At 43.8% G+C, this 461,373-nt stretch carries 351 protein-coding genes, 1 tRNA gene and 1 pseudogene; 165 read left to right on the top strand and 188 right to left on the bottom strand.

Annotated elements, in window-relative coordinates:
- The first annotated feature begins 41 nt into the window (after positions 1-41).
- Positions 42-1,250: a DegT/DnrJ/EryC1/StrS family aminotransferase gene (locus tag CJD36_RS11935; RefSeq protein ID WP_105039403.1), complete on the top strand. Its 1,209-nt coding sequence runs from the start codon at positions 42-44 to the stop codon at positions 1,248-1,250.
- Positions 1,251-1,389: 139 nt separating this feature from the next.
- On the opposite strand, the gene CJD36_RS11930 is transcribed toward CJD36_RS11935, so the two are convergent.
- The 3 genes from CJD36_RS11930 to CJD36_RS11920 form a co-directional block, all read right to left on the bottom strand.
- The gene (locus tag CJD36_RS11930; RefSeq protein ID WP_105039402.1) at positions 1,390-1,977 is read right to left on the bottom strand and encodes a pseudouridine synthase; all 588 of its coding nucleotides are present in this window, start codon (positions 1,975-1,977) and stop codon (positions 1,390-1,392) included.
- 377 nt (positions 1,978-2,354) lie between these two features.
- Positions 2,355-4,124 carry a VWA domain-containing protein gene (locus tag CJD36_RS11925; RefSeq protein WP_105039401.1) on the bottom strand — a complete coding sequence of 590 codons (1,770 nt, stop codon included), beginning with the start codon at positions 4,122-4,124 and terminating at the stop codon, positions 2,355-2,357.
- A 162-nt stretch (positions 4,125-4,286) separates the two neighbouring features.
- Positions 4,287-4,913, bottom strand: coding sequence for a hypothetical protein (locus tag CJD36_RS11920; protein ID WP_105039400.1), 627 nt, complete (start codon positions 4,911-4,913; stop codon positions 4,287-4,289).
- 114 nt (positions 4,914-5,027) lie between these two features.
- On the opposite strand from CJD36_RS11920, the gene CJD36_RS11915 reads away from it, so the two are divergent.
- Positions 5,028-5,504: a hypothetical protein gene (locus tag CJD36_RS11915; RefSeq protein WP_105039399.1), complete on the top strand. Its 477-nt coding sequence runs from the start codon at positions 5,028-5,030 to the stop codon at positions 5,502-5,504.
- Here CJD36_RS11915 and CJD36_RS11910 read toward each other — a convergent pair.
- Both CJD36_RS11910 and CJD36_RS11905 read right to left on the bottom strand, forming a co-directional pair.
- On the bottom strand, positions 5,501-5,887 hold the full coding sequence (locus tag CJD36_RS11910) for a hypothetical protein (protein WP_105039398.1): 387 nt from the start codon (positions 5,885-5,887) through the stop codon (positions 5,501-5,503). The genes CJD36_RS11915 and CJD36_RS11910 overlap by 4 nt on opposite strands.
- Positions 5,888-5,961: 74 nt before the next feature.
- Positions 5,962-7,929 (bottom strand): M1 family aminopeptidase, encoded by a 1,968-nt coding sequence (locus CJD36_RS11905; RefSeq protein WP_105039397.1) that lies wholly within the window; start codon positions 7,927-7,929, stop codon positions 5,962-5,964.
- A gap of 148 nt (positions 7,930-8,077) precedes the next feature.
- On the opposite strand from CJD36_RS11905, the gene CJD36_RS11900 reads away from it, so the two are divergent.
- Positions 8,078-8,791, top strand: a complete 714-nt coding sequence (locus tag CJD36_RS11900; protein ID WP_105039396.1) for a pirin family protein — start codon at positions 8,078-8,080, stop codon at positions 8,789-8,791.
- A 130-nt stretch (positions 8,792-8,921) separates the two neighbouring features.
- On the opposite strand, the gene CJD36_RS11895 is transcribed toward CJD36_RS11900, so the two are convergent.
- From CJD36_RS11895 to CJD36_RS11880, 4 genes are all read right to left on the bottom strand, one after another.
- A complete protein-coding gene (locus tag CJD36_RS11895; protein ID WP_105039395.1) occupies positions 8,922-10,328 on the bottom strand; it encodes an MBL fold metallo-hydrolase in 1,407 nt (468 codons plus the stop codon).
- A gap of 152 nt (positions 10,329-10,480) precedes the next feature.
- Entirely contained in the window at positions 10,481-13,921 is a 3,441-nt protein-coding gene (locus CJD36_RS11890; RefSeq protein ID WP_161499290.1) for a T9SS type B sorting domain-containing protein, read from the bottom strand.
- A 131-nt stretch (positions 13,922-14,052) separates the two neighbouring features.
- A complete protein-coding gene (locus CJD36_RS11885; protein ID WP_105039393.1) occupies positions 14,053-17,283 on the bottom strand; it encodes a T9SS type B sorting domain-containing protein in 3,231 nt (1,076 codons plus the stop codon).
- 194 nt (positions 17,284-17,477) lie between these two features.
- Positions 17,478-18,524: a homocysteine S-methyltransferase family protein gene (locus tag CJD36_RS11880; RefSeq protein WP_105039392.1), complete on the bottom strand. Its 1,047-nt coding sequence runs from the start codon at positions 18,522-18,524 to the stop codon at positions 17,478-17,480.
- A gap of 479 nt (positions 18,525-19,003) precedes the next feature.
- On the opposite strand from CJD36_RS11880, the gene CJD36_RS11875 reads away from it, so the two are divergent.
- A complete protein-coding gene (locus CJD36_RS11875) occupies positions 19,004-19,372 on the top strand; it encodes a hypothetical protein (RefSeq protein WP_105039391.1) in 369 nt (122 codons plus the stop codon).
- 72 nt (positions 19,373-19,444) lie between these two features.
- On the opposite strand, the gene CJD36_RS11870 is transcribed toward CJD36_RS11875, so the two are convergent.
- A complete protein-coding gene (locus CJD36_RS11870) occupies positions 19,445-21,994 on the bottom strand; it encodes an ATP-dependent Clp protease ATP-binding subunit (protein WP_105039390.1) in 2,550 nt (849 codons plus the stop codon).
- A 232-nt stretch (positions 21,995-22,226) separates the two neighbouring features.
- Between CJD36_RS11870 and CJD36_RS11865 the strand changes: the two genes are divergently transcribed.
- The 6 genes from CJD36_RS11865 to CJD36_RS11840 all read left to right on the top strand — a co-directional run bounded on the left by CJD36_RS11865 (position 22,227) and on the right by CJD36_RS11840 (position 29,816).
- Positions 22,227-22,598 carry a hypothetical protein gene (locus CJD36_RS11865; protein WP_105039389.1) on the top strand — a complete coding sequence of 124 codons (372 nt, stop codon included), beginning with the start codon at positions 22,227-22,229 and terminating at the stop codon, positions 22,596-22,598.
- 10 nt (positions 22,599-22,608) lie between these two features.
- Complete coding sequence (locus tag CJD36_RS11860) at positions 22,609-23,511, top strand: ribonuclease Z (RefSeq protein ID WP_105039906.1); 903 nt, start codon at positions 22,609-22,611, stop codon at positions 23,509-23,511.
- Positions 23,512-23,558: 47 nt separating this feature from the next.
- Entirely contained in the window at positions 23,559-24,521 is a 963-nt protein-coding gene (locus tag CJD36_RS11855) for an alpha/beta fold hydrolase (RefSeq protein WP_133162615.1), read from the top strand.
- Position 24,522: 1 nt separating this feature from the next.
- Entirely contained in the window at positions 24,523-25,665 is a 1,143-nt protein-coding gene (locus CJD36_RS11850; RefSeq protein WP_105039387.1) for a glycosyltransferase, read from the top strand.
- 390 nt (positions 25,666-26,055) lie between these two features.
- On the top strand, positions 26,056-27,375 hold the full coding sequence (gene ahcY, locus CJD36_RS11845) for an adenosylhomocysteinase (protein WP_105039905.1): 1,320 nt from the start codon (positions 26,056-26,058) through the stop codon (positions 27,373-27,375).
- Positions 27,376-28,466: 1,091 nt separating this feature from the next.
- Positions 28,467-29,816 carry a polysaccharide deacetylase family protein gene (locus CJD36_RS11840; RefSeq protein WP_105039386.1) on the top strand — a complete coding sequence of 450 codons (1,350 nt, stop codon included), beginning with the start codon at positions 28,467-28,469 and terminating at the stop codon, positions 29,814-29,816.
- A 252-nt stretch (positions 29,817-30,068) separates the two neighbouring features.
- Here CJD36_RS11840 and CJD36_RS11835 read toward each other — a convergent pair whose 3' ends face one another.
- Complete coding sequence (locus CJD36_RS11835) at positions 30,069-31,052, bottom strand: hypothetical protein (protein ID WP_133162614.1); 984 nt, start codon at positions 31,050-31,052, stop codon at positions 30,069-30,071.
- A 196-nt stretch (positions 31,053-31,248) separates the two neighbouring features.
- Here CJD36_RS11835 and CJD36_RS11830 point away from each other — a divergent pair, with 196 nt between their 5' ends.
- From CJD36_RS11830 to CJD36_RS11820, 3 genes are all read left to right on the top strand, one after another.
- On the top strand, positions 31,249-32,259 hold the full coding sequence (locus tag CJD36_RS11830) for a glycosyltransferase (protein ID WP_105039384.1): 1,011 nt from the start codon (positions 31,249-31,251) through the stop codon (positions 32,257-32,259).
- 148 nt (positions 32,260-32,407) lie between these two features.
- Positions 32,408-32,848, top strand: coding sequence for a lipocalin-like domain-containing protein (locus CJD36_RS11825; RefSeq protein ID WP_105039383.1), 441 nt, complete (start codon positions 32,408-32,410; stop codon positions 32,846-32,848).
- A gap of 50 nt (positions 32,849-32,898) precedes the next feature.
- Positions 32,899-33,339, top strand: a complete 441-nt coding sequence (locus tag CJD36_RS11820; protein WP_105039382.1) for a lipocalin-like domain-containing protein — start codon at positions 32,899-32,901, stop codon at positions 33,337-33,339.
- Between the two features lie 75 nt (positions 33,340-33,414).
- Here CJD36_RS11820 and CJD36_RS11815 read toward each other — a convergent pair whose 3' ends face one another.
- The 6 genes from CJD36_RS11815 to CJD36_RS11790 all read right to left on the bottom strand — a co-directional run bounded on the left by CJD36_RS11815 (position 33,415) and on the right by CJD36_RS11790 (position 41,133).
- On the bottom strand, positions 33,415-33,936 hold the full coding sequence (locus tag CJD36_RS11815) for a hypothetical protein (protein WP_133162613.1): 522 nt from the start codon (positions 33,934-33,936) through the stop codon (positions 33,415-33,417).
- Between the two features lie 110 nt (positions 33,937-34,046).
- A complete protein-coding gene (locus tag CJD36_RS11810) occupies positions 34,047-34,532 on the bottom strand; it encodes a hypothetical protein (protein ID WP_105039380.1) in 486 nt (161 codons plus the stop codon).
- A gap of 15 nt (positions 34,533-34,547) precedes the next feature.
- The gene (locus tag CJD36_RS11805) at positions 34,548-36,407 is read right to left on the bottom strand and encodes a beta-N-acetylhexosaminidase (protein WP_105039379.1); all 1,860 of its coding nucleotides are present in this window, start codon (positions 36,405-36,407) and stop codon (positions 34,548-34,550) included.
- A gap of 8 nt (positions 36,408-36,415) precedes the next feature.
- Positions 36,416-39,037, bottom strand: a complete 2,622-nt coding sequence (locus CJD36_RS11800; RefSeq protein WP_105039378.1) for a glycoside hydrolase family 2 protein — start codon at positions 39,035-39,037, stop codon at positions 36,416-36,418.
- Positions 39,038-39,124: 87 nt separating this feature from the next.
- Entirely contained in the window at positions 39,125-39,901 is a 777-nt protein-coding gene (locus CJD36_RS11795) for an enoyl-CoA hydratase-related protein (RefSeq protein ID WP_105039377.1), read from the bottom strand.
- Between the two features lie 188 nt (positions 39,902-40,089).
- On the bottom strand, positions 40,090-41,133 hold the full coding sequence (locus CJD36_RS11790) for a hypothetical protein (protein ID WP_105039376.1): 1,044 nt from the start codon (positions 41,131-41,133) through the stop codon (positions 40,090-40,092).
- Positions 41,134-41,308: 175 nt separating this feature from the next.
- Between CJD36_RS11790 and CJD36_RS11785 the strand changes: the two genes are divergently transcribed.
- Entirely contained in the window at positions 41,309-42,244 is a 936-nt protein-coding gene (locus CJD36_RS11785; RefSeq protein WP_105039375.1) for a M28 family peptidase, read from the top strand.
- Positions 42,245-42,470: 226 nt separating this feature from the next.
- Here CJD36_RS11785 and CJD36_RS11780 read toward each other — a convergent pair whose 3' ends face one another.
- The 3 genes from CJD36_RS11780 to CJD36_RS11770 all read right to left on the bottom strand — a co-directional run bounded on the left by CJD36_RS11780 (position 42,471) and on the right by CJD36_RS11770 (position 45,539).
- Positions 42,471-43,604, bottom strand: a complete 1,134-nt coding sequence (locus CJD36_RS11780; protein ID WP_105039374.1) for a glycosyltransferase — start codon at positions 43,602-43,604, stop codon at positions 42,471-42,473.
- Positions 43,601-44,299, bottom strand: a complete 699-nt coding sequence (locus CJD36_RS11775) for a nucleotidyltransferase family protein (protein ID WP_105039373.1) — start codon at positions 44,297-44,299, stop codon at positions 43,601-43,603. The genes CJD36_RS11780 and CJD36_RS11775 overlap by 4 nt, the downstream gene beginning before the upstream one ends.
- A 217-nt stretch (positions 44,300-44,516) precedes the next feature.
- Positions 44,517-45,539 (bottom strand): GHMP family kinase ATP-binding protein, encoded by a 1,023-nt coding sequence (locus CJD36_RS11770; RefSeq protein WP_105039372.1) that lies wholly within the window; start codon positions 45,537-45,539, stop codon positions 44,517-44,519.
- A 186-nt stretch (positions 45,540-45,725) separates the two neighbouring features.
- Here CJD36_RS11770 and CJD36_RS11765 point away from each other — a divergent pair, with 186 nt between their 5' ends.
- Positions 45,726-46,484, top strand: a complete 759-nt coding sequence (locus CJD36_RS11765) for an ABC transporter ATP-binding protein (RefSeq protein ID WP_105039371.1) — start codon at positions 45,726-45,728, stop codon at positions 46,482-46,484.
- A gap of 134 nt (positions 46,485-46,618) precedes the next feature.
- Here CJD36_RS11765 and CJD36_RS11760 read toward each other — a convergent pair whose 3' ends face one another.
- From CJD36_RS11760 to CJD36_RS11745, 4 genes are read right to left on the bottom strand one after another with little or no spacing between them, the layout of a single operon-like run.
- Entirely contained in the window at positions 46,619-47,566 is a 948-nt protein-coding gene (locus CJD36_RS11760) for a tetratricopeptide repeat protein (RefSeq protein WP_105039370.1), read from the bottom strand.
- 33 nt (positions 47,567-47,599) lie between these two features.
- Complete coding sequence (locus tag CJD36_RS11755) at positions 47,600-49,216, bottom strand: hypothetical protein (protein ID WP_105039369.1); 1,617 nt, start codon at positions 49,214-49,216, stop codon at positions 47,600-47,602.
- A 30-nt stretch (positions 49,217-49,246) separates the two neighbouring features.
- The gene (locus CJD36_RS11750) at positions 49,247-50,230 is read right to left on the bottom strand and encodes a hypothetical protein (RefSeq protein ID WP_133162612.1); all 984 of its coding nucleotides are present in this window, start codon (positions 50,228-50,230) and stop codon (positions 49,247-49,249) included.
- Between the two features lie 5 nt (positions 50,231-50,235).
- Positions 50,236-51,198, bottom strand: a complete 963-nt coding sequence (locus CJD36_RS11745; protein WP_105039367.1) for a hypothetical protein — start codon at positions 51,196-51,198, stop codon at positions 50,236-50,238.
- A 235-nt stretch (positions 51,199-51,433) separates the two neighbouring features.
- On the opposite strand from CJD36_RS11745, the gene CJD36_RS11740 reads away from it, so the two are divergent.
- From CJD36_RS11740 to CJD36_RS11720, 5 genes are all read left to right on the top strand, one after another.
- A complete protein-coding gene (locus tag CJD36_RS11740; protein WP_105039366.1) occupies positions 51,434-51,763 on the top strand; it encodes a hypothetical protein in 330 nt (109 codons plus the stop codon).
- Positions 51,764-51,784: 21 nt separating this feature from the next.
- Positions 51,785-53,560, top strand: a complete 1,776-nt coding sequence (locus CJD36_RS11735; protein ID WP_105039365.1) for a ligand-binding sensor domain-containing protein — start codon at positions 51,785-51,787, stop codon at positions 53,558-53,560.
- Positions 53,561-53,595: 35 nt separating this feature from the next.
- Positions 53,596-54,333: a hypothetical protein gene (locus tag CJD36_RS11730; protein WP_133162611.1), complete on the top strand. Its 738-nt coding sequence runs from the start codon at positions 53,596-53,598 to the stop codon at positions 54,331-54,333.
- A gap of 172 nt (positions 54,334-54,505) precedes the next feature.
- On the top strand, positions 54,506-55,678 hold the full coding sequence (locus CJD36_RS11725) for an outer membrane beta-barrel protein (protein ID WP_105039363.1): 1,173 nt from the start codon (positions 54,506-54,508) through the stop codon (positions 55,676-55,678).
- 11 nt (positions 55,679-55,689) lie between these two features.
- Positions 55,690-56,919 carry an ammonium transporter gene (locus CJD36_RS11720; RefSeq protein ID WP_105039362.1) on the top strand — a complete coding sequence of 410 codons (1,230 nt, stop codon included), beginning with the start codon at positions 55,690-55,692 and terminating at the stop codon, positions 56,917-56,919.
- Positions 56,920-56,989: 70 nt separating this feature from the next.
- Here CJD36_RS11720 and CJD36_RS11715 read toward each other — a convergent pair whose 3' ends face one another.
- A complete protein-coding gene (locus CJD36_RS11715; RefSeq protein ID WP_105039361.1) occupies positions 56,990-57,277 on the bottom strand; it encodes a hypothetical protein in 288 nt (95 codons plus the stop codon).
- Between the two features lie 278 nt (positions 57,278-57,555).
- On the opposite strand from CJD36_RS11715, the gene CJD36_RS11710 reads away from it, so the two are divergent.
- Positions 57,556-59,289: a tetratricopeptide repeat protein gene (locus CJD36_RS11710; protein ID WP_105039360.1), complete on the top strand. Its 1,734-nt coding sequence runs from the start codon at positions 57,556-57,558 to the stop codon at positions 59,287-59,289.
- A gap of 134 nt (positions 59,290-59,423) precedes the next feature.
- On the opposite strand, the gene CJD36_RS11705 is transcribed toward CJD36_RS11710, so the two are convergent.
- The 3 genes from CJD36_RS11705 to CJD36_RS11695 form a co-directional block, all read right to left on the bottom strand.
- Entirely contained in the window at positions 59,424-60,569 is a 1,146-nt protein-coding gene (locus CJD36_RS11705) for a methionine aminotransferase (protein ID WP_105039359.1), read from the bottom strand.
- A gap of 142 nt (positions 60,570-60,711) precedes the next feature.
- Positions 60,712-62,679 (bottom strand): M1 family aminopeptidase, encoded by a 1,968-nt coding sequence (locus tag CJD36_RS11700; protein WP_105039358.1) that lies wholly within the window; start codon positions 62,677-62,679, stop codon positions 60,712-60,714.
- Between the two features lie 130 nt (positions 62,680-62,809).
- Positions 62,810-64,780: a M1 family aminopeptidase gene (locus CJD36_RS11695; protein ID WP_105039357.1), complete on the bottom strand. Its 1,971-nt coding sequence runs from the start codon at positions 64,778-64,780 to the stop codon at positions 62,810-62,812.
- A gap of 91 nt (positions 64,781-64,871) precedes the next feature.
- Here CJD36_RS11695 and CJD36_RS11690 point away from each other — a divergent pair, with 91 nt between their 5' ends.
- The 6 genes from CJD36_RS11690 (at position 64,872) to CJD36_RS11665 (ending at position 69,976) form a co-directional block, all read left to right on the top strand.
- Entirely contained in the window at positions 64,872-65,141 is a 270-nt protein-coding gene (locus CJD36_RS11690) for a hypothetical protein (protein WP_105039356.1), read from the top strand.
- Between the two features lie 127 nt (positions 65,142-65,268).
- A complete protein-coding gene (locus tag CJD36_RS11685) occupies positions 65,269-65,727 on the top strand; it encodes a hypothetical protein (RefSeq protein WP_105039355.1) in 459 nt (152 codons plus the stop codon).
- A gap of 47 nt (positions 65,728-65,774) precedes the next feature.
- Positions 65,775-66,785 carry a DUF58 domain-containing protein gene (locus tag CJD36_RS11680; RefSeq protein WP_240609342.1) on the top strand — a complete coding sequence of 337 codons (1,011 nt, stop codon included), beginning with the start codon at positions 65,775-65,777 and terminating at the stop codon, positions 66,783-66,785.
- Between the two features lie 63 nt (positions 66,786-66,848).
- A complete protein-coding gene (locus CJD36_RS11675) occupies positions 66,849-67,808 on the top strand; it encodes a hypothetical protein (protein ID WP_133162610.1) in 960 nt (319 codons plus the stop codon).
- Entirely contained in the window at positions 67,808-68,821 is a 1,014-nt protein-coding gene (locus CJD36_RS11670; RefSeq protein WP_105039352.1) for a vWA domain-containing protein, read from the top strand. Before CJD36_RS11675 ends, CJD36_RS11670 begins: the two co-directional genes overlap by 1 nt.
- Positions 68,822-68,887: 66 nt before the next feature.
- Complete coding sequence (locus CJD36_RS11665) at positions 68,888-69,976, top strand: glycosyltransferase (protein ID WP_105039351.1); 1,089 nt, start codon at positions 68,888-68,890, stop codon at positions 69,974-69,976.
- Between the two features lie 30 nt (positions 69,977-70,006).
- Here the strand turns inward: CJD36_RS11665 and CJD36_RS11660 are convergent, their stop codons facing one another.
- Positions 70,007-70,513, bottom strand: coding sequence for a DUF2911 domain-containing protein (locus CJD36_RS11660; protein ID WP_105039350.1), 507 nt, complete (start codon positions 70,511-70,513; stop codon positions 70,007-70,009).
- Between the two features lie 135 nt (positions 70,514-70,648).
- On the opposite strand from CJD36_RS11660, the gene CJD36_RS11655 reads away from it, so the two are divergent.
- Positions 70,649-71,515 carry an SAM hydrolase/SAM-dependent halogenase family protein gene (locus CJD36_RS11655; protein WP_105039349.1) on the top strand — a complete coding sequence of 289 codons (867 nt, stop codon included), beginning with the start codon at positions 70,649-70,651 and terminating at the stop codon, positions 71,513-71,515.
- A gap of 295 nt (positions 71,516-71,810) precedes the next feature.
- Here the strand turns inward: CJD36_RS11655 and CJD36_RS11650 are convergent, their stop codons facing one another.
- Complete coding sequence (locus tag CJD36_RS11650; RefSeq protein WP_105039348.1) at positions 71,811-74,375, bottom strand: PKD domain-containing protein; 2,565 nt, start codon at positions 74,373-74,375, stop codon at positions 71,811-71,813.
- 244 nt (positions 74,376-74,619) lie between these two features.
- Positions 74,620-74,985: a winged helix-turn-helix transcriptional regulator gene (locus CJD36_RS11645; RefSeq protein ID WP_105039347.1), complete on the bottom strand. Its 366-nt coding sequence runs from the start codon at positions 74,983-74,985 to the stop codon at positions 74,620-74,622.
- 82 nt (positions 74,986-75,067) lie between these two features.
- Here CJD36_RS11645 and CJD36_RS11640 point away from each other — a divergent pair, with 82 nt between their 5' ends.
- On the top strand, positions 75,068-75,955 hold the full coding sequence (locus CJD36_RS11640) for an NAD(P)H-binding protein (RefSeq protein WP_105039346.1): 888 nt from the start codon (positions 75,068-75,070) through the stop codon (positions 75,953-75,955).
- Between the two features lie 74 nt (positions 75,956-76,029).
- Here CJD36_RS11640 and CJD36_RS11635 read toward each other — a convergent pair whose 3' ends face one another.
- Positions 76,030-79,077: a glycosyltransferase family 117 protein gene (locus tag CJD36_RS11635; protein WP_105039345.1), complete on the bottom strand. Its 3,048-nt coding sequence runs from the start codon at positions 79,075-79,077 to the stop codon at positions 76,030-76,032.
- 129 nt (positions 79,078-79,206) lie between these two features.
- Between CJD36_RS11635 and CJD36_RS11630 the strand changes: the two genes are divergently transcribed.
- Together CJD36_RS11630 and CJD36_RS11620 are read left to right on the top strand one after the other, a co-directional pair.
- Positions 79,207-80,526 carry a sensor histidine kinase gene (locus CJD36_RS11630; RefSeq protein ID WP_105039344.1) on the top strand — a complete coding sequence of 440 codons (1,320 nt, stop codon included), beginning with the start codon at positions 79,207-79,209 and terminating at the stop codon, positions 80,524-80,526.
- A gap of 352 nt (positions 80,527-80,878) precedes the next feature.
- Entirely contained in the window at positions 80,879-81,574 is a 696-nt protein-coding gene (locus CJD36_RS11620) for a response regulator transcription factor (protein ID WP_105039342.1), read from the top strand.
- A gap of 108 nt (positions 81,575-81,682) precedes the next feature.
- On the opposite strand, the gene CJD36_RS11615 is transcribed toward CJD36_RS11620, so the two are convergent.
- Entirely contained in the window at positions 81,683-81,949 is a 267-nt protein-coding gene (locus CJD36_RS11615; RefSeq protein ID WP_133162609.1) for a hypothetical protein, read from the bottom strand.
- Between the two features lie 179 nt (positions 81,950-82,128).
- On the opposite strand from CJD36_RS11615, the gene CJD36_RS11610 reads away from it, so the two are divergent.
- Both CJD36_RS11610 and CJD36_RS11605 read left to right on the top strand, forming a co-directional pair.
- Positions 82,129-83,499, top strand: coding sequence for a LutB/LldF family L-lactate oxidation iron-sulfur protein (locus CJD36_RS11610; protein ID WP_105039340.1), 1,371 nt, complete (start codon positions 82,129-82,131; stop codon positions 83,497-83,499).
- 497 nt (positions 83,500-83,996) lie between these two features.
- A complete protein-coding gene (locus CJD36_RS11605) occupies positions 83,997-86,927 on the top strand; it encodes a M16 family metallopeptidase (protein WP_105039339.1) in 2,931 nt (976 codons plus the stop codon).
- Positions 86,928-87,172: 245 nt separating this feature from the next.
- On the opposite strand, the gene CJD36_RS11600 is transcribed toward CJD36_RS11605, so the two are convergent.
- On the bottom strand, positions 87,173-88,264 hold the full coding sequence (locus CJD36_RS11600; protein ID WP_105039338.1) for an endonuclease: 1,092 nt from the start codon (positions 88,262-88,264) through the stop codon (positions 87,173-87,175).
- A gap of 548 nt (positions 88,265-88,812) precedes the next feature.
- Here CJD36_RS11600 and CJD36_RS11595 point away from each other — a divergent pair.
- The 6 genes from CJD36_RS11595 to purN all read left to right on the top strand — a co-directional run bounded on the left by CJD36_RS11595 (position 88,813) and on the right by purN (position 93,650).
- Positions 88,813-89,595, top strand: a complete 783-nt coding sequence (locus CJD36_RS11595; RefSeq protein WP_161499289.1) for a serine hydrolase — start codon at positions 88,813-88,815, stop codon at positions 89,593-89,595.
- Between the two features lie 50 nt (positions 89,596-89,645).
- Positions 89,646-90,536, top strand: a complete 891-nt coding sequence (locus tag CJD36_RS11590) for a bifunctional 5,10-methylenetetrahydrofolate dehydrogenase/5,10-methenyltetrahydrofolate cyclohydrolase (protein ID WP_105039336.1) — start codon at positions 89,646-89,648, stop codon at positions 90,534-90,536.
- 198 nt (positions 90,537-90,734) lie between these two features.
- Positions 90,735-91,355: a 7-carboxy-7-deazaguanine synthase QueE gene (locus CJD36_RS11585; RefSeq protein WP_240609341.1), complete on the top strand. Its 621-nt coding sequence runs from the start codon at positions 90,735-90,737 to the stop codon at positions 91,353-91,355.
- 3 nt (positions 91,356-91,358) lie between these two features.
- On the top strand, positions 91,359-92,240 hold the full coding sequence (locus CJD36_RS11580; RefSeq protein ID WP_105039334.1) for an undecaprenyl-diphosphate phosphatase: 882 nt from the start codon (positions 91,359-91,361) through the stop codon (positions 92,238-92,240).
- 208 nt (positions 92,241-92,448) lie between these two features.
- Positions 92,449-92,892: an IS200/IS605 family transposase gene (tnpA, locus tag CJD36_RS11575; protein WP_105039333.1), complete on the top strand. Its 444-nt coding sequence runs from the start codon at positions 92,449-92,451 to the stop codon at positions 92,890-92,892.
- Between the two features lie 191 nt (positions 92,893-93,083).
- Positions 93,084-93,650, top strand: coding sequence for a phosphoribosylglycinamide formyltransferase (gene purN, locus CJD36_RS11570; protein WP_105039332.1), 567 nt, complete (start codon positions 93,084-93,086; stop codon positions 93,648-93,650).
- Positions 93,651-94,289: 639 nt separating this feature from the next.
- Here the strand turns inward: purN and CJD36_RS11565 are convergent.
- The 4 genes from CJD36_RS11565 to CJD36_RS11550 all read right to left on the bottom strand — a co-directional run bounded on the left by CJD36_RS11565 (position 94,290) and on the right by CJD36_RS11550 (position 98,430).
- Positions 94,290-94,679, bottom strand: a complete 390-nt coding sequence (locus tag CJD36_RS11565; RefSeq protein ID WP_105039331.1) for a hypothetical protein — start codon at positions 94,677-94,679, stop codon at positions 94,290-94,292.
- Positions 94,680-94,889: 210 nt separating this feature from the next.
- A complete protein-coding gene (locus tag CJD36_RS11560) occupies positions 94,890-95,390 on the bottom strand; it encodes a hypothetical protein (protein ID WP_133162608.1) in 501 nt (166 codons plus the stop codon).
- Between the two features lie 228 nt (positions 95,391-95,618).
- Positions 95,619-96,575 (bottom strand): glycosyltransferase family 2 protein, encoded by a 957-nt coding sequence (locus tag CJD36_RS11555; RefSeq protein WP_105039329.1) that lies wholly within the window; start codon positions 96,573-96,575, stop codon positions 95,619-95,621.
- A gap of 886 nt (positions 96,576-97,461) precedes the next feature.
- Positions 97,462-98,430, bottom strand: coding sequence for a KpsF/GutQ family sugar-phosphate isomerase (locus tag CJD36_RS11550; RefSeq protein ID WP_105039328.1), 969 nt, complete (start codon positions 98,428-98,430; stop codon positions 97,462-97,464).
- Between the two features lie 174 nt (positions 98,431-98,604).
- Between CJD36_RS11550 and CJD36_RS11545 the strand changes: the two genes are divergently transcribed.
- The 3 genes from CJD36_RS11545 (at position 98,605) to gltX (ending at position 102,162) form a co-directional block, all read left to right on the top strand.
- Entirely contained in the window at positions 98,605-99,078 is a 474-nt protein-coding gene (locus CJD36_RS11545) for a hypothetical protein (RefSeq protein ID WP_105039327.1), read from the top strand.
- Positions 99,075-100,535 carry a hypothetical protein gene (locus CJD36_RS11540; protein WP_105039326.1) on the top strand — a complete coding sequence of 487 codons (1,461 nt, stop codon included), beginning with the start codon at positions 99,075-99,077 and terminating at the stop codon, positions 100,533-100,535. Before CJD36_RS11545 ends, CJD36_RS11540 begins: the two co-directional genes overlap by 4 nt.
- Positions 100,536-100,641: 106 nt before the next feature.
- Positions 100,642-102,162 (top strand): glutamate--tRNA ligase, encoded by a 1,521-nt coding sequence (gene gltX / locus CJD36_RS11535; protein WP_105039325.1) that lies wholly within the window; start codon positions 100,642-100,644, stop codon positions 102,160-102,162.
- A gap of 79 nt (positions 102,163-102,241) precedes the next feature.
- Here gltX and CJD36_RS11530 read toward each other — a convergent pair whose 3' ends face one another.
- The 21 genes from CJD36_RS11530 to gyrB form a co-directional block, all read right to left on the bottom strand.
- Positions 102,242-104,038, bottom strand: coding sequence for a choice-of-anchor Q domain-containing protein (locus CJD36_RS11530; protein ID WP_105039324.1), 1,797 nt, complete (start codon positions 104,036-104,038; stop codon positions 102,242-102,244).
- Between the two features lie 234 nt (positions 104,039-104,272).
- Complete coding sequence (locus tag CJD36_RS11525) at positions 104,273-105,010, bottom strand: GLPGLI family protein (protein ID WP_161499288.1); 738 nt, start codon at positions 105,008-105,010, stop codon at positions 104,273-104,275.
- Between the two features lie 41 nt (positions 105,011-105,051).
- Positions 105,052-107,859: an outer membrane beta-barrel family protein gene (locus CJD36_RS11520; RefSeq protein WP_105039322.1), complete on the bottom strand. Its 2,808-nt coding sequence runs from the start codon at positions 107,857-107,859 to the stop codon at positions 105,052-105,054.
- Positions 107,860-108,020: 161 nt separating this feature from the next.
- A complete protein-coding gene (locus CJD36_RS11515) occupies positions 108,021-108,566 on the bottom strand; it encodes a DUF6265 family protein (protein ID WP_105039321.1) in 546 nt (181 codons plus the stop codon).
- Positions 108,567-109,589, bottom strand: a complete 1,023-nt coding sequence (gene ruvB, locus CJD36_RS11510) for a Holliday junction branch migration DNA helicase RuvB (protein WP_105039320.1) — start codon at positions 109,587-109,589, stop codon at positions 108,567-108,569.
- Between the two features lie 93 nt (positions 109,590-109,682).
- The gene (locus tag CJD36_RS11505) at positions 109,683-109,889 is read right to left on the bottom strand and encodes a hypothetical protein (protein ID WP_105039319.1); all 207 of its coding nucleotides are present in this window, start codon (positions 109,887-109,889) and stop codon (positions 109,683-109,685) included.
- A 157-nt stretch (positions 109,890-110,046) separates the two neighbouring features.
- Positions 110,047-111,180: a PDDEXK nuclease domain-containing protein gene (locus CJD36_RS11500; RefSeq protein ID WP_105039318.1), complete on the bottom strand. Its 1,134-nt coding sequence runs from the start codon at positions 111,178-111,180 to the stop codon at positions 110,047-110,049.
- A 66-nt stretch (positions 111,181-111,246) separates the two neighbouring features.
- Positions 111,247-112,134 (bottom strand): Ppx/GppA phosphatase family protein, encoded by an 888-nt coding sequence (locus CJD36_RS11495; RefSeq protein ID WP_105039317.1) that lies wholly within the window; start codon positions 112,132-112,134, stop codon positions 111,247-111,249.
- Positions 112,131-114,209, bottom strand: a complete 2,079-nt coding sequence (gene ppk1, locus CJD36_RS11490; protein ID WP_105039316.1) for a polyphosphate kinase 1 — start codon at positions 114,207-114,209, stop codon at positions 112,131-112,133. Before ppk1 ends, CJD36_RS11495 begins: the two co-directional genes overlap by 4 nt.
- 65 nt (positions 114,210-114,274) lie before the next feature.
- Positions 114,275-114,766, bottom strand: coding sequence for a D-glycero-beta-D-manno-heptose 1-phosphate adenylyltransferase (rfaE2, locus tag CJD36_RS11485; protein ID WP_105039904.1), 492 nt, complete (start codon positions 114,764-114,766; stop codon positions 114,275-114,277).
- Positions 114,738-115,748, bottom strand: a complete 1,011-nt coding sequence (locus CJD36_RS11480) for a lysylphosphatidylglycerol synthase transmembrane domain-containing protein (protein WP_105039315.1) — start codon at positions 115,746-115,748, stop codon at positions 114,738-114,740. The genes rfaE2 and CJD36_RS11480 overlap by 29 nt, the downstream gene beginning before the upstream one ends.
- A gap of 20 nt (positions 115,749-115,768) precedes the next feature.
- Positions 115,769-116,113: an aspartate 1-decarboxylase gene (gene panD / locus CJD36_RS11475; protein WP_105039314.1), complete on the bottom strand. Its 345-nt coding sequence runs from the start codon at positions 116,111-116,113 to the stop codon at positions 115,769-115,771.
- Between the two features lie 112 nt (positions 116,114-116,225).
- On the bottom strand, positions 116,226-116,714 hold the full coding sequence (locus CJD36_RS11470) for a DUF6169 family protein (protein WP_145959412.1): 489 nt from the start codon (positions 116,712-116,714) through the stop codon (positions 116,226-116,228).
- A 29-nt stretch (positions 116,715-116,743) separates the two neighbouring features.
- Positions 116,744-116,884: a hypothetical protein gene (locus CJD36_RS23250; protein WP_161499287.1), complete on the bottom strand. Its 141-nt coding sequence runs from the start codon at positions 116,882-116,884 to the stop codon at positions 116,744-116,746.
- A gap of 84 nt (positions 116,885-116,968) precedes the next feature.
- Positions 116,969-117,328, bottom strand: a complete 360-nt coding sequence (locus CJD36_RS11465; protein ID WP_105039312.1) for an ArsC/Spx/MgsR family protein — start codon at positions 117,326-117,328, stop codon at positions 116,969-116,971.
- Positions 117,328-117,984, bottom strand: a complete 657-nt coding sequence (locus tag CJD36_RS11460) for a CoA transferase subunit B (RefSeq protein WP_105039311.1) — start codon at positions 117,982-117,984, stop codon at positions 117,328-117,330. Before CJD36_RS11460 ends, CJD36_RS11465 begins: the two co-directional genes overlap by 1 nt.
- A 59-nt stretch (positions 117,985-118,043) precedes the next feature.
- Entirely contained in the window at positions 118,044-118,427 is a 384-nt protein-coding gene (locus CJD36_RS11455; RefSeq protein ID WP_105039310.1) for a four helix bundle protein, read from the bottom strand.
- Positions 118,428-118,478: 51 nt separating this feature from the next.
- The gene (locus CJD36_RS11450; RefSeq protein WP_105039309.1) at positions 118,479-119,177 is read right to left on the bottom strand and encodes a CoA transferase subunit A; all 699 of its coding nucleotides are present in this window, start codon (positions 119,175-119,177) and stop codon (positions 118,479-118,481) included.
- Positions 119,178-119,261: 84 nt separating this feature from the next.
- The gene (locus CJD36_RS11445) at positions 119,262-120,155 is read right to left on the bottom strand and encodes a rhomboid family intramembrane serine protease (protein ID WP_105039308.1); all 894 of its coding nucleotides are present in this window, start codon (positions 120,153-120,155) and stop codon (positions 119,262-119,264) included.
- 15 nt (positions 120,156-120,170) lie between these two features.
- Complete coding sequence (locus tag CJD36_RS11440) at positions 120,171-121,013, bottom strand: rhomboid family intramembrane serine protease (RefSeq protein ID WP_240609340.1); 843 nt, start codon at positions 121,011-121,013, stop codon at positions 120,171-120,173.
- A gap of 326 nt (positions 121,014-121,339) precedes the next feature.
- Complete coding sequence (gene gyrB / locus CJD36_RS11435) at positions 121,340-123,331, bottom strand: DNA topoisomerase (ATP-hydrolyzing) subunit B (protein ID WP_449401676.1); 1,992 nt, start codon at positions 123,329-123,331, stop codon at positions 121,340-121,342.
- Between the two features lie 451 nt (positions 123,332-123,782).
- Here gyrB and CJD36_RS11430 point away from each other — a divergent pair, with 451 nt between their 5' ends.
- A complete protein-coding gene (locus CJD36_RS11430; protein ID WP_161499286.1) occupies positions 123,783-124,190 on the top strand; it encodes a DUF4783 domain-containing protein in 408 nt (135 codons plus the stop codon).
- Positions 124,191-124,434: 244 nt separating this feature from the next.
- On the opposite strand, the gene CJD36_RS11425 is transcribed toward CJD36_RS11430, so the two are convergent.
- Together CJD36_RS11425 and CJD36_RS11420 are read right to left on the bottom strand one after the other, a co-directional pair.
- Positions 124,435-124,815 carry a hypothetical protein gene (locus tag CJD36_RS11425; RefSeq protein WP_105039305.1) on the bottom strand — a complete coding sequence of 127 codons (381 nt, stop codon included), beginning with the start codon at positions 124,813-124,815 and terminating at the stop codon, positions 124,435-124,437.
- Between the two features lie 26 nt (positions 124,816-124,841).
- On the bottom strand, positions 124,842-125,678 hold the full coding sequence (locus CJD36_RS11420; RefSeq protein WP_105039304.1) for a hypothetical protein: 837 nt from the start codon (positions 125,676-125,678) through the stop codon (positions 124,842-124,844).
- 261 nt (positions 125,679-125,939) lie between these two features.
- On the opposite strand from CJD36_RS11420, the pseudogene CJD36_RS11415 reads away from it, so the two are divergent.
- Positions 125,940-126,752, top strand: a pseudogene (locus tag CJD36_RS11415) (N-acetylmuramoyl-L-alanine amidase).
- 603 nt (positions 126,753-127,355) lie between these two features.
- On the opposite strand, the gene CJD36_RS11410 reads toward CJD36_RS11415, so the two are convergent.
- The 3 genes from CJD36_RS11410 to CJD36_RS11400 form a co-directional block, all read right to left on the bottom strand.
- Positions 127,356-128,486, bottom strand: coding sequence for a sterol desaturase family protein (locus tag CJD36_RS11410; protein ID WP_105039303.1), 1,131 nt, complete (start codon positions 128,484-128,486; stop codon positions 127,356-127,358).
- A 186-nt stretch (positions 128,487-128,672) separates the two neighbouring features.
- Complete coding sequence (locus CJD36_RS11405) at positions 128,673-130,421, bottom strand: DUF4139 domain-containing protein (RefSeq protein WP_105039302.1); 1,749 nt, start codon at positions 130,419-130,421, stop codon at positions 128,673-128,675.
- Positions 130,422-130,499: 78 nt separating this feature from the next.
- On the bottom strand, positions 130,500-132,113 hold the full coding sequence (locus CJD36_RS11400) for a DUF4139 domain-containing protein (RefSeq protein ID WP_105039301.1): 1,614 nt from the start codon (positions 132,111-132,113) through the stop codon (positions 130,500-130,502).
- 233 nt (positions 132,114-132,346) lie between these two features.
- Between CJD36_RS11400 and CJD36_RS11395 the strand changes: the two genes are divergently transcribed.
- The gene (locus CJD36_RS11395) at positions 132,347-135,031 is read left to right on the top strand and encodes a choice-of-anchor L domain-containing protein (RefSeq protein ID WP_105039300.1); all 2,685 of its coding nucleotides are present in this window, start codon (positions 132,347-132,349) and stop codon (positions 135,029-135,031) included.
- Positions 135,032-135,087: 56 nt separating this feature from the next.
- On the opposite strand, the gene CJD36_RS11390 is transcribed toward CJD36_RS11395, so the two are convergent.
- Positions 135,088-135,429: a hypothetical protein gene (locus CJD36_RS11390; RefSeq protein ID WP_105039299.1), complete on the bottom strand. Its 342-nt coding sequence runs from the start codon at positions 135,427-135,429 to the stop codon at positions 135,088-135,090.
- A gap of 197 nt (positions 135,430-135,626) precedes the next feature.
- Here CJD36_RS11390 and CJD36_RS11385 point away from each other — a divergent pair, with 197 nt between their 5' ends.
- The 5 genes from CJD36_RS11385 (at position 135,627) to CJD36_RS11365 (ending at position 140,743) form a co-directional block, all read left to right on the top strand.
- On the top strand, positions 135,627-136,631 hold the full coding sequence (locus CJD36_RS11385; RefSeq protein ID WP_105039298.1) for an AAA family ATPase: 1,005 nt from the start codon (positions 135,627-135,629) through the stop codon (positions 136,629-136,631).
- Positions 136,632-136,795: 164 nt separating this feature from the next.
- Positions 136,796-138,706, top strand: a complete 1,911-nt coding sequence (locus CJD36_RS11380) for a menaquinone biosynthesis decarboxylase (RefSeq protein WP_105039297.1) — start codon at positions 136,796-136,798, stop codon at positions 138,704-138,706.
- 45 nt (positions 138,707-138,751) lie between these two features.
- On the top strand, positions 138,752-139,129 hold the full coding sequence (locus CJD36_RS11375; protein WP_105039296.1) for a hypothetical protein: 378 nt from the start codon (positions 138,752-138,754) through the stop codon (positions 139,127-139,129).
- 104 nt (positions 139,130-139,233) lie between these two features.
- A complete protein-coding gene (locus CJD36_RS23705) occupies positions 139,234-139,659 on the top strand; it encodes a VOC family protein (protein WP_105039295.1) in 426 nt (141 codons plus the stop codon).
- Positions 139,660-139,744: 85 nt separating this feature from the next.
- Positions 139,745-140,743, top strand: a complete 999-nt coding sequence (locus CJD36_RS11365; RefSeq protein WP_105039294.1) for a sugar phosphate nucleotidyltransferase — start codon at positions 139,745-139,747, stop codon at positions 140,741-140,743.
- Between the two features lie 2 nt (positions 140,744-140,745).
- Here the strand turns inward: CJD36_RS11365 and CJD36_RS11360 are convergent, their stop codons facing one another.
- From CJD36_RS11360 to pheS, 7 genes are all read right to left on the bottom strand, one after another.
- Complete coding sequence (locus CJD36_RS11360) at positions 140,746-141,795, bottom strand: sensor histidine kinase (RefSeq protein ID WP_105039293.1); 1,050 nt, start codon at positions 141,793-141,795, stop codon at positions 140,746-140,748.
- Positions 141,796-142,084: 289 nt separating this feature from the next.
- Positions 142,085-142,801, bottom strand: coding sequence for a DNA/RNA non-specific endonuclease (locus CJD36_RS11355; protein ID WP_161499285.1), 717 nt, complete (start codon positions 142,799-142,801; stop codon positions 142,085-142,087).
- Between the two features lie 252 nt (positions 142,802-143,053).
- On the bottom strand, positions 143,054-143,791 hold the full coding sequence (locus CJD36_RS11350; RefSeq protein WP_105039291.1) for a lysophospholipid acyltransferase family protein: 738 nt from the start codon (positions 143,789-143,791) through the stop codon (positions 143,054-143,056).
- Positions 143,784-144,281, bottom strand: a complete 498-nt coding sequence (locus CJD36_RS11345; RefSeq protein WP_105039290.1) for a hypothetical protein — start codon at positions 144,279-144,281, stop codon at positions 143,784-143,786. The genes CJD36_RS11350 and CJD36_RS11345 overlap by 8 nt, the downstream gene beginning before the upstream one ends.
- Before the next feature lie 157 nt (positions 144,282-144,438).
- On the bottom strand, positions 144,439-144,984 hold the full coding sequence (locus CJD36_RS11340; protein WP_205685600.1) for a YfiT family bacillithiol transferase: 546 nt from the start codon (positions 144,982-144,984) through the stop codon (positions 144,439-144,441).
- A gap of 15 nt (positions 144,985-144,999) precedes the next feature.
- Positions 145,000-146,037, bottom strand: a complete 1,038-nt coding sequence (locus CJD36_RS11335) for a hypothetical protein (RefSeq protein ID WP_133162605.1) — start codon at positions 146,035-146,037, stop codon at positions 145,000-145,002.
- Between the two features lie 134 nt (positions 146,038-146,171).
- Entirely contained in the window at positions 146,172-147,200 is a 1,029-nt protein-coding gene (gene pheS / locus CJD36_RS11330) for a phenylalanine--tRNA ligase subunit alpha (RefSeq protein WP_105039288.1), read from the bottom strand.
- 209 nt (positions 147,201-147,409) lie between these two features.
- On the opposite strand from pheS, the gene CJD36_RS11325 reads away from it, so the two are divergent.
- Genes CJD36_RS11325 through CJD36_RS11315 form a run of 3 tightly spaced genes read left to right on the top strand, consistent with a single transcriptional unit; the run spans position 147,410 to position 150,324 of the window.
- Positions 147,410-148,540 (top strand): ATP-binding protein, encoded by a 1,131-nt coding sequence (locus tag CJD36_RS11325; protein WP_105039287.1) that lies wholly within the window; start codon positions 147,410-147,412, stop codon positions 148,538-148,540.
- A gap of 58 nt (positions 148,541-148,598) precedes the next feature.
- Positions 148,599-149,870: a serine--tRNA ligase gene (serS, locus tag CJD36_RS11320; RefSeq protein ID WP_105039286.1), complete on the top strand. Its 1,272-nt coding sequence runs from the start codon at positions 148,599-148,601 to the stop codon at positions 149,868-149,870.
- A gap of 28 nt (positions 149,871-149,898) precedes the next feature.
- Positions 149,899-150,324: a DUF4293 domain-containing protein gene (locus CJD36_RS11315; RefSeq protein WP_105039285.1), complete on the top strand. Its 426-nt coding sequence runs from the start codon at positions 149,899-149,901 to the stop codon at positions 150,322-150,324.
- Between the two features lie 77 nt (positions 150,325-150,401).
- Here the strand turns inward: CJD36_RS11315 and CJD36_RS11310 are convergent, their stop codons facing one another.
- Positions 150,402-151,307 carry an outer membrane beta-barrel protein gene (locus CJD36_RS11310; protein WP_105039284.1) on the bottom strand — a complete coding sequence of 302 codons (906 nt, stop codon included), beginning with the start codon at positions 151,305-151,307 and terminating at the stop codon, positions 150,402-150,404.
- Between the two features lie 396 nt (positions 151,308-151,703).
- On the opposite strand from CJD36_RS11310, the gene CJD36_RS11305 reads away from it, so the two are divergent.
- From CJD36_RS11305 to mutL, 4 genes are all read left to right on the top strand, one after another.
- A complete protein-coding gene (locus CJD36_RS11305; RefSeq protein ID WP_105039283.1) occupies positions 151,704-152,657 on the top strand; it encodes an acetyl-CoA carboxylase carboxyltransferase subunit alpha in 954 nt (317 codons plus the stop codon).
- 43 nt (positions 152,658-152,700) lie between these two features.
- Complete coding sequence (gene dapA, locus CJD36_RS11300) at positions 152,701-153,588, top strand: 4-hydroxy-tetrahydrodipicolinate synthase (RefSeq protein ID WP_105039282.1); 888 nt, start codon at positions 152,701-152,703, stop codon at positions 153,586-153,588.
- Between the two features lie 41 nt (positions 153,589-153,629).
- Positions 153,630-154,259, top strand: a complete 630-nt coding sequence (locus tag CJD36_RS11295) for an HAD family hydrolase (protein ID WP_161499284.1) — start codon at positions 153,630-153,632, stop codon at positions 154,257-154,259.
- Positions 154,260-154,368: 109 nt separating this feature from the next.
- Positions 154,369-156,207 (top strand): DNA mismatch repair endonuclease MutL, encoded by a 1,839-nt coding sequence (gene mutL / locus CJD36_RS11290; RefSeq protein WP_105039280.1) that lies wholly within the window; start codon positions 154,369-154,371, stop codon positions 156,205-156,207.
- Between the two features lie 11 nt (positions 156,208-156,218).
- On the opposite strand, the gene CJD36_RS23245 is transcribed toward mutL, so the two are convergent.
- Positions 156,219-156,848 (bottom strand): putative polyvalent protein kinase domain-containing protein, encoded by a 630-nt coding sequence (locus CJD36_RS23245; RefSeq protein ID WP_161499283.1) that lies wholly within the window; start codon positions 156,846-156,848, stop codon positions 156,219-156,221.
- Positions 156,849-157,037: 189 nt separating this feature from the next.
- Between CJD36_RS23245 and mgtE the strand changes: the two genes are divergently transcribed.
- Positions 157,038-158,765 (top strand): magnesium transporter, encoded by a 1,728-nt coding sequence (mgtE, locus tag CJD36_RS11280; RefSeq protein WP_105039278.1) that lies wholly within the window; start codon positions 157,038-157,040, stop codon positions 158,763-158,765.
- A gap of 112 nt (positions 158,766-158,877) precedes the next feature.
- A complete protein-coding gene (locus CJD36_RS11275) occupies positions 158,878-160,569 on the top strand; it encodes a hypothetical protein (protein WP_105039277.1) in 1,692 nt (563 codons plus the stop codon).
- Here CJD36_RS11275 and CJD36_RS11270 read toward each other — a convergent pair.
- Entirely contained in the window at positions 160,566-161,618 is a 1,053-nt protein-coding gene (locus CJD36_RS11270; protein ID WP_105039276.1) for an iron-sulfur cluster-binding domain-containing protein, read from the bottom strand. The genes CJD36_RS11275 and CJD36_RS11270 overlap by 4 nt on opposite strands.
- Between CJD36_RS11270 and arfB the strand changes: the two genes are divergently transcribed.
- Positions 161,599-162,069 carry an alternative ribosome rescue aminoacyl-tRNA hydrolase ArfB gene (gene arfB / locus CJD36_RS11265; RefSeq protein WP_240609339.1) on the top strand — a complete coding sequence of 157 codons (471 nt, stop codon included), beginning with the start codon at positions 161,599-161,601 and terminating at the stop codon, positions 162,067-162,069. The two genes, CJD36_RS11270 and arfB, sit on opposite strands and share 20 nt — an antisense overlap.
- Positions 162,070-162,367: 298 nt before the next feature.
- On the top strand, positions 162,368-166,024 hold the full coding sequence (locus tag CJD36_RS11260) for a T9SS type B sorting domain-containing protein (protein ID WP_105039274.1): 3,657 nt from the start codon (positions 162,368-162,370) through the stop codon (positions 166,022-166,024).
- A 96-nt stretch (positions 166,025-166,120) separates the two neighbouring features.
- Here CJD36_RS11260 and CJD36_RS11255 read toward each other — a convergent pair whose 3' ends face one another.
- The 5 genes from CJD36_RS11255 to CJD36_RS11235 form a co-directional block, all read right to left on the bottom strand.
- Positions 166,121-167,251 carry a glycosyltransferase family 4 protein gene (locus tag CJD36_RS11255; protein WP_105039273.1) on the bottom strand — a complete coding sequence of 377 codons (1,131 nt, stop codon included), beginning with the start codon at positions 167,249-167,251 and terminating at the stop codon, positions 166,121-166,123.
- Positions 167,252-167,405: 154 nt separating this feature from the next.
- Positions 167,406-168,458 (bottom strand): hypothetical protein, encoded by a 1,053-nt coding sequence (locus CJD36_RS11250; RefSeq protein WP_105039272.1) that lies wholly within the window; start codon positions 168,456-168,458, stop codon positions 167,406-167,408.
- A 33-nt stretch (positions 168,459-168,491) separates the two neighbouring features.
- Positions 168,492-175,961 carry a T9SS type A sorting domain-containing protein gene (locus CJD36_RS11245; protein WP_161499282.1) on the bottom strand — a complete coding sequence of 2,490 codons (7,470 nt, stop codon included), beginning with the start codon at positions 175,959-175,961 and terminating at the stop codon, positions 168,492-168,494.
- Positions 175,962-176,665: 704 nt separating this feature from the next.
- A complete protein-coding gene (locus CJD36_RS11240; RefSeq protein WP_240609338.1) occupies positions 176,666-177,526 on the bottom strand; it encodes a helix-turn-helix domain-containing protein in 861 nt (286 codons plus the stop codon).
- 68 nt (positions 177,527-177,594) lie between these two features.
- On the bottom strand, positions 177,595-178,518 hold the full coding sequence (locus tag CJD36_RS11235; RefSeq protein WP_105039269.1) for a glycosyltransferase family 2 protein: 924 nt from the start codon (positions 178,516-178,518) through the stop codon (positions 177,595-177,597).
- A 163-nt stretch (positions 178,519-178,681) separates the two neighbouring features.
- Between CJD36_RS11235 and CJD36_RS11230 the strand changes: the two genes are divergently transcribed.
- The 8 genes from CJD36_RS11230 (at position 178,682) to CJD36_RS11195 (ending at position 186,211) form a co-directional block, all read left to right on the top strand.
- A complete protein-coding gene (locus tag CJD36_RS11230) occupies positions 178,682-180,175 on the top strand; it encodes an Ig-like domain-containing protein (RefSeq protein ID WP_105039268.1) in 1,494 nt (497 codons plus the stop codon).
- Positions 180,176-180,240: 65 nt separating this feature from the next.
- On the top strand, positions 180,241-180,717 hold the full coding sequence (locus CJD36_RS11225; protein ID WP_161499281.1) for an energy transducer TonB: 477 nt from the start codon (positions 180,241-180,243) through the stop codon (positions 180,715-180,717).
- A gap of 54 nt (positions 180,718-180,771) precedes the next feature.
- Entirely contained in the window at positions 180,772-181,200 is a 429-nt protein-coding gene (locus CJD36_RS11220; RefSeq protein WP_105039266.1) for an energy transducer TonB, read from the top strand.
- A 43-nt stretch (positions 181,201-181,243) separates the two neighbouring features.
- Positions 181,244-181,675 (top strand): energy transducer TonB, encoded by a 432-nt coding sequence (locus CJD36_RS11215; protein ID WP_105039265.1) that lies wholly within the window; start codon positions 181,244-181,246, stop codon positions 181,673-181,675.
- 262 nt (positions 181,676-181,937) lie between these two features.
- Positions 181,938-182,726 (top strand): SDR family oxidoreductase, encoded by a 789-nt coding sequence (locus tag CJD36_RS11210; protein ID WP_105039264.1) that lies wholly within the window; start codon positions 181,938-181,940, stop codon positions 182,724-182,726.
- 249 nt (positions 182,727-182,975) lie between these two features.
- Positions 182,976-184,391 (top strand): tetratricopeptide repeat protein, encoded by a 1,416-nt coding sequence (locus tag CJD36_RS11205; protein WP_105039263.1) that lies wholly within the window; start codon positions 182,976-182,978, stop codon positions 184,389-184,391.
- A gap of 160 nt (positions 184,392-184,551) precedes the next feature.
- Positions 184,552-185,925, top strand: a complete 1,374-nt coding sequence (locus CJD36_RS11200; protein WP_105039262.1) for a DUF5723 family protein — start codon at positions 184,552-184,554, stop codon at positions 185,923-185,925.
- A 7-nt stretch (positions 185,926-185,932) separates the two neighbouring features.
- On the top strand, positions 185,933-186,211 hold the full coding sequence (locus tag CJD36_RS11195; protein ID WP_105039261.1) for a GNAT family N-acetyltransferase: 279 nt from the start codon (positions 185,933-185,935) through the stop codon (positions 186,209-186,211).
- 95 nt (positions 186,212-186,306) lie between these two features.
- On the opposite strand, the gene CJD36_RS11190 is transcribed toward CJD36_RS11195, so the two are convergent.
- From CJD36_RS11190 to CJD36_RS11180, 3 genes are all read right to left on the bottom strand, one after another.
- Positions 186,307-190,197: a choice-of-anchor Q domain-containing protein gene (locus CJD36_RS11190; RefSeq protein WP_105039260.1), complete on the bottom strand. Its 3,891-nt coding sequence runs from the start codon at positions 190,195-190,197 to the stop codon at positions 186,307-186,309.
- Positions 190,198-190,335: 138 nt separating this feature from the next.
- Entirely contained in the window at positions 190,336-192,501 is a 2,166-nt protein-coding gene (locus CJD36_RS11185; protein WP_105039259.1) for an LruC domain-containing protein, read from the bottom strand.
- Positions 192,502-192,654: 153 nt separating this feature from the next.
- A complete protein-coding gene (locus CJD36_RS11180; RefSeq protein ID WP_105039258.1) occupies positions 192,655-194,907 on the bottom strand; it encodes a patatin-like phospholipase family protein in 2,253 nt (750 codons plus the stop codon).
- A 328-nt stretch (positions 194,908-195,235) separates the two neighbouring features.
- Between CJD36_RS11180 and CJD36_RS11175 the strand changes: the two genes are divergently transcribed.
- From CJD36_RS11175 to CJD36_RS11160, 3 genes are all read left to right on the top strand, one after another.
- The gene (locus CJD36_RS11175; protein WP_105039257.1) at positions 195,236-198,055 is read left to right on the top strand and encodes a choice-of-anchor L domain-containing protein; all 2,820 of its coding nucleotides are present in this window, start codon (positions 195,236-195,238) and stop codon (positions 198,053-198,055) included.
- A 1,281-nt stretch (positions 198,056-199,336) separates the two neighbouring features.
- The gene (locus CJD36_RS11165; protein ID WP_170067824.1) at positions 199,337-200,515 is read left to right on the top strand and encodes a DUF262 domain-containing protein; all 1,179 of its coding nucleotides are present in this window, start codon (positions 199,337-199,339) and stop codon (positions 200,513-200,515) included.
- 1 nt (position 200,516) lies between these two features.
- Positions 200,517-201,497: an MAE_28990/MAE_18760 family HEPN-like nuclease gene (locus CJD36_RS11160; RefSeq protein ID WP_105039254.1), complete on the top strand. Its 981-nt coding sequence runs from the start codon at positions 200,517-200,519 to the stop codon at positions 201,495-201,497.
- Positions 201,498-201,617: 120 nt separating this feature from the next.
- Here the strand turns inward: CJD36_RS11160 and CJD36_RS11155 are convergent, their stop codons facing one another.
- From CJD36_RS11155 to CJD36_RS11145, 3 genes are all read right to left on the bottom strand, one after another.
- Positions 201,618-204,155 carry a fibronectin type III domain-containing protein gene (locus CJD36_RS11155; protein WP_105039253.1) on the bottom strand — a complete coding sequence of 846 codons (2,538 nt, stop codon included), beginning with the start codon at positions 204,153-204,155 and terminating at the stop codon, positions 201,618-201,620.
- Between the two features lie 106 nt (positions 204,156-204,261).
- Entirely contained in the window at positions 204,262-204,813 is a 552-nt protein-coding gene (locus CJD36_RS11150) for a hypothetical protein (protein ID WP_133162604.1), read from the bottom strand.
- Between the two features lie 118 nt (positions 204,814-204,931).
- Positions 204,932-206,410, bottom strand: a complete 1,479-nt coding sequence (locus tag CJD36_RS11145; protein ID WP_105039251.1) for a hypothetical protein — start codon at positions 206,408-206,410, stop codon at positions 204,932-204,934.
- Positions 206,411-206,575: 165 nt separating this feature from the next.
- On the opposite strand from CJD36_RS11145, the gene CJD36_RS11140 reads away from it, so the two are divergent.
- A tRNA-Asp gene (locus tag CJD36_RS11140) sits at positions 206,576-206,649 on the top strand.
- A gap of 269 nt (positions 206,650-206,918) precedes the next feature.
- Here CJD36_RS11140 and CJD36_RS11135 read toward each other — a convergent pair.
- On the bottom strand, positions 206,919-207,506 hold the full coding sequence (locus tag CJD36_RS11135) for a type II toxin-antitoxin system antitoxin SocA domain-containing protein (RefSeq protein ID WP_105039250.1): 588 nt from the start codon (positions 207,504-207,506) through the stop codon (positions 206,919-206,921).
- A gap of 465 nt (positions 207,507-207,971) precedes the next feature.
- Between CJD36_RS11135 and CJD36_RS11130 the strand changes: the two genes are divergently transcribed.
- From CJD36_RS11130 to CJD36_RS11120, 3 genes are all read left to right on the top strand, one after another.
- Entirely contained in the window at positions 207,972-211,307 is a 3,336-nt protein-coding gene (locus CJD36_RS11130) for a beta strand repeat-containing protein (protein WP_105039249.1), read from the top strand.
- A gap of 236 nt (positions 211,308-211,543) precedes the next feature.
- Positions 211,544-216,136 (top strand): DUF7948 domain-containing protein, encoded by a 4,593-nt coding sequence (locus CJD36_RS11125; RefSeq protein ID WP_105039248.1) that lies wholly within the window; start codon positions 211,544-211,546, stop codon positions 216,134-216,136.
- Positions 216,137-216,282: 146 nt separating this feature from the next.
- Entirely contained in the window at positions 216,283-225,627 is a 9,345-nt protein-coding gene (locus CJD36_RS11120; RefSeq protein WP_105039247.1) for a DUF7948 domain-containing protein, read from the top strand.
- A 110-nt stretch (positions 225,628-225,737) separates the two neighbouring features.
- On the opposite strand, the gene CJD36_RS11115 is transcribed toward CJD36_RS11120, so the two are convergent.
- Entirely contained in the window at positions 225,738-227,276 is a 1,539-nt protein-coding gene (locus tag CJD36_RS11115; protein ID WP_105039246.1) for a toxin-antitoxin system YwqK family antitoxin, read from the bottom strand.
- An 11-nt stretch (positions 227,277-227,287) separates the two neighbouring features.
- Positions 227,288-227,842 (bottom strand): DUF4352 domain-containing protein, encoded by a 555-nt coding sequence (locus tag CJD36_RS11110; RefSeq protein WP_105039245.1) that lies wholly within the window; start codon positions 227,840-227,842, stop codon positions 227,288-227,290.
- An 898-nt stretch (positions 227,843-228,740) separates the two neighbouring features.
- On the opposite strand from CJD36_RS11110, the gene CJD36_RS11100 reads away from it, so the two are divergent.
- From CJD36_RS11100 to CJD36_RS11090, 3 genes are all read left to right on the top strand, one after another.
- Positions 228,741-229,595, top strand: a complete 855-nt coding sequence (locus CJD36_RS11100) for a hypothetical protein (RefSeq protein WP_105039243.1) — start codon at positions 228,741-228,743, stop codon at positions 229,593-229,595.
- Between the two features lie 85 nt (positions 229,596-229,680).
- Positions 229,681-231,222 (top strand): site-specific integrase, encoded by a 1,542-nt coding sequence (locus CJD36_RS11095; RefSeq protein WP_105039242.1) that lies wholly within the window; start codon positions 229,681-229,683, stop codon positions 231,220-231,222.
- Entirely contained in the window at positions 231,200-231,625 is a 426-nt protein-coding gene (locus CJD36_RS11090) for a hypothetical protein (RefSeq protein WP_105039241.1), read from the top strand. Before CJD36_RS11095 ends, CJD36_RS11090 begins: the two co-directional genes overlap by 23 nt.
- A gap of 657 nt (positions 231,626-232,282) precedes the next feature.
- Here CJD36_RS11090 and CJD36_RS11080 read toward each other — a convergent pair.
- Together CJD36_RS11080 and CJD36_RS11075 are read right to left on the bottom strand one after the other, a co-directional pair.
- Positions 232,283-240,913, bottom strand: coding sequence for a PKD-like domain-containing protein (locus CJD36_RS11080; RefSeq protein WP_105039240.1), 8,631 nt, complete (start codon positions 240,911-240,913; stop codon positions 232,283-232,285).
- Between the two features lie 203 nt (positions 240,914-241,116).
- Positions 241,117-243,729, bottom strand: coding sequence for an Ig-like domain-containing protein (locus tag CJD36_RS11075; RefSeq protein WP_161499280.1), 2,613 nt, complete (start codon positions 243,727-243,729; stop codon positions 241,117-241,119).
- Between the two features lie 1,291 nt (positions 243,730-245,020).
- On the opposite strand from CJD36_RS11075, the gene CJD36_RS11070 reads away from it, so the two are divergent.
- The 5 genes from CJD36_RS11070 (at position 245,021) to CJD36_RS11050 (ending at position 249,161) form a co-directional block, all read left to right on the top strand.
- A complete protein-coding gene (locus CJD36_RS11070; protein WP_105039238.1) occupies positions 245,021-245,335 on the top strand; it encodes a helix-turn-helix domain-containing protein in 315 nt (104 codons plus the stop codon).
- 39 nt (positions 245,336-245,374) lie between these two features.
- Entirely contained in the window at positions 245,375-245,761 is a 387-nt protein-coding gene (locus tag CJD36_RS11065) for an RNase H1/viroplasmin domain-containing protein (protein ID WP_161499279.1), read from the top strand.
- Positions 245,762-245,787: 26 nt separating this feature from the next.
- On the top strand, positions 245,788-247,209 hold the full coding sequence (locus CJD36_RS11060) for a hypothetical protein (protein WP_105039236.1): 1,422 nt from the start codon (positions 245,788-245,790) through the stop codon (positions 247,207-247,209).
- A 64-nt stretch (positions 247,210-247,273) separates the two neighbouring features.
- On the top strand, positions 247,274-247,777 hold the full coding sequence (locus CJD36_RS11055; RefSeq protein WP_133162603.1) for a hypothetical protein: 504 nt from the start codon (positions 247,274-247,276) through the stop codon (positions 247,775-247,777).
- A gap of 58 nt (positions 247,778-247,835) precedes the next feature.
- On the top strand, positions 247,836-249,161 hold the full coding sequence (locus CJD36_RS11050) for a tyrosine-type recombinase/integrase (RefSeq protein ID WP_161499278.1): 1,326 nt from the start codon (positions 247,836-247,838) through the stop codon (positions 249,159-249,161).
- Positions 249,162-249,575: 414 nt separating this feature from the next.
- Here the strand turns inward: CJD36_RS11050 and CJD36_RS11045 are convergent, their stop codons facing one another.
- From CJD36_RS11045 to CJD36_RS11030, 4 genes are all read right to left on the bottom strand, one after another.
- On the bottom strand, positions 249,576-251,081 hold the full coding sequence (locus CJD36_RS11045; protein ID WP_105039233.1) for a T9SS type A sorting domain-containing protein: 1,506 nt from the start codon (positions 251,079-251,081) through the stop codon (positions 249,576-249,578).
- A gap of 191 nt (positions 251,082-251,272) precedes the next feature.
- Positions 251,273-251,554, bottom strand: coding sequence for a hypothetical protein (locus CJD36_RS11040; protein ID WP_145959411.1), 282 nt, complete (start codon positions 251,552-251,554; stop codon positions 251,273-251,275).
- 270 nt (positions 251,555-251,824) lie between these two features.
- The gene (locus CJD36_RS11035; protein WP_105039231.1) at positions 251,825-257,806 is read right to left on the bottom strand and encodes a T9SS type A sorting domain-containing protein; all 5,982 of its coding nucleotides are present in this window, start codon (positions 257,804-257,806) and stop codon (positions 251,825-251,827) included.
- Between the two features lie 11 nt (positions 257,807-257,817).
- Positions 257,818-259,140, bottom strand: coding sequence for a T9SS type A sorting domain-containing protein (locus CJD36_RS11030; RefSeq protein ID WP_105039230.1), 1,323 nt, complete (start codon positions 259,138-259,140; stop codon positions 257,818-257,820).
- 904 nt (positions 259,141-260,044) lie between these two features.
- Here CJD36_RS11030 and CJD36_RS11025 point away from each other — a divergent pair.
- The 9 genes from CJD36_RS11025 to CJD36_RS10985 all read left to right on the top strand — a co-directional run bounded on the left by CJD36_RS11025 (position 260,045) and on the right by CJD36_RS10985 (position 283,403).
- Complete coding sequence (locus tag CJD36_RS11025) at positions 260,045-260,824, top strand: hypothetical protein (RefSeq protein WP_133162602.1); 780 nt, start codon at positions 260,045-260,047, stop codon at positions 260,822-260,824.
- Between the two features lie 72 nt (positions 260,825-260,896).
- On the top strand, positions 260,897-263,023 hold the full coding sequence (locus CJD36_RS11020) for a hypothetical protein (RefSeq protein WP_105039228.1): 2,127 nt from the start codon (positions 260,897-260,899) through the stop codon (positions 263,021-263,023).
- A 7-nt stretch (positions 263,024-263,030) separates the two neighbouring features.
- Positions 263,031-264,167 carry a hypothetical protein gene (locus CJD36_RS11015; protein ID WP_105039227.1) on the top strand — a complete coding sequence of 379 codons (1,137 nt, stop codon included), beginning with the start codon at positions 263,031-263,033 and terminating at the stop codon, positions 264,165-264,167.
- 15 nt (positions 264,168-264,182) lie between these two features.
- Positions 264,183-264,677, top strand: coding sequence for an OmpH family outer membrane protein (locus CJD36_RS11010; protein WP_105039226.1), 495 nt, complete (start codon positions 264,183-264,185; stop codon positions 264,675-264,677).
- Positions 264,661-265,266 (top strand): hypothetical protein, encoded by a 606-nt coding sequence (locus tag CJD36_RS11005; RefSeq protein ID WP_105039225.1) that lies wholly within the window; start codon positions 264,661-264,663, stop codon positions 265,264-265,266. Before CJD36_RS11010 ends, CJD36_RS11005 begins: the two co-directional genes overlap by 17 nt.
- Before the next feature lie 18 nt (positions 265,267-265,284).
- Positions 265,285-271,797, top strand: coding sequence for a hypothetical protein (locus CJD36_RS11000; RefSeq protein WP_105039224.1), 6,513 nt, complete (start codon positions 265,285-265,287; stop codon positions 271,795-271,797).
- 336 nt (positions 271,798-272,133) lie between these two features.
- Positions 272,134-272,541, top strand: a complete 408-nt coding sequence (locus tag CJD36_RS10995; RefSeq protein ID WP_133162601.1) for a hypothetical protein — start codon at positions 272,134-272,136, stop codon at positions 272,539-272,541.
- Between the two features lie 27 nt (positions 272,542-272,568).
- Positions 272,569-279,630: a hypothetical protein gene (locus CJD36_RS10990; RefSeq protein WP_161499277.1), complete on the top strand. Its 7,062-nt coding sequence runs from the start codon at positions 272,569-272,571 to the stop codon at positions 279,628-279,630.
- Positions 279,631-279,695: 65 nt separating this feature from the next.
- Positions 279,696-283,403: an AHH domain-containing protein gene (locus tag CJD36_RS10985; protein ID WP_105039221.1), complete on the top strand. Its 3,708-nt coding sequence runs from the start codon at positions 279,696-279,698 to the stop codon at positions 283,401-283,403.
- A gap of 27 nt (positions 283,404-283,430) precedes the next feature.
- Here CJD36_RS10985 and CJD36_RS10980 read toward each other — a convergent pair whose 3' ends face one another.
- Positions 283,431-284,009, bottom strand: a complete 579-nt coding sequence (locus tag CJD36_RS10980; protein WP_133162599.1) for an imm11 family protein — start codon at positions 284,007-284,009, stop codon at positions 283,431-283,433.
- Positions 284,010-284,200: 191 nt separating this feature from the next.
- Between CJD36_RS10980 and CJD36_RS10975 the strand changes: the two genes are divergently transcribed.
- The 9 genes from CJD36_RS10975 to CJD36_RS10935 all read left to right on the top strand — a co-directional run bounded on the left by CJD36_RS10975 (position 284,201) and on the right by CJD36_RS10935 (position 292,733).
- On the top strand, positions 284,201-285,400 hold the full coding sequence (locus CJD36_RS10975) for an RHS repeat-associated core domain-containing protein (RefSeq protein WP_105039219.1): 1,200 nt from the start codon (positions 284,201-284,203) through the stop codon (positions 285,398-285,400).
- A 9-nt stretch (positions 285,401-285,409) separates the two neighbouring features.
- Positions 285,410-285,820: a hypothetical protein gene (locus CJD36_RS10970; protein ID WP_133162598.1), complete on the top strand. Its 411-nt coding sequence runs from the start codon at positions 285,410-285,412 to the stop codon at positions 285,818-285,820.
- A gap of 125 nt (positions 285,821-285,945) precedes the next feature.
- Entirely contained in the window at positions 285,946-287,226 is a 1,281-nt protein-coding gene (locus CJD36_RS10965) for a hypothetical protein (RefSeq protein WP_105039217.1), read from the top strand.
- Positions 287,227-287,258: 32 nt separating this feature from the next.
- Complete coding sequence (locus CJD36_RS10960; RefSeq protein WP_105039216.1) at positions 287,259-287,675, top strand: hypothetical protein; 417 nt, start codon at positions 287,259-287,261, stop codon at positions 287,673-287,675.
- A gap of 188 nt (positions 287,676-287,863) precedes the next feature.
- The gene (locus CJD36_RS10955) at positions 287,864-289,051 is read left to right on the top strand and encodes an RHS repeat protein (RefSeq protein ID WP_105039215.1); all 1,188 of its coding nucleotides are present in this window, start codon (positions 287,864-287,866) and stop codon (positions 289,049-289,051) included.
- Between the two features lie 14 nt (positions 289,052-289,065).
- Positions 289,066-289,749 (top strand): hypothetical protein, encoded by a 684-nt coding sequence (locus tag CJD36_RS10950; RefSeq protein WP_105039214.1) that lies wholly within the window; start codon positions 289,066-289,068, stop codon positions 289,747-289,749.
- A gap of 171 nt (positions 289,750-289,920) precedes the next feature.
- Positions 289,921-290,199, top strand: a complete 279-nt coding sequence (locus CJD36_RS10945) for a hypothetical protein (protein WP_105039213.1) — start codon at positions 289,921-289,923, stop codon at positions 290,197-290,199.
- A gap of 213 nt (positions 290,200-290,412) precedes the next feature.
- Complete coding sequence (locus tag CJD36_RS10940) at positions 290,413-292,110, top strand: multicopper oxidase domain-containing protein (RefSeq protein WP_105039212.1); 1,698 nt, start codon at positions 290,413-290,415, stop codon at positions 292,108-292,110.
- A gap of 11 nt (positions 292,111-292,121) precedes the next feature.
- On the top strand, positions 292,122-292,733 hold the full coding sequence (locus CJD36_RS10935; RefSeq protein ID WP_105039211.1) for a thioredoxin family protein: 612 nt from the start codon (positions 292,122-292,124) through the stop codon (positions 292,731-292,733).
- 76 nt (positions 292,734-292,809) lie between these two features.
- On the opposite strand, the gene CJD36_RS10930 is transcribed toward CJD36_RS10935, so the two are convergent.
- Complete coding sequence (locus CJD36_RS10930; protein WP_105039210.1) at positions 292,810-294,093, bottom strand: M16 family metallopeptidase; 1,284 nt, start codon at positions 294,091-294,093, stop codon at positions 292,810-292,812.
- Between the two features lie 95 nt (positions 294,094-294,188).
- On the opposite strand from CJD36_RS10930, the gene CJD36_RS10925 reads away from it, so the two are divergent.
- The 4 genes from CJD36_RS10925 to CJD36_RS10905 all read left to right on the top strand — a co-directional run bounded on the left by CJD36_RS10925 (position 294,189) and on the right by CJD36_RS10905 (position 299,285).
- Positions 294,189-295,379 carry a hypothetical protein gene (locus CJD36_RS10925; protein ID WP_105039209.1) on the top strand — a complete coding sequence of 397 codons (1,191 nt, stop codon included), beginning with the start codon at positions 294,189-294,191 and terminating at the stop codon, positions 295,377-295,379.
- A 1,130-nt stretch (positions 295,380-296,509) separates the two neighbouring features.
- Positions 296,510-296,965 carry a hypothetical protein gene (locus CJD36_RS10915; protein WP_105039207.1) on the top strand — a complete coding sequence of 152 codons (456 nt, stop codon included), beginning with the start codon at positions 296,510-296,512 and terminating at the stop codon, positions 296,963-296,965.
- Positions 296,966-297,533: 568 nt separating this feature from the next.
- Positions 297,534-298,205: a hypothetical protein gene (locus tag CJD36_RS23480; RefSeq protein WP_105039206.1), complete on the top strand. Its 672-nt coding sequence runs from the start codon at positions 297,534-297,536 to the stop codon at positions 298,203-298,205.
- Between the two features lie 165 nt (positions 298,206-298,370).
- Complete coding sequence (locus CJD36_RS10905; RefSeq protein WP_161499276.1) at positions 298,371-299,285, top strand: IS1595 family transposase; 915 nt, start codon at positions 298,371-298,373, stop codon at positions 299,283-299,285.
- Here the strand turns inward: CJD36_RS10905 and CJD36_RS10900 are convergent.
- Both CJD36_RS10900 and CJD36_RS23410 read right to left on the bottom strand, forming a co-directional pair.
- Entirely contained in the window at positions 299,278-300,084 is an 807-nt protein-coding gene (locus CJD36_RS10900; RefSeq protein ID WP_105039204.1) for a hypothetical protein, read from the bottom strand. The two genes, CJD36_RS10905 and CJD36_RS10900, sit on opposite strands and share 8 nt — an antisense overlap.
- A 56-nt stretch (positions 300,085-300,140) precedes the next feature.
- Complete coding sequence (locus CJD36_RS23410) at positions 300,141-300,305, bottom strand: hypothetical protein (RefSeq protein WP_170067823.1); 165 nt, start codon at positions 300,303-300,305, stop codon at positions 300,141-300,143.
- A gap of 148 nt (positions 300,306-300,453) precedes the next feature.
- Here CJD36_RS23410 and CJD36_RS10895 point away from each other — a divergent pair, with 148 nt between their 5' ends.
- Positions 300,454-300,975 (top strand): S41 family peptidase, encoded by a 522-nt coding sequence (locus tag CJD36_RS10895; protein WP_240609337.1) that lies wholly within the window; start codon positions 300,454-300,456, stop codon positions 300,973-300,975.
- A 37-nt stretch (positions 300,976-301,012) separates the two neighbouring features.
- Positions 301,013-301,891 (top strand): pirin family protein, encoded by an 879-nt coding sequence (locus tag CJD36_RS10890; RefSeq protein ID WP_105039202.1) that lies wholly within the window; start codon positions 301,013-301,015, stop codon positions 301,889-301,891.
- 414 nt (positions 301,892-302,305) lie between these two features.
- On the opposite strand, the gene CJD36_RS10885 is transcribed toward CJD36_RS10890, so the two are convergent.
- From CJD36_RS10885 to CJD36_RS10875, 3 genes are all read right to left on the bottom strand, one after another.
- Complete coding sequence (locus tag CJD36_RS10885; RefSeq protein WP_105039201.1) at positions 302,306-303,067, bottom strand: hypothetical protein; 762 nt, start codon at positions 303,065-303,067, stop codon at positions 302,306-302,308.
- A 17-nt stretch (positions 303,068-303,084) separates the two neighbouring features.
- Positions 303,085-303,525: a GNAT family N-acetyltransferase gene (locus CJD36_RS10880; protein ID WP_105039200.1), complete on the bottom strand. Its 441-nt coding sequence runs from the start codon at positions 303,523-303,525 to the stop codon at positions 303,085-303,087.
- Between the two features lie 306 nt (positions 303,526-303,831).
- Positions 303,832-306,423 (bottom strand): vWA domain-containing protein, encoded by a 2,592-nt coding sequence (locus CJD36_RS10875; protein ID WP_105039199.1) that lies wholly within the window; start codon positions 306,421-306,423, stop codon positions 303,832-303,834.
- 910 nt (positions 306,424-307,333) lie between these two features.
- Between CJD36_RS10875 and CJD36_RS10870 the strand changes: the two genes are divergently transcribed.
- Positions 307,334-308,362: a tetratricopeptide repeat protein gene (locus CJD36_RS10870; protein WP_133162597.1), complete on the top strand. Its 1,029-nt coding sequence runs from the start codon at positions 307,334-307,336 to the stop codon at positions 308,360-308,362.
- 61 nt (positions 308,363-308,423) lie between these two features.
- Here CJD36_RS10870 and CJD36_RS10865 read toward each other — a convergent pair whose 3' ends face one another.
- Positions 308,424-310,052 (bottom strand): hypothetical protein, encoded by a 1,629-nt coding sequence (locus CJD36_RS10865; RefSeq protein WP_105039197.1) that lies wholly within the window; start codon positions 310,050-310,052, stop codon positions 308,424-308,426.
- A 215-nt stretch (positions 310,053-310,267) separates the two neighbouring features.
- On the opposite strand from CJD36_RS10865, the gene CJD36_RS10860 reads away from it, so the two are divergent.
- Positions 310,268-315,493, top strand: a complete 5,226-nt coding sequence (locus CJD36_RS10860; RefSeq protein ID WP_105039196.1) for a M4 family metallopeptidase — start codon at positions 310,268-310,270, stop codon at positions 315,491-315,493.
- Positions 315,494-315,584: 91 nt separating this feature from the next.
- On the opposite strand, the gene CJD36_RS10855 is transcribed toward CJD36_RS10860, so the two are convergent.
- From CJD36_RS10855 to CJD36_RS10820, 8 genes are all read right to left on the bottom strand, one after another.
- A complete protein-coding gene (locus CJD36_RS10855; protein ID WP_105039195.1) occupies positions 315,585-317,477 on the bottom strand; it encodes an AMP-binding protein in 1,893 nt (630 codons plus the stop codon).
- Between the two features lie 102 nt (positions 317,478-317,579).
- Positions 317,580-317,951: a response regulator gene (locus tag CJD36_RS10850; RefSeq protein WP_105039194.1), complete on the bottom strand. Its 372-nt coding sequence runs from the start codon at positions 317,949-317,951 to the stop codon at positions 317,580-317,582.
- A gap of 39 nt (positions 317,952-317,990) precedes the next feature.
- Positions 317,991-320,693 (bottom strand): sensor histidine kinase, encoded by a 2,703-nt coding sequence (locus CJD36_RS10845; protein WP_105039193.1) that lies wholly within the window; start codon positions 320,691-320,693, stop codon positions 317,991-317,993.
- Positions 320,694-320,704: 11 nt separating this feature from the next.
- On the bottom strand, positions 320,705-320,926 hold the full coding sequence (locus tag CJD36_RS10840; protein WP_105039192.1) for a hypothetical protein: 222 nt from the start codon (positions 320,924-320,926) through the stop codon (positions 320,705-320,707).
- Positions 320,927-321,024: 98 nt separating this feature from the next.
- Positions 321,025-321,258, bottom strand: coding sequence for a DUF6814 family protein (locus CJD36_RS10835; protein WP_105039191.1), 234 nt, complete (start codon positions 321,256-321,258; stop codon positions 321,025-321,027).
- Positions 321,259-321,282: 24 nt separating this feature from the next.
- Entirely contained in the window at positions 321,283-322,812 is a 1,530-nt protein-coding gene (locus CJD36_RS10830) for an MFS transporter (RefSeq protein ID WP_105039190.1), read from the bottom strand.
- Positions 322,813-322,833: 21 nt separating this feature from the next.
- On the bottom strand, positions 322,834-324,228 hold the full coding sequence (locus CJD36_RS10825) for a hypothetical protein (protein WP_205685599.1): 1,395 nt from the start codon (positions 324,226-324,228) through the stop codon (positions 322,834-322,836).
- Between the two features lie 108 nt (positions 324,229-324,336).
- On the bottom strand, positions 324,337-324,759 hold the full coding sequence (locus CJD36_RS10820; RefSeq protein ID WP_117601796.1) for an IS1/IS1595 family N-terminal zinc-binding domain-containing protein: 423 nt from the start codon (positions 324,757-324,759) through the stop codon (positions 324,337-324,339).
- 138 nt (positions 324,760-324,897) lie between these two features.
- On the opposite strand from CJD36_RS10820, the gene acs reads away from it, so the two are divergent.
- The 8 genes from acs (at position 324,898) to CJD36_RS10775 (ending at position 336,127) form a co-directional block, all read left to right on the top strand.
- Positions 324,898-326,811 (top strand): acetate--CoA ligase, encoded by a 1,914-nt coding sequence (acs, locus tag CJD36_RS10815; protein WP_105039187.1) that lies wholly within the window; start codon positions 324,898-324,900, stop codon positions 326,809-326,811.
- 315 nt (positions 326,812-327,126) lie between these two features.
- Positions 327,127-327,903 carry an alpha/beta fold hydrolase gene (locus CJD36_RS10810; protein ID WP_205685598.1) on the top strand — a complete coding sequence of 259 codons (777 nt, stop codon included), beginning with the start codon at positions 327,127-327,129 and terminating at the stop codon, positions 327,901-327,903.
- Between the two features lie 3 nt (positions 327,904-327,906).
- The gene (locus tag CJD36_RS10805; RefSeq protein WP_133162596.1) at positions 327,907-330,369 is read left to right on the top strand and encodes a response regulator; all 2,463 of its coding nucleotides are present in this window, start codon (positions 327,907-327,909) and stop codon (positions 330,367-330,369) included.
- Positions 330,366-330,734, top strand: coding sequence for an Hpt domain-containing protein (locus tag CJD36_RS10800; protein WP_105039184.1), 369 nt, complete (start codon positions 330,366-330,368; stop codon positions 330,732-330,734). Before CJD36_RS10805 ends, CJD36_RS10800 begins: the two co-directional genes overlap by 4 nt.
- Before the next feature lie 218 nt (positions 330,735-330,952).
- Positions 330,953-333,100, top strand: coding sequence for an LruC domain-containing protein (locus CJD36_RS10795; protein ID WP_105039183.1), 2,148 nt, complete (start codon positions 330,953-330,955; stop codon positions 333,098-333,100).
- A gap of 203 nt (positions 333,101-333,303) precedes the next feature.
- Positions 333,304-334,578: a T9SS type A sorting domain-containing protein gene (locus tag CJD36_RS10790; protein ID WP_105039182.1), complete on the top strand. Its 1,275-nt coding sequence runs from the start codon at positions 333,304-333,306 to the stop codon at positions 334,576-334,578.
- A 247-nt stretch (positions 334,579-334,825) separates the two neighbouring features.
- Positions 334,826-335,407, top strand: a complete 582-nt coding sequence (locus CJD36_RS10780; RefSeq protein WP_105039180.1) for a hypothetical protein — start codon at positions 334,826-334,828, stop codon at positions 335,405-335,407.
- 12 nt (positions 335,408-335,419) lie between these two features.
- Positions 335,420-336,127: a hypothetical protein gene (locus CJD36_RS10775; protein WP_133162595.1), complete on the top strand. Its 708-nt coding sequence runs from the start codon at positions 335,420-335,422 to the stop codon at positions 336,125-336,127.
- Between the two features lie 191 nt (positions 336,128-336,318).
- Here CJD36_RS10775 and CJD36_RS10770 read toward each other — a convergent pair whose 3' ends face one another.
- Entirely contained in the window at positions 336,319-337,200 is an 882-nt protein-coding gene (locus CJD36_RS10770; protein ID WP_105039178.1) for a glycosyltransferase family 8 protein, read from the bottom strand.
- 125 nt (positions 337,201-337,325) lie between these two features.
- Here CJD36_RS10770 and CJD36_RS10765 point away from each other — a divergent pair, with 125 nt between their 5' ends.
- Positions 337,326-338,636: a hypothetical protein gene (locus tag CJD36_RS10765; RefSeq protein WP_105039177.1), complete on the top strand. Its 1,311-nt coding sequence runs from the start codon at positions 337,326-337,328 to the stop codon at positions 338,634-338,636.
- Positions 338,637-338,874: 238 nt separating this feature from the next.
- Here the strand turns inward: CJD36_RS10765 and CJD36_RS10760 are convergent, their stop codons facing one another.
- On the bottom strand, positions 338,875-339,204 hold the full coding sequence (locus tag CJD36_RS10760; RefSeq protein ID WP_133162594.1) for a GlsB/YeaQ/YmgE family stress response membrane protein: 330 nt from the start codon (positions 339,202-339,204) through the stop codon (positions 338,875-338,877).
- Between the two features lie 172 nt (positions 339,205-339,376).
- Here CJD36_RS10760 and CJD36_RS10755 point away from each other — a divergent pair, with 172 nt between their 5' ends.
- Entirely contained in the window at positions 339,377-340,183 is an 807-nt protein-coding gene (locus CJD36_RS10755) for a M48 family metallopeptidase (protein ID WP_105039900.1), read from the top strand.
- 5 nt (positions 340,184-340,188) lie between these two features.
- On the opposite strand, the gene CJD36_RS10750 is transcribed toward CJD36_RS10755, so the two are convergent.
- Genes CJD36_RS10750 through CJD36_RS10735 form a run of 4 tightly spaced genes read right to left on the bottom strand, consistent with a single transcriptional unit; the run spans position 340,189 to position 343,208 of the window.
- A complete protein-coding gene (locus CJD36_RS10750) occupies positions 340,189-340,689 on the bottom strand; it encodes a response regulator (RefSeq protein ID WP_161499274.1) in 501 nt (166 codons plus the stop codon).
- Positions 340,656-341,711 (bottom strand): sensor histidine kinase, encoded by a 1,056-nt coding sequence (locus CJD36_RS10745; protein WP_105039174.1) that lies wholly within the window; start codon positions 341,709-341,711, stop codon positions 340,656-340,658. The genes CJD36_RS10750 and CJD36_RS10745 overlap by 34 nt, the downstream gene beginning before the upstream one ends.
- Positions 341,708-342,850, bottom strand: coding sequence for an FIST signal transduction protein (locus CJD36_RS10740; RefSeq protein ID WP_105039173.1), 1,143 nt, complete (start codon positions 342,848-342,850; stop codon positions 341,708-341,710). Before CJD36_RS10740 ends, CJD36_RS10745 begins: the two co-directional genes overlap by 4 nt.
- 19 nt (positions 342,851-342,869) lie before the next feature.
- Positions 342,870-343,208, bottom strand: coding sequence for an Hpt domain-containing protein (locus CJD36_RS10735; protein ID WP_105039172.1), 339 nt, complete (start codon positions 343,206-343,208; stop codon positions 342,870-342,872).
- 369 nt (positions 343,209-343,577) lie between these two features.
- Between CJD36_RS10735 and CJD36_RS10730 the strand changes: the two genes are divergently transcribed.
- On the top strand, positions 343,578-344,096 hold the full coding sequence (locus tag CJD36_RS10730) for a DinB family protein (protein ID WP_105039171.1): 519 nt from the start codon (positions 343,578-343,580) through the stop codon (positions 344,094-344,096).
- A 63-nt stretch (positions 344,097-344,159) separates the two neighbouring features.
- Here the strand turns inward: CJD36_RS10730 and CJD36_RS10725 are convergent, their stop codons facing one another.
- From CJD36_RS10725 to CJD36_RS10630, 21 genes are all read right to left on the bottom strand, one after another.
- On the bottom strand, positions 344,160-345,602 hold the full coding sequence (locus tag CJD36_RS10725; RefSeq protein ID WP_105039170.1) for an NADH-quinone oxidoreductase subunit N: 1,443 nt from the start codon (positions 345,600-345,602) through the stop codon (positions 344,160-344,162).
- Positions 345,603-345,689: 87 nt separating this feature from the next.
- Positions 345,690-347,123 (bottom strand): complex I subunit 4 family protein, encoded by a 1,434-nt coding sequence (locus CJD36_RS10720; protein ID WP_105039169.1) that lies wholly within the window; start codon positions 347,121-347,123, stop codon positions 345,690-345,692.
- A gap of 129 nt (positions 347,124-347,252) precedes the next feature.
- Positions 347,253-349,154 carry an NADH-quinone oxidoreductase subunit L gene (gene nuoL, locus CJD36_RS10715; RefSeq protein WP_105039168.1) on the bottom strand — a complete coding sequence of 634 codons (1,902 nt, stop codon included), beginning with the start codon at positions 349,152-349,154 and terminating at the stop codon, positions 347,253-347,255.
- Positions 349,155-349,178: 24 nt separating this feature from the next.
- Positions 349,179-349,484: an NADH-quinone oxidoreductase subunit NuoK gene (gene nuoK, locus CJD36_RS10710; RefSeq protein ID WP_105039167.1), complete on the bottom strand. Its 306-nt coding sequence runs from the start codon at positions 349,482-349,484 to the stop codon at positions 349,179-349,181.
- A 34-nt stretch (positions 349,485-349,518) separates the two neighbouring features.
- Entirely contained in the window at positions 349,519-350,046 is a 528-nt protein-coding gene (locus tag CJD36_RS10705; protein ID WP_105039166.1) for an NADH-quinone oxidoreductase subunit J family protein, read from the bottom strand.
- A gap of 13 nt (positions 350,047-350,059) precedes the next feature.
- Positions 350,060-350,563: an NADH-quinone oxidoreductase subunit NuoI gene (gene nuoI / locus CJD36_RS10700; protein WP_105039165.1), complete on the bottom strand. Its 504-nt coding sequence runs from the start codon at positions 350,561-350,563 to the stop codon at positions 350,060-350,062.
- Complete coding sequence (locus CJD36_RS23970) at positions 350,547-350,738, bottom strand: HepT-like ribonuclease domain-containing protein (protein WP_394337891.1); 192 nt, start codon at positions 350,736-350,738, stop codon at positions 350,547-350,549. Before CJD36_RS23970 ends, nuoI begins: the two co-directional genes overlap by 17 nt.
- A 177-nt stretch (positions 350,739-350,915) precedes the next feature.
- On the bottom strand, positions 350,916-351,215 hold the full coding sequence (locus CJD36_RS10690; RefSeq protein ID WP_105039163.1) for a nucleotidyltransferase family protein: 300 nt from the start codon (positions 351,213-351,215) through the stop codon (positions 350,916-350,918).
- 25 nt (positions 351,216-351,240) lie between these two features.
- Entirely contained in the window at positions 351,241-352,311 is a 1,071-nt protein-coding gene (nuoH, locus tag CJD36_RS10685) for an NADH-quinone oxidoreductase subunit NuoH (protein WP_205685597.1), read from the bottom strand.
- An 18-nt stretch (positions 352,312-352,329) separates the two neighbouring features.
- On the bottom strand, positions 352,330-352,692 hold the full coding sequence (locus CJD36_RS10680; protein ID WP_105039162.1) for a HepT-like ribonuclease domain-containing protein: 363 nt from the start codon (positions 352,690-352,692) through the stop codon (positions 352,330-352,332).
- Positions 352,682-352,978: a nucleotidyltransferase family protein gene (locus tag CJD36_RS10675; RefSeq protein WP_205685596.1), complete on the bottom strand. Its 297-nt coding sequence runs from the start codon at positions 352,976-352,978 to the stop codon at positions 352,682-352,684. The genes CJD36_RS10680 and CJD36_RS10675 overlap by 11 nt, the downstream gene beginning before the upstream one ends.
- Before the next feature lie 2 nt (positions 352,979-352,980).
- The gene (locus CJD36_RS10670) at positions 352,981-354,066 is read right to left on the bottom strand and encodes a 2Fe-2S iron-sulfur cluster-binding protein (RefSeq protein WP_105039161.1); all 1,086 of its coding nucleotides are present in this window, start codon (positions 354,064-354,066) and stop codon (positions 352,981-352,983) included.
- 43 nt (positions 354,067-354,109) lie between these two features.
- Positions 354,110-355,465 (bottom strand): NADH-quinone oxidoreductase subunit NuoF, encoded by a 1,356-nt coding sequence (gene nuoF / locus CJD36_RS10665; RefSeq protein WP_105039160.1) that lies wholly within the window; start codon positions 355,463-355,465, stop codon positions 354,110-354,112.
- A gap of 84 nt (positions 355,466-355,549) precedes the next feature.
- Positions 355,550-355,975, bottom strand: a complete 426-nt coding sequence (locus CJD36_RS10660; RefSeq protein WP_105039159.1) for a nuclear transport factor 2 family protein — start codon at positions 355,973-355,975, stop codon at positions 355,550-355,552.
- Positions 355,976-355,978: 3 nt separating this feature from the next.
- Positions 355,979-356,383, bottom strand: a complete 405-nt coding sequence (locus CJD36_RS10655) for an SRPBCC domain-containing protein (RefSeq protein WP_105039158.1) — start codon at positions 356,381-356,383, stop codon at positions 355,979-355,981.
- Positions 356,384-356,393: 10 nt separating this feature from the next.
- Positions 356,394-356,888 carry an NADH-quinone oxidoreductase subunit NuoE family protein gene (locus CJD36_RS10650; protein WP_105039157.1) on the bottom strand — a complete coding sequence of 165 codons (495 nt, stop codon included), beginning with the start codon at positions 356,886-356,888 and terminating at the stop codon, positions 356,394-356,396.
- A 69-nt stretch (positions 356,889-356,957) separates the two neighbouring features.
- Complete coding sequence (locus CJD36_RS10645) at positions 356,958-358,214, bottom strand: NADH-quinone oxidoreductase subunit D (RefSeq protein WP_105039156.1); 1,257 nt, start codon at positions 358,212-358,214, stop codon at positions 356,958-356,960.
- A gap of 26 nt (positions 358,215-358,240) precedes the next feature.
- Positions 358,241-358,450, bottom strand: coding sequence for a hypothetical protein (locus CJD36_RS23000; RefSeq protein WP_133162593.1), 210 nt, complete (start codon positions 358,448-358,450; stop codon positions 358,241-358,243).
- Positions 358,451-358,479: 29 nt separating this feature from the next.
- Positions 358,480-358,977 carry an NADH-quinone oxidoreductase subunit C gene (locus CJD36_RS10640; protein ID WP_105039155.1) on the bottom strand — a complete coding sequence of 166 codons (498 nt, stop codon included), beginning with the start codon at positions 358,975-358,977 and terminating at the stop codon, positions 358,480-358,482.
- A 57-nt stretch (positions 358,978-359,034) separates the two neighbouring features.
- Positions 359,035-359,598 (bottom strand): NADH-quinone oxidoreductase subunit B, encoded by a 564-nt coding sequence (locus CJD36_RS10635; protein WP_105039154.1) that lies wholly within the window; start codon positions 359,596-359,598, stop codon positions 359,035-359,037.
- A gap of 59 nt (positions 359,599-359,657) precedes the next feature.
- Positions 359,658-360,050, bottom strand: coding sequence for an NADH-quinone oxidoreductase subunit A (locus CJD36_RS10630; RefSeq protein ID WP_105039153.1), 393 nt, complete (start codon positions 360,048-360,050; stop codon positions 359,658-359,660).
- A 251-nt stretch (positions 360,051-360,301) separates the two neighbouring features.
- Between CJD36_RS10630 and CJD36_RS10625 the strand changes: the two genes are divergently transcribed.
- The gene (locus CJD36_RS10625) at positions 360,302-362,725 is read left to right on the top strand and encodes a T9SS type B sorting domain-containing protein (protein WP_105039152.1); all 2,424 of its coding nucleotides are present in this window, start codon (positions 360,302-360,304) and stop codon (positions 362,723-362,725) included.
- A gap of 8 nt (positions 362,726-362,733) precedes the next feature.
- On the opposite strand, the gene CJD36_RS10620 is transcribed toward CJD36_RS10625, so the two are convergent.
- The 4 genes from CJD36_RS10620 to CJD36_RS10605 are packed head-to-tail and all read right to left on the bottom strand — an operon-like array spanning position 362,734 to position 366,452.
- Positions 362,734-363,858, bottom strand: a complete 1,125-nt coding sequence (locus tag CJD36_RS10620) for a glycosyltransferase family 9 protein (RefSeq protein ID WP_105039151.1) — start codon at positions 363,856-363,858, stop codon at positions 362,734-362,736.
- Positions 363,859-364,725, bottom strand: coding sequence for a GDP-mannose 4,6-dehydratase (locus CJD36_RS10615; RefSeq protein ID WP_105039150.1), 867 nt, complete (start codon positions 364,723-364,725; stop codon positions 363,859-363,861).
- 10 nt (positions 364,726-364,735) lie between these two features.
- Positions 364,736-366,007 (bottom strand): class I SAM-dependent methyltransferase, encoded by a 1,272-nt coding sequence (locus CJD36_RS10610; RefSeq protein WP_105039149.1) that lies wholly within the window; start codon positions 366,005-366,007, stop codon positions 364,736-364,738.
- Positions 366,008-366,011: 4 nt separating this feature from the next.
- Positions 366,012-366,452, bottom strand: coding sequence for a hypothetical protein (locus tag CJD36_RS10605; RefSeq protein WP_105039148.1), 441 nt, complete (start codon positions 366,450-366,452; stop codon positions 366,012-366,014).
- 196 nt (positions 366,453-366,648) lie between these two features.
- On the opposite strand from CJD36_RS10605, the gene CJD36_RS10595 reads away from it, so the two are divergent.
- Positions 366,649-367,533 (top strand): glycosyltransferase family 2 protein, encoded by an 885-nt coding sequence (locus CJD36_RS10595; RefSeq protein ID WP_105039146.1) that lies wholly within the window; start codon positions 366,649-366,651, stop codon positions 367,531-367,533.
- Between the two features lie 3 nt (positions 367,534-367,536).
- Here CJD36_RS10595 and gmd read toward each other — a convergent pair whose 3' ends face one another.
- Both gmd and CJD36_RS10585 read right to left on the bottom strand, forming a co-directional pair.
- Entirely contained in the window at positions 367,537-368,649 is a 1,113-nt protein-coding gene (gmd, locus tag CJD36_RS10590) for a GDP-mannose 4,6-dehydratase (RefSeq protein ID WP_105039145.1), read from the bottom strand.
- 81 nt (positions 368,650-368,730) lie between these two features.
- Positions 368,731-369,456, bottom strand: a complete 726-nt coding sequence (locus CJD36_RS10585) for an FkbM family methyltransferase (RefSeq protein WP_105039144.1) — start codon at positions 369,454-369,456, stop codon at positions 368,731-368,733.
- A 97-nt stretch (positions 369,457-369,553) separates the two neighbouring features.
- Between CJD36_RS10585 and CJD36_RS10580 the strand changes: the two genes are divergently transcribed.
- On the top strand, positions 369,554-371,059 hold the full coding sequence (locus tag CJD36_RS10580) for an oligosaccharide flippase family protein (protein WP_105039143.1): 1,506 nt from the start codon (positions 369,554-369,556) through the stop codon (positions 371,057-371,059).
- A 66-nt stretch (positions 371,060-371,125) separates the two neighbouring features.
- The gene (locus CJD36_RS10575) at positions 371,126-372,739 is read left to right on the top strand and encodes an NHL domain-containing protein (RefSeq protein WP_161499273.1); all 1,614 of its coding nucleotides are present in this window, start codon (positions 371,126-371,128) and stop codon (positions 372,737-372,739) included.
- Here the strand turns inward: CJD36_RS10575 and CJD36_RS10570 are convergent.
- The gene (locus tag CJD36_RS10570) at positions 372,736-373,257 is read right to left on the bottom strand and encodes a GNAT family N-acetyltransferase (RefSeq protein ID WP_105039141.1); all 522 of its coding nucleotides are present in this window, start codon (positions 373,255-373,257) and stop codon (positions 372,736-372,738) included. The genes CJD36_RS10575 and CJD36_RS10570 overlap by 4 nt on opposite strands.
- 133 nt (positions 373,258-373,390) lie before the next feature.
- On the opposite strand from CJD36_RS10570, the gene CJD36_RS10565 reads away from it, so the two are divergent.
- From CJD36_RS10565 to nth, 4 genes are all read left to right on the top strand, one after another.
- Positions 373,391-373,978: a DUF502 domain-containing protein gene (locus CJD36_RS10565; protein WP_105039140.1), complete on the top strand. Its 588-nt coding sequence runs from the start codon at positions 373,391-373,393 to the stop codon at positions 373,976-373,978.
- Positions 373,953-375,029 carry a 3-phosphoserine/phosphohydroxythreonine transaminase gene (serC, locus tag CJD36_RS10560; protein WP_105039139.1) on the top strand — a complete coding sequence of 359 codons (1,077 nt, stop codon included), beginning with the start codon at positions 373,953-373,955 and terminating at the stop codon, positions 375,027-375,029. The genes CJD36_RS10565 and serC overlap by 26 nt, the downstream gene beginning before the upstream one ends.
- 65 nt (positions 375,030-375,094) lie before the next feature.
- On the top strand, positions 375,095-376,339 hold the full coding sequence (locus CJD36_RS10555) for a DUF1015 domain-containing protein (protein ID WP_105039138.1): 1,245 nt from the start codon (positions 375,095-375,097) through the stop codon (positions 376,337-376,339).
- Positions 376,340-376,458: 119 nt separating this feature from the next.
- Complete coding sequence (gene nth / locus CJD36_RS10550) at positions 376,459-377,130, top strand: endonuclease III (protein ID WP_105039137.1); 672 nt, start codon at positions 376,459-376,461, stop codon at positions 377,128-377,130.
- 35 nt (positions 377,131-377,165) lie between these two features.
- On the opposite strand, the gene CJD36_RS10545 is transcribed toward nth, so the two are convergent.
- The 3 genes from CJD36_RS10545 to CJD36_RS10535 form a co-directional block, all read right to left on the bottom strand.
- Positions 377,166-381,530, bottom strand: a complete 4,365-nt coding sequence (locus CJD36_RS10545; RefSeq protein WP_105039136.1) for a PAS domain S-box protein — start codon at positions 381,528-381,530, stop codon at positions 377,166-377,168.
- Positions 381,531-381,711: 181 nt separating this feature from the next.
- On the bottom strand, positions 381,712-382,560 hold the full coding sequence (locus CJD36_RS10540; protein WP_105039135.1) for a T9SS type A sorting domain-containing protein: 849 nt from the start codon (positions 382,558-382,560) through the stop codon (positions 381,712-381,714).
- Positions 382,561-382,687: 127 nt separating this feature from the next.
- Entirely contained in the window at positions 382,688-383,662 is a 975-nt protein-coding gene (locus CJD36_RS10535; protein WP_105039134.1) for an aldo/keto reductase, read from the bottom strand.
- 350 nt (positions 383,663-384,012) lie between these two features.
- Here CJD36_RS10535 and CJD36_RS10530 point away from each other — a divergent pair, with 350 nt between their 5' ends.
- Positions 384,013-385,158 (top strand): fatty acid desaturase family protein, encoded by a 1,146-nt coding sequence (locus CJD36_RS10530; protein WP_105039133.1) that lies wholly within the window; start codon positions 384,013-384,015, stop codon positions 385,156-385,158.
- A 50-nt stretch (positions 385,159-385,208) separates the two neighbouring features.
- Here the strand turns inward: CJD36_RS10530 and CJD36_RS10525 are convergent, their stop codons facing one another.
- From CJD36_RS10525 to CJD36_RS10490, 8 genes are all read right to left on the bottom strand, one after another.
- Positions 385,209-385,574 carry a DUF1801 domain-containing protein gene (locus tag CJD36_RS10525; protein WP_105039132.1) on the bottom strand — a complete coding sequence of 122 codons (366 nt, stop codon included), beginning with the start codon at positions 385,572-385,574 and terminating at the stop codon, positions 385,209-385,211.
- 26 nt (positions 385,575-385,600) lie between these two features.
- Positions 385,601-386,506, bottom strand: a complete 906-nt coding sequence (locus CJD36_RS10520; RefSeq protein WP_105039131.1) for a hypothetical protein — start codon at positions 386,504-386,506, stop codon at positions 385,601-385,603.
- A gap of 2 nt (positions 386,507-386,508) precedes the next feature.
- A complete protein-coding gene (locus CJD36_RS10515) occupies positions 386,509-386,754 on the bottom strand; it encodes a hypothetical protein (protein WP_105039130.1) in 246 nt (81 codons plus the stop codon).
- Positions 386,755-386,757: 3 nt separating this feature from the next.
- Positions 386,758-388,242 carry a histidine ammonia-lyase gene (gene hutH, locus CJD36_RS10510; protein ID WP_105039129.1) on the bottom strand — a complete coding sequence of 495 codons (1,485 nt, stop codon included), beginning with the start codon at positions 388,240-388,242 and terminating at the stop codon, positions 386,758-386,760.
- Between the two features lie 65 nt (positions 388,243-388,307).
- Positions 388,308-388,835, bottom strand: a complete 528-nt coding sequence (locus tag CJD36_RS10505) for a thioredoxin family protein (protein ID WP_105039128.1) — start codon at positions 388,833-388,835, stop codon at positions 388,308-388,310.
- 6 nt (positions 388,836-388,841) lie between these two features.
- Complete coding sequence (locus tag CJD36_RS10500; protein WP_105039127.1) at positions 388,842-389,456, bottom strand: MerR family transcriptional regulator; 615 nt, start codon at positions 389,454-389,456, stop codon at positions 388,842-388,844.
- A gap of 42 nt (positions 389,457-389,498) precedes the next feature.
- Positions 389,499-389,798 carry a hypothetical protein gene (locus CJD36_RS10495; RefSeq protein WP_105039126.1) on the bottom strand — a complete coding sequence of 100 codons (300 nt, stop codon included), beginning with the start codon at positions 389,796-389,798 and terminating at the stop codon, positions 389,499-389,501.
- Positions 389,799-390,119: 321 nt separating this feature from the next.
- Positions 390,120-390,863, bottom strand: coding sequence for a L,D-transpeptidase family protein (locus CJD36_RS10490; protein ID WP_105039125.1), 744 nt, complete (start codon positions 390,861-390,863; stop codon positions 390,120-390,122).
- Between the two features lie 223 nt (positions 390,864-391,086).
- On the opposite strand from CJD36_RS10490, the gene CJD36_RS10485 reads away from it, so the two are divergent.
- From CJD36_RS10485 to CJD36_RS10450, 8 genes are all read left to right on the top strand, one after another.
- Positions 391,087-391,962, top strand: coding sequence for a cyanophycinase (locus CJD36_RS10485; protein ID WP_105039124.1), 876 nt, complete (start codon positions 391,087-391,089; stop codon positions 391,960-391,962).
- A 199-nt stretch (positions 391,963-392,161) separates the two neighbouring features.
- Complete coding sequence (locus tag CJD36_RS10480; protein ID WP_105039123.1) at positions 392,162-393,457, top strand: M28 family metallopeptidase; 1,296 nt, start codon at positions 392,162-392,164, stop codon at positions 393,455-393,457.
- 80 nt (positions 393,458-393,537) lie between these two features.
- Positions 393,538-394,305 (top strand): hypothetical protein, encoded by a 768-nt coding sequence (locus CJD36_RS10475; RefSeq protein WP_105039122.1) that lies wholly within the window; start codon positions 393,538-393,540, stop codon positions 394,303-394,305.
- Between the two features lie 106 nt (positions 394,306-394,411).
- A complete protein-coding gene (locus CJD36_RS10470; protein ID WP_105039121.1) occupies positions 394,412-394,924 on the top strand; it encodes a DUF2480 family protein in 513 nt (170 codons plus the stop codon).
- A 347-nt stretch (positions 394,925-395,271) separates the two neighbouring features.
- Positions 395,272-399,717, top strand: a complete 4,446-nt coding sequence (locus tag CJD36_RS10465; protein WP_105039120.1) for a PKD domain-containing protein — start codon at positions 395,272-395,274, stop codon at positions 399,715-399,717.
- 10 nt (positions 399,718-399,727) lie between these two features.
- On the top strand, positions 399,728-400,768 hold the full coding sequence (locus CJD36_RS10460; RefSeq protein ID WP_161499272.1) for a PorP/SprF family type IX secretion system membrane protein: 1,041 nt from the start codon (positions 399,728-399,730) through the stop codon (positions 400,766-400,768).
- Positions 400,753-401,001 (top strand): type II toxin-antitoxin system HicA family toxin, encoded by a 249-nt coding sequence (locus CJD36_RS10455; RefSeq protein WP_205685595.1) that lies wholly within the window; start codon positions 400,753-400,755, stop codon positions 400,999-401,001. The genes CJD36_RS10460 and CJD36_RS10455 overlap by 16 nt, the downstream gene beginning before the upstream one ends.
- The gene (locus CJD36_RS10450) at positions 400,998-401,411 is read left to right on the top strand and encodes a hypothetical protein (RefSeq protein ID WP_105039117.1); all 414 of its coding nucleotides are present in this window, start codon (positions 400,998-401,000) and stop codon (positions 401,409-401,411) included. Before CJD36_RS10455 ends, CJD36_RS10450 begins: the two co-directional genes overlap by 4 nt.
- 3 nt (positions 401,412-401,414) lie before the next feature.
- Here CJD36_RS10450 and CJD36_RS10445 read toward each other — a convergent pair whose 3' ends face one another.
- From CJD36_RS10445 to CJD36_RS10435, 3 genes are all read right to left on the bottom strand, one after another.
- Positions 401,415-405,146: a sensor histidine kinase gene (locus CJD36_RS10445; RefSeq protein WP_105039116.1), complete on the bottom strand. Its 3,732-nt coding sequence runs from the start codon at positions 405,144-405,146 to the stop codon at positions 401,415-401,417.
- Positions 405,147-405,917, bottom strand: a complete 771-nt coding sequence (mazG, locus tag CJD36_RS10440; RefSeq protein ID WP_105039115.1) for a nucleoside triphosphate pyrophosphohydrolase — start codon at positions 405,915-405,917, stop codon at positions 405,147-405,149.
- 92 nt (positions 405,918-406,009) lie between these two features.
- A complete protein-coding gene (locus CJD36_RS10435) occupies positions 406,010-406,567 on the bottom strand; it encodes a UbiX family flavin prenyltransferase (protein ID WP_105039114.1) in 558 nt (185 codons plus the stop codon).
- A 70-nt stretch (positions 406,568-406,637) separates the two neighbouring features.
- Between CJD36_RS10435 and CJD36_RS10430 the strand changes: the two genes are divergently transcribed.
- The 3 genes from CJD36_RS10430 (at position 406,638) to CJD36_RS10420 (ending at position 408,928) form a co-directional block, all read left to right on the top strand.
- Positions 406,638-407,204 carry a thioredoxin family protein gene (locus tag CJD36_RS10430; RefSeq protein ID WP_105039113.1) on the top strand — a complete coding sequence of 189 codons (567 nt, stop codon included), beginning with the start codon at positions 406,638-406,640 and terminating at the stop codon, positions 407,202-407,204.
- Positions 407,205-407,371: 167 nt separating this feature from the next.
- Positions 407,372-408,616, top strand: a complete 1,245-nt coding sequence (gene clpX / locus CJD36_RS10425; protein ID WP_105039112.1) for an ATP-dependent Clp protease ATP-binding subunit ClpX — start codon at positions 407,372-407,374, stop codon at positions 408,614-408,616.
- A 132-nt stretch (positions 408,617-408,748) separates the two neighbouring features.
- Entirely contained in the window at positions 408,749-408,928 is a 180-nt protein-coding gene (locus CJD36_RS10420; protein WP_105039111.1) for a hypothetical protein, read from the top strand.
- Between the two features lie 72 nt (positions 408,929-409,000).
- On the opposite strand, the gene CJD36_RS10415 is transcribed toward CJD36_RS10420, so the two are convergent.
- A complete protein-coding gene (locus CJD36_RS10415) occupies positions 409,001-411,205 on the bottom strand; it encodes a peptidylprolyl isomerase (RefSeq protein WP_105039110.1) in 2,205 nt (734 codons plus the stop codon).
- A gap of 219 nt (positions 411,206-411,424) precedes the next feature.
- On the opposite strand from CJD36_RS10415, the gene CJD36_RS10410 reads away from it, so the two are divergent.
- Positions 411,425-412,249, top strand: a complete 825-nt coding sequence (locus tag CJD36_RS10410) for a hypothetical protein (protein ID WP_105039109.1) — start codon at positions 411,425-411,427, stop codon at positions 412,247-412,249.
- A 32-nt stretch (positions 412,250-412,281) separates the two neighbouring features.
- Here CJD36_RS10410 and apaG read toward each other — a convergent pair whose 3' ends face one another.
- From apaG to mnmG, 3 genes are all read right to left on the bottom strand, one after another.
- Positions 412,282-412,668, bottom strand: coding sequence for a Co2+/Mg2+ efflux protein ApaG (gene apaG, locus CJD36_RS10405; protein ID WP_105039108.1), 387 nt, complete (start codon positions 412,666-412,668; stop codon positions 412,282-412,284).
- A 36-nt stretch (positions 412,669-412,704) separates the two neighbouring features.
- On the bottom strand, positions 412,705-413,175 hold the full coding sequence (locus CJD36_RS10400; protein ID WP_105039107.1) for a regulatory protein RecX: 471 nt from the start codon (positions 413,173-413,175) through the stop codon (positions 412,705-412,707).
- 194 nt (positions 413,176-413,369) lie between these two features.
- On the bottom strand, positions 413,370-415,322 hold the full coding sequence (mnmG, locus tag CJD36_RS10395; protein ID WP_240609336.1) for a tRNA uridine-5-carboxymethylaminomethyl(34) synthesis enzyme MnmG: 1,953 nt from the start codon (positions 415,320-415,322) through the stop codon (positions 413,370-413,372).
- Positions 415,323-415,739: 417 nt separating this feature from the next.
- Between mnmG and CJD36_RS10390 the strand changes: the two genes are divergently transcribed.
- Complete coding sequence (locus CJD36_RS10390; RefSeq protein ID WP_105039105.1) at positions 415,740-416,351, top strand: OmpW family outer membrane protein; 612 nt, start codon at positions 415,740-415,742, stop codon at positions 416,349-416,351.
- 73 nt (positions 416,352-416,424) lie between these two features.
- Here the strand turns inward: CJD36_RS10390 and truB are convergent, their stop codons facing one another.
- The 3 genes from truB to CJD36_RS10375 all read right to left on the bottom strand — a co-directional run bounded on the left by truB (position 416,425) and on the right by CJD36_RS10375 (position 418,456).
- Positions 416,425-417,150 (bottom strand): tRNA pseudouridine(55) synthase TruB, encoded by a 726-nt coding sequence (truB, locus tag CJD36_RS10385; protein WP_105039104.1) that lies wholly within the window; start codon positions 417,148-417,150, stop codon positions 416,425-416,427.
- A 67-nt stretch (positions 417,151-417,217) separates the two neighbouring features.
- A complete protein-coding gene (locus tag CJD36_RS10380) occupies positions 417,218-417,730 on the bottom strand; it encodes a gamma carbonic anhydrase family protein (protein ID WP_105039103.1) in 513 nt (170 codons plus the stop codon).
- A gap of 9 nt (positions 417,731-417,739) precedes the next feature.
- Positions 417,740-418,456, bottom strand: a complete 717-nt coding sequence (locus CJD36_RS10375; RefSeq protein ID WP_105039102.1) for a glycosyltransferase family 2 protein — start codon at positions 418,454-418,456, stop codon at positions 417,740-417,742.
- Positions 418,457-418,607: 151 nt separating this feature from the next.
- Between CJD36_RS10375 and CJD36_RS10370 the strand changes: the two genes are divergently transcribed.
- The 3 genes from CJD36_RS10370 to CJD36_RS10360 all read left to right on the top strand — a co-directional run bounded on the left by CJD36_RS10370 (position 418,608) and on the right by CJD36_RS10360 (position 420,448).
- Positions 418,608-419,402 (top strand): thymidylate synthase, encoded by a 795-nt coding sequence (locus tag CJD36_RS10370; RefSeq protein ID WP_105039101.1) that lies wholly within the window; start codon positions 418,608-418,610, stop codon positions 419,400-419,402.
- Between the two features lie 39 nt (positions 419,403-419,441).
- A complete protein-coding gene (locus tag CJD36_RS10365; RefSeq protein WP_105039100.1) occupies positions 419,442-419,945 on the top strand; it encodes a dihydrofolate reductase in 504 nt (167 codons plus the stop codon).
- A gap of 74 nt (positions 419,946-420,019) precedes the next feature.
- Complete coding sequence (locus tag CJD36_RS10360) at positions 420,020-420,448, top strand: hypothetical protein (protein ID WP_145959410.1); 429 nt, start codon at positions 420,020-420,022, stop codon at positions 420,446-420,448.
- Between the two features lie 56 nt (positions 420,449-420,504).
- On the opposite strand, the gene CJD36_RS10355 is transcribed toward CJD36_RS10360, so the two are convergent.
- The 8 genes from CJD36_RS10355 to CJD36_RS10320 form a co-directional block, all read right to left on the bottom strand.
- Positions 420,505-422,478, bottom strand: coding sequence for a T9SS type A sorting domain-containing protein (locus CJD36_RS10355; RefSeq protein WP_105039098.1), 1,974 nt, complete (start codon positions 422,476-422,478; stop codon positions 420,505-420,507).
- A gap of 160 nt (positions 422,479-422,638) precedes the next feature.
- Positions 422,639-423,613, bottom strand: coding sequence for a quinolinate synthase NadA (gene nadA, locus CJD36_RS10350; protein ID WP_240609335.1), 975 nt, complete (start codon positions 423,611-423,613; stop codon positions 422,639-422,641).
- 678 nt (positions 423,614-424,291) lie between these two features.
- Positions 424,292-425,578 carry an aminopeptidase P family protein gene (locus CJD36_RS10345; RefSeq protein WP_105039096.1) on the bottom strand — a complete coding sequence of 429 codons (1,287 nt, stop codon included), beginning with the start codon at positions 425,576-425,578 and terminating at the stop codon, positions 424,292-424,294.
- Positions 425,579-425,701: 123 nt separating this feature from the next.
- The gene (locus CJD36_RS10340; protein WP_105039095.1) at positions 425,702-426,958 is read right to left on the bottom strand and encodes a nucleoside recognition domain-containing protein; all 1,257 of its coding nucleotides are present in this window, start codon (positions 426,956-426,958) and stop codon (positions 425,702-425,704) included.
- Between the two features lie 133 nt (positions 426,959-427,091).
- Positions 427,092-427,589: a nuclear transport factor 2 family protein gene (locus CJD36_RS10335; protein WP_105039094.1), complete on the bottom strand. Its 498-nt coding sequence runs from the start codon at positions 427,587-427,589 to the stop codon at positions 427,092-427,094.
- Positions 427,590-427,620: 31 nt separating this feature from the next.
- A complete protein-coding gene (locus CJD36_RS10330; protein ID WP_105039093.1) occupies positions 427,621-428,295 on the bottom strand; it encodes a C40 family peptidase in 675 nt (224 codons plus the stop codon).
- Between the two features lie 37 nt (positions 428,296-428,332).
- On the bottom strand, positions 428,333-429,433 hold the full coding sequence (gene ychF, locus CJD36_RS10325; RefSeq protein ID WP_105039092.1) for a redox-regulated ATPase YchF: 1,101 nt from the start codon (positions 429,431-429,433) through the stop codon (positions 428,333-428,335).
- A gap of 97 nt (positions 429,434-429,530) precedes the next feature.
- Positions 429,531-430,448 (bottom strand): BatD family protein, encoded by a 918-nt coding sequence (locus CJD36_RS10320; protein WP_133162592.1) that lies wholly within the window; start codon positions 430,446-430,448, stop codon positions 429,531-429,533.
- A 240-nt stretch (positions 430,449-430,688) separates the two neighbouring features.
- Between CJD36_RS10320 and CJD36_RS10315 the strand changes: the two genes are divergently transcribed.
- Positions 430,689-431,405 carry a ferredoxin--NADP reductase gene (locus tag CJD36_RS10315; RefSeq protein WP_105039090.1) on the top strand — a complete coding sequence of 239 codons (717 nt, stop codon included), beginning with the start codon at positions 430,689-430,691 and terminating at the stop codon, positions 431,403-431,405.
- Positions 431,406-431,941: 536 nt separating this feature from the next.
- Here the strand turns inward: CJD36_RS10315 and CJD36_RS10310 are convergent.
- From CJD36_RS10310 to CJD36_RS10300, 3 genes are all read right to left on the bottom strand, one after another.
- Positions 431,942-432,826 (bottom strand): diacylglycerol/lipid kinase family protein, encoded by an 885-nt coding sequence (locus CJD36_RS10310; RefSeq protein ID WP_105039089.1) that lies wholly within the window; start codon positions 432,824-432,826, stop codon positions 431,942-431,944.
- The gene (gene nadC / locus CJD36_RS10305) at positions 432,823-433,662 is read right to left on the bottom strand and encodes a carboxylating nicotinate-nucleotide diphosphorylase (RefSeq protein WP_105039088.1); all 840 of its coding nucleotides are present in this window, start codon (positions 433,660-433,662) and stop codon (positions 432,823-432,825) included. The genes CJD36_RS10310 and nadC overlap by 4 nt, the downstream gene beginning before the upstream one ends.
- A gap of 88 nt (positions 433,663-433,750) precedes the next feature.
- Positions 433,751-434,722 carry a hypothetical protein gene (locus tag CJD36_RS10300; RefSeq protein WP_105039087.1) on the bottom strand — a complete coding sequence of 324 codons (972 nt, stop codon included), beginning with the start codon at positions 434,720-434,722 and terminating at the stop codon, positions 433,751-433,753.
- A 56-nt stretch (positions 434,723-434,778) separates the two neighbouring features.
- Here CJD36_RS10300 and CJD36_RS10295 point away from each other — a divergent pair, with 56 nt between their 5' ends.
- From CJD36_RS10295 to CJD36_RS10285, 3 genes are read left to right on the top strand one after another with little or no spacing between them, the layout of a single operon-like run.
- Positions 434,779-435,252, top strand: a complete 474-nt coding sequence (locus CJD36_RS10295) for a hypothetical protein (protein ID WP_105039086.1) — start codon at positions 434,779-434,781, stop codon at positions 435,250-435,252.
- Positions 435,253-435,293: 41 nt separating this feature from the next.
- Positions 435,294-435,785: a hypothetical protein gene (locus CJD36_RS10290; protein WP_105039085.1), complete on the top strand. Its 492-nt coding sequence runs from the start codon at positions 435,294-435,296 to the stop codon at positions 435,783-435,785.
- Positions 435,782-436,225 (top strand): hypothetical protein, encoded by a 444-nt coding sequence (locus CJD36_RS10285; RefSeq protein WP_133162591.1) that lies wholly within the window; start codon positions 435,782-435,784, stop codon positions 436,223-436,225. Before CJD36_RS10290 ends, CJD36_RS10285 begins: the two co-directional genes overlap by 4 nt.
- 93 nt (positions 436,226-436,318) lie before the next feature.
- On the opposite strand, the gene CJD36_RS10280 is transcribed toward CJD36_RS10285, so the two are convergent.
- The gene (locus CJD36_RS10280) at positions 436,319-437,776 is read right to left on the bottom strand and encodes an aldehyde dehydrogenase (protein ID WP_105039083.1); all 1,458 of its coding nucleotides are present in this window, start codon (positions 437,774-437,776) and stop codon (positions 436,319-436,321) included.
- A gap of 84 nt (positions 437,777-437,860) precedes the next feature.
- Here CJD36_RS10280 and CJD36_RS10275 point away from each other — a divergent pair, with 84 nt between their 5' ends.
- Complete coding sequence (locus CJD36_RS10275; RefSeq protein WP_105039082.1) at positions 437,861-438,214, top strand: hypothetical protein; 354 nt, start codon at positions 437,861-437,863, stop codon at positions 438,212-438,214.
- Between the two features lie 199 nt (positions 438,215-438,413).
- On the opposite strand, the gene CJD36_RS10270 is transcribed toward CJD36_RS10275, so the two are convergent.
- The 4 genes from CJD36_RS10270 to CJD36_RS10255 form a co-directional block, all read right to left on the bottom strand.
- A complete protein-coding gene (locus tag CJD36_RS10270) occupies positions 438,414-439,169 on the bottom strand; it encodes an acyl-CoA desaturase (RefSeq protein WP_105039081.1) in 756 nt (251 codons plus the stop codon).
- A 160-nt stretch (positions 439,170-439,329) separates the two neighbouring features.
- On the bottom strand, positions 439,330-439,914 hold the full coding sequence (locus CJD36_RS10265; protein WP_105039080.1) for a Uma2 family endonuclease: 585 nt from the start codon (positions 439,912-439,914) through the stop codon (positions 439,330-439,332).
- Between the two features lie 30 nt (positions 439,915-439,944).
- On the bottom strand, positions 439,945-440,580 hold the full coding sequence (locus CJD36_RS10260; protein WP_105039079.1) for a hypothetical protein: 636 nt from the start codon (positions 440,578-440,580) through the stop codon (positions 439,945-439,947).
- A 50-nt stretch (positions 440,581-440,630) separates the two neighbouring features.
- Entirely contained in the window at positions 440,631-441,254 is a 624-nt protein-coding gene (locus tag CJD36_RS10255; protein WP_105039078.1) for a hypothetical protein, read from the bottom strand.
- 135 nt (positions 441,255-441,389) lie between these two features.
- Between CJD36_RS10255 and CJD36_RS10250 the strand changes: the two genes are divergently transcribed.
- The gene (locus tag CJD36_RS10250) at positions 441,390-443,447 is read left to right on the top strand and encodes a dipeptidyl-peptidase 3 family protein (RefSeq protein WP_105039077.1); all 2,058 of its coding nucleotides are present in this window, start codon (positions 441,390-441,392) and stop codon (positions 443,445-443,447) included.
- 130 nt (positions 443,448-443,577) lie between these two features.
- Here the strand turns inward: CJD36_RS10250 and CJD36_RS10245 are convergent, their stop codons facing one another.
- Entirely contained in the window at positions 443,578-444,381 is an 804-nt protein-coding gene (locus CJD36_RS10245) for an XRE family transcriptional regulator (RefSeq protein ID WP_105039076.1), read from the bottom strand.
- 193 nt (positions 444,382-444,574) lie between these two features.
- Between CJD36_RS10245 and CJD36_RS10240 the strand changes: the two genes are divergently transcribed.
- The 6 genes from CJD36_RS10240 (at position 444,575) to CJD36_RS10215 (ending at position 447,496) form a co-directional block, all read left to right on the top strand.
- Positions 444,575-445,507 (top strand): AAA family ATPase, encoded by a 933-nt coding sequence (locus CJD36_RS10240; protein WP_161499271.1) that lies wholly within the window; start codon positions 444,575-444,577, stop codon positions 445,505-445,507.
- Positions 445,508-445,545: 38 nt separating this feature from the next.
- Positions 445,546-446,007, top strand: a complete 462-nt coding sequence (locus CJD36_RS10235; protein ID WP_105039074.1) for a hypothetical protein — start codon at positions 445,546-445,548, stop codon at positions 446,005-446,007.
- The gene (locus CJD36_RS10230; protein WP_105039073.1) at positions 445,959-446,276 is read left to right on the top strand and encodes a hypothetical protein; all 318 of its coding nucleotides are present in this window, start codon (positions 445,959-445,961) and stop codon (positions 446,274-446,276) included. Before CJD36_RS10235 ends, CJD36_RS10230 begins: the two co-directional genes overlap by 49 nt.
- A gap of 40 nt (positions 446,277-446,316) precedes the next feature.
- Entirely contained in the window at positions 446,317-446,829 is a 513-nt protein-coding gene (locus CJD36_RS10225; RefSeq protein WP_105039072.1) for a host-nuclease inhibitor Gam family protein, read from the top strand.
- A gap of 1 nt (position 446,830) precedes the next feature.
- Positions 446,831-447,034, top strand: a complete 204-nt coding sequence (locus tag CJD36_RS10220; RefSeq protein ID WP_105039071.1) for a hypothetical protein — start codon at positions 446,831-446,833, stop codon at positions 447,032-447,034.
- Positions 447,035-447,205: 171 nt separating this feature from the next.
- Positions 447,206-447,496 carry a DUF4406 domain-containing protein gene (locus CJD36_RS10215; RefSeq protein ID WP_105039070.1) on the top strand — a complete coding sequence of 97 codons (291 nt, stop codon included), beginning with the start codon at positions 447,206-447,208 and terminating at the stop codon, positions 447,494-447,496.
- 147 nt (positions 447,497-447,643) lie between these two features.
- Here the strand turns inward: CJD36_RS10215 and CJD36_RS10210 are convergent, their stop codons facing one another.
- Positions 447,644-448,312, bottom strand: a complete 669-nt coding sequence (locus CJD36_RS10210; protein WP_105039069.1) for a hypothetical protein — start codon at positions 448,310-448,312, stop codon at positions 447,644-447,646.
- A 33-nt stretch (positions 448,313-448,345) separates the two neighbouring features.
- Positions 448,346-450,586: a TonB-dependent receptor gene (locus tag CJD36_RS10205; protein ID WP_105039068.1), complete on the bottom strand. Its 2,241-nt coding sequence runs from the start codon at positions 450,584-450,586 to the stop codon at positions 448,346-448,348.
- Positions 450,587-450,803: 217 nt separating this feature from the next.
- Between CJD36_RS10205 and CJD36_RS10200 the strand changes: the two genes are divergently transcribed.
- The 4 genes from CJD36_RS10200 (at position 450,804) to CJD36_RS22995 (ending at position 453,813) form a co-directional block, all read left to right on the top strand.
- Positions 450,804-451,394: a NifU family protein gene (locus CJD36_RS10200; protein WP_105039067.1), complete on the top strand. Its 591-nt coding sequence runs from the start codon at positions 450,804-450,806 to the stop codon at positions 451,392-451,394.
- A gap of 157 nt (positions 451,395-451,551) precedes the next feature.
- Complete coding sequence (locus CJD36_RS10195; RefSeq protein ID WP_105039066.1) at positions 451,552-452,160, top strand: hypothetical protein; 609 nt, start codon at positions 451,552-451,554, stop codon at positions 452,158-452,160.
- A gap of 186 nt (positions 452,161-452,346) precedes the next feature.
- Positions 452,347-453,432, top strand: a complete 1,086-nt coding sequence (locus tag CJD36_RS10190) for a mannose-1-phosphate guanylyltransferase (protein ID WP_105039065.1) — start codon at positions 452,347-452,349, stop codon at positions 453,430-453,432.
- 138 nt (positions 453,433-453,570) lie between these two features.
- Positions 453,571-453,813, top strand: a complete 243-nt coding sequence (locus CJD36_RS22995) for a hypothetical protein (protein WP_133162589.1) — start codon at positions 453,571-453,573, stop codon at positions 453,811-453,813.
- A gap of 20 nt (positions 453,814-453,833) precedes the next feature.
- Here CJD36_RS22995 and CJD36_RS10185 read toward each other — a convergent pair whose 3' ends face one another.
- On the bottom strand, positions 453,834-455,345 hold the full coding sequence (locus tag CJD36_RS10185) for a lipopolysaccharide biosynthesis protein (RefSeq protein ID WP_105039064.1): 1,512 nt from the start codon (positions 455,343-455,345) through the stop codon (positions 453,834-453,836).
- A 272-nt stretch (positions 455,346-455,617) separates the two neighbouring features.
- Here CJD36_RS10185 and CJD36_RS10180 point away from each other — a divergent pair, with 272 nt between their 5' ends.
- Positions 455,618-456,052 carry an SdrD B-like domain-containing protein gene (locus CJD36_RS10180; protein ID WP_105039063.1) on the top strand — a complete coding sequence of 145 codons (435 nt, stop codon included), beginning with the start codon at positions 455,618-455,620 and terminating at the stop codon, positions 456,050-456,052.
- A gap of 137 nt (positions 456,053-456,189) precedes the next feature.
- On the opposite strand, the gene pyrH is transcribed toward CJD36_RS10180, so the two are convergent.
- Positions 456,190-456,900, bottom strand: coding sequence for a UMP kinase (pyrH, locus tag CJD36_RS10175; RefSeq protein WP_105039062.1), 711 nt, complete (start codon positions 456,898-456,900; stop codon positions 456,190-456,192).
- Between the two features lie 241 nt (positions 456,901-457,141).
- Positions 457,142-457,492 (bottom strand): HPF/RaiA family ribosome-associated protein, encoded by a 351-nt coding sequence (locus CJD36_RS10170; protein WP_105039061.1) that lies wholly within the window; start codon positions 457,490-457,492, stop codon positions 457,142-457,144.
- Between the two features lie 175 nt (positions 457,493-457,667).
- On the opposite strand from CJD36_RS10170, the gene CJD36_RS10165 reads away from it, so the two are divergent.
- Together CJD36_RS10165 and CJD36_RS10160 are read left to right on the top strand one after the other, a co-directional pair.
- Entirely contained in the window at positions 457,668-459,695 is a 2,028-nt protein-coding gene (locus tag CJD36_RS10165; protein ID WP_161499270.1) for a vWA domain-containing protein, read from the top strand.
- A 124-nt stretch (positions 459,696-459,819) separates the two neighbouring features.
- A complete protein-coding gene (locus CJD36_RS10160; protein ID WP_105039059.1) occupies positions 459,820-461,229 on the top strand; it encodes an FAD-binding oxidoreductase in 1,410 nt (469 codons plus the stop codon).
- Positions 461,230-461,373: the final 144 nt, after the last annotated feature.

Here is a 461,373-nt window from a genome sequence, read left to right as displayed (position 1 = left end):
CATGGATCAATTACTTTTGCAAGTAATAAAAACTAACATGTATGCCGGGTTATGAATTATTTGGCGCCGCGGAGCGCAAAGAGGTAAATGATGTATTGGAAACTGGTATTCTGATGCGTTACGGCTTTGATGGTGCGCGCCAGGGAATATGGAAGGCAAAAGAACTGGAAGCGGAGATCTGTAAAACATTTGGCACAGCACATACACAATTGTTGAGCAGTGGCACAGCGGCATTGACCACTGCCATGGCAGCACTAGGTATAGGCGCGGGTGATGAGGTGATCATGCCAACGTTTACATTCGTAGCCAGCTTTGAAGCGGTATTGTCTGTAGGTGCTATACCGGTGCCTGTAGATATAGATGAAACGCTCACACTGAACCCCGCAGCAGTTGCAGCAGCTATTACCCCACGCACAAAGGCAGTAATGCCGGTGCATATGTGTGGCAGCATGGCGCAGCTCGATGAGCTGAAAGCAATATGTACTGCCAACAATATATTCTTACTGGAAGATGCCTGCCAGGCTATAGGCGGCACTTACAAGGGCAAACATCTGGGCACTATTGGTGATGCCGGTACTTTCTCATTCGACTTTGTAAAGATCATTACCTGCGCTGAAGGTGGCGCTGTAATGACCAACAATAAAGAAACATATGCCAAGGCTGATCAGTATACCGATCATGGCCACGACCATATGGGCAAAGACCGTGGTGCTGATCTGCATCCTTACCTGGGTTACAACTTCCGTATATCAGAGCTGCATGCGGCAGTGGGCCTGGCGCAGGTACGCAGGCTCGATGAATTTCTGACACTACAGAAGAAGAACCATAGCATCATCTACAATGCACTGAAGCAGGTAGAGGGTGTTACCTTCAGGGTAATACCTGACCCAAGCGGAGATACAGGTTCATTCGTATCGTTCTTCCTGCCTACCGAAGAAATGACGCGCGATGCTGTTGCAGCATTTGCCGCAGAAGGCATAGGTGGTAATTTCTACTGGTACGATAATAACTGGCATTACATACGCAAGTGGCAGCACCTGCAGAGCGGTAGCTGGATGAACCGCTTCTATGACGAGCAGAAGAAGCAGGTACTGCATTATGCCAACCAGGCTTTCCCGGTAAGTGATGCTATCATGAGCCGTTGCATATCATCTTCTATCAGCCTTGTATGGACAGAAGAACAGGCACAAGAGCGTGGCAATAAAATGGCCGATGTGTTGAAGAAGATAATAGTTGGTGCTACTGTATAAGTAAGCTAGACATTGATAAGAGTGATAACCCTCAACTGAATAAGTTGGGGGTTGTTTTTTTGCATGGCGATAGTGTTGTGTAATGCGGGGAAATTTGACAACTTTCTAAAAAGTTGTCAAATCTGATGTACAGGCGGCATCACTTACCAAACAACATCTTCTTTATCTGCTCATCAAGTAGCTTGTGTTCGCCGGGCTGCATACCATCTATATTTACCTGACCTATTGAATACCTTACCAACCGCAGTGTAGGAAAGCCTGCGGCAGCGGTCATTCTTCTTACCTGCCTGTTCTTACCTTCTGTGAGTGTTAATGCTATCCACGATGTGGGTATGCTCTTCCTGAATCTTATTGGTGGGTTGCGCGCGGGCAGTTCGGGTTCATACTCCAGCTTCTCTGCTTCCGCTCTTTTGGTGCGGTATGCTTTGCCGTCGATACTTATGGTTATACCATTGCTTAACTGGTGTATTGCCTGCTGTGTTATGTCACCATCTACCTGCACAAGATAGGTACGCTTGTGTGCAAACGATGGCTCCAGTAGTTGATGCGTCAATGTCTTATCATCGGTTAGTAACAACAATCCTTCACTATCATAGTCGAGCCTGCCAACAGGATATATACTCTTTGCTATGCCGGGAAAATAATCGGCCAATGTTTGTTTATCACCTTCGGGTGAGAACTGTGATAACACATTGAAAGGCTTGTAAAAAATATAGTATTGCGACATGATGATGTGAGTTGAACAATGTCCACACAACGCAGTGTATAGACAAAAAAAGTCCGGCAAGGTTGTGGCTGCCGGACTCTATTAGGATGGGTTAGTAAGTACAATCCCTACCACAATATTAGAAAGAATTTTTTCTTTGGAAAAATATTTCTCTTACTTTTTAAAAACTTTTTTTTAAATGTTGATAAAGTGTTGACAACTGTTAGTAACTCACATCAATTGACAACAGCTATCGTGTAGAAATATTATGTTGAACCAATGAGGTAAGGTGTATAAACCGGCACTAACTGATGATAAGACCAACACTCTGAAAGTGGCTACCAGAGCCTGCTCAAGGCGATTGATGTGAGTGACAAAAAAGATGACGAGCAACACTACTACCAGTCTTTATCCATCTTCACGCGCATACCTTTTTCTTTCTTCAACTTATCCTGCAACTTCTTCTCTTGTTGTTGCACTGCATTCAACATTTGCTCTGCTTGTTGCTCTGTGAGCTTGCTTGGCTGACTTTGCGGCTGCTGATCTTGTTGTTCTTTTTTATCCTTATCGTTCTCTTTCTGCTGATCTTGTTTTTCCTTCTTGTCTTTATCTTTTTTATCCTTGTCCTGCTGCGGCTTATCCTGCTTTTGCTGGTCTTGTTTTTGTTTATCTTTTTTATCGTTCTTATCTTTCTTCAGCATCTCTTCGGCATAAGATAGATTATACTTTGCATCTGCATCCTGCGGATTATTTCTTAGCGTATTCTTATACGAGGCAATGGCATCTTCCCACTTTCTCTGTGCCATGTATGTGTTGCCAATGTTGTAATGAGCAGCAGATTTTCCACCCTTATCTTTTATTGCATCAGCAGTAGCAGCCATTAGTTTACGCGATGAATCATATTGCTTCTTCTGGTACAGCGCACTCCCCAGGTTGAACAAGCCAGTGGCATTATTAGGGTCTTTCTTTAGCGCCTGCAGATAGTTGGCAGTAGCTTCATCATAGCGCTTCTGGTCGTATAGTTTGTTGCCTTGTTGCAATAAAGTGTTGGTATTATTCTGCGCCATTGCCGTGGTTGATAGGAGTATCATTATCAACACTGCACTTGCAGCAGCCACGGGTGGTGTTGGCTTCTTTACCATTACCGGTTTCGACTTAGCATCTTTTGCCTTATTGCGCTTGCGCTTAGCACCAGGTATCAACCACTCTGCAAGGAATGCCAGGAAGCCCACCAGTATAAAGTACTGAAAGTAACTGGTGTAGTCGGTATACACTACTGAACCAAGGCTCTTCTGTTCCATGCCATCCAGGTTACTTACCAGCTTGTTAGCTACATCATTAGTGTTCTGTAAAAGGCTGTAGGTGCCATGTCCTGCTGCCGCCAGCGACCTCAATTCTTCTTCATTCAATTTACTGATAACCGGCGCACCCTGTTCATCTAACTTCACCGATTTAGTTTCGGGATCATAGAGTGTGGTCCCTTGCGGAGAACCAATACCTACTGTGTGTACCACCACACCTTTCTCGGCAGCGTCCTGCACTTTCTTTAGTGCCGCTTCATCATGGTCCTCACCATCCGATATTACTATGAGTGATTTATATTTAAGCTCTGTCTGAGAGAATGATTGTACGGCCATATCCACCGCATCACCTATTACTGTACCCTGTGTTGGCACCATGTCGGTCGATACATTCTGCACCATCATCTTCAATGCGGCATAGTCTACTGTAAGCGGCACCTGCAGGTAAGATCGACCGGCAAATACAATAAGAGCTACCCTATCGTTCTGCATCTTATCGGTCAAGGTCATTATCAACTGCTGTGCACGGGTAAGCCTGTTGGGCTGTATGTCTGTTGCCAGCATACTCTTGCTCACATCAAGGGCTATCACCACGTCTACACCTTTGCGCTGCACCTTCTCTATCTTATCACCTGCCTGCAGGTTGGCCAGTCCTACTATGGTAAACACCAGCCCTATAGTCAGCAATATAAACTTCAGCGTTGCCCTGCCGGGTATAAAGCCCAGTATCTGCGATTCTACCAGGCGCTCATCTCCCAGTTGTTTTATCTTCTTACGGCGCCAGTATATAACAGCAATGAACAGCACAATAAGCACCGGCACAATGGCCAATGCAAACAGATAATCTAATTCCTGGAATCTGAACATCTCTTTTAGTACTTGGTTGTTATAGTTGTAGAAACTAAGCAGAAAGTAGAAGGTCCTGCATGCATATCAAGCACACCATTTACTACTCTCTATCGCAAATTTAATTATGCCATTTATTTATCAATAATTGGCCCATGCGATTTTGATATTTTTTAACAACCTTTAATTAGAGCTGTTGATCTTACTTATAGCAGACACCCAATTCTGAAACAGCTGATCTTCTACCGCACACATATCTGCTGCCAGGGTCTGCCAGTTAGGATCAAACGCTTCGAGCATACGCTGCATCTCTGCCAGGTGGCCTTCTTCTTCCAGTATTATCGACTTAACGTTTACTCTCGAATTGTTTGCGCTCAACACCTGCTGGTAAATACCATACAGCATATCTGCACGCACTTCTATAGCATAAGTCACCAACAGGTAGGCACCATGCTTTAATTCTCTGCCGGTAAGACCCATTTTATTCTTCAGGTACCGACAAGCCTCTACATCCAGCATGTTCAGGTAGTGGTGGCTTTCTACGGGCGCCAGCAAGTATGGGTAAGAGTAGTCGGGGCAAGATACACCTTCCAGTTTTCCTATTTGTTTCTTCAGGTAGTAGGCGTGTCTTGCTTCTTCTGCGGCGTGCTTCAGCACTATAATATCAGAGAGTACAGGGTGTTCGTATTTCGATATCTTCCTGGCTCCTGTATTTTCCATCATAGACAAGCTGTTCAGCCATTTGCCATGCAGCTCATCAGAAGGAACTATGTTTTCAAGTATGTGTAGTAATTGTTCTTCCTGTTTCATTACTACAAATGTAAGGCAATGGGTATTAATGCGCCTTTACTTCGGGTGCACAAATGGGAATCATTCTATTAAATAATAATATTTTATTATCTTCAACGCACAAAGCGTAACCCCATGCATAGAGCTATCCTCACTTTCCTATTGACCTTTATCCTTCTGGCCACAGGTGTCACCCATTCATACGCTGCTTTTCCGGTAAAGGACGCCACTACTATTGTAGCTGGAAATGAGGAGGTAATGGCAAAGAAGTCATTTAAAAAATCCAGGATTGCTACCAGCTTTCAACAGGTAAAGAAAATGATTTCTTCGCACGCCATTGGAGAAGGATCGTCTCCTAAAAGTGGCTGGCCTGGTATTACTGCCTTTGTTTGTTCATTGCTGGCTCTTGGCTGCCTTACCGTTATATCGCTCGTCCCATTTTTCTTCCTATTTGCAATTCTGGGTATCATCTTCGGTGCCATTGGCGTGAGCAAAAAACGCTACAGCAGCACCGGGTTGGCGCTTGCAGGACTCATTTTAGGTTCACTTGAAATAGTTGCAGCCATCGTACTGATTGCAATTATTATTTCGGCATTGGCAGCTATTGTCTAAAACTCACTATCCGATATAGTCGCATTGTATAATCCCGTTGAGTGTGATACCGAATATATCCAGTTATCATCGAGCAACAGATTTTTGGTGGTCCTTACACCGTTCTTTATGACTATTACTGAGTCTACATAGTTGGCTATAGGTTGGTTATAAGGTCCCTTAGGAGCTTCTACACCATGACTTGTCACACAGATCAGCTTCTCTTCCCCAGGTATCAGCGTTGTTGCGGTAGCTACGCTATCTCCTTTAAAATGATAATGCAACTGCATAGCAGAGGTATCACTTATATTCTTTACCCGGTATTCGTAAGTATATACCGCATCGCAAGATGAGAGGAATAAGATGGTAAATATTACAAAGGTTATTGAAAGAATGTTTTTCATGTGCTGCAATTGCTAGTATATAACCGCAATGTAATGATTTTAGTGAATTATTGAAATGGGCACACTTAAGGCTATCAAAACTTACTCAACCTAAAGACAATTCTTGACCCGCAATTGGTAATGTTCAAAATGTAGACTCCGGTAGGATACTGATTAGCAGATATGTTCACATTTTCCTCTTCCGTATGCCTTTTCCATAACACCTTTCCATTAATATCAGTCAGCATCAAATCCGATCCTATTGGCAGATTATTTACAGTCCATTTGTTAGTTGTAGGATTTGGACTTACAGTTATGGTCAGAGCAGACAGATCTGGCACAGTAAGTGTACTGTCTTTCCCAACAGCCAATAGTCTATACGCAACCCATTTCTCAGGATCAAGTAAAACAGTATCGGTCGTACGATCCCAGTTAAAATGAAATACCTGATTAAGCTGATCATTCAACACTTTTATCACAGTATCGCCTGTTGCCGATTTCAGCTTGATCTCAATTGGCGTACGAAAAAACGCTACTGAAGCAGGCACGCTTGTCGATTGGATCAGCTTTACCCAAACATCGGCACCAGACTGATACCACCTTACGTTATACCTCGGGCATCCCTGTTCATAAAACCACTGATTGAAAAATGTATCGACATTAATACCATTCACTGTGCTGCCGGTGTATATCTCGGTTAGTTGTCTGAGGTCATCAATTGATGCGTTGCGGCCTGCCAGTACACTCTGGTAGCTTCTTAAAATACTGAAAAATGTGGCATCGTCATCTAGTATGTACCTGAGCATGTGTATTACTGCCGCGCCTTTGTCATATACCATTGTGCTATTAAAGATTACGGTCTCGCTTGACGTATCGCTGCGATATACTGACTCGGGTATCGTAGTGTTGACGAAATAATGAAAGTTGGTGAGATAATACATCGTTGCATCATGCCCATAAAAATGCCGATCTGCCAGAAATGCGCAATATGATGCAAAGCCCTCGTTCATGGTAATATCACCCCAAGTGCTACAGGTAACATTATCGCCAAACCATTGATGTGCGAGTTCATGTGAAGCAATCTCTGAAAAAAAGTAACCAAGTGAGGTCATTGTCTGGTTTTCCATACCACCGCCATACGGCACTCTGCAATGTCCGTATTTCTCTTTCCAAAAAGGGTATCTGCCAAACAAGGTGCTGAAGTAATCCACCACCAGCCCTATTGAGTCAATTGCATTACGCTCAACGGTATCTATGGGCATGTTCGCATACACAAAATTCTGTATCAACAAAGAGTCTGTACTACCGGTAAAATGCATGTAGTATGAGTAATCTACATAGTTGGCTACTGCAATAGAAATAAGATAGTAGTCTATGGGATACCGCTCTTTCCATTCATAGCGTTTGTAGCCGGGTGCTACGGAAATGGTGGCTAGTAGCTTACCATTGCTGCCTGCCATTAGCGAGTCCGGCACTGTCACCCACATATCCACTGAATCTATTTTGTCCCGCAGCGATTGTTTGCACGGCCACCATTTACAGGCATGATAAGCCTCACTTATAGTAAAGGTTGTAGGCTGAAAAAGATTGTAAAATGTGGGGTTGCAACGTATACCCACATTGCCACTAAAAAAGGAGAAAGTATGTAGATTCCGATAAAATATATGTGCTGTAAAAGTGGCACCCATTGGCAAAGCACTAACCAAATTAACTAAATGAAGGCTCCCCGTATCTGTCCAGGTAGCGGTCGTGCCATTAATATATATTGAGTCGATGGTGTATGCGGTGTCCAGCTCAAATGCATACACACCCAACGATGAGGCCACAACACTTGCCGTTGTTGTAACATCGCCGCTGATTGCATTGGTTGTATTGGTTACCTTAAGATTGAATTTCACATGATGCACGTCATACGCATCTTCAAGAGGAGACGCAACGGTTGTTTTGCCGGCTACATCATCACCCGCAGCATCTTTGCAAATCTGGTGGCTGTATTGGGCACACAAATGTTGTGAAGCAAATAACAGAGTTGCCGCGATTACTAGTCGAATAAGGTTTTTCATAACAGAGGGTTTATATGTTACACTAATTTAGTTTATTTAGTTAATATTTTTCTACTATTCGGAATAAACCTGCAATTTTGTCATACATATTTTCGGCACGGAAATTGAAAATACATGTACATACATGCAATTTTAAAAATCAACAATTATGGCAAATACAGTTTTTCACGCAGCAGACAAAAGAGGTCATGCTAATCATGGTTGGCTCAATGCACACCATTCATTTAGTTTCGCCAACTATCACGATCCCGCTAAAGTTCACTTTGGTGTATTAAGAGTACTCAATGATGATATAGTTGCTCCGGGTATGGGCTTTGGTAAGCATCCGCACGATAATATGGAGATCATAACCATAGTGCTCGATGGTGTGTTGGAACATGCAGATAACATGGGACACACAGAAACTATAGTTCCTAACGAAGTACAGGTAATGAGCGCGGGCACAGGTGTTTATCACAGTGAATACAATCACTCTAAAGACAAGTCTGTAAACCTGATACAATCGTGGATATTCCCTAACAAAAAAGCAGTAAAACCACGCTATGAGCAAACTAAGTTTGCGCCTGAGGATCGCGTAAACCAGTTACAAATACTGGTATCCCCTATAGACAACGCAGACCCGGGATTGAAGATCCACCAGGATGCATGGATATACCGCACAACGCTTGAGGCAGGTAAGACCGTTACTTTGACACCACATAGCAAAGACCACGGCTTCTACATATTCATGCTCGATGGTAAGATCAATGCCGGCGAACAGGTGTTAGGCAGGAAAGATGCCCTGGGCATCAGCGATATAGACTCAGTAATACTGACAGGCGTAGATACCAGCGATATACTGATCTATGAAGTGCCGATGTAAGTAAAAACTGAAAAATAAAAAATAAAAAATAAAAAAGTGCGCTTAGAAAAGTGATGATGAATCAGACATAAAAAGCGGGAACTCAAATGAGTTCCCGCTTTTAGTCTTATGACAATCAAATCATTACTTCTTAATTTTCGCTTAACTCAGGCAGCACCAACTCAATGGTCTTCTCATTCTTGATCTTGCCATAACCACCCAATACATTGCGCAGGTTATGTATGCCCTGGCGCTTAATGACTGATGCTGCTATAACTGAGCGATAACCACCGGCACAATGAATGTACAGGTTGTGTTCTTCATCATCCAGCGTAGCTATGTGCAGTGGATCTGTCAATGTATCTAATGGTACATTCATAGCGCCCTTTACGTGGCCGGCGTCAAATTCACTTACCTTCCGCACATCCACAATAGCCAGACGATCATCGTGTGGCATATCCATTGCCAGTTCGTCAGGTTCTATGTCTATGATCAGGTCTATGGTTTCTCCCGCATCTCTCCATGCTTCAAATCCACCCTGCAGGTATCCGTGTATATTGTCTATACCCACACGTGCCAGGCGGGTAATGCTTTCTTTCTCTTTACCTTCCTCCGTCACCAGTATCAAAGCTTGCTTCAGCGGTAGTAATGTTCCCGCCCATTCTGCAAAGCGCCCTTCAAGCCCTATACTTATGGCTTCGGGAACAAATCCTTCTGTAAATGTATTTGCATGACGCGTATCCAGTATCCATGCGCCTTCGCTTGCCTTTTCTTTGAATGCAGCTATGCTTAACGGGGTTAATCCCTTTGTATATACCTCATCAATATTATCGTATCCTTCCTTGTTCAATCGCGCATTCAGCGGGAAGTAAACAGGGGGTGTGTTCAAACCGGTTGTAACTGCATCAATGAACTCCTCCCTTGTCATATCCTGCAGTGCATAGTTGGTTGCTTTCTGCGCGCCAATAGTGCTCGATGTGTCGGGGCCGAGGTTCTTACCACATGATGACCCTGGACCGTGTGCCGGATAAAGAATGATATGATCGGCTAATGTCTTGATCTTTTGTGTCAGGGAGTCATACATCATTGATGCCAGATCTTCCTTGGTCATATTGCCGCTAAAGAGGTCAGGACGACCCACATCACCTACAAACAAGGTATCGCCTGTAAATATGCAGTATGCTTCGTTCTTTTCGTCGTTAAGCAGATAACAGGTGCTTTCCAGTGTATGGCCCGGGGTATGTATGGCTTTAATTGTCAGCTTGCCTATCTTAAATTCCTCACCATCTTTTGCTACATATGGATTGAATGAAGCCTTTGTATCAGGACCGTATACTATGGTTGCACCTGTCTTACGCGCAAGGTCTATATGTCCGCTTACAAAATCCGCATGAAAGTGCGTTTCAAAGATATACTTGATCTTTACGCCCCGCTCTTCAGCCATCTGCACATAGGTGTCTACATCACGCAGCGGATCAATAACTGCCGCCTCACCTTCACTTGCTATAAAATAAGCTGCTTCGCTCAGGCAGTTAGTATATAATTGCTTTACTTCCATTTCGTTTCAATATTTATACTATACAAAGATAAGTGGAAAAAACGGGTGTTCATATTTTGCACCCTATAACGAGATTGAAGATATAAATAAAGAAGAAAAAAAGAAAAAGGTGCCTGAAAATCAGGCACCTTAAACAAATAAAATTAAATCCATTACCTAAGCAATGTAACATTACCTGTCTTGTTAATGATCTTTCCATTGAGTGATACTCCCTGGATATTATATACATACACTCCAAATGGTTGTGGTTCGCCCTTCCAGCTACCATCCCATCCTTCGTTAATGTCTTTTGTTTCGAACACCACATTGCCCCAGCGGTTATATACCCTGAAGTAGTTAAGGTGCGCCATGCCCTTGTCTATTGCATAGAACTTATTGTTGGTGCTTCCACCCGGCGTAAATGCATTAGGCAATTCTAATATAGCACCCTCATCTCTGATAACATATATAGAGTCAATGGCCTTGCAACCGTGTTCGGTAGTGGCAGTAACAATATATAACGTACTCACATCGGGGCTGGCTGTTGGGTTAGCTATATAAGGATAATCCAATCCGGTAATAGGGAACCATGTAAATGATGAACAGTTCGTTATCGGCTCTATATGGAATGTCTCTCCGGCATATAGCGTCACAGATTCCGGAACCGATATCATAGCCCCCGGATATACGGTCGCGGTCCAGTAAACAGTGTCTTTACATCCCGCGGCCGAAGTAGCTACTATAGTATAGGTCTGATCTGCAATCGGCTTTATTACAGGTGCTCCGCTTGTACTATCGCTTACATACATGGCCGGGTGCCAGGCATAGGTAGCAGCCACAGTAGAACTTGCTGTAACAATAAGACTGTCATGCGGGCAGAATGAAGCATCAGGTATTATAGACGCAAAATTGCCCGGCTGTATGGTTATCAGTGCAGAGTCTTTGGCTTTACAGCCCGCAGGGGTGGTAACTGTAACCACAAGTGTAGTATTGATGGTGCCGTCAAATACAACATTGGCAGAGGTACTGTTATCCAGATCTGCAGATGGTGCCCATGAATATAGGTAGCCGCTGTACCATGCCGGTGCTACCGCCGCATGAATATGTAATGTATCGAACTGGCACAACGGACGGTTGCCTCCTACATAAACCGTAGGATTCGGTTGCACATCCAGGTGCAGGGTCGCAAACATATCGGGGCAACCAGGGTAAGAGGCTCTGATAATATAGGTTACAGACGTATCGGGCGCCAAAGTAGTATTGAGTGAATTTGGCCCCGCAATACCCGTAGTGGGTAACCATTGATAGGTGAACAGCGCATCGCCGGTACCAATAGCCTGCACTATCTGCCCTTGGCAAATGGCAGTATCTATAGGGCTTATTGTTATCGCATTAGGTAGTACTTTAATTGTCACCAGATCATTTACCGAGCAGTTAGCTGCCGTTGGCGATGCCGTAACTATGTAGGTATGCACACCCGTGGTAGCAGGCGTTACTACAGTATTGGGCATGGTGTCATTGGCCACTTCAGGTGCGCCGGGCACCCACTGGTAGTGATAATAATTGGTAGTAGCATTACTACCCGGCACTGTAACGTCTACCGCTACCGACTGTCCCAGGCAAATAGTGTCTCGGTAATTTTGAGCAATGCCCAGGGTATCCACCTTAATACGGAATACATGTACATAATCGGGGCAGTTGGCGTAAGAACCTGTTGCCGTATAAGTATAAGACCCCCATGCGGCAGGCGTTATTACCGGTGCCATACTGGTAGAAGTAACTACCCCGGTTGCTGGTGTCCACGTATACCCCATCTCCACGCTACCCGTAACGTTAAGCGTAACAGATCTGCCCAGACATATATTAGCATCAGGGGTATTGATTGTAAAATCACCTATTGTGTGTACCCTCACGGTTTCCCTGCCAATACAGCCGCTCAATGCGCTCGGCGATACTGTAACCGTATAAGTAACGTCTCCGGCAGCAGCAGGCGTTACCACAGGGTTAGCCACTCCGGTACTGCTCAGGTTAGTTCCGGGAGACCAGCTATAGGTATATGGCACACCGGCCGGGCTCACTGTAGCATGCAGCGGCACCGGCACACCCACGCAGGTTTTGACGACTGCCGAGTCCATTGTAACAAGCGGCAACTGAGCCACATTGATAGTAAAGTGCTTGGAGACAGGCGGACAACCACTGGACGACGATGCCGTCACCGTGTAAGTGGTGGTAACATTTGGCGTCAATATAGGGTTCATAATTATAGGATTGGAAACACCTGTAGTAGGCGACCAGCTATAAGAGAGTAATGGTGGCCCTACCACTGATGCTTGAATAGACTGCCCTATACAGATACCTGTATCATGATTATTCAATGTGATATTAAATGTATCATGTACAAATGTCAGGAAGTAGGTAACAGTATCGCAAGCCCCGGAAACATTTACACCTGTAATAGTGTAGGTCATGGTAGTATTGATACTATCGGCAGAAATAACGTTGGCAACACCATTTGTATCTGTAAGATAAGTAGACGGAGACCAATGCCAGTGGTAGAAAGAACCGCTACCCATTGATATAAGCACCGTATCAAAATTGTATGTACACAGGTTAATGGTATCACCTGAATTAAATGAAAGACTATTTACCTGAAATGCAGGTTGTGTAGCATCCAATGCACTATCAATATACGCGGCATTAAGAATGTATGCATAAGTGAGTGAGGTGCTGTCTCCGGGGGCTATTGTACCTATATTATATACCAGACCTATACCCACATCAGACACCAGGTTAAAACCCTGTGTATAATGAAAAGTAGATGTTTCATTATATATGCTCGGTAAAGAAACACCACCCGGATCGAGACCGAAGTCATAGATAACAGACTTGGCTCGGCAATCCTTTGTTCCCAGGCCCAGATAGGCATTTGTTGCAAAAGCACCTATACCCACCGCAGATACCAATACCCTGTTACCCGGACTAGGCAATTGATAAGTAATGGTATTACTTGTAGTAAAGTCGCCCGATTGGGTCTGCTCATTATCCGGATCCACCGTCCTCAGGTAGTATATATTGTTGAGAGGTGTGGCGCCTGTATTGGTAAGCACAACATTAACAGTGAAGAACAACTTGGTGGTATCCAGTATAGTAGTCTGGCGAATACCTAGTGCGCCTTGGTTTCCTTTCCATATACCTTTACTAATGCCGCCTGAATTAACGTAGGCCAGATTAGTACCGGCCAGGGTACCTGTAAAGCCGGTTGAGGGCAACCCGAATGAATTATAAGATGGAATGTATGCTTCGGACTCGCTTCCATTTACATTTATGGCCCAGCCTTCCTGTGGGGTACCCGGAAGGTAAAAATCCCCAAAATAACCTGGCACACCAACAGCCCATCCATCACGGCCATAGTCTGCCACAAATCCCAGAAAGTTTGCACTAATGGAAGCTGTGCCTGCACCCGGGTCCCAGAAATTAAATGTGGTACCTGGTCCCAGATTAGGGTGATAGGTACCCGGTGCAGGTAGCGTACTTCCGTAACCACCATTTGGAGCAACACCTATTTCTACATACTTGCCTTTAAGAAACACACAATCGCCCAACATTTGGGCCATTGATTGGTTTATGGCTAGTACACAAAGGATTATCGATAAGAAGAAACGCTTATTTATCATGGCTGTATTATCTTTATCAGGTTTACAACATAGTGAATGATAAAGGAATACAGGTATTAAAATATATTATATCAACGCAACAACGTTACATTGCCTCTTTTGTTGAATGTTTTTCCGGTGCTGCTTACAGCCTGAACGTCGTAAACATATACGCCCACATCCTGTGGTTCGCCTTTGTAAGAGCCGTCCCATCCTTCACTCATATTCTTAGTCTCAAACATCAGGTTACCCCATCGGTTGTATACCCTGAAATAATTTAATGATGCGATACCTTTCAAAATAACCTTAAATGAATTATTCGGCCCCGTGCCCGGTGTAAATGCATTAGGCATTGCCAGCAATGATTCTGCAGCTACAAAAATATTCAACGTATCCCTTGTCACACAATTGTGCTCTGTAGTTGCGGTAACCACATACATGGTACTTACATCCGGCGTAGCTACAGGATCTGATATCAGCGGATTGCTAAGACCGGCATACGGGAACCAGCTAAACGAGCTACAATTAGTACCTGGCACTATATGATAACTCTCGCCGGGGAATAATGTCAATGAATCGCCCACTTCAATTACCGCGTCAGGATATACTGTTGCTGTCCAGTACACTGTATCCTTACAGCCATCAGGCGATGTTCCTACAATAGAGTAGGTCTGTGTGGTTATAGGACTAAGCGTAGGTGCGGAGCTTGTGCTGTCGCTCACATACAACGGCGGATGCCATGCATAAGAATAACCGGCCGGAACCATAGGAATAACACGGGAATCATGCGGACAGAAATCTGCATTGGCAATTGTAGAAGCAAAATTACCCGGAGACATAGTAAAGTATGCGGAATCTTTCGCGGTACATCCCGCAGAAGTTGTTACTGTCACATACACCATTGTCGATGAGTCGTTTGTAAATACAACGTTAGCGGTTGTAGTATTATCAAGATCAGCGGCAGGTGACCAGAGGTAGTTATACCCACTATACCAGGCCGGAGTAACTGAGGCATGAAGATGCAGCGTATCAAACTGGCAGAACTGCCTGTTACCACCGATGTATACACTTGGATTTGGCTGCACGTCAAGGTTCAAAGTAGCATAAATGTCGGGGCATCTGTGGAAAGAAGCCGTTACAGTATACAGATCAGATGTATCTGTTGCTATCAATACATTTAATACATTAGGACTGGCAATACCTGTAGTAGGCAGCCACTGATAGCTGAATATGTTGCTGTACAATATATTACCTGTTACCTGCACCACTTGTCCGGCGCAAATTGCAGTATCTATTGGTGAGATAGTCAACACATTAGGTAATACAAGCAGTATAACAGTATCACGAATACCACAACCGGAGGCATTAGAAGGAGAAGTAACTAATGTTGACAATGTGTAGGTGCCTACAGCTGTTGGCGTAAACGGCGTATTGGGCAGAGTATCATTCGCAAAGGTTACCCCCGCAGGCGATGAGGTCCACAGATAATGGTACCCGGGACCACCAGTAGAACTCATATCCACTACATCGCTCATACCCAGACATATAGTATCTCTCACAAACAATCCTTGTCCGGGAGTATCCACTACAATAGTCAGTGTATGCACATAATCAGGGCAATTCGCATATGAACCGGTAACTGTATAAACGTAAGTACCTTCAGAAGTTGGTGTAATAACCGGCCCCATACTGGTTGCGGTAACTACTCCGGCAGTTGGTGTCCAGGCATAACGGATCTCGTTGCTACCCGTTACGTTTGCAGTAACGCCAACAAGCGGATTAAGCAAACAAATAGTATTGAACGGATTGTTGACAACAAAATCACCTATAGTATGTACGGTTACATTAGCGGTACCTGCACACGCTGCAATGGAAGGAGTTGGATTTACCGAAACAGTATAAGTTACATTACCGGCAGCAGCAGGTGTAACCAACGGATTGGCGATATTAGTAGCACTCAGATCAGTAGGCGGTGCCCAGCTATAAGTATAAGCAAAACCCGCAGGCAATGCAGGGTTGGCGTAGCTATGCAGCTGTACAGGAACACCAACACAGGTTTTTACCACTGCCGAGTCTACAGTAACTGTAGGCGGTAATGGCTGCGGTATGGTAGCTGTAACAATGTTGGAAGTACACGGCCCTACCTTTACATAAATATTGGTAACACTACCCGCGGCAAGACCAGATACGGTTATAGTGCCGCCAGCAGGTACAACAGTAACAGTAGCAGGCTGAGGCACACCATTGTACGTATAGAATAGTGTATCAATAGATCCCGCAGCTAAGCCGTGAAGGGCAAAGCTACCATCTGTAGCACCGCAAAAAGAAGGCGTAACTACAGATACACTGGTAATGGCAGGGCTTGGGCCTACCAATACTGTTGTTGATGAATTCACTACAATAGAATCGCAATTAGAAGAAGCAACACCACGTATGTTATAAGTAGTGGCAACCAGAGGGCAAACTACCGCTGTATCGCCATATGCTACAACTGCGCCTGATGGATCAGTCCACGTAAATGTCCAGGTAGCTGGTCCATTAGGCGTAAACCTGCATGCAAAATTGGTTGCAGACCAAGGGGTACCATTGTAACCAGGATATAAGTTATAGTTTGCTCCACTCGCATCTTCAATACCTACCGTTCCGAAGCCGCTGTTCCATGCTGTACACAATGGCCTGCTCTGGATGAAGATGTCAATAGCATAAGTAGACTCATATAGCACTATCTGCTGTGTGCCTGCTAGGCCAGGACAGCTGCCGGCATTAAACAGTGCCACATTTGCCCATGATACAACAAATGTTCTGCACGGTGCTGTTCCATATGTCGCATAGGTAATATTACCATAAATAGATGGATCCAGATCGTAATAAGCACCCATGATGCAATTCTTTGTGGCCGTATTGTTTCCGGCAGGAATTGGTGATGTTATTGCCCACGGATTATATGCACCTGCAAGGCTAAGATCAAAACATATCTGGCCATTTGCGCCTATAAGGCATTGGCTATATTTTGTACCATAAAAGCAAAACTCAAATGGCAAAGGAAGCGCTGCACTATAAACATCATCAATACCCACCAATATTGGCGTTCCACCAGTATATGCAGTAGGCAAATAAGGTATATCGGTAAGTGTGTAACTTGATGTTGATTTGAGTGAGGTAGTATAAGGCGCATATACCTGCGTGCACGCACCACTACATGCGGCACCTGTATTCATTGCAGTAATACTTGTGGTATTAGAAGGGGGGCAAGGTAAAGGCTGCGAAAAGCCGGTAAAAGCCAGTATATTTAATAAAAATATTATAAATAGGTGTTTCTTCATAAAATTTCAATTTCAAGAGATCGCAATAACATATAGACACCTTTTTTTAGAAAAAAGTTGGCTAAGGGAGATAAAAATAACAAGAAAATCTGATAATAGGAAGAAATATACCTTTACATGGGATTTTAGCGCATAAATAGCTGGATACTAGTCTATTAGACAGGTAGAATAACTGCTTGCCCAACTACCTCATGCTAAGCCATTTCTACCTGAGGCAGCCTGCGCGGGGCGTATTTCGCCACAGCATTAGCAATAGCCGCTATATGTGCCGGCGTAGTGCCGCAGCAACCACCAACCATGTTCAGCCATCCCTGCTGGGCAAACTCCCCAACTATAGCTGCCGTTTCTTCCGGCGTCTCATCATACTCGCCCATGGCATTGGGCAGACCGGCGTTAGGGTAAGCCGTTACATAACACGATGCTATTTCAGACAATTCTTCCACATGTGGCCTCATCTGGCTGGCACCAAGCGCACAGTTCAATCCTATACTCAGCGGATGAGCATGCATAACAGAGATACCAAATGCCTCCAGCGTCTGGCCACTTAATGTTCTACCGGATGCATCTGTGATCGTTCCCGATATCATAACAGGAGGTTCAGCCAGCTTTGCATCTTTAAAATATTTATTTATTGCATAAATAGCAGCCTTTGCATTGAGCGTATCAAAAATAGTCTCTACCAGCAGTATGTCTGCTCCACCATCCATCAGGCCCTTTATCTGCTCATAATAAGCATCGGCCACTTCATCAAAGGTTATAGACCTAAACCCTGGGTTATTTACATCAGGAGAAAGTGACAATGTTTTATTCATAGGTCCGATAGCCCCGGCCACAAAACAAACTTCTGCCGGAAAGGGTGCACTACCGCCTTTTTGCCTGTATTCCCCATCATATTCCATTATAGCCTCCCTTGCCAGGCGGGCGGCAGCAACATTTATTTCATGCGCCAGCTCCTGCATTCCGTAGTCAGCAAGACTCACCACCTGGGCATTAAAGGTGTTGGTTTCTATGATATTAGCACCTGCACGCAGGTATTCTTTGTGTATTTCCTTAATTACCTCCGGCTTGGTAAGGCACAAGAGATCATTATTGCCCTTCACGTCCGAAGCCCAGTCTTTAAATCGCTCACCACGGTAATCTGCTTCTTCAAGTTTGTAGCGTTGCACCATGGTACCCATTGCACCATCAATGATCAAAATACGCTCTTCGAGCAGTTTACGTAGCCTGGCATCAGTGTTCATACAGGCAAAGTTAGGCAGAAACAAAAGACAGTTTATAAAACATATGTCACCGCCATATAAAAATTCTGCATTATTAGGATATATTTGTGACCTGATCAATCTGCGAGATAATGAAATACCTCATCTTAATATGCTCATTTATAGCCCTTTTAGTTGGCTTCAGCAGCTGTGCTGTGCATGAAATAGGCAGGCCACACCGTGTTTTTAAATTTGCAGAGTACCGTACGAACAACCATTTTGGGGCACCCCGGTATCAATCTAACCACAACCGGTATTGGGGCAGGCACAGATATGGCCCTCGCCCGCATTGGTACAGAGGACATTATCGTTAATAATGGCGCAATGGCTAATTATATTGAAAAGGCACCCTTGCGGTGTCTTTTTTTGTGTGAATAGATCAGCCTGCAAGTATGAAAAAAGACCCACTTTTTTTTGCCCTGTATCATATAAATTTTTAACTTTATAAAAAACCTTCTGACATGAAAAAAATATTTGTTTTACTGGCTTTCGCGCCAGCTATGTTTCCGGCGGCTTCCTATGCAGGCTGGACCAAGATTGTTTGTAATGGTGGCCCCAACGGCTATGACATTGTAAATGAAACCCACTCGGGTAAAGACCATCAATTGATTTGTATTGGTGAAGGCACTGCCAAACCGCAGTGGAGTACCTGCATTTCAGATGTGGTAATCACAACTAATGGTGTTATAAATATCAGCAAGGACATTGAGCCAATGATCGAAAAGCAAATTCAACGGCATATTGTAAAAGGTGAAATGAAGCTTGATGATAAAACCACTGTTTCATGGCGCGCCATAAAGGGCGGCTATTCACTAACTGTTGAAGATTAATTGAACATACGCTAACAAAAAACGGGCTGCATCATCTCTGATACAGCCCGTTTCTGTTTTATTCAATCTTAATTACAGTTCTTTTGCTTCTGTCACCGTTGCGGGTGGCGCATCATCTGTAGTTACAAAGAATATCCTCTTTTCTTCTTCATTGTAGTCAGCTATCACCGAATCACCGGCTTTAATACGATGGTTGAGAATTTCTTCTGCCAACGGATCTTCAAGGTATTTCTGAATAGCCCTGTGCAATGGCCTTGCACCAAATTCAGGATCATACCCTTTCTCGGCAATGAACTTCGTGGCACCGGCTGTCAGTGTCATAGTAAAGCCCATTGTTGTCAGACGCTTCATCACATCCTTCATGATGATCTCAATGATCTGGCCTATGTGATGCTCTTCCAATGAATTGAAGATAACCACGTCGTCTATACGGTTGAGAAACTCAGGAGAGAAAGTACGCTTCAACGCCTTTTCTATCACACCCTTGTTGCTGTCTTCCTGTGTAGTTGTCTTTGCAGATGTTGCAAAACCAACTCCCGCACCAAAATCTTTCAACTGACGCACACCAATGTTAGACGTCATAATGATCAGCGTATTCTTGAAGTCTACTTTACGGCCCAGGCCATCAGTCAACTGTCCATCGTCCAACACCTGCAGGAGGATATTAAAGATGTCCGGATGCGCTTTCTCTATTTCATCGAGCAACACTACTGAATAGGGCTTGCGGCGTATCTTTTCAGTCAGCTGTCCACCTTCTTCATAACCCACATACCCCGGAGGCGCACCTATCAGACGAGTCAAAGAGAATTTCTCCATATACTCACTCATATCTATGCGGATCAGTGCATCATCGCTGTCGAACATGTAACGCGCCAATGTACGAGCCAACTCTGTTTTACCCACACCTGTAGGACCCAGGAAGATGAACGAACCTATTGGCTTACGCGGATCTTTCAATCCAACCCTGTTGCGCTGTATCGCCTTTACTATCTTACCTATCGCCTCATCCTGACCAACCACAGACCCTTGCAGATCTTCGCCCATGCGGCGCAGTTTATTGCTTTCCGCTTCTACCATGCGCATAACAGGTATACCCGTCATCATGTGTATCACTTCGGCAATAGACTCTTCGTTGATAGGATAGCGCTTGTGCTTTGCTTCTTCTTCCCACTCTGCCTTCGCACGGTCCAGCTCTTCTCCCAGTCTCTTCTCCCTGTCGCGCAGTGCAGCAGCTTCTTCAAAACGCTGGCTCTTAACTACCTTATTCTTTTCCTGCTTTATCTCCTCGATCTTCTTTTCAAGATCAAGGATATTCTCAGGTACATTGATGTTCTTCAGGTGCACACGTGCGCCTGACTCATCCATAACATCTATCGCTTTATCGGGCAACAGGCGATCTGTCATATACCTGTCGCTCAGCTTCACACAAGCCTCAATAGCTTCGGCATCATAGATCACATTGTGGAAGTCTTCGTACTTAGACTTAATGTTATTCAGTATGGTTATTGTTTCTTCAACACTAGGTGGTTCTACCAATACCTTCTGGAAACGACGGTCTAATGCACCATCTTTCTCAATGTACTGACGATACTCATCAAGCGTTGATGCACCTATGCATTGCAGATCTCCACGAGCCAAAGCAGGCTTGAAGATATTTGATGCATCTAGCGAACCAGAAGCACCACCGGCACCTACTATAGTATGTATCTCATCTATGAAGAGGATCACATCACGGTTCTTCTCCAGCTCATTCATAATCGCCTTCATGCGCTCTTCAAACTGGCCACGGTATTTAGTACCGGCAACCAATGCTGCAAGATCGAGGCTGATCACGCGCTTGTCGAACAATACACGTGATACCTTACGCTGAACGATGCGCAATGCAAGGCCTTCCACAATGGCTGTCTTACCCACACCCGGCTCACCTATCAGTATCGGGTTGTTCTTCTTACGGCGGCTCAGTATCTGCGATACGCGCTCTATCTCTTCCTCACGACCTACAATAGGATCGAGTGTACCCAGCTCTGCGAACTTGGTAATGTCACGTCCGAAATTGTCCAGAACCGGAGTTTTTGATTTAGCTGCACCTACCGGTGTCTTACGCTGCTGCTGAAACTGGCGGCGTTCTTCGTCGTCCTCAAACTCTTCAGAACCCGGATCGCCATAGTCAGCGCTCGGCGCATTACCCTGCAATATGCTCAACTCACTCTTGAAGCGATCATAATCAACATCATAATGGTTAAGTATCTGTGTAGCTACATTCTCCTTATTCTTCAAAATAGAGAGCATAAGGTGTTCTGTTTCTACACTCGGACTCTTCAGCGACTTAGCTTCCAATACTGTGATACGGATTACTTTTTCGGCCTGCTTGGTAAGCGGCAAACTGTTTATGTTGGCAAGTGGCTTATTGTTCTTGTCTTTTATAGCTACTTCAAGCTCTTTACGAAGCTCAAAAAGATCCACCTGCATCGTTTGCAATACCCTCAAGGCCATGCCGTCGCCCTCACGTATGAGGCCAAGCAGCAAATGTTCGGTGCCTATAAAGTCATTACCCAACCGCAGCGCTTCTTCTCTGCTGTAGGAAATGATCTCTTTTACTTTAGGCGAGAAATTAGAGTCCATATATTTTTCCCTTGGTTTTTTATAAAGTTAGCGATTTCGAAAACAAATCTTTAATAGTCAATACTTATACCCTTATTAATTTCAACGGGAAAACAAAAAAGAAATGCATCAGCTACCTGCACCGATTTTATTATTATCTCGCCCTTATAACTCCGTTACAAAAACTATTCCCTAATACAATATACGAAAGATAGACGCAGAAGTATTATTTTTAAAAACTTAAATTCTCTTTATGGATTTCAAAATTGATACCAAAGATACTTTTACTGTTATTACCCCGACATATGCAACTATTAATGCCAAATTAGCAGACGAATTGGCCGTTAAGTGCGAAGAAATACGGCAAAACGGCAGTAAAAACTTCATAATAGACTTTCAGAACGCTACCGCTCTCGAAAAAGACGGAATCGAAGCTTTTATAACACTGCATGAAGAATGTTACAGCAGCGAAGAGTCTCTGGTGCTTACCGGTATCAACCTGGAGTTAATAAAACAATTGAGCGATGAAGAACATGACATGCTCAATATTGCCCCGCGTATGATAGAGGCTGTAGACATCATCAGCATGGAGATATTGGAACGGGATTTATTGAGTGAAGAGTAAACAGCGCAAAGTGAATGTAACGATACTAGGAAACAACTCGGCATTACCCGCCTATGGCAGGCACCCTACAGCACAGGCGGTAGAGGTGAATGGGGAAATTATACTCATAGATTGTGGAGAATCTACACAGGTGCAGATGCAGAAATATGGCATTAAGTGGCGCAGACTCAATCATATACTCATCAGTCATTTGCACGGAGATCATTATTTCGGTCTGCCCGGCCTGCTCAATAGCATGAGCCTGCAGGGCCGCATCCAACCGCTTCACTTGTATGCACCCGCACCATTGCTACCCATACTAGACATGATCATGCAGGTGGCCGATAGCGAACTGGCCTACCCTTTACATTACCACCAGCTACCCGAGGGTGATGCCATCCTCGAAGACAATCCTGCATTCAACATAACTTGCTTTCCTGTGGTTCACCGCATAGCCTGTCATGGTTTTGTGATCACCCAAAAGAGCAGCGGCCGAAAACTATTGCTGGATAAGTGCAGTGAATACAACATACCACAAACTTTCTATAATCAACTGAAACAAGGCCAGGATTATTCCGCGGCAGATGGCACCATCATAGCCAACAACCTTGTAACCCTTGATGGTCCACCCGCAAAGAGATATGCCTACTGTGCCGACACCCTCTACTCCGAAACCTACCTGCCTTTCATAAAGAATGTAGATCTGCTCTACCACGAGAGCACCTACCTGCATGAAAATGCTGACAAAGCCATACTCCGCTTTCACAGCACAACAGTACAGGCTGCTGAAATGGCCAAACTGGCCAACGTTGGCCAATTACTTATTGGCCACTTCTCATCAAGGTACAAAGAACTCGATGCCTTTGAAGCCGAGGCCGGCGCTATATTCCCTGGTGTGCATGTCACTGTAGAAGGGACAAGCTATGAGGTGTAAATTCAATTAATCAACAGAAAAAAGTTGCGTTAACCACTCTCCTCCTTTTGAAGGAGGAGTACCCCAACATGCCGGCCTTTTCAGCTGGCATGTTGGGGGGAGGTGGTTATCCGCATGAGATGAGTTTCGGTATCACCCTTTGCATGAAACTTTCTGCCACAAACTACCAAACAAAAATTACCCCTTACTTTTATACGCGCATGCACCATACCTCAGGCTATATCAAAGCGGGCAACGAACAGATCCATTACCTCAAAGCGGGTAATGGCAACAAGTTGCTGCTGGCATTTCCCGGGTACGGACACGAAGGAGCCAGCATGCTGGAATTCGCACCACATCTGGCGCAGCAATACACCTGCCTGTTCATAGACCACCCGCACCACGGCCAAAGCACGTGGCAGCCCGAGACTACATTTACACGCAGCATGCTGAGGGATATGTGTTTAGACCTGATGAAAGAATGCAAGGTCGATAAGCTGTCGCTGCTGGGATTCAGCATGGGTGGTCGCGTGTGCCTGACTATCATTGAAGAATTGGGAGACCATGTAGATAAAGCTACACTCATAGCCAGCGATGGCCTGGCACCTAACAAGTATTACTTCTTCTTTACCCGCACAGCTCTTGGGCGCAAGATGTTCAGCAAAATGCTGAACAATCCCGGACCATATGCCAAAGTAGTAACACGACTGAAAGATTATAAATGGATATCGGAATGGCAGCATAAATTTGTGTCGCATTATATTGGCAATGAACCTGTTCGCAAACAACTGAGTCTTGTATGGCCGGCAATGAGTGGGTTAATGCCCGATCAACGCAAGGTGCTGGCTACAATAGAGCAATACAACATTCAGGTAACGCTTTTTATGGGCAAGTACGACAAGGTAATACCCGCAGCCCTTGGTGAAAAATTTGCCTCGGGATCAACAAAAGTAAAACTGCACATACTGGATAAAGGCCACAACATCATTGGCCCCGACACAGCTGCGCAGATAGCACAAACATTATTATAGAATGACGATCATAGTTACCATCTGTATATTACTCACCCTTGCCTATGTAGTCCTCATGGTAGCCTACAGCCGCGGCTGGAAGCGCCAACCCGAATTCAGGCTGCCGGTTAGTTTTACACCTAATACCTTCATCTCCATCATCATACCCGCCCGCAATGAGCGCAGCAATATTGGTGCATGTATAGATTCAATACTGGCACAGAAATATCCGGCCAACCTTTTTGAGATCATTGTTATAGACGACCATTCTACCGATGGCACAGCCGACATAGTTCATGAATACCACAACTCAGCAGTTCGCTGTATAGCGCTCGCCGACCACTTAGAACCCGGCAAGCAACTCAACTCTTACAAGAAGGCGGCTTTAGCTGTAGGCGTAAATGCGAGTAACGGCGCACTCATTGTTACTACCGATGCAGACTGCATAGCCCCCAACGCCTGGCTCATGAACATTGCTTGTAAGTATGAGCAGGACAAGCCCGATATGATAGTTGCTCCGGTTATCTTCCAGGTTACAGGCGGCTTGCTGCCTATATTCCAGCTCACAGACTTCATGAGTATGCAGGGCATAACCGCAGCCGCACACAGCATGAACCTGGGCCGCATGAGTAACGGTGCTAACCTCACCTTTACTAAAGAGATCTTCGGGCGCGTAAAGGGCTATGAAGGTATCGACAACCTGGCATCGGGCGACGACTACCTGCTGATGATGAAGATAGCACAGGAACCCGGCGCTAAGATCAGCTACCTAAAGTCAGAACAGGCCATAATGACCACCCTACCCCAACCCGACTGGGCCAGCTTCTTCAATCAGCGCATCCGCTGGGCCTCCAAGTCAGGCAAGTACAGCGACAACCGACTCACAGCTATACTTATGTTGGTATATCTATACAATGTATGGTTCCTGTTCATGGCCATTGCAGGCTTCTTCCATCACGACTACTGGCTCCTCGGCGGCGCTATGCTCATTATCAAAGGTTTTACCGAATATCTCTACATGCGCCCGGTAGTAAGGTTCTTCCATAAACAATGGGTTCAGGTCTATTTCCCCTTCCTCCAGCCCCTGCATATCATCTACATCACCCTCGCCGGCCTCATGGGCTTCATAGGCAACTACAAATGGAAGGACAGACAGGTAAAATGATTTGAAAAACTACAGCGGGTGTCATTGCGAGGCACGAAGCAATCTCACGTATGTACATATTCGTTTTGTGATATCGCATGCACACGGATATCCCCCACAAATCTGTCGCGAGAGTTAGCGCAGCGCTCTCGTGACGAAATAATTTAACGGGTCTCTGACTTGAACATAAGGCCGGTCCTCTTTGAACACGCAACAACATGTGTCTACAAGCAGGTTTAAAGAAGACTGAAGTGAACCATTGACCCTTACACACCCCACCCTCTTTATAGCTAAACACCACCCGAAGGATAGAAAAGTTAAATAACTATTGGCTTTCATTTTAGGGTTTATAATGATATTGTTTATACTTTTGCGTGGAATTTTTAATATTATAACATATATATGACTACAATGACAGGTTCAAAGATTGATTTAAAACTGCCGTACAAAGTAGCTGACATCAGCCTGGCAGAGTGGGGACGTAAAGAAATAAGACTTGCTGAAGCCGAAATGCCGGGCCTTATGGCTATCCGTGCAGAATATGGCCCGTCACAACCGTTGAAAGGTGCCCGCATAGCTGGTTGCCTGCACATGACCATTCAGACTGCTGTATTGATTGAAACCCTTACTGCTCTTGGTGCTGAAGTTCGCTGGAGCTCTTGCAACATATTCTCTACACAAGATCAGGCTGCTGCTGCTATCGCTGCTGCAGGTATCGGCGTATTCGCATGGAAAGGTCAGAGCCTTGAAGATGCTGACTGGTGTATCGAGCAGACTTTGTTCTTCGGTAGCGAAGATCGTCCGCTGAATATGATCCTTGATGATGGTGGTGACTTGACCAACATCGTATTGGATAAATACACCGAACTGGTTCAGCACATAAAGGGTCTGAGCGAAGAAACAACTACAGGCGTTCACCGTTTGTACGAGCGTATGGCTGCCGGCACATTGCCAATGCCTGCTATCAATGTAAACGACTCTGTTACTAAGTCTAAGTTCGATAACAAATATGGTTGCCAGGAAAGCCTGGTGGATGCTATCCGCCGCGCTACCGACGTTATGATGGCTGGTAAAGTAGCTGTTGTAGGTGGTTATGGTGATGTAGGTAAAGGTTCAGCGTTGTCTTTGCGTGGTGCAGGTGCTCGCGTTATCGTTACTGAGATCGATCCTATCTGCGCATTGCAGGCATCAATGGACGGTTTCGAAGTTAAGCGTATGATCGATGCAGTTAAAGAAGCAGACATCATCGTTACAGCTTCAGGTTGCCGCGATCTGATCACAGAAGCTCACTTCCGTCAGATGAAGGACAAGGCCATCGTTTGTAACATCGGCCACTTCGATATAGAAATAGATATGGCATGGTTGAATGACAACTACGGTACTACTAAGGATACCATCAAGCCACAGGTTGATATGTACACTATCGAAGGTAAAGATGTGATCATCCTTGCTGAAGGTCGTTTGGTTAACCTAGGTTGCGCTACCGGCCACCCTAGCTTCGTAATGAGTAACTCATTCAGCAACCAGACTCTGGCTCAGATAGAATTGTGGAACAACCACGCTAACTACGAGAACAAAGTATATGTATTGCCTAAGCACCTCGATGAGAAGGTAGCACGCTTACACCTTGCTAAAGTTGGTGTTGTTCTGGACGAATTGACTCCTGCACAATCAGCTTACCTGGGTATACCTAAGGAAGGTCCATACAAAACAGATATGTACCGTTACTAGTAGTACACCTCATTATATTTTTCAGAAAGGCCCGCAAACGCGGGCCTTTCTTGTTTCTATAACCTACATACCTCTCTCCCGAATCTGCTAGCTGAACGCCCGTTGTCGGTCTCTGACCATAAGTGTTCGAAACGTGATAAAACAGGTCTGAAAGACCGAAATATAATAGCCCGGGGTGTAGCCCCGGGTATTAAAAAAGGACGTGATCCTAGCCCTGAAGGGGCGAAAGAAATTACATTATATGGGGAGTTTGTTACAGAAAATGAAGTTTCGAACACTTATGGTCTCTGACCGACGACACATCCGGACGCATTCGTTTTCAGAGGGCCAAGCAACAACTCCCCTCTTATTTTAAGAGGGGACGATTCTCTTTGAAACTCACTAGCTACACACATCTGCCGCTGTTGTGTCTTCCGACCAACAGCCATCGGGACGTACCTCTTTGAGATTGGAATCTCACCTCGTCCGCGTTTGCAACGCGGATGCACCGGCAGGGCGTTTGTAACGCCCGAAAAACACTCAAAAACATATCCACAGAAAACAACCCGCCTCAAACCCTTACCCACTGCACGTTTCAGCCGATTTTTTCGCAAATTTTGTGAATATCTTTATTTTATCATGTCATTTTCACGCATTAATTTGCACTCAATTCAGGAAAAGCCCCTGTATGCTCTTTGACATATGAACCCTAATCACAACCACGTAGGGGCTGAACATCTTCAGCCCTGCAACAACCGTCCCAAGCGGGTCATTGCGAGGCACGAAGCAATCTCACGTAAGGACGTATTCGTTTTATACACTACTGCATCCGCACACAATTTACATGCAAACAATTCCAGAGACAATCTAACCAACATGTAAACCTTTTTCGGCACGAAGCAACAAAAAAAAGTGGCACCATGTGGCAGAAAGTGGCAGGAAGTGGCAGAGAGTGGCAGTTTGTTAAAATACCACGAAAACATTGACCACAAAGTATTTCAGCCAAATACACACAACCAAAACTGCCACTTTTATGAAAAACTGCCACTTTTCGAATTCATACTACAATCAGTGCTATTTCATAAATAACGGATTATCTTTGGTAACCAAGTATGGAAAAGATAGTTGTATACAGCACTCACCAAAGCACTCGTCTTACCTACGTACTAGACTGGTTATTCACTGAGCGCCTGCAACTCAGCTATCAACTGACCACCAATGAACAGGAAGCTATCGATGCCCCTTTCTGTATTACATACGGAACCATACTCCCCGGCAAAATATCAATACCCGATGCCGGACTTACTACCAAGAGCAGCATAACATCTTTAGCAACAGCTGATGCCGGCATACACCGCAACAAAGGACTGGAAGAGTGTACACCTGCTATCGGTGATTGGAATGGCCTACCTGTGCTTTTCGCAGGAACAGAACACCACACACTACCGTTCGATATTCTGTCGGCAATATTTTACCTGTTGAGCCGATACGAAGAGTATTTTCCTCAGAATACCGACAAGCACGGCAGGTATCCCGCTACCGATAGCATACTATACAAACAGGGCTGGCTCACCCGGCCCATTGTCGATGAATGGGTAGAAGCCTTCAGGCAACTACTTGAAAAGACCTGGAGCATTACTATAGCAAAACCAGCATTTACATTCCAGCCCACTTACGATATAGACATGGCTTACTCCCATGCCTATAAAGGCATTAAGCGCATAGTAGGTGCCTATATAAGAGCATTACTAAAGGGAGATGTGCAACAGATCAGCGAGCGTACGCAGGTATTGAAGAAGAAAGCCGTAGACCCATACGATTCTTTTACCTGGCTGCGGCATCTGCACGAAGAGCACGGCTACAAGCCCATCTACTTCATCCTGTCGGCACTACGCACCACACCTTTCGATAAGAATATACACCCCAAACACCCGGCTATGGTACGGGTTATCAAACAATTGGCTAAGGAAGGCGAGGTAGGTATACACCCCTCCTACTATGCTACCCACTACGATGTGATGGCCAAGGAGCAGAACACGCTGAAGAACATTATAGCACACCCCATACATATCTCCCGCCAGCACTACATCAGGCTGATGATACCCACCACCTATCATCTGCTCATGGACAATGAGATAACGCAGGACTACAGCATGGGCTATGGCTCACATATAGGCTTCAGGGCGGGCACAGGCAGCTCATTCCTCTGGTACGATCTGCTTAAAGAATCAGTTACACCCATCCGCACCCATCCATTCTGCTTTATGGATACTACAGCCCACTTCGATATGGCCATGTCAGTAACAGATGCTTTTACAGCCCTCAACAAAATGGTTGCCGACTTGCAAAGATGCGGTAGCACCCTCAACACGGTCTTCCACAACTTCTCCCTCGGCACCGACCAGCAGTGGCACGGCTGGAACAACGCCTACGCAACATTCCTGGCCAAAATGGCTAAGTAATAAAGCACTGAATGACGGGTGGCGTAAATCAGTTGCACATTGAAGTTTGGCACATTACATGTCATGACCCCGTAGGTGGTCACAGGTTTGTAGCAACATAAAGACCTCTATTCCACATGCGAGCCGTAGGTTCGCAGCCAATTATAACCGAGACATGAAATGATCTCTTTCACAAAAACAAAAAAGCAGTTGCCAAAAGACAACCGCTATTTTCTTGCCAGAACTTAGGGATTATAGAGGAGTATAAAAAAATCAGAGCATTGCCAGAAGATTAAGCACTTCGCCAACCGTATGAGGCTCCATAACAGGCGTAAAGGTCATTGCCTCCGTTAGCGTAATATCCTTTTGAACAGAGTAGTACAATAGTCCACCCTTGTAGCCTATGGTTACAATATCAATGCGGGTCTCCATAGGTATAGTATAACCCGGGGTCAGTGAAAAAGTATGAGTCTGGTTATTATAGTCGCCTACCCCTACAGCAGCATTAAAATCGGCAAAGACTACAAAGACAGCTGTGTTAGAAGCATCAAATGACGTATCGCTTGGGATAACAGAGATGTTAGTGAGGTCGGTAGTTGTCCAGGCCGGATACTGGCTGCTCACCCAGTACAGTGCCCCGCACGAATCGAACTGATTGTAATTGCGATATATGTGCCCCGTATCAAGCGTATGTGCCGTATCTATAACTACCACGGTCATAGTATCAACTATTGTTCCGGTCACAGCGGTACCTGTCATATTACCTACCCGCATCCATCTTACCAGCAAGTCTTCGTAATTGTCAAAGCCATAGTATAGCGCCATAGGAGTAGACAGATGTGTGGCGGTAATGAAATCGATGCCATATTTGTTCACACCAATTTCTTCACCATTCATAGATCCTGTTATGTACACCTGGCCGGTATTGTGCAGCAGCTGGTTACCACTCAGGGATACAGAACGGTTGGCAATACTGGCACCTGCACCATACATTTCTATCACACTTATCCGCACGATGCCCGAGGTAATGATATGGCCACTCTTATCTTTAAAGGAATATGGGTAAAACCTGAACCTCGTCCCCTTCGATGCACGGATCTCTGAATATACCCCTGCTTCCACATCAAAGAACTCGGGGTGAGTACGTAGGGAAGCAAAAATCGTGTTGATATTTGTCTTATCTGTTGCTTTTATAACAGTACTTACATGATAATCAGCTTTGCGACACGACGCCACAAGTAGCAATAAGCTACTCATTATCAATAATATGTACTGTTTTGTATTCATTTACTATTAGCCACCAGGGAGTTGTACAATATATGACGAGTCCCCGACCCCATTTGTTAGAAATCCATAAAAATAATATACAAAGTAATAAAAATACCGCAATTACAACCTACCCACTTATACATCGTTATGTTATAAACTTACTTTTGCACTTATTACTACCCACATGATACTAGTTGACGGATTATTTATAAATAAGGGCGGAGGGGCTGTATTGTTGCAATACCTCATTGAGCAGATATGTCTCCATCCCCGCAAGGACGATTTTTTCTTCTTGCTTGATCCCCGGTTCGATATACCCAAGGTGCTTACGGGCAACTATAAGGTGGTGCCAAACACTATGGGAGACAGAAGCAAATTTTATAAAGAGACGGGTAAGAACTACACCAAGGTATTCTGCTTTGCCAATACGCCACCACCCGTAAGACTGAAAGTGCCGACGTATACTTACTCCCACAATCAGAAACTGCTGGAGGCACCACATCAAAAATTTAAGCGCGCCTATTGGAAGCTGTACGCAAAGTATCTGGTCATAAAGCTGTTTAACAAGAACACCGACTACTATATAGTGCAAACGCAGCACATGGTAGACGAGATGATGAAACTGAATCTGAAGGATGCCGCCCATTGCTTGACCATACCCTTTTACGATACCGGTAAATACGCAGGAGCACATACCCCCTTCGATCAGCGCCCGGTTGATGACTTTGCATTTGTAAGCACACCATCCCCACAGAAGAACTATCCGACTCTATTAGATGCATGGGAATACCTGCATTCTCTGGGGCATACACCGGGGCTGCACATCACAATAGATGAGACTGCTCCAACCCTGCTGGCAAGAATAGATGAAATGAAAGCGAAAGGCATCAGGATATACAACTATAGCTACATCGACCCGCGCGAACTGTACTTCAAATACCGCTACCTGGTTTGTCCTTCTGTAATGGAAAGCTTCGGGTTGCCATTGATAGAAAGTGTGGAAAGCGGCATGAAAGTACTGGCGCCGGATCTGGCTTATGTCTATGATGTCATCAAACCAAGCACCGTGTTCGATCCATGGGATAAAAAATCGATCGCAGAAAGTGTGTTGAAAGCACTAAGCACCGAACTACCTTATCCCGAGATCAGGGCTAAGAATGATGTAGCCAAACTAATACGCCTGCTGGTAGATTAATAAAAAGATCGTTATTAAAGAATGGTTGGTCTCCATGCTGCGAATGATCTTGCTTTTACACACATACAAGTTAATTTGTAACACTTATACACTCGCTGCGCATTCACAAAATGCCTATATTTATTTTTAGACACAGAAAACAAACAATATGAAAAAGATATTTTTATTCGGAGCCATGCTCTGTGCAGTATTAACAGCTAATGCAGGTGCAAGCCTCAACCAACCCGGCGAAGGCGGCGACCCTGCTCCCGCAGCAGCCCCGGCAGCGGCAACCCTCACCGGTAAATGGCATGTGTTGGATATGAAATTCCTTGTTGCCCCTCCGGGAGGAAAAATGCCCGACCAGGCCACAGTAACCGCAATGGTAGTTAAACAGAACGGGCTTTACGAATTTACTACCGACGGCAAAGTAAATGTGACAGCCAATAATAAATTGACAGCAGGTACTTATAAGAAAACAGGTAACAAAATAGAGACTACGGGCCCGAAAGGTGAAAAGGAAATCTATGAAATAATAACGCTTACCGATAAAGTACTAACCATAAAAGTGAACCAGGGCAAGATGCTGGTAATGATGGAAAGAGCATAATTCCATCATTTTAGAATACCGATAAATTGATCATAAAATAAAAGATAAACATGAAGAAGGCATTCCTATTTGGCGCATTAGTATGCGCAGTATTTATCGCTAATGCTGGTGCAAAGCTTAATCAGCCCGGCGAAGGTGGAGACCCGGCACCCGCGGCAGCGCCGGTTGCAGCAAGCATTGTAGGTAAGTGGCACGCAGTAGACATGAAGTTTGAAGTTCCTAAGGGCGAAAAAGCACCGGACCCTAAGGAAGTAAAAGAGATGATTGCCAAGCAAAATATGACCTATGAGTTTATGGCTGATGGCACCATGAAGATGACAGGAGACGGACACGATGCCGAAAAAGGAACTTACAAAAAAGTAGGTACCAAGTTAGAAACAGTAGGCCCGAAAGGCGAAAAAGAAACACTTGATATTACAAAGCTTACTGACAAGGAACTACACCTCAACATGAAGAAAGAAAAGATGACGATCATCCTGGAGAAGATATAACGACAGCATCGTTCTCTATATAAAAATGAATATGTCCATCTGGTATACCAGATGGACATATTTCTGATGTTTCCCTTAAACGATCTTCCCATTCAGCACCTCAACAAGAAAGCTACGGTTGATGTTTTGTTCGTTACGAAATAATATTAGCAGTAAAGAATAGGGTATGACGAAGATACCAATACCTGCTAACATCTTGGGGTCAAAACCGTTCAACAGTAAGCTTGTTATGGCCCCTATGCACGCCAGTAACGGGATGCTGAGGAATAGAAACAACACAATAAACTGCTCCGACATATCGGGTTTTACAACGACAGAAACATAAGTCAGGTTATTTTGCTCAAATACAGTACCCCATATAACCGGCATGGGAAATCCCCTCACACTGCGCGATATGGCAAAGTAATCTTCATATACCGCACCATTATAGGGATAGACCATCTCTTCTGCTTCAGAAAAAGGATCAAACTCACCTCTGCCCTTACCCATCATAGCGGTACTGATCGTTGGACCTACCTGCTCTTGCATACGTTCTATAACCTCAGTTGAAGTTAATGGCGTACTAAACGTAAATCTGTGATAAGGAAGCAACAGCATGTAGGACATCTTTTATGGTCGGAGGTTACGGCGCTTGATCGTTAAATCAAAAAATTTAGACTTGACATGATTACCGGCTGAAAAGACAAAACCAGACTTAATTGCCCTGTCTATAAATATGTCACTGCCTCGTCGTACTGGTTATATCTGGCCTCATCTACCTCATGCAGTTGATCAATTTTGTGCCGGAATCTGAAGAAGTACTGCCCGGTAATTGGATAGTGTTCTTTGATTGCGATATTAAATGACACCTGTTCCTTAATTCCGGATAGTGCATCTTGTTTAAATGGAAGGATTACCCCGAACCAGGTAAACAGACATACCGCCACTTCCATAAGTAGAATAACTATTGTCTTTAACCACCATTTACCCCAAAAATGCTCATGAGTGAACCATGACCCGTTGAGTTTGTAAAAAAATATCTCGTGAATGAAAGCTGCGAACCACATGCCGATCGTAAACCATAGTACGCATAATACAAGGCTCCTCAATGCGCCTGCAAAGAACAAGTTATCTTTTCGTGCGTGGTATATTTCCAGCAACCACTCCTTTTCTTCAGAGGTCAATAGAACAATATTATTCTTTGGGTTTTTCATAGTAAGCGATCTCTTCTACCTGCCGCTATTATCCAGCACCACAGTTACCTGGTTACTGCGCTTTCCGCCCGGTGTTATGATAACCGCTTTCAGGTCGAGACGCTTGCCTGATGGTACTTTGATGCGTAGTGGCTCGGTGTACCACATATCTGTCTCGCGGGGAGTATAGCCATCTATAGTATAGTGCACTTTTGCACCTTCTACGGTAGGTGATAGTTCGAACTTAAAGTCCTCACCTTTCAAGACAGTGTCACTGGCACCAATGATCTCAGGCACACGGTAGTTGTAGCCTTTACTCTCCAGCATGGCCAGGTGCTTAGGTACACGTTGCTGGGCAAAGTTGTTATAGTTCTTTGAAGATACCGGAGTCCATGCTATCTCGGCAAGTGCCAGCATACGTGGCAGCAGGTGAAATTCTGCTTTGGCAGGAGTGGCTATATATTCGGTCCACAGGTTTGCCTGCACACCTATTACGTGCTTCTTCTGGTCACCTGTTAGTTCAGCCGGAATAGGATCATACGCATAAGCCTTAGACAGTGGAGCATTACCACCTATAGACAAAGGCTCCTGGGTTGATGCGCTTTGTGCATGATCGAAGTACAGCCCTTCGCTGCCCGGGGTCATGATCACATCATGGTTGAGCTGAGCAGCTGCAATACCGCCGCTTACACCTCTCCAACTCATGATGGTTGCATTGGGTGCTACGCCACCTTCCAGTATCTCGTCCCAGCCAATCATACTGCGACCCATGGCATTGATGTGGCGCTCTATACGGCGAACAAAATAGCTCTGTAATCCAGCCTCATCGCGCAGGGTTGAGTCTTTGATCAGCTGCTGGCAGAAACCCGATTTTTTCCATGCATCTTTAGGGCACTCATCGCCACCTATGTGTATGTATTTACCCGGGAACATATCCATCACCTCATCAAGGACTGCATTCAGTATTTTGAAGGTGGTATCAGTAGGGCAGAATACATCGGTATATACACCCCACGTCTCGCCCACCTTATAGTTCTTTGAAGGATCGCAACTAAGAATAGGATAAGCCGCTATTGCTGCCATAGCATGACCCGGCATTTCTATTTCGGGCACTATGTTGATGAAGCGATCGGTAGCATAGGCTACTACTTCACGTATCTGCTCCTGAGTATAGAAACCGCCATAAGGCGTGTTGTCGAAGAGATCGGTATTATTGCCGGAGAAGCCGCCCACCTTGGTCTGTGCACGGTTGCTGCCAACAGAAGTAAGTTTCGGATACTTCTTGATCTCTATGCGCCATCCCTGGTCGTCCGTAAGGTGCCAGTGAAAGGTATTGAGCTTGTACATAGCCATTACATCTATATACTTCTTTATGAAGTCAACAGAGTAAAAGTGACGTGCCACATCGAGATGCATACCCCTGTAACCGAAGCGGGGTACATCTTTGATGGTAGCACAGGCAAATGTAGCAGTGCCACGCTTCACCGGCGTGATCATCTGTAACAAGGTTTGCACGGCGTAGAACAAGCCTGCGTTCTTACCATAGATAGTCACCTGGTCGGCAGACACCTTCATCTCATAGCCATCTACCGGCATTGTAGCAGGTACATTGCTAAACAGCATGATGGCATTCTTGATCATAGATGGCTTCTTATCCATGGTGTTGATGTTCACCACGTTGTTATTGTAGCCATTCTTCTTCAGGTAATCAGACAGAAACTTTACCGCCTTATGATCGGGATAATCAACAATGATGCTGGTCTCGGGATTGAGCGTGAACGTACCCTTCTGAGCACTTATAGAAGCCGGTGCAGGTATGATACCCATATTGGCATCAGTCTGTGCAAATGCCTGTGAGGCCAGTAGTATAGATAATGCAAGAAATATCTTTCTCATTGTTTGAATTATTTGATTTCAATGAATTGTCGTCTGGTATTCCACCCTTCAACATATAGTTGTAAGGCTTCTTTAATGGTTGAGTTTACTTGTAAGATATAAGTTTTTTCCTGTCCCGGCAATACGGAAACATAATTGTCGCTGTAAAAGGCAGGGAGTACTCTTTCTCCGCTAGCATGAATAAGCGTCAGTCGCTGAAAGAATGCAACCGGATTACCCAACGGATTAGCTATGGTGACTTCTATTCCCTTATCCGTTTGTCTGGCCGATGCATTCAACTTTGCTAATGGCATTTTTTGCAGCAATGGATAATTACCCTTTGCATCTGTCAACCAATAAAGGTTATCATCTACCGGTACATTAGTTGCTGAATCGGTAAGGCTGAGGTAGAGAAATATGCCCTCTTGCTTAGCCAATGAATCTATCTCTTTGCCAAACTTATATTGTTGTTTGCAGGAAGATGCAGCCACTTGTACATATTTCGAAGTCAGCGGAATTTCATCACCCGCAGCAGTATATGCCTTGGCAATGAGTTCCATTTTTTCGGTTGGCGTAAAATGATTGTTGGCAACAAGCACCAACTTGTTGATGTGGTCATACATCACATGCAGCTGTTTGCTACCGGTGCGGGTACCATACAGGCAGGCATTGGGATCCACGTAGTAGTCATACATCTGGCCCTTCATAGCTGTCCATGGGTTCTGTGTTTTCCATATAATGATGCCGGTGTACCAGTCCCACATGCGGGCAGTGGCGCCTTCCATCAATGCTCGGTATTGGTCATAGTTGACCAGTTGTGCCCGGCGGGCAAAGTCTTCTATTGTTTTCGGATGCCCATAGACTTCTATAGCTGAGTCATAGCCCTCATAGCGGTGATAGCGCCATACAGAATCAACGATCCATTTACGCATAGATGTATCATAATAGGGGACTACAAGGTTAGAGTCTGGCAGGAACCTTTTTAGCGACTCCACATCGCCAATGCCTATTGAGCCTATCTCTGAATTGAATGGGAATGACTTATGCGCCCAGAAGTAGTCTTTAGACTGCAACACATATGGCCCATCACCGCCGTGCAGCGACATACTATCATCATTAGAAAATTCAAAGAAGTAGCGGGTGCCATCAAGCGTAGGCAAGATAGAGTCGCGCATAGCACTGAGAATATCAGCAGGAGGTCTTATCTCATTGCCGCCGCACCAGAGTGCAAGCGATGCGTGATTGCGCAGCATCTTTACCTGATCTTCCACTGATTCGATGAATAGTTTATGGTTGTCGGGGTAGTTGCGGCGGGCATTGGTGTCTTCCAGTTTCAACGGGTCGTACCAGCGGCCATTACAGTCGCCCGATGCCCAGAAATCCTGCATCACCAACAGTCCGTATTTATCGCAGGCATCGTAAAAGGCGGGCCTTTCAGTTATACCGCCACCCCATACACGAATGAGGTTAAGGTTCATGTCTTTATGAAAATGTACTTCATGATCATATCGCTCGTCATCAAACCTAAGCAGCGCATCAGACAAAATCCAATTACCACCTTTAATAAATATTTTCTGTCCGTTTACTCTTATTTCGCGGCTATTGGTCTTGTTATTCCATGCAGTCTTTATCTGCCTTACACCAATATTCAATTCCTCTTTATCGGACAGGGTTTTGCTATTGATGAGAAAAGAGATCTTACAAGGATATAGGTTTTGTGGACCATAACCATTGGGCCACCACAACCTAGGATCTTCCAGTTCAAGATCGGGGAACTCAATTGTTTCTACAGAATGGGGTTGTAGTGTTACCGACACCTTTACTTTCTTCCCCCCGAGTTCATAAATAGCAGTACCACGGATCTCACTATCGCATGTATTTTCAGCTTCTGTTGTCACTTTAATTGTTGCGGGCTTTTGCTTGCCTTCAACATTACGTTTGCCGGGCACCAAAGTACCCACATGTGTATTCTCTATGTGTACCTGTTTAGTACGCTTAATGGTTACCTTATCCCATATGCCTGTATTGCGGTCGGCAATGGGTTGTATCCAGTCCCAGCCGGCAGGGTATTGATTAGTAACACTATGTGCAATGACACCATCACCACCCTGCCCGCCATTAGGATTACCAACAGGTGAGGGCGGATAGACAATAACGGCTAGTCTGTTTTTGCCGGTAGGATTAAGATAGCGGGTAATGCTGTAACTACTCCGCAGGAACATTCCGGTATCTCTTACGTCATTGACCTTATGCCCGTTAAGGAAAACATCATAGCTATAATTGATACCCCTGAACTGCAACATGACCTCATCTCCGTTGGCTGCAGGTGCATGATTAAAATCATTGACAAACCAGAAGGTATAATATGCCGCGCCTGTGGTATAGATATCCGGAATGAGTTTATTGTTCATGCCGAAGAAAGGATCGAGGAACAATTTGTTGTTGAGCAATGTAGTCAATACCGTGCCGGGAATGGTGGCCGGCAGCCAGCCTGCAACGTCTGTAACAGGTGTTGAGATCTCTTCACCAGACTTATTGATATCGGTAGCACGCGTACACTTCCAGCCGCTGTTCAGTTCTACCTCCTGTTGTGCCGTAGCACAATGAGCTATAAAAAACAGGAAAAATAGTAGTGTGGTGACGCGGCGCATATGATATAAAAATAGACCTGAAGATTATTACAGAAGGGTGCAGATATTAAAGTAAAAAAGGCGGGTGTTGATGCACCCGCCTATGAATTATTTCCCTTTAAAAACCGGTTTTCTCTTTTCAAGAAATGCCATTACGCCTTCCTTGAAATCGTGCGTAGCACCGGCTTCCATCTGTACATGCTTTTCAGCATCCAGTTGTTCTTCCAGTGTATTATCGTAAGTGATGTTGAGGAGCTTTTTGGTAAGGCCTATACCGCGTGTAGGCATCATAGCCAGTTTGGTTGCTATCTTTTTGCTTTCCTCTTCAAATGTTTCATCAGCGAATGATTTGAAGATCATGTTCATGGCCACAGCCTCGGGGCCGGATACTTTTTCTGCTGTCATCATCAAGGCAGCAGCGCGCTGCATACCAACGAGGCGGGGCAGAAAGTACGTACCACCACTATCCGGTATCAAGCCAATATTACTGAATGCCTGAATGAACGATGCGCTGTTTTTTGCCACTACTATGTCGCAAGCCAGTGCAAGGTTAGCACCAGCACCCGCTGCTACGCCGTTTACAGCAGCAATTACAGGCTTTTCCATGTTGCGGATACGGAGTATGGTTGCATTATAATGCTCACGTACCATGCGCTCAAAATCTTCGGGACTTGGGCTCATTGCCTCAGAAAGATCCTGACCTGAGCAGAAGCCTTTACCGGCTCCCGTCATGTACACACATCTTACTGTTTCATCGTTAGCGCAATCATCGAGATGGGCCTGTAAAGTCAGGGCCATCTCGCGGTTGTAGCTGTTATACGTTTCGGGGCGATTGAGCGTAATGTAGCCAACGCCATTTTCTTTATGAAGCAATACTGTACTCATACAACAAATGTAATTACAGTTGGGGTATTTTGGTAGTGGTGAGGGGAAGAAATACGTCTACGATGTATTATTAATGACAACGATTATTATCCTGAAGACAAAACGAATACGTCCCGTGCGAATGTCGTGGTTCAGCGAGGCTCACCATGACATTCGGGGAAAATCATTGTTTCCAGGATACTATAAAGCTAGATAGTAGAATAAACTCTCTTACCAGTATTCAGGTCAAACACCTCGAGGTATTTGCCACCGGGCTGGGCTACTTCCATCATCAGCCTGTTTTTGTAGATGCTGAGATAAACATTGCCGGGGATACCTGTAGCCTGCTGTACCTCGCCGTTCCATACGGGCTTGCCTGTTTTGGCACTGAATGCTACAAGGCTTATGCCGGGGCCAGACTGATGATAGCGTGCCAATATGATTGTAGTATCATTTACCACTGATTCTGCAACCAGCTTGGCCACATTATTATCTCTAAGCGCCCAGTTGCTGCCCTGCATGCTTACCTTCACTGTTTTGGCTGTTTCATCGCGAACGAGGTAACCTTTAAAGGCAACCTCGTTATCTGACCGAATAACACCGCAGACAGTAGCTTCTATAGGCTGCGCCTTGCCATCTTTAAGGTCTACAATTACTGTTTTATGAATGCTTTTTGCATTAAGAGAGGTGAAGACGACAAACCTGTCAGTGTGTGTAAAATAGAAAAGGTATGGTGTTTTAAAATCGTCTTTATCCTTAACCGGTGTAAACAATGTGTGAGGAATGTTCTGACGGCATTTTACTTTGCACCATTCGTCTACCCTTGTTACTCTGTAGCCTACATTTCCTTCGAAGCGCTGTATATGCACAACACCGTCTGATACGGGAAAGATAAAATCATTGCCCGGCACATCATCTAGCGGCGTTTCTTCTTTATTTGTTTCAATAAGTACCTCCTTGCCATGTGGCGGAATACTATATGACATGTGGCCTTCATCAGCTATTTTGAATGGGCGGCCTTTATATACTGTTTCAGTAGGAACCGTTCCGGTAAGATTGACAACATTGAATCTTGCAGCGAATTTGCTAACCGTTTTGAAGTTTACTGAATCGACATTTTGCGGAATAGAGTCCGTTTTAACAAGCGTTTCCAGATCGAGCCATGAGTTATTGATCGGGTACATGTTCTGTGCCTTTACGCTCACTACGCCTATTGACAATACTAACTGAAGGGTAAGTAATGTTCTCTTCATAAATATGACTATTTTTTCAAAAGTAGAAAAAAGTTTATTATCTGCATAGCGTTTGATGATTTGTTTTAATGAACTAATGTATGATAGTCAGAGCGCTGCGGACCACTACACATAGTAAACAAGTTGCTTAACGTTTTAATGACAGCGTATGGTTTCTGCCGTATATTTATTGCCGATGAAAAATCTGTTAGTAGTATTCCTGTTGATTTCCTTTGGCGCATTGGCCAAAGGCACTGTAGTATGTGCTGATTCTATACAGCTAAGGCGACATGTGTATACCATAACCGGAGGCCCTACCTTCCGCAACATTAATGATACTACCACACTCAATAAGACCAGCCACTATATTCAAAATGAACTGGGGAAATACACAACAACTGTAACACTACAACCTTACCAGGTAAATGGCAAAGAGTACCGCAATATCATTGCTTCTTATGGGCCAGAAAATGCGCCGAGGATAATAATTGGTGCGCACTATGATGTGTGCGATGAGCAGGCGGGCGCCGATGATAATGCCAGTGGAGTGGCGGGATTGCTGGAACTGGCGCGTATGCTGAGTAAGGAGGACGCATCGAAATGGCAATATAGAATAGACCTTGTGGCCTATACTCTTGAAGAGCCGCCTTCATTCAAGACCGCTAATATGGGTAGTACTGTTCACGCAAGGCACCTGGCTGAGGCGCACGTACCGGTATTGGGAATGATAAGCCTGGAGATGATAGGCTATTACAAAGACGCCAAGCACACACAAAAATATCCACTGGGTTTCTTTAAGTGGTTTTACGGTACAAGAGGCAACTATATAACAGTGGTGAAGAAGCTGCATGGCGGCAAGTTTGTCCGTCAGTTTACGCGTGGGTTTAAGCATGGGGATAACATCATTACAAAAGTATTTGCTGCACCAAGTTGGGTGCCGGGAGTAGATTGGTCGGACCACCTGAGCTATTGGGCATATGGGTGGCAGGCACTAATGATCACAGACACTTCATTCTTCAGGAATGCAAACTATCACGAAAAGACGGACACCCCCGATACGCTCGACTATTCACGCATGAGCTTTGTTGTGACCAATTTGTTTAATGCGGTTAGTAAGATGGCGAAGGGGTAACCATCTGGTCGCCTATTCACGCAGATGTTGCACAAATCTCATTTTTGAAGAATTTATCCAACTATACAAAACGAATACGTCCTTTCGTGAGATTGCTTCGTTCCTCGCAATGACCAACTTAATGTATCACAAAAAGCCAGGCCCGATGGCCGTCGGGAGACGGGCAACCGCGCGAGCGTAAACAGAGTTTACGCTCAACATCAGGGGTTAAACGTGGCTCAAAGATTTATTTAGGAAAAACTACATTCATCATTGCCTTTGTAAATATCTCCCAGGTGTATTTTTTCTTTTCTATCAGCATGTTCTCGTGCAGGTTGGGCAGAGAATTTGGCTGGAAGAATTTAAGGATAGCGTCGGCGACAGATGTGGGTTCGGGTTCGGCGACAAAGCCTACTTTACCATCAGGCACAACCTCGGGCAGTCCGCCAACATTGGTAACGATCATTGGCTTTTCAAAATGGTAAGCGATCTGCGTAATGCCGCTCTGGGTGGCCTTTGTGTAGGGCTGTACCACTACATCAGCAGCACTAAAGAAATAACATACTTCGCGCTCCGGTATGAAGTCGGTAAAGAGATGTACTACACTCTGCAGATTATGGTCTGCAATAATTTTATTGTTGATTGCTTCTACGTCTTTACTATAGTATTCACCGGCCACTATCAGCTCTATATCTGAGTTGCGGATACGCTCATCGGCCATTGCCAATAATGCCCTGTCCACCCCTTTGTAGTCGCGTATAAAACCAAAGCACAGCAGGTATTTCTTTGCAGGATCGAGCTTTAATTTCGCACATGCATCCGCTTTGCTTAGCTTGGAACCATAAATATCATATACCGGATGCGGCGAGAAGAACGATGGTTTGTTGATGAACTGTTTCAGGTATTTAAGTTGGTCCTCGCTCATGGTAATGAACGCATCGACCGCTTTAATAAAGTAGTTGGTAAACTGCTTATCTCCCGGGCGGCCTTCATGCGGAATGATGTTATCGACGATACATACCACCCTGGTCTTGCCATTCTTTTTAGCTCCTCTTAATATAGTGCCAAATGCGGGACCCATAAAAGGCAGCCAGTACTTTACAATGATAAGGTCGTACTGCTCCGCATTCATTTTACGGCCTACGTTCAACCAGTTGAGTGGGTTTACCGAATTTACTTCTGTACGTATCTTTAAACCTGCAGGAGCGGGCTCATCAGTAAATTGAGTTTTGCCCGGGAAAAGGAAAGATGGGTATTGCAATGAAAAGGACCAGATGGTAACATCATGATCCTGATCAGTAAGCTCTTGTGACAAGCGCTCATTGAACGCAGCCAGCCCGCCACGCAATGGATGTGCAGTACCCAGATACGCTATCTTCATGGAAACATGGTTTTAAAGTCTTCCTGAGCCTTAGTGTAGTCTTCCGGGATACCTATATCTATAAAGTAGCCTTTGTCTTCAAAACCGTAAAACGTTTTATCACTTACAAATTTTTCCAGGTAGTCTTTTTCAAAAGAGAACTTTTCTGAAAGGTCTTTAGCCATGAAGGCATCGCGGTTGATGATGTACACCCCGCCGTTGATCGTACCTTCGGCGGTAGCCTTCTTTTCATCGAATGCTGTGATCACACCTTTATCGTTAGTATGCACAACGCCATATCGGTCGAAGTTGGACATCTTTTTCAAAGCCAGTGTAGTTGCAGCTTTGTTAGCCTTGTGTGCGGCAAACATTGCTGTAAGGTCTACATCGAACATAGTATCTCCGTTCAATACCAATACATCATCTGTTGCCGCTTCTTCAAGCACGGCTAGTATGCCGCCGCCTGTGCCCAAGGGTTCGGTCTCAACCACATAGTCGAGCTCAAAGAAAAGGAATTGTTCTTCCAGCCAGTTGATGACCACCTTATGCTTGTAGCCCAATGAAAGTATAACACGAGTACAATTGTGCTTAGTCAGATATTCCAGCAGGTAGTGCAGGAATGGTTCACCATTTACCGGTGCCATACATTTAGGTTGCGCGCCTATTACGCCCTGTAGCCTTGTACCTAATCCCCCCGCCAGTATGATAGCCTCCATATAAGTAAAAATTTAAAAATGTTGATTTACCTAACATCATTCAATGTACGGTAATGACAATGGTTACAAAACGAATACGCCCTTACGTGAGATTGCTTCGTTCCTCGCAATGACCCACATCTTTTACTTATTGTCATTGGATGATGATTACGGGGCAACCCGAATAACTTCTCGCAATGACCGGCTTGGGCATTCATATGAGTAGCACCACCTATTATTACATGTGCCAGCTAAATAATCCGCGCTCGGTGAACTGGTATGGAGAGAAATGGCCATTGAAATTTTCAAGGGCTTTCTTTACTCCATAACGTGTATTGCCGGGGCAATAGAACATCATAAAGCCGCCACCACCGGCACCGGATATTTTGCCGCCGGTAGCACCTGCTTTAAGTGCTACTTCATACAGTTCGTCCATCTTGCTGTTGGATATACCCTGCGCCATCTGTTTCTTGAACCTGAAACCGAAATCAAGTATTGCACCTATCTCGTCGATATTCCCCTTGAGTATTGCTTCCTTCATCATCAATGCCTGCTCCTTAAGATTGTGCATAGCATCAATAGATTCTTTGTTCTTGTCCTTTACATTCTGGCTTTGCGCCTCAATGATGGTAGAGGACAAGCGGCTTGTAGCGGTGAAATACAGCAAGAGGTTATTCTCCAGTTCGTACAGATATTCGGGTTTTATGCGCAATGGATTTACGATCACCTTGTTGCCTTCGTAAAACTCCATAAAGTTGACACCACCAAAAGTTGCCGCGTACTGGTCTTGCTTGCCACCGGCCATAGCCAGTTCTACACGCTCTATATCGTAAGCCATCTGGGCAATGTCATATTCGCCCAAAGGTAGGTTCAGCCATTCGGCAAATGCACCAATAATGGCTACCATCAATGTTGAAGAACTACCTAGACCCGACCCCGCAGGAGCATCTACGACTGTAGACAGCTTAAAACCTGACGGCATAGGACCGTACTTTCTTACAATATGGTTATACGCACCTGTTGCCAGGTCGAGCACGCCATCAATTGGTAATTCGTCTGTTTTGGCATAAGAAACTACCTCATCCCTGTCCAGCGCTTCGATGATGATGCGCTGCTCGGGCAGCAACTCAATGCTGGCATAGGCATATAAAGAAATAGTGGCGTTAAGTATTGCGCCACCATACAGGTCGCAATATGGGCTTACGTCTGTACCCCCACCTGCCAGCCCTATGCGCAGTGGCGCCTTGCTACGGTATATCATAATAGAAGGCTAAATTAGGAAAATTATCCTTTCAGGCAGGGATTATGTGCGAATGGCTTCACATATATTAACATTGGTGATCGCCATGACCGCATACTATTGCCACAGGAGGGTAATTTCAACCATGGTCAGGTGGCAATCGGGATATAAACTTTAAATTGCAGCGCGATCTCAAACGCAAAGCATATGGGTGCAATAATACAAGTAAAGGACCTGGTAAAGTCTTACGGTGATTTTGAAGCAGTGAAGGGCATCAGTTTTGAAGTGATGGAAGGTGAAATATTCGGACTGCTTGGCCCTAATGGAGCAGGCAAGACCACTACACTGGAAATTATAGAGACGCTGCGTGCAAAAACAAGCGGTGAAGTAATAGTAGACGGCATAAACCTGGATAAAGACCCACAGGCTATAAAGAACATTATTGGTGTGCAGCTACAAGCTGCAGGGTATTACCCCAGCCTGAACCTGAAGCAGATCATAGACCTGTTTGCCGGTCTATATAACCGTAGTGTGAACCCTATGGCACTTTTAGATACGGTGAATCTGCGCGACAAGGCAAAAAGCAATTTTAAAGAACTTTCGGGCGGGCAGAAACAAAGGTTTTCTATTGCGACGACGCTTATTAATGAGCCTAAGATCATATTCCTTGATGAGCCAACCACTGGGCTTGACCCACAGGCCCGCCGCAATCTGTGGGACCTGATCAAACAACTGCGCGACCGTGGCTGTACGGTAGTGATCACCACCCACTATATGGACGAGGCTGAAGTGCTCTGTGAGCGCGTAGCTATCATAGACAGCGGCAAGATCATAGCGCTGAGCACACCTAATGAACTTATAGACAAGTTGCTCGACTCGGGCTTTAAACGTGAAAAAGAAGTAAAGGGCGCCAACCTGGAAGATGTGTTTCTGAACATGACCGGGAAGGAGTGGCGGGAGGGGTAAGTTTCAACTTAAAATTGAAAACTCAAAAAGAACCTCTTATATTTTTCACAGATCGCGGCACAACGCATATGGACAATGAAACAAAGGGCAGCACTTTACGGTGCTGCCCTTTGCAATATTACTGAACGAAACTATTATTCATTGAAAGAGGTATAGATACCCACACCAATAGATATCATGCTCATTTTTACAGGCATATCGAAGTATTCATTGTAATCAGAGTTTACGCTTAGTTTAGAGCGCGTCAACTTATTATATTCTGCAAATGCAGTGAAGATATGCTTGTAGTAAACGCGGCCCCTGACACCGAGGATTGGCGAGCTCCAGAAGAAATTATCATCATTAACGCTGCCGCCAAATGAACTATAGGAATGGCCCAATGTAGCCAACATAGTAAAACCGGCGGTTGGGCCTACCGCTACCGAAAGTTTTTTGTTCTTGTAAACAACCGGCATCAGTGCAATGTTGAGACCCGGATTGAATGCAGCACCAATGCTGTGTATCTTTTCCGGATAAGTATACAGTGCATTCGCATACCATTCTTTGTTTGGACTAACGAGTATACCCAGGTCCACACCAAACTCTAAAACAGCGTGATGATGAAATGCAGGTCTGCCGCGGGTCAGTGTCATTTTAAAGCCGCTGTTGTAGTTGCACTCATTGCGCTTGCCTGTAATGGCTGTACCAGCCAGGTTGAGCAGCTTGTAATTACGGTTAGTGCTTTTATAATTGATATTGCGCGTATCATTCGATCCACCGTTTTTGGCAATGTCTGATTCAAGATAGTTGATCTTGAACTGGGTAGTATCATTGGGCCGGGCAGCCATATATTTTCGATAAAAGAAAACTGCTTCATCTTTATTGCCCTTACATTCATGCATTTCTCCCATCAATTCCACATAGCGGATATCATCCTTACCGTCTATGCTCACCAGTTGCAACTCACGCAGTGCCACATCACATTTCTTTTCCTTTAGCGCACTCTGTGCCGCTTTAAAATATTGTTCATCTTTTGCTGATTGAGCAAACACCTGCGTAAAGAACAACAGGCTTAATATAGCGATAAAACAGGCTCTTCTCATTTTGTGTGTTTATTGGTTCAGATAGTAATAGTATTATTCAAAAGAAACCCAGGCAATTTTGTGTTCCGTTTTTTTGCCCTTCTGCTCTATTATGATAGTTGCAAACAATCCTTCGTCGTTCTGATCGGCAGCATCCATAAAACAGGTTGTCCTATCCTTTTTCCCAACAGGTTTGCCAAACAAAAATTCGTTGCTGATATTACCGTTCCTCATGGTGCAGTAGGCTGCATTGTTTTTAGATTCAGCGAAGTCCTTTTTATGCATTTTATCATTATCCGGATTATCTATCTCCTTTTTGTGAGCAAGGTGGACGATGTAATTGTTCTTTTTTCCAATTACGTACCGGAAAGAATGAAATTGGATATTCGTTCCCATTTTTCGGCTTATATAGGCATTATCCCATTTTCCCGTATTTATATCTTTAATGTACATAGCGCCAAGATCCATACGAGTTGCTGACGTATGTTTTACAAGATAAGATTGCTTTTCTGTACCATCAATACCCATCTCCGAAATGCCAATACTGCCAAATGCCGTACCGGCGCGGTATGTAGCGCCCTTAGACGTGGTGTGGTAGATCATTACCAGCACCTGCTTGATAATAACAGGTTCATTCCTGCCGTTCAGCACAAAGCACTGCGGAACACCCATGTAGTTACCATCACCTTCCTCACCAAGGGAATTGCGCGCAAATGCAGTCACTTTTTCGTTAGATACTTCCTTTACCCCGGCAACATCAAGTGTAGCGGGATTTACATTGCAGAAATAAGAAACGTAGTATTCTCTATTGCGTTTTGTCTTGGTATAGGCGACTATAAGTAACTGAACCTGCCCGGTGGTATAATTATATGCCATCTGTAGGTTGCTGCCACGGAAATCTTCAGTAAAGTCGAGGGGTTTAGTAGTAACAGCCGTTTCGCCTGCACTGAGCTTTGATATATATATCTTGCTCTCTTCCTCACTGCTACCCACATAATAAGTAGCCAGATACACACCCTTATTGCCTTCTACTGCAATGTCCTGGATAACAATATGCCTGATCTTTTTATCAGGCGAGCTAATGCGTGCGGTACTCAGTAACGTGTGCTTTTCATCAAAGTGCATCACCTTTATAGCATCATCGGCATCTTCATCAAGATTATCATAAAAAACAACGGCATAACATCCAGATCTGGTGTCCTTTGCTACTTTCATCTGGGTTTGTACATTATCCTTAGCAAAAAAGGAATTGCCTTTTTTCGTAGTCGCCAGTATGTCTTCTTTTAACAGCTTTCCATCATCTGTATTAATTCTTAGCCTGTAGAGCACAGGATGCTTTTTATCGGTCTGCTGCAGAAAAATAACCAGTTCTCCATTGATGTCATAGGTACCCAAAATGGTGGTGGATTTGAAATCATCACCATCCCACCGCTGGCTTTTTATTGCTGTATGAGATACCAGCTTACGGTCTGTACCATAGATGTTGAGGTCAATAGCCCCATCACCTGAATAATGTGCATAGCAGGTTTTTCCGCTTTTCATCAGCAGTACTTTGTCGTAGCTGCCTATAGCAGGTTCTTCAATAGGCGCACTTTTTTCCACACGTGGCTGTGCGTATACACCTGCGGCAATGAAACATAGTAATAATAATGGAAATAGAAGTTTGCGCATGATTGATAGTTTATTGTTGTAATAATGTTGTTAGTTGAAACCGAATCTTACACCCACGTTTAGTCGCCAGTGATCGAGGCTTACCGGTACAAGCTCTGCATTCTTATCTACGGCTGCTCTTATCGTTCTTAACCCAATGTGCAGATACTGGGCAGATATATATAGATGCTTCCATCCGTAATAGGCTATTCTTGGTCCTATACAGAAATAGGTTTGCCCTCCGCTTGATACCTCTCCGTCTCTATTTTGCACCCATGCACCATTTGCAAATACATGTCCTCCCAATATAGCTCCGGCGGTTATGGTATGCCTGTGGCTATTAATGAGAATATAGTTGAGCGAAGGCTCAAAGCCAAACTTTAAGCCCAGTCCATCTCCTACAGGAATTGGGTTGGCGCGATATGCGGGGTAATCGTACCAGCCGGTATTGCGCCCATATATCACCCCCATGGCTATATCAAAATCGAGAATGAACTTATCATCCATTATCGGCCAACCGAATGACGCTGAAAAAAAATCCAACCCGTTTACTACCAGTGCTTTTTTACCACCGGTCATTGTGGCGTAACCCATCGAGATCAGTGCATAGAAATCTTCAATATTGGCATCTTTATGCTTCCTGAAAGTTGCGTTCTGTCTCTGCAATTTTTCGCGCTCATTTTCAAGACGCAGATCATTAGGAGAGGCGCTCATACCTGTATCCCTCAGAGATACTATTTTTTGCAAGAGACCATCTCCGCGCGCTCCGGCCTTATAGGCTTTGCCGTAATAGATCTCTGCGTATTCCTTATTGCCTTTACACTCATATACCTTTGCCATGGCCATATAGTAAATGCTCATTTCCTTACCCGCTTCCGATACTTGCTGTAGCCGCTTCATGGCACTATCGCAATAGCTACCAGCTTGCAAAATGTTGCCTGCTTCATTAATTAAAGCTGCATCTTTAGGGGTTTGTGCACTTGCAAAACCACAGATCATGAGCAACTGGCCCATTAATACTATTCGTACCAGCATTTTTTTTAGCGCCATCTCATTACTCCTATTTTTATGCCTATCATACTCATGTTGGCTTTAAAGGCAGGCAAGCCTGTTACAAGCGCTTTTGTACTGTATTGGAAATAGTTATAATCAAGTGCAATTGAAAATTTGGAGGTATAATACACAGCCTCCAGGCCCACCACCGGCGCATGGGCTACCGGCATATCTATATCCACTGCCAAATAATCGGCGATGAACGCTACTCGGTATCCTAATATGGGGCCTACGCCTACGGCCTTCTTTTTTGTATTGATAAACAAATAGGGCGCTGTTGCAGAGACATCTAATCCATATCCTTTTTTCAGACCCGAAACGGTTTCTTCGGGCACGCCAGCTATACCGGCGTACCATTTTTTCTGAGGGGAAAAATAAGCGGCTGGCTGAACGTTAATGATTATAGCAGCTTTATTATGATAAACAGGAAAACCAAAATCAAGGCTGTACTTAAGGCCCGAGGTATAGGGTTTATCTTTGCTTGCCGTCATGATCATACCAACAAGATTGTATGAGCGGAAATAGCCGTCTATTGTTGCGGTCTTTCCTCTCTTCTTTTTGTGACCAGTCATGCTGCTATACAGGTCTTTGGCATGCTGCTGCTCACTCTCGACTTTATGCTCGTCCTGGTGTTGTTTACTCAATATATCTACCCTGCTCTTTACAGAATCGTTGCCACCAATTGCCAGGTATTTTTTATAATAGTACAGCGCATCCTCCACATGGTTTTTGCAGTCATGTGCTTTAGCCATGTCCAGATAATAAGGAAGCGTTCGCTTACCTTCTTCACTTACCCCTTCCAGTTTAATGATCGCAGCATCGCACAGGTTGGAAGTAATGAGTTGGGTGGCAGCAGAAATGATCAGGTTATCATCTGTCGTCTGTGCATAGCTATTGCTACAAGAGCATATGCAAAATGCAAAAAGTGATACTATACAACGATAGTTCATAGTGAAATGTAAATGTGTTGTGTAAATATAATATCGCAGTTTCACTCATGCAATAGATTTTACAATCACTTACAAAAAAAGAAGGCCTTAACTACCCGCCTCAATGCAGTTTCCCCGTGCAATTCCTTTGATGAAAATTTCTTTCCCTTCTTTCGCAAAATACATTATCTATTCATTTATTATATTAAAAGCTTAATTTCGCGCCACCTTTCAGATAATATTAATAACGAAATTTATGAATAAGTGTTGTGTAGCGCTGCTAATAGCAGTATTGAGTTTTTTTAAGGTGTCGGCTGCTTATGAGCCGTACTCCCAATGGATGATATTTGCGGGCAATTATGCTTTTCTTGATAATAAGATCACTAAGAAGATCAATTTCTCGGGAGGGCAGGATGTAACCGCAATGGTAGAACAGGCCAATGGCAACCACGTATTTGGTGTTGCCGGCGTTGGTTTGTTTGTTTATGATGGCAAGAAGATGGAACAGTTGAAAACACCGTCTGATTGTTTTGCCAACTATTCTGATATCATATCACTGGCCACAGACAGCAAAAATACGTTGTAGATAGGCACTGCGCAGGGCCTTGTGAAATACGAGGGCGGTAATTTTGTAAACATCCCTGCAACAGAAACCAAGCTGCAGGTGATCACTGATATTGCTATCACAGCTACCGACAAAGTATATGTGAGTGGCATGGTGATGGGCGAAAAGGGTTATGTAGGTGGCGGTTTGTCCTTTTTTAATGGTTCTAACTGGACCAACTTCAATAAAGGCAATTCAGAGATACCCGACAATCTTTTGTCTGATCTACTGGTAGATAATACCGGCCACTTGTGGGCAATTCCTGGGGTAAAGCATGATATGGGTGTTGCTAAATTTGATGGCAAGAACTGGAAATACTATACAACTGCAGCAGGACTTCCTGTAAACCAGGTCAGCGCAATAGCTACTAATAGTACCGGCAAGGTATGGCTGGGCACACCTAAGGGAATTATAGAAAATGACGGTGCTACTTTCACCATGAAGCCTTTCAGCAATAGTTTTACACCTTTGATGGCAGATGTAATATCTCGCATGAATGGCGCGGCCCTTGATGTGATCTCACTGGCAGTAGAAGAAAATGGGACAATATGGGTAGGCACAAAAAATTCAGGAACGTTCTCTTTCCGAAATGGCGGTCTTAAGATACTTACTCCTGCCAACTCACCAATATTAAGCAATGCAACACTTAAAATAAGCATTGATAAGAATGGTTATAAGTGGATGGTTGCGGGATATAAATATGAAGAGTATGCAACCAGCGCCCCTTTCGATAAGAACAGGCACCATACTCCTTATCTTGTAAATACAGGCGGCGTTACTGTATACAGAGAAAATGCCATGATCACTAATCCTAAGTGGATAGTGTATGACAGTACTACATGCCCTTACGACCTTGGCACTACCTCTACTATAGATGAAGACAAGCAGGGCAACATCTGGTTCGCAGGCAGCGGCCTTATGAAATATAAGGATGGTGCGTTCAGTAATTATAAACATGCACAGGCGCTGCACAATGGCTTCTATATCCTTTATTTGGCTCCCGATGGCAAGATATTCCTCCCGTCATCTATTGGCGGCCTTAAGGTATTTGAAAATGGCGCTATCAGCGACTTTTCTAAAGGATTGGGAATGGGTGGCATATCTACACTCACCTATGATAAAGACAATGTACTATGGGCTGCAGGCCAGGGTGGTATATCGCGTAGGGTAAATAACGAGTGGGAAACATTTAAGAAGAGCGATGGCTTACCGGCAAATATTATTTACTCTCTTTTCAAAGACAGTAAAGACTCATTGTGGGCAGGTACAATGAGAGGATTGGTAAAGTGGGATACTACATGGAAAAGAATAGGTGAAGATGTTGATTTCCCATCTGATGACTTTACGTGCATAACAGAAGATAAGAATGGCAGGTTATTACTTGGCTGTAACAAAGGTATCTCTATCTACGATCACAAAACATTTACCAATATCCCTAAGGTAGAATCGCTGAACCTGAACAAATTCCGTGTGAACCAGATCTGTGTGGATAAGAACAACATTGCCTGGATAGCTACTGAAGCTTATGGCGTGCTGCGCTTTGACGGCACTAACTGGACACAGCTGAACAGCAAAACAACCGGTGCGCTATGGGACCGAGTAAGCGCTGTTAAAATGGCATCTGACGGTAAGCTATATATATCATGCGCACAGTCAATGAGCAATGCTTTTGACCCTGAATTGCCTACGCAGGATGCAGATGAATTGCTGCGCCGCGATATAACCAGGAGAATTAAGCTGGCAGACCCAAGGCAGCTTTTTGCCGTAATACAGATGTAATTAATACTTCAACAAAAAAATAAGAAACAGAATTTATGAAAAGAATATTGCTATTGGCTGCTATGATACTGGTGCCACAAATGATGATACTGGCACAGGATGTAGACATCAACAAAGAAACAAACATGGTACAGGTAGATGGTAAAGACGCCTTCTTCCTTACACCAAAGAATAAACAGTTTCTGGAGAGCGACTACTCACTGGAGAACCTGCAACACAAAGAACTAGCCTACCTGAAACTACAGAAATACGGCAGCAATATCAGCTACTACATGGTATTCACCAAGTCGGGCAATCAGTGCACCCTTACCGGCTTCGGTACATTTGGCACACTAAAGCACCTGGCCAAGATGATAGCGGGTGCTAACCTGGTACAGGATAATATTGTGAGTGAAACAGAAGAGCGCAAGTTTGTCATTCTGCACGGTGGTACTTTTATTCAGTCACCCGTTGCAGCACCGCCAACTGAGCGTGTGATAGTGCAGGAGCCGAAGCACAGTGCACAGCCTGCTGACATAGGTATTAAAGGAGATAAAATTTACAACAACAGCGAAATGGTTGGTGTATTCAGACAGGCATCGGCCGCTGGCCTTACAACTGTATCTGTATACAATGCCAACGACGCTATGGTATGCAAGGCTACTCATAAAGATGGCAATGACAATGCCGACTGGGACCTGGTGCTGGATGGCAAAGCAGTAACTCTACTTTATAACCCTGCATCTCCTCTGGAGAAATTGTTCAAATATCTTGCTGAGAAAGGGTATTTGTAAGCAGAACTACATTATTTGACAAAGACTACAGCCGGGAAGCATTTCCCGGCTTTTTTAATGCATTAAAAGAACACAAAAATATACCCGTTAAAAAAAATAAATGAATACTCATTTATATGCTTGACTTTTTAATATTTTCTGATTAGGTTTGTTACACACTCACACAACTAATATGATCAGATCTTTTACAAAAGGCATACTGGTAACCGCCACCGCGCTGTCATTTTTGTCTCCCGGCAAAAGCATAGCACAGAAAGTAGATACAGTATCTACATTTTCAATTACCGGTTATATAGATGCTTATTATGCTTATTATACCGATTCCGTTGGGCCGGGTAGCTATCAGAAATTCCCAACAACAAGTCCGCGTAGTAATACACCGGGGCTAAACATTGCCCAGGTTTCCGTACAATACGCAGGGCAGAAACTGAGGGGAATGGCCACCTTTCACTATGGAGATATAGCCAATAGTACATGGGCCAACCCTTATAACAATATACAGGAAGCGCATATAGGCTTTAAGGTTTGTAATAAACTATGGGTAGATGGTGGCTTCTTCCGCACACACTTCGGCACTGAGTTGCTTACTCCGGCTGAGAACATCACCAGTTCAGTAACGGTTGGTACCTACCACGAGCCCTACTATGAAAGCGGACTACGCCTCAACTGGGATCCTACAGCAAAACTATCAGTTAACGTTTACCTGCTTAACGGGTATAACCAATTTATAGACAATAACAACAAAAAATCGGTGGGCCTTGCGGCTACCTATGCTATCAACGAGCATCTTGGCATTGGCTACACCAACTACATTGGCGATGATGCTGCCCCAAACAGCACTATCAAGCAGCTCCGTTTCCACAACAATGCATTCCTGAATTATCAGAAAAACAAATTCAGGATGCAGATTGGTGGTGATTACTGCCTGCAGCAGAATTCAGACATTGCTACACACAGCAAGAGCGCATCTATGTATAGTGCATTGGCCACCTTCAGGTATCAGTGCGCACCTAAGATGGGCGTGTATGTGCGTGGTGAAATGTTTAGCGACCCAGAAGGATATATGTCAACAACTTTTCTTGACAGTAAGGGAAAGGTGACAGGCTATAAGCTAATGGGCTATACCGCAGGTGCCGAATTTAAACCTACGCCCGAATCTTATATAAAACTTGAAGGCCGCTTCCTGCAGATGGACAATGACCAATACATCTACTATTACAATGGCGTAGCACAAAACACGCGTTTTGAAATTATGCTGAATGGCGGTATCACTTTCGACATGCTCAGAAAGGTTACCACCAGAGTTGTTGCGGAAGACGAATCAGAAGAATCACTCACAAAATAAATATATAGAATATGGCTACTTTCGATACCGGCACCACAGCATTTATGCTGCTTGCCACAAGTCTGGTAATGTTAATGACCCCGGGCCTCGCCTTTTTCTATGGCGGTCTTGCGGGCAAACGAAACATTCTGGGAATTATGATACAGAGTTTTGTATCAATGGGTATTACTACTATCCTTTGGGTTGCATTCGGGTATTCACTTTGCTTTAGCGGCGATGCCATGGGTGGCATCATTGGTAATTTCGACAAAGCATTTCTTAATGGTGTTGACCTTAATACACCCTTCCCCGGCAATACAAAAATGCCGGAGTTTGTGTTTTTTGCTTACCAGATGATGTTTGCGATCATCACTCCTGCATTGATAACAGGTGCATTTGTAAACAGGGTCACCTTCAAATCATACGTTGTATTTCTTGTGTTCTGGCAGATATTTGTATACTATCCGTTTGCCCATATGGTATGGGGTGGTGGCCTTCTGGCCAAGTGGGGCGTGCTCGACTTTGCAGGTGGCATTGTAGTACATGCTACCGCAGGCTTTGCTGCACTGGCATCTGTTATCTATGTAGGCAAACGCAAAGACACTGCATCACCACCCAATAGCGTTCCTCTTATTGCAATAGGAACCGGGCTACTATGGTTTGGCTGGTACGGCTTTAATGCCGGCAGTGAGCTGGATGTTGATGCTGTGACCGGTCTTGCATTTGTAAACACCGATGTTGCCGCATCTTTTGCTGCCATAACCTGGCTGATCATAGAATGGACATTGGTGAAAAAGCCAAAATTTGTAGGTCTGCTTACCGGTGCTGTGGCCGGCCTGGCAACCATTACACCGGCTGCCGGCTTTGTGACGCTACCATCTGCCATCATTATCGGCATAGCTTCAGGAGCGGTATGTTACCTGGCCGTACACTTCAAAAACAAACGCGGCTGGGATGATGCGCTGGACGTATGGGGCGTACACGGAATGGGTGGCTGCTTAGGCACTATATTGCTGGGTGTATTTGCTACCAAGGCGGTAAACGCGCATGGTGCCGATGGCCTAATGAGCGGTGGCTCTACTTTCTTTATCCGCCAGTTGCTGGCAGTGGTAGGCACTTGTATATACGCATACATTTTCACCTACGGTATGCTGGCAGCCATCAATATATTTACCCGCGTAAAAGTAAGCGATGTTGAAGAGGAAGCAGGACTGGACGAGTCTTTGCATGGCGAGCAGGCATATGATGCAGGTGTGATCTAATGTAACATTGATAAAACAAAAATGGCTCCGTGCAAGATCATTGCACGGAGCCATTTTCTATTTCGGGCTATTACACCTGAATGTTATTTTGGCCGGTAAGCGTTCCTTGCTGTGACAAGTTGCCATGTGCATCCCAAAGCACAGGGCCATTTTCCTTCGTGATCAGCAGTCTGTAGCCCTCACCCGCATTGCCGGTAAAATCAAAAGAAGCGGCATGTGCGCCATTTTGAACAGGGTACTTAATAGTGCCCTTGCCGCCCAGTACTTTCTTGCCATCTATGTAGGCATTTCCTCCACCCGATGGTATAGGATCAATAGTAATGATCAAATTAATAATTGCCTCTCCCGTGTTTTTCATTGTTTTATTGTTTTCAATGTTGCTTACTCTGAATCCGTTTTCAGCTTCCCGTGTTATGATTTACAGTGATAAAAATATAAATTATTTTAGTTTTTTATAAATTGTGCTTTTAATTAACCAATAATTACATTGTATTCGTTCCATGTAACATAGAACAATTGATGCTAATTAATGGGAAATATAGTATTAATATTGTTGTGCGACTGAAATAGTTGCGATCACTCTAACATTCAGGGTGTTAGCGTCTGTTGGTTGCCATCAATTCATTCTAAAAATGTATGCCTAATCTTACTTTCAATACGCCGCTATTAAAAAGAATAGCTTTATTGTTTGCCTGTATCTGGCTTATTGTTATACAGGTGCATGGCCGAGACCTTGTAGACTCTTTGATCAAAGAACTGCCCAAGGCTACCGACACCAATAAGGTCATTTTGCTCTACACTATATCGGGCAACTATTACAGCTCCGATCCTGAACAGGGTATCCAATACGGCAAGCAGGCGTTGGAGCTTTCGTCTTCGCTTAAATGGACAAAAGGAATGGCGTGGTCGCTCAACAAGATCGGCACCAACTACTGGGCAATGTCGGACTACAGCAAGGCACTGGAGTATGACATAGAAGCATTGCGCTACATGGAGCAAACAACCGACAAGGACGCTATAGCCCAGATACTGGGCAATATAGGCATAGTATACGGCGACCTTGGCAATTACTCCAAAGCACTTGACTATGAGCAAAGGGCTGTAGATATCTTCAGCATGTCGGGCAATAAGACCGGCCTGCTCAAAAACTATGGCAATATGGGCGCCGTATATGCGTCTATAACCAACTACGCGAAAGCACTGGAGCTATACTTTAAGGCATTGAAAATAGCAGAAGAACTGGGCGACAAGAAGGGCATAGCTATCAACCTGAACAACCTGGGCAATGCTTACCGCTTTCAGGAAAATTATGCTACAGCACTGGAATACGAGTTTAAAGCACTGAAAATATTTAAAGAAGTAAACGAGAAAAACAGCGTTGGGTGGACCTATAGAAATATTGGCGAGCTATACATTCTGCGCCGTGAGTATACCAGTGCATTACAATACAGCCTGGAAGCGCTGAATATATTTAATGAGCTGGACGACCATAACGGAAAGGCTACTATGCTCAATGACATAGGTAATAACTATAGCCTGCAAAAGGAATTTGGTAATGCGCTGGACTACTACCTTAGGGCGCTGAAAATATATAAACAGTATGATCTAAAAATGGGCATCCCCTACTCTCTTTGTAACATTGGTCAGAATTATCTGAATGTAGCAAAAAGCAGGCTGAGCGGGGTAGAAACAAACACTGTCTCAAAAGACGGGGATCTGTCTTTAGCCATAGATTATCTGCAGCAAAGTATACAAGGAAGTAAAGAGATAGGAGACCAGGAAGTACTGCTGGAGGCGACCAACAATTTGTCTCAGGCTTATAAACTTGCGGGGGATTATAAGAAGGCAATTGAGTCTTACACTGAGTATTCTACACTCAGAGACTCGGTTTACTCTGCAAAAAGTAAGGTGGCTATTGCCAATCTGGAGATCATACGTGAGCTGGATAAGAAGGGCCAGGAAATGCAGATAAAGGATAAGCAATTACAGGTGAGTGAGTTGATGCTGGCCAAGACAAGAACAGAACGATATCTATATATAACGTGTGTGGTGCTGCTTGTAGTAGTTGTGGCATTTGTTGTAAAGAGTCTGCGGTCGGAGCGGCTTTCGGTACAGTCGCTATCAAAAGAGAAGAAGAAGAATCTTGCCCACATAGAGGCACAGAATGCGGTGTTGCGACAGATCGCCTTCGATCAGTCGCACCGAATACGCGGAGCTGTTGTTACTATACTAGGTCTGGTCAACCTATTCAACCATGAAGACCCTGAGGACGAGAATAATAAAATAGTGATAGACGGTGTGGCCTCAGTTACCAAAGAGCTGGACACGATAGTAAAAGACGTGATGACCAGGCTTAATACGGTGACTTAGCTTAAGTTAAAAGGCAAAAGTTAAACCCTAAATTTGTTTTGAGTTGCCCTCTTTACATCATTTATAAACTCAAAATCATTCATAGAAACATTATTTGGCAACTTTCTAAAAGAGGGTCAAATCTTCCTGCAACACTATAACCGGCTCAACTGCTCAATAGCCTTTTCCAGCGTTTCTTCCTTTTTAGCAAAACAAAAACGAATGATCTTATCGTCATGTCTGTTGTGATAAAATGCACTCACCGGAATGGTGGCAACACCATGCTCTTTGGTAAGCCATTGCGCAAATTCAAGATCACCCTTATCTGATATAGATTCATAAGTAGCCAATTGAAAATAGCTGCCCTGCGCGGGCTTATGTATAGTGAATGGTGTGTTCTTTAGTAATGACAAAAAGTGATTTCTCTTCGCTTCCATAATTGCTCTTACCGGCGATGCTGTTCCTGAAGATATATGTTTGGCAATAGCATATTGAGCCGGTGTATTCACAGAAAAGCTGGTGAACTGATGCAGCCTTCTGTAGGCCTGGGTAAATGTGGGTGGCGCTATGCAATAGCCCATCTTCCAGCCGGTATTATTATGCGCTTTGCCAAATGAATAGATGGCAAAACTGCGCTGCCTTAGTTCGGGGTGCTGCAGCACACTGTAGTGGGTTGCGCCATCATACACCAGCTGTTCATACACTTCGTCTGAGAGTATGGCAATGTCGGTATCTCTTACTATCTCTGCCAGTGTATCCCAGTCTGCCTTGCTCCAAATTGTACCGGTCGGGTTATGCGGAGTATTCAGTATTATGGCCTTTGTGCGTGGTGTTATAGCTGCTTTTACCCTATTCCAGTCTACAGTAAAATCCGGTGCGGTAAGTGGTATCGGTACAGCCCGTGCACCATTCATTTCTATATTAGGTATATAGCTGTCATAAGCCGGTTCAAATACTATCGCTTCATCGCCGGGCTGTAGTATTGCAGTAAATGCAGTATAGATACCGTAGGTAGCTCCGGGGCTTATAGTGATCTCGTTATCGGCATCTATGTCTACAGCATACCTGCGTTTAAAGTCATCGGCTATTGCCTGGCGCAACATGGGCAGGCCCGGCATAGGTGCGTATTGATTGAACCCCAGCCGCACACCTTCTTCCAAAAAAGTAGACAACTGCTCGTCGATCTGAAAATCGGGGAAGCCCTGAGACAGGTTGATGGCACCATGCTGCTGTGCCAGACCACTCATGATCGCAAATATAGATGTCCCTGTAGACGCGTGTTTCTGGGGTAGTTGTATCATTGACCGGTACCGATAAAATGTTGTTGTATCTTATCAATTATCAAATTACGGCAAAAGTAGTCAATGAACAAAATGGCCTTAACCCTGATGTTGGGGTTAAGGCCGTTAATACTTCTGTTGTATCAGCTAATTTACTTAATACTTATTCTTTTATCAGCTTATAACTTGCACTGCCTGCATCACTCTTTACCTGCAGCATATACATACCCGCGGCAAGGTGTGTAGCCGGCACTGCCGTGGCATTATTATCACCAACTCCTTGCCATAATCTGCGCCCACTCATATCTGTTAAGATCAGCTTACTGTCTCTGGCAACATTACTTATGGTCCACTCTGTTGTAGCCGGGTTGGGACTTATTTTAATGGCTGATTCCACAACCGCGTTGTTTACACCCAGAGTAACATCATGAATAGTGCCCAGCAACTTGTATATCAAACCTGCATTAGGGTCGAGTGATGGGGAGATGACCGTACGATCCCAGGTAGTATGATATATCTGTATAGGCAGGTCATTAAAAAAGCGTACTACAGTATCTCCGGTGGCTGCATGAAGCTTCACCTCTATTGGTGTACGGAACAGCGGTACTGAAGCCGGTACTGATGTTGTTTGGTCCAGCCTTATCCATACATCGGTGCCGATCTGGTGCCAGCGCAAAACATATTTAGGGTAGCCTTCCAGGTATGCCCACTGATTAAAAAATGTATCGAGGTTCATACTATTCACCGTTAAACCGGTTGCGGCTATTGTTACATTTTTCAGGTCCTCAATGGTTGCATTGCCGCCCCTGAACTGCGACTGATAGTTTTGCAATATCTGGAAATAAACAGCGTCATCATTGATCAAAAAGCGGAGCATATGTGCCAGCGCTTCGCCCTTTGAATAGCTCAAACGCCCGTCGAATATACGGGCCTGGTCTGTAGTGTCATCTACAAACAGGAATCCACCGGGGAGATTGGACACATAATTCTCAGAGTACTTAATGTTGCTTAAAGCTGTCGCGTGGCTCCAGAAATGATCGGCAAACAGATCGGCACAATAGCTGGCAAAACCTTCATTCACGCAAATATCTGCCCATGAGCCACACGTAACATTATCACCAAACCATTGGTGGCTCAGTTCATGCGATGTAAGCCATGTGTCGAAGAAGCCCAATGTGGTCATGGTCTGGTGTTCCATACCCCCTCCTTCTGGTGCCAGGCAATGCCCATACTTTTCTTTCCAGAATGGGTAACGGCCAAAGAGCGTAGAGAAGTAATCGATCATCATACCTGTGGAGTCGATGACATCTTTATATGCGGTCAGCACTGCCGGATTGTTGTAAATATAATTCTGCACCAGCATAGAATCGGGGCTACCTGTAAAGTGCATGTAGTAGGAGTAGTCCATGTAGTTGGCTACAGAAAACGAGATAAGATAGTAATCTATAGGATACCGCTCTTTCCATTCATACCTGTTGTGCGTGGCGTCTATTGGCGTTACCGCTTTGAGCAGGCCATTGCTGCCGGCCTTCAATGTATCAGGTATGGTGAGCCACATATCTACCGAGTCTATCTTATCTCTTAGTGATTGTTTGCAGGGCCACCACTGGTTGGCATAGTAAGATTCTCCGTGTGTAAAGGTGACCATATTACCCCACGTAGGGTCGGCAATGCAGTTGATGCCCGAATCGTAGTAGAGCGCACTATTGGGTGGTGTACCTATATAATAAACCTGTGCTGTGAACACCGACCCTACAGGCAGTGTAGCCGGCAAGGTAACTGTTCTAACTACTCCTGCAGTAGTAAACGGCAAAGAGATACCGCTAATAACTACCGAATCGATTGTAAAATCAGGTATCAGTTCAAACACATAGGTATTGAATGATGAGCCTGTAACCTTTGCTGTAGTGGAGACACTGCCTTCAAGATGGGTAGATGTGTTACTCACACTCAAATCGAATTTAACATGCCTGATATCATACTTGTCCTCTGCAAGATCGGCTACGGTTGTTTTTGCTGCCCGTTTGTTTTCGACAGAATGGCATTTAAATTCACTTTTGCACGCCTGACCAAGTGCGTGGTTGCATACCAGTAAAAGTAGCACGCCCAATGCGTTTATAGTTGATTTCATTGCGTATTGGTTTGGAGTATATAAAAATGACTACACAGCAAAACACCATTGCAAAAGCAATGGCGTTAACTGCCGTTATAATAGACGACTACTTTTACTTAAATCTTGGGTAGTTATTATAAAAAAATACCTACTCTTTTATCAGCTTATAACTTGCACTACCCGCATCGCTCTTTACCTGCAGTAGGTACATGCCTGTTGCCAGATTAGTTGCAGGTACTACAACAGCCTTACTATTGCCTGCATTCTGCCACAATAAACGTCCGCTCAGGTCCAGAAGCGCCAGGCTGCTATTGGCCGGCAGGTTGTTCACTGTCCAGTCGGCAGATGCAGGGTTTGGCATTATGCTTATTGGCAATGTAGCTACATTGTTTACATCCAATGTTACATCGTGCGTAAGGCTGGTAAGATCATAAACCAACCAATAGTTAGGATCAAATACCATATTATTCATAGTACGATCCCAGGTGAAGTGGTACACCTGCGATGCCTGAGCATTAAACACCCGTACAATAGTATCTCCGGCAGCAGAACGCAGTTTTAGTTCTATAGGTGTCTGAAACAATGGAATAGATGATGGGAACGATGTTGTCTGGTCTAGTTTCACCCACACATCATTGCCTATCTGGTTCCACTTTGCCGTATAAATAGGATATCCTTCACCATACGCCCATTGATTAAAAAAGGTATCTATGCTCATACTACCGGTTATTGCACCGGTTATTCCGGCGGTAGTGCTCTTGAAGTCGGCAATTGTTGCAGTGCTGTCGCGCATCTGGGTTTGGTGCGTCTTCAATATGTTGAAGAAGGTATTGTCGTTGTTCACTACAAAACGCAGCATGTGTATCACGCAGGCACCTTTATCATAAGTGAGGCGGGTGTCGAATATCCTGCCTTCGTTGGTGGTATCATCAACAAATATTGCGCCGTCGGGCGACGACTTCACATTGGTTTGCTGGTCTCTTATAGTGTTTATGGCTGCGGTATGATTCCAGAAATGATCTTCAAACAAATATTCAGAATAGCTGGCAAAACCTTCATTTACGAATATATCTGTCCATGCACCACAGGTAGCATTGTCGCCAAACCACTGGTGGCCCAGTTCATGTGCTATAAGTGTTGTGCCGAAATTACCCAGTGTGGTCATGGTCTGGTGTTCCATGCCTCCACCCAGTGGACCCATGCAATGACCGTATTTCTCCTGCCAGAACGGGTATCTGCCGTAAAGCGTGGAGAAGTAGTCGATCATCATACCGGTAGAATCTATTTTGCTTTGAAATGACAACAGTGTGCCTGGGTTGCTGTATACGTAATTCTGCACCAGCATAGAGTCGGTACTGGCAGAGAAGTGCATGTAGTAAGAGTAGTCAACATAGTTAGCTACCGCAAAAGAGATCAGGTAATAGTCGATCGGATAGCGCTCTTTCCATTCAAAACGCTTGTGGGTAGCATCCACAGTAGTTACTGCTACCAGTTTGCCATTACTTCCACCTTTCAGTGTGTCGGGTACTGTAAGCCACATATCTATTGAGTCTATTTTGTCTCTCAGAGACTGCTTGCATGGCCACCACTCATTAGCATGGTAAGACTCGCTTAATGTATAAGTAGCCCTGTTGCCCCAGCTTGGAGAAGCAATACAATTAACGCCCAGCGCACCGCCAAATAAGGTGCCCGATGTAGGCGTACCGGTATAAAATACCTGTGCCGTAAATGCTGTTCCCATTGGCAATGGTGCTGCCAGGGTTACTGTGCGCACTACGCCGGCGGTAGTAAATGGCCGTATTGCGCCATTTATCAATACAGAATCTATAGTCAAAAGTGTGTTGAGCTCAAAAACATATGTAGAAAGAGATGAGGCGACTACAGTGGCTGTCGTAGTTACATTCCCTGCTATATACGTAGAGGTATTAGATACGTTCAGATCAAACTTTACATACTTAACATCGTAATTATCTTCCGCTACGCTGGCTACAGTGGTCTTTGCTACCATTTTGTTCTTCAGCGCATGGCACCGGGTAGTATTCTCATTTTCCTGTGCAGTAGCAAAATAACTTACCGGTATAAGGGCAACGGTAAGTAAACGTGTTAGAAATGAACGCATTGTCTATTAATTTATAGATAAAGCTATGGATTTTTATTTTGCCGCAGCGAAGTATGGCGAAATAATATAACTTTATACTTTCATCATTAACATGCAGAAAGTCACAAAAAAGCGCATCATTTTTGCCGGCAGATCTCTGGTTTGGGGCACTTTGCTTTTCAGCACCACTATGCTGCTGCTTAACTGGAATGATGTAAAAACGGTGGTGAATGGCAGGTATGTTATTATTACCAACGCGCAAGATACTGTCATGCACCGTATAGGCTCAGCAGGGTTAGAACCTGTTCAATCTCTGTTCTCAAAAGCGCGTACAGCCATCAGGTCAATCAGGTCAGGGTTACCCGCCACTAACGCCAACTAGCCCATTTCGCACTTTATTGATCTGAAATACCCACAATACTTTAACGTTCTCCTTTTCAATGATATATTTGTAGCGGCGATCTATTTTTTGTTCGCAGTTCATTCATACTCCACGTTTTAACTTCATTATGAAAAGATCATTGATTACTATCCTGGTGCTTCTATTAGTAGTTGTGACCTCTAGTTGTTTCGCGGCATTTCCTGTTCCGGCAGCCGCCAACATCTCTCTACCTGTAACTATTGCTACTGGTAAAAAAGCCTTTATCGAACGGAAAGTCCCTCATTTCTTAAGCAGTATTGCCAAAGCCGTTGGCGGGGAAGATGATAAAAAAAGTACCCACCTCAACACGCATAAAACCGGTTGGCAAGGCCTTCTGGCAAGCGGCCTTGCTGTGTTAGCTCTGCTAACGGGCAGTTTGCCGTTTGCGTTGCTTTTGGGTGCCGCGGCATTGGTTTTCGGCATAATCGGGCTCAACAAGGCCTATCATACCAATACAGGATTTGCGGTTGTGGGTGTAATTGTAGGCTCTATCATAGTGCTCATTGGGTTTGTCCTCCTTTTAACTACCGCCACTATACTGGTTTAAAAATCGGCTCGTCCCACTCGCCATTCTGTTGAAAAAATCTTAAAACTTTGCTCACCGCCATTTTCACGGCTTTAAAATGGCATCAACTACACTTCAATATCTTTATATTTGCCATTACCATTGGCCTTGTTTTTCGGTCGACTGAGAACGTGCTATATCACTTTTCACCAATGGTCTTTAAAGCAAAAACAATGACTACGGCTGAGATTTTAAAGAAAGTAAGAAGAATTGAGATCAAGACCCGCGGGCTGAGCAACCACATTTTTGCAGGGGAATACCATTCCACCTTCAAAGGCAGGGGTATGTCGTTTAGCGAGGTGAGGGAATATACACCCGGCGATGATGTCAAATTCATAGACTGGAACGTCACCGCACGTTTCTCACACCCGTTCGTAAAAGTATTTGAAGAAGAGCGTGAGCTTATAGTTATGTTGCTGGTAGATATCAGCAGCAGTTCCCTGTTCGGCACCCAGCAAAAGTCTAAGCGGGAGCTGATCACAGAATTGGGTGCGGTGTTGTCTTTTTCTGCCACTACCAATAATGATAAGGTAGGGGTCATATTCTTCAGTGACAAGGTGGAGAAATACATTCCGCCTAAAAAAGGCAAGGGACATATTCTCCGCATCATTCGTGAACTGATAGCGCTGGAGCCCGATCATACGGGCGATACCAATGTAGGCGCCGCGCTGGAGTTCCTCAACAATGTGATCAAGAAAAAGACCATCACGTTCCTTATGAGTGATTTTGTGAGCAAGCCTTATGAACATTCTTTGCAGCTGGCGGCACGCAGGCACGAACTTGTAGGCATTAATGTCTATGATAAGTATGACAAGGAGTTGCCTTCGGCGGGACTGGTGCAGGTAGCAGATGCAGAAACCGGGCAAATGATATGGCTGGATACCGATAGCAAGGCAGCCCGTAGCGGTTATGCCGCAGCATATAATGCCAAAGACAAGTATTGTATACAAGCCTTCAGGAAGAGTGGCGCGGCATTACTACAGGTGCGTACCGACGAAGATTATGTAAAAGTGCTGCAGGGCTATTTCAAAAGAAAATAACTAACTACCAGATATTGTTCAACCTAAACAGCCTGCCAACAAACAGGCTGATCAATTAAAGAGATGATCATAAACGTAATTAAGAGGTCGTTTTTATTTACGGTTTTAGTTTTTACTTCCATGCTGTCGCTGGCACAGGGCGATGCAAAGGTGACGGCCAGAATGGATGCCCGGCAGATAACTGTTGGCGACCAGGCACGGTACTTCATTGAGGTGCAGCACAACCCATCTATAAGCAAGATCAACTGGCCCGTATTTACAGATACTTTCGACCATCTGGAAATAGTAGAGAAAGGTGAAATAGATACCCTAAAGCAAGGCGGGATGATCACCTACCGCCAGCGCTTGCTTATTACAGGGTTCGACTCAGGTGTGTTTAAGATCCCTTCATTTCAGTTTGCCATAGTCCCCACTACCAGCAATCCCTATGTTATTCAAACTGACTCTTTCCAACTATTGGTGCAGACAGTTACTGTAGACACCACGAAAGATTTCAAACCCATCAAAGGGATAATATTTGTACAGTCTACCTGGCGCGACTATATCTGGTACATTGCAGGCGGACTGCTGTTGCTGATCATCGTGATAGCGGTAACCGTCTACATAGTAAAGAACCGCAAACCCGCGCCACCGGCACCCATGGCGCCGGAAGTACCGCTGCAGGATCGGTTCCTTAAAAAGCTTACAGACCTTGAAACACAACAGTTGTGGCAGAAAAACCAGGTAAAGACCTACTATGTGGAGCTTACAGATATAGTGCGTAATTATGTAGAAGAGCGGTTTAATACGCCTGCTATGGAATTGACTACAGATGAGCTGTTATTTAAAGTACAGCACCATAGAGAATTGCAACCGTACTATGAACAGCTGTCGGTAATACTGCGTATTGCCGATCTTGCCAAGTTTGCCAAGGGACAGCCATTGCCACAGGAACATTTTGATGCTATGGAAAAGGCTAAACAATTTATAGATTCATCAAGACCGAAGATCACAATTACTGAAACTCCAACGGAACAAAAATAATGAAAGCATTCCTCGACTGGAAACATATCACGTTTGCGCATCCGTTTTTCTTTGCGTTACTACTGCTTATTCCGCTTATCATCTGGTGGCAGAATAAAAGCAGGCAAAACAACCCTGTAATAAGGCTATCCACGCTGGGTGGTTTATCTGCACGCAATGCCGGCGGAAAAGCCGCTTACAGGCCCATTCTGTTCGCCTTACGCATCATAGCCATGGCGATGCTCATCATATGTCTGGCACGCCCGCAAAGCACCAATACCACCACTAATAATGATACTGATGGTATAGACATGATCATGAGTATGGACGTGTCGGGTAGTATGCTTGCAGAAGACTTTAAGCCAAATCGTCTTGAAGCGGCAAAAGAGGTAGCTATTAACTTCGTAGATAAGCGCCCTACAGATAGAATAGGACTGGTCATATTCTCGGGCGAGAGCTTTTCTATGTGCCCCATTACCATAGATCATAATGTGCTTAAAGAACAGCTGAGCCAGATAAAGACCGGAATGATGATCGACGGCACCTGCCTGGGTATGGGGCTGGCAACTGCAGTAGACCGCCTGCGTAGTTCTAAGAGTAAAAGCAAAGTGATCATTTTGATGACCGATGGTGTCAACAATGTATCCGTTCCCATCAGTCCGCAAACAGCATTAGAGATCGTAAAAGCCTATAAGATCAAAGTCTATACAATAGGAGTAGGCACTCATGGCCAGGCACCTACGCCGGTTTCTACTCCTTTTGGCCCGCAAAAAGTAATGATGCCTGTAGATATTGATGAGCCGCTGCTGAAACAAATAGCCGCAGAGACTGGTGGCAAATACTTCCGCGCTACCAACAATAATTCCCTGCAAACAGTGTACGACGATATTGACAAGCTGGAGAAGACTAGCATAGAAGTAACATCCTTCAAGCACTATACCGAACTGTTTTTCCCTTTCGCTATTCTTGCCGTGATCTGCATTGTGGTGGAGATGTTACTCAGGTATACTTTATTCAGAAGCATTACAGGCTAATGCTATTTTACAGCACTATACTTTTTTAATATATTTTAGTACTTTGGTAGGACTAATACCCTATCAATGCTTACTGAACATATATACTGGTTCGCCTACTTCAGCGATGCCGAACCAAGCGTAAGATATAGAGCCAAATATGCCTTGCGGCATATAAAAGACAAACACGCTATTAGCTATGACCTGGTGTACCCGGGGTATCACCCCGCTACTATCATTAGGTTTATAAGAGTGTTCCTTTCCATCCTCTTCAGCCGGAAGAAGAACTCGGTAATAGTATTTGAAAAGATACACACCCGTTGGCTATATGCTACCGCACTAAAAATACTACTCAAACTAAGCCCTGAAAGAACTTTATACGACATTGATGATGCGGATTACCTTAAGTTCCCGCCAGATAATATCATACACTTTATGAAGCACGTTAAGCAGTGTGCCGCAGGTAGCCAATCACTTGCACGTTTCATAACACCACATAACAGCAATGTGTTTACCCTTACCTCTCCGGTTATCGAGCACGCCTATATCAAATCAGCAAAAAACAAGGTTTTCACCATTGGCTGGATAGGTTATTACAATGCACACAGGGCAAGTTTACAACAATTGTTTTTCCCGGCATTGGCTAAGCTCTCGTTTCCTGTTAGGGTAATACTTATGGGCGTTGTCAAGCACGAGCATATTGCGGAACTAAACCAATACTTCAGCCATTTAGCACACGTAACCCTTGAAATGCCCCTGCTTATTAACTGGCAAGACGAAGACTTCGTGTATAGATCTATATCTAAGTTCGATGTAGGTATCGCGCCACTACTTGATACGGAGATCAACCGGGCTAAATCGGCATTTAAACTAAAGCAATACATGTCTTGCGGCGTACCGGTACTGGCCAGTGGCACCGGCGAGAACACCGCGTTTCTGAAGCATGGCCAAAACGGGTTCGTATGTAATGACAGCAATGATTTCATCACTTACATTAACTGTCTGGAGCAGATGTCAGACCAAAACTATAGCACCATGTCACTTAGTGCTATTGGTACGGTCAATGAGTTCAGCATGGATTACTACTGCACAACATTGGTCAGTAACATTAGCGGCGACTTCGATTCAGTAACTAAAAATACAACTACCCCTAAAACAGAAAAGACCCTACAATGAGGGTCTTTTACTAAATAGGTTCAAATAAAATTAATTAGTCGGCTTTACTGTTACAAATACTGAAGTCTGATCCCAGGCCATCAGGAAACCATCTTTCTGCAATGTGATGGTAAATGTCTCAACTGGTTGATCCAGCAACTTAACCAGTGATGTGCTTTCCAGAACATCCAGATTCTTTACATTTTCATACTCAAATGAACCCCACTGGCCCAGTTTGCTGTTCAATATTATCTTCCACTCACCGTGGTAAGGCACAGTAAACAATGTATAAGTACCTGCTTTCAATGGAACACCGGCAAACATACAGTCTTTGTTAACGGTGATCTCAGTTGCCTCATCAGCACCTGTACGCCACACCTGGCCAAAAGGCGCAAGGCCGTCTTTAGAAAATATAACCCTGCCTTTCTTAGATGGCTGGCCATAGGTAACTTTCATAAGGTCGTTCTTTACCGTAGTATGCTTACTAACACGGTCTTTTGCAAACGAGCCCGTTATAGTCAACAACATGATGAAAGCTAAGGAAATGATCTGTTTCATAATTGATTATTTACTGCAAGATAAATATTATTTATATCAAAGACAGCTAGTTTCCATAAAAAGTTGGGCAGTTGATCAACCAATTACTTTATCTGCTGCGTTACTACCATTTATATCTGTAGCATTTTTTCTAAAATGGCACAGATAAAGTTATTTTTGACTGTCGGCTGTACCACCATAGCCAGAACAACTTCAAATTTTGTGCCACAAATTCCTGTTATAACGCTACTGTCTGACCTGGGTACAAATCACCCGGCTATAAGCAACGCCAAAGTGATGCTCACCAAACACCTTGCAGATACAATGGTGGTAGATGTTTCACATCGCATTACTACTTATAACCTGCAACAGGCGGCCTATTTATCACAGTCAGCATACCAGCATTTTCCGGTGGGGTCCATCCACCTTTTATTGGTTGATGTATTATCCGGCGAAAGGCACAGAATGCTGCTCTGCAAAGTAAGCGACCACTATTTCCTGGCACCAGACAATGGTGTTTTGTCTCTCGCATTCGGCAGGCAGCCCAATGAGGTTTGGTTGTGTCGCGAGTTTAGTGGCACCGTGAGCATAGCGCAATGGATCGGCTACGCCAACCAGGTAATTTCAGTTATACACGAAGACCGCGATCTGAATAATTATTTCAGTAGGTTCCTCATTAAAGAGGTAGCGCAGATCATGATGCAGAAGCCTATTGGTGCCCGCCTCGACTGCACAGTGCTGCATATAGACCGCTATGGCAATATCGTAATTGATTTTACAAAAGACCGTTTTGATGAGCTCATCGGCGACGGTCCATTTAGTATCAAATTACCACGTGAAGAAGAGATCACTAAAGTCAGCGACCATTACAATGATGTTCCCACCGGTGACCTTCTGTGCCGTTTCAATAGTATTGGACTTTTAGAGATCGCAATAAATCATGGCTCTGCAACAAGTGCTTTTGAGTTTGATATCGCCACAGACAAAGGCATAAACTACAGCGTTATCACCATCAATTTTTAGTCTTTACTATCAGTAGATTTCAGGATTTATAGCGAATGGACATCAATTTCTCACTTTTTGAATACGTCAACCACTCTCCTCCCCTGCCTACCGGCAGGCAGGTTTTGAAGGTGCCGGTAAGGCACGAGCGTAGCTCTGTACCCTAAGTTTCGGCTTTTTCTGCCGAAACTTAGGGGGAGGTGGTTATAGCATCCGGTGTAATTTTAAAGTCAAATTGGTATTATTTCCTTTCAACCCAACAAAAAAGCCGTCCTGCATATGCAAGACGGCTTTTCGTTTTATAATCGGTTTTGTATTATCTGATCAAAGTAACACTACCCTTCAGAGATTTCTGCTTACCATCAGGGTTAGAAACAATAACCTGGTAGTAGTAAACACCCATATCCTGAGGAACACCGTTCATTGTACCATCCCATCCTTGCTTAGCATTGATAGTGTTGAACACTTCATGTCCCCAACGATTGTAGATCCTGAAATCAACCAGCTTCTGGTAGTAACCCAGGTTGAACACGCGGAACACATCATTCAAACCATCACCATTTGGCGTGAACGCCTCAGGAATGAACTCGGTAACTGTAGGGTCTACCCTGATAGTTACGAAAGCTGAGTCGCGGCAACCGTAAGGAGACATACCCACTACCATGTAGGTAGTAACAGAATCTATTGGCGTAGCTATCGGGTTATTGATGTTAGCGTTAGACAAAGTACCATCGTTAGGCGACCATACATAAACCCATGCGCTGTCGGCATTCAGCTGTATGCTACCACCAATTGGTATAACCTGGTCAATAGTAACATGAGTCAAAATGATCGGAGGCTTAGAATGAATGGTCATCACATCAGATGCGGTACAGCCCAATGGCAATACAGTAGCAGTGAGCGTGTAAGTGTAATCACCCACACCCATAAATGTAGGGTTTGGTATTGTAGGGTCAGACAGGTTTGTACCCGGTGTCCACTGGTAAGTGATATTTGTCAGTGAAGACGGAACCACCTCTGTGTAAGACTCTATCTGTAATGGCAACCTCAAACATACAGTAGTATCATGGAAGTCGGTACGAGTGCCTATGGAGATCACATCAATGTTAGTGTTGGAAACAGCAGTACATGGTATGAAGTCTGTTACTGTAAGTGTTACATTGTATGTACCCGGTGCAGCATAGCTGTGGTTAGGGTTCATATCTGTTGAAGTAACGCCATCACCAAATGTCCAGAAGTAAGTAGCACCTGTACCCACCGATGAGTTAGTGAACGTAACCGGAACACCCAGACAAACTGAAGGCGCAGAAGGTGTAAACACTGAGGTTAGTGGATGACCCAACGTTACAGGCAATGTAGCCAGTGCAGAACAACCGTAGTTATTATGATAGAAGAAGTTGATGTTGTAAGTACCAGGTGTAGTATAAATATGCGTTGGGCTATAAGTCGATGCACCTACACTTGAGCTATCCATAAATCCGTCACCATAACTGAATACCGAAGTATAAATAGATGGAGGACCAGGATACAACGGAACACCAGTAGTGGCAGGATTGGTAGAATAAGTATACGTACCACCACTTGTGCCAGTATTGATGATGATTACACTATCACCACTGCAACCCGGATGAGTAACATAAGTAAAGTTAGCAGCTAATGCCGGATTGTATAAAGTAACAGGTATTCCATTAGATACACATGAGCCCTGTTTAACATAGAAATAGTCATAAACACCCGCCAGTAACCCAGTAATAGTTAAAGAACTATCCGCTAAAGATGTCTGTACGATTATCGGCTGAGGTACACCTCCTACAGAATAGAATATAGAATCTGGGAATCCTGGATTAACTCCAACAAGTCTAACTGTACCATCGTTCTTGCCGCAATCAGTTGGATCTGTACCCAACAGAGATGTAATGTGCACAGGTGCAGATATACCGCTTACTGAACCACTACCAGATGTTGGTAATACATGTATAAACGCGATTGTAGAATCGCTGCAACCAGCTGCTGTAGCCTTGTATGTAGTTGGTACTGAAGGAGAAACTGTAATTGTTGGACCTGAACCTACCAGCAAGCCGGTAGTACTGTCATACCAATAAATAGTAGAAGAAGCATAAGGAACAGGAGCAAAAGGAATTGAAGTTACGGCATAAGCAGTTGTTGGGCTGCCTGTTGGCGAAAAGCGCCATGCTTCGTTCAAAGCACCCCACAATGTAGGGAAGTCTCTGCCCGGAGCTGCTGTTGATGCTGTTCCTGTAGAATTGGCTACACCTACTATGGCATAACCACCATTCCAGGTACAACCGGTAGTACGGTGAGCTATGTGTGTTTCACAGATGTTGGTTGTTTCATAAATGATCATCTGGAAAGTCTCATACTGCGTTGTGCAACTGTACATGTGCGTTGCGCACCATGTAGCCATAAACTTTCTATAAGGAGCAGTACCTACTGTAGAATAGGTAATGGTACCACCTGCAAAAAGATAAATATCTGACCAAAGGCCGCAGAAAGTATTTCTCATTGCAGCAGCTCCGGCAACCGTTCCGGCCAATGTATTGCTGATAGGCCATGTGCAATAACCACCTGCTGATCCGGTACCCATAGACAGAACTCCATTAGAACCAATGCACAACTGGGTATAGTTATTACCATAGAAATTGAATGTGAACCCAATATTGATAGAACCTGAGTATCCGTCATCTGCGGTAACGCCCGATGATGTTGGTACATCTCCTATTAATAACGCATGCAACGTGGTTGCTGAATCACCACAGGTTGTAGGATCAGCCGAGAGATAAAGCTGTGCCAATGTTCTGTTACTGAAGCAGCATAATAATATGCCGCAGAGTAATGTGAAAGCGTAGCGATTGTATTTCATAATTAATCCTTGTTTTGGGATGTATAATATATAATTCGGATAATTCTGTCTCGCAAGATAGAAAAACTTTTAAGAATTAATAAAAATTTATCTTCTCTTGTCCCTAGTTAGACAGTACTAAACGCTTAATGGTTGGTGTAAACAGCGAAAATTTCAGAAAAAACTGACTTTTTACTGGTTTTTTTATACAAATACATTTTTTTCCCATTTCATAAGACACTCATTTCCACTCCACCGAATGATTTTATTCTAATACATCTGCTTTTGAATAATGCATACCCCATGCCGCCATTGCATTCAGCACGGGCGCCAGCGCTTCTCCCGATGTAGTCAAACTGTAGGTAACATGTGGTGGAACTACCGGCATTGCTTTACGGTTTACAAGCCCATCAGCTTCCAGCTCCTTAAGATGTTGTATCAGCATCTTTTCCGTTATGGCAGGTATAGCCTTCTTTAATTCCCCATACCGCAACGGGCCGCTGGTGAGGTGATAAATGATCAGCGGCTTCCACCTGCCGCCTATCTTATGCAACGTATAAGTAACAGGGCACTTATTAAGCGCTATGCTTATGTTCAGCTGATTGGTAGAACTTTCTTTTGTTTCGTACATAATAGATACATACTTTTTGGTAGGTACTAGTTAAAAAGTATGCACAAATATACCTTTGTGTGAACAAAAAACAAAAAACGATATGAAATACGTAATTACAGGTTCCCTGGGGAACATTAGCAAACCGCTTACACAACAATTAGTAAATGCAGGACACAACGTTACGGTGATCAGCAGCAAAGCCGACAAACAGTCGCAAATAGAATCTCTTGGTGCACATGCGGCAATCGGTTCTGTAGAAGACACTGCATTTCTCACCCGCACATTTAACGGCGCTGACGCTGTCTACACAATGGTGCCGCCTACCATGTCGGCACCTGACTGGGTTGGCCACATACACAACATCGGGAAGAATTATGCAGAAGCCATAAAGGCGGCAGGTGTAAAACAGGTAGTAAACCTGAGTAGTATTGGTGCACACATGCCGGAGGGCTGTGGCCCGGTAAGTGGCTTGTACCATGTAGAGCAGGAATTGAACAAACTGGAAGGTGTTAACGTAAAGCACCTGCGTCCCGGTTTTTTCTTCACCAACCTTTATTCGAATATTGGTATGATAAAGCATGCCGGAATAATTGGCGCCAACTATGGAGAAAATGCAAAATTAGTAATGGCACATCCTAATGATATTGCCGCAGCTGCCGCAGAAGAAATGCTGACACCAACTTTTACAGGAAAGAGTATTCGCTTTGTAGTCAGCGACGAACCGACAACAACAGAAATTGCAGGCGCTTTAGGTGCTGCAATTGGTAAGCCCCAGCTGCCATGGGTGAACTTTAAGAATGAAGATGCACTAAACGGCATGTTGCAGGCAGGATTACCGGCTGAGGTTGCCGAAAAATACATGGAAATGGGCGAGGCTATGGCAACAGGCAAAATGACTGCCGGCTACGCTAACAAGCAGCCACTTGCAAGCGCAACAAAACTGGCAGACTTCGCAAAGGAATTTGCAGCAGCATATGCACAAGCCTAAGCAGGACTAGTTAAAACAAAAAGAGGGTGCTTCCAAATATGGCAGCACCCTCTTTTCTATTCGCAGTATCAACCCTACTGCCTTATCGATCCCTTCACCTTATTATATATCGCCTGGAATTTATCATTCAGCACTTTAGCGCCTTCAGCATCTCCTGCGGTTTGCGCCGTACTGGCCAGCGTATTCACCATCGATGCATCATTGCGAATATCCCTCGATAGGTATTCCCTCTGGTTATCATCCAGTGTCAGCATATATTCTACATCATCTTCGCAGTTCTTCGTTAATGCCAACGACAGGTCTCTACCCTTTTCTTTAGCACCCGCCTTGTAGTAAGACATAGCCATATAGAAGGTTGTCAGTTCGTAGTAGTAAGCATGAGATGTAATGCCGGCCTTCACCTTATCCAGTAATTGAACAGCCTCTGCGTTTCTACCATGTGCACTCAGATCATCTGCTATCTGGGATGCGTATATACGGTAAGCCATCATCATCACCCTGTTCTTCTCATCAAAGTATACAGTGTTTGTTTCACCACCACCCCACTTAAACTTGTTCATGAACAGGTCGTAACTTTTGTTAAGGTTGATGTTCATGCCAACTTGCTTGCTCTCCGCGGTAGGCACCTTCTTGTAAGGCACCAGGCGATAGACCATTCCTTCCTGGCGGAGGTAATCATGAAGGCCCAGGTAAGTATCATTGCCGGGGAAACCACCACTCAAATAGATAGGTCTTGCCCAGCCATTCTTAGCATTCTCGGCTATCATGTTCACCAGGGTCACATCATTTTTATACATACCTTCTCTAGGCAGGCTAAACTTCATTTCATTGATGATCGCACCAGTATCAGCAGCATCCAACATGCCTTTCTTAATCAGCTCTTCCTTGCTGAGGCCCTTTACAAATACATTCAGAGCCGGTATATAACCCTCACCGTCTTGTCCGCCATCGCCATCTTTGGTGCACATGAATTTCACAATATCATAAAGATCATAGTATTTATCCTGTGGTACTTTATGACTATCCATATAGCGGATGTGCTCATGGCGAGAGCCCATATAATCATCTCTCTTCCACACCATTGGCACTGCATCCGCATCATTGATCTTACGCTGTAGCTGATCTATGAACCATTCAGTACCTATCAGTGTATTGATCATAATACGTACGTCTTTACGCACACCTTCTACTTCCTGCAGGTACCATAGCGGGTAGGTATCATTATCTCCGAAGGTCACCAATATGGCATTAGGTTCGCAAGACATAAGGTCGTTATACGCCGTAGACCATGCTAGTCGCTTTTGCGAACGGTCATGATCATCCCACTCTTCTTTAGCCATAAGCGTAGGGACGGCCACAAGGCACAACACAGTAGCGCCAATAGCAGCCGGATACCCCTTTACAGCCCTGGCTATAAGGTCATACACCATTATCACACCCAGGCCTATCCATACCGCAAAGGCATAGGTAGCACCGGCAAAGGCATAGTCACGCTCACGTGGCTGGCCCGGTGTCATATTCAGGAATATACCAATAGCCGCTCCTGTAAAGAAGAAGAGCAGGGCAACAATAAGGCCGTCTTTTTTCTTTCTGTTGAACTGGTACACAACACCCATTATACCCAGTATCAGCGGCAAGAAGTACAATTGATTCCTGGCACCGTTATTCTTAAAGCCATCGCTCATCTTGTCCAGGTCACCTACGCGACCCTTGTCCAGCATTTTGATACCCGATATCCAGTTGCCATTCTTAGCATCACCCTGGCCTTCAAAGTCGTTCTGACGGCCGGCATAGTTCCACATAAAGTAGCGCCACCACATCCAGTTCATCTGGTAGCCAAAGAAGAAACTCAGGTTATCGGCACCTGTTGGTGCCTGCCCTTCTGCAAGACCCAGGTAAGAACGGTAGAATGAGGCATGTCCTTCACTTCCGTCCCACACACGCGGGAAGAAACGGGTAGTTGCAGGGTCATACACTCCTTCGCGCTTTACACCTGTTTCCTCATAAAGGTCTTTACCGTTTTTCTGAACCTGTGTATAGATCTTGCCTGTTTCCTTCACACTCGTCATGGGACTGGTAAAATCAGGCCCGGTAAGTAGCGGCTGCGAGCCAAACTGCTCACGAGATACGTATGAATTCAGGCTGAAAGCGTTATCAGGGTTGGTCATATCCACCGGCACTTCAGCACGAGAGCGGATAACGGGTACTATATAACTGCTATAACCAATGATAATGAAAATAACACTCAGTATGCCGGTATGCAGCATTACATGTTGCTTCTTTTTTGCCCATGTAAGCAGCCACACCAACCCGCCGCAAAGCAGCAGCACGAAAGTGATAGAACCAATATCAAATGGCAAACCAAAGCTATTGGTAAACATAATATCGAAATTGGCAGCTATCTTAGGTATGTACTGTATAATACCTATCTGCACAAAACCCAGCAATACACAGCTAACCAGGAATGCAATGATGCCACCCTTTACAGTAGGTGCATAGCGTCTGAAATACCAGATCATCACCACAGGTGGAATACAAAGTAAGTTCAACAAGTGCACCCCTACCGACAAACCAATGAGGTATGCGATCAATACCAACCAGCGATCAGCATACTTTTCATCGGCTACATTTTCCCATTTCAGCATTGCCCAGAAGGTAATGGCAGTAAAAAATGATGATGTAGCATAAACCTCGGCCTCTACTGCCGAGAACCAGAATGTATCTGAAAATGTATACGCAAGTCCACCCACTAGTCCGGCACCCATAATTAGGGCCATCTTTTCGCCGGTAACTTCTTCGCCCTTTGGCACCAATAGCTTTTTAGCATAATGCGTAATGGTCCAGAAAAGGAACAGTATGGTCAGGGCACTGACAAGTGCTGAAAATGAATTGATGAATAATGCCTGTGTGGCTGCAGATGGTGCGAAAATGGCAAATAACCGCTGCATCATCATAAATAATGGCGCCCCCGGTGAGTGGCCCACTTCCAGTTTTGCCGCACAGCTCAGAAACTCGCCGCAGTCCCAGAAGCTAACGGTGGGCTCCATCGTTTTTAAGTAAACCAGGTAAGCAATAGCTCCGGTTATCCAGCCGAATAGGTTATTGATCTTATTATACTTCATATCAGTTTTTGTCAGAACGCTCAAAAATAGATTATTCCGCAAGTTTGTGCGTTAAAGAAAGGGGAATTAATGTTAAAAAAGGTTAAGAGATATAAATATATGGGAACACAGTGACTATTTTTGTTTTGTATGATGAACGGCGGTAAAAAAATAAATCTCAGGTCTATCAAAGCACTTATGGTGTTTTGCCAGGTATTGCTGGTTGTATTTACCATCCAATGGTTATCAAGCCAGTACAATACCCAGCGCGATGAATTAAAGAAAAACCTTACTAAAATATTTACCGACATACAGCACAAAGTTTCCGACTCACTCATACTGGAGCACGTTGTTGATCCGGTAGCCGCTAAAACACCACAAAAGGAAGCAAAACTGCTGGCCACCGATCAGGACGGACATGTCGTAAACCTTTCTCCAGGCAAAATTCACTCGATGGTTGCAGGGGGCGTTATGATATCCAGGGGGCAGGAGCAGAGCCTGTTCAAAATGGACACCATCGCCTTCAATGAAATGTTTGCCAGCCAGATGAAGCAAAACGGCTGGGACTTTAATTCAAGCTGGGTGGTCAATTGTGACAGTAACAAAGAAGGAAAGTCTATATTCATTAAAAGTGACTTCTTTACGCAAGACAATGGCATAATAGTGCGGGATTACAGTGGCTACCTGATGATGAAACTACTGCCGCAGCTACTTTTTGTGCTGGTATTACTCACCCTTACAGCTGCCGCATTTGTTATTGCCTACAAGGGTCTTAGTTCTCAGTTAAAGCTCAGCCAGCTGAAAGATGATTTCATCAGCAATATGTCTCATGAACTCAAAACCCCTATTTCTACTGTAAAGCTGGCACTCGAGGCACTGAACAACTACAATATTATAGACGATCCTAAACTGAGCCGCGAATACCTGGGCATGGCCACATCTGAAATGGACAGGCTGGAACTATTGGCTACAAGGGTACTGAACACATCGCTGCTTGAAAACGGCAAAATGCACATTCAGCGCGAAAGCTACGATCTCCGCCAGCTGGTGACAGAAGTACTGCAAAACATGCAACTGCGCTTTGCACAGCATGAGGCCAATGTATCTTTTAATGTGACAGGCAACAATTTTGTAGCCCCAATCGACAAATTGCACATGCAGGGCGTACTGGTCAACCTGCTCGATAACAGCCTGAAGTATTCCACCTCAGCACCCAATATTGCTGTTACACTTACAGAGAATAGTGGCGCAATACAATTATCACTAACCGACAATGGCCCCGGCATACCGGAAGAATACAAAGAAAAGATCTTCGAAAAATTCTTCCGCGTACCCAATGGCCTCAGACATAATACAAAAGGATACGGCCTTGGCCTTAGCTATGCAGCACAGGTCATGCGCCAGCACAACGGCAGCATCAATGTGAACAACGTAAACGCCGGTGGCTGTGTATTTACACTGACTTTTTAATACTATTGCTCTTACTTATATAATTCAACAAACAAATCACAAAGCGGGTCATTGCGAGGCACGAAGCAATCTCACGTAAGGACGTATTCATTTTGTAGCGCAAATATCACGCTGTTCGTAGAGACGCAAGATTTTGCGTCTCCACACAACACGAGCCATGCGGACGTATTTGTTTTGTAGCGCTAACATCTGAACGTCGACACCACCGAATGTCATAGTGAGGCTCTCGAACCACGATATTCGCACGGGACATATTCGTTTTGAAGCGCTAACATCACGCTGTTCGTAGAGACGCAAGATTTTGCGTCTCCACACAACACGAGCCAACATAACCCACACAACAAACAACACAATGAAGAAAAGAGTCCTGTACATAGAAGACGAAGTATACCTGGCCCGCATAGTAAAAGACACGCTGGAACTGAAAGGCTATGAGGTACTACACAAAAAAGACGGCACACAGATCCACGACTGCGTCACCAACTTTGCACCCGACATCTGCCTGCTCGATGTTATGCTGCCTCATGTAGACGGCTTCACACTGGCCAACCATATCCGCAACATCAACCCACGCCTGCCCATCATATTCCTCACTGCCAAAACCCAGACGGACGACCTCATAAAAGGCTTCTCATCCGGCGGCAGCGACTATCTCCGCAAGCCATTCAGCATGGAAGAACTGGTAGTAAGGTTAGATAATCAATTGAAACTGGCAGGCAGAGACACCAGCACTGCGCAATCGCTCCCAGACCAGGTGGTGCTAAAAGACTATACCTTTTACCCGGGAAAATTCGAACTGCAAACCCCCACCGGCACTATAAAACTGTCTAACCGCGAAGCACAGATACTCTCCATGCTTTGCGCGCATACCAATAGCGCCGTAGACCGCCGCGAAATGTTGCAGATAGTATGGGGCGATGACTCCTTCTTCAACTCCCGCAATCTCGACGTCTATATCCGCAAGATCCGCGGCTACTTCGCCCCCGATTCCGGCATAGAGATTGTTACTCTAAAAGGAAAAGGATACCACTTTGTGGTATCCCGTTAGGTCGGTATTATCTGAATTTTACGTTTGTACACGAACTCTTTACTCCGGCCATTGACCTTCTCATGCCTTGAACATATGTTCAAGGCATGAGTATGAACTACTTTTCTGCTATATCTTCACATCATTAGGCCTTTCTGCCGGAGGTATCGGTGTTTTGGGCACTTCCTCATCTACCACTTCGTCGCCTTCAGTCTTAGCCGGACTTTTAGGTTCTCCCTGGCTCAGCGAATTGTCGCCTTTATAGTCACCAAAAATGGCATCAAACACCTTCCCAAATACATTACCTTCCTTTTCGTTCTCCTGAGGGTCGGTTACATTGGGGTCATCTCCCTTATGTTTCAGATCGTCGTTATTTACTTGCTGTAGGATTGGCATAGTTGTACGTTTTAATTGATTATATCCATGTGAAAACCGTGCCATCACCATAACTCCATAGCAATTATAGCAATACGACTATCAGCATATGTGCACCCGCCATTAAAATACTCCAACAATATTATTTACATTCGTATAAACCCGCACATTCCTTTTATTTTTGCACATTATCTACCGGAATGACAGAACAACAGCACATATTTTTGGCCAAAAGCGATGTAAAGGCACACGATCTGGAGCACAAGCGTAAGATCGCCTTCAACATCAATAAGTATAACGATAGCGTAGTAAAAGGTAAGCAGCAGTTTGCCAATCTCGACTATGCGCGCAAGAAAGCCAAAAATGTAAAGTGGAAAGCTATTGAGAACCTGGATCATTACCTGGAGCTGTTTGAAAAGAACTTTACGGCAAAAGGCGGCAAGGTAATATGGGCCGAAACTACCGATGATGCCCTGCAGGCCATACTACAGATCTGCAAAGAGAAGAACACTAAGCAGGTAGTAAAGGCAAAGTCGATGGTGACTGAAGAGATACACCTGAACAAGTTCCTCGCCGACAATGGCATCGAATCTGTTGAGACAGACCTTGGCGAATACATACAGCAGCTGGATGGCGAAGCACCCTACCATATTGTTACACCTGCCATGCACAAGAGCAAGGAAGATGTGGCTCGCGTATTCCACGAAAAGCTGGGTACAGAGCCCAACCTCTCCCCTACCGAAATAACCATGATAGCGCGGAAAAATCTGCGTGAAAAATACATTACTGCCGAAGTGGGCGTAACCGGCGGCAACTTCCTGCTGGCCGATATTGGCGGTGTTTGTGTTACCGAGAACGAAGGCAATGGCCGCTTATCTACCTCATTCCCCAAAACACAGATCTCTATTGTAGGCATTGAAAAGATGTTGCCATCTGTCAATGATCTGCACCTGTTTTGGCCGCTGTTGGCAACATTTGGCACAGGGCAAAACGTTACTGTATACAACACCATTTTCACCGGCCCTAAAAAAGCAGACGAGACCGACGGACCTGAAGAAATGTACGTCATTCTGCTCGACAATGGCCGCACCAACCTGCTACGTAAAGAAGTACGCGAAAGCATGTACTGCATTCGCTGCGGATCATGCCTTAATGCCTGCCCTGTATATAAAAATATAGGCGGACATGCCTATGGCGCTACCTACAGCGGTCCTATTGGTTCGGTAATAACCCCGCACCTGCTGGGTATGAATGAGTACAAACACATGAGCTACGCCAGCAGCCTGTGCGGCAACTGCACAGAGGTATGCCCGGTAAAGATCAACATACACGAAATGCTGCTCGAAAACAGGGGCATAGCCGTTGCCGACGGACTCAACGAATTTTCTGAGAACATGGCCTGGAAATTCTGGAAACAAGCCATGCTCAGCCGCACCCTCCTCAACATGGGCGGACAAAAAATAAAGAACAAAGTGGTCAACACCGTCTTCAAAGACTCATGGGCCAAGCACCGCAGCACCCTCCACTTCTCCGACAAAACCTTTAATAAAATGTGGAAGGAGCGAAAGTAGAATCATCCATTTGTGTAGTTGGGGTCACTATTCAATTAGTTAATTTGCTGGCATGTCATGATGCTGAAGGCATCACATGTCTATAGTAGATCAGCAATCAATCGGGGTCGATGCCGAAGGTATCGCATGTTTGTGTAAGCGAATTCCGCTAACAAATTGGATTTGAGAATTTCTACTGTCGCGATACTTTAACAGGTCTCTGACCACAAGTGTTCGAAAAGGGTAAAACAGCTGGTTATATGTCCCGCAGGGACTACCGGTTTGTAGTAAAACATAACAAAAAATGGGCATTGCCCCGTCAGGGGTTACCCTTATCTAAGCACATTAACAACGCTTCAAATACATCCGGTCTCTGACCTGAACAATACATGGGCACTGATACCGAATCTGTGAGATCCCCTCCCCCTTAAAGATCTCTTGCCCAACAGGCTTTCAACAGCCGATTACCTAATCCCATCAAAAAATATTATTTTACAACATAATTACAACACACAGACATGAAAAACATAAGGATAGCTTCACTGCTCATTGCAATGCTGGCTGCGGGCAGCACATCGGCTAAAGAAGTACACGAGTGGAAGGATGCAAAATCGGGTGGATACAAATACCGCTACGTTACCGGCGATCCTATGCAGACCCGCTTTTATACGCTTAAGAATGGCATGACTGTCATACTCAGTCCCACTAATAAGGAACCACGTATGCAGGTGTATATTGCCACAAAAGCCGGCAGTAAAACAGACCCTGCCGATCACACCGGCCTGGCGCACTACCTGGAGCATATGATGTTCAAGGGCACCGACAACTACGGCTCACTCGACTATAAAAAAGAGAAGCCATTCCTGGAGATGATCGATGCCCTATACGAGGAGTACAACCATACCACCGATGAGGCTAAACGCAAAGAGATCTATCACCGCATCGACTCCGTATCGGGCGTGGCATCTAAATTTGCCATTGCCAACGAGTATGATAAAATGATGTCTTCTATGGGAGCAAAGGGCACCAACGCCTTCACCTCATTTGAGCAGACAGTATATACAGAAGACATACCAGCCAATGCTGTTGATAAATTCCTGAAGGTACAATACGATCGTTTCCGCAATCCGGTCTTCCGTATCTTCCACACCGAGTTGGAAGCCGTATATGAAGAAAAGAACCGCACGCTAGATAACGATAACCGCAAGGTATCTGAGCTGCTGCTCTCTAACCTCTTCCTCAATCACAACTATGGCAAGCAGACAACAATAGGCACCATTGATCACCTTAAAAATCCTTCGCTGCTGGAGATCAGAAAGTACTTCAACACCTACTATGTGCCCAACAACATGGGTATCATCATCGCCGGCGATTTCGACCCCGATGTAATGATAGGCAAGGTAGATGATTACTTCTCTAAGCTCAATTCTAAGAAGATCACCCCTTATACTTTCAAACCCGAAGAACCGATTACAGCTCCTATAGAAAAGGAAGTAAAAGGTCCTGATGCTGAGTTTGTAGCCATCGGTTACCGCTTGCCTGGCATACATGCCAAAGACGCTATTCTTGCCGACATTGTTGGCCAGATACTTACCAATGGCCGTGCAGGATTGATAGACCTTAACCTGGTTAAGAAACAAAAGCTACTCCGTGCATCTGCCAGTGCCGATATCCTCATAGATCATGGCTACATGTACCTGCAGGGCAATCCTACCATGGGTCAAAGCCTTGAAGAAGTAAAGGCACTGATGCTCGGTGAGATCGAAAACCTGAAGAAGGGCAACTTCGATGACAACCTTGTTTTATCTATCATCAACAACCAGAAGAAGGGTATGATGCAGCAGAGCGAGAACTACGGTACCCGCGCACGCGCATTAATGAATGCCTTCACATCAGAAGAAGACTGGCAGGAAGATGTAGACTACATCGAGCGCTTGTCTGCTATCAGCAAAAAGGACATCACCGACTTCGCCAACAAGTACTTTGCCAATAACTATGTGGCCGTCTACAAGCGCAAGGGCGAAGACAAGAACCTGGTGAAAGTAAGCAAGCCGCCTATCACGCCTGTTGAGACAAATGCTAAATCTCAGTCGTGGTTTGTAAAGGAAGTGAACAATATGGCTGTAGCGCCACTGTCACCGGTATGGCTCGATTATAATAAAGACATGAGCAAGAGCAATATTGGCCCTGCCGAGTTGTTGTATGTTCATAATAATGACAATGGTCTGTTCCGTATGGCTTACCGCTTCAAGATGGGTACATGGAATGATAAGCGTCTTGCAATAGCCGCACAATACCTGCAGTTCCTGGGCACAGAGAATAAAAGTGCAGAAGATTTCTCAAAGGAGTTTTACAAACTGGCCTGCAGCTTTAATGTCAATGCTACAGGTGAATTCACCACAGTATCCGTTGAAGGCCTTCAGGAAAACTTCGACCAGGCTGTAGCCTTGCTAGATAACCTGCTTACCAACTGCGTTGCAGACGACAAAGCATTGAATGCACTGAAAGCCCGTATCGCCAAGAGCCGTGCCGATGCTAAAAACAACAAGGCACAGATCATGCAGGGCCTTACCAGCTATGCACAATACGGTGCCGGCAATCCATTCAACAATGTATTAAGTAACGATGAACTGAAAAACCTTACCAGTGCTGAACTGACAACATTGCTACACGACCTCTGCAGCTATAGCCACCGCATCATCTATTACGGTCCTGCAGCTATCGGTGCACTCACCACAGAATTAAAGACCGCCCACAAAATGCCGGGAATGTTCCGCGCGGCCACAGCACCTAAGGTCTTTATGTTCACTACCCAAAATAAGAACGAAGTGCTTTTCGCTAACTACGACATGGTACAGAGTGAGATCCGCTGGATAAGGAATGTACCTGGTTACAGTGCCGACAAGCAACCGGTCATTGATATCTTCAACAATTACTTCGGCGCAGGTATGGGCGCATTGGTATTCCAGACAATAAGAGAGAGCAAAGCGTTGGCCTATTCAACTAATGCCTACTACAGAGCCCCCGATAAAAAAGAAGACCCTTACACTGTTACAGCCTACATAGGTTGCCAGGCCGATAAATTCAATGAATCGGTAAAGGCTATGAACGAACTGCTCAATGATCTGCCATCGCTCGAAAACAACATGATGTCGGCTCGCTCTGCGGTAAAGAAAGATATAGAAACAGACCGCATCACACAAGATGGCATCATCTATAACTACATCACTGCCGAGCGTAAAGGCCTGAACGAAGACATCCGCAAAAGGATCTATGAGAATGCCGACAGGATACAGTTCAACGACCTTAAGCAATTCCATAGCGCCAACATCGCCAACAAACCATACACCTACTGCATCCTCGCCTCAGAAAACAAACTGAACATGGATGATGTAAAGAAAGTAGGCGAAATAAAGAAGCTGTCTATGGAAGACATATTTGGGTATTAACCAACTTGAAATGAAGAGTATTAACGCCCGCCGTCGGTCTCTGACCGACGGCCATCTGGTCGGTTCTCTTTGAGTATTAATAACACCAACCCAAGTGTGTCATTGCGAGCCCTTCGCGAAGCAATCTTACGTAAGGACGTATTAGTTTTGTGTTACATGCAAGCGTCCCGAATGCTAATAAAAAATAGGGCTGCAAGTTCACCACTTGCAGCCCTATCTATTTTATTATATAACTTCTGAAGAACTTACTGTATCACTATCTTCCTGCTATCTACCTTACTCAGGCTCTGTATTCTTAATACATAAATGCCTTTAGCCCATGTGGCAGTACTTATTGCTGCCGATTTATTGAACGCGGCTGCTGAAGCATTAAACACCAACTGCCCGTTCATGTTCACTACCGATAGGTTGGTCAGCTCATCATCTGCAAGGTTATCCCAGTTCACTACCAGTGTATTAGTTGTGCTATTTACATAAGATACTACCGACTGCATATAGCTCTTTACATCATTCACACCCACTGTGCAACTACCCCATATGCAATCAGCATATTCCGGATGGTCAATGAATGGATTCCTGTTGTTCTGCAATGGGTATACTGCATTATTACGGTCTATTTCCTTCTGGCTAACAGGGTCGTTATGATGCCAGTCGAGCAGCATGTTTATTGCCCATGGCGTAAACGTAAGACCGGTAGCAGTTTCCCAGCTCGTGAACTTCACACTATCTTGTGCGGTCCAGTAGCAGGTAGCCACATAAAAATAGTTACGGGCCAGATCGCCCTTGTAGGCATCAATTGGCTCGTAGCAGTTACCCGATGACAGCAGATTCACACCTATCTTGCCACCATTGGTAAATGTTTGAGTTGCAGTGCCCACCTTGCCATATGGTAAATTACCTCTTTGTCCGTTTACAAAGTAATCCGTAGGATATACTATGAACAGGTCATTCTGCATAGGGGTGTCGCTGGCAAATTTGCTTTGTGGCCATGTATGCTCACGGTTGTAACAGCTACCTTCTGCAGATGGGCTTACACTACCACACTGGTTACCTCCTGATGACGTTGGCCCAAGCGTATATTCATATGCCGGTGTACCACTTGGTATGTCCGAATACATATCCCATAGTTTTCCGTTTGCCTTTTTATCGGTTGTAAAATAAGCATTCCACAAACCCGGGGTGTAAGAGAGGGTGGTGTGCGGGCGTATGATGTTACGCAATGCTACTCTCAATGGCTGGCCACTAAGTCCGGTAGCGGTATTATAATACCCTGCTGGTATCTGTGCCATTGCCACAATAGGGAAAATAGCTAAAATCGATAGGAGAATTCTCTTCATCTGATATATTTTGCCAAAAATACATTATTTACTCTTAGTGAACAGTTGCCGACATGTTATGACATAGATTTTACTTGCACAACACAAAACCAAATGTAGAATTAATTCTATATACTACATGATATAGTAGTAATAATCTACTCATAAATTACTTTATACCAAAGCCCTACGTATTCCACTAACAAAATCGCCAATTTCGCCCCCTTTTTGGTGAGTATCAGCAGCAAAATAGTTACTTTAGCTTCGCAAAATTACCTGAGCAAATCTGTAATATTACCGTGTCACTATTCTAAAGCTACTATCTAAATGCAATTGCTGAAAAAAAGATTCCTGTTATTTATACGCTCATTCTGGCAATTGCATTTAGTGCGGTAAGCTTTGTCCTATTAAAAAAATATACTACCCCTACTGCAACAGCCACTGAGCAGACAAATGGCTCTGCCAACTCCGAAAAATGCAACTACACAATTGCCAGGCTGAAGGGGTACAATTATATTAAGCCACTTATCACAGAAGAACCTGAGTGCGAATCTAAAGAACTCGCATCATTGAAGCAGGACATCACCGCTTTAATAGACAACGAGAAACAAGCCGGAATTCTAAACGCAGCATCGGTTTATATTAAGGAATTTTCCACTGACAACTGGACTTCTATCAACCCCGGTGAAAGCTTCCTCCCTGGCTCTTTGTTTAAGTTACCTGTACTCATGACCATTTTAAAAATGTCGGAGACAGATCCGTCGTTAATGAGTAGAAAAATTACATACCAACCGCAAGGTGTAGTTGATATCAAGCAGACCTACGTAACAAAATCGTTAAAACCGGGGCAGTCTTATACTGTAAAGGAATTATTGACCTATATGATCGCCTACTCCGATAACTCAGCTACGCAGTTGTTGAACAGGCAGATCAACCCCGAAGTATTGATCAGGATATTCTCCGATCTCGGCCTAAACCCTCCTAAGCCCAATGCCGCTGATTACATGGCCTATACCATCACCACCCGCGACTATTCCATATTTATGGCGGCTTTATATAATGCGGCATATCTAACTATCCCGAATTCCGAATTTGCAACATCCCTCATGGCACAATGCAATTTTAAAGATGGCCTGCTGAAAGGATTGCCTGCTGATGTCAAAGTGGCACACAAGTTTGGGGAAGCCGGTACTGCGCAGATACACGAACTTCATGAAACAGGTATTGTTTACTTTAACAACAGCGCTTACCTCATTACCGTAATGACCAAGGGCCCCGACCTGAAAAAACTCGCAGAGACGATCAGTGAGATATCTAAGATCACCTATGCAAGAATGAAACAAAACGCATAGTATTCCCGTAAACACTTACCAACAACCCTGCAAATGTTTATATTTGCACTATGCAAATACTTGACGGCACACTCGTATCCGCTCATATCAAAGAGCAAATAAAGCAAGATGTTATTGACTGGCAGGCAACCGGCGGCAAAAAGCCCCATCTTGCTGCAATTCTTGTAGGCAATAATCCCGCTAGCGAGGCCTATGTGGGCCATAAAGTCAAAAGCTGTGCCGAGCTGGGTTTTGAATCTACATTGCTGCGTTTTGACCCTTCAATAACTGAAACCGAACTGATAGCCGAAGTAAAGAAACTGAATGATAATGCCGATGTAGATGGCATATTAGTGCAATTGCCCCTTCCAAATCATATTTCGGGCGACAATATCATCAATACTATAGACCCTGCTAAAGATGTGGATGGTTTTCACCCCATCTCTCAGGGCAAAATGATGTTAGGCCAGCCAACGTTCCTGCCTGCAACTCCCTATGGTATTATGCTAATGCTGGAGCATTATAATATAGATGTAGCAGGTATGCATTGCGTAGTTATTGGCCGTAGCAACATAGTTGGTACACCCATGACCATATTGCTGAGCCGCAACACAAAGCCGGGCAATGCCACTGTAACGCTCACACACTCACGCACTAAGAATCTGGCAGAGATCACCCGTACTGCCGATGTAATAGTTGCCGCTATCGGTAAGCCATTCTTCGTAACTGCCGACATGGTGCGTCCGGGAGCAATAGTTATAGACGTGGGCATCAACAGGATAGATGATGCTACAAAAAAGAGCGGATCGAGACTGGTAGGCGATGTAGACTATGATAATGTAGCACCTTTGTGCAGCTATATTACCCCGGTTCCTAAAGGCGTTGGCCCAATGACCATCTGCGGATTGATGATGAATACACTACTTGCCGCTAAACAAAAAGCAAGTGTGGCTGTTAGCTAAGAAATAATACTCTGCTTTTTTCCCAATGTCATGGTGTGGCTCTCAACTACGACATTTGGCATTGGGCCGATTCTCTTTGAGATTGCTCTGGCGGGTCATTGCGAGGAACGAAGCAATCTCACGTCGGGACGTATTCGTTTCCTTGTAACGGACAAACCTTTAACACTATATAATCAACAACAAATACAAAAACAAAAATTGACCAATACCGAATCAAATACTGTCTCTTACCCCGTAATGGAGCACTTCTATACCCTGCAGGGTGAAGGCTTACATACAGGCAGAGCAGCATACTTTATAAGACTGGGCGGCTGCGATGTAGGCTGCGTGTGGTGCGATGTGAAAGAAAGCTGGGATGCCTCCATACATCCGCAGATGACCGCAAACGAAATAACACAACTGGCGGCTGCCAACCCCGGCCGTATAGCCGTAATAACGGGCGGCGAACCTGCCCTGCATGATCTTACGGCACTTTGCAACCTCCTGCATGGCGAAGGATTTAAAACGCATATAGAAACGTCGGGCTCATCGCCTATTGTCGGGGCTATAGACTGGGTAACTTTGTCGCCTAAAAAATTCAAAGCGCCCATACAAGAAGCCCTGGATCTGGCCAATGAATTAAAAGTAGTTGTGTATCATCACAGCGACTTTAAGTGGGCAGAAGAACATGCGGCAAAGGTGGGTAAAGACTGCCTGCTGTACCTGCAGCCCGAGTGGAGCAAGCGCGATAGCGTAACCCCACTCATCATAGATTATATACAGCAGCACCCACAGTGGCAATTATCTTTACAGACGCACAAATACATAAACATTCCGTAGATCATGACCTGGTTACAATCAATAGTTATTGCCGTTATAGAAGGTGTTACGGAGTTCCTCCCCATATCATCTACCGCACATATTAAGTTTACCAAGGCCATCATGGGTATGGATCCGCATGAGGCCTTCAGCAACATGTTTGATATAGTCATACAGTTTGCTGCAGTAATGGCGGTCATCGTACTCTATTGGAAGAAGTTCCTTGATTTTAAGGGAATAGCCTTTTATGTAAAGTTGATCATAGCTGTTATCCCTGCTCTGGTATTTGGCCTTTTGTTGAAGAAACACATTAACAACTTGCTGGGTAATGTCACCGTTATTGCCTGTATAACAGTTCTTGGCGGTGTAGTGCTTTTGTTTGTAGACAGCTGGTTTAAAAAGCCCGAGGTTCATGATGAAGAGCGCATCACCAACGCCCAAGCACTTAAAGTAGGCTTGTGCCAGATATTGTCTATCATCTTTCCGGGATTGAGCCGCAGTGCATCTACCATCATAGGTGGCATGGCAGCTAAACTGGATAAGAAAGTAGCTGCTGAGTTCTCCTTCTTCCTGGCGGTGCCTACTATGGCGGCGGCTACCGCCAAAGACATACTGGATACCTATAAAAAAAACCCTGAAGTATTCCACAATACCGATAACCTGGGCATGCTGGTGGTGGGTTGCCTGGTGTCGTTTATAGTATCGGTATTGGCTATTAAGTCGTTCATTACTTATGTGCAGAAGCATAGCTTCAGAGCATTTGGTGTATATCGTATCATTGCGGGTCTGGCCATTTTGGCACTCATTTATACCGGTGTTATCAAGAAGGAGCCGAAAGAGACAGTGGTGCCAAAGCCAGCCGCGTGTGCACAACATGTAACGGAGTCCTATCTCGTTAACCAATAGAGGCCAATTTCCTTCAACATCCAAGCCCTGAAAGGCAATGTCGTTAAGTTAAGGATTACTTCAAAATGAATAGCTCTGAAAGAGCGTACTCAATAGCGTAGGGTGAAACCCTACGTATAAATTATCCTGCCACATAGCTCTGAAAGAGCGCCCTCCTACCACATCCAACCGCTATTTTAATTATATTGATGGCTAAACAAAACCAACTATGGCACAATCGCTTGTCAATAACTATCTGCATATAATATTCAGCACAAAACACAGGCAACCATTAATACAGTCTCCTTACGATAATGATCTATACAACTACATAGGTGGTATTTGCAGGGATATGGAAAGTAACCCCATCAGGGTAGGCGGCCATCTTGACCATGTTCACATTCTATGCATGCTATCGAAAAAAGTGGCATTGTCAGACCTCATAAAAGGGATAAAGACCCGATCATCAAAATGGGCGAAAACCCACAGCGGAGAATTTTATTGGCAGGAAGGATACGGTGCATTCTCGGTAAATCCTACTCAGATAGATAAAGTAGTTGAGTACATAAATAGCCAGCATGAACATCACAGGGTTAAAACATTTCAGGATGAATATAGAGGCTTCCTGAAAAAATATAATGTGGAATATGATGAACGGTATGTATGGGATTAGTCACACCGCATACATAGGTTGAGGGCGCTCTTTCAGAGCTGTGTGTCACTTTTTTAAGACGTAGGGTTTCACCCTACGCTTTTGAATGCGCTCTTTCAGAGCTTGTTGCTGTTTCGCATTTCGTCTGTCAATGACATTGTCATACTTTTACTGCCGGGAAGGTTTTTAGTTTTCACTTTTTAGTTTTATCCATGCATTCAATAGTCATTTTCGCATCAGGAACAGGAACAAATGCACAAGCCATTATTGACCATTTCAAGCAGAATGGCAAGGCGCATGTATCGCTGATAGTGAGTAATAAGGCGGAGGCCGGTGTACTGGAAATAGCTAAGAGAGAACATATCCCTTTCCTTATAGTAGACCGCAACACATTCGGCCAGGCCATGATGCTGGAACAACTGACAGAGCTGAAACCTGACCTCATTGTCTTAGCAGGTTTCTTATGGAAGATACCGGTATCCGTTATCAATGCATTCCATGGGCGTATCATCAACATTCACCCTGCACTGTTGCCCAAGTATGGCGGCAAGGGCATGTATGGGCACCATGTACATGATGCTGTAGTTAAAAGCGGAGATAAGCAGTCCGGCATAACCATACACCATGTAGATGAGGTATATGATAATGGTGCAACTATAACACAGGCTTACTGCAATATATTACCATCAGACAGTGCCGGCGACGTGGCCGCACGCATTCATTTGCTGGAGCATTTTTATTATCCACGGACCATAGAGTTTTTACTGGAGCATTTGTAATACCGGTGGAACATCATAAAACGGCGAGGTTGTAATCGGCTGCGAACCTGACGGCTCGCATGTGTGTAGGGGTTGGGGGTTGCTACAAAGCGGTGACCGCCTACGGGGTCATGACATGTAAGGTGTTATTTTTGACGTTTAATTGGTATAGACTCTACAGGCGAAAACGTCATAGCGCAATGGAGCAATTGAAAAGTGGAAGTTTTTTCGTGTTTACGGAAGTTTTGTTTTGGGTTTTTTGGCTGTATGCCTTTATGGGTAATGGTTTCAGGGTGTTTTAACAAATTTCACAAAACTTCCACTTTCTTCCACTTTTTTCTACTTTCTTCTACTTTCTTCTGCATTTAGAGGGTCTTTGCGAGGAACGAAGCAATCTCGCATCGGGATGCTTGTACAGGTGCTGTACGGTTGTTGCAGGGTACAAACGAATGTCCGGTGTTGTTATCACCCCGGACATTCGACAACTGGCCCAGGGGCCGGTCGAATATCGTCCCCTCTTAAAATAAAAGGGGAGTTGTTGCTTACATAAAATAGGAAGTGGAAGTTTTTAACAAAAGTGGCAGTTTTGGTTCGGGTATTTGGGGTGTAATTGTTTGTGGGTAAGGGTTTCAGGTCGTTTTAGCAAATTGCCACTTTTTGCTACATGCTGCCACTTTTTGCTGCTACCTTTTTAGACAATCCCTGTATTTGTTTACCGCCATTTTGTTCATTGAGAGCGGTTATTTTGTGTTTTTCCGCCATTGGTGGTTTTTTTGCGTTTCCGGCAGTTTTTTTTGGGTAGTTTCCTATTAACGACTTTCCAGACAAGGGTTTTAGCCGATTTGTAAAACCGCCAGTTTCCGCAGTTTTCCGCAGTTTTTCTGCACTTTTCCGCAGTGTTTCCGCCAATTTGTGATTGAGGTTGGGATGCTCAGGTTGCATTTTGTGTCTGAAGCGAGACGCTTCAACCAGTGTTAGACTGTAGTTGGTGCAGGGCTGAAAATTTTCAGCCCCTACAATGTATGCAGGTGGATTGTGATAAGGGTTCATATGTCAAAGAGTTATCAGGAACTACTCCCGAATCGGGTGTAAATTAATATGGGTAAATGGATTTATAAAATAAAGATATTCACAAAATTTGCGAGAAAATCTTCGGCAATGCGCTGTGGGTAAGGGTTTGAGGTGGGTTATTTTGTGTGGATATGTTTTCCCCAAAGCGTTTAGGACAATGAAAAATGTGATGGAATTTGATTACCAACACTATTTCTGAATAAGCGACTTTGGATGAGCGGGTGCAAAGAATTTGGCCACCGAGATACCGAAGAAAGCAGTGGAGCTTGATGATGTTTCTCCGCTGAAATAATACTGCCCGAACATAATATTGATGTGTAGATTATCGGTAAATGAATACTCAATACCTGACGTGAACTCCAGCAGCATATTTTGTGATGCACCAAATACATAGCCTATACCGGGGGTAAAGGTGTTGACAAATTTACCAACCTGGAAGACATTCAGATTGGGGCGTAGTTCCATGTAGAAAGTGGTGTCTTTACCAACTGTCTTACCACAGCCGGTTTTACCCAGGGCCAACGCGGTGCTGAACACATCCCACTGCCGGCCAATTTCTATTGTGGGACTAAATTTCTGAGCGATATTCCCCAGACCAGTGGTTATACACGGTGTAAGCGCCACAAAGGTTTGGGCATGAACAAAAAGTGGCAACAAACACAAGAGAAAAGCACGAAAAATCAGCTTCATATTGATTACAATTTTTGGGCCAAGCATTTGAAACAGTTGTGTTTGTTGGTCCTCACTACATCAGCTAAGCTCGTAACCTTGCGGTTAATCCAATAAGGCGTCAGTGTTTTGTTACGTACTCAAAGAGAGCCGGCCCGATAGCTGTTGGTCAGAAGACAGAATAGCGGCAAAAAAGAGCCGACACGCTCGGCATCATCCTCTTTTAAATTTCCACTTTTAAATTTTGACTTAATTTTCCCAGCCTATTTTTTCGTCCATCAGGTATACGTTCCTATCGGCAGCATTGCGAGTGATGAGTTCTGCTATAAAACCTGTAAGGAAGAAAAGGGTACCCATCATCATGGCCAGTAGGGAAAGATAAAATGCGGGCTTGTTGGTAATGCCAAAATCAGCTCCCAGCCTTATCTTATCTATAATAAGTGATGCTGTAAAGAAAAACCCTAACAGAAAGGTAAATGAACCCAGGGCACCAAACAGGTGCATAGGCTTCTTACCAAAGCGACTTACAAATTGTATAGAAAGCAGATCGAGGAAGCCATTAATGAATCGCTCCCAACCAAACTTAGATGAACCGTATTTACGTGGCCTGTGCTGCACTACCTTTTCACCGATCTTCTTGAAACCTGCGTACTTAGCCAGTACAGGTATAAAGCGGTGCATCTCACCATATACTTCTATGCTCTTCACCACCTTGCGCTTGTAAGACTTAAGGCCGCAGTTCATATCATGCAGCTTTATGCCGGTAAGGCGGCGGTTTACACCATTGTATAGTTTTGAAGGAAGATTTTTGGTAACAGCATTATCGTAGCGCACCTTTTTCCAGCCGCTTACCAGGTCATAACCATCGGTCATGATCATGCTGTAGAGCTCGGGTATTTCATCGGGGCTGTCCTGCAGGTCGGCATCCATGGTGATGACCACATTGCCCATGGCTGCTTTAAAGCCTTCATGTAGCGCAGGGCTCTTGCCGTAGTTACGCTGAAATTTGATGCCTTTTACTGATTGGTGATCCCTTGCCAGCTCCTCAACAACCTTCCAGCTATCGTCGGTGCTGCCATCATCTATCATGATGATCTCATGCGATAATTTATGCTCGGTACATACGCGTTCTATCCACTCCACCAACTCGGGAAGTGACTCTTCTTCGTTATATAAGGGTATGACAACAGACAGGTCAAGGCTCATAGGGCGCAAAATACACGTTTTTTGTAATTGACAGGGAATTTAATCACCTTAATTAACCTCAAAATTTTGTTAGATTTTATAATATGGGGCGCAGTATATCATAGATTTCACGCAAAGAGCGCAAAGAAATGGGCGCGAAGTAGCTCAAAGGGATCTTGCAAGACGTAAGCCCCTGCCTACCGGCAGGCTTTTCAGGGCTTGTAACCAACAATTATAATTCGTTGCACTCAGTTTAATTTAATGATATTTCATGTTGTGGCAAGGCTAAAAGCAAACTTGCCTTCCGGTATGATGCGGAAGGCAAGTAAGTTTCAAATGATGTCAGCATAGGGGCAACAAACAAACAAAACATTTTTTGATGTTTCGCAATGGACAACCGGGGGATCAAACCCGGCATCCAATTCCCATTTCTGCCAATGATAGGTATTACAGGCATCGTAAATCATGGTGATAAGGACTAACCTTATGTACCGGTAAAAGTACTTTCAGGAAATATGCCTGGGTACATGAAAAATACCACACCAAAGAGGGTATTTTTCACGGGGTGGTTTTCACGGGTGGTTATGAAAGTTGCAGGAATGGGGATTTGTCTATGGACATCGCAGGTTGCTTCCGGAGTTGTTTCGCCCCTTCAGGAAATGTCATTAAGTTAAGAGAAAGTCGCTTATACAGACATGCGATACCTTCGGCATCGGAACCATATACAATCTTGCTTTGCTATAGACATATGATACCTTCGGCATCATTACATGTAATTCTGATTGTTAACCAAATGACATTGACCTGAAGGTGACGGCAACTGATCTATTGTGTGACACATATACTGAAGTTTGCCGTAGCAGTCGCCGTGGATATCAGGATGCATAAAATTATTTCACATAATGAATTAAATTATCCCCTCGCGCACAAGATCGTGGATGTGCAGGATACCGGCATATTTTCCGTCTTTGGTTACTATCAACTGGCTGATGTCGTGCTTGCGCATAAGGGCGAGTGCTTCTGTAGCCAGCTCACCGCCATCAATAGACTTTGCACCGGCAGAGAGAATGTCAGCAGCTTTTAATTGTGCGGGGTTGTCGTATTTCTCTAGCATGCGGCGCAGGTCGCCATCGGTGATGATGCCTTTTAGTTGGCCATCTTCATCAATAACCGCAGTTGCCCCCAGGCGCTTGCCGGAGATCTCATAGATTACCTCACGGAGCGAGCTTGATGGACTGACCACGGGTTTTTCATTGGCGTCGCTCATGTCTGATACGCGCAGGTAAAGGCGCTTACCCAATGCACCACCGGGGTGGTAGCGGGCAAAGTCTTTATCTGTAAAGCCTTTCAGGTTGAGCAGGCATACGGCCAGGGCATCGCCCATTACCATCTGTGCGGTAGTGCTGGTAGTGGGGGCGAGGTTATTAGGGCAGGCTTCTTTTTCAACGGTAGTATTGAGAAATATATCGCACTGCTTTGCCAGAAAAGAATCTTCATTGCCACAGATAGAAATAACCGAGTTGCCAAAGTTTTTGATCAGCGGCACCAGTACTTTTATCTCGGGGCTGTTACCACTTTTGGAGATCACTATAGCTACGTCGTCTGGTTGTATCATACCCAGATCGCCATGAATGGCATCGGCAGCATGCATAAACAAAGAAGGTGTGCCTGTAGAATTGAAGGTGGCTACCATTTTCTGCGCTATTACCGCACTTTTACCAATACCGCTTACCACTACCCTGCCCTTAGCTTCATGTATAACACGCACCGCCTCAGCAAAAGAAGCATTGATATAATCAGCCAATTTACTTACCGACTCGGCTTCGAGTCTAATGGTTTCAAGGGCGCTGGCCAGTACAGAATCTACAGAAAACATGGTGCAAAGATAATGGCTTAATTGCTTAATGGCTCAATGGCTTAATGCCCCTGATGTGGAGACACCCGGGCAGGCAGCACATATGAGCATCAAAACAACCTGTTTTTTTAGCTATTTGCGGCAGGCTTTGCAAGGAATTTTGTATTATTGCCATTCAAGTATTAAAAAATACCGATGGGATTTAAACGGCTAATATTAATGGTAGCGTCTATATTGGGGATACTCATCATCTCTAAGACAGAAAGGGTTGAGCGGTGGCTGGACAGGTTTATTCTGAGCCCGTCTCTCAGCGACCAGATGGAGCGTACAGGCGTGGAAGAAAGAAAAGAGTATAGGTTTGGTAACCTATACGCGTTGGTGCAGTATGCCAAGAAGACCATGGATACCGTACATACGAAGAACAATGTAATATTATTACCTCCTAATGAATATATGAGATCAATAAAGAGTGGATTTGATTTTCCTGAGCCGCTCTCTTTCTACTATCATACAGGTGGCATAAAGGCCGTAATTACTACCAGCCCCAATGTAGAAGATGCCAACTGGACATTCATACCAAGAGGTGAGGGCAGTGTAGCACTAGTGCCAATAACAAAAGAAGAATTGCATAAATTACTGATCACCTACAAAAAGTACAACCCTATATGAATTTCGCCGGACTATTATTCTTGCTGATAACGCATTTTATTACCGGGAGAGGCGTGATTGAACTTTTCAAAGTGAAGCTTCCATTGCTGGTAATTATTCCGTTGTCATTTATTATGGGCGTGGGCATTGTGTCCTTCTTCCCGTTCATACTTGCATTATTGCACCTGCCTATCTCCAGAGAAGTGTTGGTTGGGGTAATACTGTCTGCAACTGTATTGGCATTTATTCCCCTGTTCAAGTATTTTAGGGGGTCCACCATGTCATTGTCTTTGCAGAGTGTGAAGTGGCCAAAGATCTATGAGCTGCCGTTCCTGTTTGTGTTCTTTTCATTGCTTTCACTAAGTGTATGGCGCTGCTTCTATTACGCGCCCAACCCACGAGATATGCTGGCGGGCCCTGAAGCCATTGCCGAATTTGCAGTAAGGGAAAAAACAATGGTCAACTCGATATTTTCAGTAGACCTGTCTACAACTAACAACCAGCTGAAACCTTTGTTCATAGCCAGTCTACAGGTTATTTACAAAATATTTGTACAGCCATTTGGCCAGACATGGTTGAGCATCATAGTGCTTAGTTTTATTACCCTTATTATCTCTATTCTTAAACAGAAGCTGCATCCTGTAATTGTAGGTTTTATAATGGTGTATTTCTTCGCCATGCCGGAAGTGTTCGGTTATACCTACCTGCTGCTATTTGATTACAGCAACATGATCTACTTCTTCTGCGGGTTCTATTTCCTTAGCTTGTACTTATCTGATCTGGAAAGGAAAAACTACTTCCTGCTGTCTATTCTATTCTTCTCCATAGCATCGTATGTCCGCTCTGAGACACCTATACTGATAGCGATGGCTACCCCACTCTTACTATTCTACTTCCTAAAGGATAAGATGGAAATGAAGAAGATAGTGATCAACACGGCTCTATTTCTAATATTCCCTTTTGCCGTGTACTACCTGGCAATTGGTGTATATGACAAATACTACCTACCGCAGCACTACGACGTGGCTACCGAGATCAACAAACACATAAGCGACGTGAGCATCTTCTTTAAGATAATGGGAGATATGTCTACAGAGCTTATATTTTCTGCCAACGGTGCGTTGTACTACGGTTACTTTGTACAATTGTTCGTACTGATCTTTGTTGTAGACCTTATATTTTATCGGAAGAATTCGTCGAGAGAAAAAATAATAGCGATCTATGGCATATGCGTTGTGTATGTTGGCCTGGTAGCATTGAGTTATATCTTCCCGCTGGTAGATCTAATGCATACCATTAAAAGGGGATTATTCAAGATGTTCCCGCTGATGCTGTTGTACTTCAGGAACAGTGGGCTACTGCTGAAGCTTACCGACATTTTGAATAAGTGGGAGTATGGCATAAAAGACGAGACACCACGGCCTAAGGTAGTGCCGGTGGGGAATAAGCCGCCAGTAAACATGAATAAGAAAAAATAGTTTTTAAAGCCATCCGCAAGGGTGGCTTTTTTGTGCGGGGGAAAGTCATGAGTGGGGAGCGAAGGGCGAGGGAAAAGAATAGAGCAACAAAAACTATCTTTGCAGTATGGAAAAAAGAGTAAGGGTAAGATTTGCACCAAGCCCTACGGGTGGATTGCACCTGGGTGGTGTGCGTACCGTATTGTATAATTACTTATATGCACGCGCTAATGGTGGCGACTTTGTGCTGCGTATTGAAGATACCGACCAGACACGCTTTGTAAAAGGCGCCGAAGAATATATACTGGACTGCCTGAAATGGTGTGGACTGATGCCGGATGAAAGCCCTGTAGTGGGTGGCCCTTATGCCCCTTACAGGCAGAGTGAGCGTAAAGAAATGTATAGGGAATATGCTATGCAACTGGTAGGCCAGGGACACGCGTATTATGCATTTGATACTACTGAAGAGCTGGAAGAAATGCGCCGAGTGCTGAAGACCGACGAACACTCATCGGTACAGTACGACCACAATACCCGCAAGCGTATGCGCAACTCACTTACTCTGTCGGCCGACGAGGTGAATGACCTGCTGAATAATGGTACGCCGCACGTTATACGCATACTGGTACCGGAGAATGAAACGATCGTATTCAATGATATGATACGTGGCAACATCATGTTTGAATCTAACCTGGTTGATGATAAGGTATTGCTGAAAGCAGATGGTATGCCTACTTATCACCTGGCAGTGGTTGTTGATGACTACCTCATGAAGATCACGCATGCCTTCAGGGGTGAAGAATGGCTGCCTAGTGCGCCTGTACACCTGCTGTTGTGGCAATACCTTGGCTGGATAGCCGACATGCCTCAATGGGCGCATTTACCACTGATACTAAAACCTGATGGTAATGGTAAGCTAAGCAAGCGCGATGGCGACAGGCTGGGCTTCCCGGTATTTGCAATGAACTGGTACGACCCGGCTAAGGATGAGACCACAATGGGTTTCAGAGAGATGGGCTTTATGCCACAGGCTTTTGTAAACATGCTGGCCATGCTGGGCTGGAACAGCGGCGAAGAAAAGGAGATCTATTCACTGGAAGAACTGGTGGATAAGTTCTCAATAGATCGTGTACATAAGGGTGGTGCCAAGTTCGACTTTGAAAAGGCCAAGTGGTTCAACAATCAATATATACAGCAGACCGATAATGAAACACTTGCCGACCTGGCAATGCCTTATATTGCAGCACAAGGTCAGAACCCATCGAAAGAGTTAATGATAAAAGTTATAGCGCTGGTAAAAGACCGCTGCACACTTCTTTCAGATTTCTGGGCACAGGGCAGCTTCTTCTTTACAACTCCTGAGACCATTGATGAGACATTGATAAGAGATGCCAAGTGGACTGAGAATAAGGAACTATTCTTTGCCGCATGGATGGACAAGCTCAATGAACTTGCCGACTGGACAGACGTAGCAATAGAACAAAGTGCAATAGAACTGTTGCCATCATTTACATTGAAGAAAGGCGACATTATGCTGCCGCTTCGTATAATGCTGGTAGGCGGCAAATTTGGCCCGGGTGTATATCACATAGCAGAGTTGATAGGCAAGGCGGAGACAATAGCCAGAATAAAGAGAGTGATAGGATAAGAGCCTGATCAATAAATTAATTATGAAAAATCCCCGTTCATATCGAGCGGGGATTTTTACGTTGGAATATGTCCAGGTCTTATTCAACAATTATCTTTTGCGTTTCACTAATTCCATTCTCATCACTCCACGTGGCTATATACAAGCCCCGAGGAATAGACTGCACATCAAGATAGATGAGTTTGCTGTTTACTTTCTCCTGTATTACGACTTTGCCTGTAATATCTCTCAATGTCATTACACCTGTTGCATCGGGGGTAGATATAAACAACAGATTATGGGCGGGATTGGGGTGCGCTTTAATACGGGATGCATTAATATTTCCAACAGCATTTACCACGATAGTTTGCTGATATTCGTAAGCCCCGATATCTACGTTTGTTCCAGAAATACGGGCATAGCCTGCATAATCAACAGCCCCCAGAGGAGCGCATAAGCTATCACCCTTATCAATGCAGGGAGAACTTGCAAGCAAGCTAAAGTCGGATGTGAGGGCACTTTCTGTAACGTTTGCATTTATTGTTGGCGCTACCATACCCGGCGAAGTGCCAATAACATTATTGCTAGTATCTCCCCAATTAGCAATGCCAAACATACCGATATGGAGGTTGGATTCAATTGACTTTTGCATCCAATTATTAGCATAAACAAGTGTATCCGCTGCCTCTACACGTACTAAAATTGTATCACCATCAGCCAGCGGAGCATTTTTATATAAGACATTGTTCTGAATATTTACCGTCCCATACCAGCCTACACCAGGGTTATTGAATACATAGATGTCGCCCTTCCAACCCTCGTTATTATTAATAATTTGGTTATTGAGCACATCTACATTGGCAAAGATTATATACACAGCAGCCCCTGCAAAACCGGTATAATTATTGGCAATGATATTATTCCTTACTGTGGTTTTACGCTGCAGGTTGCTACTGTCAGGGTTATCGCCTACACGCACTCCGCCACCGCCCTGCACCAGCCCACATGCCGCGCCTGTAAACGGCTTCAATACCCTGTTATTACAGATGTAATTGTGATTTATATCGGCAATAGATTCACTGACACCAATCGCTCCTTGCTCATACATGACATTATCATGTATTTTATTTCCTTCAATCAAAGCAATTGTATTGCTTGCGCCAATTGCATTACCAATACCGCTGTCCGCTGTTGAGCCATTATTATATATTTCATTGTCTTTAAAAATATAATTACCATAAACCAGGAAGCAGGCACTTACTCCCCTCCTCAGCGTATTATCATGCACTATGGTGTTTGTAATGTTCGCATCGCTCCAGCACATTAACAGCGCCCACGAACTTTGTATGTTATGAGAAAAAGTACAATTAGTTACCTCAAAAGTACCTGTGCCAGGAATGTAGTTGTTCAAGTCTACCAGTGAACCGATGTTATCATTTATCTTGTTGTTACTAAAGTTTGTATGGTCCATCGTAATAGGCTTTTCCATATGAAAACCTCCGTTTTTCATGTACTGCATATCACAATAGTTGAAGAATGTTGTATCTGTTGGCAACCCCGGGTAAATTGTTTCCATACCTCTCCATCCACCCACATACCCTGTATCTATGTACCAACCGGTGGTGTCTTGCACTGTAAAACTGATGTGTGCTGCTGCCGAACCGGATGCTTGTATATTACCATAGATGTATAGGAAATACGGACCCTGAAATACTATCTGCACACCCGGATCAATAGTGAGGATATCGCCGGAATTCACAACAATATCATTAAAAATACGGTACGGAGAGCCTGCGATAGTCCAGTGACCGGAAACACCACCTACTGTAATGTCGGTAGCTGCGGAAGAAGAGAAAGCCGTAATTGCGAAAAAAATAAGAATTCCGAGTTTTTTCATGATGATGCCATTTAGGTGTAAGTTAATAGTACTGTATTAGTAGGACGTATGATTTAATTGCTCCGTTAGTATTTCCTTTAAAGAAAATCATAGCATATATATATATATTCGTTTTGGTATTACGTTTACTAGCCGCCAAAATGCAAATAAAAAAGCCATCTGCAAATAACAGATGGCTCCTATTAATAACGGCGTGCTTTTGCCTTCACTAGTTTCATTTTTGACCTTTGAAGCTTACAGCACTGTCCACCACATATTGCGGGTGGCAGATTTGCCCCAGCTTTTGAAGCTTTCTTTTATTGTTTCCTGCATGGCATCCTGCGTTACTTTCTTGCCTTTTTCGGGGATAACGAAATCGGCGTCGGCAAGAGTCTTCTGTTCTACCTTAGTGGCTACCCATGTGGTGTGCAGGCGTGGTACGGCCAGTTCCAGTATCATACCCGGCAGGCCGCAAAACATTTCGGGACCACCCGTTACCGGCAGATCTTCGGCATAGAAGGCAACAACATATACACTGTCGCAGATGATGCTAACGGCCTTATGGCACTTGTAACCGGCTATCATTCTTATCTCATCTTTCTCCTTCCACTTCAACGTGCGAAGGGTGTCCTGAACAAGGAATTTCTGCTCATAGACTGTTTTCATAGACTTGACGTGTTTACCCGTAAGATCTGTATAGACAATGTTTTCAGTAGCAGGCCCGTTACCAAACATCTTTATGGGATTGGGTGATTCCCTGCCCGGCTTATAGCTGACACGGCCGGTATCGAACACCATATCGAAGTACGCGGAAGTGAACTTGGGCATCTGAGATTTGATCTTCTGAATCCACTCATTGTCCTCCATTTCTTCCATCTGGGCGTGTATGTTTATTTTACGCTCATACTCTATTTTACCTGATGTTATAAACTGTGCCTTTGCGCTCATGGCAGACAGTAAAACTATGTGGAGTATTATTAAAAGGCTTTTCATTTTTGTACTTTTTAAGCTGTTCACAGATTGCGGGATCATTATTATCGCTTGATCATCATTGGCCCTTGCGCGGCCGGTTGTGAACCGGTAGGTGTGTGCGTGAAATTCCAGATCAGGTTTAGCATACCATAACGGCGTATAGTGTTGTAGCTGTTCTGACTAATGGTATTACCATCTATGTTCCTGTTAAACCCAATGTTCTGATTGAGGATATCGAGTGCATTTAAACGTGCCTCAAGCTGGCCATTTTTCAGGAACTTCTTACCAACATATGCATTCCAGATAACCACGTTGTTGTTGGTGGTGAATACCTTCGTTTTTTCTCTGATAGTAACGTCTACATTAGTACCAATTTCAAACTTCTTAGGCAGCTGATAAGAACCCGACACCGAGCCCGAATATATTGCGTAGTGCGTATAGAAATCACCAACGGTTGACTTGCTCTCGTTGTAAGCAATAGAAGGGCTTACCCTGATCTCATACTTACCTTCTTTATCTGCGTTAAAATCGAGACCGAAACTCAATGAAGTATTATCACTTAAGTTGGCCTGACCATTTGTGAAATTGTGTATGCGGCTGAGGCTTGGATTGAAGTTGGCACCTATATAGGCTACTGTTTTAGGTATTTTGATACCGCCGCCCATGTAGGCATAGCCATTGTAGTTGCCGTCTACATTCACATACTGCGTAGTGTTCACACCATTTCCGTTAGTGATCTGCGCTGTGCTGATAGCATCGTTGGTAGTTGAGAAGGTGATACCACCATAAGTATACCTGCCTGTCAGCACCTTATAATCATTAAAGCGGATGTTGACCGTATTGTTGAATTCCTGCTTCAGGTTGGAGTTACCGATGGTGATATTGTATGGATCTGTGTTTTGACGCAACGGCTGTATCTGCGTAATTGTAGGCTGCGTAGTATTACCGTGATAATAGATGTTAAGGCTTGTCTGACGGCCAACCTTGTAGGTCAAAGATGCTGAAGGGAAAATGTTATTAAAATTCCTCTTCCTGCTATTGGCGCCGCTCAATATATCTTCCTGGTTATAGTCGGTATTGGCCACATCGCAACCTGCTGAAATGTTTATCTTTTTGAGATTATACTTCAGGTTAAGTCCGCCCCTGTTGGTAAGGATATTGAACTTATAGTTGCTGCTATACAGAGAATTGATCTGCTGTTCACCGTTGTCAGTAGAGAGGTTCTTAGACGTGCTGTTATCTATAGTTGTGGAATAGTTAACCTCGAGGAATACTGTCTTAGATAGCGGCTCGGTATATGTTGCCTTTGCAGAAAAGGCCAGGATGCTAGTGGCGTTGTCTTTTTTCTGGTTAGTAGTATCTATCGGGCTATTAATGGTAGTATTTGTTGTTGTGTCGAATCGGTAACCGCTTATATAAGAGGTAAGATTACCATTGCTGCTGGTCTGCTTCTGATTTTCTTTTACATCGACAGAGAGCGTGCGGCCCTTCTTTGCAAACTTTTTGCGCAGCAGAAGATCGGCATTAAAGAATTGCCCATCTGAATTACTGGTTATATTTCTTCTGTTGGTAGAGCCGCTATTCAATTCTGTATTAACGCCACTTGCCGTATATTCAGACAATGTCTTCATATTTTTTAGGCCACCCGACACATTCAGCTTAAGCGTGGTACTGGTATCTATCTTCCATTCAAAGAGCCCATCCACGCCATGCCTGTCGCCCTTACTGAACTGGTTCTTATTAGACCGCTGCTCAGAGAAATTATTCTTAGTAATGGATAATCCATTGATCTCCACATTCTGCATAGCGTAGCGATAGTTGGCAGAAACGTGTTCTTTGTTATCGTTCCACTTGTCGGCATAGTGCAGGCCGCCTGTCCATGTCTTGGGTAACCCCTCTCCGCTGTAGCTACCATCCCAACCTGCGAAATCGTCATCGCCACTGCCACTGGTGTACGTTGTCATAATACCACCATCTTCTGTAATTTCAGTAGTACCATTACCACTGCTGAATTTGTCATTATCTCTCCAACCAAGGCCCACCTTATCGGTATTAGATGCTATAGCAAAAGCTGAAACCTGGCGCTTGCTTTTAAATGCGTTGATCATAGCCTGGTTCTGGAAATAACCATCCGTTCCCCCACCTGCATCTACCTTGCCAAAGTAACCTTTTTTGTATTCTTCTTTCAGTTCCAGGTTAATGGTCTTGGTCTTCTGTCCATCGTCGATACCTGTAAATTCTGCCTGGTCGCTCTTCTTATCAAATACCTGCACCTTGTCTACGGCTTTAGCCTGCAGGCCCTTGGTAACTACCTTGGGGTCATCAGAGAAAAACTCTTCGCCATCTACCAATATCTTAGCTACGGTTTCGCCTTGTGCTACTATCTGCCCGTTTTTATCTACCTGTATACCGGGCAGTTTTTTAAGCAGGTCTTCTACGGTTGCATTCTCTTTTGTCTTAAAGCTGTCTGCCACATATTCGGTAGTGTCTCCCTTTATTTTTATAGCTGCTGTCTGTCGGGTAAGTACAAACTCTTTCAACAAATTCTCTTTGGAAACCATGGGTATAGTGCCGAGTTCTGTGATTGGTTTTGAGATAGTGATCGCATCTACATAGTCGGCAAAGCCGTGGTACATGGCCTTAACAATATACTTGCCGGGTTTGGTTGCATTGAGCTGCACGTTGCCGTCGTAGCCGGCTCTGCCATGGCTCTCTATTACAGAATCGGCCGCTCGTATCAATACGACCGATGACATGTATAGCGGCATATTATTGAGGGTATCTGTTACATTGCCTTTTACAATATACTGTGCATTGGTATAACCTGCCGAACATAGCAGTAATAGAATAATGGCGATGAACCTATTCATACGTAGAGAAATGAGTGAGTGTGTATAAAAAAGAGAATGTGAAGAACGGAAAAGAAACCTGTTTATTTATCCCCCTTTTGGCACAAAGGACATATTTTAACTAAGTTTTATAAAATATGACAATCGGCGCATTTTACTGTACACATCACCCGGCTGCGACTCTACTTTTTCCTGATCATAGGGAAATTTTCAGCACGCATCATGCCTTTGTCTATACCCGATATGGTGGCTACCATAGAGTCTTCAGCCATTTGCACATAGGTGATCTTTTGAGGAAAATCATGCTGTGGGTTTTCAAAGATCATCTTCTTAGCACTGATAGATACCATCTTGAAAGTAATGGGTTTGCCGTTGTTCTGTCCTTTTACGGTTGGTTCATAATACAGATCCTTACCTCTCTGGTAGAGCTTAACAGATTCCTCAGACAGGTTGACATTGCCTTTAATGAACAGACCGGCACCAACGTAAGTGGAGTCATCCTGTTTATACCAATTCTCAACACTTACGCCTTCACCTATAACGCCCTTCCACGAACCTATGAGCCACTGCGCCCTATTGAGCAATTCATACTGAACCGCGGAGTTATTCATATGTACCTGCACTGCATCTACCGTCTTGCGCGGTGCCTGGTTTTTGCACGACAACATCATGGCAATTACTATAGTTAAATACAATCCTGTTTTTGTCTTCACGTTACTTAAACTCATTTAAAACAATGTTGAATTAGTAGGGTCTTTTTTTCTTCCTAAGTGTTTATATGCCTTTTCTGTAGCCTCACGCCCTCTTGGTGTACGCATTATATATCCCTCCTGTATGAGGAAGGGCTCATATACTTCTTCTATTGTACCGGCCTCTTCACTCACAGCCGTGGCTATGTTATTGATGCCTGCAGGACCGCCTTTAAACTTGTCTATCAGCGTAGTCAATATCTTATTGTCCATATCATCAAGTCCGCTCTCATCTACATTAAGTGCGCGTAGCCCATGCTCCACAATATCCATATCTATAACCCCATTGCCCAGCACCTGTGCAAAATCGCGCATACGGCGCAGCAGGCCATTGGCAATACGTGGGGTACCCCGACTACGACGGGCTACTTCCATAGCCGCATCGGATGTGATACGGACATGCAGCACACCTGCGGCGCGGATGATGATCATTTGCAGTATATCGGCAGTGTAATATTCGAGCCTCGATTTGATACCAAAGCGGGAAAGCAGTGGAGCAGTAAGTAAGCCACTACGTGTGGTAGCGCCTACTAATGTAAAAGGAGATATAGATAGCTGTATAGATCGCGCAGAAGGACCTGAATCGATCATGATATCGATCTTAAAATCTTCCATAGCTGCATAGAGATACTCTTCTACAACAGTGCTCAGGCGATGAATCTCATCTATAAACAGTACATCTCTTGGTTCCAGGCTGGTAAGAAGCCCCGCCAGGTCGGCTGGTTTTTCTATAACGGGTCCGCTGGTTTCTTTTATGCTTACGCCGAGTTCATTAGCTACGATACGGGAAAGTGTGGTCTTACCCAACCCGGGAGGGCCGTGAAACAAAACGTGATCCAGTGCCTCGCCTCTAAGATTGGCCGCCTTTATAAATATACGCAGATTCTCTACCAGCTTGGGCTGGCCGGAGAAGTCTTCGATACTTTGAGGCCTGATCGTGTTTTCAAACTCACGTTCCTGGCTCGACAAATTATCTGTAGGGCGCACATTAGAATTGGGCATGGCCTAAAATTACGCAAATAAATGGCTCAATGGCTTAATGCCTTAATGCCTCAATGAATTATTTGAAAAGTATAGACCGTTGCAAATGCAGCGCTATTTATGCAAGGGCTTCTGTACTACCGTCTTATTCTGCTGACCCGATATCCAGTTGATGACCCCGAAAACAAGCAAGGTGCCCAACACGCTGCCAATGACGCTTTTCACAGACAGTGTATTATCGTTCAGTGCAAAATTTGCCAGTAGGTTTATCGGAGTAATTATAACCATGTAAATCACGAAGAACTTAAGTTTCTTGTTCATTGCGCAGGTATTTATGATATAAAAATACTCAAAAATTACATTTTCCCAGCATGCTCGTTATACAGCATCTTTATCAAACCATCGGCAAGGCCTATTTTGGGCACGTATATTTCTGTAGCCCAGATTATCGTAGAAATTTTATGTTGATATAAATAGTTTAATAGGGCTTATTTTGGTTGAATTCTTTTTTAATGAATTGCTCCAATTCATGTTTATCCGGTAATGCTACAAGGTATTGCGATACAAACACTTTGTCATCGATACCTGCGGTTGCAAATTCTACATGTTCCTTGTCTTTATCCGTACATAGCAAGATACCTATCGGCGGATTATCGCCATCAGCCATTTCATATTTTTTGTAATACTCCAGATACATGTTCAACTGTCCTGCATGGGCATAGTTAAAACGCTCTGTTTTCAAGTCAATCAAAATATTGCAATGCAATAGCCTATGGTAGAATACAAGGTCAATGTAATGGTGTTCATTATCGATAATGATCCGCTTTTGCCGTGACTCAAAGCAAAATCCTTTGCCCAACTCCAGCAGGAATTGTAACAAATGATCAAGCAAGGCTTGTTCCATTTCCTTTTCAAGCAACACTTCATAAGGCTTTAAGCCAAGAAATTCAAAAACGTATGGATCTCTGATCAGATCGGGGAAGTTTTGTATGGCTGCATTTTGATGGGTTAGTCCCAGTAGTTTTTCTTTGTCTCCCGATAGCCCTGTGCGCTCATAGAGCAGGGACCCTATTTGTCTTTTTAATTCTTTTACGGTCCATGTTCCCTTTATACATTCTAACTCGTAAAATAGCCGTTTTAAGGGGTCTTCGATTCTTATAAGTTCTATAAAATGGGTATATGATACTCTTTTGAATAAGGTAACATAATGTGTATCACCTACTTCTAATTCGGGGTTTGGCAAACCCCGAATTGGGCCTATTGCTGAACGGGGCACATTATTTTTGAATTCGGGGGGCAATAAACCCCGAATTTGCTCGTTGGAAGCAAGAAGTTTATAAGCACTTGGATACGCAACATAAAATTGACGATTTCTACGTAATTCTCTTTCATCTGTATTGGGGATCCGCAGATCCTTCATTTCTTTTGAAATCTTTGCCAATAATGATTTCCCGTATTCGGCTCTGTCAATTCCGTTTTGCTCAAATTCAAGAATATAAAAACCAAAGAACCAATTACGCAGTGTTAACGCAGTATTGACAGCACTAATGCTTTGCTCTTTGAGGTCTTTGTTGATTTTTAAAAGCGATGTGACAAGTTGATTAAAGTCCATTTTTTATTACAGGATAATTAAAATGTGGCCTATTAGAGTTTGTTGCCTTCTATATGAACGCAACTATTACATTTTCCCAGCCCGCTCATTATACAGCATCTTTATCAATCCGTCGGCCAAACCTATTTTGGGTACGTATATTTCTGTAGCACCTGCCCAGCGCATGATAGATACATATACCTGCAAGGCAGGCACTATCACATCGGCACGGTCATCGCGCAGGTGGTAGAGGTGCTTGCGTTCCTCTATAGTAGAGTAGCTTAATTCTTTGTAGTAGTCCTTCAGCAGGTCGAGCGGGAGTGATTTACCCTCTTTGCGCTTGGAGATGGAGAATATCTTATTGATATTACCTCCGGTACCTATAGCTTCGAGCGGCTGATGGTCTTTCGTGTGGGTCTTTATGAACCATTTCACATGATCCCATTGCTCATCAGTCACCTTGTTTTGCAACAAACGAATGGTACCTATATTGAAAGACTCTTTAAATATGGTATGCCCTTCGGTAAATAAAGTTACTTCGGTACTACCACCACCTACATCTATGTATATGTAAGATTTATTGTCGGCCAGACCTTCGGCAATATGCGTTTCGTATAAGATGTTGGCTTCTTCCAGACCTGAAATGATCTTGATCTCAAAACCGGTCTCTTCAAATATCTCTTTACGTATTTGCGGGCCATTGGTGGCATCGCGCATGGCCGATGTAGCACAGGCCTTATACGCTTCCACATTATAGATGCTCATTAACAACTTGTAGGCCTTCAATGTCTCTATCAGCTTTTGCTTCTTTTCATCAGAAACAAAACCAGTGTTGAACACATCGAAACCCAACCGTAAGGGGATACGCAGCAGTGTAAGCTTTGTAAAATCCACCGAGCCATCTTTATAAATAGATGTTTCGGAGATCAGTAATCTGGCTGCGTTGGAGCCAATATCTATAGCGGCTAATATCAATCTATATATTTTTTATTGCGCAGGTATTTATAAATAGCCACCTGCGACCTAACAACGGGATCTTTTGCACCTCTTTCCACATACTCATTGCTCTGCTCGTTGTCTAATTTACGACCTTTTACGTTTTCAGCAAGCTGAATATTCATGATATCGATCAACTCCTGCTGAATATCGGGATTATAGATAGGACAGGCCACTTCTATACGATGATCAAGGTTGCGCACCATCCAGTCGGCCGATGAAATGAACACCTGTGGTTTGCCCCCGTTGTCAAATATGAACACACGTGCATGCTCCAGATAATCATCAATAATGCTGATGGCTTTCATGTGGTTTTTGAAGATCTTTTGCTCTGGATATACACAGCAGATACCCCTGATGACCAGGTTAATATCTACCCCGGCCTTGGCGGCACTATATAGCTTTTCGATCATTACCTTATCTACAAGGCTATTGAGCTTTATCGTTATCTTTCCTTTCTTCGATTTCTTATTCTGCTTTATCTCATTGTCTATGAGTGCCATAAAAGCGCTACGCATAGTGAGCGGAGACACCGGCAGTGTTTTACAAAGACTTAACGCATTGCCTCTCTTTACTACCCCTTCCAGGTGATCAAATACCCGGTTGATGTCGGTTATAATATTTTTATTGGTAGTCAGCAGGCAATGGTCGCCATAGTAGGCAGCGGTATTCTCGTTAAGATTACCGGTAGATACAAAAGCGTATTGTTTGATCTTATTGAATTCCTTCTTTTTGATCACGCAGATCTTGGCATGTACCTTCATGTCGTGCTTACCCAGCACTACTTTTACACCCTCTTCTTCCAATTGCGCTTTCCAACGAATGTTAGCCTCCTCATCAAATCTCGCTCTTAACTCCAGTACCACAGTAACCTCCTTGCCATTGCGCACGGCATTAATGAGTGCATTAACGATCTTAGAGTTTTTGGCTAATCGATAGCAGGTGATCTTTACCGTTTGTACATTAGGATCGATAGCGGCCTCGCGGATCAAATCTATTATAGAGTCGAATGAGTGGTATGGAAAATGCAGCATCACATCTGTCTTTTCCAATACCTCGAGTATTCGTTTTGGCTGGCGAAGTAACGGGTGCACAAATGGTTGCTGACGCGGTGCTATATCATCAAAAACGGTTGACGGGAAATCGATAAAGTCTTTGAAATTGTGGATCCTTCCGCCCGGTATCATATTGTCTTTCTTCAGTAGTCCCAGCCTGCGGGTAAGATAACTGAGCAGCGTACTATCTATCATCCTGTCATACACGAAACGCGTAGCACGGCCCTTCTTCCTGTTCTTAAGGCCCTTTTCCAGTTCGGTGATCAGATTAGTACTTACATCATTATCTATATCCAGCTCCGCATCGCGCGTTACTTTAATGATATACCCCATGAACCTGTCGAAGCCAAATGGAGCGAACAACGCAGGCAGATTATACCTGATGATGTCTTCCATAAGAATAATGTCAGTAGAATCATCTTCTGTAGGCATGATCACAAACCGCGGGAGCACTTTAGTAGGTATCTCTATGAGCGCGTAACGCTGCTGCATAGAAGACTTGGTATTACCCAATACACAGGCCAGATAAATAGATTTATCTCTGAGTAAGGGCGTATGCGGTATGGTCTCGATCATCAGCGGGATGACCTGAGTACGCACCTTCTGCTCAAAGTAGTTCTTTACAAACTCTTTCTGCTTTCGAGATAGCTGCTTTTCATTCTTCAGCTCTACACCCTTCCTTGAAAGTTCCTTTATGATATCAGAGAATATACGGTCAAACTCTTCCTGCTGGCTGATAACTGTCTGCTGTATCTTCTTCAGAATTTTATCGGGGTTTGCCTCCAGGTGCATTTTTGCTTCCTTACCCAGCAATACCATTCTGCTGAGTGCGGCTACCCTTACCCTGAAAAACTCATCGAGGTTGTTGGAGAAGATACCCAGAAAACGCAGGCGATCATGAATATGATTAGAAGTATCTCCGGCCTCTTGCAGCACCCTGGCATTAAAAGCCAGCCAGCTAAGGTCGCGGACTATTGTGTTTTTAGTGTGATTGATCATGTAATTCTGAAAACGTCAAAAATAACCCCTTACATGCCAATGTTGTAGGTGCTCAATATTAAATTTTACAATTTCTTAATCCTGCTGATAATGGATGTGGTAGAATACCCTGTTACAAAGGGGATGATCTCTACAGAGCCACCATTATTTAATATAAAAAACGAGCCAACTATCTGATCGAGCGTATAATCGCCACCTTTTACCAGCACATCGGGCTTCAGCAGCTTTATCAATTCTTCGGGGGTATCTTCATCAAACATGCATACTGCATCTACACAAAGCAATGATGCCGCCTGAAATGCTCTGTCATTTTCGTGAGTTATTGGTCTTTCCGGCCCTTTTAGTCGTTGTACCGAAGCATCTGTATTCAATGCCAGTATCAGCCGGTTACCCTTGTCTGCGGCATTGGCCAGCAAGTCCAGGTGCCCGTGGTGTAAAATATCGAAACAACCATTGGTAAACACTATTTTCTCACCGCTGGCCCGCCATACATTACATTGGCGTACCATCTGTTCGCGGGTATGTATCTTACTTGTTATCCACTGCAGCTTTTGCATTTCTCTTTTTGTTGTAGGAATGAATCAATATAAGAGATAGAAGGCCTAATAGAATGATCAATACAGTTTGCAAAGCCCAGGCTATCCAGCCAAATGCCTGTGCAGGAACTTCGGGCGTGTTGTACGGTCCGCTCAATATCTGGGCCACCAGATAAGGATATGCACCTATACCACCGGGAGTAATGATGAGACCAAGACTGCCATACACCAGTACGACCAACGCAGCCATTATGGACATAGATTGTGTGTCGTGCAGGCTGCGGAGGCCTATGTATATCTGCAGCAGGTACATGACCCACATAACAATGGTCAAGCCCAGAAATTCCCATTTCTTCTTCATGTGAATGATAGAAAGAATACCATGGGTCATCTCTTTGATCACCAGCCCTACCTTCGATTCTTTATTGCGCCTGTAGATAATTACCAGCCCTACAATAATAAGTACGAAAACAGCCAGGGATATGAAAAGGACGGTCTGGTGCCGTTCGATCTTTTCATTTACGATGGCCATTTTACTCCCGACGTAGCTATTGATAACATCCATCTGCATGAGGAAGGCAGCTACAGCTATGAGGAAAAGGCACAACACATCCCACGCGCGCTCGGCTACTATTGTACCCACCATTTTGCTGGCAGGCATATCTTCATATTTGGCCAATACGGTACACTTGGCTACCTCGCCGGCTCTTGGCAGGGCCAGATTAGTAATGTAGCCTATCATTACCGCAAAAAAGGTATTAGCAGTAGTAGGGTGCAGATCAATGGTCTCCAACAGATACTTCCAGCGAACGGCCCTTATGTAATGAGAGAAGAAACCGACTATAGAAATAGGAATAAGGTACCATGGATTGATACTCTCTATGGCATTTACCAATTCTGAACGCTGCTGATCGCTCAGCTCGTGCAGCATATGGTAGGTGATCCAGATTCCCAGCCCCAGGAAAATGACATACTTTAATATTGTTATCAGGGCCTTCTTCATAGCTGGTAAATATACGTGAATTACAGGCTATTGTCTTCCTTAGGGAAAATGATGGTAGGAATGTGAGTTTTAGCCTCCTCAAAATCCATTGTGGCATATGATATTACGATAACTGTATCGCCAACAGACACGCGGCGCGCCGCAGGGCCATTCATACAGATCATACCCGAACCACGGGTGCCTTTTATTACATAGGTTTCCAGCCTTTCGCCGTTATCTATATTCAAAACCTGCACCTTTTCATTTTCTATGATATTTGAGGCATTCATCAAGTCCTCATCAATAGTAATGCTTCCTATATAGTTCAAGTTGGCCTCGGTAATCTTTACCCGATGGATCTTAGACTTCAATACTTCTATTTGCATAGCGATGCAAAGGTACAAGGTTTAAATTAAAAGGGTAATTAGTTAAAAAGTTAAAAGAGAGAAGTATGTTCATTAGTTAAAAGGGTAAAAAGCTAGAGTCATTAACTGCAAACTACGGCTTACCGGCAATCAACTTATCGGCAAAAGTCGAAAACTCTTCGTCAATTTTAAGTTTGTTTCTGTTTTTACCGGATACCAGGTATCCCATGAAAAAACTGATCCGATTCCCCGAACTATCTGTCTGGTTGATTTCTATCCGCTTTTTTATTACCAGTTCTTTCGCTGGTGAATTATCATACCATTCTTGGAATATACGATCTCTCCCTTTTTGTTTTTTGTCTATATACTCACAGTGATAGAGTAATACAACCTCATTGCTCCTTTCTTCTATAAAATCAAATATTATTCTGGAGATAGTTTTGCCTACCAACGGATCTGCATCAAAGGTGTTGGGTATAGACATCCTTTGGAAACCAAACCCATATCCTAATCTTAGCAATGCAGGGTAATTATCAATATGATCGACATATTGATATGGGTCAAAATACACGTAATGAGTTATTTGCTGTGATGAATGAATAGGAAATGACATCTTCGTCATCCTCATCAAGCATATAAGAATAGAAATCGTTAATCACGCTTAAGGGCTGTTAAACGCTTATTAGCTTTAATTTCTAATTTTTTCCGGATTTCCGCCTTCCTTTTTGCAACATCTTCAAAGAAAGAAATAGCTCCCTTGTTGCTCGGCGATATAACTATCTTTTTAATCATGTCGACAGTTTATTGTATGGCAGTTGAAATTTATCTAATGCAAAGATAACGAATTTTTGTAGCTCACAATACAAATAACCGATTTTACGCGCGCTCATTGATAAAACCCAACACCAAATCGGGCGGCCGGGCAATAATAGCTTTTTCTCCCATTTCCACAATGGGTCTTTCAATTATTACAGGATCGTCCACCATTGCCTGCAACCACTCCTGCTCATTCAATGGCTTAGCTGAGTATTTTTCCAACACAACCGATTCATTCTTCCTCACCAGCTCTGAAGGTTGCAACTTCAGTTTCCGCAGCAGATCCGATAACTCATCGGCCGAAAGGGAATCTGTGATATACAACCTAACGTCAAACTTTACTCCTTCATCTTGCAACAACTCGAGCGCTCCTTTGCTTTTTGAGCACTCGCCATTATGATAAATAACTATCCCTGCCATTAAACTGCCATTTCCTTCACGTCTGCTGCAATGGTCAATTTACCTGCTGTCTTTGCTTTGATCTCGTCAAGTGTAACGCCGGGTGCATATTCCAGGCATACAAAGCCATCTGCTGTAACATCAAACACACCTAGATCACTTACTATTTTGCGTACACAGTTCACACCGGTGAGTGGCAAACTGCATTTAGGCAATAACTTGCTCTCTCCTTTCGGATTTGTATGTTGCATAGCAACAATGATATTCTTGGCTGCGGCTACCAGGTCCATAGCGCCGCCCATTCCCTTCACCATTTTGTTAGGTATCTTCCAGTTGGCTATGTCTCCATTTTCAGACACTTCCATAGCGCCAAGTACGGTAAGATCTACCTTTCCCGCGCGGATCATACCAAAACTCATAGCACTATCAAAAAATGCAGAATCCGGTAAGGTAGTTATCGTTTGTTTACCGGCATTGATCAGATCGGCGTCTTCCTCTCCTGCAAAAGGGAATGGCCCCATTCCCAACAGTCCGTTCTCACTTTGCAAAACAACATTTACTCCCTGAGGAATATAATTGGCTACAAGAGTTGGTATTCCTATGCCAAGATTGACATAGAATCCGTCTTGTAATTCCTGCGCTATTCTTTTTGCTATTTGCTCTTTATTAAGTGGCATTTGTTTTAAGTTAAAAGGTTAAGAGGTTAAAAAGTTAATATGGCAGCTGTTAGCTGGCATTAGCTTTTAGTCAATGTTCTAAGCCAGGCAATGTATCCGTTTAATAACTTCTCAACTTCATTCGCCTGATTTTTGAAGTTTTGTAGCGTTTCTTTATCTATATATTTACAGTCATATGCATCAATAAGGTGGTTAACAGTTTCAAATAATGAGCCCCTTGCCTGAATACAAAAATGTAGCTGGTCTTTATAAGTATATCTTCCGTATCCTTCTGCAATATTACTTCCGATCGAGCGAGACGCTCGTATCATTTGGTCTTCAAGACGATATTTTTCTGTTGAAGGAAACGTTATCGAAAGATCATAAATCGCTTTCTTATAAAGTCTGGCAGCTTTCCAAACTTCAAGGTCATTAAATGATTTGTAAGGTTTGGTCTGTTCCATGTAGCATTTATTACGCGACCTTATTACCTTTTTAACCTTTTAACTTATTAACTATTTTCTCTGTCTAACTGTCCGTTGTTCAATTCTTTTCTCATAGCTAGTGCCCTGGAAAATACGGTGTACGTATATACCCGGAGTGTGGATATGATTAGGGTCAAGTTCTCCCGGCTCTACTAGTTCCTCTACTTCAGCAATGGTGATCTTACCGGCCATTGCCATAAGCGGGTTGAAGTTGCGTGCAGTGTCTTTAAAGATCAGGTTACCCATCTTATCTCCTTTCCATGCCTTTACAATTGCATAGTCCGAATCGAATGCCATCTCCATCAGATAATTCTTACCGTTGAATTCGCGTACTTCTTTGCCTTCTGCCACCTCGGTGCCGTAGCCGGCCTGTAGAAACACAGCGGGCATGCCGTAGCCGGTAGCCATGCAACGCGTAGCCAAAGTGCCCTGCGGAACCAACTCCACTTCAAGTTCTCCACTCAATAGCTGGCGCTCAAATTCTGCATTTTCACCTACATAAGAAGAGATCATTTTCTTCACCTGCTTGTTTTCAAGCAACAGGCCTATACCGAAACCATCTACGCCGGCATTGTTAGATATGCAGGTGAGGTCTTTAGTGCCTTGTTTCACTAATGATGCAATACAATTTTCCGGAATTCCGCAAAGGCCAAAGCCTCCAAGCATGAGCGTGGCACCTGACGGTATATCACGTACCGCGTCATCAGCGTTTGCAACAACTTTATTCATTGATGTGTAATTTGACTGCTAAAGTAATTATAGTGGAGATAACAACAAACCCATTTGACATGTTGCCATATAATATTCAATAACCTACTGCTCGCTTCCTGCTCTCAGCAGCATTTCTTTCTCTTCTTTGGTCAAAGAGTTATAGCCTTTCTGGTTGATCTTATCCAATATCTCATCAATGCGGCCTTGAGAAATGCCCTGCTTTGGATGATACATATTTATGATCCTGCCTTTTGGCTTTTGCACGTTGGCAGATGGTGTTACCAACCCTTCCAGTTTATTGCCAAAGTTGTATGCCCACTCGGCAGGCTGATACCCCGATTTTAGTAGCTTGACGTATGCAAAGCCCATAAGGCCGCCACCAGCCATCAGTAACACAACAGGGATGTAAAATCCACTGCCGGCCAGCATCAGGAATGCAAATATACCTACTACCAGCATCAGCGGTATGGTAAAGGTTTCGGTGAGGTAGAAACGATAAGACGGCGTAAGCGTAATGGCAGCAGCAGCCATACCCACCAGGCCGGCACGTGCTCCTAAGAATGCAGCAGGAACTTCGCCTATTTTACCCGGCAAGAGCTGAGCTATATAATAGAATATACCACCTACAAAAAGCGAATAAAGGTACAATGGTATAACCTGCTTATGACCTACCAGCATTTGCACTACCGAACCAAAAGTATAGAGCCACACCATGTTACTCAGCAACTCCATAAAGCTATTGGGAAACTGAAACATACCATAGGTAAGAATTGTCCACCAATGCGACTTGAATTCTGCTATGTGGCCCAGACCTATGTTAGGTATGAAATAGGTATTGAACGCAGTAGCATCGCCTGCGTAAACGATCATCACCAATGCCCAGGATATGGCCAGCATCATATATGCCACACCCGACGCAATGATCAGCTGCAGTACCGCGTTATTTTTGTAACCTGGTATATATGATAATGCCGACCTTCTTTGCCCTGTTCCCATTTGTATGTAAAGTTATTAATAAAAATTGTTACGATTACGCTTCCAGATCATCAAAATAATAAACCCAAACAGCATGCCACCAAGGTGTGCAAAGTGCGCCACATTATCTCCCTGGAATCTGCCAACACCCGAGAAAAGCTCTATTGCCGCATATCCTGCCACTGCCCACTTAGCCTTAATAGGCACCGGTATGAACATGATATATAGTTCGGTATTAGGGAAGAGATAGCCAAATGCGAACAGCACACCAAATAGTGAACCAGAGGCACCTACAACGCCAACATCCATCATTATGTCATTATACTCACGCAGCAGTTTTATGCCGGCCTCAGCACAATTACTACACTCCGGTGTACGCTGCCAGAAAGAAAGCACATTGGTAAATTCAGGGTATTTCCCCAGCTTATTCTGAGTAATGATCTTAGAGAATTCAGATAGTGTAGGATGTTCCTGGAATGCACTAAAGGCATGATGAAAGCCGGAGAACTCAATACCCAGAACACCAAGATGACAAAGACCTGCACCTAACCCGCATATTATATAGAAGGTAAGAAACCGTTTTGGTCCCCACATATTTTCCAGTATGCTGCCAAACATAAACAGGCCCCACATGTTGAAGAAGATATGGGTAATGGTAGCGCCAATATCAAACGGACTGCCGTGCATGAACATGTAAGTGAAAAACTGCCACCACTTAAAATGAGGAGACATCCAGTAATGCAGTGCAAGGTAATCGCTCAAGTCAATATTGAATTTCACCAGCACAAACTGGAGCAAGACCATTATAGCATTGATGATAATAATATTCTTAACTACAACAGGAACAGAAGAGAATCTACCCGATCCGAAATTTGCCATACTGCAAAAATAACTGATTGTAATAATAAAGGATGGTTAAAAATCAATAGCGCAATTGCAGATATTAATAACCCCGTTACATCGGTTGCGACGACCTGAAGGTGGTGGTATGATACAGTATAGTTTTGGGCTTTAGCCAAAACACACAGTGACTATAACATATTTCGGCTAAAGCCAAATGGGTGTATTCATTTTACCACGACCTGGAGGTCGTGGCTATTGAGATGAATTCCGACACACCATTTTAACTATCAAACCCAATAGTAAAGGCGGCCGGAAAATCCAGCCGCCTTATTAACTATTTAACCTATTGACCTTTTAACTAATTACGCATCAATTCTTGCAAACTTAGCGTGCTTCTCAATAAAGTCTCTGCGTGGTGGTACTTCTTCGCCCATCAGCATAGAGAATGTGCTGTCTGCTTCGGCACTGCTGTCAATACCTATGCACTTCAGCGTACGTGTAGCAGGGTTCATCGTAGTATCCCACAACTGCTCTGCATTCATCTCACCCAATCCTTTATATCGCTGTATAGTTACACTATCTTCTTTACCGTTAGCCAACTTGTCTACCCACATTTTACGATCTTCATCATTCCATGCGTAGTGCTGCTCTTTACCCTTCTTTACCAGGTACAATGGCGGCTGAGCCAGGTATACATAACCCTGCTTAACCAGGTCTTCCATATAACGGTAGAAGAAAGTAAGGATCAAAGTGGCAATGTGCGAACCATCCACATCGGCATCCGTCATGATGACGATCTTGTGGTAACGCAACTTGGTAAGGTTCAATTGTTTAGGATCTTCAGGAGTACCTATGCTTACGCCAAGGGCAGTAAACATATTCCTGATTTCCTCGTTCTCGTATATTTTGTGCTCCTGCGCCTTTTCTACGTTCAGGATCTTACCCCTTAACGGCAATATAGCCTGGAAGTGACGGTCGCGACCCTGCTTGGCAGTTCCTCCAGCCGAATCCCCTTCCACAAGGTACAGCTCACATTTTTCAGGATCTTTATCAGAGCAATCGGCCAGCTTGCCAGGCATACCACCACCAGTCAGTACGCTCTTGCGCTGCACCATTTCGCGGGCTTTCTTAGCTGCTGCACGAGCCTGCGCTGCCAGTATCACCTTGTCGATGATCATCTTGGCATCCTTAGGGTGCTCTTCCAGGAAAGCATCCAGTACGCGGCTTACGCATACATCTACCACGCCCATCACATCATTGTTACCAAGCTTGGTCTTGGTCTGTCCTTCAAACTGTGGCTCAGGTACTTTTACAGAGATAATAGCGCTCAACCCCTCGCGGAAGTCATCGCCGGTGATCTCTACCTTAGCTTTTTCAAACAGCTTGTTCTTATCGCCATAAGACTTGAATACACGGGTAATAGCCCTGCGGAAACCCGCTACGTGCGTACCACCTTCTATGGTGTTGATGTTATTTACGTACGAGAAAATATGCTCGTTGTAAGACGAGTTGTAAGACAATGCTACATCTACCGCCACATTGCTCTCCTTATCATGCGTTTCTACAAATATCGGGTGAGAAAGCAACTGCTCGCGCTTAGCCTTCTGGTCCAACAGCAATATAAATTCTACTATACCACCTTCGCTGTAAAATACTTCTTCCAGCAACTGGCCTTCTTCGGTCAGCTCACGCAGATCTGTAAGGGTGATGCGGATGCCTTTATTCAGGAATGACAACTCGCGCAAACGCGATGCCAGTATATCTCTGTGGTAAACGGTATCCTTAAAGATGATAGGATCGGGCTGAAAGTGCTGGGTAGTACCCCTTCTGTCAGATACACCTATTTCTCTTACCGGGTACTGCGGAATACCCATCTTGTACTCCTGCTCAAATATCTTTCCTTCGCGGTAAACGGTAGTATGCAAGTGGCTGCTCAATGCGTTAACGCAACTTACACCCACACCGTGCAAACCGCCCGATACCTTGTAACTGTCCTTATCAAACTTACCACCGGCGTGCAATACCGTCATTACCACTTCAAGCGCAGAACGGCCTTCTTTGGCATTGATGCCAGTAGGTATACCACGGCCATCATCCTGTACGCTTATAGAGTTGTTTTCGTGTATGGTGACCAGGATGTTTTTGCAATGTCCCGCAAGCGCTTCATCTATAGAGTTATCTACCACTTCATAAACCAGGTGGTGCAAGCCCTTTGTGCCGGTATCGCCAATGTACATAGATGGGCGCATACGCACCGCTTCCAATCCTTCGAGGACGGTTATACTATCTGCATTATATTCTTTACCGGGAGTTTGTATTACTTCTTGTTCCGTATCCATTTGCTCTGTAGCCAAAATAATAGATGTTGATATATAGTCATTTACCCCCTGTTGGGAAAGGGAGTAAACCCATAATAAATTAATTAAATTTTACTTTACAAATGTAGCTTAATTATATGGTTTTAACAAGTAAAACAAGCCCCCGCAACCACCCTAAAAATTCACATTTGTGGATAAATAAACGGCGAAAAATTTAGCCAAACCACCCAAATGTCTTCCTATTACCCCCGAATGGCAGGGTGAGGCCCTCGAACCCCTGGCATTCGCACGGGACGTACCTCTTTGAGACACATCACACTGCAGGGGCATTCCCTTGCGGATTGCCCTCGCATACGGACGTACTCGTTTTTGACCACCAATACACCCAATCCCACAATTTATTTTCATCAAAGTCCCAATAATCATATATTTGGCTTGATTTTTGATGCTAATTTGTTGTGATTTAAATGAAATGTGCACAATCCCAATGAATAAAATATTTAAAACGTTACTATTTACTATTAGCTGTATCTTAATGTTCAATACAGCGCCTGCGCAGAATGTTAAATCTCCGCTGGAGGAGATCGTATACCTGTTCCGCAACAACAAAATAGAAGACGTAACCCGCTATTTCGACAATTTCGTACCCGTTTCTATCAATAATAATGCATCGAACTACAGCCGCAACCAGGCAGGACTGGTAGTAAAAGACTTTTTTGATAAGAACCCCGTCCGCGACTTCAACGTAATGGACTCCGGCACACCCAGCCCCACATCGCGCTCTATGATAGCCACCTTCTCCAGCAACTCAGGGCGTTATACCCTCTACCTGCTGGTCAAGCAAAAAGACAATAATAACTACGTTATAAAGGAAATTAAGATAAGTAAGCAGTGATCTCTGCGCTAGTTAATGAAAAAGCCTCCTTGTAAGGAGGCTTTTTTGTGTGGGGTGCAGTGCCATCTTTCTTCCGAGAACAAAAAATAAGTGGAGGACAGTGAATAAGAGGGTGACTTCTCGGCTATTATCTACGATGATGTTGCTAATTAAATAGATAAAGCGAAACGCTTGCGCAAGCCCGAACAAAGCTGAAAGAGCGCTGAATCAGAGAAAATGTCGGGAGATTTGCCTCCAAAATGAGTTATTCCTCTGTTTTTCCAGTTGATTTTAGTAGTATTCTAGCAAATTCCTGTATTACAGGTTTCATAAAATTGGGCTGTACACTCTTCCCTGGCTTTTCAATCATTACTGATCTTATATACTCAAAATCATTTATTCTTTTGGTATCGAAACTTCTGGTCTTCGTAGTTAATTTTTTGTCTACCATAAAAAATGACAGAAATTCCGTCTGAGCATGTTGTATTCGCTCTCGGCTATCCATGCCTATGATATCATCTGTATCATAGACATACATTTCAGTAGCGAAAATAATTTGAACAACACCATCGGCTTCAACTTGTTTAGCGACTTCGTGAATCTTTCTATAAGTCGTTGTTTTTATTGACCCTCCGAAGGTTAGCAATTGAAATGTGTTATCACCGAATACTACTAAGCAGGTGGGTAATAATTTTTTTGCATCTGGAAAATTACTAAATGCATCAGTTCGAACTTATCATATAAGTCACCTTCAGGATACAGCTTATTAAAATTCTCAATCGGACTTTTTGTTTTATCTGAATCTACACGCAATTCAACTCTGGAAGCCCTTTCAAAGCGATTTTTCTTACAATAAAAAACATAATCATCTATAAAAAGCATGTTTTTGGGTACTCGAGAAAAATTCAGTTGCTCTATTTTCTTTGCTAATTCGTTGGATAGTTCGCAGTCCTCATTTAAAACCTCTCTCATAGCCTTCAGAAAGCTGTCCATGTGATTAATCCCAGAAATAAGGTTATCGTATAAGTCTTCGATGTGCCCGTTTTCATAAAATGAAAATTCTGCCGAAAACATGACTTCAAGCTGCTTAGTGTCGATAAATGTTTTTCTGAGCGACTCTATAATTGTCGAATATTCTACATCATTATCAATAGTAAAAATTAACTCAGGAAGTGAAACGGGATCTTGCTCGGAGTAAATAGTGATAACAATTCGTTTTTCTAAATCAAATGGCTGCTGTTTAAGCACTTCATTTCGCTTGTCAATAAGCCATCTACAAACGTTATTAACCAGATATTCATCGCGAAAATTTTCATAAGTAGCTTTAAACTCCGTATGTGATAAGGACTTCTGCAACACAAATGTGACATTCCTGTATTCTGAGAAAAAATTATCGAAGTAGGATATATTATCGAAAAAATTTGTGCCTTTTTCAAACTTTTCTAAACTGCTTAGCGCATTATAGAATTTATGCAATGCTGGATACAGTAACCCCCTAGAGTTATTCATAGCTTTGATTTAAACACTCAAGTTAATAAAAATTAATGCTGAGAAAAAAGATTTTGATATCTATTGGCGACCACGTGCCTGTTGGCGGTTTCCGACAACATAACCCACTGGTCGAAGCGTCTCGCTTCGTCCTATCTATCGGAAGCGTCTCGTTTCCGAAACAAAACATGCTTACTCTTCTTTTTCGCTATCAAATATTAGGATACACTTCTTCTTTTTCCCACTCCAAACATCTAGCTTTATCACAGTAAAAGTCTAAGCATGCGCTACCTAACCTACTTCGCCTGTATTGCTATCTGCATGGTAGTTACCGCATGCAACCGGCCACCCTATCATTCTACTAATAAGATCTACAGGCAGCAGGCGGGAACTTATGCTGCTCGGCTGAAAGAAAAGCCCGGCGTAACAGCAAATGATACCATAAAAGCACCCGAAGACTTTGTTGGCACTACCAACTTCACTATGCGCAAGCCTAACTTTGTAGTCATACACCACACTGCGCAGGAGAGTGCCGAGAAAACGCTGAAAACCTTTACGCTGCAACGCACCGAAGTGAGTGCACACTACCTTATTGGCAGAGATGGCACTGTCTACCATATGCTCAATGATTACTTGCGGGCACACCATGCCGGGCTCGGCAAATGAGGTAATGTTACCGACCTCAATTCATGTTCTATAGGTATAGAGCTTGATAACAATGGCACAGAACCATTTAGCGATGCACAGGTAGCCAGCCTGCTTGCCTTGCTCCGCCAACTAAAACAGATCTACAATATACCCACCGCCAACTTTATAGGCCATGGCGACATAGCCCCCACCCGCAAGACAGACCCGAGTATCCTGTTCCCGTGGAAGACCTTAGCACAAAACGGTTTCGGGCAGTGGTATAATGATACGCTTGCAAATACTCCCGCAGACTTCAACTACCTTATGGCGTTCCGCATAATAGGCTACGACGTCCACGACAGCACAGCTGCTATCCGCGCATTTAAGCGCCACTATATGCAAGATACTGCCCGCCAGCTCAACCTGAGAGACCTCAGCGCGATCTATGATCTGATGAATAAAAACTAAAGCCCCCCACCTCTGTTTACTCACTCGTCCGCGTTTGTAACGCGGATGCTATGGCTGGGCGTTTGTAACGCCCGTTTAAAAACCCATCAAAAAACATATCCACAGAAAATAACCACCTTCAAACCCTTTCCCACAGCGTATTTCAGCCGATTTTTTCGCAAATTTTGTGAATATCTTTATTTTCTAAACTCATTTTCCTATATTAATTTGCACTCGATTTATAATCTGTCATCCTGAGCTTGCCGAAGGACGGCGTGCTCTTTGACATATAGACTCTATCATAACCCAGCCCCGAATGTCATGGTGAGCCGCGCCGAACCACGACATTCGCACGGGACGTATTCGTTTTGTTACCTGTAAAGATTACGAAATTTGTGCAAGCCGCCCGATGCGAGATTACTTCGTGCCTCGCAATGACCATCTTAAAAAACTATTTTTGATGAAAAAAAGTGGCAGAAAAAGTAGCAGCATGTGGCAATAAGTGGCAGAAAGTAGCAGTTTGTTAAAATGCTTTGAAAACCTTACCCACAAACAAATACAGCCAAATCAACATAAGCAGAACTGCCACTTTTGTGAAAAACTGCCACTTTTCAAAACCGCCTTTTATCGCTTTGTCCGCTCCTCCATATTCAGGTTGTCATCAAATGGGCTCTTGGTAAATGGGTATACCATTTGCTTCAGGTAGCCCTTAGGGAAATTAGCCTCGTGTAACCCTGTGCCGGCGGGCCATTCCTTACCCGGCAGATAATACGTACCGAATAGCTTATCGAGAAAAGGAAAGATAGTTGCGAAATTCTTGCCGTAGTGCTCCGGGTCTTCGCAATGATGCCAGTGATGATATTGAGGCGTGGCAATAATGTACTTCAGCACACCGAAATTAATGCGCGTATTAGCATGTATCAACACGGCATGAATAGCCATAAAAGCAATATAGGTATTGAATGTGATGGCAGAAAAACCAAACACATACAGCGGAATGAATGCCATAGAGCGGGTAACGAATATGTCTACAAAATGTGTGCGTGATCCTGCCAGCCAGTCCATGTTCACTGTTGAATGATGCACAGAATGGAACCGCCATAAATAGGCATGGCTATGAAAAAAACGATGTGTCCAGTACTGGAAAAGATCAGCGATTAAGAAGGCAAACAGGAGCTCCACTACATATGGCAACGACTGCACCCATTCATGCAATGCAGTAAGCCCCATTCTGCCGAAAAGCAGCGTGGCCGGCTTTTGAGTGATAGCACCAAAGAACTGAATGAACAGATGACTGATCACAAAGTACACAAGGTCAGTTCGCCACTCTTCATGAAATTTGCTCTGCTCTTTATTCTTGGGTAGCGCCAATTCTATAGGTACAAAGATCACCGCCATCAGCAGCAGATCCAGCAACAGCCAGTCAACACCCAGGTGCCAGCTTGTTTTGTTCACCGCCCTACCCTGCACATCAAAGCCACCGATAACAATACTTGCCGCAGCAATAACCACCCCTATGAGTGCGTACTTCTTCTGCTTGCTTAAAACGAAGCTCAGCAGGCCGAAAAAGAAAGAGGCAATGATCACAGACGTCATCAGTATCTTCATACTCTCACCGGTATATACTTCTCTAAATTCAGGAGTAGTGAGCCATTCGGGGTATTTGAAACAAATAACGCCACACAACCCAAGCAGGCTAAGGAAGATAGATATGTACCCACTGATCTTACCCTCACCTATTTTTAACCGCGCCATAATTTGTGATTTGTGTAAATATAATATCTACATCACTTATTATTCAAGTAATTTAATCAACAGAATATGCTACATCAAGTTAGTCTTGTTCACAATGCAGGCAATTTACAAAAACAAAAAAGGGCTGAACAAGGCATGTGCTCCTTATTCAACCCCAAAGAAAAATAATTGTTATTGCATTACAACCTACTGTATCGTATTCCCTTTAGGATACTTAACGGTATAGCCAAACTTAATAATTTTTGTTTCATTGCCTTTAAGTGTAACCGGCCAGCTGAGTATACCTGTTGCTTCGTCCTGCTCTGCCTTACTCAACTGCACATCATCAATTACTATGTCCTTGTCATTGCTTACGGGTATCTGGTCTTGCAGTAGTATGGTTATTGATTCTTTACGGGTATTGCGTACGGTAATGTTGTAGGCAAATTCTTCCCTCGCATTAGTGCCTATTGTCTTTACACTATGTAGTTTCTTATCGCGGTCTCTTTTGATCACTATCTTCTTATCTCTGCCCAGCGATATGCTCATGGTGTCTTTTATGTTTCGGGTATCAATAGAGCCCTGACCTATGTAAGTACCTTCATAGAATATGTTGGTCTGTCCGGGCAACAGGTTAAGGTCCTGCCAGTCGGTGATCTTAGCCATAAGGAATGCGTCTTTGTCTGCTTTCGGTGCTGCGTAGTACTCATAAGTTGCAGGTGCTTCATACCGCTTTACAGATACCAGGTGTTGCTGTCCATCACTAGGTATGGTATAAGGCAGCTCTATATCAAATGTGGTGTTCACTCCTTCGTTGTCCACATTCACGTATTGGCTCATTGAGGAATTTTGTAGCTGCGCACCATCGATCACATACAGGTTGCCGCTACTTCTACTACCATCAGCGTTTAGTCCTGCACCTCTTCTCTGCTGGTATACTCCCGGAGACAAACCAGCCATATCATTGGTTTGCGTTGTAGGACTGTTCTTTATCTCTGCCGATGTCATCATACTCGATTGTTTGTACTTGTCAACCAGCGGCCTCTTGTATTCAGTTACTACAGTGTTGTTACTTGCATAAGTAACCGGCGGCACATAGAATGCAAGGTATATAGGTGTTAACGTTGGTGCCTGTACACCCTCCTGCGGATTACCGGTAGACAATGTGAGTTTTACATTGTTCCACTTTATGCCACTGTTCTGAAATATATTGGCCTTGTAGTAAAACTTCACAGGGCTCTTCACGTCATCTACCAATATGTCGTAAGTGGGCGACCAGCCTGCATTGGGTACAATATAGGTGATGGTAATATTACTTAATGTAGCGTCTCTGGAATACAGCTTTACTGCTATCTGCCCACCCGGCAGATAAGCTTTCTGCTGCTCTTCTGCTATTTGCTTTTGCCAACCGGCTATCCGTGCATCAATGGCAGCCAACTCCAGCTCAGCCTTACTTTTCTGGTTAAACAACCCTTCCATTTTTTCGTTCACAAGATCCAGCATCAGCCTTAGCTCCGCTACTGCCGGACCGGGCTTCTCATCATCGGTTTTACCACTGTTCTGCAGCATGGTCAGTTGCTGATCCAGGACTGCTATCTTATTGCCTATTGGTATCTTCTTCTTTGCAATTGCCGCAATGCTGTCTTCCATTTCTTTGATTCTTGGCGATGCAGTTGCGGTAGGTGTATAACTGTTCTGAAAAGTAAGCGACTGCACCGATACACCATTGGTGGCATTCACCACAATACTCTGGTTATTGGCATTGGCAGCTACATTACTGAACACTACTTCATTCTCCCCTTTCTGTAATGTTACTTTAGCGGTGCTTACCATTTCGGCACCCTTAATAAATACTGTAGCACGCTCCACTGTCAGCTTCTGACTAGTTTGGGCATACACTACGCCACTTGTACACAACACAATGGCAATGAGCAGGTTAATAGTTATCCGGTACATAAAATCGCTTTTATGTATAGACGTAAAAACGGGAACCCAACACGAGTTCCCGTTAAAATATATTTTGTTAAAGAAAAATTACTGGATCGTCTTGCCCTTTGGATACTTCAGGGTATAACCAAACCTGATTGTCTTTGTTTCATTGGCTTTAAGGGTTACCGGCCACTTCAGCATACCTGTAGTTTCGTTGTAGTCGGCACCTGCTGTTTCTTTGTCTTCAACTACCAGGTCCTTGTCATTGCTCACAGGCATCTGGTCTTGCAGCACTATGGTTACCGCTTCTTTGCGTGTGTTCCGTACAATAATGTTGTAAGCAAATTCTTCTCTTACATTGCTACCAATTGTCTTCACGCTGCGCAGCTTTTTATCACGCTCCCTTCTTACCACTATCTTCTTATCTCTGCCTAATGACAGGCTAATGGTATCGGTAGTATTGCGGGTATCTATATAGCTCTTACCTACGTAAGTACCTTCATAGAAAATATTGGTTTCACCGGGCAGCAAATTCAGGTCTTGCCAGTTAGTGATCTTAGCCAGCAGGAATGCATCCTTGTCGGCTTTTGGCGCTGCATAATACTCATAAGTAGCAGGGGTTTCGTACTTCTTAATTGCTACCAGGTGCTGCTGTCCATCGCTAGGTATGGTGTAAGGCAGATCAATGTCGAATGTAGTGTTGATGCCTTCACTGTTCACGCTCACATACTCGTTCATTGATGACTGCTCCTGCATCGCACCAGCTGAACCTGTTTCGTCCGAAGCCGACTTGTTATAAGCGGCCATTGGTGCCGTTGCCATGTTGGTGCGGTTATACATATTTACAGGCCTTGGCACGTAAAAAGATACATACCATGGGCTCAGCACCGGTGCCTGCATACCCTCCTGCGGATTACCCGTAGACAGTGTAAGGTTGACATTGTTCCACTTTACGCCACTGTTCTGGTAAATGTTGGCCTTATAGTAAAGCTTTACAGGGCCTTTAGCATCATCGGCCCATATATCATATGTTGGTGTCCAACCAGCATTAGGCACTATGTATGTAATGGTAATATTGCTGGTGGTATTCTCTTTAGCATAAAACTTGATCAAGAGTTGTCCGCCCGGCTGGTAGCCCTTTGCCTGCTCTTCGGTCAATTGCTTTTTCAGAACAGCAATGCGCTCATCTATTTTCTTCAGGTTGTCGTCCTCCTTGTTTTTCTGGTTCAGGTAACCTTCCATTTTATTGCCTACAAGGTCAAGCATCTTTTGCAGTTCGGCTACAGATAAGCCTGTGTTTTCACCGGCCACCTTGCGGTTGCTCTGCAGAATGCTTATCTGTTCAGTGAGCGTGGTGATTTTGTTACTTACCGGTTGCCTGCGGTTATTCATCAACTCTATGCTGTCTTTCAGCTCCTTTACCCTTGGCGATACATTATCTGTAGCAGTATAGTTATTCTGAAAAGTCACCCCTTCTACCACTGTTCCGTTTGTTGCATTGACTACTATGCTCTCATTGTTCACATCACCCGCCACATTGGTAAAGAGGAATTCATTCTCGCCCTTGGAAAAAGTTACTTTGGCAGTGCTGATCAGTTCAGCACCTCTTATAAATACCGTGGCTTTCTCCAGGTTCAACTTTTGATTAGTCTGGGCATAAGTAAACCCCTGCGAACATAACACCGTAGCTAATACGGCATAGATAGTAATGTGTTTCATGAATGTATTTTTAACTACAGATGCAAAAAACGGGCTAGTTCACACAGCAAACATCTAATGTTTTGTTAAAGGGCAATTATGTGGATTTGAGTATTTTTATTAACCTAAAGCAATAAATAGCGGCATTTTTTTAAAAAAACGCCCCTAAATCATGTGGAATATTTTATTATTTAAATAATTGTTACTATTTTACTGGTTCGTCCCTTACACTCAACAGTAATAAATAAAATATCATGAGGAAAATATACCTTCTTTTTGCATTGATGATATCAACGGCAGTGTTAAAACCCCTGGCATCATCTGCGCAATTGGTTATCACTCCGTCGGTTACAGCCGCCGCACTCGCTAATAAATTAGTGGGAACGGGCGTTATTATAATAGCGCCAACACTTACCTGCCCTACAGTTGCCAATGGCACCTTTGTGGGACCTTCTACACTAAGCTTTGATAGTGGCATTGTACTTAGTTCCGGCAGAGTGCTTACCGCCCCAGGCACACCCGGCTCGAATGGCCCCCAATCTCTTTTTGCATCAACTAACACGGGTGCAGGTGGAGACCCGCAACTGACCGCGCTCGCAGGTCAACCTACGTTCGACCGCTGTATACTGGAATTCGATTTTCGTCCGGCAGGTGATACGGTAAAGTTCAACTACGTTTTCGGATCTGAAGAGTATAATGGTTATACGTGCTCCAGCTTCAATGATGTGTTTGGGTTTTTCATCTCAGGCCCTGGTTTTGCTTCTCCAACTAATATCGCATTGGTGCCAGGCACTACTATTCCTGTATGTATCAATAGCGTAAACTGCTCTACCGGTGCAATATGTACCTCTCTGGTTGGGCCGGGAGCGCCTTACTGTCCTTATTATGTAAACAATACGGCAGGTACTACTATTACTTATTATGGATTAACTACCACGCTACAGGCAATTGCCAGCGTAACGCCATGCGATACTTATCACCTTAAAATTGGCATTGCAGATGGCACCGACCACATCTACGACTCAGGTGTATTTATTGAGGCGGGTAGCCTTACCTCTACCGGGATCAACGTACACCCTGTTGGTATGAATTCTGCCGATACTACAACCGGTGGCCAATACTGTATAAGAGGTTGTCTTCCGGGCCAGTTTGTGTTCAACATCTCCAACCCAATGGCAGGAAACTTCAGCATTCATTACGCTATTGGTGGTACTGCCGTTAATGGTGTCGATTATTCCACCATAGCCGATAGTGTTGTTATCCCTGCCGGTGGCACATCTGCTACGCTCTTTATCAACCCATTGGTAGTTACTCCAGCAACCGGTATAAGGACAATCAAATTGTATATCTTGTCTCCTTACACTTGCGGTGCTGCAGGCCCGGTGATCATTGACAGCGCCGTAATGAACATCTACGACGGTTTTTACGTGCATATTGTAAACCCCGACACAACTATCTGCGAGGGGCAAAGTGTGCACATAACTGGACAGGGAGATACATCACTTACTTATTCCTGGACACCACTGGGCACAACGGCTTTCGACACGTTGCAGGTTGACGTAATGCCAACTAATACTACCACCTACGTGTTGACCGGCATTCTTACCGGAGCAGGTTGTCCGTCAGCTTCTGATTCTATGAGAGTAACAGTTATTCATCCGTTTATCGTTGATGTAGGCCCTACAATACAGAATACATGCGTGGGCGTTCCACTGATATTACACGCATCTGTTTTTGACATAGGGGGAGGACCGGCTACGGGAAGTTTTTCATACAACTGGAACCCGACTACCTACATGACCGGTGCCACTACCGCCAATCCTATTGTCACACCAACTGTAGCTGGAGACCTAAACTACAGCCTAACGGTTACAGAAGTTTCTGCCGGCTGTACAGCCCCAGGCACTTTGATCGTTCACGTACTGCCTAATGATTTCGCGCTGCTTAATCCCGATAGTGTTATCTGCTTCAATGGCATAATTCCTATGAGGGTCAACGGCGATACTGAGTTCAGTTATCATTGGGAACCTAACGGGTTTGTGAACAACGCTAACATTATTAACCCTATTGCAACCATATCTGCATCAACTGTTTTCACCGTAACAGCAAGCTATCCCGGTTGCCCTGACATGGTTCATACTGTGAACCTCACAGTAGAAAGCCCTAATGTAGACATTCGTACAAAAGACACCGCATTCTGCGTGGGAGACTCCATAAAGCTGGATGTTGTTGCAGGCCCTCCGGGACAGCCATACACACTCTCATGGACACCAACTACCTACCTTATCAACGAAACCACATTGACACCTACGTTTGTTTCAGATATTGTCGGTGACTATCCTTATACCATAACCATAACGTCCCCCAACGGTTGTGTGAGCACCGACATGGTTACTTTGTCTCCACGTCCGCCGGCACACATTGGTATCACTCCCGGTAGTGGCATAGTAGGCTATGGCGAGCATATACAGCTTGATGCGGTAAACCTCACTTCATATCCACTCATTTACTGGTGGACACCAAATGATGGCACATTGGACAACCCCAACATCAACAACCCTATAGCTGTAATAACAGACTCTGTAACGTTTGTAGTATACGCTATGAATGAGTGGGGTTGCCGTGATTCTGCAAGCGTGACACTACAGACCATTGATGGCAATGTAGAGTTTGTGCCATCTGCCTTTACTCCAAACGGTGATGGACTGAATGACATCTTCAGGATCATCAATGTACGCTACCACAAACTGGTTATGTTCAATGTTTATAACCGTTGGGGTGAACTGGTGTACCATAACGACACAGACCCTAAGAAGGGCTGGGATGGCACATTTAACGGTGTTGCACAAGACATGGGCATATTCCACTACATGATAGTTATTGGCCGGGCCGATGGCAAACTAAGAGAATATAAAGGCGATGTAACGCTGATAAGATAAATGAGTATTCAACTCAATAAAAAATCCCGGGAGATCATTGATCATCCGGGATTTTTTTATTTTTCTACTTTATCGAAGTACATCATTATGCACTCTTTCAATACTATTTCCTGCTCCGGCAGGCCACCCATATCATCGGGGCGCTTTATCTCGTGAAAGTGCGGCCAGCCCTCTTCGTCCCTTCCGGCATCTTCGTAATATCCTATCTGAGCCAGCAGTGTGCATACTGCTATGTGCATCAGATCCTGCTTCTGCTCCTTGCTGAATTTTGTCTCCAGCGGGGCATTCAATACATTAAGACCAATAAGGAACAGAATGCTTTCAAGGTCAGGCAGTTTCCCAAACCTCTCTCTCAGCATCATTTGTGTATTTATCCACCTAATATCAAAACTTTCCATTGATTTTTGTTTTTAGTACCGCGGAGCGGTTGCAACTACATATATTTCGGGTAAAGGGCAAAATTACTGTTTAATACCCTATTATTGCTTTTGTGCAGGCAGAGGCATGGTTTTTTAAAAAAAGTTAAATTCTCTACCGACGGTTTTTAATAAAATAGCCGTTTTATATTTTTGAGTTCAGAATTTTAAAGAATACTATGGATATATCATCTTCAGTAGACATCAGAGAGTTAAACGAACGCATACACCAGCAGAGTGCATTTATTGAGTTGCTCAATATGGAGCTCAACAAGGCTGTTGTAGGCCAGAAGACAATGGTAGAGCGCCTGATGATAGGCTTGCTGGCCAATGGCCATGTATTGCTTGAAGGGGTGCCGGGACTTGCAAAAACACTGGCTATCAAGTCGCTGGCATCTGCCATACATGCCGGTTTTGCGCGTATCCAGTTTACGCCAGACCTGCTGCCTGCCGACGTTTTGGGAACAATGGTGTACAATCCACAGGAACATGTTTTTGCTGTGCGTAAGGGGCCTATTTTCTCCAACTTCATTCTTGCCGATGAGATAAACCGTGCCCCGGCAAAAGTGCAGAGCGCACTGCTGGAAGCCATGCAGGAGCGGCAGGTAACCATAGGCGACCATACTTACCCATTGGCAGAACCCTTCCTTGTATTAGCTACGCAGAACCCTATAGAGCAGGAAGGAACTTACGAACTACCAGAAGCGCAGGTAGACCGATTTATGCTGAAGATCATCATCACCTATCCTAAAAAGGAAGAGGAGCGCATGATCATCCGTTCCAACATAAACCCGGGTGGTATGTCTAAGATAAACCCTGTGGTTACTACCGATGATATACTGAAAGCCCGCAAACTGGTGCGTGAGGTGTACATGGACGAAAAGATAGAACAATACATACTGGATATCGTTTTTGCTACCCGCTTTCCAGAAGAGTATAAACTGGCCAAGCTGAAACCATACATCAGCTATGGTGGTTCACCACGCGCCAGTATCAACCTGGCCCTGGCATCTAAGGCTTATGCCTTTATCAAACGTCGTGGCTACGTAATACCTGAGGATGTACGTGCAGTATGCCACGATGTAATGCGCCACCGTATAGGCCTTACCTATGAGGCAGAAGCAGAGAATATCACCAGCGAACAGATATTGAACGATATATTGAATGTGGTAGAAGTACCATAGTAAGTAAAAACTTAAAAGTGAAAAGTAAAAATCTCATCCCGCACGCGTTTGCTTGCGGGATATTTTGTTTGTAAGTGCTTCTTTATTGCTTTTCCTTATAGCGGCACTTCAAACTACAATAAGGGTGGATATTGCTACAGGCTTTATCTTATTACCTTTGTGCCATGGCTTACAAATCATTAAGGGAGTTCATAGATACACTGGAAAAGGCAGGTGAATTGATAAGGATCAAGGAGTATGTAAATCCTGAGTTGGACATAGCGGAAATAACCGACCGCATATCTAAAACACCTGATAGAAATAAAGCATTATTATTTGAAAATACGGGCACTGAGTTCCCTTTGCTCATTAATAGCATGGGTAGCGAAAAGCGCATGTGTATAGCCTTAGGGGTGAATCACCTTGATGATTCAATGCATGAGATCGAAGACCTGTTCAAAATGATGTCGGCACCAAAGAATGGCATACTAGAGAAGCTGGCCATGCTGCCGCAGCTGGGCAAATTTGCCTCATGGATGCCAAAAGTAGTAAAAGGAAAGGGTGCCTGCCAGGAAGTGATCATGGCCGACCCAGATCTGAGTAAAATACCTATACTCAAATGCTGGCCCGAAGATGGTGGTCCGTTCATTACCCTACCGGCTATTCACACCAAAGACCCTAATAATGGCATCCGCAATATAGGTATGTACCGTATGCAGGTGTTTGAAAAGAACATGACGGGCATGCACTGGCACAAACACAAAGTATCGGCCCGCCATTATAACGAATATAAAAAACTGGGTAAGCGCATGCCTGTAGCGGTGGCACTGGGTGGAGATCCGGTATATACCTACGCAGCAACAGCCCCATTACCGGAAAATGTGGATGAGTATATGCTGGCTGGATTCCTTCGTAAGAAAAAGGTAGAGTTGGTAAAGTGCATTACCCAACCCGATATAGAAGTGCCTGCTGATGCCGACTTTATTATAGAGGGCTATGTAGATACAGACGAAGAACTGATATGGGAAGGGCCGTTTGGTGACCATACGGGCTATTACTCCTTACCCGATTGGTATCCCCGCTTCCATGTTACTGCTATCACCCACCGCAAAGGTGCAGTATATCCTGCCACTATAGTAGGTATACCTCCACAGGAAGATGCATGGATAGGCAAGGCAACTGAGCGTATATTCCTGGCCCCGATCAAAATGACCATGGTGCCTGAGATCACCGATATGAATATGCCGGTAGAAGGGGTGTTTCACAACCTGGTTATTGCCACTATCAATAAAGAGTATGCAGGACAGGGCCAAAAAGTAATGAATGCCATGTGGGGTGCGGGACAGATGATGTTCAACAAAATACTGGTGCTGGCAGATGGTAAGGTAAAAATTGACGATTACCTGCCGCTGGCACAATATGTGTTCAACAACCTCAACCCGGTCACTGATGTTTACTTCAGCCAGGGGCCGATGGATGTGCTTGACCATAGCTGCTCTAAACTAGGCTTTGGCGGTAAAATGTGCATAGATGGCACTAAGAAATGGGAAGAGGAAATGACGGAACCTTTGGTTCCATTTAAGCTAAACACCGCATTTTCAAAGGAGGCAATTCTTGCCGCTTTGCCAGAGTTAGCCAGCCTGAATGACAACCTCGCCCGCAAGTACGACCTGCCTATACTTTTCGTGTCTATAAAGAAAGACCGCCCGGGTCATGTAAGAGCGGTGCACGATGCCATATGCAAAATGAATGGAGTTGAAGGCATTAAAATGATATTATATGTAGAGCAAATGGTAAGCGCCGATGATGTTACCGATGTGCTGTGGCGCTTCTGCAACAACCTGGACCCTCGTCGCGATCACTTCTTCGGGGGCGCAAATAACAATATACTTGGGCTTGATGGCACCCGAAAGACCAAAGCGTTGGATAATTTCGATAGGCCATGGCCCAACATAATAGCGGCAGATGAGGCTACAATTAGGTCTGTAGATGAAAAATGGTCATCTTTAGGGCTCGGAAAATTAATTATTTCTCCATCTTTAAAGTATTCTACCCAACTATATAGGGGGGGTGCTGCTGTCTTAGATAGTGAATAACAATTTTTTTTCGTATAATTGTATAACTTTATAAAAAATTAGGTGATGAAACGTATTTTATTTGTATGCTGCTTGCTCACAGCCACCTGTGCAATCCCAACTCAGAAGGTTTTTGCCCAAACAACAGTTACTGTTGCTGATTTTACTGCTAAAGTAAATCTGATGGATACTTATATTGGCGCAGGAAACATGACACAGGCACAAACTACCTGGACAGAAATCCACAATATGATGCTAGCTGAACTCGGCATTACCAAGTCTAACATTGCCGGTGCCGCTAATGCAACTATTGCTGCCTCTTATATGACCACCATTCAGACTCAACAAACATTATACGGTGAGATCTGGGCGCTTAAGCCAGACCTTACACTTAACCGCGTTGCCCTGCACACAAAACTGCTTGCATTCGCTGCTACGTTCTAAGTAAATAAATACAATCTTTAATATCGCAAATGTCCCGGATGATCTCCGGGGCTTTTGTTGTTTTAAGTCTATAACAGACCTTTTATCTCCAATACAATACGGCTATGTCTTCACCTAAACGAGTTACCGGCATTGGTGGCATCTTCATAAAATGTGATAATCCGGAAAGTGTACGGGCATGGCACAAAAAACACCTGGGTTTTAACACGGACCAGTACGGCACATCATTCGAGTGGCGGCATGTAGATAACCCTGAGAAAAGAGGTTATTCTGTATGGAGTACTTTTGCCAATGATACCACCCACTTTGCTCCTTCTGCAAAAGACTTTATGATGAACCTGCGTGTTGAAAACCTGAAGTGGCTACTTGCTGAACTAAAAAAAGAGGGTATAGAACAGATAGGTGAGATGCAGGTATACGAGTATGGCAAATTTGCGCACATCATGGACCCTGAAAGAAATAAGATAGAATTGTGGGAGCCTTTTGACGAAGTATACGGAGCAATGGTGAAAGACAATGTAACTAAGTAGTAACCGCCTGAAACTCAACTTTTTCACTTTTCGTTACTGTAAGGTTACGGTATTTAATCGTAATTTCACCGCTCAAACCAGATTTGTGAAAGCAATCATTCCTGTTGCAGGTGCGGGCACTAAATTACGCCCACTAACATATACACAGCCTAAAGCGCTCATCCCTATTGCCGGCAAAACTATTCTCGGTGTCATTGTAGACCAGTTGATAGACGCCGGTGTTACCGAATTTGTATTTGTTATCGGCTACCTTGGCGAGAAGATACAGCGCTATATAGATAAAAGATACCCCCACCTTAAACATACATTTGTTACACAAAACGACCGCAGAGGTACCGGGCATGCCATATGGCTCACCCGAGATGCTGTTGGTGACGATGAAGTAATGATAGTGTTGGGTGATACTGTATGTGACTACAACGTAAAGGAAGTATTGAATAGCCCTGTTTCACAGATAGGTGTTCGCAAAGTTGACGACCCACGCCGCTTTGGTGTTGCAGAGCTTAATGATAAGGACAATGTGATCCGCATGGTGGAAAAGCCGCTGATCCCTAAGTCTAACATGGCAATGGTAGGCATCTACTATATTAAGGAAACCGCCGCCATGTATGAAGCCCTTAACAGGCACCTTAATGACGCAGCAGACGAGAATGGCGAATACCACCTTACCAGCGCCCTGCAGCATATGCAGGAAGATGGCATAGTACTTCATGCCTTCAGGGTCAACAACTGGTTCGATTGCGGCAAGAAAGAGACCTTACTCTCCACCAACGCCATACTGCTAAAACAGATGGAAGATGAGCAACGCACAAGAAAACTGGAAACTTACAACAACACCGTAGTTATACACCCGGTAAATATTGCTGAGGGCTGCGATATAAGAAACTCAATTATCGGGCCCAATGTAACTATAGGCGAGAACACCAAGATAGAATCTTCAATTGTAAAGGACTCGATCATAGGTTCGTTTGCGGAGTTGCATCACGTGGTGCTTAACTCCAGCATTATAGGCAGTGACGCCTATGTGCGAGGCCTTAGTCAAAGCCTGAATATTGGCGATAATACCGAAATAGACCTGGCCTAAAATTAATCAGTATAAGGTAGTATAAAAGTAAAGGTGGCACCAAGATCTGTGCCGCCACTTTCTGCTATCAGCTCTCCGCCATGACGTTGGGCAATCTTTTTGCTGAGATAAAGCCCCAGCCCTGTAGAGCTCTCGCCCATAGTACCTGTTCTGCCCGATTTGGTAAACCGGTTAAAGATGAGGTCTTTGTCCTTTGTATCAAAGCCTATACCTTCATCTTCTACCGCAACATACAGCAGTGTTCCCGATACTTTAGAATGGATAGTTATTGCACCGCCCTCTATTGAAAACTTGATAGCATTTGTTAGTACGTTCTTTATTGCCTGCGTAAATAAGGTGGGCTCCAGATCAGCTTGTTGCGCAGGGTCTATTTCTATCCTCCAGGTTATATTTTTGGTCTTCGACTGAACATCTAATGAGGCAATGGATCTACTTATTATCTCGTACACGAACATTTTCTGTAAAGGAATATTCCTGTTCGCCAACTCTTCATGCTTGAGCAGATTAAGTACATCTGTAAGCAGTGCAAGAGCATGATTACATTCACCTATTATCTCATCAGCATATAGTGTATCCGGCCCCGCTTTATGGTCTATTTTCTGCACCTGCGACAACCCTATGATACGTGCCAAAGGGCTTCTCAGGTCATGCGACAGCAGGTCGATCACCCCCGTCTTTTCCATGACCAACCCATCCAACTTTTCGACCGTTTTATTGATGTTAGCCAGTAATATACCTGCTTCATCTTCATAGTGTACAGGCAATTCGGGCATTCTTCTCTCTTTGAGGTATATATCCAAAGATGTTTTACCCAGCTTTAGCGGATCTAATAACTTATTGAGCACTATAAGCGTAAAGGCTGTTGACGCAAGTGTGAGGCCCAGAATAAAAACAATGATAGTAAACGGATCAGCGCGGGTGCCGGATAAAGCGAAATAAATGCAGATGCCTATCAAAGGCACATGCACACCAAGAAAGGCGACGGAGAGAAATTTAAAAGTATAGCTTTTCTTAAGTAACGGGAAACGAGAAAGGACGTCGTAGACTACCATTGAATAAGTTTTCAGGTAATTATAGTATTGTTTAGTGTTTCTGAGCCGGCAGCAAATATGCAGATTAACAACCGAATAACAAAATGCGGATTATTAAGCTTGACGTATTTTTATTCTAAAAAATTATTATCTGCATAATAATATCCCTCTAGTTATTGAACTGCTACACCTATCATTTAGTATATTGCCCGCAACCCGTTTGCACACAATGCGCCGTACGCCTGAAAATTTCAATAAAAAAACCGCTGCATTTCTTGCAGCGGTTCCAGATATAATTTAGTTTTCAATCTTAGTTATTAGGAGTAGGTGACACATAGCTGGCAGAAATGACACCATTTACGAAATGTACACCGGCCAAAGATTCGATAGTATTAATGTCTACTTTGTGCAACTCCAGCTTGTCCTTATCGAAGTAAGGCTCGATGTTGTGGAATGTGTAGCAAAGATATTCGTCTGTGCTAGGTATGTATATTACCTTCCAGCAATACTCAGGAACAATGATGTTATTATCTGCACCAATTATCCAGTTACGGCCTACTGTACCAGAGAATACTTTTACCTTTTTGTATTTCTTAGCTTTTGCCATTTCTTTCTGCTGCAATTTCTCCCACAGAGATTTGTAGAGATTCTTAGGCATTGGCATTACGTTAGTGAAATAATAACTCTCTCTGTAAGCATCTTTATCGCATGTGTTTTCTTCAGGAGCCATCATCTGCGCATGGTCGAACTGCGTATTGTTGTAGTCGTCCTTAAGATCTGAGAATTCAGGAAGCTGAGGGTCTGTGCCAAGAGTAATACCGCTTTCACCTTTTTGCTTGCTGCAATTGAATAATTCAGGGGTAAGCGTATAAACCACCAATACAGGAAGGTGCTGAGACTTAGAAAAGTAAGAAGTGAAATTCTGGTTCCTTATTTTTACGATATCCTGCCCGTAAGATTGAAAACTTAAAGCAGCCAACAATACTATTGCCAGCTTTGAAGCACTTTTAAATACACCCTTTTGCATATAGACCATTTATTCGGTTAATGATTTTTATAAGTAACGGATTGTTGCAGCGATAAAATTAGAACTTTCACACAATTTTTTATAATTAAAACAGCTTTTTTAATTGTAATTGTTCATTTTTTACGCATTTATTTCGCCCCAGCCCCATATATCCTGCCAATGATAGTTATTTTTTGCGGTTTTACATAAATTTTTTAGCATTTTCCGCACACTACTCCATTTTTTGATGACTCAAATTCCCCCATCCACAACTTATTTCGCCTGTTTATATTTCACTAATTCAGCCTCCATCTTGCTGAACACCTCCTGTTTCAACTCGGCCACCTGATCTTGCCTCATACCGGCAACTTTTACCGGCTTTAAAAAAACAGCTCTGTTCTTACCCGGCCATATCTTCCACCATGCACTGAAGTGCCAGCGATCAACAGTATCGGGTAGAATAAGCGGCAGAATATCTGTCTGCGTATTAAGGGCCAGCCTGAAGGCTCCGTCATAAAAACTCTTTAAAGTATCTTCCGTTTCATTAAAAGTGCCTTCCGGAAAGATCACAATATTGCCCTCTTTTCTCAGCACACGCCACATAAGCCGCATACTCACCGCCCTGCTTACCGCATTGCTGCGGTCTACAAGTATCACCACCTGCTTATAGATAAAACCAATCACAGGCACCTTACTCATTTCCTTCTTGCCCAGTGGCCTGAAGTAGGATGAAATAGCCGGAAATATGATGAGCGTATCCATGTAAGAAATATGGTTGGCTACAATTATGTGCCTGCCTTCGGGTATCATACCTTTTACCTTTACAGGCATGCCTATCAGCCATAGCCATACTATGCTCCACATTCTTATGAGCATGTGAATGATCTTGCGCCCCTTCATATTATCGGCAAGGCTAACGATGGCAATAAGAGGTAAGGCAATAAGGATACTGATCACAAACGTGACAATAACGTAAAGCGTATAAAAGGGCTGCAGTATCTTTCTAAGCATGTGCAGGGCTAGAGGTAGTGGTCATTGCCACACCAGGCAACCATGGTCTGCCAACATCTTTAGAAGATGGCCATGGCGTTTGTTTTACAAACAATACCAATGCAATAAATGAGAACCAGAACATACGTTTGAACTTAGTCGAATCGACCATTGCCTTTTTCGCAGTGCTATATGCCAGGTGCACCAAAACAATACCTATTACCATGCTTAGCGGATGCTCCATGTTATAAAAACGACTGGAGTGATCGCTCATAAAACCACCTTGCTGTATAGCCTGCAGATGATTACCCAGATAGAATACTGCCAAACCGACCAACAATTGCAGGTCGCAGGCTATCATCATAAAAAGCGCTGTTTTTTTATTACCGGCTTTGAATGCACCCTTCTTCTGCATGCCCATAACACTTTGCACAGCAACGACCAGTGTAAGTATGATCACAAAATAGCGCAACAGGCTATGTGCGAAAATAAAAATAGAATAAGAACTCATGATCTACGATTTGTATGCTAAAAGTAAGCACCAATTTCCAATTATAGCAATTAGTGCTTGTTTTCCCTTATAAGCGAAACGGTTAAGAGCTAACCAGCTATGTCATTACCGTTACTTACAAGACATGTTTTATCTTTTTAGTTTTAAGATTTTACTTTTAATACCCCCAACCCATTCTTTCTCTTAACCTCCTTATATGCTCGGTGTGGTGCCTGCCATGCCATGCATAGAGGGCTGCCATTTCCCACACGGGAAAGGTTTTCTGATACTGCGGGTGGTAATAGGTACGCTCCCAATCCTCATCCTTCATGTGCTCCAGTATATCTATCATACGCCTGTGTACGGCATGAAGCAGGGTAACGGAAATGTTGACAGGAGTTATTTTTGTATCCACCATTTCAGCCCACAATTCTTCCTTGTATGGTGTAATGGTAGGGGCATCTTCGGTAAGTGCCAGTTTCAGCCTTATGTATGCATTCATGTGGCTATCTGCCACATGATGTACTACCTGCTGTATGGTCCATCCGCCATCTCTGTACGGCGTCTCCAGCTGGTATACATCAAGGTTCTCTATACAAGCATCCATCCACAAGGGTAGCGCCTTAAGCGCACTTATCCATCCTTTAATGTCGTGAGGTGTAACACCGGTAGGTTTTGTATAACGACCGATCGGGTATTTCAGTTCTTCAATATCTGCTGACATATCAATGTGTTTATGTTATCTCTTTCCGTAAAACTCATTATAGAATTGCAGCTCTGCGTCGCTGGGTTCGTAGATCTTGTTGCTACGGGAATATTTGTTGCGCTGGGTGAAGTATTGCTCTATAATGTCGCCGCCATTTGTGCAGACAATTACAATATCTGGTTCGGTAAATCTTGCCTTTTCAGTGTAGAGCGATGCGTAATCGTCCATTGTATAATTATTCACGCCTGCATTAATGATCTCTTTATCGGGATGCCTACGCTGCAATATCGACGTCGCTATATCCTCATTGTTCAGCAGCGGACTAAAAACCTCTGCATCACCTAGTATCAATATGGTTTGTTTCTTTTTAGGAAATTGCAGGTCGTGGTCCATGCGCAACCCCTGAGAATTTACCTTCAGGTGATAGGGGGCATCGCCATAGTCATACATCATTTCGTCCTGGTTAGGCTGCAAATCACCGAAGGTTGCAGGCTTTTTAGCATCGGGAAATTTCTTTGTACTGCGCTGATCATTGTATTTACTGATGATAGAATCCAGTTGATCGGCAATAAAAACGGCACCCTTTTTAGACCACACACCATCCTCGGTAGTTTGTGTTAATTCAGTTACATCGTTCTCTGCAATTTTCCTGGCGAGGTCATAATAATCAACACCCATGTTATCGGTTGTGATAAATATGAACGGGATACCAAAAGTGCTGGCGGGTGTGGCATATTTCCCGGTTTCAATGGTGAGTACAACAACAACCAGTTTAGCACAATCCCTGTCTGTAGCCACTTTCAGCTCAAGGAGTGATTTCTTGTAATACTCCCTCAGTTCGCTATACAACCTGCTGCTTGAAGCCTGCTGAATGATCTCATCTTTAGGTATTTTGGGGTGGCGATCTATTTCCCTGTTTTTCCGTTCTCTGAATACAATGTCGCTAATGGTCTTACCCTTACTTCCGCAAGCACTTAGAAAGCATACGGACACTAACGCAACTAGTAGTAGTAACGCAAAGGAACCCGGGTATGATTTTACGGCATAGGATATCCGTAGTTTTTGACGCAAAAGATCGACTGTTGAAGTTTAAAGATAGGGATAAAAACAAATTTTTGCCTTAATCTCCTTTACACACTAATAGTAATGTAAATGGGCAAGCTCTGCTGAACTTGCCCATCAAATTTATGAAGATGACTTAATCATTAAGTTATTGCCTGAAATTGCCGCAGGAAACGCACATCATTCTGCGAATACATGCGCAGATCGTTTACCTGGTATTTTACCTGTGTAATGCGCTCTACACCCATACCGAAAGCAAAGCCGGTATACACCTCAGGGTCTATACCAAAGTTGCGGAGCATATTAGGGTGCACCATACCACAGCCCAGTATCTCTACCCAACCGGTGTGCTTGCACAAGTTGCAACCGCTACCACCACATACAGTGCAGGAAATGTCCATTTCGGCACTAGGCTCTGTAAACGGGAAGTAAGATGGACGGAAGCGAACCTTGGTATTTTCGCCAAACATCTCTGTTACAAAGTAGTAAAGCGTTTGCTTCAGATCAGCAAACGATACATTCTTATCTACATACAACCCTTCGCACTGATGGAAAAAGCAGTGTGCACGGGCAGATATGGTTTCATTGCGATATACCCGGCCTGGACATATCACTCTTATAGGCAACTGTTCCGTTTCAAGTATGCGTGCTTGTGTTGATGAAGTATGCGTTCGTAACACCCAATCAGGATTGGTAGATACATAAAAGGTGTCCTGCATATCTCTTGCCGGGTGATGTTCAGGCATGTTCAGCGAGGTGAAATTGTGCCAGTCATCTTCGATCTCAGGGCCGGTAGCTACGCTAAAACCTATTCGCTCAAAAATGGAAACGATCTTATTCTCCACTACACGCAGCGGGTGGCGAGTACCTATAGGCAATGGAGTACCGGGCAATGTATTATCAATTGCCGGACCTTTTGCTTTAGTATCTACCTGCAGCCCTTTAAATGACTCAAATGTTTCTTCAGCCAGTATTTTGAAAGAATTAAGCAACTGTCCGGCCTCTTTACGTTGGTCGGCAGGCACATTCTTCATTTCGCCGAATATCTGCTTTACTATACCCTTCGCTCCCAAAAAGCGAATACGGAAATCTTCAAGCTCAGCGGCATTGGCAATAGTTATTGCCTTTATCTCTTGTTCGTATTGTTGGATCTGCTCCTGTAAGGATGCCATAGGGCACAAATATAAGTTGAAAATTTGTGAGTTGATTGTCGGGTCATTCGCCAATAACCATGTGGCAGGTACAAAATGGCATTTCAATTAAAAAAGACGCTGAAACGGAAAAATTATATGTAAAAAAGATGTTGAAACGGAAAAATTATATGTAAAATTAACATTGAAACGGAAAAATTATATAATTTTGATAGTAACCGAGGCATTTTATGATACATCGCACGTTACAAAAAAGCATCAGAGACCGACTTTTCAAGGGCAAGGCAATTATTCTTTTCGGCCCGCGCCAGTGCGGGAAATCCACATTAATAGAAAATGCCCTTGGCAACGACGAATATATGTACCTGAATGGGGACGATGCTGATGTAAGAGAACTCCTTTCTAATACCAGTGCCGCCAAATTAAAAACGCTTGTCGGGAAAAATGAGATACTTTTTATTGATGAGGCACAGCGCATCAGCAATATAGGACTTACCCTGAAAATATTTACGGATCAACTTAAACACGTACAAGTAATTGCCACAGGCTCATCTGCATTCGAGCTATCTAACAAGGTCAATGAACCACTTACGGGGAGGAAATATGAGTTTATGCTATACCCGTTAAGCTTCGGTGAAATGGTAGCCGACCATGGCTACCTGCACGAAAAGAGATTGCTGGAACACCGCCTGGTGTATGGCTACTACCCTGAAATTGTAACAAAGGCAGGTGAAGAAAAGGAGCTACTAAATTTATTGGCTAATAGTTATTTATATAAGGATCTGCTGATGCTGGAACAAATAAAAAAACCGGCATTGCTTGATAAACTCTTAAAACTTCTGGCACTACAGGTTGGTAACGAGGTTAACTATAATGAACTGGCACAGATAGTAGGTGCCAATAAACAAACTGTAGAAAAATACGTTGACCTGCTGGAAAAAGCATTTGTAATATTTGTTTTGCCGGCTCTTAACCGGAATGTGCGCAATGAGCTTAAAAAAGGTAAAAAGATCTTTTTCTATGATTGCGGCATCCGTAACGCCATCATCAAAGATTTTACACCGGTAACTTCCAGAACTGATGTGGGTGCCTTGTGGAAAAACTATATCATTGCGGAGCGAATGAAGTATCTGCGCTATACCAACAATGATACAAAGCTCTACTTCTGGCGCACCTTTCAACAGCAGGAAATAGATCTGATAGAAGAGCATGAAGGGGGAAAGATGAAGGCATTTGAGTTCAAATGGGGTAAAAACAGCAAGGCAAAGTTTCCCCAAACATTCACCGACAACTATCCCGGCACAGAAACCGCAGTTATTTCGCCCGACAACATGGAAGAGTTTTTACTGGATAAAGCATAAGGCATAGGGCTATGTTCTACCCCCCATTCATTATCTTTGCGCTCAATTATACCAATATATGTTACCTATACAACTGTTTAGACAAAATAAAGAACTGGTACTTGAAGGCCTGAAGAAGAAGAACTTTAAGGAGATGGACCTTGTTGATACCATTATCAACCTCGATGAACGCCGTAGAGCCTTGCAGGTAGAAAATGACTCCAATGCAGCTGCTGCTAATTCGGCCGCAAAAGCTATAAGTCAGCACATGGTGAAAGGTGAAAAAGATCAGGCAGACGTATTAAAAGCACAGGTAACCGCCAATAAAGAAAGAACAAAGCAGATAGCACAGGATCTTGCTGATCTTGAAAATGAACTGAACGATACATTGGTACGCCTGCCTAATCTGCCGCATAGCAGCGTGCCTGCCGGTAAAACACCCGAAGAAAATGAAGTAGTACGCAGCGGTGGTGATATGCCATCACTGGGTAGCAACAACATGCCTCACTGGGAGCTGGCCGACAAGTACAAGCTGATAGATTTTGAATTGGGTAATAAAATAACCGGCAGCGGCTTTCCTGTATTTATGGGCCAGGGTGCAAGATTACAACGTGCACTGATCAACTATTTTCTGAACTTCAACATGGATGCAGGGTACAAGGAATATTGCCCTCCATTTATGGTGAATACCGCCACTGCCTACGGTACAGGCCAGCTGCCCGATAAGGAAGGACAGATGTACCATTGTACTGAAGACGGTTTCTATCTGATACCAACCGCCGAAGTGCCTATTACCAATATATACCGCGATGTTATCATTCCGGAAACTGAATTACCGGTAAAGATGACCGCCTATTCTCCGTGCTTCCGCCGCGAAGCTGGTTCTTATGGTAAGGATGTACGCGGACTGAACCGTGTACACCAGTTTGACAAAGTGGAGATAGTGCAGCTATCGCGCCCTAACGAAAGCTATGACCTGCTGGAAGGCATGGTAAATCACGTTGAAAAATTGCTGCAAAGCCTGGAATTGCCTTATCGCATTCTCCGTCTTTGTGGTGGCGATATGAGCTTTACTTCTGCACTTACGTACGATTTTGAGGTATATAGTGCCGCGCAGGAACGCTGGCTGGAAGTGAGTTCTGTATCTAACTTTGAAGTATTCCAGGCCAACCGTATGAAGATCCGTTATAAGGGCGCTGATGGCAAAACACAGTTGGTGCATACTTTAAATGGCAGCTCACTGGCCTTGCCACGTATCATGGCATGTCTTTTAGAGAATAACCAGACAGCTGAGGGTATAAAAATACCTACGGCGCTACAACCTTACTTCGGCAAAGACATGATCAGCTAATCCACTTAACTTATTTCAATCATTGTATATGATACAACGTAAACAATCTCTGTTTTTATTCATTGCCGCTTTGCTCAATGCGCTATTGTTCATCGTCCCTTTTTACAGGTGGCACGAGGCCGGCGATACAGTATGGCATGAGCTCAGGCTGAATACTTTTTTTCCGGCATTTCTTGTAGCTATAGTTATCACTCTGCTGCCCCTTGTTGCTATATTCATGTTCCGTAAGCGCAAGCAACAAATGGCTATGTGCGGGGTATCTCTGTTGAGCATTACTACATTCTTGAGTATGATGTTGGCAAAAGTGGGTAACCTCGTTCCGGCTAATGCTATAGATGGTACTTATTGGATAGGTGCCGCGCTTCCGGTTGTTGCATTTATATTTATCATACTGGCTATGGCCGGTATTCGCAAAGATGACAAGCTGGTAAAATCAATGGACAGACTACGATAAGATAGAAAATAATTAAAATATAAGAGGGCGCTGATAAAATTATCAGCGCCCTCTGCTTTGTCGGAAAATCTGCAATTCTATCTTCTTCTCGACTTCACATCATTCTTGCCTCTCTGCCTGCCCCTGCCATTATTTTGGAGATCGAAACTCAGACCTGCATTAATAGAAAAGTTACTGAATGGCTGCGAATAGGCCGGTTGGTGAAAAAAGTCATTTGTTCTGCCGGTAAACGCGGTGCTATACGTAATCACCCGCTGGGCCGAAGATATCTGGTTTAAATAGCCTCCTTGCCCGTTTACACTTACCTCTGTAAGATTAGCCTCTTTGGCATATGGAGCAAAAGAGAGGAAGCCCATTTCACACCAAAATTTCATTTTATTATTTACCGCGAATTTTGCGCCTACAGCTGCGGTCAACCCCAACGATAGTTTGTTTTTAATTTCCCAGGTAAAGTCAACAACTTCTGTCGCTCCTGTTCCCGGTAGGTTTACGTACACCTCATCCCACGTAACTCGGCTACGCAAAGGCAACGCGATACCTACTCTTGTATAAAGATTCATCTTCTCCCCATCAGACTGTAACACCAATGCAGGGATAAATAAAGTACATTTTCCCTTTTGGTTCATGTTAACGTTAGATGGCACACTATCTACCAATACATTGCCTATTGTACCTGTATATTGTTTGGCAGAAAGAAGGAAATCGAGCGACACATCAATACCAACATGTTTATTGAACATGTACCCGAATCCCAGATCGCCATGAACACCAGCCCCAAAAGACATATTTTTCAAACTATACGTTGTGTTGCCTGCCGGAGATGAATTTACCGCTGATCCATTATAGGGAGTTGCAGTACCATCCATAGTTTGCCCCGCCTGTGGTATTGCATAACCCAAGCCAATACGGGTATACAATTGTTGTGCATAGCTAATAGATTGCAATGCCAAAGTAGCTGTACATAGTAATAATAGTTTCTTCATATTCTATATTTGTAAGGCAAAGTTAATGTAGCAAGCCCGCTTAACAGTCAGGCAGATGAAGCAGGTTCTATTTTATTGCATTTATAACTCAGCAAAATATCTCTATTCTAAATTATAGTAAATAATACTATTCACACCTTTATAGGGGAACGATAATAAAATTAATTACACCCATTAAGTTGCTCTTTATCATTCCTGCTGCGTTACAATCCCAAATGCTTTAGGGATAAATAGTCTACTATTATTGAGCGGTCAATGAATTTTGGCCTCAATTGGGGCTACGCCGTTCTCAAATTTTGCACCTGGCATAAAAGAAAAATAACTGCCTAACTTAGTGTAGTTAATTTCATCAACGTTCCCAAGAAACCTTTACTTTTGCACTACTAATATTTATTTATGCAATTCCTTGATTTCGAAAAGCCAATTGAAGACCTATATACTCAGATAAGTAAGCTAAAAGAACTTTCTGTTAAGAACCAGGTAGATGTTTCCGGTAGTATCAAGGAAATGGAGACGGCTGTAGAGAAGGCCCGTACTGATATATATAGCAACCTTACACCATGGCAGCGTGTACAGGTAAGTCGCCACCCAGAAAGGCCTTATACTTTATATTATATAGAGAAGATATTTACCAACTTCACTGAGCTTTATGGCGATCGCCAGGTGAAGGATGATAAAGCAATGGTAGCCGGCATGGCTGAGCTTAACGGACACCCCGTAATGGTAATGGGCCAGCAGAAAGGTATCAATACCAAGATGAGGCAGATGCGCAATTTTGGTATGGCTAACCCCGAAGGCTACCGCAAGGCACTCAGACTGATGAAGCTGGCTGAAAAATTCAACCGCCCCATCATTACTTTTATAGATACCCCGGGTGCATTTCCCGGTCTTGAAGCAGAAGAGCGCGGACAGGCAGAAGCTATTGCCCGCAATCTGTTTGAGATGGTGAATATGAAGGTGCCCGTTATCTGCATCATCATTGGCGAAGGTGCATCGGGCGGTGCGTTGGGTATAGGTGTAGGTGATAAAGTGACCATGCTGGAAAACACGTGGTATACCGTTATCTCACCTGAATCTTGCTCTTCGATACTCTGGCGCAGCTGGAATTTCAAAGAAAAAGCAGCAGAACAACTGAAACTTACATCTATAGACATGAGCGGTTTCGGCCTTGTAGATGATGTAGTGCCTGAACCACTGGGTGGCGCGCATGCCAACCCGGAACTGATGGCAGAAACACTTAAAGAATACCTTATTGAATCGATCAATGAGCTCTCGAAACTTACACCTGACGAAAGGATCAACGGCAGGATAGAAAAGTTCTCGAAAATGGGCTTCTTTGACGAAGTATAATAACCCGCAGCTACTCTGCACCCTATCTTAAAAACATCGTAAAATGACTAAAAAACTCAAGGGAACAGGGGTTGCATTGGTAACGCCATTCCAGAAAGATGGGAGTGTAGACTTTCCAGCATTGGAAAATCTTGTGAACAGTGTCATTAAAGGGGGGGTTGATTTTCTGGTTGCCCTGGGCACTACGGCGGAAACGCCAACGCTCTCGACAGCTGAAAAACAAGAAATACTGGCTGCTATTATCAGGTATGCCGATGACCGTGTACCCGTGGTTTGCGGCATAGGCGGCAGCAATACACAGGAAATAATTAACCAGCTGGAAACAGCCGACCTGCGCAATGTAGCCGCTATACTCAGCGTAGTTCCTTATTACAATAAACCTACACAAGAAGGTATTTTCCAGCACTTTAAGGCTATTGCCAACGCTACTAACAAGCCTATTATTCTATATAATGTTCCGGGCCGTGCCGGCGCTAATATGTTGCCGGCAACTGTTATCCGTCTGGCTAATGAATGTAAGAACATCATTGGCATTAAAGAGGCATCGGGCAATATGGTGCAGTGCATGGAACTGATACAAAATGCACCCGAACATTTCCTCATTCTCTCAGGAGACGACAATCTTGTACTGGCGCAAATGGCACTGGGTATGGATGGTGTTATATCGGTAGTAGCTAACTGCTGCGCGGCAGACTTTACAGAAATGGTAAACCTTACCATGATCAATAAGTTTGACAGGGCAAGGAAAATACACTATAAACTATTGACCGGAATAGACTTGTTATTTCTTGAAGGTAATCCGGCTGGTGTAAAGTTCGCGCTTAGCAAAGCAGGCATTTGTGAAAACGTGCTGCGACTGCCGCTTGTACCTGTAAGTGAAGGAACCGGCGAAAAGCTGGAAGCATTCATGAAAACAACAGCTCATCTGTAGACACAAGGCGTCAGCAGAATATAAAATAACCAACTATTACCGTGATCAAGGGCATCAAACACATCATTTTCGACCTGGGCGGGGTATTGCTCAATATTGACTATAACCTTACCGAACAGGTTTTTGTTGATGCCGGCATTACCAATTTTGGTGAACTGTACGCACAACTGGGGCAAACTGAACTTTTTGACCACCTGGAAATTGGCAAAATAGGCACAGATGAATTTGTGGAAGCCCTGCAAAAAATATCATCAGTGCTCCTAACCCGAGAACAGATCCTCCATGCATGGAATGCTATGTTGCTGGATTTCCCTGTAAGACGGTTGCAGTTATTGCAGCAATTAAGGCTGTACTACGACCTCGTCTTGCTAAGTAACACCAACGAGATACACGAAGAAAGCTTCAATAAAATACTGATGAGCGACAGGGGTATACCTAACATAGGGGTATTCTTCGATCGCGTGTACTTCTCTCACCGCGTAGGCATGCGCAAGCCCAACAGAGAGATATTTGAAAGGATACTGGAGGAATGCAGCTTCAAACCCGAGCATACGCTGTTCATTGACGACAGCCCCCAACATATAGCCACCGCCAAAGAACTTGGCATACAAACCATATACCTGGAAAAAGGTATGACCATTGAGGAAACGGTGTTTAAGAGTTTGAAGTAAGGTGTTTGCCAATTTCACCCTCATCTAAACTTACACAGGGCCATTGCTTCATCACGCCATTCAGCCATTAATAATTCTTACCTTTGCGCCACAAAAAATCAGTAGTACCGTGCCGGATATTATCCAGTTATTATCAGATCATATAGCCAACCAGATAGCAGCGGGTGAGGTGATACAGCGCCCGGCATCGGCAGTGAAGGAATTGCTGGAGAATGCCATAGATGCAGGTGCAACGGAGATACAGCTGATCATCAAAGATTCGGGTAAGGAACTGATACAAGTTATTGATAACGGCAAGGGTATGAGCCCTACCGATGCCCGCATGAGCTTTGAGCGCCATGCCACCTCCAAGATCCGCAGCATAGATGATCTGTTCAAGATCCGCACAATGGGTTTCAGAGGCGAGGCGCTGGCATCAATAGCGGCGGTAACGCAGGTTGAACTGAAGACCAGACAAGCGGGCAGTGAAGTGGGAAGCCGTATATTGATAGAGGGCACAGAAGTAAAGCTGCAGGAAGCCTGTGCCATGAATGTGGGTACGAACATAAGCGTAAAGAACCTGTTCTTCAATGTACCTGCCCGCAGGCATTTTTTGAAGAGTCCTTCCACGGAATTCCGCCATATACTCGATGAGTTTACCCGTGTGGCACTGGCCTACCCCGGCATAGGTTTCCGTTTGATCAATAATGGCACAGAACAGTTTCACCTTACCATTGGCAGCCTCAAACAACGTGTAGTAGGTCTGCTGGGCAATACTTACGAAAAGAAGTTGGTCCCCGTAGAAGAAAATACCGAACTACTAAACATACAAGGCTTTATAGGCAAGCCTGATGCTGCTACCCGCACCCGTGGCATGCAGTTCTTCTTCATCAACAACCGGTTTATACGCAATGCATACCTGCACCATGCGGTAGTAAAGGCTTATGAAGGCTTGATAGAAAAAGAATCTTTCCCATTCTATGTATTGTTCCTTGAAGTCGATCCTGCCCGTGTAGATGTGAACGTACACCCTACCAAGCAGGAAGTAAAGTTTGAAGACGACCAGATGATGTATGCCTACCTCAATGCTGCCGTAAAGCATGCATTGGCCAGGTATAATATTGCTCCGTCGCTCGACTTCTCATTGAACTCCGAGATACAGCAGATGTCTGCGGTACAGATACCTGCAACTGAAATTAAGAGAGAAGAAACCCAGAAGGGCTATTTATATAATGTATTTACGGACAGCCACCAGGCCCATGTGGTAGAGCGCAAAGACAGTTTAAAGGCATGGAAGAGCCTGTACGAAATAGCGCAGACACCCATGCCTTCCGCTCCCGGCGAACAACAATCACACACTATTCCATCTCAAGGCAGCATGTATGCCGGCAACAACGAAGCTGAGGACACCAGTAATATGCTGCTGGTACATGGCGATATGCTGGTAACAACTGTAAAAAGCGGATTGATGTTGATACACATTCGCAGAGCACAGGAACGCATTTGGTACGAGCGACTTCTGGAACAGTGGAATGATCAGGCCGCGCCATCGCAGCAGGTATTGTTCCCTTCGTCTTACGAACTGCCACCGCAAGATGCACTTTTACTCAATGAGGTACTCCCCGATCTTGCCCGTATAGGGTTTGATATTGCACCATTTGGTCAGCACACCTTTGTAGTGCAAGGCCTTCCAAGCGGCATGCCTACCGGAGAGGAAAAGAATGTGATAGATGAGGTAATAGAACACCTGAAACACGAAGCCCCGGATGCTGTGAGCAAGCGCACCGAACTGCTGCTCGCCCATATGGCCCGCCGCCTCAGCCGCAACAAACACGCCATTATGCAGGCCGAAGGCCAGCGCGCATTGATAGACGAACTCTTCGCCTGCACCCAACCAGAGTACACCCCAGGTGGGAGAAAAGTGTTTGTGATGATCAAAAAGGAAATGTTGGAAGGGATGTTGGGCTGAGAAGTGACCTACTATTCGTAAAATTTATCAGTAAGATAAAATACTGTATCCACAAAGAATAGCATGTTGGAGGAACTAATTACGTTTTCATCATGAAGATCTTCTAGAATAATACCTAAGTCATCGTTATAGTAATCGTTTCTTCTGGTGTTCCTGAAACCATTAGTTTCAAGAAAATCCTGCACATCATTCAGATCAACATCTTCAGTCTTAATAATATGCGATTGCTCTACAACAGCAAATAAGTTTTCGTCAACCAATCTGAAGCCTAAAAACTTGTAGGCTGTATCGCTAAATAAATAGTTATGTACAATAAGGCTGTGAAAATAATCTTCCCAGTATTTGTAGAAAATCGAGTCGTTTGTTTTTATAACAGTCCCTTTTCGTGCATCGTAGTAGACCTTTTGCTCTGCGCCCTCGCCTATCTGGGTATATTCACTAATAATTCCTGTATACCAAAGCGCTTTTTCATCAATATAAGCGATCAGGCTCTTTTCTTCTTGTTGTTTTGTGTACTCTTCTTTTTCATTTCCTGTACCTGCTCCTTTGCCTGTTCTAAGGTTAGCGGCGATTTGTTGGATAAGATCTCCTTTGCCAGTACCGCCCTTTCCTTGAATGAGATTTTGTAATTCATATTTCATGTATGTGATTCAAAATTACAAAAAATGAAATAAATGATTGTACCTAGTGCAGCACCAAACCTTCACACAAATAAAATTTCCATCCTACAGAAATAACGGTAATTTTGCACTCGCTCAGGAGAATGCCCACCTAGAGGGCTGTCGCAAGAGGAAATATCTGTTTTCAAATCAATAAAATGATAGCTGATAATGCTGGTTCAGGACCTGAGGGAGAAAATTCTGGAGGGCGATTTCAGCGACCTGCTGGCACACAGCAAGGACGAGGATTACGCTGCTGAGGTATCTAAGATCTTAGAGACCCTCCCGCATGACTATGCCGTTCATACCTTTCTTGCCCTTCCCGAAGATGTAGAAATAAAGATATTCCCGCACCTTAACCATGTACTGCAGCGCGATGTGACCGAAGACATGCCGCGCCCGCAGATCTCTAATCTCCTTAATAATCTTACGTCCAACGACCGGGTCTCGTTTTTTGACGAACTGGACGGCATAGAGGTTACTGAGTACCTGAACCTGTTGGATGACAAGAATCGACTGGCTACTTACGATCTTCTTGGTTACCCCGAAAAGAGTGTGGCCAGGCTGATCAATACCAAATTCACCACAGTGCGTAAGGAGTGGACCATAGGCCAGGCGCGTGAACACATACGCCGCTTCTACACAGATACCCCTGCCGCCAACGTGATCTTTGTTGTAGATAATGATGGTAAACTCATAGATGAGATCCCTATCCGCAGACTGGTATTGAATGAAGGCTCTAAGACCATTGCCGACATTATGGATGGCTTTTATGTGAAGCTGGATATACAGGATAGTATAGACAATGCCATCCAGAAGTTTAAGGAGTACGACCGTGTGGCCATACCCGTTACCAACAGTAATAACATTGTGATGGGTGTGGTAACCATTGATGATGTAATGGACGTGGCCGAAGAAAAGGACACTAAAGACATGCAGCAGTTCGGTGGTCTCGAATCGTTAGACCTGCCGTATGTAAAAACACCATTCTTTACCCTTATCCGCAAGCGTGCCGTGTGGCTCATCATCCTGTTCCTCAGTGAGATGCTTACTGCTACAGCCATGGGGCACTTCCAGGACGAGCTGGATGCGGCTATAGTATTATCTCTGTTCGTACCATTGATTATTTCCAGTGGTGGTAACAGCGGATCACAGGCGGCAACGCTAATCATCCGTGCTATGGCGCTCAATGAATTTACTACCCGCAAGTGGTGGTACGTTATGCGCCGCGAGATCATGTCCGGGCTTACCCTTGGGCTTATACTGGGTGTTATCGGATTTATCCGCATAGCCATATGGCAGCAACTACACTGGAGCAACTACGGCATAAAAGGCGCATGGGGCGCACCCGGCACAGGCAACTACTGGTATCTTACTGCACTTACTGTTTCCTTATCATTGGTAGGCATAGTACTTTGGGGAACGCTTAGCGGCTCTATGATACCTATGATACTGAAGCGCCTTGGTCTTGATCCTGCAACATCTTCCGCACCATTTGTGGCTACATTGGTAGACGTTACAGGACTGATCATTTACTTTAGTTTTGCGGCAATTATTCTACGTGGTACCATACTGGGCAGTAACGATAAAGCACCTTTAGCAACTATTCATAATGGCAATATGACCATTATTAATCTGGCCATGCCGGAAGCGAATACCCCGGACACGCAGCCGTACTTTATTAACGCCAATACAGTACGCGTGCCCCTGAATAGTAAAATGGGAGCCCTGGTGCGCAACATGAAAACTGCGGGACATTACCAGGACGACGACTATACACTTGATCTGGTAGCAGGGTGGACTTATTACGACGTAAAGCTGAAACAAACTGCCCACAAATACCTGGTGATGTACCCTTCGGCGGGACAAGGGAAAACATTGGAAGCGAAAGTGAAATAGAACACTCATCAAATCATCTCGCTTCGACTCAAAGAATGATGGTGCCACGCTTGCGAAACAATTGCTCAATTCTCTTCCGAGTGTTTATATTTGCCCCACATCCATTACTATAGTGCAACTACAAAAATTCAGACAACAACTATCCAAACCCATCAGTACCGACCTGGTTTTCGGTGCCGTGTGGGTAGTGCTGTTTGTGCTGTACTTCCCGGCTGCTAAGGCCGGATTTGTAGCAGATTATACCGGCTGGCTAAACCAGACTTTGAAGTACGGATTCTGGGACAATCTTAATAGAACCCACTTCCAGGTGCAGAGTCTTTATCAATTTACGCAGCTCAATACATGGTTATTCCACCAGATAGCAGGCACGCACCCCTGGCCGTGGCACTTACTGTTCATAACACTGCATGCTGCTAATTGCAGCCTGCTCTACAGAGTTTGTGTTAGGCTATTGAAAGACTCAGGCGTAGCAAGTGCATCTGTCATTACCCTTGCAGGCACCTTACTCTTTTGCATTAGTCCTTATGCTGCTGAAGTAATTGTTTGGGAGCCTTCATTCCATTACCTGCAGGGGATGCTTTTGATCCTGCTTATTCTCAACTGGACACATAGTTACATTCACACAGAAAAGAAAAGGTATGCATGGCTTGCAGGGATCACGTTCCTACTATCTACATTCTCGCTGGAGATCTTCTATATCACGCCATGGTTGGTGCTTTGCATGGGTATTTTTTACAGACTCAATGATGCCTTCCGCAAACAGGCTTTTACTAAAGTTCTAAAGTTCATTACTCTGCCACAAGCGTTGTTATTCGTGCTTCACTTGTGCCTCTTCAGAATGTACTATGGCACATGGGTAGCCCATATAGGGAAGGGTGCTGTGAGTACTGCGCTGCAAGAGGGCCTGGGCAAGCCCGCCAAGCATTTGTTTCACACGTTGCTCATGGGCCGCTTCTTTTCCAACACCAATAAGCATATCGTTTATGGTTGGTTAGACTCGACTCCTGGTGTCATTGCATTCTATGCACTTGTCATCATTCTGTGTTCATTTATCGTATTGCGTTTCCGCTCTATGCAAGGCAAGGGGCGCGTTGCAAGTTTGTTATTTATGTGGTTGTTGATAACCCTTGCATTGCTTGTCCCGCTTTGGTTTGGCGACATCATGCTCATCATTTACGACCGCTACACTTACTTTGCTAATGCATTTGTGTATATGCTGCTGGCACTGCTTGTTAGTTATATATCCTTATCAGCTATCCGCATTGGCATTGTTGCTGTATATGCATTGATCAACCTTAGAATTGCCATACAATTATCGCGGTATTGGATGAAGTCTGAACGTGTGATCAGTTCATTATTGCATAGCTTTCCATACACTTCAGACAAGACCATTGTATTGCTCAACCTGCCACAGAATATGCAGGGCGCGGCAATGATAGGTGCAGAGCAGGAAAGCGAATTTAGAATGATGCATGATGATCTGCTTCCTGCTGAAAAGATAAAAGGACAGGTGTATGATGCGATGGCCTACAATATGCTCACCCCCGATGATGGGGCACATGTCACCGTACTCAATGACAGTACCATACAGGTTACGCTCAATCAATGGGGAACGTGGTGGTGGTATGCCATGCAGGGTGGCCACGGCTACAGCAATAGCGACTATACAATCAACATGAAGGACCCCGGGCACATGTATGAGCTAATGCTTAAGAAGCCGGCTTCTGGTTACCTGCTATTGTTTCAGGTAGGCAACCAATGGCACACAGTAGATATGACCAAGACGGGTGTAGAACAGCACTAAACTTCTATTGTAATATCTCCGCCAACAGGATAGCCTGTGCAGGTAAGGATACTGCCATGCCGCAGGTCCATATCCATCAGCACCTCATTATAAGAATGCCATACATTTCCTTCAATGCAGCGCGCAGCGCAGCTTCCACACCGCCCTGTTTCGCAGCTATATGGCAATGCAATACCACTCTTCTTTGCTGCTTTTAGTATCGTATCAGGGTATTGGCAATTGATGGTCAGAGATGAATTGTTATGAATGATCGTCACCCTATGCTGGCCTTTGTCAGGCGGCTCAACTATCATAGCAGGTCGCTCATTCACGTTAAAATTCTCTTTTCTTATCTGTTCATCTTTTACACGGCTTTCCTCCAGCGCGTAGATGACCATACGCATATAATCAAATGGGCCACATACATAACAGTACATATTTTCACGCTCCACCTTACCGTATTCATTGAGCAACTGCCGCACCAAAGCCTTATTCAGCCTTGCTCTCGAAAGATTGAATGCTGTGCTGTACAGGTACTCTATCCTGAATTTGCCGCCATTCCTGGCCGCAAGTTCGTTCAGTTCATTAAAGAATACCACATCGTCTGCCGTGCGGTTACTATATACCAAGACAGCTTCAATATCCGGCTTCTGTATCAGCAGCGTTTTGATCAGCGAGATGATAGGTGTAATGCCAATACCAGCGGCAAAGAAGAAGTATTGCGCAGCAACATTTATTTTCAGCGGCAATGTAAACAGTCCGGCAACGTCCGTTGTCAGGAGCACATCCCCAACTTCTGCCTTATCATGCAACAAGCGGGAATAGGCACCATTGTCCAATCGCTTAACAGTGAACGACAATGGCTCACGCAGCGCAGGAGAAGAGGATATAGAATACGAACGTCTTTCTTCTTTGTTGTGATGTTGAAATACTAATGTTATGAACTGCCCTGCCACATAGGGTATGTTCCCGCCATTTGCATAACTGAGTGTAAATGTTTTTACACCCGCAGTTTCCTGCTTTATTGATTTGATAATAACCTGTTGGTAAATGTTAGCAGAAGATGACATAGATGAAGTGATAAAAATAATGAATCTACCCGCATATATTTACCTTTGCAGTGTGAAAGACCTTAGCACTGAAATATTTTTCAAAACAGCCCGTAGCGGTGGCAGTGGTGGCCAGAATGTAAACAAGGTAGAAACTATGGCCGAGGTGTGGTGGCTGGTAAGCAAGTCTGTGTTATTTACAGACCAGGAAAAAGAACGCATTGCCGCAAAACTCTACAGGCGTATCAATAAAGATGGCTACCTGCGGGTAAAAAGCAGCGAGACCAGATCTCAGCTGGAAAACAAGACCATTGCCCAGCAAAAAATGGAAGAGCTGGTAGCCGCCAGCCTTATTGAACCAAAGAAGAGGAAACCGTCCAAACCATCTAGAGCCGCAAAAGAAAAAAGGCTGGATAGCAAGAAAAAAGAATCCATCAAAAAGAGCCAGAGAAAGAGCGATTGGAATGAATAATGTCATGCTCTGGTCTTAAAACCAGTTATACCCATCCTTTCCACATAATCTGCTGTCTATAAATGAAATAGTCTCATCTGTGGGCTTTGCGGCTGCATTTGGCATTATTTAATGTAGAATAATTTCTATTAAATAAATTTATTTTTATTAATTATTGATATAACCCTTGTTAAACAGGCATTGTTGCGTTTTTTAACTAATGTAGTTTTTGTGCTATATACTAGAAAATACCACTAATGTTCATTATTTTTACGAGATATGAAACCTTGATCCCTTATCGGCAATAATATATACAAAAATGAAAAAAATATTTTTACTCATATTTCTTGTTATCAGCTCATTTTCGGGCTTTAGCCAGATCAACATTTCGCTGTCGGGATATCCGCTGGTTACCACCGGCTGGAACTTTGGCAGCTCTCCTGCCGGGCCGGCTGCTGTAGTTGATAGTACTATGCGCCTCACCAACACCACCACAGGTACAGCATCCTATTGTTACTACAATACAGCCATAAATATGACTGGCTGGTGCCAATGGGTTGCCGAGTTCGATTTTAAAGTAGTTTCCAGCGGTGGCGGTGTTGCAGATGGACTGGCTTTCTGGTTTTTGACCACTACTCCTTCTACAGCTTCTACCGGTTCTTCAATTGGCCTTCCAGCCAACCCCAACGGGATGGTATTGATCTTTGACACGTACAACAACAACAGCGCCGCAGGTGCAGATAATCCACTGATTACCCTGCTTGGCTATAACGGTTCAACCGCCAGCTACACAGAAGGCTCTGCAACTGGCCAATTAGCACCAGTTCTTACCAATCAGAACTTCATTACAGATGGTAACTGGCATCACGTAAAAGTTACTTACTTCCTGGGCAACATAAGAGTCTACCTCAATTACGGCGCTGTTCCGTCTATTTCTACCGTAACTCCTTACCCATTAAGCATTACAGGTTATTTTGGCTTTAGCGCCAGTACAGGTGCCGTTGTAAGCACGCAAAGCATAAAGAGGGTTTCTATTATTGTGAATGATTGTCTTACCCCATTAAATAATGGTCCTGTTTGCCAGGGAGATACACTCAAACTTACTGCGCTTGGCGATTCTACAGGCGCTACCTATTCATGGTATGGCCCTAATGGCTTTACCAGCACAATGCAAAACCCCATCAGACCCAATGTCAGCTACCTCGACTCTGGCGACTACTTTGTCATCAAGACCTACGGTGGTGTACCTGATACAGAATCAACGCATTTCTCAATAAAACTAAACCCGGTAATTACAGCCGGCAGCAATTCTCCTGTTTGCGTTGGTGGCACTATCAGCCTTACCAGCGGCCCTACCACTACGGGGCAAACGTTCAGCTGGAGCGGACCTAACGTTTTTACCTCTGTACTTCAAAACCCTACAATCGCCCCAGCCTCCGAAGTAGACACCGGGTTCTATACAGTTATAGCAACACTTGATGGCTGTACCGATACAGCTTCCACACATGTTCACGTCATACACGTTACCGTACCTATTCTAAGCAGCAACGGCCCTCTTTGTAGTGGTGATAATTTACAACTGTTTGCTACAGATACCCTCAGCGGTGTAACATGGGCCTGGAGCGGCCCGGGTGGATTAAGCTCTACGACGCAAAACCCAACGTTCACAGCTGTCACCGCCACCAATTCAGGTATTTATACGCTTACGGCAACCAGTGGAGCTTGCTCGGCAACCAATACTTTGAATGTAGTAGTCAGTACAATGCCTACCATACCATATGTCCTCCCGCAAACGCGTATTTGCGCGGGTGGAACCATAGATCTGCAAATAGATCCGGCAACCCTTACGCCCGGGGCAGTATACCATTGGAGCGGGCCTAATGGCTTCACCTCTACAATCACACACCCAACCATACCTAATGCTACTACCGCCGCATCAGGGCTGTACTCTGTATATGCAACCAACGGTAGCTGCAGCACCACTGTTGCTTATAATAATTTCGTGGTAGACCCTATGCCTGGTGCGCCGCTAGCATGGAACAATGGACCAATTTGTTCAGATAGCGTACTTCACCTGTACGCAACTGACACCAGCACAGTAACCTATTACTGGCACGGCCCTGCATTGTTCACTTCTACCATGCAAAACCCTACTATTTTGAACGCGCAGACGAATATGTCGGGCAACTACACTGTTACCGTTACACTTGGCTTGTGTAAGGATAGTGTGGCCACCAATGTGCTTATTAAGCAAACACCATACAACCCTATAGTGGGTAGTAATGCCCCTATATGCGCCGGACAGTTGCTTAATCTTACTGCTACGTTTACACCCTACGTGGGCGTATTCCACTGGACGGGGCCTAATGGATTTACATCATTAGTTCAAAACCCATCTATTCTAAGCGTAACAACCGCCGCAACCGGTATATACACTGTTTATGAGATACTTAATAACTGTAGCTCAGACACTGTTAGCTTTAACGTAAATATCCTTTCCACACCGTCCGTCCCTGTAGCTACCAACAACTCTGCTATATGCGAGGGAGATACGTTACGACTTTTCGCTACTGATGACAGCGTATCTACTTATTTGTGGACAGGCCCCGGAGGTTTTACATCCACCTCACAGAATACGGGAATGACCAATACACCGGCATCAGCAGGAGGTCTGTACACCGTTACCGCATACATGGGCACTTGCTCAGCATCTGTAACCACCAATGTAATTATAACTACAACACCATCTCTAACCGTAACCAGCAATAGTCCGGTCTGCTCGGGAGATACACTTAAACTCTTTGCGTCATCCGTACCCAGCAATACTTTTGTCTGGACAGGGCCTTACATATCAACACCACTATTAGGGGCTACGCCCACCCGCTTCCCGGCAATTATAGAATATTCGGGCGTATATTATGTGACCACAAGCGATGCCGGAGGTTGTACTAATACAGGTTCAACCACAGTGATCATTAAACAGACACCACTAGCCCCATGGATCACCTGGCTTACTTTCTGCCAGTTCGACTATGCGCCGCCTTTACAGGCAGTTAATGCATCAAATGTGTTATGGTTCCCTAGCAGTGCAGGTGGGGTTGGCACATCTACGCCACCTATACCTCCTACCAATGTGCCGGGTGTTTATTTCTATTTCCTTAACCAGACAGTTGATGGCTGTGTAAGTCCAATAGATTCTATACAGGTGGTAGTTAACCCAAAACCTTCTGTATCTGTTACTCCTACCGATACATCTATCTGCCCGCACGGCACAATCGTATATCACTCTTCTGTCGACAATCCGCTATCAACGGTTCGCTGGCTACCTACTTCGTTCCTGAGTGCTACTACAGGTCTCGTTACTACAGCTCACCCTGTATCAGACATAGACTACCAGGTCATTGCTACCAATATGTATAATTGTACCGATACAGCCTTTGCCTCAGTAACCGTATTCCCTGCGGCACTGGTAAGCCTCAACAGCGGAGACTCAGTAACACTGTACCCCGGCGAATCTTATCATATCTCACCAATAACCAATGGCTCCACTTTCACCTGGTTCCCTCCGGAAGGTTTAGATAATCCGTTAGTGTCAGACCCTACGGCTACGCCTGATGTGAGTACGATGTATGTAGTTACAGCGGTCACAGAAAACGGTTGTGTTGCCAAAGACTCTATTAACTTCCATGTTAATGATGATAACGTCTATGGTATTCCTAACGCCTTTACCCCTGGCACTGGTGCTAACAACGAATTTAAGATAATGCTTGATGGTGTTGCTAAACTCAACTACTTCCGTATTTTCAACCGTTGGGGAGTAATGGTGTTCGAAACAAAGACGATCGGTAGCGGCTGGGATGGCACTTATAAAGGAGAACCACAACCGTTTGGCGTATATGTCTACGACATACAGGCTGTATCATCACTAACCGGCAAGATCAAAAACATGCGTGGTAATGTAACGCTACTAAGATAATACTCACCTGAAGATCTGATAATAGAAAAGCCGGAAGAAAGTTCTTCCGGCTTTTCTATTACTATTATCGAGCGACCATAGACACCCGCAATGCACTTATTGCTTATCTACACATTTCATCATACATTTCCATAACTTGTCCGCCGAGGCTTCCCAGCTGAATTTCTGCACTTGCACTCTCGCGTTAGCTATCAATTTAGCTCTGAGTGCCTCATCCTTATACAGTATGTGCATCTTTTCAGCTATGTCTGCAGGATCTGTAGGATCGACCAATAGTGCCGCATCACCCGCTACTTCCGGCATTGAAGAAGTATTGCTCACTATGCCGGGCACATCGCATTGCATGGCCTCCAATATAGGAATGCCAAATCCTTCGAACAAAGACGCATATACCAGTGCATAGGCACCACCCATAACCCTCGACAGCTCATCAATATTCATATACCCTACCCACTTCACGTCTTCCTTATAGGGCATGGTATTCTTCAACTCCTCAACTTCATCATACTTCCACGCCGGCCGGCCCACGATCACCAGCTTCATATTAGTACGCTGGTGCTTCTTAAACATTACAAATGCCTTAAGCAGATTGACTATATTCTTGCGCGGATGAATGGCGCCTGCAAAAACAAAATACTCACACCCATCGGCATATTGAGCCTTTACGGCTGTCTTCTCTTCAAAGGTCAATGGCCGGTATTCATCATGAGCCCCGTTATACACCACGTCTATATTATCCTTGCTTATGCCGTATCGCTTGCTTATATCATCCTTAGAAAATGCAGAAACCGTGGCAATTCGCTTAGCCTTCTTTGCAAACAATGGAGAATAGTGCGTCCAGTACAACCTATGGCTCAGCACATAGTGTTCCGGATAATGTTCAAACGCCAGATCATGTATTACCAGGCACGTTGGTACCTTAGTACTTAATGACAAGTAACTATCAGGTGAAAGAAAAAGATCGATCTTATGTTTCCTCAGCATCATCGGGATGCTCCACTCGAACCAAAGATAAAATAAGATAGGATGCCTGGCCTGCGGATGTACTACAACAGGAGTAACATTAGATGCAAAAATGAAAGATTGATCGTACTCTCGGTCAAAGAAGAAAACAAATTCATGTTCCGGATGACCCAACACGATCTTCTGTAATGTCTGGAACGTAAACCAGCCAATTCCCTCGAGCTTACCCTTTAATAATAACCTTGTATTTACACCTATTCGCATACCAATGTGGCAAAAATAAACTTTTAATAGCTTACCAAAGAAAATTAAACATCCCTACACTCAATTATATATCCCAACAGACCGGATTCCCCGAGGCTACTACAAATAAAAGAGGCTACCCATGGGTAGCCTCTCAATTATATGTAACTAATGATTAGTTATCAAACTTACCGTCGAACTGTGCATCTTTTGGTGTACCCAGGAAGTAGCGTACGCCAAGATTAAGACCGAAAGACATGTTATCAGTTGAAGAAACAGTGTTCAACATAGAACTGTAAGTAGTGCCCATGTTATCTACCAGGCGATAGTTACTTGCAGTAGTATTCTTGAATGTCTGGTATGTAGCATATGCACCGAGGTTCAGGTGAATACGGTTAGTCATACGCACATTAACTGTAGGACGCAGTATGAAACCAATAGAACCGGTAGTATAATTAACTGTACCAGATTTATTAGTTGGCTTAACACCCAAAGCAACGTTGTAACCACGTGCACGAAGACTATCAAATACACCCGGAATAGTGCCTATGCTGTTGTGCTTAGTATACTGATCCTTAGTGATCAACCAGTCGTTTACATTAGGTACAGATGCGTTATCATAAACTGTAACAGTCTGTCCGGCTGCGTTACGAGAGAACTGATAGATAGCTTCGTAATTAAACTCAGCATCTGTTTTCCACTTGTTCTGAATCTGCACATTGTACAAAATGCCTGCGTCAACCGAAATACCAATACGAGTATTCAATCTTTGCTTGAACTTAAGGACAACCGGTATATTGATGTTAGTGATCGTCAATTCTTCCTTTATTGGATGAGTTGCCGTTACCAACTGCCTGTAGATGTTATCCTTGCTATCAGTCGCCTGATATTCAACATGATAATTATCTATAGTCGCATTTGATGACTGAGACTGGTACATAATACCTGCACCAATACCAAACCTGCGCCTATGTCCAACAAAGTAGCCAAAATTTGCATCAACACCATACGATGTACCTGTGCTCATTTTAACCTTACCAAAATTGGTATTTATTGCATTCAGGAAATTAGCATCCATGGAGTTGGTAGGAGACTGCATGAGTACACCTACAGGGAAATTCAGATCTACAACACACTTGGCAGCGTAGAAATTATCTCCGCCACGTACCTGTGCCATTGCTGTGAAACCCGCGCCAGCCGCAACAAACAGAAGAATTAACTTTTTCATCAAAATATAGCTTTAAAAGGCTGAGTTTATTTTTTAGTTCTTAACAAATTTCGCTGAAGCAAACTTCACACCATCGTGGTAGCAATTGATAAAGTATACTCCTGAAGCCAGATCTGCTACACCAATTGTTGTTTTGTTGTTAACAAGGTCTTGTGCATTCAGCGTTTGACCCAGCAAATTTACAACTTCTACTTTGTATTTACCACCTGGTGTATTATTTATTTCCACATTTACGAATTGATCCGCAGGATTAGGGAATACTTTCATCACACCCATGCTACCGGTTACATTGGTAACACCTGTTGGTGCATTGTAGTAAGTCTTCTGCATACAACCGTTATGTGTAGTAATTACGAAGTAGTATTTACCGGTAAAGTCTGGTGTTTCTTCTCTGTAGTTCTGGTTAGTTTCACCTGCAAACAGTTCAGAATCCAATGTAGACCTGTTGTCATAACCCCACTGGTATGTATCCTGATCATATGACAGACAAACGAAGTCGCCATTGAAATAGATCACTTCCGGCTTATCAGACACCGCAGTGGTTACGTTCACAGGGAACGAATCCTTTGCAGGGCAATTCAGACCAGGGATAGTTGCAAGTAAGTAAACAACCGCACTACCCGGAGCGGTAAAGTTAACCAATGAGTACTGACGTGTGCTGCCTGTAGCCCAAACCTGTGCTCCTGTAGCAAACCATGTGTAATTAACACCGGCTGGTGGAGGAGTTGCAGAACCAAAGTTCTGATCCATTGTCATAGAACATACTTCAGAAGGTGAGTGTGTTGTGATCAAAGGCACAGCAGGTGTAGGGTTAACTGACACTGTCACCGTTTCTACGTGGGTAGGACAACCAGGATAACCAATAGTGTAGTTATACAATACAGTTCCACCTGCTGTTGCCGGACCGGTATAGATCAGCGTTTCATTGATGCTGTGTACACCGTTATTAGTCGGATTAGAAATATTTACAGCTACAGGGCGAATCCAGGTCGCATTTGCAGGTGTAGTAGACTCTATATCGATGTAAGTAAATGGAGCACCGCTACAAACCGTATCAAACAATGGGCTGATGAGGTGTGGTGTAGGCGTAACAGAAACCTTCACTGTATCATTAGCGCTACATCCGTGCAATGTTGATGTGTAAACATATGACGTAGTAACAATAGTATTAACTGTATCATCAAGATACTCTGTAGAACTGCCAACACCTGCATTCGCAATATTTGCAAGACCGGTTATTGTATCCCTTGTCCATGCAAATGTTGAACCGAGTGAATCTGGGACCGCCGGATATGTAAACACAACACTATCACAGGTAGTAGCCGTCAACGGACTCACCAGGTGAGGCGCATCAAATACCCTGAATGTGAATGTTGTATCATTTGGTCCGCAACCATTGGTTGTAGTGTAGGCTATTACAGCCGCACCAGAACCTAACGCTGTTACCAAACCTGTAGCGGGATTGATACTTGCAACAGTGCTACCAGAAACTATAGACCATACACCACCTGCTGCCGCAGCAACTGTATCATACAGCTGTGCAGTACCCGGTATACATGAAGTATCTTGTCCGTAGATATAACCTGTTGGAGACAAGCCACCCACGTTTACTGTGAATGAAGCAGTATCAGAACCACACGCACTTGTATCTACATAATAGATATCAACAGAACCGGCTGCATTACCTGTAACCACACCCGATGCATCAACAGTTGCGATAGTCACATCGCTCGTTGTCCAATAATCACCAAATGGGAAGTTAGTATTTGACAGTGTATCGGTTGTACCCACACAAAGCGCAGGATTACCGGTAGTAACACCGGCCGCCGGGCCAGGCACTACTGTTATTACCTTAGTTGCCTGAACAGATCCGCAGAAACTTGGTACTGTAAAAATAATGGTAGTGGATGTGAAATCCGGGAAAGCCGTTGCCATACCTGTTGGTGTAGTAAAGATTGACGTTCCACCGGTAAGTACAGACCATGTACCGTTATAGGTTGTATCACCATTGGCCAATGTATCATACATCTGGAAATCAGGCGAAGGGTAACAAACTGTGCTAGGTGCAACAATTGTACCTGCAGGCAATGGAGCCTTTATTTTTATTACTCTTCTCGCTGTATCAAATCCGCAGCTGTTAGATACTCTGAAAGTAAGTGTATCCAATCCCGCAGCAGCACCTGTTATTGTTGTTGGAACAGCACCGGTACCTGTGATAGTTGCATTAGCATTTGAGAAAGACCATACTATTGTCAAACCGGCAGCAGGAGCTGAAGTAACATTTGGAGTCGCTGTCTGCTGCAGGGTAGAAGTTATACAAAGTGAATCCAAACCTGCAGGGTTACCACCACCGGTAGTAGTGATAGCTGAGGCATTTGGTGTTACCCTGATATTTATTGCATATGAAGCTGTATCCGTATTACATACGTTAGCTACAGCATACTTAATTGTAGCTTGTGCCGACGGATTTGCACCCGGAGCAGGAGTACCTAATGAACCAACTACAAGACCGGTTGGATCAACGTTGGCCACTGATGTATTTGTTGAGAACCATGTACCATTGGCATCACCTGATGTTGTAAAGCCAAATGGAACACCTGTACATAATGGTGTATTACCTGTTATGAAACCAGCTGTCGCAGCATTTCTAACGGTAATTACTCTTGTAGATGCAATTGGTGCACCGCAACCGCTATTCACAGTGTAGCTGATAGTAGTAGTACCACCGGCAACACCATTGATGATTGCAGGACCTGTTGCAGGCAAAACAGTAGCTATCGACGTATTCACACTAGACCATGTACCCATAGTAGATGTATCATTGAATACAAGCGTACCACCGATACATACGGTATCAAAGCCTGCACCTGCAGGGCCTGTTATAGGACCAACAACTACGTTAGCCTGAACTGTATCTATATGTTTAGCTACACTATCCGGGCAACCCGCAGCAGATACTGTATAATAGATAGTATCTACACCGGCGGCAAGACCAACCACGTTTACCGTAGTAGGGTTCGCACCGGTTAAGTTAGTTGTAGCTGCGCTGAACCTTGTCCAGATACCGCTTATCGGACCTGAGTGTGTAAGTGTTACAGAAGCACCAGCACCTATACACTGACGTGTAGGACCTGTGATCGTACCTACTGACGGTGCAGCATTTACGTTGATCGTGAACAGATCGGTGATCGGTGTCTGTGCGCAACCATACATGGTTGCCGTAATTGTTGTATTCGCACCTGTAGCTATTGCACTAACACCCGCAGTAGTAGCGGTAGTACCGCTTATGGCAACAACCGCCGGGGCTGCACTGCTCCATGTAGTATAATATATACCGGTTCTGCTATCTGTCAATGTCTGCGATGTGCCATTACACATGTTGGTATTACCGGAGATAGAGCCTGCACTTGGTGTTGTACCAATTGTATCTGTGTATGAAGTACTGTCAGATCCACATGCATTGGTAACTACGTAATGAATATCAACATTACCATTCGCTACACCTGTAACCATACCACTACCTGTTACAGTAGCAATAGCAGGGTTAGTAGTATGCCATGTGAATGACCCTGTTGCAGGAGCTGCTGCTGTCAAAGACAACGGACTACCAATACAGATCCTGTGTGGACCTGAGATCGGTGAGGCAACCTGAGGATCCTGAACATTAATTGTAAACGTGTTGGTAAGCGGTGTTAATGAACAACCATACAATGTTGCAGTTATCGTTGTGTTCACACCCGCACTTAGTGCGTTGGCAACTGCAGTTACAGAACCAGATGGCGCAACCGATACCACAGTTGGTGCTGAAGTAGTCCACGTAGAATAATAAATATTTGATGTGCTGCTTGTTAATGTCTGAGCAGTACCGTTACACATGTTGCTACCAACAGAGCCGGTAATGACACCTGAAACAGGATTTGTACCTATTGTATCGGTATATGAAGTACTGTCAGATCCGCACGCGTTGGTAATAACATAATGTATATCAACATTGCCATTCGTTACACCCGTAACCATACCTGAGCCATTAACCGTAGCGATAGCAGGGTTAGTAGTATGCCATGCGAATGAACCTGTTGACGGAGCCGCAGCTGTCAAAGACAACGGGCTACCAATACAGATCCTGTGAGGACCAGAGATCGGGCTTGCTGTCTGTGCAGGCTGCACATCTACATGGAGCGTATCATATATGGTCTGACAACCATTAATTGCAAAGCTGATGGTAGCTGCACCCGCACTTACTGCGGTTACCGCACCTGTAGCGGCATTTACAGTTGCAACTGGTGAAGAACTACTCCATGCAGTGCTGGTTGAACCGGTAGAGGTGACATCTGTAAAGGTAACAGTCTGGCCTATACACATTGGTGACGCACCTGAAATGCTACCATTAGTAGGGTTAGCAGAAACTGTATCTAATTTGAATGTACTGTCTGAGCTACATGAGTTAGTGATCACATAGAACATAGTATCCTGTCCAGGCGTGTTACCGGTTACAATTCCTGTTACTGCATCTATTGAAGATACAGCAGGGTTGGTAGACCTCCAGCGGTAAGTATTACCAGCCGGTGCTGTTGGAGATACACTTAAAGAGATAGTATTAGATGCGCCTGTACAAACTCTTGTAAGGCCGGAAATTGGTGGCGCAAATGATAAACCTGTTACAGCAATTGGGAAATATGCAGTGTCATTACCGCAACCGGTGATCAATACATACCTAATTGTATCAACACCTGCTGACAGGCCGTGAACAACTCCAGTTGCGGATACTGTAGCAACTGCAGGGAATTGGCTTGTCCATGTTCCACCTGCGACACCACTCAAATTCAAAGTATCATTAGTGCCTGCACAAAGGGAATTCGCACCTGTTATAGTACTGTGCGGAGGTGTACCTGCAACTGTTACACGTATTGCTTTGGAGATCACATTCGTATCTGCAAGCTGAACAATATAATAGGATACTGTATCTGTACCTGGGGTAGCAGAGTTGACAGTAACTGAAGTATCCGCATTTCCACTCAGGGTAATATGACCATGGTTGGTTACTCTCCAGAATGTAATTGTACTGTCATTAGTACCATGATGCGTATGAACGAACTGTGTTGATAAATTACACATAATACTATCTGCTACTATAGCAAAAGTATCTGGCTGTGGATATAAACGAAGAATTGTCAATCTTGAGTTAGGTGCTGTACCACGGCTTACCACCGCGATATCCGGTATGTTATTACCATCTATATCGCCAACAGCCGGGCAAACTGGTCCTACTGCACCACCTAGACCTTTAACTACTGGTGTGCCAAAAGAATAGGTTGTTGCGCCGCCTGCGTTTTTATGAATGGAAATAGAACCACTTGCAGCATTGCTGTTAATAATATCCAATTTACCATCTCCATTTATATCCGCAAGCGTAAGTGCAACCGGTGTGATACCCGTGCCCAACGTAGCACTCGTATTTAAACTTGTATCCTGTGGATCAAACGTCAAATTAGAGCTAGAACTTGTATTATGAAATACTACTATTTTGTTATATTGGTTAGATGTTAACAGATCCGAATCTGTTACTGCAACAACTAAGTCTACCTTACCATCATTATCAAGATCGCCTATTTTCACCTGCTCAGGATATCCTGTCAAGCGGACTGCATAATTATAGTCGCCAGGGCTAGGAAGTGCAGTTGAGTTGCCTGGAGTTACATTTGAGTTGTGTGCAGCACGTGTACCTGTTGGATTACCCGCCGCTGTTGATATCATATTAGGTGCAGAAAATAATATTGCTCCACCCGGTATAGAAATATTTCTGAATAAATTCAATTGCCTTTTATGGTGGTCAGACACTACGATGTCCGCTGCACCATCTGCATTCATATCTCCTGCTGCCAGGCTGATAGGCGCAGAGAAAGTATCATACATAAATACAGTAACCGCGGTATCAAATGACGTTACACCCAGATCTACAGTAGGTGCATAATTATAATTATTTTTGAACATGATCAAACGACCATGTTTCTGATCATCATTGGGTGTAAAGCCACGCACAGTAGCGGTATCTCTTACACCGGTCATAATAGCAGCAATGTCCGGTCGGCCATCTCTGTTAAAGTCAGCGATAGCAATTTCATCGGGCAAAATACCTGCACATGCCAGATCGAACCTTGTAGCGAAAGATAAGCTACCAGATGTAGATGTATTTCTCAATACAGAAACCTGTGCCGCACCTGCACCAGCTGTAATAATATCCAGCTTACCATCACCGTCCATATCCGCAAGTCTGCAGCTTATTGGTGCCGCAGAAGTTTTGAAAGTTTTAGGCGCCGCGTAAGATAGTTGGTTTACCCTTCCGTAAATAGAATTATTTCTGTACACAAGTACAGAATCCAAACCGGTTGAAACAACAACAAGATCGGGCTTACCATCACCGTCAATATCACCATATTCTACCGAGTATGCGCCACCGCCAGCGGTGTTTGCATTGAAAATGTTATATTGAACGTTAGGAGCGTAAGTATTTGTGTAAGTAGCTTTAATAAATGAAGTGCTGTCAAATACCGGCTTTGGCGACGGCATAATGAAAGAAGAAAGTCTCGAATTATTATCCAAAACATATATTGGTGCATTAGTTGCACCGTTCGGCACATTAACAGTAAGCGTAGAAGTTGTTGCGGTTACCGTACCTGCCTTCACTGCACCAAAGTAAACAGTATAGTTACCTGCTGTGGTATTAAAGTTAGACCCGTTGATCACAAATGGCCTACCAGGTATCAAACTAGACACGCCACTAATGCTACCCAATGTTGGCGCAACATTCGTAAGTACGGTAATCGGCGTTGTAGCAACACCGTCAGCACAGGCACCATTAGAAACTGTATATGATAATGTTTCATTTCCGGGGAAAGTTCCTGTTACTACACCTGAGGCATTAACAGTTGCATTTGAACCCGGAGAAAGTGTCCATGCAGTAGTATAAGCGCCATATGCATCAAAGCTGCTCGTGAAATCAGTACCGGTAAATGATATCTGTTCTCCAACATGCACCGAACTGTATGTTCCTGTAATACTTGGAACCATTGAGTGTACCAGGTGAACATTGATACGAACCGTATCGGTAGAGGTACCATCATCAATCATTATTTTGAATGACCTTATACCATATGCACCCGCACCATAACCACCAAATGTAGTTCCTGAGGGAGATAACGTACCAGTACCAGACGGCACAGTAGTTGTCGCAGAAACTGAACCCGTTGCTCCTGCTCCTGAAACAAGGAACGGACCGGTAGCTACAGTTATGTTATCTGTGCCATCAGCATCTGTGAAATGCAGTAGATTGTCAATGCTAAAAGAGGACACCGATGAGCAAACGGTCGTATCTATGACATGACGAGCAAAAACAGGTGCGGCGGCCCTTGAGGTTGTTCCTTTCATCACAAATATCATCGCTAGCACAAAAGCAAATGACCTGGTCAAATGCTTTAACCGAAGGAATGGGTAATTTTTGCTCATAAACGCAGAGTATTTTTTAATCATGTTTACAATTTAATGTACCAGTTACTCACAAAGCCAAAAGTCAATATCAACAATTCAATTTTTAATAAAAATTTTACCTTTTACAGCAATTGATCTCACCGCGGATCATAGACCCACCTGTCAAAATATAGTATTAACGTGACAAACATAGCGAAAAGGTTTCATTCTAAAAAGCTTATACTCGTTCAACGCTTGTTATTGAGTAGTTAATAGACTGTTAATTAGTTGATTTAAAATCACTATAAGTGCAAAATTTCACAAAAAATTTAACAAAAAATCAAATGCTCATTCCGTTCAAACGCCCTATTATGAAGGTTTTCAGCACTAATTCACATAAAAAGCCAAATTGTGGAAAAGTATTTTATCGGATAAAGTAAATGAACTGCATCTTAGTAGCTTTTTTTATTTGATCACCAAAATTTAACCTCCAATTCATCTTATTTATACCACCTGACATCCAGTCGATTATAAATACACGCTATTTAGTATCTGTATTAATGTAATTAATTGACAGTTAATATTTTTGAGGCTCCTTTTCACAGCTGCTCTGCCATCATTTTGTATCACAACATGCTGGTTGTTGGGCGCTTATTTTAGCTGCTTAGCACGAGATCTCTTCTTTGCAACTTTTAACAGAAAACGAATATTCTCACCCTTTTTCTCCCCCATAAATAACCACCCTACGACAACAATTCGCAAGGCTTTAGTCCCGTCACCCGCTTAAATGCCGTACTGAAATGCGATATGCTGCTATAGCCAAGTGTTAACGCCACGTCGGTTACAGATATACCCCGCACCTTCAACATATCTTTAGCCTTGTTTATTCTTATCTCCTGTTGGTACTCGTGTATCGTCTTTCCTGTTAGCGCTTTAAACCCCTTTTTCAGATAGCATTCATTCATAGCCACCATTCTAGAAAGCTCCCTTATAGTAGGTGGCCTGCCATCGTTACGCTCTATTATAGTACAGGCTTCCAATATCTTCTCGCGCTCACTATCATATGCCAGAAAACGGCAGGCAGGCACTTCGGCAACAGTTACAGGTTTACTTATGTGCCTTAACGCGGCATCCAGCAGACCGGCCGCCTGGCGGCTGCGCAATAGCAAGCCGGTAAAAGCGTCTCTTGGTTCGGCCAACCTCAGCTCATTGAGCAAAGTAGCAGAGCTACCCTCTATTGAAAACTGAAGTACAGCTGTTTTCTTAGTTGAAAAATAGGTATTCCCTGCAAGCGCTTCTTCAGGAAATTGATCAAAAAAAGATGGGAAAAATTGAATGGAATAAGCAACAGCACTCTCTGTGGTGGTGTCGCTGTAGGTAAGGTAGCACAGCTGTAACGAAAACTTGGTATCGTCTATCGGGTATACATACAAGTTGCCATGCTCTTCTGGCTGGTCGTCTTCAGGAAATGCAACATCTACCCATGTAGCGTGTATATGCTCATTGATCTTTATCTGCTCAGCAATACCCTTCCGGGCATCCGCACCCAGAAAGTTATCCAACGGCCCATGTTGCCGCTCTCTTGTATCAGCTACTTTACCCACTATACAAAAATAAGCGGCTTTGGCGTGGCAACTATCAGCCGAAAGTAAAATCTAGAATTAAATCTATATTACCTCGCACCGTTAGGATCAATAAAACCGGCTATTACCCACCATCTGAAACGCTCCAGCATGTGAAATTTACTCCACTGCCCCCTTATAAGAAACCCAAAACCATAGACAATAGCGTATCCCCACTTGGCCACATACTCTACAAACTTTTTTATCTGTGCGCCGTTTTGCCCCTGCAACCTCAGGCGCTCTCCCCCACCTATCCCCTTACTGTGGCGACGCACATAATTTTTGTCAAACTTATTGGCCTCTACCGCATGTAGCACGCTCATACCCGGCAGGTAGTACACCTTGCAATCTGCGGCCAGTATACGCTTATAGATATCTTTCTCCTCATTGGCCAGTAGCCCTGTGCCACTTCTGCCTAGCAATGTATTAAAATAGCCCACCTTGTCAAACACTTCTTTCCTGAAGGCCATATTGGCACCGCAAGGATAGCGCTCACCCGTAAGTTGCTTTACCGCAGGCCCCTGATCAAATGAACCCACCAAGCCATTGAAATAGCGCGAATACCAGTCGGGCACACCGGTAAGAAAGCGTGGTGTGATCTTACCCCCTATCGAATAAACATCAGGGTGCTGGTCAAAAAATGTAGCTATCCCCTCCAACCAGCCCGGCTGTGCTTCCGAATCATCATCCAGGTAAGCCACTATTTCCCCCTTTGCCTCTCTGGCACAACGGTTGCGCGCAAAAGCAACACCCTGATTAGTTTCTATATAATAACTAAAATTATACTGCGGATGCTCCTGCTTATACTGTTCCAGCAGTTCCTTTGTGCCATCGGTGCTGTTGTTATCCACAACTATCACCTCCAGCTGTTTGTTATCATACCCCTGGTTGAAAATACTCTCAACAGCTTTGATAACAAACCTTGCCCGGTTATAAGAACAGATAACAGCAGATACCTTATAAGGATAATTCATGTGGCGCAAATTTACTACATATACCTGTTAAAGAAAAAACAGCAAATCACAAGGCAACAATACTTGAACTCATACACGGATCTCATTCTGTATTTCACTAATACATTAACATAAGCTATTTAGTGGGTTGTTTCATTATCTTGCAGCCAATATCACCTAAGCTATGAAGCAATTTACTTACATCCTGGCAGTGCTTGCACTTATTATTGCAAACTTAAGCTGCAGAAGAGGCACTAGTACTACAACCACTATCAGTACTGCCAAAGGGGCATATTTAACAATTCAACCGGGCGCGGTAGCTACTGAACCAGGTAAAATAATTTCCTACTCTGCTGTCATTATTGACAGGAATGGAAATGTCATCGTGCCAGACAGCGTCAAATGGGCTATGTGGGCATTCGATTACGTAGGTGACTTTTCAAGCAGTACAGCTACAACTAATTTTACCGTTACCCCTCTGGCACGGAACTCAACTTTTGCTTTGATCTATGCGTATGTGAAAGCCGGATCCAACAATCTTGTTGCCAGCGCACCATTGCTCGTGTACGAACGCAAAAGTCTGATAGTCACGCCATCTGTTATATCACGAGCCTTAAGCGCGGGCAATTTACAGCTACAAACCGCATATCTTGGTGGCGGAACTGCCAATATTGGTTATCGTACTTCAGACGAATCTGTAGCCTCTGTCAGCATTACAGGAGAAATAAGCTTCCACAAAGCAGGCTTTTGCTTTATTACCATCACCACAGACTCCTTTTACGCGCAGGACTTCGTAAACGTACCCGTATATGTTTCTAACCCTACAGATACTGTTGTGCCTGTCACAAGGGTGCAACTCAACCCCACAGGCAAGCAATTATTTATCGGAGAGACGGCTACATTTACAGCCAATGCACTCAAGGGCAAAAACAACGAAGTGACCGCACCATTCACCTGGTCAGTTCAGCACCCGGAAATTGCCACGGTTGAAGCCTCCGGGCAAGTGACTGCACTAGCCAATGGTAGAACTATGATCTATGCAATGGCCAGAAACGTGTATGGCGAAGCTGAAGTTAATGTGCTACCCGATACTGTCATTAACATGCTGAATGTCAACACGTCGTATGTGGAAATTTACACTTCACGAAGCAAACAATTTACAGCTGGCGTGTATGCTGTAAACCGCGTAACTAAATCCCCCAATCTGATACCCGGCTACCCGGTTACTTGGGCTATACCCGACACCAGCACTCACAACGCCACTGTAGATGTCAGCGGACTGGTTTCGGTAAGCTACCTCGCCCTTTTCAATTCCCAGGTAACATTATTTGCGAAAACCGCATCAGCAACTATTCCTCCGGCTATTGCACACATCTATATTAGAGAGTGCGAATTTGATAGCGTAGCCACCCCCCCTGGGGTGGTGAGTATTTATACCGGTTATATGTCGCTGGCTCTGCATTTATCAGGGACAAACACTATGGCTTTGAATGCTGAGGCGCACAATGCAATCAATCAGGTGGTTCCAGGGGTGGCGCTTCAATATTGTTCCACCGACAACACAATATGCGCAGTTGATGCCAATGGAATTCTTACCGCACTGAAACCAGGCAATGTAAACATCACAATTCGCGCAGGAATGGTAGGCTATACGGTGTACGTAGATGTGGCAGAATAACAATGCTATAAAGACCTCTTATTATGGAATATCTCCAAATCCGTATCTTTATAAAAACCACGCAAATGAAATTCCTGGTATTTATCCTCTCCATTGCCATTACTACGGGCGCTACAGCACAAACTAAAAAGAAACAACCTGTAAAGCCTGTGGAGAAGCCCCAGCCTGCCCCACAGCAAGCTACCGGAATCGAACCCGGCATAGCCGGAGCACCAAATACACCTCCACCTCCGCCGGCCATTTACCAATATGTAGAGCAAATGCCTGCTTCCACTGTAGATATCGCTGATTACATTGCTAAAAACCTCCGCTACCCTGACAGCGCACAAAAAGCCGGCATACAGGGCCGGGTTATAGTAAGATTTGTGGTAAACGAAGATGGTACGATCAGCGATATATCGGTTGCCCGCGGCATAGGCTACGGTTGCGACGAAGAAGCCATCAGACTGTTCAAAAGCATGCCGCCCTGGAAGCCGGGTAAGCAAGGCGGAAAACCAGTCAAGGTCATGTTTACGCAACCCCTTACATTCAGACTAGAGTAAAAAGTAAATCAGGTAGGACTATCTTTGCCCCCGATCACAAAACCCTTGGTATATATGAAATATTTATTCTTAGTCGCTACCCTGACCATCTCGTCGGTTGCATCTGCACAAACCACCCCACCCGGCGGCGTATCAATTACCCAGGCCGGCCCTAAATCGCCGGACTCCAACGGCAAAACCGTCTATTCGTTTGTAGAGGAAATGCCTGGCCCTTCGGTAGACATTCTTGAATTTCTGGCCAAAAACATAGTCTATCCCGACAGCGCCAGAAGGAGAAACATACAAGGCCGTGTAGCCATTCAGTTTGTAGTAAACGAAGATGGCTCGCTAAGCGACTTTAAAGTAGTTCGCGGCCTTGGCTACGGCTGCGATCAGGAAGCCATAAGGGTACTGAAAAGCATGCCCCTTTGGAAGCAAGCTAAGCAAAACGGGAAAGCTGTTAAAGTGCTTTATACACAACCTATTACCTTTAAATTGCAATAAAATCTGTCGCTATAGAAAAACCAACCGGCCACAAATAGTTTTTATGAAATACGCGCTGCTTATCCTGTCGTTAGCTCTATCTACCTGTGCAATGGCTCAAGCCACCGCCCCAAGTACGCAACCAGGCGTATTGCCAATAACCCCGGTTGAAACCAAAACAGCGGATTCGATCAATAAACCGGTCTATTCTGAAAAAATGCCGGTTCCTTCTGCCGACATTCGTGGGTTTCTCGCTCAAAACATAGTTTACCCCGATAGCGCCAGAAAAAATAAGATACATGGAAAAGTAACCATACAATTTGCGGTCAATGAAGATGGCACACTGGGAGAATTTAAGGCCAAACGCAGCATAGGTTACGGCTGCGAAGAGGAAGCCATAAGAGTACTGAAAACAATGCCCCCATGGACACCAGGCCTGCTTAATGGCACACCCGTAAAGGTCTACTACACGCAAAGTATCAACTTCGAATTATAGTCTATTAATAGCCAACATAGTTATCCAAAATAAGCAAGCCCTGAAAGAGCGACATCAATAGCGATGGGTTTTAACCCATCGAACGAGAACACCCAAAAACACAAAGCCCTGCAGGGGCGACATAACTGTGTAACAAAACAACTGCAACTCTTTGCGTTCTCCTACTCCTATCCTCTGTCCTTTGCGCATCTTTGCGCCTCATCTTCGCGCTCTTTGCGTGAACCTGCATCACGCCTTCACTTTTCCTCTTTATCTTTACCCCATGCTTTCACAGGATCTCACAGGAAAAACCGCCCTCGTTGGCGGCAGCACACAAGGTATCGGATTGGCTTCGGCACAGGCTATGGCAGCCATGGGCGCACGTTGCATACTCGTTTCCCGTAATGAAGAAAAGCTAAAACTGGCCGTGCAGACCCTCGACACCAAAGCAGGCCAACAACACGGCTACCTTGTGGCCGACTACTCTGACGTAAATACTGTAAAAACCGCCGTAGAAGGGTTCGTAGCCAACAACGACGTACACATACTCATCAACAATACCGGCGGCCCTGCAGGCGGACCTATAACCGCTGCGAAGCCTGAAGATTTCCTCATGGCTTTCCAACAGCACCTTATCTGCAACCAGATCATATCCAATCTGGTAACCGCTGGAATGAAGAAGGCTGGCTATGGCCGTATCATCAATATCATCTCTACATCCGTTAAAATCCCGTTGAAGGGCCTGGGCGTGTCCAATACCATCCGCGGCGCAGTAGCTTCATGGGCAAAAACAATGTCCAATGAGCTGGGCGAATTCGGCATAACCGTAAACAATGTACTCCCCGGCGCCACATCTACAGAGCGCCTCGATACCATCCTCAATAACAAATCTGCCAAGACCGGAAAGGACAAACACGAGGTAGAACAGGAGATGATAGACGAGATACCTGCCCGCCGTTTTGGCAAACCTGAGGAAATAGCTGCCGTAGTGGCATTTCTGGCCAGCCCGGCTGCCGCGTATGTCAACGGCACTTCTATTCCTGTTGATGGCGGAAGAACCGGCTCTATTTAAGTAAAAGGTAAAAACTTAAAATTAAAAACATACAGTTTATGCATCTATTGTAAATAACTGTTTGTTAATGAGCTGTAGCCAGATATTACTGTGGCCATATCCACATTGTAAAACGAAAATAAATTGATTTTCATCGTATTAAAGCACCTTTTACACTGTTAATATCCTGTGCATTTTGACATTTAGGTAACACTGACAGCTATCTTTGGCATACATTTTTCATTAACTTTACTACAAATCTCATGAATTATGTTTGATGACGACTATAATGACGACGACTGGGGTTCAATAGAGGATATTTTAGATAAGTACGAAGAAGTAAAAAAAGGCAATTCAATAAGCATACTTGACGAGGAAGAGTTTGAGAGCGTTATAGAATATTTTTTTCAGAATAGTAAAGAAGATGAGGCACTGCTGGCCTGCGATATTGCCCGCACATACTACCCCTTCTCTGCATCTATCCTACTGCTTAAGGCAGAGATCCTTACCCAGTCACAGAAATACGGCCAGGCACTCAAAGCGCTGGACGAAATGGAGCAATACGACAACAATAACCTTGATGCCGTACTACTGAGAGCTGATATCCTACTCGCACAGCTGAAATTCGACAGGGCAGCCCTATGGCTGGAAACCCAAGCCGAAAATTTCAGCGGACGCGATAAAGTAGAGATACTGCTCGAACTATCAGATGTTTATGACGAGGGCGAAGAGTTCGACGCTGTTTATGACACACTGAAACGTGTTGTGAAAATAGACCGCCGCAATGAAGAAGCCCTGCAGAAGATCTGCTTCTGGGCCGAGTTTACAGGCCGCCTGGAGGAGAGCATTACCATGCACACCCAGCTTACAGACGATGACCCCTATAATGCCCTCGCCTGGTTCAACCTCGGTGCCGCATATCAGGGACTGAAGATGTATGAAAAGTGTATAGATGCCTACGAATATTGCGTGGCTATCGATGAAAAATTCGAATTCGCCTACCGCAATATGGCCGACGCCTACATGCGCCTGAAGAACTACGACAGAGCACTGGAATCGCTTTCCAAACATATAGAAATAGCCAGGCCGGAAGATGTGATCTTTGAAGCAATGGGCTATTGCTGGGAAAAGAGAAAAGATTACACCCGCGCCCGCCACTACTACAGGCAGGCATCGCAGCTCAGTCCGCAGGATGATTCGATCTTCTACAAGATCGGCGAAACCTATGCCCGTGAAAAACAATGGGATAAGGCTGTAAAATCATTCTCCGTAGCCCTGCACCTCGATAAGGAGAACGCCACCTACTGCATGGCCATAGGCAACTGCCTTATGGAAATGGATGTAAAAAGCGAAGCCCTTGTCTGCTACCTGAATGCAGTACGCCTGAAGCCGGGCAATAAATCTACATGGATGGCGCTGATCCGTGGCTTGTTCCTTACCAAGTATTACGATGAGGTGATCACCCAGCTGGAAGTAGCCCGCGACCATTGCGGCGAAAAGGGTGACTTCAGCTACTACCATGCTGCCACCCTGTTCGAAATGGGTAAGGTGAAAGAAGCCATGCTACAACTGGAAAAAGGACTAAAAGAAGCCCCTAAAAAGATCAAGCTCTTCACAGACCTCAACCCCGAATACCTCCTTCGTGCTTCAGTTACCGAGCTGATAGCCCGTTACAAAAAGAAATAATACCGATACATTTTTATACTATCCCTTGTTTTTGAACCATCAGAAGCAAGGGATTTTTTGTTGAGGCGCTGAGAGATGTGGCACTCCTTAAAGGTGTGCCACATCTTGGGTTACTGCAATTCATTCGTTATCTTTATACTACATACCAAATCAGCATCTTATGAAAAAAATACTACTCTCTGTTTCTATCTTAAGTATTGCTGTTACTGCCCATGGGCAACGTTTCCTAGGGGTATCGTCAGGTAATTACAACACAATCAATAGCATGTACCTCAACCCGGCGAATCTGGGCGGATGCTCTGAAAAACTGAGTGTTAACCTGTTTTCAGCCAACATAGGTATTGATAATAACCTGGGCACCATTAGTTCGGTAGGCGATATAGGGAAGACTACCGGTAATGACTCCGGCGGTACCAATATCTTCAAGATCAACAGTGGCACCGGCAAATTCAGTATGATGGTACCTTCTGTAGAACTACGCGGACCAAGCGTATTGTACCGCATCAACTCAACACATACCGTGGCATTTACCACCAGGGTAAGGGCCTTTAATGAGTTCAACAATTTCGACCGCGCCTTATACACTTCTGTAAATAATCCCTCATCGGTAAACACAACAGCAGTAGCCTTCAACGCACAAAACTTCAACTGGACAGCACATGTATGGAGTGAATACGGCCTTTCGTACGGAGCAGCGGTACTCACAACAGGTCCCATACAGTTAAAAGTGGGCGCAACAGTAAGATACCTGGCGGGAATAGGCTACCTGGGCATTAAAGGGAAGAATCTGGATGTAAGTTATACCTCCGGCAGCGACTCTTTCCGAGCCAGCAATACAGACATACAATACGCCAGTAACATACAGTCACTGTCCGAGGGCTTTAATAACGGCGTATCGGCCTCTAAGATCTTCGGTGGCCCTTCGGGTGGCAGTGGTTTTGGTGCAGACCTTGGTGCTGTAGTTAGCTACAAAACAGGCAAAGAAGCAGCCGACTATACCATTTTACTCTCTGCTGCAATAACCGACATTGGCGCTATTACCTACAAAACCAGCTCATTCGTCAACGTATCGGGCAATGGCTATATAAAGGGATCTGAGCTATCGGAGAACGTAAAAAACTACCAGGACCTGAGGAACTACGCCGGCACAAAAGGCTTTTATGTAGACACCGGCACACAGAGCACCAAGGTGTATTTGCCTACCGCTATGGTCATCAGTGCCGATATGCACCTCTATAAAAAGTTCTATGCATCGGGCACGCTCATTGCCAATATGGCCAAAGATGCCAACTTCGGCAGCAAGTACTATAGCCAGTTCTCAATAATACCCCGGTTCGATACCCGGTTGATATCTGTAGGCTTACCTATCACTTACAATACCCTCAGCAAAACAATGCGTTTTGGCCTGGGTCTGCGTTTTGCAGGCTTCTTTATTGGTAGCGATGATATGATGGCTACCTTTAGTGGCACCCAGTATGGCTACAATTTCTACGCCGGTGGCATGATACCTATTTACAGAAAACACAAGAGCTAGTACCCCCATGGAGATCACCAACAACAAACGACAATTTCAATACGAAATAGCCCTGCCCGACGGCGAAATAGCCACACTTGAATACCGCTGGCTAAAGGGCAATATGGTGCTCATGCGCACGCTTGTGCCCGCAAAAGACCGCGGAAAGGGAATAGGAGCTACGCTCGTAAAGCACACACTGGATGCTGCTCGGACCGCCAACCTGAAGATAATTGTCTATTGCGGATACGTAAACAAGTTCATAGAGCGCCACCCTGCATATGAAGACTTAAAAAGCAGTCAATAGTATTTATCTATTAGTTACAAATTACTCCTTACACAATAAAAAATCCCGGCTACTTTAAGCAACCGGGATTCTAAAGTATTATTAAAAGACGAAGACTATTTCGATGCCTTCACTATTCTTTCTATTGCTACGCGTTCGTTAGCTGCATTCAATACTTCCAGCAGATATAAGCCATCGGGCAGTTCATTGATATTCATAACACCTGCACCTGATAGCGTACGCACAATTCGTCCGTCTACATTGTACAGTCTTGCTGATATCGCGTAGCTGCAATCAATGCGAACGGCATCTGTAGCCGGGTTAGGATATATCTGTACAGTATTCCCCGGCGTCACCTGTCCCAAACCGGTATTGCACGAAGGTGATGACAAAACCGTAACCACCAACGTTGCAGAAGTACTACCACATGCATTGGTCACTGCATAGGTTATTGTAGCAGTGCCGCTGTTCACACCACCAACCGTACCACCACTCACTGTTGCTATAGTAGTATTGCTGCTGCTCCAGGTTCCGCCGGTTGTTGCATCTGTAAGTGCGACAACAGATCCCGGACAAACAGAGTCAGTACCTGCTATTGCAGCGGCAGGCGCATTTACGCCCACATTAAATCCGCTTGACGTTGTGCCACACGCATTAAGAAGGCTATAAGTAACTATCACATTCCCTTGCAGCAATCCCGTTATCACACCCGCCGCATTTATACTGGCTACAGTCGCAGGGGCAACAGACCATGTACCACCCGCCACAGCATCCGTAAGCGAAGCGCTGCCACCTACACATATACTGCCAGCACCCGATATTGCTCCGGCGGGTTGTTGCACTGTTATCAACATCGTGTCTGATGTTGTACCACATGCGTTGGTAACAGAGTAAGTAACGATGCCGGTGCCAACCGCTATACCTGTTGCAGAAGCACCTGTTACGGTTATAACAGACGTGCTGCCGGTGGTCCAGGTGCCACCTGTTGTTGAATCAGACAATGATATACTACTGCCTGTGCAAACAGCAGAAGGCGCCACTATTTGATCAGCGGTCCGCTGAACATTTACCGTGTAATATGCGGAAATTGGTCCGCAGGAATTAGTTCCTGTATACTGCACCAACTCTGCTCCCTGCTGTAACCCTGTGAGGTGGCCGGAGGCATCTATAGTAGCAGCACCTGAACCCGAAACCACAGACCATGTACCACCTGTTATAGGAACAGAAAGAGATGTGACACCACCTACGCAAACAGTATCAGTGCCGGAAATGGAAACAGAATTTGTTTCCACATATATGGGAATGGTTGCGCTGGTGTAGCCACAAGCATTGAATATGGTATAAGTAACTACTGATGTACCTGCCGCTATGCCCGTAACCACACCCGTAGCTGAAACAAGAGCAGCAGTACCGCCAATAGACCATACACCACCTGCCACACTGTTGGTAAGGGTAATGATGTTGCCATAACATACGTGGTCCGTTGCCGCCCCAATAGCAGGAGCACCGCTCTGAACAGTAACGATCCTGTAAGCAGTATCTGTAAGGCAACCATGATTAACTATATACCTGATCCTTGCCAGACCCGCGCTAAGAGCAGTAACGCTGCCGGTAGCTGTTACTGTAGCTACCGCGGCATTTGATGTACCCCAGGTGCCACCGGTCGTAGCATCAGTAAAGGTTACAGTGCTCCCTACACACATAGAATCAGGACCTGTAACCGCCTGTGTTAGTATATTTTCATAAGCTCCCTTATCCACCGCACTACCCGACACTCTCATATTGCCCAATAAGTCGGAGGTGGTGAGGAAAGAAACAAGGCTTGTATTACCCGTATTAATAGCCGGACTGCAATTCTGCAATCTCAGGCCGTCATCAGCAGTCGCCCAGATAGCATCTGCACCAACAGGATCAAGCGCATTTATAAACAGTGGATCTGCTCCACTATATGAGTTACTGAAGGAACCGTAAAATCCTCCCAGGCTGCGTAAGCAGGTATCCTGCGTAGCAGTGCCACCAATATTACCATAGAAAATGTTATTGGCCATTTTATACACGCCTGCACTACCTATTGTTTTAATGGCACCACCATCACGCATCGCGCTGTCTTTATAAAAGGTATTGTTGACAATAAAGTGAGTTGAAGAACTAAGACACAACGCACCGCCGTCGGTGTTGGCCACAGCGGTCTTATTCCCAACAAATAAGTTATTGGCCATGGTATCCATGCCGCCCACTGTCATATCCATATACATAGCACCACCCGCACTATCAGCTACGTTGGCAGAGAAGGTATTATTACCTGCAAAGTTGTGTGGTGTATAGGTAAGACCCACAGGAGAGAGGATAGTGAAATAGAGACAGCCGCCATAAATTGCTGTATTTGCGGTGAACGTGCTGTTAGTCAATTTTAAATAATTATCCTGTATACAGATGGCGCCTCCACGTCTTGTATTATTACTGTCAAATCGGCAACTATCTATCGCCAGTTCGGTACGTTGGGCAGTAATTGCGCCGCCATTTGCCGCCATGCCACCTAGTGAGGCATTGCCGGTAAAAATGGTGCGATTAATAGTTAATACCCTGTCCCCGCTAAATATTGCACCCGCCTCTGCGGTACCATAATAACCATTAGCGCTGCAAAAATTATTATTAAAGTGGCTGCCAGTAATTTTCGCCTTCGTGTTCATGCATATAGCACCACCTCTCACATAGTTACTACCGCCACCTATCGCAACGTTTCCGCTAAAAGTACTGTTAACTACCGTCAGCAGGGAGTCGCCCGGATAACTTTCGGTGTAGATCGCGCCGCCCAATGCCTGGCTTAGATTATTTACATAAACATTATTACCACAAGCACTCGTGTCGTTGGTAAAGGTGCAGGATGTTAGGGTAAGATTAGTGGTCTGATTATAAATAGCACCACCATAGCTTAGCCCCGAAGTAACGGTACTGCCTCCATCACCGCCTATTGCTACATTGTTCGTAAAAGTAGTGTTGGTAAAGTTACATACTGAATTCTCCGTTCGTATGGCACCGCCATTCGCCGAACCGGATCCAAAACCGCCCTTACTTCTATTGCTTAAAAAACTGCTGTTCAATATATTTAATGTGCTGTTCAGCACCCATAATGCGCCACCCTCCACATTCACCGATCCGCCGCCGCCGGTAACCTGGTTTCCGGTAACGTCCACACTCTTCAGTGTAACATTTCCGTAGGCAATGTACATCGCTGCACCGCCCGAACCACCAAGGCCGTTAATGGTATTGTTGGTAAACCGGCATCGCTCCAGTACAACGTTCGATGCCCTTACGAGCATACCGGCTCCATGTCCGAATACGGAATACGAGCTGCTTGCATATACATAGGCTGCCCAGTTATTTTCCATCCTGCAATTCCTGATGAGTATCTTATTGTCATCGGGATTGGCATAAATGGTCAGACCACCTCCGCTGTAACGGTCTATAAATGCACTATTAAATATTTTACTCCCCAGCCCCGCAGCGCCACCGTTCCTTATTCTGAACCCATCAATAACTATACTATCGCTGAGGGCCGACTGACCTGCTATTACGCCTACATGGTAACTATTGCCACCACCCAGGTCACCATCCAGATAGCTTGGGTGAAGGGTGTCTCTTTGTCCCGGCGCTGTTTCTCCACCTGTGAAACCACCATATACCTTTAAAGAACGGCCTACACCATCACCTCGATAGAAAGTAAAGCTAGTGTCGCGGGTATCTACAAGTACCGTGCTCAATCCATCTATAGGTGTGTAGGTACCCGCGGCTACCCATATTTCTACAGCTGCGGCAGTACTCACGTTGGCCTGTGCCAGTGCCTTTGTGAGATTGCGGTAAGGAGCACCCCAACTAGTACCGGGGTTGATATCGTCGCCGGTAGCGGCGTTTACATAGTAGATGGTCTGAGCATTTACGGCATTTAAGGATGCAAGTGCAACGAGAAACAGTGCAGGCTTCACCCACGAAAGGACGCGGTTCAACATAGGATTTTACTTTTAATTTGTGGCAAATATAGTGCAAATATTATTTATGACTTTAACTCGTAGAGATACTGATCTTCAACTACAAACAAAACAGGCCTCCAAGAATGGAGGCCTGCTACTAAACAAAATACTTGATGATCAATGATTGTATAAATTGCTGGTGTTGCGGTAGTCGGCAGCAGTGTTGCTATACCAGTCGGCATAACTTGTACCACCCGACTCTGCCCACTGCCCTATATGCAGATACGCCTGTGTAATATCCTTCATCTCTACAGGGTAGTTGAATGGATTTACAGGTACGTCGATAGCGTATGGCAAACCTGTAGTGGTTACAAAATACCTGTTAGCGGCGGCTGATGAATTATCATCGGCAGTACCAAAATAGCTGGTGTAGCCAAGATCTGTTGGTGCATGGCCTGCAAGGTGTATTTCGCGGCCGCGGTTATTGCCCAGCCCATAGTTCCAAATAAATGGATTGTAAGGGTTAAGACCAAAGCTGCTTATTGAAGTACTACCTGCTGCATCAAAGCTAACGGTATAGTTAACGGTTGGAGAAGCAGTTGCTCCATAATAGGTGTTCCAGTTGGTCATTTGCGTACGCATATCACTGAACAGAATAACTACGGCCTTTGTCTGTCCGGCTTCAAGTGTAGCACCGGTTACGTTACTTACGTTAGCCGCATTTACCGGGAACTGCACACCAAAACCATTACCCAACTCACCACCAGTGGCAAGCAGTGTATAATTACCTATCACCTTCACCACGTTGTTGCCGGCATTGGTCACAACCTGGTAGCGATAACCTACTACTACGTCATTCAGATCATAATCGCCCTTTGATGGCCAGTTGTCTTCAAAGGCAACCGTACTGCCGCCTGTAGAAGATGGGTAATAGTTGTTATAAGCTTTTGTAGCATCAGTAGGATATTCATCATTGGCATCTGCTACGCCATCGCCATCACCATCGGGAACAGAAACGCCACCATTGCCTTCCATGTAACAGCTAGTAACCGGTATATACAGGCTGCAATCATTGGCAGCACCTGCACTAAGTCTTGCAGCAGGCACGGCAGTTGGTGCACACACTTGCAGCATACCCGTAAGAAGGGCACCGGTATTCATAATATTTACAGTGCCGGTTATCTTTAACAGTGATGTACTACCATAACCGGTTACATGAGAATTATCAAGAATGAAGTTATTGGTCTTGAACATCGCACCATTATGCATGGTCAGTTCGCCGCCACTGTTTATTGTAGTTGTGCCCGCCACTTTTATAAAGCTGTGATTCTTTACCAACGAGTTTAAGTTCATGTTGCCATTAATGTTCATCGCGCAATAGTTCATAAAGGCAGCAGTACCACTGTTATGATTGAAGTTGCCCGACACATTGAGTGTAGCATTGTTGGTAGCTACTAAAGCAGAGCTGTTATTGAAGTTGCCCGATACATTGATGATACCATTATTGTTGAATGTCTGTGCAGTGCTGTTGAAATTAAGGTCGCCTGTGCAGTTGAATGTGCCATAATTGTCAAGGTAGCCACCAACCGTAAACAGACCTGTAATAGTACCGTAGTTGATGATACGCACAGATGCATTGTTGTAGTTAAGACCCGATACATTAATGCTGCCGCCAGCAAGTACCAGCAGATTAGTATAACCACCCATATTCAGGTTCTGCAGGGTTACATTGGTACCGCAAACGCGTATAGTGCCACCTGTTACATTAGAGAAACCTACTGTAATGTTGCTACCAGTAATGCAGATCACCTCGCCTTCACTTACGTTAAGGTTGGATGTATTCGTTGTAATAGTATTGGTGCAACCAGTGTTACAATCATCAAGCGGAGTAAGATCTCTGTGTCCTGCCGGTTTAGCATCAAAGTTGGGATCTGTAGCACCTATGGACATGGTCAATGAACTGCCCAACGTTACCTTTTGCAGGATCATGGAATGATCGGGAGAGCTTTTCAGTACATATACCTCGCTCATCATCTTCGGAAGGTATAGGTTCACGCTAAATGCATTTGCTGTACTGGCAGATCCTCTTGCCATAAGCTTACCACCCGCAAACGGATCGCCATCATAGATAGAAATGGTATGGTGGGCAGTAGAGAATCTGGGGTCTGTAATGCTTATGTAAACAGGAATGGTATGTGAGTTCTCCCAGTTAAAACCGCTGGGAACAGTAATATCATTCACACTGTTATATACCTTGCCGTTTCCATTATTATTAGCCTTTTTCTTACACGATGGCGTAATAAAAAGGCAAATGGCTATGGCGACTAGTAGTATATTCTTCATATACAAAATTTTGATTAAGGACTGTAAAAATAGAGCTTTATATGCTATTTGGTGTTGTCTGTTTGTTATTAACCATTCATTATCACGTCGCTAAGCCAATAGTGAGTGGACTTTTAGGCATTTTCGATACCTTTTTAGGCCGCTTTCCATGCCTTATTTTTTGAGTAATTTTAGTAGGGTATCCACAGCTGCCTGGTTTTCTTTGTTATAAATAGACCAGTCAAGATCTTCCTTTTCTTTAGATGTAAGGTGGAAGTTCAGGGCTGCAGATGTTTTATTCTCTTTTGGTACATAGCAAAGGGTAATATAGTGCAACTTATCGTTCATAAAATAAGGTGTGTAGTCTTTAAGAAAACTGTGCTTGTAAGACTGGAACGCCTCCCATTTGTTCTGGATAACAAAAAACGGATCGGTGACCATATTGCCAAATGAAGATTCACTTGATGGCTCACAAACATCATACTCCCTGCTGTCGCGTATCTCCAGGAATATTGCCTTGCTCATGTTTTTGTTTATCCAGTCACGCATCACATACAGATATCTGCTGGCCACTTCTATCCCAAAGTTATCTCTTAGGCCAGCATCCATAATATTCATATACGGCTGACTGGGCAGGCGAACCACCGGCAGCACAAATGGGAAGGTAGCATTCATGCGCAATGCAGAGGTGATGCGCATATTGGTTGGGTTCTTCCCGGCGAAAAACGCACCATAGTCCACAGCATCAATAGGCGGAGTGGGGTCATTGAGCGAATATTCGGGCTGCGTGAGGTAACCGATCGGCAGGTTGCCCATCATTAGTTTACGGCCATCATTGATGATGGTACTGTTAATGAGTACCTGCGGAATCTGCCCCGCCGCTTCCCGCGGACCAAAATAGGCCAGGCTTTTGTCGAGCAGGCCATCGGTATTGGCTACCAATTCCTGCTCCAGCGCGTAACCCCTGTCGCGGGTGTAGGAATAACCGGCTATAGATATTTTATTAAATGGCGATATCAGATCCACACTTGCCAACGAGAAAATAATGGAGTTCAACAGGTCTTTCCCCATGTTCTCCTGGTACCTGGCGGCATACGGGTCTTTGAGCAGGCCCCTGTCGTGCGCGTCGTGAATGCTGCGCCAGTAGGTAGCGCCTATCATTCCGCCCGAGGCACCGGTAACCAGTACCGTATGTTTGAACAGCTCACCATGACTCATACTGTCTATATACTGCAGTGCATGAAATGTCCAGTAGGCTGAACGCGAACCACCACCACTGGTTGTAATGACCACTATAGCATTAGAATCGCCCGGTGCGGATAGTGCCTTCCATTTATCCAGCCTGCCTTCCTCTGTTTTCTTGTCGTCGGCAAACCTTTTAGGGGTAAACAGGCTGCGGAGCTTACTGTAATTGTATTGCGGTCGTTTGTCTATCTCTGTTTTGTAATTAAGGCCATAGGCTATACTCCTCAGGTCAAAGATCTTATATTTCACCATTACCGATAAGACAAGAACAAAAGCTATCCAACCAATGGCCTCCCAGCTTTTCATAAAGTACTTGAAGGCCCCAACAAAACCCATGATAATGGAGAACAGTAGCATAAACCCGGCACCCGCAGGAATTCTCAGCAGTGGTTGATCCATGTAAATACCCATGATCAGCAAGGCTACATAAGAGAAGAAAGCCGCGAATATTACATTACGGTGATGGCGGCTCATAATGGTGTTCAGCACCCGCGGATGGTACGGCTCCAGATCCGAGCTTTTGGCAATACGCATGTGCCCTGTGATGTAAGAGTGCGCCGGTATGATGTCTATTTCATAGTCGAGCGTATCATACGGTATTACTCTTCTTATACGCGAAGGTTTGGTAATTGACGACAGGAGCGATTTAAAAAAGTCTCTGCTCACCCTGAAGAAATAGGCAAAGGAAACCAGCACCAAGGTTATAAAACCAAGGTAAAAACCACTTTGCAGTTTCAAAATATCTGCCAGGTGGGCATGCTCATTGATGTACTGAAAGCGAATACTGGTGATAGAATAGAATACAAGAAATACTATAGGTATGATGGCATTATTGATACAATATACGAGGAATGCATGGCGGGTAGCCCCCATATAAGGCATTCGCTTGCTGTGTATGATAAAGGTGGTGATGTGCCACGTCATCATAAATACGCACATGGCGCTACCCAGCAGAAACATACTCATAAAGTTGATCTGGCCCAGATACTCGGGGGCCAGCAACAGCGATGATGCACCAAAATGTGCTGCAAAATGGCCCGATACCGTAAGTGTAACTATAAGCCAGAAACTGAGCAACAACTGATACTTACGGAAATGCAGTAATACCAACTGCACCGGCAGAAAGTAATATACGCTTCTGAAAGCATGTTTGAATTTATGTGGTATGGTCCTGTAATTCAATCTCTTTTATTTTGAGCCACCTGCCCGCTGTACTATGTAATTAAAGATATGGCTTTCCTTTCTGCTAACGTAACTATACGCCCTGTTATTCTCTATTTCACCGTTATTATTTCATGAATCCTCTTAGTTATGGGAAAAACCTCGGTTTATCACTGTGCTCTTTTCCTCCAGTTAGCTGAAATACAAAGCGTTATGGTAACAATGACTGTAAATATTGATATGTAAATAGCTATTAACTAATCTCATTAATGAATAATTAACACACTTTAGTGGCGAATGCGACCTGAATTAATTCTACTTATAGTACATTTGCAAATATTTTTTACATATGTCTTTTTTTAAGAACGTTAAGTCTTCTATTTGTGCCTCGTTACTGTGTTTGTCGGGTTTTAGTGGCTTCGCTCAAATGACGGTTACACCATCCTCTACCGCTACCGCCCTTTCGGCGGCATTGGGTGGACCGGGCGTTACTATATCCAGCCCTGTACTTACTTGCAATACGCTCTCTAACGGAACTTTTAATGCAGCTGCCGCTACAACTATCGGCACTGCCGGCACACCCTGGGGCATCCCAACAGGTATTGTTCTATCTACCGGTAGAGTAGCTTCGGCAGTTGGTACAGCTGCCACATTGGCCAGTAACAATATGGGTTTTGCGGGTGATCCGGATCTGGCGACACTGGCCGGTGCCACTACCTTTGATGCCTGTGTACTGGAATTTGACATTATTCCTACCGGTGATACGATCAAGTTTGACTACATTTTCGGATCTGAAGAATATAACAACTCTACCTGCGGTCCGTATAACGATGCATTTGCCTTCTTTATCTCCGGCCCGGGCATAACAGGTACCGCTAATATGGCCCTGATACCCGGCACCACAATACCGGTAACCGTTAACACGGTGAACAGCGGTGTTCCCGGCCCTACCTATACACTCGCCAATTGTACCTCAATGGGACCCGGCTCACCGTTTACTGCCTATTTTAATGACAATACCGGTGGAACATTCCTTACAATGAAGGGCTTTACAAAAGTAATGACCGCATTGCATGATGTGATCCCTTGCAACACTTACCACCTGAAGATAGCCATAGCAGATGCCGGAAACTCGGTCTATGATTCAGAAGTATTTCTGAAGCAGGGAAGTATATCTTCTCATACCGTTGTTAGTACTGCCGCAGTATGTGCGGGATCAACTATAACAGTTACCGCATCTCCTGCCGGAGGAACCTGGAGCTCGTCGAATAATGCCGTTGCCACAGTTGACCCGTCTACGGGTGTAGCAACAGGTGTAAGCGCAGGAACGGCAGATCTTACCTATACCACCGGTGCAGGCTGTTTTTCGGTTGTTACAACTACCGTTCATCCTATACCAACCATTACCGGCGCTACAAGTGCGTGCATAGATGCTACACTGGCCATGACCGCTACACCTGCGGGTGGCACATGGAGCGGTGGTAACCCTGCTATCGCAACGATCACATCGGCAGGTGTGGCTACAGGCAGCACTGTTGGTACAGTACCCGTAACCTACACATCAGTAGCCGGTTGCGTAGTAACAGGAACTTTCTCTGTTGTTAACCTGGCACCGATTACCGGTGTAACCACCGTATGCCAGGGATCGACAACCAACCTGGCCAACATTACCACAGGCGGTATATGGAGCAGCAGCACACCAGCAGTAGCTGCAGTTAATGCTACCGGTGTAGTATCGGGCATAAGCGGCGGCACCAGCAACATTACTTACTCAATGGGTGGCGGATGCTACTCAACTACAACAGTTACCGTTACCGCAAGGCCGGCACCACCTGTTGCTACCGCACCGCAGTATTGCCTGGGTGCAACAGCGGGTAGTCTTACCGCTACCGGCACAGGTCTGCTTTGGTATACAATACCAACCGGCGGATCGGGCACATTACTAGCACCGACACCTCTTACAACTATTGCTGCACCAACTACCTATTATGTAACGCAGACCGTAGGCGGTTGTGAAAGTATCCGCACACCGGTTACCGTTACCATCAACCCGTTACCTATTGTAGCTATTACCGGACCAATTGCCGCGTGCAAGGGACAGACCGTAGCCTATGCTGACGGCGCATATCCTTTCGCCGTAACTTACCAGTGGACGATACCGGCTGATCTTACCCTGACAGCGGGAAGCACAACTACATCTTCTGCTATATCTGTGGTGGCTACTGCCGCGGGTACAAGGAGCATACTGCTACAAGTGACCAATACCGTAACCGGCTGTGTTGGCTATGACACGCTCACCCTGGTTGTTACCACTCCGCCCGATGCGGTGCCGTTCACCCCGAACGATGCCTGCCTGGGCGATACCATAGACCTGGCATTGGTAGATCATTCTGATGATGCTTTTACTTACAACTGGACAGTTGATGGTGTAAGAATGGACGTATCTCCCAACCTCTCTATTGTAGCTCATAACTCTAACGGCGGTGGTCCATACCTTATTTCATGGACTACTCCGGGTGTACACGTTATATCTGTACAGTCTTATGCTGTGGCAGGTGGTTGCCCTTCTGATCCTACTTTTGATACTGTGAAGGTGCATGTTTTGCCTGATGCCCAGTTCCAGCTTACCTCTTTCAAAAATCCGCCGTGCCTGGAAGATAGTATCTTCTTTGCCGCACGTACATTTAACTATGCCAATACTTACGAGTGGACACCGGCACATTCTTTCTACAACCAGGGAGGACCATCTATATGGGGCCAGGTAGAAACGCTGGTATCTGATGTGACGCTAACGGTAACTGATCCGTTTGGCTGTAAGGCGACTTCGGTGCAGCGCATAAATGCTGATGCATGCTGCCGCGTATCGTTCCCGTCGGCATTTACACCTAATGGTGATGGTAACAACGATCTGTTCCGACCAATATTTGAAGAGCAGGGACGTGATATCACCAGTACCACAACACCATTGCCTAGTCACCACAGGTTCCACACGTTCAGGATCAATAACCGCTGGGGACAAACAGTATTTGAAACAACCAATAACTACCCGCAGTGGGATGGCAAGCTGAATGGCGTACCACAGGACATGGGCGTATTTTACTACGTGCTGAAGTACGACTGCGGTGGCGCTACCCTGGTGCAGACCGGCGATGTGACGTTGATAAGGTAGTTGGCCACTCAGTGGCTGTTATACGCGAACCTACGCCTCGCGCATGTGTGTAGCGGTGGGTTGGAGCTACAAACCTTTTGCCACCTACGGGGCAATTACATGGGTCTAACAATAAAAATCTATTTTATAAGAGAGGGTTGCGCAATACATGCGGGACCCTTTTTAGTTAGAAAACCTATTTGGCGGTTTTTTCACGTTTCCGGCAGTTTTATTTTGAGCGTTTCCTATAGATGGCTTTGTGGGCAAGGGTTTGGGCAGTTTTTGAAAACCACCAGTTTCCGCACTTTTCCGCAGTTTTTCTGCACTTTTCCGCCAATTATGTTTGTTTGAACTCCCGACATTTGGTTGGGACAGACAGGATTTGAAGGATCAAAAGATTTTCATGATGCCCGTGAGCATCGTCTATTACTACAGGGCAGAAGATCTTCTGCCCCTACAGGTTGTGGGGAATAGTTTGATAGAGTCTATATATCAAAGAGCTGTGTTTGTCTGAACTGTGATTTACGTTCCCGCAATCCTGCGGGACAAGGATTGAATGACGGACTATGATCCCATGTTCTTACAAAAGCTGGTGCAAATTAATACGAGGATTTGAATTTTTAAAATAAAGATATTCACAAAACTCAAGGCGCAATCGGCTGAAAGGCTTTGTGGGCGTGGGTTGTATAGGGGTGTTTTCTGTGGGGGGGGTATTTTGAGCAGTCAGTTCGTTTTTCATGAATGGTAAAAGCTGTGTAGGGTTATACTTAGATACGTGAAGGGGTTCTTGAATGTGAGGGAGAAGGGCGGGGATGTGTCGAACTTTTTTGTTGATGGTTTGGAGAGGTTTGAAACTACTGTACAGAGTCTAGGAAAATAATTATCTTTAAACTAAAACTATTGATATGTACAATGTAATTAGCTAAATCTTAGTGGTCAACAACAATTTTAAATAGACATATGGTTTGGTAGTTTGAGAATTTCTGATGGAAATTCAATGATAACTATAATCGCCATCTAGGAAGCGGCGTGAAAAGGAAGGCGAATATGAATTTACAAGCGTAATAAGTAATGCCGATTTTTCGAAGACTACATACTTGGTCTCTTACACTCACCATGAGCCAAAAGCTATATATGTGTGACTCTAACATTAATGAATATCTAGATAAAAATATTTGGACTCATTATGCAGATAATAAACTTAAATTACAAATAAACAATATTTTATATATTATAGATTTGTTACAAGTTACGTGCTAATTAATAGACTCTGAATAATGAAAAATGATAAATAAATAAATTATGTATTCTGTAAATGAAACTGAAATGTGGAAAAACACTCCTAAAGAAAGGGGAGTTAAAATATCCATTGGTGAAATAAATGAGAAGTACGAAAAGGGTGAAAATCGAATTGTAACCGAAACAAATCGAGAGAAGCTTCCCAATTTTGTGGATGCTCTCAAACGCCCTAATTACATGGAAATAAGACCCTTTTATCAACGAAGATCTAGGTGGGATACGGAGAGGCAATCGCGACTAATCGAATCTTTCATTATCAATATACCTGTCCCCCCAGTATTTTTATATGAAAAGGCTTATAACTCCTATGAGGTTATGGACGGGCAACAACGAATTACAGCAATAAGCGATTTTTACAGTAACAAATTTGCACTTGAGGGTCTTGACCTTTGGCCAGAATTGAACGGTATGACATATTCAGACTTGCCAAATAAAATTAGAGCGGGTTTAGACAGAAGATCAATTTCAACAATTGTTTTGCTAAAAGAATCGGCTCCAAATGATGAGGATGCCATATTCCTAAGGCAGCTGGTTTTTGAACGATTAAATACTGGAGGTGTCAAACTTGAAAAGCAAGAAATAAGAAATTCATTGGGAACAGGCCCTTTTAATGATCTGCTGTTTGAATTAGCAAGATTGGATATATTCAGAACAATATGGAATCTGCCGAAATATCAGGAAGAAGAACTTACAAACCATAAGTTACCAATTTATAGTTCCGCCTTCTTTACCCAAATGGAAGATATTGAAGTTGTACTTAGGTTCTTTGCATTAAGACATATGGATAACTTCAGATATGGCATTCAAGGTTTTTTAGACCTATACATAATAAGAAGTAAGAATTTCACAAAAGATGATTGTGATTTCTTAAGATCTCTTTTCGAAAGCACTATTGAGACAGCAGTTTCGATCTATGGTAAGGACGCCTTTTCCACTTTCGATGGAAAGAATTTTGATGGCAAACCAAAGAAAGGCATGTATGATGCAGTAATGGTTTCACTTGCCGAGTTTTCCGACAATTTCGATATTCTAGTAAGAAATAAAGACAAGATTATCGAAGGCACTAAACAATTATTTCGAGAAAAAGGAATTTCGGCAATGACTGGTCGAGCTTCGACAAAAAAGGATTTGATAGACCGTATAGACTATTTCCGACAAATCTTTAAACAAGCACAATTGTAATATGTTTTCGGCGCTTGAATCACGGAGTTTAAACGATCTTGCAGTAACTAATCTACTGCTGGATTGTCATGAAACTTTGCTAATTAACAATGAAGATGATTCGAAAAGAATTAAAATTTTTTCAGTCTCATCTTGTATTACTAGAGCATATGCAATATATGAGAATTTCATAACAACAGCTATTTCGGATTATTTAGATACTCTGTCAGAATGTGTTTTGTTTTCAGACCTTGACGCCGCATTTATAACAGAATATCGTTTGGGAATTTCGAATATTTTGAGCCGAATAGATCAAGAAAGGTACGGACACCTAACACATGAAAATATCATAAAGTGGTACTACGAAGCGCATACGGGAGTTCACCCCTATAAATTTGTTACTGATGCTCTTACTAGGCACGAGCAAAATTTTCGTATAAATGTCCTTATAAGCGGATTCAATAGAATCCAATTAAAGAATTTACAAAGTTGGTTGACCAATCATCCTGAAATAAATAAGCTTTATCCAGAGGAGGGAAACAGGGTTTTTCAGCTATTGGAATCCGAAGTAAATGAATTTGTTCAACTCAGAAATGACGCTTCACATGGAACCATGGACAGTATCATTGGTCGTGACAGTTTGAATAGAAGTTGTGATTTAATAAAGGCAATAATTATTGCGGTTGGTTCTTTCTTAACAAAAAACAAATTAGAACATCAAGAAAAAGTTGGGAAGGTGGGTTGTATTGGATTTGTATCGGAGAGTTTTACTCGGAATGGAGCCTTTGTTGCGAAAATAAAAGCGGGAACCGAGTTATATTTGAATCAGGAATTGTTTTTTTTGGACAACAAGAATTGTTTTGTACAGACTATTTCAACGTTGCGAGTAAACAATATCGACACGAATCCTGTGAATGCAAACGCAGATGAATTTGAAGTTGGAATAAAGTGTCCAAATTTGGTTGCGATTAATACAAAATTGTATGTGAAGCAACTAAAGTAAACAGCCCTTGAAATTCAAGGGCTGTTAGCTTGTGTAGAGGGACAAGAACTATTTTCAAAAAATACAAACAATAACCACGTTTAAGATAGCAACACGTTCTAAGTAATCGTTATCCCCCCCCTACAACCTCACCGCTCTCTTCACAACACTTGTCTGCCCAACGGTTAGCTTGATGAGGTAAACGCCGGGAGCATCTAATGCTATGGCGTAGTTGAGGTTGCCGGGTTGTTTGATCTCGTTGTTGATGAGTGTTTGTACTTCGCGGCCCATAATGTCATATACAACAATGCTTACTGCATCTTGTGCATTCAGCTGGAAGGCGAGATGTATGTTGCCATTGGCAGTAGGGTTAGGATCTATGGTAAAGGTGTTTTGTTCCAGCGATGCAGAGAGAATGCCTGCGGTGGCACTGGTCTTAAAGGTAACTGAGCCGGCATAGCCACTGGTATCGGGTGCAGTGCAACGTGCCTGCACCTGGAATTCGTAGAACGTAGATGGAGACAATGAGTTGATGATAACAGAGGCAGCAGCTGATACTGTGTTTTGCCATGCTGTAGTGCCTGTTTTCCTATACCTGATGTTGTAGCTAACAGCCCCTGAAATTGGTGACCAGGTGAGCTGGGCTGCAGTAGATGATACTGATGCCGCAGTAAGCGCTACCGGCACGGGGCAGGTGCTGCTGAGTGTGCTAAAGATAGATGAGCCTGTATATGCACTGGTGATGCCGATGCATAGTGTGCTTACTCTAAACTCATACAATGTGCCGGCTGTAAGTGCTGTAAGTGTATCGGTATTGGTGTAAACGGTGTCTATGGTCCATGTGGCAGTGCTCAACACCCTGTAGTTAACGATATAGCCTGCAGCAGAGCCTACAACTGTCCAACCCAATATGGCTGAAGTATTGGTGATATAGAAAGTAGTGGGTGTGGTAGGTATGGCGCATGATGCAGATGTGGTAGCAAATGAATCCATAGTGCTGTAGGTACCGGTAGCACCGGAGCAGTCTGCCGCCACTTCATACTCATAAACAGTACCACTCAACAGGCCTGCTATGGTTACGGAGTTCATAGAAGATGTGGTGGCCGACCATGGTGTAGTACCCGATGGTCGGTAATTGATGTAGTAAACAGAAGAACCGCTTACGGGTGTCCAGCCAATGGTAGCAGATGTGGTAGATGTGGCCATGGTATTTAAACCCGATGGTATGCTGCATGGTGCGGCAAGTGTGGTGAAGGTAGATGAGCTTGCATAAGCACTACTGCCCGATGCACAACGGGTGGCTACCTGGAACTCATAATTGGTAGTAGGTGTAAGTGTGGTTATAGATACTGAGTCGGTAAAAACAGTAAGGGTATCCCACACAGATGCGCCTACCACTCTATATTGCACCGCATAAGATACCGCTCCGGAAACAGGGCTCCAGTTGAGCAATGCAGCAGTGCTGGTAACACCGGTTGTGTATAAGCCCGATGGTATAGCACAGGTAGTAGTGGCGCAGGGTGCAATGGGGGTCAATGTGCCGCCCAATGCTGCGAAGTTGGCCTTGAACGACTGGTAATACACATTGGCAACCGTATCATTATGAATGATGAGTGTGTTCTCATCGTTCTTAGTATTGGCAGAGGTAGACCAGTTGTGCGAACCTGTAAGTACTGCAGGATCGGAGCAGGCATTGGATGGATCTACGATGAGCATTTTGTTGTGATACACTAAAGCGCCGCTGCCTACATAGGTCTTTAGGTTAGTGCCGAGGCCCGATGTAAGTATAGGGTATGCCGCACTGGTATTACTGTTCTGGTCTACTATGCCTGCTGTATAAACACCGGCTGTCTGGCGGGCAACAATGGCATTGGCATCGGCAGCAACGGTAAAGGTGAATACACCGAAATACAGATCTGTATTGGCAGAGTTGATGGTAGACAGTATGTGCGTATTGGTAGCGTCTGACGGGCTGAAGTAGAGCTCTATCAACTTACCATCTATATGAAAGATATGCTGGCCGACGTCTGTTTTGAAAGGGCCATACTTAGATGTGGTTGTATTGGGTATCACACCGGTATCGCCCCACATCATGTTGAACTGGTTGAGATAAGCATGAGCCAAGGCAGAGTCTTGCAGGAACAACAGGTTGTTAGGCGCAAGGTTGAACTGGGTAACGCCCCAGTCTTCTGAACCGGTGCTTACAATAGCATCATTTGGGTTAGCAGAGTTGGCATCGATAACAATGAACTTGTGGTGCATGATGCCATAGGCCGCAGTGGTGGGGCTACCCATGGTGTGTATGCCGGGGTTAAGCAATGCAAGGCCGGTATTTACCTGGCTGCTGTCATAGATCCAGCGCACTTTCTTACCGCTGAGGTAGGCGTTGTTGATAGCAGTAGCAATGCTTGTATAGCTGCCGCTCTGGTTATAGTCGTACTGGGCAATATCGATAGAGTACTTGGCCCTGTTGATATAGGCAACAATAGTATCGACAAATGAATTGTTGAGGTAAGCTGCGTTGACACCGGTGGACACACTATTATCAACAGGCTGGTTGAAATAGATAGCTATCTTATTGCCGCAGTTGGGTATGATCTGTGCATAGCCGATGTTGATGATAGAAAGCAGTGCAGCAATGGTGATGAACAACCTTGCTTTAAGTGTATGTGTTTGCATCCGTTCTGATTGTAGTATATTGATAAATACTTTGCGTAACCGCAAGGCATAAAGTTAGCACAATATATTTTCTACCGAAGAACAGACCCTTACGAATGTACGAGCGCTACTGGCCCACCTTCATTGAGAATTTCCTCTTTACTGACTTCGGGAGGTAAATTGTGCTCAGGTATCTTACGGCACTCTTCATTTGCTGCAGGTCGGCACTGTTCTTTATAAGCAAAGGATAGTCTAGTGGTACTGTGTACATGCTGATGTAGCCATTGCTGTTGTCGAGCGCTTTTTTGTCCCATGCCAATACCTGATGTATGGCATTTTTAGTTTGCTCCATGAATACGATAGTGCTAACCGTAGGTGTTGCAGCGGCCTTAGCCAGGTCTACCTCTACCGTTACCACTTTGGTTTCTGTAAACGTTTCCCTGCCTATAGTAGCCGGCCTTACGAATGTTGACGTTTCTGTAAAAATGAGTTTAGAGCCTTGCTGCGACACCTTCACAACCACACCCTTATTGTCCTTTATCTCCAGCTTTTCCCAATACTTAGCACTTACATTTTGTATAACACCTACGGCAGCCTGCTCTGAAACGAACTTAACTTTCTTAGCAGAGGCAACATTAAAAGACACTACCGCAACGAACAATAAAAGGATATATCTCATACTCATTTTTTGTAAAATTACACAGGGCCAGAAGCCGGTTTTACAACAGCGGTCAGCCCGGGTGATGATGGTAGTCAGGAAAGACTGGGGATAAAAGCATGGGGGATTGCAAAAGAAACTATTGCACAGCTATACCCAACGAAGATGCGGGCAACACCTCACCGGCATTGTCTTTGACCAGTACATCTGTAATGTACAAGTGAGCACCTGCAGAAAGCTCTTTACATGCAGCCGTGATAGCGGAAGAGTTGCCATCCAGTTTATTGCCGGCTATGGTATAATCGCCCAGTAGTTTGTTGTTGGCATTAATAATGCACAATTTATAGCCGGCCACAGCAAGGTCGGGTGAAGGCTCGCCTTGTTCCGTCAACACAGTCAGTTGGTGCCTGTGCAATAAGTCAGGAGCATTGATCGTTGAAGCCGTTGTGCCATCTATGCCAATGGCGAGTGCAGGCATATTTATCACCGGAAACTTTGCCGCATGCACTGTGCTGGTATGTCCGCGGCTATCGATGGCATCGGCATAAACAATAATGTTGTCGCAGTGCTTGTCTGTAAGTGTAAAGGACCAATGGCCATTTCCGTTGTTAATGAAGTTAGCCCCCTTAGCGCGGAGTCTTATTTTATCAGGCGTGTAGCCGGGGATGGATACTGTGATAGGGTGTGATCCCTGCCGGTAGCAGGTTTGACCCGCTCCGTGCACAAGGGATATACCTTTAGCTACAACTCTGTATTGGAATGACCATGGGAGGGTATCCCAGATAAAACGCTCCTCTGAATTATGGGCGATATAACCGTGAACGGTATAGTCGCCGGGCTCTTTTGTGGTGTTGTTCCAAACGGCCATCCCTCTTTTACCAGGAATGGGTTTCCCATCACAATGAAAACTGACCAGTCCATCATACCTGTTCAAAATCGCGGGTGCCAGATAGTTGGTTACTTTGTCTCCAATATTCCAAAGCTGTTTTGGTGAAGCAGTTAAGACAAATACCGTGTCATAGCGAAGGCACCTTGCATGAGAAAGTTCAACCAGCCTTCTGACCACAATTTTTTCCGCAGCATAGATATCCGATCTAAGCGCAAGGATGATCAGTTCTTTATTAGAATAGGATTGCCCGCGCAACAGGCAGTTCAGCCACTTGCCATCCCTGGACTTTTGGCTTGGGGTATTTCTTATCTCGAATAGGTAAGGGCTAAAGGCAGAACTATCCTGAGGAATTGTTGCCAGCAATTCTGATGCATACCGTTCTATTTTGGTTTGCAAACTATCAGCCTTTATCGGTCTGTGAATGGTGTCTATGTATGTAAAGAGCTGTTGAGTCGCAGAATCAACATAAACCATGCTAGTATAGTACGGAAGAATTTTATCGAATGCCCCCGGTTGATTCATCTCGAATTTTTTTAAAGAGATGTAATCTTTCACATAGGCGATACTACGCTGCTCTTCCACTAAATAATGTTTTTTAAAAACCGGGTCAAGTGCATCATAGGGTCTGGTGATCACAAAGCAAACCATACCCATCAAAGAGAGGAAGAAAGTGTTCTGAATGATATGGACATTGCGGGTAAACATAGCGATGTAATAAAAATACGGCATTGCGGCCGTGTGGTGCCTATAATTGGGGGATAAAGTGAAGGGGAATAAATTTTTCTGCTTTTTGGAATAAATATTTGTTCAAGTCGGAAAAGTACTTATCTTTGCACTCCCGTTGAGGGGAAAAAGTTGATAGCTCTTTAATACACTTGTAATATATACTACTTTGGATTGGTAGTTCAGTTGGTTAGAATGCCGCCCTGTCACGGCGGAGGTCGCGGGTTCGAGTCCCGTCCAGTCCGCATACTCGATACAAAACCCGTGCCCAGCGCGGGTTTTGTCGTTTTAAGCGGTTCGCCGTAGAGCAGCCGTAGAGAAAAATAGGGCGGTTAAGAGGTCTTTTGAACTTGAAAATCCTCTGACAGAGAAGAAAAATGGGTAAATACAGGAACGGTGCCCTGTTTTAAAGCAAGAGCACGGTTCCTAAAATTAACAAAATTCGACGTAATTAATGACCCTTCATCATTGGTGTTTTGGCCTCTCATCATTTCGGTTCTATCAACACGCTATATTATTCACCAGTGAAAATTTTAGCTGCTTTGATTTTTTCTTCATTAACAATGGTCTTTGTTTTTTCATTGTCATATAACGAGGCAATGGACTGGATCAAAGCACTATCGACATTGATCTCTTCTGCCATCTTTAATACACTGATGATGCTGTTGGTGTCGGCCTGCTGCCACGCCAGTCCTATTGTTTTGGCCCTTAATGTTTCTACGTCTATCTTTTTATATGCCTGTATGGTCAAAAATAATGATTCTACTTCCTCATTGGAGAGATAGTCCGGGTCATATTTTACCTTATTGCGGAGGCCTCCGTCTTCATCTACAAAAAAGGAGTTCTTTAACTTCATTGCAATGCTGCCTTCGCCCTGATTATTTAATTCCATTAAAAGAGAAAGAATGTTGAATGGAATTGGCCCGTTTTTCATTGCCATGTAAAAATTGCCGAAAGTGAGTCTGCCGTGCATGCCCAGAAAGCGAAGATCTGCGAGATAAAAAACAATAAACGCCATATTTGGAGTGGTCCTTCCCCCAAGACTTTGTATAACAAACAGTAACAATTGAATATTTCTTCTAACCTCGTAGCTAAATGACATATTATATCAATAATGTAATTATAATAAATGTTAATTATATTGATACTATGGGTTCATAAAGCGTTGTTATGGTGTGTTAATAGGTATTAGTGTGCAAATGTATCTGCGATAAGCACAATATACGGGTGTTCGATATTAATTATATAATATCTAAAGGTTAAACGGCTCACCGGGGTTATGAAATTATTGCTTTCGTTTTGTGCGCACGTTAATTCATTAATTTTTATTATAATCTAATGTATATATTAATGCATATGGTGTTTCTGCTTGATTTATAAGGGTTATTGCTATCAGAGGGAATGTGAATAAGAGAATTTTTTCAAATTAATTAACTATTGGTTATAATTAATGATTTGATAACCGTGTTTTTGTGGGTAACAATACGATCAAGTATAGTTATCGTGTTAATAACAAATTCAAAACATGATTTTTTGAAATTTGTGTCTCACAGTTAAAAACTTATTTATGTCACAAATCAACCTTGGAGGCCTCAGCGGCTTTCCTGCGGCACTCAAAAGAGAAGCCGGCATCTGGAAAACAAAGCGCGACACGAAAGAGTCACGCTTTTCAAAGACAATGGCGCTGTTAAGCGGTGCTATTTTGTTGTCTTTGCAATTATTAAGTGGCAAAGCTGATGCGCAGATAGCTACGTATCACGGAACCGGCGGTACAAGTACAAGCGTTACTTATGCGGCTAATTCAACCGGTACTGCACTTGCGTCAACCGGCTTAGGCAGCAACAGCCCTTGCGGCAGCGGTGGACTAAGCGGATTAACAAACAATGGGGTGACTACTTACAGTTCAAGTAATGGTCATGTTTACTTCACGGTTACTGCTAACCCTGGTTATGTATTGAATGTAACAGGTTACACAGCAAAACTGAGAAGGTCTGGTTCAGGTCTTTCAAAAGTGCGTATGGCGTATGTGACCACGGGTGGTGTAATTAATGATCTTGTTGACAAAGCTCCGGATAACACTGGTTGCGGCAGTGGTTCTACAGTATTTTCATGGAGCACTTCTACCGGTGGCGCATTGCCAACAGGCGTTACCAGCTTTACAGCTGAATTGTTTCCTTATGCGCCACTTTCATCAGGTGGTACTATCCAGTTCAACGATATCACTATTAATGGTACGGTTACCATTAACCCGGTATCTTGTCCCGGTGTTATTGCAGCAGGTACAGTAACCCCTTCATCAACTACAATCTGCGGTGGCAACAACGTAGCATTGGCATTGACAGGGTTCTCTACCGGCACAAACATCGCCTATCAGTGGCAGTCGTCGCCAGATGGTATTACTTACGGTAACATAACAGGTGCAACAAACACCTCTTATAATGCAGTGAGCTCACCTTCTGTTACTACTACTACTTATTACAAAGCTACTACTACCTGCACAGTGGGTGGTGCTTCTAACACTTCGTCAGTTGGTACTATTACTGTTAATCCTACACCTAACGCAGGTGCTATTACAGGTTCACTGGTATTGAACATAGGTGGCACAGCTACACTGACTAACCCAACTGCATCTACAGGCGGAAGCATAGTAGGTGTATGGAATAGCAGCAACACTTCAGTTGCTACAATTGACAACGTTACCGGAAATTATGGTGGTGTTTCTGCAGGCAATTCTACTATCAGCTATACTGCTACAGATGTTTCTGCAGGTTGCGATGCAACAACTACAGCAAACGTTTCAGTTGTTTTCCCGGGTACTTTGGCTACATATATAGGTACTGGTGGTACAAGCACAACTGTTACAGGTATTGCTGATGAGACAGTTTCTGCATTGGCTGCAACAGGCTTTACTACTGCTACACCTTGCACAACAGGTGGTTTAAGTGGTCTTACTATTCCTACAAGCGTTACTTCTTACAGCTCAGCGGGTCCGCGTGTTGCCTATACCGTAACAGCTAACGCAGGTCATTCTTTGAACATTTTTGGTTTCTGGGTTAAGTCAAGGTCTTCAGGCACAGGTCCTGATATGGCAAGACTTGCATACAGCATAGATGGTGGCACAACATGGATAGATGAAGGCGTTACTCACACACTGTCTACAAGTGGCAGCTGCGGTGCTAATACCAATACATGGCATTGGGTACCTTCTGCTGCTATCAGCGGCGCGGGGAGCATTATAGTTGCTGTGTTCCCTTACCATTCAGCTTCAGCTACAGGTACATTCCAGGTGAATACCCTTGAAGTTGACGGTGTTGTTTCTTCAAGCTCAGCATGTTCAGTTACTCCTGTTGCAGGTGTTATCACTCCATCAGTTACTGTTGCGTGCCTTAGCGGTTATGCTTCACTTTCTTTTGCTGGTGACGCGGGTCCTGGTATCAGCTATAGCTGGGAGGCTGACAACGGTTCGGGTTTCGCTCCAATAGCAGGTGCTTCTAACACATCTTATTTATCACCTGTTTACACAGTTGTTCCTACTAACATCACTTACAGGGTTGTTACTACATGTGCAAGCGTTGGTTCTGCTAACTCTACAACATCAGCGTTCTCAGTAGTAGGTCTTCCTGCTGCTATCACCGGTACGCCATCACCATACCTTTTTGCAGGTGCAAGCGCTACTCTTACTGATGCAACCGCAGGTGGCACATGGAGTAGCAGCAATTTCTCAGTAGCAACCGTTGACCCCGCTACAGGCGTTGTTACAGGTCTTATTCCGGGTTATACAGTTGTACGGTACAGCACAGCAGGTTTTGGTTGCTCAGTAACCAGTACTGTAGCGGTTGTTGAACCATCATCTATCTCTGCATACTTAGGTACAGGTGGTAACAGCACTACAGTTACCCCTATAGCAGCGGTTACAACTTCAGCACTTTCTGCTGCAGGTTCTTTCGGTTCTGCTACAGCTTGCGGTTCAGGTGGTCTTAGCGGTCTTACTGTTAATAATACTATAACATCTTATGCAGCTTCAAACCCTCACGTAGTTTACACAATTACTCCGGCTACTACAGGCGCTACAATCAATGTTACCGGTATCCATGCTACAGTAAGGTCTTCTGCAACCGGTCCTCAGTTGGTAAGAATAGCTTACAGCACAGACGGTGGTACTACATGGACAGACAATGGCACTGATCTCTCTTCTGATATCCAGAGCTGTGGTGTAAGTACAGTGGATGTTAATTTCGCTGCTTCATTCTCTAATGCAGGAAGCATAATGGTTGCAGTTTATCCTTTTGCATCAGTAAGCAGCACAGGTACTTTCCAGGTTAATGCACTGGACGTAACCGGTACTGTTACTTGCCCTGCAATAAGCACTATTACTGAACTGGTAGGTGCTTATGATCTGAACGGAACATCTTACAGCCCTATCTTCTGCACAGGTATCACTGCGGCTGCAACTCCTGCAGGTGGCAGCTGGAGCAGCTCTGATGTAACTGTTGCAACTGTTGATGCTGCTACAGGTCAGTTGTTCTTCCTGGCAGATGGCGTGTTTGACGTAGCATACACTGCTCCTTGCGGTAACACGGCTAACGCTACCATCACAGTAAACTCTGCTGATGGTCCGGTATGCGATGGTACAGGTGCAAAACATGCAATATCAACTACTGTTGCTAACGCTAACACCGCAGGCGACATCAAATTGTTCCCTAACCCTGCAACCAACGTATTGAACATTTCAGCTGCTGAAAATGTAAATGTTGTTGTTTTGAGCATGGACGGCAAAACACTGATCGAGCAGACAAACGCTAAAAACATCAATGTAAGCAAACTGGCAACAGGTGTGTACATGGTGAAGATCTACAACAGCAATAACAATCTTATTAAGACTGTTAAGTTCGAAAAGAACTAGTAATGAATAAGTTGTAATCCGGCAGGTGCCGCACATATGTGTGGCACCTGCTTCTTTTAAAATGAGGCCCAGCCTGCCGTGCCAATAGTGAAGAGTTTGCATGTTATGTTTATACTATTTCTTCAGCCCGGTCTGCGCGAGTAAACAATTTCTTAGCGTGGTGATAACGGGTAAACCGACATGCAGCAATATTTTGCTATTTAATATTGCATAATTAAAACCTAAAGTGTGTTATCATGAACAAAGTCTTTTATCTTTTTACAAAAGTGATCTGTGTAGTTGGAATTTGCCTTATCTCTACTTTAGTCCCTGCTCATGCAAAGGGCGATGCTGCGACGGATAAATTCAAATTTGAATTATTATTTACCCCAAATCTTGGCCAGGTAGCAGATATGGCGGGCGCGCCGAGACCTGATATATTATTTACAGCCCATAGCGCGAGCACCAATGTATATCTTACAGCTACCGGGATAGCTTACCAGTTCTCAAAAACGAAATACCCTGAAGGGTACGACCCTTTAGTCAGTGATATAAATAACAACGGTGTGCAGACAGAGACACAAACATTTCTGCTCACCGTTCAGTTAATAGGTGCTAACCCGCATGCGATGGTGCGTAAGGAAATGATTGCCGGCAGAAAAGACAATTTTTATCTGTCCAATTGCCCCGACGGGATAACCAATGTAAGCACATACAGAAAGCTTGTTTATGAAAATGTTTATCCTAATATTGACTGGGTAATATATTCTAAAGGCAACAGCCTTAAGTACGATTTTGTAGTAAGGCCGGGTGGCAACACTGACCAAATAAAGCTCGCAATAAAAGATGCTGATGACGTGGAAATATCGGCGAACGGTGAATTACTGATGCACACGAGGTTGGGAGCAATTAAGGAGCAGGCACCGGTAAGCTTTGCGGATGGCCAACCCATCACAACCCGCTTCCATAAGAATACTGACGGTACTATAGGTTTTATCATAGCTGCATTTGAAAAAAAAGCAACGCTTACGATAGACCCGGCAGTTACATGGTCTACTTACTACGGAAACTCTGCTTTAGACTTATTCAACAGCACGAGGGTTGATCTGTCTGGTAATGTTTATGTGTCAGGCCTATCTGCTTCGGTTGCAGGTATTGCGACCACGGGCGGGTTTCAGACCACTTTTGGAGGGGGAACAGGCGATGCGGTCCTTGCCAAATTCGATGCGTTGGGCAACCCGCTTTGGGTAACCTATTACGGAGGAGCCGGACAGGAAACTGCAGGCTCTTGCGCGGTTGATATGAGCGGCAATATATTTTTGGCTTGCCTAACAAATTCGGCCTCCGGTATGTCAACACCCGGTGCATATCAGACTGCTCTTTCAGGAACTGCCTCGGATGCCTGCCTGGTGAAATTCAGCTCATCGGGTACCCGATTATGGGCAACTTATTTTGGTGGCTCCGGTGCAGAATATTTATGGGGCTGCGCTTCTGATGCAACAGGAAATGTTTATATTTCCGGCACCACCAACTCCACAACGGGAGTTGCAACAACCGGTGCTTACCAGACAATACTGAACGGACTTACTGATGCGTATGTGGCTAAATTCAGCCCTTCCGGATCGATCCTCTGGGCTACCTATTACGGCGGTGCAGGCACCGAAACGGGCAACTATGGAAATATGTGTTCAGTTGATGCGTCTGATAAATTATATATCACCTTTTATACAACGTCGACTACCGGAATAAGCACAGCCGGCGCTCATCAAACTGCATTTGGTGGTGGCACATCTGATGCCTGCCTGATTAAGTTCGATCCTGCCGGTGTTCCACTCTGGGGCACCTACTTTGGGGGAGGAGGAAATGAGGCAGGAGGCTATAGCTGCACAACTGATAGCCGACGAAATGTTTACCTGGCGGGAATAACCACTTCTACCACGGGTATAGCTACCCCGGGAGCTTTTCAGATATCGAATGGAGGTGGCACGGACGGATTTATTGCCAAGTTCGATTCAGCAGGCAACATTGCATGGTCAACCTACTATGGGGGTAGCGGGACCGATGGTGTAGCAGGCTGCACAATTGACAATTATACAGCTAATATTTACGTTGCAGGCAATTCGCAATCTGCCGCTAACGTGGCCACACCTGATGGTTTCCAGACAGCCCTGACCGGCACTTCAGATGCATTTATTGCCAAGTTCGACTCCACGGGCGCAAGACAGTGGGGTAGTTATTTTGGCGGCAACGCTACTGAAACTGCCTTCGGGTGTGCATACGATGGTTCCGGCAGTGTGTATATGTCTGGTTTTACACAGTCGTCCACAGGAGTAGCAACTACGGGCGCCTTCCAGACAGCCTTCGGCGGTTCTTCCGATGCATTTCTTGTTAAAATATCAGATCTGTCGATAACCACCGATACATTTGCTATTACCACTTTTTGCCAGGGAGATACAATAGATGTTCCCTTCACTGCGGCAGGTACCTTTCATGCCGGAAATATTTTTACTGCTGAACTTTCAGATGCTTCAGGCTCTTTTGCCTTGCCGGTAGCTATAGGAAGCCTTACAGGCGTCGTCTCTGATACTATTTCTGCGGTCATACCTGTGGGTACATTGCCCGGGGGTAACTACCGTATCAGGGTAACCGGTTCGATACCCAATGTAACAGGTACAAATAATGGCATTGACCTTACCATAAATCCTTTACCTGTGCCAGGTGTGATATCAGGCGCTACCTCTGTATGTGCCGGAACGACCGTGACGCTTAGCGCCGGAACGCCGGGTGGCACGTGGGTAAGCAGCGCTCTGAGTATCGCAACAGTTAACTCCGGTGGACAGGTAACGGGGGTACTTGCTGGGATGACATTGATATCTTACACGATCACCAATAGCTGCGGTACGATTTCTGATACCGCTGTTCTGACTGTTAATCCTGCTCCTTTTGCAGGCGGTATAACCGGGACTACTACATTTTGTATGGGTACCGGAGGAGCACTTGCTGACACCGTTGCCGGAGGAGCCTGGATAAGCTTGCTGACGGCGATAGCTACGATAAACAGCAGTGGAATGGTGACACCTGTTTCGGCCGGTGCTAATACTATTTTATATATTGTCACCAATGGCTGTGGTGCAGATACAGCGTCTGTGGCAATTGTAGTAAATGCATTGCCGGGGGCGGGTGCAATAACCGGTACTACAAACGTATGTATAGGTGCAACCTCTGCATTGACTGCTACACCTGCAGGGGGTATATGGATGAATACCACACCTGCTATTGCAACAATAAACAGCACCGGAGTAGTAACCGGCGTTGCAACCGGCGTGGATACAATTTTATATGTAGTAACAAATACCTGTGGTACAGATACTTCATCTGCATTGATGACAATTATTTCAACACCTTCTGCGGGATCAATAACCGGCTCAGGATTTGTTTGTTCAGGTAGTACCGCTTCCCTGGCCGCCTCTGTTACCGGTGGCTCATGGAGTAGTAGCGCGCCGGGCACAGTATCTGTAAACAGCAGCGGGGTAATAACAGGAGGACTATCGGCAGGTGGTGCTGCTATTATCTCTTACACTGTAACAAACGCATGCGGCACAGCTGTGGATACAATGGCAGTTACCGTTACCGGAATAGGTTCAGTAGCACCAATTACAGGAACAGCAGCAGTGTGTGCTGGTGCTACTACATTGCTTTTTGATGTTACTACCGGTGGTGTGTGGAGTAGTGTATCGACCGCCATAGCAACGGTAAATGCATTAGGCATAGTCACGGGCGTATCGGGCGGCACTACTACTATCTCTTATACCATAACCAATAGCTGCGGATCGGTTGCAGCTACAAGAACAGTAACTGTAGGGCCTGCACCGGCTGCCGGTATTATCTCTGGCAGTTCTATTGTTTGCGTTGGCGCACACCTAACACTTAGCGAATCGGTTACCGGAGGGGTGTGGAGCAGTTATGCACCATTGGTGGCTACGGTGAGCAGCGGCGGCGTTGTGCTGGGCATAACAACCGGCTCAACAATTATATCATATACTGTTACCAACAGTTGCGGAACAGCGTCTGCCATAACAGTTGTGGCAGTATCCCCCGCACCAAATGCCGGCACTATAAGCGGTCCGTCTGTAGTATGCGATGGTAGTGCTATCACATTGACAAGCTCGGTACTGAGCGGAGCATGGACAAGTTCGCCGTCAGCCACATTAATTATCAGCAGTGGTGGACTTGCCACAGGTCTCTCGCCTGGGATAGCAACAGTTTATTATTCGGTAACCAATAGTTGCGGTACTGCTACCGACTCAGTGAGTATTAATGTTATGGCGCCTGCAATTGCCGATAGTGTTACAGTTCCGGCAGGTGTGTGTATAGGCTCAACCATTATGCTCGGGTCATCATCCTTTCCTGGTACATGGAGTTCAGATACAACTTACGCCTCGGTTACAACAGGCGGTGCGCTCACCGGTTTGGCGTCGGGAATTGCTACAGTGACTTATACGATCACTAATGCCTGCAATACCGATACAGCCATAAGGCAAATAACGGTGTATACCCCGGCGATATGTGATTCTATAGTGGCGGTAAATAATGTTGGCACAAATCAACCAGCTATTGCTCTTTACCCTAATCCTACAACAGGTTTATTCATTGTATCACTGCCTGAAATGAATGAGCCTGCTACCCTGATGGTAACTGATATGTATGGCAGGACAGTCTTGAAGCAAACTGCCGGCAGTAATGCTGACAGGAACATCAGGATAGACCTGTCTGACTATGCAGCAAGCACTTATTTCGTTACTATAACATCAGCTAAAACAACCCTGAGAGAGAAGCTGGTCAAGCGATAGGTTAGCGAATGCTGGCAACGATACTAACCAGTATAATTGCTATTGCGATGTTACGTTCATTTTAAATTTTCTTTCCGGCGATTTGCTGGGCCCTTATATATAATAAATAATTAACATACAATTACATTCTGGTTAATAAGTTTCTCATGAAAACACTTTCTTTATCTATAATAACCGTTTGGTCGGTACTGCTTTCTTTTTTATGTACTGCAAAGGTCAATGATCGGCTACTGGAAAACTACGCACAAAAACTACGACAGCAACCATTGCTTTTTACTGAAAACAAGGGGCAGGTATACGACCACAGCGGCAGGCTGAGGAATGATGTATTATTCACCGGCCATAAAGGAGTTATGAGCTTTTGCCTGACAACGGCAGGTATAGACTACCAGTTTACAAAGGCGGTCAATGACAAAAACACAGGAGAAAATGTGCGTGTTAAGACCCATCGTTTTTCTCTTGAATTGGTCGGGGCCAGCAAAACAGCATCAATAATTAAGCTGGAGAAGAGCAACTATACCGAAAACTTTTTCAACGGGATGAACACCGGCGGTATTACGGGCGTTGCCAGTTATGAAAAAGTGGTGTATAAGGAAGTATATCCTAACATTGACTGGGTGGTGTATAGTGCGGAAGGCCATATAAAATATGATTTTGTGGTAAGGCCCGGCGGTAACCCGGACCAGATACGGTTAAAAATAAAAGATGCAGATAAGGTAAGCATCACCAATGGCGGCGAGTTGCTGATGAAAACGCGCCTGGGTGAAGTAAATGAGGCCCCTCCGGTGAGTTTTGCTGACGGGAAAAGTATTCCGACAAAATTCAGGCTGTATGGCAGTAATATTATTGGCTTTGACATGGCTGCATATCCGGCAAATGCCACATTAACCATTGACCCGTCTGTAAGCTGGACTACTTACTATGGCGGATCAGGTAATGAACAGGCATATGGCTGTGTAACCGATGCATCGGGTAATGTATACCTATCCGGCACTATAGCTACTAATGCCTCCTCGCTGGCATCGGGAGGATACCAGTTAATATACGGTGGCGGTACGTCTGATGCGTTTCTTGTCAAATTCAGGCCGGATGGCACAAGAGCATGGGCAACTTATTATGGCGGCACAGGCAACGAAACAACGCCATTGTGCGCTGCTGACAATTCAGGTAATGTGTATTTGTGCGGAGGTACAACAACTACAGTTAGTGCCAGCATTGCTACAGCAGGTGCATTTCAGACTGCCATCAGCGGTACAAGCGATGTGTTTTTAGCAAAGTTTGATGCTTCGGGTGCCCGCCTCTGGTCAACCTACTATGGTGCCAATAATGCTGAAGGGACACCTACCTGCGCTGTTGACGCTTCGGACAATGTATATTTATCCGGCACAACAAATGTAACAGGGACACCAACAACTAATATAGCATCATCGGGCGGATACCGGACTACACCATCAGGAACAACCGGGAATGATCTTTTCATAGCCAAATTTAATTCTTCCGGCGCACGGCAATGGGGCACCTACTTTGGTGGTACCGGTAATGAAGTAATAAGCTATCACTCTTGTGCTGTAGATAATAGCGGAAATGTATACCTGTGCGGCTCAACACCTTCAACATTGGGTGTTGCCACAACAGGCACATACGGAGGAGGAACTATGGATGGCTTCCTTGCCAAGTTTAATACATCTCTAAGTGGGTCAGCATCATTGTTGTGGTGTAAATATTTTGGCGGTGAACTGGCTGAAAGTACCGTGAATTGTACTGTTGATAATACAGGGAACGTATATCTTTCGGGATCAACAGCATCTCTTACAGGTATTGCCAGCAGTGCAACTGTAGCGCAAAATACTTATGGCGGAGGCACAGCAGATGCATTCCTGGCCAAATTTGCAACGGGCGGCATATTGTTATGGAGCACTTATTATGGCGGATCGCTGGCAGATAATGCCAATGCGTGTGCTACTGCTTCTGATGGCAGTGTCTATATATCGGGCAGCACAGCATCCACGTCAGCTGTGGCTACAGGTGGTTTCCAGAACGTAAATGGAGGGTCTACAGATGCGTTAATTGTTAAATTCAATTCGGCGGGAGCACTGCAATGGGGTAGTTACCTCGGAGGGCCATCGGCCGACGCAGCAAATGCCATAGCTGTAAGCAGTACTGATACAATATTTGTCGGGGGTTTTACCCAGAGCACTTCAGGAATAGCTACAGCAACTGCCTTCCAGGGCACGTTTGGCGGGGTTTTAGACCAATTTTTGTCTAAAATATCTGATGGCTCAGCAACGGCTGCAACAACAATTGCAACCGGCACCGTTTCGGGTTCGTTGTGTGCAAGTGGTGCGTCCATTAATGTGCCGTTTACTGCAACCGGCACATTTGCGGCGGGCAATATTTTCACGGCGCAGCTATCAGATGCGGCCGGTTCTTTTGCTAGTCCGCTGAACATTGGCACACTTACCAGTACCACATCAGGTACTATTATGGCAAATATTCCTGCCTCTGCGACTGGTGGAAGCGGGTATAGGATAAGGGTCGTAAATAGCTCAACTATAGGAACGGATAATGGCACGAATCTTACAGTGACACCACAGGCGGGTACTATTTCCGGACCGCTGACGCTTTTGCCCGGACAGATAATAACAGTAACAGTAGCCGGAGCCGGCACCGGAGGTGTGTGGTCAAGCACTTCTTCTTCAGTAGCCTCTATAAATGCGTCTACAGGGGTTGTTACGGCGGCAACAACTGCTGCAGCTTACAGTACTACAGATACATCTACAATTCAGTACGCGGTTGCGGTATCGGGCTGTGGAACCGTGAACTATACTACCAGGGTAACAGTAAAGCCGGCATTTACACCACGTAATCTTGTTGTTTTCCAGGTTGCCGGCACCACGGATGCAGCAGGTGCGGTTTCTTTGCTGGAGTATACGACTACGGGTTCAACGGTTAATACAGTAGTGCTTCCATCGAGTGGCACCGTGCAAATTACAGCCGGTGCCAGTCGCGTATCTGAAGGGCAAATGTCTCTTGATGCTGAGCAGACCAATCTTATTGTGCCGGGATACGACGCACCGGCGGGTACAGCGTCTCCACACGGGCAGTCGAGTGCGACATACAAGAGAGAGCTGTTTATAGTGGACCCGTTAAAAACTTCCACACTTGCCTATAAGCAAGACGTCTATTCTTTTAATGACATTAATGGTGGCACTGCCAATGGGGCAAACTACTACGCATCAGGTTTGGGTGGCAATGGGATCATGTTTATGAACACACCGGCATCTGTTTACAGCAATAACTTTCTAAGGAATGTTCAAATATTCAACGGGCAGTTATATTGCTCAGGTCAATCACCCGCTGGTATATCTGCTCTCGGTTCGGGGATACCAACTACATCGGCCACAGCTACGCTACTCAACATGTCGGGGCTTACCGGAGCAAGTCCGTTCGCCTTTGCTATAAGCCCTGATGGTAATACGCTGTATATAGCCGATGATGCTGCGGGAATATTCAAATATTCAAAGGTGGCGGGCACATTCGTTTTCCAGTACAAGGTTACTACGACTAATTGTCGTGGCCTCACGGTAGACTTTACAACATCACCGTACATCCTCTATGCTACTACAGCCGCATCGCCCGCCAACTCTATTATAAAGATGACCGACAATGGCGCAAGCTCCCCTATTACTGCACTGGCTACTGCTATAAGCACCAACAATTTCAGGGGTGTTTCATTTACGCCATCTCCATTCGCAAAAATAAAGGTAACTACCCCGTTGATCTGTTCCGGCAACCTGGATTCTGTGATTATCTACGCTAATCCCGGGTCTACTGTTACTTACAGCAATGGTACCGGTAACTTATCAGTTACAATTGATGCAACAGGTATGGGTGTTATCGGTGTGTCACCCACAAGCACCACAACTTATTCTCTTGTCAGTATTGCCACATCGGTGGGTACCTTTCTGGCAACCGGCAGCGCTACAATAACCGTGAATCCCGGTGGTGCACCGGCAATTACAACCATACATGCAGACCCCACAGTGTGTGCAGGGAATACCTTGCACCTTAATACAGCAGTTACCTCGGGTATCACGCCTTATACTTATACCTGGAGCGGCCCCGGTGGTTTTTCTGCATCAACCGCATCGTCTGCTACAACTAACTCTGCAAATGCAACTTCAATGCCGGCGGCACCCGCGAACCCTGTATACACGCTGTCGGTAGTTGATGCCAACGGATGCAGTGCAACGGGAATAAATACAGTAACAACAACTGTTGGTTCGCCAACTATCTATACGGTAACCGGCACCGGCGGCTATTGTACGGGCGGTACGGGCATCGTTATAGGGCTTAACGGTTCTCAGTCGGGCACAAACTATCAATTGTACAATGGCGCAACTCCGGTTGGCAGCCCGGTAGCGGGCACAGGCAGTGCCGTTGGTTTTGCCGCGGTTACTGCCGCTGCCACCTACTCGGTTACAGGAACCGACGGCACGTCTGGCTGTAGCATTGGCATGTCCGGCACCGCTGCTGTCACTATATTACCTCGTCCAGCAATACTATCCATTTCAGGGGAAAGCACACTATGTGCAGGTACGGGTTTGCATCTGACCTCGTCTATTTCGGCAACCTCGCCCAGCTATGCCTACACATGGAACGGGCCTTCGTCTTACAGCAACTCAGCAACATCTACCTTGCTTTCCAACTCCCTTACTATTACATCGGTACCGGCTACGCCCACTACGCAGGTTTACACACTGATAGTTACGGATGCTAACGGTTGTGAGGCCACCGGTGTCAATACAGTAACCACTACCATCAATCCGTCGCCGAATGCCGGCACCATATCAGGCGCTGCATCACTTATACCGGGACAAATAAGCACGCTGACCTCTTCAGGAGATGCCGGCGGTACATGGAGTGTTGGCACGCCCACTTTTGCCTCTGTCAGTGCAGGTGGTGTTATCACCGGGCTTTCGGCAGGGAGCACAACTGTGAGCTATAGCCTGTCAACGGGTAGTTGTTCGGTGTCAGCAACTTTTCCGGTTGTGGTCAGCAATGCCTTTGCAAGTGCCAATATCGTTGTGCTTAAGCAAAATGGAAATTCTACATCATCTGCGAGTGTATCGCTTATTGAATATACAACGGCCGGTACGGCTGTTAGCGCAGTCAATTTTCCGACAGCATCGGGCAATGTTAAACTCACACAGGCGCCGGTTGGGCATGTGCAGGAACAGGGCTTTATGACACTGGATGCGGAAGGCACACACATCATTGTTGCTGGTTTTGACACCACGGCGGGTGTAGCAGGTGTAACTACCATTCCGGGTTTAGGTGTTCGCAAAGAGATACTTTCGGTATTGCCATCTAAAGCCTATTCAAGAGTATCTGTCATACCGGGTACCACCTTGTTTTGTTATGATGACTATTCCTCAGCCACTGCTGCGGGTAGCGTCTACTATGGTGCCGGATGCTCTACCGGTACGCCTACAAGTGCGGGTACCCAGTTAATGGGTGCGACCGCCAATACCCAGGTGTCGTCTACACCCAACAGTACGAGGGTAAGTGGCGTCTTTAACGGCCAGCTATACACATCTTCAGTTGTGTCTTCTCCCGGTATTTATCAGGTGGGTACCGGTACACCCACTGCTTCAGCTACGTCCACATTGATCACATCGGGTGGGGGAAGTAGTCCTTATGCGTTTGCGATCTCGCCTGATAGTAAAACAATGTATGTAGCCGATGATGTAGCCGGCATTCAGAAGTTTACCCAAACAGGAAGCACCTATAATTTTTCGTACAACGTTACTACTACAGCTTGCCGTGGTCTCACGGCTGATTTTACTACAGTTCCTTATACCATATACGCTACTACTGCTGCCACACCAATAAACGCAGTGATAAAGGTTGCGGACAATGGTGCCGGATCATCTGTCACAACTCTTGCCACCGGCACCACCTCGGTGAAATTTAAAGGTGTTGTGCCTGCACCTTCATCAAAAGCCGGGATAACTACCAATGCAACTACTTTGTGCTCCGGCAATCCGGACACCGTTACCTTTTATGGCAATCCTGGATCGGTTATCAATTATACCAGGCATGCAATTGCAGCGTCAATAACCATTAATAGTACCGGGGTTGGTTTTACGGTAGATACCTTGCCTGCAACTACTACCTATTCGCTGGTGAGTATTGTTACCTCATTGGGCACATTCACTGCATCGGGCAGTATTACCGTAACTGTCAATCCTTCGCCCGTTGTTTCTGCTGTGTCGGCTGCTACTGCAATATGTGCGGGAAGCAATCTTACGCTCGTTTCTGCTATCAGTTCAGGCACTGCACCATATACGTACACCTGGAGTGGCCCGTCGGGTTATTCTTCTTCAACCGTCAGTTCTCTGACGAATGTCTCCGTTACGGTATCTTCAGTTCCTGCAACTCCGGTTACCCAGGTTTATTCAATGACGGTAGCTGATGTGAACAGTTGTGTAGCGACGGGTATCAATACTGTTACCACCGTGGTGAGCGTAGCTCCGTCAGCTGTTACAGCCACCGCATCGGGAAGCTCACTATGTACCGGCGCATCGCTGACACTAACAGGAACCGCTACGGGAGCAACAAGCTATTCGTGGAGTGGGCCTGACGCATATTCCGCAACTATATTAAATCCGGCATCACTCACTGTGTCGACATTGTATACAGGCATTTATACTCTTTCAGCTGCAAATATGTGTGGCACAGTTACAGCTACCACAGCTTCCGTAACAGTCAATGACTACCCATCGGCTTATAACGTGACAGGTGGCAATGGCTGTAGCGCCGCCGGTCTTAGTGTTGGTCTCGATGGTTCTCAGTCGTCTGTTGTTAACTATCTTTTGAAAAGACTACCCTCTACCACCGTTGCAACATTTGGTGGTACCACAGCACCATTCTCATTTGCAACAGTTTCTGTTCCGGGAGTTTATAAAGTGGTGGCCGTTGGCCCAGGTGGCTGCCAGTCAGATATGCAGGGTGCAGATACATTAAATCAATCTCCGGCTATATCACTTGGCACAATTGGTAGTATATGCCAGCCGTCCACGTCGCTTCCTGTTAGCTTTAGTGGCGTTGCCGGAAGCCCGACGGTTTACGGTATAGACTGGGACGCGCCAGCCAATGCTGCCGGGTTTGCTGATTTTGCGGGCGCTACCTTAAGCGGTTCATCTGTTACATTAATTATTCCTTCGGCTGGTACGCCCGGTACATTCAATGGGAGCCTGACAGTATCTGACGGGCTTTGTGCAAGCGCGGTATATCCAGTTAGTGTTTCCGTATATACAGATCCTGCTACATCGGTCACAAGTGTCAGTCAGCCTTGCTCGGGTTATGCCGGCAATATAGATTTTTCAGGATCATCGGGCACAATTGTTGACTACTCAATTGATGGAGGTACGCCGGTTTCATTTACTTTCACCGGGGTTGTCCATTCTTTGTCAACAGGCGTCATCACAGCACCGCATACCTATTACATGTTAGGTGCTCACAATCCGGCATGCTCTGCCGCGCTCACAGATACAATTGCCATTAACCCTATCCTTATGACATGGCTGGGTGGTTCTTCTGACTGGAACGATGTCGCTAACTGGTCTTGCGGATTTGTCCCTACTGTATCAGACGATGTAACAATTGGTGCGGCCACTTTCGGGCCTTCAATTGCGGTGTCAGGTACTGTCAGAAACATTAAGTTGAACCCGGGTTCTGCGCTGGATATTAATGGTGGTGCAGAACTTGCAGTGTCAGGTACATTAACTAACAACAGCACGGTTTCAGGTGCAGGAAAAGTGGTGTTGAATAATACTTCCTATCAAACTATTAAAGGTAAGGGTACGATAAACAATCTGGAGCTGAACAATAGTGCCGGTGCAACAATAGATACGGGGTCGCGTATTGTTATAAGTAATACCCTTTACATTACCGCAGGCACACTAACTACTAATGATAGCCTAGAACTGGCGTCAGGCGATTCATTGAGCACTGCAAGAATAGCTGCTTTACCTGCATCAGGTGGTTCAATATCCGGAAAGGTGAAGGTGGACCAATATGTACAGGGTCACTACCGCAGGTACCGTTTCTGGAGTCATCCGTTTAATTCTTCGTTATCGCTCAGCCAGGTACAACGATACATTGATATTACCGGGCCGGGGGGTGCCGGCAGTGGCTTTACCTCAACAGCAAGTAATGCGCCATCGGCATTCAGGCTCGATCCTTACACGGAGAATGATACCATGGGGTATGATCCCGGATGGAAGCCATTTACAAAGATCAATGCATCAGCTGCCGATAGCAATAAGATAAAAAGATATCAGGGTATCCGTTTATTCTTCAGGGGTGCAAAAGGCGAAGGCCTTGGGTATCTTGGTTACTACGGTATGTACGACCCGGCGGAGGTAACAGTTAAAATGTCTGGTAACATTAACCAGGGGCCTCAAACGGTGTTCCTGGCACAAGGTGCTGCTAACCCGTTACACCAGTCTTTTAACATGATAGGTAATCCTTACCCGTCACCGGTTGATATTGGTACTGTTCTTTATTATGCTGCTCAGACCGGCAATGTACAGGGTGCCGCATTTTACGTGTGGGACCCCACATTGGGAGCGGGGGGCAACTTCGTAACAATACCCATCGGAACATCGTCACCTATTCCCTACAACATAGCTGCCAACACTTGTTTCCAGGTGCGTGCAGGTCACGATGGCGACTCTCTCAATTTTGTGGAAAGCGATAAAGCGGCGGTATATGACAATTACCTATTCAAAATGCCTTCTGACTATCTCACGCTGTCTATCTATGACAGCAACTATCACCTATGGGATGCATTGCGTATTCAGTTCAACGACAACGTAACTGAGGCTGAGGAAAACAAGTACGATGCGGTGAAACCAATGGGCACTGACTTCACATTTTATAGCCTTTCTTCCGACAAACGCAAACTGGCTATAGATGCCCGACCGTTTGGAAATGAGCGGGTGATACCACTGGGTATTTCAAGTGCATATGATCAGCAGTTCATCATCAGGGCTGATAATGTAGTGATGCCATCAGGCAGCACCATATTTCTGCACGACAAGCTGCTGGACCGCTATATCGAAATGAATGCTGGTGCTGAATACAGTTTCGCCGTCAGCAGGGACAAGGCAACGCAAGGTGATGCAAGGTTTGAACTCAGCATGAAACCCGTAACGGGCAAGACTGCAGACGATGGCCTTCATGTAAATATGTTACCTAATCCTGCAACTGATGAAGTGAACATTACCTTTACTACAGCTCAGAAAGAGCAGACAAGTGTAAGTGTGATGAACCTGTCTGGAGTGAGTATATACAGTAAAGATCTGGGTGTAAGACAAAGTGGTACGGTAAGCATTTCATTGAGTAACCAGGCACCTGGGATCTACATGGTAGAGCTTACCGCAGGTGACAAAAAAGTAGTGCAACGGCTGGTGAAAGAATAGAACCGGATATCGCCGTAGAGAAAAATGAGGCCAATATAACCTCTTCGACCTGTACTTGTACTACACTTAGGTTTCTGGTGCTATATTGGCCTCTGAGTATTGTAAACTGATTACCGGGGTGCTATTTCAAACTTGCAGCCATCTTCGTAGTCCTTTATAATCTTTATGATATCATCCGTATAAACATTTAGTTTATTAAAGGGTTGGAGATCACTTTTTATTTTTTGAGTTGCACGTTTTGACTCTTCGGTGTTGCAATTTGTATTTTTCAGCAAATTAAAGTCGTGTACCATAATCACACCCTTAGCTTCCAATAGCCCAACTTTTTCATCTCCATTATCTAAATGAGACATCCATATTTCATAAAATTTGTACGAGTCGTCGTTATATCTGTTTGCAATGCTAAATGCGTGACGGTTATGAGCATATAGGAACTGGATTCGCGGGTCGTCTGGGACATTCTTGATTGCAGAATCTAGCACTGAACTTGGGTCATATTTGTCGTTTCGTTTAAGATAGTTGCTATACTTGATATAGTCATTAGCAGTTAGCTTCGTAGGGTGATGAGCCATTATCCAGAATATGAGGTTTTCCGAATAGCCAAAATGGTCAATTATATAGTAGTCCATGAACAGACCAAGTGCCACTACTGCAGAATCATATCCTAGAATACCGGCATTTTCCACTAGAGCCAACATCTTATTAGCTCGAGAATAGTCACTGTTTCTAATGAGGTCGATACTTCTGTGGACATCACTGTTCGATAACTGTCGATCGCCTTCGATATAGTTTTCGGAACTTATTAAAACACCGCTAGGATCCAAGACATCAACTCTCCCCTGAATTTTCCCATTGGTATAATTTGCCGAGAATTCTAATGCCCCATTAATATGCCAAGCTGTTTCAATTCCACTTTTCTTCCCGCCGACATAGCTACAACGCAATCTCTTCCCGCCATTATCATACCAACCCGTTTCAACGCCTTCTTGTAAATCATTCAGGTAGTAACAGGAATCCGCTATCTGACCATTTCTAAACCATTCCTTGTATAAACCATTTTTCTTCCCGTCCTTAGCCATAAACCAAATTTTGTTGGTGTTACTACTTCCATCCTGGAAGTTTACCCCATCTACGGCAATTTGGTAGTATTGGTGGCCATTGGGTAGATACCCTTTTGTTATACCTTGGGCAATTAACTCGTGTTTAGCTAGAAACCGTTTGCCATTTTCAAAATCATACATTTTCCGCCACGTAATACTTCCACCTTGATATAATTCTTCTACAACCACATACGGTTTATGACCCTCCACCGATGGCTCTGGAGCATTATCAAAATAATATTGTTGTAGGCCATCTTGTTCATCATCTTTATAGTTGGCTATTGACGCAATCCCCCTTGATCCGCCATCGAAGTAATAGGTGATACCCTTACCATTGACTTTGCCATGTATATAAGTTAAGACAAGTTTGAATGAACCATCCCTAAAATAGGAGGTATATTTCCCGTGCATCTGCGCATTATTATCCAGAAAATAATCCTCTTCTTTAAACTTCTTGTATGGGTCGTAATATGTTGTAATGTGCTGCTGGCTATAGCCAATACTATGGCCGGTGGCTACAATAGCCACTATAAATAAGAACTTCTTCATTGAATTAATTTTTAGAGGTTTACAGTTACGTTTGAATAAACAATCTTCTTGGCTTTGGCTTTGATATCCGTCGTGAATGTGATCCAACCTGATGCAGACTGGTTTGGTTTAAGAGTTACCCCATTTGCCGCTTCATTAAAAAGGATTGGCTTTTTCCTATGTTCTGTAAATCCGGAATGCTCTGCAAACTCTGCGTCTGATTGGTCAACTATCTTGAATTCATCTTGGCTTATAGTTTCTTCCTTATTTGAAACATTCTTGACCCACACCTGAACTGCAATGTATTTTTCATTGTCTTCCGGGTTGTTAGCATTTTCATGCCCAAAAGATTTGCTGCGATCGAGTGGCGGCTCAACAATGTTCTTTACCAGAAATAAAACATTTGCAGTTTTACCGGTGTCCTTATGGGAAATAACAATGTCACTGCTGGAGGTAGCTGGCGCAGGTGCAGATGTTTGCATTGGCTCAGGTGGTGCAGGAGCATTATCTTGGCCGTTTGAATCTTTGTTTCCAGAGCATGCGGATAGTGTGATGGCCGTGGCTATCAGAATTGAAATTTTCTTCATTTTCTTATTATTTGGTGGTTTTACGAGATATTTGATACAGGGTATAAATTCACTTGTCGGAAGTGAGTGCCGGTGAAGGGTGGGGAATTATTGGCTGGGTTAACTATCTCTTTGAATGAGCATGCATACCTCATCGTGGGTGGTGATGCCAGAGGTTCCGAATGGCTGTTGTTTGTGTGTTTAGGTAAATAAAGGAGCGTGGAACCTCTCTGTACCTGACCTCGAAGGAACCACCAAGTCCCTTGTACCCAGAATGCAGGAAGCCCACGCCCTTGGGGGCGCGGAATCCTACTATTCCCGGTACTTTTAAAATTTTGGTGGTTTGTCGAGGTGGGGACAGTAAATTTCGCTATCTCTTTATATGTAGTTTATTTTTCCGAAGCCGTATAGTTTGAGTGGTTTGGTTACGCTATAAAGATAATAAGCCTTGGTTAACCGGACAATATATAATTTCCTGCAGGAAATTATATCGCCATCTCTGTAGCCGGTTTTAATATATCCACGAAGCTCCGAATATGCCTTCTTGGCTTTTCTGTGGTGTTTCCTTGTCCTCCAGGTATTTGAGTAAGGCGAAAGCACGCTCCGATGTCCCTAGCCAAAAGAATAATAGCTTCTTAAAACCGGCACTATTTACCTCAACCAGCCCACCGGATGCCAATACTTGTTCGGTTAAGCTCCGTGTATTTTTTTTGTACCGTAGAAGAAACAATCAAAATATATCGATGTTTACCCAATGTTATTATTGCCGATGTTGCCCAGGCACCATCTATATTTCTCACCAAACCGTTTGTAGGCCAACCGCCAAACGGTTTTTGATTTTATTAGCCTTGCCCCCTCCTGCTATGCCATCAAAGCACACCCAAAGCAAACAAATATTAATCCCCAAATCAACAACAAAATGAATAACAGATTTCTTGGCAATGCATCCTGCCTGACAAAATATGATGCCCTGATAAAAACAGCCCTGCACTTCGAATTTCCCATATGGTATGTATCCATGGTTACAGAGCCATTGACGCGTAACAAGGGTGATCGAAACGCTACGAATTTTAGACTGGGTAGCCAGAATGAAGAACTGCTTGAATTAATGAAGTCCAATTTTTACGGCGACGATACCGCAGTAAGTGATATCAGCGAATTGTTTAAGTCGCAGGGGATTGTATCAAAGGTTACGGCCGGTCGCAATAATACAAAAGCTGGTCATTTCCGCACCGGTTATATCAACTATTTCAACCACAAAGAAAGGGCGGCATATTTCGAGCTGTTGACCCCACTGATCGACAGCACTGTTAATCAAATCATCTTCTTAGATCCGGACACCGGCGTGATGCCATCATGCAAAAAGCTACCGACAGGCAAAGGGTCTTCATTTATCAAATCAAGCGAGGTCAAGCAGGTGCTGGAGATGATAAGCGCAGATAGTGTTGTAATGGTTCAGCAGCAGGTTACAAACTATCAATACACCCATGAAGACCGGGTAAAGGAACTGGTAGCCGATTTAGGACAAAATGTTATAATGCTAGTTGACGAGGTTATCCAATCGGGAATATACATCATCGCTAAAAATGAAACGCACCACCAACAGCTGATAACCTTTATGTGGGAGTACCTGGTCAAATACCAATTTGTAAAAAGCAATGAACGCGTAATGCTAATTGCTGGGAATGCAGAAGGGGTTACAATAAAAACCCTTGGTATCCCTAAAGCGAAGCCGCTACCGGCAAACACCCTCGATACGGAAGAGAACCCCTAATATGAATATGCTACATGCTGCTGCAAGACTATGCAGTATGTAGCATAATTCATTTTTAAAATTGAGGGTAAATAATGACCTTGATATGGGCTACGCAATTAGAAATTTTAATTCCCCTCATAACGTTCGCCAAACGGGATATAATACCGAAAGACAAACGCCAATCGCAGGTGATTTAACAGGTGTACAAAAGACAAAAACCGGTGGATATACCGGAAGACAAACGCTCAATACCGAAGGACAAACGACCCTCACAATTCAGCAGCAAACAATGAGAAAAATAATTTTCTATTTCCTATTGGATTCAACATTTCAAAAGGGAGTTGATATAATTGCAGCAAAACGTAAACGGAAAGCAGGCAAGAATATCGACAGTTTTTATAACCCTAATCCTACTTCTATCTATATCGGATGTACTGTAAACACAGTATATGTAAAGATCAATACCGGCTTGAAAATAAGGCCTGCAGATTGGGATTTCAACTTGCAAGAACCATCAAGGAAATATCCGAACAGGCTAGAGTTCAATGCATTCTTGCAGAAGGCGAAATTGAAGATTGAACGGGACTACCTCATACTGTTGACCAATGACAGCCCGATCACTCCCAAAGTGATTAAGAAGATAATGGTAGGAGCATTCATTGGAGAGAAAGCAAAGCCGGTAGAGAAAATCAACTTCTGGAAAGTATTTGAAGAGTTCATGCAAGAGAAGGCCAAAGGAACAAAAAGCGCGACTATCACCAAGTACAACTCGACAAGAAAGTCCCTTGAAGGTTTTGAGAGCAAGAACTATGCCTTGTCGTTTGAAAAAATGACTATGAAATTCTACCTGGACTATAGGACTTATTCAATAGAAGTACAGAAACACCTGAATAATACCATTGGCAAGAACCTGAGAAACATAAAGACATTCCTTGCATGGGCAGAGATCCACCCTAAGAAATACGTAACCAATAATGAGTACAAGAGGTTCAAATGCGAGACGGATGAGCCAGAGCCGATCTACCTTAATGCAAGTGAGCTTGCTAAATTTGAAAGTTATAAAGGATCGAGTTCAGGACAAGCAAAATCAAGAGACATTTTTGTGTTCCAGTGCTATACCGGCCAGAGGATTGGCGACATACTAAGCCTAAGGAAGCAGGACATAAGACTGATTGAAAACGGGCCATCAAAAGAATGGGTGCTGTATCAACAGAAAGGAAACAAGAAGTACCCTATCTATATTCCCATCCTGGACATTGCAGAGGGAATATTAGACAGGTACTGCAAGGACATAAATGATAATGACATAGTGTTCGCCGGGCAGTGCGCAGTAATTGTCAACAGGAATATTAAGAAGATAGCCAAGGAGGTTAAGATCGATACTGTTATCACAAAGGTCAACTACTCCGGCAAGGAGCGCATACAATTGACCCAACCCAAGTATAGCTTCATTGGTACCCACACCGCAAGAAAAACATTCATCTCCCTGAGCTTGCAATGGGGTATGCGCCCTGAACAATTAAAAGCCATCACCGGCCACACGTCTGTTAAGCAGATGACCCCTTACATTGGCAATGACAAGGCCAACCTAACCAAAGATTTAAAAGCAAAATGGAATAAAAATGAACCTACTAGCGAAAATTGAGGAGCTGAATACTCGATACCACGACATAATTACTACCACTGCCAAGCAGGACTACTATAAGTTCAAGCAGCTTATTACAGAATTAAAGAACTCAGGATATAAGTTTAAAATAGGAGCGCCCAACATTGACTTCTCTTCATATAGCTTAGTCGGCTATGAGGCGAAGCTATATGAGCGTGTAAAATTAATGCAGCTGGAGAAAAAGAAAGGGATAATGGACAATCTCTTTATGTATGCCCACCTTATGAGGGAATGTGAGCAATATCTGCTTAGGGAGATACTGGTAAGCCTCTGTAGAAAAGAAATAATTGAAAAGAGATACTTTGAATTATCTGAATCAAATAATTGGATCAACTTTTACCAGAGTGGCCATTGGATAGATTGGTATATCATGGCTGTATAGGTGGTATGGACTATAGGTGCATTATAAAATACTTCAATCCCATCTCCCCAAAGTGCCAACGATCCAACTGACGACCGTTAAAAAATACACTTATAAAGATGTCCGGCACTTATTGTTTACTGATCATGCCTTCCGGCCCTTACATTGCACCCCTATCATGCGGGCAGTGATTGACGATTAACTTAGCCTTGGGTTCGCTGGTTGATGATTGTGGATCAGAGCCAGACATTTGTCAATCCCGATAATTTTCAGTCTCCAAAGAATTTATTAGAAGAAAAAGACTGCTATAGCAATAAAGAGCAAAACGTTCATTTGATCCAACATCAGCTTCGATCCAGGATGAACCTTGTAAAGACCTGTAGGGTATATATTGCTATAACATATAACCCAACCATGATTGGCGTTGTAAGACAATGAGAATGACGGAAAGAGCTTAGTGCTTCTTCTTCTGTGATTTACTTTTCATCGGCTTTTCAATGGTTGAAGAACACACGCTGCAACTACCACCTTCCTTCGAGCAGTTCTTACAGTATTTACAGTTCTTACAAGCAGTACAGTTTTTTCCTCCTGAACATTTACCAGCAAAGGACATTGTGCTTGTCATTAATAGCAGCGATATGAATACAATCCTAGCTTTCATCTCAATTCGATTTTATACTATAGTTGAACAATTATTTTTTCCGTGGCGCGACCATGCGCTGTTACAATTGATAGCATAAATACTCCCGTTTCATTAAGGTCAACACTTATTGTGCTGTTTGTCCTAATCTCCCTTTTCAATACTTCCCGGCCTAAAAGATCAGAGACTACTAACTGTCCATTTTCTGTAAAGTCCGATGTCAGTTTTACTTTAAACTGACCGTTACTTGGGTTAGGCGATATTACCATTTTACCTACCTTACCTGAACTAATATCATTTACTAATGTTGGCACTCTTAAGTAGGTCTTCTGCATGCAGTCCTTATATGTAGTGATAACCCAGTAATACTTGTTTGTAAAGTCAGGGTTATCGTTGTAATAGTTTTGATTTGTTTCACCTGCCAAAAGTGACGAGTCTAATGTACCCACATCGTCATAACCCCACTGATAGGTCCATTCCGGATTAAACAAGCAAACAAAATCAGGATGATGGTAGATCACTTCAGGTGACATTGACGTGTAATCGCCAACAAGTACTACAAATGAATCTCTTGTTTTACAAGTATATCCTGTATATGACGAAGAAAGGGTAACCCAAGTGAAGCCAGGATACTTAAAGTTAACCAGGCAATATTGATCATCAATACCGGTAGCCCATACTTCTGCCCCAGTTGCTGTCCAGGTATATTTTATTCCGGATGGAGGAATTGAAGCTGCACCAAAATTCTGGTACATTGTTCCTGTACACAAGTATGAAGGCGACATTGTAGTAATCTTTGGAGGAGCTGGCGCCTGAGTTTCTACTAGTACATTGACGTTTTGAGTTGAAGTACAGCCAGCTGCAGATAGAGTAAATGTATACACTACAAATATGCCAGCGGTTGTGGTATTTGTCTGGCTCTCTGATATATAATTAGTACCACTCCCTACTGTAGGTAATATCCCCAGAACACTTGCCCGTGACCAAATGAAAGAAGTAAAAGGCGTAGCACTATTTGCAAGGTAATTCACAGGAACATCTGAACATGTAGTAATGTTCAAGCTACTGTTCAAAGCTGGTATAGGATTAACGATTACTGAAACAGGCTCGGTATTACTGCAACCCAAAGAAGTAACAGTCACGTTATATATTACAGTAGTAGGTAAAGCCCCATTTAGAACCAGTGTTTCATTAATACTATCAACACCATACCCTGCAACATTCGCGATGAGTGGTGCTGTCGATCTATTCCATGAATAAGAGGCACCTGGGTTACCGCTAGTCGGCAAATAATTAAATGGTGAACCGCTACAAACACTGGGAGGGTTCAACGTGCTGCTCAATGACGGAATAGGATGAACCGTAACATAAAATGTTGCGGTATCATATCCGCATGAATTCGACACAACATATCTGACAATTGACGTGCCTGCGTTGATACCATCTACCTTAACACTATCCGAGCCCAATCCAGAAGTACTGATATTGATTACTCCACTGGATGTGATATTCCAGCTTCCACCTAAGACCGTACTATGCAAAATCGCCGAGGCACCGACACAAATGCTACTTGGACCAGATATTGATCCAGCATAAGGAAGCTGTTTAACAATGACGGTATCAGTTACATCTGCAACACCACATACGTTTGTTACAGTGTAGTGAATTATAATATTCCCAAATGATAGCCCATGCAAGACACCAACGGAATTAATCGTTGCAATGCTTAAATTACTAATGCTCCAGATACCACCAATCGCAGCATCACTCAACGATATACTCGAACCTATACATACATCAGGCGGCCCAGTAATAATACCAGCAACAGGCAAAGCAATTACCGCAAGTGATTTGTGAACTGTATCTGATCCGCAGGTATTTGTAATTAAGTACTGAATTGTATCTGCTCCTGGCATTGTGCCGCTCACCAGACCAGCGCTATTGATTGCAGCATTTGTGTTGGTTATCAGCCAGGTTCCACCAGGAGTAATATCTGCCACACTGATAGAAGAGCCAACACAAACGAATGCTGGGCCAGTAATGCTGTCAATCACGGGTATTCGATCTATAAAGACCTCTAATGAATTTGTGTCACTACCACAGATATTGGAGAGTATGTAAACTGCTGTATCTAACCCATAAGAAATACCTGTCAAAACTCCTGAGCTATTAATTGCAGCATGGTTATTCTTAACTGACCAGGTACCCCCTGATACAGAATCCAAAAGTGTCGCTGTTGCAAATTGGCATACCAATTGACTTCCTGTAATAGACGAACCATTAGGTATAGAAAGCACGTGAACACTTACGCTATCAGAGGAGAAACAATTATTTAGTCCGGCCCTAACTTTATAATATCCCGAGTCGGATAACGAAACTGGATTTATTGCGGTGTTTTGAAGCGTCGATGTGTAACCTCCAGGACCGCTCCAATTAAATGATACGCCCACGGTAGTATCTGATGAGCTCAAATTTAATATTGAACCTAAGCAGACAGGTGAGTTTGTAGACAAATGCGGGATCGCTGGATTAGGGGGATCTACGAGTATTCCTGAAACGTAGTTTGAAGTACATCCACCTAAAGAGACAGTAATGTTTGTATAATTACCTGCTGTTAAGCTATCAAGAAGCAGATCACCGGAAGCGTCTGATGTCTTTACCGTTACATGGGGGATGCCATTTTTAAGGTAATTGACGTTGTAGGAGATCGAGCTTCCAACGCCCATTATTTTTATAGCCCCGCTTATACCATTACAAGTTACCGGATGTATCAGTTGCACACCACTTATTATAAACAAGTTATTTACTGTAACCGTAGCTGTCCGATAACAACCTGAGGACAATGTATAAGAAATTGTTGAATTACCCACTGCTCTAGCATATACTAAACCATTACTGCCGATGGTTGCCACAGTTGTATCACTGCTGCTCCAAAACCCACCTGAAACACTATCTGACAATTGAGATGTAGTACCAAGACACAATCCTGTTGAGCCTATGATAGATTGAGGTAATGGATTAACCAAAACTGAAATATGACTACTGCAGGCTGATAAATTAGAAAGTGTAATTGTAAGTATTCCGGGTGTGACAGGAGTAACGACATACATCACTGCGCCTGAAGAGTCAGTAAGCACTACCGGTGAATTCACGCACGCAGATGAACTACCAAAAATAGGCACTGGCAACGGATTGACTTTAATCAGATCAACGACCTGGCAACCGGTATTTGAAATAGTATAAACAATAGTATCAATTCCTGAATGCACACCAAAAACTAATCCTGAAGTACTAACAGTTGCTATAGAGGGATTGGCACTACTCCATATACCACCCGACGTTGTATTTGCCCATCCAACACTTGCCCCAACGCATACAGAGTCAGTACCTGTAATCGCATTAGGCAACGGATTTACTAATAACGTAGTTCTTGTAAGACAACCTGTCGGTAAAGTATAAGTGATCGTATCCATCCCAGTTGATAAAGCGGATACAAGACCAACAGGACTAATTGACGCAATTGAACTATTACTCGTGCTCCAGCTACCGCCAATTGAAATATCTGAGAGTAAAGATGTCAAACCAAAGCAGACAGTAGTATCACCTGTTATAGTTGCAGGCGTTGGATTAATAGTAATTACAAAAATAGCAGAACTGCCTACACAACCATTTGCAGATGGAGCTACAGTTATAGTTGATGTAACTCCAACGGAACTGCTATTAATGGCTGAAAACGACCCTATATTCCCTATGCCATTAGACGCTAACCCTATAGTGTTGTTACTATTATTCCAATTATACGTTGTACCGCTAACTAACGAACCTCCGAAAATAATTGCTGAGGTATTGAGCTGATTACAAACACTTTGGTCTGGCACCGCGGCTACTGAGGGTGTAGGGTTGACTGTTATATTGAAGCTATTAGATGCACCGTTACATCCATTTGCAAATGGGGTTGTGTTTATTGTCGCGACAACAGCAACATTTCCACTATTAGAAGCAGTAAACGCAGGTATATTGCCTACACTTGCAGCACCAATTCCTATACTAGTGTCGCTGTTGATCCAATTGTAAACTGTACCTGCAACAGAACCGCCAAATAAAGTAGATGCGACATGATCGGTATTGCATACAGTCTGACTGGTTAGAGGAAATACGATTGGCGTTGGATTTACAGTGATATTGAAGTTTTGAAAATTGCCCATACATCCATTCGCAGCAGGAGTAACCGTAATAGTCGAAGTAACAGCAACAGTCCCGGTATTATTAGTTACAAAAGATGATATATTTCCAGTTCCTGAAGTTGCCAATCCCATACCAGAAGTGTTATTGACCCAGTTATAAACAGTACCGCTTACCGGTCCACCGAAGGCGACCAATGTTGTCGTGCCTCCATTGCAAATTATCTGCCCTGAAACAGGAGACACAGATGGTGTGGGTTTAACTGCAATTGTAAAAGTCGTCGAGCTTCCATTGCAGAGATTGGCTGTAGGTGTGACAGTTATGACAGCCGTAACCATAGCGCTTCCACCATTTACGACGGAGAATGGCGATATAGACCCGGAGCCTGTTGAAGTCAAGCCAATAGTCGGATCATTATTTACCCAGCTATATGATGCGCCTGCAACATTGCTGCTGAATGACACTAATGTGGTCGGGGATCCGTTACATACAGACTGACCTGAAACTGGGGAAATACCTGGTGTTGGGTTTACCCTTATAGTAAAATTCTGCGCGGGGCCATTACATCCATTTGCAAATGGAGTAACTGTAATTGTTGAAATTGTACTTGTTGTCCCGACATTTATACCAGAGAAAGGAAAGATGTTACCCATACCTGATGTTGACAGACCAATGCTACCATTGTTGTTTACCCAATTGTAAACTGTGCCACTAACACTACCACCGAAAGCGACATTTGTTGTCGAAGCACCATTGCATATTGTCTGATTTGAAACTGGATTTACATCTGGGGTTGGCTTGACGGCTATTGTAAAGATTTGACTACTGCCATTGCATAAATTTGCTAAAGGTGTAACTGTAACCGTAGACACAGCTATAACACTTGTGGTGTTGATACCAGTAAATCCAGCTATGTTCCCCGCCCCAGTTGTCGCCAACCCGATAGATGGGTTGCTACTTACCCAATTATAGACCGTACCTGTAACTCCACCTCCAAATATGATAGGAGTCGTAGTTGTTCCATTGCAAATAGATTGGCTTGTCAATGGCACCACATCAGGTGTGGGATTTACGGTTATCGTAAAATTAAGAGGGCTACCGCTGCAAAGATCTGCTACTGGAGTGACTGTAATAGTTGAAACCGCAGCAACATTTCCTGAATTCGACCCGCTAAAAGCCAATATATCACCAGAGCCAATTGCTGGAATACCAGTAGTATTGTTGTTATTAGCCCAATTGTAAACAGTAGGAAATCCACTTATGGGAGACCCGTTAAATGATATTAAGGTAGTCGTTGCCCCATTACATACTGACTGGCTGGTAATTGGAAAAACAGTTGGGGATGGTTTTATTGTTAAGGAGAAACTCTGGGGTAAACCCTGGCAGCTATTCGCGACAGGGGTTACAATTACTGTTGATGCTACGGCTACACTACTGCTGTTTATTCCTGTAAACGAGGCGATATTCCCAGTTCCGGATGAAGCTAATCCAATACTGCTATTGCTGTTAGACCAATTATAGATGGTTCCGCTTACCGTCCCATTAAATACTATTGTTGAAGCATTAGTGTTATTGCATACTGTTTGTCCTGCCACACTCAATACTGCTGGTGTTGGTTTTACTGTGATAGTAAAATGCTGAGAACCACCTATGCAGCCGTTACCTATAGGAGTAACTGTAATTGTGGAGGTAATTGCCGAACTTGTCACATTAGTGGTAGTAAATGACCCGATACTGTCGCTCCCGGACATGGACAGTCCGATTCCTGTATCGTTGTTTATCCAATTATAAATGGTAGAAGATCCACTAACCGAGGTTCCATTAAAAATAACAGACGATGTCACATTACTGTTACAAATGGATTGATTTGAAATAGGCAAAACTGTAGGAGCAGGCTTAACAGCTATCGTAAAATTCTGGCTTGTTCCAATACATGTATTTGCACCTGGTGTTACGGTGATTGTAGATGTTACTGCCACGCTACCAGGATTAACTACAATAAATGAAGCAATACCTCCTGTTCCTGTTGAAGCAAGCCCTATACTACTATTACTATTTGACCAATTGTAAGTTGTGCCGCTTACATTGCCGCTGAATACAATTGCAGTATCAAATGTTCCATTACAAACAGTCTGGCTACTAACAGGAGCTACTGTCGGAGTTGGATTTACCACTATCGAAACTGTTTGTGGCAAACCACTGCATCCATTTGCAGATGGCGTTACAGTAATGGTTGAAGTAACTGGTATCGAAGTAGTATTTACAGAAATAAATGGTGCAATATTCCCTGTACCTGTGGAGGCAAGACCTATGCTTGCATTGCTATTTGACCAATTATATGTCGTTGGGAAACCTGAGACAGGGGTACCATTGAATAGTATATTAGAGGACATAGTGCTATTACAAACCGTCTGCCCCGCATTTGAAAATACTGTTGGGGATGGCTTAGCAGTAATAGTAAAAATCTGAGCCGCTCCATTACATCCGTCAGCCACCGGTGTCACCGTGACAGTTGACACAAGAGGCGTACTACCAGTATTTACAGCAACAAACGTACTTATGCCTCCAGCTCCTGATCCTGGTAAACCAATGCTGCTGTTGTTATTAATCCAATTATATGTAGTCGAAAAACCATTGATAGCTATCCCACTAAACAAAATAGGTGTACTAGATTGTGTGTTACATAATGTTTGATTAGCAACAGGCAGTAAAGTTGGCGAGGGCTTTACCGTTATTGTAAAAAAGTCAGTAATGCCTATACAGCCGTTTGCCGAAGGTGTAATAGATACTATTGCTGTTGCTAAGACAGTATCAGTATTAATTGTTGTGAAAGATCCAATATTCCCCGTTCCTGTTGTTGCAAGCCCAATCGCTCCGCTACTATTTGTCCAGCTGTATACTGTACCAGAAACCGCACCTGCGAAAGTTGCTGCTGTCAATGTATTATTACACACAACCTGGTCAGGCAAGTGATTTACAGTCGGTGTTGGTTTAACAGTAATTGTAAATGTTTGTGGAACACCTGTACAACTGTTAGCTATCGGTGTAACTGTTATAGTTGCCGTTACTGCAACACTCCCATTGTTGAGCGCAGTAAATGAGGTAATATCCCCTGTTCCTGATGTAGCAAGTCCAATGCTGCCGTTACTATTTGACCAATTATACACAGTACCACTAACACCTCCAGTAAAAGTAATTGGTGTAGTTGATGCATTATTGCATACTGCTTGGTTTACAACTGTAGAAACAGTAGTTGTTGGCGCAACAGTAATTGTAAAGATCTGTGACGAACCAATACATCCGTTGGCCGCGGGTGTAACCGTAATTGTCGAGGTGATTGTAGTGCTACCTGAGTTTGTCGCGGAGAACGGCCCAATGTTGCCTGTACCGGTTGATACCAATCCAATACTATTGTTGTTGTTTACCCAACTGTAAGTAGTACCAATTACAGTGCTTGTAAACGGAATTGACACGATTGTACCATTACATACTGCTACGTTAGATACCGGGGTAAGAGACGGCGTAGGTTTAACAGTTATATTAAAGCTGCTAGACGAACCATTACATCCATTTGCAGCAGGTGTAACAGTTACGGTAGATGTGATGGCAACCGTTCCTGTATTTGTCGCTGTAAAAACACCAATATCGCCCGATCCTGATGTCGGCATACCGATACTTCCATTATTACTCACCCAATTGTAAGTTGTTGGCACTCCACTTATGGGTGATCCTCCAAATGTGATCGGCGTACTTAATAAAGTATTGCACAGTACCTGGTTAGTAACGGCACTAATCGTCGGCGCGGGGTTGACAGTCAAAGTAAATATCCCTGGCATTCCACTACAGCTACCCAGTGCTGGAGTGACGGTAATAGTGGCTGTGGCAGCTACACTGCCACTATTCAAACTCGTAAACGGCAGAATATTACCAGTTCCGCTTGAACTCAACCCGATTCCGGCATTGCTATTCGTCCATGTATAACTCGCGCCGGGTACAGAACCAGTGAAGTTAACAGGCGCAGTAGCTGTATTTTTACATATCGCCTGGTCGACAATTGGATCAATTGACGGTGTAGGAGTAACGGCTATCGCAAAGCTACGTGATGCGCCGTTACAACCATTTATAGTAGGTATAACTGTAATGGTTGATGTTACAGTGACACTACTGCTGTTGATCCCAGTGAATGATGCGATATTACCTGTGCCGGTTGATGCCAGACCTATGCTGCTATTGCTATTTGCCCAGTTATAGGTAGTACCAACGACTGACCCTGTAAAGGCAATAACTGCTGTTGATGTATTGTAGCAGATCGTTTGGTTGGTTATTAGTGATACGGTTGGCAAAGGGTTAACAGTAAAATTGAAATTCAATGGGTTACCTAAGCAACCATTTGCAAATGGAGTAACTGTAATAGTGGCTGTTACTGGAAGTGTAGTGTTGTTAGTAGTTGTGAATGTATCAATATTACTTGCACCGGAATTAGCCAATCCAATATTATTATTACTATTAGACCATGTATACGTTGTTAGCGCGACAGAACTGCTGAATGTTATCGGTGTTGTTAGTGTGTTTTTGCAAGCTGATTGACTCGAAATTGGCGATAAAACGGGGGTTGGCTTTACCGTAATAGAAAATAATTGTTGCGTCCCTGGACACCCATCAGCATTGGGAGTGACTGTAAAGATTGAAGTTATGGGGTACTTCCCGAATTTATTGTGGTAAACGATGTGATATTTCCAATTCCTGATCCGGCAACACCTATTGCGCTATCGGAACAAGACCAACTATAAGCAGTGCCAGGTACTGTACCAGAAATAGAAATCAGCGTTGTCAAACTTCCATTACACAAACTCTGGTTAGATGGGACTGACACGGTTGGTGAGGGATGTACTGTGATAGTAAAGTTTTGTGAAACTCCACTGCAACCATCTGCAACCGGAGTAACGGTAACCATTGACACAATAGCTACACTACTTGTGTCTACAGCGGAATAAATGCCGATATCTCCGGATCCGCTTGTTGCAAGCCCTATGGTACTATTGCTGTTTACCCAATTATAAGTAGTTGGAGTTCCACTAATTGCAGAACCGCTAAATAATATAGGAACTGATACTGCACCATTGCATACATTTTGATTTGAAATAGCTGTAACTGTGGGGGATGGTTTGACCGTTATGGTAAAACTGATGGAGCTTCCAACACATACACCCGATGATGGTGTTACTGTAATCGTTGCGGTGAGTACGGTTGTTCCATTATTTACGCTAGAAAAGGTAGGGATATTACCTACGCCAGAAGAGGAAATCCCGATAGCAGAGTTAGAGTTAACCCAATTATAGCTTGCTGCTGTACCAGAAAAAGGCGATAAGGATACCGTCGAGCCATTACATGTAACGATGTTGCTTATTGGATTTATTGTAGGTGTAGGATTGACGACAACGACTCTATTAATAGTATTCGCGCATCCGTTGGTCCCTACGCCAGTCAATATATATGTTGTACTACTTGCGGGTATGGCTGTAATAGTTGCCGCTGTAGATGACGACAAGGATGCACTTGGCGACCAACTATAGCTGTCTGCTCCAAAAGCAGCCAACGTCGTTGCTTGGCCAGTGCAAATTGTTACTGAGGTAGGGCTTATAGATAATGTTGGGAGCGCGAGTGCCGTAATGCCAACTGTCGCTTTATTTGAACAACCGTTAATATCGGAACCCGTTACAGTATATACAGTTGTCACACTCGGATGAGCTTGCACCGTTGTTCCAATGGTTGAGGATAATGCAGTTGCCGGTGACCATATGTAGTTTAATGTGCCGGTAGCCGACAAGGTCGTATTGGTGCCAGCGCAAACTGTAGACGCAGAAGATGTGACATTAACTGATGGTAATGAATTGACGCCTATCGTTCTAATTGTTGAATTTGAGCACCCTGTACTTGTATTAGTGCCAATAACAGTATAGGTAGTTGTTACCGACGGTGTTGCCGTTACGGAAGTTCCTGTGGAATTACTTAGGCTTGTCGCTGGTGACCATGTATAGATTAGCCCAATATTGGCAAACATACCCGCGCTTTGCCCAAAGCATATCGATGATGTTGTTGGTGTAACATTAATCGTCGGTAATGGGTTAACGGTAATGTGTATTATGCGCGGACAGTTTGTCACTGGTGTAAAAGTAACTATTGCTGTTCCGGCCGATAACCCTGTCACTAGTCCAGCAGGGCTAATTGTCGCAACCGATGAGTTATTTGAAATCCAAGTACCTAGTGAGTCATTGTGTAGAGTTGACGTGTCGCCAATACATAGAATAGAGTCTCCCGCAATACGGCTTGGGTAAGGAAATACCGTTACAACAAATGACACCTGACACCCGCCTCCGGTTGAGTACACATAATTTGAGTAGTGTATCCCTAAACTATTCCCAAGATCTTGGCCCCATTGATAACCTGTGTAAGAATCGATTACGTACTTGGGAGTTCCGATACATGTCGAAACAGGCGGGAGGTGATAATCATACGGATGAACTGACATATTTGTCGTTCTATAGCAGCCAGTAGCAGGTAAAGTATATCTAAAGGTCACCTCGCCGGTATCAACACCAATAACAGTCCCAGTAATGCTATTTATTGCTGCTACAGCGTCATTGCTACCAGACCAGGTACCCCCGGCTGTACCATCAGTTAAAGTTGTTTGGACTCCAATGCAAGTTACCTGTTGTAACCCTGTTATGACAATTTCCTCCGGGGTAGGGTTAACAAGCACAAAAGAACTCGTCATGTTGCTGCATCCAAATGAGTCTGATCCTGTTACATAATATGTTTGTGATAAGTTTGGACTGGCTGAAACGACTCCTCCGGAAGTCAAATTCAACCCTGATGATGGTGACCAGCTATATGTAATGCCGCCTGTTGCGTGAAAAATTGTTGATTGTCCACTGCAAATTGTATCCATTGTAGGGCTAACGGAAACAAGGGGCAAATTTCTTATGACAACAAAGGCAGAATCCCGTAAACTTTCGCATCCATTTAGTGTTTGTGATACGTAGTAGCGTGTGGCACCTACAACTGCAGTAGACGGTATTGGCGTTAGAGTTGAACCTAACCCGCTGGTGCTAGAAGTATACCAAAGAAGTGAAGACCCTGTGGCAAAAAGAGCAGTATCGGCAGTATATTGACAGTATTCTACATTATGCACAGCGACAGGTGGTGCTGTTTCACGAACGTTAGTATATACAATAAGGACCCCTGAGTCAATAGGACTGTTCACTTTTATTCTAAAAGTATCCATGCCCACATAACTGGGCATGGGTGTATATTTAATATTAATCGTGGCCAAATTGCTGCCGGTAGAAATAAGACTAAAGGGCAAGTTATACAATGACCCGTGGGTTGGAGGTGCCTGGATTGTCCAAGTTATCGTTTCTCCAACGCCAGAGTAAGCAACAGACAAAAGTGAATCAATGACATTGTCTATCGAATTTTTACAGACAGAAAGTGTGGCCGTTGACCCATTGACAAATACAGGGACAGCTGCCTGAGTTCTGCAAATACATAATTGCAAAAGCACAAATAGCAACAACACGGTTCTGAAGATGAACTTGGCCATAGTTAGGTATAGATCGTTTTATGGGAGGCGCAAATATACACATAACAATTAGGGATATTGATAGGTATATTAAAATTAGCATCAATATTTTATGCTTGCAAGTTTTACTACTTTGAATCTATCCAATAATTATGAATGCCAGTTGTGTGAGGTTCCTACATCTGTTTAGTTCGCTGCTACCGGGTTGCTCCATAATATTTGTTCAGAAGACCCTTTGTTCGGTGGCGTTAAAATAGTGAGGTTGTAGCCTAAGTAGGGCCCGAAACATATGGTGGAAAGCCCATTTAGACACGGTGCCAGCAAATTTGGTAATTTTCCTCGTAGGGAAGATTGGTGTGCGCGATGTTTATCTTGAATTGCCATTTCTTTAACCATTGCTAGATCGTCATTATTATTTTCCGCGAATTATACGAAAGATTTATGAAAGCGCTATTTCATAAAATGCAATTGTTGTGGGTAGAGGCGAACATCCAGATATTTTCAAATTCCGAAGACATATTGCGAGAAACAAATTTCTATAGCAATAGAAAGCAAAACATTTATTTGACCCAGCGTCAGTTTGTATCCATGGCCAACTATGTAAAGTCCTGCGCAGTACATAATATATGTAATTTAACATAATATATGTGCTATTTAATCAAAATTCATGGCGAAAAAACCAGCTACGCATAACGAAGTTTAACCATATAATTAAATCTTATATGGCAAAAAACTAGGTATTATATATGAATCATTTGGTGTATTACACCTGAGATTAACAAAAAAAAGACATTTTTTAAGTGTGTACCCCCAAGTAAATGTAACCGTTAGAGGGGTAATGGGATAATGCTAGTATGGACCTCAACATTAGCATTAGAAACTGTGTGCCCAATCACCAGTTAAGAAATTTGAAAACCCTGAGAATTATACCATTTCTGGGTCTTCCTCCTCCGTTAGTACGCTACCAAATGTCAGTTCGGCAACAAAATTAGTAACACTTTAAAGACTCTTAATGATAGAACCTATTTCAGGAAGTGATATAAAAATCACTTTTGACAATTTACCATATGCAGTAGAGATACTCGCGACACACCTTGAGCGGATTGAGAAACTATTGTTGACTAACTGTGATAAGCATTCTCTTGTTGATAATGAACTTACCATTCCAGAGGCGGCTAAAATATTGCACTTAAAAACGCGAAGTTCCGTCTATAAACTCATCAATTCCGGTGAACTTCTTTCTTTCCTTTACTCGGGCCGGAGATTTGTTTTGGCATCTGAAATATTAAGATACAAAAAGGAGCAGCAGAAGCCCACCACCAAATAATCCCTAAACCTAATGTTTTTTACAATTAAAAAAAGAAATATGAAAAAGAATTTTTATGTGGTATTTAAAGGCCGCGAAACAGGCATCTTTAAGACCTGGGAAGAAACCGAACCTCTTGTCCACAGATATCCTTGTAGTAGTTATAAAGGGTATGCTAATCGGCAGGATGCTGAAAAAGCATTTAACGCAGATCAGGTCAAACGAAAGCGCAAGACCAAGGCTAAAGCAAAGAAACAGGTCCTATGGACAGACAAATTCTACGTTGCTGTCGGAGGTAATAGTCCTGCAATTTATAGCACTTTAGAAGCTGCTGAAAGTCATATGAAGGGCGACTTGAATAGCTGCTGCGAAGTTTTCTGCTTGTATGAGAAGGCTGTAGAATTTTTAGAAAAAGTTTTTGGGCTTAACGATCAATTTTGTGGTTAAGCTTACCTAATTATAAATCATATGAAATGATTGACGGCGGTAAAATAACAGCGATACTATCCAATTTCGTGGATTGGCAGGGCCAAGTAGGAATTGAGATCAGCGCCACGTTTAACGTAGCGACAGGCGAACAAATAGAACGAGTGTATAATAATGGCATGACAAAGGTTCGTGCATATACTGGGAGTTTTGAGAGATATAATTTGAAGGTGATTGAAACGGCAGAGTTCAAGAATGGAACAGAAGTCAAAACGTACGTTTTGATTATTACCGGTAGTCTACACAAAAATCATTTCTCAGGCAAGAACTATCAGCGGTTCACATTTTGGGACTTGCAAATAGAAATTCAACACCTATGTCACTCCCTTCAATTGCGGGCAGAGAATTTAATTATTCAAAACCTAGAAATAGGATTAAACATAGCGTTGCCCTGGGATGCAAGCAAGTTTATTCACCATTGCGTATTATTTCATGGTACATCTCCATTTAGAAGTTATACACCGGACAAAAATGGAGTCATTATAGGTCGGGTTGCCATGCACAGTCATTATTCCGTAAAGTGCTATGACAAAGGGCTACAAAACAACCTGAGTTCGCCATTGATGCGTTTTGAAGTTAGATGTATCAAAATGCAGTACTTATCAAAGTATAATATTCTCACTTTGGCGGACCTAACTGATCGGGATAAGATGCGTTCATTAGTCAGTATACTCTCAACGGCTTGGAATAATGTGCTGGTAAGTGATAGAGATGTTGATACCAATTTACCATCTCTTTCAGTCGCAGACCGGGCGTTACTTGTCAACGGTCGCCACCGCCGATTCTGGGAGCAACTTCATGCATGTAATAGAAGCCTGTTCAATAGGCGACGAATAAAGTTTAAAGAGTTGAACCGGAAGCATTCTGCTACAAATGCACATCAAAATATCAGTAAATTGATTATCGAAGAGTGGGATAGTTTGTTTCTAGATGGAACATTTTTACCGGTTGCGAAAATAGGTAGTGACGATGGCAGGGAGAACATTCCTACCATTAAGATAAAGAGTAAGTCTGTTCTCAATCATATACTCAAACAACCTTCCATACCAGCACCTATAACACCCCTAAAATCGATAACACCAATAAGCGGCAATGAAGGGAGAATAGCTGAAAAGGATAACATCAATCAAGACAAAATTGAAGTCGAAGAAGCAATCGACATCGATACGCCGGAAGTGCTCGAAAACTTGACAACAGAACAATGCCTCCAAGAAAACCAGGAACACGACAACCGAGCACCAATTGAACTAACTGCAAAAGCGATCAATACTGCTGCTCCTATAAGGCAAGAACAAGTTTCAGCAACACTTGAAAAGCAAGGTAGGCAGGCAATGATGCAACGGCTAAAGACCACCCTCAGGTTGGTAGCAATAACGCTCAAAAGGCTTTTGCTACGCCACGGTAAATAGCAGTCGGAACCCAAATCAAAACAATTATAAATAAAGTAAGAAAAACATCAAAACAGGTTAAAAAATGGAAAAATATAAACATACGCTTGGCGGACAAAAAGTCCTTTGCGGAAAGTGCGGAAGGATGACGCTGACATTGTTCATCGTAGTAAAAACAGGGAAGCCTGTGGATGCAGATGCAAAAGTAGGATGGTGCAATTGCGGATATTCCTACACACCGCGACAATATAGCATTCATAAACATTACTGGATGAAAGACAATAACATAAAAACAAACCAAAAAATGCAACAAATAGTGAATCAAATGAGTACTACGCCAATACGGGGTAAAAGCAATTACAGAGTGGTATCTTTTAGAGATAAAATGCCTGTGTTCTGTTTTATAACTAATCGTAGCAAGTCATTAAAAGAACAATTCTCAAAATCCAAGGGCTTTAAGGATTTGGAGAAAGCAATTAAATATTTCATAAACCAAGCAGAAAGATTCATGAAGCGGCAGGAGCTTAATATTGAGGTAAGCAAAATTAGAGCGCTAGACGAAAAAAATAAAAAATTACAAATGTGGTAACACGTGACTGCACTTAAAGCCTTAATTACAAATACAGTAGAAGTAAAACCAGTTGTCAGTGAAGAAAATCATTTTTTATTTTACCCTTGATACTACCTTTAAAGAAGGTGTAGACTACCGCTCCCTTAAAGAGCAGCGAAATGCCGGTGTGAATATCGATGAATACTATTATCCAAAGGAAACCGGTATTTATCTTTCTTGGAGTATCAATGGTAAATATTTCAAAGTGGCGATTGGTCACAATATTAAGCCTGCAGAATGGGATTATAACAAGCGTTGCCCGCTACGTAAGCACAAATATTTTATGGAGCTCAACACATTGCTCAATAAATTTAAGTCTGCTTGCGAAAAGAATTACTTACACATGCGAACAAATGATTTGCCGATCAACCCAGACAGCGTGCAGCAGATGGTGAAAGCCTCCCTCAACAGCTACGTTGTCGACAGTAGGCGCATTTTGGAAGTCTACAATGAATTTCTGGCCGAAAAGGAACAGCTGGTAAAATCAAGCACTATCACTAAATATAACTCAACAATGAAATCATTGAAAGCGTTTGAAAAGACAAACTATGAGCTCAATTTTGAAAACATAGCAACAATGAAGTTCTACACTGATTTTAGAGTTTATTCAATCGGGGTGCTGAAGCATCTCAACAATACCATTTCAAAAAGTATACAAAACATAAAAGCATTTTTGCAATGGTGCTTTGACCACTCAGAGCATTACATCCGGTCAACTGAGTTTAAGCGGTTTAGGTGCGAGGGAGATTATTCTGAGCCAATCTTCCTGACTATTGAGGAAGTCAGGCTAATGGAAAAATATAATCCAGAGGAATCTAAGGGGCTGTTATTATCTAAGGAAATCTTCCTTTTCCTGTGTTACACCGGGCAAAGAATTTCCGATATAATAGCATTGCGAAAAAGACATATAAAGATCAAAAGTGGTTCTGGAATGGAATGGGAATTATACCAGGAGAAAGGAAATAAGAGCCGGGCGGTGTATATTCCTATAGTTGAAAGTGCAAGAATAATCCTGGAAAAGTATATGGATAGGGCTGGTGCCGACGATTATATTTTCCCGCGACAGTCACCGGTAGTAACGAATAGGAACCTTAAAAAAATAGGACAGGCTGCAGGCCTTACAGATGCTACTACAAAAGTAAATTTCAGTGGCAAAGCGAAGCGAGAAATATGTCAACCCAAATACCATTTTCTTACAACGCATGTAGGAAGAAAGACCTTTATCACTCTGCTTAAACAACATAAGTTCACCGACATAGAGATCCAATCTATCAGTGGGCATTCGAGCTACAAGGAAATGCTCCCTTATATTGGTGTTGATCGGCAGGCAGTGAAACAAGGAATGGAGAAGATGTTTGGTTAATCGTTCGAAAGACTTAGACGGCCATCGCCACCGATCGTTTCTACGGGACAAAAAATGAAGTGTTTCCATCCTGCGTCCGACGCGGTGCAGGATGGAATATTTCGGCCCTAATATAGACTCGGACATTATTGTAGCGACTACTTCAAGAAAAGCAAATCCTATTGATGTAATAAATCGTATTCGAAGAAATTACAGCATTCTTTACTTTGATAGTACAATGAAATCAATTTTCCTGAGTTTATTCAGGTTGTTTAAATCGTCTATGTCGCCACTTAATAACTCGATTTCAATTTGATCAATTTAACCTTCTATGAGACTATTTGATGCATTCTACAAAAATCACTAAGCGCCAATCAAGATGAGCTTGCAGGTTTCCAATTTAGTCAGAAAAACTACGCCGAACCAGGGAACGCATTAATATTTCACCACTTTAATAGCACCGCTGTTCCTGTTTTTACCTGACAGCCTTATGTAATAAATGGCCGGCGGCAGTTTTGTGATATCGACATTAGTAAAGGCACCGGTGAGGGGTGACGACAACGCGATCTGTCCAAGTGTATTTATTATTGAATATGATTCGTAAACATCAACAAAGGTGTGTATTGTTACAGCACCGTTGGATGGTACCGGTGTGACCTCGGCTTCGGCCTCACAGTTTTCGACCAATATTCTTTTCTCTACATAACAGCCAGTGGGCATAGTGTAGCGAACAGTACTTGCGCCATTTTCAAGGCCCGTCACCAGCCCATCTCCTTCAATTTTGATATTAGCCGACGGGGATGCGCTCCAAGTACCAGCCGGTGTATTATCAGCTAACATGCTTGAATAGCCGACACAAATACTATCGGGAGCTGTTATTGCTGTTGGTTTGGGTGAAATATGCACATTAAAAGAGGAGTATGTTGCTCCGCATTCGTTTTCAATACGTACCTTGATGGTATCATCCCCTGCCGATATAGCGTGGACAACCGCCGTTAGATTGGGTGTGTGCCATAATATGCTTACAGTATCGTATAGCGAATTATTCAGAATATTGAATCCGCTATTAGGGGCAACAATTGAATCTAAACTTCCTTCACATAGAGACATTTCACCAGGCAATACCGTTGTGAAACGCGGTTTATCTACTACCTGTACAGCCATGCTATAGGTACTAATGCCACACATGTTTGCAGAGATATTTGTTACGGTATCACGTCCGAGCCTTTGTCCCCATATAAAACCGCCACCGCCGATGGCTACAGCTCCATTCCTGGCGAACAACTGTCCTTCACACAAAAAATCTGTAGTACCGCTTGTAGCCGATACACCTGCACCTAAACACACGGTAGAACCCCACATGCTGTGAAGTTCAAAATAGGCATTAGGTTGAGGCAAAACGGTTACAACTTTCTCTGCAGTATCGGCGCCACAGATATCAGCAACTATATAAAATACCGTATCCTGTGCGAAATTCGAACATTCAAAATAGTTAGCGGCAACACCCGTCACCACTCCATTTTCAACTGATGCATGATAGTTACTCGCTAACCATGTACCACCGACAACTGACGCAGTAAGATGAATGGTATCGGCCGGGCAAATACTATCAAGACCTGAAATTGTAACTGCCGTTGGAAATGTGTGAACGTCTACTATTATGGGATTAGAACTTGTATAAATTGTATCGTGCGCTGCATTGACCAGCGAACAGGCAATAGTATCTGAGTTATTGAGTGCACTACTTATATACACCGGAGCATCGGCACCAACATGAATATTGTTTTTTTTCCATTGATAATGTAATGAAGATCCGACGGCTGATGCAGTGAACGTAATGGTGGTTCCTGAACAAACAGTAGTATCGGAAGCTGCAATAGAAATGGTTTGCGCTGAAACCCAGAAAGGTAATAGAAGGAATATAGTTAATAGTCGGTTCATAATATCTATATAGAACTAATCAAAGATATAAATAAAACAAAAGCTACCGATGAGATTCGGTAGCTTTTGTCTTTATAATGAGCAGTAACTTAATTAGACTTTGTATTCATCATTTTCTTACCTTCTATGTCGACGAGTATGGAGTCATTCGAAGTGATATGGCGACCAAGGTGTGTGCTTTATCCTGTTAGCTAACACAGCTGGCTTTCTAGTATGCCGTTTACCATGTCTTTTCTTACTACGTCATATCTTGTACCCTTGTAATAAAATTCTTTGTTGCTGTCAACCCACGTAATATCCTTGTTGTCGTTGATGTTGCTAAATGGCGTGAGAGAGGATGATCCTGCAGAGGATACTATGCTACTGATATTAAGTTGAATATGCTGCTGCTGTAAAGATAAGATCAGTGTATACCCGCCCATAATGGCGATGGTAATCAATAATAAAAAGTATATCGTGACTATTTTTTTCAAAGTGACATTAGGATTATTATGAGCCAAATGTAAAAAAATATCTGGCATTTACAGAACTAGTGAAAGCAATTATTTCAAACAATGATCGCCCAGTTCTTTCATTCAGTTTGAGGCTGTCTGTAAGATGCCGAAAATTAATAGGACTTCAAACGCTACAACCAAAATTTAGGAAACTTTCTTAGGAACAATGAGGTGGAGTAAAATGTTTATGACAGATATAAAAATGCATGTGCTGCCATTGGCAGCACATGCATAGTAGTCTAAACACTATCATTTCTGAATCACTAATTTTCCCGTACCTATAATTCCCTTTTCGCACGTCACACGATATAAGTAAACACCTGGTATCAGCGACGATGTATTCCAATTCACCGAACCACTCGAGTCATTGACGTACGTTTCATAAACTTTCTTACCGATAATATTGGTAACAACAACTTTGATCGGTGTGCATGGGTCTTCTATTTCATAGGCGAAGGTCACCAAATCATTTGCCGGATTGGGATACACTGTAAACTTACTGTTGATAGTGCCATTGACGTTTGTGATGGGAGAGTTGCCATTTTCGTTGGTACCTTTATGCTCCTTAAAGCAAGGGGACAACGCTATTGGAGGATCAAAGGGACTCAGTATACCAGTAGTGGTATTAAACACGATTTGTCTGGCGGCAACTACAGGCAGTATAGGGATGCTAAATGTATCGAGTCCCGCTATATCCCCGCTGTCCAATCTGTATGCATCTCGCCCATCTAAGCCTGCATTAATCATGATATTGTAAAATAAGTGGTAAGCCATAAGTTCGTCAGAATCTCCATGGAAAGTTGTTACCAGGCTGTCGGCAAGTAACATGTTATTAGTTGCAGAGTTGTACTTTTTTAGATGGAGGTTGTAACCTGCAAGGGCGTAGATCGCCCATATTCTATCTATCTTCTTAAGGTGAGGTTTTATATCATCTTGCCAAATATAGGCAACATTGCTGTCGAGTGTGAAATAGACACTTGAGCTGTCCATACAAATGCCCATTCCCGTTGTATCATCAAATGCAATTCCAGTATCTGCCTCGGTTTTTAAAGCAGTTAATATGAGATCACTTAAATAGTCAACTTTAACGGAAACATTTTCTATGGCGGACCTTATTTGCGTGCGTCTTGTCTCATTCGCGCCGCTACCGTATGAAGTGATGAGTTTCTTTTCATCCGCGCTTGTTATGTAGCCATTCGTCATAAGTGAATGGATAAAGTCATAATCGTCAACGATATCAAGATTCTTTTGTAAAATCGGCATGATAGGAGCTCCGTTCAGCAAATTGTGATCAATAACAACTGATATTTGCTGTTCCGATAGGTATGGGGCTATTTTATTCAAAAGCTTCCGCACCTTACCCGAGTCTTGATACCCCATCAAAACGGCTGAAATTGAATCAGAGTTACCAAAGTCGATAAGGGAGTCCATTAACCCTATTTTTTTCGCCAATAGGTTCCTGTCCTGATTAAAATCCTGTTTATATGACCGCAATACCTGTGGACTCTGCGCAACCATTTTAGTCGTATTTGACAATCCACCAGTAGGGCAATTTGCTGTGGACGCCAAACCGTAACGAATCACGTTGGAAACTACAGCTGGTAGCTCATTGCTTGCACTAGTATTGTAATAATATGAAATACCGATGCCTGTGTTAGTAATATTATAAAGCGAATTGTAGAAAGTATTTCCTGCTACGGCCGGCCCCAGTATTTGCTTTGGACAAATGCCTTGGAAGTTAGGCGCTCCGTCTGGCGACACCAATATATCGGTATTGTTGTTACTAAAAGCGTTACATGTGATTTGGAGGCCCGATGGGGGGATGCCACCTGTTGTATTATAAGCCCTGTAATTGTTGCCAATTGCATATACACCTTGTCTAAGGTTGTCAAATTTGTTTATATATATCTTCTTGTTTGTTTCGCCGCAGTTGACTACCGCTACCCCTATGTTGTACCAGTATGGCAGTGCCGTGGTAACTCCGTTAAAGACATTACTTTCTATTTTAAATTGTTGAGTGTTTTGTGTGTAGATGCCGATATTTTGCTCGCATCCGGAAAACGCTAGGGAATTCGCGTCAACTTCAGACAGGCCATTCCCTATTGTAAATTTACAGTTAGTTGTGCTTACGTTTTCCATTACAGAAACATACACTCCAACAGAAACTGCGTCGAAGTCAGTCTGGTCAATGTATGTGCTTGTAGGTATATAGCCGCTAACCCGCTGCGTGGTTATGCCATGCTTAAAACCGTTGAAAGTTGACCTGATTGGAGAACTGCATAAGGAAAACACAGGACAGTACGCACCTACGGTGAAGCTTGCATCACTGGCGTGTATCCCTTCTCCTAGTTTGGCATTCATCGGATCGGTATTTGTATTTTTAAACACGCAGCCACTAAATTTCACACCCTCTACTTCCTGCAAACCCACATGATATTTGAACGGGTAATTTATAGCAGTCCCTTTGTAGTTATTGTCAAGCAGGAAAGTACACTTGTCAAAGTGGGAAAGGTTGGGCATCAATGCGCCGGTTGTAGGATTGTACCTATGATATTCGCTCAAGGAGGCTCCGTAGTGATTGTTCTGGAAGGTGCTGTTATAAGCCTGTACTATGCCGCCAGTTGTTATCCAGTAACCGGCACCTGGTTTGCCAGTAGCGACACCAATCTCCGCGTGTTCTACAATACTCCCATTCTGGATTGTAGCGCTTCCTTGATTTGCGGTTGTCTGCGTGGCAAGCCAGTCTCCGAGAACCCGTATCCCGCCCCAGAAATAGGGACCGCAACCGTTTGTAAGCACGGCGTGATCAACTAGCAATGTGCCACCCTTGTCAACAATTATAACTTTGTCGCGGCCCATATTGATAGTACAGTTCTGAATAACTAATTTTTTGCCTGCGCCTACATATATCGATCTCATTTTATCCATGTCCTGCGTCCATATCGTTGGAGAAGCTGCGCTGCCAAGAATGTTCTCTATATCGCAGATGTCATTAACGCCTGCCGACCCGCCAGTTGTAACCGAGCCATATAGGTTTGGATCAGGAGGTAGGTTTGTCTCAAATGCGCCCCTCCCATACATCGATACATACAACTTGCTGGTGCATCGATTGATATCCAGAGCCGTAACCAAACTGCTCGGGAGATTTAATGAAAAACAAACCCACGGATTGGAAGAACTGTTGGTTCCATTGTCTACGTTGAAGGCATAGACACCTTGATCAGTGCCCGCAAATAAGTAGTGTGACTGTTCGTCGTATTTCAGAGCGTTGATAGGTCCGGTAGGAAGGCCGTAAGACATGTCATACCAATGCAAGCCTTCATCTGTGGTTTGAAACACTCTGCCTACGCCTGCCGTTGCAGCGTAGCCGCTTCCACCAACCCATAGCCGCTTATTAGGAATGGTTGACCTTGGATCTACATCCATGCTAATAAGGGGCGTCCAGTTAGTAGTCTTATTTGCGCCTGGGTTTAAGCCTGGATTATTGCTAATGTAGCTCCAGGTTGGAGAAGAAGATGCAGCATTGTGGCAAAATAAGAAACCACCGACTTCCCACGGAGCTTCGTGGATATGTGCCGCAATGTAATTCTCGTCATACATATCGGGCGCAACAGCTTGTACAGATTTGTGGTCAACTAATGTTCCTGGGTAGTGGCTGCCCGCAGTTGTAGGAGTCAAATTCCCATAGCTAAGGGAATACGGGGAGCCGGTCGTTCCGGAACCGGAACCTAGAACAATACTATAAATATTTCCTCCCGCAGTGCTTCCAGTTCCAAAATATTCGCCTTTGTAGGTAGTTACCAATTTTCCAAGCGATGGGACGTCTACTTGCATTGTCGGCAACGCTGAACACTCCGGTAAGCCCATTGTCTGTCCTGAAAGGAAAACAAATCCACTACTACTGCTCCACCCAATGAATTTATAATTTCTCGTCGCATACCTTTTCCCATACTGCAGTTCTCCACCGTCACCCACAGGCTGAAAGGTCCATGCGTTAAAAGAAGCGTTAGTGGCATAAAGCAAACCGTTGTCGGATGCAGCTATGCCGACTTCCCCGGTATGTATATTGGAACCCAAGCTATAAGGTAACGATATATTTAGTCCTTTGCCATTGAGGTTTTGCCAAGTTGTCATGGAGAAAGTTCCTTTACTGATACCCCCATCATTTCCAAGATACAAAATGTCGTCTGTGCCCGTTGCGTCAGGTAGCGCAACCATGCACCGTTGATCCACATGCAAATTATTTCCATAAAGGGCAGGTGAATTAGTAATTGTAGGGGAGCTAGTACTGAAATCAATTTTACGAACTTGTACCCCATAATCGAAAAGGATATAATTATATAGGATGTTAGAATTTGTTGGCGATGCGCAAAAGCCAGAGGGTGTGCTCAGAGCAAAGCTAGGATACGTGCTAACCGTAATAGTTCCCGAAGCGTCTTGTATTTTTGTCGTGCCTTGGTCGGTTTGCCAGAACACATGGTTTGCAGGTGCCAGCGGAGAAAATCCGTTTGTGATATAATTCTCAAAATTTTGGACAATAGTTACATTATCCAATGTAATATCTCCGGTTGTATACCCACTTAAGCTATATGCACCAAACTCAAGCCTACCCACAAAATGTGTGGCGTTTACCACAGTACTGGTAACGGTAACAGTTTGCGTAGTAGTTCCGTCGTTTCTATAATGTCCGGGAACTAGCGTTCCTCCAGGAGGTATCGATCCTGGACCGACGTCAAAATTTGTTGTATAAGAGGTGCTTGGCGTAGGTGTAGTTCCAGTACCCCAATCCAAACTATAAATATTTGATGAATTCACATCTTTCAACACAACGTCAACTTCTGTTTTAGGGGGCAATGTAAGCTGAAAGGAAATGGTATAAGTCATGTTGGTAAAATATGAGCCCTCTACATTAGCCTCCAGGCTGTTTACTACAGACGGGGAAGAAGATGGGGTACACTTTAAATACTGAGCAGATGAAGTAGCCACACGATTCCAGCCGAGAGCCGTTGTTGCGTCATAAGCTCGTTTCCAGGTTCCAGGCCAGTCCGAAGCGTTAGCAAAGTCGCCTTTGCCAAAAAGAATGTCGTTTAAACCCAAGGGAAAGGATATATTGTTTAGAGAACACGAAGTGCAAGTATTACAACTACTTATTTTAAATAGGTGTGCTGTTGCTAAAAAGGCCCATCCCCAATTAGAGTTTGTTGATACGTACAAACTTGTTGGATCGCTTGGAAGGAATGTCATAGTGGTAAAACCACGGAATCGCTCAGATTGATGATCGGTTGGAATTAAAGGAGCAGCATCTACCAAGGTCTCTATATAAGGCGCAGCAGGATTGGTTATATTGATTCTGCTGACTTTAAATTGTGTGGTCACAAACAGATACTTCGACGATGAAGTGCTGTTCCCAGGCCAAAATTTCGCATCGTTTAGCGTCGATAGCTCGGGGGTAGTGGACGGAGACATTATATTTGTGAAAGTTGCGCCATCGTCAGCGGAATAATAAATGCCGAAGACATCAATTTGGTTGCCAACACAAAGAGAGTGTGGGATACCGACCACGCAATAAATCTTTCTTGGGGAAGCTGAAAAGTCAACATAAAAGTATGTAACTCCCACTCCTGCAATACTCGCCAGGTGATCACTTAAGCACTCCCATGTATTATTTGGGGCAAGGCTTGCATTGGTAGTTTTCCATAGACCGCCAAAATTGTCCGAGACATATATTTCATTAATATTGGTAGGATTTACAACCATACTATTTACCTCCCCAATACGCTGAATAGCGATACGCGGCCCTATAAATTGCCACCCTAAAACATTAGGGATACTGCTAATGCTGCTTTGCAAAGGGGATGTTCCAGCACAATTCGATGGTGATGAACCAGACGTAGTTAACGCTTCAGCAACAAAACTATGCGGTTTGCCAGTGCTTATATCAATTCTCGTTGCAAAAAAATGTTTCCATCTCTTGTAGTCGTTGTAGGCACCGCCTTCTTTTTCTTTACGGCCTTCCTCTTCTTCTTCTTGCTCACTTGGGATATCTTCTGTGAGGGAGTATCCGGCCTGCTTAAACAGGCTGTCGCAAATAGTGGCGATCTGCTCGTACGTAAGACTGGTGTCGCGGGCAATATTGGGCCAGTTTGTATTGATCACCGCCGTTGTATCCTGGCCCTTTGAGGCAAATGAGATAAACAGCACGAATGCTAATAGTAATAGATTCCGTTTCATAAAATGATAATTTATTGGATGACTAGTTTTTTAGTGTAATTCTTGTCGTCTAGAACTGCCCTCAGGTAATATGTGCCCGACGGTACGGTTGCGATAATCTTATTGTTTTTGTTAGTGAGGACGGCAAAAGTTTCAAGTGCTACTCCATAGATATTGTATAAAGTCATCGAAAAAAACTTGTCTGTAGAAGAGGAAAGTCGTGCGACAAAATGGCCATTGCAAGGGTTTGGGAAAATCTCTAGGGTTTCCTGCAATTTTAGAGCAGAATTGACTGCGGTGGGAGTATCTGTTGTAATTTTTCTAACCCTGCCGCTTAGTACGCTCCCTATAAAAATATTGCCGTGTCCATCCACGTCTATTCCGCCAGGGCTGGACAAATGAGCCGCGAGTGGATCGCTCCAATCTCCGCTAGTTCCAGGCATTCCATTTCCGGCAATTGTCCTTATGATACCTAAATTATCGACCTTTCTAACTTTATTATCGTTTTGCTCGGCAATATATATTGCACCTGTTGTGTCGATCGCTATTGTACATCCATCAATTCCTGTACTTGTAGCAGGTACGCCTTCTCCACCAGTTGCACTTACTCCATTTCCGGCAATTGTTGACAGCATACCGAAAGTATCAATACACCTGATGTAGCCATTATCACCAAAAAATAGTTTGCCATTTTTATCTACTTTAATATTGCAACCACCACTTAGCATAACAGTGTCTGCATTGCAGCCATCGGGGCTATATCCTTGCACACCTGTGCCGGCAATCGTGGTAATGGTTCCAAACGTATCGACTTTTCTGATACGATAATTACCCTCATCATAAATAAGTAGATTCCCCTTTTTATCGAATACGATTCCTGATGGACTATATAACTGAGCTGATATTGCTGGTATATTATCTCCGTTGTAACCGGCTATCCCTGTGCCCACAGTAGTGTAGATATTACCTGCTAGATCAATTTTTCTAATACAGTGGTTACTTGCATCGGCAATGAATACATTGCCATGCCTGTCGAAAGCGAAATCAACATATCCGCCTATAGTTGCAAAAAATGCCTGTGAGCCAAATCCACCAGTGTAGCCCGGAGCGCCGGTGCCGCAGAAAGTTGTTATGATACCTGCACTATTGACCTGGCGCACCCGATAGTCATCAGAAATATACACATTGCCAGAGTCATCAACAGCAACATTGTAAAGCTGGCCCATTTGGGCGGCAGTTGCCGGGCCATAGTCCCCTAAGCCAGAAGTGCCGCCACCGGCGAAAGGGATGATGATTTGCGCATGGACCGTTGAGATGGCAATTAATATGCCAATAGATAGGCAAATGGTTTTCATATAACAGGTTTATGGGATAAAGTTACAAATTATATGTTGTAAAAAAACAAATGATTGTAAATAATTCAACATGTTTTTTTTGTCACCTTTAGAAATGGAATGAATCCACGATTGATATGTAACTTATGAATGATGGGGTATTCGTCGGAGTATACTATTGTGAAGATAATTTCTAAAGAGTAAACTGTTGGCGCAGGAGTAATATAAGAAATGTGGAGTTGCACTAAAAAGTGCCTTCGACCGTAGAGCTTCCGTAGAGAATCGCTATACAGTTTTGTACTGCTATGGATTAAACTGTACACTAAAATTCTTTTGTAACTCTCTAAAGTGACTATAAGTGTACACCGGAGTATAAATCAGTCCATTTTAGACAATAACTAAAGCCCCCGTCCAGTCCGCAAAAGCTTCACAGAAATGTGAGGCTTTTTGCATTTTAAGGCTGTTTGTATTAAGCAGTGAATGAAGACAGCTTTATTTATTGATAGGCAGTGGACGGCATGCTACAGGTTACAAGTTTCGACGGAGAGCTGTGATAGGTTTATAACTACTTGTTTCACGAAATTCCGGATATTACTTCTTATAATACACTGCACCCTTAGCGTCTTTATTTGAAGCCCTTTTCATGTTTGTTTCAATAGGCCTTGTCTACATTGGGATTTTCTCATCTCAGGAGTAATGTCTCATCTCATCCTTACTCGTACCCACCATATTTTCCATTAACAGCCGATATAGCAACAAAATTAGGCTCCATTCAGCACGCCTTAACACATTAACATGCAATAATATGCGTATATGGACAAATATATTTGTAATTATTAAATAAAATGCAAACTATTTACTTGCATATTTTAAAATGACGATATATTTTTATCTCATTATTTCTTGTTTCGTTGATGTCTTTGCAATGAAACAAGCGCTCACCACCACCATGTTACAATTGAATAATCGCAGTATCTCATATATCGTGATTTGTGCAATTTTGTTGCAGTCTACTCTCTGTGGTGCAAAAGATCATGCTGATTCTTTTCGAGTTTACATTGAAAATCCCCATCTAGGCAAGTCAAAAAAATTACTTCAGAATATTTATTATCATTCAGACTCGTCATTTAGAGGGGTTATAAGTGTTACCTGTTATCATTTCAATTCCGGTACAGACAGTCAGCTTGTTTTTCAGAAAATTGGGCAGAAGCATTTTTTTAAGAAGAGTGCCAATAAGGTCTCTATCAATTACAGTAAAGAAGATACATCAACGTTCCGCTATCCGAAATACCATGAAATATTAAAGAGAACTGGTGGTCTTGCCCCTGGTATTTATAAAACGAATGTTCTATTGACAAACATTCAAACCAAAAAGCAATATAGCATTTGTGTTTCAGGAGAAATAGACAGTAATCTTCATGCGGCATCGGCAGTACGTTCTGATATAAATAGCAGTGTAAGACCAAAGCATAAGTCTATCATCGGTGGTTCATTCAATAAGAAGCTGGGGAGTGTCAAGGCCTACCAGTCAGGTAGGGCCTTATCAAGAGTAGAGAAAGATATTAACGATAAAGCAAAAGCACGAGGGCTTGAGCAAATTACTTATCATAAAGATGGCAAGCGCTTCATAGACTATTATTATGAAGGTTGGTTCGCGGGGAGATATGAAGTAGATGAAAAAAAGTCACTCAAAAATCAACTTTAAAACCAGGACAACTTATCTGTTGCTTTTAATCTTAACCAGTTAACACAAAACGATCTTACTTCACATCCAACGTTGTTTTCCCAGTTTAAGACGTTTAAGAAACAAAAGGACGACAATAATGAAATTAAAGGCGATGTCTCCACTACCGCTAACGTTGCTAACAACCCTGATCCTGGCTCGGGAGTAGATAATAATTACTATGAGATGCATGCCATGCTTGAAATTCCGATATCCGGACTTCCAATCGAATTGGAGGGCATGTATACCTCTCAGGATGCAAATCGCTCAGTAAAATCAAGCTACTTCAGAATCCATTACGACGTGAGTAAGGTTAAAGAAGAATTGCAACAATTCATCAGCTCGTACAACCAGAAGTTTGCAGAGACGAAGTCGAAAGCGATTGGTATGGAGCAAGTGTACGGAAAGATGATCGGTACGCTGGAAAGCCAGAAAACAAGGTTGGAGAATGAGTTGAAAGCGGAAAGTAGCCTAGCAGAAAGTAAAGAACTGGCTACGATACGGGTTAACGATATTGTTGATACCAGTTCATTGAAGCAACAAACGATGAATACAGTTGACTCGAACAACAACGCAAGCCACCTTGGAGAAAATGCCGCGAAAAAGAAAGCAGCAGCGCTTAAGAAAAAAGAGGAGATAGAAAAAAAATATCAGGAACTGGAAACGCTGAATAGGAAGATAGAAAAATACAAGACGTTACTAGAACAAAATAAGAATAATAATTATTTCGATTCGGCGATAGCCTATAGCAAGATACATACGCAGGATTACAGCAGCTTATCATCCTACAAGCAACTCGTTAAAAAGAGCAGTGATATCTTACCAGATGGTGCGGCTAAAAAATTTGTGACCGGGCTCACAAATATGGATGCTGGGATGTTCTCTAAGTACTCGTCAAAATATACGATGTCTGGCCAAATGATGAAGGGGCTAGATCTTGGATATGACTTAGGTTTTTGTGAGGTAGGAGGCACTATTGGTAAAACGGAATACATTGGCCGTGATGGTACACCTGACAAATACACCTGCTATTCGGGTCGTGCTATATTCAATTTCTTAGAAACCCAGAAAGTGGGTTTTGTTTATTATGGTTACACTATAGATAAAACCATGTTTGCGGGAGATGGTTTTTTCAAAAATATAAATATAGCTACACCAATTTTTTTTAGGCCGGTGCATATACTGTCGGTTAATTATAATGGGACAGCATCAAAGTTCGTAACGATTGAAGCCGAGAGCGCAATAAGCATTAAGAAAATGGCACCAGTTGAAGGCCAGACTAAGTTGTTAGATAAAACTGGAGGCAATATGGCCTGGCATATCAGCAGCGATGGCAACATTCCCAATACATCTGTGAGCCTGACGGGATCTTATGATAAAACAGGTAAGCAATTTGAGAACAATACGTTGCCGTTGTCCCGGGCCGGAACCGAACAATATAAGCTGGGCGGGAAAACAGATCTATTTCATTCATTTTTAAGTATAGGTATTGAATACAATTACCTGCTGCAAAGCAGTTATTCAGGCACAGCTTCAAACACAAAGTGGGGCTTTGATATCAAGACTCATTCCAGAAGATACCCTGCTGTGTCAGTATCCTATAAGCCATATGCAACATTCAGATCTTACTCCGACACACTCAATATCCCACAACGGCCGTTATTAGGATCCGTATGGACAAGCAAGGCCACGTACCAGTTAAAGGAACACGGGAGAGTTTGGCGCTTCAATCTGTTGTATAATAAGTGTAGTACTGTTCTTGATACCACATCATATGGCAATACCCTGATGCAACTGATGTGTATGTACACAGAAAAACAATTGTCGTTTGCCACAACTATGGGTTATACGAGCCAGACAGGAGGAAATGCGACGACTGCCATTGTAACCACACCTGACCGCATGAGTTTTCTCAGTCTTACAGAAAGCTATGTGATCAGCAAGCAATATAGCATAACAGGCAGCCAGGAGATAGGACATGCGAGATTCGGGATATGTAAATACGGCCTGTCTGCGGGGATAATGTGCAATTTCAAAAAGGCCCCTGTAACGGCAAGAATGAATTTCAGATACAGCAACTATAAGCTAAACGAAATAGAAAACTGGAAACAGTTATATACCGGCAATATGGAAGTATCATATCGGTTCAAAGCAAAAAAGAAAGGAAACAATTTTAAATAAACGGACTATGAAACAAACAATCAATTCATTGGGTCACCATCTGGTTTTATTGCTGTGCTGGCTGCTGCTGGCAACAGGAGTTAATGCCCAGCAGAACCTGGTTATTGATCTGTCGCCAGTAGATGGTATTACCCTCACGCCCGAAAATATACTGAATTTCAGGCTACAGGCAATGGGTACAAGCGTCGGTAAGGTGCAGATAACAGGAACCATCAGGTACCGGAATTCCCCGCAAAATTTCAGCTATTCATTTAAGTACGATCTGCACGCCGGGATGAATACCATTGATGCTGGGCAGGCGCATCCTCAATGGCAGTTCTCATCACCTGCGCTGAAAGAATTGTTTTTCAATTACAGAACACTACCCGAGGGGACATACGAATACTGTGTTTCGGCAGCACCAATATCAGCTTTTGGAGAAGTGTCTGCGAGTCCATTTGATGAGTGTCTTTACCATAGGTCTGAAGACGTATTCCTGATCAATTTATTAGAGCCTGAGGATAAAGCGAAAATACATGAGTATACACCAATGTTATCGTGGGTTGCTAATTATTCATTTTCCAACGAGCTGACATACAGGCTGAGAGTGGCAGAAATAAAACAGGGACAGAATCCCGTTAATGCGGTGATGCTTAACCAACCTGTATACGACGAAAAGAATCTCATGCAGAACAGCAAGATATATCCCATCTATGCACGTCCATTAGTTAAGAACCAACCCTATGCATGGACTGTGGATGCTTATTATAAAGGCATACTTCTTGGTGGGGCAGAAACCTGGCAGTTTATTATTAAAGAGGACACAATCAGCAACACGGCGCCAGGTGATCAATCTTATATTGATATTAAAAGAGAAAATGGTCAAACCAAACAGTATGCAATAGGAGTGCTTAAATTAAAGTACGTTCTGGATCTTGCTAGAAAAGATCGATTAACAGTGTCTTTGGTTGATGCGTCGGGAGCAGCTGTTAATTTAAAAACACAGGAATTAGAAGCAGTGTATGGAGACAATAGGTATGTCATTGATCTTCGAGAAAATGCCAGTCTTAAGCATAATAACAACTACGTTCTATATATGAAAAGCAGGAGAGGAGAAGTGTTTAAATTTCCTTTTCAATACATAAATCCTGAGTTTACTAAATAATAAATTTTCATAAAAATGTGGAGAATTCTAATTGTTTCCTTGATTACAAGTGTTTCCATCACACTATCATATTCATTGTATTATAGCAGGGATAAAAAAATCGCTGTGGTGGATGCTGTAAAGTTGTTTAATGAATATAATATGAAAATAGAAATGGAGGGAAAGGAAAAGAAAATACTTGTATTGATTTCAAAGCAAATGGATAGCATTAATAATCAGCTCAAAATTGCAAAAACCATTAATAGTGAGACCGCAATACAACAACTTAGTTATTCCGCATCGGAAATGAAAAATGATATTGAACGAGAATATGAGAATAGTAACAAGCTAATAAATGAGCAAGTATGGAAACGGCTTAACACATCGATTGAGCAATTTGGTAAACAGAAAGGAGTGCATCTAATTATTGGAGCTAACGGAATGGGAACGGTTCTCTACAATGATTCTTATTATGATCTCACTTCAGAAGCGGTAAAATTTGTTAACAGGGAGTATGAAGAAGGCAATTGAAATAACAATGGTGATAATACTGTTAGTTAGTAACGTATCCTGCAGGAAAACTCTTGCTAAAGGGGAGTATGTACAATATGTAAAAGACAAAAATAACGGGTTAAATAAAATGGTAAAGGTTGGGCCTTGGGACTATTGTTTTCAATACAAGCCTCATGATTACGTAATCTTATTGGAAGAGTTGACATCTTTAGAAAAAGAGAAACGTGGTAAAGAATTAGAAGGAACAGCATGGTTTAATATCTCGTTCCACAACAGAGAAAGTGCAGTTTCCGCACTTAGGTATGAATTGACGTCAAAAGATGGGTATGACAAGCGATTAGATTATTTTCTTAATCATGCTGTTGATGACGTGAAGTTAATATACGGTACGTCAGACACATTGTTACCTATTGCATATGCATTTGAAAACAATTATAGTTTGACCCCACAAGAAACAATAGTTGTTGGTTTTAGGTTGCCAATAGGGGAAAAGGCACCGACTAAAGATATGCAGATCGTCTACGATGACAAAGTTTATAAATCTGGAATTATTAAAGCGAAAATCGCACAAGAATCGATTGAAAATATTCCCAAAATCGCACTTTAAAAAATTAAGCATTGAGCTATGGAATCTTATTCAAATAAAATTAAAAGAACAGCATGGATACTTCTTGCTGTCTTTACCATCGAACTTCTAGCACCTAATGTATCCCTTGCGCTTACCACAGGCCCTTCCCAGCCAGAGGTTCAGGGGTTTGAGCCAGTTGGGACGACCGACATGGTAGATATGTTCAGCGGTGATTTTGTTTACAATATTCCGCTAATGGATGTAGAAGGATATCCTATGAATATTTCTTACCATGGTGGTGTAACGATGGAGCAGGAGGCCAGTTGGGTGGGGCTGGGTTGGAATATTAATCCCGGTGTCATAAACCGGAATGTTCGGGGAGTTTCTGATGATTTTAATGGAGATAGTATCCTGAAGAATTTTCACATAAAGGATGAGAAAAATCTAAGAGTTGGCATTGGTGGAACAATTGAACTTGCAGGGATGGGTGATCCATTTCCTTTGAATTTGACGGGAACTGCAGGGGGAGATCTAAATATCAGTAACTACCGTGGAGTGAGTATGGATTTCACCTATGGGGCTAACGTAAATATATACAAATGCGCCTCAGTTGGCGTAAACGTAGGTATTGGATCGCAAACAGGAGGAAGCCTTGATTATAATGCAAGCTTTTCCACTTCGCGGTTTATGAGCAAGGAAATGGCTGGGGTTGGCGCTGCAAATATTGCGGTTGGAGGAGGGTATAGTACAAGATCTGGAATTAAAGATCTTTCGCTATCGTTGTCTGTAGTCGCGGACGATAAAGGACATTCATTAAGTTCTTCCTATAATATTCCCATAGGCATGAGAAATTACGTGCCTGTTATTACTAATAGTAGCACAATGACTACTATTCACGGGAGAGTTAAAATCGGTCCCGAAATGCTTGGTGGATATTTGAGTGCTAATATAAGTGCTATGTGTAGCAAGCTACATTTTAACAATGATGCATCAAGAAGTGCATACGGATACTTATATCTTCAGAATGCACGTCAAGATAACAGTTCAATTCTTGATTTCACGCGAGACAAGGATGGTTCTTTCAATAAAACGATGCAATACCTGCCTACCCCAAGTATGACCTATGACATATACAGTGTAAGCGGCCAGGGTACGGGTGGTATGTTTCGCCCTTTCAGGAATGATTTTGGGAATGTCTATGACCCATATACTTACAGCTCAACTAGCAGCGAGGGAGGACAAGCGGAAATTGGTCCAGACGGCAACACGTTTGAAGTAGGGTTTGATTTTACACATTCAGGAACACAGATCACATCTGGCCCATGGCTTAATTACCAGCGGTCTGGTACGATGAATAAAGGGTTTACGTCGAAAAAGCCCGGGAGTATTTTTGAAAATGTATATTTCAAACAGGCTGGTGAATTAACAGAGGTTGATTCGAATTATTTTGAACAGATAGGCAAAAAGAATTTGATTACACCTTTTGATGTGATGAACCTGCCACAGACAAAGGCAGGGTCACAAACAAAGAGAGATCCCAGAGCCAACCTTATCCATTTTCATACTGCAGAAGAAGACATGGTGGCGGGGGTTAGCAATAGTAGGGATATTATTAATTACGAAAACGCATTTGACAGTTTTGGAACTCCTGTGGTGACCAAAATAAAGCGAGTGGGGAAAGGGCGATATCAAAGAAAAAAAGACCACTTATCTGAAATTGTACAAACTCAAAAAGATGGGCGGAAGTATATTTATGGAATACCTGCTATCAACAGTATTCAGCGAGAGGTGACGTTTAGTGTTGACCCTTCCCATCCGGCTAATACAGTAAATCTGACTACGGGTATTGTGGACTTTGAGAGTAGCGACCTATCCACCTCAAATCATAAAGGCAGAGATAATTATTACAGTAGTAATATAACACCAGCATTTACGCATAGTTATCTTCTAACCTCCGTTTTATCAACGGACTATGTGGATGTGACCGGAAACGGTATTTCTGACGATGACTTAGGGTCCTATACTAAATTCAATTATTGCCGCACGGACAGTGACTATCGGTGGGTGTCTCCTTACTCTGCCGGAATAACAAAGGGACAATACAACCCTGGTTTTTGGAGCGATAAAAAAGACGATAAGGCCAGTGTGGTTTGTGGTTCACGAGACCAATGGTATCTGCATTCAATTGAAACAAAAAACTATTTCGCTGAATTTTATACCTCTCCCCGGCAAGATGCAAAGGGAATTTCTGTCGCATTACTGAACGCAGGAGGAAGCGACCTGTATAATACAGGAAAAGTAGGAGCGTCTGAATCATACCAACTTGACTCCATTAAGCTTTATAATAAACACGATAGGTTCATAAATAGAGCAACCGCAACACCGATCAAGACTATTTATTTTGCGTATAGCTATTCTTTATGTGACAGTGCTCCTAATTCGAGTTCCGGAAAATTAACACTGGAAAAAATCTATTTTAAGAACGGTTCATCTCAAAAAAGTATGATCAGCCCCTATCGGTTTAGCTATGCAATTAACCCTGCTTATAATCTTGCGGCAAAAGACAGATGGGGGAATTTTAAGCCTAATACATATCAATTTACTAATTATGAGTTTCCGTATGTAAATCAATTAAGCAATAATGATTCATTGGCTGGTGCGTGGTCATTAAATAAAATAATTCTTCCTTCAGGAGGAGTCATATCTGCAACTTACGAAAGTGACGACTATGCATTTGTCCAAGATAAACCAGCAAATGAAATGTTTATGGTTAAGGGGGTAGGCAATAGCCCGGCTTATGTTGCGGGAAAGTCGCTTTATCAAAACCTTCATGCTCCTAACCTTTATTTGTATTTTAAACGACAGCCTGCTAAAGAAATTCCCGGGCTTGATTTTAGGGCGAATTACCTTGGCCGAAACTTTACACCTGGTGGAGAAAACATTACATATTTTAATTTTAATGTAAATCTTACAGGAGATATCGGCACTTTTGAACAAATAAAAGGCTATGCTAACGCTACGGATGGAGGAATTTGTAGCAATGATGCATCCTATGGCTACATTAGAATTTCTTCAGTGGAAACACAAGGAGGTGGTGCTACTTTAAATCCGATCACATATACTGCTATAAATACATCCCGATATAATCTGCCTCAAGTCATATATCCTGGCTCTGATCCTGACGAATCTGATCTGCTCAATATTCTTATGGGCTTAAAAGGTGCTTCTGACGAATTGCGGAACAGGTTTAAAAGCCCTGTGCTCAATCTTGCAAAGCAGGGTTACGCAAGAGTGGCAGATCTTTCTAAGAGTTATATCAGGCTTCAAAGCCCGGGGCTATCGAAAAAAGGTGGTGGACAAAGGGTTAAGTCACTGAAATTTTCAGACCAATGGCAAAAACTAAGCGGAGGTAATTCCGAAGAAGCCTTATATGGCAAAACATATGACTATACAGTAGACGATCCTGTTTACGGTAAAATAAGTAGTGGCGTTGCCAGTTATGAACCAATGGTGGGTGGCGACGAGAATCCTTTTCGCCTACCTGTAAAATATACAATTCAGGCAGGCAATGCGTTCCCTCCAAATGATCCGGTGGACCTTTACCAGGAATTGCCGATAGGCGAGTCGTTATTCCCCCCGGCATCTGTAGGTTATAGCAATGTCACTGTAAGAAGTATACATGCTAACGTTGGCCGATCGTCGCAAGGAGAAGATAAATATGAGTTCTATACTGCCAAAGATTTTCCTGTCCAGCTACTGGCATCGCCGAAGGATCCTGACCCAAATAACCACTACGACTTTTTTACCCAAAGGAGCATATATAAGGTAACACAGGGGTATACGCTGATATTAAACGATATGCATGGCAAGCCTAAAAAGGTAGAGCATAACATTTATAATGCAAATAGTAGTACACCGCGACCTGTAAGCTATACTATATATAATTACAGGCAAAAAGGGAATGACCTGGATAACAATGTTCCCTGTCTGGTGAACGTGGGGGCCAATATGGTAGTACGTAACAGGCAGTTAGGGGTGGAGGAAGATGTTACACTGGATAGCAGGCAAAAAAATGAGATAACTACCAATACAACAGTAAATGGCAATCTAAATTGTTTTTATCTCTTTATTCCCATAGCACTACCTCTTATTTATCCATGGATAAGCCAGAGCCAGAACGAATTCCAATCGGCAGTAGTAGGAAAGGTGGTGCAGCAGTATGGCATTATAGACAATGTGGTTTCTTATAGCGAAGGTGCGGTAACAACTGTTCAGAATGAAATATATGACCCTAAAACAGGGGAAGTTATCGTGTCATCTATAAATAATGAATACCAGGACAAAGAATACAATACTTCGATCCCTGCTTATTGGGCTTATAAAGCTATGGGCGGTGCGTATAACAATATTGGCTACAAAGATACCGGTACTATAACAGTAGGTCCTAACCATATAGGGACGCTCAATATGACCAATACCGCACCATTAACAACGGGCGATGAACTATCTGTAATTTATACACCACCAACGGGTGGAAAGCGTTATGCTACAGCTTATGTAATGGGGGTTGTGCCACAATATACTTTAGACTCGTTCTTAAACCCAATAGCCACGTCCGATACATTTATGCATACTCATTGGCGATATGCTCCGCGGTATTGTTTCAATCATCACCCTTTTAACGTTGTTGGTGGCATTACCGTAGACTCAATACTCTGTTGCACAACTACTCATGGAAACCCAGTAATGAAGTACCTCCGAACAGAGCTTACAACGGCCAATTTAATGCTTGCAGATACCTGCTTTAATTCCAATTTCACACCACCAAGCCTTTCAGCATTTTTTACAGGAGATGGATTTTATCACGAATCCAGCACAAATGTTTGTTGTTCCGGTGTCCCTTATGATGAATTGCACTCCGGCAGTAACATACCAATAACAGTTACCATTTCCGGTGTAAGCGGAGGTCCTTATACAGTTTCCGGTCATGTTGCATTGTCGTTAACAGGTGGGGGAACTGCAACTCGTGATTTTATATTTTCCGGACCAATTGTACCTGGTTGGATCGTGCCTTCAATTGACAGTACGCTAGATACGACGTACTCATATTCTGCACCATACCGTCATTATGTACATTTTTCACACTCCAGCTGCACAGGAGTAAACATCCTCCCTCGTTTTCCTTTAAATACATCAGGATGGGATATAGGTAGTACACTGTCTCATGCAAGTATAGAGGTTATCAGTTCTGGCCATAAAAATATGCTAGGAGAAAGTATAGAAAATTACTCATCTATGTCTTCGCCTGTGAGTAGTGCGGGTACTCTTAATACCTACCTTACGAACCTGATAAGTTTAAAAGGTAGAACTTTTTGTGATTCCAATACAGCTATTCCTCATAGGTATATTGCAAATGCAGACACAGTAAATCCATTTGCTATTGGGGAGAGGGGACAATGGAGGTTGTTTAATGAGTATGCTTATCTGGCTCCACGTAATTATACCGGCGTAACAGCAAGAAATTCCGGTCTGTTTACTGCTAATGGAATGTTTGCTCCTCCTTCAGGTTTGCCAACATCCTGTTATCTAAATCCGTTTATGTATTGGATGCCAAACATTACTGATCCAAACTGGCATAAAACGAGAACTGTAACCAAGTGGTCTCCCGGAGGGAAAGAGATAGAAAATATTGATGCAGTGGGTAATTATTCAACAGCCTTATTTGGATACAATGAATCATTACCCGTAGCTGTAGGAGCGAATATGAGGCAAGGTGATATTCTCTCAGAGGGATTTGAGGACTATAAGCTATTGCAGTATAATAATTGTCTGACAATATATAGAGTCTCGCCAATAAACGACTTCACCTTGACTGCACTTTCGACGGGTAGTGCATACAGCACTTACAATACCAGCGCAACAGGGTTAGTAATTGATGGAAGTAATGCACATACTGGTGATCACAGCATGCGAACACCCGTTTCACCGGATTATTCATTCGATCTGCCAGTGAATGATAATAACTACTTGGGAATGATCAATAACTACAACATCTATTATACAAATGATCCGGTAAATCCGTATAGGTTTACTTCTGCTAATGACTACCTGGACTTTAAGATAGTACCAGGAAAGGAGTATGTGCTTTCTTACTGGATTAAACAGGGTTCAGGTAGTTCTTTTGCTTACTCGACATCGACCGGCTATCCGCTATCTGCAAATTGTGGAGTTACTGTTGACGGAACGCTTTGCCCCCCTGTGAAAAAAACTAATGTTATAGATGGTTGGCAAATGATAGAAGTAAAGTTCAAAGCCACCGCAGGTTCAAATACCGTAGTGCTACCCGCCGACGCGTTTATTGATGATTTGCGTGTATATCCTTTTGCTGGAAACATGAAGGCTTTTGTATATGAGCCGTTTACCCTGAGACTTGTCGCAACATTGGATGAGAATAATTTTGCGACTATGTATGAATATGACCAAGAGGGAACACTGGTGCGCACTAAAAAGGAGACTACAAAAGGCACAATGACTATATCAGAATCAAGAAGGGGCAATACAAAAAATTAATATGCTGCAAAAGAGATTATTCCTTGTTGTTGTTGCTTCATTGATCATAGCTGACGCACATGCTCAAAAGATTGACACTATGCGAGAGTTAAGAAACGCATACGCGTCTTTGAAAGGCACAAAAAGTATGGGTTATGACTATAATAGCGATGTCGTGTTCCCAAATGGGAATAGAGACTACATAAAAGGTAAAATGTATATCAATTACGCTGAAAAGTACATTTATAACGATTGCAGTGCCTATACAATGCTTTTTACAAAACATTTTTTTACAAGGCCGACCATAGACAAAAGACCATCCTGTTCGTAAATACAGATAAAAACTATGATAGGCAATTGAAAAGAAAGACAGAGCAAGACATTTTTGATGGAGGGGCTATTGAGAAATATGCAGATACCTCAATGTTGCGAACTGCAATTATAAAAGAAATAAAAATCAGCAACGAAGGAGTATTGTCTGTTGTGCTCTCCTTTCCGGCGGGTAGTTTATTAAGACGGTTAGATCTTATTTATGATAAGATAAAGAAGATGCCTGTTTTATATTCAGTTGAAGTATTTCAGCCATCGCCGGAAGGATATGGTCCTATAAAGGGAGTTACCGTAAAAATGAAATGCAACAATTTCACGAGCAGGATTGAAGAGTCGGAGTTGGTTTCAAATCAATACTTTACTTATGCCCAAGGAAAGCTAGAACTTAAAAAGTATAACACGTATAGGACAATAACCAACTCCACACAAAAGTGATTTATTAAACGGAACAAAGCAAACGCTATGAAAAAATACGCGATTCTTTTACTTACAACATTTCTGTTTCTTTTATCAGGGATGATATCGTATGGGCAAACGTACAAGTTCCCGACTTCGGAGGAGTCTGTAATATTAAACGGGAACCAAATTGCTATGGCAGGCTCGCTGCCATTAGCACCCATAACTGTGCGCTGTAAAGACTGGGGCTTTTTCTCTTCGCCATCGTTTAGCGACTGGCGGCAACATCACAAATACAAAAGTTGCACTAACAATGTTGTGTTTAAAGTTAACGAGATGGATATGCACTCCAGTCATTCTGCACTGGTGGAATATACCTACAGGTTAACATATAGGTTGGTTGGATTTACGAATCCCGATGATACCGTGTCTGCAGCCTTTCAGGTTGTTAATGAAGATACACTTACAATAAGCTACAATAGTTCATCTTCAAACCAGCCCTATCAAAACATTAACTTGAAGAAATACTCTGGCTTCTACAAAATGGTGTTGACGGTTAATCAGATATATAAAGATGATGGCGTTGGAGGATTAATAATTGCTGATTTTACCGATCCCTTATATCGCAATTTCGAAATTGAAGGCCAGATTGTTACTCAAGTTTATGATAAAGACCAATATGGATCAGGAGGAACAGCAACTCCGCCTGTAGTATCGGTCGTTCCGAATATAGCAGCACGTTACCTAGACGTGTCGTGGCTGCTTTCATCAAGTCCTGTAAGTCCCATAGGATACGAGCTGGAATGGGCGTTCGCAGATGATTATAACGTTTCTCTACCAGCAGGCACTCTGTCTCCAATGCCGATGGCTTCTCTACAATACAACTTTAAAAAAAATGGCACAAGAGTATGGCTTGATACTAATAACTACAGGATACCACTTACATATCCACGTGGTTATGTTGTTTATCGAGTAAGACCGGTAAGACCGGATTCTTTGCTATTCAAATACCCGGTATATGGTGATTGGTCTTGCTCAATGGCTGATAACGATGACATTGGCGGCGCTTATTGGGGCTGTGGCTTATCAGGAGTTTATTACCTTGCAGATGCCTATATGCACGATAGCCTGAACTGGCAATATACGATCAGCTTTTCCGAAGGCGGTCGATTTAAACACGTGGGTAGCTTCTTTGATGGGTTGCTTAAAAACAGGCAGAGTATCACAAGGTTTAATAGTGATCTGAATAAGTTAATAGTTACCAACAATATCTATGATTACGAAGGCCGTTCTTCTATCCAGACCTGGCCTGCACCTACCTTGTCTCCTTCTTTTTCATACCTGCACAATGTTGATCTTAATTCATTGACAACACAACCATATAAAGCGCAGGATTTTGATTCGGGGCTTGCAGTTTGTTCTAATTTGCTTATCCCTCCTCTGGCGTCTTCCGCACTAGCCAGCCATTATTATTCTCCCCTCAATCTTGATCCGGATTCTTTGGTACATCCGTGGCAGAAATATGTGCCTGATGCTGAGGGTTATCCTTTTATACAAACAGTTTACGAACCAGGGTATGCAGACAGGGTGAAAGCCCAGGGTGGGGCCGGGCCGACCTTGCAGGTGGGGGATAGTAATTACCTGGCTAACTATTATGTCGGGCCAGGGCAGAAAAAACTTAATTCACTTTTCGGGCCAAATATAGGATGGAGCAGTTTTTACAATATGACTGTATCTCGCGATGCTAATAAGCAATTGAGCATGTCCATTAAAGATTATGAGGGGCATATGGTTGCCTCTGCACTCATAGGTCAAGGTCCGGATTCATCAGATCATGCTATCATTACGGATAATCTTCCTGCCAGCCAGAGATTTAACCGTGACCTGCTACTGCCCGCAACCCCTAATCAGGCAATAGATACCACTAATGGCACAAGAATTGCTGATGCAGACTATTTTAATGAGGCGCAAGGTGATGATTCGTTGTTGTATGATTACAGCCTAATCCCTTATCCTGTTTGTGCAAGCCAGAACATTGCAGTAAAAGCACACCTAAGGTCTTACATTTCCGACAAGTGCGGCAACTTACTTTTTGATCATGTTACAGACTTTGGTGATAACGGTATGGTGGCTGCGGCCCCGATAAATTACTCTGTGGTTGCAGGCAGTTTTAGCGCTGATATTGCACCATACCATGTACAGAAAAAGTTGTCCTACTATCCGTCTGATATCAGTGATGCTGTCGACTCTTTTATGAAATATGGCAATTGCTTCAGAACCAAGGAGGACTTTATAAGGAGCAGTGTTACCGGCACAAACTTCCCATGCACCGGCGTAAACAACACAGATAGTACACCATGTACTAAAATGAAGTGGGATATGATGCAGCAACTATTTCCAGGTGCAGTATATGGCCAGTATTATTATAAGGGTTCAAAATTAAAAGGTACAGATAATTCTATTTTTTCGCCGATAAATTGCCTTAATGATTCTATGCACGTGACGATGTATCATCAGCATATTGATACAGTCGGTTATTGTATTCAGCCTTTCGGATGCGCCAATGTGCATGAATGGGGAACTGGTTTCGATGGTTTAACATATAATGACCATGATCCCGGTGATGGTATAGGTTCGACATTGATAGGTACAATAGAATGTGGTACACTTTCCAGTACGTTAACGCCATCTGCTACACTAACTCCCTCAGTAACCCTCACTCTTGAATACTCACTGAGAAACCCTACAGTCTTGGAGCGTGATTTTGGAGCTTGTTCAGTTGGTAGTGGAACGGAGACTGTAAGTGGACATCTGCAAGTAATGCACAGTAGTGCAGACATAAGGCTAGAAGACGGATATATTCATTCGCTGGCTGCACCGTACCCCGTTATTGGTGAGATTCATAGTAATTCATTATATACAGGAGCTTGGGGAACACACGGAACAAGTACTATCACTATGAATTCAGTTCCGATAACCGGGAATGACATGCACTTTGCTTGGCAAGGAACGTTGCCACATGGACAAGTAATCAACATACTGACATCACTTTCAACAACTGTTGATTATACCTATACCACTGACACTACATATATCCCTTACACTTTTAGCTACGCTACAGGTTTTATTGACTCCAACACCTGCAAGTATCGCTACCAGGATACATGTCTTGTAACTTCATTGAAAGACACGATCACTGTGGGCGGTATATTTTATAACCATCTCAGAACTATGTCCGGCGATTCTTTCCGTATGGTATATAATGCGGCCATTACAGAAGGTAATTATTCTATTGCGGAGGCGCTGCTACCCTTGCATCCGCAGTATTGTGAACTCCAGAATTGTTTTGTCGATTCTTTTAAAAAGCAGATGGCTGCTGTACCCAACTGGCGGGCAGCGCAAAGTATGGGTTTGCTTAAACTTGAGGACCTGGTTGCCCATGATCCTCTAATCCCGATAATGGCAGCCAGCGGTATGTTCCCGCACCCGTCCGATACGCTCAGCACTTTTGGTGGTGGTCTAATCAGGCTAGATACATTTGTATTGATCAATACTTATTGCGCAGCTTCCGACAGTGTTATGTTCAATCAGTGCGCAACATCTATGTTCCGATATGAGATCAGTCATCATTTGCTGGTCAATGATATGGTAAAGGATTTTTACTTCAAGAACCTCTCCAATTTATATTTTGCATACAGGCAGAACATAATCAACAAGCTTTTTTTCCGGGGTGGTACTTCATGTGCGCATTGTGCCGATGTAAGGCTCGATCTGGATACGGCAACTGCAGTGCCGCCTGTGCCATTTGGTACAGACTATACTCACCCTATAGATTCATCTTTTGTTGGTCCGCATAGTGGATGGTTTGCGCATATAGCTACGCTTGATACCGGGGATATGCATGATAGCGCCATAGTGTTCAATTACTATATAGATACCATGATGGCGCACCGTAGTATGGACACGATTATAGCTCATTTGTCTAATTGTATTATTGGCAATACTTCAATAAAGACAGGCATAAGAAACAAGCTTGAAAATATTTATAGTTCGGGTGCCGCCCCAATGGGCAATTTTACAGCCGAGCAAATACTTCTGGCTATAAGGGTAGGTGGGGCTACCATGAACGACCTTTGTAATCCATATGTAATCACAGCAGGCCAGTTTGGTAATACTTCACCGTCTACTGTTCATGATTGCAATACAGCAGGTTATTATCGCTCTATTGATAGTTTTTTAAATAATAATACCGTCAAGGGATTGCTTCAAATACCGGGTGTAGGTACCATTACCCTTGATCCCGCACACCATCATTTTCATAGCCTTATTGCTACTGCCTTAGGCAACAATACGGCTTGTACTTTGCGTTCAAGTTTAAATTTGATAAGGCAATTATATGAGATCGACGCTACCACATCTGCAGCAAGTGGAGCCGGAGATACGGTAAAAATTTTCCTGCATTGCCCGGGCAATGCCTATTTCTTTTCCGGGGTCGGTCCATTCAATATCACTACTTCTTGCATCAATAGCAATAGTGCGCTCTCCTCGGCGGCAGGCCTGGTCAATGAGTATAGCTTTGTGGCAGATATTACCCGAGGAGGCCCAGCACCTGATACTTGTACAATGTATGGATGGGTAGACAGTATAAATACTATGGGTTATTCAGATAACGCGTTGGCAGAATGTATTCCATGTACACAGATGAAAATGTTGTACAAACAGTTCGCCGACACTATGGCTCGCTATGGTGTCAATGGTGCCGATCATCCGCTGTATGGCACTATACTGGCTAATTTTATGAATGGCAAGCTTGTAAAGCATTTTGCCGCAGACGACTATGAGCGCTTTATACAAAGTTGTGCATTAGCAGATAGCTTAAAGATGCCCGTATACGGCGCAGGCTATGCCAATTTTACATTTACCGGTGCGCTTGGGATGAATGGATTTATTACATCACTCAATAGTTTAAATCCTTCCTATGATTTTAGTAATTCTTTCAGAGATAGTGTGTCGGGTGCACTCCGGATTGCAGTAGATCTCAATAACGTTCCCGTGCCGGACCTCTGGAGGTATAAGGCCTTCCTTAATACATATGGTGCTTCTAATGTTAACCAACTATTTATACTATCTGCACCTTCATCGGGCACCGAAGCAGGCTTTATATATAGCGATCCCGCCATTGCCTTCAGCCCTGCTGATTCCAATATCATTGATACTACCTATGTCAAGTTCCGGTCGATTGCATCGCGTGGTATATGGCAGGGAGATCATTTCGTACCTAAAAAGGTCTATAATGTAGTGGCCGTATCTGGTGCGCCTGCTTATGCCATATCGCGGAGCATAAGCAAGCTTGAAGCATATTTTGCAGAGCATTATACTGCCGGTGCTGTGTTTACCGCCTGTTACCAGCATACGGTTGATGGGGACTATTACAAATCGCAGAAGCAGGCACTCCTTGCTTATACTTATTCTTTGCAGCAATTGCCCCCTTATCAGGTGCTCGATTCCCTGAGGCCAGCTAATCTTATCGCCCGTATTCCATCTTATACAAGTTATACTGCCGGCTATGCAGCTAATGCCACCGATGGCGCTACCTACACTAACTTATATCTCTCTAACGCGGGTATGAGCAACAGACTCTACGATACTTTGCAGCGCATTATAACACTTGCAAGTTCATCGGCGGGTTATGGGTATATATTCCCTACTGCCCTTGTAACACCCGCGTACAGTATGGGCGCTATGGATCTTGATGTGTACCGTAATGCTGATCACACCTATTGGTACAGGTATTTTAGTACCGGCGATAGTCTCTTTAACGTCTATATTTCCCTACCGTCTTATATACCTATAGCGTTACATCCACTGTATCATGTAGTGTCTATTGCACCTGCACCGGGCGATAGTCTCAACAGGTGCTTTACAGTAGGCATCCGCAAAGGCACAGACCCTACGGTGTTATATGCAACAGGCCGCGCAGATTTTGTGATCAGTAAAAGTGTGCAGCTGGATAAAATTTTGCTGGGTAATTTTGCGGATAGTATAGCCAATCCGGCAGATACGTTCAATAACTGTGAACGGGGCAATCTGCTGGGGGCTGTTAGCGCTGGCGTGTTCAATTATAACAATTATAGAGATTCTATTAAGCGAGCAGTAAGAGGTAATCTCACTGCTTACCTTGCCCGAAATACTAAAGAGAAGCTCATATTGAGCTACATGGATCACGAGTTTAACCTTACCCTGTATGGCTACGACCGTGCGGGTAATCTTGTATCTACAGTGCCTCCGGCTGGTAGCCAGCCAATTGCTCCTGTTGGTACACTGCTAGACGATGTAGATACCGCGAGGATGAACAATACTCCCGCAGTGTCCCCAGCCCCTGTATACAATAAGATCAATACCTATAACTATAATTCTTACGACCTGGTGCAGCAGCAGAACACTATTGATGGCGGCAAGACCCGTTTCTTTTATGACAATGCCGGGAGGCTGGTATTCTCGCAGAATGCAAAGCAGGCTCCTGATGGTTACTATACATATAATATTTATGATCAGCAGAACAGGCTTATAGAAACCGGTGAGTCTCAATTGGGTTGTGCTTATTTCGATCCACATATCATTCCACTATCCGGTGGTGGCAGCTCTGTGCCTTATTGCCACTACACTTATACAACTACAGTGCCTGCGGGTGGCGGTATGACGATGCTGGCCTACCTTGCCTCGCCCGATCCTTATCTCATTTACAATATCAACCTGGTGAGCTATGATACCATTGCAAAGTTTATCCGCACCCGCAACCGCCGCGATGTGGTAATGACTTTCTACGATACAGTAGCTAAAAAATTAGAGACAATCAGCGGTCTTGATGAACAGAGCAACCTGCGCAAGCGCGTGACCTGTGTGAAGTATTTTGAAAGCCTTACCTCCCTGGATAAGGCATACTATAACTATAGCTATGCTACTCACTATAGCTATGACATGGAGGGCAATGTGAATATGCTGGTGCAGGATTTTCCTGACCTTGCCGCAGTAAAACAGCAGTATAAGAGGGTAGACTATGATTATGATGTAATAAGCGGCAAGGTAAATATGCTGAGCTACAACAGCATGGTCCGCTGGCCAGAATAGAGCTGGGCGACCTTACGGTGCAGGGTATTGATTATGCTTACACCATACGGGGATGGTTAAAGAGTATGAATAATGACAGCCTGAATGTGGGGCTGGATATGGCTCAGGACGGCACAGACACCAGCGTGTTTGCGCGCGATGCAGTAGCCTATGCCATAGACTATTTTAAGAACGACTATAAGCCGGTAAGCCACAATTCGCTACAACACACTACACCTGTTACGCATAGTCTGTACAACGGCAACATAGCCCGGCAGACAATGGCCATCAATGAATTTCAGCGGTTGAATAAGCAGTATGCCTATGACCAGCTGAACCGCATACGAAACGCGGGTTATAGCACGGTGAACGCGGCAGACCATTCTCTCAGCGGTATTGCAGATTATAAGAACGATTACACCTACGATGCTGATGGTAACCTGCGATCGCTTAACAGGTATGGCAATAATACAGGAGCAGGCGCGCCGCTGATGGATAGCCTAGTATATAGATATACACCAGGTGCCATAGACAATAAGCTACAGTCGGTGCTGGACCACTCTGCTGATGTTACCGATAATGCCCTTACCCCATTCAACGACACCAGTGGGCCTCGCTACATGTACGACCGCATAGGCAATACAGTAAAAGATCTGGTAAGTGGCCAGGATACTGTAAGGTGGAACCTGTATAACAAGGTAACAAGCACGCAGAATAATGCCGGTGGCAATACCATGCAGTTCCGCTATGATGGGGCCGGAAACAGGGTAGCCAAGTATTTTTCTACTGGCTCAGACACAGGTACCAACCAGACTAACAATTATTATGTGCACGACGCACAGGGCAACATACTGGCCACTTACAACGAGAAGACGCGCTTTACTATGGAGCCGATTACCTTTATACACCTGGCACATAGGGGGATGCGCAGCACTGTGGGTGGCGATGAAAATTTTAATAATCTGTTTATAACACCCGAGTTTGCAGGCGTGGCAGAGTTTCAGGATATGCTCTTGAACCGTTCTGCAGACAATGGTGATTTTATAAGACAGCAAACAGATCACCCTGTTTCTTATTTCCTCAATAGTACGGGCCGTCTTAAAGATTTTATTTATTCAGACCCTTCCTACCTGCCTGCGCTGGTAGCGTCCGACATTAAAGCCGAACAGCCCATATTGGCACCGGCTATCAATAATTATTTTAAGAATGGCGGGGAGGATGATGTGCGTACCGTACTCTCGCTGGTATTCAGCGACCCAGGGTTGCAGCAGCATGCCCTGGGCTTATTGTGTGCAGCACACAATGGCGACTCTACATTATGGCTTATACACAAGCGCTACAGCAGTGAGGTAGGTCTTGCTACCCAGCAGGCCCAGCAGCAGCACCTGCTTGATTCTGCGGCTTCATCGGGAGACACTGCCAGCTACCAGAATACAACCGGACATAGCGATACTACAGGTGGAGGTGGATATAATCCGGCAGATAGTACCGGCGGTTATTCCGATAGTACTCACCTTGATAGTGCCGTTGTGCTTAATTGCGATACTTTATTGCAACACATTAATGACGATAGGATAGAACAAAGTATACTGGTAAAACTGGCAATGGACTATGCTGTGGAGATGGGTGCTATGGAAGACTGGCTGCGCCTGATATGTACTGACAGCTTGCTATACGGTGATGATGGCCGGGGCGGCGGAAGTAGTGGGGGAGATACTATCAAGATAATAGCTGTAGATCGATCGGACGGGTTGAAGCCAATGCCGGATAAGGGTGGTAGTGGAACAGGGCTCACCAAACTTGTTATGGCCAGCCTGGCCAATTACGAAGATGGTTATGGCAGCTTACTGTCATTCTTCGACAGTTGGGTAGGTGCGGCACGCACTATGGAGGCGCTCTTTACCACCGGCGAAAAGCTGAGGGCAGTATTTAATAATGATCCCGCGGCTTATGTAAATGCATTTAATGCCGCCTTTGGAGACGATGAGATAGACAGTGCCGTAGCTGCGCTACCCCGCCTCTCTTTACTTACGCACCTTTCTACCGCCACTGCCGATCTGGGCGTAGGCCTGCCGCCTACACTGGCTACGGTAGCGGTAGTAAAAGAAAAACAGTTTGACCTGGCCAGCCATGATATATATGGCAGCAGCAGGCTGGGCGTAAAGAGCTACTACCCGCACCAGGTAAGCGTAAGCTATACCCAGGATGGCGGCTTTACAGATACCAACAGGCTATGGACCAAGAGGCCGTGGTACAGCCTGGAATACCAGGATATTATTACCCAGGATAGCCTAAATTTTTACGGCAACGCGCATAAAGATGTTTACTACACCCAGCACACCCGCGGCCTAAAGCAATATGAGCTTACCGACCACCTGGGCGATGTGCTGGTAACCCTGAGCGACAAGCGGGCCATGAACAGGTGGCTGGCATTGCCTGCGGCAGTAGACAGTATACTCAGCTATAAGCCTGTGGTGGTAACAGCCTACGACTACTATCCATTTGGGCAGTATATGCCGGGGCGCTATACCGAAGATACTACCAGCTACTGCTTTACCACCACACTTACAGAGATGATAACAGTGGTAACTATGGTGCTGCTGGATCTTGGTCATCCGCGAATGATGAACTCAGGTGGTAGCGGTCCTTCGGTTACTCCATCAGACAACGGTGGTATTCTTATACACATGGATGGAGCGGGAGCTGGCACGGGCACAGGTGTAAGCTGGCCTATGGGCGATGGTGGTGGTGACCCTACCGGCAGCACCGGTAATCCTGCGGATGGAGATGTACTGGTAACAGCCACGGTAAGGGATGGCGTGTTCAACGTAAGCGTGGTAGACGATAGCACCGGCAAAAACCTAGGCAACGTGGTGATAAGTAGCGGCGACAACAATGGCATAATAAAGATACACTACAGTGGTGGTGGCCATGGAGCCAGCCTGCATGTAACCCTCGATAATGCGGGCAACGATAACAATATCAGTATCTCCGCCATAAGAGTACCGCACTACACCTATGTACCACAAAGTGTGGTCTCAAGGGTATGTAATGGTGAGAGTTATAGGTATGGGTATAATGGGCAGATGAAAAACAATGAATGGGCCGGATTAGGCAATCATCTTGACTTTAAATTTAGAGGATATGATCCGGGAGTTGCAAGATTTAGTGCTGTTGATCCGTTGTTTAAAAAATATCCGTGGAACAGTAATTATGCATTTGCCGAAAATAGGGTCATTGACGGAAAAGATTTAGAAGGGAGAGAATGGTTGTCCCCGCTATTATTTGAAACCATAAAACCGATACCAAATATTGAAATTGTACCTGCAGAAGAAGTTATTGATGCTGTTGGTGACGCTGTTGAAATGGGTATCAAAATGAACGACCATCATGTTAATCCAGCGCAGCTTAAACAAAATCCAGTTATGCAGGCTGCACGAAGAGCAGGCTTTAAATTTGAAGGTAAAGAAAATAAAGTGCCACTTGAACAATTCAGCAAAGAGACAGGAAAAGGTCAGCATGGAAATCATCCTAACTACAATGAGCAAGTTAAAAACCAATACGACCAATTTGAAGAAGGAAATCCGAGTTACAGCGATGAGGAGGCACTTAACTTTATCAGAAATACCACATCTAAAAACATAGAAACGATCAAAAAAAATCCAGGTGTAAAACTGAATAAACTAGATTTGTTCAGAGGGGTACCTACAATAGATAATCTAAATGCTAGGCGGCCAATAGATGAAACAAAGATAAAGCCCCAAAAGATAATTCGATCGCAGTGGGTATCTTAAGTTCAAGTCTTGCGTAGTAATTTTGAATTAATATAGTTGACTTGGTAATATTTGAATCCCAGTAATTTGTTGCTCGTTAAATACGTTTTTTAATTTATCAGAGATATAGATATTGATGTCGAATGTGCCGATTTTAAATAAATCAAAATTGATTTTATTTTTCAATACTACATTGTCAGATTTTATGTTAGCGGTTATACTTTTAGTTTTCATAATTTTACGTAATTCCACTTCAGAGTTTATAGTTATTGCTTCGTCGATATTGTAGTCTTTTAAATAGAATGTAGACTTTTCGAAATCAATGTTATCTACAAAATCAGATATTAAATGGAACCAAAAATAATTCTCAATGCGTTCATTTTTATAGTATAAACCAATTGGGAAAAACGCGTGTTCTGGCAGTAAACATTTCTCCAATATTTCTTTAACCCTATTGCTAACAATTAAACCTCTATTTATTAGAGACGTACTTAATATGTCTGTTAGTAGTGCTTTGCTACTCAAAATGAAACTATCTAAGTCCGGGATAAAAGCAGGAAGACGATCATAACATCTACTCAATTTAGACACTGAAAATTCACTGACATAATTGTAGCCTGCGTTCATTGTGTGAATTTGCGGAAATGTAGTACCAATTATCTTACTTTCTATAGAACATTTCATGATGTAATACATAATTGCAAAATTAGTGAATATTAGATAATATTAAACTGCCTAACTTCTTACTAACTATTTGTACGCGATAGCTATGAGCAAAACCTTAAAGCCGAAGCGAAAGCAAACGGCACAAACAGCAAATGATCAGCACCGGCACAGGTGTAAGCTGGCCGATGGGCGATGGTGGCGGTGACCCGGTAGGCGGCCCTGGTAATCCTGCAGACGGTGATGTGCTGGTAACAGCTACGGTAAGGGATGGCGTATTTAATGTAAGCGTGGTAGACGATAGCACCGGCAAAAATCTGGGCAACGTGGTAATAAGTAGCGGTGACAACAATGGCATCATAAAAATACACTACAGTGGTGGTGGCCATGGCACCAGCTTGCATGTAACCCTCGATAATGCGGGCAACGATAATAATATCAGTATCTCTGCCATAAGAGTACCGCACTACACCTACGTACCACAAAGTGTAGTATCAAGGGTATGTAATGGCGAAAGCTATAGGTATGGGTTTAATGGTAAGTATAAGGATAATGAGTGGGCTGGAAAGGGAAATCACCTTGATTTTGGAGCGAGGAACTATGATAGTAGAATTGCGAGGTTTACAAGCATAGATCCTCTATTTAAGGACGCCTATAACCGAAGTGCATATATTTTCGCTGCTGATATGCCAACCGTTGCAGTTGATAGGAATGGCGAAAAAGCTTACGCCGTGTATGATAAAACGACTAGGTCGCTGTTTGTAGCAGACATGGATCAATGGAAAAAAGACTTACCGATTAAGATTGTCAATGCGAAAGAATACAAGATTGGTGGTATAAAAGATGACAATGGGGTACAAACTCATAATCAAATACTGGTGGTACATGATGTGTTTTCTGGAGGACTTGGTGCCGGCAACAACAAGGCAGAAAGACATCCAGTCACCGATCCTAGAGAACTACCTATCCCAAATGGCATGTACGACATTACATCGAATGCTGGAAAGAAGGATCTATGGTTCGATTTAGACCCTGTCGACAAAAGTCGATACAATAATCAACTCGATGATGGCAAAACTGTAGATCCTGATGGCAACCCTCGAGGTAACTTCAGGTTGCATAGAGGTGTCCACAGTCACGGCTGCATAACGGTTAACGCGTCCGGTACCTCAGATCGAATAGAGGAAATGCAGGTAGTAGACCAAATTATTTCCAACACATCAAAGGAGAAAGTGCCAGACAATTACAAAATTGAAAAATTTGTACCTTTCCTTAGTAAATGGAAATTTGGAGAACTTAAGGTTATTGGTAAGGATAACATTCCTGATGCACAGTCTGAAATAAAGAAAAAGTAAATGTATATTATGAAAAGCATTGTATTACTTGGGTTATCTCTTCTTGTAACTTTTCTTTCATGCACGAAAAGAGTAGAGAGCGTTTCGAAAGATTTGCGATACAGGGCATCTTTACACAAAATTGACTACGATCGATCCCTTACAAATGCATGGAAGGGCGACAGTATATCAATACTACTTATATCAACCCTGATGCTAGATGGAGGGCTTATTTCGGAAAATGGTAGTCAAATAATATCAATTGTTGATAAAATTGGGGAGCAGAAATTTTGCAGGGTTGTCCATAATTGCTCACCTAATGACAAACAAAAAATTATGATTAATATAAGTTCTGGTTTCGACTATACACCAATTAAAAAGTATGAATTTCAAGATCTGAGTAAAGTTTTCCCGCTGGTTTTCGCTGAGTTGAGTAGATAGTATATTTAATATGATGGTACTGTGCTCAATATGTTGGCGCGAAAAAATAAATGTATAGGCTATTAACAGATCAATAAATGTAAAAACGTAATAAGATTATATTAACAACAACAAGGGCTACCACCATGCTTACAGAGATGGTAACAGTTGTAAGTATGGTGCTGCTTGATGTTGATCATCCGCGAATGATGAACTCAGGTGGTAGCGATCCTTCGGTTACTCCATCAGACAACGGTGGTATTCTTATACACATGGATGAAGCGGGAGCTGGCACGGGCACAGGTGTAAGCTGGCCTATGGGCGATGGTGGCGATGACCCGGTAGGCGGCACCGGTAACCCTGCGGATGGAGATGTACTAGTAACAGCCACGGTAAGGGATGGCGTGTTCAACGTAAGCGTGGTAGACGATAGCACCGGCAAAAATCTTGGCAATGTGGTGATAAGTAGCGGCGACAACAATGGCACCATAAAGATACACTATAGCGGTGGCGGCCATGGCACCAGCCTGCATGTAACCCTCGATAATGCGGGCAACGATAACAATATCAGTATCTCCGCCATAAGAGTACCGCACTACACCTACGTACCACAAAGTGTAGTCTCAAGGGTATGTAACGGGAAGAGTTATAGGTATGGGTTTAATGGGCAGATGAAGGTCAATGAGATAGCTGGGAAAGGTAATCATAATACAGCATTATTTGGCGAATTAGATACGAGAACTGGCACAAGATGGAACCTGGACCCTAAACCTAATGGTCGGGAAAGCCAATACGCTACATTTGGAAATAATCCGATATTCAGAAGTGATGTGTTATTAGATAGCCCCTCAGCAATGAAGCCAGCCTCGGCTTATAACTATGGGGTAAACAAGGAAAATGCAAATTCGACAAAGATTAAGGATGATTTGAAGTATATTTTCCAATTTGGAGGAACAGGTCCTTTTCAACGATGGAAGGATATTAGCAATCGTGACAGGGATGCAGAAACAGGAACAAATAATACTCAAACACAAGACGTAGCAGATGTTGCGGAATTTGGAGCAAATGTAGCAGGTGTTGGAGCAACAAGAAAATTTGCCGGAGGCGCATATAAAAGTTTGGAGCGTAAAGCTGGGCAAATTGAAAGAAATCATATGCCTTCCATGAATGCTTACACAAGAGCAGGAGCAAAAATAAGTAAGCAGAATGCTTCGGCAATCGAAATGATATTTGAGGAGCATCGAGCGTTTATTTCAACAGGCGGCGGTAAGGCTGCTGAAGCATTCCGAAAAGCGGAGGGTGAATTATTGTCTCAAGGAAAATATATTGATGCATTTGACTTAAATGCTAACAGAATTAGAAGTACTTATGGAGATAAGTATAACATTCAATTGAGCAAGCGAGATCCGTGTATATTAAAAAAATAGTTCCTATTTTACAAGGAAAATAAGAAAAGCGCATGAAAGATAAATCATACGATATAGTTCCATTTCAAAGTGTTGGAGATATCCTGTTTTCAGACAGTAGAGAACAAATCAGAAATAAAATAGGGGGGCGCATTATGGATGGAGAATATGTGTTTGAAGATATTGTTGAACTATACGATTACTTCCCTGATAGTGACATTAAGGTACTATATGATAGAAATGGGCATTTAGGCGCTGTTGAATTTTATCAAGGCAAAGTACTTTTCAAGGATAATGACATTTTTCATTCATCTTTTAAAGCACTCAAAGAATTATTTGAAAAAATTGATCCAAAATTGGAAACAGACATGGGCTTTAAGTCTTATGAGCATGGTATTGGCATATGCGGTGATGAAGAAGATGATACGATTACTTCAGTAATAATTTTTGAAAAAGACTACTATAGTTAGCATCCTTAATAACCCTTAATAATCTTTGCCTATCATTAATCGAAACACAGATCTCCCGATAGCAAAAGCTACTTTTTTGTTGCTGCTGGCTGCAATTGGCGCACCTGTTTATGCTGCTGAAAATACAAGGGCTTTGCCGAATAGCAAAACCATAAAGCCGAAGCGACAGCAAACGGCACAGACAGCAAATGATCAGCACCGGCACAGGTGTAAGCTGGCCTATGGGCGATGGTGGTGACGACCCGGTAGGCGGCCCTGGCCCTGGAAACCCTGCTGATGGTGATGTGCTGGTAACGGCCACGGTACGCGATGGTGTATTTAACGTAAGCGTGGTAGACGATAGCACCGGCAAAAACCTGGGCAACGTGGTAATAAGTAGCGGAGATAACAACGGCACCATAAAAATACACTACAGCGGTGGCGGCCATGGCACCAGCCTGCATATAACCCTCGATAATGCGGGCAACGATAATAATATCAATATCTCTGCCATAAGAGTACCGCACTACACCTACGTACCACAAAGTGTGGTCTCAAGGGTGTGCAATGGGGAGAGTTATAGGTATGGGTTTAATGGTAAGTATAAGGATAATGAGTGGGCTGGGAAGGGGAATAGTTATGATTATGGTTTTAGACAATACGATACGAGAATCGCGCGGTTTAGAACAGTTGATCCGTTGACGGCAAAATATCCGATGCTCACTCCATACCAATTCGCAAGTAATAATCCTATAATGAATATTGATTTGGATGGTCTTGAAGGTTTCCCTGCTAATGCGACTAAAGGCGCAAATGGAGAAATGTTCGTGCGTAGCAGGGTACAATTGGTGAAAGGTTGGGATATTTATGAACAAATTACTATTCGCCCAGCAGGCACTAGCAAAGCATTTAATACACGGGTAGATTTTCTACTAAGAAGTCAATCAACAGATAATGTGTATACTATAGACGTTAAAACGGGTGGAGGACGTTCATCAACAAATCAATTAACATTTGATAAATCTATCGAAAATGGCGATTTAACAGAAATGAGAAGTGCTAAACCAAATGGAGGTACCCCAGTGAACGGTAAACTCAGAGTTGCTGGTAACGTGGTTGTACGCATATCCGATAACGGCGAATTAATAGTCGAAAAAATAACACCTAACCCAAACTCAAAGGGAAGTGATGAGATAGTTGTACTAGGAAAAAAAATAAGTCAAACGCAAAAAGAAAATTCCAATAAAAATAATCAAAACAATGGTTCTGGGATGAAAGATCAGGAAACTCTAATGCCAATAGTACCTCTTATTAATCCAGTTAACCCTACACCAGTACCAACTCCTATTTTTGAAGTTCCTCCTACATTCGTCGATCCAGTAATTGTATTCCCATAATTTAAAAATAGCATATGAAAATAAATGATTGCTTAAGTGTAGTTCATGATCTTTTAGATCATAAGTTCATCGTGAATGGTTATAAAAAAATATCCCCTAAAAAATGGACAAAACAAAATGGTTCAGTTAGATTCGAGGTTATAATTGATTTTTGGAAACTAGGACCTGAGCTACATACTTATCTTTCTTTTTCAGTAATTGACTCTCAAGTAAAAAAGATAGTTGGCAAATATCTGAATATCGACGATAAAAAAAACCAGAGTTTACATACCCTTAAATTTTTCCTATTTGATTTACTTAATCCACCTCTTGGAAATTCAATAGTTTTTTATGATAAAGACGGCTTAAATAGTATAATAAAAAATATATACGACAAATTTATTGAAATTGATTTACATATACTAACTGAAAAGTATGGTAAATTAGAAAATATACTTAATGTACTTATTTGCCAGACCGATATGTATTATGGGAAGTCAACTTTTAAATATCTGGATATGATAACTGCAGTTGTAATATCAAAAATAATAAATTCGCCGAATTATGATAGAATTGTTGGGATGATAAGTTCAGAATGGAAAGCCAGAAAAGATAAGTTTCCCTTTTCGTATGATGTGGAATTTTATGGGTTAATACTACATAAAATCATCAATGATTTTGGTGAAAAAGGTAATGTTACAAAATTAGTTGAGGAGTAATAGGACAGCAGGGATGCGAAGCTATGATGCCCGTATAGGCCGTTATATGTGTCTTGCTCCTTCCATGCAGTAAAAATGTCCTGACATGCACCATTGTTGCAGTAGACAGAGACGAGGCGTAATGGCACCCGCGGACTGAAGCAATATGAGCTAACCGACCACCTGGGCGATGTGCTGGCCAAGGTAAGCGATGCACGTGAAAGCAAAGCACGTAAGCTGATCAACGACCCATATACTATTGTAGCCTACAACCCTGTACTGCAATTTCAGAGCGACTATTACCCCTTTGGTATGCTTATGCCCGGCAGGCATATGGAAGACACCATTACCCGAACCACCAATGTGTCCTTTACAAGGGTAATGCCGGTGCATTCGCTCAGGCACATAGTATGGCCCGACGGCAATGCTGTACTTCCGTTTGACTCCTTCTGGAGAATATATCTTTTCTAACTTGTTAATTATTTCAGAACGAGAGGGTACAAATTTTCCGCAAAAGCTTCACAGAAATGTGAGGCTTTTTGCATTTTAGGGATATGGCATTTTACGTTTGTATCATACAAAGCGAGTTGACTTTTAAATGCTGCACTCTATTTGCCTTTGCCAGAAGGATTGCCAGAGTTGTGTCGTCTAACGTGTTGATAAAGACCATAAAAGACAAATAAGATGCGCAGAAAATTATTAATTGCCGCCCTGGTGGTATTATGTGGCCACATAGCCGTAGCTCAGTATAACCCGTTGATCATTCCCGATACTATTTCAGGTACAACGTTTAATCTGGCTCTGAGAGATACCTTCAAGCAGTTTTTGCCGGGCAATCAGACCATTACCGGGGGCATCAATGGTAATTTCTGGGGGCCAACGCTCATTTTCAGACAGGGAGATACCGTGCACATGAATGTGCAGAGCTACATGAACGACAGTACTACGCTACACTGGCATGGTATGCACCTTCCGGCAGTAATGGATGGTGGTCCGCACCAGATCATTCCTCCGGGCACATTGTGGCAGCCCTATTGGTTGGTAAAGAATCAGGCGGCTACTTACTGGTATCACCCGCACCTGCATACTATGAGCGAACAGCAGATGACGATGGGTCTTGGTGGCTTCATAATAGTAAGAGATGCCGCCGAGGCTGCGTTGGCACTGCCCCGCACTTACGGAATTGATGATATACCACTGGCACTTACCAGTCGCAGTTTCGATGCGACTAACGCCCTTGTCTATGTCAACCGCCATTATGGCGATACTTGTGTGGTAAACGGTACCCTGCATCCGCAGACAACACTGCCTAAACAATATGTGCGTTTAAGATTACTGAACGCCGAAATGGAGCGCGCTTATAATCTGGTTTTCAGCGACAACAGAACATTCTACATCATAGCTAATGATGGTGGCCTACTGGATGCACCGGTAAGTGCCACCCGCATAAAACTGAGTGTAGGTGAGCGCGCAGAGATAATGGTGAATCTGGGTAGTGATGCCTTGGGTAGTTCTGTGGAGTTGATGGCCTACAATGCAGGTCAGGAGTTTGGTTTTGGTGGCGGCGAGCCCAATACAACCGGTCCGTTTGGCAGTTTGCTCAACAATCGCAACTTCAACGTGCTGCATATAGTTGTTGGTGCTACTACAGCTAGCCCTATTACATCAGTGCCGACAGCATTAGTTACAAACACCTATCCTACGGCAGCAGATGCTACAGTGACAAGAACGCTGCTGGTAACAGACGGAACACCCGGACCCGGCGGCGCTCCGTTTCAGTTCGACCATGTTCTTTTCGACTTCAACACTATAAATAAGACAGTAGTTCTGGGTACTACTGAAAAGTGGACCGTGATCAATAATAATGTATTCGGGCATGCGTTCCATATCCATGATGTAGAGTTCAAGATAGTATCGCGCAGCTCACACCCTGTAGGTGCCTATGAAAGCGGCTGGAAGGACACTTACTACCTGCAGGTAAATGACACGGTTAGTTTCGTGGCTAAGTTTGACGACTATGCCGATGCTATTCATCCGTTTATGTATCACTGCCATTTTGCACCACATGAAGATGGTGGCATGATGCAGCAGTTTGTGGTGGTGGATCACACGGGAGTGAACAATACGGAAAAGCCTGCCGGAGACTACTCGGTTTATCCTAATCCTGCAAGCATGCGACTGTATTTCAACTTTAGTGATCCTGCTATGCAAGTGTATTATGTAACGATTACTAATTCTGTGGGTCGCACATTGTGCATGTTGCCTCGTCCGCAATTGAATGGCGGTATAGATATATCTAACTATGCGCCGGGAGTATATTTTGTGCAGCTCACCGACGAACAGACAAAGACCACCATTACCAAAAAGTTCATTAAAGAGTAATTGAAGTGACGATGAACAAGATGGTAACGAGGACGGGACAGGTATTGCTTTTGGCAACAATGCTGGTATTGGGTTCAGGTTTCGGGCAAGTGAAAGAGAAGGAGGTGGCCGACTTCAGGCTGAAGAGTGTGGATGGGAGATCGATCTCGCTGAAAGACTATCCTGAAGCAAAGGGCTTTATCATTGTTTTTACCTGTAATCATTGCCCATTTGCAAAGTTATACCCGCCCAGGCTCAATGAGTTGAATGCTAAATACAAGGCGCTGGGAGTGCCGGTCATAGCCATCAGCTCTACAGATACTGTGGTGTATGAGGGCGACAGCTATGACAAGATGGTAGCCAAAGCCCGCGATGAGCACTTCAACTTTCCCTACCTGATGGATGACATGCAAACGGTCGCACGCAATTTCGGAGCACAGAAAACACCTCATGCGTACGTGATCTGGAAAGAGAATGGCCGCTATGTAGTAAAGTATAACGGAGCGATAGATGATAACGGAGCAGAGCCAGAAAAGGTAACCCGCCGATATGTAGCTAATGCAGTTGACGAACTGCTTGACGGTCGGCGGGTAAATATACCTGAGACAAAATCGATAGGGTGCCAGATAAATATGAGGAAGTAAAGGGAAGAGATAATATTCGAACAAGAAAGGCGCTCACAGTTGTGGCGCCTTTCTTGTTTAATGTATTTCCCGGCTATTATATAACCACTATCTCATAAAACTCTTCCTTTACAAAATACTTCTTTGCAAGTGCCTGTAATTCGGCAGTAGTAATGTTTTTGTAGATGTTAATATTCCTGTTGAACTGCTCTTCGGTAAATCCGTTGAGGATAAGTGTGCGCCAGCGCTGTAGTATAGAGAAAGGACCATCCAGATCTCCGAGTATGCCACCCAGCAGGTAGTTCTTTACCAGCAAGAGTTCCTCTTCATCAGCAGGCTCGTTGCAGAGCAATTCCATTTCTTTATATACCTCTATAACAGCAGCTTCGGTTACGTCGCGACCGGTTTCTGTGCCTATTACCAATGATCCGCCATTTACCTCCGGACCCAATGAACTATGTATACCATAGGTATAGCCCTTGTCCTCGCGGATATTGCTCATCAATCTTGACCCGAAATAACCACCAAACAATGTATTCAATACCACCATTGGGGTATAGTCGGGGTGGTGGCGATTAGGAAACAGACGGCCAATACGAATAGCCCCCTGCACACCATTGGGTTCATTGCTTATGCGCTGCACGCGCTCGCTACGCTGAACATGGTCAAATGCTACGGGAGCAACCGGTGTAGCCACTATTGGTGCTGCACCGAAGACCTCGTTAAGATGCTTTACATCGGCAACGCTCACCTTGCCCGCCATAAACATGCGCACATTGGCCAATGAATAGTGCCCCTTGTAGTATGCCAGCAGATCTTCCCGATTAATAGCATCTATAGTAGCTTGTTTTGTGAACCTTCCATAAGGGTGATGCTCACCAAACAACAATGCGTCTATACGCTGATTGGCTACAAACTCGCACTGACGCAGGTTTACCAGCAAGCGCTGGGTAACATTACGCTTGTAGATCTCCACTTCATGCTCTGGGTAAGTAGCTTCGGTAAGTATCTCCAGCACCATTGGCAGTAATGCCGGCAGGTGTTTGGTAAGTGAGTAAAGGGTAACGGTTGCAAAGTCATTGCCCGCGCTTGTTTTCAGCTGTGCACCATAAAACTCCAGTGCTTCACTTATTTGCTCAGAGGTATGTTTTGAAGTTCCGTTCTTTAATAAACCTGCTGTAGCATGCGCTACTGCTTCTTTCTGTTCAAACCACAAGCCTGCGGGGAACACCCAATCGATCTGCACCACATCCTGCACACCGGCATCAACCCAATAGAGCGGCAGGCCATTGTCAAGCGTGGTAGTATTAAGAGGTGGTAATTTATAATCGAATTCCACGGCGTCGTGTATTACCGGTGGTTTTGTTCTGTCAAGAGTCATCTATCTTTCTTTTCACCAAAGATAGTACTCTAACAAAAGCTATGCGGCGTATAAATTGATATCTGTAGATTTATAAAATTAATATCTTGTGTGAAATGTCACTGTATAATACCACATTTGCTATGATCAGGTTTTCCAGATTCGCGTTATTAATTGTTTTGATCACCTATTGTCTTTCCGCTCACTGCCAGACTTCTTACCCGGCAGATACAGACACGGCATTTAATAAGAGCTCCGGGACACCAACTATTACACTCGACAGCAATAGGATAACCAATGTTACCAACTTAGGTATGCTGTGGGGATTTATAAAATACTACCACGCCAATGTGGCTGCGGGAAAGTATAATATGGATGCAGAGCTGTTTCGGATTTTACCGGAAGTACTTGCCGCGCCTGACAAAGCTGGAGCAAATGCCGTAATGGAAAAATGGGTAGACCATTTTGGCGTTCCCAGAGGTACTGACAAAACTTATGACTCAATAAAGGTTAAGTTCTATCCTGATTATGGCCACCTTTTCAAGGAAGGGAATTTCAGCACTTCCATGATTGCCAAATTAGACTTTATCAGAACTCACCGCAACGCTAAAGACGGGCACTATTACATTGCCCTGACAGCCTTTATTAATAATCCCATTTTCAGGAATGAGCGCCCGTATGATAATATGGATCTTAACGACGCGGGCATGCGCATACTATCCTTATTCAGGTACTGGAATGCAATACAGTATTTTTACCCGGACAGGCATCTTATGTCGGTAAACTGGAATAACGAGCTTACCAAAACTATACCCTCCTTCTGTCAACATGATGATACTGCCGGCTATTACAAGGCGCTCCGACGAATTGCAGCTAAGATCACCGACGGCCACGCAATAACTGTAAGAGGGTCAAGATCTGTAAATGGTGTAAATAAAGGGTACTATACCCCTATAACCACAATGTATGCCGAAAATAAACTGGTTGTCACCAACTGCCACGACAAATTTGGTGTAAGCAAACTGATACGACCAGGGGCTGTGATTGAACAAATAGACGGGGTTACCATTGATTCGCTCGAGATAAAATACAGGCCGGGGATCAGCGCATCAAATTACACTGCGTTCCGGACCTATATCTCAAGACCCACAGGAGCCTTATTTGTAACACAAAACCCGTGGATAGACCTTCCTGTCAGATATGCTGATGATACATTGCGTGTTGTGCGTCTGCCTACTTTGCCTTTTACAGCAAAGATCTGGCTGGATAATATATTTACCAGCGATACCGGATATAAATTATGGTAACTCTTGTCGAGTTGGGACAAGGATATAGGGAGGGAAATAAATTAGAGTAATTTTTAATTTACGAAGTAGACTTTGGCTTCCGCTTCGTTTTCTCATTTGCGTCAATCACAATCTTCTTCATCGCTTCCTCAAACGTCAGGTCAATCGGAGGAAATACCACTTCGTACTTGCTCGCCTTTTTAACTTTTCCCGTTTTATTTTTCTTATCAGTCGCCATCACCAAATCCTTTTACGCTAGGTATGATTTTGCCGTTGAATATTATCAGGCATAACCCAAATCCCAACGTGAGACCGCTTAATGCTGAAATATACTTTACTCTTTTAATATCTTTAATCGTGTACACCTTTTCTTCCATAACACCTTTTTAGTTCGTTTAAAAGTCACCAATAAGTGACCTCCACAAAGTTACCACATTCTAGTTTATAACATTTGACATTTTTATCCTGTGCTAGTTTTAATGCCCCTTCCGAGAAAGAACCCGTGCATACAAAGTATAAGTTCGTGAAAATATATTCTTTGTTCTTAGTATTCTGATACGAGTTGAATCTAACGATTGCCAATTGCATAAGTTCTGTACTTATGCTCTCCTGTTGATTCTTGCACTCTGCCCACCCATGTTGAATTATGTTGTCTTGATACCGCACTAAAAGTATGGTCGCAAATATGCAAGCTAAAACAGAAAACACCCAAAATCCATACACATATTCACTAGGCACTGTCGAATCACCTGCTAAGAATAAAACAAGAAGTGTATATGCAACAAAAACTGCGTAAAGGATTATTGACACTATTTTCATGTATTCATACCGCTTATTCCTCACTTCGGCTATCACATCTACATTAATGCCTCGACTATTGAAATCAGATACAACTTGCGCTCTGGTTCGTGCCTTGTGGTAGCCCAATTCCTTTCTCATGTAATCACAAAACAACTCCTCCAACTCTATCCCTTTCGCGTTATTGTTGGCATTAATAGTTGAACTCATTTGCTTTCAAATATGATGAATGTCTGGTAAAGATAAAAACTACACCGAAATTAAATTACCCATTCGTTATACAATACGAAGGAAAGATTTAATAAAAGATAATCAATTGGTTAGCTTTTATTATTTTGCAGCAAAATTCCCCTATGACACCCGAACAAGCATTTTATTTTAAGCAGCAATTATTGGCTAAGGGGCTTACGGAAGAGCAAGCGAATGAGATTATCTTATCATTGCCGTCTGGCATTGATAAGACATCAGAAATGTGGGCAGAGACAATTAAGCACCTAATATCAGAGGGCATGAATAATCCCGCAATCCAACAGGTTTTATTGAATTATAGCGAGAAGGCAGAGAAATTAGAGAAATTGGAAGTTGAAAGTCAGGAAAAATTCCATGCATTCTTGACCAATCTAAATATGTGGCAAAAGCTATATAGTCTGGCGTTTATTCTTGTTGGGGGAGGTGTTATATATTTCCTAGGAAGTAGCGGAATTATAGGGAAGGAAACATGCCAGATATTATTGACAATGATTATCACGCTTACGGTAACGGACGCAGTAAGTACATTTCTTAAGGCATCTAAGAACGAGAACGAGTAAGCTCCCTATTGCGTTTGTTCATTTGGATGGTATTCAAAATAGCCGCAACAAGTAAAGAAAAGAAAACGAACCCCACTACGATTAATACTACAATATCTGTCTTGTTCATTTCATTTGATTTAACCTAATCAAGGAATAAAGATGATGCCATGGCACGTTGTAAAGATACGTGATAATCCCTATGCATGTTGCCAAGCACACAATATATCGTACCTACTTGATTTATTATCCCAAGGATAAAAACACTATCCCTAGTGTTTCTGGCACATATATTGCTTCAGAAAACGCACTGAAACAATTGTAAACGTATTATATTTACCGCAAAAAGGGATGCCTATGTAAAGAGCAAAAAGGTACAACATAACATACTCACGTAGTATATACAGCGAGGGCTACATCGAATCTCCAAAATTCAAAAAGCAATGCACTCAAAGGATATAATTACGCCACTATATGGCGTAACTGATGTCTTTTGCATTGTGGGCTTTGGAGAGCCTGATGTAGCGAGAGAACTGTTCAGTTACGCTATTTTATTTCAACAATTTAATAAACATCAAATCTCCAAACAATGAAACAAATCAAGACAGCTTTAGGAGCAACACTTACAATCGCAGGACTTCTGCTAATCTCAACTCTAGGCAGTTGCGTAAAGGGGGATAAAGGCGACACGGGTGCAGCAGGTACTAATGGTACGAACGGTACAAATGGAGCGCAGGGCGCACAAGGCAATCAAGGGCCAATGGGTGCGACTGGGGCAACAGGCTCGACTGGAGCGCAAGGTGCGGTCGGAGCTACGGGGGCTACGGGAGCCGCAGGTAACACAAACGTACATACAACGACGTATACCATAGCGCCAACAACTTGGACGTGGTTAGGTTCGCCAAATTTCTATAATGGGGCTAATGCTACATGCGCAAATATCACTTCTGCTGTTATAAACTATGGCATGGTTGCGGCATTTTGGCAAGACCCTGCCACTAGTACAACAACATGGTATGCTATGCCGTATGTGTGGTCGCCTACTGCTACACAAACGTATACAGTAAGCCTTGATTGGATGCAAGTCGGCAGTTTTGGTATCAGGTTCTATTGGAATGATGGGACAAATGCGGTATGGACTACGAATAAAACACTGAAAATTGTAACTATAAGCGGGTCAGCAAAGGCAGCACACCCGAACACAAATTGGAACGACTACAATCAGGTTATGGCTGTACAAGCCGAATACGATAACAAGTAAGCACACTGTATTACACTATTAAAAGCCACTCAAAATGAGTGGCTTTTCTTTTGTCACAAAAACTGTAATTTATTTCTTTAAAATTCCAATTAAAATAGAATAATTGACACGGAAGTTGGAATACATAAGGTATAACACACTAAAATGCTCGGTCAGTTTAAAACTTTGCCACAATTATTGGATTATTTCAGGGATGAACTGGTTTGTAAAGACTATCTCGCAACGCATAGATGGAACGGCAACACCACTTGTCCCTTTTGTGGTCACGACCATATCTATATCACCAACCGTGGCTACAAATGCGCAAGCAAAGCATGCCATAAAAAGTTCTCCGTAACAGTCGGCACAATCTTTGAAAACACAAAACTGCCACTCCGCACTTGGTACGCTGCAATCTACCTCGTTACCTCTCACAAAAAAGGAATCAGCAGCCTACAACTTGCCCGTGATTTGGGTGTTGACAAAAAGAACGCATGGTTCTTACTGCACCGTATTAGAGAAACGTTCTTCGACGAAACACCAAAATTATTGACTGATGTTGTGAGCGTCGATGAAACTTTCGTAGGTGGTAAAAACAAAAATCGCCATGCTGATAAGAAGAAAGAAAACAGCCAAGGTGGGCATAGCGACGATAAGACAATCGTAATGGGCGCAATGCAAATAGGTGGAATTGTTGTTACGCAAATCGTACCAGATAGAACCGCTGACACATTACTGCCGATACTCGACAAGGTAATCGTAAAAGGCTCAATGGTCGTTACTGACGAGCATACAGGGTACTTCCGTGTATGCGACAACTTCTTCCACATTGCCGTCAATCACAAGCAAGGGATGTACACCAAGAACGCTTTTTCAACCAACAACATTGAAGGATTCTGGAGCTTGTTCAAACGTGGGTATATCGGTATCTATCATTGGATGTCGCCAATACATCTTGACCGTTATTTGAAGGAATTTTCTTACCGCTACAACAGCAGAACAATAGCAGACATGAACAGGTTCTCCGATACTGTTACACGTTCAAACGGCAAAAGACTTACTTGGAATAGGCTAACTAGAAAAGACGTGGCGGCTATTTAATCCCACTCAAATGCTTACACTCTGAAAATCCGTTTTTAATGGCATCTGTCTTTTCATATCCAGCCAATGAATTGTACTGCTCTGGCGTATAATTTCTCTTAACATAGTCTATAAAGCACGTCAAAAATGCTTCTAACTTATCATCCGTTGTCTTGTTCAATGCTCCCTTATCAATCAGCATCTGCTTGACAACGTCATGAACATCTTGCTTTAAATCCGCTGTCCACCCATTGTCGGTCACAGGTTCCTGTACTATAGCAACTACCTGAATATTCACATTGATACCATATGCTAATGAAGGGTTTTCAATGCCTATATATTGAACTCCGCTAACTAGGTTATCGTCTGTTATTTCCTGCTTCCATGTAATCGCGTGTTTCGCGGAATTGTTTGGGAAGTAATTACAAGTCGACAATGGCTTATCTCTGAATATATTCCCATCATTATAAGAACATAGATAGTAGATATTACAATAGTCAGAACCAGACGGAGCGGTAATCAATGAAACGGCAGCAGCCGACAGGCCTGAACGGTCATATATTTTCGTGAGTTGCCCTAATAAGTTAAAGTTGGATTTTATCCTTTCAATATCTTCTTTCTTTCTAAATGCAGTAATCGTATAATACCACCTTACCGTATTAGTCGGCAGATTCACCGCAATTGTTGCTCTCGATGCGCCAAATGCACCGTTCAAAAATAAATCCCCTCCAATGAATACATTTACGGGAACTTCTTTGTATTGCCCATTTGAGGAATAATGGAACAATATAAATAGGATTATGGCAATAGATTTTTTCACGACAAGAAGATTTAGTCCTATCGCATAAAAGTAACAATAATAAGTTCTATTGCAAATTATGAATACCTAGAAAACGGGATTCCTGCAATCGCACCAATTAACCCACCTACTATAGTGAATGTTATAAGGAATCCAGTATTAGCACCAAAACCTTTGCTCAATCCAAATCCTAAACCTGCGCCTATCACGCTACCTATCGCTGCTGTTCCTTCTGGCTGCATATTCAATTATTTAAACACAAATTTAATCATTAATATCTATACTATCTATTGCTATCTTGTCCCAACTCGACAAGAGTTACCTAAATTATTACCCGGAAATATCGGCTACATCTATGCTTCGAAAATACACGACGAACAATTTGACACAATGAAAGCCTATCTGGCCAATACAAAGGGGCTAATATTGGACATGCGGTGCTACCCCAAAACATATATGCCATACATTTTTGGCAGGTGGCTTAAAGGAGGTAAATCAGCTTTTTGTTTACATACAAATATGGTTGTTGATATGCCCGGCATGTGCTTATTCGGCACCAAAGGAATTAATGGTACGGATACCGGCAGCCATTATAAAGGGAAGCTAGTTATATTGGTGAATGAACGCTCGCAAAGTGCATCAGAATACGCTTCGATAGCTTTGGCAAGTACACCCGGAGCAATTGTTGTTGGCGACACTACCGCAGGTGCGGATGGAGATATTTCTATCATAAATCTACCGGGTGGCGGCAGCACTATGATCTCAGGTATTGGTGTGCTTTACCCAGATGGCAGAGAAACACAGCGGGTTGGTGTAAAAATAGACAAGGTGGTGCGGCCTACCCTTGAAGGAATAAGAGTACGGAAAGATGAGCAATTGGAAGCAGCAATAAGGATCATAGAAGAGCAATAGCTTAACTTTGTTGTTGTTACTTTAAAGATAGTGTACCATGTCTAACATCAGCCTGATAATAGAAGAACGCCCTGCCGATATCGGCAATTTTATGGTTGGTCGCCTGCTGCCGTTCAGAGGAAAGAGAATGGTTGGTCCATTCATATTCCTTGATCATATGGGGCCGGCAAGACTGGATGAATATCATAACATGGATGTTCCGCCTCATCCGCATATTGGGCTCTCTACCCTAACCTACTTGTTTGAAGGCAGCATTATGCACAAAGACAGCTTGGGTACTGAAGTAGAGATAATGCCGGGAGAAGTAAACTGGATGACAGCGGGTAAAGGCATTGTTCACTCTGAGCGTACACCGGAATACCTGAGGCATACCGATAAGCATCTGCATGGGTTGCAGATATGGGTAGCCATGCCCAAGGCAATGGAACTTGATGAGCCTTCATTCTCCCCTACCGGTAAGGATGAATTACCCGCATGGGAAGCTAATGGGGTACAGTATAAGCTGGTGGCCGGCAAGGCTTTTGGCTACACATCTCCGGTGCCGGTGCTGAGCCCGTTGTTTCTTTTAGAGCTAAAGGCAGAGCAGGAGCAAACCGTGAATATAGGCCATGAATTGTTTGGTGAAATAGCCATGTATATTTTAGCAGGCAGCATAGAAAATGAGGGTATACAATATGAGCCTAAACGAATATTGGTTGCCAAAGAAAATTCGTTGTGCGCATTTACTATGGCGGCGGGTAGTACTGTTTATATATTTGGCGGCGAACCATTTCCTGAAGAGCGTTTTATCTACTGGAACTTTGTGGCCACAAGTCATGAGCTGATAGAACAAGCGAAGCAAAACTGGCTTGACCAGACCTTTGCGCCAGTGCCGGGAGAGACCGAATTTGTTCCGCTGCCGCAACCGAGGTTGTAGTAAAATGCCGATTGGGCGCGAACCTACGGCTCGCGGTTTAAATAAAGGTTCTAGTTGCTACAAACCTTTTGCCACCTACAGGGCAATGACAGTGACTTAAGGATACTGATTGCGCTCCTTCAGAGCTTTTGTGTTGCGGAGGTTTCTGACGTAGGGCTAAAACGCCCTACGCTATTGAGGACGCTCTTTCAGAGCTTGCTCCTTTGCTTAGGTCAATGACATAGCACTTACGGGGCAATGACGGTGACTTAAGGGTTATGTTGATGGTTTATATAATTATTTCGCCCTGTCAGGGCTCTGTGTTTTGCATTTATTGACCGAGGGCTTCATCCTCGGCTGTTATATTTCGCCCCTTCGGGGCTACTGTTGTGGTCATCATTTCTGAACCTGCTATCTGAGTTTGTAGAAACCACTTTAAAATAATGGTTTGCCTTGTAGTGCCTGTACAAGAGTGAATACTACGAGCAGTGTGTAGCCGATTGCAATAGCTATTACATAGCTCACATTTTTTGAGACCAGCATGCTGAGCAGGGGTATTACCTGCAGGGCATGCAGACCAAGAAAGTGGGCTATGCGGAGGTCGCCATTATTGCGGCTCCAATTAACAACCGGCATACCTACTCCCCCATCGGGAGCGCCCACAGTGTGGCGGAGCATAGCGCCCATAACGCCACCCTGAAAAGCAAAAATGACAGAGATAATAATACCCAGGCGTATACCCCACACAAGGGTCATAGGTATAGAAAATGACTGCTGCGCAAAGAAGAGATAACCGATGTAGCCTGTCCATAGGGTGACAATAGTAATGACAATACCCATTAGTGTAAAGAGCATTCCGTTGAGCGGAGTAGTAACATTGAAGTGAGATAGCTGGCCACGGTATGCCTGACCTGTAATTACTACCAGCTCGTACAGCATACCTGCTATGAGTATGATGTTATAGAGGTCTACTTTTTTCTGATCATCGAGGTACTGCATGTACCAGGCCATAGACCAGCAAAAGATAGCGATAGACACAAAAAAATTTGCAGGCTTAAGCCATGCACTTACACCAATGATCTGTAGTGATGTTGTTTTGGTGAGTATGGCACACACCAGGCCTCCGACCAAGCAGAACAGGCTAAAGTAAAACAAGAGTGCATTCTTCTCTTTCAATGTTTCAATAAAACCTGCCATAACCTGCTGTGTTTGATTTATGCTAATACCTTCTTCATAATAACATGGGGTATGCCTACTTCGGTGAATGCGCTACTGGTGATATCGTAACCTAAAGACTCATAGAAACCGCATACGACCTGGCGTGCATGCAGCATAATAGTTGTGTAGCCTTTTGCGGCAATAGTTGTTTCTGCTGCTGTCATCAACAACCTGCCCACACCCTTTCCCTGCCACTGCTCACTCACTGCCATTTGGCGGAACTTCATGACGGTATCACTTATGCTATGGAGCATGAGGCAACCTATCACTTTATCCTCATGCTTTGCGATAAATATGGTGTCTTCATTATCCATGCTCAAGTCTTCATTGACCAAAGACATGCCCAGTGGCTTGCGCAGTACATCTTCGCGCAGCTGCCAGATCTCCTTGTATTCTGGGTCTTGTATGGTGACCGTTGTAACTACTATATCGTTCATTGGTATGATCTATTTTAACGTGGGTTCAATGAATTAGCCACGATATGTTTTTAATAAGCAGCCTTTATAACTATGTCGCCCTTTCAGCCAATGTCATTAAGTTAAAGATTTTATTGTGCTCCTATAGAGGAGTACGCTCTTTCAGAGCTTATTTCCTTAGGTTTTTATACGTAGGGCTAACGCCCTACGCTATTGAGTGAGCTCTTTCAGAGCTATTGATTTCATACTAATCCTTAACTTAATGACATTGCTTTTTATTTTCTTTTTTGTTATCGTTATCCCGTTTTTGAATTCGTTGAACTCACGTCATTTTACAAGTACTACTTCAGTTTCCTGTGTGCTCTTAACTATGAAGGTGATCACTCTTTCTGATGCAGCAAACTTGGTCTGGCCGTTATTGTAATGTACCTGATACTTACCGGGCTGAATCTGCAGGTGTTGGGTCTTAGGGTCGCTGAGATTGAGGGTTGCAAATTGCAGGAACTTGTCTCCGAGCTCCTTATACAATCCTATAGTATTCGTGTTGACCTCTGATGTAAACTTAACGAAGCCCGGCTGTGCTATTGTGAGTCCGCGGCTGAAATCATCGAGATCAGCATTGAACACTTCTTCGGGGAAAGAGTGAACAACAATGTGGTAATTGCCCGGCTCGTATTCCTTTCTATCACTACACTTCTGTTCTATCATCTTTCCGTTGTTTACGTTGCGCTGGGTGACCGTAGCTGTAAACTCTTTCACCGGCCTGTCTGGTGCACCATCATAACGGAAAAACAGGGTGAAATTATTCACCTTTACAAATACCTTATTGTGTTTGTTCTGCTGTATGTCTACATGCGCCAGCAGATCATCACGACCAACGATCGTCAGATCGAGCGGGCCAATAGGTAAGTTAGTTTGCGGATCGGGGTTGCCGGCTTCATCTACTGTTCTGAAGAAGCGCTTAAGTTCCTTATTGTTGTTCTTAGGGTCGAATAATACTACACGTGGTGTGGTAGAATAGAATTTGCCCCTGCCATTAGTTAGGTACACCTCCAGCGTAGTTTCCTGCGCATCTGTATGCTCTACCGTGTACTCGCCGGTTTTAGGTGTAGCGGGAAGAGTGGATGTTGTTACAGGTTTTCCGGGTTTTGGCTTTACCGGTGTAGTTGGCTTAGGCGGAACAGGTGTTGGCTCCGTGATCTTGAATATAGGTACAGGTGGCACCTTAACTGGCTTCAGATCAGAATCGAGAAAAGTGTTAACGTATAGCAGATGCATGCGGAAGTTGCCCCGTTTCGCCTTGGGTAACTTCAGCGGCGTACGCGCCACCACAGGTGGCGGAGGGGGCGTTGGTGGTGTTACAACTACCGGCTTCTCCGGTTCAGGCATTTCTACTTTAATGTCAGGCGCTACAACTTTAAGCTTCTTTAGCGGCGTTAATGCCGGTAGGCTGGTATTGAATTTTTTAAGCCCTGTAATTTTTACAGACTGCATTTTAAAAGATGCCGGCCGTGCGGGTGCAATATCTGCCGGGTCAACATCCATAGAGAACTGAACAGGGGGGAATTTTGCAGCTACAAACGGTGCTGCTTTCTGCACAGCGAACCGGCGCATTTTGCCCGGCTGTACCTTTGCCAGTTTCACCGGAGCTGGCCTGTCTACGGGTATTTCTATATTTATTACAGGCACCGTAACGGCCATTGTTGTGAAACCAGGGAATGAAGTTTTCGTCAACGGCAGTTTTTTAAGCTTCGGCATTTTTGCCATAACCATTGTTATTGCCGCAGGCCTTATAACCGGCAATTCTATTTTAATGTCGGGTACAATTACATTTACCGTGGTCAAACTTGTCAATGAAGCTTTGGCAACCGGCAGCTTTTTGAGCTTGGGCATATTTGCAACAACCAGCTTAACAGGTGCTGCGTGAGGTATGGCAACATCATCTTCCGACACTTTGATCGCAGGCGGAATAATAGTAACGAGTGACGGCGCCTTCAACACCGGCGGTGCTACAAACATATTCCTCCACTTAGGGCGTTTTGCCAGGGACATTTTTACCGGTGCCGGACGTTTAGGCTCTTCATTTACTTCAATAGCAGATTTCTTTACCGGCGCAACAACTGTATCAACAGGTTTGGGTTTTGGTGGCTCTACCACGGGCACTTCTGCTTTTACAGCAGGCATATTCACCTTTAATGCGCTTGGCGCTTTTGAGGCGATCACCTGCATTTTCTGGTAATCGACCTTGGTCATCTTCAGCATCGGGCGGAAGGCATCTACAATTGTAGTGACCGCCTTAGTGATGTCTGATCTTTTAGTGACCGGCAGGTAGTTGCCTAAACATGCATATTCCGATTTCAGTTCGGGCAGGTCTTCAAGGCTCAAGACATATGGTTTGAAGAATACCTTATTCCTTATCAGCTTGTCCATCACCCCGCAGATGTCGCCATTACAGCTTTCGCCACCATCTGTTATTAATATTATACTGTAGGCATTGTGTGCCTCGTCTAAAAGATCTTTGTCGGCTGCCTCGCTCAATGAGTAAGCAATAGCGGTTACCCCCAGTGGATGAAGGTCATCGAGCCGGAAACTCATCTGCGCCTTATTATCGGGACTGAAAGGGACCTCACTTTTGGTGTCATGGCAATCGTGCTCTGGAACGGTGTGCTGATTACCAAATACACGAAGTGAAAACTGCACGTCACTATTCACCGCATTGACACTGTCCATAAGACGGTTAATGATCTCGTTGGCTATCTTATGTTTTTCCTTGCCTGTAGACCATGTTTGCAGCATACTCGAAGACTCATCAAGCAGGAATAAGATACGGGACTGCGTATAATCACTTTTCTCCTGCGCTACAGAGCGAAAGACAAATGACAGGCTGAATATAAATAATATGAAAACTCTTAACTTCATGAAATACACTTCGTTGGCAAACCTACGCTATCAATATACAAATCTCAAAAGTTTAGCGTTAAAACCTATGATTATGCAATATATCCCTCTCCTATTACCCCGACAATAAATGTGCCGATAAGGGGTGAGGGGGAAAATGCATGCCTTTCTTATACTATTTTTTCGCAAGCGGACATTTGCATGGCGGAAGGTTGGGTTAGTCCGTCAAGCACAGAATGTAATTATTGATCTAAAACGAATACGTCCCGTGCGAATGCCAGGGGTTCGAGAGCCTCACCCTGACATTCGGGTGTGCTTGCTGCTAGCCTTGTCATTGAATATGACTGCGGGGCTACCCGAATACCACCCGGCCTCCCGGAGGGCAAGCTGGCAACGACCATGCGGAATAAGTCTGTTGGGCGTTTTTTTAAAGTGGCAGTTTTTCGTAAAAGTGGCAGTTTTGCACCTGTAATTGCTAATGAAATGCATGTTGGGTGCGGTTTTCCGATGATTTTAACTAACTGCTACATTCTGCCACTTTCTGCCACTTTTTGCCACATGCTGCCACTTTTTGTAGGGCTGAAAATTTTCAGCCCCTACCTGTCTGAACCACGATTTAAAGGATTAAAACATTTTCATGATGCCCGATTTTAGTTGCTGGCACACAGGGCAGGAGCGAGCCCAGCCCCTACATGTGTTGTGGGCGAACTGAAGTAAGAATTCATATGTCAAAGAAAAATGGTTAGACTTTGCGTCTAATCGGGTGTAAATTAATACGGGAAAATGAGTTTGAAAAATAAAGATATTCACAAAAATGTGGATAAGTGTATGTAAGTGTTGGTGTATGAATGTGTTGTGAGGCTTACTTGAAGTGTTGAAAATATTTAGCCCTTAGAGAATTTTTGTATATTTATAACCTACACCGACCTATATGAATCACTTCCGCAGCGCATTAATCATAATCATTAGTATCGGTTTCAGTATCGTGGGTTGGGCGCAACGACCTGACCAAAGAAGAATCGACTCTTTGCTTAGGGTAATTGATCAAAGCGCAAAGGATACCGGTAAGGTTTCAATGCTCAACGAATGTTCCTATTTACTTAGCCGGACCAATCCACAGAAAGGTCTTATGTACGGAAAACAAGCTTTGGCTCTGGCCGAAGAGCTGAACTGGCCAAGGGGGCAGGTGGTGGCATTAGCCAATGCGGCGCTCTGTAATAATGTACTTGAAGACAGCGCCAGTGCGCGAAATTGCGCTTTGCGATCGATGGCAATAGCCCGAAACATCAATGACACACCCGGACAGGTAATGGCCCTGACGAAACTAGGCTACGTGGCGTTTGTATCCAGGCGACAGAAGATGGAGGCAAGGGCTTACGGCACAGAAGCTTTGGCGCTGGCACTGCGCATAAATGATAAAAAGACACGGGCATTTGCCTACATGCACATGGGGTTCCTGCTGGATAAGAAAGGTGAATTTAATGATGCGGTACACTTCGACTCACTGGCTATTCAACTGTTTGATTCATTAGATGACAGATACTCGCAGGCAGGTGCACTTTGTAACCTTGGCATTGAATTTTCTATGATGCACGATTATGCCCGCGAAGTGGAGATCGATAATAGGGCACTAACACTATTGACAGACTATGACAGCAGTGAATACAAGGCTATTACGCTCATATGCCTTAGCGACAGCTACTATCAAATGCACGACTACACCAAGGCGCTGGCTCCTTGCCTTGAAGGGCTGGCAATTGATACGCGCCTGGGCAAAAAAAGCATTATGGCCGATGACCATCAGCGGGCAGCCATGGCTTACATTAAGCTGGGCAAATACGAAGAAGCGTTAAGACACACCAATGCCGCAATGGAACTGGAAATGAAGATCGGCGATCTTTACGGCAGATGGACGGTACGGCGGCTACAAAAAAGGATAGCTAAGCATATGCCGAGGTGAAGCAGATATTGTGTTGGGTGGGGCAACCGCAAGGGATTGCCCGTACGATGTAACGAGACGCCTAAAAGTGTGCCGTAAACTGGTAAAAACCACTACCCTTTGTGCCGTAAAAGACAAGGCTGTGATCATTGAGATAGCCCTGATCGCCGAGAATGCGGTCTATACCTTCCAGCTCTTTGTAAATGGTGTTGTTGATGACGAGCAGGTATTTGCCGGGGGCGGTATTCTCTATAATGTAAAAACCATTGTGATTGAGGTCTCCGGCTACTATGCTGCCGCGTTGTGGTTCATCCAGACGATCATATTTGGGCAGAATGAGTGGTAATGGACGGGACAGTTTGTTGTTATAAATAATATAACTTGCCCCGTCGGCATTGATACCCTGGAAGTATTCCAACCCATCGGGGTGTATTTGCGGGAGAACGGTAGCATCCCAAACCAGGAAACGCTTTTTGTTGACCGGCTTGCATAAGAGAGTATCATTCCTGAACAGGTACATGGAATCGGCAGTCTCGTAGTAATATAGTGATGAGCCGTCGGGGTCTATCTGCATAGTATGGGGGCGGTATCTTGCCCTACGGAAAGACGGCAGCTTTATCTCTTTGCCATTTATGTTTTTATAAGTACGCTCGGCACCTATGGAATCTTTGCGGGAGCCGTAGAAGGCATAACCATCTTTCTTATCGGAAAAGATAAAACCCAGGTATGAATAATTGTGGTGCGACACTTTGCCGTTCACATTGAGGAAGGTGCCATTATCATTATTCTGATTGTAGGCAACGAGGTAGTTTTCGGCGCTATATGGCTGTACGGCTATCTGCTCGTCGCTCTTATAAACCGTGTTTCCGGATCCATCGTCGAAGGTGGTATGCGCTTCGGGTATCTTATCGATCAGCTTACCGTTGACCAGTATGTAACACTGGGAATCTACACAACCGCGGTAGTACCATGCATTGTTGTTCCACAGATCGGAGTACTCAACAATACCAAATGGACCGTAGCGCTGAGCCGGCGTGTGTATGTAGTATTTGCCGCCCTGTGGCTTTACGTAGGTGTAGAACTTATTATTGTTGACCGCTATTTCAGAGAACATTTCTTCGGCAGAATCGACCTGCTGATGATCGAGGTACAACCTGAACATGTCTTTTTTGTACACAGTATACAAGCAATGGCCATTGTCGCTAAAAGCGCAGAGCCACAGCTGGTGCAGGGAATCGGTCTCGTTGACCATGCTGTCATTGATATACAGGTAGCTCTTAGCGCCAATGCACATTTCTACGGCCACATTGTTTTTACCATATTCCAGCACTTCACGTATTCTGCCTGCATGTGGGCCGTATATTTTTGTGCCCGATTTGTTTTTGTACCAGATCTTTTTGCGGGTAGAGTCGGTAAAAAAGGCATCGGCCACCAGGGCCTTATAGGCAGTAGAAGCAATATTCTGCCCCCAGAAAACAGGATCGTGCTTTGTTTTGTTGGTGATCATGGCAAACCTGTCGCCCTTGCCGGGGAGCAGGGTCTCGAAGTAATAGTTGCCCGAGGTATCGAAAGCGGCTCTGAAAGCTTTGAGCAGCAGGGAATCACCGGCATCACGAACCAGGAGTTTTTCGTCTATTTGCTGTGCAGCTACCTGCACACTTACAGACAGTAACATAAACAGTACTACCAGGTATGGCCGTAATAGTTTCATATGGGTAAAAATAGGAAATAATAAATACCCTTATTGACTTCGAACACGACCGTCAGATAATATTAGCTTTTGGTTAGTTTTTTAAAGGTGGGTTCTGCGGGAATTTGATTGGGTAAAATTGTTGGCCCCAAATGGCTGTAGAACACAATGTTATATAGTACAAAATGCTTACCTTACGGCTCAATTATCTATAATATCATTTTAATATAACTTATATGTCATTCTTTGCTACACAAAGAGCACGGCTTGCGCTTGCACTATTTGCTACCTGTGGTGTCGTTTACGGTAACACTGCATTTGCACAACAAAAGGCTGCCGACAACACTATTCTTTCTATAGAAAGGAATAGCGTTGACAATACTCCGGCTATTATCACCTTCTCCCCTTCAGCAGGATGGAAAGCGGGACAAGAGCAGGAAGTATTTACTAAATACCTGGGCGTAGATGCATCTAAAGTAAAGATGATACAATCGTATAGCACGACTACCCCATCTAAGGTAACTACTGCACGCTACTACCAATATTATAAAGGTATTAAAGCAGAATACGGAAGTTTTACCGTGACAATAAAGAATGGCGTCATCAACTTTATCAGTGGGAACTATTACAATACGACAACCGATGTGTCTGCTATTCCGGTAATCAGTGAGAGCACTGCTTTTACCAAAGCCCTTCAGCTGGTTGGTGCTACGAAATATATGTGGCAGGACCCTTCAATGGAAGCATTGATCAAGGCCCGCTATCATAAAGCGGACACATCATATGTGCCTCATGGCATACTTACCTGGATAGAAGACTATACCAATGGTGTTGGGGACAGGAAAATGCACCTTGCCTATTCGTTCGACGTATATGCACAAGAGCCAATGAGCAGGCAGAAAATATTTGTAGATGCTACTGATGGCCATATTCTTCATTCTAACTCAATGATCAAGCATACTGCAACCACTGGCGGAAGTAAGTACAGCAGAATTGTACCCATTATAACCAGTAAGGTTGGCACCAACTATGTTCTTTATGATAGTACCCGTGGTAATGGTGTACACACGCTGAATATGCATAATGGTACCAACTATGCATCGGCTACCGAATTTACAAGCGCGTCTAACTCATGGCCCATTGCTACGGCTGACAGCCCTGCCATTGATGCGCATTGGGCAGGTGAAAAAGTTTATGACTACTGGTTAACACAGCAGGGCCGTCTTAGCTGGGACAACCTGGATGGCATATTGCTTCAATATGTACACTATGATGTGAACTTTGATAATGCCTATTGGGATGGAACTGAAATGACATATGGAGACGGATCAGGTGTTGCTTCGGGTGGCTTTTCGCCATTGACCAGCCTTGATGTAACGGCACACGAAATAGGACATGGTGTATGTGAGGCTACTGCTAACCTGGTTTACGCCAGTGAATCGGGTGCAATGAACGAAGGATTGAGCGATTGCTGGGGTGCTACAATTGAGAACTTCGCCAACCCTTTTGAAGTTGATGCTGTTGCTAAGCAAGTGTGGAAGATAGGAGAAGAAATAGGCGGTGGTGCACCACTGAGAAGCATGGATTTCCCACACAACGAGAGCAATCCTGATACATATGGCAATAACGACCCTTACTGGGTAAACGTTACAGGCTGTACACCTAGCGGAGGTAATGACCAATGCGGTGTACACACGAACAGTGGAGTTACCAATAAGTGGTACTATCTCGTAGTAATGGGCGGCATAGGAACTAATTCTAATGGTAATGGCTATAATGTAAACGCAATAGGCTGGACATCTGCCGCAACCATTCTATACCAGACAGAACTTGCACTGGGCTCTAACGCAACCTATGCTAATTTCCGCACTACATCTATAGCTACCGCCACTACCTTATTTGGCGCATGCTCGCCCGAAGTACAAAGCGTAACCAATGCATGGTATGCGGTAGGTGTGGGTGCAGCTTTTGTAGCCTGCACACCTCAGATAGGTTTTGTAACTACATCGCTCAGCACTACAGAATATGCCGCTACCACTACTTGCCCTGCAAGCCGCGTTATCAATATAGGCCTTAAGCCAACAGGCCCGGCCATCACCGGTGGCAACCCTGTTGTAACTATTGTAGCTGCACCTTACAGCACGGCTGTAGCGGGTGTTGATTATACCATTACGGGAAGCCCGATCACATTTATAGCGAGTGATACTTCTACCCGCTATGCTACGCTTACAATATTTGATAACGGCGCGGTAAATGACAATAAGAACCTGACGCTTGGATTTACATTGGCTACAATGGGTAGCACTGCTACTGTTTCACCAACAGGAGATTCAATGCGTATTGCTATTTACAATAATGATAGTAATGTACTGGCAGGAGGTGTTGAATATCACACCCTGAACACCGGAACAGCTGTTACCTGCAACCTTACATCGGCATTCCCCGGTGCGAACCGCAGATCACGCACACAATGGATATTGACTGCTGCGGAAATGACAGCAGCAGGTGTAAGACCGGGAGTGGCAATAAGCCAGATAGGTTTTACGCTTACCTCAAAAAGCTCTACAACGCCATTTGTTGGGTATGCGATAAACATGGCTAATACTACGTCTACAGATGTTGGTTCCGCATTTGTATCTGCCGGACTTGTAAACGTAATACCTGCATTTAATCATACTACCAACCTGGGGCTTGACACGATAGGCTTTACTACAAACTTTATATGGGATGGTACCAGTAACGTAATGGTGCAAGCCTGCTATGGACAAAACGCATCGAACTTCGGTGCCAATGACCAGATGATCGGAATACAAGGAGGTGCTAACATTTGCGCACACAACCAATCAACCGGAACCGGAACTACGGGATGTTCTCTGGGCTGGAGCGGAACGGGTAGCAATCTGAGCAACGCGCGTCCGGTAATGCGGTTCAAACAGGTAGTACCACCGTCTAAAATTGCAACTGTATTGGGCAGCAACCGCACCTGGACAGTAACAGCAGGCACCAAGGTACATTTCTGGAATGCATCTGACACCAGCCTTGTAGCAACAACAAATAACGAGACTGCCAACCTGGGTTGTGTATCTGCTAATATTACTGCGGCCGGTGTAGGCTTCGCACCGTCTGCATTCTCTGCAGGCACTAACAGGTCGGTGAAAGAAGTGACCATTAACCCAACGATCAATGGCGCGACCACTACTTATGACGCAACGATATACCTGACCACTACCGAGCTGAATGGTGTTGCACCGGCAACATTGTTCCTGGTAAAGACAGAGCAACCTACAGATGCTACAGTATCATCGGCCAACAGTGTGCTATTGACACCAACGCTCACAGCAGGCACCAACTATACCGCCTTTAAGGGTACGTTCACAGGTCTTGCCAACAGCAGGTTCTTCCTTACCGATGGCCCACTTTGCGCATCGCCATCTACTACTATTACAGCCAGCGGCCCTACAACTTTCTGCCTGGGTAGCAGTGTAACGTTATCTACTACTACAGGAGCTGGGTATACTTACCAGTGGCAGAAGGGTGCTGTGAATATTCCCGGTGCAACAACATCGAGCTATGCACCTACACATGGCGGTAGCTATCAGGTACAGATCACTTCGGGTGGTTGTACAGGCACATCGCTGGCTACAGCGGTAAGTGTTGATTCGGCATATACCGCACCAATAGCGGGCGCAAGTACTACAGTATGTTCGGGGCAGTCTATAACACTTACAGATATAACACCTTCCGGTACATGGGCAAGTGGCAGCACAGGCGTGGCTACAGTTACTGCATCGGGCATGGTTACGGGTGTAGCAGGCGGCGTTGCCACCATATCCTACACAACAACCAATCTTTGCGGCTCAGCAACTGCTACCCTTTCGGTAACAGTTAACGCAAGCCCGGTAGTTGCAGGCATAACAGGTACGCTTACCGCATGTGCGGGATCGCTCACCACACTTAGCGATGCTACTCCATTTGGTAACTGGAGCAGCAGCAATACGGGAATTGCCACAGTAAGTGCCACTGGTACTGTAGGCGGCGGCAGCGCAGGTAGCGCCACCATTAGCTATACGGTTAATAATGCTGCAGGTTGCATTACCAACCAGGTGGCTACGGTTACGATATTCGCAACACCAACTGCTACGATCACGGCATCGGGAACTACAACATTCTGCAGCAGCAGTAGTGTTACTCTTATAGCCAATACGGGCGCGGGACTTTCTTACCAGTGGCAGGAAAGTGGTGTGAATATACCGGGCGCAACCAATTCGACCTACAACACCAACCTGACGGGCAATTATACCGTTATCATTACCAACCTTAATAATTGCTCAGCTACTTCTAATATGATACCGGTAACTGTTACCACAGGGTTTATAGTGGTGCCATCGGTTAGCCTTGCGGCAAGTCCGGGTACTACGCTTTGTGTAGTGAGTAGTACGGTTACATTTACGCCAACATCGGTTAACGGTGGTTCTGCACCTATTTACAACTGGTATGTAAATGGTGCAGCTATAAGTACCGGCAGCACCTTCAGCTATACACCATCTAACGGCGACCAGGTGCAGGTGTTACTTACCAGCAATGCAGCTTGTGTAGTGCCGGATACAGCTTCAGCTACGCTTGTAATGACTATTATGACACCTGCAACACCCGGAGTAGTGATCAATGCGCTGCCTAATGATACTGTATGTGCGGGTACAATGGCTACATTTGTTGGTATTCCTACATTTGGCGGAACAACACCATCTTACCTGTGGAACAAAAATGGCGTGAACGTGGCTACCGGCCCTGCTTACAACTATGTACCAACCAATGGCGATATACTGCTGTGCCGTATGACCAGCAACTATTTCTGCCGCCTGGTGGATACTGCATGGAGCACACCACTTACCATTACAGTTGACAGCAATGTAACCAATACAATAAACGTAACAGCAGATCATACAGCAGCTGCTCCCGGCACACCGGTAACGTTTACCGCTACCGCGCCACATGCGGGTGCAGGTGCAGTATACCAGTGGTACATAAATGGCGCACCGGTTGTGGGTGTGACCTCTTCTACTTATACCACTACTACACTAACCGCAGCTGATGTGGTTACATGCCGAGTGACAAGTACACTTATCTGTGCATCTCCGGGAACTGCAATAAGCGGTGGTGTTACCGTAAATGTAACCAATGGTGTTGCTGACCTTTCTACCGGCAATAAGTTCATGCTGATGCCTAACCCTAACAATGGTACATTCACTATAAAGGGCACATTGGTAACCAGCGATGATGAGTTGGCAATAAAGGTGACAAACATGCTGGGACAAACTGTACACACAAATAATGTAGCGGTAGTTAACGGCAATGTGAATACAACCATATCGCTCAATCAGTCTCTGGCAGCGGGTGTTTACATGGTCAGTATCACATCGGCAGGCGCCAATGCGGTATTCCATGTAGTTGTGAATAAGTAATCATTTACCTGATATAAACAATAAAGCACCTCATGTGAGGTGCTTTATTGTTTTAGGGATGTGGGTGCCGCAGACTTTAGCGGTATAACTATCATATAAAAGCATTACCCAACTTACGGGTGCGCATAACCTGTTTTATTTCTTCCAATACCGTGGGATCTTCGATGGTTGAAGGCATCGTGAAACGAGTACCATCGGCAATATTTCTGATGGTCTTTCGGAGGATCTTGCCGCTCCTTGTTTTAGGTAAACGCTTTACAACAGCTGCGTTACGGAAATATGCTACTGCGCCGATCTTTTCTCTTATGAGCTGTACCAATGCAACTTCAATGTCATCATTGCTGGTTGTCTGGCCATCTTTCAGCACCACAAGCGCTACGGGTCGCTGTCCGCGCAGCTCATCGGCAATACCCATAACGGCGCACTCTGCAACAGCGGGGTGACCTGATACCAGTTCTTCCATTTCGCCTGTGCTGAGCCTGTGGCCACTTACGTTGATGACATCATCTACGCGGCCCATAATATAGAAATAACCATCGCCGTCTTTAAAGCCACTATCGCCGGTGAGGTAATAGCCCGGAAAGTGCTCGAGGTAGCCTTTTATGTACCGGATCTCGTTTTTCCAGAGAGTGGTAAGACATCCGGGAGGAAGCGGGAGTTTTACCACCACATAGCCTTCCTGCCCTACCGCGGCTTCAGCACCTTCTTCTGTAAGAATGCGCACATCGTACCCACAAACCGGCTTACCGGCGGCGCCGGCCTTAGGGACTGTACCTTCTATACCCGTCATGATGCCGAGCATGGGCCAACCGCTCTCGGTTTGCCACCAATGGTCTATAACAGGGCGTTGTAACAAGGCGCTGATCCATTCATACGTAGCAGGGTCGCAGCGCTCACCAGCAAGAAATAATTGACGCAGTGTAGACAGGTCATACTTCTTCAGCAACCGGCCGTCGGGGTCTTCTTTCTTAATAGCCCTTATAGCAGTAGGTGCGGTAAAAAGTACATTGACCTTATGGTCTTCTATGACTCTCCAGAAGGCACCTGCATCGGGTGTGCGCACCGGCTTGCCTTCGTATAGGATAGTAGTGCAGCCATACAACAGCGGTGCATAGACAATGTAAGAGTGACCTACTACCCAACCAATATCACTCGCCGCCCAGAATACATCGCCGGGCCTGACGTTGTAAAAATTCTTCATGGTGAAGTTGAGCGCTGTAGCATAACCTCCTGTATCTCTTATGATGCCCTTAGGCGTACCTGTAGTACCCGATGTGTATAAAATATAAAGTGGATGAGTAGAGGGATATGGCCTTGCATCGACGGTGCCACAACGCATGAGTGCATTATAGTCGAGCTCACCTTTACCCGCCAGCGAGTCGAAACCCTCTTCACGCCTGTAGTACACCTGATATTCGGGTTTATGTTTTGCTTCCTTTATGGCTGCATCTACCAGTATTTTGTATGGTATTTTCTTATCGAACTCGATACCGAAAGAAGCGGATATGATAACCTTTGGCTTCGCATCATCGATCCTCATGGCCAGCTCGTGTGGAGCAAAGCCACCGAATACCACAGAGTGAATAGCACCTATGCGGGCACATGCCAGCATAGCCACAATCGCCTGCGGAATCATAGGCATGTAGATGATAACAGTTGTTCCTTCCCCTACACCCAAATTACGTAACCCGGCTGCAAACTTAGATACCTGATCGAGTAGTGATTTGTAGGTGATATGTTCTACCTGACCGGTAAAAGGAGAGTCGTAAATAATGGCATTTTGCATACCTCGCCCTTCTAGTACATGACGATCGAGACAGAGTTCGCTCATGTTGATCATACCATCTGCAAACCACTTGTGGTGGCCATTTTGAGGGGTACAAATAGTTTGCGGCGGCTTACTCCATTTCAGCTCATTTGCCTGTTCTGCCCAGAAGTCTTCCCTGTTGCTAATGCTATGATCGTATATATCGGAGTATGACATAAGACAAGTGCGTTTTAAAACTATTTATAAACAGTTTAAAGTTAGTTTGTCTGTAGTATGGAATAGCGATATATATACCAAATAACCAATTTCCGGAAAATGCTATTCAGCGACGCCCAGCAAAATGTTTACCTCTTTCATCAAATTACGGGTAGAAAATGGCTTACTGATAAAGAGTGCCGCACCGAGGTCATAGCCCTTCTGAATATCAACTTCTTTTGTTTTAGCACTGAGGAAAACGATGATAATATCGCTAAGGGCGGACGTAGTTTTTACATACTCGCAGATAGAATAGCCATCAACATCGGGCATCATAATGTCGAGCAGAATAAGGTCGGGCTTATTGGTATTGATGAAATCGAGGGCTTCGGTGCCATTGCGGGCAACCATTACCGCATTCCCTCCTTTTTTCATGAGGAATTCAAGGGACATCAGGATATACGGATCATCATCAACAACCAGTATTTTTTTCATGTTGCAAAGTTACATATTGCGGGGCTATTCACATCATGATCATGCATAAGGAAGTCCAAAAATAAAGTTGGCGCCTTTTCCCGGCTCACTCTCTACCCAAATGCGACCATTATGCATATCCATTATCCGCTTGCTTATTGCCAGGCCCAAGCCGCTGCCTTCGGGCTTTTGTATGGTCTGGTTCTTTGCCTGGAAGAACTTGTCGAAGATGAGTTCATGTAGTTCATTGGGTACGCCTTTGCCGTTATCTTCTATCCATACCTGCAGCTCTTCATACTCAATGCGTACACGTATGTTTATCATTCCTGTTTGGCCGGGAACAAACTTAATGGCGTTGGAAATGAGGTTGTAAATTACCTGCCTTATCAGATCGCTATCGCACTGAACAAGGTACATGCTGCTGGAAGGATGAAACGTGAGTGTCGCCTTCTTTTCATTAGCTAATGGCTGCAATGCATGCACCACTTCTGCTATCAGATCATCTATATTATTGGGAGTGATGTGGAGTTTCTGTCTACCTGATTCATACCGCTCCAGATTAAGTACCTGGGTGATAAGATGGCTGAGGCGTTCAGTTTCGTTGACTATGGAAGAGAGGTAATGATTGCGCATCTCTTCTTCCATATCCTGATTGTCGTAAACGATCTCTGACATTGCCCTGATTGAGGTAAGTGGTGTGCGCAACTCGTGAGTAACGGTGTACAGAAATTCGTCTTTGATAACATCCATCTGTGTGAGCTGCTCGTTCATTGCAGTGAGCATCTCTGTGGCTTTGGTAAGTTCAGCGGACTTCTTTCTCAGTTCTTTATTAAGCTCTAATACCTGCTGCGACTCCTTAACAATATTGAGGACCTCTGCAATACTAATGATCTCCTCTTTTGTAACGCTACGCACCATGATACGCGCAGATGCAGAGCCAATGACGCCCGAAAGTATCCGCTCTGAGAACGACACCAGGCGCGGATCGGCATAACCACTTTCTATGGACAGTTTATGCTTTATAGCAAAAGAGGTTAACAATCTATCTGCACGCTCTTCTCCTAAGAAATTAACGAGCAGCGATCTGATATCACGGATATATGCAGTTCCCTTCCAGATAGAGTTTTGCTCACTGCTGCTGGTGTGCCTGAAGATGTCTACAAACAACTCGGCCTGGTAGAGCTCCTGCGCATCGCTGAAGGTATTTACGGAAACGATAACGTATGTAAGTACGTTTATGAGCATACTCCAGAAAAACGAATGCGCAATAGGGGACAAGCCTTCCATACCAAATAATGCGTAAGGCCTGAGTAAGGAGATGCCGAACAGCCCTTCTGTCATAATAGACGAATTGCCGCCTGTACCGGTAATAAATGCAGGAAGTGCAAGCGTATAGAACCAGATGAAGAAGCCAGCAAGTATTGATGCTACTGCTCCCCTGCGATTGCCCGCCTTCCAGAACAAACCAATGAATAGTGCAGGTGCGAATTGCGCTACCGCAGCGAAAGAAACCAGGCCAATAGACACTAACGATGCGTGCTGCGCGATGGTCCTTTCATAGACATAAGCCAATAGTAAAAGCAATGCAATACTTACCCTTCGGGAGTTGATCACAGACTTCAGTAATGGGCGTTCTTTAGCACTGCCAGCAGAGGAGAACAGCAGTGGCAACAACAGGTGATTACTTACCATTGTTGACAGTGCTATGGTCTCTACAATGATCATACTGATGGCAGCGGAGAAGCCGCCCATAAATATGAACAGGCCCAGCTTATTATGACCGTATAGTAATGGCAGCGCAAGCACATAGGAATCTGAATCAACATTCTTTAGTGCAGGAGTGAGCATGCCCGCAAGCGCAATTGGCACCACAAACAGGTTGATGATGAGTAAATAAACAGGAAACAACCATAGTGCCTTTTTGAGGTGCTGCTCCTGCATATTCTCTACTACACTTACCTGAAACTGCCGGGGCAGCAGCAGTGTAGCAAACATAGACAACAGCATGGTTGCGGTCCAGCCGGAGAAGGTGCCATGATCGCCAAAGACAAAAAGGTCTTTAAGGTCGGGGCGGGCGGCGGCCTTTTGAAAAATATCGCCTAAGCCATGAAACAAGCCATATGTAACGAATATTCCGGCCATTACAAATGCAACGAGTTTTATGATACTTTCAAATGCTATAGAGGCAACCAGGCCCGCATGTTTCTCTGATGCATCTACTGAGCGAGTACCAAACAAGATGATGAAGCAAACAAGAATGAGGGTAATGTAGAATGTAATGTCTTTATAAAAGTACTGCAGACTACCTTCTGCCATATGCTCTCCGGACAGTACGCTAAGGCTACTCGTGATCGCCTTTAACTGCAGCGATATATAAGGAATAAGACCCAGTACGCAGAAGATAGTGATGATGATACCCAATGAAACGTTCTTGCCATAACGGGTTGCAATGAAGTCGGCAATACTATTGATGCGCTGCGACTTGCAGATGCGTAGTATTTTGCGAAGAACGGGATAGAAGAAGGCGCATGCTATGGTAGGCCCAATATACACACCCAGGAACTCCATACCCTGCGTACCCACCCTGCCTACACTGCCGTAATAAGTCCATGCAGTGCAATACACTGCCATAGATAGTGCATACATCCAGGGATTGTTCACTACGTTCACATTACGCTTTAGCTTGTATTCGGCATAATAGGCTATGCCAAATAATAGCAGCAGGTAAATAAGACCGCAAGATATAATGACCAGATAACTCATACGGGCAGTGTTTATTCCTTATTGTTTTTGTCTGACCCCTTACTTCTGTATTCGCCTGTAAAGAACAGGAGTATGATGGCAATGATCCATGTAATAAAAAGATAGGCATAGAGCGGCGGTATGAGTGCGCCCGCGCTTTTCTTATCTGCAACAGAAAGGAATGGATAGGTATAGATAATGACCAGCACTACTCCCAGCATCCACACCTTGTTATATTTTTTCCTTTTGTCCATTGCTGCCTGTTATGTAAACACAAACATAGTTTGAGTAATTCTTTACAAATTACTCAAACTATGCAATACCCTATTGATTAATTATTCTATGCCTGCTCCTAATCTTCCGGCAGCTGATCGTACTCACCTTTGAGTGCATAGAAACCAAACATCATTAATCCCACTGCTATGGGCGTGACGACCAGGATGATGATAAGCCATGGTATTGGCTTATTGATATCTGACTTGCCATGGATATCTATATTGGCAATTGCGGAATGTATGAGCAGATAAATAATTGCCGGCCCTAACAGGAACCAAATTACTCCGAGCATTCTCTTGATACTATTCATATAATTTCAGTTTTAGCTGTTTGATCAATTTTCCTCTTTCACCTTCTTGTTAGTAACGTAAAGCGTACCTATTACCAGGCTTAATGCCGCTACACCAATAGGATACCACAAGCCTGACAGATGATCTGTACCCTTGATGGTAGTAATGAGCGTAGCAACAAATGGTACCAGTCCACCAAATATGCCGTTACCAATGTGGTATGGCAGAGACATTGAGGTATAGCGGATCTTAGTTGGGAACAACTCCACAAGGAATGCTGCAACCGGGCCATATACCATGGTAACAAACAGCACCATGATACCTACCAGCCATATCAATGTCCAGTAACCAGATGAATTTAGCGTCATTTCCTTTTTCACTTCTGCAGGCGGTGCTACCGCACCGGCCACAGCCAGCTTGGTTACCTTTTTGGTTACTTTGAATCTGCTGCCATCAACGTAGGTCTTTAGTGTATCGTAGGTTGCAAGACTATCGGTGGTACTGCCGGTTACCAATGTGTGTTTTTCATTGGTTATTCTTTGCTCTACCAGTTCGGTTTTGTTGGCAGGCGCACATGTCTGGTAGATCTTATCAAATAGCGGCCTGTAGCACAATACACCCAGTAACATACCCGTCATCATAATGTATTTACGACCGATCTTATCTGATAGGGAACCGAAAATGACGAAGAACGGGGTGGCCATCATTAAAGAAATAAGGATGATGGTATTGGCTTGCTCATATTCAACATTGCACTTGGTAAGTATAAAACTCTGCGCATAGAACTGGCCTGTGTACCAAACAACTCCCTGACCCATAGTAACACCGAACAGTGCCAGCAGTACCATTTTGAAGTTGGTCTTGTTCCCAAAACTTTCCTTAAGCGGATTTTTAGAAACCTTACCTTCTGCTTTAAGTTTAGAGAAAAGCGGTGATTCATGCATCTTCATACGGATAACTATAGATACACCCACCAACACTATGGACAACAAAAAAGGATAGCGCCATCCGTCGCCCTTTGTGAACTCTTCAACACCCACTACCCTGCGAATAGTGAGGATAACGATGAGCGATAAGAACAAGCCCAGCGTGGCTGTAGTCTGTATCCAGCTGGTATAAAATCCTCTTCTGTTCTGCGGTGCGTGCTCGGCAACATAAGTAGCGGCACCACCATATTCACCGCCCAGCGCAAGGCCCTGAAGTAACCTGAGCATCAGTACTATAAAAGGCGCCCATGCGCCTATGGTTGCATAAGAAGGTACACAACCGATAAGAAATGTAGAGCCACCCATCAGCACCAGGGTAAGCAGAAAGGTATATTTACGGCCAATAAGATCACCCAGGCGACCAAACACCAGTGCGCCAAAAGGTCGTACTATAAAACCGGCTGCAAAGGTTGCCAGCGTTGATAGTAACGCTGCAGTAGGATTTGCCGAGGGAAAGAACTTGCTTGCTATGATCGTGGATAAGCTGCCGAATATGTAAAAGTCGTACCACTCTATCAATGTACCCACTGATGATGCCGATATGACCTTCCATATATTGCTTTGCAGCGTTAGTTCATTTTGTTTCATACTGCTGATATTAAAAAGTGACTATAAATAAATTTGTAACTGCGCCAATGCTTCACCCTTGCTGCCCGATGTCATTTTGGTTATGCTATTGTATAACTGCCTGTTGCTATACTCCAGTGTTATCTTAGCATTGTGCCCATCTAACAATATATTGGCACCGGCATCCCAGTAATTACCTACCTGATTCAATGCATCGAGGTTCTTATACGTGTACGCTGCAAATGGCTGCAGGCGGAACTTCTTAGAAATTTCGCGAGGCAGCATGAAGCCGGCCTGCGTGTACCAGATACTACCTGTACCCATCAATACACGACTATTGCCATATCCTTCCATTGCTGCAACCCCTCTAAAAGCATCGTCTTTTGCACCGGTGTTCATTATGCCGGTAGTACGCAGATAGTTCTTGCCAAAATCGTTCTTGTAATATACGCTGTAAACTGTAACTGCCATATTGTGCTCCTTAGGGCCCACAGGCAAGTCTGCGAATACATCGGCAGATAGAATGCCGATGTCGTGTTTACTAATGATACTGTCTTTTGATTCGAGCTTTACACCGTTCTTATTCTGATAAAAGCCCACACCAACGTTAAATACCTTTTTGGTTCCCAGGTAGGTGCCTACGCGGTAAGGCAAAACATTTGCTTCCTGCTCCAAGAACTGATAGTCGAAGTAACCTGAGAATCCGGCCCTGCTATTGCCATTGTTGTCTACTGCTGCACCACCAGGAGTTGGCAACACAGCTGTTGCGTAAGGCTTATTGACATTGACCGTATAACCGATCTTACCTAGCCGGCCTTTGGCGTAGAGGCCCATCTGCATGCCAAACTGGTCGGTATTTTCGAGCAATGGCCAGTTGAAAATCGGCGCGTCGATAGTAAGGAAGTTGAGTGTGCTGCAAGAGGTCATCCTGGAGATACCATTGCAATAGTGCAAGCCACCACCTATGTACAAGTTGTACTTATGAACCTTTTTTGTCAAAGCATCTATTGCCGGTATCACTGCATATTCATTGTAGGCTTCGTGAACAAACAATTGAGGCTTCTTTCCTAAACCATATCCACCTATTCCTGATGTGCCTGAACCACCGCCAGTGCTGAAGGTCTGGTTATTGATACCAATGTGCAGGAGAATAAGGTAGCGCGGGCTGAGTTGTGCATATGCCAGCATCCGAACCCTCCTAAGCGCTACATCATTGGTAGTAGCGGTGGATTCTCCATTAACTGATGTGCCGGGGTTATTGTCAATGCTGCGGCACCACAGCTGGTTCCAAAAAACAAACCTCAGGTACTTTGGCGACTCGGGGTTGAATGATATTTTCAACCCGGTGCCATACTCTGTAGCGGGAGCCTGAGCCCCGACATTTTGAGCAAACCCAAGTAGCATTATTGATGCGGCAAATCGTGTAAAAACTTTCATCGCTTTGAATTTTAAGTGTGAACGATCTATTTCGTCATCAAATCTTACTTGTTTTCGGCCATTAGAAAAGTTGCATGTATAGTGGTGTTAATAAGTATAGTTTTTCATTCATTTTCTTTTAAATCTCTCCCACTTTATGACCATGAATTTGTCGCCCAATTCAGTGATCAGACAGCCGGAGCTTTTCATTGTATCCTTTTCTTTAAAGAGATCTAAGAGTTCGGCATGAGTAAGCACTTTGTATGTAGGATGGTACTCCAGATTCTCGGGAGCTTTCACATTATACTTCCTTACCCAGTTCATAACCGACACGTGACTGACCCCCAAAATTCTTTCTATCTCCCTGAGTGTCACGCCTTCTATATATAGTTGCAGCGCTTTTATAACGTAGTACGGGTCTATGCTTTTACCATCTTTCATTACTGTAAAATGATAGCTGCAATCGAGGCATTTGTAGCGCTGCTTGCCTTTGGCCAATCCACTTTTTACTATATGCTGCGACTTACATTTAGGACAAAAAGTATCTTTCATACTTAAAGATAATCAGGAGCCTATACCAAATGAGCATAACTATACCTATTTACCAAAGATTATATTACGAAAAGCGTATTATTTTATAACTATGTACTCTGAAATCATCTTTTGTAACCAATAAAAACACCAATACCAATGTCGTATCCGTTTCAGATAAAGACCAAAGAGCAGTATGATAGAGCCTACAAAAAAAGTGTAGAAGATCCTGAAGGATTTTGGGGAGAAGTAGCAGGTTCTTTTTATTGGCGCAAGCGCTGGGATAAGGTGCTGGACTGGAATTTCAAAGACCCGGATATCAAATGGTTCCGTGGCGGTAAAATGAATATCACAGAAAATTGCCTTGACCGTCACCTGGGCACAATGGGTAATAAGCCTGCTATTATATGGGAGTCTAACGACCCTGAAGAGCACCACCGCATACTTACTTACCGCGATCTGCACCATAAAGTAGTACAGTTTGCCAACGTGCTCAAGAACAACGGAGTGAAGAAAGGCGACCGGGTATGTATATATATGGGCATGGTGCCCGAGCTTGCGGTATCTGTGCTGGCATGTGCCAGAATAGGAGCGGTGCACTCGGTGATATTTGGCGGCTTTAGTGCACAGAGTATAGCAGACCGCCTGCAGGATGCGCAGGCAGAATTCATCATTACCTGCGACGGTGCATACCGAGGTAATAAAGAGATACCACTAAAGAGTGTAATAGACGATGCGCTGGTGCAGTGCAGGTTTGTAAAGAAAGTGATAGTGGTAACGCTCACCCGCATGCCGGTGAGCATGATAAAGGGCCGCGATGTGTGGTGGGAAGATGAGATTAAGAAAGTAGAGACCATGGGCAACCCTGACTGCCCGGCAGAAGAAATGGATGCTGAAGACCCGCTGTTCATCCTCTATACATCGGGGTCTACAGGCAAGCCTAAGGGTGTGGTGCATACCTGTGCCGGTTATATGGTATATACAACGTATTCTTTTGTGAATGTGTTTCAGTATACACCCGGAGATATACACTTCTGTACCGCAGACATTGGGTGGATAACAGGGCATAGCTACATAGCTTACGGCCCGCTGTGTGCCGGCGCAACAACGGTATTATTTGAGGGTGTGCCTACGTGGCCTGATGCAGGCCGCTTCTGGGATATAGTAGATAAGTACAAAGTAAATGTGCTTTATACAGCACCTACAGCTATCCGCAGCCTGATGAGCTATGGCCTTGGCCCCGTGCAAAGCCATGACCTGAGCAGCCTGAAAGTGCTGGGATCGGTAGGAGAGCCTATTAATGAAGAAGCATGGCACTGGCTGAATGAAAATATTGGCAAGGGCAACTGCCCGGTAGTAGATACGTGGTGGCAGACCGAAACCGGCGGCATCATGATATCGAACCTTGCCGGAGTAACACCATCTAAACCATCATTTGCAACGCTGCCGCTCCCGGGCATACAGCCAATATTGGTAGACGAAACCGGAAAGGAAATAGAGGGGAACAATGTGAGCGGTAACCTGTGCATCAAGTTTCCGTGGCCATCTATCATCCGTACCACCTACGGCGACCATGAGCGGTGCCGCACCAACTACTTTGCCGCCTACCCCAACCTGTACTTTACTGGCGATGGATGTATGCGCGATGAGAACGGATTTTACAGGATAACCGGGCGGGTAGATGATGTGCTGAATGTGAGCGGGCACCGAATAGGCACTGCCGAGGTAGAGAATGCAATAAACATGCACGCGGGTGTGATAGAGAGTGCGGTAGTTGGCTATCCTCACGATATAAAAGGACAGGGCATATATGCCTATGTGATCTATGGCAGCACACACGGAGACGAGAACCTTACCCGACAAGACATTGCCCAGACCGTAGCCAGGATAATAGGCGCCATAGCCAAACCGGATAAGATACAATTTGTGACCGGCCTGCCCAAAACACGAAGTGGCAAGATAATGCGCCGCATACTGCGTAAAATAGCCGAGGGAGAAACAGAGAACCTGGGAGATACGTCGACACTGCTTGACCCCGGGGTTGTGGAAGAGATAAAAAATGGGAAAATATAAATTTTAATAAATTAAAAAAGCCCGGCAACTGAATATAGTTGCCGGCTTTTTTATGCGTTTAGAGTTTGCATTAACGGAAGTTACACAGATACTTTAGTTCTAAAAAAACTAAACGTAGTGGTCATTACGTATCTTTGAAGGTGATGCTCTGGAAAATAAAATTGAAAGGACAGGCATTGATCTGGTTTATATTACGTCGTAATTTAACTTTATAAATAATTTAATATTAAAGAAATAGTGATTATTCAATTTTGTACCCGCTTAATTCTATAATGCTTTTTATATATGGTTTTTGACCCGTTTAAAAAAAACAACGTGACTGTCCTGAACGGATCAAATAAGGACAAAACGATCATTTTTGCACATGGTTTTGGCACAGACCAAACAGCATGGCAGCAGATAGCACAAACCTACAGCGATGAATACCGGGTAGTGCTTTATGACAATGTTGGGGCAGGCAAGTCAGACCCGGCTGCATTCAGCCCTAATAAATACGACACTTTACAGAGTTATGCAGATGACCTTGTAGCTATTTGCACTACACTAGCAATAAAGGATGCTGTAATCGTTGCACATTCGGTGAGTGGAATGGTTGCCACACTTGCGGCTATAGAGCACCCTGAGTTTTTTTCCAAAATGGTATTGATAGGTGCATCTCCACGATATCTGGATGACGAGGGCGCGGGCTATATAGGAGGGTTTGACCAACCATCTCTTGATGGCCTGTATGAGTCTATGGCCAATAACTATTTTGCATGGGTAAGCGGCTTTTCTGCTATGGCTATGGCCAACCCCGAACGCCCTCAACTGGCACAAAGTTTTGCAGACACACTTGCTGCAATAAGACCAGACATAGCGCAGTCTGTGGCACGAGTAATATTCCAGTCAGACTATCGCACCTCTTTAAAGAAACTTGACAAACCGGTGTTGCTGCTACAGACCAAGCACGACATAGCCGTGCCAATGGATGTAGCCAATTATCTGAATGGGCATATAAAGGGCAGCAAGTTGAAAGTGGTAGAAGCTGAAGGACACTTTCCGCACATAAGTGCCCCCGGAGAGATCTTAAAAGAACTGCAAAATTTCATATAGAATTTGACTAGTTCCCAACATATAAACTGGACCAGAGAGGGGCTTGACTTCTTTGTTGATCTGCATCCGGTAAAACACCAGAGAGATCTTAATGTTATTTACAAAGGCTCGACTGACCTGGTGATGAAACATGCCCATGCCACCGGTGCCGCATTGGTGCTGGCAGAAGATGAGATCACATCGCGGGTGCTGTATTCATCGCCTGATTTCCTTGACGGATTTATAAATGCCGACCTGATCAACAACCTTATAGCAGGCAATAAAATAGAAATAACATCGGGTGAGGCGCTGAATAAAGGCAAAGACACAACCCTTGTTTTTCTGCCTGTGCAGGAAAAAGTGTTTTCGTGCGTATTCGTATTATTTTACGACCGGAAAATAGAGCTTCCGGAAGCGTATATTGAATTTCTGGGTCATGCCCGCCTGGGTTTACAGGGCGCTACGCTACTTATACAAACCTATTATTCAATAGAACAGCTTACCACCCGTTATAATGCCATACTGGGTACGCTACCCGAGGGAATAGTGTTTGCCGATGATATAGGTAAACAGGGGTGGGTGAATGGCCCTGCGGCAGAGCTGTTGCAGCTTAGCGAAGCCCACAACTCACCGGCTGACATTTCAGCCGCAATGCTACAACTGCGGAACAGTGCTGTAAATCAGGAGTCGATAATGCGGGAGGGCATGAAGCTATTCAGCTCGCCCGATAAAACTATAAAAGACTGGGAGTGGATATTCGGCAACCCGATAAAAAAGGTGCTGCATGTTACCTGTGTACCCGCATCATCGGATAATATAAAGGGGCGGTTATGGGTATTTGAAGATGTAACGGAAATATACCAGGCCACCGAAAAGCTGAAAGAGCTGAACGTGGAACTTGACGAGAAGCGAAAAATAGCTGATGACCAGAACAAAGCCAAATCTGACTTTCTGGCAAATATGAGCCATGAGATACGCACGCCAATGAATGGCGTAATAGGAATGGCCAGCCTGCTGGTAAACACCCGGCTTGATGATGAGCAGAAAGACTATGTAGACACCATAAGAATAAGCGGGGAATCGTTGCTCTCTATTATTAATGACATTCTAGACTTCTCTAAAATAGAGTCGGGCAAGATGGATCTTGAAGAGCAACCGGTGAGCATATGTACCGTAATAGAGGAAACATATGACCTGATGGGCATGAAAGCCAATGAAAAAGGCCTGGATCTGCTCTACTACATAGACCCTGCAGTGCCTACCGAGATAATAGGTGATGTGGTGCGTATGAAGCAGATAATGCTGAACCTGGTATCTAACGGGCTGAAGTTTACCGAAAAGGGTGAGATACTGGTAACCGTACAATCGCTGGGCAACGAAGGAGATATATACGATATACAGTTTACGGTAAAAGATACCGGCATAGGGATACCTAAAGATAAATTCCACAGGCTTTTTGAGTCGTTCTCTCAGGTAGACTCATCGACCACCCGTAAATATGGCGGTACAGGGTTGGGGCTGGTCATCTGCCAGAGGCTGGTAGAACTGATGGGCGGCACAATAAGAGCGGAGAGTGAAATAAACGTGGGTACGTCATTCATCTTTAATTTAAAAGTGCCGGCAAGCCGCAGAACAATTCATTATAACAATAAAGAAAAGACATTTACCGCACAGCTCAAGGACAAGTCGATATTGATACTCGACGATAATAAGACCAACCTGAAGATACTACGTACTCATTGTCAGCACTGGGGAATGAAGCCCGTAGTGGTTGATAACTACCTGTCGGCACAAGAAGAACTGAAGACAACTCACTTTGACCTTGCAGTGATAGACCTGCTGATGCCGGAGAAGGATGGCATAGAAGTAACCAGGATGATCAAACAGACGCATCCTGCACTGCCTGTAATACTATTTAGCTCTGCGGGCTTCTTGCCGGTGGGCGATATAGACTATAAACAGCTCTTTGCAGCTGTGCTCAATAAACCTATAAAACATGCTCAGATAGAGCGGGCTTTGATAGATGTGCTGAGTAAGTCGGGCAGCAAACCTGTGCAGAAAAGTGACGTAGGGCAAGATGTGCCGCCCGAGGTAGCAGCACCTCCAATAAATATACTGGTGGCAGAGGATAATGAGATCAACCAGAAAATGATATTAAGGGCCCTGGATAAACTGGGGTACAAAGCCGACCTGGCCAATAATGGAAGCGAAGCGCTGGACCTGCTGGCAGACAAGCGCTATCAATTGATATTTATGGATGTAATGATGCCCGTGATGGATGGATATGAAGCTACGAAGCAGATACGGGAACAGTATAGTGGCAATAACAGACCTGTGATCATAGCCATGACCGCTAATGCACTTACGGGGGACAAAGAAAAAATAATGGCCCAGGGCATGGATGATTATATAAGTAAACCATTCAAAATACAGGATGTAAAAACAAAACTGGATGAATGGACACCTAAACTACTGCAAAAGATATGATGCCTGAAAACAACTACCGGTATATAGACCTGGAAACCATACTGGAAATGGCCGACGGAGAGAGTGATTTTATTATCTCTATTATAAGCGTATACCTTACTTCTATTCCAGAGTCGCTGGAACAATTGATACTGGCCTCGGGAAATAATGATACCGAGAACATTGTCTTTTATGTACACAAACTTAAGGGGTCTTTCAACTTTATAGGCTGCACACTGCTTACTGATATCTTCCTGAAAATTGAAGCCTATTGTACAAGCGGGGAACATATGGAAGAAATACCCGCATTAGTGGCTGAGGTGGAAAAACTAGCCGCCGAGGTAACGCTGGAACTACAGGATGTTATGGAGAAAGTATCATCTTAGTTTCAAAATAGACCATAACTCATTGGCTATAAATTGATTAGTTACCGGGCGACGACTGTTACCCAGTAAGCTGAAAGGCTTGCCTATTAACGACTTATCCACATTTCATTAACAAATGGATTACTTGACGTTATGACATGGATAACAAGCTAATTTCGGGTATTGTCTATTTTTGCACTCTAACTATTGGACACCATAAACGTTTTTATACATAAGCAATGAAACAAAAATTACTACTTGCAGCTTTATTCTGCGCTATCGCGATACCATCGTGCAGGAAGACAGACAATAACCCGGTAGGCGGCAACGTTTACAACAGCGTAAACGACATCACTGCACCTACAGGTTTCAACTGGGAGAGCTCACGCATGGTTCCATTTGTGATCAGCATCACCGATGCACGTTTTTCTACAGCTAACCACAGCATCGCTATCTACAATGGCGACCCATTCAACGGTGGTTCATTGCTTACCAAAGGATCTGCAAATACAGGATCAAGTTTCACCAGCAATCTTTCTCTGGCTAAGACTATCAACGAGGTATATATAGTTAAGACATCTCCTGATAATTCAATGATCGTTAACAAGGTAAATGTTGGAGGTGGTGTTACCATGTCATTCGGCGAAACAGACCCTACTGTAGCGGCTAAGAAAACTGCACAGCGCGATATGTCAACCATGGATGATTGCAGCAGCGGTTGCACCCGTACCATTACTACTAATACTTCTAATGTAGATGTAAACAGCGGTAACGTTGTTTGTATCACCGGCAGCAACATCACCGTTGGTTTCCAGAATGTTAACGGTGGTACTATACGTGTTTGCGGTACCAATGTAACCCTTCAGAACCTTAACTTCGGTGGTGCAGCTACATTGCTGATCACAGCAGGAGCATCCGCTACAGCAAGTATCAACTTCAACTCATCAGCTGCAAGCATTATTAACTACGGTACATTAACCAGTTCATTTCCTCTTAATGGCGCATTTACCAACCATGGTACTTATACCAGCACAGGCGACTTTAACCTGAACAGCAATGCACAAACGTTCATTAACAATGGTACAATGACCGTAAACGGCAGCTTCAACAATGGCTCACCTTCAAGTTCTACTAACAATGGCACCCTTGTAGTAACAGGTAACTTCCAGCAGAACAGCGGTGCAGCAGCATTTGTAAACAATTGCAGCCTTACTGTTAATGGTAACTACAACCAGAGCTCAGTAGTAAAGAACTACAACCTTATTAAGGTAGCAGGTACAAGTACCATCAACAGTGGTACTGAACTGGGCATGTACAACGGCGCTATGCTGAAGACAGTTAACTTCATCAACAACGCTACAGTTAAGGGTTATGGCAGCACATCACTGGTGAAGATCACAGGTTCTACAACTATCTTTAACAGCGGTGCAGTAGCTAACGGCGCATTGCAGATATGCTCTTCAACAACTGTAGGTGCATCTTACCTTACAGGTGGTGCTGCTAACGGTTGCACATTGTACATTCCAACATCGGGTTGTAACAGCGAAGGCAACGGCACACCTGCAGTAACTGACACTGATGGTGACGGAGTTTCTGATGCACTTGACGCATATCCTACAGACGCTACCAAAGCTTACAACAGCTACTATCCTACTGCAGCAAGCGGTGGTACTCTGGCATTTGAAGATAACTGGCCTTCTAAGGGCGACTTCGATATGAACGATATGGTTATGGGTTACCGCTACCAGGTTGTTACTAATGCAAGCAATGTAGTAGTTAAGGTAATTGCTAACTACACACTGAGAGCAACAGGTGGTGAATACCAGAATGGTTTTGGTGTTCAGTTCCCGGTAAACAGGGCTAATGTTACTAATGTAACAGGTGCTACACTTGAGGCAGGACAGGCAAAAGCGGTAATGATATTGTTTACCGACATGCGCGCTGAAATGGCTAACTGGAATACAGTACCGGGTGCAGCAACTACACCTGAAAAGAGCTACACCGTATCTTTTGATGTTACGAGCGGCCCTACCCTCAGCACATTTGGTCTGACTTCTTATAATCCGTTCATCTACAACTTTGGCCGTGGCCGCGAAACACACCTTTCTGCTCACGCACCAACCGACCTTGCTACTGCAAGCTACTTTGGTACCGCTGATGATAACAGCAGCGTATCTGCCAGCAGGTACTATGTTACTGCTACAGGTCTGCCTTTCGCTATAGACATACCTACTGCTCCATTCAATTATCCGATCGAGCGCAAAGATATCACTCAGGCATTCCTTCACTTTGGTGAGTGGGGTACATCGGGCGGTACCTCTTTCGTAGACTGGTACAGCAATACAGGTACAGGCTACAGGAATACAGCTAATATCTACAGTAACTAATCTGTAATCATATTTTTAGAAAACGGGTCTCAGTGATGAGTCCCGTTTTTTTGTGGGGGATGTGTGAGCCACAACCCGGATAACGTGCCAGTCCGCTTTGGAGACGCATCCTTCGAGAACCTCAGGATGACAGTGCGTCTACGTTAACGCTGTTTTGCTGAGGATGCCTTTGCTGTGAGTTTTAGTATTAATTTGGTAGTGCAATGAGGAAACTGATTTTGATAATAGCTATGATCTGTGCGTGGGGCGATGCCCAGGCGCAGATAAACCTTGTGCATAACCCCAGCTTTGAGACACACTGGAGGTGTCCACAATATCATGACTTAGTGAAGTATGCTAATTACTGGAGTGCAATTGAAGATACTGTAAGATCTTCGATCGATACACTTGGAACGCCCCCATACCTTACAGATTGTAAACCGGAATATTGTAATACTTGCAGTAGTTATCCTGTTACGAAGGTGCCCGATGGCCAAGCATATACTCACTATCCCAAAAGTGGTAACGGTATGATGCAAATGCAAAATTATTATAATGAGCTTGACACTACTTCTTTTTTTAAACGAGATTACCTACAAGGGAAACTAATAAACAGGTTGGCTGCTGGGCAACAATACTGCGTAACATTCTATGCGGTATTGACTGGTGCATCTGCCTACGCCCACAATGGTCTTGGTGCTTATTTAGATGATGGTACAATAGATACAACTACCAATTGTGGAGTTCCTCAATCTACACATACTCCCCAAGTATTTGAAACTGCAATAATAACGGATACCGTTATTTGGACTAAAGTGCAAGGGTCATTTACTGCTACGGGTAATGAATCGTTCATAACCATAGGTAATTTTTTTGATGCCAACCATACGGATACATTGCGAAAGCACTTTTCCCATGCCAGTGTGTTAGGGAATGACCGTTACTCATGGCATTTAGTAGACGATGTAAGCGTAATAAAAATAGGCACGGTAGCCAATGCGGGCAATGATACGACCATATACAGCGGTGATACCGCATGGCTGGGAGAGCATATAAGCTATGCAGGTGATAGCGTATGGACAATAGACAATGATGACTACACACCGTGCAAGTGGTACACCACCACGGGCGTACTTGTAGACAGCAACCACAGCGGGCTGCATGTACACCCCACAGTGACCACCAGCTATGTAATGGAGCTGGATGTGTGCGGGGTAATAACCTATGATACCGTAACCGTGCATGTGCATGGCGTGGGTATAGATGGTACTGGTAGCATGGCCAATGTAAAGATATACCCTAACCCTGCTGCCGATGAGGTGTATGTGAGCGGGGCTGCACCCGGTAGTGCGTATAGGTTGGTGAATGCAGTGGGTGTGGTGGTGAAGAGTGGTGTGCCTTATGGCAGGATAGATCTTCGGGGATTGGCAAGTGGGGTTTATGTGCTGGAGGTTGTTGGGGATGATGGGAGTAGAGGGGTGTTTAGGTTGGTGCATTGATATACAATCATGCGCCTAGCCCCAACCAGATGAAGCAGGTGGGCTTAGCGTTGCAAAACGAATACGTCCGGATGCGCCAGTCTGGAGACTGGCAACCGCAAGGATCCCGAAATGATCGGGATAAACTGCAACAAAGTCTACGCCCAGCATCGCTTATTAGCATTACTTCCCAGATGCTCTCAATATGCGGCGTTTTCATTAAATTTGGAGTAGCGGTTCCTTTCTATTACCTCAATGATACGCTGCTATGAAAACCACCTGTTTACTCTTTGCCCTATTTTTTTTATTGTGTGCGTCGCTGACTGCACAAACCCAATTTAATGGGGTTCTTATTAATACCAGAGACTCATCTCCCATTGCTTATGCTGTAATAAAGCTGGCAGAGATCAATAGCACTGTGCTTGCGGATAGCAGTGGCGCCTTCAACTTTCCCGTTGATGGCGGTTTAAAAAAACTGACATTCAACGTTTCTATACAGGGCTATAAAGCAACTATACATCATGATCGGCAATTCACTGCTGTGGAACGCGTGTATCTTGATGTTGCTGCACATGATCTGAAGGAGGCCCAGATAGTTGGCGAATCGGCTCGGGAAATAGTGCGTAAAGCCGTAAAAGCTATTCCCGATAATTACGCAGACAGCAGTTATTTTTCGTACTCCTTTTACAGGCAATATCAGTTTGTCAATAACTCGTTTATGAATCTTATCGAGGCATCGCCTGTGGTGATGTTCAAACTACAGAAAAAGAACAGGAAAATAGCAGCTACTCCCTCCTATGCGATCAGGGAATTGAGACGCAGTGCATATTATACAGACATTAGCAACTAGCACAAAGACAACGTGTCGTTCCTGATGGATGAAAACCCGGTGTACAATCTTGCCAATAGTTCTATAGCGCCCAACAGGCTGATCATGTACCAGTTTAGCTTTGATACGTCAGAAAAATTCAGCGACTATGTTATTGACTATTTGTGCCCTACAACATCGAAAGAAAACTATGGCTTTTTGGGTGATATTGAAGGGACATTTAAGGGCGCCAGCTACGAAATTGGCCGGTTAGTAATTGATAGGCAAACACTCGCTATAAAAAAGATAACACGCAAAGCCTGCAGAAATCCGCATTATGTGTTTCCCTATTCTGGTGGGGCAAACTATACCAACGATGGTAAAAATACTTTCGAGTTTGTAGCGGGCGAACTGGAAGCGGAATATGAAGAAAGAAGCGGCAAATGGTATACCAAAAGGCTCTACCGAAAATATAGAACGAATTTTTTTGACAAGTATGAAGACACCAAAGAGTTTGATATTACGGACATGTTTGAATGGCAGTCTGACTCAATATCAAGGTATATTACGGGAGACCTGGTAAACGCGTTTTACCCTAAGCTACGGCAGTACGGAGTATACAGTTACAACAAAGAATTCTGGGATAATAGCAATGTGCCATTTCATTTCGCGGATAAAGATGCGGTGTCTAAAGACCTACTGCGATGGGGAGTGGTGGAACAGCAGTTTGTAAAAGAAGGGGCGAAGGAAGTAACGTGGTAGGGTGTTGACGAATGTGTTCGCGCGAATGTCGTGGTTCACTTGGATGAACTCGGTGCAGGCTTGCGGCTCACCATGACATTGGGGGTGGGCGGAGTGTTACAAAACGAATACGTCCAAACTTGAGATTGCTTCGCGAAGAGCTCGCAATGACACACTTCTTTTGTTTTTTGTCGTTAAGAGGTATACTGGTATTACTTCCTGAATTTGGCGATAATGTTCTTGATCTTTTTTACGTAGCGGGCCGACTCGGTGACGGGTTTTGTTCCTTTCCAGGCAGTGGTGTCGAGGTATTTGTAAAAGAGTTGTTTGTACTTTTCGCCGTTCTTAAATGTTGAATAGATAGGCTTCCGCTCTACATAGTGGATGATGTAGGGGTCGGTGAAAGGCTCGGTAACGAAATTGTTCCAGCGCTTATCGAGTTGTAACCATTGGTCATGCAGCACTATGTTCATGCCATATTGGTCGGGGTAATTAGCGTATTTCTTATTGTTGTTGATAACAGCCAATATCTTTTCTGTGGTCTCGTCATCGCGCCACTTTTGTGCATTGATGAGCAACAGGCCTGTATTGAAATAAGGTGTGTCGCCTTTAAAGCCCAGTTCTTTATAGTTTTTGATGCCCCCCCAATGGTTATCGAACGTCTTCAGGCGCGGATCTAATACCGCACCAATGGTGAACTGATCGATATCTTCATTGAGCAGCAGGGAGATGTCTCTTTGCACGATCATGTCGGCATCAAGATAGAGCACCGTTTTTATGTCTTTGGGCATAAAATACGGTATGAATAACCGCATGTAAATATTGAGCGGGTAGCTGCTGTGATCTATAGGTAAAGACCAGCCCAGGGGGATCACATCGACCAGCTTCTGCCAATGAATAGTGGTAACATTTTTATTCACAGAAGCCTCCATCTTATCAATGTTCTCCTGCGTCACCTCATCCTCTACGATCCACAGATCGAGCTGCTTACCCGGTGCAAGGTGTGCCTCAACCGAACTGATAAGCGCAGCCACTAAGATCATATAATGATCATCGCTTACCACTACCAATGTAACAGTGTTGGTACCGGTCATTTATCGCTTGTTTTTAAGGTGGCCTTATTCATTTGTTGCAAAACTAAAATTAGCCTTTTATTCTATTGTACGGACAGATTTATTAAGTAAATTTGGCTAAGGGGCACCTATTAAATCTACCGGCAATGAAAACCCGTCTGTTTCTCCTGTCTGCCATTTACGTTTTCCTATTGGGGCTACCCAGCTTTGCGCAGACTACCTTTAAAGGACTGCTGATCAATACGCGCGACTCTTCCGCTATTCCATTTGCTGTCATCACGCTGGAGGAAACCAACAGTACAGTGCTGGGCGATGATATTGGCAATTTTATATTTACCATTCCTGCGGAACTGAAACAAATGACCTTCAAAGTTTCAGTGGTTGGTTATAAGACAACGCTACAACACAAGCGCACCTTTGATAGTGTTGAAAGAGTATACCTTGAGGTAGGCGCTTATGCGCTTAAAGAGGCGGAGATAGTTGGCGAAAGTGCCGAAGGCATTGTACATAAAGCCGTTGCCGCCATTCCCACCAACTATGAAAGTAACAGCTATTTTGCCTTCTCTTCTTACCGGCAATACCAGCAGGTAAATAATACATTTGTGAACCTGATAGAAGCGCAACCTATAGTGATGTTCAAGCTGACTAAGGAGAAAAAGGGCATACACTCCACAGAAGCGTTTGCGGAGCGCCAGACAAGGCGGAGCTTATTTTTTGAAAATCCCAGCAATGAAGCCCGTGATAATGTAGCTGACCTGATGGAGGAAAATCCAGTATATCACCTGGCCACCAGCTCCATTGCTAACAATAAATTGTACTCCTATACATTCAACTTTGATACTACCTATGAGCCGGGAGATTATTATGTGATCAACTACCTCTGCAAGGCATATTCAAGTGAAAGGCATGGCGTACAAGACCCAGTTGTAACGCAGGCGTTCAGGAGTGAGGCGTATGAAACGGGTCAACTGATCATAGACAGAAGCAGCCTGGCATTTGTAAGGGTACAGCGCAAGGCTGTTAGAAACCCGGGGTATTACTACCCTCATGAAAGCCAGCTTAATTTTATCTATCCTAAGAAGGAGTATTTTTTTGAATTCAATAATGCTGAGCTGATAGCCGAATATGAACTGATAAAAGATAAGTGGTATCTGAAAACACTGCGCAGGCAGTATACCGATGATTTTTACAATGCGGGTTGGGGTAATAAGATCTATGTGATCAGTGATGTTTTTGAATGGCGCTGCGATTCTATTTCCCGCTATACTACTGCGGATCATCTGAAGGAGTTTTATCCCAGATTACGGCAATACGGCGCCTATAAATATGACAAGGCATTCTGGAGCCACAACGATCTTCCGTTCTATTTTCATAAAGCCGACGCAGTGTTTAATGACCTGGGTAAGTTTGGCGATGTAGATAAGCAATTTGTTAAGCAGGGCGAGGTGGGGAAATGACGGTGTGTAGATAGTATCACACTTAATGTTAGATAACCACCTCCCCCTAAGTGACGACAGAAAAAGCCGTCACTTAGGGTACTCCTCCTTCAAAACCTACCTGCCGGTAGGCAGGGGAGGAGAGTGGTTGACGTATAGAATATTATAAATCACTTATCTATCTTGCTTTACTAATAGATTAAACATACAAAGAGCCGCCGATAGGCAGCTCTTTGTATGTAAATGATCAACAGTATTATTATGCCCTCCAGAAGGTTCTGTCGCGTCCACGATTAGAGCCGAAAATAAGATTGATAATTACGGTTAATGCAAATGCCCCTATTATAGAGTAAATGATCTCGTTGGTTATGTGCTTTTGTGAAAACGTATAGTATTTTGTAAGAAACGCATGATATGCCCATGCGCCAACCATGCCCATTAGCATAGAAAACCACACCCCGAGGCTTCTCCATTTCATAAGCAAACCGCATATCAGGCCCACCACCAAACCAATACCGAAAACCAGCAGCCAACCCTTCCAGTGTTGTAGTTGCTCACTCATTGAGAACAGTAAAAGATAATTCTTCATCCTACTTTTTTTTCTTAAAGATATAAAGGAGAGCTATTAAAGTATAGCCTCTATAAATAATGTGGTGTTATTTGCAATTAGAAATAATATAAAAATGCAATGTCAATACTTATAATGCCAGCGGGGCTTGGCATGGCTTTATTATCGGTATCATGTAATTAATATGATAACCATGAAAAAACTATACACTTACCTTTCTATAATTGGGCTTGCTGCTATAAGTACCGGCATCTACTCCTGCCATAAAAATGCCAATGGGCGCAACACGCTTGATCTTGTGGATGATGCCACAGTAATGAGTTTGTCGGCAAGCCAGTACAATGAATTTATAGCAACTAATCCGCCGGTGACAGGTACGGCTTCAGCCCAAATGGTGCAGCGCGTTGGCGCCAGGTTAACTGCCGCAGTACAACAATACCTTGCAGATAAGGGGCAAAGTAACCTCATAACGAACTACAACTGGGAATTTAACCTGGTAAATAATGCTGAGGTAAACGCGTGGTGCCTGCCTGGTGGTAAAATAGTGGTGTATAGTGGTATTATGCCATTGACGCTGACGGATACTGATCTGGCGGTAGTGATGGGGCATGAGATAGCACATGCGGTGCTAAAACATGGCAATGAGCGTATGAGCCAGCAATTACTACTACAATATGGTGGTGCGGCATTATCTGTGCTTTTATCTTCTAAACCAGCCGAAACACAGCAATTGTTCAATGCAGCATTTGGATTGAGCAGCAACCTGGGCATATTAGCCTTCTCGCGCAAGCAAGAGAACGAAGCCGATGAAACAGGGTTGTATTTTATGGCATCTGCGGGATATAATCCTAATGCTGCTATTACCTTCTGGCAGCGGATGCAGGCACAAGGTGGCGGATCGAGCACACCTGTGCTGTTGAGTACTCACCCAAGTGATGAGAGCCGGATACAACATATACGCGACCTGATGCCAGGTGCTATGGCCTACTATCATCCATAGTACGTTTATCGGCTAAGCCTTACCAATGTTTTGTATAGATAGTCTGCATCAATAGGTTTGTATACAAAACCACTTATTCCCAAATTGTTGAATTTTTCCTGCATGGCAGGAGAGGTAGATGCCGTAAGTGCAATGATAATAACATCAGAGTTGAACTTGCGTATCTCTGAGCTGGCTGTAATACCATCCATTACCGGCATTTGCACGTCCATGAGTATGGCATCATAATCATTGTTGCGCGCAGCCTCAACAGCCAGCAGTCCATTTACCACATGGGTAGCATCTACCTGCCAGCGTTGCAACATTTTGCGCGCTAGCAGGGCATTGAATTCAACGTCTTCTACCAATAAAATTTTCTTGCCCTTCAATTCTTCACCGTTGATGATGCTTTGAGGTACTTCGTCTTCTACAACATCACTTTCTTTAAGCAATAATGTAAATGAGAATTCAGATCCCTGGCCCGGTACACTGTCTACATGTATCTCGCTCTCCAGTAAATTGAGCAACTTCTTATGATAGTAAGGCCTAAGCCAGATCCGCCATACTCTCTTGTAATATAGCTATGTGCCTGAGTAAATCGCTCGAAAATCAGTTGCTGGTTTTCTTTGCTGATGCCTATGCCTGTGTCTTTTATCAGGAACAAAATTTCAGCATATTTACCCTTCTTAGACTTCAACTGCAATTCTATAGTAACCCTGCCATTTTTGGTAAACTTAATGGCATTAGATATCAGGTTGTTCAATATCTGGGTGAGTCTTGTGATGTCGCCCTTTACATAGCGGGGCACATCTTCATCCATCATTACTTTGAGTATATCCCCATTTTCATCGGCCCTTATCTTATTGGCCAACCTTACATCCTGCACCAGTTTTCTCAGATCCATATCACTATCGGCAAAAATCACCTTACCCTCTTCTATCTTACTGAAGTCCAGAACATCATTGATGAGACTCATCAGATTCTTGGCAGAAATAGTGAGGATATTGAGGTACGTTGTTTGTGATGGCAGAGGATCTTCCTGCGTAAGTAAATGGATATACCCTATGATGGCATTTAGTGGCGTACGGATCTCATGGCTCATTACTGACAGGAAATCACTCTTTGCGCTAGAGGCTTGCTCTGCAGCGTCTTTTGCATGAATAAGGTGTTGCTCCAACTCTTTTGACCTAAGGATCAGCTCCATAAGGTAATTGATGACCGCCGATATGTCTTCGTCTGAGTCGTCAAATGCAGATGCGGCTTCAGGCTGAAGTGTGGCGATAGCTGCTTTCAATTGCAGCATAGCATCATGCAGTATCTTGTTCTTCCTTGTGATATCAGTAACTACTGCCTGGTACTCTTTTTCACTGATAGCAAAAGCGTGTTCCGTGATCTTTTTATCTCTTTCAACAGTGTTGTAATAGCCACTGACTACCGACAGGAATGTAAGTATTTCTGTATCTCTCCAAAATTTCTCCGGAAGGTTTTTAGCGATCTGTTTCTGTAGTACTTTATGCAGCTCTATTGCCGAGTCTGGTAAATGGGTCATATTTCAGAAAGGGTTAAAATGGTCATTGTCTGATTATGTAATTCGCACGACATACTTTCTTTCAGCGGCGATATTTCGCCATAAGAGTAGAAGCCGGTGATTGGCACATTTGCGCCAAAAAAGTCTCGCGCCGCTTCCACCTCTTCGCTGATGCGTTGCTGTAAAATAAGTTTACGGCCTACACAGCTGATAAGGATGGCAAGATCAGGTTTGGAAACCGCATTTGTTACTGCAGTGCCGACGGCAGCTATATTGGATGCGTCGATCAACTTATCAAAATTGGCCTTCATCAATCTCACCTTACCACCCTCGGGCATATTGCCTGCAAACGTCATAGAGCTCAATTCTTCGTTAATGGCGAGTATGGTTCTCACTACTACATTCTTGCTGCCACTATCCTTTAGTGATAGCGGAAACAGCAGCGCAGAGGCAGGCAGATCATTGACATAGTCTCCCAGGTATTGTTTATACAATTCCAGTGCGCTCTTACCGTCCAACTCCAAAAGCACATTTTTGTCCGCTTTAGTAATTGTTCTTTCAGGGCCGAATTCATCCCATCCACCCATTGATCCATGACCAACAGCAAGGTGTGCTCCGTAAAATCCGATAGCAACTACATTGCCCGGAGAAGGTATGGCATTGAGGCCGGTAAACGTTTGTTGAAAACGAGCGGCATCACCAGCTAGTCCGCCGGCAGTGGTTACCTTTTTATTATTGTTATCATTCAACCCCGCTACCAGTTCGCTACCATTGACTACCGCGCCGTCGCTCAATACAAAAACAGATGCCAGGTCTTCCGCGTCCAGCAACTTCATCAATGCGGCTCCGGCATCATAACTGGAGACATAATCATTCATATTGAGTGAAGCACTTCTTAATCCGGTTCGTTCAAAAGCTATTGCAGTAACTACTATAGTATCATCGTAAACAGATTCGTTTATTATCTCACCGGCTGTTGATCCGATAACTATTTCGGCGTTAGGATATTCGCTTTTCAGCATTGTATACACATCAGGTTTGATGATCTCTTCTCCGCTACCGAAGACAAGTACAAGGCTACAACCTGTGTTGGTAAAACCCGGTGCTGTATGCACATTTGTCCATTCCTTATTAATAAACTGTTGTTGCCTTACAAACATATGCCTATACTTTTGGGGGTTATAAAGAATGATTTTCTTTTAATTCGATAATTACGGCGGTAAGTTCCACATGCAATTGTTGCAAGAGCGAGGCATGCTCTGTAGACGCGCCCAATGTATCAGCCATATCCTCAAGCGCCTCTACTATTGCGGCTGCACCAATGACACCAAAATTGTTCACCGGTGATTTAATGCGATGAAGGTGATATTTCTCCTGCCCGAAATTGCCCGAATTATATGCTGTATTAATGTCTGCTTCTGCCGCAGATACATCTTCTATAAATTGTCCGATGACCTCTTTTAAAAAAGCAGGATCATCGGCAAATAAAAATTCCAGTTGACTTATATCGTATAACATTCTGTGATTTTGGTTTTATAAAGCGTACAACCCTATGTTTACACATGTATGTAGCTACACACTAATTGACAATACATAGTCTATGCAAAACACCATCGGGGTTGACAACACTTTAACTTCATAGGAAACTAGAAATTAACTTAACGTATTGATTATCAGGAATAAATCTAGTTATTTTTTCTTAAAATAACTAATGCTCTTTAAGTTTTAGTTAAAGAATTGAAAACGCATGTGTCGCTATACAATAAAACAAGTTAGAATAAGCCTGATACGAGAACGACATCGTTTGTCGCAATCACATCTTAAAAGGACGATATCTCACCCTTGTCGGGTCCTCTTGTTCGTTATTTTTGGTATAAAAACAATAGCATGAAAAACGAAACCTATAGCAGATACGACACCACTTTACTACATATTATAGCAGTGCTGGAGTCGATAGACCGACCCGATATCAACACAATACCATTTGAAGGAAGCTGGACAGCCGGGCAGGTAACCGATCATGTGGTGAAATCAATGGACAACATGGGACATGTGCTTAGAAATAGTACGCAACCAACAGACAGGCCCTATGACCAACATAAGGCCATGCTGGAAAAGGTTTTCCTTGACTATGAGCATAAGATGAAGTCGCCCGATTTCATTATTCCTACCAATGATCCGTTAGAGAAAACGGAACTGATCGATAAATTAGCAACAATACGTGAAGACACACTTGATGCGATTGCTACACTTGATCTGACAGAAATGTGTATGTCTTTTGAAATGCCGGGTATGGGCCACATTACCCGCTATGAGTTTATATGGTTTACCATCTACCATACACAAAGGCATACGCAGCAGCTAGAGAAGATAAAGGAGGTGCTTGACAGAAGTCAGGAGCAATAACTAAGAGCAAACGGGGCAACTATAATAGTTGCCCCGTTAATATTTTGTATCAGCATTGGTATCTTATGCAGGCATCAGGAACCAATGCGGCATTACACCCAGGAGAATTACAATAATGGTAGTTGCAATGAGCAATACCTGGTCGCCCATGGTTACTTCTGATGTAAGTTCAGGATCTCCTTGCTTGAAGTACATAGCGATGATCACCCTGAAGTAATAGTAAACACTTATCGCAGCCATAAGCAATGCAAAGATCACCAGCCACATCATATTGCCCTGGTGCATAACCGCCAGCAATACATAGTATTTGGCCATGAAACCACCTGTAAGTGGTATACCAGCTAATGAGAACAAGAATATGGTAGTAACGAATGCCAGTAGCGGGTTTTTCTTTGCAAGTCCATTAAAGCCATCGTAAGTGTAGTCTTTCATTTTTACCAGTACGGCAAATACACCTATTGTTGCAACGCTATAGGCTACACCATAAAGTATGATACCGTTCCATGCAATGTTTGAGCTTACTGCCAACACAGAGAACAGCATAAAACCTGCCTGTGCTATTGAGGAATAAGCGAGCATACGTTTTACGCTCTGCTGGTATACTGCAGTAACATTACCTATGAGCAAAGTCAATGCTGTAACAATTGCCAATATCATTAACCAATGCTCACTGATGTTGCCAAATGAAACGTGGAATAAACGAAGGAATGCAAAGAATACACCGGCCTTTACTATGGTAGCCATGAAAGCTGTAAATGCTGTTGGTGTACCGTCATAAACATCGGGCGTCCAGGTGTGCATAGGCGCTGCAGATACTTTAAAGCCTAGCGCCACCATTATGAATACTATTCCTGAGATGGCCAATGGATTGAGCGATTCGCTGTGCAACATCGGCACCATTTCAGTAACGTTGAAAGTGCGGGTAGCACCATATAACAACGTGATACCCATCAATAGGATACCTGTAGAGAAGGCACCCATAAGGAAATACTTAAGAGATGCTTCACTGCTTTTCAGGTTGCGCTTGTCGCTGCCGGCAAGAACATACTGCGGAATAGACATTATTTCAATACCGATGAACAACATGAGCATTGAATTGTAAGCAGTAAGAATGTAGAGACCGCAAAGGATAAAGAAGATCAATGCAAAATACTCGGCAACGTGAGTACCAACTTTCCTGAATTCCTTTCCTATCAACAGTATATAAAGCGCAGTGCAGGCAGTCATTGCAGTACCGAACCACATAGACATCTTATCTATGCGCAGCATGTTATTAAAAAGCAGTTGCGGGAAAGCACCGTTGGTGTTATCGGCAGTTCCCAACAAACTCAATGTCATGCTTCTTAGTGCCGGACCTGTAGCATCTGAAAGCTCCATTATGTTTATACCCAACAGCGCGACAAAAAGCACTGCTGCTATAGATGATACAGTTTTCTTATTGTCCACGAATAAACCGGTGAACATCATAATAATTCCAAAAACCGTAGTAGCAATAATTGCAGTCATAATCTCAATTCAAAACCTGCCACAAGGCAAGCTGGTTCAAAATTTTTATAATCAACACCCGCAAAACGGGGTAAAATATCAGTCAGTTTACTTTACTATCATCTGTGCCACTCCTGAAGTAAGGTCCAGCAATGGTTTAGGATATACACCCAGAAAGATGATCACGGTAATGATCACTGCCAGGCTAATGTATTCATTGATAGCCAGGTCTTTCGCCACTACCATAGTGGTCTTTTCACCATAAGCTACTTTCTGTATCATGTTCAGTGTGTATACTGCACCGAGTATGATACCCAATCCTGCCAGTACAGTCATAACCGTATGATTAGATATATAACCAGAGAACAAGCCATTGAACATCATGAACTCACCTATGAAACCATTGGTAAGCGGCAGTGCAATATTTGCAAGAGATATGATCACCAGGGCAATAGCCATCTGCGGAGCAGAGCTGGCCATACCACCCAGCTTGGTCATATCGCGGGTGCCCCAACGCTGTTCTACCATGCTTACTATCAACCACATACCTGTAATGTTGATGCCGTGATTGAACATCTGCACCATCACCCCATGCATACCAACACCATTGTGTGCGAATGCTGTTGCACACATCAAACCCATATGCGCAATAGAAGAATAAGCGATCATACGCTTGATGTCAGTTTGTACGATAGCGATGCAAGAAGCATACACAATACCGATAACAGAAAGTACTACAACGGTATCAGACCAATATTCTACACCTACCGGCACGGTTGGCATTAACCAACGCAACACGGCAAAAAGGCCCATTTTCACCATCAATGCACTCAGCACAATGGTAACCGGAGTTGGTGATTGCTCGTAAGCATCTGGCTGCCAGGTATGGAAAGGAAATACCGGCATCTTAATAGCGAATGCAATAAACATTAACCAGAATAACCAGTGCTGAGATGCGGCAGGTAATGCCGCGCCCGCCTTTGTGATATCTGCCCATGCATAGCTACCGCCCTGCAATGAGAGATAGATAAGACCAGACAACATCATTAAGCTACCTACGAACGTATAAATGAAGAACTTGAAAGTAACAGGTATGCGCTTTTCGCCACCCCACTGAGAACACAGAAAGTAAACAGGTATCAGTGCCAACTCCCAGAACACATAGAATAACAAAGCATCAGAAGCAAGGAACACGCCCATCAGGCCAGCCTGAGAAAGTAACAACAAACCATAGAAAGCACCCGGGTGTTCTACATCTTTATTGATCTGCGCTATCATTACCACCATCATTACAATTCCTGTAAGTAATACGAGCATGCTGCTCATACCATCTGCCAGCAAACTGAAACGAGTACCCATCATAGGTATCCATTCGTGATCGTATGAAACCGGAGCACCAAAATTAGCACCGCTTACATATGCCGATAATGCCAACGTGGCTGTAGTACTTATCAATGCCAGCGCTTTTGCGGCATCGCCTTTTACAGCGAAAGAAAATGCGCCTGTAATTAAAGGAATAAGAATGAGTAGTAACAATACCATAATTAAGTAAAAAATGAAAAGTAAAAAGTAAAAACCTTACGGCCTTTTGTTTTTATGTTTTCTGTTATTTTATATTTAGCCTCACCTCAGCCCACTCCTAAGAGGTAGGAGATGAAATGTGGCTTTAAATTATCTTATCCAAAAGAAACTAAGCGTAAACAACGCCACCATGCCTATCACCATAATGAATATGTAAAAACCTACCTGGCCGGTTTGCAACATACGCAGACGATCTCCGCCCCACTTTACTGTTTTACCTACGCCATTTACGATACCATCAATACCCATTTTCTCAACAAAACGATCCAGAACACCAGACATAGCTTCGATAGGGCGAACGATTATCGCATCGTACAATTCATCAACATACCACTTGTTTTCCAGCACCTTAGCAATACCTGTACTTTCAGGGAAGGCAGGCTTGCGGAACTTCATCATTGCAAAATACATCATTGCAAGTGAGGCCAATGTAGATACAGTCATCAGCATAATCTCAGTATTTTCCGGTATCTCGTGTATGCCAAAGTTCTTAACTACAGGCCCCAGGTATTCATTGAACGCAAGTTCTTTATGCGTAAACACCTCAGGTATGCCCACATAGCCGCCTATCACAGATAGAATGGCCAACACTATCAAAGGAATGGTCATAGCTGCCGGGCTTTCGTGCAGGTGGTGCTCCTGCTCATGCGTACCACGGAAAGTACCACGGAAAGTAAGTACATAAAGGCGGAACATGTAGAAGGCAGTCATCATAGCCGCAAGTACACCCAATGCATACAATATAGGGTTGTGCGCATATGCTGCAGTCAGGATAGCATCTTTAGAGAAGAAACCGGACAATAATGGAAAACCGGAAATTGCGAGGCAACCTATAAGGAAGGTAACAGAAGTGATCTTCATCTTCTTACCCAGACCACCCATCTTGCGGATATCCTGCTCGCCACCCATAGCGTGAATAACACTACCTGAGCCAAGGAACATCAACGCCTTGAAGAATGCGTGCGTCATAACGTGGAATACAGCGATAGTATATGCGCCAGAACCAATGGCCAGGAACATAAATCCCAGCTGACTAACAGTAGAGTATGCCAATACCTTTTTAATATCATATTGGAAGATGGCTATAGTGGCGGCCAGCAGTGCAGTGGCAAGGCCAACAATTGCAATAATGTTTAAAGTAAATGGAGCCAGAGAGTATAATACATGGCTACGAGCTATCATATAAATACCTGCAGTAACCATGGTTGCAGCGTGTATCAATGCAGAAACAGGAGTAGGACCTGCCATCGCATCGGGCAACCAGGTGTACAATGGTATCTGAGCACTCTTTCCGGTAGCACCTATGAAGAAGCAAATTGTTATCGCTGTGATAGTTGCAGGCGGCATAGTTGCTCCGCTTGTTCCCAGGGTAGCAAAGAATTCCTTGTAAGAAAGTGTGCCGAAGTTGTATAATACCAGCAACATGCCGACAAGGAAACCAAGGTCACCGATACGGTTCATAACAAATGCCTTCTTAGCTGCATTGGTATATTCCCTTTTCTTGAACCAGAACCCGATAAGCAGATAAGAGCAAAGACCAACACCTTCCCAACCTATGAACATAACCAGGTAGTTAGCACCCAGTATCAACAGCAACATAGAGAATACGAACAGATTCAGGTAGGCAAAGTACTTCACCATACCTTCATCATGACTCATATAGGAAGCAGAGTAAACATGTATAAGGAAACCAACACCTGTAATGATGAGCAGGAAAAGAGAAGAAAGCTGATCGACTTGGAACGCGAGCGGTATGTGCAACTTGCCCGACTGGATAAAATCGAACAGCGTAACAATTACCGGCTCATGAAATGAGGCACTCTTTACTTCAAAGAATATGCCCAATGAAACACAAAAAGAAGCCAGTATAGCTGCACTGCCAATAATACCGGCAAGTGACTTTGGCATTTTGTTCCACAAAAGACCATTGATCAGAAAACCGACCAGTGGAAAAAGAGGTACTAAGTATACGAGTTGAGAAAAATTCCCCATTTTTTATTATTGTATTATTACTGTTTAGTGTTTCAGCCTGTTTAATATATTGATATCTACCGAGTGTACTTTTCTATACATCATTACAATGACGGCCAGTCCCACAGCAACTTCTGCCGCGGCAACCACCATAATAAAGAATACAAAGATCTGTGCATCTGCATCAGCGTACATCTTAGAAAAAGCAACCAGGAGTAAATTCACAGCATTGAGCATCAGCTCTATGCACATGAAGATAATAATAGCATTGCGCCGCATGAGGGTTCCCATAATGCCTATGGAAAACAACAGCAGGCTTAAAAACAAATAATGCGTAGAACTAACCGGCATATGATCAAACAATTAAACTCTGGAATTAAATCAACTAAACTATTTCGGCCTTTTCAGATGCCGGTATATGCTCTTTCTTACCTATGACTACCGCACCTATCATTGCACTAAGGAAAAGAACACTGCTAATTTCAAATGGTAATGCAAACTTTGTAAACAAAACTTTACCCAGATTGCTGATCAAACCAATGTCGCTCGACTTAGTATCGATCAGTTCAGATTTAGCAGTGGTCAAACCCATAAGTATTACCAGAAATAAGGTACCGCCTGAAATAACCCCTGCCAGCTGAATCATCATGCCCTTCTGTGGTTCCACATCGGCGTTTAGGTTCATCAACATAATTACGAACAGGAAGAGTACCATTATAGCGCCGGCATATACTATGATATTAACAACTGCCAGAAACTGGGCGTTCATAATGATATAATGTCCGGAAATTGCAAAAAAGGTGAGTATCAGGAACATTACACTATTAACAGGGTTGCGACTGAGTATTACACCCAACGCACTGCCAACGGCCATTGCTGATAAGAACCAAAATAAAATACTGTAGATGTCCATGTTAAACTGTTATCTATCCTTGTTTTTTGGGATCAGGAATAAGTAAATCTTCCTTTTTATAAATAAAACTCTGTCTGTTATAGTTAGAAGGCATTATTGTCTCTGTGAGGTATATTGCATCTTTAGGGCAGGCCTCTTCGCAATAACCACAGAATATGCAACGCAGCATGTTGATCTCATACTTTGCAGCATACTTTTCTTCTCTGTACAAATGCTCTTCACCAGCTTTACGCTCTGCGGCTTCCATAGTTATGGCCTCAGCAGGGCAAGCCAATGCACACAAACCGCAGGCAGTGCAACGTTCTTTCCCTTCTTCATCGCGGTTGAGAATATGCAGCCCACGAAAAACAGGGCTAAACGGACGCTTTTCTTCCGGATAACTTACTGTAGCCTTCTTCTTGAGTATATGCCCAAGAGTGATCCCCAATCCTTTTAAAATGGAAGGCAGATACGCCCGCTCCGAAATAGTCATCGGGCTGCGGTCTACCTGCACTGATCTCTTAGTTAGTTTTTCCATTATTCTCTTTTTCCAAAACCTCTATTATGTGTTCTATTTTGGGTTTAAGAATGGGAAGTACCGTTTCAATAGTTTCCCAAACTCTAGTCCAATCCGTATAATCATACGCATGAGCAAAGAAATTCCTTGCTGCTTTCATTAATTGCCACTCAACCTCTTTAAACCTATTCCTTATTTATTCTGAAACATTTCCTCCATTTTCACCGATTACTATCAACTGCATGAGGCATGCATCTTTCATCATATTGTTTCTAAGAAACCCCCTCTTCGTCAGTGTCTTTGATATATTCAAAGATCTGTGTGATAGCATTGTCTATCAATTCCAGATAAAGAATATTGTCTCTCTTCAGTTTCATTTTTTAGAAAACAACAATATTTTATCTTCGTCAACGTATTTTTTCAACCTGGGGTAAAGTGATATTTCCTCTACCAGATCAATTTTCACTAAGAACTTCTTTTCCAGATCTACAAGATATTGCGCTAATCCGAAATAACTGATCCTGGTATTTTCTATTAAAGAAAACAACAAATCCATATCACTGTCCTCTCTTGCCTCTCCTCTCGCATACGACCCGAACAAATATACTTCCTTTACCGGCTTATCTTTAAAATAGTCGGCAACGGTTTGTTTTATCTGAGGTATCGTCAACATTGCACGCAATAATATTCAAAATTTATTACTTTTTCATGGTCATCAGGATCACTCCGCCTGTTACCAGCATATTTATCAGTGCCAACGGTATCAATGACCTCCAACCCAATTTCATCAACTGGTCATAACGGAAACGTGGTAGTGTCCATCTTACAAACATGAAGAATAGGATCATACCCACTATTTTCGCCATTAATGCACCAACGCATATTAAACTAAAAATACCGCTTGGCACCGCAGCCTGCACCTGATCCATGAACGGGAAATTGTAACCGCCAAAGAACAAAGTACTGATAACGGCAGAACTGATAAACATATTAATGTATTCAGCAAAGAGATAGAAACCCAGCTTCATTGAGGAATACTCCTGATGGTAACCCATGTTCAACTCACTATCGCACTCCGGCAGATCGAATGGAGCGCGGCTCAACTCGGCAAAAGAGCAAGTGAGGAAAATAATGAAACCTACGGGCTGCTTAAAGAAGTTCCAGGTAAAATAACCATCGTTCCAAAAACCATGCTGCTGAGTAACGATGTCCTTCATGCTCAATGAACCAGTCATCATCAACAAAGCGATGAGGCTGATGCCCATAGCTAACTCATAAGAGATACACTGTGATGCAGCACGGATACTACTTAACAGGGAGAACTTATTGTTAGACGCCCATCCGCCAAGCATTACGCCATATACACCTAAAGAAACGACACCGAATACAAATAGAATACCGATATTAATATCTGCTACCTGCAGGGAAACAGTGCGGCCACCAAGTGTAAAATCAGGACCCCAAGGCATAACGGCACTTGTCATAGTAGCGGTAAGCATTGCAAGGCACGGCCCCAGAATGAATATGAACTGAGTAGAGCGATCGGGGATGATCTCTTCTTTAAAGAAAAGTTTCAAACCATCGGCCAAAGGCTGTAACAAACCAAACGGGCCCGCACGATTGGGGCCTATACGATCCTGCATTACAGCCGATACTTTACGTTCAGCCCAGGTAGCATACATTGCCACACCAAGAGAACCCATTAGTATCACAGAAATGAGGATAACTTTTTCTATGACGAAAGCTGCGTCAATATTCAATAACAGCATAAGTGGCGCAAAAGTAGTTTAGTTAGTTAAAAAATTATCGTTTAAATCAAGATTTATTGCTTGAAGTGTTTTTTTCAATTCTGCCAAAAAAGACATTGCCTGCCATATGGCTTCATAATCTATAATAAAATACTCATGTACTAACACATTTCTTAGCCCAATAATGTCCCTCCACTTTATATCCGGATGCTTTTCTTTCAGTTCATTGGTCAGGTGATTTGCTGCCTCTCCAATAATTTCAAACCATTTTACAACAGCCATCTGGAGTATCCGCTCATTCTGGAAACTATCAAATGTATGCCCTTTCACTGCATCTTGTATTTCCTCAATTGACTCAAGGATATGGATTATTCTTACTTTATTACCTAATCTACCTTTCATAAATGATATACTTATCTTTATCTATGAATGGTTTAATGTGTTTATTTTCCCAACCAGCACTTACTATATCTACTTTTTTGTGCAGCCTGTCTGATAGCTCTTCCTTCCAACCAAAATACTCCAGCCCTACGAGCGATTTATAGTCTATTTCTATCAGTACATCCACGTCGCTCTCATCATCGGCTTCACCCCTTGCATAAGACCCAAACAACCATACTTTCTTAACCGGCTTTTGTGCAAAATAGCCCGTTATTACTTGTTTGATATTTTCGGTAGTTAGTATCAATTCTATTTACCTGTATTGAAATCATTAGAGTGAGCCGGACCTTCGATCTTTGATAGTTCTATTTCAGGTCTGTTCACGTCGCTTACGTCATGAATGTTCATCAGAAGTTTTGGTTGCTTACCAATAACCTTGTCTATAAGCACCGGTGTTTTTACTGTATTCTCGTAATGACCCTGTGCAATTACGCTGCTTCTTTTGATCTTAGAAGGACATTCAACCACCCAATCCTTAGCAGATTTCTTTTCGAAGCGACATTCATTACAGATCCAGTCTTCTACTTCACCCCACTCGTTCTTGCGAGCAGTAACGCGATAAACTTCTTCACCACGCATCCAAAGGCGAGCCTTACCGCTGCACTTGGTGCAAGAGCAATGAGCATCTACAGGCTTAGTGAACCATACCCTGTTCTTGAAGCGGAAAGTTTTATCGGTAAGTGCACCAACGGGGCACACATCTATTACATTACCAATAAATTCATTATCCAGTGACTTATGCAACAAAGTACTGATCTCTGAATGATCGCCACGCTCCAATACGCCATGTTCGCGCTTTTGCGTGAGCTGGTCGGCAGTGTAAACACAACGGTAGCAGAGTATGCAACGCGTCATGTGCAGCTGTATATGCGGGCCAATATCTTCTTTCTCGAAAGTACGGCGGGGAAACTCGTAACGGGTCTTCTCTGTACCATGCTCATAGCTGAGGTTCTGCAGATCGCACTCTCCTGCCTGGTCACATACCGGGCAATCGAGCGGGTGGTTAATGAGCAACATTTCCACAATACCCTTACGGGCATCGATCACTTTTTCAGAAGTAATATTCTTTACTTCCATGCCATCCATAACCGTAGTACGGCAGCTTGGCACCAGCTTAGGCATAGGGCGCGGATCTTTTTCAGAACCCTTGCTTACTTCTACCAGGCAGGTACGGCACTTACCACCACTTTCGGGCAGCTTGCTGTAATAGCACATAGCCGGAGGGGTAACATCTCCACCTATCATACGTGCTGCATTCAATATTGTAGTGCCGGGGGCAACTTCAATACTTATATTATCTACGGTTACTTTAAACTTTGGTGTTGGTTCTGACATTTGTCAAATTCTTTATACTTCTCTTAAAATAGTATCAATTCCTTTATGCACTTGCCGGCACATGAATAGGATCGGCATAGTGAGCCAGACCATAATTGCGCCTCTGTGATTCTTCCGGATTATTTACGTGCCACTCAAACTCATCGCGGAAGTGACGGATGGCAGCGGCTACAGGCCATGCAGCAGCGTCACCCAACGGACAGATAGTGTTACCTTCTATCCTGCGCTGAATGTCCCACAACAGGCCTATGTCGCTCATCTTACCCTTACCACCTTCAATGTTCTTCAATATCTTGTACATCCAGCCGGTACCTTCACGACAAGGACTGCACTGTCCGCAGCTCTCGTGATTGTAGAAACGAGCCAACGTCATGGTGTGGCGCACAATGCACTGGTCTTCGTCCAGCACAATAAATCCACCCGAACCCATCATGGTACCTGTAGCAAAACCACCATCTGAAAGACTTTCGTAGTTCATATAGCGAGTTTCGCCCTTTGCTGTTTTGAACAACAGGTTAGCCGGAACTATCGGAACTGATGAACCACCCGGGATACAAGCCTTCAGGCGTTTGCCGTTAGGAATACCACCACAATACTCATCGCTATAGATAAACTCTTCAACAGAAATGGTCATATCTATCTCATAAACGCCCGGCTTGTTTACGTTTCCGCAAACAGAAAGGAGCTTAGAACCGGTAGAACGGCCTACACCAATTTTGGCATATTCCTCACCACCCATATTAATGATTGGCACTACTGCCGCAAGCGTTTCTACGTTGTTTACCACTGTTGGGCGCATCCACAAACCCTGTATAGCCGGGAATGGTGGTTTCATACGTGGATTACCACGCTTGCCTTCCAGAGATTCGATCAAGGCAGTTTCTTCACCGCAGATATATGCGCCCGCACCACGGTGTACATATATTTCGCAATCAAAACCTGTACCCTGGATATTCTTACCCAACCATCCTGCTTTCTTTGCTTCGTCTATAGCTTCTTCCAGTATATTCACGATCCACGCATATTCTCCGCGGATATAGATATAGGTAGCATTGCTACCGAGTGCAAAACTGCTTATGAGCAATCCTTCAATAAGTATATGCGGATGAAACTCCATAAGGTAACGATCTTTGAACGTACCCGGCTCAGACTCATCGGCGTTGCACACCAGGTGACGAGGCACGCCATCAGGCTTTGCCAGAAAGCTCCACTTCATGCCGGTAGGGAAACCCGCACCACCACGACCTCGGAGACCGCTCTTTTTTACTTCTTCCACAATATCCGCCTGGGCCATTTTCAGCGCCTTTTCAGCAGCCTCGTAGCCGCCATGCTTGCGGTAGGTATCGTAATAACGGATACCTTCAATGTGATCGTTCTTTAATAAAACTTTTGCAGCCATTTTTCTAAGTCAAAAGTCAAAAGTCAAAACCAAAAAAATGAATTTCTGATGATTTCTCCTGATATATTAATTCAAATACCTTGTTTATATTTTTACGCTTTGTCTTGCAATCAAAACATAATGCCTGTGTTTCCAACGCCACACCTGCAAAATGTTCAATCTCACATGAACTGGTGTGTTGCTGACAGTAACATCTACATCCGCTTTCATCCTTACCACAGCATACCTTCCGCTCACTTTAATATCCTTCTCTGTTACAGCTATTTGTTTGTAGGTAATCTTCCCGTTAAACAAATCGTTTACAACATCACTTTTTGTCTGAATCCATCCATTCGAATGACCATAGGTCATATTGTCATCAAACAAACGCTTCAAACTAATACTATCTTTTGCCAGCAATGCCCTGTCGAGCGCCACCACAACTGAATCTATGCTTTTTGATGGAGGCATAGAAAAAGCCGAAACTTCATTACTTGCAAAGAGCATTAAAAAGATAAGAATGTACCTCATCGCCTAACTCTTATCTATTATCAACATAAAATCTTCCATGGGGTCGAAGTAGAAGTCTGACCAACCGCTTTTGTGGCTGTCGCTTTCTTTTTCGCTAGGGAAGCCGGTGTGCTTTAGCTTTACCAGTGTACCTGCACCATATGGTTTCAATAAAAAATGAACTTCACTTGGTGGTGTTCCCGCTTCCCAGTCTCCCGGCAACCACGTTACCACCAATTCCTTTTCTTCTGCTTTCAATACTTTGCCGGTTACCCAGCCATCAAACATCTCAAATTTTCCACCTTCTTTCGGCTCTGCTATGCCCTCTTCTCCGCTCCACTTACGAATAAGCTCGGGATCAGTAAGTAGCTGCATTGTTCTTGCCGGCTTACCTGATAAAAAGATCTCTAATTCAAAGTCGAAAGCCATAACATAATATTTAGTTTTTAGCTTTCGCCCTCAACTCTGCAATGAGCGTGTCTACTTTTTCTTTGGTCAAATGTTCTTTAAAATGTTCACCTAACTGCATCATAGGTGCGTAACCACATGCGCCCAAGCACTCAGCCGGCTTTAAAGTGAACAAGCCATCAGCTGTGGTTTCCCCTTCCCTGATGTCGAGTTTTTCCTTAATATAGTCAATAATGTCATCGCTGCCATTCAACATACAAGGTCCCGTGCGGCAAACCTCTAACAGGTATTTACCAACAGGCTTAGTGTTGAACATGCTGTAGAAAGTAGCTACTTCATAAACCTCAATTGGCTTGATCTGTAGTATTTCCGCAACATAGTCCATAGTTGGCGCATCGAGCCAGCCACCAAAATCATCCTGCGCCATGTGCAGGATAGGTATGAGGGCACTTTTCTGCTTGCCTTCCGGATAGCGGGCAATTATTTCGTGAACCTTTTTTAAACGCTCTTCTGAAAACTTAATCATTATTATCTGATTTGATTCTTTAGCCCGAGAGCTAATTATATTTCGTTCTATTTCCTATTTGTACTCATCTTAAGCGTCCAGCTCACCAGCAATTACATTCAAGCTACTCAAAGCAATAACCGCATCACTCAGCAATCCGCCTTCTACCATCTCAGGGTATGCCTGGTAATAGATAAAGCATGGACGACGGAAGTGCAACCTGTAAGGAGTACGCCCCCCATCGCTGATGAGGTAATAACCAACCTCGCCATTGCCACCCTCTACAGAATGGTATACTTCACCAGCAGGAGCGTCTATCTCGCCCATTACCATTTTGAAGTGGTAAATAAGCGCTTCCATTTTGGTATAAACATCTTCTTTTACCGGCAGGTGGAACTTGTCAGCTTCCGGCGCATAGAATACATTCTTCTGGTCTGGAAATTCTGCGTCTATTTTCCTGATCTTAGCTAATGCCTGCTTCACAATACTGAAGCTCTGCCAGATCTCATCATTACGCACCATGTACCGATCATAAACATCGCCCTTGGTACCTACAGGTATGGTAAATTCAAAATCTTCGTAAGATGAATATGGTGATGCCACACGCACATCATAGTCTACACCGGTAGCCCTTAAGTTAGGACCGGTAAAACCATAATTCAATGCGCGCTCTGCACTGATAGGACCGGCGCCAATGCAACGATCCATAAATATGCGGTTGCGGTTCATCAGCCCTTCAAACTCCTTCATCATCTTAGGGAAGGTAGCAATGAAACCATCGAGCTTAGTGAACAAAACATCTGTAAAGTTGCGCTCAAAACCACCTACACGACCCATATTGGTAGTCAGGCGGGAACCGCAAACCTCTTCAAATATCTCATATATCTTCTCCCTGTACTGGAACACATAGGTAAACCCGGTTAAAGCACCGGTATCAACCGCTACAACTGAGTTGCAAACCAGGTGATCGGCTATTCTCGACAGCTCCATCATGGTAACACGCATGTAGTCAACATGCTTGGGAGTCTTAATACCCAGCAGTTTTTCCATGGTCATGTGCCAACCCATGTTGTTTATGGGAGCAGAACAATAGTTAAGTCTATCGGTAAGCGTAGTTACCTGGTAATATGGCCTGCGCTCTGCAATTTTCTCGAAAGCGCGGTGTATATAACCAATGGTAGGTACTGTTTCTAAAACACGCTCACCATCTATTTCCATAATATTCTGGAATACCCCATGCGTAGCCGGGTGTGTTGGACCCAGGTTAAGCGTGGTGGTCTGCTTCTGAAGTGATTCTTCAGAAAGCTTGATATGATGCTGAGATGTATGCGTTAACTGATCCGACATTTTCTAATATTTTTATCAACAACCGCTTATTTCTGTGATACAGTTTTTGTATCTCCAGCCCTTAAATGGCTAATACTTTCACCAAATTCTATTAAAGCAATTCCGGCGGCTAATCCAAACGACAAAGACTTGACACTTTCCGTTTTTGCCAGGAAGCAAACAATAATGGCACACAACAGAGCGGCATTCATCATAACCAGCCTGTACTTTAAGTAAAATGTGTGTATCTGCTCCATTGTTTTCGCTTTAATTACTATTTACTCAACTACCTGCCAAACATTTCGTCGTCTTTGTCTACCCTTGTAGGGTCTTCCATCTGGTATTCTTTACGCATTGGGAAGTAATCCATTTCATCCACATTCAAAATTCTGATCAGGTTTGGATGGCCAACAAAGTTGAACCCAAAGAAGTCATATGTTTCACGCTCCATCCAGTTGGCAGTAGAAAAGAGCTTTGTTGCAGTATATACATCCGGTTTTTCAACAGGCACATATATCTTCATACGCAGGCGTATGTTATCCACAAGATTATGCAAATGATATACAACGCTTAGTTCCTCTCCTTTACGGTCTGGAAAATGAACACCTGTAAGGTCTGTCATAAACTGAAAACCCATCGCATCATATAAATGTTGCAGTACTTTCAGATTCATTTCGGCCGGGGCTCTGAAGGTGAGCATACCGTAGGGTACTTCCCATTCAGTAAGTTGTTCACCAAACTTTTCCGTCAGCTTTTCTTGTATTGTTTCGTTGGTCAAAGCCATATTTGAAGATAAAAAAGTAAAAATTGCACTGCGTTGTTGCAGCCGGTTGCCTAGAGGTTAATCTATTCCGTAACTCTCCATCAATCCTTTATATTGGTCACTCTGCCTTCTGCGCAGGCTTTCTCCCTTCACCAGATCCTGTAATTTCAGAATACCATCGATAATGCCTTCCGGACGTGGAGGGCAACCCGGCACGTACACATCTACCGGTATTACCTGGTCTATACCCTGCAATACAGAATAAGAATCGAATATGCCACCGCTAGACGCACACGCACCGATAGCGATAACCCAGCGAGGTTCAGCCATCTGAAGGTAAACCTGCCTCAATACCGGACCCATTTTCTTAGAAATAGTACCTGCTACCAATAACATGTCGCACTGGCGCGGAGTAAAGCCCATACGCTCTGCACCAAAACGGCCCAGATCATAATTTGAACCCATGGTTGCCATAAACTCGATACCGCAGCAAGAAGTTGCAAATGGTAACGGCCACAGAGAATTGGCGCGGGCCATTCCCACAACCTTGTCGAACGATGTAGAGTAAAAACCTTCACCGGAATAGCCCTCAGGTGCTTCCACCAACTTCACTTTTGTATTATACTGAACCGGACGTGACATAAAAATTAATAATTAAAATTTTAGAACTAAAACCGTATTCACTCTTTCTCTTCACTTGATTAGTCTTCCCAATCTAATGCACCTTTCTTTACTATATATAAGAAACCACAAAAGAAAAATGCAACGAACAAAACAACTTCCTTAAATCCTTCGGCTCCTAAAAAGCGGAAGTTGACCGCATATGGATAGAAGAAAATAACTTCCACATCGAACAACACAAAAAGAATAGCAACCAGGAAGTACTTGATACCCATTGGCTGACGGGCGTTACCCACAGACGGAATACCACTTTCAAAGTTGACCAGTTTATCCTTAGTTCTTCTCTTTGGCCCCAGTAAATGGGTTGCGCCCATCATAACCGCTACAAACCCTATAGCAATAACTAGCTGCAATGCAACCGGAAAATAGTTAAACGGTGTGTTTTGGTCTGCTGTCAATAATAACAAGTGCATAATTGGCGTTTCTTTCTTGAAATGTCTACAATAACTGACAAAGTTAATGTTAAGCAATGAAATAGCAAGGGGTGATACCTATAAGTAATATTAATTGAAACTTGGGGGCAATCGCATAACAGCGAGCAACGAATATGAAAATAACAAACATCATGCTTCTTAGCCGAGCTCAGACGTAATTACACCCTCATGGTGGTTCTGAGCAGAAATTTGGAATTGTTGCATATATTTGCACTTATTCTATCAATTCTATGTCATTCAAGAAAACATTACTGTTTTTTGCCCTATTCTTCACTGTAAGTTCCTATGCCCAACTACCGACTGCCGGCCTATCTGCCTGGTATCCATTTTGTGGTAATGTGCTGGACAGGAGCGGCAATGCGCTTGATCTAATACTGAGTGGACCTACAAATACAACAGACCGGTTTGGATTAAGTAATTCCGCATATTCATTTAACGGCAACACTACCGCTCTTACCAGTCTCATCTCCCGCACTCCGCCAATGACCGATACCGGAGATTTTACCTATGCAGCATGGTTCAATGCAGACACCACGGGCAACAGGATAATTATTGCCAACGGCAATATTAATGTTGATGGCTGTGGTATTGTTACCACCGGGCACAATGTTGCGGTGGCAATAGGCGGGGTAGCTACCTATCTCCCAACTTATATAAGTTTCCATCAGTGGCACCATGCGATATTGCGTAAATCGGGGGTTACGTACAGTTTTTATCTCGATACCACTATTATAGGTGCTTTTACTACCACCTTAATCCCTGCTCCAACGAGCCAGAAATTCGCCGTAGGGCAGGATTACACCAGCGGCGCCAAAGCATTTTTGGGAAAAATTGATGACATAGCCATATATAACAGGGCATTGACCAATGCTGAAATCGGCAACCTGTACAGGTATAACCCCGATGTGCAAACTATTTTGGGTAATAATGCCGCTGTCTGCGCCGGATTCTCCGCAACGCTTACACCTGTTATACAATATCCGGGACTGAGTTATTTGTGGAGCAACGGATCTACCGACACTTCTATCGTTGCCGATACGATGGGCAGCTATTGGCTGAATATTACCCGGCCCTTCGGATGTTCATCTACTGATACTATTACTTTCACGCTGGGAACAGTTACGGTGAATATTGGCAGAGATACCGCAGTTTGTACGGGAGATACATTTGTGCTGGTACCCTCTGCGCCAGCCGGATCTACTTATTTGTGGAGTACGGGCGATACAACAGCTACATTGGCACTTACTGCACCGGGTACTTACTCTCTACTACTCAATAATTTCGGATGCCCTGGCCACGACACTATGAATTTCTTTTATAGCCCCCGACCGTTTGTCAGTCTTGGGCCAGATATTTCGATATGCTCTGTGAGCCCTTTAACACTCAGTTCACCATACGCATATACCACCGCCACTTACCATTGGAATACCGGAGCTATAACCCAGACCATACATCCTTTTACATCGGGGGTATATATACTAAGGGTATTGGTAGATGGCTGTCCTGCATCTGACACTATTAACGTTACCATAAAACCGTCTCCGATTGTCTCTTTCGGACCTGACAGATCTCTGTGCCAGGGAAATTCAATTGTACTCAATGCTATTGCCTCACCTACGGCAGTTTACACGTGGAGTACTGGCGAACTGAATGACACCATCACCGCTAAAAACACGGGCACCTTCTGGCTGGTAGTTAACGATAATGGATGCATAGCTACTGACACTTTTAATCTTACAGTAAACCCTTACCCGCTCATACACCTTGGTCCGGATATTTCTGTATGCCAGGGAACACCGGTCGTATTAAAATCTACTGATGTGTATGTATCTCCTACCTATTTATGGAGCACCGGCGCCACCACCGCGGCTATTAACGTGACGACGAGCGGCAGCTATACATTATCCGTTACTAAATTCGGATGTACATCGAAAGACGATATCAATGTGACGATCAAACCCAATCCTATTGTGAACCTTGGGCCTGATGGCTATTTCTGCGCAGGACAAACTATTTCTTTGGTTTCGCCACAGCCCGCAGGCGCCACTTATATCTGGAGCACTGGTAGCACCGCTAGCGGCATCAGCATATCTACAAGTGGATTGTATGGACTAGTGGTGACCAATAATGGGTGCGTTGCTTCTGACTCCATACGGCTGGATAAAATACAAGTACCCGCGGTCAATCTGGGCCCGGATACATTGTTGTGCGAAGGCTACGCAATGCAACTGGCCATTGACGGCGACCAGGCTACCTACAGGTGGTCTGATGGCAGCACAGGCACGGGCTATACGGTTTCGCATGCGGGAACAGTGTGGGTTAGTATCACCAATGTATGCGGAGTGGCTACTGATACGCTACAAGTTGCCTACCGCTTTTGCGACATATGGATGCCCAATGCGTTTACTCCAAACGGAGATGGCAGAAACGATGTAATGCGGGTACTTGGTACGCTCGGCTCTTATTCAGATTTTAAATTCGCTGTATTCAATCGCTGGGGTGTAAATGTATTTCTGACGGAAGACATCAGCAAAGGATGGGATGGCAACTACAATAATATGGAACAAGCAATTGGCACCTATTTCTACGTAATGAGCTGCAGGCTTAACGGAGTAGAATATAATATGAAGGGAAGTTTTGAGCTGATAAGGTAATGAGCCGATCACTTCTTTTTCAGCCGCTTACTAACCACGTTGTAGACCAGCTTAAATGGTATGGTCACAAACCCCATTACAATTTCCTTTATCAGCGCAGGTTGCCAGCCGAATACCGAAAGGCTGATACCGATATGCTTAAAAATTGCGCCGAACTGTAAAAACACAGCGAGATTATAAATGGTTCTGCTGGTTGTCTTGAACTGCACAGGAAGCGGTGTATAATACTTCTTTCTTGTTTGCTCAAAACCAATCGTCAGTGCCTCGGTAACACAAGCGGTTGTTTTCTCTACTTTGTTTTCATAAAGCTCAATAAGTGTGTCGGTTGAAAAGCCGAATCGCTCAAAGTCGCGGGAGATAGGATTGACCCAGAATGCATCAGGATCGAGGATCTGGATCATAGGTAATTGCTTTGCCGCATCGGAGGTAGAGATCCACGTAATGCCACTGGAGCATCCGAGCAGCATAGTGCAATAGTGAGTAAGTGCAGCCGTCTCTCTTAAGGTTAGTGTACTACCGTCAAGGATATGCTCGTACTGATCGCCTATTTTGATAGCGGAAGAAAGTACAATAGCAGTGCTTTCATTGCTTATAATTTTACCAGCCATTTCCAGTGCCAATGCCGGCGTCATGGCCAGCTGGCCACTCTGCGGGGCAAACTCAAATAGGATGACGTTTTTATATTGATCGAGCTTGTATCGTTCAGCAAACGCTTTTGCTTTATTTATTTCTTCATCACGCAGGCGCAGCGATGGCGTGACCGAAACAGTTATAGGCCTGTCGTATCCCCTGAATATTGAAGAGCGGATAGACCCATCATAGTTGGCCATGTTGGTATCTATGATCTGGGTAAAGAAGACCTCGTCATATACCCCTTGCCTTTTCTTTTCCTCCGCATCTTTTCGTAATTGCCTCATTATACCGGTAGCAGTATTCCTGTTTACATCAGGCACTTCCAGTATCGCATCTACATACGGGTTATTATCAAGGATACCCTTGCAAAAAGAAGCAATAGCCCAGGTAAGGTGACAGCCGGGAAAATCCTGCTTTATTTGCCGGGCAACCGCCGTAGCATATAAACAGTCTCCGTTAGACATCAGCTGAATGAGCAATATTTTTTTGATAGCTGCCACTTATTGCATCATCATTTTAGCAAGCGATGAAAAAGAAACCTCGGGCTTCCAGCCCAAGGAAATTAACGTGGAAGGATCTGAAACGAGTGTATCGTACTCTGCCTTAAAACCGCTCTTAATTGTTACATGGTCTTGCCAGCGTTTACCCGCAATTGCAAAACACGCTACCAGCCAATCTTCTATTGAATAAGCCAGACCGGAACCAATAGTAGCTTCAAAAATATTGTCCTGCTGCACCAATGCCCAAATACCGGCAACTATGTCGCCTGCAAAAGCCCACTCCTTCTTAACCGTAATATCTCCGATCTCTATCTGCTCGGTGCTGCCATTACCTATGCGCAATGCAGCACAGGCAATTTTCTTACTCATGTGCCGCTCTGGCCGGCGCGGGCTTTCATGATTAAAGAAATACCCAACATATGCCCTAACACCCAACGACCTGTAATAGCGGGCAGCATATACCGATTGTATACGGCTTACTGAATACGGACTGGACGCCTCAAATTCATCTGTTTCTTTTATAGGCAAACCAACATTCTTAAACTGCAAGCCGCTTCCAGATAAAAACACCTTACACGCAGGCGCATGTTGCCTTACCGCTTCCAATACATTAAATGCACCGGTACTTATTGTAGCATGGTTCTCAAACAACACATCGTGACGAGTGGTGCTATTGGCCGCAAGGTGAAAAATATAATCAGGTGTGTGTGTGCGCACCAGCGCTTCGACATCAGCAAAATTACTGACATCGCCATGCGCCCAGTTGCCCGATCTGGAAACGCCAACTACCTCTATTCCTTTTGCACGCAGCAAACCATCCAGGTAGTAGCCATCCTGCCCGTTAGCACCAAAGATCAAAGCAACCATCTACAGCTCTTTATTTATTATCTTTTGAAATGACCTCCAATACCGGTAAAGGAAAGATAAACCCTGTACCTGCTTCTATCGCTTCCTTTTCACGCTCCAGGAATTCTGCCTTGAAATGCCATGGCAGAACCAGGTAATAATCAGGCTTCATAGCGCGCGACTCAGCCTCGCTGATGATCGGAATATCGGTACCGAGTGTACGTGCGCCATATTTATCAGGATTACGCTCCGCAGCGTAATCGATAAGCGACTTATCAATATCGCACCACTGCAGAATAGTGTTGCCTTTTGTTGATGCACCGTAAATATGTATGCGCTTGCCCTGATCCTTTATTTTCTTGAGGAAGTCGTGCAACTCGGTCTTTATAGTATTAATGCGCTGCTGGAAAGCAACATAAGGCTTATCGGTGTCGAGTTCCAGATCAAATTCCGACTGACGGATCTCATCGATCAGTCTCATATCCTCAGCCGAATTGAACTTGTTATTCGTTTCGTGTGTAGCATAACAGCGAATGCTACCACCATTGATATCATTGAAACTTATCTTGAAGACCTTCATACCACCCTTCCGCAAGATCACCTCTAAAACAGCCAGGCTGTAATATTCCAGGTGCTCGTGACAAATGGTGTCATAAGAGTTCAACTTCAGCATTTCAGGCATGTAAGACATTTCAAACACCCATACACCGTCTTGCGACAATACCTTTTTTATACCTTTTACAAACTCAACGGGTTGCTCCAGGTCATAAAACATAGCTATCGATGTTACGATGTCCAGTTTATCATCGCCCATCACTTCAAACAACTTTGCCGATGGGAATATGTCCTTTACTACCTTGGTATTCTCCAGCTTTATTTCCTGCGCTACGTCAGATGGATCAACGCCATATTTGATATACTCTTTAGGATAGTTGGCCAACAGCGTACCATCATTACAACCAATATCCAGTACTTTACTATTGCTTTTTTTAGTAATGCCAACCGTAGTGTCTACTATTTCCTTCAGGTGGTTACGCATAGTAGCATTGGTACCCGAACGGTACCAGTATGCAGCATAAAGAATTTCAGGGGGTACAGAATGTTCCATCTGCAATAGTCCACAAGCATTTTCATCGGCCTGCGGATTGCAGCGGAGCAGCGTACAAGGTATTTTTCTGAATGATGGCTTTTCTTTTCCGGGCTTTATAAATGAACCCTGTAGGTATTGCTCGTCAAGATCAATAACTTTCACCAGCGATGATGATCCGCAAACTCTACATGTGTTCCTGGTCCTGATATGCATATTATTATTTTATCGTTTTTACTATTTCTACAAACTGCCTGTCTATCTCATCAATGCACCTGTTTCTTTCCAGGTTCATGATCGCCAGGTTTTTTACAACTATATTCTTTTGGTCTACCGGCACTTGCTCAAAGTCGTACACTTTTTCCTGCTCATGCCACAGTCCGCAGTTCACGTCTGCCAATTGCGAAAATACAGATCCCATAGAGCCCGTAACATTTCTAACCTCATTGCCCTCGGCTTTGAATACCTTATTAGATGCAAAAGACAATTTTTCAACAGGGGTGTTGCCGGCCAAAGCACTGGTGACCAACTGGTCTATTTCTTCCTGCAACATCTTTTCCTGCTTGCCCAGGCTTTCCAGGCGTGTTGCGTCTTCAGTGTGGTATTGCTTTAGTTTTACAATTGTCAACTTATCACAAAGCATCCCAAGTGTTTCTGCCATTTCAGGGTATATTTATTTCAATTTTACTTAATGAATTGCCTGCCGGATATAGCATACCCGGTCATTGCAAAAGTGGGTAAATCTATACATTTTATGCTTTATTTCAAAAAAGGGAAAAATCAACACCAATCGAGTATTTTTGTCCTGCAGCCTTATTCAGGGCTTTTAGCACGCAACAAAATAGCCCCAATTGTAAATGATGGTATCGGTAGTTCTAATTAATTATAATACATTCAGGATAACCAGTGATTGTATCCGGAGTGTTATAGCCCAGACCCTGCAGGTACCTTATGAAATAATATTGGTTGATAATGCCTCGCCAAACGACAACCCCGATGACTTTTTACTGGAGTTCCCTTCTATAAAACTCATTAAGAGTCCCGAAAACGGTGGTTTCGCCAAAGGCAATAATCTGGGTATTCAGCAGGCCAAGGGCAATATTATTTTGCTGCTCAACTCTGATACCATACTCACCGAAGACAGTATTAGCATCTCCGCCAACTATCTTTCAACTCGTCCCCAGGCAGGACCACTGGGTGTAAAATTGGTGTACCCCGATGGGAAATTGCAGCACACAGCACGTAAATTCAGAAGCGTTAAAAATGAGTTATTAGACCTATTAAGGCCTTTATTAATGCTGATGCCTTACCGCAAAAGAGCCGCATTGATGCTGAACCAGTATTTTAATGGAGACATGGATACCGAATGCGACTGGGTAAGCGGTGCATATATGATGTTCCATTCCAAACTAATGGCCCTTCTGCCCAACCACAAGCTGGATGAGCGTTTTTTCATGTACGGCGAAGATCAGCTATGGTGTTACGAGTTCCGTGTGCTTGGATACCCAAGTTACTACCTATCGGGAACTACGGTTGTGCATATTAATAATGCCAGTACCAGCCCCTCTAAACAATTACAACTGCTCAGAAAATTTATAGACCTGGAACTATATATTGTTGCCTACCGCAAGGGGAAATCGCTGTATTACTACACATTTGCTGTAATATTTACAGCAAAAGAGCAGCTTCGCTATTACATAAAAGCAATAGTATTAAGCTTGTTTGGTAAACGGATACGGTAAATATTACTGATGGTTATTCAGAATTTTATACCCGTATTCCTTTAGCAGTACTTCCTTTCTGAAATGTTCAATATCAGATTCTACCATTTCTTTCGCCAGCTCACTAAGTGTAGTTTTGGCCACCCAGCCGAGCTTCTCTTTGGCTTTTGCAGGGTCTCCTAATAGCAGGTCTACCTCAGTTGGTCTGAAATAGCGGGGATCTACCTCTACCACCACATCGCCCACCTTTGCCTTACTTTCAGGGTCAGTTACTTTCGATACAATACCTTTTTCATCAACACCTGTACCTTTGTATTCCAATTCTATGCCGGCATTAGCAAATGCCATAGTCACAAAATCTCTAACTGATGTAGTCACTCCGGTAGCAATAACATAGTCTTCCGCAGTAGGCTGCTGCAGCATCAGCCACATAGCTTCCACATAGTCTTTGGCATGGCCCCAGTCGCGCTTTGCATCAAGGTTACCCAACCACAGTTTATGCTTCAATCCCAGTGTTATCTCTGCAACTGCACGGGTAATTTTCCTTGTTACGAAAGTTTCCCCTCTTCTCGGACTTTCGTGGTTAAACAGTATGCCGTTGCAGGCATACATGCCATAAGCTTCGCGGTAATTGACCGTGATCCAATAGGCATACAGTTTGGCTACACCATATGGTGAGCGTGGGTAGAACGGTGTATTCTCATCTTGCGGCACACACTGTACTTTACCATAAAGCTCAGAAGTAGATGCCTGGTATATCCTCGTTTTCTTTTCTAATCCCAATATACGGATGGCCTCTAATATCCTCAAAGTGCCTATGCCGTCGGTGTTGGCTGCATATTCAGGCTCTTCAAAACTTACCTGCACGTGACTCATTGCCCCAAGATTGTATATCTCATCGGGCTGCACTTCCTGTATGATCCTTATTATATTGGTAGAGTCGGTAATATCGCCATAGTACAGCTTGAACTTAAGGTCCTGCTCATGAATATCCTTATACAAATGATCTATTCTGGCGGTATTGATAAGCGATGTACGGCGTTTGATCCCATACACTTCATAACCCTTTTCCAATAAAAGTTCTGCGAGATATGATCCGTCCTGACCTGTAATTCCTGTAATAAGGGCTTTTTTCATTAACCTTCTAATTTGTGCAAATATAAATCATTCACAGGTCTGTCAATTTCCATGCAGACATGTTATGGTTTGTTTTATGAATTATGCTATTAGCTTGTCGAACAACTTGCGTGAGCAAAATATGGTATTTACGTGTGTATCTGCATAGATAAAGTACCCTTTCGAAGCCAGCAGATCTATGATACTTTTACGCTTAACGAACTCTTTATCCTTGTTGAATATAACCGTCTCTACGCAAATAAGCAGGGCAGGGAATTTTTCCAGATCCATCTTCTCCAGTATCATCTCATCCAACCCTTCTACATCAAGCGATATGATAGTAGGTGGCTTCGTGAAGTTTTCGGCAAGCACCTCATTAATGTCTTTAAGCGGCATCTTGATCTTCTGCTTTATCGGAAACCCTTCTTTTTCATACCTGTTGGCCTCTTCCTCAGAAAATGTATTCATGCCCGACTGCTCATCAGAAAACATAAAATAATCTGCTTCCTTCTGGTTACCGCTGCTGATGCCGAAATTCAGGCACTTATCATTGGGTCTTACGCTCTTTATTTTATTGCATAGCGCAAGGTTGGGCTCTATAAGTATGCCGGTATAACCACGGGTGTAAAAATTGTAGGTATTACTGCCCGCAATTGGGTCGTTAGCGCCAATATCGAAGTAGGAAATGTCGGTGACATTATACCTGTCCAGCATTTTAAGCATAATAATATCTTCTCCAAACTGGGAAAAGCTAACCGTACCCAAACCCTTCATCATAGGTATGAATGATTTGAGTTTCCTCATTATTCTCTTTACTTTCAATGACATTGCCCTTATTTTGAAGTTTTGCCCTCAACCCGCTAAAGTATAAAATTCCCTCCATTTTTAAGTATTTTTAAAGTTGTGTAAGGTTATCTTTGTACCTATGGGTATTGTTTTCAGACAATCTATCAAAACATCCCTTGTAGTTTTTACAGGCGCTTTTCTGGGAATCATCATCATGTTTTTGTCGACCCGTTTTATCGACAAGCAGGCGCTTGGCTTTACACGTGACCTTACCTATAAAGCACTGGTATTTTCACAATTCTGCATATTAGGGCTGAACAGTACTATGTCTGTTTTCATTCATAAATATCAGGATGTAAGAAAAAAACTACTGCTTACCTTCTGTATACTTACCCCCTTGCTCTTTGCAATCATGGCGGTGGTTCCATTTTACCTGCTGGAGCCATGGGTGCTGCATCATTTTCAACCGGCAGATATACCTTTTATTCAGCGTTATTACATGCTCATACCTGCGTACATGACCCTGTTTATATTATTGGTGCTACTAGAGCAATACCTGGGTACACAAATGAGGGTGGCAGTATCCTCTTTTATGAAAGAGGTAGTATTGCGCGTGGTCAACATCGCTATTATTCTACTATTCGCCTTTGGCTATGTTTCTCTTAATTTCCTTATCATCAGCACCGTACTGATCTACCTTATTCCTATAATTATTTATATCATCATCGCATTGCGAATTGACTCCTTCGGTTTTTCTTTTAAATTCGGAGCCTTCAGCAAAAGTGAGTATAAAGAACTGCTGCATTTTTCCTGGTATCATTTCCTGCTTTCATTATCCATCACATTGATGGGTTATCTCGATGCGATCGCCATTCCTCTTTACGATCATAGCGGATTTAAGTCTACTGCCATTTACACCACTGCCGTATTCTTTGTGTCATTTATGCAAATGCCCAGTAAGGCCATGATGACACCTACAATAACAGTGCTGGCGCAGGCTGTAGCAAACGCAGACACCGCCAAAGCCAAAGATATTTTTGCGCGTTCTTCTATTAATGTACTGCTGGCAACTACTTTTATGGCGGTAATGATCATCTGTAACATTGGCAATGCACTGGTGTTCATGAATAATGGCTATACCCAGGTGGGGCTTATTTTCCTTATCCTGTTCATAGGCCGGTATGTAGACCTCGCCACCGGTCTTAACGACGCTATACTGTCCATAACTAATTATTACAAATTCAGTTTCTACGTATCTATCATTATGATCGGCATCTTGTTTGCGTTGATCCGCCAACTTGTACCTATATATGGCGTATACGGTGCAGCATGGTCTACCTCTATTACATTGATCCTGTTCAATATCTGCAAGTACTTTTTTGTCTGGAAGAAGCTGGATATGCAGCCGTTCTCTATGAACACTATACTGGTGCTGATAGCAGGTGCGGTTACTTTGGCTGCCGGATACTATTTCCCTAATTTCCTTAAGGGGCAGGGCCACATGTATATCTATACAATTGCCGATGCCGCTATGCGCGGTGGGATCATTGTTGCTGTATATCTTGCCATGCTGTACTGGCTAAAACCATCTGCCGACCTGAGAGAATACATCGCATCTGTAAAGAAGAACAAGCGGCTATTCTAATATCTTTAAAATTTATTTGATAAATAAAAATTCATATCTTTATAGCTGTTCCGTAATACGATGACTATGAAGAAAATATTACACCTGCTGGCATTCCTGCCGTTTATTGCACAAGCGCAGTACATTTCTACCATTGCCGGAACAACCTCTGGTGGCTACAGCGGTGATGGCGGGCAGGCAACAGCCGCACAGATATCTCAACCAGCGGGCACCGCCTTCGACAATGCAGGCAATATGTATATTGCTGACAGGGGCAATCACGTCATCAGAAAAGTAACTCCGGCTGGCATCATCACAACTGTTGCAGGTAATGGCACACTTGGCGCAGCAAGCGGAAGTGGTGGAGCGGCAACGGCTACAGCCCTTGGTAGCCCTATGGGCATTTGTGTAGACTCTATTAATAACATTTATTTTGCCGATAATTCAAATCATCTCATTCGCAAAGTAAGCGCTGCGGGCATAATCACTACTATAGCAGGGAACGGTGTACCTATTTATACAGGAAGTGGTATACCAGCAACAGCATCGAGCGTTGCAAGTCCAACCTGTGTTGCTATAGATCACGCGGGAAACCTCTACATTGGGGATGCCGGGAATAAAGTGGTAATGAAGATCAATGACACCGGACTGATGACACTATTCGCGGGAAATCATGGCGCCGGCCCTATTGATGGTGATGGTGGGCCTGCTACAAACGCCCATATAGGTTCTGTAGCTGGACTATGCTTCGACAATGAAGGAAACCTTTACATTGCTGATGGCAATACAAGGGTGAGAATGGTAGATACCGGAGGCATCATTCACACAGTGGCAGGAAGTGGCGCACTCGGAGGTTCGGGAGACGGTGGGCCCGCAACAGCGGCTACTTTAGATGGTGTTGCAGCAGTGGCGGCGGATGGGCTGGGCAACCTCTTTATTTCAGCTAAAAACAGCAATGTTATACGGAAAGTTGACCCAACCGGAATAATTAGCCGGTTTGCAGGCCTGGGCCCTGCTTCGCCAGGGTTCTTCGGTGACGGCGGCCCGGCAATTTTGGCAAAAATAAATGGGGTGTCAGCCCTTACCGTCAGCCCAACAGGTAAGTTAGTTCTTTCAGATCAAAACAATAACCGGGTACGCATTATAGACCAATGCCTATATGCCACAATAACTTCCCCTTTATCAACAACGGTAACTGTAGGAACAAATGCCAATTTCTTCGCAGGCACTACAATATCTCCTGTTACCTACCAATGGCAGGGCAATTCAGGCTCTGGATATTTCGACCTTCCCAATATCCTGCCTTATACCGGAGTTACCACAGCCTCGTTGACCATTCTTAATGCTACAACTACCATAGATAATACTACTTACCGGTGCGTTATCTCTAAAGGCCCTGGCTGTAACAATGATACTACCGCCGCTGCATTGCTGCATGTGGTCAATAATGTAGGTATTGCAGGCATCTCCGGCAATGAACAGGGGACCATCTACCCCAATCCCGCTCATGATTATGTGGATGTGAACATGCTGCAAAATTGCGTGGTGACCCTCTACAATGAGGTTGGTTCTGTGGTCTTTACAAAAGAACTGTCTGCTCAGACAAACAGAATAGACCTGAAAGGGCTTTCTGCGGGGCTTTATATAATAAAGATCACATCTGGAACGGAAACTATATTCCGGAAATTGAATAAACTTTAAAGCTCCTTCTTCATGAGTATGTCCGTCTGGTCATCTGTACCCAGGCGGAAGATGTGCGAGCCGAATGGAGCATATCCCCATTTTTCATAAAATGCTATTGCTTTGTGATTGTGCTCCCATACGCCCAACCATATAGTGCTGTGGTGATTTCGGTGTGCAAAGGCTATACAATGATTCATTAACGCGGCCCCTACTTTCTTACCCTGGTAGTCCTGCAGCACGTACAACCGCTCTATCTCCAGCGGGTTGTCGCATTCAGGAGCATCTGCCTTCACATCGCTGTTTACTTTTGCAAAGCCGGCAAGAGTAGGTCCATCCCAGGCCAGGAAGAATGTACTGTCAGGGTCCTGTAGCTCGCAACGTATCTTCTCCACATTCATTTCTTTACTCAGGTACTTATCCATATCCTCCTTGCTGTTGCTGTCAGCAAAGGTTTGCGTAAAGGTAGTAACGCTTATCTCAGCTATTAGCTCAGCGGCGGTAGGATCGGCGGTAAGAATGGTTAGATGATGCTCCATACGCGGCAAATTAAACCAACATTAACTATCAGTCAAATCTATAGCTTTCCACCTTGTATTCTTTAACGCAACTTTTTCATTACCATTAGTAAGTATTATATACATAGGCTGTCTTTTTGCTACCTTTGCGCCCATGCGTAAGCTTGCTGCCATATTATTCAGATCTTTTCTACAGGGACTTATCCTTTTAAGCCCCATTGCGCTTACGGCAGCGTTGCTTTATTCTGTTTTCGATAGCGTAGATAAACTGGTGCCATTCGTTCCCCGTGGTCTTGGCTTCCTCATCATCATTACGCTGGTAACCCTCATCGGCTATTTGGGCACAAGGCTCTTCGTAGGTCGTTGGTTGTTCGACGCATTTGGCCACGTACTGGAAAGCACACCGGGTGTGAAGTATATCTACTCCTCCATCCGCGATATTATTGGTTCATTCGTTGGCGATAAGAAACGTTTCAATAAACCCGTGTGGGTATGCGTGAGCCGTAATCCTGATATATGGCGCATAGGGTTTCTTACACAAAAAGACATGACCCACCTGGGCATGGAAGGAATGGTAGCTGTGTATATGCCACATGCCTATGCTATATCGGGTTGGGTAATAATAACAGAGATGGTGAATGTAAAGCCTGCGAAAGATATGACAGCAGGTGAGGCAATGAAATTTGCGGTAAGCGGAGGTGTAACAACAACAGAAGATGAACCAAGAAAAGATCAACTTTAATGCAGGTCCGGCAGCATTGCCTGCAACAGTGTTACAACAGGCCGCCAATGCAGTCTTAAAATATAAAAACACAGGTATCTCTATATTGGAGCTACCTCATCGCGGTCCTGAGTTCCTGGAAATTATAGAAGAGAGTAAGGCCCTTGTAAAGGAGCTTTGTGAGATCGGTGATGACTACGATGTTCTCTGGCTACAGGGAGGCGGCAGGATGCAGTTCTCCATGATCCCTATGAATTTTCTTTCAACAGGAGATACAGCAGGATACATAGACAGCGGCCACTGGGCTGCTGAAGCGATGGAATATGGTGCCTATTATGGGCAGATACAGGTAATGGGCAGCTCAAGAGCAACACATTACAACCACCTGCCAGAGTGGCCATCAGATATTCCCAACCACCTGAAGTACCTGCACATTACTACCAACAATACCATCTACGGCACGCAATACAGCGATATACCAAAAGTAAACGTACCGCTCATAGCAGATATGAGTAGCGACATATTCAGCAGGAAATGGGACTATAACAGATATGATCTTATCTATGCCGCTGCACAGAAAAACCTGGGCACTCCCGGCGTAGCATTGGTGATCGTAAAGAAAGACATGCTCTCCCGCATCAGTAACCACCTGCCGCCCATGCTCAACTATAAGGCACAGGTGCATGAGAACAGCATACTTAACACCGCTAATGTCTCTGGCGTTTACATTTCTCTACTCATGTTGCGCTGGATAAAAGAAAAAGGTATTGCCAATATAGAAGCAGACAACAACAACAAGGCTGAAATACTGTATAAAGCAATTGATGAGAGTAAACTCTTTACCGGATACGTGCAAAACCCTGCTCACCGCAGTAAAATGAATATATGCTTTACGGCGAAGGATAAAGAGACCGAACTGGCTTTTCTGGAACTTTGTGCCGAAAACAATATCATTGGCTTGCAAGGCCATAGGTCTACAGGGGGATTCAGAGTATCCATTTATAACTCCATTGAGGTAGCCTCTGTACGCACATTGGTGGAATTAATGAAGAAGTTTGAAACAAATAGTTAATTTGGCAGCCTGAATAACTCAGGGTCAGTAATCAATAATAATTTTTAATAAAAGACGATAAATTAATGGCAAAGATCACTCCATTTAAAGGACTAAGACCAACAAAAGAACTGGCTGCAGAAGTAGCCACACTTCCATACGATGTAGTAAGTGTAGCTGAAGCTCGTGAGTTTAAAAAAGATAAGTATAACTTTTACCACGTTACCCGCTCTGAAATAGACATGCCCGAAAGCACTGACGTACATAGCATGCCTGTGTATGAAAGAGCCAAGGAAAACCTGGAAAACTTCATTAAAGACAAAACGCTGATACAAGACAACGAGCCTTGCTATTACATCTATGAGCTGGTAATGAACGGCCGCTCACAGACAGGTCTTGTTTGTGGTTCTTCAATAGAAGACTACAACAATGGCATTATCAAGAAGCACGAGTTTACTCGCCCCGAAAAAGAGCAGGATCGTATCAGCCACATTACCGTTACCGGTGCACAAACGGGTGTGGTATTTCTTGCTTACAACGATTGCAAAAGCGCACAGGACATTATAGACAACTGGAAAGCCAACAACAAACCGGAATATGATTTTACCGGCGCCGATGGTATCCGCCACATTATGTGGGTAGTAGATAACTACGCAAAGGTTGCCAGCATTACCCACAGCTTTGCTAATGATGTGCCTTGCACCTACATAGCCGATGGCCACCACCGTGCGGCGTCAGCAGCCAAGGTATGCAAGGAAATGCATGACAATGGTTATTCTGTAGATGGTAATGAATCATTCAATTATTTCATTACCTGCATATTCCCCGAAAGCCAGCTGGAAATAATGGATTATAACCGCGTGGTTAAAGACCTTAATGGCCTTACACAGGAGCAGTTTATGGCGGCGTTGGATACCGACTTTACTGTTTCAGAAGTGGGTACAACAGCTTTCAAACCGGCAGTGCCTCATGAGTTTGGTATGTACATAGCCGGCAAGTGGTATAAATTAATAGCGAAACCAGGCACCTTTAATGATAAGGATCCTATAGCTGTGTTGGATACAAGCATACTACAGCAAAATCTGCTCGACAAAGTGCTCGGCATCAAAGATCAACGCACAGACAAGCGTATAGACTTTGTTGGCGGCATACGCGGCATGGAAGGCATCATGAAAAGAGTAGATAGCAAAGACATGGCTGTTGGCTTCTCTATCTATCCGGTTACCATTAAGCAACTCTTTACTGTGGCCGATAGCGGCAATGTAATGCCTCCTAAAAGTACCTGGTTCGAACCTAAGCTTAGAGATGGATTGGTGGTGTATACAATATAATAAGATCAGAATTAAAATTTTTGGAAAGGGCGGCAGAGATGCTGCCCTTTTGTTTTACCGGCAACAAAAACATTTCATGCTCCACTTGGCTATATCACCAATTCTATTGACATTGCAGCATGACCAAAAAAGAGCGATACAGGTTTGTACTAGACTGGTTTCAGAAGCATATGCCTGTTGCAGAAACAGAGCTGCACTATAGTAATCCGTATGAGCTACTGGTAGCTGTGATCTTATCTGCACAGTGTACAGATAAGCGTATCAATATGGTTACCCCGGCATTATTTGAACGATACCCGGTGCCCGAACTACTGGCAAAAGCCTCCTTTGAAGATGTGGAACCTTATATAAGAAGCGTAACATTTGCCAATAACAAAACGCGCCATCTCATAGGTATGGCCGATATGCTGGTCAATAAGTTTCACGGTGTTGTTCCCGATACTATAGAAGAACTGGTAGACCTCCCGGGGGTAGGCCGCAAAACAGCTAATGTGATCATATCTGTAGTTTATGCCAAACCGGGTATGGCGGTAGACACCCATGTGTTCAGAGTATCTGCACGCATAGGGCTTACCGTTAAAGCCACCACTCCGTTACAGACAGAACAACAACTGGTAGCTAATATGCCACAAGAGCTATTAGCTATAGCACACCATTGGTTGATTCTACATGGTCGATACATATGCGTAGCCCACCGCCCAAAGTGTGAAGAATGCGGCCTTAAAGAGGTATGCAAATATTATAATAGCGACATGAAATATATTGTTGATCCAGCGTATACCAGGAAATAAAAAATGCTCCTGAAGTGGAGCATTTTTTATTCGGGTTAATACTTGCTGCTGTTTTTTATCAGTACCTGCACCAGGTCTATCTCGTTCTCGGCAATATGCACCAGGCCTTGTATCTCTTTTTCATCGTATTCCGATACCTTTTCAATTTGCGCCGCTATCAGTGCCAATTCATTCAGGCTGGTACTTACTGCGGTACCGTATAGCTTATGCCCTACTCCGCTTATTCTTTTCAGATCTTTTGTCGCTACACTTTCTCTCAGATCGGCAAGCGTCTCATTGAGTTGCGTTATAGTTGCCCTCAATATCTCTTTAAGTATATCATCATCCACATCAAACTTTTCTTTGATCACCATAGGGTCAAAGTGTTTTTTGGCATGCTTACCCGAAAAGGCATTAGCATCTTCTGCCACTGCTTCAACCGGCTTCTTTCCCCAAACCCATTTTCCTAAAAGTGCTACCAATGTGTCTTCAACAAATGGTTTGGCCATAAAGTCATCCATACCCACCGCCAGGCACTTCTCTCGTTCGCCTTTCAGATTGCCGGCTGTAAGTGCTACAATAGGTACACGAATCTTCTTCTCCTGCTCTCTTATTTTTATTGTTGCTTCATAACCATTCATCTCCGGCATCTGTATATCCATCAGTATTATATCCGGCAATTCTTTTTTGTAGAGTGCCACAGCTTCAGCACCATTTACCGCCACGGTGATCTTAGCCCTTGGTGCAATGCGGTAGATAATGGTTTTGGCCAACAATATATTTACTTCATTATCTTCTGCCAGCAACACATGAATGGCATTGTCATTGCTATCGTTACGGTCTTGTGTCACAGACACCTCTCCAAGATCGGTAGTCAACAAGCGAGACAATGAGTTGAACATGTCCTGCATTTTTATTGGCTTCACCAGCCTGTTACTAACCTTCAGGTCATGACACGCTTTAATGATCGTTTCGTCGTCCGATGAACTGTGCAGCAGCGATATAGGCTGCTTCTCTGCCGTATCATAAAAGTTCTCTCTTATCTTTTTAATGGTCTCCAACCCGTCCATGTAGGGCATATGGTAGTCCATAAATATCACATCATACTTTTCTCCTGTGGCCATTTTCTGCAGTGCCTCAAAACCATTGGCCGCCTCTTCCGACTCAATATTTTTCAACAGCAGCATTTGCTTCAGAATAAGCCTGTTGTTCTCATTGTCATCAACTATCAGTACCTTCTTTATCTTATCAATATTCTCCCAACTCAATGGTTCCCCTGCTTCTGACTTTAAGATAATATCGAAATAAAATGTGCTGCCCTTGCCTGGTGTACTTTTCAGTTTCAGCTTACTACCCATTAAAGAAAGCAGTTTATTAGAGATAGTAAGGCCTAGGCCTGTTCCTCCATACTTCTTGGTGGTTGAAGGGTCTTCCTGTGCAAATGCCTCAAATATCTTTTGCTGCATTTCTGCTTTAATACCAATGCCGGTATCACGCACCATAAACCGGTAGGTGATCTGCTCTTTGTTCGAATCGCTAAGCATCTCTACTTTCAGCTCTATCTCTCCCTGCGATGTAAACTTAACAGCATTACCCAGTAGGTTTACTATTACCTGTTTCAGCCTTACAGAGTCGGCCCATATAAAGCGGGGAAGGTCTGGCGATATATTCAGCAACACCTCCAGTCCTTTCTTTTGTGCCTGGTAGGTAATGATATCAGACGCTTCACTTGCCAGCTCATAGACATCGCACTTCTCAATATCCAGTTCCAGTTTACCGGCTTCTATTTTAGAGAAGTCAAGAATGTCATTGATTATACTCAGCAATGCATTGGCAGAGTGGTTAACTATCGATAAGTATTGTTGCTGTGTTTCGTTGAGATCTGTTTTCAACAGCAGGTCTGTAAACCCTATCACACCATTAAGTGGTGTTCGTATCTCATGACTCATGTTGGCAAGAAATTCCGATTTGGCCACATTAGCCAGTTCCGCATTTCTCTTGGCAAGTCTCAATTCTTCACGCTGCAGGCAGGCTTCAGTAATATCCTGTGTAAACATCATTATGCCACCTATAGTACCGTCTGCAAGATACCATGGGCGCACTTCCCATTTAAGATATTGGTCATGATCCCAACCTTCCGGCCGCCATACCTCTTCATCATTTTTGTTTACTTCTCCATTAAGCCCTCGTTGGTGTATCGCTTTCCAGTCACCAGATACATTTGGGAATACCTCATAGTGAGATAGGCCAATAATATCTTTACCAGGTATATGGTATTCTTCCATCCACCTGTTACTGGCCGCAATATATTTTACATCCCTGTCAAACATAGCCACAGCTGCCGGCGCATGTTCTACAAATGCTTTTAGTCTCGATTGTTCATTGATAAACGCAAGCTCGGCTTTCTTCTTGTCCGACACATCTGTGCCTATTCCCAGGTAGCCGATAATTTCATCTTTGTCATCCCTAATGGTGGTCATTACAATAGATGAAATAAAACGTGTGCCATCTTTGCGTATAGTTGTCCACTCACGCCGCTCCAGCCCATGCACCTGCGATGGATATACAAATGTAAGCAGGCCGTCTATGCGCCTGTTATACTCTTTGCTCAACTCCATACCCCGTTGCTGTAACTCTGCAATATCGTTGAATTTAGCGGGTGTTTCCTTACCTACCATTTCTTCGGCGGTATAGCCAAGCATATTCTCCGCACCTTTATTAAATACGGTTATCACCCCCTGTGCATCTGTAGCTATTATCGATACATCTGTAGCCGCTTGTAAGACATCATTTAGTTGCTTTCTCGATCTGGCTATCTCCAGATCTACTTTCTTTTGCACATCAATATCCTGCAGTATGCCATACAGCGCTACGCACTTCCCGTTTTCAAATTTTGCCTGCCCCTCTGCTCTTACCCACAATTCTTTTCCCCCCTGCGTAATTATCTGCAGCTCCAGGCTCCAGCCCTTGCCTTGTTCCATTCCGTCTCGCACAGCTTGTGCTATCTTATCTCTGCTTTCACCTTCCTTATAAAAGTTAATAGCGCTTTCCACATCAGGTTCATACTCCAGCCCTACGCCATGTATCTCTTTTGTTATATCAGACCAGTAAAGCTTATTCTTTGTTATATTCAGTTCCCAACCTCCTACATGCGCCACACTATTTATCTGTTCAAGCGCTTCTTTCGTTTTTACCAGGTCTTTCTCCAGGCGATATCTTTCTGTAATATCTATTGAATTACCAATAACGTATTTATTGCCATCGGTATCTGTTTCCACTACATTGTTATACATCCATATCCTGGGCGACCCATCTTTATGAAGAGTGGTCATTAGTCCCTTAGAGACGCTATTAACAGCAATATCTGTAAGGTATTTTCTTATGGAATCGTGATGAAGGGGTGGCGTAATGTCAAAAAGGGTCATATGGTTTACTTCATCTACAGTATACCCCACCAGTGCCGCGCCCGATGCGTTCACTGTTATGAAGTTGCCCTCCATATCGTGCGTACACATGAGGCCCTGTGAATGTTCAAAAAACGCCCGTAACTTATTCTCACTCGTATGCAGTTGCTGTGCCTTCTTTTTCTCCTCTGTAACATCGCGGGCTATCACAAATATATTTTGTGTCTCGCGTTCCAGAGTGGCCACCCACTCCATTATCCGGTATTCGTTATTTTTTGTTTTGAACCTGTTGGTAAAGTTTATCGTTGATTCGCCCCTGTATAACCTTTCCAGCTCTTTTTGAATGAAAATGTTGTCCTCCGCATGAAGGAGATCGAAGAAGGAGACCGTTTTAATATCCTCAGCATTCCAGCCGAGTACTGTTGTAAATGCCGGATTGATCTTCCTGAAAAACCCATCCACTCCAGCTATCGCTATCACATCTTCCGAAAGGTGGAACAGTTTTTCAAAATGATCCAGCTCTATATTCTTACGGTTATTAACTATCAGCTCTATTACCTGCTCTGCCAGTAGTTTTAATGCTTGTTCCTGCTTCTCTGTAAGCTTACGTGGCTTGTGGTCAATTACGCAAAGAGTACCTAATGCATAGCCTTTCTTATCTATCAGCGGATAGCCTGCATAAAACCGTATCTCTGGTGCAGATGTTACCAATGGATTCCCCGCAAATCGCTCATCACGTGTAGCGTCTTCCACTTCAAATAAAGTCTCCCCCATTATGGCATGACTACAAAACGCGATCTCTCTTTCCGTCTCATTTACATCTATACCTACTTTTGATTTGAACCACTGTCGGTTTTCGTCTATTAATGACACTAAAGAAATAGGAGCATCGCATATAAGCGAAGCAAGCTGGGTGAGCCGGTCGTATTCAACCTCACTTAGTGTATCTAAAACCTGGTAATCTCTTAGCGCTTGTACACGCTCTTTCTCATTACCCGGGTACGGAAATTTTTTCATTATAAACAAATGTAAGCATTTAAAAATAGCCTATAGCTTGCCTGCATTAACCAATTCAATAGAAATGTTTATATAATTTGTATAGTCTTAACATTTATAATTCTTGACAAACTAATGGAGTATACACCACAAAAAAGCTCCCGGATGGATCCGGGAGCTGTATTAAATTAATTTTCTAACTCTAGTTCTTAACAATAGTTCTTGTTGTAACAATGCCATTGTTCTGAAGCGTTACCATATACATACCTGCAGCCCATGCCGATGTATTGATCATCGTATTGGCATTAGTTGCATTTTCTGTAGCAACAACTTTTCCATTAACATCAAAAATGGCGATTGCACCCTGGTAGCCCGATATGTTCAGTATGTTATTTACCGGATTAGGGTAAACATTCAAATCCGAAAGGGTAACATTTGCTACGCTTACATTGGCTCCGGCAGGCAATTCTGTAAATGAAGTGTTTGCGCTGTTCCAGTAGTCTCCGCCACCATCGTTACCATTGCAATTTACAGCATTAATAAGACCATATGCCTTTACCGTACCAGTACCAGCTGCAGGAGCTGTCCAGCTTACAGAAATGACATATGTGCTGCCTACAGCTCCACCACCGGTAGTTGCTGCTATACGGCTTGAATGTTCTAAGAAGTTTATTCCGCCGGTGCCCGCGTTAAAGCCGGTACTGGCTGGCGCACCAGACATAGTACCTGCGTTTACAGATGATGTTCCTGATCCTGAAATAACAGACAACTGACAACCAAATCCATTAAGATTGGTTGCGGTAGTGTTGTTCGTACCTGTCATTTTCAGGGTATACGACATGCCCGGCTTGTAACGGGTAACCGGTGTGCCTGCAGAATCAAGCTCGAATGTTACTGCAATGCCTGATGCTGTAGAGCCATGGCAACTACCACAACCTACTGTACTACCGTGGCTACCTGTTCTATTTGAACCATACCCAGACGCATAACTAGATAATGTAACATACAGGAAAATACCTGCCAAAGGAAGAAGTAAAGCTCTTTTTTTCATCTACGTGGTTGTTTGTTTTTGTCACGCAAATGTAAATATAATCGATTGAGAATAAATGTGTTAGAAACAAACCCTGCTCGTTTTGGCAACTAAAAAATGTGTGTTCGCCACAAATCCACAAAAGCAGTTATGGTTTTGTACCCATTATTTTATCCATCCTGTCCATCACCTCGGTAGTCAGCATAGGGTAAAGATCAAGCGCTTTAAGGTTTTCTGTAAGTTGCTCTTCCTTTGTAGCACCCAAAATTGTGGTGGTCACATTAGGATTGTGTATTGTCCATGCAACAGAGAGTGCTGAGAGAGAGGTATTTAATTCATCAGCTATTGTTTTCAACTGCCTTACTTTCTCCACGCGTTCTTCCTGCAGGGCAGCTTCCTTCAGCCATCCGTATTTTTCTATTGACAGCCGCGATCCTTCCGGCACGCCATCATTATACTTGCCTGTCAGTAACCCCGATGCCAGCGGGCTCCATATAGTTGTTCCTATTCCTACCTCTTTAAACACCGGCAGGTAGTCATTTTCCATTTTCTGTCGCTCAAACAAATTGTATTGTGGCTGCTCCATCGCTGGTCCTTCCAGTCCAAGACCCTTAGCTACGGCATTGGCTTCCAAAATATCTCCGGCACTCCACTCACTGGTGCCCCAGTAGAGTATCTTTCCTTGCGCTATCAGGGTATTCATTGTTCTTACTATTTCTTCCATGCCCACTTCAGGGTCGGGCCGGTGGCAATAAAAAAGGTCAAGGTAGTCCATCTGCATCCTTTTCAGTGCCATGTGGCAGGCTTCTGTAAGGTGTTTACGGCTCAGGCCCCGCTGTGTTGGCTTGTTATTTTTGCCATACATACCAAAGAATGCCTTGCTTGATATACAGTAGGTTGTACGGTCCCAGTTTTTGTTCTTGAGTATCCTGCCCATCACTTCTTCACTCTTACCTCCTTCATATGCCTCTGCATTGTCAAAGAAGTTGATGCCATTGTCGTATGCTAATCCCATCAGCTTATCGCCCAGGTTATCACCCACCTGTTGATGAAAGGTAACCCACGACCCGTAAGACAATACACTCAACTGTAAACCTGTTCTGCCAAGCCTTCTATATTCCATAATATCATTTTTAACACCGTAAGTGCTCTGTTTGTTTTTACCGCAGCTTCTTAACTGATGATTGAAATTATGCGTTTATTTAGTTCAGTGCTATAATTTTTATCAATACCGTTCTCCAATATCCCTTTGTGTTTTACTTTTACTGCAACACTCTAAAAAGCAATGCTTTGAGGGCTTTCCCTGTTTATGGAAAAGATTTAGCTGCTTTTTAATGTTTTGCTCGCCGGGGTAAGTGGCTTATTTTAGCCGGTTACTTAAAATATATTGGCTATTCATTAGGTTAATATATAGCTAATAACAGTGTGTTAAACAAGTGTAACGGATTTAATTGACTATTTTTACTTCTACGTATGGCAAAACTCACATATAACAACAAGAAGGCAGTTTTTTTTCAGGCGCTGAAAACTGAGGTGGATGGTTATTTTACTAAGAACGGAATTGAGAAAACTGGCAATTGGAAACTTTATGCAAAAACTGTTATTCTGATATCGCTCTCGATAGGTTTATATTTATCTCTGCTGACTTTTCATTTTACAGCATTTGCTGGAATTGCATTAAGCATGGTTTTAGGACTTACCCTTGCAGGTGTAGGGTTTAATGTAATGCACGATGCCAACCACGGCAGCTACTCCAGTAAGAAATGGGTGAATGATCTTTTGGGTCTTACACTTAACGCATTGGGAAGTAATGCATTCATCTGGAGGCAAAAACACAACATCATTCACCACACGTACACCAATGTAGATGGTATTGATGATGACATTGCAAAAAGCCCGGTAATCCGCCAGTGTTCTACACAGGTATGGAAACCTGCACATAAGGTGCAGCACATCTACCTTTGGCTGGCCTACGCACTCAGCTCTATCCTCTGGATATTCGTTACCGACTTTGTTAAGTATGGTAGCAAGATGGTGTACACTACACCGCTGAAAAAAATGGACACAAAAGAACATGCTATTTTCTGGATCAGCAAAGTGATGTATGTTGCCTTTTACATAGCATTACCTATTTACCTGGTTGGCGTAAGTACATGGGCTGTAGGTTACCTGGCTATGAATGTGGCCTTGGGTATGTCTTTGTCTGTAGTATTTCAGTTGGCTCACGTGGTTGAAGAAACAGAATTTGAATTCTCTGGTGCTGATGATAAGGTAATCGAAAACGAGTGGGCTGTTCATCAGTTAAAGACAACAGCAGATTTTGCTCGTGGCAATAAGGTTATATCATGGTATGTAGGTGGACTTAACTATCAGGTAGAGCATCACCTTTTCCCGCGTATCAGTCATGTACACTACCCGGAAGTAAGCAAAATAGTAGAGCAGAAGTGTAAAGAGTATAATGTAGACTACCACGCCATGCCTACCATGTGGGCTGCTATTGGCTCTCACTACAGGTTTATGAAGTCTCTCGGTCAGAAACCACAAGAGGTTCCGCCACAGGCAACAAAAATTAAAGAATCTGATGTAAAAGCAGCCGATCTGGTTTTGCAGGAAGCATAAGATAATGCCGACAATATTTTTAAGAGGGTGTCCCAAAATGGCATCCTCTTTTATTTTGTCCGCTCCTGCCACGCCTTCAGTCCTTCCGCCAATAATGCTGCAACCGCGGGATGCCTAAGATCTGTCTCGTTCTTTATCTCTACATACTTGTGCACTTTACCGCTGCCGGCAAGCAACCCGAAAGGGTCTGGCAATTCACTGCCTTTATAAAACCCTATCTTCATCATTGCCTTTGATGGTATAATGGTGCAGATCATATTCTTATACCCTGGTCCATAGCCGTACCCTATAATGTTGCCAAACAGGTCGGCCTCTTCCTGTACATCGGGCAACTGGGATATAATAAAGGCGCGCAACTTGTAACCAAGCTCTGCTATTGGCTCACTGTATTTGGAAAGTATGGTGTCTACGCTCATTTTATTTAATTATCCTGATTCGCCGGTTATATCTGCTTTTCCAACAACTCCCAGTTGGGCATCGCAGGCACCCACTTTTTGTTGAGTACCTTCTCAGTAAAGGAGCGGTTTTGCAGGAACATGTTCTTTTCAGTAACCAGTATGTATGGCTGTAAGAGTGAGCTGTAGCGCACAAGATCGGCCCATGGTTTGCCATCAAAGTATTGCAGGAATGAGGCGATGATCTGGCGGAGTTCCTTCATATTCCAGTAGTGCAAAGCATATGGCAGTGCTGACTTGATATTGCCCTTGCTGCCGAACTGTATGGAGAATGCGAATTGCTCTATAATATGTTTGGGGAATTTAGGGTGTTCGCTATCCGTGTACTCCAGGGCCTTCTGCAAGAGTTCGCGGTGGCTGCTATGGAAACCAAGGATGCCGGCATTCCACATATACAGATCATAGAGTGGTGTGCCTTCTGTTTTTATTGCTTTGCCGCTACGCAGGAATGTGTCGAGCTTGCGGAACAATGGATTACCCTTTTCGCTGATCTTGCCTTCCTGCATGTGCATGTATAGTTCGCCAGGGGCTAGGCCATTCCATACATCATCCAGCTTTTGCAGGAATACCATATCGGTATCGGCATAGAGTATGTTACCCGTGCGGGTCTCAGTAAAGTCGAGAAGGAGTTCAATTTTTATGCGGTGCACAAAGTCGATATCTCCGCGCCATTGTTTTATCAGCGCAGCATCCATCTTGCGGAAGTGTAGCGGTAAAGGACAATCGGCAAAGCGATCGAACCACTCCGGCTTATCTGTATAGACCCAGATCTCGGTATTAGTGAGCTCTTCGGGCTTGTATAGTCTTGACAATGACATCAACGCATAGGCACACTCTAAGAATACGGCTTCGTAGCCGTAACATTGGAGGATGATGTAGTTGGGTTGATGCATAGTTAAGATCTATCGGCTTTTAATTTTCTTCTTTTTCTATTCTTCAACAAACTAACGACTAGCGAAAAAACAGTGATGGTGAATATGAGTAAGAGGCCCACGATCGCTACCAGCAACCATTGCTCCACGTCGTAGTCTATGCCTGAGAAGATCCGCTTTGTTAGTTGCTCAGATATTAAGATGTATATAGCCGAGAATAATAGCCAAAGAACCAGATGCTTTAATACTATTATTCCCGGCTTCTTCATTGCTTAAAATTTCATACCTGTTACTTCTTCAGGATCCTTATCGAGGAACCTTTCTGCTGCTATCAGGCCTTCGTGCAAGATGGTGTCTTTGGCCATGAAAGAGGTTGTCTTTCGCAGTTCGTTCATCAGCTTTTCGAGGGCGGGTGATGTTTTCTTTGGTCTGCGGAATTCGAGGGCCTGTGCGGCGGTAAGTAGCTCTATTGCTAATACACGCTGCACGTTCATGATGACTTTGCGGAGTTTTACGGCCGCGTTTGCGCCCATGCTCACGTGGTCTTCCTGTCCGTTGCTGCTTACAATGCTGTCTATAGATGCCGGTGTGCAATATTGTTTGCTCTGGCTTACTATGGCTGCTGCGGTGTACTGGGCGATCATGAAACCGCTGTTCAATCCTGCCTCAGGGGCGAGGAATGGCGGCAGGCCACGCTGGCCACTTACTAATAAATAAGTTCTGCGTTCAGATATATTGCCCAGCTCTGCCATGGCTATTGCCAGGAAGTCGGCCTGAAGCGCTAATGGTTGTCCGTGGAAATTACCGCCACTCACAATAGCGTCTTCGTCGTGGAAAACGATCGGGTTATCTGTTACTGAGTTGATCTCTGTTTCTACCACACCGGCAGCCATATCTACTACATCTTTTGTAGCACCATGTACCTGCGGTATACAGCGGAAAGAGTACGGATCCTGCACCTGCTCTTTAGGCACACTCTGTATCTCACTATCAGCAAGCAGTTGCAACATACGTGCAGCAGTATCGAGCTGGCCTTTGTGCGGACGGACACGATGAATGGCATGACGGAATGGTTCGTTCTTAGCCATAAACGCATCGGCAGAGAGTGCTGCGATAACATCAGCCCAAATCAGCAGGCGCTTTGCCTGCGTGAGTGACCAGGTAATGTAAGAGCTCATGAACTGAGTGCCATTAAGCAATGCCAGCCCTTCTTTGGCAGCGAGACTCATTGGTTTCAGTCCAACTATTTCCAGTGCTTTTGTAGCAGGCATTATTTCTCCTTTGTAGCGCACTTCGCCCAAGCCTAAGATAGGCAGACTCATATGTGCCAGCGGAGCCAGATCGCCCGAAGCACCGAGTGAGCCTAATTCAAACACACGCGGATGAATACCGAGGTTATAGAAATCTACCAGTCGCTGCACTATTTCTGTGCGTACACCGCTGTAACCCTGGCTAAGCCCGTGAACCTTGAGCAATAACATGAGGCGCACGATCTCTTCAGGTACTTCATCGCCCATGCCGCATGAGTGCGATGTAACGAGGTTTTCCTGTAGTTGAGACAACTCATCATCTTTAATGCGCACATTGCAGAGCGAGCCGAAGCCGGTGTTGATACCATAGTAGGTATTCCCTTGCTGCAATATGTTGTCGAGGTAAGCGCGGTTAGTGTCTATGCGGCCTTTTGCGGCGGCTGAAATAGCTAATTTATCCTTTTTGCTTTTAAAAAAGCCAATGGATATGTGCTCCGGTAATTCCATTTTTTAGTAGTTAGTATTTAGTATATAGTACATAGTGGCAAGGCCCAATGCACTTTTAATATGATCTAGTTTTTCTTCTGCTGTTCTATTATCGATCTCAGATCGGCTTCCATGCTCTTCTCCACGCTTTCTGTTATCCGGCCTATTTCTTTTGTTCCGTCAAATAGAATTATGGTTGGTACACGGGTGATATTGTATGTTTTTTCTATGCCGTTGCCTGCTGTCTTTGCACGGTCTACTCCGTATAGGGTTACTTTTGCCATGGGGTATTCTGCCGCCATGAGTACATTGTGTAGTTTGGGTATGAGGTCTTTAGAGTCGCCACACCAGGTGCCCATAACCACCACCATAGAATATGCCGACAATGCCGGCTTCAGTTTTTTGATGTGCTTTTTCTTCGGGGTATAGTCTGCAACGCCGGTTGTGTACCAATGAAATGTGGTGTCTTTTTGCAGATCGTCAAAGCCAATGAGGCCCCGGTATATCACACTTCCGTTTATGCTGTCTATGCTATTGGTATATCTTAGGGGCATATTCTGTGCTTTGGCTGTTGCAGACATTATCAACAGGGCTATAAGCGCTACTATTCTCATGGTTGGTTATTTCAATTGATTCCTTATGGCCAGTAACTTATTGCGAAGGGACATAAGTGATTTTTTCAGGTCTACTGTTTCCACATCCATTTTGTTCTGGGTCTTCAGTTTGGTTTTTGCTCCCGTAAGGGTAAACCCTCTTTCTTTCACAAGGTGGTGAATGGCGCGCAACTCTTTTATCTGGTCTTCGGTGTAAAGTCGATCGCCTTTGCGGGTAGTACGTACATTGAGTTTAAACTCGTTTGTCCAGAAGCGGATATGTGATGTTTTTACTTTGAATACCTCCGCTACTTCTCCTATAGAAAAATATTGCTTTCCGTCGCCTTTCCAGTCTTCCGGCAGTTTGAGTGCGTCTGTTTCTTTCTTTTTAGCTGCTGTCTTTGGTTTTTCTACTTCCGGTAACTCTTCGGTAACGGGTGTTGGTATTGTTTCCGCCACTTCGGCAACAACTGCCTGTGGCGCCGCGGCTTCCGGTATTACAGACTCAGTCTTGATCGATTCTTCATTTCCCTCATCTTCTTTCTTCTCGTCGTCTTTCTTTTTGGCGCGGCTTTTCGCTACCGGTTTTATTTGTTCGGGTACTATTTCCTCACCAAATAAGGTTATGATCCTTTCGCTCATGGCTACAAGTTACAAAATACTTTTTTATTGCTTAAAAATGCCTCACCACCTGTACTGCGGAAAGTGCTGCTGCAACAGGTAAACCGATACTCTTTTGTCTTTCAGTTCTTTTATTTTATCGCTGTTTTCCTGCACTATCCTGGCAATGCGCAAAGGTGATATAAAAAAGTCAGCAACAAGCAATTGTATGATCTCTTCAAAACACTTTTCTTTAAAATACCCGTAGTAATAATAACGGGCGATCATACAATTGTTTCTTTTTACAAGCAGCTCATCGTTTCTGCCCTTGCGAAGTTCGGTATCGTTTTTAATAACGTCGTTAAATAATTTTTTGCCACGCATAGAAAAAGGGATTTATGGCTCAAAGGTAAATTGTGTTCCAAAATGTTTCGGGAGAAGATATCAACATTTTTTGCGTAAAATTGAGCTGAAACCCGCTATGGGCAGGCGATACAGCCACTTGAAAATGCGTGGATATGTTTTGAGTTATTCACATTTGGGGGGGTGTCTGTTTGAACTGTGATGGGTATGATTGAATGACAGGCTATGATGGTTGATGTGTCTCAAAACGAATATGTCCCGTGTGAATGTCGCACTTCACTTCGATAAACTCAGTGTAAACGTGCAGCTCAGCACGACATTCGTGTGTTTGAGGTTACTCAACTACCTTTTTATGCACACTCTCGTGCCTACGCCAACAAAGGTGTAGAGTTCATCTACGTCGGCATTTTTGAGGGCTACGCAGCCGTCTGTCCAGCCTACGCCTAGTTCTATCATGTCATCGCCACCTTTCCATATGCCGTGTATGCCAACGTTACCGCCCATTTTGGCAGTAGCCGGTACAGACCCTTTTTCTTTTAATACGGAGAACCGCTTAACTGTAGTATCGTTGGGATAGTCGAGCAGCATGAATTTATTGTACTGCGATGCCGGATTTTTCATTTTTATCTTATACCAGCCTTCAGGCGTGCACCTGTCGCCTTCCATGCATTTATTTTCGAGCGGCCGTGGCCCAAATACGGCTGCGTATGAGCGTATCATCCTGTTCTTATAATACACCTCTACTCTGTATCTCGATTTGCTGACCATAAGGTAAACAGAATCTTTGATCAGGGTGTCGCCTTTTATCGGTTTGTGTAGGTTGAATGTGGGTATTATGGGCTTTATGATTGTTTCTGTGACGCGCATATTCCCTTTATCGTACTGGATAACGCGGATCATATTCCCTTTGCCATCTTTATATTCTTCCAGCACTTTAAAGTTGATGAGCTTGGGAATAGGCTTTTCGATGATCGGTTGCTGCGGAGCAGGCTTTTGCTGGGCATAAGTATTGCCCGAGTAAATACAGCACAATATCATCAGCGTTCCTACTGTTATAAATATCTTTCTGATGGCAGATGTTGTCATTCTAGTATTGTACCGGATGGGCGAAACTATTCTTTTTTTAGAAACTGTATCTATTAGATATTCGATACAAAGGTAAAACAGACGTTTACAACCGAAAACAGCTGCGTTTTTATTGCCATATTTTTGTTTTTGTTTATAATAAACGATGTATATAAGGTTGTAAAACCTTTAATTACCAAAATGTTAATTAAGTTTGCGCTTTATTTTTTTAAAACTAACGATCGTGGTATATCCTAAGGGGCATCTAATAGCGGTGGGGGGGGCAGAAGATAAGGGTACAGACCTTGAAAAGGGTATAGTTCAGAGAAACCGCCTAAACTTTTTTGAGCTGGGTATTCTTAAAAACATAGTTAGTCTTATACCTGAGGCCAATCCTATTGTGGAGGTAATTACAACCGCATCGTCTATTCCAGATGAGGTTGCGGAAAACTACATAGATGGTTTCAGCAAGCTTGGCTGCACCAATGTAGGTCACCTGCGCATACGCAATCGCGAAGATGCATGTCTTCCGGAAAACATAGCCCGCCTTAAGGCCTGCAATTGTATCATGTTCTCAGGTGGCAACCAGCTGCGCCTGTCGTCAATATTTGGCGGCACCGAGTTTTTGGATATCCTGAAGGAGCGTTATGAAAATGAAGATTTCCCGATAGGCGGTACCAGCGCAGGCGCAATGGCAATGAGCAATACCATGATCTATGAAGGCAGTGCCGCACTGGCACACCTTAAGGGAGAGGTAAAGATCACTACCGGCTTAGGCTTCCTGCAAAATGTAATTATTGACACCCACTTTGACAAGCGAGGCAGATTTAACAGGCTGGCGCAGGCTGTTGCCGCACAACCTGGTGCAATAGGCATAGGACTTGGAGAAGATACCGGTGTTGTAGTTTCTGATGGTTACAGTATGAAAGCCATTGGGTCTGGTAGTGTTATTATTATAGATGGCAGAAACATAGAATACAACAATATAGCCGACATTAAGTTTGGCGAGCCGATATCTGTAGAGAATATAATTGTACACATAATGTCTAAGGGAGACGTATATAACCTTAAAACACGCAAGTACGAAGGCAGCGAGATCGTTATTAATGACGAGGATTAATCTTTTTGCCCGTAATACATTATATTCGTAGCAGTGAAGGATTGGCCAAATGAATATAAGTACTGACCCGCAAGCATAAATACTTGTTTACCTGTGAAAATATGCCCAATAGGGAATAAGGACAATAATTAAGTCCCTGTTCTTCTTCGCTAGTATAAATGTATTTTATTTTAACCCGGCTTGGTTTACATAGTGCTATATGTACAAAATTTTTATCACTATTATTATTGCCTGCTTGCTGCCAACTGCTTATTGTAGCGCGCAGGCTGAAAGTGATACAGAAATAAAGACGTGGCTAAAATCGCGTATAGCTGTGCTTGCCGACTCCTCTATGCATGGTAGGGGTTATGTAAAAGATGGCAGGCAACAGGCGTCTAAATACATACGCAAACAATTCCGCAAATACCATCTCAAACCAATTGCACATAAACGTTCATACAGGCAAACCTATACATTTCCGGTAAACACCTTTCCCGGTCATGTAGATTTAAGTATTGATGGAAAAAACCTGATCCCCGGCGCTGATTTCATAATAGATGCCGGTAGTTCTTCCTTCAGGGGAGATCACCTTTCGTTTGAAAAAGTAGACCTGTCGGTAATAAAAGATAAGGAACAGTGGCGGAAGATGCTGACAACATTCCGTTATAATAATAAGGTTTACTACCTGGAGCATGTTGACTCCCTTTGCAAACTGCTTGGGCTGAAGAAGCATTATTTTTCGATGGTGCTGCCTGTGGGGTGCTATATAATACCGCAAAAGGAAAAATTCATCTGGACCGTAAATAAGGAAACCACCCACGCCTCGGTCATCTATGTCAAAGACAGCTTATTTAAAGCGGGTATTAAAAACATTTCTGTCAACATAGAAGCCGATCTGATAAAGAATGCACCGAGTGACAATATTATCGGAGTGCTGCGTGGAGACGTTAAAGATACTTTCCTGGCCATAACTGCTCATTATGACCATTTGGGTATGATGGGTAATAAAGCAATATTTCCCGGTGCCAGCGATAATGCCAGTGGCACAGCAATGCTCCTATACATGGCGCGGTATTTCTCCACTCACCCGCATCATTATTCCATACTCTTTATTGCATTCAGCGGAGAAGAGGCGGGGCTTATCGGGTCTGAATATTTTACGAAACATCCGCTTGTACCGCTTTCTAATATTAAATTCCTTACCAATATGGATATAATGGGCGACGCTACCGAGGGAATAACTGTAGTTAATGCTACCGAATACCCAAAACAGTTTGAGTTGCTCCAAAATATAAATACGAAGCAAAGCCTTTTACCACAAATAAAGAGCAGGGGCAAAGCATCTAACAGCGACCATTATCATTTTAGTGAGGCCGGAGTTCCATCGTTCTTTATTTATACCAATGGCGGTAAGGGTTATTACCATGATATCTACGATAAAGCAGAAGAAATATCGCTCAATCATGTAGACAGCATTGTAACGCTCGTTATCAACTTTTTAAAAGAATTAAAATAAAGCGTATTTTTATCCGTGCACATCTTGTATATTGGCACGTATTTATTATTTTTGACTCTGCGCATTAATACATCTGTTATATGACAAAGCAATTCCTCCGTTTTACGGTACTTATATTTATTTCTGTTGCCCTATTCTCTTCTTGTAAAAAAACGCATCCTTTACACGCCTATCCGGATAATATGCGCTTGCTGAACTTTACAAAAACAACAACTAACTCTACTAGTCCGTCTGTAACTGTTTACGAAAACTACCGTTTTGTTTATGACGGTTATAACCGCGTAAGCCAGATCATACATACTAAAAATGATGGCTCATCTAACCTGATCAGCAATCTCACCTACAAGAATGACACTATTTACGATACTACACGTTATGTAAATCAGTCGACTCTTATAGAGGTTGATACATTTGTAACTGACCAAAAGGGGCTTATTTCTATCACTTACGAACCAGGCCTTAAGACAGAATATACTTACCTGGGCAAATTGCTTACCCGTAAGGCTACTTCAAGTACAGATTATTTTACCTACACTTCTTACAATGCCAACATACTGAAGGCTACCAATTCACTTGATGCCAATAAAAACACCGACTGTACTTACTTCACAGATAAGTTTAACAGGGTTGGTGATTACCTGCAGCTGAACGGGTACCTGAAATATGGTTTTAATTTTTATCAGAACGACAACCTTATCTGGAAGCTCATCTATCCTAATGTTACTGTAAACATTGACTACGTCATAGATGCTGATAACAAGATCACCAAAACTACAGCACTTTCGGTAGATGCTGCTGGACGGACCACTACTGAGGTTTTTGACCTGCAGTACGAACAGTTCAAATAAATTGTCTATTCGATCTCTTTTTATCTATAAGGCTATCTGTAGCTTTAATATTTCCTTTTGTTTAATCGTGAGTACCTTTGCATAGTGCGAAAGCACAATGATGTGTATGGAACAATTTGTAAATAAAGTAGCCGAAAGCGGAATCATTACCCTTGACCTTGTTTCCTACATACCTGCGGAGGATAGTATATCGTCATTTGATCTTAAGCCATTCCTTTTCCGGGAAATGATACTGCGGGAGAAAGATTACCGTGCTGCGCTCCAAACCTTTGACTGGCAACAATTTGAAGGTAAGCATGTGGCTATGTTCTGTTCTGTGGACGCAATAGTTCCTGTATGGGCCTATATGCTGGCCGCTTCTTATCTGCAACCAATTGCCGCATCCGCTTACTTTGGCACTCCTGATGAACTTACCCGGGTACTGATCAACAACAAAATACAAGCCATCGACAAGGCAGACTACACAGATAAAAGAGTGGTGATAAAAGGCTGCGGGGATACACCTATCCCTGAGGCGGCATATGTAGCCGTGAGCCTGCACCTGAGACCTGTTGTAAAGTCGTTGATGTATGGCGAACCCTGCTCAACAGTTCCAATTTACAAAGCTCCGAGGGTTTAGTATTAATTACCCCTTCTTCTACAGAACTCATTTTCTTAATAAACTGTTGGTAACTTTTTAGTCGGATAGATTTTTATCCGGTTCCATTTCTGCTGTTTATTAATCATAAGTTTATATATTCATTTCTAATTGTGCTCCTTTACCAACTATTTCGGGTAATTACACGTCTATTTAACAAAAGATTATTAACTTTAATATCCTTGTTAAATATAACCCACGTGTAAATCGGCGCTCATGAGATCTCTGTTCCTTAAAATATTTATTTTTTTAAGCATTTTTTTTTTGCTCATGCGGCTCATGCGCTAACTTCTAATTTTACGGCCGACCATATTTCAGGTTGCTCGCCGTTGGTCGTAAACTTTACCAATACGTCTACCGGAGCAACCAGTTATTACTGGGATCTGGGCAATGGCACCAACTCTACGCTTACCAATGTATCGGGTAGTTACATAACCCCGGGTACATATACTGTTACACTTATTGCCTACAGCGGCTCTTCGTCTACCACACACACGCTTACCATCACTGTGTTTCCCTCGCCTATTGTGAGTTTTGTAGCTACAGATACATCAGTATGTCCGGGATCGGCAGTTACGTTTACAAGTACATCAAGCCCGGGAGTACCTGGCGCGGTTACCTATATCTGGAATTTCGGAGATGGCTTCACCAGTACCACTGCCAGCCCTACGCATGTGTATGCTACTCCTGGATTTTACAATGTCACTTTATCCATTACCAATAGCCAGGGCTGCGTTACCACAACAACAGTCAGTTCATATATTCATGTTTTCAACCATTCTATACCTAATTTCTCTGCTGCTGTTACTTATTTCTGCCGGGCCCCGGGACACGCAGTATTTACAAACACTACTACCGGAATAGGACCATTTACCTATTTATGGAATTTTGGCGATGGCGGTACATCTACTCTTTCTAATCCTACGCACGACTATACCGGCACAGGAAGCTATACAGTAAAACTAACCGTAGTTGACGCAAATGGCTGCATAGACACAGTAACCAGGCTTAACTACATATTTGTGGGCAATATGACTGCTAACTTCACCTCTGTAGCCACTGCCTGTGTTTTTAATAACGTCACTTTTTATAATACCAGCAGCCCCCACTCTACCAGCAGCTGGACATTTGGCGATGGGGGCGGATCTACCGCTGATACTGCCAACCACGTCTATGGTGCTCCGGGAACCTATAACGTAAGGCTGATCATCTACAATGGTTATTGCTACGACACCGTGGTCCACTCCATAACTATCCTTCCACAACCTACGGGCTCATTTACTTCATCCCCTGTTGTTCCTTGCCAGGCGCCAGCAACCATTACCTTTACAGGCACTGTGCCGGGTGGTTCTACAGTAAACTGGATATATGGTGACGGTGGAACTGGAAGCGGATCTACCTCTAATCATACTTACACCGGTAATGGCGTCTACAATGTACAGATGATCATTACTAATTCGAATGGGTGTAAAGACACAGTCTCGCAACCTGTTACGATCAACGACCTTATTCTGCTGATCAACCCATCCCCAACAACAGCATCAGGGTGCGTTCCGCTTACGGTAACATTCAACACCGCGGTTAGCACATCCGTTCCCGCTTTAGGACCATACCCTGCTGCAGTAACATCTTACACCTGGAATTTTGGTGACGGTAGCGCAGTATTAACAGGGGTGTCAAGCCCCAGCCATATATTTACGGCTGTTGGTATATACTCTACAATATGCACCGTGACTACTGCCAACGGTTGTACCAGAAAAGATACTGTAATTGTGTCGGTAGGTACACCACCTGTTGTAAATTTTACCGCTACGCCTACGCACGTATGTTATCATAAGTCAGTAACCTTTACAGCACACGTTGTATCGGGCCCTGTTGATGTTTATACCTGGGATTGGGGTGATGGCACAACACTGATAGACTCTACACCTAATACCAGCCACGTTTTTGCTTATCCCGGTTCATTTACGGTAACATTGGTGGCCTATTATAATGGATGTCCTAGTTTGCCGTTTGTTTACAGCCCGATAATTGTGGACTCGCCCAAGGCTATTATAGCCTCGGCATATCATTGTGATCCGTATACCAGGGTAACTTTTTCTGATATGTCGCTTGGAAATGACGCACCGCTCTGGTTCTTTGGAGATGGTACCTGGTCTACTTCTGATACGCCTAACCATACTTACCCATCTACGGGAATATATACCGCCATACTTACAACCTATAATATTGCCAGTGGCTGCCGGGATACCACGTCAGTTCCGCTGAACCTGATACCTCCCGCTTTACAAATGTTTGCCGACGACACAACGATATGCTCGGGAGATACTGTGCATTTTACCAGGATTGTGACCGGCAGTACCGCAATTCAAAATTTCTGGGATGTGAACGGAGTCTGTCTTGACTTCGACACAAGTGCTAACTTCAATTACTGGTTCCCGACCGCAGGTATTTACTCCATCAGGTATAGAGTTAGAGATCAGCATGGTTGTATGGATACCGCAGTCCACAATAACTGGATATTATCTTCTCACCCGGTAGCCAACTTTAATGCGGCGCCGGTGATAGGGTGTGCTCCGCTAATAGTCACCTTTACTGATGCAAGTACAACGATTACGGGTACCTACCTTACCAATTATAAATGGGCCTTCGGAGATGCCAGCCTTACCAGTACGGCCAGTGCCGGTATTCCCACGGCATCGCATACTTACACAGCCGCAGGAACCTATAGTGTAAAAGAAATAATAACAGATAATATTGGTTGCAAAGACTCGATCACGCGTCCTTCGCTTATTACTGTTTGGCGACCACATGCAGCGTTTTTATCCAGCACTGGTTTTCCATGCATCAATACGCTGGTTCATTTTACTAACCTTTCTGCAAGTATAGTAAGCTCTTACTGGATGTTTGGAGATGGTGCTACGTCAACGCTTTCGTCGCCCGACCATGCCTATTCGAGCCTTGGTAGTTATACGGTAAGGCTGGCTGTGACCGATGCCAATGGTTGCACAGATACGGCAACTTATGTGAACTATATTGTTGTGGCGAAACCGGCTGCCCACTTTTATATGGATGACTCATTCTCTATATGTCCTCCACTAGCTGTTCACTATTTTAATACAAGTACAGGAGCCACAGGCTATAACTGGACGTTTGGCGACGGCGGTACATCCGTTTTAGCATCTCCGGGAAATCTATATACATCTGGTGGTATATATACAGTAACCCTTATTGCAACAGATGCTCATGGTTGTAAAGACACCGCCCTGGGACACGCTATAGTTTATGGCTCTGCCGGAGGCTTTACCTACGCACCACTCATGGGTTGCGCTCCGCTTGCCGTGCATTTCTCAGCCGCATTGAGCAATGTGCCCAATATAGTCTGGGACTTTGCCGATGGCACGACGTTCTCGACATCTATGTCAGACACTACGACCCACTATTATGTATACCCTGGCGCTTATGTGCCGAAACTAATATTGAGCGACAATACAGGTTGCCAGAGTTCGAGCCTTGGTGTGGACACCATAAAAGTAGATGCAGTGCGGCCGGGGTTCACCACCAACCCTAACCCTATCTGCGTAAACTCTACTGTGGCTTATGTAGATACTTCGGGCAGCTACTTCTCAACCATCACTTCGTGGCATTGGGTTTTCAGTCCTACTGACACAAGTAACATTTCAGGTCCAACTCAGTTTTACAACACCGTTGGTACATTCCCTGTTACCCTGGTCGTAAAAGACGGATGGGGTTGTGTGGGTACAGTAACTAAGAATATTACTGTTAACCCGCCGCCAACAATAGTTGCCAGCAAGGATACCGTTGTTTGCGTGGGCGATCCAGCAACATTGAGTGCAACCGGAGGTGTTTCTTATACGTGGATACCATTGCCGGTGACTTGCAACACCTGCCAGACCACGCAAGCATCGCCTGTTGTGATAACTACCTATACGGTGACAGGAACGGATGCCAATGGCTGTGTAAACACAGACACGGTTACCGTGTATCTCAGAACGAATACTATAAGTGCAGCATGGGGAGATAGTGAAGTTTGTCACCTTGTTCCTGTGCCATTATTCGATACCGGAGGTACAAAATATACCTGGCTGCCAGCTGCCGGATTAAATAATTCAACGATCTCCAATCCCATTGCAACACCATCTGTGACCACTACCTACATGGTTATCGCACAGTTGGCAAGCTGTATACCAGATACAAACTATGTAACTGTGATCATACATCCGTTGCCAACTGTTGATGCGGGTCCTGATCAGCGCCTTGTGGCAGGGTCTCATGCACAGATCAACGCGACAGGTACTAATATCTTCCACATAGATTGGGTGCCGGCAAATACTTTGAGTTGCGACACCTGTTTGAACCCGGTTGCCAACAACTTTAGTAGTACGACATACACTGCGAATGTGACTACTGATTTTGGTTGTAGAGCTTCTGACTCGGTTACCATCTATCTATTCTGCGACGAGAGCCAGATATTTATACCAAATACCTTTACGCCTAATGGCGATGGACAGAATGATATATTTTATCCACGAGGGTCTGGTGTTAGCAAGATCAAAGCATTCAGGGTGTACAACCGTTGGGGTGAATTATTGTTTGAAAGAACGAATATCAATATCAACGACGCAGGTAATTCATGGGACGGATCGTTCAATGGCGGCAATGTTCGTCCGGATGTTTACGTGTATCTGGTAGATGCTATATGTGATACCGGAGAGCCGATATTTATAAAGGGAGATGTTACCATAATCAAGTAAAATGTGCGCCATGATAACGAGAATAAAGAAAGCCTTACTGATTGCCGGAATTGCCCTTTGCCCTTCGTTGGTAATGGCGCAGGCCGACGTGCATTTTTCCCAGTTTTATGAAACATCAATATTGCGCAACCCATCGCTGGTAGGTATCTTCTCTAACGATTTTAAGTTAGGGGCATACTATCGCAACCAGTGGAGTAGTATAAGTAACCCGTTCATAACCATGTCGGCCTACGGTGAGGCCCGTGTACCGATCGGGCATTTTTCTAACGACTATCTCAGCTTTGGCTTACTGGGCTATTCTGATAAAGCAGGGTCATTACAGCAGACTATTACCTCTGTTTACCCTGCTATCAACTTCAGCAAGTCGCTGAACAGTGAAAAAAACCGGTATCTTTCTGTTGGCTTTACTGCGGGCTATACGCAACATAGCTTTGATAAAAGTAACGCTACCACCAATGCCCAGTACCAGGGCGGGCACTACGACCCGAACAACCCTACGTTTGAAAACTTTACCAATAACAAGATGACCATGTGGGATATTGGCGCTGGCATTAACTACAACACCAGTAGTGGTGACAACAATGAGGTGACTTATATCCTGGGCCTTTCTGGCTATCACCTTACACAACCGTCGTTCTCTTATTTCGAGACACCGGGAGTAACACACAATATGCGCTGGAATGTGAATGGCGCAATTGGTTTCAGTGTAAGAGATAATATGTCGGTTCAGCTACACACTAACTTTGCTTTACAAGGTACTTATATGGAGTCTGTCACCGGAGCACTATTCACAGTTTCTGAAAAAGGTGGTGGTGAACGGCCTGAATATGCCCTTACCGCAGGGTGTTTCTATCGCCTGTTCGATGCGGTAATACCTGTTGTAAAGCTTAAGTACAAACGCACAGCTGTTGCTATGAGTTATGATGTGAATACATCTACACTGAAACAGGCCAGTAAACTACAAGGTGGCTACGAAATAACCTTCTCTATAACGGGCGATTTCATCAACAAAACGGGCATATTGAAGAAGACGGTTTGTCCGAAATTCTAAAAATTATTTTTATAGAAAGTATCAAAAATGATACCTTTGCTTTTTGTATGAAATCCAGTGAACTCATCAGAATGGTTAAAAAAGCCGGTTGGGTAGAAATTCGCCAGACTGGCAGCCATAAAATATTCGTTCACCCTGGTTTTCAATACTCACTACCTGTTCCCGATCACGGCAGCAAAGAGGTGCCAACCGGAACAGCAAATTCAATTCTTAAAAAAGCTGGGTTAAAATGAAAAAGCTGGAAGTAATAATAGAGAAAAACGATGGCCTTTTTTGGGGTCGAATTGAAGACGTGAAAGGGTGGCAGCCATCACCCTATGGCAATACTTTGGGCGCATTAATCAACAATCTGAAGGACCTTGTTGGGGATTACGTACTACACGAAGGAAAGGATGATAAGAAATGGAATAAAATTATCTGGTCGGAGATTGAACTCTCCTTTAAATATGATCTCGTTTCCTTTTTTGAAACCTTTAATTATTTGAATCTATCTGTTATTTCGAACAAGATTGGCATTAATCGCACATTATTAAACCACTATAAAACTGGCACAAAATATCCTTCTGCTGAACAAGCAAAAAAAATAGAAGATGCCATTCATCATTTAGCGACTGAATTGAAAAAGGTGAAGTTGGTAGCATAATCCTTATTTTTCTGCTTTTACCAGCGGCAACCTTATGTAGAATGTTGTTCCTTCATCTTCAACTGTCTCAAACCAGATCTTCCCCTTCCAGAACTCAATGATCTTTTTGGTCATTGCCAGGCCGAGGCCGGTGCCTGATGATTTGGTGGTGAAGTAGGGCTGAAATATTCGCTTAGATGTTTCTTCATCTATACCGCTACCATTATCTGTAATGGCTATCAACACATCATCACTGTCTCTTGTTGCAAATACTTTTATCACCCCTTGCCTATCGGGGGGTATTGCCTGCTTTGCATTCTCCAGCAGATTGGTGAAGACACGCAACATCTGGCTATGATCGCAAAGAACAGTAAGTTGAGTAGCTAACTGATCTATCGTCACTTTTACAACTTCATCTTTAGTATACAATTCTACTGCCTTGGTCAGTAACTGGTCTATCTCCAGTTCCTCCGGTTTTGCCTCCGGCATCTTGGCAAAGTTGGAGAATTCTGATGCGATGTATGACAGGTTATCTATCTGCTCTATTATAGATATAGACACACGCTCGGTAAGCTGCTTAATGTTGGGGTTATCATTCCGCATTGCATTCTGCAGATACTGGATATTGAGCTTCATAGGTGTAAGCGGATTCTTGATCTCGTGCGCCACCTGTCGGGCCATCTCACGCCATGCCATCTCACGCTCCGTCTGTGCAAGGCGCATCGCGTTTTCCTCCACCTTTTTTACCATCTTGTTATACTCTGCAACAAGGCTTCCTATCTCATCATTATATGGCCATTCTATTCTTTCGTTCTGCTCCAGATTCAGCTTATCAAACTGCTTGATGATCATATCGAATGTTCTGGTCATCCATCGTGTAACACCCACCGTAAGCAGGCTGGAAATAAGGAACAGGAATGCATACAGATTAATAAGCGTAACCAGGATGTTGGAGATCTGAAAGTCAAGATCTTTCTCTGATGTAAAGAAAGGAACATTGATATAACCTATCGTGGATCCCTGCTCATTGCGCAATGCCTGATATACCGATGTATATGAAAGGCCGGCCACTGTTTCGTTTTGGGTCACCATAGACAAGCCTTCGTTTTCCAGGCTGTAATACGCATCTGGCCTAATTTTGCGTGAAATGAGCCCTCTGTCATAAATATCGTCCTGAGACGACGAGAGCAGATTGCCGGCGTCGTCAAAAATATTAATGTCCACCTTCTGGCTGTTGGCAACCGTTGTTATGTATGACTTAAATGCAGCCGATCTGCTCACTGTGTCGAAGATGAATTCCGCATCAAAAGCCTGCCCCTTTACCAGGTAATCCTGTACAGATTGCTTGGCCACCTGCAGTGCTGCCTGTAGCTTATTAGCATTAGATTTTCTATACTCGCTGGTAAAGAATTGTGTGGTCACCCACCCGATGATAATAAAAGAAACGAACACTATGGCCAGCATGGAAAGGTGTACACGCCTACGCAGAGTGAGCCTTACAAACTGCTCCCGGTAAAGCTTTCCGGCAGATAATGACAAAAAGACCTGGTACAAAAATATGATGATTGCGATACCTACCTGTATACCAAAAAGATAAGAGAAAAGGGTTATGGCCTCAATTACCTCACTATGGTGGTGCACGACCACAGCAGTTCGCTTATCTGCTATCTTGGTATACAACGTAGAGAAGCCTCTGTAATTTTCATAAACATATTCCTGCTCTTTAAGCGTATCATATAATAGCCTCACGGGGAAGGGATAATCATTGGTCTGGCTAATGAGCTTACCACTGATATACATGGCATAAGAATAGTGTGTTTCTCCCGATGCGCCTTTGTTGGTATTTGGTTGTAACAGTTCAGGGTAAACGGTTTCAGAGGTTGCTCGCTTTTGGTCAAGCCCTATAAATACATACCCAATTATGTTGTTGACAGTATCGTTATAGATAGGTATGTAAGACAGATAGTATTGTTTGCTAAGAATGGATTCTTTATAAAAGAGGTAAGAAGAGTTAGTGATGACTGACTCGTATTTCTCGTCCATTAGCTCAGGGTATGTGAGCGTATCTTTATTTAACAGGTTAGTGTAGTCTTCATCAAAAAGATAGAGGGTGGTCTGGTACCTACCTAAGCCGGTAAGATAAAGGGAATCTAAATGTTGATTCAGGCTTTTGCGGGCCTGTGCAGATGGCTTATAAAAGAAGTTCTTCAGTTGTTTGTCTCGCTCTATAAGCTTTGCCGTTTTATCGAAAGAGAGTTCCAGTTGATCGTCATGATGCGGAGATAATCTTTGCTCTACAAATGCCATCCTTGTTGCCTGTTCCTTTATCTCGTTGTAGTAGCGGACTATAGCGGTAGAAAAGGTGCAGATAATAAGCGCCCATATGATCATACGCGGCTCGAAAAGTTTAGAGGTCAATCTGAACGAAGGGATATCCATCAGGAAAACAAAGACGAGGATACAACCCAGTAAGTATTCATAAAACACATCTTGTGTATAACCCAACAAATAATAGAACAGAAAAAGCGCCACCGCCATACCCACCATCTTTACTAGTCGGTTTCTTATCAGCAACTGCAGTTGCACATTTAAAAGATAAATGGCCATGCACGATATGCCCATTATAGCAATTACCGCTACCAGCCCGAAGACCGTGTAAATGGTTACCTCGTAGAAATGGGTTACGTCAAAAGATATGCGGGAGTCGAGTATAAGGCTGCGTAATATTTTTATGAAGAATAGTACGAACGATGCGAACAAACTCAACATTACCGCAGCTGTAATAGTTCGCAATAAAGGTGACCTGACCTTTATAAAATAGTTGCGGTGATCTGTGTGCCTGCTAACAAAAACAAGTAACCAGAGGACCAGCACCAAACTAATAAAGAGATCTCCTAATGACGATAAATACCTGCTGGTTGCATAAAGTGTGGGTGAAAATATAGTCAGTGTATCTAAGTGGAAGGGCAAGCCCCATTCAAACAACATCAGCCTGATAGATATGGCCACGCAAGTAATTATGATGGGAGCCACTATCTTTTTAGCGTTGCGGGTAAGATGTAGTATTACATGCTGTAGCCACGCTATAGAGAATAGCATTGCTGCAATGAGCAACGACATGAACAAGACATCCGGCTGCCAGGTCTGTATGTCTTCTCCGTTAAATGCCAGGTAAGCAACTGTTTCATTTCCCGACATTATGATCTTATACTCATCGGGGGCGTGTGACGGCAGGTTGGTGATCTTTGTCTTTACCGGTATGTTGTCTGACGCTGCAAAGTGAGTATGCAGGTAATCATTTTCTATAGGGTACGTGATCAGTACCGGGAATAGAACAATGTAGGTCTTATTACCCGGCAGGTCGGTCTGCTTCAGGTACTTCCTAATAAATATTCCCTTCTGATTTTTTCTAACAGAGGTGTTGCCCTGCAGCGAATCGTTGTTCAATCCTATTATTGAATTGTTGTTCCAGAACTTAAGTGAGTCGCCACTGTAGGCATAAATGTAGAAAGGTAATTCTGCAATTTCTTTTACTTCTTTCTCTGTAAGTGAGTCAGTAAATATGCGATGGGTCAACGACCTGTCCTGCATAAAATCGTTGAACGATCTCTCCCTCTTTGCCAGGTCTTCGTTTACCAAACGGGCCATCTGTTCAGGAAGCAACTCCTGTCGGTGCGCCCTGAAGTAATAGATGCTGCTACACCAAAGCAATATGCTCAATGTAAGCCAGCCCCAATATGGAAAACGATTGAACATTTATTTACGATCCTCAGCTTTTACTTTATTCCATAATGCATCCATTTCCCACAGGGTCATATCATGCAGGGTCTTGCCCTCTTCTGCTGCCATTTCCTCCACTCGCTTAAACCTGCGAATGAACTTCTTGTTCGTTCTTTCGAGAGCCAGCTCCGGGTCAACTTTTACAAACCTCGCGTAGTTGATCAACGCAAAGAATACATCGCCCATTTCCGCTTCTACCTCATCCTGGTTGCCCGCTTCCACAGCTTCATACAGCTCCTGCATTTCCTCTTCTACCTTATCCTTTACCTGCCCGGTGTTCTCCCATTCAAAACCCACCGTCTTTGTTTTCTCCTGCAGTCGCAATGCTTTTACCAATGCGGGCATTGATGGTGGTATACCGCTGAGAATAGACTTCTTACCTTCTTTCTGTTTTATCTTTTCCCAGTTCTGCTTCACCTGCTCCTCATCATCCACTTTCACGTTACTGTATATGTGGGGATGGCGATTGACCAATTTATTGCACACCCCTTCTATCACATCATCGAGCGTGAACTTGCCTTGCTCAGCACCGATCTTACTATAGAAAACTATGTGCAGGAGCAAGTCGCCCAGCTCTTCTTTTATTCCGTTCCAGTCTTCATTAACTAATGTATCACTCAGCTCGTAGATCTCTTCTATTGTCTGCGGCCGTAGTGTGTGTAATGTCTGCTTTTTATCCCACGGGCATTGCTCCCGCAGCTCATCCAGTATAGACCTCAGTCGTACCAGCGATTTAGAATATTCCATTTGTCTAAGTTAAAGAGTTAAAAAGGCAATTGGTTAAAAAGGGGTAATTCATAACCTTGGTGTCTCATCTGAACATTGGCTAATCGTCAAATTTATTCTCCCCACTTGTATCCATCGGGTTTAAGCCCGGCCAATTGTAACGCACGTTGTACAACTGTATAAGCGATATCATCGGCTGTAACCGGGTTACTGTAAAACGATGGCGTTGCCGGGCAGATGATGCCGCCTGCTTCCGTTACTGCTGTCATGTTGCGCAGGTGAATAAGATTATAAGGTGTCTCCCTAACCATACATATCAGTTTGCGACGTTCCTTCAACATTACATCTGCAGCGCGCGTAACAAGGTCATTACTGATGCCCCCTGCTATACGACCGAGTGTACCCATACTGCAAGGACAAATGATCAATGCGCTGTAAGAAGAACTACCCGATGCAAATGGCGCCAGGAAATTGTTCTTTTCCCAGTTCTTGAACGGTATCTTTTCATAGTCTTTATTACCCAATTCATGCTCCCACACCATACGTGCATTATCACTCCACACCACACTTACCTCATCAACCTGAGAGCTAAGCGCCTGCAGTTTTTCCAGTAATACTTTCGCGTAGATAGACCCGCTTGCACCCGTTACCGCAACTGCTATTTTTGTCATAATTTTAATTAGTACTAGCAAAACTACATGGATTAATTGTAAATTCGTTTTTCCAACAAGAACCAAAGAAATGAAACGTATTATACTTATTGCTGTGGCTATTTTGATGATGACCCCGGCATTGATGGCGCAGAAGGCGGAGGGCGGAATTAAGTGGTTGTCGATTGATGAGCTGCAGGTGAAAATGAAGGAAAAGCCAAAGAGAGTATATGTAGATATGTATACCGACTGGTGTGGCTGGTGCAAGAAGATGGAAGCTACCACATTTACCAATCCTGATGTGATCAAGTATATGAATGATAACTTCTATTGCGTACGGTTCAATGCAGAACGTAAAGATGTGATCTACTTTATGGGTAAGCAATATGGCTTTGATCCCGAAAAGAAGATGAATTCACTTGCTGCTATGTGGATAGGTCCAAGAGTATCATATCCAACAAGCGTATTTATGGAACAGTTTTACCAGAGCCCGATGCCGGTGCCAGGCTATCAGGATGTGAAAGGAATGGAACTGATAGTTCGCTTCTTTAATGAAGTAGCAGCAAAAAATCAGGCACAATGGGAAGCTTATCAGAAAGCATTCAAGCCATCATGGGCTTCTCTTGACGGGCCTGTAACAGCGCCTGCGGGACACTAACCGGTATCTAAATTTATATTTAAAAGTGACGGTCATTGCCGTCGCTTTTTTTATGTGCTGACTCGTGAGGCTAGCGTAAACGTTAATGTATACGACCCATTTATAATAAAGACTTCATCCGTGCACTTTTTCGTACCTTTGGCGTCCAAAAAATAAGTATCTGAATAATGGCTAAGCAAACTGAAAAAAAATGTTCCTTCTGCGATCGATCTGAGAGTGATGTGAACATTCTTTTTACCGGCTTAAAAGGTAATATTTGCGATCAGTGTATAGAAAATGCACACTCGCTGCTTACTGAAGCTACCGGGGAAAAACAAAAGACCCCACCTCCTCCTCCCGATATAATGCGCAACAAGCATTACAAGCCAATGGAGGTAAAAACATTTCTTGATCAATACGTAATTGGCCAGGACGATGCTAAAAAAGTACTTTCTGTAGCAATATACAATCACTACAAGCGCCTGAGTATGCCGGTGCAGGATGATGTGGAGATCGAAAAGTCTAACATCATAATGGTTGGTGAGACCGGAACCGGTAAAACATTGCTGGCTAAGAGTATAGCCCGTATGCTGCAGGTGCCTTTCGCTATAGTTGACGCAACAGTATTTACAGAGGCCGGTTATGTGGGTGAAGATGTGGAAAGCATTCTTTCGCGCCTGTTGCAAGCCAGCAACTATGATGTACCTGCTGCCGAGCGCGGTATCGTATACATAGATGAAATAGACAAAATAGGCCGTAAGAGCGATAATCCGTCTATTACACGCGATGTAAGTGGCGAAGGAGTGCAACAGGCCATGCTGAAGCTTTTAGAAGGTTCTGAGGTACTTGTACCACCACAGGGAGGCCGTAAGCACCCTGAGCAGAAGATGATAAAGGTGAATACCACCAATATCCTCTTTATCTGCGGTGGCGCATTTGAAGGTATTGACAAGATGATAGCCCGCCGTGTGCAGACTGCTTCTATCGGTTATAACGCCATCAAGGCATCTAAAGATGTAGATCGTGCTAACCTGCTGCAGTATGTAAATGCACAGGATCTGCGCACTTTCGGTTTGATACCGGAGTTGCTGGGCAGGTTGCCTATTGTTACTTATCTTAATCCGTTGGACAATGCTTCTTTGAAACGCATACTTACAGAACCTAAGAACGCATTGGTAAAACAATACACCCGTTTGTTCGATTTCGATGGTATTGCTTTGACTGTAGAAGATGAGGCGCTGGACTATATGGTGCAGAAAGCGGTACAGTACAAACTGGGTGGCCGTGGATTACGTGCTATCTGTGAAATGATACTCACCGATGCTATGTTCGACATGCCTACAGCCAAGCACGATGGTACATTCCACCTGACTGCTGACTATGCTAAACAAATGATAGAACATACGAAACTGGAGCAGTTAAAAGCAGCTTAAGTTCTACCGTTGTTATTAAACTATTAAAAAGGTGAATACTCCGTAAATGAGTATTCACTTTTTTCGTTTTAGGCAGTACCTTGGGCATTCATTCCGACTATCAACATTCAGCACCCTTTTAATTGATCTTATATGCAGGAACTATTGAACCAACTTACCGGCAAGGCCGGCCTTACAGAAGAACAAGCACAGCAATCTGTGGCTATTATGAAAGAGTTTGTACTATCTAAAGTACCGCCAATGTTCAGCGCGGTAGTTGAAGGCTTCTTTGCCGACGGTGCTACCGGAGGTCATGAGGATGGCCTGGTGTAGCACTAACGACCTTAAAAATGAAAAAGCCCGTCAATATGATTGACGGGCTTTCTTGTTGTATAAATACTGTTATTAGAAATTGGCAATGTTGTACTTGATGTCTGCCTTCTTGGTAAGTGTCTGCTGCAACATCTGGCCGAGGTAGCCGCGAAGCTGACCTTCTTCTTGCTGGCGCTGCTGCATAATGCCCATCTGCATGGTCATCTGATCTGGTGCCGGCCTTGAAGACCTGCTATTAACGCTGATGAAATATACACCACCCTGGCCTTTAATAGCCGGAGAAACTGTATTTGCAGCAAAGCTCTGGCAGAATGCATAACCTACAACCTTAGGCTCGTAACCCAGACCCGGTACAAATGATGCACCTAGCATTACTGAATCTGACTGCTGAACTGCGGCACCTGCGCCAGCTGCTATTGACTCCAATGTAGCGCCCTTATATTTAGCAGCTATCAAAGCAGCTTTCTTTTCGTCTCTTACTCTCTGTTCCAACATTGGTCTGTTAGCCGCTGTTATTGCTGTCATGCCTTTTTCGTCAGCAGAAACCAATTTAGCAACTACATAACGCTGGTCGTTCAGGCGGAAAGGATCTTTAGAAACTTCGCCAACCTTAGCTCCGTACATCCACTTGATTATTTCTCTTGCACCGCCCAGGCCCTGTATTGTAAAGCTTGATTCCTTGATGTTTTCGCCAACTCTTTTGTCAACGCCCATCTTCTTAACATTAGCATCAAACTCAGCTGCGTTTGTGCTCTTGGCTGCAAATTCATTTGCACGGCCGAAGATCGCATTTACAGTACTGTCGCTAGGTACCAGGCTCTTAGTGATCGTAGCTACCTTAACTGTAGAACTTACAGCTGTCTGCTCCAATATTTCTATGTAGTGGTAACCAGTGTATCCGCCTGTCTTGCTGTTATCTGCTTTTACAACTTTCTTTTCTCCGGTCTTGCCTTCAAAAATGAAATCACCGAATTCTTTAGATAACTGTGGTCTTACGGCCAATGTAACCGGTATTTCACCCTTAGGGTTCTGTGGGTTGTAATCTTCAGAATACTTAGCCAGCATTGAATCGAATGGAGTACCATTCTTTATTGCTGTAGCAATGCTGTCCATTCTTGCCTTAACTGTAGAATCTTCGCGGATGGCTGTCTTACCGTCGTTAGTACGGATAAGTATCTGCCTAACCTTAACACTATCCGGCAATACTTTCTTGTCGATCATCTTAGTGATACGGAAACTTCCGTTCTCCAGGTAAGGACCATAGATGCTGCCTACCGGCTCCTTCATAATAGTATCTGCAAACCTTGAACCGAAGTTCTTGCTGTTTACATATGCTTCGTTGAAAGTGTTGATATCATCGCTCTTGTTACCAACGTATGTTTTATCATCCTTGGCCTTAGAGAATTCGTCTTTAATTTCATTCAATGCACCTGTAGCTCTTGAAGAGTCGGCAGATGATGGTATGATGTCGAAAGAAACGTAATCGATAGTGCGCGTAGCCTGGTCTGTTTCAAACATTGCCTTATGCTTCTGCATGTAAGCCTTGATGTCTTCGTCAGTTACCTTCGCCTGATCATCAGGAATAGTTGTGAAAGGAACCTTGATGTAACGGATAGACGCCATCATATCGCCATTGGCAACACTGCGCTTAGCCTGGTACATAGGCGCATAAGCACCTGCAGACATCATAGTATTGAACTTGTCGATCCTCGAGTTGCGTATAACATAACCCTTAACCGCATTCCAGTTTTCCATGAAAGTACCGGTAGGATCAACCTTTGGATTTTTCGCGATCTCATCTTCATAGCCTTTCACCCTTGCCGGATCGAACTGCTTCGTTTCAGGATTGTTGAAAACCTGCTGTCCCTGGAACTGGAACTGCTTAACCAACGGATGTGCATTAGGGCTATAGATAAGATCTTTAGCTTCCTGCTCAGATGTGGTGATACCCATCTTGTCGCATATTCCGCCAACAATAGTTTCATAGCTTATAGACTGCAAAACCTGCTCCCTTATCTGCGCTCTTCCGGCATCATCAAGAGGGCCGCGGTTGCTGTAGATGTTGGTCAAAGTTTCGTATTCTTTTACTCTCTTTTCGTATTCTTTTGCTTCTATTGCATTACCGTTAACGGTCATTACGTCGGTACCGTTACCGCCAAACAAGCGGCCGAAGCTACCATTACGGGCATCAGATATGATAAAGCTTATAAGAGCAACACCAATGACGCCACCCGCTATTTTTCCATACTTATTTCTGATCTTCTGAATTACAGCCATGAAGGTTCTATATTATTTTTATTAAGGAGTGCAAATTTATACCAAAAAAAGTGAATTTACACCTTATTGGGGATTATTAATAGCGTATTTTTTCATTTTTTCAGAATTTTTCGCTATATTTTTTTCAACAACGGTGTATTAAGAATAAAACAGCATCTTCTTCCCTTCATCTGTATCATTGTTTTTCATAATTTAGCCCATTTATAATACACCTTTGCTATGATTTATATAAAGGATGTAGTTAAGCTACTGATAATGGCTCTATTTCTGATAAACACGAGTTGTTCCTCATCTACAAATAAAAATCAGACAGAAAAAATACACCGCAGCGACTCCAACATTATCGCTTTAAAAGAGACTACCCACCCCAGGGATCCCTCCTTTTCTGTTGTTTTTACTGAAGGATGCTTCGCAATAAGAAGATCCAGGATTGGCGTATACTTTGTACGTGGCAGATATTATGCCGCCTATTTTGCACCAATCTATGACAACTCGATTCCCACGCAGGTTGTATGGACCATTGAACTGAATGAGAAACAAAGAGACGCATGTTCACGTTTTCTCAATAAAGCTAAAACACTCCCTGCAGGGTGTGGTAGGTCAAGTTCTTCAGAATATCGCCATGATATTACAATAGGAGATAAGGTGTATTTTGTTTATGGTGAATGTGATTGGGACGGACTAAGTTTCGACTATCTTGATGAACAGTTATTTGGCGATAAGCACATAGCGATGGATCAAAGGATACTGGGCAAATGGTATCTGCAAAATGTAGAAAAAGGAATGGAGAAAGATAGTGTTATTACCTTTTCAAACAATAAGATAAGTGCTTACTACGTCGAATTCTTGAAAAATAATATAGTATCATGCAAATTACCCGGAATAAGCAACACACATTCTTACGAAACAAGAATTGCTGAGGACACGGTTCTTTACATTAACAAACCGATACCTAATTTGAGCAATCCCAAATACGATGGCGATCATTATTTTAGATTCCAAGAAATAAGCAATAATGAACTAAAACTTATATTTTTTTGGTAACAGGGCGTAAAACGAAGATGTGGCGGACCGTTCTAATTCATCTTGGCAGGAACGAGCAACTGAAACTCGGGGATGAGCACAGTAAATTTCTTCTTGTTGAACAGATTCTCTATAAGGTAGGTACCGTACATTTTACCGATATCACTCCGCAGGCCTGCTGCTGATGTGTACTGATAACTATCGCCCGGCTCTATGATCGGCTGGCGGCCTACTACGCCTTCGCCCTGTACTTCGCGGTGAGTGCCATTACTATCTTTTATGTGCCAATGTCTGCTGAGGAGTTTTACAGGGTACATTGTCTGGTTCTCTATAGTGATGCGATAAGCGAACAGGTATTCAGAATTAAGCGGGTTGGATTGTGTAGGCTGATAAAAAGTCTCAACCATTATACTTATCCCTTCCGTTACCAAATGCACCATAATAGACTGATATTTTCAACTGCAAAATTAATTCTTTTAATATTTCTTTTTTTCTTTAATCATATTGTTTAACAAATCAATAACCATATCGCGCTCATACCCTTTTTGCACCATATATCTATATATCTTTGATTTCAAAACCATTTCACTTCGCTCGCTTTTCAGTTCATTCACCTTCTTTTCCATCAATTTCTGAAAAATACGATCATATTCTTCTGCATCTATCTCGGAAAGGCCATTTTTTATACAATAGTCAGAGATTTTTTTCAGTTTTAGCTGCTGTTTTATCTTTTCTCTGCCCCATTGCTTCATTCTGAACTTTCCGCGTGCATATGCTCTGGCAAATCTTTCTTCATTCAGTAATCCGATCTCAATAAGTCCGGCAATACCGTCTTCTACTTCGGGGGTTGTGCACCCCAACTCATAGAGTTTGTTGCGCACCTCGCTATGGCATCGTTCCTGGTATTCGCAGTAATGAGTTATAGCAGCTTTGGTTTGCAACAACATTTAGTTAGAACAGTTTTTCTCCCGGCATACACCCACGCGAACGCACTTCAGGTTTTTTTATAAATTGCAATTGTTACGAGGATTTTCATCCCTCTCTTTTTTTCATACTGCCTACAGTATAGTTGACTAACAGACTGAACATTTGATATTCTGATCCGGTTTTTACTTTAAGGTTTTTACTTTTAACTTTTGCACTATCTCCCCATATAAACAATTAGTATCTGCACGTCGCTTGGATTGACTCCACTTATGCGACTTGCCTGTCCAATTGTCCTCGGTTTTATTTTCATCAGCTTTTGTCGCGCCTCAATAGACATGGCAGTGAGTTTTTCGTAGTTGAAGTGCTCGGGTATCGCTAAGTCCTCTAAATTGGACATTTTCTGGACCATTTCGTGCTCTTTTTCGATATAAGTGGCATATTTGGCCATAATTTCAACCTGCTCGAGTACCAGTGGGCTACATTCGCCTATAGAAGCCTTTAAATCGGGCACAGATTCCATCATTTCCTTGATCCCTATGTTCGGTCGGAGCAACACTTTTAGTGCTTTTGATTTTTCTGTGAGTAGTGAAGAGTTGTTGCTTTCCAAAAATTCATTGAATGCTTCCGGCTCGGCTTTGAACTCTTCCATTATTTTTTTCACCCTCGCTACTTCACCTTGCTTCGCATTTACCAATGCCAACCTTTGGTCAGATGCCAACCCGATGCTATGAGCCAATGGAGTCAATCTTACATCTGCATTATCTTGTCTCAGAATGGTTCTGTACTCCGCGCGGCTGGTAAACATACGGTATGGTTCATCAGTTCCCTTGCTAATAAGGTCATCTATGAGCACACCAATGTATGCGTCACTCCTCTTCAAAATTACCGGTTCCTGCTCATGAGCATTTCTGCTTGCATTAATTCCGGCCATTAATCCCTGGCAAGCTGCCTCTTCATATCCTGTAGTTCCGTTGATCTGACCAGCGAAAAAGAGATTTTTTATCAGTTTGGTTTCCAGTGTAGCGGTCAATTGCGTTGGTGGAAAGTAGTCATATTCTATTGCATAGCCCGGACGGAAGAACTTAGCCTTCTCAAAACCGGGCACCATAGTGAGTGCTTTGTACTGTACTTCTTCAGGTAAAGAAGTGCTGAATCCATTCACATAGATCTCTACTGTGTCCCAACCTTCAGGTTCCACAAACAATTGATGCCTTTCTTTTTCGGCAAAACGGGTAACCTTATCTTCAATGCTCGGGCAATATCTTGGTCCACTTCCCTTTATTCTACCCTGGTACATTGGCGACTGACCGAAGCCTGTCTTCAAAATATCATGTACTTCAGGGTTGGTATAGGTGATCCAACAGCAACGTTGGTTCTGTGGTTTTACCTTTTCTATAGGCAGGTAAGAGAAGCCAACTACTTCGTCGTCTCCTTCCTGACGTTCCATTTTTGTGTAATCAAGACTGCGTCCATCTATTCTTGGCGGTGTTCCTGTCTTCAATCTGTCACTTTCAAAGCCTAGGGAAACCAATTGTTCGGTTATTCCTGTAGCACCTTTCTCCCCCATTCTACCTCCGCCAAACTGCTTTTCCCCTACATGTATCACTCCGTTAAGGAACGTTCCGTTGGTGAGTACTACAGATTTAGCTCTTATCTCCTGCCCCATTCCGGTTACAATGCCTTGTATTGTTCCACGTGAAACAATCAATCCCTGCACCATATCCTGCCAGAAATCTACATTGGGTGTCTGCTCCAGCATGTTTCTCCAGGTTGTTGCAAACAATGCACGGTCGTTTTGCGAACGAGGACTCCACATTCCCGGACCCTTAGACCTATTCAACATACGGAATTGGATAGTACTCTTATCACTTACAATACCACTATAGCCACCCATGGCATCTATCTCACGCACTATCTGGCCTTTGGCAATACCACCCATGGCCGGGTTGCAGCTCATCTGTGCAATGGTCTGCATGTTCATTGTTACCAATAAAACCTTAGACCCCATATTGGCTGCCGCAGCCGCAGCCTCACAACCGGCATGTCCGGCACCTACTACTATTACATCATACTCAGGAAACATTGGGCAAAGATACAGCGTATCCCCTAAACAAAACACCTGTGTTCCACGTGGAACACTATAGCGGTATAGCCACGGTGATCCCATACCGGAAGACGACGGTGATCTTTCCGAAGTGCCTATATACTTGTAAGATCGCTAACGTGATGATCAGACTGTCTAACCACGCCTACCGGCAGGCAGGCACAATATTACAGCGAGGTATATTCGTCTAGTTGGAATTGGAAAACCCACAACAGATAACCCAACCTTTCCTACCTGATGGTAGTAGTTTTTGTACAGGACCACCACTATACTATTAAGTATGTTGGAGACACTTAATGTTCCACGTGGAACAATACAACCCTGCAAATAGCAAGACGATCCCTGACATTGTTTCACGTGGAACATAGTGTGGCATACAATTTGTTATAGAAATCATAAAGGAAGTTGTTCCACGTGGAACAAATAATTCCAAAGCTTTAACAATATTATTAGAAGAAGAACGTTAATATTACTATACCAATGAAATCATTCAAATACATATCAATGCTTGTGGTTGCCATCCTCCTGATGGGCACTGTAGCCATTGGCAAAACTCACCCTAAGTACAAGAAGCATTTCCTTAAAGATTTCAGCATTGGTTTCTACAGAGGAGTAGCATTCTTTGATGTAACAAAAGGAAGTAATACCCCAGCACACAAACAAACATCATCAACAGGTTTCTCTGTAGGCTTTCCTATTGTCAATCAATTCCGCGCAGAGGTTGATCTATCAATGAGCAATCTCCTCACCAATAACAGCAACAGGAACAATGGCCTCTCGCTAAGAAAGGGAAACCTTGTTTCCATACCTGTATCTATTCAATATTACCTCTTGCCTAAGAAGAGTAAAATACAACCTTACTTTGGCTTTGGAGCAATGATCGTTCCTGATGCGCAGAAGTACATGTTCGTTAAAGACGGTGATGGTATAAAGATAATGCAGGGGTCAAGCCCAATCAGCTTACTGATAACACAAGGAGTAAACATTGAGATCAATACAAAAATTCACCTCACAGAATCACTTCATGTCATCAGTTCAGAAGGCAAGACAAACTTCGGGTTGAACTTTGGCGTAACATTCTACGTTCCTTAATCGAATACCTAAACAAAATAAAAAGAGCCGAAAACTATTAGTGATCGGCTCTTTGCTTTATAGTTTGTGTTACTTACAACGTCTCTTCTGTCTGTGGTTTGTTCCTCTCCTCGTTTTTCATTTCCTTCCATATCTCTTTCCACTCCAAAGGAGAATGGCCGTCCTCTACTTTAAAGTTACCAATCTTTGTTCGCCTTAGCAATTGCAGATAACCACCACAACCTAGCGCAGCTCCAAAATCATTGGCCAGTGAACGGATGTAAGTACCGGTACTGCACAATACCCTGAAGTGGACCTCAGGCATATCGATCTTAGTAATTTCGAATTCACCTATGGTCACAGGCCTGGCATTCAATACCACTTCTATACCTGCACGTGCAAGATCATAAGATCGTTTACCTTCCTTCTTAATAGCAGAGTGAATTGGCGGTGTCTGCATGATATCTCCGGTAAACTGTTTAGTGGTTTCCAGAATCTGCAGCTCTGTAATATGCTCAAAAGGCTTATGATCCATTGGCTCACTTTCCAGATCGTATGTCTCGGTGACTGCGCCAAGCCTGATGATCCCGGTATACTCTTTCGGCAGCCCCTGGTAACCCGAAATACTTTTAGTCATATCACCGGTGCAACAAATTAGCAAACCTGTAGCCAAGGGATCAAGTGTACCGCAATGACCGATCTTAGCCTTAAGGGTCACCTTGATCTGATTAACTGCATCGAAGGATGTCCAGGTTGCGGGCTTATCCACAAGAATAACACCTCCCTTTTTCAATTCAGCAGGTGTAGCATTTTTTACCATTATAGAACTCTGTATTTATAACTATAGAAAAGAAACATCGGGGCACCTTAGCAAACCCGAATCAAAATTATTTGAACCATGAACTATACATCAGGTAGTTATTGGCAATACGCCCTACCTCATCCTTCAATAGTTCAGCACTGATATCTTTAACCTTCTTAGCAGGTACACCGGCATAGATACTGCCGGACTGTACATGAGTGCCTTCCAAAACAACTGCACCGGCAGCAATGATACAGTTCTCACCTATCACCACATTATCCATAACTATAGAACCCATTCCTATCAATACGTTATCACCAACAGTACAACCATGTACCAATGCATTATGACCAATAGAAACATTATTACCCAATAGTACTTTAGTTTTCTCGTATGTGCAATGTATCACTGCCCCATCCTGAATGTTCACCTTGTTGCCAATCTTTATACTGTTCACATCACCACGCACCACAGCATTGAACCATACACTACAATCTTCGCCCATTACTACATCACCAACTATTGTTGCATTAGGTGCAACAAAACAACTATCTGGTATCTGTGGGTGAATTCCTTTAACAGGCAATATTACCGGCATAGATCAATTTTATTTACTAAATATGTTATATTTTATAATACAGTACAGTGCACGGAATGCATCCTTCATACCGATCTTCTTACCTTCTTCATAAGTACGGCCATAATAAGATATACCAACTTCATATATACGTATTTTTGGTATGCGGGAGATCTTGGCGGTAACTTCAGGCTCAAAACCAAATCTTTTTTCTTTAAGATTAATGCTTTGAATTGTCTCTCTTCTAAATACCTTATAACATGTCTCCATATCAGTAAGGTTCAGGTTAGTAAACATATTAGAAGCAAGGGTCAACCATTTATTACCTATAGAATGCCAGAAGAATAAAATACGATGCGGATTACCACCCATGAACCTGGAACCATACACCACGTCGGCAAAACCCGTAAGAATGGGTTTAAGCAGTATGTTGTATTCTTCGGGGTCGTACTCAAGATCTGCATCCTGAATAATTACATAATCACCCGTAGCCATCTTTATGCCTGTATGTAATGCAGCACCCTTCCCTTGGTTTACAGGATGCTTGTAATAGCTGATCTGCAGATCGGGGTTAGCAGACTGATAAGCAAGTATCGACTCCTCAGTATTGTCTTTAGAACAATCATTAACAATGATCACTTCCTTACTGATATTGCCTGTAAGCTGTACTGCCTTTACCCTATCCAATATGTGATGAATAGTAGGCCCTTCATTGTAAGCAGGTATGACTATAGATAATGTACTCATTCAAAAATTAATAAGGCCTTATAAGCCGGTGCAAAAGTATAAAGATTTTGGGTGTAGTATGTAACAAAAGGATAATTATAACATCTTGTCCCCTCATAAATTTAAGATAAAACGAGTTCTGTGTATCTTTGGTATAATATTCTACAAATTTATGCAGGCATATTCAAATCTACTCAATCATATTTTAGAAACAGGTGTGCAGAAGAGCGACCGCACCGGAACCGGAACAATAAGTGTTTTCGGCTACCAGATGCGTTTCGATCTGCAAAAAGGCTTTCCATTAGTAACCACCAAAAAACTGCATCTCAAGTCTATAATATATGAATTGCTGTGGTTTCTAAAAGGCGATACCAATATTGCGTACCTTAATGAACATGATGTAAGTATATGGGATGAATGGGCAGATAAGAATGGTGATCTGGGCCCTGTATATGGCCATCAGTGGCGTAGCTGGGCTGGAGCTGATGGACAAATATATGACCAGATAAAAGACGTGCTGCACCAGATAAAAACCAACCCTGATAGTAGAAGAATGATCGTGAATGCATGGAATGTAGCTGACCTTCCTAAGATGGCTTTAAGTCCATGTCATGCATTGTTTCAATTTTATGTAGCAGATAGTAAGTTAAGTTGTCAGCTATACCAGCGCAGTGCTGATGTATTCCTTGGTGTTCCTTTCAACATAGCCTCATACGCATTGCTAACTATGATGATAGCACAGGTATGTGATCTGCAGCCTGGAGAGTTTATTCACACACTTGGAGATGCTCATCTATATACCAATCATCTGGATCAGACTAGACTACAACTAAGCCGTACTCCATACCAATTACCAACAATGAAATTGAATCCCAACGTAAAAGATCTTTTTGATTTTACGTACGAAGATTTCACCTTAGAGAATTATATAAGTCACCCGGGTATCAAAGCACCCATAGCAGTTTAGAAGTAACATAGTCACTGATAAAATGAATACTTTTGTAGTATGGTTCTATCATTCATAGTAGCGGCTTCTGAAAACAATGCAATAGGTGTGCATAATGAATTGCCTTGGCGCCTGCCTGAGGATCTGAAGTTCTTTAAACGAACTACTCTTGGTAAACCTGTGATCATGGGCAGAAGAACATTTGAATCATTAGGTAAACCACTGCCAGGTCGCTTGAATGTAGTACTCTCTCAATCAGGAAATATTACTCTACCCGAAGGTGTATTGCTATTTGATTCACTTGCAGAATCAATAGAACGCGTTGAAGAAGAAGATGTAGCAGAAGCATTCATAATAGGTGGTGGTAAGATATTTGAACTCGCAATGCCATACGTAGATAGAATGTACATAACACGCGTGCATACTACCATAAACAATGCTGATGCATTTTTCCCTAGTATAGATCACTCCCATTGGAAACTGGTATGGGAAGAAAAGCATACACACGATGATAAGCATGAATACGACTATACATTTCAGCAATTTGAAAGAATAGAACTGTGACACGCCACGCTATCATAGAATACATTAAATACTCTTTACGCGCTAAAAGATTACATGGTGTACACTCACCCTTTGTGTATTCCTTTTCTGAAGAAGTTCTGTATGCTCCCGCAACAAAGTCGACAGACACAAGACTCCCAAAATTAGATCTGCCAGTAAAATACGTTGATCTAATATTAAAGATCAGTGAGCACTACCATTGTAATAATAGTCTCTTATTGGCATCTGCAACGTCAGACCAACATCAACAATTTGATCTTACAATATTCACAGAAAGTAACCCCGGCACATGGCTACAACTATTTAATAAACACTTCAAGAGCATCACAACAGAAAGCGTAATAATAGTACCAGCTATACATAGCACCAAACGTCACACAGCTAAATGGCGCCGACTATATACACATCCCAAAATACTACTCAGCATAGATGTCTATGGCATTGGACTCATCTTCTTCAGAAAGGAATTTAAAGAGCAACAACATTTCATATTGAAGTACTAAATAAAAAAGGGCTACCCAGTGAGTAGCCCTTTTTCTATTAACTAATTTCTTAGCAATTATCTAACAACAGTGAATTTCTTAGAAGTGAACTTGTCACCTGAAGAAACCAATATGTAGTAGTTACCGGAAGCCAGGTTAGAAGTATTGTAGTTATATACTTCGTTCTGAACATTCTGGTGAATCTCTCTGCTAACGAACTTGCCATGACCATCAATGATAGTATAAGTAAGAGTTGGAGCAGTAGCTTCAAGGCTTACAGATACATTGATGTTATCAGTAGCTGGGTTAGGATACATGTTGATCTTAGCAAACGGAGTCTTTACACTACCTACTGCATTTGGATGCGTAGTTACTGTGAAAGGAACAGAAGGCAAGAGGTGTCTCTGAGAGCTATAAACAACAGAGTCAACATCATAAGAAGAAATGCTAGGGAATGCGATCGGAGACAAAATATCATTAGGGAAAGCCATCTGATTGTTTGTGCTGCTAGATCTGTCACCAGGCCATAGTGGGTTGTACATTTCAAAGTAGCTATGGAAGTGGTTACGACCGTAAGTACGTGGGTAGCCATTTACAACACCATCCAAACCTAAAGCCCATGAACCCGGAACTTCAGGAGCGATCAGGTACCAACTGTTAGCATCAAGGAAAACCTGAGTACCAGCATCACCATTGATCGTATCACCTATAGCTACTGTGAAAGACTGGAAAGAAGAATCCAATGTACCATCAAAAGTCTTGATACCAGCACCAACCAATTCCAATTCAGAATTCTGCATAACTGAATCATGATTTGTACCGCTAGTAGCATCAACCCACTTGAATACATAAACATACATCTGCTGACCTGCAGGCAATACACCAGGACCATTAGAAACTGAGAACTGAGCTGTCTTGATCACAGAACCACCGTTAGCGATGTAGTAAGGAACACCCCAGATGTAAGGATCAGTGATACCCGGGCGAGTATAGTAAGTGCTTACCGGCTTGTTTAAAGCGAAGTCATAACGACCCTTAGAATAAAGGCTGTCTGTAGCGTAGAAAGTATGAGTGAAAGTATTATCACCAAGGAAAGCATCAGAAGAATCAGAAGCAATTGTGTACTTGAGATCAAACCTACCTGTATTGGTAACAGTAGGTACATTGTACTCAGCACCAAAGAATGTGTGAATAGAATCGGCTGCAGGAAAAGCAGGCAATTTAACAGTATCCTTATAGATGCTTGACGTTGAGCCGCCGGTTGGTGTAAACATCAGATCAGACTGTAACTGAACATTGGTTGCATTGTGCAGACCATAGTTAGCAACAAATGCACCATTGATGTTCTTATAAGCATCAGGGTGACTTGCAGCCATCAACTGAGTTAAAGGCATAGCGAAGTTTGTAGATGTGCTATAACCGCCTGGTACAAAACCCAGATCATTATTGTTACCAACACCCCAGTTAAGTATAATGGTCATTTTTACTGTACCACCTGTGTTCAATACTGAAGTGATATCCTGGCCATCGGCAAGAGAGATCATGTAAACAGGGATGGTAACAGAACCACCTGAAGCACCTGCAGCCATTCCTACCGGACCACCTGAAGCGTTATTAACAATTACGCAGGCAACAGCACCAGCGTTCTGTGCCTGTAAAGCTTTAAAGCCAAACTCGCATGTACCACGCCATACAATTGCAATCTTACCTGCAAAATAATTTGCAGGGTAAGCTGCACAACCATTGCTATCTGCAGGTAAACCAAACTTAACAGGTGAATCTACCATAACCAAAGGAGCACCACCCCAGTTACCTGTAGCACCACTGTCGGTAATGTCATAAGCAGCAGTGTAAGATTTATCACCTGCAATTGCAGCGGGCGATGAAACCTGAAAACGAAGACCAACATAGTCTTTGTAAAAATTATTCGAAGAAGCTGTAGACGTAGCCATACCGAATGATAACGGATGAGACGTCTGTGCTGTAGCAATGCCCGCCATGCCTACACATGCGGCAAGGACAAGGTTCCTTAATGTGTAAAAGTACTTCATAACTAATATAATTTATTTTAGACACACAAAGTAAGAAGATTATAAGAACTAACCAAAAATTAACACCGTGAGGGGGACGAATTCGATAAAAAAAGTATAGGATATAAACACCTTAAGTATTTATATCCTACCACTAATAAAATATATTTAATATAAATTCCTATCCTCCAATATTCAATTCTTTACTCAGGTCCAACATTCTCTGTATAGGCTTCTTTGCAGCAAGTCTCAGATCTTCAACCATTGTAACCTCGGGAAGCTCGTACTTCATACATATATACACCTTCTCCAGTGTATTGCGCTTCATGTGGGGGCAGTCATTACAAGCGCATGAATTATCGGGTGGTGCGGCTATAAATGTCTTACCAGGATTTGTCTGCTGCATCTTATGTAAAATGCCCGTTTCTGTAGCGACAATAAAACACTGACATGGGTCGGTCTCCGTAAATTTCAGGATCTGAGTAGTTGACCCAATAAAATCTGCAACTTCCAGTACAGACTCCTCACACTCCGGATGCGCAACTATTTTCGCATGAGGGTGACGTTCCTTTAGTTTGACCATTTTCTCTCTGGAAAAAATTTCATGCACCATACAAGCTCCATTCCATAAGAGCATATTACGGCCAGTCTGCTTATTAATGTAGCCACCCAGGTTTTTATCCGGCGCAAAAATGATCTTCTGATCTTTTGGCAAACTTTCTACAATTGCCTGCGCGTTGGATGAAGTGCAAATGATATCACTTAAAGCCTTAATACCAGCAGAACAGTTGATGTATGATATAACTATATGATCAGGGTGTTTGTCTTTAAATGCTTTAAATAAAGGTGGAGGACAACTATCACTCAGTGAGCAACCTGCTTTAAGATCAGGCAACAGTACTTTTTTATTGGGATTAAGTATTTTAGCTGTCTCCGCCATAAAGTGCACGCCGGCAAAGACAATTATGTCTGCATCGGTTGCCGCTGCCTTTTGTGCCAACCCTAAACTATCTCCCACATAATCTGCAATGTCTTGTATATCAGGTTCCTGGTAATAGTGCGCCAGGATAACAGCATTCTTTTCTTTTTTGAGTTTTTCTATCTCCGCAAACAGATCAAGTGACGGATCAATTTCCACATCAAGAAAACCTTTCATATTTAATTCTTCGGCTTCCAAAACGTTTTGCACATTCATAATATATTCTAATTAAAAGATTTATTTAAAAGAAAAGGCTATTACTATTAGGAGTGGGGATTAGGGGGATAATAAAAGTTATCCCACTTGCAAAATTACACTTCTTTACTTTATCAACACTAAACCAAAGTTTATACACATGTGAAATTGCAGTAAATAGGGCATTTTAACGGGTGCAATGTTAATTGTGGATTAATTGTGGTGTTAGTAAAAACATCTTTGTGAATTTCGTAGAAGGGTGTGGGTAAACGTGGAATCTGTGAGGATAAAAAAATGAGGTGTTTTGATGTACTATTGTCTGCTATAATATGAACGAGTTTGCCACCACACAGCCCACACTAATCCACATATTTCCAGTGTATTGTGGACAACCCAGTGAAAATTCAAAAAGTTATCCACACAGGCGTCTGAAAGCCAATGTAGACAACAATATGGTATAAATTTCGTGCCTGAAAATCTATTTATATAATACACCTAAAATTCAAAAAAATTTTCCGGCGGCTATGCCGCCGGTTTTGATTAAAAGGGGTTGCGGCCGAAAAATTGTAGGGGATAATGCGCAACGAGATACAAGACATGTTATAAACAAAAAAAACGGCGGCCAAAGGCCGCCGCGTATATTACCGGGTTGCGCGAAAATTATTTCATCGCAGCCTCTATTTCTTCTACCGTTATAGGAATACCCTTGAACAGATCGACATTACCTGTTTTGGTGATCCAGACATTGTTTTCAATACGGATACCCATCTGCTCTTCTTCAATATAGATGCCCGGTTCTATGGTGAACAAGTTACCTTCATTAATGGGATCTGTATAAGAACCTACATCATGCACTACAAGACCCAAGTGATGCGAAACGCCATGATAGAAGTACTTTTTAAATGCCGGACTTTCAGGATCCTGGTTCTTAATATCATTTTTAGAAATCAAACCGATCTTTAATAGTTGGCGCTCCATCTCTTCATTGATACTCTTTACATAGTCCTGGAACAATAATCCCGGCTTCAAAATTTTCTTACCATGATTATGGACCGCCAGACAAGCATTGTATACTTCTTTTTGCCTTTTTGTAAACACACCGTTTACAGGAACTGTGCGGCTAAGGTCGGCATTGTAATTACCATACTCAGCACCAAAGTCCATCAATATCAGTTCGCCATCTTTGCACTCTTCATTATTCTCTACATAATGTAGCGTACGCGCTCTGTCGCCCGATGCAAGTATACATCCGTATGCATGACCTGTAGCGCGGCGCTTTAAAAACTCATGTGTGATCTCGGCTTCTATCTCATACTCCATTACACCCGGTTCTATAAACTTCAACACCCGGTCGAATGCCTTGGCCGTAATATTGATAGCCTCTTTCAGTACCTCTACTTCTTCCTTTGTTTTTACCGATCTCAGTTCCTTCATTACTCTTGCAGCACGCTCGTAATGATGGATAGGGTATTTCTTCATTACCGACTCAACGAAGGCCAACTCCGTACGAGGTAACTCTGTGTCCAGGCGGTTATGTTCATTAGTATTTAAATAGACAGTATCTGCGCTGTTCATCATTACCTGTAGTAACGTGTCAAAACCATCTAGCCACTGAATATTTTTTATTCCGGAGAGTTCAGTAGCTTCATGCTTACGCAGCAGATGGCCATTCCATTTTTCCATTAACTCATTAGGACGTATCAATACCAACACCTCACGTGCATTTTTATCCGGATTATCAGGGTAGAGAATAACGATCGTTTTTTCCTGGGTGATACCCGATAGCCATATCACATCAGCGTTAGGCTTGTAGGTCATCGTACCATCGCCTGCTGTAGGAAAGGTAGGATTGGCCGGGAAAATAGCAACCGAATTAGGCTTCATTTTTTTTATAAAACGCTGCCTGTTCTGCTCATAAAGTTTAGAATCAATTGGTAGGTATTTCATCTGAGATAAAAATTGAAATGTGAAGGTAATGAAATGAGCGTAATAGCTTAAATACTTAAAAAGGGGATTTTACGTGCACAACGAATAATACTCATTTCGTAAATCGCGAAATGAGAAAAGCCCCTACTTATGCCAGAAGAAGATATACCCCACCACTATAGCGCCGATCAACCCCATAGCATCTGCTATCAATCCGCAAACTAATGCATGCCGTGTGTTCTTTATGCCCACACTGCCAAAGTAAACTGCCAGGACATAAAAAGTAGTCTCTGTTGAACCCTGTATAATAGCGGCCAGCTTACCCTGGAAGGACGCCACACCATAATGTTTCATTACATCTACCATAAGACCACGGGCACCACTACCACTCAATGGTTTCATCAATGCTATAGGTAAAGTAGGTACAAAATCGGTGTTCAGTCCACAGGCAGCAACTACATTGGCTATGCCCTGCACCACATAGTCCATGCAGCCCGAAGCGCGAAAAACACTTATTGCGGCAAGCATAGCTATAAGATAAGGAATGATGCGAATAGCTACATTGAAGCCTTCCTTAGCGCCCTCAATAAAGTTGTCAAAGACATTCTGCTTTTTAATAGCGCCGGCTGATACGAATAGAATGATAATACTTAGAATAACGCCACTACCTATTGCACCGATGGTCTTATTGACCTGATCGGCGGGCATTTGAGAAAGGCTGAAATGCAATAGTGCTATCAATCCGCAAAACCCACCAATAAACAGAAGAACGGGCAGTTTAAAAATATTGATTCGCTGGTAAATAGACACAATAATGATACCCGAAACAAAAGCGATGAATGTAGCAATAAGTGTGGGCAGGAAAATATCGGCAGCATTAAAACCGGTCACATGTTGCTCTAACGCAATGGTCTGCCGCATGGCAATAACAGATGTTGGTATCAACGTGATGCCAGCCGTATTCAACACAAGGAACATGATCTGAGAATCTGATGCTTGTTGCTTCTCAGGGTTAAGCTCTTGTAATTCCTTCATGGCGTTAAGACCAAGAGGGGTGGCTGCATTGTCTAGTCCAAGCATGTTGGCCGATAGGTTCATCATAACGCTACCATAAGCAGGGCTGTCTTTAGGAACACCTTTGAATAATACTCTGAAGAGAGGTGATACCGCTTTGGCAAATACACTAATAACGCCTGCGCGCTCCCCTACTTTCATTATGCCCAACCAAAGGGTCATTATACCGGTAAGACCAAGGGAAATCTCAAAACCATTTTTAGCGGCATCAAATAGTGCGGTAAGCATATCTGCCAGCAACCCTGACTGACCCAGGAATATTGCCTTGATGATACCTACAACAAAACCAATTAGCAGGAATGCGATCCATACATAGTTTAATGCCATACTGTAAAGTAAAAAAATAAAACGCGTAAAAAAAAAGAAGACCACCTAAGGGGTCTTCTAATTAAGAAATCTGTTATTAGCTTGTTCAAAAAAGCAGAGAAAAAGAAGTGCTTTTTTACTCATAAGTTTTTACTTAGTGTTGCAGCGGTGCTGTATCTGGCTTGGTCATTGGTGCGTCAGCAGTTGCCGGAGCCACGGGCGCTTCCTGGGTTATAGTAGCGCCACTGCCATTTTCTTTAGCTTCGCCGCCAACAAAGTCTCCCTTAGAAAACTGTACCAGCCACTTATCATTCTGCTTAACCAGTTTTAATGGTGGTTGCTCTTTGTTATCGTCAGATGTTGTAAACGTTACTGTAGCGTTATTACCATCTTCCTTCACAGACTTTATATTAATGATCACGGCTTTTGCTTTCAGTTTTACCGAATCAGGCAATGCACTGGTAAAGCCCTGCAAAGTTGTCATCATATTTTTAGTATCCTCGGTCGACAATTTCTTAGCCGCGTCGTAGTCCTGATGGTAGAAATCTGTAAGCCACTCTTTGGCTACATCTTTAGGTGAGCTTTTGTTACAGCTGATCAGGAAAAAGCCCGAAGTCAAGATAACGGCAAGAGAAAGAATAATTTTTTTCATACTTAATGGAATTGCCTGTCAAAGTTATTATTTAATAAGCCACTTTCCAAACTATACGGCTATGGGGGTTCATAAACAGATCGTCTATACCAACAAACCTACGCCCATAAGCAAAAGATGTTTTTATATAACCGGTATCATCCATAGACTTGTTAATGGCTTTGCAAACAAACTCTGAACAATACAAAGCAGAGTCTGTTGCCAAATCGAAACGCATATCAAACCGTGGACGAACAGAATAATAACCGCGAACCACCGCACGCAACTTTTCTATGTGAACACTATCGTAGTCATACCGCACAACCGCCAAACCCCTGCAATACTTCGGTGTAAAAAAAATGTCTGCAGAATCTCTGCGCAACCGCTCATCGGGGTTATCCTCACCGCCTATGCTATGATACACGAACGGATACCCATCTTCAATCATTACTACTCCGCAATGGGAATAGGTTCTGTCTTTCTGGTTCAGTTTCGACAGAATATAACTGTCTGGCCCTATGCCGGAACGCAAGACAACATCCCCGCTTTTTAAATTATCCAGTACATCAGTAGCTTTAACCGGCAAGGCAGGAAGCGGTGATCCGGGAGGAATATATTCTCCGGCATCCCACAATGAAGTGGGTCTTTCCGGCGACGGCTTACAGCTGGCAAGGCACAAAAAAAAGATAAGCGACATAAATGTGTAAGAACGGAGGCGTAAATACATATTGATATCGCTTATCTTAATAAAATGAATTCAAAAACTAGACGTTGAAACGGAAGTGCATCACATCTCCATCCTGTACCACATACTCCTTACCTTCTATGCGTAGTTTACCATTCTCGCGGCAGGCTGCTTCTGTTTTATATTGTACATAGTCTTTATAGGCAATAACTTCTGCCTTGATAAAGCCTTTTTCAAAATCGGTATGAATGACACTTGCTGCCTGTGGCGCTTTCCAACCGGTATGGATGGTCCATGCACGAACCTCCAGCACTCCTGCAGTAAAGTAAGTGATCAGGTTCAGCAACTTGTAAGCAGAGCGGATCAAGCGGTTCAGGCCCGGCTCGGTAAGACCATATTCGCTAAAGAACATTTCTTTATCCTCTATGGTATCCAGCTCAGTGATCTGTGCTTCAATAGAATTGTTCATTACTATTACCTGTGCACCTTCTTCAGCAGCCATCTTAACCAGCGCATCAGAATATTTATTACCTGTAAGCAATGCAGCTTCGTCTACATTAGCAACATACAAAACCGGCTTTTCGGTCAGCAGAAATATATCGGCAGTAGCTTCTTTCTCTTCGCCTTCCAGCTCCATACCGCGAATGTTCTTTCCTTCAAACAGGTGTTGCTTACAACGCGCCAAAACTTCCAGCTGACTCTTCACCTTAGGATCACCGGCTTTCACCATCTTCTCCAGGCGATGTATTTTCTTTTCTACACTATCCAGATCCTTCAACTGTAATTCTGTATCAATGATCTCCTTATCAGCTATAGGGTTGATATCACCCTCTTCGCGTAGAATATTCTCATCTTCAAAACAACGGATCACATGCACAATAGCATCTACCTCGCGGATATTGGCCAGGAACTTGTTTCCCAAACCTTCTCCCTGGCTGGCACCCTTTACAAGGCCGGCTATATCTACAAACTCTATAGTAGTAGGTACGGTGCGCTGCGGCTGCACCAGCTCTTCAAGCACCTTCATTCTGTCATCCGGAACGTCTACCTGGCCCACATTAGGCTCAATGGTACAAAAACGATAATTGGAGGCCTGCGCCTTTGCACTGTTGCTTACTGCGTTAAATAATGTTGATTTTCCTACATTGGGCAACCCAACTATTCCTGCCTGTAATGCCATGATCTATATTGAAATTTTGCGCAAAGGTAATAATATAATGGCGGAATGGGTCAAAGGCTTAATGAGGGTGCGCTTAAAAGGCTGATTTCTGATGGAACTACGGTTTGCGCTCGATATAATCTTTTTGCGGACGGGTGGCCTCGTGCTGCTTGCTTTTGAGCGCTGTTAATTCAGTTGTAGCCTTCCAGTTGTCAGCAGGGAAAAAGCACGTAGAAAAGTCTGTCTCTTTGTAGTTCGGGTATTCAATGTCGAGACTTTTGCGCACCCAAGCAGTGTCATTTATAATCATATATCTGCGAGGAATACCATTCCAATAGTAGTTTCCTAAATCGGTACTGCGAGAAATCATATTTGTCCGCTCCGCAAGAAGATCGAGCATAGACTCAACCGCAACAGAATCTGCCGGCAAACGGAAAAACGGACCTGTGCTGACCAAATATTTGCCTGGTGCCTTTTTTAATGCCATGCTAATGGTTGCCGCATCTTTCTCTAATGTTCGCCGCCGGCTACCTGGGCCGGGAATAATGGAGCCTTTGACCACAGTTATCAAAACAGGTTTTGTTTGGCGATAAACCACGCTATCGAGCTTCAATACCATGGCAGGGATCGTCAATACGCCTAACTTTCTGGGTTTGAAGTTATAGGTGAGTGTTAAAGAGCCTGTATGCACATACCTTTTACCCGAAAGTTTGATAGTGCTTTTTTTTGTTCTTTTTGCGCCTTCCAACATATAAAAATCGTCGAATCGCACATTGTAAGTAGCATCGGGCAGCTTTTGTTTTGCAGTATCAATATTGGCGTAAGCGGTACTATCACCTACTAACCACTCGTCTGCCTGGATATTGGCGGAATCAGTTGTTGTTTTATAACTGTATTTGTAGACAACATCGATGCGGTCGTCAATACCCATTTTTTTATATTTCACATTTAAGGTAAGCACGCCGGTTTGCGCCTCAGCAAAAAAAGGAAGCAAAAGACATAAGATAAAAATCAACCTAATAGAGCCGCGTATCAAGAGTATGGATATTGAACAGATCAAATATCGTGAAAAAGAAGAGAATGATGCAATATACCAAGACAATACAAACAGCTTATAATACCATTAGCAAAACAACATTTACATCCCGCAAATAATAGATACCTTTATTACGGTCAAAATAGTCCAACAAATATGGGTTCTTTGAGCCGTAAACTTTGACCTGGCGATTGGATACTTTTAGGTTTTGACTTTTCACTTTTAACTTAGCGCAAGCATATGATACCTAGCTGGCAAACCGGAATAGTAACTAAAGTAGAACAGGCTACGCCCAACACGCGACGCTACTGGATACAACTGCCCGAAGCAGAAAAGTTTGATTTCAAACCCGGCCAGTTTGTAACGCTCGACCTACCCATACATGAACAGCGCAACAAGCGCTGGCGCAGCTACAGCATAGCCTCTATGCCGGATGGTAGTAATGTGATAGAACTGGTTATTGTAGCGCTGGATGGAGGTGTCGGTTCCAACTATATTTTTAATGAAGTAAAGGAAGGACATCAATTCACATTGCGTGGCCCGCAGGGCGTATTTGTAATGCCAGAAATAATAGATCGTGACTTGTACATGATTTGCACGGGCACCGGCATAGCGCCCTTCCGCAGTATGGCTCATTATATTAAGACACACAACATACCCCATAAAGACATTCACCTCATTTTCGGCACACGCACAAGTAAAGACCTCCTTTACCACGACGAAATGAAAGAACTGGAAAAAACACTTCCGGGCTTTACTTACCATGCTACGCTATCGAGAGAAGAATGGCAGGGCCGCACCGGTTATGTGCATGATATTTACGAACAGCTGAGCGCGGCAAAAAATCCTGCGTACTTCATGCTTTGCGGCTGGCGCGCCATGACAGATGAAGCCCGCGACCGCATACTAAAGCATGGCTACACAAGTAAAGATGTGCATGTAGAGATCTATGGATAATTAGTAAAAAACTAAAAAAGCAATCAGGCGGCATTCGATAAGGATGCCGCTTTCTTTTTTAGAAAAGGTCAATGATCCAAAGCAAGCAGATGTAATGATGCAGAAGGTATCGGACCTCTGAATATGTACACAACATATACTATAATGCAAATGCCCAAATAGCGCCATAACCCCACCCCACAATCACAAAATCCTTTAACAGAAAACCACATAAAATGCCGTTCATAAACTTTTACGACCGTTCGTGAACTTTATTTGGTATGCCTTCATGCGGCATAGTATTTTTACATCAGAAAGAGCAAGAGTAGAGGACGAGAGCGTGAAAAAGAGTCTGGGGCGGAATGGAAAATAAGTGAATCGATATAGTGAATGAAAGTGTCTGAGGTGTTGGTGAAAGAGCGTTTGAGGCGGATGTGAAAAAGAGTATGAGGAGTTAGAAGTGTGTGTGAGTTGAGGAGTTGTGAGGTTAGAGTTGAGGTTGAAAAATGTGTGGTGTGCTTTACGATGGCATGCCACACTTTTTTTATGTGCAGTCCCTATGGCACTATTACTTTCAGTGCCTCTTTCTTTACTGTAAAACGGATACTGTGTTCACATGCATGAGCGTCACCATCTGTCTGCATCAACTTCAGTTCTGGATGGGCTATAATAATTTCTTTACCTCTTTTATGACTCACATATTGGCTGTCGGTTATTGTACCGTTCATAGCGCGCAATGCTATCAGCCCACCAAGTATCTTGGGAAATTTTCGAACAACTATTAGGTCTAGTAAGCCATCGTTATAGCAAGCCATTGGCGCTATTCTGAAGTTGTAACCAAACTGTTGTCCGTTGGCCACAACTATCATAAAGGCCTTTTCATCAATACGCTCGCCATCTATAGTTATCTCAAATTGCCACGGCTTATACAGCCACAGATGTTTGGTCACCAGCCAGCTATATACTCCAAATCCACGCTTCTCACTTTTGGCAAATTTTTTGGAGATCAATGCATCAAATGCCACACCTGCGTTACTTATAAAGGGGCGTTCATTAGCAAAGCCAACATCGGTGCCCACTAAGCGTCCTGCATTAATAGTTCTTACAGCGGCAAAAGTATCCAACGGAATTTTTAAAGTCCTCGCCATACCATTGCCCGAACCTTTAGGAATGATACCCAGCACAGTTTTGCTGCCTAGTAACCCTTGCGCCACATCATTTACAGACCCATCACCGCCTACCGCTATCACAGCATATGTGCCCTTGTCAGCAGCGGCTTTGGCCAACTCAATGCCATGCTTGGCGTATTGAGTGTACTGAATATCGAAGGTGTATAAAAATTCATTGAGCTGAGCCTTGATAGCAGCCTTGATCTCTTTTTCACGTTCCATACCGGCACGTGGGTTAATGATGAAGGTGATATGTCTTGGCGGGTTTGTCATACCGTCTTTGCTTTCAGGCTAAGGTCCATACTCACTGCGTGGTGGATGATGGCACCCACCGAAATATAATCAACCCCCGTGCGGGCGTAGTCAACAATGTTGGACAACTGTATGCCCCCCGAAGCCTCGGTCTCATATTTGCCTCCTATTATTTGTATTGCTTCTTCCAGCTGAGCCGGAGAATAATTGTCCAGCATAATACGGTGCACCCCACCACATGCCATTACGCGTTTAACATCATCAATAGTGCGGGTCTCCACCTCTATTTTCAGGTCAAGGTTATTAGCCTTCAGGTAGTCATTTGTTTTGGCTATTGCCATCTCAATGCCACCACAAAAATCTATGTGATTATCCTTGAGCATGATCATATCATACAACCCCATACGGTGATTCACACCACCACCCATTAAAACTGCTTCTTTTTCAAAAGCCCTGAATAGTGGTGTAGTCTTACGGGTATCCAGTATTCTTGCAGGATAGTCTTTTATTGCAGTCACATATTCATTGGTAAGTGTAGCAATGCCACTCATGCGCTGCATACAATTAAGAGATAATCGCTCAGCTTTCAGAATGGTATGAACAGATGCAGCTACTTCGAAAGCTACCTCACCAACCGCTACTCTATCGCCATCTTTTTTGAATGCCGTGAAAGTAACATCCGGCTCCAGGAAACGAAATATTTCTTCAGCCAGAGTAATGCCGGCAATGATACCCGCTTCCTTTATTTTCAACACCGCCAAACCTCTTGCATCAGCATCAATGCTCGCCAACGAGGAAAAGTCACCTGCACCCACATCTTCGCTAAGGGCTGCTGCTATAAATTCTGTAGTAGTCATGAAGCAACAAAAGTAAGGGAATTGTATTATAGGACAGTATTGGAACAATTAATACCAAATAACTTAACAAGCCTGAAAAGGGAATACATTATCCGTTCACAAACCCTGCCAAACGCCCCAGATCTTTCTCTTTGAATGTCCAGGACATTAATCGGGTAAATGCATACAACAATCCATCGCGCGAAGAAAACACGTCAATATATTTTACAGAAGCATCTACTGAATAGATAAGGTAATGTATGTTGCGCTTATGATCTGCGAGCATCTGCGTGAGTTGTTCAGTACTTACAAACTTTACAGGATAGGGGTATTCGACATGAATGGAAGCCTCTGTTATTATCGAGTCAGTGTAAGTTATGTTGCGCCAGAATTCTTCCCTGGTCTTTACATAGTCGGGTATATATAGGGTATCCGTCCTTAATTCATGTAAGTGTTCGGTGGTGTATGTATTCCACATGCCCAGGTTCTCATTACGAGTAAGAAAGTCATTGGTGGTTTGCAGGTATGATTTCAGAAACTGCGCGTTCCAGTTATAGTAGTGCGCATTATCCAGCATATCATTCATTAACGCTGCATCATACTTATGTCTGGAAAGCGAATAGGGAACCATTGCAATTCTTGTACTATCATCGGGGTATAACACCTCGCTGGAGTAAAAGAACTGGCTCTTTAACTTACCATGCTTGTTGAGTACCGGGCACCAAAGCCCATATTGCAAATGTTGTGTATTATGGTGTTTGCCGGTATAATAAGCCCCGAAAGTAAAAAACGTAAACCCCTTCTTGCCCTCGTAGTCCTGCAGTTCACCGGGTCTGATGACCTTATACGGAGTAAACGTCCACGATTCTTTTATGGCCTTTTCAAAAGTAGCCAACTGATCATAATCGCGGTATTGCAAAATGAATATGGTTGTACTTTTTTTCAACTCATCCATCAACCGCTCTCTATGCGCCTTACTGTATGGAGCCTGGCCGCCTGCAGGTGCCGAAGTAGTTATATTTATCTGCGCAACACTCTCGACACAGAAAAGAACGGATAGCAACAACAATATCGATCTCATAATCAGGATCTTGTTTCTACAAATATCACTAAATTTGAATAAACCGGAATTTTTCAATGCGCTATCTTTTGCTGCTCTTGTTCGTCTTGCTATGTCACTATGCAAAAGCGCAGATCACAAATCCATTTGCTACACTCAAATACGACAGCGTAGTGATGTATGACTTTATACCCGGTGGCGAAGAAGGTCAGATAGTTTCCAAAGGTAAGCTTGACGGGAAAATTAAAAAGAGGGTTGTGTTGGACAAAGCGACAGTCAATTCGCTCAACAAAATACTTGGATTGAAAAGTTCTTTTAACGGCATTATTGCAGGCTGTTTCGATCCACATTTAGGCTTTGTATACTATAGATCCGGCAAGATCGTAGGACACATCTCGGTATGCCTGGCCTGTAACCAACTATATTCCACGCCCGATATAAAAAGAAGAATGCCGGGGCTTAGCAATTCGCTCCGCCACTATTTTAACCAGTTGTTGATCAGGTATAAATTTTCCTATATCCTAACTGCTGCTCAGGAGAAAAAAGAATAGGTAGCAGCTAAGCCGTAGCAGGACAAAATAAACTAAAACCAATGAGATATTTTATAGCTACCCTGCTTATTCTACGCTGTTTTGCAACGTTTGCTCAGGTTGGCCATAACCTTCCGGCATTACGATATGATAGCGCGGTTATATATAGCTATTCTCCACAACGAGACAACCCGGATATTATTGACAAAAACGGAAAACTGAATCAGTCTGTTAATCAAAGTGCATTGTTAGATTCCGTTACAGCAAGAGAGATCAACAATAAATTAGAAACTTCTGGATCGTTTAATGATAGCATGGGGCTATGTTTCGACCCACATCTTGCATTTGTTTATTACAGATCCGGCAAACCAATTGCTGACATCGTTGTTTGTTTGGCCTGCAATGTCTTTATCTGTTCCGTAAATGATATTCCGAAATGGTATTTCGCGGGCGGAATGACTGGCTGCTTTCAAAAATACCTTCGTGATCTGGGAGTAAAGTATCATTTAGCGGAAATACAAGCCCCGATAAAACCAACAAAGAAAATCAAATGAAACTATTAGCACTAATATTCCTCGTATACTGTTCTATCTGTAATCATGCACAGATAAAAAACCCATTCCTTACTCTAAAATACGATAGTTTGGTGATGTATCACTATTCCCCACCTCATGACAGCACATACATCATAGACAAAAGAGGTCGGCTAAATCCCCATGTAAAGAGCCGTGTCCGGCTTGATGATGCTACGGCGAAAGACTTTAATACCCGCATCGGACTGCCGGAGTCTTACGGTGGTATGCGAGCTAAATGTTTTATGCCACACCTTGCATTTGTTTATTATCGGAATGAAACCCCTGTCGCTAACATAATAATATGCCTTGGTTGCAATTATTTTATACCGAGTATTGACGTTCCCGCACAGAAGAATGCAAAATGGGCAGGGATGAGTCCGGAATTTAAACGGTACGTTAGTAACCAGGGAGGCAAATAACTGCACACTCATTCCCCACATTCCATTACATTTCTTTCTCCAAATGGGTATTGAGCCATCGAGCCATTATGGCATTGAGCCATTGAGCCATTTCTACAGTTCTATACAAACATTCTTCGGTTCGGTAAAGAACCTCAGCGCATCCCAGCCTCCTTCTCGGCCAACACCGCTACTTTTAAATCCACCAAATGGAGTGCGCAGATCGCGCAGCAACCAGCAGTTCACCCATATAATACCGCTATGCACCTTACCCGCCACACGGTTAGCACGACTCACATCCTGCGTCCATATAGTAGCTGCCAACCCATAATCGCTGGTATTGGCTAGTTCCAATGCCTCTTCTTCTGTTTTGAATGATTGTAAGGTTACCACCGGCCCAAATATCTCCTCCATGTTCGTGCGGCAATTAGGCCCAAGGCCCTCTATGATAGTAGGCTTTATGAACATACCATTCTCGCAGCGCCCTTCACCTTTCACAGCATTGCCGCCCAGTAATATCTTACCGCCTTCCTGCTTCGCCAGTTCTATACAGCCAAGCACCTTGTCGTAGTGCAGCTTGCTTACTATGGCGCCCTGCTTGCTGCTATCCTGTAGCGGATCGCCAACAGTTAGCTTCTTAGCACGGGCAATAAACTCTTCTTTGAATTTTTCGTAGATACTTTCTTCCACCAGTATGCGGCTGCCACACAGGCATATTTGCCCCTGGTTGCTAAAACTGCTCTGCACACTTGTAGCCATCATCTTATCCCAGTTACAATCGGCAAAGATGATGTTCGGGTTCTTCCCACCCAGCTCCAGCGATATCTTCTTGAACATAGGGGCTGCAACTGCAGCAATATCCTTACCGGCACGAGTACTGCCTGTAAACGATATGGCCTTTATCTGCGGATGAGCCACAATAGCCGCCCCGCATTTAGGGCCACCACCGTGAATGATATTCAATACACCATCAGGCAAACCAGCTTCTTTACAGATAATGCTCAGCAGGTAAGCGCTCATCGGCGTTACCTCGCTTGGTTTAGAGACCACGCAGTTACCGGCAGCCAGTGCAGGCGCTATCTTCCAGGTAAATAAATATAAAGGTAAGTTCCATGGAGAGATGCAGCCCACTACACCTATCGGCTGGCGCAGCGTATAGTTGATGGCCTTGTCTTCCATGTTATGGCTCTCTGTGCTGAAGTGCATAATACCCGTAGCAAAAAACCTGAAGTTGCTCGAAGCACGAGGAATATCCACACGCTTGCTCAGCCACAAAGGCTTGCCATTATCATTGGTTTCTGCAAGTGCCAGTGCGTCCAGATTCTGATCTATCAACTCAGCAATGCGGTTAAGAATCTTAAAGCGCTCCTCCAGCGTAGTCGTGCTCCATTTCGGAAAAGCAGCTTTTGCCGCAACTACAGCCGCTTCCACATCTGCACCATCACTATCAGGCGTCTGGCTATATATCTCACCCGTTGCCGGGTTCATATTGTCCATATAATTACCATTGATGGGAGCCTGCAGGTTGCCGCCAATATAATTGGCGATATGCGATGGAGCGGAAAGATTCATGTCGCAAAATTACGGAAAATGCCCTTACCTGTTCCTACACGCATTTAACGCCCCACTATGTTATTATGCGTTATATTTGATCATATGAAACGCCTGCTGTTGTTACTGTCATTTATCCTCTGTGCCGCTTGCTCTTTTGCCCAGAATAAGGGCGGCGCGACTCAATTCCGCTCATCGCAGGAAGTACAGCACAGAATCGACGAGCTCATCCGTACAAAGCAATACCCAACCACCCAGCAGAACTTCGAACCCGCCACATTAGTTTCCCTCGGAACCATCATTACCGGCGATACCGTCATCAATAAGCTGGGTATGCTGAAGAAGAAAAGTAAGAAGAAATATAAACTGGCCTATAACTTAAAGTACTCCATAAAGGCAGATAAGATCGTTGCTATTGAACTGCCTAAAAAGAAGAAAAAGAAGTTTTTAGTTTTTTAGGTGCAGGATCCTTTTTCGTCAGCACACCCCCGAATGTCACGGTGAAGGCTCTCGAACTGCGACATTCGCACGGGTCGGCTCTCTTCGAGATGCGCTAAGACCACCCAACACGAGCCATACAATGCACAAAAAAGCGGCTCCCAAAGGAAGCCGCTTCAAACACTTTTTACTTTTTATTTTTAAGTTTTTACTTTTCAACCTACCATTCACTAAACTCAGGTGCGGCGCCCTTCTTAGGCAGCTTGATCACATGTACAGCTCCCAGCAGACGGATGATCGGGTAGATCGGATCCAGCTCATGCCATTTTCTTCCGAAGTTGATCGAAGAAGGAAATTTGTGGTGATTATTGTGGTAAGACTCACCCAGCATTAAAAAGTCGACCGGGATCAGGTTCTTAGACGTATTAGGCATGTCGTGGCTCTCATAACCATACTTATGGGCATACCAGTTAATGATAGCGCCATGTACGGGAGCCATCAGCAATAGTGGTGGCAATAACAACCACTGCCACGGAGAGGTTACAAAAAACCAGAAGAAAGTGAAATAGCACAAAGACCAGAATATTCTTGGCCACATAGATCCCGCAAACTTGTCAAACGCAGGCCAGTCAGGTACGTTCTTGGTAAACTTCGCCTCTACCTCGGTAGTGCGGTTGCTGATACCGGCATAGATAATATAAGTCTTCCACATCATGTCCACCACGTTCTTGGAATAAGACGGAGAATGTGGATCCTTTTCAGTGTCGGTGAATGCATGGTGCATACGGTGCATAATAGCATACGCACGCGGACTCAGGTAAGAAGAACCCTGCGTGATGAACGACAAAACGTAAAAGAACTTCTCTGCACCCTTGCTCATTTTAAAAGCCGCATGCGATGCATACCTGTGATGAAAGAACGTTTGGCAAAAAAGAGATAAATACCAGATACTAAAAAAGAAAATAACAACAGCCATTAAAAAAATTTTATTTGCGTGGCAAAATTAAAAGAAACTATCCAAGTGGAAAACATAATTCTTTCAATACTGATATAAATCATCTTGCACCCGCATGATAATCAACGATAATAGATAAGATGCTATTTTGTTAAATGACGCTGGGATTACTAAGCGGGTATTAAATATTGTCTGCAAACAATTTGGAGAGATCAAGCAAGAATTCTGGCAATATAGACGAGGTAAGTATCCCGCTTACCAAGGGCCTGCCAGTAACATATTTACCATTAACCAGCGTATTTACAAGAAATGTATTGTCCTGAGGCGACACGATCCAATATTCCTTAACACCGGCTTCCTCGTATAGGTCAAACTTATCGTTGAGTTCAACAACATTATTTAATGGAATGAGTATCTCCACAATTATATCAGGAACACCAATACCTCCGCGCTCATCCAGGTTATTAGGATCGCAAATCACACATAGGTCAGGCTGCACAACATGGATAATATCAATATCAGCGCGTGATGGACCATGAGGTAGTCGCACATCAAATGGTGCAGTATATATCGCGCTCTTGCTTCCTTTCAAATAGGCATATATAGGCATTGCGAGGTTCATAGACATTCGCTGGTGCACAGTATAGGTAACAGGGTCTTTTATAAAAGCCTTACCATATATCAACTCCACACGCTGAGGAAAATCCCATGAGTAGTAGTCTGCATAGGTATAAGATTGATTTAGGTCGAGGTCTGCAAGGTGCATAAAAAGGTATTTGGGGAGAGAAAAACAAGCCTATTGTTGGTTTGGTGATATAAGGGGAGTTAGCTTGCTGGTATCACCCAGGTCAAAAGAACTCTTACTTATACTCATTGGTTCAATTTCAACTGCCTGCGAAGTTAATACCCATTCAGATGTTTCATATATCGTTTTTAAAGGGATAGATTTTATTTTAGAGTAGAGAAAATAACGGTTTTCGTATTTGCATTTTTTAAACTGTTCAGGATCGACAGAGAACTTAGTATTGTAATAGTTTGTTGTTTTACTCTTCTTAGTGTAGATAATGATAACGTCACAGACTAATCCAAGTACAGTGTCTTTTGCTCCGCCCTTAATAATCTCGTATCTGGTGGGTGGGTCAATACTAGCGTCGCAACTTTTCCAATAGAGGCTGTCATTAGCTAAGCGGGTGTACGCTTTATTACTTGACCCAAGATAAACCTGAGACTTTAAAATGCTGCCGTTGGAAAAAATCAGAATGTTATTACCATCAATAAAAAACTCTTGTTTTGTACCAAGCCGTTCATCCAAAATTTTAAACGTTGTATTGTTAACTTTATTAGTAAAAGTTGATGAGTAAGTAATTCGTCCCTGAAAGCTTTTTTTACAGCTTGTAACAAAAATGAGTAGAAAAAAAGCCCATGATTTCATTTGCTAAATTTAGTTAAGCAGAAGAATATAAGTTGTGCGTACAATTTGGTTTAAAACCTCGCTTTTGCAAGTTTTGTTCTGTCCTTCACATCAAAGAGTTTGTTATTCAATTTTTCCGGAGTTACAGAAACAGCAGTATTTATGATGGTCAACATTTGATTTTCGGTAATGGTTTTCAGGGGCAAAGCGTTGGTTTTGGATATGATGTAGTACCAGTGGCCATCAATATGGTGTTTATACAATTCAGGGTTTACCGCATATTTTGTATTGTAGTAACAAGAGATCTTGCTTTTTTGTGTAGTAATTATGATCACATCACAGAGCAATCCCATTACATAAGCCGCATCTTTTTTGATCTCGTATTTTATGGGTGTATCCGTATAGGTGCTATAGTCTTGCCAGTAAAGCGAGTCTGATATGCCGAGAGAAGTGAATGCCTTATTTTCTGCTCCTATATAGGTTACACCTTTCATATAAGTGCCATCAAGCACTATCTTGTAGTTATTCCCTTTGATGTAATATTCCTCTGTGGCACCTGCGGCAGTAGCCAATTGTTCGGCAGTCACATTGGGTATTCTGCTATTATAGGTATTCTTATAAACGATCTTCCCCTCAAAATTCTGCGCAAATCCTGTAAAAGAAATAAGCGATAACACAAGTACTAGCAATTTCATAATGTCTGATTTAATGATGCCTGAGCAAATCTCAGATTTCAAAAATACTATTATCCAACTAAAGGGGATAGCCATTTCATCAAATCCCTACATAATCTTACTTTTAACCCGTTCTTAAAAAACCAACACGTTTTAATGAAAAAGTTTAACCACATAAAAAAATGGGCTATTCCCGCCATCGCGCTCATGAGTCTGCAATTATCGGGCAACACCTCCCTGGCACAGGGATATGACCCTAACTTCAATGTAGAAGCACAATCTTTTGCCGATCTGCAATTACTCCGTTACGAGGTACCGGGTTTTAACGAGCTCACACTCAAACAAAAGCAACAGGCTTACTATCTCTATGAAGCTGCCCTTTGTGGTCGCGATATCATCTACGACCAAAAGAGCAAATACGGCATTCTGCTGCGGAAGACAATAGAAGCAATGTATGGCACCTACAAGGGCGATAAGAATACCAAAGACTGGAAAGCACTTGAAGAATACTGCGGTCGCTTCTGGTTCAGCAATGGTAATCACCACCATTATAGCAACGATAAGTTTATACCGGAGTGTTCGTATGAGTATTTCTTGTCCGTACTGAAAGCAAGCGATGTAACTAAGCTACCAAAGGAAAAATCAGAATCTGTTGATGCTTTTGCGAAGCGCCTTAAGCCCATCGTATTCGATATGAACTTCGAGCCTAAGGTAGTAGACCTGCGTCCTAATGTTGATAATGTAGTTAACTCATCAAACAACTTTTATGAAGGCGTAACTCAGAAAGAAGTAGAAGCATACTACGACAAGTTTGATACCAAAGGCAATGCACCGTCGTGGGGATTGAACAGCAAGCTCATGAAGGTAGATGGCAAGATCGTAGAGAAAACATGGAAGCGCGATGGCATGTATGGTGCCTCTATCGGACACATAGTTATGTGGCTCGAGAAAGCGCTTGCAGTATCCGAAAATAAAGAACAACAGGATGCGCTCGATAAGCTGATCCGTTTCTACAAAACAGGCGACCTTAAAGTTTGGGACGACTACAACGTAGCGTGGGTGAAGGATGTTAACTCCCGTATAGATGTAGTGAACGGCTTTATTGAAGTGTACCTCGATGCCATAGGCAAGAAAGCCAGCTTCGAAAGCACATTATCACTTCGTGATATGGAGGAGACCAAACGCCTGGAAAAGATAGCTGCTGAAGCGCAGTGGTTTGAGGACAACTCCCCTATCATGAAGGAGCACAAGAAAGCTGTAGTAAAAGGCATTACGGCTAAAGCAATTACAGTAATAGTTGAGTGTGGCGACGCTGCACCAAGCACACCGATCGGTATCAACCTGCCCAATGCAGAATGGATCCGTAAAGAGCATGGCTCTAAGTCGGTATCGCTGAGTAACATTATTCACTCTTACAACCTGGCAAGTGCCAAGGGTGGTATGCTCACAGAGTTTGGTACAAATGAAGAAGTTATTGCACGTATGAAAAAGTACGGTGCTCTGGCTTCAGATCTTCATACCGACATGCACGAATGTATAGGTCATGCGTCAGGTCAGATCAACCCGGGTGTAGAGACAACCGACAAAACGTTGAAAAACTATGCCAGCTGCCTCGAAGAAGCTCGCGCCGACCTTGTAGGTTTATATTATGTTAATGATCAGAAGCTGGTAGATATTGGCGTTATGCCGAACATGGACGTGGCAAAAGCGGCTTACGACAACTACATGATGAACGGCTTGATGACACAGCTGACCCGTATTAAGTCGGGCGACCAGATCGAAGAAGCGCATATGCGTAACCGTGCACTCATTGCGCATTGGGCATTCGAAAAAGGCAAGATAGAAAAGGTTGTTGAAATGATCACCCGCAATGGCAAGACCTATGTACAGGTAAACGACTACACCAAGCTCCGTAAACTGTTCGGCGATCTGTTGAAAGAAATACAGCGCATCAAGTCTGAGGGCGACTACGAAGCGGGTAAAAATCTGGTAGAGAACTACGGCGTAAAGGTGGATGGTAAACTGCACCAGGAAGTACTGGAACGCTTTATGAAACTGGGTATCAAACCATACCGCGGTTTTATACAGCCAAAGCTGGTACCTGTTATGAAGGGCAAGACCATCAGCAATGTAAAAGTAGAATACCCCGACAACTTCTTTAACCAGATGATGGAATACGGAAAGAAATACGGCTATCTGCCTGTAGTTAACTAAGCATATAACTAAATAATAATAAATAAAATAGGCGCGCCATACGGTTCGCCTATTTTATTTAGGGGTTATTTCATAATTAATTTAGGTATCAATGATATCCATTACCTTTTGCAGAGTGCTATTGTAACCGTTAGCCCTTCAGATTCCGTTTCATTTCCATCATATCCATTTCCAGGTCGGCCAGGCGATGGTATACTTCTGCCGGTTCGCTAAAGTCGCTGCTGATCTTTAAACGGCCATACCATACTTCTTTTATGTCCGACGGGTCTATTTCCAAAGTAGGGAACTCATGGCGATGGGCTATGGTATCACTTTTAAGGTACAGTTTACCACGTTCTTTCAGTCGGTTGATGACGCGCTTTACAGCCACACCACCACTATGCACTACTATATATACTCGGTTATCTCTTATCTTATCCAGCTCATCCACCCATTCGCCTATCAGCTTATCGCCGTGCAGTACATTAGGCGCCATTGATGGGCCATCTACTTCAAACATTCTATAGGTGCTGTTGTTTAGTCCCGGTAGCCTGAAGGTGGGCAGCGTTTCCATAAACTCTGTATCGCCATAACCCAACAAATAGCCTGCACGGGCCTTTACGGGTACGTACACAATATTGTCTACGCCCTTTGTATCTACAGTTATTATTCTTGGTACGCCATTGTATTTATCGGCCACATATGCCTTAGGATCTATAAAATGGGCGCCGGAAACCGGAACTTTGGCTGCTTCTTCCACATTTTTTGACAACAGGGCATCTACCGAAATTCCAAAATAATTGGAAATAGTGATCAGCGTCTCCACATTTGGTTCGCTGATGCCTGCTTCATAATTGGCCAGCGTAGTACGCCCAATTTGCAGCTCTGCACTAAGCGCATCCTGCGTTTTGCCCTTTTTCTTTCTTAGATATTTAAGGTTGGTTGCTAAGTTCATGACAACAAAAATAGAATTATTTTTCCACAAAATTTGGATTTGTCAAAAATAATGGAATATATTTGTACTGGAATTGATGCTTTATAAGACAAACATAATGATTTCTGTCAAGAAATTCCACAAACAGTGTAAAAAGCATAAATCCGAAGAGTAAGTAGACACTATCATGAACACGCTTAAAATCTCAGATCACATGACACACGAACACAAACTACAGGTAAAAGACGCACTGATGCGGTATATAAGCAGCTTTGACACCCAGGCCGAGGCGGCAGCCAGCCTGCATGGTATAAGCCAGGCTACTATCTCGCAGGTAAAGAACGAGAACTGGGAATTACTCAGTAATAAGCTTTGGTTGCAGATAGCCCGACAGGTAGGCTTTTACTGTGGGGAGTGGCATCCCGCAGACACTAGTGCATCATTGTTGTTACGCATCTTATTTGCAGATGCTCAGCACTATGCCATGTCTTACGGCATCACCATGAGTACCGGTTTAGGCAAGACCTTCACCGCAAAGCAATACAAACGCGAACAGGAAAATGTGATCTACATTCCATGCCGCGAAGCACACAACCGCAGATCATTTATGAACCTGGTTATGGAGACAGCTGGCCTTTCGCCGGCAGACCTTATCCCAGATATGATCAACAGCTTCACCACATCAGTATCGGCAAGAGAGCAACCCTTAGTGATAATAGATGATGCACATAAACTGAAAGACAGGGTATTGCAGCTGATGGTAGCATTGGCTAACACGCTCACCGGCACAGTAGGCGTGGTGATCATGGGCAACGAAGAACTAAGGCCCCGCATAATGGAAGGTGTGCTGATACAAAAGACAGGGTATGAAAGGCTCTACAATGCTTTTGGTAAACGCTTTATCACCCTCACCGGTCTTTCTCCCCGCGATGTAGAACTGGTTTGTAAAGCAAACAGCCTTTTTGATGAAGCCACAGTGAGAGACATTGCAGAAGCGTGCGGAGGCAGTCTTCACGGCATACCTGAAATAGTTCAGAAAAAAAGAAACCATACTGAGAACACTACACCACGCGATAGCGTGGACATTAATCCTCCCTCTCCCTTGGAGAGGGCCGGGGTGAGGCTTAACAATAATATAGCGGCCTGAATAACAAAGCAACAACACGAAAAAAACAACACGAACATATGAAGAAGTCAGTAAAGATCGACAGCAGCTCAACAAGGGGCATAGCCCGTTCAGCACAAAGAAAAATTCAAAGAAACACAGGCGCAACAATGAACCTTGTACTATGTTCGGGGTACGAATACTCCAAAAGCCCCGAATCTATGCTGCAGGTAATTGCCGGCACATTGGGAATGGACGCTACCTGCTATAAGCAAAGATCCCGCTCCCGGCCGTTTGTAGAATTACGCTTTATCGCATCGCACTTTTTGCGCACCTATTTCCCCACACTCACATTGCTCAATATATCTCACTATTTCGGCGCGCTAGACCATGCTACTATCATTAACGGACTTACCCGCACTAATGAGCTACTGGCCACCGGCGATGAAAGATTCTTAACCAAATACGAAACCGTTTTAAACTCTGTAAACCAATGGCTACAAAAAGAAATGTTAGGGTACGGATCAGCCATCAGCGCGTAGAAGCCCTGCTTGAAATATGTGAAGAAATGCTGCAATCGTTCAAGCCTGTTAACGACCATCACTTCCTGCTACGCGAATATATGCGTGAGCTGCAATTCAAACTCACATTAATGATCAAAAGGATACAGGAGAATTATACACTTTCGCTCACAACTACCGAGTCTGTAGCGTTTTATCAGCTATGGAACATGCTGGACATAAGACACGACAAGTATGCCGCGGTAATAGTGGAGACAATGCTCAAAAAAATGGGTAGCCTGGCGGCATAATAATAGTATTATCATTATTAACACATGCAAATGTATTGGTATGAAAACCAGAATAACTGACAGAATAGATACACGGATAACACCGGCAGAATTTCAGCAGGCAATGGCGCGCTACGCGGCGGCAGGATTGCGTGGACTGGAAATAAACAAAGCCATAGAAGCAGAAGTGAACGAAGTACTGGAAAGGTACGAACATGAATTGCAGTGCGCTGCGTACACTAAAAGCACGGCATACGACACAATTAAGCATTACTGCACTACCAATAAAAATGCACTGTTTACCAAACGCCGCAGCATAGGCACACCAAGTGGCATTGCAGGGTTCAGGTTGGGCACACCAAGGCTAAAGACGGTAAAGGGCACCAACTGGACAAACATTCTTACTCAGCTGAAGGAAAAATTACCCACTTATATACGCACAGTAGAAGAACCTGCAAAAGATATGCTGCTGGCCGACAGGCATAAAGAAACTGTGGCATTAGTATTGCGGGAGATGGGGGTAGAAGTAGTGCAGGACGAATTATTTTATGTAGAAACAAAACAAGCCGCGTGATATGAAAAATACTTCCTACAAATCAGCCGCAGATTCATTTATCAGCTACAACCTGAAAAGAGAAAAACTACATGACAAGGCTACCCGCCGGCAGCAAAAGCACGATATGCTGCTCACCTTTATGGCCAACCAGTCGGTAAAGAAACAACGTGCCGCCGCACCCCGGCTCTCTTTCCTGCGTAGTCTTTTATCTATTTTCCTTTAAATAGGAAAAGGAGGGTTCAAAATATAATTGCTGAGAAACAAACATTTAAGTCCATTTATTCGTCATTATAAGTGTACGAGTATTTACTTCAGCCCCTTTAAAACCCGGCACGAAAACAATTGGCATAATTTTTAAACCCTTTTTAATATCACTTTTAAAAAATGTACTATCATGAACAGAACAGCATATGTAGCAGGAAAAATAACAGGCCTTCCTAAGGAAGACGTTCAGAGTAAATTTGATCAACTTACCAGCCGTCTTACAGGCATGGGATATAATGTAATTAACCCCGTATGTGTACTCGATGACACCCGCAACTGGAATGATGCCGTGCGCAGCGACATTAAACAAATGCTGGAATGCGATGAAGTACACCTGCTCCCCGACTGGCAGGAAAGCCGTGGTGCACAACTGGAACGCGACATAGCCTTAAGGCTGGGTATGCAGGTTGTTTACCACTGATTTATAAATTGAGTTTATCAAAAGAGGGCATTCGTAGTATATACGAATGCCCTCTTTTATTTTAACTGTTACCGATATTGCTATACTCTAATGTGTTAAACTATCGTGCCACGCATTGCCCGCAATCTTATCTTATTCATTATCAATTTATTTGTCATCTTTGTCTTCTGTCTTTGCATCGGCCATAAAGAAGGTGTTCCAGTTCTTTCCCCAATATGGCTTGGTGATGTCTGTGCTGTTCTCTTTTGCGTAAAGACCTTCGGCTTTTTCAAAGTAAGGCAATGCAGCTTTTTTACCGCCGCCAAATGCTTTTGGTGTAAAGCGGGTAGATACGGCCTTCAGGTAGTACACGCGCGGATTGTTAGGGTTCATTTCACCTGCTTCTCTCAGCTTGTCGCCAAATATCTTACCATATTTCTGCCAGCGCTGCATAGGGTTTACCGCCATACGCGCGTTAGCTATAAGGGCAGAAAATACTACTGTTTCGTCTGTCTCTTTTTTGCCTAGCAGCGTTACTACTTCATCGCGCTCTTTTTCGGCCTCATCCAGTATCGCATCGCACTTAGCTTCGTCCTTTACATCATATGCTACATATACTTTGCTCAGGCCTGCGTAGAAATGGGTAGCCCATTCGTCCGGCCATTTCTTAGCTATGAGGGCCAACTTATTAGAGAGGGCAACCTTACCTTCCGGCGACTTTGTAGTATCAAAAGCATCCCATGTTGCTTTCAGCGGCGCTTTAAAATCCTGTGCCTGCGTGCTCAATACCGATACCGACAGAGCGGCCATCATCATTACTTTCTTCATTGTTATCATCTTACTGTGGTTTTATGTGTTTTTATGGTCTTTTTATAATTCGTCTTTTGAGAATTGCGATAGCGACATATTCATACCTACAAATACCGTGCGATACATTGCCGGCACTATAGGATTTCTTGTGTATCCGCTTGCGTTATCTCCTGTAAACCTGTACCCGCTTACATTGTGGGTATTCAACACATTATCAATTTGTGCGTAGAATACTGTAAACCACTTACCAAATGAGTGCATGTAAGCAAACGATAGCGCTACGTTGTGGTATGCAGGTGTTTTATCGGCCAGGAAGTTATCCTTGGTGATCGTACCGGCTGCAGGGTTGTAATACGGGAACCCGTTAGAGAAGCTATAAGTAGCGCTCACACTTGTGTGCGCCTTGTCTATAAAGTACTTACCTACCACGTTGAGTGTATGAGCAGCTATAAAGGTTGGTGTACCCTCTACAGGCAGATTTTCATACAGCCTGCGGGTATCTATATAAGAATAAGATATCCAGTAATCAGCGTTCTTTATAGATTTCTTATCTCTCCAGAATAGTTCCAGGCCATTGGCATACCCATAACCCTTATTATTGATAGGAATATTTGGATTTATCTGGCGGTAGCGGTTAGCTATAAAAGAATCGCGGTTAATGAGTTCACGCACCAGGTGCTGGTAGTCTTTATGATAACCTTCTATCCTGAAGGTGCGGTCTTTCTTGCTTATCTGCCAGTTGGCTATATAGTGCGTGGCATAAGACATCTCGGGGCGAAGACCCAACACGTAGTAGTTATTGTTGGCTTCCTGATAAAACAAGCCACCTGCCACAGATATCTGGCTGTTGGTACTTGTTCTTATAGCCGTTGAAAACCTTGGTGCTATCTTATCTGTGTTCAGCATTGCGCTGTGTTCATATCTTACACCGGGGCGTATTGCCAGCCAGTATACGGGTGTCCAGTCCAGTTCTGCAAAGCCCGATGCTATAGTTTCATTAAAGCTCTGCTTGCGCACAAATGAATCGCCCATTTCTTTCTTCATCCCATAGTTCTGCATATCTGCACCGACAAGCAGGGTAAGGCGGCTGGTAATAAAGTCCTTTCCTTCCACACGGGCCTGGTATCTGTATTCATCCTGTCTCAGCGGATAGCTCTCAAACTCATTGTTGTTGCGGTCATAACTGGCAGATGTTGCTATAAACAAAGAATACTTGTTCTTGTACATCTGCTTATAGGTAGCTGTGCCAAAAATATATTTGTCTCTGGTCACAAAATGGATAGTATCCGGTAGACGGCTCATATAATTTGATGGATTCAAGGTGTCGGTAATACCTGCTCCGGGATTAGGTATAGCGATACCACTTTCACTGTATGAACCCGATACAGTAGCTTTAAAGATGCCGTTCTTATTCGGCTTCCAGGCATATCTTGCGTAGGCATTGCCACCCTGTGGCACCTTGTAAAAATTAAAATTAGTTGATGCCAGTGCGTAAAGGGGAGCAAGATTGTTATAGCCACCACCTACATCCAGGCTGCTGTTCTTCCAGCGTTTGGTGCCCGATGCGTATAATCCGGCCATGTTAATGCCCAGGTTCACATTGCTTTTGTCGGCCAGGTCGGTACTGTTCAGTTCCAGTATGCCCGATAGCGCCTGCCCGTAGCGTGCGCTATACGCACCACTGCTGAACTGTACACCCTGGTATTGAAACGCGTTGAACCTGCTGCGTGTAGCCATTCCCGGAGGACCGGCCGAAAATGCCGACTGTACTACTATACCATCTACTATCGTTGCCGCTTCATAGGCATCACCACCGCGAATAAATAATCCATTATCTGTGCTATTCTGCTGTGTACCGGGCATCATTTGCATGGCCTTTACCACATCTCCGTTAGACCCGGCGGTGGTCACAATATCCAACGGACTCATCACCGTTATAGCACGGCCACCCGAGGAAAACGAACCCGCTGTAATGGTAACATTATCCAGCACAGCCACACGCATACGCAGTATCAGCCCTTTTATTTCCGCGCCTGTTATTACCAATGGCAGCCCCATAGTGCTGTGTGTGGCATCGCTGGCTACCAGGCTCTGGTTTCCTGTTTCTGTTGTTTCGAAATTAAAAAACCCTGCGCTGTCTGTTGTAGTTCCGTCAAGTGTATTATTCAGCGCCACACTTACGCCTTTCAGCGGCTTGTCTTTGTTATCCAGTACCCTGCCGCTTATTTTGGTTTGAGCAAAAGAAGCGAAAGAGATAAATAATAAAGGAATAAAATATAAGATGGGTATTATTCTTTTCATACTGTTAAAAATTATGGTGCAAAGCTAAATCAGCGGCAACATATATTACACTTTATTTCGGCTAATTAAGATGGGTTGTCGGTAAATGGTAAGAATAAGGCGGTGAAATGTGATACATGTACAGACATGTATGAATTGTGTCATAATAATGGTATTTGCATAATTAATGACTCCTCAAAAAGTTATTTAAGTATTTTTGCATCAAATACTATTGAACATGTTGAAGACAGGAAATACCATAGTGAGCATTTATACCGAAATGACCCCTAACCCGGAAACAATGAAGTTTGTAGCTAACAAGCTTTTGTACCCAGGTAAGAGCATCGATTTTCCGGATGAAACAAGTGCTGCACCATCTCCTATAGCTAAAGAATTATTTGCATTCCCTTTTATAAGAAGTGTATTCATTGCCAGCAATTTCGTAACCCTTACCAAGACCCCCGAAACTAACTGGGATGAGGTGATACCATCTATCCGCGAGTTTTTGAAGCAGTATCTGGAGGAAGGCAAGGCGGTGATCAATGAAGACCAGATCGTTGCCAAGGCTATCAACAATACCGTTAGTGCAGACGACACCGATGTGGTAGTGCGTATTAAGGAATTGTTAGAAAATTATGTAAAGCCGGCTGTTGAGATGGATGGTGGCGCTATCAGCTTCCGTGGTTTTGATAATGGCACGGTTACGCTTATGTTGCAAGGCTCTTGCAGCGGCTGCCCATCGTCTATGATCACCCTTAAGTCAGGCATAGAAGGCATGATGAAGCGTATGATACCTGAGGTAAAAGAAGTAGTAGCGGAAGCCGAATAAGTAAAAAGTAAAAACTTAAAAGTAAAAAGAGGTGCTTAGTGACTTTAGTTCGGTAAGTATTTGCTCTGAAAGTCAATAATAAGAAGTGGTTTTGCAGTTGCGGAACCACTTCTTTCATTTTGGGATTATTTAAGCGCCAGTGATTTTGTAAATTTATATGGTGAAAACACTAATAGTCGCATTTTATTTAATGATTTCTCTGGGTGCTGCTGGTCAGGAGCGGCCTTTTAACTGCAGGATACTCAACGAGATCATCCTCAGGATCGATACGGAAAGAACAAATCTCGAAATCAGTTCGTTGGTTTCCGACGACAAGGTCTTTTTTGCTGGCGGGGAAATAAAGGCAAAAGATGCGTATCTCAATGACCGGGAATTAGACAGCATAATACATCTTCCGAATATCTCACAAATAACGCATTCCAGGCATGACTCATTATTTTATTTAGCTAGCGAAAACCTGATCATTGACACGCTTCGCTTCTTCACCCCTGAATGCAGCTGCCGCATAAACAACAGGAATTGGGTTGTTGTTAATAGTTATAAGGATGTGCCTAAAGACAAATCGTACAACATTATCAGGCTCGACAAACTCAGCTATTATCATAATTACCCGACAATAACGATGAGACACAAAAGTTCGAAAAGCAGGTTAGATAATGTAACATTTTTATATAATGTCGAAGATAATGTGCCTGCCATTAAGGAGATTTTCATAATGAGGAGAAATGAGATTAATGTTGATCCTGCACCATATTGGGATAAATAAAAATAGCAGCTAATTAATCATTAGCCACGTGTAGGTAAAACAACGGTTTATTAAATTACCCTTCTGGATTGGCGGGTAGTCCATAAATCCGCTGATTATCCTATTTTTATACCCTCTTAGAAGGCGTTGCGCAATTGTTTGTGCACGATCATAGCCAATTTTGGCATTGAATAGTGAATTTTTATTATGAGCATACAGAATAATTACGTTGCAATAATGGCCGGTGGTATCGGTAGTCGTTTCTGGCCCGAAAGCCGTACGCATTTACCTAAGCAGTTCCTCGACCTGCTGGGTACCGGCCGCTCGCTGATACAGTGGACTTACAATCGCTTTAAGCATATCTGCCCCAAAGAAAATATCTACTTCATTACCAATGAACAGTATATCGGCACATTAAAGTCGCAGATACCTGAGGTAGACGATGCCAACATCATTGCCGAGCCATCAAGAAAGAATACAGCACCATGCGCTGCTTACTTCGCGCATAAAATAATGGCATTGAACCCCAATGCTAATATCATTATGTCTCCGGCCGATCATCTGATCATGGACGAGCACGCATTTGAGCGCACAGCACATGATGCCCTTGATTTTGTAGCGCACCATAAGTGCCTGCTTACTCTGGGCATAAAGCCTACCCGCCCCGACACAGGCTATGGTTATATTCAGTACGATACTGAAGAAGAGCTGGATAAGGCGCACCGTGTACGCACATTTACAGAAAAACCTACGCTTGAGCTGGCACAAACCTTCCTGAAAAGCGGCGACTTCCTCTGGAACTCCGGCATCTTTGTATGGAATGTACAGACAATAATGGAAGCATTGGCGCAACACATGCCCGAAATGCATGAGGTGTTCAGCCAGGCAACTAACCAGTATAATACACCGGCTGAATATGAGGCTATGGTGAAACTGTACCCGCATTGCACCAATATCTCTATAGACTATGGTATCATGGAAAAGGCGCGTAATGTATACGTTATCCCATCTTACTTCGGCTGGTGCGACCTCGGCACATGGGAGTCGGCTTACGACAATGCACAGAAAGACTACCTGGGCAATGCCGTATTGGGATCTAATGTAATGGTCATTGATGCCAGCGAGTGCATGATCAAAATGCCTGAAGACAAACTACTGGTTGTTCAGGGCCTCGAAAAGTTCATTGTCATTGACACCCCCGATGTTTTGATGATCTGCGAGCGCAGCCGCGAACAGCAGATAAAGGAATATGTAGCGGAAGTGAAACGGAATAAAGGAGATAAGTATTTATAGTAATTAGAAAGGGTTGCCACATGGCAACCCTTTCTCGTTCTAATATGATTCTGTTCCCTGATTGGAATAGCGCCCTGATATACAAAATAAAAAAACACCTATCCCGTTTATATCCTGAACCCTCTTAAACTAACAAATATGAAAACCCTATTTCATGTTGTTGTCCTCGCCTTTTGTACTGCTTTCTTATCTTGCAAAAAAAACTACACTTGCACCTGCACATTAGATACCCGGCTGCAAAACCATGCGTATTCGCAGAGCAACGTAATATTTCCTTATTCCAGTGTAACGAGAGCACAGGCCCGCAAAAAGTGCTCTTCAGAAGCAGCCAATTATAACGCAACAGGCGGCCTCAACTATATGCACGATTGCGGTTTGTAAGGAGATAATCTGTAAACAAGTTATTTCAGATACTTGCCTATAACCGGCATTCCTTTTAACTCTTCCTTTTCCACGGCAACTACCATTCGCAGGAACATCAGCATCAACACGGTAGCTGATGTGAGGCGAACGATCAAGCTCTCCGTGAAATGACCAACCAGCTTTTGCGTGAAAAACATGATCGCCATTACGCCAAGATAAGAGAGCAGCTTTTTCATATTGTATGGCACAGGGAAGTATCTCTGACCAAGTAAGTAGGAAACCACCATCATGCTGAAATAGGCCGCAAAGGTGGTCCAGGCACAGGCATACATACCATACTTTGGAATAAGCAATGTATTGCTCACCAGCGTTATTGCAGCACCCATAAGTGTTATGTACATGCCCATGCGCATACGGTCTGTTATCTTATACCATACCGACAGATTGTAGTAAATACCCAGGCACACATTGGCAGCCAGCAAAATAGGCACGATACCCAAAGACCGTTCATTCCTGAATGCGGGTCCCACATAGTACTTTATGCCATCAAGAAATAAGGCTGTGGATAGAAACGCACAACAAAGTATTATAACAAACCACTTCATCACACGGGCATATGTGTTAGGGGCATTTTTATCTGCCGCCTGATTGAAGAAAAATGGCTCGGCAGACATTCTGAACGCGGTAATAAACAGAGTAATGAAAATGGCTATTTTATAATTGGCGGCATAGATCGATGTTTCTATTGTGCCCTGTATCCTGCTACCATACAAATGAGGCAGCATTATACGGTCTATCGTCTCATTGACCATTCCTCCAAGGCCCACTATCACCATTGGGGCACTATAGGTAAGCAGTCTCTTCCACAGTTCTTTATCAAATCGAAACCGATACCCAAGCCATTCCTTGTATAGCAGAAGGAATGTTACAGCCGCTTGTGTAAGATTGGCGATGATAAGGAAACCGACATTGGTGTTCTGTTTATACCAGATGGCATATGCATTGCCCGGATGCTCAGCAACAAAGCGAGGACTATAGGCAATAAAGAAGAACGTAAGGATTATATTGACCACGATACCGGACAGTCGTACAAATGCATATTTGCGGGGCCGTTCTTCCTGCCGCAGGCGTGCAAAAGGAATGGCCGCCATGGTATCGATGGCCAGTATCAATACACACCATGTTATATACTCAGAATGCACTCCCACTCCCGCATACTCCGCTATTGGCCCTCTGAAACCGATGAGTATGGTGCTTAATACTATTGAAGTAACCAGTAATGACGTAAAAGTGGTCTGAAACAACTTCTTCTGATCTTCACCTGCAGAGGAGAACCTGAAGTAGGCTGTTTCCATACCATAGGTATATACTACATTAATAAACGATATAAATGCATATAGGGTACTGAAATTACCATAGTCAACCATGCCGGCAGGCTTATTGAGCATATAGGTAATAAGTGGGGTAAGAAGTTGATTGAGCAGTTTGGCCGCTATATTGCTTACGCCATACCAGAGTGTTTGTCCTGCAAGTTTTTTGAGTGATGCCATTTATGTGTGTAAGATGTTGCCGCGTAGCGGCAATGTTCAAAAGTAAAAATTCAGCAGGAGAAATGCATGTTATTGTTATTATAATATAATATTTGGCTTTCTGTAACTCACGGTTAATAATAGATCATTGTTGTAAAACCATGGCTATCAGTGCAGAAAAAGCACGAAAACGCATAATTTTATTAAGATAATTAGCGTCATTGACACAGATGTTATTATAATTTTAGAATAATGCTTACATTTAATCGTATAAAAAAACCAGAGCAATAAGTATGAAATTAATAGCTACACTATCTGTATGTCTGTTTGTATTCAGCGCCTCATTTGGACAAACCGCTTCTGCAACTAAAAAAAGCCCGGTACATAAGCCCGGCGATCCTGATAAAACTACCATTTACGGCACACTCAGAGATGCCAGTAACAAGCCGGTAAGAGGCGTAAAGGCATTTGTTTACAAACCCGATTCTACCATTATTGCTTCAGGCATTACAGATATGATGGGTAATTATGAAACTAATGGCCTGCAACCCGGTCTTTACTTTGTAAAGTTTATATATCCTACAGATAAGGTAGCCTTGGTTTATAACATTGATGTAAAGAAAAGTGTACAGATCAACTACACAGCAAATCCGCCTGCAGAAGACACAATGATAGCATTGGAAACAATTATGCCTAAGCTGGAACCTAAGAAAGGTGGTAAAAGATAATTGATCTCTTATTTGATATTTGCGCAAAGGCGGCCTGATGGTCGCCTTTGCTGTTTCATTTATCCGGTACGATCGCTGGCCAAAATAAAAAGCACCAACATTTTATGTTGATGCTTTTTAAATAAATAGTTTGTTGCTTAGCTAACCAGTGTGCCCACATGCTTGCCTGTAACCACGTTCAGTAGGTTGCCGGTACGGTTCATGTCAAAAACTATGATCGGCAAATCATTCTCCTGGCAAAGGGTAAATGCCGTCATATCCATTACCTTAAGGTTCTGGCTGATCACATCTGCAAAAGACAATGTTTCGTAGCGGGTAGCTGTTGGATCTTTTTCAGGATCTGCAGAGTAGATACCATCTACACGCGTTCCCTTAAGAATAACATCTGCCTTTATTTCAATCGCTCTCAGTGAGCCTGCAGTATCTGTAGTGAAGTAAGGGTTACCTGTACCTGCACCAAATATTACTACACGGCCTTTTTCAAGGTGGCGCATAGCCCTGCGGCGAATGTATGGTTCTGCTACCTGCTCCATCTTAATAGCACTCTGCAGGCGGGTGCTTACACCTACCTTATCCAGCGCAGCCTGCAAGGCCATACCATTGATAACTGTTGCCAGCATACCCATATAGTCGCCCTGTGCACGCTCTATACCTGTTTCGTGCTCGTTCATACCGCGGTATATATTACCACCGCCTATTACTACTGCTACCTGAACACCGATATTAGTGATCTCTTTTATTTCTTTTGCATACTGATCCAGCATTTGCGGGTCAATACCATAGTTACGTGTGCCCATCAGCGATTCGCCGGAGAGCTTTAAAAGGATGCGTCTGTATTTTGGGAGCATTGGAGTTTGTTATTGTACTGCAAAGAAATAAAAAAGTTCTGTGTTTTCCCCAGATAAAAACAAATGCCGAATGTTAATGTGGCAGGAATAGCCACAGTGGCGGCATTGGTGCGCACAACCATTTTATAGCTCAGTATCGGCATAGCCAAGTTCTTAATTTCCACCTTATGTAATGTAAAATGAGAAAGGCTTCCCATTTATATGTAAGGGAAGCCTTTCTGTTCATGTGTGTGTTTGCGGACTATTGCATATCAATTAATTGATCTTTTGCTGTTCTGTCGTGTTGGCGCATTTTCCCTATTATTGTTTCTAATGAGTGTTTTACCTTTTCGATTGCCATCTCTAATGCTTGTTCTGTTGTTCCGGCATGGCTGGTCGCTACAACAGGTTGCTGGCGTTCCATATGTGCTTCAAGTACGCATTTCTTATCGTCTACACCGCTTTTGTTGCCATTTTCATCGCTAAAGTGAACGTCTACTCTTGTTATATGCTCGGTATGCCTGCCTAATGATGCAGTTACTACATCTTTTACATGTGCGTTCAGTCTCTCACTACCCTCAATATTGTGGTCTGTACTTACCTGGATTGTCATGATGTGTTGTTTTTATGATTAACGGTTAAGTTACGGCAATATCGTGCCACCAGGCAAATATTTACATTAATAAAATAACAGGCTTATTGCTCATTGGGGCGGCTCCAAAAACTCTAACAAACCTATAACCTCCAGCCGTGGGCGGTCATTGCTTACATTAACTTATATTTGTTCGGTGAGTTTTTTATATCCGCTTTTTTTAACGGCAGGGGCGGCCCTGGCCATACCTATACTGATACACCTGTTCAACCTGCGTAAGTACAAGACGGTGATGTTTCCGCATACCCGTTTCTTAAAAGACATTCAGCTGAACAGTCAGAAGCAAAGCCAGGTAAGATATAAGGCATTGCTGGCCATGCGTTTGCTGTTTCTGTTGTTTCTGATACTGGCATTCGCACAGCCTTTCTTTAATACTTCTAACGCTACAGATAAGGGCAACCGCACGCAGATCATCTATATAGACAACTCTTACAGCATGAGCGTAAAGAAAGGCGCACGTACAATGCTGGATATAGCTAAAGAAGACGCTGCCCGCCAGGTGCGCACCGCCGCACCCGGCACCCGCTTTATATTGCTCACCAACGACAAGCCAATGAGCTACCGCTCTGAGCCTGCGGACAAGGTATTTGCGGCTATTAACGCACTGGATGTAACTGCGGGAACAAAGACAATTGCACAGGTGGTTGCCACTGCCCAGAGTATGGTGCAGAATGAAGCAACCAAAGGTGGTGACCTTTTCTACTATTCCGACTTTCAGCAAAACGCTTTCCCGGCAACACCCGACAAAGCCATGATGAAGAACATTACCTTCTATGGCATGCCGGTACAGGCCGACGAAGTGCAGGATATATATATAGATACTGCCTACCTGGCTATGCCTGTGCTACAAACCGGAAAGAACAATAGTCTGATCGTACATACACGCCTTAGTGGCAAGGAAGCTAAAGACGCAGTGGTATTGCAACTAAGCATAAACGGCCAGGTAAAGAGCGCTGCTACACTCAATTTTAAAGATAAAAAAGAAAGTATAGATACGCTTAGCTTCCAGGTAAACAATGCTAACTGGCAACAGATACAGCTGACACTCAATGATGTCGTGATGCGTTTTGACGACACCTTCCGCATTACAGCGCGCAGCGCTTCAAATTTTTCTATACTTGTGCTGAATGAGGGCCAGGCCAATCCCTATCTGCAAGCGGCTTTCAGGGCGTATGAAGGTTTCAGGTTGAACCAACTGGATGTAAATAATGCACCAAAAGAATGGAACAGCTATAACCTCGTCATCCTGAATGGCATTACGCGCATGGATGCAAACCTTGGCAAAGCGGTTAGTGATGCATTGTCGAGAGGGCAGAGCATTTGTATATTCCCCGGCAAGACCAACAATTTTGAAGCTATCAATGAGGGTTTGAAGCAATCAGGCGATATACGCATCAATGGTATCGACACCGCAGTGCAGGCAGCCAGCTCACTGCAGCAGGGTAGTGCATTGGTAAAAGACCTTTTTGAGAAAATACCGGACAATGTGCAGTTGCCCGTGGCCAACTGGCACTACAGCATTTCCGCAGGACTGAACGCTAACCAGCAGTCTGTACTGAGCTTCCGTAATGGTGATCCACTATTTGCGCGTTATACACCGGGTAAGGGTCAGTTGTATATCTGCGCTACCAGTGCCGATCTCCAGAGTGGCAATTTCCCCGGCAGCTACTTTTTTGCGCCATTCCTTTACCAGATGGCCATGCAGAGTGGCAGCAGCAATATTTACGCTGTAACCAGCGGATCGCAGCAGGCTATATATCTGCCGATTAACAATGTGTCGGAAAGAAATACGATGCATGTGCTCGCAAAAAATGTTGATGTGATCCCGCCGCAGCGCCCTAACGGTGCGGGGCTCGATGTGTTTATGGATCAGGCAGTGCAGGTACCCGGATTTTACCAGCTGGCAGCAGCAGAGGGTGATACTACAGATGTGGCACTTAACCAGGACAAGCGCGAATCAGTTTTGGAATATAAAAACATCAGCACCCTGAAAAGCGAATGGAAAGGTGATAATATTAAGTGGCCTGATGTCACAAAGGGCGGCAGCCTTAAAGAATCAGCCGTCAGCAATTTCCCCCTTTGGAAAGTATGCGTGCTATTGGCTGTATTGATGCTGGCTGTTGAGACGTGGTTATTGGCAAGGGTAAAGAAAGTGGCAGTGTAAAGCAACTCTCAGTGCTCTTTGCTAATATCGGAAATTGATTTCCCCGCACCGGCATTTGTATAAACATAATACCAATTCCCGGCAGGTAAGTCGTCAGCACCTAATCTCTCATTACCTTTACAGCATGTCTTTCAAGAAAATAACCAAAGAAGATATTGAGCACTTCCAAACGATATTGGATACTCGCTACGTTATGACCGACACCGAGCACCTTGAACGTTGCTCGGGAGATCATACCGAAGATTTGCGTTACCTGCCCGAGATAGTGTTGCAACCAGGCACTACTGCCGAGGTAAGCACAATAATGGCCTATTGTAATCAACAGCTGATACCTGTAACCGCCCGTGGTGCAGGCACAGGGCTTAGTGGAGGCGCACTACCCGTTTATGGTGGCGTGGTGCTCGATATGAAACGCTTCAACAAAATACTATATGTTGACAAGCGCAATTTTCAGGTAACTACTGAGCCCGGTGTTATCACTCAGGAGCTGCAGGAACACCTTAAAGCAGAAGGACTCTTCTACCCACCCGACCCCGCCAGCAAAGGCTCTTGCTTTATTGGGGGCAACGTATCCGAAAACAGCGGTGGACCACGAGCCGTTAAGTACGGCGTGGTAAAAGACTACGTGCTCAATATAGAGTTAGTACTGCCCGATGGTAACATCATATGGACAGGAGCCAATGTATTAAAGAATGCCACCGGCTATAACCTCACACAGTTGATAGTAGGTAGCGAGGGCACGCTGGGCATCATCACAAAAATTGTATTGAGGCTGATACCCGCAGTAAAACACGACCTTACCTTATTGGTCCCTTTTCGTTCTGCATTTGAGGCTTGCGCCGCAGTCAACGCCATATTCCTGGGTGGCTATACACCTTCGGCATTAGAGTTCATGGAGCGCGATGCACTGGAATGGTCTATGAAATTTACACAAAGTACTGGTGTACACCTGCCCGAAGATATTGCAGCCCACCTGCTCATAGAGGTAGATGGCAACCATATGGACGAGCTCTACCGCGATGCGGAAGCCATCTCTGAGATCGTTCAAAAATTCGATATTGGCGAAGTACTCTTTGCTGACAGTGCCGAACAAAAAAATATGCTGTGGACCCTCCGCCGCAAAGTGGGCGAAGCAGTAAAGAGCAACTCCATATACAAAGAAGAAGACACCGTAGTCCCTCGTGCCGAACTGCCGGAATTATTGCAGATCATTAAGCGAATTGGTGCTGAATACGGCTTCCAGAGCGTATGCTACGGCCATGCCGGCGATGGCAACCTGCATGTGAATATTGTAAAGGGAACAATGAGCGATGAAGATTGGAACGGCAAACTAACACTCGGCATTCGTGAACTGTTCAAAGAGGTGGTTCGCCTTGGCGGCACCATCTCCGGCGAGCATGGCATTGGCCTTGTACAAAAGGAATATATGGACATCGCCTTCAACGACACCCAGACCATGCTCATGAAGCAAATAAAACACGTTTTCGACCGCAATGGCATCCTCAACCCCGGCAAACTTTTTGTTGGTGCATAGCACCTGTAAACCGCAACAGTTGGGTCATCCTATGTTTGCAATAGCAAGTAAATAGAGATAATTTAGGTATTGAATCATTGCAGAAGAAAAGGGGTAAAGAACAAGACTGAGGTTTGTCATTGGGCATTAAGCCTGTTCGCAATG

The organism is Flavipsychrobacter stenotrophus, from assembly GCF_002954265.1.
Lineage (GTDB): Bacteria > Bacteroidota > Bacteroidia > Chitinophagales > Chitinophagaceae > Flavipsychrobacter > Flavipsychrobacter stenotrophus.
This window is presented reverse-complemented; position numbering and strand designations above follow the sequence as displayed.

Bases quoted from the DNA above. Each gene is read 5' to 3' on its own strand.
- CJD36_RS10240 (WP_161499271.1), top strand. From the start codon at position 444,575: ATGACACACGAACACAAACTACAGGTAAAAGACGCACTGATGCGGTAT.
- CJD36_RS11045 (WP_105039233.1), bottom strand. From the start codon at position 251,081: ATGAACCGACTATTAACTATATTCCTTCTATTACCTTTCTGGGTTTCA.
- CJD36_RS10930 (WP_105039210.1), bottom strand. From the start codon at position 294,093: ATGACTCTTGACAGAACAAAACCACCGGTAATACACGACGCCGTGGAA.
- CJD36_RS11210 (WP_105039264.1), top strand. From the start codon at position 181,938: ATGCTTTCACAGGATCTCACAGGAAAAACCGCCCTCGTTGGCGGCAGC.
- CJD36_RS11445 (WP_105039308.1), bottom strand. From the start codon at position 120,155: ATGGGAACAGGGCAAAGAAGGTCGGCATTATCATATATACCAGGTTAC.
- CJD36_RS10220 (WP_105039071.1), top strand. From the start codon at position 446,831: ATGAAAAATACTTCCTACAAATCAGCCGCAGATTCATTTATCAGCTAC.
- serS (WP_105039286.1), top strand. From the start codon at position 148,599: ATGTTACCTATACAACTGTTTAGACAAAATAAAGAACTGGTACTTGAA.
- CJD36_RS11900 (WP_105039396.1), top strand. From the start codon at position 8,078: ATGGCAAATACAGTTTTTCACGCAGCAGACAAAAGAGGTCATGCTAAT.
- CJD36_RS10460 (WP_161499272.1), top strand. From the start codon at position 399,728: ATGATAACGAGAATAAAGAAAGCCTTACTGATTGCCGGAATTGCCCTT.
- CJD36_RS10950 (WP_105039214.1), top strand. From the start codon at position 289,066: ATGAAAATAAATGATTGCTTAAGTGTAGTTCATGATCTTTTAGATCAT.
- CJD36_RS10880 (WP_105039200.1), bottom strand. From the start codon at position 303,525: ATGAACGATATAGTAGTTACAACGGTCACCATACAAGACCCAGAATAC.
- CJD36_RS10630 (WP_105039153.1), bottom strand. From the start codon at position 360,050: ATGCACTTGTTATTATTGACAGCAGACCAAAACACACCGTTTAACTAT.
- CJD36_RS11070 (WP_105039238.1), top strand. From the start codon at position 245,021: ATGATAGAACCTATTTCAGGAAGTGATATAAAAATCACTTTTGACAAT.
- CJD36_RS10770 (WP_105039178.1), bottom strand. From the start codon at position 337,200: ATGACCGGTACCAACACTGTTACATTGGTAGTGGTAAGCGATGATCAT.
- CJD36_RS11155 (WP_105039253.1), bottom strand. From the start codon at position 204,155: ATGCAAACACATACACTTAAAGCAAGGTTGTTCATCACCATTGCTGCA.
- CJD36_RS10390 (WP_105039105.1), top strand. From the start codon at position 415,740: ATGAAATCATTCAAATACATATCAATGCTTGTGGTTGCCATCCTCCTG.
- apaG (WP_105039108.1), bottom strand. From the start codon at position 412,668: ATGGTGCATTTGGTAACGGAAGGGATAAGTATAATGGTTGAGACTTTT.
- nadC (WP_105039088.1), bottom strand. From the start codon at position 433,662: ATGACTACTACAGAATTTATAGCAGCAGCCCTTAGCGAAGATGTGGGT.
- CJD36_RS11225 (WP_161499281.1), top strand. From the start codon at position 180,241: ATGAAATTCCTGGTATTTATCCTCTCCATTGCCATTACTACGGGCGCT.
- CJD36_RS11910 (WP_105039398.1), bottom strand. From the start codon at position 5,887: ATGAAAAACATTCTTTCAATAACCTTTGTAATATTTACCATCTTATTC.
- CJD36_RS11805 (WP_105039379.1), bottom strand. From the start codon at position 36,407: ATGAGAAAGATATTTCTTGCATTATCTATACTACTGGCCTCACAGGCA.
- CJD36_RS10840 (WP_105039192.1), bottom strand. From the start codon at position 320,926: ATGGACAAAAGGAAAAAATATAACAAGGTGTGGATGCTGGGAGTAGTG.
- CJD36_RS11095 (WP_105039242.1), top strand. From the start codon at position 229,681: ATGGGCTACGCAATTAGAAATTTTAATTCCCCTCATAACGTTCGCCAA.
- CJD36_RS10585 (WP_105039144.1), bottom strand. From the start codon at position 369,456: ATGTCATTGAAAGTAAAGAGAATAATGAGGAAACTCAAATCATTCATA.
- CJD36_RS11740 (WP_105039366.1), top strand. From the start codon at position 51,434: ATGAATAAGTGTTGTGTAGCGCTGCTAATAGCAGTATTGAGTTTTTTT.
- CJD36_RS11410 (WP_105039303.1), bottom strand. From the start codon at position 128,486: ATGGCGCGGTTAAAAATAGGTGAGGGTAAGATCAGTGGGTACATATCT.
- CJD36_RS11670 (WP_105039352.1), top strand. From the start codon at position 67,808: ATGAAAGCATTCCTCGACTGGAAACATATCACGTTTGCGCATCCGTTT.
- CJD36_RS10505 (WP_105039128.1), bottom strand. From the start codon at position 388,835: ATGAGAATAGTAGCGCTTATAGCCCTGTTGATAATGTCTGCAACAGCC.
- CJD36_RS23250 (WP_161499287.1), bottom strand. From the start codon at position 116,884: ATGATTAAAAAGATAGTTATATCGCCGAGCAACAAGGGAGCTATTTCT.
- nuoI (WP_105039165.1), bottom strand. From the start codon at position 350,563: ATGGAAAAACTAACTAAGAGATCAGTGCAGGTAGACCGCAGCCCGATG.
- CJD36_RS10400 (WP_105039107.1), bottom strand. From the start codon at position 413,175: ATGTTGTTGCAAACCAAAGCTGCTATAACTCATTACTGCGAATACCAG.
- CJD36_RS11480 (WP_105039315.1), bottom strand. From the start codon at position 115,748: ATGAAGAAGGCCCTGATAACAATATTAAAGTATGTCATTTTCCTGGGG.
- ychF (WP_105039092.1), bottom strand. From the start codon at position 429,433: ATGGCATTACAGGCAGGAATAGTTGGGTTGCCCAATGTAGGAAAATCA.
- CJD36_RS11075 (WP_161499280.1), bottom strand. From the start codon at position 243,729: ATGCCCAGTTATGTGGGCATGGATACTTTTAGAATAAAAGTGAACAGT.
- CJD36_RS10315 (WP_105039090.1), top strand. From the start codon at position 430,689: ATGATACCTAGCTGGCAAACCGGAATAGTAACTAAAGTAGAACAGGCT.
- CJD36_RS11600 (WP_105039338.1), bottom strand. From the start codon at position 88,264: ATGAAGAGAATTCTCCTATCGATTTTAGCTATTTTCCCTATTGTGGCA.
- CJD36_RS11235 (WP_105039269.1), bottom strand. From the start codon at position 178,518: ATGAATTATCCTTATAAGGTATCTGCTGTTATCTGTTCTTATAACCGG.
- CJD36_RS10170 (WP_105039061.1), bottom strand. From the start codon at position 457,492: ATGACAATCCAGGTAAGTACAGACCACAATATTGAGGGTAGTGAGAGA.
- nadA (WP_240609335.1), bottom strand. From the start codon at position 423,613: ATGAAAGGTTTTCTTGATGTGGAAATTGATCCGTCACTTGATCTGTTT.
- mnmG (WP_240609336.1), bottom strand. From the start codon at position 415,322: ATGGGATCACCGTGGCTATACCGCTATAGTGTTCCACGTGGAACACAG.
- pheS (WP_105039288.1), bottom strand. From the start codon at position 147,200: ATGGCATCCTTACAGGAGCAGATCCAACAATACGAACAAGAGATAAAG.
- CJD36_RS10295 (WP_105039086.1), top strand. From the start codon at position 434,779: ATGCGCTATCTTTTGCTGCTCTTGTTCGTCTTGCTATGTCACTATGCA.
- CJD36_RS11350 (WP_105039291.1), bottom strand. From the start codon at position 143,791: ATGCTTAGAAAGATACTGCAGCCCTTTTATACGCTTTACGTTATTGTC.
- CJD36_RS11550 (WP_105039328.1), bottom strand. From the start codon at position 98,430: ATGTTTTCTGTAGATTCTGTACTGGCCAGCGCCCTTGAAACCATTAGA.
- CJD36_RS23000 (WP_133162593.1), bottom strand. From the start codon at position 358,450: ATGGAGCAGATACACACATTTTACTTAAAGTACAGGCTGGTTATGATG.
- CJD36_RS10865 (WP_105039197.1), bottom strand. From the start codon at position 310,052: ATGAAACTATTACGGCCATACCTGGTAGTACTGTTTATGTTACTGTCT.
- CJD36_RS11100 (WP_105039243.1), top strand. From the start codon at position 228,741: ATGAATAACAGATTTCTTGGCAATGCATCCTGCCTGACAAAATATGAT.
- CJD36_RS11515 (WP_105039321.1), bottom strand. From the start codon at position 108,566: ATGAGTTTAAGTAACGTGAAGACAAAAACAGGATTGTATTTAACTATA.
- CJD36_RS10430 (WP_105039113.1), top strand. From the start codon at position 406,638: ATGAAACGTATTATACTTATTGCTGTGGCTATTTTGATGATGACCCCG.
- CJD36_RS10310 (WP_105039089.1), bottom strand. From the start codon at position 432,826: ATGACAAACCCGCCAAGACATATCACCTTCATCATTAACCCACGTGCC.
- CJD36_RS10555 (WP_105039138.1), top strand. From the start codon at position 375,095: ATGGCAAAGATCACTCCATTTAAAGGACTAAGACCAACAAAAGAACTG.
- CJD36_RS11645 (WP_105039347.1), bottom strand. From the start codon at position 74,985: ATGTACGAAACAAAAGAAAGTTCTACCAATCAGCTGAACATAAGCATA.
- CJD36_RS10915 (WP_105039207.1), top strand. From the start codon at position 296,510: ATGACACCCGAACAAGCATTTTATTTTAAGCAGCAATTATTGGCTAAG.
- CJD36_RS11160 (WP_105039254.1), top strand. From the start codon at position 200,517: ATGTTTTCGGCGCTTGAATCACGGAGTTTAAACGATCTTGCAGTAACT.
- CJD36_RS11895 (WP_105039395.1), bottom strand. From the start codon at position 10,328: ATGGAAGTAAAGCAATTATATACTAACTGCCTGAGCGAAGCAGCTTAT.
- CJD36_RS10745 (WP_105039174.1), bottom strand. From the start codon at position 341,711: ATGACCCATTTACCAGACTCGGCAATAGAGCTGCATAAAGTACTACAG.
- CJD36_RS10225 (WP_105039072.1), top strand. From the start codon at position 446,317: ATGAAAACCAGAATAACTGACAGAATAGATACACGGATAACACCGGCA.
- CJD36_RS11190 (WP_105039260.1), bottom strand. From the start codon at position 190,197: ATGTTGAACCGCGTCCTTTCGTGGGTGAAGCCTGCACTGTTTCTCGTT.
- CJD36_RS11025 (WP_133162602.1), top strand. From the start codon at position 260,045: ATGAAACAAGCGCTCACCACCACCATGTTACAATTGAATAATCGCAGT.
- CJD36_RS23480 (WP_105039206.1), top strand. From the start codon at position 297,534: ATGAAACAAATCAAGACAGCTTTAGGAGCAACACTTACAATCGCAGGA.
- CJD36_RS11315 (WP_105039285.1), top strand. From the start codon at position 149,899: ATGATACAACGTAAACAATCTCTGTTTTTATTCATTGCCGCTTTGCTC.
- CJD36_RS10800 (WP_105039184.1), top strand. From the start codon at position 330,366: ATGATGCCTGAAAACAACTACCGGTATATAGACCTGGAAACCATACTG.
- CJD36_RS11700 (WP_105039358.1), bottom strand. From the start codon at position 62,679: ATGAAATCAACTATAAACGCATTGGGCGTGCTACTTTTACTGGTATGC.
- CJD36_RS10680 (WP_105039162.1), bottom strand. From the start codon at position 352,692: ATGAAAGGTAGATTAGGTAATAAAGTAAGAATAATCCATATCCTTGAG.
- CJD36_RS10340 (WP_105039095.1), bottom strand. From the start codon at position 426,958: ATGGCATTAAACTATGTATGGATCGCATTCCTGCTAATTGGTTTTGTT.
- CJD36_RS23245 (WP_161499283.1), bottom strand. From the start codon at position 156,848: ATGAAATATGAATTACAAAATCTCATTCAAGGAAAGGGCGGTACTGGC.
- CJD36_RS11730 (WP_133162611.1), top strand. From the start codon at position 53,596: ATGAAAAGAATATTGCTATTGGCTGCTATGATACTGGTGCCACAAATG.
- CJD36_RS10735 (WP_105039172.1), bottom strand. From the start codon at position 343,208: ATGTTATACGATATAAGTCAACTGGAATTTTTATTTGCCGATGATCCT.
- CJD36_RS10265 (WP_105039080.1), bottom strand. From the start codon at position 439,914: ATGCACCTTGCAGACCTCGACCTAAATCAATCTTATACCTATGCAGAC.
- CJD36_RS11005 (WP_105039225.1), top strand. From the start codon at position 264,661: ATGAAGAAGGCAATTGAAATAACAATGGTGATAATACTGTTAGTTAGT.
- CJD36_RS11505 (WP_105039319.1), bottom strand. From the start codon at position 109,889: ATGAACAAGAAACTTAAGTTCTTCGTGATTTACATGGTTATAATTACT.
- CJD36_RS10980 (WP_133162599.1), bottom strand. From the start codon at position 284,009: ATGAACGCAGGCTACAATTATGTCAGTGAATTTTCAGTGTCTAAATTG.
- CJD36_RS10415 (WP_105039110.1), bottom strand. From the start codon at position 411,205: ATGGCTGTAATTCAGAAGATCAGAAATAAGTATGGAAAAATAGCGGGT.
- gmd (WP_105039145.1), bottom strand. From the start codon at position 368,649: ATGAAAAAAGCCCTTATTACAGGAATTACAGGTCAGGACGGATCATAT.
- CJD36_RS11785 (WP_105039375.1), top strand. From the start codon at position 41,309: ATGAAAAATCTGTTAGTAGTATTCCTGTTGATTTCCTTTGGCGCATTG.
- CJD36_RS10365 (WP_105039100.1), top strand. From the start codon at position 419,442: ATGGTTCTATCATTCATAGTAGCGGCTTCTGAAAACAATGCAATAGGT.
- CJD36_RS11915 (WP_105039399.1), top strand. From the start codon at position 5,028: ATGCATAGAGCTATCCTCACTTTCCTATTGACCTTTATCCTTCTGGCC.
- CJD36_RS11690 (WP_105039356.1), top strand. From the start codon at position 64,872: ATGCAGAAAGTCACAAAAAAGCGCATCATTTTTGCCGGCAGATCTCTG.
- CJD36_RS11090 (WP_105039241.1), top strand. From the start codon at position 231,200: ATGAACCTACTAGCGAAAATTGAGGAGCTGAATACTCGATACCACGAC.
- CJD36_RS10870 (WP_133162597.1), top strand. From the start codon at position 307,334: ATGAATCACTTCCGCAGCGCATTAATCATAATCATTAGTATCGGTTTC.
- CJD36_RS10645 (WP_105039156.1), bottom strand. From the start codon at position 358,214: ATGTCGGATCAGTTAACGCATACATCTCAGCATCATATCAAGCTTTCT.
- CJD36_RS10290 (WP_105039085.1), top strand. From the start codon at position 435,294: ATGAGATATTTTATAGCTACCCTGCTTATTCTACGCTGTTTTGCAACG.
- CJD36_RS10275 (WP_105039082.1), top strand. From the start codon at position 437,861: ATGAAACGCCTGCTGTTGTTACTGTCATTTATCCTCTGTGCCGCTTGC.
- CJD36_RS10530 (WP_105039133.1), top strand. From the start codon at position 384,013: ATGGCAAAACTCACATATAACAACAAGAAGGCAGTTTTTTTTCAGGCG.
- pyrH (WP_105039062.1), bottom strand. From the start codon at position 456,900: ATGCTCCCAAAATACAGACGCATCCTTTTAAAGCTCTCCGGCGAATCG.
- CJD36_RS11245 (WP_161499282.1), bottom strand. From the start codon at position 175,961: ATGAGCAAAAATTACCCATTCCTTCGGTTAAAGCATTTGACCAGGTCA.
- CJD36_RS11620 (WP_105039342.1), top strand. From the start codon at position 80,879: ATGAAGAAAAGAGTCCTGTACATAGAAGACGAAGTATACCTGGCCCGC.
- CJD36_RS11035 (WP_105039231.1), bottom strand. From the start codon at position 257,806: ATGAAACGGAATCTATTACTATTAGCATTCGTGCTGTTTATCTCATTT.
- CJD36_RS10625 (WP_105039152.1), top strand. From the start codon at position 360,302: ATGTCATTCAAGAAAACATTACTGTTTTTTGCCCTATTCTTCACTGTA.
- CJD36_RS10845 (WP_105039193.1), bottom strand. From the start codon at position 320,693: ATGAGTTATCTGGTCATTATATCTTGCGGTCTTATTTACCTGCTGCTA.
- CJD36_RS11665 (WP_105039351.1), top strand. From the start codon at position 68,888: ATGCTTACTGAACATATATACTGGTTCGCCTACTTCAGCGATGCCGAA.
- rfaE2 (WP_105039904.1), bottom strand. From the start codon at position 114,766: ATGCAAAAGCTGCAGTGGATAACAAGTAAGATACATACCCGCGAACAG.
- CJD36_RS10435 (WP_105039114.1), bottom strand. From the start codon at position 406,567: ATGACAAAAATAGCAGTTGCGGTAACGGGTGCAAGCGGGTCTATCTAC.
- CJD36_RS11520 (WP_105039322.1), bottom strand. From the start codon at position 107,859: ATGAATAGGTTCATCGCCATTATTCTATTACTGCTATGTTCGGCAGGT.
- CJD36_RS11360 (WP_105039293.1), bottom strand. From the start codon at position 141,795: ATGGTAGTCTACGACGTCCTTTCTCGTTTCCCGTTACTTAAGAAAAGC.
- CJD36_RS11230 (WP_105039268.1), top strand. From the start codon at position 178,682: ATGAAGCAATTTACTTACATCCTGGCAGTGCTTGCACTTATTATTGCA.
- CJD36_RS11460 (WP_105039311.1), bottom strand. From the start codon at position 117,984: ATGCCACTTAATAAAGAGCAAATAGCAAAAAGAATAGCGCAGGAATTA.
- CJD36_RS10790 (WP_105039182.1), top strand. From the start codon at position 333,304: ATGAGGAAACTGATTTTGATAATAGCTATGATCTGTGCGTGGGGCGAT.
- CJD36_RS10535 (WP_105039134.1), bottom strand. From the start codon at position 383,662: ATGGAATATAGAAGGCTTGGCAGAACAGGTTTACAGTTGAGTGTATTG.
- CJD36_RS11715 (WP_105039361.1), bottom strand. From the start codon at position 57,277: ATGAAAAACACGGGAGAGGCAATTATTAATTTGATCATTACTATTGAT.
- CJD36_RS10595 (WP_105039146.1), top strand. From the start codon at position 366,649: ATGATGGTATCGGTAGTTCTAATTAATTATAATACATTCAGGATAACC.
- mgtE (WP_105039278.1), top strand. From the start codon at position 157,038: ATGCTGGTTCAGGACCTGAGGGAGAAAATTCTGGAGGGCGATTTCAGC.
- CJD36_RS10450 (WP_105039117.1), top strand. From the start codon at position 400,998: ATGAAAAAGCTGGAAGTAATAATAGAGAAAAACGATGGCCTTTTTTGG.
- CJD36_RS10330 (WP_105039093.1), bottom strand. From the start codon at position 428,295: ATGTATTTACGCCTCCGTTCTTACACATTTATGTCGCTTATCTTTTTT.
- CJD36_RS11120 (WP_105039247.1), top strand. From the start codon at position 216,283: ATGAAAACACTTTCTTTATCTATAATAACCGTTTGGTCGGTACTGCTT.
- CJD36_RS11930 (WP_105039402.1), bottom strand. From the start codon at position 1,977: ATGTCGCAATACTATATTTTTTACAAGCCTTTCAATGTGTTATCACAG.
- CJD36_RS11470 (WP_145959412.1), bottom strand. From the start codon at position 116,714: ATGACGAAGATGTCATTTCCTATTCATTCATCACAGCAAATAACTCAT.
- CJD36_RS10545 (WP_105039136.1), bottom strand. From the start codon at position 381,530: ATGAAAAAATTTCCGTACCCGGGTAATGAGAAAGAGCGTGTACAAGCG.
- CJD36_RS10410 (WP_105039109.1), top strand. From the start codon at position 411,425: ATGATTTATATAAAGGATGTAGTTAAGCTACTGATAATGGCTCTATTT.
- CJD36_RS11610 (WP_105039340.1), top strand. From the start codon at position 82,129: ATGACAGAACAACAGCACATATTTTTGGCCAAAAGCGATGTAAAGGCA.
- CJD36_RS11110 (WP_105039245.1), bottom strand. From the start codon at position 227,842: ATGAAGAAAATTTCAATTCTGATAGCCACGGCCATCACACTATCCGCA.
- CJD36_RS11215 (WP_105039265.1), top strand. From the start codon at position 181,244: ATGAAATACGCGCTGCTTATCCTGTCGTTAGCTCTATCTACCTGTGCA.
- CJD36_RS11175 (WP_105039257.1), top strand. From the start codon at position 195,236: ATGTCTTTTTTTAAGAACGTTAAGTCTTCTATTTGTGCCTCGTTACTG.
- CJD36_RS11345 (WP_105039290.1), bottom strand. From the start codon at position 144,281: ATGAGTTCTTATTCTATTTTTATTTTCGCACATAGCCTGTTGCGCTAT.
- truB (WP_105039104.1), bottom strand. From the start codon at position 417,150: ATGGTAAAAAATGCTACACCTGCTGAATTGAAAAAGGGAGGTGTTATT.
- CJD36_RS11200 (WP_105039262.1), top strand. From the start codon at position 184,552: ATGAAAAAAATACTACTCTCTGTTTCTATCTTAAGTATTGCTGTTACT.
- CJD36_RS11500 (WP_105039318.1), bottom strand. From the start codon at position 111,180: ATGGACTTTAATCAACTTGTCACATCGCTTTTAAAAATCAACAAAGAC.
- CJD36_RS11675 (WP_133162610.1), top strand. From the start codon at position 66,849: ATGATCATAAACGTAATTAAGAGGTCGTTTTTATTTACGGTTTTAGTT.
- CJD36_RS11450 (WP_105039309.1), bottom strand. From the start codon at position 119,177: ATGAATAAAGTTGTTGCAAACGCTGATGACGCGGTACGTGATATACCG.
- CJD36_RS10890 (WP_105039202.1), top strand. From the start codon at position 301,013: ATGTCTAACATCAGCCTGATAATAGAAGAACGCCCTGCCGATATCGGC.
- CJD36_RS11375 (WP_105039296.1), top strand. From the start codon at position 138,752: ATGAAACGTATTTTATTTGTATGCTGCTTGCTCACAGCCACCTGTGCA.
- CJD36_RS11430 (WP_161499286.1), top strand. From the start codon at position 123,783: ATGAATAAAATATTTAAAACGTTACTATTTACTATTAGCTGTATCTTA.
- CJD36_RS10655 (WP_105039158.1), bottom strand. From the start codon at position 356,383: ATGGCTTTCGACTTTGAATTAGAGATCTTTTTATCAGGTAAGCCGGCA.
- CJD36_RS11115 (WP_105039246.1), bottom strand. From the start codon at position 227,276: ATGAAGAAGTTCTTATTTATAGTGGCTATTGTAGCCACCGGCCATAGT.
- CJD36_RS10615 (WP_105039150.1), bottom strand. From the start codon at position 364,725: ATGGTTGCTTTGATCTTTGGTGCTAACGGGCAGGATGGCTACTACCTG.
- CJD36_RS11780 (WP_105039374.1), bottom strand. From the start codon at position 43,604: ATGAAGATAGCGTATCTGGGTACTGCACATCCATTGCGTGGCGGGCTG.
- CJD36_RS11635 (WP_105039345.1), bottom strand. From the start codon at position 79,077: ATGAAGTATAATAAGATCAATAACCTATTCGGCTGGATAACCGGAGCT.
- CJD36_RS10610 (WP_105039149.1), bottom strand. From the start codon at position 366,007: ATGCATATCAGGACCAGGAACACATGTAGAGTTTGCGGATCATCATCG.
- CJD36_RS10540 (WP_105039135.1), bottom strand. From the start codon at position 382,560: ATGAAAAAAAGAGCTTTACTTCTTCCTTTGGCAGGTATTTTCCTGTAT.
- CJD36_RS10970 (WP_133162598.1), top strand. From the start codon at position 285,410: ATGAAAAGCATTGTATTACTTGGGTTATCTCTTCTTGTAACTTTTCTT.
- CJD36_RS10205 (WP_105039068.1), bottom strand. From the start codon at position 450,586: ATGAAAAGAATAATACCCATCTTATATTTTATTCCTTTATTATTTATC.
- CJD36_RS11615 (WP_133162609.1), bottom strand. From the start codon at position 81,949: ATGCCAATCCTACAGCAAGTAAATAACGACGATCTGAAACATAAGGGA.
- CJD36_RS10640 (WP_105039155.1), bottom strand. From the start codon at position 358,977: ATGGCTTTGACCAACGAAACAATACAAGAAAAGCTGACGGAAAAGTTT.
- CJD36_RS10985 (WP_105039221.1), top strand. From the start codon at position 279,696: ATGAATAATGACAGCCTGAATGTGGGGCTGGATATGGCTCAGGACGGC.
- CJD36_RS11555 (WP_105039329.1), bottom strand. From the start codon at position 96,575: ATGAGCCTTGACCTGTCTGTTGTCATACCCTTATATAACGAAGAAGAG.
- CJD36_RS11125 (WP_105039248.1), top strand. From the start codon at position 211,544: ATGAACAAAGTCTTTTATCTTTTTACAAAAGTGATCTGTGTAGTTGGA.
- CJD36_RS10355 (WP_105039098.1), bottom strand. From the start codon at position 422,478: ATGAAGTACTTTTACACATTAAGGAACCTTGTCCTTGCCGCATGTGTA.
- CJD36_RS10500 (WP_105039127.1), bottom strand. From the start codon at position 389,456: ATGAGCGAAAGGATCATAACCTTATTTGGTGAGGAAATAGTACCCGAA.
- CJD36_RS11865 (WP_105039389.1), top strand. From the start codon at position 22,227: ATGGATTTCAAAATTGATACCAAAGATACTTTTACTGTTATTACCCCG.
- CJD36_RS11380 (WP_105039297.1), top strand. From the start codon at position 136,796: ATGGCTTACAAATCATTAAGGGAGTTCATAGATACACTGGAAAAGGCA.
- CJD36_RS11545 (WP_105039327.1), top strand. From the start codon at position 98,605: ATGGGATTTAAACGGCTAATATTAATGGTAGCGTCTATATTGGGGATA.
- CJD36_RS10955 (WP_105039215.1), top strand. From the start codon at position 287,864: ATGATCAGCACCGGCACAGGTGTAAGCTGGCCTATGGGCGATGGTGGT.
- CJD36_RS11150 (WP_133162604.1), bottom strand. From the start codon at position 204,813: ATGAGATATATCCTTTTATTGTTCGTTGCGGTAGTGTCTTTTAATGTT.
- CJD36_RS10875 (WP_105039199.1), bottom strand. From the start codon at position 306,423: ATGAAGTTAAGAGTTTTCATATTATTTATATTCAGCCTGTCATTTGTC.
- CJD36_RS11220 (WP_105039266.1), top strand. From the start codon at position 180,772: ATGAAATATTTATTCTTAGTCGCTACCCTGACCATCTCGTCGGTTGCA.
- CJD36_RS11525 (WP_161499288.1), bottom strand. From the start codon at position 105,010: ATGAAAAGCCTTTTAATAATACTCCACATAGTTTTACTGTCTGCCATG.
- CJD36_RS11695 (WP_105039357.1), bottom strand. From the start codon at position 64,780: ATGCGTTCATTTCTAACACGTTTACTTACCGTTGCCCTTATACCGGTA.
- CJD36_RS11815 (WP_133162613.1), bottom strand. From the start codon at position 33,936: ATGCTGTTGCTTCCTTATCACAGATTTACGTTTAGTACGCCATTAACT.
- CJD36_RS11720 (WP_105039362.1), top strand. From the start codon at position 55,690: ATGGCTACTTTCGATACCGGCACCACAGCATTTATGCTGCTTGCCACA.
- CJD36_RS10885 (WP_105039201.1), bottom strand. From the start codon at position 303,067: ATGGCAGGTTTTATTGAAACATTGAAAGAGAAGAATGCACTCTTGTTT.
- CJD36_RS10255 (WP_105039078.1), bottom strand. From the start codon at position 441,254: ATGAAATTGCTAGTACTTGTGTTATCGCTTATTTCTTTTACAGGATTT.
- CJD36_RS10850 (WP_105039194.1), bottom strand. From the start codon at position 317,951: ATGAAAAAAATACTGGTTGTTGATGATGATCCGTATATCCTGATGTCC.
- CJD36_RS11420 (WP_105039304.1), bottom strand. From the start codon at position 125,678: ATGAATAACTCTAGGGGGTTACTGTATCCAGCATTGCATAAATTCTAT.
- CJD36_RS11830 (WP_105039384.1), top strand. From the start codon at position 31,249: ATGATACTAGTTGACGGATTATTTATAAATAAGGGCGGAGGGGCTGTA.
- CJD36_RS10975 (WP_105039219.1), top strand. From the start codon at position 284,201: ATGATCAGCACCGGCACAGGTGTAAGCTGGCCGATGGGCGATGGTGGC.
- CJD36_RS10925 (WP_105039209.1), top strand. From the start codon at position 294,189: ATGTCACTGTATAATACCACATTTGCTATGATCAGGTTTTCCAGATTC.
- CJD36_RS11260 (WP_105039274.1), top strand. From the start codon at position 162,368: ATGAAAAAAATATTTTTACTCATATTTCTTGTTATCAGCTCATTTTCG.
- CJD36_RS10515 (WP_105039130.1), bottom strand. From the start codon at position 386,754: ATGAAGAAGCCGGGAATAATAGTATTAAAGCATCTGGTTCTTTGGCTA.
- CJD36_RS10755 (WP_105039900.1), top strand. From the start codon at position 339,377: ATGAAAAAACTATACACTTACCTTTCTATAATTGGGCTTGCTGCTATA.
- nuoH (WP_205685597.1), bottom strand. From the start codon at position 352,311: ATGCTGTTATTGAATATTGACGCAGCTTTCGTCATAGAAAAAGTTATC.
- CJD36_RS11405 (WP_105039302.1), bottom strand. From the start codon at position 130,421: ATGTACCGGATAACTATTAACCTGCTCATTGCCATTGTGTTGTGTACA.
- CJD36_RS10565 (WP_105039140.1), top strand. From the start codon at position 373,391: ATGCGTAAGCTTGCTGCCATATTATTCAGATCTTTTCTACAGGGACTT.
- CJD36_RS11725 (WP_105039363.1), top strand. From the start codon at position 54,506: ATGATCAGATCTTTTACAAAAGGCATACTGGTAACCGCCACCGCGCTG.
- CJD36_RS11135 (WP_105039250.1), bottom strand. From the start codon at position 207,506: ATGTCATTTAGCTACGAGGTTAGAAGAAATATTCAATTGTTACTGTTT.
- CJD36_RS10580 (WP_105039143.1), top strand. From the start codon at position 369,554: ATGGGTATTGTTTTCAGACAATCTATCAAAACATCCCTTGTAGTTTTT.
- CJD36_RS11130 (WP_105039249.1), top strand. From the start codon at position 207,972: ATGTCACAAATCAACCTTGGAGGCCTCAGCGGCTTTCCTGCGGCACTC.
- CJD36_RS11000 (WP_105039224.1), top strand. From the start codon at position 265,285: ATGGAATCTTATTCAAATAAAATTAAAAGAACAGCATGGATACTTCTT.
- CJD36_RS10215 (WP_105039070.1), top strand. From the start codon at position 447,206: ATGAACAGAACAGCATATGTAGCAGGAAAAATAACAGGCCTTCCTAAG.
- CJD36_RS11565 (WP_105039331.1), bottom strand. From the start codon at position 94,679: ATGAACCCTTATCACAATCCACCTGCATACATTGTAGGGGCTGAAAAT.
- CJD36_RS11065 (WP_161499279.1), top strand. From the start codon at position 245,375: ATGAAAAAGAATTTTTATGTGGTATTTAAAGGCCGCGAAACAGGCATC.
- CJD36_RS11760 (WP_105039370.1), bottom strand. From the start codon at position 47,566: ATGAGAAGAGCCTGTTTTATCGCTATATTAAGCCTGTTGTTCTTTACG.
- purN (WP_105039332.1), top strand. From the start codon at position 93,084: ATGCATTCAATAGTCATTTTCGCATCAGGAACAGGAACAAATGCACAA.
- CJD36_RS11890 (WP_161499290.1), bottom strand. From the start codon at position 13,921: ATGGCCCAAATGTTGGGCGATTGTGTGTTTCTTAAAGGCAAGTATGTA.
- CJD36_RS10250 (WP_105039077.1), top strand. From the start codon at position 441,390: ATGAAAAAGTTTAACCACATAAAAAAATGGGCTATTCCCGCCATCGCG.
- CJD36_RS11270 (WP_105039276.1), bottom strand. From the start codon at position 161,618: ATGTCATCTTCTGCTAACATTTACCAACAGGTTATTATCAAATCAATA.
- nuoL (WP_105039168.1), bottom strand. From the start codon at position 349,154: ATGGGGAATTTTTCTCAACTCGTATACTTAGTACCTCTTTTTCCACTG.
- CJD36_RS11750 (WP_133162612.1), bottom strand. From the start codon at position 50,230: ATGCTGGTACGAATAGTATTAATGGGCCAGTTGCTCATGATCTGTGGT.
- CJD36_RS10190 (WP_105039065.1), top strand. From the start codon at position 452,347: ATGAGCATACAGAATAATTACGTTGCAATAATGGCCGGTGGTATCGGT.
- CJD36_RS10280 (WP_105039083.1), bottom strand. From the start codon at position 437,776: ATGAATCTTTCCGCTCCATCGCATATCGCCAATTATATTGGCGGCAAC.
- CJD36_RS11825 (WP_105039383.1), top strand. From the start codon at position 32,408: ATGAAAAAGATATTTTTATTCGGAGCCATGCTCTGTGCAGTATTAACA.
- nth (WP_105039137.1), top strand. From the start codon at position 376,459: ATGACCAAAAAAGAGCGATACAGGTTTGTACTAGACTGGTTTCAGAAG.
- CJD36_RS22995 (WP_133162589.1), top strand. From the start codon at position 453,571: ATGAAAACCCTATTTCATGTTGTTGTCCTCGCCTTTTGTACTGCTTTC.
- CJD36_RS11685 (WP_105039355.1), top strand. From the start codon at position 65,269: ATGAAAAGATCATTGATTACTATCCTGGTGCTTCTATTAGTAGTTGTG.
- CJD36_RS10375 (WP_105039102.1), bottom strand. From the start codon at position 418,456: ATGAGTACATTATCTATAGTCATACCTGCTTACAATGAAGGGCCTACT.
- CJD36_RS10480 (WP_105039123.1), top strand. From the start codon at position 392,162: ATGTACAAAATTTTTATCACTATTATTATTGCCTGCTTGCTGCCAACT.
- CJD36_RS11385 (WP_105039298.1), top strand. From the start codon at position 135,627: ATGGATATATCATCTTCAGTAGACATCAGAGAGTTAAACGAACGCATA.
- CJD36_RS11885 (WP_105039393.1), bottom strand. From the start codon at position 17,283: ATGAAGAAACACCTATTTATAATATTTTTATTAAATATACTGGCTTTT.
- CJD36_RS11875 (WP_105039391.1), top strand. From the start codon at position 19,004: ATGAAAAAAATATTTGTTTTACTGGCTTTCGCGCCAGCTATGTTTCCG.
- nuoK (WP_105039167.1), bottom strand. From the start codon at position 349,484: ATGCCGGTTAGTTCTACGCATTATTTGTTTTTAAGCCTGCTGTTGTTT.
- CJD36_RS10660 (WP_105039159.1), bottom strand. From the start codon at position 355,975: ATGAGGTACATTCTTATCTTTTTAATGCTCTTTGCAAGTAATGAAGTT.
- CJD36_RS11060 (WP_105039236.1), top strand. From the start codon at position 245,788: ATGATTGACGGCGGTAAAATAACAGCGATACTATCCAATTTCGTGGAT.
- CJD36_RS10420 (WP_105039111.1), top strand. From the start codon at position 408,749: ATGCAGGAACTATTGAACCAACTTACCGGCAAGGCCGGCCTTACAGAA.
- CJD36_RS10370 (WP_105039101.1), top strand. From the start codon at position 418,608: ATGCAGGCATATTCAAATCTACTCAATCATATTTTAGAAACAGGTGTG.
- CJD36_RS10270 (WP_105039081.1), bottom strand. From the start codon at position 439,169: ATGGCTGTTGTTATTTTCTTTTTTAGTATCTGGTATTTATCTCTTTTT.
- CJD36_RS11015 (WP_105039227.1), top strand. From the start codon at position 263,031: ATGAAACAAACAATCAATTCATTGGGTCACCATCTGGTTTTATTGCTG.
- CJD36_RS10895 (WP_240609337.1), top strand. From the start codon at position 300,454: ATGAAAGCCTATCTGGCCAATACAAAGGGGCTAATATTGGACATGCGG.
- CJD36_RS11580 (WP_105039334.1), top strand. From the start codon at position 91,359: ATGACCTGGTTACAATCAATAGTTATTGCCGTTATAGAAGGTGTTACG.
- CJD36_RS11355 (WP_161499285.1), bottom strand. From the start codon at position 142,801: ATGCAAAAGGGTGTATTTAAAAGTGCTTCAAAGCTGGCAATAGTATTG.
- CJD36_RS10185 (WP_105039064.1), bottom strand. From the start codon at position 455,345: ATGGCATCACTCAAAAAACTTGCAGGACAAACACTCTGGTATGGCGTA.
- CJD36_RS10285 (WP_133162591.1), top strand. From the start codon at position 435,782: ATGAAACTATTAGCACTAATATTCCTCGTATACTGTTCTATCTGTAAT.
- CJD36_RS10260 (WP_105039079.1), bottom strand. From the start codon at position 440,580: ATGAAATCATGGGCTTTTTTTCTACTCATTTTTGTTACAAGCTGTAAA.
- CJD36_RS11195 (WP_105039261.1), top strand. From the start codon at position 185,933: ATGGAGATCACCAACAACAAACGACAATTTCAATACGAAATAGCCCTG.
- clpX (WP_105039112.1), top strand. From the start codon at position 407,372: ATGGCTAAGCAAACTGAAAAAAAATGTTCCTTCTGCGATCGATCTGAG.
- CJD36_RS10765 (WP_105039177.1), top strand. From the start codon at position 337,326: ATGAAAACCCGTCTGTTTCTCCTGTCTGCCATTTACGTTTTCCTATTG.
- CJD36_RS10195 (WP_105039066.1), top strand. From the start codon at position 451,552: ATGGTGAAAACACTAATAGTCGCATTTTATTTAATGATTTCTCTGGGT.
- CJD36_RS10855 (WP_105039195.1), bottom strand. From the start codon at position 317,477: ATGTCATACTCCGATATATACGATCATAGCATTAGCAACAGGGAAGAC.
- CJD36_RS11030 (WP_105039230.1), bottom strand. From the start codon at position 259,140: ATGAAAACCATTTGCCTATCTATTGGCATATTAATTGCCATCTCAACG.
- CJD36_RS11705 (WP_105039359.1), bottom strand. From the start codon at position 60,569: ATGATACAACTACCCCAGAAACACGCGTCTACAGGGACATCTATATTT.
- CJD36_RS11205 (WP_105039263.1), top strand. From the start codon at position 182,976: ATGTTTGATGACGACTATAATGACGACGACTGGGGTTCAATAGAGGAT.
- CJD36_RS11055 (WP_133162603.1), top strand. From the start codon at position 247,274: ATGGAAAAATATAAACATACGCTTGGCGGACAAAAAGTCCTTTGCGGA.
- CJD36_RS11440 (WP_240609340.1), bottom strand. From the start codon at position 121,013: ATGGCAAATTTCGGATCGGGTAGATTCTCTTCTGTTCCTGTTGTAGTT.
- CJD36_RS11560 (WP_133162608.1), bottom strand. From the start codon at position 95,390: ATGAAGCTGATTTTTCGTGCTTTTCTCTTGTGTTTGTTGCCACTTTTT.
- CJD36_RS10160 (WP_105039059.1), top strand. From the start codon at position 459,820: ATGTCTTTCAAGAAAATAACCAAAGAAGATATTGAGCACTTCCAAACG.
- CJD36_RS10670 (WP_105039161.1), bottom strand. From the start codon at position 354,066: ATGTCAGAACCAACACCAAAGTTTAAAGTAACCGTAGATAATATAAGT.
- CJD36_RS10825 (WP_205685599.1), bottom strand. From the start codon at position 324,228: ATGAAAGTTTTTACACGATTTGCCGCATCAATAATGCTACTTGGGTTT.
- CJD36_RS11400 (WP_105039301.1), bottom strand. From the start codon at position 132,113: ATGAAACACATTACTATCTATGCCGTATTAGCTACGGTGTTATGTTCG.
- CJD36_RS11455 (WP_105039310.1), bottom strand. From the start codon at position 118,427: ATGGAACAGACCAAACCTTACAAATCATTTAATGACCTTGAAGTTTGG.
- serC (WP_105039139.1), top strand. From the start codon at position 373,953: ATGAACCAAGAAAAGATCAACTTTAATGCAGGTCCGGCAGCATTGCCT.
- CJD36_RS11255 (WP_105039273.1), bottom strand. From the start codon at position 167,251: ATGCGAATAGGTGTAAATACAAGGTTATTATTAAAGGGTAAGCTCGAG.
- CJD36_RS10470 (WP_105039121.1), top strand. From the start codon at position 394,412: ATGGAACAATTTGTAAATAAAGTAGCCGAAAGCGGAATCATTACCCTT.
- acs (WP_105039187.1), top strand. From the start codon at position 324,898: ATGTCGTATCCGTTTCAGATAAAGACCAAAGAGCAGTATGATAGAGCC.
- CJD36_RS10475 (WP_105039122.1), top strand. From the start codon at position 393,538: ATGACAAAGCAATTCCTCCGTTTTACGGTACTTATATTTATTTCTGTT.
- CJD36_RS11530 (WP_105039324.1), bottom strand. From the start codon at position 104,038: ATGAAAAAACTCGGAATTCTTATTTTTTTCGCAATTACGGCTTTCTCT.
- CJD36_RS11605 (WP_105039339.1), top strand. From the start codon at position 83,997: ATGAAAAACATAAGGATAGCTTCACTGCTCATTGCAATGCTGGCTGCG.
- CJD36_RS11775 (WP_105039373.1), bottom strand. From the start codon at position 44,299: ATGGAGGCTATCATACTGGCGGGGGGATTAGGTACAAGGCTACAGGGC.
- CJD36_RS11465 (WP_105039312.1), bottom strand. From the start codon at position 117,328: ATGGCAGGGATAGTTATTTATCATAATGGCGAGTGCTCAAAAAGCAAA.
- CJD36_RS10245 (WP_105039076.1), bottom strand. From the start codon at position 444,381: ATGAACTTAGCAACCAACCTTAAATATCTAAGAAAGAAAAAGGGCAAA.
- CJD36_RS10940 (WP_105039212.1), top strand. From the start codon at position 290,413: ATGCGCAGAAAATTATTAATTGCCGCCCTGGTGGTATTATGTGGCCAC.
- CJD36_RS11540 (WP_105039326.1), top strand. From the start codon at position 99,075: ATGAATTTCGCCGGACTATTATTCTTGCTGATAACGCATTTTATTACC.
- CJD36_RS11310 (WP_105039284.1), bottom strand. From the start codon at position 151,307: ATGAAGAAACTATTATTACTATGTACAGCTACTTTGGCATTGCAATCT.
- CJD36_RS11755 (WP_105039369.1), bottom strand. From the start codon at position 49,216: ATGCGCAAACTTCTATTTCCATTATTATTACTATGTTTCATTGCCGCA.
- ahcY (WP_105039905.1), top strand. From the start codon at position 26,056: ATGACAGGTTCAAAGATTGATTTAAAACTGCCGTACAAAGTAGCTGAC.
- nuoF (WP_105039160.1), bottom strand. From the start codon at position 355,465: ATGGCTGCAAAAGTTTTATTAAAGAACGATCACATTGAAGGTATCCGT.
- CJD36_RS23410 (WP_170067823.1), bottom strand. From the start codon at position 300,305: ATGCAGCCAGAAGGAACAGCAGCGATAGGTAGCGTGATAGGCGCAGGT.
- CJD36_RS11920 (WP_105039400.1), bottom strand. From the start codon at position 4,913: ATGAAACAGGAAGAACAATTACTACACATACTTGAAAACATAGTTCCT.
- CJD36_RS10740 (WP_105039173.1), bottom strand. From the start codon at position 342,850: ATGTTTGTAAGGCAACAACAGTTTATTAATAAGGAATGGACAAATGTG.
- CJD36_RS10705 (WP_105039166.1), bottom strand. From the start codon at position 350,046: ATGGACATCTACAGTATTTTATTTTGGTTCTTATCAGCAATGGCCGTT.
- CJD36_RS10380 (WP_105039103.1), bottom strand. From the start codon at position 417,730: ATGCCGGTAATATTGCCTGTTAAAGGAATTCACCCACAGATACCAGAT.
- CJD36_RS11650 (WP_105039348.1), bottom strand. From the start codon at position 74,375: ATGAAATACAATCGCTACGCTTTCACATTACTCTGCGGCATATTATTA.
- CJD36_RS11765 (WP_105039371.1), top strand. From the start codon at position 45,726: ATGGGTGCAATAATACAAGTAAAGGACCTGGTAAAGTCTTACGGTGAT.
- ppk1 (WP_105039316.1), bottom strand. From the start codon at position 114,209: ATGATCAATCACACTAAAAACACAATAGTCCGCGACCTTAGCTGGCTG.
- CJD36_RS10635 (WP_105039154.1), bottom strand. From the start codon at position 359,598: ATGTCACGTCCGGTTCAGTATAATACAAAAGTGAAGTTGGTGGAAGCA.
- CJD36_RS10495 (WP_105039126.1), bottom strand. From the start codon at position 389,798: ATGCGTGGCAAAAAATTATTTAACGACGTTATTAAAAACGATACCGAA.
- CJD36_RS10795 (WP_105039183.1), top strand. From the start codon at position 330,953: ATGAAACAAAAATTACTACTTGCAGCTTTATTCTGCGCTATCGCGATA.
- CJD36_RS11165 (WP_170067824.1), top strand. From the start codon at position 199,337: ATGTATTCTGTAAATGAAACTGAAATGTGGAAAAACACTCCTAAAGAA.
- CJD36_RS11770 (WP_105039372.1), bottom strand. From the start codon at position 45,539: ATGATATACCGTAGCAAGGCGCCACTGCGCATAGGGCTGGCAGGTGGG.
- CJD36_RS10575 (WP_161499273.1), top strand. From the start codon at position 371,126: ATGAAGAAAATATTACACCTGCTGGCATTCCTGCCGTTTATTGCACAA.
- hutH (WP_105039129.1), bottom strand. From the start codon at position 388,242: ATGGAATTACCGGAGCACATATCCATTGGCTTTTTTAAAAGCAAAAAG.
- CJD36_RS23705 (WP_105039295.1), top strand. From the start codon at position 139,234: ATGTCTTCACCTAAACGAGTTACCGGCATTGGTGGCATCTTCATAAAA.
- CJD36_RS10520 (WP_105039131.1), bottom strand. From the start codon at position 386,506: ATGCATCAACCCAACTACATCATCCTCCAATGTTACGGCTACGAAGCC.
- CJD36_RS11795 (WP_105039377.1), bottom strand. From the start codon at position 39,901: ATGAGTACAGTATTGCTTCATAAAGAAAATGGCGTTGGCTACATTACG.
- CJD36_RS11640 (WP_105039346.1), top strand. From the start codon at position 75,068: ATGAAATACGTAATTACAGGTTCCCTGGGGAACATTAGCAAACCGCTT.
- CJD36_RS11395 (WP_105039300.1), top strand. From the start codon at position 132,347: ATGAGGAAAATATACCTTCTTTTTGCATTGATGATATCAACGGCAGTG.
- CJD36_RS10990 (WP_161499277.1), top strand. From the start codon at position 272,569: ATGAAAAAATACGCGATTCTTTTACTTACAACATTTCTGTTTCTTTTA.
- CJD36_RS11185 (WP_105039259.1), bottom strand. From the start codon at position 192,501: ATGAAGAATATACTACTAGTCGCCATAGCCATTTGCCTTTTTATTACG.
- CJD36_RS11745 (WP_105039367.1), bottom strand. From the start codon at position 51,198: ATGAACTATCGTTGTATAGTATCACTTTTTGCATTTTGCATATGCTCT.
- CJD36_RS11145 (WP_105039251.1), bottom strand. From the start codon at position 206,410: ATGCCGTATTTTTATTACATCGCTATGTTTACCCGCAATGTCCATATC.
- CJD36_RS10760 (WP_133162594.1), bottom strand. From the start codon at position 339,204: ATGAAGAATTATCTTTTACTGTTCTCAATGAGTGAGCAACTACAACAC.
- CJD36_RS10725 (WP_105039170.1), bottom strand. From the start codon at position 345,602: ATGACTGCAATTATTGCTACTACGGTTTTTGGAATTATTATGATGTTC.
- CJD36_RS10730 (WP_105039171.1), top strand. From the start codon at position 343,578: ATGAAAAACGAAACCTATAGCAGATACGACACCACTTTACTACATATT.
- CJD36_RS10720 (WP_105039169.1), bottom strand. From the start codon at position 347,123: ATGGTATTGTTACTACTCATTCTTATTCCTTTAATTACAGGCGCATTT.
- CJD36_RS10230 (WP_105039073.1), top strand. From the start codon at position 445,959: ATGGCTACAAAAAGAAATGTTAGGGTACGGATCAGCCATCAGCGCGTA.
- CJD36_RS11850 (WP_105039387.1), top strand. From the start codon at position 24,523: ATGACGATCATAGTTACCATCTGTATATTACTCACCCTTGCCTATGTA.
- CJD36_RS11790 (WP_105039376.1), bottom strand. From the start codon at position 41,133: ATGAAGAGAACATTACTTACCCTTCAGTTAGTATTGTCAATAGGCGTA.
- CJD36_RS10180 (WP_105039063.1), top strand. From the start codon at position 455,618: ATGAAATTAATAGCTACACTATCTGTATGTCTGTTTGTATTCAGCGCC.
- tnpA (WP_105039333.1), top strand. From the start codon at position 92,449: ATGGCACAATCGCTTGTCAATAACTATCTGCATATAATATTCAGCACA.
- CJD36_RS10935 (WP_105039211.1), top strand. From the start codon at position 292,122: ATGAACAAGATGGTAACGAGGACGGGACAGGTATTGCTTTTGGCAACA.
- CJD36_RS10300 (WP_105039087.1), bottom strand. From the start codon at position 434,722: ATGAGATCGATATTGTTGTTGCTATCCGTTCTTTTCTGTGTCGAGAGT.
- CJD36_RS10210 (WP_105039069.1), bottom strand. From the start codon at position 448,312: ATGATAACAATGAAGAAAGTAATGATGATGGCCGCTCTGTCGGTATCG.
- CJD36_RS10965 (WP_105039217.1), top strand. From the start codon at position 285,946: ATGCTTACAGAGATGGTAACAGTTGTAAGTATGGTGCTGCTTGATGTT.
- CJD36_RS10445 (WP_105039116.1), bottom strand. From the start codon at position 405,146: ATGTTCAATCGTTTTCCATATTGGGGCTGGCTTACATTGAGCATATTG.
- CJD36_RS10570 (WP_105039141.1), bottom strand. From the start codon at position 373,257: ATGGAGCATCATCTAACCATTCTTACCGCCGATCCTACCGCCGCTGAG.
- CJD36_RS11010 (WP_105039226.1), top strand. From the start codon at position 264,183: ATGTGGAGAATTCTAATTGTTTCCTTGATTACAAGTGTTTCCATCACA.
- CJD36_RS10200 (WP_105039067.1), top strand. From the start codon at position 450,804: ATGTTGAAGACAGGAAATACCATAGTGAGCATTTATACCGAAATGACC.
- CJD36_RS11820 (WP_105039382.1), top strand. From the start codon at position 32,899: ATGAAGAAGGCATTCCTATTTGGCGCATTAGTATGCGCAGTATTTATC.
- CJD36_RS10860 (WP_105039196.1), top strand. From the start codon at position 310,268: ATGTCATTCTTTGCTACACAAAGAGCACGGCTTGCGCTTGCACTATTT.
- CJD36_RS10690 (WP_105039163.1), bottom strand. From the start codon at position 351,215: ATGTTGACGATACCTCAGATAAAACAAACCGTTGCCGACTATTTTAAA.
- gltX (WP_105039325.1), top strand. From the start codon at position 100,642: ATGGAAAAAAGAGTAAGGGTAAGATTTGCACCAAGCCCTACGGGTGGA.
- CJD36_RS11390 (WP_105039299.1), bottom strand. From the start codon at position 135,429: ATGGAAAGTTTTGATATTAGGTGGATAAATACACAAATGATGCTGAGA.
- CJD36_RS10345 (WP_105039096.1), bottom strand. From the start codon at position 425,578: ATGAAATACCTACCAATTGATTCTAAACTTTATGAGCAGAACAGGCAG.
- CJD36_RS10835 (WP_105039191.1), bottom strand. From the start codon at position 321,258: ATGAATAGTATCAAGAGAATGCTCGGAGTAATTTGGTTCCTGTTAGGG.
- CJD36_RS11810 (WP_105039380.1), bottom strand. From the start codon at position 34,532: ATGAAAAACCCAAAGAATAATATTGTTCTATTGACCTCTGAAGAAAAG.
- CJD36_RS10830 (WP_105039190.1), bottom strand. From the start codon at position 322,812: ATGAAACAAAATGAACTAACGCTGCAAAGCAATATATGGAAGGTCATA.
- CJD36_RS11660 (WP_105039350.1), bottom strand. From the start codon at position 70,513: ATGAAACAGATCATTTCCTTAGCTTTCATCATGTTGTTGACTATAACG.
- CJD36_RS10525 (WP_105039132.1), bottom strand. From the start codon at position 385,574: ATGAGCGTAGACACCATACTTTCCAAATACAGTGAGCCAATAGCAGAG.
- arfB (WP_240609339.1), top strand. From the start codon at position 161,599: ATGTTAGCAGAAGATGACATAGATGAAGTGATAAAAATAATGAATCTA.
- CJD36_RS11710 (WP_105039360.1), top strand. From the start codon at position 57,556: ATGCCTAATCTTACTTTCAATACGCCGCTATTAAAAAGAATAGCTTTA.
- ruvB (WP_105039320.1), bottom strand. From the start codon at position 109,589: ATGCCCAATTCTAATGTGCGCCCTACAGATAATTTGTCGAGCCAGGAA.
- CJD36_RS11905 (WP_105039397.1), bottom strand. From the start codon at position 7,929: ATGAAAAACCTTATTCGACTAGTAATCGCGGCAACTCTGTTATTTGCT.
- CJD36_RS11590 (WP_105039336.1), top strand. From the start codon at position 89,646: ATGCAAATACTTGACGGCACACTCGTATCCGCTCATATCAAAGAGCAA.
- CJD36_RS11340 (WP_205685600.1), bottom strand. From the start codon at position 144,984: ATGTCAGCAGATATTGAAGAACTGAAATACCCGATCGGTCGTTATACA.
- CJD36_RS11925 (WP_105039401.1), bottom strand. From the start codon at position 4,124: ATGTTCAGATTCCAGGAATTAGATTATCTGTTTGCATTGGCCATTGTG.
- CJD36_RS10780 (WP_105039180.1), top strand. From the start codon at position 334,826: ATGAAAACCACCTGTTTACTCTTTGCCCTATTTTTTTTATTGTGTGCG.
- CJD36_RS11250 (WP_105039272.1), bottom strand. From the start codon at position 168,458: ATGAAAAAGTTAATTCTTCTGTTTGTTGCGGCTGGCGCGGGTTTCACA.
- CJD36_RS11800 (WP_105039378.1), bottom strand. From the start codon at position 39,037: ATGCGCCGCGTCACCACACTACTATTTTTCCTGTTTTTTATAGCTCAT.
- CJD36_RS10605 (WP_105039148.1), bottom strand. From the start codon at position 366,452: ATGGCAGAAACACTTGGGATGCTTTGTGATAAGTTGACAATTGTAAAA.
- panD (WP_105039314.1), bottom strand. From the start codon at position 116,113: ATGCAAATAGAAGTATTGAAGTCTAAGATCCATCGGGTAAAGATTACC.
- CJD36_RS10960 (WP_105039216.1), top strand. From the start codon at position 287,259: ATGAAAGATAAATCATACGATATAGTTCCATTTCAAAGTGTTGGAGAT.
- CJD36_RS11655 (WP_105039349.1), top strand. From the start codon at position 70,649: ATGGCACAGATAAAGTTATTTTTGACTGTCGGCTGTACCACCATAGCC.
- CJD36_RS11870 (WP_105039390.1), bottom strand. From the start codon at position 21,994: ATGGACTCTAATTTCTCGCCTAAAGTAAAAGAGATCATTTCCTACAGC.
- CJD36_RS10235 (WP_105039074.1), top strand. From the start codon at position 445,546: ATGAAGAAGTCAGTAAAGATCGACAGCAGCTCAACAAGGGGCATAGCC.
- CJD36_RS11840 (WP_105039386.1), top strand. From the start codon at position 28,467: ATGGAAAAGATAGTTGTATACAGCACTCACCAAAGCACTCGTCTTACC.
- CJD36_RS10820 (WP_117601796.1), bottom strand. From the start codon at position 324,759: ATGAAAGATACTTTTTGTCCTAAATGTAAGTCGCAGCATATAGTAAAA.
- CJD36_RS11630 (WP_105039344.1), top strand. From the start codon at position 79,207: ATGATGAACGGCGGTAAAAAAATAAATCTCAGGTCTATCAAAGCACTT.
- CJD36_RS11880 (WP_105039392.1), bottom strand. From the start codon at position 18,524: ATGAACACTGATGCCAGGCTACGTAAACTGCTCGAAGAGCGTATTTTG.
- CJD36_RS11325 (WP_105039287.1), top strand. From the start codon at position 147,410: ATGATACATCGCACGTTACAAAAAAGCATCAGAGACCGACTTTTCAAG.
- dapA (WP_105039282.1), top strand. From the start codon at position 152,701: ATGACTAAAAAACTCAAGGGAACAGGGGTTGCATTGGTAACGCCATTC.
- CJD36_RS10490 (WP_105039125.1), bottom strand. From the start codon at position 390,863: ATGACAACATCTGCCATCAGAAAGATATTTATAACAGTAGGAACGCTG.
- CJD36_RS10650 (WP_105039157.1), bottom strand. From the start codon at position 356,888: ATGATTAAGTTTTCAGAAGAGCGTTTAAAAAAGGTTCACGAAATAATT.
- CJD36_RS11305 (WP_105039283.1), top strand. From the start codon at position 151,704: ATGCAATTCCTTGATTTCGAAAAGCCAATTGAAGACCTATATACTCAG.
- CJD36_RS11835 (WP_133162614.1), bottom strand. From the start codon at position 31,052: ATGAGTAGCTTATTGCTACTTGTGGCGTCGTGTCGCAAAGCTGATTAT.
- CJD36_RS11935 (WP_105039403.1), top strand. From the start codon at position 42: ATGCCGGGTTATGAATTATTTGGCGCCGCGGAGCGCAAAGAGGTAAAT.
- mazG (WP_105039115.1), bottom strand. From the start codon at position 405,917: ATGGAATATTCTAAATCGCTGGTACGACTGAGGTCTATACTGGATGAG.
- CJD36_RS10335 (WP_105039094.1), bottom strand. From the start codon at position 427,589: ATGAAAAAAATTATTCTTTCTCTTGCCGTTATCTTGACTTCGGGCTTT.